The 461373-nt window shown below is 45.7% G+C and carries 420 protein-coding genes, 20 tRNA genes, 5 rRNA genes, 5 pseudogenes, 3 riboswitches and 1 other annotated feature (2 of these 454 only partly in view); of the genes and pseudogenes, 320 read left to right on the plus strand and 130 right to left on the minus strand.

The window, feature by feature from the left end; translation table 11 throughout:
• The 22 genes from P403_RS0110415 to ligA form a co-directional block, all read left to right on the plus strand.
• Positions 1 to 2527: ribosomal RNA gene (locus P403_RS0110415) — 23S ribosomal RNA — on the plus strand; it begins 388 nt to the left of the window's first position.
• Between the two features lie 47 nt (positions 2528 to 2574).
• Positions 2575 to 2690 (plus strand): 5S ribosomal RNA (rrf, locus tag P403_RS0110420).
• Positions 2691 to 2808: 118 nt separating this feature from the next.
• Positions 2809 to 3009: an NETI motif-containing protein gene (locus P403_RS0110425; RefSeq protein ID WP_029332581.1), complete on the plus strand. Its 201-nt coding sequence runs from the start codon at positions 2809 to 2811 to the stop codon at positions 3007 to 3009.
• Between the two features lie 443 nt (positions 3010 to 3452).
• Positions 3453 to 3554, plus strand: a riboswitch (purine riboswitch).
• 91 nt (positions 3555 to 3645) lie between these two features.
• Entirely contained in the window at positions 3646 to 4137 is a 492-nt protein-coding gene (gene purE, locus P403_RS0110430) for a 5-(carboxyamino)imidazole ribonucleotide mutase (RefSeq protein WP_029332582.1), read from the plus strand.
• Positions 4134 to 5237 carry a 5-(carboxyamino)imidazole ribonucleotide synthase gene (gene purK, locus P403_RS0110435; RefSeq protein WP_029332583.1) on the plus strand — a complete coding sequence of 368 codons (1104 nt, stop codon included), beginning with the start codon at positions 4134 to 4136 and terminating at the stop codon, positions 5235 to 5237. The genes purE and purK overlap by 4 nt, the downstream gene beginning before the upstream one ends.
• The gene (purB, locus tag P403_RS0110440) at positions 5234 to 6529 is read left to right on the plus strand and encodes an adenylosuccinate lyase (protein ID WP_029332584.1); all 1296 of its coding nucleotides are present in this window, start codon (positions 5234 to 5236) and stop codon (positions 6527 to 6529) included. Before purK ends, purB begins: the two co-directional genes overlap by 4 nt.
• 59 nt (positions 6530 to 6588) lie before the next feature.
• Positions 6589 to 7296: a phosphoribosylaminoimidazolesuccinocarboxamide synthase gene (gene purC / locus P403_RS0110445; protein WP_029332585.1), complete on the plus strand. Its 708-nt coding sequence runs from the start codon at positions 6589 to 6591 to the stop codon at positions 7294 to 7296.
• Positions 7293 to 7541 carry a phosphoribosylformylglycinamidine synthase subunit PurS gene (gene purS, locus P403_RS0110450; RefSeq protein WP_029332586.1) on the plus strand — a complete coding sequence of 83 codons (249 nt, stop codon included), beginning with the start codon at positions 7293 to 7295 and terminating at the stop codon, positions 7539 to 7541. Before purC ends, purS begins: the two co-directional genes overlap by 4 nt.
• A complete protein-coding gene (gene purQ, locus P403_RS0110455; RefSeq protein ID WP_029332587.1) occupies positions 7538 to 8221 on the plus strand; it encodes a phosphoribosylformylglycinamidine synthase subunit PurQ in 684 nt (227 codons plus the stop codon). The genes purS and purQ overlap by 4 nt, the downstream gene beginning before the upstream one ends.
• Positions 8202 to 10421, plus strand: a complete 2220-nt coding sequence (gene purL, locus P403_RS0110460; RefSeq protein ID WP_029332588.1) for a phosphoribosylformylglycinamidine synthase subunit PurL — start codon at positions 8202 to 8204, stop codon at positions 10419 to 10421. Before purQ ends, purL begins: the two co-directional genes overlap by 20 nt.
• Positions 10397 to 11806, plus strand: a complete 1410-nt coding sequence (gene purF, locus P403_RS0110465; RefSeq protein ID WP_029332589.1) for an amidophosphoribosyltransferase — start codon at positions 10397 to 10399, stop codon at positions 11804 to 11806. Before purL ends, purF begins: the two co-directional genes overlap by 25 nt.
• A gap of 19 nt (positions 11807 to 11825) precedes the next feature.
• Positions 11826 to 12860, plus strand: a complete 1035-nt coding sequence (gene purM, locus P403_RS0110470; RefSeq protein ID WP_029332590.1) for a phosphoribosylformylglycinamidine cyclo-ligase — start codon at positions 11826 to 11828, stop codon at positions 12858 to 12860.
• Entirely contained in the window at positions 12857 to 13432 is a 576-nt protein-coding gene (purN, locus tag P403_RS0110475; protein WP_029332591.1) for a phosphoribosylglycinamide formyltransferase, read from the plus strand. The genes purM and purN overlap by 4 nt, the downstream gene beginning before the upstream one ends.
• Complete coding sequence (gene purH, locus P403_RS0110480; RefSeq protein WP_029332592.1) at positions 13429 to 14949, plus strand: bifunctional phosphoribosylaminoimidazolecarboxamide formyltransferase/IMP cyclohydrolase; 1521 nt, start codon at positions 13429 to 13431, stop codon at positions 14947 to 14949. The genes purN and purH overlap by 4 nt, the downstream gene beginning before the upstream one ends.
• Before the next feature lie 15 nt (positions 14950 to 14964).
• Positions 14965 to 16218, plus strand: coding sequence for a phosphoribosylamine--glycine ligase (gene purD / locus P403_RS0110485; protein WP_029332593.1), 1254 nt, complete (start codon positions 14965 to 14967; stop codon positions 16216 to 16218).
• A gap of 854 nt (positions 16219 to 17072) precedes the next feature.
• Entirely contained in the window at positions 17073 to 18812 is a 1740-nt protein-coding gene (locus tag P403_RS0110490; RefSeq protein ID WP_029332594.1) for an adenine deaminase C-terminal domain-containing protein, read from the plus strand.
• Between the two features lie 68 nt (positions 18813 to 18880).
• On the plus strand, positions 18881 to 19195 hold the full coding sequence (locus P403_RS0110495; protein WP_029332595.1) for a YerC/YecD family TrpR-related protein: 315 nt from the start codon (positions 18881 to 18883) through the stop codon (positions 19193 to 19195).
• Between the two features lie 39 nt (positions 19196 to 19234).
• Positions 19235 to 20614, plus strand: a complete 1380-nt coding sequence (locus tag P403_RS0110500) for a TrkH family potassium uptake protein (RefSeq protein WP_029332596.1) — start codon at positions 19235 to 19237, stop codon at positions 20612 to 20614.
• A gap of 12 nt (positions 20615 to 20626) precedes the next feature.
• A complete protein-coding gene (locus P403_RS0110505) occupies positions 20627 to 20851 on the plus strand; it encodes a hypothetical protein (protein ID WP_029332597.1) in 225 nt (74 codons plus the stop codon).
• Between the two features lie 77 nt (positions 20852 to 20928).
• On the plus strand, positions 20929 to 21612 hold the full coding sequence (pcrB, locus tag P403_RS0110510; RefSeq protein WP_029332598.1) for a heptaprenylglyceryl phosphate synthase: 684 nt from the start codon (positions 20929 to 20931) through the stop codon (positions 21610 to 21612).
• A gap of 43 nt (positions 21613 to 21655) precedes the next feature.
• Positions 21656 to 23881, plus strand: coding sequence for a DNA helicase PcrA (gene pcrA, locus P403_RS0110515; protein ID WP_029332599.1), 2226 nt, complete (start codon positions 21656 to 21658; stop codon positions 23879 to 23881).
• A 14-nt stretch (positions 23882 to 23895) separates the two neighbouring features.
• Positions 23896 to 25890, plus strand: coding sequence for an NAD-dependent DNA ligase LigA (gene ligA, locus P403_RS0110520; protein ID WP_029332600.1), 1995 nt, complete (start codon positions 23896 to 23898; stop codon positions 25888 to 25890).
• Between the two features lie 116 nt (positions 25891 to 26006).
• Here ligA and P403_RS0110525 read toward each other — a convergent pair whose 3' ends face one another.
• A complete protein-coding gene (locus P403_RS0110525; protein ID WP_029332601.1) occupies positions 26007 to 26585 on the minus strand; it encodes a class D sortase in 579 nt (192 codons plus the stop codon).
• Positions 26586 to 26734: 149 nt separating this feature from the next.
• Between P403_RS0110525 and P403_RS0110530 the strand changes: the two genes are divergently transcribed.
• The 3 genes from P403_RS0110530 to P403_RS0110540 all read left to right on the plus strand — a co-directional run bounded on the left by P403_RS0110530 (position 26735) and on the right by P403_RS0110540 (position 30523).
• On the plus strand, positions 26735 to 27898 hold the full coding sequence (locus tag P403_RS0110530; protein WP_235195198.1) for a CamS family sex pheromone protein: 1164 nt from the start codon (positions 26735 to 26737) through the stop codon (positions 27896 to 27898).
• A 588-nt stretch (positions 27899 to 28486) separates the two neighbouring features.
• Positions 28487 to 29341, plus strand: coding sequence for a MurR/RpiR family transcriptional regulator (locus P403_RS0110535; RefSeq protein ID WP_029332603.1), 855 nt, complete (start codon positions 28487 to 28489; stop codon positions 29339 to 29341).
• A 57-nt stretch (positions 29342 to 29398) separates the two neighbouring features.
• Positions 29399 to 30523, plus strand: a complete 1125-nt coding sequence (locus P403_RS0110540; protein WP_051667487.1) for a M20 family metallopeptidase — start codon at positions 29399 to 29401, stop codon at positions 30521 to 30523.
• Between the two features lie 42 nt (positions 30524 to 30565).
• On the opposite strand, the gene P403_RS0110545 is transcribed toward P403_RS0110540, so the two are convergent.
• Positions 30566 to 30757, minus strand: a complete 192-nt coding sequence (locus P403_RS0110545; RefSeq protein WP_029332605.1) for a YwbE family protein — start codon at positions 30755 to 30757, stop codon at positions 30566 to 30568.
• 199 nt (positions 30758 to 30956) lie between these two features.
• Between P403_RS0110545 and P403_RS0110550 the strand changes: the two genes are divergently transcribed.
• The 3 genes and pseudogenes from P403_RS0110550 (at position 30957) to glsA (ending at position 35525) form a co-directional block, all read left to right on the plus strand.
• Positions 30957 to 31820, plus strand: a complete 864-nt coding sequence (locus P403_RS0110550; RefSeq protein WP_029332606.1) for a DnaJ C-terminal domain-containing protein — start codon at positions 30957 to 30959, stop codon at positions 31818 to 31820.
• A 6-nt stretch (positions 31821 to 31826) separates the two neighbouring features.
• Positions 31827 to 34399, plus strand: a pseudogene (clpB, locus tag P403_RS16065) (ATP-dependent chaperone ClpB).
• 193 nt (positions 34400 to 34592) lie between these two features.
• The gene (gene glsA, locus P403_RS0110560; protein WP_029332607.1) at positions 34593 to 35525 is read left to right on the plus strand and encodes a glutaminase A; all 933 of its coding nucleotides are present in this window, start codon (positions 34593 to 34595) and stop codon (positions 35523 to 35525) included.
• Here the strand turns inward: glsA and P403_RS0110565 are convergent.
• The gene (locus P403_RS0110565; protein ID WP_029332608.1) at positions 35522 to 36304 is read right to left on the minus strand and encodes a CHAD domain-containing protein; all 783 of its coding nucleotides are present in this window, start codon (positions 36302 to 36304) and stop codon (positions 35522 to 35524) included. The two genes, glsA and P403_RS0110565, sit on opposite strands and share 4 nt — an antisense overlap.
• Positions 36305 to 36401: 97 nt before the next feature.
• On the opposite strand from P403_RS0110565, the gene P403_RS0110570 reads away from it, so the two are divergent.
• The 6 genes and pseudogenes from P403_RS0110570 (at position 36402) to P403_RS0110595 (ending at position 44183) form a co-directional block, all read left to right on the plus strand.
• The gene (locus P403_RS0110570; protein ID WP_029332609.1) at positions 36402 to 37757 is read left to right on the plus strand and encodes an MATE family efflux transporter; all 1356 of its coding nucleotides are present in this window, start codon (positions 36402 to 36404) and stop codon (positions 37755 to 37757) included.
• Positions 37754 to 40312: a bifunctional lysylphosphatidylglycerol flippase/synthetase MprF gene (gene mprF, locus P403_RS0110575; RefSeq protein WP_029332610.1), complete on the plus strand. Its 2559-nt coding sequence runs from the start codon at positions 37754 to 37756 to the stop codon at positions 40310 to 40312. Before P403_RS0110570 ends, mprF begins: the two co-directional genes overlap by 4 nt.
• Before the next feature lie 165 nt (positions 40313 to 40477).
• On the plus strand, positions 40478 to 41617 hold the full coding sequence (nagA, locus tag P403_RS0110580; RefSeq protein WP_029332611.1) for an N-acetylglucosamine-6-phosphate deacetylase: 1140 nt from the start codon (positions 40478 to 40480) through the stop codon (positions 41615 to 41617).
• Between the two features lie 15 nt (positions 41618 to 41632).
• Positions 41633 to 42388, plus strand: coding sequence for a glucosamine-6-phosphate deaminase (nagB, locus tag P403_RS0110585; RefSeq protein ID WP_029332612.1), 756 nt, complete (start codon positions 41633 to 41635; stop codon positions 42386 to 42388).
• A 112-nt stretch (positions 42389 to 42500) separates the two neighbouring features.
• A pseudogene (locus P403_RS0110590) lies at positions 42501 to 42791 on the plus strand (helix-turn-helix domain-containing protein); the annotation flags it as partial.
• Between the two features lie 291 nt (positions 42792 to 43082).
• Positions 43083 to 44183 carry an LCP family protein gene (locus tag P403_RS0110595; RefSeq protein WP_029332614.1) on the plus strand — a complete coding sequence of 367 codons (1101 nt, stop codon included), beginning with the start codon at positions 43083 to 43085 and terminating at the stop codon, positions 44181 to 44183.
• Between the two features lie 508 nt (positions 44184 to 44691).
• On the opposite strand, the gene phnF is transcribed toward P403_RS0110595, so the two are convergent.
• On the minus strand, positions 44692 to 45426 hold the full coding sequence (gene phnF / locus P403_RS0110600; RefSeq protein WP_029332615.1) for a phosphonate metabolism transcriptional regulator PhnF: 735 nt from the start codon (positions 45424 to 45426) through the stop codon (positions 44692 to 44694).
• A 127-nt stretch (positions 45427 to 45553) separates the two neighbouring features.
• Here phnF and P403_RS0110605 point away from each other — a divergent pair, with 127 nt between their 5' ends.
• From P403_RS0110605 to lysA, 12 genes are all read left to right on the plus strand, one after another.
• Positions 45554 to 46702 (plus strand): alanine--tRNA ligase-related protein, encoded by a 1149-nt coding sequence (locus P403_RS0110605; protein WP_029332616.1) that lies wholly within the window; start codon positions 45554 to 45556, stop codon positions 46700 to 46702.
• Positions 46699 to 47127, plus strand: a complete 429-nt coding sequence (locus P403_RS0110610) for a GNAT family N-acetyltransferase (RefSeq protein WP_029332617.1) — start codon at positions 46699 to 46701, stop codon at positions 47125 to 47127. Before P403_RS0110605 ends, P403_RS0110610 begins: the two co-directional genes overlap by 4 nt.
• 121 nt (positions 47128 to 47248) lie before the next feature.
• On the plus strand, positions 47249 to 48454 hold the full coding sequence (locus P403_RS0110615; RefSeq protein ID WP_029332618.1) for an argininosuccinate synthase: 1206 nt from the start codon (positions 47249 to 47251) through the stop codon (positions 48452 to 48454).
• Entirely contained in the window at positions 48451 to 49821 is a 1371-nt protein-coding gene (gene argH / locus P403_RS0110620; protein ID WP_029332619.1) for an argininosuccinate lyase, read from the plus strand. The genes P403_RS0110615 and argH overlap by 4 nt, the downstream gene beginning before the upstream one ends.
• 71 nt (positions 49822 to 49892) lie before the next feature.
• Positions 49893 to 50071: riboswitch (Lysine riboswitch) on the plus strand.
• A 112-nt stretch (positions 50072 to 50183) separates the two neighbouring features.
• On the plus strand, positions 50184 to 51383 hold the full coding sequence (locus P403_RS0110625) for an aspartate kinase (RefSeq protein WP_029332620.1): 1200 nt from the start codon (positions 50184 to 50186) through the stop codon (positions 51381 to 51383).
• A 12-nt stretch (positions 51384 to 51395) separates the two neighbouring features.
• Positions 51396 to 52388, plus strand: a complete 993-nt coding sequence (locus P403_RS0110630) for an aspartate-semialdehyde dehydrogenase (protein WP_029332621.1) — start codon at positions 51396 to 51398, stop codon at positions 52386 to 52388.
• Positions 52389 to 52410: 22 nt separating this feature from the next.
• On the plus strand, positions 52411 to 53292 hold the full coding sequence (dapA, locus tag P403_RS0110635) for a 4-hydroxy-tetrahydrodipicolinate synthase (protein ID WP_029332622.1): 882 nt from the start codon (positions 52411 to 52413) through the stop codon (positions 53290 to 53292).
• Positions 53289 to 54035, plus strand: a complete 747-nt coding sequence (gene dapB, locus P403_RS0110640; protein WP_029332623.1) for a 4-hydroxy-tetrahydrodipicolinate reductase — start codon at positions 53289 to 53291, stop codon at positions 54033 to 54035. Before dapA ends, dapB begins: the two co-directional genes overlap by 4 nt.
• Positions 54022 to 54729 (plus strand): 2,3,4,5-tetrahydropyridine-2,6-dicarboxylate N-acetyltransferase, encoded by a 708-nt coding sequence (gene dapD, locus P403_RS0110645; RefSeq protein WP_029332624.1) that lies wholly within the window; start codon positions 54022 to 54024, stop codon positions 54727 to 54729. The genes dapB and dapD overlap by 14 nt, the downstream gene beginning before the upstream one ends.
• Positions 54730 to 54754: 25 nt before the next feature.
• Positions 54755 to 55687, plus strand: a complete 933-nt coding sequence (locus P403_RS0110650; protein WP_029332625.1) for a branched-chain amino acid transaminase — start codon at positions 54755 to 54757, stop codon at positions 55685 to 55687.
• The gene (alr, locus tag P403_RS0110655; RefSeq protein WP_029332626.1) at positions 55684 to 56742 is read left to right on the plus strand and encodes an alanine racemase; all 1059 of its coding nucleotides are present in this window, start codon (positions 55684 to 55686) and stop codon (positions 56740 to 56742) included. The genes P403_RS0110650 and alr overlap by 4 nt, the downstream gene beginning before the upstream one ends.
• 13 nt (positions 56743 to 56755) lie before the next feature.
• Positions 56756 to 58066 carry a diaminopimelate decarboxylase gene (gene lysA / locus P403_RS0110660; protein ID WP_029332627.1) on the plus strand — a complete coding sequence of 437 codons (1311 nt, stop codon included), beginning with the start codon at positions 56756 to 56758 and terminating at the stop codon, positions 58064 to 58066.
• 121 nt (positions 58067 to 58187) lie between these two features.
• Here the strand turns inward: lysA and P403_RS0110665 are convergent, their stop codons facing one another.
• Positions 58188 to 59387: a LysM peptidoglycan-binding domain-containing protein gene (locus P403_RS0110665; protein ID WP_034801150.1), complete on the minus strand. Its 1200-nt coding sequence runs from the start codon at positions 59385 to 59387 to the stop codon at positions 58188 to 58190.
• Positions 59388 to 59578: 191 nt separating this feature from the next.
• Between P403_RS0110665 and P403_RS0110670 the strand changes: the two genes are divergently transcribed.
• Together P403_RS0110670 and P403_RS0110675 are read left to right on the plus strand one after the other, a co-directional pair.
• The gene (locus P403_RS0110670) at positions 59579 to 60706 is read left to right on the plus strand and encodes an ABC transporter ATP-binding protein (RefSeq protein WP_029332629.1); all 1128 of its coding nucleotides are present in this window, start codon (positions 59579 to 59581) and stop codon (positions 60704 to 60706) included.
• On the plus strand, positions 60703 to 62286 hold the full coding sequence (locus P403_RS0110675) for an ABC transporter permease/substrate-binding protein (RefSeq protein WP_029332630.1): 1584 nt from the start codon (positions 60703 to 60705) through the stop codon (positions 62284 to 62286). The genes P403_RS0110670 and P403_RS0110675 overlap by 4 nt, the downstream gene beginning before the upstream one ends.
• Before the next feature lie 132 nt (positions 62287 to 62418).
• Here the strand turns inward: P403_RS0110675 and P403_RS0110680 are convergent, their stop codons facing one another.
• Both P403_RS0110680 and P403_RS0110685 read right to left on the minus strand, forming a co-directional pair.
• Positions 62419 to 62616: a hypothetical protein gene (locus P403_RS0110680; RefSeq protein WP_029332631.1), complete on the minus strand. Its 198-nt coding sequence runs from the start codon at positions 62614 to 62616 to the stop codon at positions 62419 to 62421.
• A gap of 108 nt (positions 62617 to 62724) precedes the next feature.
• Positions 62725 to 63264, minus strand: coding sequence for a gamma carbonic anhydrase family protein (locus tag P403_RS0110685; protein ID WP_029332632.1), 540 nt, complete (start codon positions 63262 to 63264; stop codon positions 62725 to 62727).
• Between the two features lie 127 nt (positions 63265 to 63391).
• Between P403_RS0110685 and ade the strand changes: the two genes are divergently transcribed.
• Both ade and P403_RS0110695 read left to right on the plus strand, forming a co-directional pair.
• Positions 63392 to 65128: an adenine deaminase gene (gene ade, locus P403_RS0110690; RefSeq protein WP_029332633.1), complete on the plus strand. Its 1737-nt coding sequence runs from the start codon at positions 63392 to 63394 to the stop codon at positions 65126 to 65128.
• A 248-nt stretch (positions 65129 to 65376) separates the two neighbouring features.
• Positions 65377 to 65634: a hypothetical protein gene (locus P403_RS0110695; protein WP_029332634.1), complete on the plus strand. Its 258-nt coding sequence runs from the start codon at positions 65377 to 65379 to the stop codon at positions 65632 to 65634.
• Between the two features lie 98 nt (positions 65635 to 65732).
• Here P403_RS0110695 and P403_RS0110700 read toward each other — a convergent pair whose 3' ends face one another.
• Positions 65733 to 67367, minus strand: a complete 1635-nt coding sequence (locus P403_RS0110700; protein WP_029332635.1) for a peptide ABC transporter substrate-binding protein — start codon at positions 67365 to 67367, stop codon at positions 65733 to 65735.
• Between the two features lie 109 nt (positions 67368 to 67476).
• On the minus strand, positions 67477 to 68160 hold the full coding sequence (locus tag P403_RS0110705; protein WP_029332636.1) for an MgtC/SapB family protein: 684 nt from the start codon (positions 68158 to 68160) through the stop codon (positions 67477 to 67479).
• Positions 68161 to 68274: 114 nt separating this feature from the next.
• On the opposite strand from P403_RS0110705, the gene P403_RS0110710 reads away from it, so the two are divergent.
• Positions 68275 to 69672, plus strand: coding sequence for a basic amino acid/polyamine antiporter (locus P403_RS0110710; RefSeq protein WP_200872419.1), 1398 nt, complete (start codon positions 68275 to 68277; stop codon positions 69670 to 69672).
• Positions 69673 to 69728: 56 nt separating this feature from the next.
• On the opposite strand, the gene P403_RS0110715 is transcribed toward P403_RS0110710, so the two are convergent.
• The gene (locus P403_RS0110715) at positions 69729 to 71768 is read right to left on the minus strand and encodes a sensor domain-containing protein (protein WP_029332638.1); all 2040 of its coding nucleotides are present in this window, start codon (positions 71766 to 71768) and stop codon (positions 69729 to 69731) included.
• 206 nt (positions 71769 to 71974) lie between these two features.
• Between P403_RS0110715 and P403_RS0110720 the strand changes: the two genes are divergently transcribed.
• The 3 genes from P403_RS0110720 to nagE all read left to right on the plus strand — a co-directional run bounded on the left by P403_RS0110720 (position 71975) and on the right by nagE (position 75167).
• Positions 71975 to 73177 (plus strand): ornithine--oxo-acid transaminase, encoded by a 1203-nt coding sequence (locus P403_RS0110720; protein ID WP_029332639.1) that lies wholly within the window; start codon positions 71975 to 71977, stop codon positions 73175 to 73177.
• A gap of 117 nt (positions 73178 to 73294) precedes the next feature.
• The gene (locus P403_RS0110725; protein ID WP_029332640.1) at positions 73295 to 73492 is read left to right on the plus strand and encodes a CsbD family protein; all 198 of its coding nucleotides are present in this window, start codon (positions 73295 to 73297) and stop codon (positions 73490 to 73492) included.
• 160 nt (positions 73493 to 73652) lie between these two features.
• A complete protein-coding gene (gene nagE, locus P403_RS0110730; protein ID WP_029332641.1) occupies positions 73653 to 75167 on the plus strand; it encodes an N-acetylglucosamine-specific PTS transporter subunit IIBC in 1515 nt (504 codons plus the stop codon).
• A 55-nt stretch (positions 75168 to 75222) separates the two neighbouring features.
• Here nagE and P403_RS0110735 read toward each other — a convergent pair whose 3' ends face one another.
• From P403_RS0110735 to P403_RS0110745, 3 genes are all read right to left on the minus strand, one after another.
• Complete coding sequence (locus P403_RS0110735) at positions 75223 to 76131, minus strand: EamA family transporter (protein ID WP_029332642.1); 909 nt, start codon at positions 76129 to 76131, stop codon at positions 75223 to 75225.
• Between the two features lie 93 nt (positions 76132 to 76224).
• Positions 76225 to 76875: a YkyA family protein gene (locus tag P403_RS0110740; protein WP_029332643.1), complete on the minus strand. Its 651-nt coding sequence runs from the start codon at positions 76873 to 76875 to the stop codon at positions 76225 to 76227.
• A gap of 12 nt (positions 76876 to 76887) precedes the next feature.
• Positions 76888 to 77733, minus strand: a complete 846-nt coding sequence (locus P403_RS0110745) for a polysaccharide deacetylase family protein (RefSeq protein ID WP_084157660.1) — start codon at positions 77731 to 77733, stop codon at positions 76888 to 76890.
• Positions 77734 to 78060: 327 nt separating this feature from the next.
• On the opposite strand from P403_RS0110745, the gene tnpB (P403_RS0110750) reads away from it, so the two are divergent.
• Positions 78061 to 79233, plus strand: a complete 1173-nt coding sequence (gene tnpB, locus P403_RS0110750; RefSeq protein WP_029332645.1) for an IS200/IS605 family element RNA-guided endonuclease TnpB — start codon at positions 78061 to 78063, stop codon at positions 79231 to 79233.
• 85 nt (positions 79234 to 79318) lie between these two features.
• Here the strand turns inward: tnpB (P403_RS0110750) and yhfH are convergent, their stop codons facing one another.
• Positions 79319 to 79465 (minus strand): protein YhfH, encoded by a 147-nt coding sequence (gene yhfH / locus P403_RS16425; protein ID WP_084157661.1) that lies wholly within the window; start codon positions 79463 to 79465, stop codon positions 79319 to 79321.
• A gap of 192 nt (positions 79466 to 79657) precedes the next feature.
• Between yhfH and P403_RS0110760 the strand changes: the two genes are divergently transcribed.
• The 4 genes from P403_RS0110760 to P403_RS0110775 all read left to right on the plus strand — a co-directional run bounded on the left by P403_RS0110760 (position 79658) and on the right by P403_RS0110775 (position 81530).
• Positions 79658 to 80284 (plus strand): nitroreductase family protein, encoded by a 627-nt coding sequence (locus tag P403_RS0110760; protein ID WP_029332646.1) that lies wholly within the window; start codon positions 79658 to 79660, stop codon positions 80282 to 80284.
• A 252-nt stretch (positions 80285 to 80536) separates the two neighbouring features.
• Positions 80537 to 80609, plus strand: a tRNA-Val gene (locus tag P403_RS0110765).
• A gap of 187 nt (positions 80610 to 80796) precedes the next feature.
• Entirely contained in the window at positions 80797 to 80967 is a 171-nt protein-coding gene (locus tag P403_RS16430) for a winged helix-turn-helix domain-containing protein (RefSeq protein WP_084157662.1), read from the plus strand.
• 11 nt (positions 80968 to 80978) lie between these two features.
• Complete coding sequence (locus P403_RS0110775) at positions 80979 to 81530, plus strand: histidine phosphatase family protein (protein WP_029332647.1); 552 nt, start codon at positions 80979 to 80981, stop codon at positions 81528 to 81530.
• A gap of 66 nt (positions 81531 to 81596) precedes the next feature.
• Here P403_RS0110775 and P403_RS0110780 read toward each other — a convergent pair whose 3' ends face one another.
• Positions 81597 to 83087: a phytoene desaturase family protein gene (locus tag P403_RS0110780; protein WP_029332648.1), complete on the minus strand. Its 1491-nt coding sequence runs from the start codon at positions 83085 to 83087 to the stop codon at positions 81597 to 81599.
• 22 nt (positions 83088 to 83109) lie between these two features.
• Complete coding sequence (locus tag P403_RS0110785) at positions 83110 to 83655, minus strand: methyltransferase family protein (protein ID WP_029332649.1); 546 nt, start codon at positions 83653 to 83655, stop codon at positions 83110 to 83112.
• A gap of 180 nt (positions 83656 to 83835) precedes the next feature.
• Between P403_RS0110785 and P403_RS0110790 the strand changes: the two genes are divergently transcribed.
• Positions 83836 to 84321, plus strand: coding sequence for a DUF456 domain-containing protein (locus tag P403_RS0110790; protein ID WP_235195252.1), 486 nt, complete (start codon positions 83836 to 83838; stop codon positions 84319 to 84321).
• Positions 84322 to 84367: 46 nt separating this feature from the next.
• Here the strand turns inward: P403_RS0110790 and P403_RS0110795 are convergent, their stop codons facing one another.
• Positions 84368 to 87475, minus strand: coding sequence for an efflux RND transporter permease subunit (locus P403_RS0110795; protein WP_029332651.1), 3108 nt, complete (start codon positions 87473 to 87475; stop codon positions 84368 to 84370).
• A 166-nt stretch (positions 87476 to 87641) separates the two neighbouring features.
• On the opposite strand from P403_RS0110795, the gene P403_RS0110800 reads away from it, so the two are divergent.
• A tRNA-Val gene (locus P403_RS0110800) sits at positions 87642 to 87714 on the plus strand.
• A gap of 87 nt (positions 87715 to 87801) precedes the next feature.
• On the opposite strand, the gene P403_RS0110805 is transcribed toward P403_RS0110800, so the two are convergent.
• Positions 87802 to 88800 (minus strand): PTS sugar transporter subunit IIC, encoded by a 999-nt coding sequence (locus tag P403_RS0110805; RefSeq protein ID WP_029332652.1) that lies wholly within the window; start codon positions 88798 to 88800, stop codon positions 87802 to 87804.
• Positions 88801 to 89159: 359 nt separating this feature from the next.
• Between P403_RS0110805 and P403_RS0110810 the strand changes: the two genes are divergently transcribed.
• Entirely contained in the window at positions 89160 to 89894 is a 735-nt protein-coding gene (locus P403_RS0110810) for a metallophosphoesterase family protein (protein ID WP_029332653.1), read from the plus strand.
• 45 nt (positions 89895 to 89939) lie between these two features.
• Here P403_RS0110810 and P403_RS0110815 read toward each other — a convergent pair whose 3' ends face one another.
• The 4 genes from P403_RS0110815 to P403_RS0110830 all read right to left on the minus strand — a co-directional run bounded on the left by P403_RS0110815 (position 89940) and on the right by P403_RS0110830 (position 94561).
• On the minus strand, positions 89940 to 90218 hold the full coding sequence (locus P403_RS0110815; protein WP_029332654.1) for a hypothetical protein: 279 nt from the start codon (positions 90216 to 90218) through the stop codon (positions 89940 to 89942).
• A gap of 272 nt (positions 90219 to 90490) precedes the next feature.
• Complete coding sequence (locus tag P403_RS0110820; RefSeq protein ID WP_029332655.1) at positions 90491 to 91051, minus strand: TetR/AcrR family transcriptional regulator; 561 nt, start codon at positions 91049 to 91051, stop codon at positions 90491 to 90493.
• The gene (locus P403_RS0110825; RefSeq protein WP_029332656.1) at positions 91038 to 93395 is read right to left on the minus strand and encodes a YhgE/Pip domain-containing protein; all 2358 of its coding nucleotides are present in this window, start codon (positions 93393 to 93395) and stop codon (positions 91038 to 91040) included. The genes P403_RS0110820 and P403_RS0110825 overlap by 14 nt, the downstream gene beginning before the upstream one ends.
• 200 nt (positions 93396 to 93595) lie before the next feature.
• Positions 93596 to 94561, minus strand: a complete 966-nt coding sequence (locus P403_RS0110830; RefSeq protein WP_029332657.1) for a quinone oxidoreductase family protein — start codon at positions 94559 to 94561, stop codon at positions 93596 to 93598.
• 101 nt (positions 94562 to 94662) lie between these two features.
• Here P403_RS0110830 and yidD point away from each other — a divergent pair, with 101 nt between their 5' ends.
• On the plus strand, positions 94663 to 94947 hold the full coding sequence (yidD, locus tag P403_RS0110835; RefSeq protein ID WP_029332658.1) for a membrane protein insertion efficiency factor YidD: 285 nt from the start codon (positions 94663 to 94665) through the stop codon (positions 94945 to 94947).
• A 114-nt stretch (positions 94948 to 95061) separates the two neighbouring features.
• Here yidD and P403_RS0110840 read toward each other — a convergent pair whose 3' ends face one another.
• Positions 95062 to 95451, minus strand: coding sequence for a tautomerase family protein (locus tag P403_RS0110840; RefSeq protein WP_029332659.1), 390 nt, complete (start codon positions 95449 to 95451; stop codon positions 95062 to 95064).
• A gap of 59 nt (positions 95452 to 95510) precedes the next feature.
• Positions 95511 to 96995: an aldehyde dehydrogenase family protein gene (locus P403_RS0110845; RefSeq protein WP_084157663.1), complete on the minus strand. Its 1485-nt coding sequence runs from the start codon at positions 96993 to 96995 to the stop codon at positions 95511 to 95513.
• Between the two features lie 194 nt (positions 96996 to 97189).
• Here P403_RS0110845 and P403_RS0110850 point away from each other — a divergent pair, with 194 nt between their 5' ends.
• The 6 genes from P403_RS0110850 (at position 97190) to P403_RS0110875 (ending at position 101769) form a co-directional block, all read left to right on the plus strand.
• Complete coding sequence (locus tag P403_RS0110850; RefSeq protein ID WP_029332661.1) at positions 97190 to 98395, plus strand: DUF2254 domain-containing protein; 1206 nt, start codon at positions 97190 to 97192, stop codon at positions 98393 to 98395.
• Positions 98396 to 98456: 61 nt separating this feature from the next.
• Positions 98457 to 98939: a DUF456 domain-containing protein gene (locus P403_RS0110855; RefSeq protein WP_029332662.1), complete on the plus strand. Its 483-nt coding sequence runs from the start codon at positions 98457 to 98459 to the stop codon at positions 98937 to 98939.
• Positions 98940 to 99120: 181 nt separating this feature from the next.
• The gene (locus tag P403_RS0110860; protein ID WP_034801465.1) at positions 99121 to 100464 is read left to right on the plus strand and encodes a hemolysin family protein; all 1344 of its coding nucleotides are present in this window, start codon (positions 99121 to 99123) and stop codon (positions 100462 to 100464) included.
• Between the two features lie 140 nt (positions 100465 to 100604).
• Positions 100605 to 101045 carry an Ohr family peroxiredoxin gene (locus P403_RS0110865; protein ID WP_029332664.1) on the plus strand — a complete coding sequence of 147 codons (441 nt, stop codon included), beginning with the start codon at positions 100605 to 100607 and terminating at the stop codon, positions 101043 to 101045.
• Positions 101046 to 101069: 24 nt separating this feature from the next.
• Entirely contained in the window at positions 101070 to 101231 is a 162-nt protein-coding gene (locus tag P403_RS16605) for a hypothetical protein (RefSeq protein WP_160167778.1), read from the plus strand.
• A gap of 25 nt (positions 101232 to 101256) precedes the next feature.
• A complete protein-coding gene (locus P403_RS0110875; protein WP_029332665.1) occupies positions 101257 to 101769 on the plus strand; it encodes a type 1 glutamine amidotransferase domain-containing protein in 513 nt (170 codons plus the stop codon).
• Positions 101770 to 101822: 53 nt separating this feature from the next.
• Here the strand turns inward: P403_RS0110875 and P403_RS0110880 are convergent, their stop codons facing one another.
• Positions 101823 to 102230 (minus strand): VOC family protein, encoded by a 408-nt coding sequence (locus tag P403_RS0110880; protein WP_029332666.1) that lies wholly within the window; start codon positions 102228 to 102230, stop codon positions 101823 to 101825.
• A 260-nt stretch (positions 102231 to 102490) separates the two neighbouring features.
• Here P403_RS0110880 and P403_RS0110885 point away from each other — a divergent pair, with 260 nt between their 5' ends.
• From P403_RS0110885 to P403_RS0110915, 7 genes are all read left to right on the plus strand, one after another.
• Positions 102491 to 103963, plus strand: coding sequence for a murein hydrolase activator EnvC family protein (locus P403_RS0110885; protein WP_029332667.1), 1473 nt, complete (start codon positions 102491 to 102493; stop codon positions 103961 to 103963).
• Between the two features lie 204 nt (positions 103964 to 104167).
• Positions 104168 to 105454, plus strand: a complete 1287-nt coding sequence (locus P403_RS0110890; protein ID WP_029332668.1) for a murein hydrolase activator EnvC family protein — start codon at positions 104168 to 104170, stop codon at positions 105452 to 105454.
• A 61-nt stretch (positions 105455 to 105515) separates the two neighbouring features.
• A riboswitch (TPP riboswitch) is annotated at positions 105516 to 105626 on the plus strand.
• A 116-nt stretch (positions 105627 to 105742) separates the two neighbouring features.
• Positions 105743 to 106555 (plus strand): bifunctional hydroxymethylpyrimidine kinase/phosphomethylpyrimidine kinase, encoded by an 813-nt coding sequence (gene thiD, locus P403_RS0110895; RefSeq protein WP_029332669.1) that lies wholly within the window; start codon positions 105743 to 105745, stop codon positions 106553 to 106555.
• Positions 106533 to 107303 carry a hydroxyethylthiazole kinase gene (gene thiM / locus P403_RS0110900; protein ID WP_029332670.1) on the plus strand — a complete coding sequence of 257 codons (771 nt, stop codon included), beginning with the start codon at positions 106533 to 106535 and terminating at the stop codon, positions 107301 to 107303. Before thiD ends, thiM begins: the two co-directional genes overlap by 23 nt.
• Positions 107293 to 107931: a thiamine phosphate synthase gene (thiE, locus tag P403_RS0110905; RefSeq protein ID WP_029332671.1), complete on the plus strand. Its 639-nt coding sequence runs from the start codon at positions 107293 to 107295 to the stop codon at positions 107929 to 107931. Before thiM ends, thiE begins: the two co-directional genes overlap by 11 nt.
• A 20-nt stretch (positions 107932 to 107951) precedes the next feature.
• A complete protein-coding gene (locus P403_RS0110910; protein WP_029332672.1) occupies positions 107952 to 108389 on the plus strand; it encodes a hypothetical protein in 438 nt (145 codons plus the stop codon).
• Between the two features lie 86 nt (positions 108390 to 108475).
• On the plus strand, positions 108476 to 108841 hold the full coding sequence (locus P403_RS0110915) for an ArsR/SmtB family transcription factor (protein ID WP_029332673.1): 366 nt from the start codon (positions 108476 to 108478) through the stop codon (positions 108839 to 108841).
• Between the two features lie 90 nt (positions 108842 to 108931).
• Here P403_RS0110915 and P403_RS0110920 read toward each other — a convergent pair whose 3' ends face one another.
• Both P403_RS0110920 and P403_RS0110925 read right to left on the minus strand, forming a co-directional pair.
• The gene (locus tag P403_RS0110920; RefSeq protein WP_029332674.1) at positions 108932 to 109540 is read right to left on the minus strand and encodes a CHASE3 domain-containing protein; all 609 of its coding nucleotides are present in this window, start codon (positions 109538 to 109540) and stop codon (positions 108932 to 108934) included.
• Positions 109541 to 109781: 241 nt separating this feature from the next.
• Positions 109782 to 110651 carry a YitT family protein gene (locus tag P403_RS0110925; protein ID WP_029332675.1) on the minus strand — a complete coding sequence of 290 codons (870 nt, stop codon included), beginning with the start codon at positions 110649 to 110651 and terminating at the stop codon, positions 109782 to 109784.
• A gap of 129 nt (positions 110652 to 110780) precedes the next feature.
• On the opposite strand from P403_RS0110925, the gene P403_RS0110930 reads away from it, so the two are divergent.
• Both P403_RS0110930 and P403_RS0110935 read left to right on the plus strand, forming a co-directional pair.
• Positions 110781 to 111392 carry a hypothetical protein gene (locus tag P403_RS0110930; RefSeq protein ID WP_152638916.1) on the plus strand — a complete coding sequence of 204 codons (612 nt, stop codon included), beginning with the start codon at positions 110781 to 110783 and terminating at the stop codon, positions 111390 to 111392.
• Between the two features lie 189 nt (positions 111393 to 111581).
• Positions 111582 to 112418 carry a formate/nitrite transporter family protein gene (locus P403_RS0110935; protein ID WP_029332677.1) on the plus strand — a complete coding sequence of 279 codons (837 nt, stop codon included), beginning with the start codon at positions 111582 to 111584 and terminating at the stop codon, positions 112416 to 112418.
• A 49-nt stretch (positions 112419 to 112467) separates the two neighbouring features.
• Here P403_RS0110935 and P403_RS0110940 read toward each other — a convergent pair whose 3' ends face one another.
• Positions 112468 to 112887: a DUF1232 domain-containing protein gene (locus tag P403_RS0110940; RefSeq protein ID WP_029332678.1), complete on the minus strand. Its 420-nt coding sequence runs from the start codon at positions 112885 to 112887 to the stop codon at positions 112468 to 112470.
• A gap of 98 nt (positions 112888 to 112985) precedes the next feature.
• Between P403_RS0110940 and P403_RS0110945 the strand changes: the two genes are divergently transcribed.
• On the plus strand, positions 112986 to 114209 hold the full coding sequence (locus P403_RS0110945; protein WP_029332679.1) for an aminopeptidase: 1224 nt from the start codon (positions 112986 to 112988) through the stop codon (positions 114207 to 114209).
• Positions 114210 to 114296: 87 nt separating this feature from the next.
• On the opposite strand, the gene murB is transcribed toward P403_RS0110945, so the two are convergent.
• Positions 114297 to 115208 carry a UDP-N-acetylmuramate dehydrogenase gene (gene murB / locus P403_RS0110950; RefSeq protein WP_029332680.1) on the minus strand — a complete coding sequence of 304 codons (912 nt, stop codon included), beginning with the start codon at positions 115206 to 115208 and terminating at the stop codon, positions 114297 to 114299.
• 300 nt (positions 115209 to 115508) lie between these two features.
• Here murB and P403_RS0110955 point away from each other — a divergent pair, with 300 nt between their 5' ends.
• From P403_RS0110955 to P403_RS0110970, 4 genes are all read left to right on the plus strand, one after another.
• The gene (locus P403_RS0110955; protein WP_029332681.1) at positions 115509 to 116024 is read left to right on the plus strand and encodes a GNAT family N-acetyltransferase; all 516 of its coding nucleotides are present in this window, start codon (positions 115509 to 115511) and stop codon (positions 116022 to 116024) included.
• Positions 116025 to 116049: 25 nt separating this feature from the next.
• Positions 116050 to 116502, plus strand: coding sequence for a GNAT family N-acetyltransferase (locus tag P403_RS0110960; protein ID WP_029332682.1), 453 nt, complete (start codon positions 116050 to 116052; stop codon positions 116500 to 116502).
• A 175-nt stretch (positions 116503 to 116677) separates the two neighbouring features.
• On the plus strand, positions 116678 to 117037 hold the full coding sequence (locus tag P403_RS0110965; protein WP_029332683.1) for a hypothetical protein: 360 nt from the start codon (positions 116678 to 116680) through the stop codon (positions 117035 to 117037).
• Between the two features lie 114 nt (positions 117038 to 117151).
• Positions 117152 to 118102 (plus strand): hypothetical protein, encoded by a 951-nt coding sequence (locus tag P403_RS0110970; RefSeq protein ID WP_235195199.1) that lies wholly within the window; start codon positions 117152 to 117154, stop codon positions 118100 to 118102.
• Here P403_RS0110970 and P403_RS0110975 read toward each other — a convergent pair.
• Entirely contained in the window at positions 118060 to 118908 is an 849-nt protein-coding gene (locus P403_RS0110975) for a GNAT family N-acetyltransferase (protein WP_029332685.1), read from the minus strand. The genes P403_RS0110970 and P403_RS0110975 overlap by 43 nt on opposite strands.
• A 126-nt stretch (positions 118909 to 119034) precedes the next feature.
• Between P403_RS0110975 and P403_RS0110980 the strand changes: the two genes are divergently transcribed.
• Positions 119035 to 119298 carry a hypothetical protein gene (locus P403_RS0110980; RefSeq protein WP_029332686.1) on the plus strand — a complete coding sequence of 88 codons (264 nt, stop codon included), beginning with the start codon at positions 119035 to 119037 and terminating at the stop codon, positions 119296 to 119298.
• A 348-nt stretch (positions 119299 to 119646) separates the two neighbouring features.
• Here P403_RS0110980 and P403_RS0110985 read toward each other — a convergent pair whose 3' ends face one another.
• Positions 119647 to 120558 (minus strand): hypothetical protein, encoded by a 912-nt coding sequence (locus P403_RS0110985; protein WP_029332687.1) that lies wholly within the window; start codon positions 120556 to 120558, stop codon positions 119647 to 119649.
• 141 nt (positions 120559 to 120699) lie between these two features.
• Between P403_RS0110985 and nfsA the strand changes: the two genes are divergently transcribed.
• The 5 genes from nfsA to P403_RS0111010 all read left to right on the plus strand — a co-directional run bounded on the left by nfsA (position 120700) and on the right by P403_RS0111010 (position 124875).
• Complete coding sequence (gene nfsA / locus P403_RS0110990; protein WP_029332688.1) at positions 120700 to 121446, plus strand: oxygen-insensitive NADPH nitroreductase; 747 nt, start codon at positions 120700 to 120702, stop codon at positions 121444 to 121446.
• Positions 121447 to 121461: 15 nt separating this feature from the next.
• Positions 121462 to 122697, plus strand: a complete 1236-nt coding sequence (locus P403_RS0110995; protein ID WP_029332689.1) for an LCP family protein — start codon at positions 121462 to 121464, stop codon at positions 122695 to 122697.
• Positions 122698 to 123035: 338 nt separating this feature from the next.
• The gene (locus P403_RS0111000) at positions 123036 to 123746 is read left to right on the plus strand and encodes an NAD(P)H-binding protein (protein ID WP_029332690.1); all 711 of its coding nucleotides are present in this window, start codon (positions 123036 to 123038) and stop codon (positions 123744 to 123746) included.
• 123 nt (positions 123747 to 123869) lie between these two features.
• The gene (locus P403_RS0111005; protein WP_029332691.1) at positions 123870 to 124415 is read left to right on the plus strand and encodes a TlpA family protein disulfide reductase; all 546 of its coding nucleotides are present in this window, start codon (positions 123870 to 123872) and stop codon (positions 124413 to 124415) included.
• A gap of 4 nt (positions 124416 to 124419) precedes the next feature.
• Positions 124420 to 124875 carry a hypothetical protein gene (locus tag P403_RS0111010; RefSeq protein WP_029332692.1) on the plus strand — a complete coding sequence of 152 codons (456 nt, stop codon included), beginning with the start codon at positions 124420 to 124422 and terminating at the stop codon, positions 124873 to 124875.
• 92 nt (positions 124876 to 124967) lie between these two features.
• On the opposite strand, the gene P403_RS0111015 is transcribed toward P403_RS0111010, so the two are convergent.
• Together P403_RS0111015 and nhaC are read right to left on the minus strand one after the other, a co-directional pair.
• Positions 124968 to 125177, minus strand: coding sequence for a DUF3006 domain-containing protein (locus P403_RS0111015; protein WP_029332693.1), 210 nt, complete (start codon positions 125175 to 125177; stop codon positions 124968 to 124970).
• Positions 125178 to 125419: 242 nt separating this feature from the next.
• Entirely contained in the window at positions 125420 to 126793 is a 1374-nt protein-coding gene (nhaC, locus tag P403_RS0111020; RefSeq protein WP_029332694.1) for a Na+/H+ antiporter NhaC, read from the minus strand.
• Between the two features lie 156 nt (positions 126794 to 126949).
• Here nhaC and P403_RS16865 point away from each other — a divergent pair.
• The 8 genes and pseudogenes from P403_RS16865 to argF all read left to right on the plus strand — a co-directional run.
• A pseudogene (locus tag P403_RS16865) lies at positions 126950 to 127147 on the plus strand (hypothetical protein); the annotation flags it as partial.
• 407 nt (positions 127148 to 127554) lie between these two features.
• Positions 127555 to 128586, plus strand: coding sequence for an N-acetyl-gamma-glutamyl-phosphate reductase (argC, locus tag P403_RS0111030; protein WP_029332695.1), 1032 nt, complete (start codon positions 127555 to 127557; stop codon positions 128584 to 128586).
• A 13-nt stretch (positions 128587 to 128599) separates the two neighbouring features.
• Positions 128600 to 129817 (plus strand): bifunctional glutamate N-acetyltransferase/amino-acid acetyltransferase ArgJ, encoded by a 1218-nt coding sequence (gene argJ, locus P403_RS0111035; protein ID WP_029332696.1) that lies wholly within the window; start codon positions 128600 to 128602, stop codon positions 129815 to 129817.
• Entirely contained in the window at positions 129814 to 130587 is a 774-nt protein-coding gene (argB, locus tag P403_RS0111040; RefSeq protein WP_029332697.1) for an acetylglutamate kinase, read from the plus strand. The genes argJ and argB overlap by 4 nt, the downstream gene beginning before the upstream one ends.
• The gene (locus tag P403_RS0111045; RefSeq protein WP_029332698.1) at positions 130553 to 131698 is read left to right on the plus strand and encodes an acetylornithine transaminase; all 1146 of its coding nucleotides are present in this window, start codon (positions 130553 to 130555) and stop codon (positions 131696 to 131698) included. Before argB ends, P403_RS0111045 begins: the two co-directional genes overlap by 35 nt.
• Positions 131695 to 132750, plus strand: a complete 1056-nt coding sequence (locus tag P403_RS0111050) for a carbamoyl phosphate synthase small subunit (RefSeq protein ID WP_029332699.1) — start codon at positions 131695 to 131697, stop codon at positions 132748 to 132750. Before P403_RS0111045 ends, P403_RS0111050 begins: the two co-directional genes overlap by 4 nt.
• Positions 132740 to 135775: a carbamoyl-phosphate synthase (glutamine-hydrolyzing) large subunit gene (gene carB / locus P403_RS0111055; protein WP_034801163.1), complete on the plus strand. Its 3036-nt coding sequence runs from the start codon at positions 132740 to 132742 to the stop codon at positions 135773 to 135775. Before P403_RS0111050 ends, carB begins: the two co-directional genes overlap by 11 nt.
• Positions 135772 to 136704: an ornithine carbamoyltransferase gene (argF, locus tag P403_RS0111060; RefSeq protein ID WP_029332701.1), complete on the plus strand. Its 933-nt coding sequence runs from the start codon at positions 135772 to 135774 to the stop codon at positions 136702 to 136704. Before carB ends, argF begins: the two co-directional genes overlap by 4 nt.
• Positions 136705 to 137028: 324 nt before the next feature.
• On the opposite strand, the gene P403_RS0111070 is transcribed toward argF, so the two are convergent.
• A complete protein-coding gene (locus P403_RS0111070) occupies positions 137029 to 137838 on the minus strand; it encodes an MBL fold metallo-hydrolase (protein WP_029332702.1) in 810 nt (269 codons plus the stop codon).
• Between the two features lie 142 nt (positions 137839 to 137980).
• Positions 137981 to 138054: transfer RNA gene (locus P403_RS0111075), tRNA-Gly, on the minus strand.
• Between the two features lie 172 nt (positions 138055 to 138226).
• Here P403_RS0111075 and P403_RS0111080 point away from each other — a divergent pair.
• Both P403_RS0111080 and P403_RS0111085 read left to right on the plus strand, forming a co-directional pair.
• Positions 138227 to 138772: an imm11 family protein gene (locus P403_RS0111080; RefSeq protein WP_235195200.1), complete on the plus strand. Its 546-nt coding sequence runs from the start codon at positions 138227 to 138229 to the stop codon at positions 138770 to 138772.
• On the plus strand, positions 138769 to 139188 hold the full coding sequence (locus P403_RS0111085; RefSeq protein ID WP_029332704.1) for a hypothetical protein: 420 nt from the start codon (positions 138769 to 138771) through the stop codon (positions 139186 to 139188). The genes P403_RS0111080 and P403_RS0111085 overlap by 4 nt, the downstream gene beginning before the upstream one ends.
• A gap of 321 nt (positions 139189 to 139509) precedes the next feature.
• Here the strand turns inward: P403_RS0111085 and P403_RS0111090 are convergent, their stop codons facing one another.
• Both P403_RS0111090 and P403_RS0111095 read right to left on the minus strand, forming a co-directional pair.
• The gene (locus P403_RS0111090) at positions 139510 to 140478 is read right to left on the minus strand and encodes an alpha/beta fold hydrolase (RefSeq protein WP_029332705.1); all 969 of its coding nucleotides are present in this window, start codon (positions 140476 to 140478) and stop codon (positions 139510 to 139512) included.
• Positions 140479 to 140488: 10 nt separating this feature from the next.
• Positions 140489 to 142168: a formate--tetrahydrofolate ligase gene (locus tag P403_RS0111095; RefSeq protein WP_029332706.1), complete on the minus strand. Its 1680-nt coding sequence runs from the start codon at positions 142166 to 142168 to the stop codon at positions 140489 to 140491.
• 167 nt (positions 142169 to 142335) lie between these two features.
• Between P403_RS0111095 and P403_RS0111100 the strand changes: the two genes are divergently transcribed.
• The 5 genes from P403_RS0111100 to P403_RS0111120 all read left to right on the plus strand — a co-directional run bounded on the left by P403_RS0111100 (position 142336) and on the right by P403_RS0111120 (position 146550).
• The gene (locus tag P403_RS0111100; RefSeq protein WP_029332707.1) at positions 142336 to 143226 is read left to right on the plus strand and encodes a carbohydrate ABC transporter permease; all 891 of its coding nucleotides are present in this window, start codon (positions 142336 to 142338) and stop codon (positions 143224 to 143226) included.
• Positions 143223 to 144110, plus strand: coding sequence for a carbohydrate ABC transporter permease (locus P403_RS0111105; RefSeq protein WP_029332708.1), 888 nt, complete (start codon positions 143223 to 143225; stop codon positions 144108 to 144110). The genes P403_RS0111100 and P403_RS0111105 overlap by 4 nt, the downstream gene beginning before the upstream one ends.
• Positions 144111 to 144253: 143 nt before the next feature.
• Positions 144254 to 144514, plus strand: a binding site (T-box leader).
• A gap of 67 nt (positions 144515 to 144581) precedes the next feature.
• A complete protein-coding gene (gene asnA / locus P403_RS0111110) occupies positions 144582 to 145556 on the plus strand; it encodes an aspartate--ammonia ligase (protein ID WP_029332709.1) in 975 nt (324 codons plus the stop codon).
• A 157-nt stretch (positions 145557 to 145713) separates the two neighbouring features.
• Positions 145714 to 145935, plus strand: a complete 222-nt coding sequence (locus P403_RS0111115) for a hypothetical protein (RefSeq protein ID WP_029332710.1) — start codon at positions 145714 to 145716, stop codon at positions 145933 to 145935.
• Between the two features lie 15 nt (positions 145936 to 145950).
• On the plus strand, positions 145951 to 146550 hold the full coding sequence (locus P403_RS0111120) for a DedA family protein (RefSeq protein WP_029332711.1): 600 nt from the start codon (positions 145951 to 145953) through the stop codon (positions 146548 to 146550).
• Positions 146551 to 146568: 18 nt separating this feature from the next.
• On the opposite strand, the gene P403_RS0111125 is transcribed toward P403_RS0111120, so the two are convergent.
• Complete coding sequence (locus P403_RS0111125) at positions 146569 to 148032, minus strand: potassium/proton antiporter (RefSeq protein ID WP_029332712.1); 1464 nt, start codon at positions 148030 to 148032, stop codon at positions 146569 to 146571.
• Between the two features lie 189 nt (positions 148033 to 148221).
• Between P403_RS0111125 and P403_RS0111130 the strand changes: the two genes are divergently transcribed.
• A complete protein-coding gene (locus P403_RS0111130; RefSeq protein ID WP_029332713.1) occupies positions 148222 to 149505 on the plus strand; it encodes an ABC transporter substrate-binding protein in 1284 nt (427 codons plus the stop codon).
• 107 nt (positions 149506 to 149612) lie between these two features.
• On the opposite strand, the gene P403_RS0111135 is transcribed toward P403_RS0111130, so the two are convergent.
• A complete protein-coding gene (locus tag P403_RS0111135; RefSeq protein WP_029332714.1) occupies positions 149613 to 150902 on the minus strand; it encodes an NCS2 family permease in 1290 nt (429 codons plus the stop codon).
• Between the two features lie 208 nt (positions 150903 to 151110).
• Between P403_RS0111135 and P403_RS0111140 the strand changes: the two genes are divergently transcribed.
• The 8 genes from P403_RS0111140 to P403_RS0111175 all read left to right on the plus strand — a co-directional run bounded on the left by P403_RS0111140 (position 151111) and on the right by P403_RS0111175 (position 159833).
• Entirely contained in the window at positions 151111 to 152868 is a 1758-nt protein-coding gene (locus P403_RS0111140) for a sensor histidine kinase (protein WP_029332715.1), read from the plus strand.
• A complete protein-coding gene (locus tag P403_RS0111145; protein WP_034801170.1) occupies positions 152868 to 153572 on the plus strand; it encodes a response regulator transcription factor in 705 nt (234 codons plus the stop codon). Before P403_RS0111140 ends, P403_RS0111145 begins: the two co-directional genes overlap by 1 nt.
• A 24-nt stretch (positions 153573 to 153596) precedes the next feature.
• Complete coding sequence (gene deoD / locus P403_RS0111150) at positions 153597 to 154304, plus strand: purine-nucleoside phosphorylase (protein WP_029332717.1); 708 nt, start codon at positions 153597 to 153599, stop codon at positions 154302 to 154304.
• 202 nt (positions 154305 to 154506) lie between these two features.
• Positions 154507 to 155889 carry an aldehyde dehydrogenase gene (locus tag P403_RS0111155; protein WP_029332718.1) on the plus strand — a complete coding sequence of 461 codons (1383 nt, stop codon included), beginning with the start codon at positions 154507 to 154509 and terminating at the stop codon, positions 155887 to 155889.
• A gap of 169 nt (positions 155890 to 156058) precedes the next feature.
• Positions 156059 to 156766 carry a Crp/Fnr family transcriptional regulator gene (locus P403_RS0111160; RefSeq protein ID WP_029332719.1) on the plus strand — a complete coding sequence of 236 codons (708 nt, stop codon included), beginning with the start codon at positions 156059 to 156061 and terminating at the stop codon, positions 156764 to 156766.
• A 778-nt stretch (positions 156767 to 157544) separates the two neighbouring features.
• The gene (locus P403_RS16515) at positions 157545 to 157658 is read left to right on the plus strand and encodes a cytochrome C oxidase subunit II (protein WP_152638917.1); all 114 of its coding nucleotides are present in this window, start codon (positions 157545 to 157547) and stop codon (positions 157656 to 157658) included.
• A 12-nt stretch (positions 157659 to 157670) separates the two neighbouring features.
• Positions 157671 to 158141: a cytochrome c oxidase subunit II gene (locus P403_RS0111170; RefSeq protein WP_029332720.1), complete on the plus strand. Its 471-nt coding sequence runs from the start codon at positions 157671 to 157673 to the stop codon at positions 158139 to 158141.
• Positions 158142 to 159833, plus strand: a complete 1692-nt coding sequence (locus tag P403_RS0111175; protein WP_034801177.1) for a b(o/a)3-type cytochrome-c oxidase subunit 1 — start codon at positions 158142 to 158144, stop codon at positions 159831 to 159833.
• 178 nt (positions 159834 to 160011) lie between these two features.
• Here P403_RS0111175 and P403_RS16870 read toward each other — a convergent pair whose 3' ends face one another.
• The 7 genes from P403_RS16870 to P403_RS0111210 form a co-directional block, all read right to left on the minus strand.
• Complete coding sequence (locus tag P403_RS16870; RefSeq protein WP_235195150.1) at positions 160012 to 160875, minus strand: IS3 family transposase; 864 nt, start codon at positions 160873 to 160875, stop codon at positions 160012 to 160014.
• Positions 160876 to 160889: 14 nt separating this feature from the next.
• Complete coding sequence (locus P403_RS16875; protein WP_029330182.1) at positions 160890 to 161564, minus strand: helix-turn-helix domain-containing protein; 675 nt, start codon at positions 161562 to 161564, stop codon at positions 160890 to 160892.
• Positions 161565 to 161899: 335 nt separating this feature from the next.
• A complete protein-coding gene (locus P403_RS0111190) occupies positions 161900 to 162529 on the minus strand; it encodes a response regulator (RefSeq protein WP_029332722.1) in 630 nt (209 codons plus the stop codon).
• On the minus strand, positions 162526 to 163551 hold the full coding sequence (locus P403_RS0111195) for a sensor histidine kinase (RefSeq protein WP_034801180.1): 1026 nt from the start codon (positions 163549 to 163551) through the stop codon (positions 162526 to 162528). Before P403_RS0111195 ends, P403_RS0111190 begins: the two co-directional genes overlap by 4 nt.
• Positions 163548 to 164267 (minus strand): cell wall-active antibiotics response protein LiaF, encoded by a 720-nt coding sequence (gene liaF, locus P403_RS0111200; RefSeq protein WP_029332724.1) that lies wholly within the window; start codon positions 164265 to 164267, stop codon positions 163548 to 163550. The genes P403_RS0111195 and liaF overlap by 4 nt, the downstream gene beginning before the upstream one ends.
• Positions 164268 to 164324: 57 nt before the next feature.
• Complete coding sequence (locus tag P403_RS0111205; RefSeq protein ID WP_029332725.1) at positions 164325 to 164939, minus strand: hypothetical protein; 615 nt, start codon at positions 164937 to 164939, stop codon at positions 164325 to 164327.
• Between the two features lie 30 nt (positions 164940 to 164969).
• Positions 164970 to 165350, minus strand: a complete 381-nt coding sequence (locus P403_RS0111210; protein ID WP_029332726.1) for a lmo0954 family membrane protein — start codon at positions 165348 to 165350, stop codon at positions 164970 to 164972.
• A gap of 269 nt (positions 165351 to 165619) precedes the next feature.
• Between P403_RS0111210 and rsgA the strand changes: the two genes are divergently transcribed.
• Positions 165620 to 166669 (plus strand): ribosome small subunit-dependent GTPase A, encoded by a 1050-nt coding sequence (gene rsgA / locus P403_RS0111215; protein ID WP_029332727.1) that lies wholly within the window; start codon positions 165620 to 165622, stop codon positions 166667 to 166669.
• Positions 166670 to 166841: 172 nt separating this feature from the next.
• On the opposite strand, the gene abc-f is transcribed toward rsgA, so the two are convergent.
• The 3 genes from abc-f to pflB form a co-directional block, all read right to left on the minus strand.
• On the minus strand, positions 166842 to 168518 hold the full coding sequence (abc-f, locus tag P403_RS0111220) for a ribosomal protection-like ABC-F family protein (protein ID WP_029332728.1): 1677 nt from the start codon (positions 168516 to 168518) through the stop codon (positions 166842 to 166844).
• A 272-nt stretch (positions 168519 to 168790) separates the two neighbouring features.
• The gene (pflA, locus tag P403_RS0111225) at positions 168791 to 169510 is read right to left on the minus strand and encodes a pyruvate formate-lyase-activating protein (RefSeq protein WP_029332729.1); all 720 of its coding nucleotides are present in this window, start codon (positions 169508 to 169510) and stop codon (positions 168791 to 168793) included.
• A 24-nt stretch (positions 169511 to 169534) separates the two neighbouring features.
• Positions 169535 to 171784: a formate C-acetyltransferase gene (gene pflB / locus P403_RS0111230; protein WP_034801183.1), complete on the minus strand. Its 2250-nt coding sequence runs from the start codon at positions 171782 to 171784 to the stop codon at positions 169535 to 169537.
• Between the two features lie 347 nt (positions 171785 to 172131).
• Between pflB and P403_RS0111235 the strand changes: the two genes are divergently transcribed.
• From P403_RS0111235 to P403_RS0111245, 3 genes are read left to right on the plus strand one after another with little or no spacing between them, the layout of a single operon-like run.
• Positions 172132 to 172563, plus strand: coding sequence for a hypothetical protein (locus P403_RS0111235; RefSeq protein WP_029332731.1), 432 nt, complete (start codon positions 172132 to 172134; stop codon positions 172561 to 172563).
• Between the two features lie 28 nt (positions 172564 to 172591).
• Positions 172592 to 173764, plus strand: coding sequence for a DEAD/DEAH box helicase (locus P403_RS0111240; protein WP_029332732.1), 1173 nt, complete (start codon positions 172592 to 172594; stop codon positions 173762 to 173764).
• Entirely contained in the window at positions 173761 to 174405 is a 645-nt protein-coding gene (locus P403_RS0111245; RefSeq protein WP_029332733.1) for a hypothetical protein, read from the plus strand. Before P403_RS0111240 ends, P403_RS0111245 begins: the two co-directional genes overlap by 4 nt.
• 58 nt (positions 174406 to 174463) lie before the next feature.
• Here the strand turns inward: P403_RS0111245 and P403_RS0111250 are convergent, their stop codons facing one another.
• From P403_RS0111250 to P403_RS0111275, 6 genes are all read right to left on the minus strand, one after another.
• Positions 174464 to 176254 (minus strand): GGDEF domain-containing protein, encoded by a 1791-nt coding sequence (locus P403_RS0111250; RefSeq protein ID WP_029332734.1) that lies wholly within the window; start codon positions 176252 to 176254, stop codon positions 174464 to 174466.
• 12 nt (positions 176255 to 176266) lie between these two features.
• Entirely contained in the window at positions 176267 to 178108 is a 1842-nt protein-coding gene (locus tag P403_RS0111255) for a GGDEF domain-containing protein (protein ID WP_029332735.1), read from the minus strand.
• A gap of 563 nt (positions 178109 to 178671) precedes the next feature.
• Positions 178672 to 180564 (minus strand): ABC-F family ATP-binding cassette domain-containing protein, encoded by a 1893-nt coding sequence (locus tag P403_RS0111260; protein WP_029332736.1) that lies wholly within the window; start codon positions 180562 to 180564, stop codon positions 178672 to 178674.
• Between the two features lies 1 nt (position 180565).
• Positions 180566 to 181264, minus strand: coding sequence for a lysophospholipid acyltransferase family protein (locus tag P403_RS0111265; protein ID WP_029332737.1), 699 nt, complete (start codon positions 181262 to 181264; stop codon positions 180566 to 180568).
• A 77-nt stretch (positions 181265 to 181341) separates the two neighbouring features.
• Positions 181342 to 181599 carry a hypothetical protein gene (locus P403_RS0111270; RefSeq protein ID WP_029332738.1) on the minus strand — a complete coding sequence of 86 codons (258 nt, stop codon included), beginning with the start codon at positions 181597 to 181599 and terminating at the stop codon, positions 181342 to 181344.
• A gap of 39 nt (positions 181600 to 181638) precedes the next feature.
• Positions 181639 to 181944 (minus strand): hypothetical protein, encoded by a 306-nt coding sequence (locus P403_RS0111275; protein WP_029332739.1) that lies wholly within the window; start codon positions 181942 to 181944, stop codon positions 181639 to 181641.
• Positions 181945 to 182479: 535 nt separating this feature from the next.
• Between P403_RS0111275 and P403_RS0111285 the strand changes: the two genes are divergently transcribed.
• From P403_RS0111285 to map, 5 genes are all read left to right on the plus strand, one after another.
• Positions 182480 to 183334 (plus strand): S1-like domain-containing RNA-binding protein, encoded by an 855-nt coding sequence (locus P403_RS0111285; protein ID WP_029332740.1) that lies wholly within the window; start codon positions 182480 to 182482, stop codon positions 183332 to 183334.
• 337 nt (positions 183335 to 183671) lie between these two features.
• Positions 183672 to 185258, plus strand: a complete 1587-nt coding sequence (cshA, locus tag P403_RS0111290; RefSeq protein WP_034801185.1) for a degradosome RNA helicase CshA — start codon at positions 183672 to 183674, stop codon at positions 185256 to 185258.
• A gap of 97 nt (positions 185259 to 185355) precedes the next feature.
• A complete protein-coding gene (locus tag P403_RS0111295; protein WP_029332742.1) occupies positions 185356 to 185622 on the plus strand; it encodes a hypothetical protein in 267 nt (88 codons plus the stop codon).
• Between the two features lie 72 nt (positions 185623 to 185694).
• Positions 185695 to 186885 (plus strand): EAL-associated domain-containing protein, encoded by a 1191-nt coding sequence (locus P403_RS0111300; RefSeq protein WP_029332743.1) that lies wholly within the window; start codon positions 185695 to 185697, stop codon positions 186883 to 186885.
• Positions 186886 to 186899: 14 nt separating this feature from the next.
• On the plus strand, positions 186900 to 187646 hold the full coding sequence (gene map, locus P403_RS0111305) for a type I methionyl aminopeptidase (RefSeq protein WP_029332744.1): 747 nt from the start codon (positions 186900 to 186902) through the stop codon (positions 187644 to 187646).
• A 331-nt stretch (positions 187647 to 187977) separates the two neighbouring features.
• On the opposite strand, the gene menC is transcribed toward map, so the two are convergent.
• From menC to P403_RS0111335, 6 genes are all read right to left on the minus strand, one after another.
• Positions 187978 to 189048 carry an o-succinylbenzoate synthase gene (menC, locus tag P403_RS0111310; protein WP_029332745.1) on the minus strand — a complete coding sequence of 357 codons (1071 nt, stop codon included), beginning with the start codon at positions 189046 to 189048 and terminating at the stop codon, positions 187978 to 187980.
• Positions 189045 to 190418 carry an o-succinylbenzoate--CoA ligase gene (gene menE, locus P403_RS0111315; RefSeq protein WP_051667375.1) on the minus strand — a complete coding sequence of 458 codons (1374 nt, stop codon included), beginning with the start codon at positions 190416 to 190418 and terminating at the stop codon, positions 189045 to 189047. Before menE ends, menC begins: the two co-directional genes overlap by 4 nt.
• Before the next feature lie 73 nt (positions 190419 to 190491).
• Complete coding sequence (menB, locus tag P403_RS0111320; protein ID WP_029332747.1) at positions 190492 to 191316, minus strand: 1,4-dihydroxy-2-naphthoyl-CoA synthase; 825 nt, start codon at positions 191314 to 191316, stop codon at positions 190492 to 190494.
• Positions 191317 to 191334: 18 nt separating this feature from the next.
• Positions 191335 to 192111, minus strand: a complete 777-nt coding sequence (gene menH, locus P403_RS0111325; RefSeq protein ID WP_029332748.1) for a 2-succinyl-6-hydroxy-2,4-cyclohexadiene-1-carboxylate synthase — start codon at positions 192109 to 192111, stop codon at positions 191335 to 191337.
• Positions 192108 to 193757 carry a 2-succinyl-5-enolpyruvyl-6-hydroxy-3-cyclohexene-1-carboxylic-acid synthase gene (gene menD / locus P403_RS0111330; protein WP_051667377.1) on the minus strand — a complete coding sequence of 550 codons (1650 nt, stop codon included), beginning with the start codon at positions 193755 to 193757 and terminating at the stop codon, positions 192108 to 192110. The genes menH and menD overlap by 4 nt, the downstream gene beginning before the upstream one ends.
• On the minus strand, positions 193747 to 195126 hold the full coding sequence (locus P403_RS0111335; RefSeq protein WP_029332750.1) for an isochorismate synthase: 1380 nt from the start codon (positions 195124 to 195126) through the stop codon (positions 193747 to 193749). The genes menD and P403_RS0111335 overlap by 11 nt, the downstream gene beginning before the upstream one ends.
• 160 nt (positions 195127 to 195286) lie before the next feature.
• Between P403_RS0111335 and P403_RS0111340 the strand changes: the two genes are divergently transcribed.
• The 4 genes from P403_RS0111340 to P403_RS0111355 all read left to right on the plus strand — a co-directional run bounded on the left by P403_RS0111340 (position 195287) and on the right by P403_RS0111355 (position 198749).
• A complete protein-coding gene (locus tag P403_RS0111340; RefSeq protein WP_029332751.1) occupies positions 195287 to 196180 on the plus strand; it encodes a 1,4-dihydroxy-2-naphthoate polyprenyltransferase in 894 nt (297 codons plus the stop codon).
• A gap of 191 nt (positions 196181 to 196371) precedes the next feature.
• Entirely contained in the window at positions 196372 to 197283 is a 912-nt protein-coding gene (locus P403_RS0111345) for a guanosine-inosine kinase (RefSeq protein WP_029332752.1), read from the plus strand.
• Positions 197284 to 197325: 42 nt separating this feature from the next.
• The gene (locus P403_RS0111350) at positions 197326 to 197751 is read left to right on the plus strand and encodes an NUDIX hydrolase (RefSeq protein ID WP_029332753.1); all 426 of its coding nucleotides are present in this window, start codon (positions 197326 to 197328) and stop codon (positions 197749 to 197751) included.
• An 89-nt stretch (positions 197752 to 197840) separates the two neighbouring features.
• Positions 197841 to 198749, plus strand: a complete 909-nt coding sequence (locus P403_RS0111355) for a YihY/virulence factor BrkB family protein (RefSeq protein WP_029332754.1) — start codon at positions 197841 to 197843, stop codon at positions 198747 to 198749.
• 63 nt (positions 198750 to 198812) lie between these two features.
• Here P403_RS0111355 and P403_RS0111360 read toward each other — a convergent pair whose 3' ends face one another.
• Positions 198813 to 200762: a heavy metal translocating P-type ATPase gene (locus P403_RS0111360; protein WP_051667379.1), complete on the minus strand. Its 1950-nt coding sequence runs from the start codon at positions 200760 to 200762 to the stop codon at positions 198813 to 198815.
• Between the two features lie 187 nt (positions 200763 to 200949).
• On the opposite strand from P403_RS0111360, the gene P403_RS0111365 reads away from it, so the two are divergent.
• Both P403_RS0111365 and P403_RS0111370 read left to right on the plus strand, forming a co-directional pair.
• Complete coding sequence (locus tag P403_RS0111365; protein WP_029332756.1) at positions 200950 to 201879, plus strand: DMT family transporter; 930 nt, start codon at positions 200950 to 200952, stop codon at positions 201877 to 201879.
• Positions 201880 to 202032: 153 nt separating this feature from the next.
• Complete coding sequence (locus P403_RS0111370) at positions 202033 to 202329, plus strand: hypothetical protein (RefSeq protein ID WP_235195201.1); 297 nt, start codon at positions 202033 to 202035, stop codon at positions 202327 to 202329.
• 122 nt (positions 202330 to 202451) lie between these two features.
• Here P403_RS0111370 and P403_RS0111375 read toward each other — a convergent pair whose 3' ends face one another.
• From P403_RS0111375 to P403_RS0111390, 4 genes are all read right to left on the minus strand, one after another.
• Positions 202452 to 203642 carry an MFS transporter gene (locus P403_RS0111375; protein ID WP_235195202.1) on the minus strand — a complete coding sequence of 397 codons (1191 nt, stop codon included), beginning with the start codon at positions 203640 to 203642 and terminating at the stop codon, positions 202452 to 202454.
• A 39-nt stretch (positions 203643 to 203681) separates the two neighbouring features.
• Positions 203682 to 203864, minus strand: a complete 183-nt coding sequence (locus P403_RS0111380) for a hypothetical protein (RefSeq protein WP_029332759.1) — start codon at positions 203862 to 203864, stop codon at positions 203682 to 203684.
• An 86-nt stretch (positions 203865 to 203950) separates the two neighbouring features.
• Entirely contained in the window at positions 203951 to 205138 is a 1188-nt protein-coding gene (gene yfkAB, locus P403_RS0111385; RefSeq protein ID WP_029332760.1) for a radical SAM/CxCxxxxC motif protein YfkAB, read from the minus strand.
• Positions 205139 to 205267: 129 nt separating this feature from the next.
• Positions 205268 to 206416 (minus strand): Shedu immune nuclease family protein, encoded by a 1149-nt coding sequence (locus P403_RS0111390; protein WP_029332761.1) that lies wholly within the window; start codon positions 206414 to 206416, stop codon positions 205268 to 205270.
• A gap of 98 nt (positions 206417 to 206514) precedes the next feature.
• On the opposite strand from P403_RS0111390, the gene P403_RS0111395 reads away from it, so the two are divergent.
• The 3 genes and pseudogenes from P403_RS0111395 to P403_RS16985 all read left to right on the plus strand — a co-directional run bounded on the left by P403_RS0111395 (position 206515) and on the right by P403_RS16985 (position 208638).
• Entirely contained in the window at positions 206515 to 206997 is a 483-nt protein-coding gene (locus P403_RS0111395; RefSeq protein ID WP_029332762.1) for a hypothetical protein, read from the plus strand.
• A gap of 74 nt (positions 206998 to 207071) precedes the next feature.
• Positions 207072 to 207350: a type II toxin-antitoxin system HicB family antitoxin gene (locus P403_RS0111400; protein WP_029332763.1), complete on the plus strand. Its 279-nt coding sequence runs from the start codon at positions 207072 to 207074 to the stop codon at positions 207348 to 207350.
• 899 nt (positions 207351 to 208249) lie between these two features.
• Positions 208250 to 208638 (plus strand): annotated as a pseudogene (locus tag P403_RS16985) (phBC6A51 family helix-turn-helix protein).
• A gap of 595 nt (positions 208639 to 209233) precedes the next feature.
• On the opposite strand, the pseudogene yfkAB (P403_RS0111415) reads toward P403_RS16985, so the two are convergent.
• Positions 209234 to 209887, minus strand: a pseudogene (yfkAB, locus tag P403_RS0111415) (radical SAM/CxCxxxxC motif protein YfkAB); the annotation flags it as partial.
• An 87-nt stretch (positions 209888 to 209974) separates the two neighbouring features.
• On the opposite strand from yfkAB (P403_RS0111415), the gene P403_RS0111420 reads away from it, so the two are divergent.
• Entirely contained in the window at positions 209975 to 210181 is a 207-nt protein-coding gene (locus P403_RS0111420) for an SE1561 family protein (protein WP_029332765.1), read from the plus strand.
• Between the two features lie 43 nt (positions 210182 to 210224).
• A complete protein-coding gene (rlmD, locus tag P403_RS0111425) occupies positions 210225 to 211610 on the plus strand; it encodes a 23S rRNA (uracil(1939)-C(5))-methyltransferase RlmD (RefSeq protein WP_029332766.1) in 1386 nt (461 codons plus the stop codon).
• Between the two features lie 30 nt (positions 211611 to 211640).
• Here rlmD and P403_RS0111430 read toward each other — a convergent pair whose 3' ends face one another.
• From P403_RS0111430 to P403_RS0111455, 6 genes are all read right to left on the minus strand, one after another.
• The gene (locus tag P403_RS0111430; protein ID WP_235195203.1) at positions 211641 to 212159 is read right to left on the minus strand and encodes a TVP38/TMEM64 family protein; all 519 of its coding nucleotides are present in this window, start codon (positions 212157 to 212159) and stop codon (positions 211641 to 211643) included.
• A gap of 123 nt (positions 212160 to 212282) precedes the next feature.
• The gene (locus P403_RS0111435; RefSeq protein ID WP_051667381.1) at positions 212283 to 213677 is read right to left on the minus strand and encodes a sensor histidine kinase; all 1395 of its coding nucleotides are present in this window, start codon (positions 213675 to 213677) and stop codon (positions 212283 to 212285) included.
• A complete protein-coding gene (locus P403_RS0111440; RefSeq protein ID WP_029332769.1) occupies positions 213674 to 214357 on the minus strand; it encodes a response regulator transcription factor in 684 nt (227 codons plus the stop codon). The genes P403_RS0111435 and P403_RS0111440 overlap by 4 nt, the downstream gene beginning before the upstream one ends.
• Positions 214358 to 214491: 134 nt before the next feature.
• Positions 214492 to 215049, minus strand: a complete 558-nt coding sequence (locus P403_RS0111445; RefSeq protein WP_029332770.1) for a GNAT family N-acetyltransferase — start codon at positions 215047 to 215049, stop codon at positions 214492 to 214494.
• A gap of 260 nt (positions 215050 to 215309) precedes the next feature.
• Positions 215310 to 216452, minus strand: a complete 1143-nt coding sequence (locus P403_RS0111450) for an amidohydrolase (protein ID WP_029332771.1) — start codon at positions 216450 to 216452, stop codon at positions 215310 to 215312.
• 19 nt (positions 216453 to 216471) lie between these two features.
• Positions 216472 to 217380, minus strand: a complete 909-nt coding sequence (locus tag P403_RS0111455; protein ID WP_029332772.1) for a TIGR01777 family oxidoreductase — start codon at positions 217378 to 217380, stop codon at positions 216472 to 216474.
• A 113-nt stretch (positions 217381 to 217493) separates the two neighbouring features.
• On the opposite strand from P403_RS0111455, the gene P403_RS0111460 reads away from it, so the two are divergent.
• From P403_RS0111460 to P403_RS0111480, 5 genes are all read left to right on the plus strand, one after another.
• A complete protein-coding gene (locus P403_RS0111460; RefSeq protein WP_029332773.1) occupies positions 217494 to 218315 on the plus strand; it encodes a RecX family transcriptional regulator in 822 nt (273 codons plus the stop codon).
• A 374-nt stretch (positions 218316 to 218689) separates the two neighbouring features.
• Complete coding sequence (locus P403_RS0111465; protein ID WP_029332774.1) at positions 218690 to 220417, plus strand: ABC transporter ATP-binding protein; 1728 nt, start codon at positions 218690 to 218692, stop codon at positions 220415 to 220417.
• Between the two features lie 17 nt (positions 220418 to 220434).
• The gene (locus tag P403_RS0111470; protein ID WP_029332775.1) at positions 220435 to 222495 is read left to right on the plus strand and encodes an ABC transporter ATP-binding protein; all 2061 of its coding nucleotides are present in this window, start codon (positions 220435 to 220437) and stop codon (positions 222493 to 222495) included.
• 59 nt (positions 222496 to 222554) lie between these two features.
• Complete coding sequence (locus tag P403_RS0111475) at positions 222555 to 222872, plus strand: DUF1811 family protein (RefSeq protein WP_029332776.1); 318 nt, start codon at positions 222555 to 222557, stop codon at positions 222870 to 222872.
• Positions 222872 to 223147 carry a YfhJ family protein gene (locus tag P403_RS0111480; protein ID WP_051667383.1) on the plus strand — a complete coding sequence of 92 codons (276 nt, stop codon included), beginning with the start codon at positions 222872 to 222874 and terminating at the stop codon, positions 223145 to 223147. Before P403_RS0111475 ends, P403_RS0111480 begins: the two co-directional genes overlap by 1 nt.
• 57 nt (positions 223148 to 223204) lie before the next feature.
• On the opposite strand, the gene P403_RS0111485 is transcribed toward P403_RS0111480, so the two are convergent.
• The gene (locus P403_RS0111485) at positions 223205 to 224188 is read right to left on the minus strand and encodes a metal-dependent hydrolase (RefSeq protein WP_029332778.1); all 984 of its coding nucleotides are present in this window, start codon (positions 224186 to 224188) and stop codon (positions 223205 to 223207) included.
• A gap of 115 nt (positions 224189 to 224303) precedes the next feature.
• Here P403_RS0111485 and mutY point away from each other — a divergent pair, with 115 nt between their 5' ends.
• The 4 genes from mutY (at position 224304) to P403_RS0111505 (ending at position 228239) form a co-directional block, all read left to right on the plus strand.
• A complete protein-coding gene (gene mutY, locus P403_RS0111490; protein WP_051667385.1) occupies positions 224304 to 225323 on the plus strand; it encodes an A/G-specific adenine glycosylase in 1020 nt (339 codons plus the stop codon).
• A complete protein-coding gene (locus tag P403_RS0111495) occupies positions 225320 to 225742 on the plus strand; it encodes a hypothetical protein (RefSeq protein ID WP_029332780.1) in 423 nt (140 codons plus the stop codon). Before mutY ends, P403_RS0111495 begins: the two co-directional genes overlap by 4 nt.
• 120 nt (positions 225743 to 225862) lie before the next feature.
• On the plus strand, positions 225863 to 226405 hold the full coding sequence (gene ntdP, locus P403_RS0111500; RefSeq protein ID WP_029332781.1) for a nucleoside tri-diphosphate phosphatase: 543 nt from the start codon (positions 225863 to 225865) through the stop codon (positions 226403 to 226405).
• A gap of 43 nt (positions 226406 to 226448) precedes the next feature.
• Positions 226449 to 228239, plus strand: coding sequence for an ABC transporter ATP-binding protein (locus tag P403_RS0111505; RefSeq protein ID WP_051667387.1), 1791 nt, complete (start codon positions 226449 to 226451; stop codon positions 228237 to 228239).
• 56 nt (positions 228240 to 228295) lie between these two features.
• On the opposite strand, the gene P403_RS0111510 is transcribed toward P403_RS0111505, so the two are convergent.
• Positions 228296 to 229594 (minus strand): glutamate-1-semialdehyde 2,1-aminomutase, encoded by a 1299-nt coding sequence (locus P403_RS0111510; protein ID WP_029332783.1) that lies wholly within the window; start codon positions 229592 to 229594, stop codon positions 228296 to 228298.
• 176 nt (positions 229595 to 229770) lie between these two features.
• Between P403_RS0111510 and perR the strand changes: the two genes are divergently transcribed.
• Positions 229771 to 230193: a peroxide-responsive transcriptional repressor PerR gene (perR, locus tag P403_RS0111515; RefSeq protein WP_420805699.1), complete on the plus strand. Its 423-nt coding sequence runs from the start codon at positions 229771 to 229773 to the stop codon at positions 230191 to 230193.
• Positions 230194 to 230206: 13 nt separating this feature from the next.
• Here the strand turns inward: perR and P403_RS0111520 are convergent, their stop codons facing one another.
• A complete protein-coding gene (locus P403_RS0111520) occupies positions 230207 to 230569 on the minus strand; it encodes a DUF2614 family zinc ribbon-containing protein (protein WP_029332785.1) in 363 nt (120 codons plus the stop codon).
• A 117-nt stretch (positions 230570 to 230686) separates the two neighbouring features.
• Between P403_RS0111520 and P403_RS0111525 the strand changes: the two genes are divergently transcribed.
• The 23 genes from P403_RS0111525 (at position 230687) to P403_RS0111640 (ending at position 241115) form a co-directional block, all read left to right on the plus strand.
• Positions 230687 to 231556 carry a nucleotidyltransferase-like protein gene (locus tag P403_RS0111525; protein WP_029332786.1) on the plus strand — a complete coding sequence of 290 codons (870 nt, stop codon included), beginning with the start codon at positions 230687 to 230689 and terminating at the stop codon, positions 231554 to 231556.
• A 348-nt stretch (positions 231557 to 231904) separates the two neighbouring features.
• Positions 231905 to 233466, plus strand: a 16S ribosomal RNA gene (locus P403_RS0111530).
• 166 nt (positions 233467 to 233632) lie between these two features.
• Positions 233633 to 236547 (plus strand): 23S ribosomal RNA (locus P403_RS0111535).
• 93 nt (positions 236548 to 236640) lie between these two features.
• Positions 236641 to 236756, plus strand: a 5S ribosomal RNA gene (gene rrf, locus P403_RS0111540).
• Together the 16S, 23S and 5S rRNA genes with 15 tRNA genes alongside form the textbook arrangement of a ribosomal RNA operon.
• 6 nt (positions 236757 to 236762) lie before the next feature.
• Positions 236763 to 236837, plus strand: a tRNA-Asn gene (locus P403_RS0111545).
• A 26-nt stretch (positions 236838 to 236863) separates the two neighbouring features.
• Positions 236864 to 236954, plus strand: a tRNA-Ser gene (locus tag P403_RS0111550).
• A 33-nt stretch (positions 236955 to 236987) separates the two neighbouring features.
• A tRNA-Glu gene (locus P403_RS0111555) sits at positions 236988 to 237062 on the plus strand.
• An 11-nt stretch (positions 237063 to 237073) separates the two neighbouring features.
• Positions 237074 to 237147: transfer RNA gene (locus P403_RS0111560), tRNA-Met, on the plus strand.
• A 7-nt stretch (positions 237148 to 237154) separates the two neighbouring features.
• Positions 237155 to 237230: transfer RNA gene (locus P403_RS0111565), tRNA-Asp, on the plus strand.
• Positions 237231 to 237237: 7 nt separating this feature from the next.
• Positions 237238 to 237310: transfer RNA gene (locus P403_RS0111570), tRNA-Phe, on the plus strand.
• Between the two features lie 36 nt (positions 237311 to 237346).
• Positions 237347 to 237430: transfer RNA gene (locus P403_RS0111575), tRNA-Tyr, on the plus strand.
• 4 nt (positions 237431 to 237434) lie between these two features.
• Positions 237435 to 237505: transfer RNA gene (locus tag P403_RS0111580), tRNA-Trp, on the plus strand.
• 9 nt (positions 237506 to 237514) lie between these two features.
• Positions 237515 to 237587 (plus strand) — tRNA-His (locus P403_RS0111585).
• A gap of 10 nt (positions 237588 to 237597) precedes the next feature.
• A tRNA-Gln gene (locus P403_RS0111590) sits at positions 237598 to 237669 on the plus strand.
• Between the two features lie 8 nt (positions 237670 to 237677).
• A tRNA-Gly gene (locus tag P403_RS0111595) sits at positions 237678 to 237752 on the plus strand.
• A 6-nt stretch (positions 237753 to 237758) separates the two neighbouring features.
• Positions 237759 to 237832, plus strand: a tRNA-Cys gene (locus P403_RS0111600).
• A gap of 36 nt (positions 237833 to 237868) precedes the next feature.
• Positions 237869 to 237949 (plus strand) — tRNA-Leu (locus P403_RS0111605).
• Positions 237950 to 237953: 4 nt separating this feature from the next.
• Positions 237954 to 238024 (plus strand) — tRNA-Gly (locus P403_RS0111610).
• 31 nt (positions 238025 to 238055) lie between these two features.
• A tRNA-Gly gene (locus tag P403_RS0111615) sits at positions 238056 to 238126 on the plus strand.
• Between the two features lie 82 nt (positions 238127 to 238208).
• A complete protein-coding gene (gene queG / locus P403_RS0111620) occupies positions 238209 to 239354 on the plus strand; it encodes a tRNA epoxyqueuosine(34) reductase QueG (protein WP_029332787.1) in 1146 nt (381 codons plus the stop codon).
• Positions 239344 to 239829, plus strand: a complete 486-nt coding sequence (locus P403_RS16945; protein ID WP_029332788.1) for a methylated-DNA--[protein]-cysteine S-methyltransferase — start codon at positions 239344 to 239346, stop codon at positions 239827 to 239829. The genes queG and P403_RS16945 overlap by 11 nt, the downstream gene beginning before the upstream one ends.
• On the plus strand, positions 239829 to 240302 hold the full coding sequence (gene trmL, locus P403_RS0111630; RefSeq protein ID WP_029332789.1) for a tRNA (uridine(34)/cytosine(34)/5-carboxymethylaminomethyluridine(34)-2'-O)-methyltransferase TrmL: 474 nt from the start codon (positions 239829 to 239831) through the stop codon (positions 240300 to 240302). The genes P403_RS16945 and trmL overlap by 1 nt, the downstream gene beginning before the upstream one ends.
• Positions 240303 to 240548: 246 nt before the next feature.
• Positions 240549 to 241115 (plus strand): DUF5366 family protein, encoded by a 567-nt coding sequence (locus P403_RS0111640; protein ID WP_029332790.1) that lies wholly within the window; start codon positions 240549 to 240551, stop codon positions 241113 to 241115.
• A gap of 3 nt (positions 241116 to 241118) precedes the next feature.
• Here the strand turns inward: P403_RS0111640 and P403_RS0111645 are convergent, their stop codons facing one another.
• Complete coding sequence (locus P403_RS0111645; RefSeq protein WP_029332791.1) at positions 241119 to 242900, minus strand: transglycosylase domain-containing protein; 1782 nt, start codon at positions 242898 to 242900, stop codon at positions 241119 to 241121.
• Positions 242901 to 243107: 207 nt separating this feature from the next.
• On the opposite strand from P403_RS0111645, the gene P403_RS0111650 reads away from it, so the two are divergent.
• From P403_RS0111650 to P403_RS0111665, 4 genes are read left to right on the plus strand one after another with little or no spacing between them, the layout of a single operon-like run.
• Positions 243108 to 244268: a glucose-1-phosphate adenylyltransferase gene (locus P403_RS0111650; protein WP_029332792.1), complete on the plus strand. Its 1161-nt coding sequence runs from the start codon at positions 243108 to 243110 to the stop codon at positions 244266 to 244268.
• 13 nt (positions 244269 to 244281) lie between these two features.
• On the plus strand, positions 244282 to 245382 hold the full coding sequence (gene glgD, locus P403_RS0111655) for a glucose-1-phosphate adenylyltransferase subunit GlgD (RefSeq protein WP_029332793.1): 1101 nt from the start codon (positions 244282 to 244284) through the stop codon (positions 245380 to 245382).
• Between the two features lie 13 nt (positions 245383 to 245395).
• On the plus strand, positions 245396 to 246847 hold the full coding sequence (gene glgA, locus P403_RS0111660) for a glycogen synthase GlgA (protein ID WP_029332794.1): 1452 nt from the start codon (positions 245396 to 245398) through the stop codon (positions 246845 to 246847).
• A 28-nt stretch (positions 246848 to 246875) separates the two neighbouring features.
• Positions 246876 to 249299 carry a glycogen/starch/alpha-glucan phosphorylase gene (locus P403_RS0111665; RefSeq protein WP_029332795.1) on the plus strand — a complete coding sequence of 808 codons (2424 nt, stop codon included), beginning with the start codon at positions 246876 to 246878 and terminating at the stop codon, positions 249297 to 249299.
• A 39-nt stretch (positions 249300 to 249338) separates the two neighbouring features.
• On the opposite strand, the gene P403_RS0111670 is transcribed toward P403_RS0111665, so the two are convergent.
• A complete protein-coding gene (locus tag P403_RS0111670) occupies positions 249339 to 250151 on the minus strand; it encodes a sulfurtransferase (protein WP_034801193.1) in 813 nt (270 codons plus the stop codon).
• A 91-nt stretch (positions 250152 to 250242) separates the two neighbouring features.
• Between P403_RS0111670 and P403_RS0111675 the strand changes: the two genes are divergently transcribed.
• Both P403_RS0111675 and P403_RS0111680 read left to right on the plus strand, forming a co-directional pair.
• On the plus strand, positions 250243 to 251979 hold the full coding sequence (locus P403_RS0111675) for a phospho-sugar mutase (RefSeq protein ID WP_029332797.1): 1737 nt from the start codon (positions 250243 to 250245) through the stop codon (positions 251977 to 251979).
• 147 nt (positions 251980 to 252126) lie between these two features.
• Positions 252127 to 253023, plus strand: coding sequence for an aldo/keto reductase (locus P403_RS0111680; RefSeq protein WP_029332798.1), 897 nt, complete (start codon positions 252127 to 252129; stop codon positions 253021 to 253023).
• A gap of 74 nt (positions 253024 to 253097) precedes the next feature.
• Here P403_RS0111680 and P403_RS0111685 read toward each other — a convergent pair whose 3' ends face one another.
• The 5 genes from P403_RS0111685 to P403_RS0111705 all read right to left on the minus strand — a co-directional run bounded on the left by P403_RS0111685 (position 253098) and on the right by P403_RS0111705 (position 257056).
• The gene (locus tag P403_RS0111685; RefSeq protein WP_014969669.1) at positions 253098 to 253286 is read right to left on the minus strand and encodes a hypothetical protein; all 189 of its coding nucleotides are present in this window, start codon (positions 253284 to 253286) and stop codon (positions 253098 to 253100) included.
• A gap of 143 nt (positions 253287 to 253429) precedes the next feature.
• Positions 253430 to 254080, minus strand: a complete 651-nt coding sequence (locus tag P403_RS0111690) for an amino acid ABC transporter permease (RefSeq protein ID WP_029332799.1) — start codon at positions 254078 to 254080, stop codon at positions 253430 to 253432.
• Complete coding sequence (locus P403_RS0111695) at positions 254077 to 254838, minus strand: transporter substrate-binding domain-containing protein (RefSeq protein WP_029332800.1); 762 nt, start codon at positions 254836 to 254838, stop codon at positions 254077 to 254079. Before P403_RS0111695 ends, P403_RS0111690 begins: the two co-directional genes overlap by 4 nt.
• Positions 254839 to 254999: 161 nt before the next feature.
• On the minus strand, positions 255000 to 256106 hold the full coding sequence (locus P403_RS0111700; RefSeq protein WP_029332801.1) for an ABC transporter ATP-binding protein: 1107 nt from the start codon (positions 256104 to 256106) through the stop codon (positions 255000 to 255002).
• 119 nt (positions 256107 to 256225) lie between these two features.
• The gene (locus P403_RS0111705; protein WP_029332802.1) at positions 256226 to 257056 is read right to left on the minus strand and encodes a PucR family transcriptional regulator; all 831 of its coding nucleotides are present in this window, start codon (positions 257054 to 257056) and stop codon (positions 256226 to 256228) included.
• A gap of 73 nt (positions 257057 to 257129) precedes the next feature.
• Between P403_RS0111705 and P403_RS0111710 the strand changes: the two genes are divergently transcribed.
• Together P403_RS0111710 and P403_RS0111715 are read left to right on the plus strand one after the other, a co-directional pair.
• The gene (locus tag P403_RS0111710) at positions 257130 to 258266 is read left to right on the plus strand and encodes a DUF445 domain-containing protein (RefSeq protein ID WP_029332803.1); all 1137 of its coding nucleotides are present in this window, start codon (positions 257130 to 257132) and stop codon (positions 258264 to 258266) included.
• A gap of 20 nt (positions 258267 to 258286) precedes the next feature.
• Entirely contained in the window at positions 258287 to 258664 is a 378-nt protein-coding gene (locus tag P403_RS0111715; RefSeq protein ID WP_029332804.1) for a YlbF/YmcA family competence regulator, read from the plus strand.
• Between the two features lie 135 nt (positions 258665 to 258799).
• Here the strand turns inward: P403_RS0111715 and P403_RS0111720 are convergent, their stop codons facing one another.
• The 5 genes from P403_RS0111720 to P403_RS0111740 all read right to left on the minus strand — a co-directional run bounded on the left by P403_RS0111720 (position 258800) and on the right by P403_RS0111740 (position 262480).
• Complete coding sequence (locus P403_RS0111720; RefSeq protein ID WP_029332805.1) at positions 258800 to 259021, minus strand: YhzD family protein; 222 nt, start codon at positions 259019 to 259021, stop codon at positions 258800 to 258802.
• A 56-nt stretch (positions 259022 to 259077) separates the two neighbouring features.
• Positions 259078 to 260157 (minus strand): DNA polymerase IV, encoded by a 1080-nt coding sequence (dinB, locus tag P403_RS0111725; RefSeq protein ID WP_029332806.1) that lies wholly within the window; start codon positions 260155 to 260157, stop codon positions 259078 to 259080.
• Positions 260158 to 260222: 65 nt separating this feature from the next.
• Entirely contained in the window at positions 260223 to 260819 is a 597-nt protein-coding gene (locus P403_RS0111730) for a CorA family divalent cation transporter (RefSeq protein WP_235195204.1), read from the minus strand.
• 61 nt (positions 260820 to 260880) lie between these two features.
• Entirely contained in the window at positions 260881 to 262053 is a 1173-nt protein-coding gene (gene tnpB / locus P403_RS0111735) for an IS200/IS605 family element RNA-guided endonuclease TnpB (protein WP_029332808.1), read from the minus strand.
• Positions 262054 to 262147: 94 nt separating this feature from the next.
• The gene (locus P403_RS0111740) at positions 262148 to 262480 is read right to left on the minus strand and encodes a hypothetical protein (protein ID WP_029332809.1); all 333 of its coding nucleotides are present in this window, start codon (positions 262478 to 262480) and stop codon (positions 262148 to 262150) included.
• Between the two features lie 103 nt (positions 262481 to 262583).
• Between P403_RS0111740 and P403_RS0111745 the strand changes: the two genes are divergently transcribed.
• Together P403_RS0111745 and namA are read left to right on the plus strand one after the other, a co-directional pair.
• Complete coding sequence (locus P403_RS0111745) at positions 262584 to 263504, plus strand: HD domain-containing protein (RefSeq protein ID WP_029332810.1); 921 nt, start codon at positions 262584 to 262586, stop codon at positions 263502 to 263504.
• A 24-nt stretch (positions 263505 to 263528) separates the two neighbouring features.
• Entirely contained in the window at positions 263529 to 264551 is a 1023-nt protein-coding gene (namA, locus tag P403_RS0111750) for an NADPH dehydrogenase NamA (RefSeq protein WP_029332811.1), read from the plus strand.
• A 44-nt stretch (positions 264552 to 264595) separates the two neighbouring features.
• Here the strand turns inward: namA and P403_RS0111755 are convergent, their stop codons facing one another.
• The 4 genes from P403_RS0111755 to P403_RS0111770 all read right to left on the minus strand — a co-directional run bounded on the left by P403_RS0111755 (position 264596) and on the right by P403_RS0111770 (position 267326).
• Positions 264596 to 265510, minus strand: a complete 915-nt coding sequence (locus P403_RS0111755; RefSeq protein WP_029332812.1) for a peptidylprolyl isomerase — start codon at positions 265508 to 265510, stop codon at positions 264596 to 264598.
• Positions 265511 to 265777: 267 nt separating this feature from the next.
• Positions 265778 to 266347, minus strand: a complete 570-nt coding sequence (locus tag P403_RS0111760; RefSeq protein WP_029332813.1) for an HTH-type transcriptional regulator Hpr — start codon at positions 266345 to 266347, stop codon at positions 265778 to 265780.
• 84 nt (positions 266348 to 266431) lie between these two features.
• Positions 266432 to 266773, minus strand: a complete 342-nt coding sequence (locus tag P403_RS0111765; RefSeq protein ID WP_029332814.1) for a hypothetical protein — start codon at positions 266771 to 266773, stop codon at positions 266432 to 266434.
• A gap of 127 nt (positions 266774 to 266900) precedes the next feature.
• Positions 266901 to 267326: an HIT family protein gene (locus P403_RS0111770; protein ID WP_029332815.1), complete on the minus strand. Its 426-nt coding sequence runs from the start codon at positions 267324 to 267326 to the stop codon at positions 266901 to 266903.
• A 114-nt stretch (positions 267327 to 267440) separates the two neighbouring features.
• On the opposite strand from P403_RS0111770, the gene P403_RS0111775 reads away from it, so the two are divergent.
• A complete protein-coding gene (locus P403_RS0111775) occupies positions 267441 to 268505 on the plus strand; it encodes a hypothetical protein (RefSeq protein ID WP_029332816.1) in 1065 nt (354 codons plus the stop codon).
• Positions 268506 to 268570: 65 nt separating this feature from the next.
• On the opposite strand, the gene P403_RS0111780 is transcribed toward P403_RS0111775, so the two are convergent.
• From P403_RS0111780 to P403_RS0111795, 4 genes are read right to left on the minus strand one after another with little or no spacing between them, the layout of a single operon-like run.
• Entirely contained in the window at positions 268571 to 268822 is a 252-nt protein-coding gene (locus P403_RS0111780) for a GlsB/YeaQ/YmgE family stress response membrane protein (protein ID WP_029332817.1), read from the minus strand.
• Positions 268823 to 268851: 29 nt separating this feature from the next.
• A complete protein-coding gene (locus P403_RS0111785) occupies positions 268852 to 269103 on the minus strand; it encodes a GlsB/YeaQ/YmgE family stress response membrane protein (RefSeq protein WP_029332818.1) in 252 nt (83 codons plus the stop codon).
• 44 nt (positions 269104 to 269147) lie between these two features.
• Positions 269148 to 269399, minus strand: coding sequence for a GlsB/YeaQ/YmgE family stress response membrane protein (locus P403_RS0111790; RefSeq protein ID WP_029332818.1), 252 nt, complete (start codon positions 269397 to 269399; stop codon positions 269148 to 269150).
• A 43-nt stretch (positions 269400 to 269442) separates the two neighbouring features.
• Positions 269443 to 269691 carry a GlsB/YeaQ/YmgE family stress response membrane protein gene (locus P403_RS0111795; protein WP_029332819.1) on the minus strand — a complete coding sequence of 83 codons (249 nt, stop codon included), beginning with the start codon at positions 269689 to 269691 and terminating at the stop codon, positions 269443 to 269445.
• 338 nt (positions 269692 to 270029) lie between these two features.
• On the opposite strand from P403_RS0111795, the gene P403_RS0111800 reads away from it, so the two are divergent.
• Entirely contained in the window at positions 270030 to 270764 is a 735-nt protein-coding gene (locus tag P403_RS0111800; RefSeq protein WP_029332820.1) for an ABC transporter ATP-binding protein, read from the plus strand.
• Complete coding sequence (locus P403_RS0111805; protein WP_029332821.1) at positions 270761 to 271897, plus strand: ABC transporter permease; 1137 nt, start codon at positions 270761 to 270763, stop codon at positions 271895 to 271897. Before P403_RS0111800 ends, P403_RS0111805 begins: the two co-directional genes overlap by 4 nt.
• Before the next feature lie 92 nt (positions 271898 to 271989).
• Here P403_RS0111805 and P403_RS0111810 read toward each other — a convergent pair whose 3' ends face one another.
• Positions 271990 to 273285, minus strand: coding sequence for an ammonium transporter (locus P403_RS0111810; protein ID WP_029332822.1), 1296 nt, complete (start codon positions 273283 to 273285; stop codon positions 271990 to 271992).
• A gap of 117 nt (positions 273286 to 273402) precedes the next feature.
• Between P403_RS0111810 and P403_RS0111815 the strand changes: the two genes are divergently transcribed.
• The 7 genes from P403_RS0111815 to mscL all read left to right on the plus strand — a co-directional run bounded on the left by P403_RS0111815 (position 273403) and on the right by mscL (position 280195).
• Complete coding sequence (locus tag P403_RS0111815) at positions 273403 to 273705, plus strand: MerR family transcriptional regulator (protein ID WP_029332823.1); 303 nt, start codon at positions 273403 to 273405, stop codon at positions 273703 to 273705.
• 143 nt (positions 273706 to 273848) lie between these two features.
• A complete protein-coding gene (gene hemE / locus P403_RS0111820; RefSeq protein WP_029332824.1) occupies positions 273849 to 274895 on the plus strand; it encodes a uroporphyrinogen decarboxylase in 1047 nt (348 codons plus the stop codon).
• The gene (gene hemH / locus P403_RS0111825; RefSeq protein ID WP_029332825.1) at positions 274892 to 275824 is read left to right on the plus strand and encodes a ferrochelatase; all 933 of its coding nucleotides are present in this window, start codon (positions 274892 to 274894) and stop codon (positions 275822 to 275824) included. Before hemE ends, hemH begins: the two co-directional genes overlap by 4 nt.
• The gene (gene hemG / locus P403_RS0111830) at positions 275814 to 277220 is read left to right on the plus strand and encodes a protoporphyrinogen oxidase (protein WP_029332826.1); all 1407 of its coding nucleotides are present in this window, start codon (positions 275814 to 275816) and stop codon (positions 277218 to 277220) included. Before hemH ends, hemG begins: the two co-directional genes overlap by 11 nt.
• Before the next feature lie 111 nt (positions 277221 to 277331).
• Positions 277332 to 278795 carry a cardiolipin synthase gene (gene cls, locus P403_RS0111835; protein ID WP_152638918.1) on the plus strand — a complete coding sequence of 488 codons (1464 nt, stop codon included), beginning with the start codon at positions 277332 to 277334 and terminating at the stop codon, positions 278793 to 278795.
• Between the two features lie 116 nt (positions 278796 to 278911).
• On the plus strand, positions 278912 to 279796 hold the full coding sequence (locus tag P403_RS0111840; RefSeq protein WP_029332828.1) for a Cof-type HAD-IIB family hydrolase: 885 nt from the start codon (positions 278912 to 278914) through the stop codon (positions 279794 to 279796).
• Positions 279797 to 279808: 12 nt separating this feature from the next.
• A complete protein-coding gene (gene mscL, locus P403_RS0111845) occupies positions 279809 to 280195 on the plus strand; it encodes a large-conductance mechanosensitive channel protein MscL (RefSeq protein WP_029332829.1) in 387 nt (128 codons plus the stop codon).
• 75 nt (positions 280196 to 280270) lie between these two features.
• On the opposite strand, the gene P403_RS0111850 is transcribed toward mscL, so the two are convergent.
• On the minus strand, positions 280271 to 282433 hold the full coding sequence (locus tag P403_RS0111850) for an ATP-dependent helicase (RefSeq protein WP_029332830.1): 2163 nt from the start codon (positions 282431 to 282433) through the stop codon (positions 280271 to 280273).
• A 266-nt stretch (positions 282434 to 282699) separates the two neighbouring features.
• Between P403_RS0111850 and P403_RS0111855 the strand changes: the two genes are divergently transcribed.
• Complete coding sequence (locus P403_RS0111855) at positions 282700 to 283197, plus strand: GNAT family N-acetyltransferase (RefSeq protein ID WP_029332831.1); 498 nt, start codon at positions 282700 to 282702, stop codon at positions 283195 to 283197.
• Positions 283198 to 283350: 153 nt separating this feature from the next.
• Here P403_RS0111855 and P403_RS0111860 read toward each other — a convergent pair whose 3' ends face one another.
• From P403_RS0111860 to P403_RS0111870, 3 genes are all read right to left on the minus strand, one after another.
• Positions 283351 to 284814, minus strand: coding sequence for a glycoside hydrolase family 32 protein (locus P403_RS0111860; protein ID WP_029332832.1), 1464 nt, complete (start codon positions 284812 to 284814; stop codon positions 283351 to 283353).
• An 87-nt stretch (positions 284815 to 284901) separates the two neighbouring features.
• Entirely contained in the window at positions 284902 to 286500 is a 1599-nt protein-coding gene (locus tag P403_RS0111865) for a sensor domain-containing diguanylate cyclase (RefSeq protein WP_029332833.1), read from the minus strand.
• A gap of 42 nt (positions 286501 to 286542) precedes the next feature.
• Entirely contained in the window at positions 286543 to 287034 is a 492-nt protein-coding gene (locus tag P403_RS0111870; RefSeq protein ID WP_029332834.1) for a GNAT family N-acetyltransferase, read from the minus strand.
• Positions 287035 to 287189: 155 nt separating this feature from the next.
• On the opposite strand from P403_RS0111870, the gene P403_RS0111875 reads away from it, so the two are divergent.
• A complete protein-coding gene (locus tag P403_RS0111875; RefSeq protein WP_029332835.1) occupies positions 287190 to 288107 on the plus strand; it encodes an ABC transporter ATP-binding protein in 918 nt (305 codons plus the stop codon).
• Positions 288085 to 288828, plus strand: coding sequence for an ABC transporter permease (locus P403_RS0111880; RefSeq protein ID WP_029332836.1), 744 nt, complete (start codon positions 288085 to 288087; stop codon positions 288826 to 288828). Before P403_RS0111875 ends, P403_RS0111880 begins: the two co-directional genes overlap by 23 nt.
• Positions 288829 to 289188: 360 nt before the next feature.
• On the opposite strand, the gene P403_RS0111885 is transcribed toward P403_RS0111880, so the two are convergent.
• Positions 289189 to 289818 carry a YczE/YyaS/YitT family protein gene (locus P403_RS0111885; protein ID WP_029332837.1) on the minus strand — a complete coding sequence of 210 codons (630 nt, stop codon included), beginning with the start codon at positions 289816 to 289818 and terminating at the stop codon, positions 289189 to 289191.
• 170 nt (positions 289819 to 289988) lie between these two features.
• Here P403_RS0111885 and P403_RS0111890 point away from each other — a divergent pair, with 170 nt between their 5' ends.
• The 14 genes from P403_RS0111890 (at position 289989) to P403_RS0111955 (ending at position 304728) form a co-directional block, all read left to right on the plus strand.
• Positions 289989 to 290552 (plus strand): glycerol-3-phosphate responsive antiterminator, encoded by a 564-nt coding sequence (locus tag P403_RS0111890; RefSeq protein ID WP_029332838.1) that lies wholly within the window; start codon positions 289989 to 289991, stop codon positions 290550 to 290552.
• A gap of 189 nt (positions 290553 to 290741) precedes the next feature.
• Positions 290742 to 291566: an MIP/aquaporin family protein gene (locus P403_RS0111895; RefSeq protein WP_029332839.1), complete on the plus strand. Its 825-nt coding sequence runs from the start codon at positions 290742 to 290744 to the stop codon at positions 291564 to 291566.
• Positions 291567 to 291594: 28 nt separating this feature from the next.
• Positions 291595 to 293085 (plus strand): glycerol kinase GlpK, encoded by a 1491-nt coding sequence (gene glpK, locus P403_RS0111900; RefSeq protein ID WP_029332840.1) that lies wholly within the window; start codon positions 291595 to 291597, stop codon positions 293083 to 293085.
• Positions 293086 to 293222: 137 nt separating this feature from the next.
• Positions 293223 to 294896, plus strand: coding sequence for a glycerol-3-phosphate dehydrogenase/oxidase (locus P403_RS0111905; RefSeq protein ID WP_029332841.1), 1674 nt, complete (start codon positions 293223 to 293225; stop codon positions 294894 to 294896).
• Between the two features lie 1413 nt (positions 294897 to 296309).
• Positions 296310 to 296993, plus strand: a complete 684-nt coding sequence (locus P403_RS0111910; RefSeq protein ID WP_029332842.1) for a DsbA family oxidoreductase — start codon at positions 296310 to 296312, stop codon at positions 296991 to 296993.
• A 34-nt stretch (positions 296994 to 297027) separates the two neighbouring features.
• The gene (locus tag P403_RS0111915; protein WP_029332843.1) at positions 297028 to 298017 is read left to right on the plus strand and encodes a lipoate--protein ligase; all 990 of its coding nucleotides are present in this window, start codon (positions 297028 to 297030) and stop codon (positions 298015 to 298017) included.
• Positions 298018 to 298068: 51 nt separating this feature from the next.
• On the plus strand, positions 298069 to 298956 hold the full coding sequence (locus tag P403_RS0111920) for an SDR family oxidoreductase (protein WP_034801197.1): 888 nt from the start codon (positions 298069 to 298071) through the stop codon (positions 298954 to 298956).
• A 125-nt stretch (positions 298957 to 299081) separates the two neighbouring features.
• Complete coding sequence (locus P403_RS0111925; RefSeq protein WP_029332845.1) at positions 299082 to 300626, plus strand: fatty acid--CoA ligase family protein; 1545 nt, start codon at positions 299082 to 299084, stop codon at positions 300624 to 300626.
• A gap of 121 nt (positions 300627 to 300747) precedes the next feature.
• Positions 300748 to 301179, plus strand: a complete 432-nt coding sequence (locus P403_RS0111930) for a methylglyoxal synthase (RefSeq protein WP_029332846.1) — start codon at positions 300748 to 300750, stop codon at positions 301177 to 301179.
• Positions 301180 to 301280: 101 nt separating this feature from the next.
• Entirely contained in the window at positions 301281 to 301436 is a 156-nt protein-coding gene (locus tag P403_RS16670) for a hypothetical protein (protein WP_167331094.1), read from the plus strand.
• A 135-nt stretch (positions 301437 to 301571) separates the two neighbouring features.
• On the plus strand, positions 301572 to 302234 hold the full coding sequence (locus tag P403_RS0111940) for a response regulator transcription factor (protein WP_029332847.1): 663 nt from the start codon (positions 301572 to 301574) through the stop codon (positions 302232 to 302234).
• An 11-nt stretch (positions 302235 to 302245) separates the two neighbouring features.
• Positions 302246 to 303595 (plus strand): HAMP domain-containing sensor histidine kinase, encoded by a 1350-nt coding sequence (locus P403_RS0111945; RefSeq protein ID WP_235195205.1) that lies wholly within the window; start codon positions 302246 to 302248, stop codon positions 303593 to 303595.
• Positions 303596 to 303723: 128 nt separating this feature from the next.
• On the plus strand, positions 303724 to 304197 hold the full coding sequence (locus P403_RS16075; RefSeq protein ID WP_034801199.1) for a competence protein ComK: 474 nt from the start codon (positions 303724 to 303726) through the stop codon (positions 304195 to 304197).
• Between the two features lie 120 nt (positions 304198 to 304317).
• Positions 304318 to 304728 carry a hypothetical protein gene (locus P403_RS0111955; protein ID WP_029332849.1) on the plus strand — a complete coding sequence of 137 codons (411 nt, stop codon included), beginning with the start codon at positions 304318 to 304320 and terminating at the stop codon, positions 304726 to 304728.
• Between the two features lie 72 nt (positions 304729 to 304800).
• On the opposite strand, the gene P403_RS0111960 is transcribed toward P403_RS0111955, so the two are convergent.
• Positions 304801 to 305139, minus strand: a complete 339-nt coding sequence (locus tag P403_RS0111960) for a hypothetical protein (RefSeq protein ID WP_029332850.1) — start codon at positions 305137 to 305139, stop codon at positions 304801 to 304803.
• Positions 305140 to 305198: 59 nt separating this feature from the next.
• Positions 305199 to 305579 carry a truncated hemoglobin gene (locus P403_RS0111965; RefSeq protein WP_029332851.1) on the minus strand — a complete coding sequence of 127 codons (381 nt, stop codon included), beginning with the start codon at positions 305577 to 305579 and terminating at the stop codon, positions 305199 to 305201.
• Positions 305580 to 305722: 143 nt separating this feature from the next.
• Between P403_RS0111965 and addB the strand changes: the two genes are divergently transcribed.
• The 9 genes from addB to P403_RS0112010 all read left to right on the plus strand — a co-directional run bounded on the left by addB (position 305723) and on the right by P403_RS0112010 (position 321476).
• Positions 305723 to 309154 carry a helicase-exonuclease AddAB subunit AddB gene (addB, locus tag P403_RS0111970; RefSeq protein ID WP_029332852.1) on the plus strand — a complete coding sequence of 1144 codons (3432 nt, stop codon included), beginning with the start codon at positions 305723 to 305725 and terminating at the stop codon, positions 309152 to 309154.
• Positions 309151 to 312702 carry a helicase-exonuclease AddAB subunit AddA gene (gene addA / locus P403_RS0111975; RefSeq protein ID WP_029332853.1) on the plus strand — a complete coding sequence of 1184 codons (3552 nt, stop codon included), beginning with the start codon at positions 309151 to 309153 and terminating at the stop codon, positions 312700 to 312702. Before addB ends, addA begins: the two co-directional genes overlap by 4 nt.
• 318 nt (positions 312703 to 313020) lie before the next feature.
• Positions 313021 to 313398, plus strand: coding sequence for a response regulator (locus P403_RS0111980; protein WP_029332854.1), 378 nt, complete (start codon positions 313021 to 313023; stop codon positions 313396 to 313398).
• On the plus strand, positions 313379 to 315919 hold the full coding sequence (locus P403_RS0111985) for a HAMP domain-containing sensor histidine kinase (protein WP_029332855.1): 2541 nt from the start codon (positions 313379 to 313381) through the stop codon (positions 315917 to 315919). Before P403_RS0111980 ends, P403_RS0111985 begins: the two co-directional genes overlap by 20 nt.
• 88 nt (positions 315920 to 316007) lie before the next feature.
• On the plus strand, positions 316008 to 316388 hold the full coding sequence (locus P403_RS0111990) for a DUF1516 family protein (RefSeq protein WP_029332856.1): 381 nt from the start codon (positions 316008 to 316010) through the stop codon (positions 316386 to 316388).
• Between the two features lie 230 nt (positions 316389 to 316618).
• Positions 316619 to 317617, plus strand: a complete 999-nt coding sequence (locus tag P403_RS0111995) for a class I SAM-dependent methyltransferase (RefSeq protein WP_029332857.1) — start codon at positions 316619 to 316621, stop codon at positions 317615 to 317617.
• A 106-nt stretch (positions 317618 to 317723) separates the two neighbouring features.
• On the plus strand, positions 317724 to 319214 hold the full coding sequence (locus P403_RS0112000; RefSeq protein ID WP_029332858.1) for a phytoene desaturase family protein: 1491 nt from the start codon (positions 317724 to 317726) through the stop codon (positions 319212 to 319214).
• On the plus strand, positions 319211 to 320683 hold the full coding sequence (locus P403_RS0112005) for a phytoene desaturase family protein (RefSeq protein WP_029332859.1): 1473 nt from the start codon (positions 319211 to 319213) through the stop codon (positions 320681 to 320683). Before P403_RS0112000 ends, P403_RS0112005 begins: the two co-directional genes overlap by 4 nt.
• A complete protein-coding gene (locus P403_RS0112010) occupies positions 320649 to 321476 on the plus strand; it encodes a phytoene/squalene synthase family protein (RefSeq protein WP_029332860.1) in 828 nt (275 codons plus the stop codon). Before P403_RS0112005 ends, P403_RS0112010 begins: the two co-directional genes overlap by 35 nt.
• A 433-nt stretch (positions 321477 to 321909) precedes the next feature.
• Here the strand turns inward: P403_RS0112010 and P403_RS0112015 are convergent, their stop codons facing one another.
• From P403_RS0112015 to P403_RS0112045, 7 genes are all read right to left on the minus strand, one after another.
• On the minus strand, positions 321910 to 323382 hold the full coding sequence (locus P403_RS0112015) for a phytoene desaturase family protein (protein ID WP_029332861.1): 1473 nt from the start codon (positions 323380 to 323382) through the stop codon (positions 321910 to 321912).
• 16 nt (positions 323383 to 323398) lie between these two features.
• The gene (locus P403_RS0112020; protein ID WP_029332862.1) at positions 323399 to 324475 is read right to left on the minus strand and encodes a glycosyltransferase family 2 protein; all 1077 of its coding nucleotides are present in this window, start codon (positions 324473 to 324475) and stop codon (positions 323399 to 323401) included.
• A complete protein-coding gene (locus tag P403_RS0112025; RefSeq protein WP_029332863.1) occupies positions 324472 to 325170 on the minus strand; it encodes a lysophospholipid acyltransferase family protein in 699 nt (232 codons plus the stop codon). The genes P403_RS0112020 and P403_RS0112025 overlap by 4 nt, the downstream gene beginning before the upstream one ends.
• Positions 325139 to 325894 (minus strand): carotenoid biosynthesis protein, encoded by a 756-nt coding sequence (locus P403_RS0112030; protein WP_029332864.1) that lies wholly within the window; start codon positions 325892 to 325894, stop codon positions 325139 to 325141. Before P403_RS0112030 ends, P403_RS0112025 begins: the two co-directional genes overlap by 32 nt.
• Before the next feature lie 552 nt (positions 325895 to 326446).
• The gene (gene pssA, locus P403_RS0112035; RefSeq protein ID WP_200872399.1) at positions 326447 to 327184 is read right to left on the minus strand and encodes a CDP-diacylglycerol--serine O-phosphatidyltransferase; all 738 of its coding nucleotides are present in this window, start codon (positions 327182 to 327184) and stop codon (positions 326447 to 326449) included.
• 20 nt (positions 327185 to 327204) lie between these two features.
• Positions 327205 to 327672 carry a Cys-tRNA(Pro) deacylase gene (gene ybaK / locus P403_RS0112040; protein WP_029332866.1) on the minus strand — a complete coding sequence of 156 codons (468 nt, stop codon included), beginning with the start codon at positions 327670 to 327672 and terminating at the stop codon, positions 327205 to 327207.
• The gene (locus P403_RS0112045; RefSeq protein WP_029332867.1) at positions 327632 to 329014 is read right to left on the minus strand and encodes an MATE family efflux transporter; all 1383 of its coding nucleotides are present in this window, start codon (positions 329012 to 329014) and stop codon (positions 327632 to 327634) included. Before P403_RS0112045 ends, ybaK begins: the two co-directional genes overlap by 41 nt.
• Positions 329015 to 329212: 198 nt before the next feature.
• Here P403_RS0112045 and P403_RS0112050 point away from each other — a divergent pair, with 198 nt between their 5' ends.
• Complete coding sequence (locus P403_RS0112050) at positions 329213 to 329986, plus strand: enoyl-CoA hydratase/isomerase family protein (RefSeq protein ID WP_029332868.1); 774 nt, start codon at positions 329213 to 329215, stop codon at positions 329984 to 329986.
• A gap of 71 nt (positions 329987 to 330057) precedes the next feature.
• On the opposite strand, the gene P403_RS0112055 is transcribed toward P403_RS0112050, so the two are convergent.
• Both P403_RS0112055 and P403_RS0112060 read right to left on the minus strand, forming a co-directional pair.
• Positions 330058 to 331209, minus strand: a complete 1152-nt coding sequence (locus tag P403_RS0112055; RefSeq protein WP_029332869.1) for a cation:proton antiporter — start codon at positions 331207 to 331209, stop codon at positions 330058 to 330060.
• Between the two features lie 302 nt (positions 331210 to 331511).
• Positions 331512 to 333299, minus strand: a complete 1788-nt coding sequence (locus tag P403_RS0112060) for a glycoside hydrolase family 13 protein (protein WP_029332870.1) — start codon at positions 333297 to 333299, stop codon at positions 331512 to 331514.
• A 454-nt stretch (positions 333300 to 333753) separates the two neighbouring features.
• On the opposite strand from P403_RS0112060, the gene P403_RS0112065 reads away from it, so the two are divergent.
• From P403_RS0112065 to P403_RS0112095, 7 genes are all read left to right on the plus strand, one after another.
• Positions 333754 to 335013, plus strand: coding sequence for an extracellular solute-binding protein (locus tag P403_RS0112065; RefSeq protein ID WP_029332871.1), 1260 nt, complete (start codon positions 333754 to 333756; stop codon positions 335011 to 335013).
• A gap of 126 nt (positions 335014 to 335139) precedes the next feature.
• Entirely contained in the window at positions 335140 to 336495 is a 1356-nt protein-coding gene (locus P403_RS0112070; protein ID WP_029332872.1) for a carbohydrate ABC transporter permease, read from the plus strand.
• Positions 336495 to 337328: a sugar ABC transporter permease gene (locus tag P403_RS0112075; RefSeq protein WP_029332873.1), complete on the plus strand. Its 834-nt coding sequence runs from the start codon at positions 336495 to 336497 to the stop codon at positions 337326 to 337328. The genes P403_RS0112070 and P403_RS0112075 overlap by 1 nt, the downstream gene beginning before the upstream one ends.
• A gap of 19 nt (positions 337329 to 337347) precedes the next feature.
• Positions 337348 to 338877 (plus strand): alpha-amylase family glycosyl hydrolase, encoded by a 1530-nt coding sequence (locus P403_RS0112080; protein ID WP_029332874.1) that lies wholly within the window; start codon positions 337348 to 337350, stop codon positions 338875 to 338877.
• Between the two features lie 34 nt (positions 338878 to 338911).
• Positions 338912 to 339943 (plus strand): LacI family DNA-binding transcriptional regulator, encoded by a 1032-nt coding sequence (locus tag P403_RS0112085; RefSeq protein ID WP_029332875.1) that lies wholly within the window; start codon positions 338912 to 338914, stop codon positions 339941 to 339943.
• A 253-nt stretch (positions 339944 to 340196) separates the two neighbouring features.
• Positions 340197 to 342497: a glycoside hydrolase family 65 protein gene (locus P403_RS0112090; protein WP_029332876.1), complete on the plus strand. Its 2301-nt coding sequence runs from the start codon at positions 340197 to 340199 to the stop codon at positions 342495 to 342497.
• Positions 342498 to 342733: 236 nt separating this feature from the next.
• Entirely contained in the window at positions 342734 to 343585 is an 852-nt protein-coding gene (locus tag P403_RS0112095) for a YitT family protein (protein WP_029332877.1), read from the plus strand.
• A 64-nt stretch (positions 343586 to 343649) separates the two neighbouring features.
• Here P403_RS0112095 and P403_RS0112100 read toward each other — a convergent pair whose 3' ends face one another.
• Positions 343650 to 344459 carry a Cof-type HAD-IIB family hydrolase gene (locus P403_RS0112100; protein ID WP_029332878.1) on the minus strand — a complete coding sequence of 270 codons (810 nt, stop codon included), beginning with the start codon at positions 344457 to 344459 and terminating at the stop codon, positions 343650 to 343652.
• 196 nt (positions 344460 to 344655) lie between these two features.
• On the opposite strand from P403_RS0112100, the gene P403_RS0112105 reads away from it, so the two are divergent.
• The 14 genes from P403_RS0112105 to P403_RS0112170 all read left to right on the plus strand — a co-directional run bounded on the left by P403_RS0112105 (position 344656) and on the right by P403_RS0112170 (position 355560).
• Positions 344656 to 344850 carry a YjzD family protein gene (locus P403_RS0112105; RefSeq protein WP_012369663.1) on the plus strand — a complete coding sequence of 65 codons (195 nt, stop codon included), beginning with the start codon at positions 344656 to 344658 and terminating at the stop codon, positions 344848 to 344850.
• Positions 344851 to 344919: 69 nt separating this feature from the next.
• Positions 344920 to 346053, plus strand: coding sequence for a beta-aspartyl-peptidase (iadA, locus tag P403_RS0112110; protein ID WP_029332879.1), 1134 nt, complete (start codon positions 344920 to 344922; stop codon positions 346051 to 346053).
• Positions 346054 to 346066: 13 nt separating this feature from the next.
• The gene (locus P403_RS0112115) at positions 346067 to 346558 is read left to right on the plus strand and encodes a thioredoxin family protein (protein ID WP_029332880.1); all 492 of its coding nucleotides are present in this window, start codon (positions 346067 to 346069) and stop codon (positions 346556 to 346558) included.
• Positions 346551 to 347330, plus strand: a complete 780-nt coding sequence (locus P403_RS0112120; protein ID WP_051667389.1) for a phosphatidylserine decarboxylase — start codon at positions 346551 to 346553, stop codon at positions 347328 to 347330. Before P403_RS0112115 ends, P403_RS0112120 begins: the two co-directional genes overlap by 8 nt.
• A gap of 143 nt (positions 347331 to 347473) precedes the next feature.
• Positions 347474 to 348058: a YqeG family HAD IIIA-type phosphatase gene (locus P403_RS0112125; protein ID WP_029332882.1), complete on the plus strand. Its 585-nt coding sequence runs from the start codon at positions 347474 to 347476 to the stop codon at positions 348056 to 348058.
• 141 nt (positions 348059 to 348199) lie between these two features.
• Entirely contained in the window at positions 348200 to 349309 is a 1110-nt protein-coding gene (gene yqeH, locus P403_RS0112130; RefSeq protein WP_029332883.1) for a ribosome biogenesis GTPase YqeH, read from the plus strand.
• A complete protein-coding gene (gene aroE / locus P403_RS0112135; RefSeq protein ID WP_029332884.1) occupies positions 349309 to 350094 on the plus strand; it encodes a shikimate dehydrogenase in 786 nt (261 codons plus the stop codon). The genes yqeH and aroE overlap by 1 nt, the downstream gene beginning before the upstream one ends.
• A 1-nt stretch (position 350095) precedes the next feature.
• Positions 350096 to 350389 (plus strand): ribosome assembly RNA-binding protein YhbY, encoded by a 294-nt coding sequence (yhbY, locus tag P403_RS0112140; RefSeq protein WP_029332885.1) that lies wholly within the window; start codon positions 350096 to 350098, stop codon positions 350387 to 350389.
• Positions 350386 to 350955 (plus strand): nicotinate-nucleotide adenylyltransferase, encoded by a 570-nt coding sequence (gene nadD / locus P403_RS0112145; protein ID WP_029332886.1) that lies wholly within the window; start codon positions 350386 to 350388, stop codon positions 350953 to 350955. Before yhbY ends, nadD begins: the two co-directional genes overlap by 4 nt.
• A complete protein-coding gene (gene yqeK, locus P403_RS0112150) occupies positions 350945 to 351520 on the plus strand; it encodes a bis(5'-nucleosyl)-tetraphosphatase (symmetrical) YqeK (protein WP_029332887.1) in 576 nt (191 codons plus the stop codon). Before nadD ends, yqeK begins: the two co-directional genes overlap by 11 nt.
• Positions 351517 to 351864 (plus strand): ribosome silencing factor, encoded by a 348-nt coding sequence (gene rsfS / locus P403_RS0112155; RefSeq protein WP_029332888.1) that lies wholly within the window; start codon positions 351517 to 351519, stop codon positions 351862 to 351864. Before yqeK ends, rsfS begins: the two co-directional genes overlap by 4 nt.
• Positions 351864 to 352592, plus strand: coding sequence for a class I SAM-dependent DNA methyltransferase (locus P403_RS0112160; RefSeq protein WP_029332889.1), 729 nt, complete (start codon positions 351864 to 351866; stop codon positions 352590 to 352592). Before rsfS ends, P403_RS0112160 begins: the two co-directional genes overlap by 1 nt.
• A gap of 191 nt (positions 352593 to 352783) precedes the next feature.
• Positions 352784 to 353398 carry a helix-hairpin-helix domain-containing protein gene (locus P403_RS0112165; RefSeq protein WP_029332890.1) on the plus strand — a complete coding sequence of 205 codons (615 nt, stop codon included), beginning with the start codon at positions 352784 to 352786 and terminating at the stop codon, positions 353396 to 353398.
• Positions 353398 to 355560, plus strand: coding sequence for a DNA internalization-related competence protein ComEC/Rec2 (locus tag P403_RS0112170; RefSeq protein ID WP_029332891.1), 2163 nt, complete (start codon positions 353398 to 353400; stop codon positions 355558 to 355560). Before P403_RS0112165 ends, P403_RS0112170 begins: the two co-directional genes overlap by 1 nt.
• Positions 355561 to 355595: 35 nt before the next feature.
• Here P403_RS0112170 and P403_RS16445 read toward each other — a convergent pair whose 3' ends face one another.
• A complete protein-coding gene (locus P403_RS16445; RefSeq protein ID WP_029332892.1) occupies positions 355596 to 355757 on the minus strand; it encodes a YqzM family protein in 162 nt (53 codons plus the stop codon).
• A 100-nt stretch (positions 355758 to 355857) separates the two neighbouring features.
• On the opposite strand from P403_RS16445, the gene holA reads away from it, so the two are divergent.
• Together holA and P403_RS0112185 are read left to right on the plus strand one after the other, a co-directional pair.
• Positions 355858 to 356859, plus strand: a complete 1002-nt coding sequence (gene holA / locus P403_RS0112180; RefSeq protein ID WP_029332893.1) for a DNA polymerase III subunit delta — start codon at positions 355858 to 355860, stop codon at positions 356857 to 356859.
• A gap of 15 nt (positions 356860 to 356874) precedes the next feature.
• Complete coding sequence (locus P403_RS0112185) at positions 356875 to 357312, plus strand: GNAT family N-acetyltransferase (protein WP_029332894.1); 438 nt, start codon at positions 356875 to 356877, stop codon at positions 357310 to 357312.
• A gap of 133 nt (positions 357313 to 357445) precedes the next feature.
• Here the strand turns inward: P403_RS0112185 and rpsT are convergent, their stop codons facing one another.
• Positions 357446 to 357706 carry a 30S ribosomal protein S20 gene (gene rpsT / locus P403_RS0112190; protein ID WP_014969761.1) on the minus strand — a complete coding sequence of 87 codons (261 nt, stop codon included), beginning with the start codon at positions 357704 to 357706 and terminating at the stop codon, positions 357446 to 357448.
• A gap of 233 nt (positions 357707 to 357939) precedes the next feature.
• On the opposite strand from rpsT, the gene lepA reads away from it, so the two are divergent.
• Both lepA and hemW read left to right on the plus strand, forming a co-directional pair.
• On the plus strand, positions 357940 to 359763 hold the full coding sequence (gene lepA, locus P403_RS0112195) for a translation elongation factor 4 (protein WP_029332895.1): 1824 nt from the start codon (positions 357940 to 357942) through the stop codon (positions 359761 to 359763).
• Positions 359764 to 359824: 61 nt separating this feature from the next.
• Positions 359825 to 360970 (plus strand): radical SAM family heme chaperone HemW, encoded by a 1146-nt coding sequence (gene hemW / locus P403_RS0112200; protein ID WP_029332896.1) that lies wholly within the window; start codon positions 359825 to 359827, stop codon positions 360968 to 360970.
• A 112-nt stretch (positions 360971 to 361082) separates the two neighbouring features.
• Here the strand turns inward: hemW and P403_RS0112205 are convergent, their stop codons facing one another.
• On the minus strand, positions 361083 to 361262 hold the full coding sequence (locus tag P403_RS0112205; RefSeq protein ID WP_029332897.1) for a hypothetical protein: 180 nt from the start codon (positions 361260 to 361262) through the stop codon (positions 361083 to 361085).
• A gap of 77 nt (positions 361263 to 361339) precedes the next feature.
• Between P403_RS0112205 and hrcA the strand changes: the two genes are divergently transcribed.
• The 13 genes from hrcA (at position 361340) to P403_RS0112270 (ending at position 375594) form a co-directional block, all read left to right on the plus strand.
• Positions 361340 to 362377 carry a heat-inducible transcriptional repressor HrcA gene (gene hrcA, locus P403_RS0112210; RefSeq protein WP_029332898.1) on the plus strand — a complete coding sequence of 346 codons (1038 nt, stop codon included), beginning with the start codon at positions 361340 to 361342 and terminating at the stop codon, positions 362375 to 362377.
• A gap of 24 nt (positions 362378 to 362401) precedes the next feature.
• Entirely contained in the window at positions 362402 to 362962 is a 561-nt protein-coding gene (gene grpE / locus P403_RS0112215; RefSeq protein WP_029332899.1) for a nucleotide exchange factor GrpE, read from the plus strand.
• A gap of 53 nt (positions 362963 to 363015) precedes the next feature.
• Positions 363016 to 364842 (plus strand): molecular chaperone DnaK, encoded by a 1827-nt coding sequence (gene dnaK / locus P403_RS0112220; protein ID WP_029332900.1) that lies wholly within the window; start codon positions 363016 to 363018, stop codon positions 364840 to 364842.
• A 135-nt stretch (positions 364843 to 364977) separates the two neighbouring features.
• Positions 364978 to 366087, plus strand: coding sequence for a molecular chaperone DnaJ (dnaJ, locus tag P403_RS0112225; RefSeq protein ID WP_029332901.1), 1110 nt, complete (start codon positions 364978 to 364980; stop codon positions 366085 to 366087).
• A gap of 24 nt (positions 366088 to 366111) precedes the next feature.
• Entirely contained in the window at positions 366112 to 367059 is a 948-nt protein-coding gene (prmA, locus tag P403_RS0112230; protein ID WP_029332902.1) for a 50S ribosomal protein L11 methyltransferase, read from the plus strand.
• Between the two features lie 4 nt (positions 367060 to 367063).
• The gene (locus tag P403_RS0112235; protein WP_029332903.1) at positions 367064 to 367810 is read left to right on the plus strand and encodes a 16S rRNA (uracil(1498)-N(3))-methyltransferase; all 747 of its coding nucleotides are present in this window, start codon (positions 367064 to 367066) and stop codon (positions 367808 to 367810) included.
• Positions 367811 to 367815: 5 nt separating this feature from the next.
• Entirely contained in the window at positions 367816 to 369150 is a 1335-nt protein-coding gene (gene mtaB / locus P403_RS0112240; protein ID WP_029332904.1) for a tRNA (N(6)-L-threonylcarbamoyladenosine(37)-C(2))-methylthiotransferase MtaB, read from the plus strand.
• Positions 369151 to 369542: 392 nt separating this feature from the next.
• Positions 369543 to 370238: a 23S rRNA pseudouridine(2604) synthase RluF gene (rluF, locus tag P403_RS0112245; RefSeq protein WP_029332905.1), complete on the plus strand. Its 696-nt coding sequence runs from the start codon at positions 369543 to 369545 to the stop codon at positions 370236 to 370238.
• 55 nt (positions 370239 to 370293) lie between these two features.
• Positions 370294 to 371169, plus strand: coding sequence for an EamA family transporter RarD (gene rarD / locus P403_RS0112250; protein ID WP_029332906.1), 876 nt, complete (start codon positions 370294 to 370296; stop codon positions 371167 to 371169).
• Positions 371170 to 371191: 22 nt separating this feature from the next.
• Positions 371192 to 372076: an EamA family transporter RarD gene (gene rarD / locus P403_RS0112255; protein WP_029332907.1), complete on the plus strand. Its 885-nt coding sequence runs from the start codon at positions 371192 to 371194 to the stop codon at positions 372074 to 372076.
• 77 nt (positions 372077 to 372153) lie between these two features.
• Positions 372154 to 372819: a deoxyribose-phosphate aldolase gene (gene deoC / locus P403_RS0112260; protein WP_029332908.1), complete on the plus strand. Its 666-nt coding sequence runs from the start codon at positions 372154 to 372156 to the stop codon at positions 372817 to 372819.
• Between the two features lie 151 nt (positions 372820 to 372970).
• Positions 372971 to 373948 (plus strand): BMP family lipoprotein, encoded by a 978-nt coding sequence (locus P403_RS0112265; RefSeq protein WP_029332909.1) that lies wholly within the window; start codon positions 372971 to 372973, stop codon positions 373946 to 373948.
• On the plus strand, positions 373945 to 375594 hold the full coding sequence (locus P403_RS0112270; RefSeq protein WP_029332910.1) for a methyl-accepting chemotaxis protein: 1650 nt from the start codon (positions 373945 to 373947) through the stop codon (positions 375592 to 375594). The genes P403_RS0112265 and P403_RS0112270 overlap by 4 nt, the downstream gene beginning before the upstream one ends.
• Positions 375595 to 375664: 70 nt before the next feature.
• On the opposite strand, the gene P403_RS0112275 is transcribed toward P403_RS0112270, so the two are convergent.
• Together P403_RS0112275 and P403_RS0112280 are read right to left on the minus strand one after the other, a co-directional pair.
• Positions 375665 to 376858: a murein hydrolase activator EnvC family protein gene (locus P403_RS0112275; protein ID WP_235195206.1), complete on the minus strand. Its 1194-nt coding sequence runs from the start codon at positions 376856 to 376858 to the stop codon at positions 375665 to 375667.
• Between the two features lie 526 nt (positions 376859 to 377384).
• A complete protein-coding gene (locus P403_RS0112280; RefSeq protein WP_029332912.1) occupies positions 377385 to 378125 on the minus strand; it encodes a glucose 1-dehydrogenase in 741 nt (246 codons plus the stop codon).
• 160 nt (positions 378126 to 378285) lie between these two features.
• Between P403_RS0112280 and P403_RS0112285 the strand changes: the two genes are divergently transcribed.
• From P403_RS0112285 to P403_RS0112295, 3 genes are all read left to right on the plus strand, one after another.
• On the plus strand, positions 378286 to 378720 hold the full coding sequence (locus tag P403_RS0112285) for a YkvA family protein (RefSeq protein ID WP_029332913.1): 435 nt from the start codon (positions 378286 to 378288) through the stop codon (positions 378718 to 378720).
• A 141-nt stretch (positions 378721 to 378861) separates the two neighbouring features.
• Positions 378862 to 379428, plus strand: a complete 567-nt coding sequence (locus P403_RS0112290; protein ID WP_029332914.1) for a DedA family protein — start codon at positions 378862 to 378864, stop codon at positions 379426 to 379428.
• 12 nt (positions 379429 to 379440) lie between these two features.
• Entirely contained in the window at positions 379441 to 380067 is a 627-nt protein-coding gene (locus P403_RS0112295) for an HAD family hydrolase (RefSeq protein ID WP_029332915.1), read from the plus strand.
• A 54-nt stretch (positions 380068 to 380121) separates the two neighbouring features.
• Here the strand turns inward: P403_RS0112295 and P403_RS0112300 are convergent, their stop codons facing one another.
• Positions 380122 to 381225 carry a PTS sugar transporter subunit IIC gene (locus P403_RS0112300; RefSeq protein ID WP_235195207.1) on the minus strand — a complete coding sequence of 368 codons (1104 nt, stop codon included), beginning with the start codon at positions 381223 to 381225 and terminating at the stop codon, positions 380122 to 380124.
• Between the two features lie 156 nt (positions 381226 to 381381).
• Between P403_RS0112300 and P403_RS0112305 the strand changes: the two genes are divergently transcribed.
• Positions 381382 to 382374, plus strand: coding sequence for an NADP-dependent oxidoreductase (locus P403_RS0112305; protein WP_034801212.1), 993 nt, complete (start codon positions 381382 to 381384; stop codon positions 382372 to 382374).
• Between the two features lie 102 nt (positions 382375 to 382476).
• On the opposite strand, the gene P403_RS16675 is transcribed toward P403_RS0112305, so the two are convergent.
• Positions 382477 to 382638, minus strand: coding sequence for a hypothetical protein (locus P403_RS16675; RefSeq protein WP_167331095.1), 162 nt, complete (start codon positions 382636 to 382638; stop codon positions 382477 to 382479).
• 283 nt (positions 382639 to 382921) lie between these two features.
• Between P403_RS16675 and P403_RS0112315 the strand changes: the two genes are divergently transcribed.
• From P403_RS0112315 to pulA, 13 genes are all read left to right on the plus strand, one after another.
• Complete coding sequence (locus P403_RS0112315) at positions 382922 to 385567, plus strand: glycosyltransferase (protein ID WP_029332918.1); 2646 nt, start codon at positions 382922 to 382924, stop codon at positions 385565 to 385567.
• The gene (locus P403_RS0112320; RefSeq protein WP_029332919.1) at positions 385564 to 386571 is read left to right on the plus strand and encodes a methyltransferase domain-containing protein; all 1008 of its coding nucleotides are present in this window, start codon (positions 385564 to 385566) and stop codon (positions 386569 to 386571) included. Before P403_RS0112315 ends, P403_RS0112320 begins: the two co-directional genes overlap by 4 nt.
• Before the next feature lie 8 nt (positions 386572 to 386579).
• Positions 386580 to 387785: a glycosyltransferase family 4 protein gene (locus P403_RS0112325; protein WP_235195256.1), complete on the plus strand. Its 1206-nt coding sequence runs from the start codon at positions 386580 to 386582 to the stop codon at positions 387783 to 387785.
• Positions 387782 to 389041: a glycosyltransferase gene (locus P403_RS0112330; RefSeq protein WP_029332921.1), complete on the plus strand. Its 1260-nt coding sequence runs from the start codon at positions 387782 to 387784 to the stop codon at positions 389039 to 389041. Before P403_RS0112325 ends, P403_RS0112330 begins: the two co-directional genes overlap by 4 nt.
• A 276-nt stretch (positions 389042 to 389317) precedes the next feature.
• Positions 389318 to 390610, plus strand: a complete 1293-nt coding sequence (locus P403_RS0112335; protein ID WP_029332922.1) for a nucleotide sugar dehydrogenase — start codon at positions 389318 to 389320, stop codon at positions 390608 to 390610.
• Positions 390607 to 391407, plus strand: coding sequence for an ABC transporter permease (locus tag P403_RS0112340; protein ID WP_029332923.1), 801 nt, complete (start codon positions 390607 to 390609; stop codon positions 391405 to 391407). The genes P403_RS0112335 and P403_RS0112340 overlap by 4 nt, the downstream gene beginning before the upstream one ends.
• 11 nt (positions 391408 to 391418) lie before the next feature.
• A complete protein-coding gene (locus P403_RS0112345) occupies positions 391419 to 392249 on the plus strand; it encodes an ABC transporter ATP-binding protein (RefSeq protein WP_029332924.1) in 831 nt (276 codons plus the stop codon).
• A gap of 23 nt (positions 392250 to 392272) precedes the next feature.
• Positions 392273 to 393373, plus strand: coding sequence for a non-hydrolyzing UDP-N-acetylglucosamine 2-epimerase (gene wecB, locus P403_RS0112350; RefSeq protein ID WP_034801215.1), 1101 nt, complete (start codon positions 392273 to 392275; stop codon positions 393371 to 393373).
• On the plus strand, positions 393370 to 393867 hold the full coding sequence (locus P403_RS0112355; RefSeq protein WP_235195208.1) for a hypothetical protein: 498 nt from the start codon (positions 393370 to 393372) through the stop codon (positions 393865 to 393867). Before wecB ends, P403_RS0112355 begins: the two co-directional genes overlap by 4 nt.
• Complete coding sequence (locus P403_RS0112360; RefSeq protein ID WP_029332927.1) at positions 393857 to 395245, plus strand: MBOAT family O-acyltransferase; 1389 nt, start codon at positions 393857 to 393859, stop codon at positions 395243 to 395245. Before P403_RS0112355 ends, P403_RS0112360 begins: the two co-directional genes overlap by 11 nt.
• 16 nt (positions 395246 to 395261) lie before the next feature.
• A complete protein-coding gene (locus tag P403_RS0112365; RefSeq protein ID WP_029332928.1) occupies positions 395262 to 396449 on the plus strand; it encodes a DHHW family protein in 1188 nt (395 codons plus the stop codon).
• Positions 396450 to 396460: 11 nt separating this feature from the next.
• Positions 396461 to 397384: an LCP family protein gene (locus P403_RS0112370; protein ID WP_029332929.1), complete on the plus strand. Its 924-nt coding sequence runs from the start codon at positions 396461 to 396463 to the stop codon at positions 397382 to 397384.
• A gap of 385 nt (positions 397385 to 397769) precedes the next feature.
• On the plus strand, positions 397770 to 400682 hold the full coding sequence (gene pulA / locus P403_RS0112375) for a type I pullulanase (protein ID WP_029332930.1): 2913 nt from the start codon (positions 397770 to 397772) through the stop codon (positions 400680 to 400682).
• 73 nt (positions 400683 to 400755) lie between these two features.
• Here pulA and P403_RS0112380 read toward each other — a convergent pair whose 3' ends face one another.
• Positions 400756 to 402009 carry a dicarboxylate/amino acid:cation symporter gene (locus P403_RS0112380; RefSeq protein ID WP_029332931.1) on the minus strand — a complete coding sequence of 418 codons (1254 nt, stop codon included), beginning with the start codon at positions 402007 to 402009 and terminating at the stop codon, positions 400756 to 400758.
• Positions 402010 to 402320: 311 nt separating this feature from the next.
• Between P403_RS0112380 and rpsU the strand changes: the two genes are divergently transcribed.
• The 21 genes from rpsU (at position 402321) to P403_RS0112485 (ending at position 421461) form a co-directional block, all read left to right on the plus strand.
• Positions 402321 to 402494, plus strand: coding sequence for a 30S ribosomal protein S21 (rpsU, locus tag P403_RS0112385; protein WP_012369719.1), 174 nt, complete (start codon positions 402321 to 402323; stop codon positions 402492 to 402494).
• A 21-nt stretch (positions 402495 to 402515) separates the two neighbouring features.
• Positions 402516 to 402962 carry a GatB/YqeY domain-containing protein gene (locus tag P403_RS0112390; protein ID WP_029332932.1) on the plus strand — a complete coding sequence of 149 codons (447 nt, stop codon included), beginning with the start codon at positions 402516 to 402518 and terminating at the stop codon, positions 402960 to 402962.
• Between the two features lie 191 nt (positions 402963 to 403153).
• Positions 403154 to 403663 (plus strand): NfeD family protein, encoded by a 510-nt coding sequence (locus tag P403_RS0112395; protein WP_034801219.1) that lies wholly within the window; start codon positions 403154 to 403156, stop codon positions 403661 to 403663.
• Positions 403660 to 404643, plus strand: coding sequence for a flotillin-like protein FloA (gene floA, locus P403_RS0112400; protein ID WP_029332934.1), 984 nt, complete (start codon positions 403660 to 403662; stop codon positions 404641 to 404643). The genes P403_RS0112395 and floA overlap by 4 nt, the downstream gene beginning before the upstream one ends.
• 13 nt (positions 404644 to 404656) lie before the next feature.
• The gene (locus P403_RS0112405; RefSeq protein ID WP_029332935.1) at positions 404657 to 405100 is read left to right on the plus strand and encodes a hypothetical protein; all 444 of its coding nucleotides are present in this window, start codon (positions 404657 to 404659) and stop codon (positions 405098 to 405100) included.
• Between the two features lie 160 nt (positions 405101 to 405260).
• A complete protein-coding gene (locus P403_RS0112410) occupies positions 405261 to 406223 on the plus strand; it encodes a PhoH family protein (protein WP_051667392.1) in 963 nt (320 codons plus the stop codon).
• A 38-nt stretch (positions 406224 to 406261) separates the two neighbouring features.
• Complete coding sequence (locus P403_RS0112415) at positions 406262 to 408319, plus strand: HD family phosphohydrolase (RefSeq protein WP_029332937.1); 2058 nt, start codon at positions 406262 to 406264, stop codon at positions 408317 to 408319.
• The gene (gene ybeY, locus P403_RS0112420; protein ID WP_029332938.1) at positions 408316 to 408792 is read left to right on the plus strand and encodes an rRNA maturation RNase YbeY; all 477 of its coding nucleotides are present in this window, start codon (positions 408316 to 408318) and stop codon (positions 408790 to 408792) included. Before P403_RS0112415 ends, ybeY begins: the two co-directional genes overlap by 4 nt.
• Positions 408789 to 409139, plus strand: a complete 351-nt coding sequence (locus P403_RS0112425; protein ID WP_029332939.1) for a diacylglycerol kinase family protein — start codon at positions 408789 to 408791, stop codon at positions 409137 to 409139. Before ybeY ends, P403_RS0112425 begins: the two co-directional genes overlap by 4 nt.
• A 49-nt stretch (positions 409140 to 409188) precedes the next feature.
• The gene (locus P403_RS0112430; RefSeq protein WP_029332940.1) at positions 409189 to 409587 is read left to right on the plus strand and encodes a cytidine deaminase; all 399 of its coding nucleotides are present in this window, start codon (positions 409189 to 409191) and stop codon (positions 409585 to 409587) included.
• Positions 409580 to 410488 carry a GTPase Era gene (era, locus tag P403_RS0112435; protein WP_029332941.1) on the plus strand — a complete coding sequence of 303 codons (909 nt, stop codon included), beginning with the start codon at positions 409580 to 409582 and terminating at the stop codon, positions 410486 to 410488. Before P403_RS0112430 ends, era begins: the two co-directional genes overlap by 8 nt.
• A gap of 3 nt (positions 410489 to 410491) precedes the next feature.
• Positions 410492 to 411241, plus strand: a complete 750-nt coding sequence (gene recO, locus P403_RS0112440; RefSeq protein ID WP_029332942.1) for a DNA repair protein RecO — start codon at positions 410492 to 410494, stop codon at positions 411239 to 411241.
• A 285-nt stretch (positions 411242 to 411526) separates the two neighbouring features.
• Positions 411527 to 412417, plus strand: a complete 891-nt coding sequence (gene glyQ / locus P403_RS0112445) for a glycine--tRNA ligase subunit alpha (RefSeq protein ID WP_029332943.1) — start codon at positions 411527 to 411529, stop codon at positions 412415 to 412417.
• Positions 412410 to 414470 carry a glycine--tRNA ligase subunit beta gene (gene glyS, locus P403_RS0112450; RefSeq protein ID WP_029332944.1) on the plus strand — a complete coding sequence of 687 codons (2061 nt, stop codon included), beginning with the start codon at positions 412410 to 412412 and terminating at the stop codon, positions 414468 to 414470. The genes glyQ and glyS overlap by 8 nt, the downstream gene beginning before the upstream one ends.
• A 19-nt stretch (positions 414471 to 414489) precedes the next feature.
• Entirely contained in the window at positions 414490 to 415119 is a 630-nt protein-coding gene (gene ccpN, locus P403_RS0112455) for a transcriptional regulator CcpN (RefSeq protein WP_029332945.1), read from the plus strand.
• 14 nt (positions 415120 to 415133) lie between these two features.
• A complete protein-coding gene (locus P403_RS0112460; RefSeq protein ID WP_029332946.1) occupies positions 415134 to 415943 on the plus strand; it encodes a pyruvate, water dikinase regulatory protein in 810 nt (269 codons plus the stop codon).
• Between the two features lie 128 nt (positions 415944 to 416071).
• Entirely contained in the window at positions 416072 to 417868 is a 1797-nt protein-coding gene (dnaG, locus tag P403_RS0112465; RefSeq protein WP_235195209.1) for a DNA primase, read from the plus strand.
• Between the two features lie 34 nt (positions 417869 to 417902).
• A complete protein-coding gene (rpoD, locus tag P403_RS0112470) occupies positions 417903 to 418988 on the plus strand; it encodes an RNA polymerase sigma factor RpoD (protein WP_012369736.1) in 1086 nt (361 codons plus the stop codon).
• A 155-nt stretch (positions 418989 to 419143) separates the two neighbouring features.
• Complete coding sequence (gene cccA / locus P403_RS0112475; RefSeq protein WP_029332948.1) at positions 419144 to 419485, plus strand: cytochrome c550; 342 nt, start codon at positions 419144 to 419146, stop codon at positions 419483 to 419485.
• Between the two features lie 144 nt (positions 419486 to 419629).
• A complete protein-coding gene (locus P403_RS0112480) occupies positions 419630 to 420346 on the plus strand; it encodes a tRNA (adenine(22)-N(1))-methyltransferase (RefSeq protein WP_029332949.1) in 717 nt (238 codons plus the stop codon).
• On the plus strand, positions 420346 to 421461 hold the full coding sequence (locus tag P403_RS0112485; protein ID WP_029332950.1) for a Nif3-like dinuclear metal center hexameric protein: 1116 nt from the start codon (positions 420346 to 420348) through the stop codon (positions 421459 to 421461). The genes P403_RS0112480 and P403_RS0112485 overlap by 1 nt, the downstream gene beginning before the upstream one ends.
• 231 nt (positions 421462 to 421692) lie before the next feature.
• Here P403_RS0112485 and P403_RS0112490 read toward each other — a convergent pair whose 3' ends face one another.
• A complete protein-coding gene (locus P403_RS0112490) occupies positions 421693 to 422640 on the minus strand; it encodes a 4-hydroxy-3-methylbut-2-enyl diphosphate reductase (RefSeq protein ID WP_029332951.1) in 948 nt (315 codons plus the stop codon).
• 147 nt (positions 422641 to 422787) lie between these two features.
• Between P403_RS0112490 and P403_RS16890 the strand changes: the two genes are divergently transcribed.
• From P403_RS16890 to P403_RS0112530, 9 genes are all read left to right on the plus strand, one after another.
• Positions 422788 to 423663, plus strand: a complete 876-nt coding sequence (locus P403_RS16890; protein WP_235195210.1) for a hypothetical protein — start codon at positions 422788 to 422790, stop codon at positions 423661 to 423663.
• 14 nt (positions 423664 to 423677) lie between these two features.
• Positions 423678 to 424574, plus strand: coding sequence for a two-component system sensor histidine kinase NtrB (locus tag P403_RS16895; protein WP_235195211.1), 897 nt, complete (start codon positions 423678 to 423680; stop codon positions 424572 to 424574).
• Positions 424564 to 425517, plus strand: a complete 954-nt coding sequence (locus tag P403_RS0112500; protein ID WP_029332952.1) for a sugar ABC transporter substrate-binding protein — start codon at positions 424564 to 424566, stop codon at positions 425515 to 425517. Before P403_RS16895 ends, P403_RS0112500 begins: the two co-directional genes overlap by 11 nt.
• A 68-nt stretch (positions 425518 to 425585) precedes the next feature.
• The gene (locus tag P403_RS0112505; RefSeq protein WP_034801484.1) at positions 425586 to 426938 is read left to right on the plus strand and encodes a DEAD/DEAH box helicase; all 1353 of its coding nucleotides are present in this window, start codon (positions 425586 to 425588) and stop codon (positions 426936 to 426938) included.
• 104 nt (positions 426939 to 427042) lie between these two features.
• Positions 427043 to 427942, plus strand: coding sequence for a deoxyribonuclease IV (locus P403_RS0112510; RefSeq protein WP_029332954.1), 900 nt, complete (start codon positions 427043 to 427045; stop codon positions 427940 to 427942).
• Between the two features lie 19 nt (positions 427943 to 427961).
• Positions 427962 to 428576 carry a hypothetical protein gene (locus P403_RS0112515; protein ID WP_029332955.1) on the plus strand — a complete coding sequence of 205 codons (615 nt, stop codon included), beginning with the start codon at positions 427962 to 427964 and terminating at the stop codon, positions 428574 to 428576.
• Between the two features lie 127 nt (positions 428577 to 428703).
• Positions 428704 to 428940, plus strand: a complete 237-nt coding sequence (locus tag P403_RS0112520; RefSeq protein WP_029332956.1) for a FeoA family protein — start codon at positions 428704 to 428706, stop codon at positions 428938 to 428940.
• Complete coding sequence (gene feoB / locus P403_RS0112525) at positions 428937 to 430913, plus strand: ferrous iron transport protein B (protein WP_029332957.1); 1977 nt, start codon at positions 428937 to 428939, stop codon at positions 430911 to 430913. Before P403_RS0112520 ends, feoB begins: the two co-directional genes overlap by 4 nt.
• Positions 430914 to 430929: 16 nt before the next feature.
• Positions 430930 to 431112: a FeoB-associated Cys-rich membrane protein gene (locus P403_RS0112530; protein WP_029332958.1), complete on the plus strand. Its 183-nt coding sequence runs from the start codon at positions 430930 to 430932 to the stop codon at positions 431110 to 431112.
• A 55-nt stretch (positions 431113 to 431167) separates the two neighbouring features.
• On the opposite strand, the gene P403_RS16085 is transcribed toward P403_RS0112530, so the two are convergent.
• The 3 genes from P403_RS16085 to P403_RS0112545 form a co-directional block, all read right to left on the minus strand.
• Complete coding sequence (locus P403_RS16085) at positions 431168 to 431341, minus strand: XapX domain-containing protein (RefSeq protein WP_014969827.1); 174 nt, start codon at positions 431339 to 431341, stop codon at positions 431168 to 431170.
• Positions 431342 to 431414: 73 nt separating this feature from the next.
• Entirely contained in the window at positions 431415 to 433574 is a 2160-nt protein-coding gene (locus P403_RS0112540) for an RNA degradosome polyphosphate kinase (RefSeq protein WP_029332959.1), read from the minus strand.
• Positions 433571 to 435109, minus strand: coding sequence for a Ppx/GppA phosphatase family protein (locus P403_RS0112545; RefSeq protein ID WP_029332960.1), 1539 nt, complete (start codon positions 435107 to 435109; stop codon positions 433571 to 433573). Before P403_RS0112545 ends, P403_RS0112540 begins: the two co-directional genes overlap by 4 nt.
• A 217-nt stretch (positions 435110 to 435326) precedes the next feature.
• Between P403_RS0112545 and P403_RS0112550 the strand changes: the two genes are divergently transcribed.
• From P403_RS0112550 to P403_RS0112590, 9 genes are all read left to right on the plus strand, one after another.
• On the plus strand, positions 435327 to 436094 hold the full coding sequence (locus P403_RS0112550) for a metal ABC transporter ATP-binding protein (protein WP_029332961.1): 768 nt from the start codon (positions 435327 to 435329) through the stop codon (positions 436092 to 436094).
• Entirely contained in the window at positions 436091 to 436960 is an 870-nt protein-coding gene (locus tag P403_RS0112555) for a metal ABC transporter permease (protein WP_029332962.1), read from the plus strand. The genes P403_RS0112550 and P403_RS0112555 overlap by 4 nt, the downstream gene beginning before the upstream one ends.
• Positions 436932 to 437357: a Fur family transcriptional regulator gene (locus P403_RS0112560; protein WP_029332963.1), complete on the plus strand. Its 426-nt coding sequence runs from the start codon at positions 436932 to 436934 to the stop codon at positions 437355 to 437357. The genes P403_RS0112555 and P403_RS0112560 overlap by 29 nt, the downstream gene beginning before the upstream one ends.
• A 185-nt stretch (positions 437358 to 437542) precedes the next feature.
• Complete coding sequence (locus P403_RS0112565; protein WP_034801486.1) at positions 437543 to 438979, plus strand: bifunctional ADP-dependent NAD(P)H-hydrate dehydratase/NAD(P)H-hydrate epimerase; 1437 nt, start codon at positions 437543 to 437545, stop codon at positions 438977 to 438979.
• 223 nt (positions 438980 to 439202) lie between these two features.
• On the plus strand, positions 439203 to 439589 hold the full coding sequence (locus P403_RS0112570; RefSeq protein WP_029332965.1) for a GntR family transcriptional regulator: 387 nt from the start codon (positions 439203 to 439205) through the stop codon (positions 439587 to 439589).
• Positions 439582 to 440262 carry an ATP-binding cassette domain-containing protein gene (locus P403_RS0112575; RefSeq protein WP_029332966.1) on the plus strand — a complete coding sequence of 227 codons (681 nt, stop codon included), beginning with the start codon at positions 439582 to 439584 and terminating at the stop codon, positions 440260 to 440262. Before P403_RS0112570 ends, P403_RS0112575 begins: the two co-directional genes overlap by 8 nt.
• Positions 440259 to 441080, plus strand: a complete 822-nt coding sequence (locus tag P403_RS0112580) for an ABC transporter permease (protein WP_029332967.1) — start codon at positions 440259 to 440261, stop codon at positions 441078 to 441080. Before P403_RS0112575 ends, P403_RS0112580 begins: the two co-directional genes overlap by 4 nt.
• Before the next feature lie 12 nt (positions 441081 to 441092).
• Entirely contained in the window at positions 441093 to 442190 is a 1098-nt protein-coding gene (locus tag P403_RS0112585; protein WP_029332968.1) for a hypothetical protein, read from the plus strand.
• Between the two features lie 153 nt (positions 442191 to 442343).
• On the plus strand, positions 442344 to 444188 hold the full coding sequence (locus P403_RS0112590) for an EAL domain-containing protein (protein ID WP_029332969.1): 1845 nt from the start codon (positions 442344 to 442346) through the stop codon (positions 444186 to 444188).
• A gap of 12 nt (positions 444189 to 444200) precedes the next feature.
• Here P403_RS0112590 and P403_RS16295 read toward each other — a convergent pair whose 3' ends face one another.
• From P403_RS16295 to P403_RS0112610, 4 genes are all read right to left on the minus strand, one after another.
• On the minus strand, positions 444201 to 445277 hold the full coding sequence (locus P403_RS16295; protein WP_084157668.1) for a diguanylate cyclase: 1077 nt from the start codon (positions 445275 to 445277) through the stop codon (positions 444201 to 444203).
• A 127-nt stretch (positions 445278 to 445404) separates the two neighbouring features.
• Complete coding sequence (locus tag P403_RS0112600; RefSeq protein WP_235195212.1) at positions 445405 to 445983, minus strand: 5' nucleotidase, NT5C type; 579 nt, start codon at positions 445981 to 445983, stop codon at positions 445405 to 445407.
• Between the two features lie 93 nt (positions 445984 to 446076).
• Positions 446077 to 447186 (minus strand): flavodoxin-dependent (E)-4-hydroxy-3-methylbut-2-enyl-diphosphate synthase, encoded by a 1110-nt coding sequence (gene ispG / locus P403_RS0112605; RefSeq protein ID WP_029332972.1) that lies wholly within the window; start codon positions 447184 to 447186, stop codon positions 446077 to 446079.
• Between the two features lie 182 nt (positions 447187 to 447368).
• Entirely contained in the window at positions 447369 to 447842 is a 474-nt protein-coding gene (locus tag P403_RS0112610) for a hypothetical protein (protein WP_029332973.1), read from the minus strand.
• A gap of 224 nt (positions 447843 to 448066) precedes the next feature.
• Here P403_RS0112610 and P403_RS0112615 point away from each other — a divergent pair, with 224 nt between their 5' ends.
• The 13 genes from P403_RS0112615 to P403_RS0112675 all read left to right on the plus strand — a co-directional run.
• A complete protein-coding gene (locus P403_RS0112615; protein WP_029332974.1) occupies positions 448067 to 449707 on the plus strand; it encodes a Na/Pi cotransporter family protein in 1641 nt (546 codons plus the stop codon).
• Positions 449708 to 449828: 121 nt separating this feature from the next.
• A tRNA-Met gene (locus tag P403_RS0112620) sits at positions 449829 to 449902 on the plus strand.
• 12 nt (positions 449903 to 449914) lie between these two features.
• Positions 449915 to 449988 (plus strand) — tRNA-Ile (locus P403_RS0112625).
• 115 nt (positions 449989 to 450103) lie between these two features.
• Positions 450104 to 451564: an alpha-amylase gene (locus P403_RS0112630; protein ID WP_029332975.1), complete on the plus strand. Its 1461-nt coding sequence runs from the start codon at positions 450104 to 450106 to the stop codon at positions 451562 to 451564.
• A 93-nt stretch (positions 451565 to 451657) separates the two neighbouring features.
• A complete protein-coding gene (locus P403_RS0112635) occupies positions 451658 to 452266 on the plus strand; it encodes a superoxide dismutase (protein WP_029332976.1) in 609 nt (202 codons plus the stop codon).
• A 143-nt stretch (positions 452267 to 452409) separates the two neighbouring features.
• Positions 452410 to 454482: a peptidoglycan D,D-transpeptidase FtsI family protein gene (locus tag P403_RS0112640; RefSeq protein WP_029332977.1), complete on the plus strand. Its 2073-nt coding sequence runs from the start codon at positions 452410 to 452412 to the stop codon at positions 454480 to 454482.
• Positions 454483 to 454705: 223 nt separating this feature from the next.
• Complete coding sequence (locus P403_RS0112645) at positions 454706 to 455650, plus strand: PstS family phosphate ABC transporter substrate-binding protein (RefSeq protein ID WP_029332978.1); 945 nt, start codon at positions 454706 to 454708, stop codon at positions 455648 to 455650.
• Positions 455651 to 455745: 95 nt separating this feature from the next.
• Positions 455746 to 456687 (plus strand): phosphate ABC transporter permease subunit PstC, encoded by a 942-nt coding sequence (gene pstC, locus P403_RS0112650; RefSeq protein ID WP_029332979.1) that lies wholly within the window; start codon positions 455746 to 455748, stop codon positions 456685 to 456687.
• Position 456688: 1 nt separating this feature from the next.
• Complete coding sequence (gene pstA / locus P403_RS0112655) at positions 456689 to 457597, plus strand: phosphate ABC transporter permease PstA (RefSeq protein WP_029332980.1); 909 nt, start codon at positions 456689 to 456691, stop codon at positions 457595 to 457597.
• Between the two features lie 94 nt (positions 457598 to 457691).
• Complete coding sequence (gene pstB, locus P403_RS0112660; protein ID WP_235195257.1) at positions 457692 to 458468, plus strand: phosphate ABC transporter ATP-binding protein PstB; 777 nt, start codon at positions 457692 to 457694, stop codon at positions 458466 to 458468.
• A 16-nt stretch (positions 458469 to 458484) separates the two neighbouring features.
• Positions 458485 to 459147 (plus strand): phosphate signaling complex protein PhoU, encoded by a 663-nt coding sequence (gene phoU, locus P403_RS0112665; RefSeq protein WP_029332982.1) that lies wholly within the window; start codon positions 458485 to 458487, stop codon positions 459145 to 459147.
• 108 nt (positions 459148 to 459255) lie between these two features.
• Positions 459256 to 459978 carry a DUF4912 domain-containing protein gene (locus P403_RS0112670; RefSeq protein ID WP_029332983.1) on the plus strand — a complete coding sequence of 241 codons (723 nt, stop codon included), beginning with the start codon at positions 459256 to 459258 and terminating at the stop codon, positions 459976 to 459978.
• Between the two features lie 35 nt (positions 459979 to 460013).
• Positions 460014 to 461373 carry the 5' portion of a glycoside hydrolase family 57 protein gene (locus P403_RS0112675; RefSeq protein WP_029332984.1) on the plus strand. Its footprint extends 824 nt past the window's final position, so the window shows 1360 of its 2184 coding nt (coding positions 1-1360); it begins with the start codon at positions 460014 to 460016; the stop codon falls past the right edge of the window.

Consider the following 461373-nt stretch of genomic DNA (forward strand, 5'->3'; position numbering starts at 1 on the left):
AAACTGTTTTCCCTCCAGAGTGGATCCTGAGTACGGCGGGACACGTGAAACCCCGTCGGAATCCGGGAGGACCATCTCCCAAGGCTAAATACTCCCTAGTGACCGATAGTGAACCAGTACCGTGAGGGAAAGGTGAAAAGCACCCCGGAAGGGGAGTGAAATAGATCCTGAAACCGTATGCCTACAAGTAGTCAGAGCCCGTTAATGGGTGATGGCGTGCCTTTTGTAGAATGAACCGGCGAGTTACGATAGCGCGCGAGGTTAAGCTGATGAGGCGGAGCCGTAGCGAAAGCGAGTCTGAATAGGGCGCCATAGTGCGTTGTCGTAGACCCGAAACCAGGTGATCTACCCATGTCCAGGATGAAGGTCAGGTAACACTGACTGGAGGTCCGAACCCACGCACGTTGAAAAGTGCGGGGATGAGGTGTGGGTAGCGGTGAAATGCCAATCGAACCTGGAGATAGCTGGTTCTCCCCGAAATAGCTTTAGGGCTAGCCTCGAGGTTGAGAGTTCCGGAGGTAGAGCACTGATTGGACTAGGGGCCCCCACAGGGTTACCGAATTCAGTTAAACTCCGAATGCCGGCAACTTATACTCGGGAGTCAGACTGCGAGTGATAAGATCCGTAGTCAAGAGGGAAACAGCCCAGACCGCCAGCTAAGGTCCCAAAGTGTATGTTAAGTGGAAAAGGATGTGGCGCTGCCTAGACAGCTAGGATGTTGGCTTAGAAGCAGCCACCATTCAAAGAGTGCGTAATAGCTCACTAGTCGAGTGGCGCCGCGCCGAAAATGTAACGGGGCTAAACATACCACCGAAGCTGCGGATTCCGTAAGGAATGGTAGGGGAGCGTTCCAAACCGCTGTGAAGCTGTACCGTAAGGAGCAGTGGAGCGTTTGGAAGTGAGAATGCCGGTGTGAGTAGCGAAAAGAGGGGTGAGAATCCCCTCCGTCGAAAGCCCAAGGTTTCCTGAGGAAGGCTCGTCCGCTCAGGGTTAGTCTGGACCTAAGCCGAGGCCGAAAGGCGTAGGCGATGGATAACAGGTTGATATTCCTGTACCACCGATCCACCGTTTGAACAATGGGGGGACGCAGGAGGATAGTGACGCATGCGGATGGAAGTGCATGTGTAAGTTTCGAGATCGTCTGATTGGCAAATCCGTCAGGCACCAAGATCGAGGAACGACGCGGAGTCCCCTAGGGACGAAGGTCACGATTTCACACTGCCAAGAAAAGCCTCTAGTGAGGTGGAAGGTGCCAGTACCGTAAACCGACACAGGTAGGCGGGATGAGAATTCTAAGACGCGCGGGATAACTCTCGTTAAGGAACTCGGCAAAATGGTCCCGTAACTTCGGGAGAAGGGACGCTCTACATGAGTAGAGCCGCAGTGAATAGGCCCAAACGACTGTTTAGCAAAAACACAGGTCTCTGCTAAATCGCAAGATGACGTATAGGGGCTGACGCCTGCCCGGTGCTGGAAGGTTAAGGGGATGGGTTAGCGCAAGCGAAGCTTTGAACCGAAGCCCCAGTAAACGGCGGCCGTAACTATAACGGTCCTAAGGTAGCGAAATTCCTTGTCGGGTAAGTTCCGACCCGCACGAAAGGCGTAACGATTTGGGCACTGTCTCAACGAGAGACCCGGTGAAATCATAGTACCTGTGAAGATGCAGGTTACCCGCGACAGGACGGAAAGACCCCATGGAGCTTTACTACAGCCTGATATTGAGGCTTTGTGCATGATGTACAGGATAGGCGGGAGACGTCGAGACCGGAGCGCCAGCTTCGGAGGAGTCACCCTTGGGATACCGCCCTTCATGCATAGAGTCTCTAACTCGCAGCCGTAATCCGGCTGGAGGACCGTGTCAGGCGGGTAGTTTGACTGGGGCGGTCGCCTCCTAAACAGTAACGGAGGCGCCCAAAGGTTCCCTCAGAATGGTTGGAAATCATTCGTAGAGCGCAAAGGCAGAAGGGAGCTTGACTGCGAGACCTACAAGTCGAGCAGGGACGAAAGTCGGGCTTAGTGATCCGGTGGTTCCGCATGGAAGGGCCATCGCTCAACGGATAAAAGCTACCCTGGGGATAACAGGCTGATCTCCCCCAAGAGTCCACATCGACGGGGAGGTTTGGCACCTCGATGTCGGCTCATCGCATCCTGGGGCTGGAGTAGGTCCCAAGGGTTGGGCTGTTCGCCCATTAAAGCGGTACGCGAGCTGGGTTCAGAACGTCGTGAGACAGTTCGGTCCCTATCCGTCGTGGGCGCAGGAAATTTGAGGAGAGCTGTCCTTAGTACGAGAGGACCGGGATGGACGCACCGCTGGTGTACCAGTTGTTCCGCCAGGAGCATCGCTGGGTAGCTACGTGCGGACGGGATAAATGCTGAAAGCATCTAAGCATGAAGCCCCCTCCAAGATGAGATTTCCCTTTGAGTAATCAAGAAAGACCCCTCAGAGACGATGAGGTAGATAGGTCACGGGTGGAAGCATGGTGACATGCGGAGCTGAGTGATACTAATCGGTCGAGGCCTTGTTCTAGCAGATGATTGTTGATGACTTCAGTTTTGAGGGCGCGAGCCCTGTCGTCTGGTGACGATAGCCAAGTGGTCACACCCGTTCCCATGCCGAACACGGAAGTTAAGCACTTGAACGCCGAAAGTAGTTGGGGGCTTCCCCCTGTGAGGATAGGACGTTGCCAGGCAAACGGTGGTTCTGGAGCATACGCTCAAGGGCCGCCGCTTTTTTATGGACTTTTTTTGTATCTTGCGAATTTTTTCAATGATACATGACTTATATAATAAGGAAGGAACGTGACACACATGGCAAAAAAACAAAAACTTCGAGTGGCTGTTGAAGAGAATGAAACAATCAGCGACTGCCTCGATCGGATTGATGCCATGGGTTATCGTCCGACTGTTCGACGTGAAGAACCGATTTTTGGATTAGATGCGAATGAAGAACCTTATCCGATTCGCCAACAGATCATTTTTGACTGTAAAGCGAAAACAGAATCTGACTGATTTCTTTAGACGCTCGCCTCCGGATTATTTGTCTCTGACAGAGGTACGTAGCTCAAGATATGTATCAGAACGTCACGACCGAGAAGAACAGGTATAGAAGACGCCGATGACTCCGTATGAAAAACGGGGTCATCGGCGTTTTTGCTTACAAAAATGAACCGTCCGTTCCTCAAATAGAGGTTAGAGCAACGTCTGAGTCAGCCGTGGATCGGTCAATCATCCCAGTTCAGCAAACTATATTTTTTAACTACAGGCTAAGGTGAAGTTCACGCAACCGTGATACTTTGCCTTTTTTTGTACAATCAATAGCAAAAATTCCGAATGCAATTAAAAAATGCATGAGCTAATTGTATATAAAGACGAACAATAAATTTTCAGATAATTAAATTGTTCGCCTTTGGTTGACGGATGCTTCCTTGTCTTGTTAAGATGAAGGCGTGATAGGAAGATTGAATATAACACCTCGTATAATAGCAGGGATATGGCTTGCAAGTTTCTACCCGACGACCCTAAATCGTTGGACTATGGGGTATATGGATGTTCGTCGATCGTTCTTTGGCGTACCTTTTTATACCCTAAGCCACCCTTTTAGTCGTGGTTTGGGCTTTTTTTATGCAAAAAGAGGAGGAGACGAAGATGAGTAATGTGGAAATCGGCGTTATTATGGGAAGCCAGTCTGACTGGTCAACAATGAAAGCGACATGTGATGTACTCGATCAGCTGAACATTCGGTACGAAAAGAAAGTGGTCTCGGCCCACCGAACACCGGACTTAATGTTCCGTTACGCAGAAACAGCGCGCGAACGAGGACTGAAGCTCATTGTTGCAGGAGCGGGTGGGGCAGCCCACTTGCCAGGAATGGTGGCAGCGAAAACAACACTCCCCGTCATCGGGGTTCCGATTAAAAGCAAAGCTCTTCAAGGGATTGATTCCTTACTCTCGATCGTCCAGATGCCGGGTGGTGTGCCTGTCGCTACGGTTGCAATCGGTGAGGCGGGGGCAAAGAACGCCGGATTACTGGCAGCACAAATTCTTGGAACAGTGGACGAGCGGGTTGCGCGAGCACTCGACCATATGCGCGTCGAACTAGAAGGACAAGTCATCGCTTCCGAGGTGCATCTGACATGAAGAAGATTGGCATCTTAGGTGGCGGTCAGCTCGGACGGATGATGGCATTATCGGCACGCGAAATGGGATATGAACTCCTGACACTCGATCCGACGGAAAATGCACCGTGCGCGCAAATCACGGATCAGCAAATCGTCGCAGACTTCACGGATGTTGAAGCAGCAAAGCGTCTAGCGCAAGAATCAGATGTCGTCACGTACGAATTCGAGAACATCTCGCACGAAGTCGCGATGGCAATCGGTGATAAGCTGGTCCACGGGACAGAGTTGTTGTTTCAGACGCAACACCGGATCCGGGAAAAAGAGATGATTGAACGACATGGTTATCAGGTCGCACCGTATCATGCTGTCCATACCGTTGCAGACTTGAAAGAAGCAAGTGAACGATTAGGATTACCTTTCGTCCTGAAGACGGCTCGCTTCGGTTATGACGGAAAAGGGCAGACGGTCATTCGGACAACAGCTGATTTAACAGGTGCCATTGAAACGTTCGAACCAACCGAATACGTCGCTGAAAAATGGTTGCCGTTTGATCAAGAAATTTCCGTCATCGTCACACGGAGCGAACGGGAAACGCGTGTCTTTCCAGTCAGCGAAAACATTCACCGGGACAACATACTCCATTTGTCGATCGTTCCGGCCCGCATTTCAAGTGAGCTGTCACAACAGGCAATTGATTTGGCAACGAACATTGCTGAAGCAGTCGGCTTGATTGGGACGCTCGCGATCGAACTCTTTGTTGTCGGTTCAGAAATCATCGTCAATGAACTGGCGCCACGCCCACATAACTCGGGGCACTATTCCATCGATGCGTGTGAGACGTCACAGTTCGAACAGCACATCCGTGCCATCTGTGGGCTCCCGCTCGGTGATACCCGCCTGACGACACCGGTCGTCATGGCGAACATCCTAGGTCAACATGTCACAGCATTATCCGAGGAACAACATACATTATCGGCACGGACGAAAGTCCACTTATATGGAAAGCAGGAAGCGAAGACAGGACGGAAGATGGGGCATTTGAACATCTTAGCGGATTCAGTCGAAGAAGCCTTAGCCGAAGTCGAGCGCCTGCAAATCTGGAAGGAGACGGTTAGATGATCGAACGGTATACACGACCTGAGATGAAAGCGATTTGGACAGAACAGAATAAATTTGAGGCTTGGTTGAAAGTCGAAATCTTAGCCTGTGAAGCGTGGAGTGAGCTTGGTGTCATTCCAAAAGAAGATGTGAAACTCCTTTGGGACAATGCCTCGTTTGATGTCAACCGCATCAATGAAATCGAGCAAGAAACACGCCATGACGTCATCGCCTTTACACGCGCTGTATCGGAGACGCTTGGTGAAGAACGTAAATGGGTCCATTACGGACTGACGTCAACGGATGTCGTCGATACGGCACTCTCGTATCTGTTGAAGCAAGCAAACGATATTCTCGCAGCGGATCTTGACCGCTTCATCGAGATCTTAAAAGTCAAAGCGAACGAACATAAATACACGGTCATGATGGGACGGACGCACGGTGTCCACGCCGAACCGACGACATTCGGTCTGAAGCTTGCCTTGTGGTACGAAGAGATGAAACGGAACAAAGTCCGCTTCGACGCTGCACGTGAGACCGTCGAATACGGAAAAATGTCAGGTGCGGTCGGAACGTTTGCGAACATCGACCCGTTCATCGAAAAATATGTCTGTGAGAAGCTTGGCACGAAACCGGCTCCGGTCTCGACGCAAACCCTGCAGCGTGATCGTCATGCCCATTACATGTCGACTATCGCGTTAATCGCAACATCGATTGAGAAGATGGCGACGGAAATTCGTGGTCTTCAAAAAACCGAAACGCGGGAAGTCGAAGAATTTTTCGCGAAAGGTCAAAAAGGATCATCCGCGATGCCACATAAACGTAACCCGATCGGTTCAGAAAACATGACAGGGCTTGCCCGAGTCATTCGTGGACACATGGTGACGGCTTACGAAAACGTCTCGCTTTGGCACGAACGGGACATTTCCCATTCGTCTGCGGAGCGGATCATTCTGCCGGACGCAACCGGTTTACTCAACTATATGTTGAACCGGTTCGGTAACATCGTCAAAAACTTGACGGTCTTCCCGGAAAACATGAAACGCAACATGGACCGGACATTTGGTGTCATCTTCTCCGGACACGTCTTACTCGCTTTGATTGAAAAAGGCTGGTCGCGTGAAGCCGCGTACGACTTCGTCCAACCACGGGCGATGCAAGCATGGGAAGAACAAATCATGTTCCGTGACTTGTTATGGCAGGAACAAGAGATTCAACAACTCTTTACAGAAGCAGAACTCGATGCTTGTTTTGATCCGACGTATCATACGAGCCGGGTCGATGAAATTTTTGAACGGTGTGGCTTGAACTAATCAACCTGAGACGGGGCATTGTCCCCGTCTACATCTTAGGATCTTGGGGGACGAAAGCAATGCAACCACTTTATGAAGGTAAGGCTAAACGATTATACACGACGCAGGAGCAGGACGTGCTCCGCATCGTCTACAAGGACGAAGCGACAGCATTTAATGGAGAGAAAAAAGCAGAGTTTGCAGGTAAAGGTGAACTGAACAACCGCTTGACGAGTCACTTCTTTGAAGTACTTGAAGCGGCCGATATTCCGACCCATTTCATTGAACGCATTTCCGAGCGCGAACAGCTCGTACGCCGTGTCACCATCATTCCACTCGAAGTCGTCGTCCGCAATGTCGTCGCCGGAAGCCTCAGCAAACGGCTTGGGATTGAAGAAGGAACGGTGCTCGAAACACCAATCGTTGAGTTTTATTATAAAGATGATAGCTTAGGCGATCCGCTCGTCACCCGTGCACACATCAATTTACTGAAGATTGCGACTACGGAAGAGCTCGATTTACTTGAACAAGAAGCGAACCGCGTCAATGCCGTCTTACGTCCGTACTTTGACGAAAAGGGAATCACGCTCGTCGATTTCAAACTCGAATACGGCAAAACACCGACCGGCGAAATTCTGCTGGCTGACGAAATTTCACCGGATACATGCCGTCTGTGGGATAAAGAAACGGGAGAGCACCTCGATAAAGATGTCTTCCGTCGCAACATCGGATCACTCATCGACACGTACCAAACACTATTCAATCGCCTAGGGGGAAACACACAATGAAAAAAGTCATCGTATCGATCGCATTACGGGAAAGCATTTTAGATCCACAAGGAGTCGCTGTCAAAGGTGGTCTTGCGCAACTCGGTTTTATGGGTGTCGAAGAAGTCCGGATCGGAAAACGAATCGAACTGCTCGTCTCGGATGAAACGACGGACACGATGATTCATGACATGTGCCAAAAGCTCCTCGTCAACACGGTGATGGAAGACTATCGTTTTGAAGTAGAAGAGGTGACGACGGCATGAAGTTCGCGGTCATCGTCTTTCCAGGATCGAACTGTGATTTAGATATGTACCACGCCGTTAAGGATGCGCTCGGTGAGGAAGCGGACTATGTCTTCCATACCGAAACGTCACTTGAAGGATACGATGGTGTCCTGCTTCCGGGCGGTTTCTCATACGGAGACTATCTCCGCTGCGGCGCAATCGCCCAGTTTTCACCAATCATGGAGGAAGTGAAACGATTTGCAGCAGAAGGGAAAACCGTTCTTGGTGTCTGTAACGGCTTCCAGATTCTTGTCGAAGCGGGTCTTCTCCCGGGCGTCTTACACCGCAATACCGGACTGAAGTTCATGTGCCGGACAGTCGAACTGAAGGTCGAAAATCACCAGACACGTTTCACGTCAGATTATGCACCAGGCGAAACGATTTCGATTCCAATCGCCCACGGGGAAGGAAACTACTACTGTGACGACGCCACGTACGCGATGTTGCAGACGAATCAACAGATTGCCTTCACATACGTCGACAATCCGAACGGATCGCGCGGCGATATCGCAGGGATTACGAATAAAGCAGGAAATGTGCTCGGGATGATGCCACACCCGGAGCGTGCTGTCGAAATGCTGACAGGCGGAACAGATGGACTTAAGTTATTCACTTCACTCGTCAAACAGGGGGCCCACCATGTTAAAACAACAGTCTGAACCAACGATTGAGCAAATTCAGGAGCAACGGATTTATGCGACGATGGGACTTAGCGACGCGGAGTACCAGATGGTCGTCGACTTACTCGGCCGTCAACCGAACTATACGGAAACAGGACTCTTCTCCGTCATGTGGTCAGAACACTGTTCGTACAAAACATCAAAACCGGTCTTACGTCAGTTTCCGACGACCGGTCCCCGCGTCTTGCAAGGACCAGGTGAAGGCGCAGGTGTCGTCGATATCGGTGATGATCAAGCGGTCGTCTTTAAGATTGAAAGTCATAATCACCCGTCAGCCGTCGAACCGTACCAAGGGGCAGCAACGGGTGTCGGTGGGATTATCCGCGATATCTTTTCAATGGGAGCCCGTCCTGTCGCGTTGATGAACTCGCTTCGTTTCGGACATCTCGGGACACCACGCGTCAATCAGTTGTTTGAACAAGTCGTCGCCGGGATTGCCGGATACGGCAACTGCGTCGGGATTCCGACGATTGGTGGAGAAGTCGGTTTCGACCGTTCGTATGAAGGAAACCCACTCGTCAATGCGATGTGTATCGGCTTGATCAACCACAAAGATATTCAAAAAGGTCTTGCGAAAGGTGCCGGGAACTCGGTCATGTACGTCGGTGCGGCAACCGGGCGTGACGGCATCCATGGTGCGACCTTTGCTTCAGAGGATCTCGGGGAGGATACGGAAGCAAAACGTCCGGCTGTTCAAGTCGGTGACCCATTCATGGAGAAGTTATTGATTGAAGCCTGTCTCGAAATCGTCGGCCATCCGGCACTCGTCGGGATGCAGGACATGGGCGCAGCCGGATTGACCTCGTCGTCAGCCGAAATGGCGTCGAAAGCCGGTATGGGGATTGAAATGCACCTTGATGATGTCCCGCAACGTGAAACAGGCATGACTGCTTACGAAATGATGTTATCGGAATCGCAGGAACGGATGTTGCTCGTCGTCGAGCGCGGACGGGAAGCGGAAATCGAAGCGATCGTCAGCAAATGGGGCTTACATGCCGTTCATGTCGGCGAAGTCATCGAAGAAAAGGTCCTTCGTCTTGTCCAGCACGGAACGATCGTCGCTGAAGTACCGGTCGATGCCCTTGCGGAAGAAGCACCAGTCTATCAGAAGCCATCGCGCGTTCCGGCCTACTACGAAGAGTTCCAGGCGATGGAAGAGACATTACCGGTCGTCGAGGATGTCGTCGAAACGTGGCGTGCCTTACTCAAACAACCGACGATCGCGTCAAAACGTTGGGTCTACGATCAGTACGATCATATGGTTCAAACGTCAACCGTCGTTGCACCGGGTTCCGATGCAGCCGTCATTCGTGTCCGTGGCACGAACAAAGCGCTCGCGATGACGACCGACTGTAACAGCCGTTTCGTTTACCTCGATCCGTTCGTCGGTGGTCAGATCGCCGTCGCCGAAGCCGCGCGCAACATCGTCGCAAGCGGAGCAACACCACTTGCGATCACGGATTGCCTGAACTTCGGGAATCCGGATAAACCGGAAGGCTTCTGGCAACTCGAACAAGCGACGGCCGGAATGGCTGAAGCCTGCCGTGTGCTTGAGACACCGGTCATCGGTGGAAACGTTTCGCTCTACAACGAATCAGCCGGTAAAGCCGTCCACCCGACGCCGGTCGTCGGAATGGTCGGGTTACATGATCAGACCGACTGGATCACGACACAACACGTCAAGCAAGCAGGTGACGCAATCTACGTGCTCGGTGAGACGTTACCGGAGTTCGGCGGCAGTGAACTCCAATACATGCAATTCGAAAAATCATTCGGGAAAGCACCACGCATCGATTTGAACGTCGAACAAACCCGTTTACGGGCCTTACAATCAGCCGTTCAGGCAGGGCTCGTCACAGCCATCCATGATGTCGCGGAAGGTGGACTTGCCGTCGCCTTGGCAGAAATGACATTCGGAACGACGCTCGGTCTCGACGTGACGTTTGAAGGACCGGCGTTACATCTCTTCAGTGAATCACAATCCCGGTTCGTCGTATCGGTGAAACCGGAGCACGAGGCAGCTTTCGTCGAACAGACAGGTGCTGAAAAACTAGGTCACGTCACAGCAGAGGATTCGATTCAAATACAGACAACGGACACACTCATCGAAGCAACACGTTCAACACTGCAAGCCGACTGGGAAGGGGCGATCGCGTGTTATATGACATCAAAGGATTAAATGAAGAGTGTGGGGTATTCGGGATTTTCGGACAACCGGAAGCGGCACAACTTGCGTATTATGGTCTCCACAGTCTGCAACACCGGGGGCAGGAGGGCGCAGGAATCGTCGCGAGCGACGGCAACCTGCTTCTCCCGCACCGGGGACAAGGACTTGTGACGGAAGTTTTTTCACAAGCGACACTCGATTCGTTAGCCGGACAGCATGCGATCGGGCACGTCCGTTACTCGACAGCTGGTGGCAACACGCTCGAGAACACACAACCGCTTCACTTCAAATCACGGACGGGTGACTTGGCACTTGCCCATAACGGGAATCTCGTCAATGCCGATTCGTTAAAACATTTACTTGAGGCGGAAGGGGCGATTTTCCAGACGACAAGCGATACGGAAGTCGTCGCCCACCTCGTCAAACGGAGTAAATTACCGACACTCGAAGACCGGATTGCCGACAGTCTGGCCCGACTTGTCGGGGCATTCGCCTTTCTTTTCTTGACGGAAGATACGTTGTACGTCGCCGTCGATCCACACGGTCTGCGCCCGTTATCACTCGGAAAAACACCGGATGGCGGCATCGTCTTTTCATCGGAGACGTGTGCCTTTGATATCGTCGGGGCCGAGTTCATTCGTGACATCGAGCCGGGGGAGCTCGTGACGATCACGACGTCCGGTATGTCATCACGCCAATATATGGAACCGCATGAGCGGGCGATGTGTTCGATGGAATACATCTACTTTTCCCGTCCCGATTCGATGATTGATGGGGTCAATGTCCACACGGCACGAAAAGCACTTGGCAAAAAGATGTTCGAAGAAGCACCGGTCGAGGCTGATGTCGTCACGGGTGTTCCGGACTCAAGTATCTCCGCTGCGATTGGTTATGCGGAAGCGAGCGGCATTCCCTACGAAATGGGATTGATCAAAAACCGTTACGTCGGACGGACGTTTATCCAGCCGTCGCAAGAACTCCGGGAGCGCGGCGTCAAAATGAAGTTGTCGGCACTCCGTGGTGTCGTCAACGGCAAACGGGTCATCATGGTGGATGATTCGATCGTACGCGGGACGACAAGCCGTCGCATCGTGGGTCTATTACGCGAAGCGGGAGCGACGGAAGTTCATGTCCGTATCACGGCGCCACCGATTACGAATCCGTGTTATTACGGCATCGATACGTCGTCAAAAGACGAATTGATTTCCGCCCGATTGACACCAAGTGAGATTTGCCAAGAAATCGGTGCTGACTCACTAGAGTTTCTGACAGTCAACGGAATGGTCAATGCGATTGACCGTCCGTTTGATGGTCCGTTGAAAGGACAATGTACGGCCTGCTTCACAGGCGAATATCCGACACCAATCGGTGCACTTGAACTAGAAGCCAAACTTTGAATAGATGGGGGAACAAAGCATGAGTAAACAATACGAAGCAGCAGGTGTTAGCCTGACCGCAGGGTACGAATCCGTATCCCGGATGAAAAAACACGTCGCCCGTTCGATGCGGAAGGAAGTCATGACGGGACTCGGAAGTTTCGGTGCAATGTTCGACCTCAGTCAATTGAATTTAAAAGAACCGGTGCTCGTCAGCGGGACAGATGGTGTTGGAACGAAGTTAAAACTTGCCTTCGCCCTCGACCAACACGATACAATCGGGATTGATTGTGTCGCGATGTGTGTCAATGACATCATCGTCCAGGGTGCAGAACCGCTCTATTTCCTCGATTATATCGCGCTCGGCAAAGCCATTCCGGCGAAAATCGAACGGATTGTCGCCGGTGTCGCCGAAGGCTGTGTCCAGTCCGGCTGTACGTTAATTGGTGGCGAGACGGCAGAGATGCCAGGGATGTATGCAGACGGTGAGTATGATATTGCCGGTTTTGCCGTCGGTGCCGTCGAAAAGCAGAAATTGATTACTGGTGAAGGCGTTACACCCGGTGATGTCATTTTAGGGCTCGCGTCGTCAGGGGTTCACTCGAATGGATTTTCACTCGTCCGGAAAATCGTCGAAGAGAGTGGTCTCCGCTATGAAGATGAATTGATGATGTTCGGCAGTACGATCGGCAATACGTTACTGATGCCGACCCGGATTTACGTCGAAGCGGTCAAAGCAGCACTCGAGACAGAAAAGATTGAAGCGATGGTCCATATCACGGGTGGCGGTTTTTACGAAAACGTTCCACGTGTCCTCCCGGAAGGATGCGGCGCGACGTTTGATCCGAAAAAGTGGCCGACGTTACCGGTCTTCGATTGGCTTGAACAAGCTGGAAACGTGCCGCGTCACGATATGTACAATGTCTTCAACATGGGTATCGGCTACATGATGATCGTCAAACCGGAAGATGTTGATGCCGTCACGGCACGCCTTGCCCGTGAAAATGAAACGGTCTACACGATCGGGACAGTGACGGATGAACCGGGCGTCCGGATTTTAGGAGTCGACCAATGAGACTTGCCTGTTTTGCTTCCGGAAGCGGGAGTAATGTTGAAGCGTTATTTGAAGCGATTGAGGAAGGACGTTTACAGGCGACGATTGAACTTGTCGTCTGCGATCAAAAAGAGGCGCTCGTCATCGAGCGGGCACGAAGACGTGGTTGTGACGTCTTTGTCTTCACAGCCAAGGACTATCCCGATAAACCGTCTTTTGAACGCGAAATCGTCGCCGAACTAGAGCGGCGAGACGTGGAACGGATTATCCTAGCCGGATATATGCGGTTGATTGGAGACGTCCTGCTGTCACATTATGCCGGACGAATCGTCAACATCCATCCGTCGCTACTCCCGGCATTTCCAGGAAAAGATGCGATTGGGCAAGCATTTCGTGGCGGAGTTAAAATCACAGGTGTTACAATTCATATAGTCGATGAAGGGATGGATACGGGACCAATCATGGCACAGGAAGCGGTCCGTATCACTGAGGATATGACGCGGGAAACGCTACAGAAAGCGATTCAGCAAGTCGAGCACAGATTGTATCCGCAAGTCATCGAAGAGTGGATTAAAGAGGGGGCAAATGTATGAGAGCGTTAATTAGTGTATCGGATAAAACAGGAATCGTAGAACTGGGACAAGCCTTTCACGAAGCAGGGATTGAACTTGTATCGACAGGCGGGACCCATCAAGCACTTGAGGCAGCAGGACTTCCGGTCATCGGTATCAGTGAAGTCACACAATTCCCGGAGATGCTTGACGGTCGTGTGAAAACGTTACATCCAATGGTCCATGGAGGTTTACTTGGACGTCGTGATTTAGAGACGCACCGCGAACAAATGGCAGAGCAACACATCAAACCAATCGATTTCGTTGTCGTCAATCTGTATCCATTTAAGGAAACGGTTATGAAAGAGGACGTTCCTTACGCAGACGCAATTGAAAACATCGATATCGGTGGACCGAGCATGATTCGTTCTGCTGCGAAAAACCATGCAGCCGTGACGGTTGTCGTTGATCCAGCCGATTACAGCGAAATCATCAACGAAATCAACCTCGGTGGAACGACGTTTGAAACACGCCAAAAATTAGCAGCGAAAGCCTTCCGTCATACGGCAGCCTACGACGCTTTGATTGCGGACTACTTCTTGACACAAACGGGAGAAAAATTCCCGGATCAATTAACGATTACGCTCGAGAAGGTACAAGACTTACGCTATGGAGAAAATCCGCATCAGGAAGCGGCGTTTTATAAAACACCAATCTATCGTGGGGCGTCTCTTGCATCAGCGAACCAACTGCACGGAAAAGAATTGTCATACAACAATATTCAAGATGCCAATGCCGCACTTGAAATCCTTGATGAGTTCCGCGAAGCAGCAGCCGTCGTCGTCAAACACATGAACCCGTGTGGCGTCGCTGTCGGTCCGACAATCGACGAAGCCTTCCGCCGGGCGCATGCAGCGGACCCAGTCTCGATCTTTGGCGGCATCGTCGCTCTGAACCGTGAAGTCGATCTCGCGACAGCGGAGCAGCTCAGTGGCATCTTCCTTGAAATCATCATCGCCCCATCGTTTACGACAGAAGCGTTCGAGCTGTTGGCAGCGAAAAAAAACCTACGTTTGCTTGAACTGGATGTCAAACGTGTCCAAGCGATTCGCTATACAGCCGTCGCTGGCGGTATGCTTGTCCAAGATAGCGACGATGAGACATTAGATGATGCAGCAGCACGTGTCGTCACGGATCGTAAACCAACAGCAGCCGAATGGGAAGACTTGAAGCTCGCATGGCGTGCTGTCAAACACGTCAAGTCAAACGCGATTGTTTTGGCGAAAGATGAAGTGACGGTCGGTGTCGGTGCAGGGCAGATGAACCGTGTCGGATCGGCGAACATCGCCATCACACAAGCAGGTGACAAAGCGAAGGGAGCATCTCTTGCGTCAGACGCCTTCTTCCCGATGCGTGATACGGTCGAAGCCGCGGCAGCAGCCGGGATTACGGCAATCATCCAACCGGGTGGTTCGATTCGTGATCAAGAATCGATCGATGCGTGTAATGAACACGGCGTCACGATGATCTTTACGAATGTCCGTCATTTCAAACACTGAGTGGAGGCGACTTGCATGAAGGTATTAGTAATCGGAAAAGGCGGGCGTGAACACGCGCTCGTCTGGAAGCTAGCACAAGATGAACGAGTCAAAACGATTTATGCCGCGCCGGGAAATGTCGGGATGACAGAAGCAACATGTGTCCCGATTCGGGAAGATGCCATCAGTGAGCTTGTCCAATTTGCTAAAGACGAACAGATTGATTGGACGATTGTCGGACCAGAGGGCCCACTTGTCCTCGGTGTCGTCAATGCCTTCGAAGCAGCGGGTCTCAAGATTTTTGGTCCTTCGCGTGAAGCGGCAGCACTTGAAGGAAGTAAGCAGTTCGCGAAAGGCTTGATGGAACGGGCAGGGATTCCGACGGCAGCATTCGCTGTCTTTACGTCGGCAGAAGAAGCGAAAGCGTATGTCTCCCGTCAAGGGGCACCGATCGTCATCAAAGCAGATGGTCTCGCAGCGGGTAAAGGCGTTACAGTAGCGACGACGCTTGATGAAGCAGTTCGCGCAATTGAAGAAATTTTCAATGGTGACTTCGGTGACCAAAGTAGTGTCGTCATCGAAGAATGTCTCGTCGGAGAAGAGTGTTCCTTGATGGCATTCGTCCATGAAGAGACCGTCATCCCGATGGTCTTGTCGCAAGATCATAAACGCGCCTTCGATGGTGATGCCGGACCGAATACCGGTGGAATGGGGGCTTACAGCCCGTTGCCTCAATTCGATGAACAAGCCGTCACGGATGAAGCGATGACACGGATTTTACGTCCACTCGTCGAGCAGATGGCAAGCGAAGGGATTCCCTTTACAGGATTCTTATATGCCGGTCTGATGTTGACGAACCGCGGACCGTCCGTCATCGAGTTTAATGCGCGGTTCGGGGACCCGGAAACTGAAGTCATCTTACCGCGTCTCGAAACACCCTTACTCGATGTCATCATCCCGCTCACGGCAGGCGAGGAGCCTGAAGTCCTGTGGTCCGATGCTGCGACGGTCGGTGTTGTCATCGCGGCAGACGGCTATCCGGAACGACCGCAGACAGGACAACCGATTGATCTTACGTCAATCGATTCGAATGTTTTAGTCTTTCATGCTGGGACGACAGAAAAAGACGATACACTCGTCTCAGCCGGAGGGCGTGTCCTCGTCTGTGTCAGTCAAGCCGCAACGATGGAAGCGGCAGTCGCTGATATTTATCAAGGGTTAGCTTCGTTTGATCAAACCGGGTTCTTTTACCGGACGGATATTGCGAAAAAGGCGTTTCGGACAACATGAATTTAAAGGAAACTGTTATGTAAAAAGCCAAGCGATTTCGCTTGGCTTTTTTTTGAAAGAAGGGTTTTGACAAAAGATTCTTCCTTCTCGCGCTTTCCTCGGGCGAGGCGCGAGCCGTTGCTCCTTGATTCTACGAACAAGTAGCAGGGTCTCGCCTGCCTCTGACAGCGCGAACCGCGCTTTTTCCCGCAGGAGTCACGAGAAGCGAAACTTTTGTCAGGACGCCGTTTTTTGAATGAGATTTCTTTTTAAACAGCATAGTTTTTTGAGAGGGTGTTTTTGACAAAAGATTCTTCCTTCTCGTGCTTTCCTCGGGTGATGCGCGAGCCGTTGCTCCTTGATTCTACGAACAAGTAGCAGGGTCTCGCCTGCCTCTGACAGCGCGAACCGCGCTTTTTCCCGTAGGAGTCACGAGAAGCGAAACTTTTGTCAGGGTGCCGTTTTTTGAATACTGTTCTAAAAAACAGCTGTGTCAGGACGCGACTTCCGACTTGAATCGCTTCTTAGCGAAAAGCAATCAAGAGCGACCCTGCAGCGTAGCGAAGCGGCGCGAAGGATTGCCGCTAGAAGACGATTCGAGAAGGAGAGGAGCGGCGGACATGACAAGAATCAAGAATCCGTTTGATTCGTATACAGCCTGAATTAACTGGAAGGACATGATGATTTGAGAAGGAGAAGAGCAGACGTTCAACCGAAGGAACAAGCGAAAGTTGATTGTCTTCCTTGACAGTTTTGTGTTATTTTGTCGAAATAGGTCGGATATACATGAAATTACCTTGAAACTTTTTTGATAACATTTTAGTATAAGAAGTATAAGAAAGCGTTTTCAGAAAATAAAAGGAGGTCGAGCTTTCGTGAAAAAGAATTGTGGAAGGTCCCCTTGGACGAAAACTGAAGTACGTGGTCACCAAGCGGTCATAAGCGGACAGCTTGCACCTACACTCGTACTTGAAAATGCGACGTACTTAAATCATGGGTTGAAAGCATGGCGCACGGCGAATATCTGGGTTAGCGGAGACCGGATTATCTATGTCGGACCGGATATGCCGGACCAAGCGGACGAGGTCTACGATGCAACAGGGAAATTCATCGTACCAGGTTATATTGAACCGCATGCCCATCCTTTCCAACTCTATAATCCGGCGACGCTCGCGAAGTTTGCTGCGGAGCGTGGAACGACGACACTCGTCAATGATAATATGCTCCTTTTGTTAGAGCCCGTCGAGCAAGCGTTTGCACAAGTTGAAGCGTTAGCGGATCTTCCGACATCGATGTATTGGTGGGCACGACTCGACGCACAGACGGAACTTGATGCGGATAGCATCTCGATTGACAACAAGCGGATTCAAGCCTGGCTCAAACACCCCCAAGTCATTCAGGCGGGAGAATTGACAGGGTGGCCCCGTCTGTCACAAGGCGATGATGAGTTACTTCAATGGATGCAGGACGCGATGAAGCTCGGAAAACCGATTGAAGGGCATTTCCCGGGAGCATCTGCGAAAACCCTGACAAAGATGGCACTTTATGGCGTAACGAGTGACCATGAGGCGATGACGGTCGAGGAAGCATTGACGCGTCTTGAATTAGGATACACGACGACGATTCGTTACTCATCGATTCGTCCTGATTTACCGGACATTTTTGCAGGACTTGTCGAAGCCGGATTACAAAATTATGAAAAGGTCCTCGTGACGACAGATGGTTCGACACCGTCCTTCTATAAGTCTGGTTTGATGGACGAGACGGTCCGCTTGATGCTTGCTGCGGGAATTCCGGCAGAAGAAGCGTACCGGATTGCCTCGTACAATGCAGCACGTCACTTTAATCTTGATCATCTCCTGGGAAGTATCGCACCGGGACGGATTGCCCACTTAAATATTTTAGAAGCGATCGATCAACCGACACCCGTCGATGTCCTAGCACGCGGGACGTGGGTCCGGCGCGACGATATTCCGTGCTACCCCGTTGAAGCACTCGATCAAGCGATGGACTTAATGCAAAAGTCTGAAGTCAGCGTCTCATTGACGGATCAAGATTTTTCATTCAGCATGCCGGTTGGTCTTGAGATGGTTAACTCGGTCATCATGAAATTGTATCAAGTCGAACATGATACGAGTGTTCCTGTCTTACCTGCCGATTGCAATGAGTCGTTTTTAATGTTACTTGATCGGCAAGGGAAATGGCGCCTTAATACGGTTTTGAAAAACTTTGCGACGAACGTCGGGGGGATGGTCAGTTCCTATTCAATCAGTGGTGATATCTTGATGATCGGGAAATCGAAACAAGATATGCAGGTGGCGTTTGAACGGATGAAAGCATTCGGTGGGGGAATTGTTCTCGTCGAAGACGGGGAAGTGATTGCCGAGATTCCGTTGACGTTGATGGGACAGACTTCTAATTTGCCGCTTGAAGACTTAATCGTTCAGGAAACAGCATTGCGTGAAGCGTTGTTCGCACGGGGGTACCAATTCGAAGATCCGATTTATACGTTATTATTCCTTGCATCGACGCACTTACCGTATGTCCGCATCACGCCGCAAGGCATCTACGAAGTCCTTCGGAAAAAAGTTCTTTTCCCAGCGATTTTACGCTGATGCTTGAAATTTAAAACGTCGCGCTTTAAACTATTAAAGAGTGATTGAATGGGAAAGGAAGTTACAAGATGCAACTCGATAAATTACGAGGGAAAGAACTCGACCAATTATTTACGGCCATCATGAAGATGGATTCATTAGAAGATTGCTATACTTTATTTGAAGATTTAGCGACGGTCAACGAGATTCAAGCGCTTGCGCAACGTCTCGAAGTGGCACGTCAACTACGTGAAGGAAACACATATCATAAAATCGAGAAGGCGACCGGGGCGTCGACGGCGACGATTTCACGTGTGAAACGTTGTTTGAACTATGGCTCTGGTGGTTACGATTTAGCGTTAGCACGTTTAGGTTTGAAAGAAGAAACAGTAGCGGATAACTAATCGGTTATCCGCTGCTTTGATGAAGGAGGACGAACCTGGATGGATTTAGCGTTTCAACAAAAGATTCAGCATTTCATTCGAAAACTGACGCCGATCCAGTCGCTCGTCATCATCTATTTCGTTGCTGTCATCATTGCAATCATTTTATTAGGACTACCGTGGTCGACCCGTGGAGACTATGACTGGGATTTTACAGACTTGGTGTTCATGGCAGTTAGCTGTGTCAGTGTGACCGGATTGACGACCGTTTCCGTCTCCGATACGTTTACGACGTTCGGATATTTTATGATCATGATTTTGGTGCAAGTAAGTGGAATTGGCTTGATGTCGCTCCATATCGCGATGTGGGTCATCTTGGGGAAGCGAATCGGTTTTCGAGAACGGCAACTCGTCGTTCGTGATCAAAACCAGACGACGATGCAAGGGGTCGTCAAATATATCCGTGAAGTCATCTTAATCATTCTTTCCATTGAGTTGATCGGTGCACTCATTTTAGGCCTTTATTATACGAAATACTTTCCGACAATCGGTGAAGCGATGTTACAAGGTGTCTTCGGTTCAGTCAGTGCGACGACGAATGCAGGGTTCGATATCACAGGAGAGTCGCTTCTTCCGTTTCGAGGAGACTTATTTGTCGTCTTTATGCAAATCGTCTTATTGACACTCGGTGCGATTGGCTTCCCTGTACTTGTTGAAGTGCGACGATACTTTGCCTACCGGGCAACACGTCAATCGACACGACAACCGTATCACTTTTCGTTATTTACGAAACTGACAGCCTCGACGTTTTTCATCCTCGTCCTGTTCGGGACAGGCAGTCTGTTGCTATTTGAATGGAACCAGTCCTTTAAAGGATTACCAATTGATGAAAAAATTGTCGATGCGCTATTCCAGTCGGTTACGACACGAAATGGTGGATTGACGACGGTCGACATTACGACATTTTCACAAGCTTCCGTCTTCGTCTTATCCATTTTAATGTTCATCGGCGCTTCTCCATCATCCGTCGGTGGGGGAATCAGGACAACGACGTTTGCTGTTGCATTACTTAGTGTTGTCGCCTTCATCCGTGGAGAATATGGAATTAAGATTTTCGGACGTGAAATTGACCAATCAGACATTTGGAAATCGTTCGTCGTCATTGTCGTTTCGACGGGAGTGACGATCATCGGATTGATTGTCTTGCTCATGGTTGAGGATGCACCATTCCTTGTGCTGTTCTTTGAAGCATGTTCTGCGTTCGGAACGACCGGGTTATCGCTCGGAATCACGAGTGAGTTATCGGATGTCGGAAAATGGACATTATCGATTTTAATGTTCATCGGACGAATCCGTGTCATCTCGTTTGTCTTACTCTTAAAAGCGAATCAGCCAAAACGAAAATACAATTATCCGAAGGAATCCGTCATTATCGGTTAAGGAGATGATTGCATGAATCGTGCATTTTGGATTAATTTTGGTTACATCTTTGCTGTTCCGGCGTTGCCATTTCTGGCAATCGTCAATGGACGGGCACTCTGCTCGCCTGAATCATCGTTACTCGACGTCCCGGTGCTCGGTTTTTTTCTCGCTGAGCCATGGGCATTCGCCGTCCTTTACGGATTTTTAGCGCTCGGACTCGCAGCACTCTTAACGAAACGACGCGTAACGACTTGACCTATCTCGCCCTGCGCGAGATGGGTTTTTGTTTTATACTAATTAGAGATGAACAAGATAGGAAGGATGGGACGAACGTGTTACTACCGTATGATGAATGGCGGCATGTCTTTAAATTAGATCCAGCAAAAGAAATCGAGGAAACGACGCTCGCAGCGATCGCGACTTCCGGAACGGATGCGATCATCGTCGGCGGAACCGATGATATTACGCTGGATGCGACACTTGATTTACTGATGCGTCTGCGAAGATACCCGGTCGCGGTCGCCCTCGAAATTTCTGAACTCGAAGCGGCGACGATGGGGTTTGATACGTATTTGACTCCGAGCGTCTTAAATAGTGGTACGCTAGAATATCTGGTCGAAAAACAGGTCGAGGCCTTACAGGAAGTCGGGCACATGCTGGCCCATGCCGATTTAGTCGGAGAAGGCTACATCGTCTTGAATCCGGATGCGAAGGTCGCGCACGTCACAAAAGCAAAAGTATTACAGGACGAAGAAGTCGTCGCCTACGCCCAACTCGCGGACAGTGTGTTCCGTCTGCCGATCGTCTATCTTGAGTACAGCGGCGTCTATGGCAATCCGGAAGTCGTCGCAGGCGTCAAGGACGTCGTCCGGCAGGCGCGGCTGTTTTATGGGGGCGGAATCGATTCCGTCGAGCGGGCTCGGGAAATGTTCCGGTATGCTGATACGATTGTCGTCGGAAATATCATTTATGAGGATTTAAAAGCAGCACTTGCGACAGTAGAAGCAACGCGATAAAATATAAGAACAAAAGTTCGGAAAAAAGAAATGAGGCTATTACATGTTTAATTTAAGTGAACAGCTCGTGAGCGGATTGAATCCGGAGCAGGCGAAAGCGGTCAAACATACGGACGGTCCCTTGCTGATCATGGCAGGAGCCGGTTCAGGGAAGACACGTGTTTTGACGCATCGTGTCGCCTATTTGATGGCGGAAAAACAAGTCGCACCATGGAACATCTTAGCGATTACCTTTACGAATAAGGCGGCACGGGAAATGCGTGACCGGATTGGTCGGTTAGTCGGCGGGGTCGCGAACGACATTTGGGTCTCGACCTTCCATTCGATGTGTGTTCGGATGTTACGTCGCGATATCGATAAGCTTGGTTACGACCGGAACTTTACGATCCTTGATTCAAGTGATCAGCAGTCGGCGCTTAAATTGGTCTTGAAAGAACAGAACCTTGATCCGAAAAAATGGGATCCTCGGTCGATGCTCTCGATCATTTCAAGTCAAAAAAATGAACTGCGGAGTGCCGAGTTTTATGCCTCGATCGTGACGAATCCGTATGAAAAAACAGTCGCCGAAATTTATAAAGGATATGAAGCCGTCTTACGCCGCAATAACGCGCTCGATTTCGATGACTTGATCGGGAAGACAACGGAGTTATTCAAACAAGCACCGGATGTCCTCGCCTTTTATCAAAAGAAATTCCGTTATATCCACGTCGATGAGTATCAAGATACGAACAAAGCCCAATATGATCTCGTTAACTTATTGGCGGCAGCACACCAAAACCTCTGTGTCGTCGGTGACTCGGACCAGTCGATTTATCGCTGGCGCGGTGCCGATATCGCGAACATCCTATCGTTCGAAGAAGATTATCCGACAGCCCGCGTCATCTTGCTCGAACAAAACTACCGTTCGTCAAAACGCATTCTTGATGCGGCGAACCATGTCATCAAAAACAACAGTACACGAAAAGATAAAAAGCTTTGGACGGAAAATCTCGAAGGGGAAAAATTGATTATCCATACGGCGGAAAACGAGCGGGAAGAGGCCTTTTACATCGTCCAAGAAATTCGCAATTCGCTACGTTACGGGATGAAACTTAACGACATCGCAATTTTGTACCGGACGAACGCCCAGTCTCGTGCAATCGAGGAAACATTACTGAAGTCAAACGTACCGTACAAAATGATTGGCGGAACAAAGTTCTACGATCGAAAAGAAATCAAAGACGTTCTTGCCTATCTCCGCCTGATTTCGAACCCGAACGAGGATTTATCCTTCGCCCGAATCGTCAATGAACCGAAACGGGGAATCGGGGCGACAACGATTGATAAATTACGTGACTTCGCTGATCTTCAGGGTGTGTCCTTGATGGATGCCATTCGTGATATCGAATTGTCGAATATCGCACCAAAGACGGCAGCTAAATTGACGGATTTCCGGACGATGATCATGGGGTTACGTCAGATGCAGGAATTTATCAGCATCTCGGAGCTCGTCGAGGAAGTTCTTGAAAAATCAGGCTATCGTCAAGTCTTAAAAGAAGACAAGACGCTTGAAGCACAAAGTCGTCTTGAGAACATCAACGAGTTTATCACTGTCGCGCAAAACTTCGAGAAGGAGACAGAAGGAGAAGATCCGGAAGACCGGACGATCATCGCCTTCTTGACCGACTTGACACTCGTCGCTGATGTCGATTCGCTTGATGAAACGGATCCAGGTGAGCAAGTCACGTTGATGACGTTGCACTCGGCGAAAGGACTTGAGTTCCCGGTCGTCTTCCTGATTGGAATGGAAGAAGGTTTGTTCCCGCACAGCCGTTCGCTGCAAGATGAAGACGAGATGGAAGAAGAACGCCGCCTGGCCTACGTCGGCATCACGCGCGCAGAAAAACGACTCTATCTCTCGCATGCGCGGATGCGCTCGTTATACGGACGGACAAATGCGAACCAAGAATCGCGTTTCTTAGCCGAATTACCGGAAGAAGTTATCGAACGGACCGGTAAAAAACCTAAACCACTCCCGTGGGAAGATCGTCCGGTTCCGCAAGGGAAAGCTGTTATCGGGCGTTCGGTCACGAAACCGACGGCGATGAAAACATCCGGCGCCGAGTCACTTGGCTGGAATGTCGGGGACAAGGCAGAGCACGGCAAGTGGGGGCAAGGAACGGTCGTCCAAACACGTGGGTCTGGTGATAGTCTTGAAATTGATATCGCGTTCCCGGCAGTCGGGATTAAACGGTTGCTTGCAAAATTCGCACCAATTAAAAAGGTATGAGTGGAGGCGTCAAAATGGAAGACCAAGCACGCATCGAAGCATTGCGCCAAAAACTAAATCAGTACAGCTATGAATATTACGTCAAAGATCAGCCGACCGTCCCGGATAGCACGTACGATCAATTGCTACGGGAACTGACTGAACTGGAAACGGCCCATCCGGAACTGATTACGGCGGATTCTCCGACCCAACGTGTCGGAGCAGCACCACTCGAAGCATTCGAAAAGGTGACGCATGACTTGCCGATGCTCTCACTCGGCAACGTATTTGATGAAACGGAGATCCGGGAATGGGTCGAGCGGATTGAACGTTCGCTCGGTCGCGCAACGACGTATGTCGCAGAGCTGAAGTTCGACGGACTGGCAATTTCTTTAAAATATGAAGACGGATTACTCGTTCGTGGGGCGACACGGGGTGACGGAACGGTCGGTGAAAACATTACCCAAAACTTACGGACGATTAAGGCGTTACCGTTACGTCTGCGTGAGCAGGAGACGGTTGAAGTTCGCGGCGAAGCCTACATGCCGAAACAATCGTTCGAGCGCTTAAACGAGGAACGGACAGCACGTGAGGAAGCATTATTCGCCAATCCACGGAATGCTGCGGCCGGAAGTTTACGGCAACTCGACTCGTCGATTACGGCGTCACGCAACTTATCGTTATTCGTCTACGGTGTCGGCGTCAATACACTGACGGCGCGCTCTCATAGTGAAGCGATGGAACAATTGGCACAGCTCGGTCTACCGACGAACAAAGAAATGAAAACATGTCAGACGGTAGAAGATATTTTAGCGTTCATCACGTACTGGACGGCAGAACGTGCGACATTGCCGTATGAAATCGATGGCATCGTGCTCAAGGTCGACCGTTATGACGATCAAGAAGAATTAGGCTTTACGGCGAAGAGTCCTCGGTTTGCGACCGCCTATAAATTTGCGGCTGAAGAAGTGATGACGACCGTCGAAGAAGTTGACTTCAGTGTCGGACGGACCGGGAAAGTGACACCACGCGCAAGGTTCGCACCCGTCGTCGTTGCCGGTTCGACCGTCAGTTATGCGACGTTACACAACGCGGACTTCATCACGGAAAAAGATATCCGCCTGCACGATCAAGTCATCATTAAAAAAGCGGGGGACGTCATTCCAGCCGTCGTCAGTGTCGTCGTTTCAGAACGAACGGGGGAAGAACAACCGATTGAATTCCCAAAACAATGTCCCGCCTGTCAGTCGGAACTCGTCCGTCTCGAAGGTGAAGTCGACGTGCGCTGCGTCAGTCCGGAATGTCCAGCCCAGTTGACGGAAGGCATCATCCACTTCGTTTCACGCCAAGCGATGAACATCGATGGGCTTGGTGAAAAAGTGGTCCGTCAACTGTATGAACATCAAGCAATTCGGACGCTTGCTGATTTGTATCGTCTCGATCGTGACGAACTCTTGACCTATGAACGGATGGGAGAAACATCAGTCGATAAGTTACTGGCGGCAATCGAGGCGTCGAAACAAAATTCGCTCGAACGTCTCGTCTTTGGCCTAGGGATTCGTCTCGTCGGTCAAAAAGCAGCGTATCTGCTTGCAGAACGTTTTGATACGTTAACCGGAATCGCGCAAGCAAGTTATGATGAAATTGTGGCGATCGACGGAGTCGGTAGTAAAATTGCTGACTCAATTACGCAGTATTTCGAGCATCCGGAAGCACAGGCATTGATTCAAGATTTAGCAGCGCTTGGGCTGAATCAGCAGTTTCTTGGTCAACGGATCGATCAATCGAATGCACCGTTCTCTGGAAAAACGATTGTTTTGACCGGGACACTGGAATCGCTAAAACGTTCGGAAGCTGGAAAGCGTCTTGAGGTACTCGGTGCGGACGTGACCGGGAGTGTTAGTAAGAAAACCGATATTTTAGTCGCAGGTGAAAAGGCGGGGTCGAAGTTGACGAAGGCTGAATCACTTGGAATTGAGATTTGGGATGAGGCACGATTGCTGGAAGAGCTGGCACAACACGAGGCGTGATTTAAAATAAGCGATTTAAAGTAGGGTCTACGCCTTAAAAAAATCCGAGCGATTCTTCTTTGAAAAAGAATCACTCGGATTTTTGTTTGTGTTTGAAAGCAGATGAAGTGCTAGACTCAATCAAGTGTTTCGGTTTTAATCAACACACCTTGTTTGATTAAACGGTTTGTCGCGGTTTCCGGTGGATCACAGGTGATGAGTGTAATCATCGGTTGTTTGACGTCTTGATCGAGAACGGAAAGATCCGTCGGCTTGACGAGTTTTGAACTTTCCATGCGGTACGTATAACGATGGTCTTTTGTGGTGACGATGACATCGGCTCCTGTTTTCAGTTGCGGTAACTTGTTGAAATGAAGTCCTTTCGTGAAACTTCGGTGTCCTGCTAAAGCATAATTTCCTTTTCCCGGGGCACCGGTTTCTTTGATGTGACCGATACTGCGATCAAGAACATCGGTCGAAGCTCCTTCTAAGATGACTTGTTCGAAATCAAGTGAAGGGATTGTTAGGAGTCCATCACCTGTTGTCGCCAGTGGTTTTGTCGTTTCTTTTGCATCAACCGTTTGTAAGCTTTTTTTCCATTGTTGCTTTAAATCAGTCGTAGTTGCTTGTTTTTGATAGGTACTCCAAATGGGCCAAAGCATGAATAAAATGCCTGCTGATAAGAGAAGGAGCCCGATGACTTGTCGTTGTTTCATGGAAGATTGTCCTTTCGCGCGAGTAAAAGTCACGCAGTGCTTTTTGAAAAATAGGGGAAAACTAGTGCTTCCCCGATTGAAAACGATTCTGTTATGATAAAGAGAACGATTTTAAAACATGGGGTGCAATGATGATGAGATATAGAAAAATGATAGCATTGACGTTGACGAGCACACTATTTTTAGGTGCTTGTTCGATGGATCTATCACAAGACAACGATACGAAAGAAGTCATTACTGAGAGCGAACAAGGTAAAGAAGTCCAAGCCGTTGTCAGTCCGGCAATCGATACGACCGATTCGTACTATCGAACGGTACTTCCGTTTCGGGCAAGCGTCGCCCGCGGGATGACACAAAAGCGGGTCAGCTCACGGCTTGAACTGGATGAGATTGAGACCGGGCTGATGCGTCATTCAACACAGTTTTTTGACCCGGAGAAATATTATTACCAAGAAGGTCAACTGCTGGAAGCGGACCAAATCGCAACGTGGTTGCTTCGAACAGGAAAAGCAGATACGAGTGGGAGTGATCCAGAAGGATTAAACCCGGCGTACACGACTGGAAAATCATATAAAGAGAAAAATCAGAAGTCTCCTTTGATTTTATCGCACATCTTAGAACAAGACTACATGCTCGAAGAAGATAAAAAACTCGAACTGGGTGGGACATCGATTGCGTTAGTCTTAAATAGTGAGTACGTTTTCCAAGATGAAAACTATGGGCCGACATATACTGTGAAATTAGATGAGAAAAAAGTCGTTGAGCAAGGCAAGAAAATGGCAAATGAACTCGTCCAAAAGATGCGGAAGACGGACGGGATGAAGACGACACCGATCCACGTCGCCCTCTATTTACAAGAGAAAGAGGGTTCACCGGTTTCAGGTCACTACCTTTCATCGGCCTTCATCGGTCGCGGGAACCAAATTAGTGCGAATGACTGGAAAAACTATGATGAGAAGTATTACTACTATCCTTCTTCAGCAGCAACGAATGACGTTCGTGATGACGCGGCGAAATTCGACTTGTTCAAGGACCGGCTCGAGGACTACTTCCCGAACTACACAGGGATGATGGGCGAAGGATTCTATCAAGAGGGTGAATTGAAGAAGCTTGAAATTAAAATCCCGGTTCAATTTTACGGAAAAGCAGAACTTGTCGCCTTCATCCAATACGTGACGTATCTGCTTGAAAACCGGTGGGAGTATAACCGGAATGTTCCGACGACGATTACCGTCACGAACTTAAACGGCGATACGGAAGCGATGTTATTCCTCGAACCCGATACGAAAAAACCAATCGTTAAAATTCGTTGATAAAGTTTTTCCTGTAAGCTGAAGGATCCATGCAAATGGGTACTTCAGACTGTAGACAAAGTGCTATCAGGAGAAAAAGCGTCTTTATTCGTTGCTTTCCTCGGGCGAGGCGCAAGCCGTTGCTCCTTGGTCCTATCGGACAATGAGCAGGGTCTTGCCTGCCTCTGCAAGTGCGTTAAAAACGCACTTTTTCCCGTAGGAGTCAACGAAACATGACGCTTTTTAGCTAATACCGTGACGGAAAGCCGGGCATGGAGACGTTTTAGAGCGCAATCCGTCTCGAATCGCTTTTAAAGCGAAAAGCAATCGGTCGCGACCCTGCAGCTTTGCTGTAGCGGCGCGGAAGGTTGCCGCTTTGAAGACGAGGCGAGACAGGGAAGCGCGAACGGATTTCATCTCGATACCGTATGTTTACGCTTTTTAATAGTTTGTCTACACGCTGAAGGATCCATGCAAATGGGTCCTTTTTTATTATGATTAAATTTTGGAATACAATAATTATTTGAAATTAAGTTTCATAAAATGTACACTAAATGTATAACATGAAAACGGATTCTAAAAGAACGTCAAGTCAAAGGAGCGGATTGAATGAAGGGTGGTATCTTTTCACAAATTGAAGCAGTACGCGAGGAGTTGCCGTCCTCGTCACGGAAAGTAGCCGATTTTGTTTTATCCCACGCGAACGAAATCGCTGGGATGACGATTCATCATTTGGCAGAAGAATCGAATACGAGTGCTGCGGCCGTCGTTCGATTTTGTCGTGCGCTTGGACTAAAGGGATATCCGGAACTGCGGATGCGGATTTCTGCTGATACGGCACGAACGGATTTGACAGGATATCACGATATCGAAGAAAACGAACGTCCAGCAGATTTAATCGAAAAAACGCTTAGTAACAGTATACAAGCCCTACAAGATACAGCCAAACAATTGAACGATGTCCGAATCGCAGAAGCGACAAAAACCCTCGATCAAGCACGTGCTGTCTACTTTTATGGAATCGGTGCTTCGAACGTCGTCGCACTTGATGCAGCCCAAAAGTGGACGCGCGTCGGGAAGTTAGCGATTCAAGAATCGGATCAGCATCTTTTAGCGACACTCCTTGCAAATGCGAGTCCGGATGATGTCTTCTTCGCGATTTCTTACAGCGGAGAAACAGAAGAAGTCGTCGAACTGATGCGACTGGCAAAAATTCGCGGTTTAAAAATGATTAGTCTAACCCGATTTGGTGATAACCGAATCAGTCAGCTGGCAGATATCGCATTGTGGACATCGCGTGCACCGGAAGCACCGCTTCGAAGTGCGGCACTCAGTTCGCGCTTGGCACAATTGTTTGCGATTGATGTGCTCTTCTTGTCTTATGCAGCAATTCACTATACGGATACGATTGAACGACTTCAGTACACACGTGAAAGTGTGAAGATGTTGCACGGAAAAAAATAAGGGGGCTACTCAGTGGATCAGTCGATAGCGAGCCGGATCGAACAGCTATTTCCGGAAATGGTTGAACGCCGACGGTATTTACATCAACATCCTGAACTTTCTTTTCATGAGGTCGAGACACCGAATTATATCGCAAGTCGTCTCGAAGAACTTGGAATCGAAGTCCGACGAAATGTCGGAGGACGTGGTATCGTCGGAACGATTCGAGGAGGAAAACCGGGGAAAACGGTCGCATTACGGGCAGATTTTGATGCGTTACCGATTCAAGATGAAAAAACGGTTGATTATCGTTCGACTGTTCCAGGAGTCATGCACGCGTGTGGGCATGATGGTCATACGGCGACATTACTCGCCGTCGCGGAAGTTCTCGCCAGTCAAAAAGAACAGCTGACGGGAAATGTCGTCTTGATTCACCAGCATGCGGAAGAAGTGGTGCCGGGGGGAGCGCGTGAGATGATTGCTGACGGCTGTCTTGACGGAGTCGATGTCATCTTCGGAACACACCTTTGGTCGACGACGACGCTTGGGACGATCGGAACACGGGTCGGTCCCGTCATGGCAGCGGCGGATAAATTCGAGTTAACATTATTCGGTCGAGGCGGACACGGGGCAAAACCGCACGAAACGATTGATGCCGTACTACTTGGGGCAACGATTGTCAAAGAACTTCAAAGTATCGTCAGCCGTCGTCTCGATCCATTGCAGCAAGCCGTCTTGACGATTGGGACGCTTCATGCCGGAAATACGTTCAACGTTATTGCTGACCGGGCACAATTGACGGGGACCGTCCGGACGTTCGATGAGACGGTTGCTCAAAAAATCGTCTTGGAGATGGAGCGGACGATTAAAGGGATTTGTGACGCAGCAGGGGCGACGTATACGTTCCACTATGAAACGGGGTATCCGGCTGTCATCAATGACTTGGTTGAGACACGTTTTTTAGAAGCTGTCGCCCGTGACGTAATCGGGGATACAAGCTTATTTGAAATTGATCCGACAATGGGCGGGGAAGACTTTGCCTATTATTTAAAGGAAGTTCCGGGGACGTTCTTCTTTACCGGTGCAGGTGATGCTTCCCATTATCCACATCATCATCCACGATTTGACTTTGAAGAGCGGGCGATGGTCGACGCAGCGAAGATATTAGTCGAAGCGACATTACGTTATTTAGCGACACGGTAATCGAAAAAAGGCGTTCCACGACGGGAACGCCTTTTTATCTACTTAAAGAATTTCTTGAACACGACCAACTTGACCATCCTCGAGTCGTACTTTAATACCGTGCGGGTGGTTCGGTGATTTCGTCAATAAGTCTTTTACGATTCCTTCCGTCCGTTTCCCCGTACGCTGATCTTGTTTTAAGACGATGCTGACACGTAGTCCAGGCTTGACGTCTGCACGTTTTTTTCCATCCATTTGTTCATCGCTCCTTCTTGTGAATAACTATGGATATCAGTATAGCATGAGTCGGTTCATGAAACTTGTTTGAAGAAAATCCGTACAGTGAAAAGATGGAGAGAGGTTACGTCGAAAAAAAGTTTGACTATATTTGACCAATTGGCGATTCGATTTTATAATTAAGATACAGAAGTAATACGTGAAGGAGTGAAGTAAGATGGCGAAAGATTATTATCGGACGCTTGGTGTCGAAAAATCGGCAACGAACCAAGAAATCAAGCGGGCATACCGAAAACTTGCGAAACAATTCCACCCGGATGTCAATAAAGAAGCGAGTGCAGACCGTCGCTTCAAAGATATTCAGGAGGCATTCGATGTCCTCGGGGATGAAGAAAAACGGACGCAGTATGATCGTTATGGAAGTGACTATGAACGCATGGCTGGCGCGGGTCCGGGGCAATCAGCAGACTACGAAGACATCTTCCGTCAATACAATGGACGACAGTCTCGACCGACCGGTGGCAGTCAATCCTTTGGTTTTGAAGACATGTTCGGTTCATTTTTTAATCAAGAAGAAGAATCGACGGATGAAGAACTGGAACTGACGGTACCACTCAGTCACCTCAGTACAAATGAAAAAGTAACGATTCGTCTAGCTTCAGGGACGATTCAGATGAGTCTTCCAAAAGACGTCTACGAAGGGAAGAAAGTTCGTTTACGCGGAAAAAGTTCATTGCGTAACCGAAGTGGAGTGGCGGGTGACGTCTACGTGACGATTCATCTCAAAGATGACGACCGGTTCCGTCGACACGAACATGACGTCATTTCAACGGTGCGTGTGTATCCGACGACGTTTGTCTTGGGTGGCGAAGTGATCGCCGATACGCTTGAAGGAAAACGTGTCAAGTTAAAGGTCAAGCCGGGGACGAAACCAGGTGCAAGACTACGCATTCCAAATCGTGGCTTAAGTAATCAAGACGGGCATCGGGGTGCTTTACTTGTTCAATTAGAAGTGAAGTTGCCTGAGATGGATGCAACGTTTTATGAAGAGTGGGAAAATCAATTATCAGTAAAGGAGTAATGCGACATGGACTTTGAGAAACTAACGGATCGTGCTCATGAGGCAATCGTATCAGCGCAAGCGATTGCGAAACAACGTCGGCATAGTGAAATCACAGAGTGGCATTTATTACTCGCTTTAATCGCGCAAGAAGAAGGAATCGCTCGAATCGTCTTTGAAAAACTCGATCAGCGGATGGATCAGATGGAACAAGCCATCAATCAAGCGATTGAAAAATTACCGGCGCTCGCGCAAGTCTCGACACCACGAATCAGTAGTTCTTTATTGAACGTGTTGACGGAAGCGGAAACAGAAGCCCGTTTGATGCAAGATGAGTATGTTTCGGTCGAACACCTCTTACTCGCACTTTCGAAACAAACCAGTCCTGCGACACAATATTTACGGGGCAAGGTGTGACGGAAGAGACGTTACGCGAAGCCATCATAGCGATGCGTGGTAATCGGAAGGTGACGACAAAAAATCCTGAAGCGACATTTGATGTCCTAAAAAAATATGGACGGGATCTTGTCGCTGATTTCCGGTCAGGGAAAACGGACCCGGTCATCGGTCGGGACGATGAAATCCGTCGCGTCATCCGGATACTCAGTCGAAAAACAAAAAACAATCCAGTCTTGATTGGTGAGCCTGGTGTCGGGAAAACGGCAATCGTTGAAGGGCTCGCCCAGCGCATCGTTCGTGGTGATGTACCGGAGAGTTTAAAAAACAAACAATTGTTTAGCCTGGATATGAGTACGCTCGTCGCCGGTGCAAAATACCGGGGGGAATTTGAGGAACGTTTGCAAGCTGTCTTGAACGAGGTTAAGGAAGCAGAAGGGCAAATCCTTCTCTTCATCGATGAGCTGCATACGATTGTCGGTGCCGGGAAAACAGACGGGGCGATGGACGCCGGTAACATGCTCAAACCGATGCTCGCCCGTGGAGAATTACACTGTATCGGGGCGACGACACTCGATGAATATCGGAAATATATTGAAAAAGATCCTGCACTCGAGCGCCGGTTCCAACAAGTCCTCGTCGCAGAACCGGACGTCGAAGATACGATTTCGATTTTGCGTGGATTAAAAGAACGGTTCGAGATTCACCATGGTGTCAGAATCCATGATAATGCCCTAGTCGCAGCAGCCATTCTCTCCGATCGATACATTACGGATCGGTTCATGCCGGACAAAGCGATCGATTTAGTCGATGAAGCGTGCGCGATGATCCGGACAGATATGGAATCAATGCCGGCAGAACTTGATTCACTCGTTCGCCGGGTCATGCAACTTGAAATCGAAGAGGCCGCGCTTAAAAAAGAAACGGACGAGGCCTCGCGTAAACGCCTTGAAGCGCTACAACAAGAGTTGAGTTCGGCGCGTGAAGATGAGAGTGCGCTTCGGACACGGTGGGAACATGAAAAAGAAAGTTCGCAAGGGGTCCAACAACTGCGGGCAGATCTCGAAAAAGCAAAACTTGCCTTACAAGAAGCAGAAGGCCGGTATGATTTAAATACGGCTTCTGAAATCAAATACGGACAGATTCCGGAACTCGAGAATCGGTTACATGCAGCAGAAGAATCGGCAGAACACGTCTCGCATGAACTTGTCCGCGAAGCCGTGACAGATGAAGAAATCTCAGATATCGTTTCAAAATGGACGGGTATTCCGGTCACTCGTCTCGCGCAAGGCGAACGGGAGAAGTTGCTCCATCTTGAAGACACGCTGCATACACGTGTCTTCGGTCAGGACGAAGCCGTCCGACTCGTGTCTGACGCCGTCATCCGGGCTCGGGCCGGAATCAAGGACCCGAACCGACCGATTGGTTCATTCCTCTTCCTCGGTCCGACCGGTGTCGGGAAAACCGAGCTAGCGAAAGCACTGGCGGCAGCGATGTTCGACAGTGAAGATCACATCATTCGGATTGATATGTCAGAGTATATGGAAAAACACAATGTGTCCCGACTTGTCGGTGCGCCTCCGGGATATGTCGGATATGAAGAAGGCGGACAACTGACAGAGGCCGTCCGCCGCAGTCCGTACTCGGTTCTCTTATTTGATGAAATCGAGAAAGCGCATGGCGATGTCTTTAATATTTTACTTCAACTGCTTGATGATGGCCGCTTGACGGACGCGCAAGGACGTGTCGTCGACTTCAAGAACACGATTGTCATCATGACGTCGAATATTGGAGCGAACATTTTGTTGGAAGCCGCAAAAGATGGTTACATCGATGCAGCGGAAGAAGAAGCTGTCCGTCAAGAACTGAAAAATCATTTCCGGCCCGAATTCTTGAACCGGATTGATGACACGATTTTATTCCATCCATTGCACCGCGCAGAAATCGAACGGATTATCGATAAAGCGGTCGCGAAGATGGCAGATCGTTTATCAGGTCGGGAAATTACGATTGATGTGACAGAAGCCGCCAAGACGCTGATCTTCGATGAAGCCTTCGAACCTCAGTACGGTGCCCGTCCAATCAATCGTTATATCCAGCGGACGATTGAGACAAAACTGGCGCGGTCGTTGATTAGCGGAGCAATCCAGGATGGATCGCATGTCGCAATCGACGCAGACGGTTCAGAACTCGTCATTCGTTAATGTAGCGTCAAAGTGTTAAAAAATCTGAGCGTCGTCGGCATTCAAAGTATGAATCTCGATGATGTTCAGATTTTTTGTTGTTTTTACAGTAACTTTTCCCGAGCTTCTTGCTTTCACGGTCAAAACTACGTCTTGCCATATCTCGTTCTGACAAAGCATGATAAGCTATAAAAAAACAGGAAGAGGGAAGTACATGAACGTGACACAACAACAACTAGAAGAATTAATTGATGAATGTCGTCCCTATACAGTACTCGGACAGGTTGCGAGTTATATCCCGGAGCTTGCGAAGTCAGAACCGACGCAACTTGGAATCGCAGTTTGCAATGCCGACGGGACATTTGTGTCTGCTGGTGAAGCGGACACTTTATTTACGTTACAAAGTGTTTCTAAAATCATCACACTCGCCTTCGTCCTCGAAACGTTTGGTGAGGATTATGTCTTTTCAAAAGTCGGAATGGAGCCGACGGGGGACGCCTTCAACTCGATTGCGAAGCTTGAGGAGACGATTCCGACAAAACCGCTCAACCCGATGATTAATGCAGGAGCGCTTGCCGTGACGAGTATGTTACCTGGGGAAGATGCGGCAGATAAACTGCTCAAACTGCGCGAGTTCATCGCGAGTCTGCTCGACATCGAAGTCGAGATGGTCAAGTACGACGCGGAAGTCGCAAAATCTGAATTCGAAACAACGGATTTGAACCGGGCATTGCTGTACTTCATGCGCTATCACGGAGTCATTGAAGGAAACGTCGAAGAAATCATCGATGTCTACACAAAACAATGCGCAATCTTGACGAACTGTAAGGGCCTTGCGATGATGGGTAAAATTTTAAGCCAGTCAGGAAAAACACCATCCGGCCATCAAGTCATCTCTCGTCGTAATGCGCGAATCATTCGTGCGATCATGACGACGTGCGGCATGTATGATGCTTCTGGTGAGTTTTCTGTTCAAGTCGGACTTCCCGGGAAAAGTGGTGTCTCGGGTGCCATCGTTGCCTGTGGACGTAGTGATTTCGATATGGCTGATCTCGGAATCGGTATCTTTGGACCGGCCCTCGATTTAAAAGGGAATTCAATTGCGGGTACAAAAATGCTCGAGCTGCTCGTCCAGCGTCACCCTTAATCGAGTGAAAATTCGTCCAGTGCCGTCACTAAGGCTTGTTCGAGTCGTGTAACTTCTTTTGCGCGTTTCAATTCGTATTCATCCGGCGGTGTAAACGCGCGCCACCGTTCGAGCCGGTTGTACGTATCATTGATTTGGCCAAGCTGGGTCTGAACGCGTTTTAGACGATCGACGGTCGACTTCGGAAGAGTGGTATAGGGACGCAAGTATTCTAATGTATAGCGGTAGTACTTTGTCGCAAGACGCAATTCGTGCATCTTTTGGATTCTTTTTTGTCCTTCTGTCTGGTGCACTTTTTCGTATTTCTGTGCTTTTTTATCAAATCGTTTTTTTGCCGCGTGAATCAAATCGTTTTCATCCATCCGTTTTAATCGTTTTGTCAGCGGTCCTGCTAAGAAACGACGGACGGATTTATCGAGTTCGCTTGAGATGAGAAGATGCATCGTTTCAAGTAGCGTTGCTCGTTTTCCTTGGAGTTGGAGCGCGAGGTGTTCGGCGAATAGTTGCTCGACGGGTGACGTGACAGATTGTTGTTCGAGTTGGACGTCTAAATCACGGACCTCGCCAAATGCGCGCATCAGTCGTCTCCAAATCAGATAAACCGGTTCATCCGTCTCACCGACAAGCGTAGCGAACGTAATCAACTTCCGAAGACGGATTCTTGCTTGGTGGACATCTTCCGGATTTTTAAACTGTCGGGCTTCTTTTGCATAGTGGTTGAATGTCGCCCACGTTTCAAGTAGTTCGAACGTTAAGTTTTCAGTATCGCGATGATTCATATGAATCCCTCCTCACGGTTTTTACGTAGAACAAGCTAGTAGATAGAAATAATGATTAAAATAGAGCCGTTTCTTAGCTCTGGAATGTGGTGAAGTCATGTTAGAAACGTTTACGTTGTCTGGAAAGATTCAACAATTCATGAAAATTTTCTTTCCAATCTTAGTGACGCAAGTCGCTTTTTATTTGATTAGCTTTTTTGACACGGTCATGGCTGGACGATACGGCTCAGCTGATTTAGCTGGTGTTGGTGTCGGAGCAAGCCTTTGGGCGCCTGTCTACACAGGTTTGACGGGTATTTTATTAGCCGTCGCGCCGCTCGTCTCGCAAGCGATGGGGGCAAGGAAGGAGCGTGAAGTCAAACGAATCGTCGTTCAGGCACTTTACGTTTCAGTACTCATCATCGTTGTCACATTAGTACTCGGTTTACTGTTCGTCAATCCGATTTTGAATCAGATGGAATTATCGGGTGAGGCAAGACGTGTCGCACGTGTCTATCTCATCACGCTCGGATTTGGCATCATTCCAATGTTTATCTTTTTTGTCCTTCGCACATTAGTCGATTCTCTCGGGAAGTCGAACATCACGATGGTATTATTATTATTCTCTTTACCCATTAATGTTGCTTTCAATTATCTCTTTATCTTCGGAAAGTTTGGTTTTCCAGAGTTAGGCGGTGTCGGGGCAGGGGTCGCGACGGCAATCACATATTGGTTATTGTGTATCGCCATTACCGGGATCGTTCTAAAAGGGGAATTGTTTCAGCGGCTCGGTATTTTACGGCGATTCTATAAACCGGATTTTACTCGGATTAAGGAACTGGTCTTTTTAGGGGCGCCGATTGGACTAGCAATTTTTTCCGAGGTCAGTATTTTCTCAGCCGTGACGTTGTTACTCGGTGCGTATGGGGATGTCGTGATCGGTGCGTATCAAGCTGCAATCAACTTTGCATCCTTCGTTTACATGCTTCCCCTGTCAGCTGCGTCAGCTTTGACGATTACTGTCGGGTACGAAGTTGGGGCGAAACGCGTCAAGGATGCCGTCCAGTATATTTGGATTGGGCTGTTATTATGTATTGCTGTCTCGCTCTTCTCCGGCGGACTCTTGTACTTACAAAATGAACGGGTCGCGGCACTCTATAGCAATGATCCGGAAGTAATCAATTTAGCCGCACATTTCATGATTCTCGCAATTTTCTTTCAGTTATCTGATGCGGTCGCAGCACCGACTCAAGGCGCGTTACGTGGTTTTAAAGATGTCAATGCTACGTTCGTCTTGACGATTTCGGCGTACTGGGTGATTGGTTTACCGCTCGGTTTTTATTTCGAACGGTTTACGACACTTGGACCGGATGGTTACTGGTGGGGGCTCATTATTGGTCTTGCAGTCGGAGCAACGTTATTGCTCTTACGATTGGTCTATCTCGTCAAGAAGTCAAAGGAGGTTGTTGGATGAAGCTCAATAAACAACGAATCGTTACGATCGCGAAAGTTATTTTACCGATTGCTTTAATTCTCTTTATCTTGTATCAAGGACAAAGTGAATTGAAAAATTTATCTTTGAATGAATCGATTCAAGCCATTCAGCAAATCCCATCATGGAAGTTCATTCTTTTAGTCGGTGCCGGTCTCTTTGCCGTCGCGACGATGTTCTTTTATGACGTCATCCTGTTACGTTCCTTGGAGGTCAAAGCACCGCTTGGTCTCGTCTTCCGGGCTTCGTGGATTGCGAATTCGTTTAACGGAATCATCGGATTTGGTGGTCTTGCCGGTATGGGGGTTCGGACGGCACTTTATCGGCCTTTCGTTGAAGGAAGTCGTCTCCTGAAGGCAATTGGTTGGATGGCGCCGACGTTGATTAGCGGATTATCGATTTTATCTGCATTGTCTTTATTAAATATTTTTCCGGCGTTCGAAGTGCTCGATTTTAAAAAATGGCTTTGGCCCGTTATCATTGGTGTCGCACTTTTCTTCCCTTTATATCTCCTGTTTACGTTCAGACGCGGGGCGAGTAGCATTCGACCATCGTCAATCGTACTTTATTCACTCGTCTCACTCGTAGAATGGTTCAGTGCCGGTGTCGTCGTCTATTTAATTTTACAGGCACTCGGAACGGACGTCAGTTTTGCGAAAGTCATCGGTGTATTCATCATCGCGGCGACGGCCGGATTGATTTCGATGGTTCCCGGGGGCTTTGGTTCGTTTGACTTGGTTTTTTTGATTGGTATGCAACGCGCTGGTGTAGCGGAAGGAAGCGTCTTGACGGGACTGTTGATTTACCGTCTCGTCTATTACATAGTGCCCTTTGTGATTGGACTGGTGTTCTCAGCACGCGAATTTAGCGGACCTGTTGTCAAAATGATTGAAGATAAGCCGATCGTCGGACCATCCGTCGAAGTCGGTGGAGTCATTTGGCGCTTGCAACTGCGTTTTTTAAGTAAGGTCCGTCATTTTGCGTTAGCCTTGATCACTTTGCTCGCAGGTATTGCGATTTGGGGACTTGCGATTTTACCGCCGGTCTCGTCACAATATGATTTTCTAGAAGCCCGTTTACCGCATGAATTATTACTAGTTGGGAACAGTTTCTTCTTGATGGGCGGGTTATTATTCGTCTTACTGGCACCTTCGTTATATCGACGGACGAAACGTTCGCTCTATATGGTATACGGGGCATCATTCTTCGCACTGATTGGGATGGCCTTACGAGGATTTAACCTAATCTCGCTTTCTGCGGTTGTCGTTGTGCTCATTTTGCTGACAGTTTCGGCAAAATCTTTCCACCGTGAGCGGACGCTGATTACGACGATGCGGTTAATGCGTGCATCGTTGGCCGGGATACTTTACCTCGGTGGATTTGTTTTCTTCGGGTATACGTTTTATACGTTAGGGTCTGCAGACGGAACGGAAGTTTATCCGTCTCATGAGATTTCGATGTTTGCAGCAAGTGCAACGATTTTTGCACTTGTTTACTTGTTAGTGTTCATTCGCCTGTTCAACACGTTTAACCATCCGGTCCTCGGAGAGGCTTTTGATGAAATGAAAGTCCGTCAGACGTTGACGGAAGAAGGCGGAAACTACTTGAGTCATTTGGCTTTTTTAGGGGATAAACGATTTTTCTTCTCAGAATCGGGTCGGGCATTTCTTCAATTCAGTCAGACAGGAAATCGGATTATTGTGTTGGGTGACCCGAGTGGGAACCCGGATGAACATTCGCAATTGATTGGTACGTTTCTACGACGCGTCGAGGATTTGGGCTACATTCCGAACATCTATCAGATTCAGGCGCAAAACATGTCTCTGTATCATGATTTTGGTTTTAACTTTTTTAAGTTAGGCGAAGAAGCAATTGTTGATATTACGACGTTTACGGTTTCCGGTAAGAAGCGAGCTGGACTGCGTTCCATTAAAAATCGTTTTGAACGAGAAGGCATGACGTTTGAAGTTGTAAAACCGCCATTTTCAAATGCCTTACTTACATCGTTACGTGACGTATCAGATGACTGGTTAGGGAACAAAGTAGAAAAAGGGTTTTCACTCGGATACTTTCAGTCAGACTATTTGAATCAAGCACCCGTTGGAATCATGCGTGACGCGGCAGGCGACTTGCTTGGCTTCATGACGTTCATGCCTGCTTATCAAGACGGTGTCTTATCAATCGATTTGATGCGCTTCCGTCCTGATGGACCGAATGGGATTATGGATGCGATGTTCATCCGTTTGTTTGAGTATGCAAAAGAAGCAGGCTATCATACGTTCAATATGGGAATGGCACCACTGTCTGCCGTTGGAGAAGACGAAACGTCATTTTGGCAAGAACGTGTCGCGGCTGACGTCTTCAATAACATTCGTTACATGTATAGCTTTACAGGACTAAGACGCTACAAAGAAAAATACGATCCAAAGTGGGAAGGACGTTACTTGGCGTATCGTAAACGTCAATCGTTGACGATTGCGATTTTAAAAGTGACACGTCTCATTTCTAAAAAGAAAGACCGTGTGTTACTGCCATGACGGTGAGGATTACGCGTTTATCAATCAGGGAAGATTCCAATGAATGTGTGGAATCTTCTTTTTTTATTAAACAAATGTATAAAGGTCTATACAACTAGAAATAGAGGCGTTATACTAAACAGAGAGAAACGACTCTTGAGGCAAAGCAAGAAAGGAAGCGAAGATATGACTGTCATCATCAATGCGAACATCTATACGGGTCAGACCGTGATAGAGAAGGGATTCATTCGGTTTGAAGAGACGATCAGTGAGCTAGGCGATATGACGAAGTATGTACCAGTGGCGGAAGAAGGGGTACTTGATTTAGAAGGGAAGCAATTGATTCCAGGAATGATCGATGTTCATATTCATGGGGGATATGACGTCGATACGATGGACGCCGATAAAAAAGGCTTAATGCGTCTTAGTCAAGCGATGTTAGCGGAAGGTGTCACGTCCTTTTTTGCGACGACGATCACACAAGACTGGAGTCAAATTACGCGCGCACTCGAGGCGGCGCGGCAAGTGATGGAAACCGAGACAACGACAATTGAAGGCATTCATCTCGAGGGACCGTTTATTAATCCGGATTATGCGGGTGCCCAACCACTCGACTATATCGTTGAGCCGGACGTCGAACAATTTTTAAAGTGGCAGCAGGCAGCAGGTGGTCAGATTAAACTCGTCACCTATGCACCCGAACGACCGGGAGCACGGGCATTTGAAGAAGCGGTCCGTCTGACGGGGGCAGTTCCGTCAGCCGGCCATACCGATGCAACATACGAGCAGAATGAGCAAGGGAACGTCGTCCACGGGACACACTTGTACAATCAGATGCGGGCACTGCATCATCGCGAGCCGGGAACAGTCGGATACTGTCTACTCAATCCAGCGGTTCGTGCGGAAATCATTCCGGACGGGATTCATAGTGCAAAAGAAATGGTTGATTTTGCATACCGGATGAAAGGAGCAAGCCGGTTGACCGTCATCACGGACGCGATGCGGGCAAAAGGCTTACCAGAAGGTCAGTATGACCTCGGTGGCCAAGCGGTCGACGTAAAAGATGGTGCGGCGCGACTAACGAGCGGAAATTTAGCCGGAAGTGTCTTGACGATGGATCAAGCGCTCCGGAATATTATCGCCTTTACAGGGTGTTCCCTTGAAGAAGCGGTACGGATGACTTCAATCAATCAGGCAGAAGAATTTGGTCTGACGAAAAAAGGGGTGCTCGAGATTGGTAAAGATGCTGATTTCGTTGTGTTGGATGAATCATTATTTGTCGAGCGGACGATTCATCGTGGAGCAGTCCATACATTTAAAAAATGAAGGGAGTCTATTTTTATGAAATGGATGATTGTCGAAAAGGCTGAAGAATTGGCACAAGTCACGTATCAACTTCTCAAAAATGAAATTCAACGGCAAGAGGAAGGGTTGACGATTGGGCTGGCGACAGGGAGTTCGCCTGTCGGCGTTTATGAAGAGTGGTGTCAAGATACATTAGACTGTTCGCACGTAACGACGGTCAACCTTGATGAATATGTCGGACTTAGCCCGACGCATCCGCAAAGTTATCACACGTTCATGAAGGAACATCTGTTTAATGCAGTTGCCTTCAAGAAATCATATCTTCCATTCGGAGACACGGAAGATGCCCATGCAGAAAGTGAACGTTACGAACACCTGGTTCGTAAGCTTGGTGTCGATCTTCAATTGCTCGGAATCGGTTCGAACGGACATATTGCCTTCAACGAACCCGGCACCTCGTTTGACGCGACGACCCACGTAACGAAGTTGACAGAATCGACGCGTGAAGCGAATCAGCGGTTCTTCGACAAGTTAGAAGATGTTCCGTCACATGGAATCACGATGGGGCTCGGTACAATCATGGAGGCGAAAAAAATCTTGCTCGTAGCCTCTAGTGCCAGAAAAGCAGAAGCCGTGCGCGATATGATGGAAGGTCCGGCGACGACCGATTGTCCGGCGACGATTCTCCAACGTCATGCTGACGTGATGATTGTCCTGGACGAGGAAGCTGCCGCCTTATTGTCTGAAGAAGCGAAACGTACTGGACGCGCAGCCTATACGAATTTTATCTAAATTAGGCGAGAATACGCCCACTTCTAAACGATTCGGGTGAAGCCCGGGTGAAAGTGGTAGATGAATCGCCACCCTCTCTTTCAGGTATATCCTTTGTAAGGAGGTGAACATCATGTTGACTCACATGGCCTACAAATTCAGAATCTACCCGACAAAAGAGCAGGAAATCCTGATCGCGAAGACGATTGGTTGTTCGCGCTTCGTCTTCAACCACTTCTTAGCGAAGTGGGATAAGACATACAAAGCGACAGGTAAAGGACTGTCCTACGGGTCTTGTTCGAAAGAACTCCCGGTGTTGAAGCAGGCGTTCGATTGGTTGAAAGAAGTCGATAGCACGTCTGTGCAGACAAGCGTCAAGCATCTTGCCGATGCCTTTGACCGCTTCTTCAACCGTCGGGACGACGGGGTTAGCCTGTTCAGGTTTCGACCGTTAGGTCGGATCACTCAGGAATCCTCCATCTCTAAGCGAAGCGGAGGTGGAGGTAGTTCAAAAAATGATTGACGACAGGAGGTACGTGATTCCGCTATGCGGTTTCCTGGACCTCTTTTTTCGCTAGGAGATACGGTGTCTTTAGTGCATGCTGTTGCAAGCGTCATAGTTTAATCGAATCGTAAATTGACATTTCAGTAAATGTAGGGATAATGGAGATTAGCGCACTTTACAGAAAATTTACGTGAAAATGAGGGCTTGAACATGCAAACGAGATCAGCAAGAAAGAGGCAACCGAGCGCTGGTAAGATGTTCATAAAAGTGGTAGCAGCACTTTTATTACTTCTAACAGTGATTGGTTCTGGTTATGCTGGAGCGGTTTTTATAAAAACACAAGAAACTTTAGCAAAAACACAGATTACAATCCCCGGCTCAAAAGTGAGTTCAAAATATGATGATGTCCCGTCTGAATCCTTCTTGATTTTAGGAACCGATGAAACAAAAGCAAGTAAAGATCGGAATGAACCGGCACGTTCTGACGTCATGATTGTCGGTATTTTGAATAAAGAGTCGGAGCAACTCGTTTTAACGAGTATTCCGCGTGATTCACTCGTCAACATCGACTACTCGAACTATGATATACCTTATGGAAAAACAGGGGTCGAACAAGATAAGATTACCCATGCACATTATTTTGGTTCGATGGATCAATCGAACTCATACAACGGAATTAAGTTAGCGCGTGAGACAACGGAGAATCTTCTTGGGATTCAAATTGATCATGTCGTTAAAGTGAATTTCCAAGGATTCGTTCAATTGATCGATGCATTAAACGGTGTCGATCTTGACGTTCGTTATGCATTTAAAGAACAAGATTCTGCACGTAAAGCAGATACGATTACCGTGGAGAAAGGGATGCAGCACTTGACGGGAGAACAAGCACTCGCTTATGTTCGTAACCGACATGATGATCCACTCGGTGATATCGGTCGTGGACAAAAGCAAATGCAAGTCATCCAAGCCGTTGCAAAAGAAGCAGCAAGCTTCCGCTCACTTGGTGCATACCGTGATATTTTGAACGCGGTCGGAGACAATGTCGAGACAAATCTCGGTCCAAATGACTACACGCGTCTCGCGGACTTCACGGCAGCTTTACAAAATACGACGGAGTACCAGCTTGCTGGAGAAGGCTATATCGGAATCAGTGGGAAATGGGAGTACCATCTGGATCCGAATCAGTTAGAACTCGTCAAAAATAATTTAGCGCAAGCCATGCAAGGGCAAGAAGTTGCGCCGATTAAAGAGGAAACAGAGTTACCGGCGGAAACGGACCAAACGACAGAAACCGATTCGACGATTCAATAAGTGTAAGTTTGATTCTCGATAACGATTTAAAAGACCCTGCCGGCTTTTGCGGCAGGGTCTTTTAAACTGTAGGCAAACTCTTATGAAACGTAAAAATGTGATATCGAGAAGCAACAGTTCGCGCTTCCCTGTCTCGCCTCGTCTTCAAAGCGGCAATCTTCCGCGCCGCTACAGCAAAGCTGCAGGGTCGCGACCGATTGCTTTTCGCTTTAAAAGCGATTCGAGACGAATCGCGGCGCTCTAAACCGTCTTCATGCGCGGCTTTTCGTCACGGTATTACCTAAAAAGCGTCATGTTTCGTTGACTCCTACGGGAAAAGTGCGTTTTTAACGCACTGCAGAGGCAGGCAAGACCCTGCTCGTTGGCCGTGAGGACCAAGGAGTAACGGCTTGCGCCTCGCCCGAGGAAAGCAACGAAAAAAGACACTTTTATTTTCAGATATCACTTTGTCTACACGCTGAAAGACCCTGCCGGCTTTTGCGGCAGGGTCTTTTTGTGATATTAACCATTAGCGGCGGCGTTCCATTTCAACAGTAAACGTATAGCGATCGCCCCGATAAGCAGAAATAACATACTCGAATGGTTGATCCGTCACGAGGAAAGTCAATTGTTCGACTGACAAGACGGGCGCAGCTGTCGTCAGTCCGAGGTGTTGCGCTTCTTCTTTTGTCGCGAGGCGTGACTCGAACGTCTGGCTTGCACGACCGAGATTGAGTCCGCTTGCTTCAGCAAAAGCATAGAGTGACGCCGTCGCAACATCTTGATTTAATCCAGGTAACAACTGTTCCGGAATATAGACGGTCTCGAGCGCAAGCGCTTGTTCATCCGCGATCCGGAGTCGTTTCAATTCATACACGGTCGCGCCTTCACGAATTCCGAGTTTATTGGCAATCGTCATTTCGGCAGCAATCATCTGATACGACAACAATTCGCTTGCAGGTTCGAGCCCTAAATGCTCCATTTCTTCCGAAAAGCTTGTCAGTCCAGATAATTGCATGACGATTTTTTTATTCGCAACGAATGTGCCGCGTCCTTTTTGACGAATCAAATAGCCGGCGTTTACAAGATTCGTGATAGCTTGGCGTACTGTCATTCGGCTAATCTGGTGGGCTTCAGCAAATTCGCGTTCAGAAGGAATTAAATCGCCGGGTTGTAACACCCCGCCTTCGATTTGTTGTTTTAATGCAGCTTCAATTTGATAGTAGATGGGCAGTGGTGAATTTTTATTGATGTGCTGAATCACGGCATTTCGTCCCTTCGCGGTCGATAGTCTTTCATCTAGTGTACTAGGAAATGGACAAGTCGACAAACGATACTAGGCGAAATATGGCATAATAGCAAATGAATAGATTGAGAAAGGTGGGGTAGACATGCGACTGGAGCAAACTTATCCTGCGGTCCGAAAGTTCGTGACACGCGTGATGGATGTTAAAGAAGAACACGGATACTGGGTTGCCTTAGAGGAAAGTTATTTTTATCCGGAGAGTGGTGGACAGCCGGCGGATCGAGGGACATTAAATGATTTGGAGGTCCGTGACGTTCAACTTAAAGCCGGCATCGTGTGGCATCAAGTTGATCAAAAAATCGAAGGTACTATCACGGGCGTCATCGATGATGCCGTTCGGACGGATCATGCAGCACAACATACGGCGCAACACGTAATCTCAGCGATTTTGCAAGACGAGTTCAATATCAAGACGTTAAGTTTTCGGACGGGCTCTGAAGAATCGACGCTCGACATTGAAACAGATGAATGGAATGATGCCTTGCAAGCACGTCTTGAAAAACGACTGCGTCAGGTCATCACATCGGCGTTACCGATTACGGCGAACGAGTACGACGAGGCGGCGGCACTCGCACTGCCTTTACGTAAAACGCCCCAAGTGACAGGAAAGATTCGTGTCGTCCAAATCGGTGAACTGGATTATAGCGCCTGCGGAGGAACGCACCTCGAATCGACAGCTGATTTAGAATTGATTGTCTTGACAGGGCAGGAGCGGATTCGGGGGAATATTCGACTGATGTACGTCGCGAAAGGGCGCGCATTTGAGTTGTTAACGAAGGAAAGACGTGCCTTGCGTGACGCCGCTCAATTGTTATCGGCTAAAAAAGAACAGCTGCCACAAGCCGTCGAAGAATTAAAACAAGATGTCGTTCGCTTGAATCGGATGATTGAAACAGTTCAAGCCGCACATGTCCGTACGGAACTCAATAAACTACTGGCGTCGACGGATGATTGGATTTTCGTAAACCATGCTGACGAGGCATTGCCATTCTCTGAAAAGCTAGTCAAAGCGATTGCGGAAGCAGGACGTCTCGGACTCATTTGGAACGAATCAGCTAAAAAATTATTGATGCAAGGATCAAGTCCGGTCCACCTCGGGAAATTTGCCAAAGTCCATTTGAAGACGTTCAATGGACGTGGTGGTGGTAGTGAGCACGTCGCACAGGCGATGTTCAACACGCATGAGGATGCAGTTGCTTACATAGAACGATTGAAGGAGGAACAAGTAACATGACAGTGATTCAAGTAAAAACAGCAGAGCAGCACCAAGCAGTCCGAATGATTCGCGAACGGGTCTTCGTCGAAGAACAAGGGGTTCCTCGTAATCTTGAATATGATACCCATGACGAAACAGCGATTCACTTGCTTGTCCTTGACGAACAAAATCGGCCTGTCGCGACAGGGCGGACACGTCCCTACGACGATCAACGGATGAAGGTCGAACGTGTTGCGACGCTAGCTGCGACACGTGGGAAAGGTTACGGCGGTGAGCTGATGCGAGCAATGGAACGTGTGGCGAGACGAGAGGGTCGAAGCATCTTGACGCTTGGTGCTCAAGTTCAAGCGATTCCTTTTTATCAAGGGTTAGGATACAACATCATGTCCGACGAATTTGACGATGCCGGCATTCCGCACCGAACGATGGAAAAGAAAATTTAATTGAGAAATTTTAAAGAAATCCTGCAAAAAGGGTTTCTTTTTTTGAAAGTCTATGTATATATATAATTCATAATGAATTTTTATACAGACAGATGAATTCGAAATCAGGGAGGAATTAATAATGGCGAAACAAAAATTAATTTTAGCGTATTCTGGGGGACTTGATACATCGGTGGCAATCAAATGGTTGAGTAAGGATTATGATGTCGTCGCTTTATGTATGGACGTCGGCGAAGGAAAAGACCTGACTGTCATCAAGGAAAAAGCGTTGCTCGTCGGAGCCGTTGAATCGATCGTTCTTGATGTCAAAGAAGAATTCGCAAATGAATTCGTCTTACCAGCACTTCAATACGGTGCCCACTACGAAGGCGCGTATCCACTGATTTCGGCACTGTCTCGCCCGCTGATTGCTGAAAAGCTCGTCGAAGTTGCGCATCAACATGGCGCGACGGCCGTTGCACATGGTTGTACGGGAAAAGGAAATGACCAAGTCCGGTTTGAAGTTTCGGTCGCAGCACTCGATCCTTCACTGGAAGTCATCGCCCCTGTGCGGGAATGGAAATGGTCACGTGAAGAGGAAATCGCTTATGCGAAAGACAACAATGTTCCGATTCCAATCAATCTCGACAGCCCATATTCAATCGATATGAACCTTTGGGGACGGAGTAACGAATGTGGTGTCCTTGAAAACCCTTGGACGGAACCGCCGCAAGATGCTTACGCACTGACGGTCGCACCGGAAGAAGCACCGGATCAGGCAGAAGAAGTCATTGTCGGTTTTGAAGCAGGTGTTCCGACTTCAATCAACGGAACGGCCTATCCGCTGGCGAAGTTGATTACAGAACTCAACATCATCGCCGGGGCACACGGGGTCGGACGGATTGACCACGTCGAGAACCGTCTCGTCGGAATCAAATCACGGGAAGTCTATGAATGTCCGGGAGCAACGGTCTTGCTAAAAGCCCATGCCGCACTCGAGACCATCACATTGACGAAAGACGTCGCACACTTCAAACCGATTTTAAGTCAACAATATGCAGAAACCATCTATAATGGTTTGTTCCATGCCCCGTTGACAAAAGGTTTGAAAGCCTTCTTGAAAGCGACACAACAAGATGTCACGGGCGAAGTACGGGTCAAACTTTATAAAGGCAATGCGACGGTCACAGGACGTCAGTCACCGGTGTCACTTTATGATGAGAAGCTTGCGACGTATACGAAAGAAGATGCGTTCGATCATGAAGCAGCGAAAGGATTCATTAAATTGCATGGTCTTGCGATTGCGACACACGCAAGTGTTCATCGGCAGGAAGGCGTGACAAAATGACGAAACTTTGGGGCGGACGGTTTACAGAAGGGGCTTCCGCTCAGGCTGAAGCGTTTGGAGCATCGATTTCATTCGACCAAAAGCTTGCGGCAGTTGATTTAGAAGGAAGTCTCGCCCATGCCAATATGTTGTATCAACAAGGCATATTAGAAGAAGCGGAATGGAAAAAAATCGAAGCGGGTCTCAAGACGTTACAAGCTTCGATTGGAACACATGTCTATTCGCTTGCTGACGAAGACATCCACATGAATCTCGAACGGTTGCTGACGGAACAAATCGGACCGGTCGCAGGCAAATTGCATACAGCGAGAAGTCGGAATGACCAGGTTGCGACGGATTTACATTTATGGATGGAACAACATGTGGTTGACTTAATCGAAAGCCTACGCAACTTGCAGACGGTGATTACGGAACAGGCGGATGTACACGTCGAGACCGTCATGCCGGGGTATACCCATTTACAGCGGGCACAACCGATTTCACTTGCACACCATCTACTCGCGTATTTTTGGATGTTCGACCGTGACGTTGATCGCCTGACGGATAATTTGAAACGGATTCGGATTTCGCCGCTCGGTGCGGGGGCACTCGCCGGGACGACATTCCCGATTGACCGTTTCAAGTCAGCGGAACTGCTCGGATTTGAGCACGTCTATCCGAACAGCCTCGATGCTGTATCGGACCGTGACTTCGTCATTGAATACCTCGGGATTGCTTCGACGGTCATGATGCACCTCTCACGCTTTTGTGAAGAAATCATCATCTGGGCGTCGCAAGAATTTTCATTCATCGAATTGTCCGATGCATTTTCAACGGGTTCGAGCATGATGCCACAAAAGAAAAACCCGGACTTCGCTGAATTGATTCGCGGAAAAACAGGGCGTGTCTATGGAAACCTGATGGGGTTCCTGACGACGATGAAAGCATTACCGCTCGCTTACAATAAAGACATGCAAGAAGATAAAGAAGGGGTCTTCGATACGGCAGATACCGTTTTACAATCCGTTCAAATCTTTACAGGAATGCTCGAATCCGCAACGTTTAAGACAGAAGCGCTCAAGAAGGCGACAATGCAAGACTTCTCGAATGCGACGGAACTAGCAGATTATCTCGTCACAAAAGGTGTTCCTTTCCGGGAAGCACATGAAATCGTCGGAAAAGCGGTCCTCCATTGTGTGCAGACGAATTGTTTCTTAAAAGATTTAACGCTTGAAACGTATCAAACGTTCCACTCCGTCATCGCGGAAGATGTTTATCCGCTCCTCGATCCTGTCCAGGCTGTCGCACGACGTGGTAGCTATGGCGGAACCGGCTTTGCTGCTGTATCTGAACAACTCGCTCAAGCGAAGGCGAAACTAACTGATTAACGGAAAAATGAAAAAATTTTAGCAAATGACTGGATTTAACAAAAAATGTTTGCTATAACTGTAACTAACAACCGACAGATAGAGGCGCGGATGACATCAGTAACATCATTTATTGAAGCGAGCATGCTGAGTGATGTGAAAGGGGAAATCCGCCGAAGTGAATGAGAAAGATGCTTCTTCTTATTTGCTGGTACAACGGTTAAGATCCGTTGTACTGCCGAAACCGATGTTTCGGAGCGCTATCTTACGTAAAAGAACGAAAGACTTTGTCTTCGTTTGTCCGATCGTGATAACGACGGGCCGTAGGAACGCTCCTACCGGCCCGTCGTTTTTTTCTGTTTCGGGACAAAGGAGATAGGATTGTGACAACTGTACTTAAATTTGGTGGAAGCTCGGTCGCGACTGTCGAACAGATTCAGTCAATTGCGAATTATTTAAAAAATCGGACAGAACAAGGTGAAAAACTAGTCGTCGTCGTCTCTGCGATGGGGAAGATGACAGACTCGCTCATCGCACAAGCACAAGCAATCACGGATCGTCCTGAACGACGTGAACTCGATCGATTGCTCGCAATCGGCGAAGAACAAACGATTTCGTTACTCAGCATCGCCTTAAATTCCGTCGGAGTAAAAGCCTTATCACAAACAGGTGCGCAGGCAGGAATCAGCACGATGGGGGTTCATACGAAAAGTAAGATTAAACAAATTGACGGGGACTTGTTACGAAAGAAACTCGAAACCTATGATGTCGTCATCGTCGCCGGATTCCAAGGCGTCAACGAGCTTGGGGATGTTACAACACTCGGTCGTGGTGGATCAGACACAACGGCTGTCGCCTTAGCGGCCGTCCTTGATAAGCGCTGTGAAATCTATACGGATGTCGACGGCGTCTATACGGCGGATCCACGGATTCATCAAGCGGCACAGCCGATTCCGCAAATTTCATATGATGAAATGATGGAAATGAGTGCACTGGGATCGAAGGTCATGGAGATGCGCAGCGTCGAACTCGGAAAAAAATACGGCGTGCATATCTTTGTTGGGAAAACACTTGAATCGGAAAGAGGGACTTGGATCATGGAGGCAACAGAAACGATGGAACAAAAAGCAGTCACGAGCGTCAGTGTAACGAAAAATGTTTTGACGGTTTCAATCAAACACGTTCCACAAACCAATTCAGCAGTCGCCGACATTTTTGAATTGTTATCGAATCGCCATGTCAATATCGACATGATCAGTCAAACGACCTTTGATAGTGACGTGTTCCTCTCGTTCTCTTGTCCACTCGATGAAGAAGAGTTTCTCGAAGAGGCGCTGAAGGATATCATCGATCGTTTTCCGACCGTTAAAGTCGATCGTCATAACGAGCATGCCAAGTTATCGGTCGTCGGAATCGGAATGCGTGACGCAACGGGCGTCGCATCAAAACTATTCGCGACGTTCCGTGCCGAGAACATCACGTTTTATCAAGTCACGACATCAGAAATCAGCATCTCGTATACAATCGCACAAGCAGATATCGAACGAACGGTCGCGGCGATCGCGAACGCGTTTAGCCTGTAAGGAGGAATGAACATGTATCACGTAGCAGTCATCGGTGCGACAGGCGCCGTCGGACAAAAGATGTTACAAGTCTTGAAGGAACTCGATTTTCCAGTCGGTCAACTGTCGGCGTATGCTTCAGAACGATCAGCAGGAAAAGTCGTTTCGTTTAATGGAACGGACGTGACGATTACAGCTTTATCGGAAGACATCATCCATCACGGGATCGACGTCGCATTATTCGCAGCCGGTGGAGCAATCAGTGAACAGTATGCCCCCTTGCTGGCAGAACACGGAACACTTGTCGTCGATAATTCAAGTGCTTTCCGGATGCAAGAGACAATTCCGCTCGTCGTACCAGAAGTCAATCCGGAAGCGGTCAGCAGCACCAACCGACTGATCGCTAACCCGAACTGCTCGACGATTCAATCCGTCGTTGCCCTGGCACCGCTCAAACACTTAGGTTTTGAACGAATCACGTATACGACGTATCAAGCCGTCTCCGGTTCCGGTCAAAAAGGAATCGAGGATTTAGCACGTGGCAGTCGCGGTGAAGAACCGGTCAACTATCCGCACCCGATCCATGATAATATCTTGCCGCATATCGATGTCTTCTTAGAAGACGGGTACACGAAAGAAGAGCAAAAAATGATTGACGAGACACGGAAGATTTTTAACCAACCGAACTTACCGGTCAGTGCGACGTGTGTCCGTGTTCCCGTCACAAATTCGCATTCAGTTGCAATCAACGTGACGTTTTCAAACGAGACGACGGTCGAAGCGATTCGCACAGCACTTGCTGACGCGCCAGGCGTCGTACTGGTTGATGATGTTTCGCGAAATCAGTACCCGATGCCGCTTGATGCAAGCGGGACGGACGAAGTGTACGTCGGGCGGATTCGTCAAGATCAAACGCTCGCGAACACATTCCATCTCTGGTGTGTCGCGGATAACATTCGAAAAGGCGCGGCGTCAAATGCAGTCCAGGTCGCGCGTCATGCTTTAGAAAACGGCATCCATTCTTAATCATACTAAGGAGGAATTTAACATGTTCAAAGGAGCAGGAACAGCATTAGCGACACCGTTCAATTCAGCAGGTGAACTCGACTTAGTCGTTTTTGAACAACTGATTGAACAGCAGCTTGCAGCCAATATCCAAGCGCTTGTCGTCGCGGGGACGACAGGAGAAGGATCGACGCTTTCGAGTGAAGAATTCGAGACATTACTTGAGACGGCCGTTCGTGTCACGGCAGGCCGTGTTCCGGTCATTGCCGGTACGGGAACGAACAATACGGCACAGACGATCGAAAAAACGAAAACGGCGCAACACCTTGGAGCTGACGCAGCGATGCTCGTGACACCGTATTACAATAAAACGTCGCAAGCCGGTTTGGTTGCTCACTTCACCGCAGTCGCGGATGCTGTCGAATTACCCATCATGTTATACAACGTTCCTTCACGGACCGGTGTCGCGATTGCAGTTGAGACAGCTGTGACACTCGCGGAGCATCCGAACATTCAAGCATTCAAAGAAGCGAGCGGGGATGTCAGTTTCATGGGTGAATTGATGACGGCACTCCCCGAAGGTTTTGCAGTCTTCTGTGGCAACGACGATCAAATCCTGCCGTACATGGCATGGGGGGCACAAGGTGTCATCTCGGTCCTGTCGAACCCGTACCCGGCAGAAACACAAGCGCTTGCTGAAGCGATGCTTGCGAATGATTTAACTGCGGCACGGCGCATTCAAAGCGATTTAATGCCTGTCATCGCAGCCATCTTTAGTGACGTCAACCCGATTCCGGTTAAAGCAGCACTCGAAGAAATTGGGTTTGCAGTCGGTGCACCACGCTTGCCGCTCGTTCGCCAATCGGATGCCGGGCACGCACACTTACTCGAGACGATGCATGCTTATAAAGGAGTGGTTCGATGAAGCTTGCCATTCATGGATATGGTGCGACAGGGCATTATGTCGAGGAATTGGCACCCGCTGAAGTCGTTGCTGTCATCGACCGAACGAAGTCAGCAGAGAAAGTGCCGTCGTATCAAACCGTATCCGAGTTGACGGAAGAAGTCGATGCCATCATCGATTTCTCGCACCCGAGCTTGTTGCCGGATTTACTGGCGTATGGCCTCAAAACGAAAACACCGCTCGTCATCGCGACGACCGGATTTTCGGAAGCGGAGTTACAAACGATAAAAGACGCTTCGGCTGAGATTCCGATTTTTCAGTCGTACAACATGTCGTTCGGGATTGCGATGATGCAGCAATTGTTACAGGTGCTCGTACCACTCGCCAGTTCGTTCGATATTGAACTGTTAGAAAAGCACCACAATCAAAAGGTCGATGCACCAAGCGGGACGGCAGAACTCTTATTGCGGACGATTCAAGAACTCCGTGACGTCCAGCCGGTCTATGAACGTGAATCGACACGGGAAAAACGCCAAGCGTCTGAGATCGGCATGCACTCGATGCGTGGTGGAACAATTTTCGGTGAACATGAAGTGTTGTTCGCCGGGGTCGATGAATTGATTGAAATCAAGCACACGGCATTATCAAAAAAAGTATTTGCTTCAGGTGCGATTAAAGCAGCCGAAGCACTCATTCAAAAATCGGCGGGACTCTACACGTTAGAGACGCTCTACTCACAGGAGGATTCACATGTTACTAACTGATGCTTACGAAATTGCGAAATTCATTAAAGATGCTAAAAAACAGACACCGGTCAAACTTTATGTCAATGGCGATTTAGCGGGCTTGACGATTGAAGGGGCGACAGCTTTTGGATCGGATGAATCAAAAATTTTCTTCGCCGATGCAGGACTTGCTGCGACTTTCTTAGAAAAGTATTCAGACCGGATTACGGACGTCCACGTCGAATACGACCGTCGGAACAGTGCTGTACCGATGCTTGACACACGTCACTTGAACGCCCGTATCGAGCCGGGTTCGTGGATTCGTGATCACGTCGTCATCGGTGACAATGCAGTCGTCATGATGGGTGCAATCATCAATATCGGTGCATCGATCGGAGATGGTACAATGATTGATATGAACGCCGTCGTCGGAGCACGTGGCACGATTGGGAAAAACGTTCATGTCGGTGCAGGTGCCGTGGTCGCAGGTGTCCTTGAGCCACCTTCAAAAACACCGGTCATCATCGAAGATGGTGTCTTGATTGGAGCGAACGCCGTCATCTTGGAAGGCGTCCGTGTCGGAAAAGATGCAGTCGTTGCAGCAGGCAGTGTCGTCACAGAAGACGTCCCTGCAGGTAGCGTCGTTGCTGGAACACCAGCACGCGTCATCAAACAGAAAGACGAAAAAACAGCAGAGAAGACGCAACTAGTGGATGATTTACGTTCACTCTGATTGACGTCGAAGAGGAGGAAAACACATGGCAGTGGATACACAGTATGGTGAAGCGATTTGGTTAGACGGGATTTTTCATGATCCAAAAGAAGCGAATACGAGCGTCATGTCACACGCGATTCATTACGGAAGTGGTTTTTTCGAAGGGATTCGTGCGTACGCGACGCCTGACGGTCCGGCAATTTTTCAATTGACGGAACACATCGAACGTCTCTTCCGGAGTTGCGCGTTCTATCACGTCACGATTCCATATACAGTGGAAGAACTTGTCCAGGCAACGATTGATCTCGTTGCGAAAAATGGCTTTGAGTCTTGTTACATCCGTCCATTCGTTTTCCTCGGAACACCGTGGCAAGCCTTGATGGCAAAAGATACGACGGTTCACGTCGGCATCTCATGTTGGGAACTTGGTGAATACTTCGATAAAGGTGTCGGCATTCGTGCGAAAGTCGCTTCTTATCGTCGGGTATCGTCAACGATGATGCCGATGCAAGCGAAAGCCGCTGCGAACTATATGAACTCACAACTCTTAAAAGGCGAAGCCCTTCGTGATGGATTTGACGAAGCAATCGCACTCGATATGAACGGTAATGTCAGTGAGGCGAGTGTCGCGAACTTATTCATGTTGAAAAACGGGACGATCTACACGCCGTCACTCGACTGTTCTGTCCTTGACGGCATCACGCGTCAAGTCATCATGCGCCTCGCGCAAGATCAAGGGTACCCAGTCGTCGAACGCCACATCGGGCGAGACGAACTGTATGTCGCAGACGAGATTTTCTTAACAGGGACAGCGGCAGAAATCACGAGTGTTGGTGAAATCGACCATATTACAATCAACGGCGGAACACGGGCTGTCGCGGATGAATTGCTCGAGCTTTACCGACAAACGGTCTCAGGACAACTCCCACAATATGCAGACTGGTTGACACACGTCACACCAGCGGTAGCTGAATGAATACACGTACACGCGTAACAATCGATCGGGAAGCGGTGCGACAAAATGTCGCATCGGTCTTCGCTCGATCGCAAAAACAGATTTTCGCCGTGGTGAAGAATAATGCTTATAACCTAGGGATGCTTGAAATGGTTGGGACATTGATGGAAGCGGGCGTGCATCATTTTGCGGTTGCTGAAGTCTATGAGGCAATTGAAATTAAAACGAATTTTCCAGACAGTTATGTCTTAGCGATGAATCCAGCGACTCAGTTCGAGGCTGCTCGAGACTATGGCATCGCGCTTGGAATCCCGTCGGTAGATTGGTTGAAGCGGTATCAAGCAGACCTTTCGAACATCGAACTCCATTTAAAGGTCAATGTCGGGATGAACCGTTTTGGTGTCAGTTCACTTGAAGAAGCGCAAGCAGTCCTTGAAGTAGTGCAGGAGCAACAGCTCTGTTTGACAGGGCTATATACACATTTTCCGCTCGCAGACGAGCCGGGAGCGGACCATGATGGACAAGTCGAGCGTTTCTTAGCGATTGCGAACGTCGTCCGGACACAACATGAATTTACGTACATGCATGCTGAAAATAGTGCGACGATCGTCAAACATGACGAACGCCTCGCCTTTTGTAACTATGTTCGTCCCGGTATCTTTTTGTTCGGTTATTCACCGATTGAAAAGATGGACTGGTTAGTCCCTACATTACGGATGACGACAGAAGTCGTTGAAATCCGTGAAGTTGGGGCGGACGAACACGTCGGATACGGCACGTCTTACACGACGGATCAACCGCTTCGTGTCGCCGTCTTACCGGTCGGTTATGGTGATGGTGTCGTGCGAGGACGGTCCGCTTTACCTGTATTGATTCACGGGAAACCGTATTCAATCATTAGTAAATTATTCATGAGCCATACGTTCGTTGCCGTTGATTCGACAGTCGAAGTCGGGGATGAAGTCGTCTTGTACGGGGACGGGATTGAAATCGACGACATCACACGAACGGGAACGGCAAATAATTCGGAACAGATGTGTGCACGCTCATGGCGATTGGCACACCGTTATCTATAAGGAGGAACTATTTATGTACGGAAGCTCGTATTTGACGGAACAAGACAACACGCTTCAAATCGATGGTGTCGCAGCAACAGATTTAGCAGCACAATATGGAACACCCCTTTACGTGATGGCAGAGCGTGAACTGACAGACCGTTTAGCGACCGTACGAGATGGTTTCTTAACGAAATACCCGAATACGTATGCTTCCTTTGCTTCAAAAGCGTTGACGATTGGTGCCGTCTATCAGCAAGTCGTACGTCACGGACTCGGAATCGATGTCGTGACGGGGGGCGAGCTTTACATCGCGCGTCAAGCGGGTGTACCGGCTGAACGAATCTATTTCCACGGATCAAATAAATCGACGCAGGATTTACGGTATGCCGTTGAAGAAGGTGTCGGAAAAATCGTCATCGACCATTACGGTGAGATTGCACAGCTCGAACAAATTGCAGCAGATGCTTGTCAGACGGTAAACGTATTGATTCGAATCGTCCCCCAGGTCATCGGTGGGGCACATACTAAAATTCAGACGGGTGGCGTCGATACGAAATTTGGGTTCTCGACCCATGATGACTCGTATCTTGAAGCCGTTCGGGCAATCTTAGCGTCGGAACATCTTGTCCTGCTCGGTATTCATTGTCACGTTGGATCGCAAATCCAAGATCGTACCTTGTTCGAGCGGACGGCGCGGACGATGATGGGGTTTGTCGAAACGATTCGCCAAGAAACGGAATTCACGGCGAGCGAAGTCAACGTCGGCGGTGGATTCGGGATCGCGTATACGAAAGACGATGTCCCGCTTGATTTTGAACAGACGATGGAGCATGTCATGACAATTATTGAGGAAGAGTCGACACGACTTGGAATCGAACGTCCACGGATTGGGATTGAGCCAGGGCGGTGGGTTGTCGCGAATGCCGGGACGACACTCTATACGGTCGGGGCGATTAAAGAAGTCCAAGGGGTTCGGACGTATCTGTCTGTTGATGGCGGCATGGCAGACAATATCCGTCCTGCGCTGTACGGTGCAGTCTACGAAACAGTCATCGCCAATCGGGTGACAGGAACGCTGCGCGAAGTGACGGTCGTTGGTGCTGCTTGCGAATCCGGCGATTTAGTCGCAGAAAAAGCGCAAGTGGCGGAACCGGCTAGCGGGGATACGCTGGCGGTCTTCGGGACGGGTGCCTATAATTTCTCGATGGCGAGCAACTACAATCAATTTTTACGTCCGGCAGTCGTCTTCGTCAATCAAGGGGAAGCGCGTGAAGTCGTCCGACGCCAAACATATGCGGATCTCGTTACGTGTGATCTCGGTCTAGAAAACGTACGATCTTAATAAACAGCAAGCCTTCCCCGTCGACCGAAACGAGGAAGGCTTGCTGTTTTAAATTTTGGGAGACAGGTTTATCTGCCGAAAGATGGTGTTTCGAAACGTTTTGAGGGAGCATCAAGTCAAATTATTTGGAGGGGATGACCAATACTTGACCGATTGAAATCAAGCTGACATTCGTAATCTTATTCGCTGCTGCGAGCGAGCTGACTGTGACATTGTACTTACGGGCAATCGCATAAAGTGTATCTCCACTTTTGACGGTATAAGACGTCGTTGTTAGGGGAGGTGTTGTTGACGTACCGGGAATTTTCAATACTTGACCAACAGAAATCAAATTGATGTTAGTGATGTTGTTTGCTGAAGCGAGTGCACTGACGGAAACGTCGTACTTCCGAGCGATAGAATAGAGTGTATCCCCGCTTTTGACGGTATAAGAAGTCGTTGAGGTTGGGGGAGGTGTCGTTGACGTACCGGGAATCGTCAAGACTTGTCCGACAGAAATCAGGTTAAAGTTGGTGATGTTATTTGCTTTAGCTAAAGCGCTGACAGAAATGTTATAGAGGTTTGCGATTTTGTAGAGCGTATCGCCAGACTTGACGGTATACGTTTTACTACCTGAAGTCGGGAGTTGCAGTAATTCAGAAACCGTAACGAACGTATACCCTTTAGCTTTCAGTTGCGTAATCATTGAAGGAAGGGCGGTTGGGGTTCCGGATGCACCGGCACCCGTATGCATTAAGACAATCGATCCCGGAACGATGTTCAAAATGACGCGGTTCAAGATTGCGGTAGAACTGATTCCTTTCCAGTCCGTCGTATCGATGTTCCATTGAATCGTTTTCGTGTAACCGGCATTACCGACGGCTGCTAAAACAGAACTGTTGCTTGCACCAAATGGAGCCCGGAAAATTGGTTTGGTCGTCCGTCCTGTTAATGAGTTAAGCAGACTTTCCGTCCGTGTCAATTCACTTGTCATCTGACTTGCAGACAAAGTCGTAAAATCGGGGTGACTGTAGGAGTGATTTCCAATTTGATGCGTCGGTGTTGCGTTCGCGATATTTTTGATCGACTGTGGGTGATTCGCGGCACCGGCACCGGTCAGGAAGAAGGTTGCTTTGACATTGTTACTTTTTAAGATACTGAGGATTTTACCGATGTTTGTACCGTCCGCTCCGTCATCGAACGTCAATGCCACCACTTTGCTCGTTGTCGAACCTTTCGTGACGAATGTTGAGCTAGCTGCTTCGACTGGTAGCTGATAACTGGACAATGGAATGAACATCAGTAACAAAACAACAAGTAACCGAAGCCATTTTTTACCCATCATGAGTTCCTCCTTTTCAGTCCGCTGACACTTCCGCAAACGCTTTACTTATCATTACCCTTTTTTAACAAAAAAACAGAACAATTCCCGTTTATTTCGAGATTTAAACAAAAAAACGAAAAATATTGTTTGAATTCAAAAAAAACAGGGAAAACATAATATATGGAAATAGTAAAAGGAGTGAAATATGGATGATCGAATTTAAAAATGTTGGGAAGCAATTTAAGGACAACGTCGTCTTAAAAGGCTTGACGCTAGAAATCAAAGCGGGCGAACTCGTTGTATTCATCGGTCCGAGTGGCTGTGGAAAAACAACATCGCTCAAGATGATCAACCGTTTGATTGAGCCCTCTTCAGGAACGATTTTAGTGAATGGGAAGGACATCATGAAGACGGATACGATTGAACTTAGACGCCATATGGGCTATGTCATTCAACAAACCGGTCTATTCCCACACATGACCGTTCGTGAAAATATTCAATTGATTGCCGGTCTAGAAGGAAAAGATCACGATCAAATGGATCAACGGACAGAAGAACTTCTCCAAATGGTCGGCCTCGACCCGAAACAATTCATTGACCGCTACCCAAGCGAACTCAGTGGTGGACAACAACAACGTGTCGGTTTTGCCCGCGCATTGATGAATGATCCAGATGTTATTTTGATGGACGAACCGTTTAGTGCGCTCGACCCCGTTACCCGCAATGACCTCCAAGAAGAATTATTTAATCTCCAAGAAGAAGTAAAGAAAACTATCGTATTCGTCACCCATGATATGGATGAAGCGATCAAGCTAGCCGATCGGATATGTATCATGCGTGATGGGGAAATCGTTCAATTTGATACACCCGAAGAAATTTTACGACATCCAAAAGATGAATATGTTGAATCATTCATTGGGAAAAATAAAATTTGGAGTAGTCCGGCGTTCATCAAAGCAGAAGATATCATGATTGAAGATCCCGTCTCAATCAGTGGTAAGCGGACGTTGCTACAAGGGATAGAAATCATGCGTGGACGAAAAGTAGATAGCCTGCTGATTACAGATCGGGATCGTACATTACAGGGAATCGTTAAATTAAAAAACATCCAAACGGTTTCAGATAAGAGTCAACGAATTGAAGAACTCATGGAAGGTGAACTTGTTGCCGTCGATGAACAGGATTCACTGCTTGATGTATTAGAAGTAATGAACCATGAAGAAACAGGTTATTTACCTGTAACGAACAAAGCCGGTCAATTACGCGGCTTGATTACACGAAGTAGCTTGCTTTCCGTCTTGAGTGAGCAGTTCATTCAGGAGGAGGAAGTGCAATGAGTGGATTTTTTGACTATGTAAAAAATAACACCGATCAAATCTGGAACTTATTACTTGAACACTTACAGCTGACCGTATTTGCGGTCGTCATCGCAGTTATCTTAGGGATTCCGCTCGGTATTTTAATTACACGTTATCAACGGTTCGCTAAACCAGTCCTCGCCTTGACGAGTGTCGTTCAGGCGGTTCCGAGTCTCGCGTTACTTGGTTTCTTGATTCCGTTCATCGGGATCGGCTCGACACCAGCCATCATCATGGTTGTACTTTATTCTTTGTTACCTATCGTCAAGAACACATATACGGGTCTCTCAAGCATTCCAGGTGACATGCTTGAAGCGGCTAAAGGAATCGGTCTGACAGAACGTCAGATTTTAGGAAAAGTCCAGATTCCACTTGCCTTACCGATCATGATGGCCGGAATTCGGATTTCTGCCGTGACAGCGGTTGGATTGATGACGATTTCTGCCTTCATCGGTGCCGGTGGACTTGGTTATCTTGTCTTCTCCGGTATTCAAACGGTAGATAACAATCAGATTTTAGCCGGTGCGATTCCAGCGGGTATTTTAGCACTTGCGATTGACTTCATCGTCAGCCGGATTGAGTATTCGGTTGCACCGAGCGGCATTCCGCTTGCTGACGGTCGTATTAAAAACCGGAAACGTAAACGTCGTCAAGCGATGTCTGGTGCTAAAAAAATTGCCATCGCAAGTATCGTCGTTTTATTAATTGGTGGAACGGTTGCGTATTCGTTCTTGAAGCCGGATAAAATCGTCATCGGGTCAAAGAACTTTACGGAACAATTGATTTTAGGGAACATGTTGGCTGATTTAATCGAAGATAAGACAGATTTAGAAGTCGAACGTCAATTAAACCTCGGTGGTACAAAAGTTGCCTATGGTGCGCTTGAGACTGGAGAAATTGACGCGTATGTAGACTATACGGGGACGCTTCTAATCGATGTACTCAAACAAGAAGTAGAAACGGATCCAGAAGTCGTGTATGAAAAAGTTAAAAAAATGATTCCAGCGAAAAGTCAGGTCGATGTCCTCGATCCGATTGGTTTCAATAACACGTACGCATTAGCGATGACAAAAGAAGACATCGAAAAGTATGATTTGAAAACAGTCTCGGATATGGCTGCTGTCAGTAATCGTCTGATTCTTGGTTCAACAATTGAGTTCGCGAATCGTGAAGACGGATACCTCGGCTTAAAAGAGAAATATCCGGACATGAAATTTGAAGATGTCCAGCCTGTTGATGGTGGGCTTCGTTATACAGCATTGACGAATGGAAAAACGAACGTCATCGATAGTTTCTCGACAGATGGATTATTGAAGAAATTTGATTTGACGGTCCTTGAGGATGATAAAGAATTCTTCCCACCGTATTACGCGGTTCCAATCGTTCGTCAAGAAACGTTGGATGAACACCCAGAGTTAAAAGAAATTCTCAATTTGTTAAAAGATAAAATCACGGATGAGAAGATGCAAGAATTGAACTTTAAGGCTGACGTCGAAAAAGAACGTCCAGAAGATGTCGCACGTGAGTTCTTGATTGAAGAAGGCATGATTAAAAAATAATAAAAAGAGAGCCGAGGCGGGAATCCGCTTCGGCTCTTTATATGCGCGCTGACGCGCTATATCGTTTTGGAAAATAAGATCATTATTTTTTGATTCGACTAGCGAGCCAAGCGCGAACAGTGTTTTGCTGAATCATACACGTTCTTCCTCTCTTGGTTGAGTTGTTCCTGAACTCAAAGATTTTTGCTCGGCATCATTAACAATACGCTGTTGGACTTCAATCGTCAACCAATCTGCTTCGTGTTCAGGTAATGTAGGAAGACCGTAACTTGGATTGCTCGTCGATAAAAATAAATCAGACATCCATCGCTCTTCGAATAATGGAATCATCTCATATCCCCCTCAATCTCGATTCATGTGCTACACCTTTAGTGTACGCGCAACATGTAAACGAACGAGAGGGGAAATGTTAAAAACAGGTGAACTTTGTAAACGTTTTCACAAGGTTGTCATATCTTCAGATACTGGTACGCAATCAGCAGCGTACTGTTGTCCGCGCTTGATATATTTTTTGACCGTCCGTTCCATGATGAACCGGTCGTGATCATTGATTTCGCGAATGACTTTTGCAGGGACGCCCATGACAAGTGAATTCGGAGGGACGACCATCTTAGGTGGAACGAGACTACCGGCAGCGACGAACGAACCTGTTCCGATTTCTGCTTCGTCTAAAATCGTTGCGGACATGCCGATTAATGCGCCTTTTCGAATGATGCCCCCGTGAATCATGGCCATATGCCCAATCGTGACATCATCTTCGATAATCGTTGAGTATTCCTCATATTGATGAATCATTGAACCATCTTGAATGTTAACCCGCTCCCCGATGGAGATGAGCCCTTCATCTCCGCGGATGACGGTGTTGAACCAGACACTTGAATCTTTCCCGATTTCGACTTCACCGATGACTTTTGCACCGTCTGCGATATATACGCTTGGATCGACCTTTGGAATTAAGTTTCCGACACGATACTTCATGATTGCTTGTCCTCACTTTCGATTAAGAATTACCTCTTTTATCTTGAACTCCCGAAAAATAAATTGCAACTGCTTACAATCTAATTGTAAGATGGTAAAAATACCGGTCATTATAGGAGGATATAGGATGGATACTACAGTTCGGGCAAGACTTATCGCGATTGCGGCGAAAAAACAGAAAGCGGCAATTGTCTATCAAGGCATTCAGGTCATTGACGTGATGACACGTGAGACCTATCAAGCGGATGTCGCAATCGACTCAGGCTACATCGCAGCCGTTGGGGACGGTTATGAAGGGGAAGAGAACATTGATGGAACGGATCAATATATCGCACCGAGTTTCATCGATGGACACGTCCATATCGAATCTTCGATGGTGACGCCGAGTGAATATGAACAAGCCATCTTACCGCTCGGAGTGACGACGGTGATCGCCGATCCGCACGAAATTGCTAACGTCAAAGGTGCAGACGGTCTACAGTTCATGTTAGATGATGCGGAACAGCTTCGTCTTGATGTACGGATGATGTTACCGAGCTGTGTTCCGGCGACGTCGTTCGAACACGCAGGGGCGTCGTTAAAGGCAGCCGACTTAGCGCCGTTCGTCAATCATCCGGGTGTCCATGGATTAGGGGAAGTGATGGATTACCCGGCGGTCGAACGTGCCGATGCGGACATGCTACAGAAAATCGAGCAGATTGAAGCAGCAGGGAAGCTCGTTGATGGTCATGCAGCAGGTCTTGGTGCACGTGAAGTCAACATCTACGGAGTTGCCGGCATTCGGACGGACCATGAAGCGGTTACGAAAGAAGAAGCGCTCATACGTGCACGCAGAGGGCTGTATGTCGAAGTCCGTGAAGGATCGGCAGCCCGAAATTTAAAAGAAGTACTGGATGCCGTAACAGAAAGCAATGCGAGTCGCTTCTTATTCTGTACAGACGATAAGCATTTGGATGATACATTACGTGAGGGAACGATCGACTACAACGTGCGTTATGCAATCGAACATGGGATTAAATGGGAAACGGCATATGCGATGGCATCACTCCATGCAGCAAATGCCTATGCATTACAAGATCGCGGGGCAATCGTCCCAGGACGCCGGGCGGATTATGTTCTTTTGACGGATCCTGATCGTGTAGTGATTCGTGAAGTGTTCGTGAAAGGCGAGCCGGTCGCTCGAGATGGTAAAACAATCATTACGTCTCCGAAAGTAACGGTCCCACCTAATTTGCGCGGTGAATTAAAAACGAAAGAAATCACGGACACAGTGTTTGAACTGCCACTCGCGCACCCGAAAGCAAATGTTATCGGAGTTATTCCGAAAAGCATTGTTACGAATCATCTCGTGTTGGATGTGCCCGTCGTCGATGGAATGTTTGTGCAGGATACAGCGCAAGATTTATTAAAGATTGCTGTCATCGAACGCCATAACGGAACAGACTTCTCAGCAGTTGGCATCGTCCAAGGCTTCGGTATGAAACGTGGAGCGATTGCCGCGACGGTCGCCCATGATTCACATAACCTCGTCATCGTCGGTACTTCAGATGCGGAGATGAAGCTTGCAGCAGAGCGTCTCGTTAAAGCGGGAGGAGGCGTCATCGCGGTCAAAGGTGAGGATGTCTTGGCAGAACTGCCACTTGAGATCGCCGGTTTGATGACGAGTCGTCCGTTCGAGGAAGTCGGAGCTACGTTAGAAAAGTTAAACGATGCGCTGGATGTATTAGAAGCGGATCGTTCATTCAATCCGTATTTGACGATGTCGTTCCTTTGCCTACCCGTCATTCCGAATTTGAAATTGACGGACAGTGGACTGTTTGACGTCAAAACCTTCCAACATATTAAGACACAGGCGCTAAGATAAAGAAACCCGGATTAAAAAAGGTGAACACTCACTACGACTAGTGTTCACCTGCTTTATTGATTTCCTTCCCGCCTCAAATCCCATCATTCCTTTACATTTGTTATTGAATCTTAATATTTTTCAAGTTGAATCATTATCTGATCCTTGTTATAGTTGTTTTTATATCATCTGTGAAAAACATCACTTTCAGTGAAACTTTTTAACCCTTGATTCGTAAAATATAAAAGAAAAAAGAAAGGAAGGATAGTATGGATAAATCGTATTTTGAAGGACATGAAGAACTGATTGCTTGCGTCTATCGCTCGTTCATCGACCAATTTCATGAGTTACCAGAGCGACGACGAACAAAACGTCAACTGCGAAACCTTGCATTTTCTGTCATCCGTCAAGCAGGTCCGACCTATCAAGAGCGAACGGTGTTGTATGAATTTTTCGCCGAGTTTTTCAGAGCAGTAGAAGAAGGACAGCATGAAAAAATTGAATTCTATAAACAAATCGCACAGTAAAGACCCCAGACGGCTCCGGCAGAAGGGGTCTTTGTTGTTTTACAAAATAAAAAAATCCAAAAACCCACCGGAATGGATTTTTGGATTGCAGATATTGTTTACTTAACTTCCATCCATTTAAAGCTCATGTCAGCACCAAATGGGTGGCGGTATAATTTGTCGATGTTAGCCCGTTGTAAGTAAGCTTCACCTTTTTGATAGATTGGAGCAATTGCATAATCTTCTGCGAGAAGCATTTTTTCAGCTTCTTGAAGATCAGACCAACGTTTTGCTTCATCTGTTTCTTTCTTCGCATCTTTAACAAGTTGATCAAACTCTTTATTCGAGTAGTTCATCCGGTTAAAGCTTCCGTCCGTTAACCACATGTCGAGGAACGTCATTGGATCCTGGTAATCAGGGCCCCAGCCGGCAGCGGAGATGTCATAGTCACCTTTTGACTCAAGGTCAAGGAAGTTTTTGAACGGTTGTTGCTTGATTTTGACCGTCAAGCCAGGCAAGTTCTTCTCGAGGTCACCTTTTAAGAATTCAGATACCTTTTTAAAGGCATCCTCATCTCGTGAAAGCATATCGAGTTCAACTGTTTTAACACCTAACTCTTTTAGACCGGCCTCCCAGGCTTTTTTCGCCTCTGCAGCGTCAAAGCTTTGAAGGTCTGGGTATTTCGCGCGGAAGTCTTCGCCGTCCGGTGTGAACGTGAAATCTTTTGCGACGATGAAGTTCGCAGGTTCTGATCCATCGTTCAGGATGACATCTGTGATGCCTTGCTTCTCGAAACCAAGCGCAAGAGCTTTACGGATGTTCTCATTTTGGAGTGCTTTATTTTTCTGGTTGAAGCGTAAGAAATTGATCCGTGCGTCTGGACGTGTTTTGTAGTCTTCTGACTGTTCGTATTGTGAAACGAATTCAGAAGTAATCGGTGCGAAATCAACTTCTTTTGACTCGAATAAGTTGACGCCGGTCGAGATTTCTTTTACGACCTTCACGTCGATCTTATCCATTTTGACGTTTGCTTTGTCCCAGTAATCTGGATTCTTTTTGTATGTCCATCCGGCGTTCGATTGCCAATCTGACAAGATAAAAGGTCCATTGAAGTTCATTGATTCAACATTCATCGCGAATTTGTCGCCTTTTTCTTCGACGAATGATTGCTTAAGTGGTAAGTACGTAGGGAAACTCGTCAAACCAAGGAAATACGGTGCAGGTGCTTCGAGCTGAACTTCGAGCGTTTGGTCGTCGATTTTTTTGACGCCGAGTTCGTCGAGTTCTGCTTCACCCGCCATGATTTTATTGGCGTTCTTTAAATCCTGTAAGATGTACGCATATTCAGCACCTGTTTTCGGATCAAGTGCACGTTTCCATGAGTAAATGAAATCATCCGCTGTGACGGATGAACCATCCGACCACTTTGCGTCTTTCCGTAGTTTGAAGGTATATGTTTGTTTATCATCGGATACTTCAACACTTTCAGCCATCCCAGGCGTTGGTTTATTTTCACCATCCAGACGATAAAGGCCTTCGAATACGTTGTTTGTCACGATGATTGATGTCGAGTCCGTCGTTTTCGTTGGATCGAGTTGTGGGACATCCGTTGTAGAGATGAATGTCACTTCTTGTTTTTTGTTACCATCTGATGACGAGCTACCGTTCGATTCATTATCCTGACCACAAGCTGCTACTGCGAGTAGCGCCATGCTCGATAAGCCAGCAAAGGCGATTTTAGTCTGTTTCTTCATGTGAAAAATGACCCCCCCGATTAATTTAAAGTAATTTCAGAAAAGTTTGAACATAATGTAAATTTAAGTGAAAATGAATGAAAATGCAACATAAATTTTCTGATAATTCTCACTGGTCGAGGTCTATTTGCTCAATTCCGAGCGATTTCAAGTAGTCATAAAGTATGAAAATCGTGACACGGTGAGGCGAGTACATCCGTAATGTCAATTGCTGTGGCGTGCCACGTAAACGAATATTCGTAATCCGGACGCCCCGTTGTTCGAGCGCTTTTTTAACCGTCTCTGCATCGAGGGTTTCCGGTAAAGTCAAATGAGCGACGATGACGTTTGCTTCAAACCGGCTGTTGTTGAATCGTTTCATGATCCAGGTGATACTTTCGAGCGAAACGAATAGAAAAAGTACGAGAAAGCTTGACTCAATAATGAATCCTGCACCGACGGCAATCCCGATGCCGCTCGCCGCCCAGATAATTGCTGCTGTCGTCAAACCACTGACGATATCATGTGGACGTCGGAGGATGACGCCGGCTCCAATGAATCCAATTCCGGCGACGATTTGGGCGACGATTCGCATCGGATCCATTTGGACATGAGAGGCAATATCTTCATAAAAAATAACGGAGTTGATTGAAACGATGGTTAACAGGCAACTGATCAGGGTAATTACGAGGCTAGTACGTATACCAACTGGCTTGTTTTTGACTTCACGTTCGAATCCGATAATGGTTCCAAATGTTGCGGCAATCATTAATTTATATAAGTCTTCTAGTTGGAACGAATGCACCCATGCCATCATCATCAAATCCTTTCTTTACATTGAAGTGGGTTTTGTTATAATGAACTTTGTGTCTTCGAATGAATATACGTTTGATATGAATAGATATACAGATTTGGAGGAAGTGTTTACATCATGAATCAACAAAAGATTGGTTTTTTTGCATTAGCAGCAATGGTCATCGGTTCGATGGTTGGAGGGGGTGCCTTTAACCTGCCAGGAGCGATGGCTCAAAAAGCAAGTGCTGGTCCGATTTTAATCGGTTGGAGCATCACAGGACTTGGTATGATTATGTTGGCATTAGTCTTTCAACACTTGGCGAATAGTAAGCCGGAGCTTGAAGGTGGTATTTATGCGTATGCACGAGAAGGCTTCGGTCGTTTCGTTGGTTTCAATAGCGCTTGGGGATACTGGGTATCCGCCTGGATCGGTACCGTTGCGAATATCACGTTAGTCTTTAACGCACTCAGTTATTTCTTCCCGATTTTTTCAGCGGAAAATCGACTATTTTTATTGATGATGAGTGTCGTCGTCGTGTGGGGACTATTTTGGATTGTCTCGAGTGGGATTAAAGAAGCAACACTCGTTAACTTGATTACGACAATCGCTAAGCTTGTCCCCATCCTAATCTTCATTCTGCTCGTCGGGATTGCGTTTAATGTACGCACGTTCAATCTCAATTTTTGGGGAGAGGGAACGGAGCTTGGATCGATTTTTGAACAAGTGAAGGGAACGATGCTTGTCACGCTTTGGGCATTCGTCGGGATTGAAGGAGCCGTCGTCTTATCGTCGCGTGCGAATAAGCGGAGTGATGTCGGTAAGGCGACCGTGACAGGTCTCATCGGCGTACTCGTCATTTACATCTTGATTTCAGTGTTATCACTCGGTGTCTTGACGCAAGAGCAACTAGCCGGATTAAATGAACCGACGATGGCGTATGTCTTGGAAGCCGCGATCGGACCGGTCGGTGCAACCATCATCATGATTGGATTAATTATCTCGTTGTCGGGTGCTTTGCTCGGTTGGACGATTTTAGCATCAGAGATTTCCTATCTTGTCGCAAAAGATGGAGCTTTTCCAAGAGTGTTCGCGAAGACGAACCGGAACGGAGCACCCGTCGGCGCATTGCTTATCACACAAATTGCGACACAACTCGTTGCGGCGGTTGCTTTGTTCTCGGCCCAAACGTATCTTGTTTTATCAAGTATTGCCGGGATTTGTGCACTTTTACCGTACTTGTTGTCGGCAGTCTATAGTGTTCGTTTCTCTAAAGCGGAACGCAATACGAAGATGTTGATTTTCTCTATTATTGCTTCCTTCTATTCGATTTGGCTCGTTTATGCGTCGGGTATTTGGTACATCGTCATTGCAGCATTGGTTTATGCTCCAGGTATCATTGCCTACTCGTTAGCAGAACGTGAGCAAAAACGTAGTGGTATGTCACGTTACGAGATGATTGCGAGCGGTGTGCTCGTAATTTTAGCGGGGATCGCCATTTATGGTATGGTCGCTGGTCAAATCCAGTTGTAATCGTAAAAAAGGGCTGACTTTTGAGTCAGCCCTTTTTATATTTTCAACAAGCGATATCAGCTAGTTGAGGAATTAAATCGTTTGTCGACCTCATCGACGGATAAAGGTTTTGCGAAGATGAATCCTTGCATCTGTTGACATGACGTTGTTTTTAGATACGCTTCAGCGCTGGAAGTTTCGACTCCTTCCGCAACTAAATTAAGGTTCAAATTCCGACCTAGTTGAATAATGGAATCTAATAATCCTACATTTCCAACGTCAATCCCATCAATAAAAGTTTTGTCGATTTTGAGTTCATCAATCGGAAAAGCACTTAAATATTGAAGTGAAGAATAACCTGTTCCGAAATCATCGATGGACAGGCGGAAACCGAGTGACTTGATCAATTGCATCCGTTCGAGTGTTCGCTGTGTTTGTAGGATGGCGATGTTTTCTGTCATCTCAAGCGTCACTGAGCGAGGCGAGATTATTTTATTTGAAATCAAGTGTTGGAGCGTCCGGATAAAGGAATCGCTTTGGAACTGGTGGGGGGAAATGTTGATGGCCATCGTCAGCTTAGGGTCAATCGTCTGTTGCCACTCGGCTAATTGTTCGCACGCCTCGAGGACGACCCAGTTATTGATGGGGGTGATGAGTGCTGCTTCTTCGGCAAGCGGAATGAACTCAGCCGGCGGAATACTTCCAAGTGCTGTATGATTCCAACGCAGCAATGCCTCGAAGCCGTTCACACGTCTCGTTTTCAAGTTGATGATGGGCTGATAAGCGAGTGAGAACGCGCCATCTTCTAAAGCTGTAAATAAAGAACGTTCAAGCTGTACTTTTCGTGTAAATTGTTGATCCATTTCATGTGTTAAATATTGAATCGTTCCTGTTCCGACAGCTTTTCCTGAGTACAATGCCATTTCTGATCTCCGGAATAAGTCTTCGAGTGAACTGGCCTCTGACGGATAGAGCGTGATTCCGAATGTACAGGAAATGATTAACGAATGACCATTAATGTAGTAAGGGCGTTGAATGACTTGTTGGAGCTTACGGACGAGTTGGAATAACGTATTTCTGTCGGAAGCGGGAATGAGTAGGCCGAATAAGTCACTCGTCGGATGAAAGGTTAAGGTACCTTCCGTCTGCTGTGAGAGACGAAGGGCTAGTGCTTGTAAAAGTTGATCACCGATGTGCGTTCCGAACGAATCATTGATGACTTTGAAACGATCGATATCAAATAAGATTAAAGCGAGTGGCTGAGTGGGTGAAGCGTGATCGAACATCGTTGCACCTTCTCTTAAAAATCCACGTCGATTGAGTAAATGCGTCATTTCGTTATGGTGGACTAGAAAATCAAGTTCCTCTTCAAGACGGGTTGTTTCGGTCACATCAGTCCCGATAAATAAGTGTTGGAACCGGACACCGTCCGCATCATAAATCGGAATAAGTGTCGCTTGGAGAAACTTTCTTTCGGACGATGACGTTTCGATCGGCATTTTTCCGGACCAGGCTTTTTTTTGTTTGATTTGCGAGCGGATGGTCATCAATACTTCGTTTTCGGCTGCACTGAGCAACTGCGTCCAAGGACGCTTGATGAGCTGATTCGGACAAAAACCTGTGAAATCGACCATGTTGGCGTTAGCGTAAGTGATAGTCCCCCGTGCATCCAAAACGAGGACACAAGCGATTTGATCAAACGCGTAGCGTAAGTCCATCAATCCTTGAAAGAGCGGTTTCGTGTCGGATTGTTGAGCGGTTGAAGGGAGGCTACAAAAAGAAGCACCTATGACGTATTCATCGTTATCGTCAAACAATGGTGTGATTAACATTGTCGCGGTCATGCTTGTACCTGTTTTGTGTAAAAAATACGTGTTCGGAAGTTGAATGACCTGGCGACGTTCTAAAAACGATCTCCAAATCTGTTCACTAAAAGCAACGTCTTCCGGATTTAATAACGGGAGTGTTCGACCTAACACTTCATCTGCAGACCATCCCCAATAGTCTTCAGCCGAAGGGTTCCAGATACGAACGGTTAAATCCAGATTTAAGATGAAGGCAGGTAAGGGGAACTTACTCATGACGACTTCATAGGAATCAATGGTCGAACGGTCCATTACATGCACACTCCTTGTTACGCAAATTGATAGTTCAGTTGTCTTGTCTATTCCCAATATATTCAATCAACATGCAGATAAACATATATTCAATCAACATGCAGATAAACCCTTTTGGATGTTTAACTTTTGTATGAAGATTATTTTGAGGAATCTGTTATAATCGATTTGAAAGCGTTTTCTAAAGAGTCAAAGGGGGACTATTTATGAATCAAACAGAAAAAATTATTCAACAGACAGAGCAGTTCGGGGCACATAACTATCATCCACTTCCAATCGTCATTTCAGAAGCGGAAGGTGTCTTCGTCAAAGATCCAGAAGGACGTCAGTATATGGATATGCTCAGTGCTTACTCAGCCGTCAATCAAGGGCATCGTCATCCTAAAATCATCGAAGCTTTAAAACGCCAGGCTGATAAGATTACGTTGACATCACGTGCGTTCCATAATGATCAGTTAGGTTTCTTCTATGAAAAAGTAGCGAAGTTGACGAATAAAGATATGGTTCTACCCATGAACACCGGTGCAGAAGCTGTCGAAACAGCAGTGAAGGCTGCACGACGTTGGGCGTATGAAGTAAAACAAGTTCCGGGCGACGCAGAGATTATCGTGTGCGAAGGAAACTTCCACGGGCGGACGATGACTGCTGTTTCCATGTCGACGGAAGCAGAATACCAACGCGGGTTTGGACCACTGTTACCTGGAATCAAAACGATTCCGTATGGTGACCTGGAAGCCTTAAAAGGTGCAATTACTGAAAACACGGCAGCCTTCATCGTTGAGCCGATTCAAGGGGAAGCGGGAATCTTGATTCCGTACGATGGTTTCTTAAAAGACGCGCAAGCTGTCTGTAAAGAGCAGAACGTCCTGCTCGTGGCTGACGAAATCCAATCAGGTCTCGGACGTTCAGGTAAGTGGTTTGCTTCGGATTGGGACGAAGTGACGCCAGACATGTATATTCTCGGAAAAGCACTAGGCGGCGGAGTATTCCCGATTTCATGTGTAGCGGCAAATCGCGACGTGCTGAATGTCTTTAATCCAGGCTCGCATGGCTCGACATTTGGTGGAAATCCATTAGCATGTGCCGTCTCGGTTGCTTCGTTAGAAGTGCTCGAAGATGAAAAATTACCTGAGCGGTCGCTTGAACTCGGAACGTACTTCATGGAAAAATTAAAACAAATCAACAACCCGATCATTAAAGAAGTCCGTGGACGTGGACTCTTCATCGGAGTTGAATTGACAGAAGCGGCTCGTCCATATTGTGAAGCATTAAAGGAAAAAGGACTGCTTTGTAAAGAAACGCATGAGACGGTCATTCGTTTTGCACCACCACTCGTCATCACGAAAGAAGAGCTCGACTGGGCCTTTGAACGAATCGAACAAGTATTAGGCGCCTCGGTAACGCAATAATTGATAGATCAAGACTTCCTGGTCGATTATGACGGGAAGTCTTTTTCTTTTTTATGTTTGATTCTTTTGGAGATGGGAAAATACTAATATTCGCATAAAAAATAGGGGGTAATGAATATGTCAGAAAACAGTGGTTTGAATAAAAAGCTCGATGGTGCAGTCGATAAAGCAGCAGGTAAAGCAAAAGAGGCACTTGGTAAAGCGACAGGGGATAAATCAACAGAACGTGATGGGAAGAAAGATCAATTAAAAGGTGGCGCGAAAAAGACAGTCGGGAATGCCCAGCAAAATCTTGAGGATACGAATCGTCATTAATGCGTGACCGTAAGTACCCGAACGTTCGGGTACTTTTTTTATGAATAAATTTGTATAAAGGTCTAGTCATTTAGATGTTTATATGAAATAATGACAGTTGTAAAAGCGTTTTCATTGATTCGTCAGCAATTGTTTTTTTACTTAAGAAAGGATGAAGTGTATGTTGCAATTTCTTCAACGGATTGGTAAAGCTTTAATGCTGCCAATCGCCGTATTACCAGCCGCAGGGATTGTCTTACGACTCGGATCGGCAGACATGCTGGATATCCCATTGATGGTAGCAGCGGGAGGGGCAATTTTTGATAACTTGCCGCTTATCTTTGCGATTGGTGTCGCAATCGGACTTTCGATTGATGCCAGTGGGGCAGCTGGATTAGCTGGGGCAGTCGGTTATCTCGTTTTAAAAAATGGTGTTGATTCCATGAACAAAGATTATTCCAATGCCCAAATTCAAGCAAAGTATGATGCGATAGCAGCCATTGTCAATGATTCCTCGACGAAAGCAGACGGTGCGACCTTGAGTGCGATTGCGAATCAGGCGAGTCTTGGTTCGATGGTCAACATGGCAGTCTTTGGCGGAATCATTGCCGGGATTACAGCCGGTTTGCTTTACAATCGTTTTTATAACATTAAACTCCCGGATTGGTTGGCATTCTTTGGTGGAAGACGGTTCGTTCCGATCATCACCTCTGCTGTAATGCTCGTTTTAGCTTTTATCTTTGGTTACTTATGGCCGTTCATCGAAGATGGGATCAATGGTGCCGGAGAATGGATGGTCAGCCTCGGAGCAGGCGGTGCCGCACTGTTTGGATTCTTCAACCGTCTCTTGATTCCTGTCGGTCTGCATCATGTCTTAAACAATATTTTTTGGTTCGTCTTCGGTTCGTATGAAAAAGCAGACGGGACGATCGTCAATGGAGACATCGCTCGTTTCTTTGCCGGAGATCCGACAGCGGGTATCTATCAGGCTGGTTTCTTCCCGATTATGATGTTTGCACTTCCGGCAGCTGCTGCTGCGATGGTCATGGCAGCACGGAAAGAAAATCGGAAAGCTGTTGCCGGAGCGATGATTGGTTTAGGATTGACTTCGTTCCTAACGGGGATTACGGAGCCGATTGAGTTTTCATTCATGTTCCTTTCACCCGTCTTGTACGTCATGCATGCCGTTTTGACAGGTCTTTCGATGGCCGTCGTCAATTTGCTTGGCATCTTACATGGGTTCTCGTTCTCAGCAGGGTTCATTGATTATGCCTTGAATTTTGGAATTGCTACAAAACCGTTGTTGCTGATTCCGGTTGGTCTCGCGTTCGCGGTCATCTATTACTTCCTGTTCTACTTCATGATTACGAAGTTTGATTTAAAAACACCAGGTCGTGAAGATGAATCGCTCGTAACAGACACGGGTATCGTAACAGGGGTTTCAGATGATAAGTATGAGCAACAAGCAGCAAAAATCTTTGCAGGTCTACAAGGTACGGATAATGTGACGGCGATTGATAATTGTGCGACACGTTTACGTTTACAAGTCAAAGATACAAGTGTAATTGATGAAGCAGCGATTAAAGCCGCTGGTGCAAAAGGTGTCATGAAGATGGGGGCGACAAACGTCCAAATCATCATCGGGACAGATGTTGAATTCGTCGCGGATGCCATGAAACGTCACAAAAATAAGTAAACAAAAGACCAGCGCTCATGAGCGCTGGTCTTTTGTTTTGAAGGGAGATACACTGTTAAGAAAAGTCACGTTGATTGTGCGACGCAGTGACTGTTTTTTGTTTTGGGGCGTGGGCATAAATCGGATAAAAAATACCGACTAAAATGATGATGATACCAATCCACTGTGAGCCCATTAAATGTTCGCCTAAAATGAGCACAGAACAGATGACTGCTGTTGGGAGCTCGGCAGCTCCGAGCAATGAGACGCTGGCAGGACTGAGATGTGGTGCACCTGCGGCAAATAAAAGTGGTGGTAAAATTAAAGCGAATAAGCCGAGTGGAAGGGCATAAAGCAACATTCCATTTTCAAAATTTGTTTCGCTCAAGAAAGTAGTAGGTGGATACATAATCATGACGAAAAGTAACCCACCTGTCATCATATAAAAGCTCTTTTTGATGACCGGAAGATGATTTGCGACACGTCCGCTCGCGAGTAAAAAGATGGAGAAGCTGACCGCTGCGCCTAATCCGAACAGTGTTCCGCGGAAGTCAAGCGAACTCGTGTAAGCAGCACTTGCCAAAATGGCTCCGCCAATCAAGAGGATTGCTGACAAGAAGTGTGCCCGTGAAGGTAAGCGTTTCGAAATGATTGAATCGATAACAACACCAATCCACGTAAATTGGAACAATAAGATGATTGCGACGGAAGCAGATATTGTCTGCAGGCTCTGATAGTAAAGGTAACCTGTCGTCCCACTGGAGATGCCGATAATGACCAGTTTCATAGCGGTCGTAGGTGCGAGACGTAGATTTTTTGTAAATAGCGCAAGGATGAAAATCATGAGCCATCCGAAGAGAAACTGACTTCCTGAAACTGTAGCAGAGTCGAAGCCGGCAGCATAAGCTAGTTTGACAATCGTTGAAAGGACACCGTAACTGATAGCGCCGATTAAAACGAAAAGTGTTGCTTTTGATCGATTCATTTAGTTGCCTCCATGTTTTAGAACGCACAAAAAAGGTTGCAACAGGGCCTTGTCCAGGTTTTTTGGACAGGGTTTGGTTGCAACCTGTGTGAGTTATTTAATGTTGAGACCTACCTCTTTGTAAAAGGCGGGTTTTAATTCATTGTAGCGAGCAGTTAAACGATTAAAATCATTTAACGTAGCCGTAGCCTGACGCGTAGTACGATTTAAGTCGGCTGTTGCTTCATCAATCTTAACGAAGTTCGGTTTCTCGGTCAAGTAGGAGAGTAATTTTTCCTCCGCGTCCATTGAAGCGGTATATTGCTTAACGAATGTAGTGAATGCTTGTTCACGCTGTTCGATGACTTCAATCACGCGAAATCCTTCACGTTTCGGTCCGGTTTCGAGTTCTGCGACGTAATCTTTTAATTCTTGTATATCTAACTTGGCGAAAGCCTCTCGGCGCAACGATTGTTCTTGTTCAAGCAAAGAGGATCGTTCTTCGTTTAAAGCCATTAATTCCTCACGTTCATTTTGTGACCGTTTGATTTCCTCAGCTCCTGCATCGAGAACTGCTTGGTACGTATTAACGGAAATTTCATCTTTTCTACTTCTAGACTCTGCGAGCGTGGTCGCGTCTTGTTCGTATGTTGCGTGCTCTTCGAGTTTGTCATAAAAGTCCATAGAGGAATCTGTTGAACAACCACTTAAAAGTAACGCAGCACAACTCGAGAGAAAAGTGAGAGACAGGTATATTTTTTTCATGAACGAAACTCCTTATAGATTGGATTGCTGAACAAAATTAAACGGAATATGGAAGTCTTCATCATAAATCGAAAACTGATAGCCTTTTTTCTTTAAACCGGCAACGATTGCCGGAAGTGCGCGTAACGTTTGTGGTTGTTCATGTAATAAAATAATTTCGAAAGGATCTTCTGCCCGGTCGATGACAGTTTTTGCGACTTCTTTTGCACTGTCTTTGTAATACCAATCCATCGAATCAATCGACCAGTCCCAGACACGTAGATTCGCAGACGCCACATCATTCGCGATCGTTTTTGAAATACCAGGAGACGAGCCATAAGGAGGACGCGTCAGAAGAGGCGAATGTCCCGTTAACTGATTAATCTTTTTTTGGACGCTCAGCATCTCTTTGACATATTGTTTTTTCTTATAGAGCGTTTCATAGTCATGGGTCTCACTATGCAGCCCGATGTAATGTCCTGCCGTTGCGGCATCTTTTACAAGCGTCGGCTGGGCGTCGATGTTGCTTCCGATGAAAAAGAAAGTAGCTTTGACTTGTTGTTGCGCCAGTTCATTTAAAATGTCTGTGGTTAAGGCGCTAGGGCCATCCTCAAACGTTAAATAGGCGACTTTTTTTGTCACACCATTCCATTGATCGACCCGGGATTTTTCCATGTTAGCAACAGGGACTTGTCCGAGCGTTGTGACCGTTACAGTAGCGAGCTGTTGTTTCGGCTTGATGTATTGATAGGCGATGAATCCACCGACAGAAAGTAAAAGTAAGGTGAATAAAATCGATAGCTTGCGAAGAAATTTGTTTTTAGAATGTCGTTTTCGTGGTCCAAGACCAATCGGATTTCCAGTGTTGTATGAATCCATCGCTGTTATAGCTCCTTTGCAGAAAATCGTATAGGTTAACTGTAACATTTTGTCTGTTTCATTTGTAACAAACATGTTACAAAAAGATAACTGAGTAAGATTTTTCAAATTATGACTCTTTAAGTTAGATTAAAACAGATGATATTTGATTTAAATTAAACATGAAAAAGAGGACAAGCAGACCCGTTTGGATCTGTTTGTCCTCTTTATCTAAATTAGGCGAGAATACGCCCACTTCTAAACGATTCGGGTGAAACCCTAGTGAAAGTGGGAGATGAATCGTCCCCTTCTCTTTCGGGTATACTCCTTTGTAAGGAGGTGAACATCATGCCGACACACAAGGCCTACAAATTCAGAATACACCCGACAAAAGAGCAGGAAATCCTGATTGCGAAGACGATCGGTTGTTCGCGCTTCGTCTTCAACCACTTCTTAGCGAAGTGGGATGAGACGTATAAAGCGACAGGTAAAGGACTATCCTACGGGTCTTGTTCGAAAGAACTCCCGGTGTTGAAGCAGGCGTTCGACTGGTTGAAAGAAGTCGATAGCACGTCTGTGCAGACGAGCGTCAAGCATCTTGCCGATGCCTTTGACCGCTTCTTCAAGAAGCAGAACGAACGGCCTCGCTTCAAGTCAAAGCGTAACCTCGTTCAATCGTACAAGACGAACATTCAAGGGAAATCTCAACTTCCCGAAGTCTCTATAATTGGCAACAAGTTAAAACTCCCGAAGTTGAAATGGGTCCGTTTCGCTAATTCGAGGCAGGTCGTCGGACGCATCTTGAACGCGACCATCCGGCGTAACGCTTCAGGAAAATACTTCGTCTCCCTGCTCGTCGAGCAGGAGAGCAACGAAATGCCGAAGACGGGCTCATCCGTCGGCGTCGATGTCGGGTTGAAGCACTTCGCCATCCTGTCGGACGGCACGGTGTACAAGAATGACTGTTACTTCCGTTCGCTTGAGAAAAAGCTGGCGCGCGAGCAACGCAAGCTTTCTCGTCGTCAACGGTTGGCCTTGGACAAGAAAGGAAAACTTTCCGAGGCGAAGAACTATCAGAAGCAGAAGCGGAAGGTCGCCCGCATCCACGAGAAGATCGCCAACAAGCGAACCGATTTCCTGCACAAGGTATCGACCGAGATCGTCAAAAACCACGACGTCATCGGCATCGAGACCTTGCAAGTGAAGAACATGCAGAAGAATCGCAAGTTAAGCAAGTCCATCTCCGAGGTCAGTTGGTCGGAGTTCTTCCGCATGCTCGGATACAAGGCGGAATGGTACGGGAAGACCATCGTGAAAGTCGGCAAGACCTTCGCCTCTAGTCAACTGTGCTCCAGTTGCGGGCATCAACACAAAGACGTGAAACATCTTGGCTTGCGTGAATGGACATGCCCGAGTTGCGGGATCCATCACGACCGGGATGTGAACGCAGGATTGAATCTTAAACAAGAAGCTGAACGCCTCTTAGCTTCTTCAACCGTCGGGACGACGGGGTTAGCCTGATCAGGTTTCGACCGTTAGGTCGGATCACTCAGGAATCCTCCACCTCTAAGCGAAGCGTAGGTGGAGGTAGTTCAATATTACTCACTTATTGTTCAGTGACTGTGCAATCCGTACATTCGGACTGGTAAGATTCGCATTGTTCATCCATCTCTTTTCCACAGGTAGCACAAGTTTTTGCAGGGAGTTGACGATAAAATTCAGCAGATGTCTCTTGGTAAAGTGGCTGTTCCATTTGTATCTCCTCCTAATGGTGATCAATGTGTATACAACGTTGTTTATATAACCTTATTGTATTAGTACAGATGTTTAAAGTCAATAATTGTTTTATAACAGATGAAGTTAAGTAAGTCTTGTCGTATGACAGTCGGGAAACAGGATGATACGATATCAAAGTAAATTAGATACTATTAAGGGGGATTACATCATGAACCAAACTTTTTCAGAAACACTGCAAACATTGAATGAACGACGTTCTGTTCGTCATTATGATGCGTCATTTACATTAACGGAAACGGAAGTAAAAGAATTAATCGAATTAACAACAGCTGCACCAAGTGCTTGGAACTTACAGCATTGGCATTTTGTTGCCTTTCATTCAGAAGAATCCAAACAACAGCTCGCACCGATCGCTTACAATCAACCAGCCATTACGTCTTCTTCAGTCGTCATCGCCGTGCTTGGTGATACGCAAGCAAACCGTAATTACAATCCGGTGTATGGACCGGCTGTCGAAGCGGGCGGGATGACGGAAGAATTATTCGACTCAATCAAAGGGCAAGTAGAAGGTGCTTACCAAAGTGCTGCATACGGCCGTGACGCGGCAATGTCGAATGCCAGCTTAGCTGCGATGCAATTGATGCTCGTGGCAGAAGCGAAAGGGCTCTCGACGCTTGCGATGGGCGGTTTCGATCATCAAGTATTCGCCGATACGTTCATTACGGAAGAACGTTTTGTACCTGTTATGTTGATTGCTGTTGGTAAAGCTGTTGAAGATGCGAAAAAACGCCCGGCACTTCGTTTACCAGTTGATCAAGTAACGACTATTTTATAAAAACAAAAGGCTGACTCGAAAGTCAATCTCTCACAGACAAGTGTGGTGGATTTAACATCTGCCATACTTGTCTTGTTTAAAAGGAATCACGCGACTCCGATCGAAAAGTGCGTGAGAAAAATGATTCCTTTTTGAGTCAGCCCGATTGTTTTTAGCGAATTTTTTATTTTTTTTACGGAAACTACTTGCCAGCTGTTTAGTTTCTTGCTATATTAATAAATGTCCTAGCAAGTACATAACGTACTGCATCATGATTCTGTAGCTCAGCTGGGAGAGCGCTACCTTGACAGGGTAGAGGTCGCTGGTTCGAGCCCAGTCAGAATCATACCAAAAGTCCCGTTCATCATTTGATGAACGGGACTTTTTTAGTTTATTCTTAAACAAGAAGCTGAACGCCTCTTAGCTTCTTCAACCGTCGGGACGACGGGGTTAGCCTGATCAATTTTCGACCGTTAGGTCGGATCACTCAGGAATTCTCCACCTTTAAGCGAAGCGTAGGTGGAGGTAGTTCAATGGAATCTGTTTGGGGTTATGAAAATATGCTTGAACCTCGAACCGTTGATTCGCATATTCGGCATGTCCGAGAAAAATTACGCGACGCGGGATTTCCGATTGAACGGTATTTAGAGACGGTTCGGGGAATCGGTTATCGGTTAACTGATTACCCGGATTGGTCAACATAAGGGGGAATATCATGACGACTATCTATCTTGTGCGCCATGCGCATTCAACGTATTCGACCGATGAACGAAATCGGCCGTTATCGACGCAAGGAAAGCAAGATGCCGAAGCATTAGTTTCAGTGTTTCAAAATATTGCAGTAGATCATGTGTATACGAGTCCATACAAGCGAGCACGTGAAACAGTTCAACCTTTAGCAGCAAATCGGGGGCTCGCTGTTAAGGAACAACCAAATTTCGCGGAGCGAGTGCTCGCTCCAGGAGCCTTGGCTGATTTTCAAGAAGCAGTCCGTGTCGTTTGGGAACATCCGGATGATAATCCGTACGGTGGTGAGTCGAATCAAGTGGCGACAGAACGTGTCGTTGCGAGTACGATCGAGTTACTGCGGACACATCAAGACGAGGTGCTTGTCATCGGAACACATGGAAACATCATGGCCTTATTGATGCAGCATTTTGATGCGCAGTATGACTATGCCTTTTGGCAAACGTTACCGATGCCAGCGGTGTACCGACTCGACTTCGAAGGCGAATGCTATAGCGGAAGTCGGCAAGTAACAAGGTGAACTAAAAGAGGCAGTGACTTCCGTGTACGTACCGGAAATCACTGCCTCTTTTGTATAGGGTCACACTTAGACGTTGACGGCGCCTTCATGTTTCTTAATCAAGTCTGCCGTCAGTTGGCCGGACAATGTGACCATCGGCACACCGCCACCTGGGTGCGTCGAACCACCGACGAAGTAAAGTCCCTCGTACAGGTCACTTTTCGAAGGAATCTTAAAGCCGCCGTTCTTTTTCCGGTCTGCAGCGACACCGTAAATCGAACCGCCATTCGGTCCATAGAGTGATTGTAAGTCTTCCGGTGTAAAACGATATTCGAATTCAATCGAATCGCGTAAACCGTCTAGCCCCATCCGTTCGAGTTTATCGAGGACGACTTCGCGATACGCATCCCAATCGGTTTTACCATCTGGATTTTTCGTAAGTGGAGGTACGTGCGTCAAAACGAATAGATTGTCTTTTCCTTCCGGTGCTTGTGAAGCATCAGATTTCGACGAGACACCAACATAAATCGTTGGGTCTTCAGGTGGTACACCATCCTTGAACATTTGTGCAAATTCGCGTTCTGGATCTTCCGAGAAGAAGAAGTTATGATGTTTTAATGATTCGTATTCACGGTTGACTCCGAGTAACAAGACAAGACCAGAAACAGAAGGGACAAACGAATCATTTAACTTTTTAGCTTGTTTGCCTGCTTTTTTGTCCGGAACCAGGTTTTGGTAAGTCGGAATGACCTCAAGATTCGAGACGACGACGTCAGCCGGGTAAAACGTACCGTCTTTAGTCTCGACTCCGACTGCGCGTTTTCCTTCGACGACGACACGTTCAACCGGACTGTTGACGTGAACAGTGACACGCAATTCGTCAAGCAATGCTTGCATCGCTTCGGCAATCTTGTACATACCGCCTTTGACGTAGTAAATCCCGATTCCCATCTGGACATAAATCATTTGGTTGAAGACAGCAGGTGCTTCATATGGATTAGAACCGACATACATCACCATGTAATTAAACAATTGCTCGAGATGTTTGTTATTCAAATGTTTTTTTGTTCCGCTCGCAACTGTATTCAACGGATCCATCTTAAGTAACTCGGACATCGTATGGTATTTCTTTAAATCTTTTAAATCTTCAAGACTATATTTATAAAAGCTATCTAAACACAGGTCATACATTTTTTTAGAGTAACTGAAGAGTTCAACGAAATCGGCTTGATCCGAAACTTTTTTAAATTCATCGAGCATGCCAGGTAAGTCACCTTTGACGTCGAGTTCTGTCCCGTCTTCGAAAAACGTCCGCCATTGGGGTTCAATCCGTTCGATTTCTAAGTAGTCTTCGAGGCGACGATGCACGCTTGAGAAAAGTTGTTCGAGGACCCAAGGCATCGTTAAGATAGAAGGACCTGTATCAAACGTAAATCCTTTACCACTTCGTTGATTCAACTTACCACCGACATTGCCGTTCTGCTCGAGCATCGTGACGGCATAACCGTCTCCTGCGAGACGAATCGCTGCTGACATTCCTGCTAAACCTGCTCCGACAACCACTGCTTGTTTTTTCAATAGAATCACTTCTCCTTATTTCTTAGTAAATGAAAGGAATCAAACGTTTTCGTGTCGTCGCCCACTCTGTATAAGCTGGACCGAAACCTGCCGTGAGTAATGCTTCTTCAATCCGAATCCGGTGACGTAACATGAAGAACATGACGGTTCCCGCACCTAGCGTTACGAATCCGTTTCCGAAGAAGAGTGGAAAACCGATCGTGATAAATAATAGTCCGGTATAGAGTGGGTGACGTAATGTCCGGTACGGACCTGTACTGACGAGGCGATCACCAGTATTGACGGTGACATGTCGCGTGAATTGTTGCTTCAAATGGAGAATACCCCAGTAGCGTAAAAACACGCCACCTCCTAAACAACTCAAACCGAGCACTTTCCAAAAAACATGTTGATTGGTGTTACTGAACAGTAACGAAAACAAAATCGAGAGAGACAAGGTCAATAAAATCAAATAAAAACTTCGTTGTTCAGCGTATGGAGATGGTTCTTTTTGACGATTTCGAAAGAGAAACAACTCGAGTAGCCAAAAGAGTGATACGAGGATGAAGGCATAATCTAAAATAGACATCACAGATTCGCCCCTTACATGATTCATTATTTAGAAAAAGCAGATACGTTACTATTTACCCAAAGTGTTAGGATTTCAATCGTCCAATAGTCGATTGAATGTTTTAGATGGTATAAAAAATGGTAAATAATGATGTATCATTCATTGGTCAGCCGTCACGAGCCGTCTTATACGAAAGAGGTGGAAGTTTTGGCTAAAAAAGATGAGAAGCATCATATCATTACCTTTACCTTTGAAGAGGAAGCAACATCTTATCAAGTGTTCAGTGAACTGAAAAAATACCATGCGAATGGTCAAGTCGATTTTGAGCAAATCGCGATTATTAAACGAAGCGAGAATGGAGCATTTTCGTTTGAGGATGCCGTTGATTTAAGTGGTTCGAATAAAGCATTTAAAGGTTCACTGATTGGGATGGCAGTCGGGATACTGGGCGGGCCGTTTGGAATTTTGCTCGGTTCGATGACAGGAATGCTGATTGGTGGATCAAAAGAATTAAAAGAAAATCAAGCGATTCAAGAGACGTTCAAACGGACGTTAGGGGTTATACCACCTGGGAAAACAGGAGTGATCGCGATTGGTGAAGAATTTGAACCGTCAGTGCTCGACGGGTTAGTCGCAAAACATAACGGAACGATTGAACGAACCGATGAATACCTTGAAAAATAATAAAATTAAGAGAAAACCCTTCTCGCACATGCGAGAAGGGTTTTTGTTACGCTTTACGTTCTTTTTTGATTTTTTTAAAGAAGAATAACTCATAGACGACAGGTACGATGATTAACGTTAAGAGTGTTGAAGTCGTTAAGCCACCGATAACCGTCAACGCAAGACCTTTTGAAATCAATGTCCCGGACGAAGTCGTCAGAGCGAGTGGCACGAGTGCCATAATGGTTGCAAATGCCGTCATCAAGATTGGACGGAGTCGCGTTTTACCGGCTTCGATGAGTGACTCACGAATTGGTAGACCACGATCGATATTTTGACCGATTCGATCGACGAGAACGATTGCGTTCGTCGTCACGATACCGATCAACATTAAGAATCCAATCATGACACTGACGGACAATGGTTCGTTCGCTAAGAAGAGTGTGACGAGTGAACCGATTGGTACGAAAATGAGCGATGACAAGATGATGAATGGGATCCGCGCCTTGCCGAACGTAATCAGCATCGTCAAGTAGACGAGACCAATCGCAACGACGATTGCGATTCCGAGTGACTGGAAGATTTCGACCGTATCATCATTACCGCCACCACTTGTGAGAGACACACCATCGGGTAACTCAATTTTCTCGACGTCTGCTTTAACGTCACTCGAAACCGTTTGGACGTTATCGCCTTTCACTTGTCCTGAGACACGTGCGTAGACTTTTCCATCGAGTTTCTGAACCGATGTGAACGTATCGACCGCTTTGACTGTGGCGACATCTGTTAATGGAACAGGGCCAGTCGCTGTGAATAACTGGACGTTTTCAAGATCTTCACGTGAAGTCAAATCTTTTGCATAAGACAATTGAACATCTTGTTCTTTATCATCGAGTGTCAATGTGCCGACCGTGACCGGTTTTGTTTGGTCATTGACGGTACCGAGAATTTGGAAACCAGATAGACCGAGGTCGCTTGCCTTCTCTGAATCAATTTCGACGAGGAATTGCTTTTGTTTTTCACTAAAGTTATTTGTGACATATTTTAAATCACTGTTTTCTTTCATATTGTCTTCGACTAATTTTGCTGCTGTTTGGAGCGCTTCGAGATCATTCGAGAACAAATCGATGTCCACGTTATTGTTCGAAGGAGGACCACCAGTCGAAAGTTCGGCGATGCTGATTTTAGCATCAACATCGTCTGCGGCTGCAATCTCATCCATTTGTGATTCAAGTGACTTGATTGTTTTTTCGACGTCAGCATCTGCTTTTAAGTTAAGGAAATAACTTGCCTTATTATCGAGACGAAGACCTGTCGTGAAGTCACGCGCTCCGACAGACGTCGTCACATCGTCAATCGCTTCTTCATCGTCAAACATCTCTTCCATCTTCAGTGAGACGTCACTTGTTTTTTCAAGTGATGTCGCAGCCGGAAGCTCAAGCGATGCTGTCAGTGTTTTAGAAGCTTCATTCGGAATAAACGTAAAGCCAAGTTGCGGTACAATCGCAAGTGATCCACCAAGTAGTAAGAAGGAGACAATCAAGATAATCGCTTTATGGGATAATGATTTTTCAATCAATGTCCCGTACCAGCGTTGAAGGACACCTTCTTTTTCTTCCGCCGGAACCTTTTTGAATGCAAACTTCGCTAAAATTGGAACGATCGTAATCGCGACGAGCAGTGAAGCGAGTAGCGAGAAGATGATAGTTAAAGCGAATGGTAAGAAGAACTTACCAGTAATGCCACCAACGAATCCTATGGGTAGGAACACGACAACGGTCGTTAATGTCGATGAAGTAATTGCTTTTAAGATTTCCTTCGTCGACTGTTCGATGACTTCATTAGTCATCCCTTGTTCTGACTTGCGGACCCTTCGGAAAATGTTCTCGATGACGACGATACTGTCATCGACGACGCGGCCGACTGCTACAGCCATCCCGCCAAGGGTCATGATGTTCAGTGAAATGTCCTGCCAGTTCAAGAAAATCGCAGCAATCAATAGTGAAAGTGGAATCGAGACGATTGCGATGATTGTCGCACGGATATTTCGTAAGAACAGAAGCACGGCAATCGAGGCGAATAATGCACCAAGAAGTCCTTCTTTGACGAGTGTCGAAACGGACTCTTCGATATCTTTTGCTGAATCAATCCCGATTGTATAATCGATTTGATCCTCATATTTGTTGAGAATTTTTGTAACTTGATCAGCGATTTCAACTGTGTTGGCATCCTGTTTTTTTGTGATTGCCATCGAGAGTGAATCTTTCAAGTTATAACGCGTTTTTTCGCTCTGTTTTGAGACGGATTCAATGTCCGCAATATCTTTTAAACGAATCGGTTCTGCTGGTTCTTGAGGTGCCTCCTGACCAGTTGCTTCAGTTGGTGCACCTGTTCCTCCGGTAGCACCAGTAGGTGGTCCTGTTGGAGCAGCTGCGGTACCGATGGACGATGTTAATTGTAGATTTTTGATTTTGTCGAGATTTTCAAGTTTTTCTTCGACACGAATTGGAATCTTGGAATCACCTTCCGCAAGTTGTCCAGATGGGAAGGAGACGTATTTGGCATTGATTTGATCTTTAATACTTGAGAGCGACAGACCGGCTGCGGTTGCCTTCTTTTTATCAACGGTAATTTGGACGAGGTCATCTTTGTAACCGCCGACCGAAACACTGTTGATACCTGGGATTTTGTTCAATTCTGGTTCAATTTGATCTTTTAATAGGGATTCAATGTCTTCTCCGTCTTTGCTAAAGAAGGAGATATTATAGATGGGGAACGAACCAAAGGAGAAGCGGTTTAATTTAGTACTTGCTTCTTCAGGTAAGTTTGCGTCCTGGATGGCCGCATCGATTTGTTGCTCGACTTGGTCCATGTCGGTATCAAACGGGAATTCGATATTGATGATCCCGATGCTTTCGTACGCAGAGCTCGAAATTTTTGTTGACCCCTCAATCCCTTTGAGAGCGGTTTCGAGTTTTGAGACGACTTGTTGATCGACATCCTCAGGGGATGCACCGGGATAAACGGCTTCAACTGAAATTTGTGGGAATTCGATTTCAGGAAACTGGTCGACCTTGAGTTGGGTAAATGAATAGACCCCGCCTAACACTAAAAGAATAGCGATGATAAATACAGCGACAGAGTTTTTTAAGCTAAAACGTGTTAAAAAGTTCAAAAGATGTCCCTCCTTTATTTTTATATGTGCTTAATTACATACTAGACGACGGTTTAAAGGGCTGCAACTTTAAAACGGTTTAATTTTTATAAAAAAGTTAGAAAAAACACTTTACACTTTTCGATATGCTGATATAATAAAGACATACCCAGCAACACGATATCATGATTCTGTAGCTCAGCTGGGAGAGCGCTACCTTGACAGGGTAGAGGTCGCTGGTTCGAGCCCAGTCAGAATCATACCGAAAACTCGTTCATCTTTTGATGAGCGAGTTTTTTTGTCGTTAAAAAAGCTATTCCCTTAATTGAACGGGAATAGCTTATACTTTATTGGATTTCAAGGTGGAGATCGCCGACTTTTGTCCAACCGAACAATGTTGTCGCCCGGTAGAAGACGAATGTGAGGACGCCGGGTAAGAGAATGCCCGTAACAACGAAGACAGCGAACGCGTTAAACCCTTGATTGACGAAAATATTGAGTGGCGCAATCATTGAGTTTAATCCGAGTCCAGCTAACTCGTATGGAACTTTTAATGACAAGACGAGTGTTGCGACCGGCGCTGAAATCATAGCTGCTAAAAACGGTGCGGCTACAATTCGCGGATTTTTAATGATATTCGGAAACTGAACTTTTGGTGTCACGAAGAACGAGGCAATCAAACCGCCGGGATCGGTTTGGCGATAGGCCATCAAAGTAAAACCGACGAACTGTGCGGAACAGCCGATAAGCGCAGCGGCACTTGCAACAGGATCAAGCTGAAGTGCAATGGCGAGTGCTGCAGATGAAGCGGGAGACATTAAAATCACGCTAAAGATGAGTGCGATGACGAGTGAGGTCGCGATTGGCGATGTTTCGACAGAAGACGTGACCATTGCACTGAATTTTGTAAGTAAAGGTGTCGTTACGGCAGCAGCACCAAGACCAGTGATGCCTCCTGCAAGGACGGCACACATCGGAATCACCATCATGTCGAACTTCGTTTTACCTGTCATTCGTTTTCCGACATAAACGGCGACGGCAGCAGCAATCAACGCACTGATTGGTTGACCGGGAATTAAGACGAGACCGGCTTCAGTCGGCTGGAGGGCAGCACCACCGATTGTTGCCGCAATCATTGCGCTGAAGAGAACAAGCGTATTACCACCAAGTTGATAGGCGATTCCAGCACCGAGCGCCGGGGCGAGTAACACTTTTGCGATGCCGCCAATCGTCAGTAACATTTCGATATGTAATAAGTTTCCGAACGTCTCAATCAACAAGCCCACTCCAAGCGTAACGAGTACTGCATTCGCCATCCCGGCTGATACCTTTACCATTCGATCCATCGCATAATCCTTCACTCTTCTTCATCCTCTCTATTTTTCCATTAAAAAAACCTATCCGTTAACTGGATAGGCGCCATGAATAGTGCGGGCGCCTCATTCGATGCATCGAAAGGAGGGCCCAAAAATCGATTCCGGAAAATCTCGGAAAAGTTTTCAGTCCCTCGTGCATAGAATAATCAGTCGGCCCGCAATTTGTGGAAGGTACATCGTGTCGTGCTCCTCTCGCTTGAATTTTTCTAAGCCTAACATGCATAAAATGAATAATCAATATTTTCTGACAATTTATTTTTCAGTTCACTTTCAGCTTAAAAGAGGAAAGGAAGAAGAAACGTTAGTAAACCTGGAATGGAGGCGGTTACATGAAATTTGCACTTATTACAGATATTCACGGCAATGCGTCAGCCTTAGAAGCGGTCCTTGCCATACTCCACCGGGATCAAGAAATCGAGACGATTTACTGCCTCGGTGATTTGGTCGGAATTGGTGCGCAAACCAATGAAGTGATTGACTTGATTCGAAGTGATAAAAAAATTCAGACAATCAGTGGAAATCATGATGAAAATGTCTTGGCATTATTGAATGGGGAACGGTATCCGGACAGTTATCTTCATGCGAAAGCACATCACAGTTGGGTTGCGAATCAATTAACGGCAGAAAATCGAGTTTTTTTAGGGCGACTGCCGCGGACAATCTCAAAAGTAGTTGAATCACGGCGCATCCTGTTCACGCATTATGCCTATCGGGACGTGCGGGCAATGATTGGAGAAGAACCGCTTCGTTCGACGATTGATGGTAATAAAGAAACACTTCCGCAGTTATTTGCTGATACGAGTGCTACCCTGATTTGTTTTGGGCATCACCATCCGCGACAGTTCGTTCAAGTAAACGGAACGACATATGTGAATCCGGGAGCGTTAGGGTGCCAACCGGAGGCAATCGCACCATTTGCGGTCGTGTCAGGAGATAGTGAGAACTGGGACGTAGAATTTATGGATGTACCGTATGATGACGCGGCGTACCTCGAATCATTTAATGCGTCAGACATGCCGTCAAAAGAGTTGTTACGGAAATTGTTTTTAGGGGGAAGAAGTTGAAGTCGATAAAAGAGAGGGCGCCGAGAAAGACGACGCCGCTTTAATTTACGAAATAAAAAATCTTACGATGTACGTGATGATGAGGATGAAGAAGAGAACGAGCCCGATATTTCGTTTGAGGCGGTTGCGTTTCCAATGAAAGAGTAGTGACAGGATCGGGGCAATCAGAAAGCCTGCGAACAGTGCGACTAGCGTCAAGATGAAAAACAGGAAGTCCGACGAGTTGCTGGTTGCCGTATAGGATTTCCACATATCAATCAGTGAAATGATGACGTAGACAAGCAGAATCAAGAGATAAAGCGGGAGAAGCATATACGGTTGCATACAGGGTAACACTCCATTCAAGCAAGATAGTTTAAGTATACGATTAAATCAAAAATAAATGTTTCGGAAAAAGGAATTACTGATTCATTTTGAATCAGGCGAATCGATATAAGAATAGGCGGAATTGGGTGAAGAAGCTGTATCGTGATTTTTTTCTTGTTCTGAAGGATGAAAAAGATATTCCGCCTAGTCAAACAGTATGTCACTTAGAAGAGTGAACACAGACAAAAAAAGAATGACTCTTCCTTAACAGGAGAAGTCATTCTTTTTGATTACAGTAGCTTGAGCATCGCTTGACTGATGATTTTTAGGTCAAGTTCATCGCCGATCAATGGCCATTCGGCAATCAAAGCGATATACGTTCGAAACAGTAGAAACGCTGTTACATCAATCGGGATTCCAGAGGAACTGACATCTAGCCCGAGGCGTGTTTCGAGTAAGTTTTTAATATAGTCAACAACATGTTTTTCAATGCGGGTCCGTAACTCCTGCATCTCTTGTAGCTTTAAGTTGTGCGTCTCTTCTGTAATTTTTAAGATGAATAAATGTTGCTGTTGATGATTAACAATTGCATCAATCATCGCCTGTTTATTGGCTTCCACGCTTGCACCTTCGACGTAAGCATTCTCAGCTTCCGTTCGCATCTCTTGTAACACGAAGGTTACGAGAGATTCAAACAAATCAAGCTTACTTTCGAACAGCTGATAAACAGTTGGTTTTCCAACATGGGCCCGCTTTGCAACACGTTCAATCGTTGTTCCCTTATAACCGAGCTCAGAGAAACAATCCATTGCCGCATTTAAGATGACTTGTTCTTTTTCAAGCTGCGTCATGTGCTTTTCTCGCTTTCGTCGAAAGCAAAATACGTTTAGCACTTAAAGCACCTACGAAGACAAGGACTAACGCTCCGGCTAGAATCGATCCGAGGACTAGACTATTAGAAGCAAGGGCATCTGTGACACCGAGTCCAAGTGCTTCACGGAACCCACTGACTGAATACGTCATCGGTAGGAACGGGTGAATATACTGGAAGAAGCTTGGTGTCATTTCGACTGGGAACGTACCACCACTACCACCGATTTGGAGGAGTAATAGCAGGAACGCGGCGAATTGTCCAACGCGGCCAAATAACATCGTCAGAGCGAATAGCAAGGTAATGAACGTCATCCCGGTCAAGGCGGCGAAGCCATAGAGGGCAGGAACGCTTGCGACAGTTGAATCGAGGACGTAAACGATAGCAGTCGCGGCGGCAACCCCTTGCAATGCACCGATTGGTAAAATCAATGAAAGTTTACCAACGAGGAAGCGCCATGATAACGTCTCTCCGTGTGCTGGACGAATTTGATAGACCGAAGAGAACATCAACGCACCTGCGAATAACGCGATACTTAAGATATAAGCAGACAATCCAGAACCGTAGTTACTAACGGTCGAGTAGTCATGTTCTTTTAATACGACAGGCTCAGCGAGCATGTTGTCGCGATCGTTCGAAGGTTTGACCGTCGCATCTTTTGCACCTTTTCCAAGCTCATCTTTCAACGTTTTTGCCCCGTCAGCGAGTTTGGAGTTACCATCTGCTAAACGTGAAGCACCGTCTGTCAATTGACCGGCCCCAGATGAGAGTGCTACCGCACCGTCTGTCAGTTGACCAAGTCCTGAGTTCAGGCTTCCCATTGCCGTACTGGCATCGTTTGTACCAGTCGCAATTTTTTGGGCACCGGCAGTTAACTGTGTACTACCGTCAGCTGCTTTATGAACACCATCTGTATACGTCGTTAAACCTTGGTTGAAATCAGTTTGACCTTGTTCCAAGTCTTTTGCACCTGAAAGCAGTTTGTTTTGACCTTGTTCCAAATCTTTTGCGCCTGAAAGTAATTTTACTAGACCATCATCAAGTTGCGAGACGGCAGATGCGATGCTTTGTCCACCGACTGCTAACTGATTAATTTTATCTGTCGCATTGTTGGCAGCAGCAAGACTAGCATCGAGAGCCGTTTCTTGTTGCGCGAGACTCTGAACATTCTGTTCCATCGTCGCAATCGATTCAAGTAACGTACTTTTTTCTTCTTCCGATAAATTCTCAGAAGAAGAAATGACCCCCTTGATTGTCGCGACATTAGCTTCAATTGCTTCACGTCGATCGCTTAAATCTTGTTTTAAAGTTGCAGCGGCACTGTTCAAGTTTGTAATCGTCGCATCAACTTCCTGTGCTTTTTCATTCAGTTGATTGAGTCCGGCATTAAATTTCGGAAGATTGCTATCTAACTCTGATGCACCAGCAGAAGCACTCTCAATACCTTGACGCAGTTGAGTTGATCCGGCAGAAGCCGATTCAAGACCTTGACGAAGTTTAGTAGAACCAGCTTGCAGGTCAGTTGATCCTTTAATGAGTTTACCGCTATTGTCATCCAGTTGGTTCAGACCACTCGATAACTCACCAGATTTCTCAGCGAGCGTCTGAGCACCATCGTTAAGTGTGTTGAGACCTGTCGAGAGTTGAGACGAACCATCCGCTGCCTTTGCTAAGTTCGTTGACAAGTCGTTTGTACCATCTGTCAGTTTGCCGAGATTCGTCGTAAGCGTTTTGGCACCGTCTGTCGTTTTGTTGGCACCATCTTCAAGCTTCGACGAACCTTCTGAGGCATCTTCAAGACCTTGCGCGATTTTTTTAAGGGCTCCGAAGATGGCACTGCTGTATTGTTTCGTTACGGATTTTCGAATTTTTTCATTTAACTGTTTAGCGGCATTACTTGAAATCTGTGTCCCTGAGTAGTTCTTCGCAGGGTTCAAATAATACTCGAGTTCAATTTTTTTAGGATGTTCATCGAGTAAGGTTGTCGCATTCTTTGAAAAGTTTTTTGGAATGACGACCGTCATATAGATTTCCCCGGAACGTAACTGTTTTTCGGCTTCTTTACTTGAAAGAAACTGCCAATCAAAGTCATCGTTCTTTTTTAATTTTTTGATGAATTGATCCCCGATATCAATTTTTTCACCTTCATACTTGATCGTCTTGTCTTCATTTACGATGGCCACTTTAATATCTTCTGTCTGACCGTACGGGTCCCAGAATGCAGATAGGAAAATGGAGTTGTAAAGAAAGGGAACAAGAATGATTGCCAAGATGACAATCACCATCATCGGGCTTTTTAATTTTTTCCATTCTGAGCGAAACATGAATATAAATCCCCTTTTGAAAACTTAAAACTAATTTGAGTTTTCGGTTTTGATGAGATTTACTCTACTCTCTTTCAGAATAGAAAGCAATTCATTTAATCAAATCTTTACTATTTTGTAATGACTGACTGTGATTGATTTTAAAAGAGATAGTATTTAATGTAGGAAAAAATGAGACATGCTTCAAAAAACGAGCGTCTTTAAGGAATCAAGAGGATTTTCCCTGTACTTTTTCGACTCTCAAGATAATCATGGGCACGTGCTCCCTCAGCGAGTGGGAATGAAGTTGGATTTGATACATGGAGCTGATTTGAAATCACCCAACTGAACAGCTCACCCGCCCGTCGAATCCGTTCTTCGTCTGATGTGAGAACATTCCACAAATCACCGCCTGTAAGTGTTTTTGATGTATCCATTAAAAAGCGAGGGTCGACTGCGACGGGATCTCCACCGGTCATTCCGTAAAACACGACGGTTCCTCTTACTTTTGTGACGTCAAAACTGTTCATTAATGTTGTACCAATGGATTCATAGACGACATCGACACCACGATTATTCGTTACTGTCAGAATTTGCTCAACCCAGTCGTCCGAATAAAGAAAAACTTCTTCGCATCCATTTTCTTTTGCGATGAGTGCTTTTTCTTTGGAAGAAGTCAGTCCGATTGGAACGGCTCCATGCGAATGAACGATTTGAGTCAGGAGTTGTCCGACACCGCCAGCTGCTGCGTGAATCAAAACAAGATCGCGTGGTTGAATCGCGTAGCTGTCACGTGTCAGGTAATGGGCTGTTAATCCTTGTAGGAGCAGGGAAGCACCGACTTCAAAAGAAATCTCGTCAGGGAGCGGGATGACACGGTCGGATGGAGCGGCAACCTGTTCTGCGTTCGCATTCGGTACATCGGCAAAGGCAACACGCTGACCGACGTTAAGTCCGGAAACGTCTTCCCCGATCTGAGTGATGATACCAGCACCCTCATATCCTAAAATATAGGGAGCGGCTCCTTCTAAGTGATAATTCCCTTTTCGGCGGTAGATGTCAGCAAAATTAAGCCCGATTGCTTTCATTTCAATTAAGACCTCGTGAGATTGGATAATGGGAGCAGGAACTTCTTGATACGTGAGGACGGAGGAGTCTCCGAATGAACTGAACGTAAGAGCCTTCATATGAAACACATCCTTTTAGTAGTAATGGATTTAACATAAATCATCTAAACTGATATAAGTGCAGGAATGCGTTAAGATGGAGAAAAAGAGGGTGGAGTATTATGAAAAAAGTTATGCTTGGAGGCATTCACTTTTATCAAAAAGTAATTTCTCCGATGAAACCAGCGACCTGTCGCTTTTATCCGACATGCTCGCATTATGGAAAAGAAGCAATTGAACAGCATGGTGCCATTAAAGGTGGATACTTGACGACACGTCGCATTTTACGTTGCCAACCGTTCCATCCGGGTGGACTCGATTTTGTTCCGGAAACGTTTAGTTGGAAAGCACCGCTGCAGCGAGAGAATCCAAAAGAACGAGAGAATGATGAAGAAACGGTTGATTGAGAGCGGTCTCTGATTTTACATGCGAACGGTTGAGATGGATGATTCATACAAGTAAAAAAGACCTAATTTCCTTTTAGGAATTAGGGCTTTTTGATGAAATAAAGTATTTGGAATTTACAACTTTCCAGTTAAGAATTGTGCTTCACCCATCCCGAAACTCCAGTCAGCGGCATCGTTTTCGACGATTGACACCATCAAATCGCTTGGCGCGAGACCGCAGTTTGCTTCAAGGCGTTCTGCGAGTAAGCGGTAGAGGGTTTGTTTTTTCTCTTGCGTCCGCGATTTACTTGTAACACTAATCAAAACAAGGTTATGTGTCCGTTCGAAACCGAGTCCTGTATCTTGAATAATCATTTCGTGCTCTTTATGTGTATGGACGATTTGGTAACGATCGCGTTCCGGTACATCAAAAGCTTCGACCATCGCATCATGCGCTGTATCGAGGAGCAGTTTGAGTTCTTCTTCGTTTCGTCCTTCAATTACATCAAAACGTAATAATGGCATTCGTGACACTCCTTTTAGATAGTATGTAAAAAATGCGGGCATTGCCCGCATTTTTTATTTTATTCGAAGAATGGTTTGTATTGGCGACGTTCGTGCATGACAGATACCCATTGAACCGTTGAGAACTCTTCGAGTACCCATTCACCGTTGAAACGACCAAGACCTGAGTCTTTTTCGCCACCAAACGGCATATGTGGTTCATCGTTGACGGACTGATCATTGATGTGAATCATTCCTGTTTCAACTTGAAGCGCAAATTCTGTTGCACGTTCGATTGAAGAACCATGAACCGCACCACTTAACCCGTATGGGAGTGAATTTGCAAGTTCAATCGCATGTTCGTCATCTTTGAATGGGATGATGACTGCGACAGGTCCGAAAATTTCGTTTTTAGCGAGTGGCATATCGTTCGTTACACCAGTTACGACTGTTGGCGCGATAACGTTTCCGTTTGCTTCACCACCGACGCGAACTGTAGCACCTGCAGCTTTTGTTTTTTCGATTTCTTCCATAATACGATCGACTTGCGATTGATTAATCAATGGACCGACTTGTGTACGGTCTTTTGATGGATCGCCAAACTGTAGTTCTTTAACACGAGCGACGTATTTTTCAACGAATTCATCGTGAATCGAATCTGCGACAAGAATTCGGTTCGTTGACATACAAATCTGACCTTGGTGGTAGAATTTGCTGTAGACAGCAGACTCGACGGCACGATCGAGATCAGCATCGTCAAGAACGACGAAGACGTTGTTACCACCGAGTTCCAATGCAGTTTTCTTCAGGTGTTTCCCAGCAAGTTCACCAATATGGCGACCAACTTCAGTTGATCCAGTGAATGAGATTAAACGTGGAACTGGGTGTTCAACGATTGAATCGCCGATTTCAGAACCGCGACCGACGATGACGTTTAAGACACCTTTTGGAAGACCTGCTTTTTCAAATAGGCTAGCGAAGATTAATCCACCTGAAACAGGTGTATCAGTCGCTGGTTTGACGACGACGGCATTCCCGATTGCGATTGCTGTCGCGATTGAACGGATTGCTAAATGGAATGGGAAGTTCCAAGGGCTGATGACACCGATAACACCCAGTGCTTTCCGGTAGATGCGGTTTTCTTTACCCGGTACGACAGATGGGCGAATTTCACCATGCATCCGAAGTGGGAACGTTGCTGCTTCTTTAACGATTAAAACCGAAGCAAGGAATTCGCCTTCAGCTTTGATTCGTGTACTACCTGATTCTTTAATTAACCAGTCAATGATTGTTTCTTTTTCTTCGTACATGACTTTCAAGAACTGTTCAATCAATCCTTGGCGTTGAAGAGCCGGTGTTTTTGCCCACTCTTTTTGAGCGATTTTTGCTGCTTGATAAGCTTCGTCCAAATCGTCATTATTTGCAGCTGAAATTTCAAATAGTGTTTCCCCTGTGAAAGGATTCGTATTTTCCATGTTGCTGTCACTTGCGCCTTTGCGCCACTGACCATTGATGAAGATTTTTGTGAAATCAGTTTTCAGAGCGTTCTCGTTTGTCTGTTGCATGAGTTTTCATCTCCAATTCTTTTTTGATAACAATTAAGTTATTCACGTTATGAAAAGAAGTAAAACACAATCTGACACTTTCACAAAATAAAGTGACTCAGCTTTAATTGAAAAAGAAGAAGGATAAAGGTTTCAGTAGATGAAGAAACAGGAATTAAAAAATATAGCAATATATCAAGAATGGAGTTGGGCTGATGAAGCGATTGAAGCTGATTTATCAAGAGACAAACTGGTGGTGGCCTTTGCTGTATGGGGTAGGTGGCGCCTTTTTGACGGCATGTGTCCTCGCGACAGATTTATATTTAAAAAACTACTTTCCGGATGATTGGAAAACAACGCTCGATTTAGGACGAACAATTCATAGTTCTGTCTTTACTGGTTTATTGACGATGATGACCTTTGCCTTCTCGACAATCCTCGTTGTCTTGACGACCTATTCCTCACAGTTCTCACCACGAACATTACCGAACTTCATCGAAAATCGACAAGTTCAACATATTTTCGGGATTTTCATTGGTGCAGTTACGTATTCGATTACAATGTTGTTTTTCGTTCGCCCCTCTTTACGAGGAAGTGTCGTTGCGTCTGCTGTTGCTGTCCTCGTCGTCTTAATTTCAATCATTGCCTTCGTTGCTTTCATCCATATCGTTAGCCAATCGATTCGTGTGACGACATTACTGGATCGTTTGCATCGAGAAGGCATTCAATTGATTGAGGAACAAATCGATAATTTGAAAGCGGAAAAACATCATTTTATTTCTGATGGGTATGATTCGCTTCAATATCCAATCGTCGCGTCAGAGTCTGGTTACTTACAATTGCTTGATTACGGAGCATTGGCGAAAGAAGGAATGAATATTCAAATCGATATTACGATTGGAAGTTACGTGACAAAAGGACAGGCAATCGGTACGGCGAACGAAGAAGGTGTCGAATCGGGAATTATCATTGGACCAACACGTTCTTCCGTGCAAGATTTTACATTCGTCATCCAAAAGTTATCTGAAGTCGGATTACGCGCAATTTCTCCAGGAATTAACGATCCGAATACGGCGCGACACGCACTTCGACAAATCGGTGACCTGCTACGCAATTTTGCGATGCTTCCGGATGGTAGTCTGTTAATCGGCGGTGAAGGCTCTGTCATCGTTAAACGCGTTACTTTCTCGGAATTACTATACGAGACGTTTTATCAACTGCGACACTACGGACAAGAAGATATTTCTGTGCTTGCAACGATGTTAGAGTCACTCGAGAGCGCGAAACGAAATGCCTTGTCCGAACATCGGGCGACGATTCAAACGTTTATCCCGTTCGTTTGTTCAGAATTGGATTGGTCTTCTTTGAATGACTGGGATCGTGTGCATCTCGAAAAGGTCTTAGAAAAAGCGCTTGCTTGAAACTTAATTCGTATCTTACGCGTAAATTAAGAGGAGAGAACAAAGAAAGTAGGAGATATGTATGACGATTTTACTTTGGATTCTGATTGCGGTCTGTTTCATAGCTAGTTTTGTAGGACTTGTTTACCCAATCATTCCAAGTGCGCCGTTACTCATCGTCGGTTTTTTGATTTATGGGTTCGGTTTCGGATTTACCGAGTTAACGATTAGTTTTTGGGTCATTCAGTCGGTATTTATCATTTTATTATTCACGCTCGACTATTTAGTAAGTTCTTATACAGTCGACCGGCGTGGTGGATCACGTGCGGCTAAAATTGCAACGACAGTCGGATTGATTGCAGGACCGTTCATTATTCCTGGTGTGGGTCTGTTGATTTTCCCGTTTGTTTTTGCGATTTTAACAGAAAAAATCATCAGTAAAAAGACGTGGAATGAATCAATGTCGATTGGTATCGGAACGGTTTTAGGCATTTTATCAAGTGCATTATTAAAAGGGATTGCCATGCTCTTAATGATCGTCGTCTTTATCTTGTACATTGTTTGACCTAAAAGAAAGGTTGCTTCAAGTACACATTTAGTGTAAGTTCCGTTATAGTATGAATATAAAAAAGAGGAGAAGCTTATTTTTATGAAAGCTTCTTTTTTATGCAAAAGCTCAAGCCGAGCTTAATTAAATGGAGGTGAATCCCCTTCTCTCGGGGAAACGATTGGACAGTACACATGCAATGGAGACATTCGACACAACAACGATTATTATCAGGCTTCTCATTATTGGATTATTAATTGTTTTGACAGCATTTTTTGTAGCGGCAGAGTTCTCGGTCGTAAAAATGCGGATGTCTCGAATCGATCAATTGATTACAGAAGGAAATAAAACAGCAGTCATCGCCAAAAAATTATTAGAAAATCTCGATTATTATTTATCAGCATGTCAACTTGGGATTACGGTGACAGCACTTGGTCTAGGGTGGCTAGGAGAGTCAACGGTAGGTGCAATCCTAGAAATGCTCTTCACAGAAATAGCGTTACCCGATTCGGTTTCTACGATTGTTTCGTTTGTCTTAGCCTTTTCAATCGTCACATTCCTTCATGTTGTTTTAGGTGAGTTAGCGCCAAAGTCGTTAGCAATCCAAAAAACAGAAGCGATTACGATGTTGCTTGCACCACCTCTTTATTGGTTTGGACAAGTAATGAAGCCATTCATTTGGATTTTGAATGGGTCAGCACGAGTCTTTCTTCGCTTGTTTGGTGTAGAACCGGCAGGGCACGAAGAAGCGCACTCGGAAGAGGAAATCAAAATCATCATGACACAAAGTTATAAGAGTGGCGAAATCAATCAGACGGAACTGTCTTACATGCAGAACATTTTTTCTTTTGATGAACGGATTGCAAAAGATATCATGTTACCGCGAACGGACTTGATCACGATTTCGAATGATGCGTCGATGGATGAAATCATTTCGCTCGTCGAAGAATACCAGTTCACACGTTACCCGGTCGCCGAAGAAGGGGACAAGGATAAAATTCTTGGTTTCATTAATGCGAAACAACTCTTTACTGATCATATGGCAAACAAAGGAAAAGCGTTAAGCTACTACATCCACAACTTGCCGATCGTCTCGGAGTATTCACCTTTGCAAGATGCGATGTTGAAAATGCAAGTCGAACGGACACCGATGGCTCTAGTCATTGACGAGTATGGTGGAACAGCGGGTGTCATTACGATGGAAGATATCTTAGAAGAAATCGTCGGGGAAATCCGTGATGAATTCGATAAAGATGAGAAAGCCGACATCGAACAGATTCATGAGCGACTGTATCGAATTTCCGGACGTGTCCTAATCGATGACTTGAACGAACGGTTTAACCTCGGAATCGAGGAAGAAGATATCGATACAATCGGTGGTTGGGTGATGGCGCAAGATACGGAAGTGTCGAGCGGTCAAGAGTTCCGTTATGAAGACTATACGGTCAAAGTGATGGAAGTCGATAATCACCAAGTAAAATCGATTTATCTACAACTTCCTGAAAAAGAATCCACTACACCAACTGAAGAAGAAATTATGTAAAACAAGGCGCCCACAGGGTGACCTTGTTTTTTTCTTGATAAAAGGCTTAGAGAATTTGTTTATACTCTGGCAGTCAGTGGTATTACTGTTTATGTGGCAAAAAAAAGTTACTCAAACCAGAGGAAAAGGGGTTCTATTTCATGACTAAAACAATTCTTACTTCACGCGCGGCGGCAGTAGGGGGCCGTGATGGAAAAGTCTCTTCTGACGATAACGTCATTAATTTAGATTTAGTAATGCCTGGTACAAAAGGTAAAGAAGATATTCCGACATCAAACCCAGAGCAACTATTCGCGGCAGGATACGCGGCATGTTTCGATGGTGCATATAACTTAATGGCACGCCAAGCAAAAAAACGTGTCGAAACACGGACGAACTCAGAAGTGAGTCTTTTACAAGACGAAGCAGATAACGGCGTTAAGATCGCAGCGAAACTCGTTGTAGAAGTCGTTGGCGTTTCGCAAGAAGAAGCAGAAGAGTTACTTGAAAAAGCACACGGTTTCTGCCCATATTCTAAAGCAACGCGCGGTAACATCGATGTCGATTTATCTGTTAAAGTAGTCGACGCACTTAGCGAATAAGTTTTCGTAGCGGAGGGGTTCATAATGGCACATGAAACGGATCGTTCACGTGAGTTATTAGAAAATGAACAGAAGCGTTTGACGGAACAAGAACGTGAATTATCGCCAGAACAACAAGAAGAGATTCTTAAAGGCAAAGAACAAATGCCGGATGATCCAGCTATAGCAAGAGAACAAGGTAACTGATTTTATAACTTGGGGGATGATTTTAATGGGTAAAAAAGTAGCAGTTGTACTCGCGAACCACTTTGAAGATGTCGAGTTCACAGGACCAGTCGACGCATTAAAAGAGGCAGGTCATGAAGTGACAGTCATCGGTTCAGAAAAAGGCGCAGAACTCGTCGGTAAACAAGAGGAAGCAAAAGTCACGGTTGATGTAACGATTGATCAAACATCGCCGGCAGACTATGATGCGCTGTTGATTCCGGGCGGATTCTCACCAGATTTATTACGTGAAGACGACCGTTTTGTCTCTTTCGTAGAAGAGTTCGATATGTCGAAGAAACCGGTCTTTGCGATTTGTCATGGTCCACAATTGATGATTAACGCTAAAATCGTTAAGGGACGCAAGATGACAGGATACAAATCAATCCGGGTCGATTTAGAGAATGCTGGGGTTGATTTTGAAGACACTGAAGTCGTCGTTGATGATAATTTCGTCTCAAGTCGTCAACCAGATGATATTCCGGCGTTCAACCGTGAAATGTTAGCGAAACTCGCATAAGTTCATGCAAAATAAATCCCCTTCACAGGTCGTGAAGGGGATTTATTTTTGCGTTAAGCGTTTGGATAATCGCAAAGCTCAGTGATGACCCCGTGCGAATGCCTCGGATTCATGTAAATTAAACGACGGCCAAAAGGCGTTGACCGGTACGTATCTTCGAGGAACGTAAGTCCCTGTTCTTTTGCATCGAGAATCGCTTGATCTAAATCGTCAACGCGGTAGGCGATGTGATGTACCCCTTTACCACGTTGTTTTAAGAAACGAGCAATGGGGCTGTCAGCGCTTGTTGGTGTCAGTAGTTCAATATGTGCATCTTCAAATTCAATGACAGCGATATTCGAAGCCACGCCTGGAGCGGGATTTGAATATTCACGGACTAATTTCCCGCCTAAAATTGTTGTATAAAAAGTAATGGCTTCTTGCATATCACGGACGGCAATACCAGTATGATCAAGTTTCACTATAATTCCTCCCTTACACCACTAGTGTGACAAAACTTCCCTCGAGGTGCAATGCGCAGGCATCTTCACTAAAAGATTTTCAACGTATTACATAATTAACCAACAAACTTATACAAAATGAAATCTCACTGAAATATAATAGAGGCAAAATGAATGCTATAATCAAAAACGTTCTTATAAATTTTAAACATTAAAATGAAATTTAAATAAAGCATACTTTTGACTACAATAAAATTATAGAGAAAAAGAGGGAATACTACATGAAAAAAACGTTCGCGTCGCTCATCGTTTCCGCACTTGTCCTTTCATCAACTCCTCATTTTGCATCAGCAGATGATTTAAGTGAACAAAAAGCCAAAAACGAACAAAAGCAACAAGAAAACCAAAATACACAAAAAAATCTTGAGTCTTCTGTGAATCACGAAGGTGAGAAGATTTCGAAGACACAACAAGAAGTGAATCGTTTAGACGAAGCATTAAATGAAAAAATGTTTGCCGTCGAAGCAAAAGATCGTCAAATCAAGGCGACAGAAGCTGAAATCGTTGAACTCGGTAAACAAATCGAGAAGTATAAAGCAAAATTAAAACGCCAAGAAGCATTGTTAGGTGACCGTTTACGTGTCATGCAGGAAAACGATGGTAACTCAATCAAATGGGAAGAAGTCATCTTTGGTTCAAAAGATGTCGGCGATCTTGTCAGCCGTGTGTTAGCCGGAAAATCCATTTCGCAACAAGATGATAAGATGATTACGGATTACCGCAATACACAAAAAAAATTAGCAAATGCTCAACAAGAGTTAAAAGATAAAAAAGTAAAACTTGTGACAGAGAAAAAAGAATTAAAACGTCAGCAAGCAGAACTTGAACAGCAAATCAGTGAACGAAACAAACGCATTAAAGAACTTAAGAAGCAAAAAAAGAAATTTGAGACACAGTTGATGGACGCGAAGGAAGTTCAACAAATCTTGATTGCGCAAGAAAAAGCAATCGCGGCAGAAAAAGCGGCACGTGAACGTGAAGCACGGATTGAAAAAGAGCGCAAGGCACAAGAAGCACGAGAAGCAAAAGCTCGTGCTGAAGCTCAAGCGGCACAAGCAGCAGCCGATCAGGCAGCGGCAGAAAAGGCAGCAGCTGAGCAAGCAGCAGCAGAAAAAGCGGCAGCCGAGCAAGCAGCAAAACAAGCAGCTCGTCAAAAAGCAACAACGAATTCAACAAAACAATCAACACCGGCACCAGCGCCGGTAGCACCAAAACCAGCGCCGGTAGCACCAAAACCAGCACCAGTAGCACCGAAGCCAACTCCGGCTCCAGCTGCATCTTCAGCATTGTTCATTCATCCGACAAGTGGTGCGACTACACAAGGATACGGCTCAGCAAGTGGTGAAAATGGATACGGATTCCATAATGGCATCGACTTTGGTGCACCGGTTGGAACACCAATCGTCGCAGCAGCAACAGGAACTGTCATTACGGCTTCTAGCAGTGGTCCTTACGGGAATCACATTATGATTGCTCACCAATTGAACGGAAAAACGTATACGACGGTTTACGCACACATGAGTTCATTGAATGCGCGTGCAGGACAACGTGTCAGCCAGGGACAACAAATCGGTGCACTTGGTAGCACGGGTAACTCGACTGGACCACACTTACACTTCGAAATTCATGTCGGCGGGTATATCTACAGTGGAACAGGCCCTGCAAATAGTGTTAATCCTATGTCAATGTTATAAAATCGTAAAAGAACTGCTACATTGTAGCGGTTCTTTTTTTGTACAGCTTAAATAATTAGTTGTTATATTACAAAATAACGTTTTCATTTGAAACGTAAATGAAATTTTTCTGAAACTATTACGATGCTATAATCAATTTCAGATAGTTTTACTACGAAACATGACTTCAAAAATCGAATTCATACATAAGCGAGGAACTCACATATGCTAAAAAAGTTATTTTCTACCGTACTATTAGGGACGTTATTATTGACGAACACCCCAATCACTCAAGCGGCTACAATTAAAGAAAAGAAAGCAGATAATGCAGCTGAGCAACGTAAGCTAGAAAAATCAATCAAAAAACAAGAATCTAAAATTTCAAAAGAGCAGCGTCAAATCAATGTGATTGATGCAGCAATCAATGAAAATATTTTCCGTGTCTCGGAAAAAAATAAACAGATTCGTCAGTTGAATGAACGAATCGAAGAGCTTGAGGCAGACATTATTCATTATGAAGAAATGTTGAAACGCCAGGAAGAGCTGTTAGGAGACCGTCTTCGTGTGCTTCAAGAAAATGATGGAAATTCTATTAAATGGGAAGAAGTCATTTTTGGTTCGAAAGACCTTGGTGATCTCTTTAGTCGTGTGATGGCAGGGAAAAAAATTGCTGAACAAGATGACAAGATGATTTCTGCTTATCTTGAAACGCAAAAAAAATTAGCGGATGCTAAAGCGACGCTCGTGGATAAAAAGGAAGAGCGAGTGAAAGAAAAAGAAGCCCTTTTAGTTCAAAAAAAGGAACTCAAACAGCAAATGAAAGCACGTAGTGCAACCTTAAAAAAATTACGTCAAGGTAAAACAAAATTTACGACAAAACTTCTGAATGCAAAAGAACTTCAAGCGACATTAGAAGCGCAAGAACGTGCGATTGCGGCAGCGAAGGCAGCAGCGAAGGCAGCAGCTAAAGCAGCAGCGGAAAAGGCAGCAGCTGAAAAAGCGGCAGCGGAAAAGGCGGCGAAAGCGGCAAAATCAAACAGCAAGAAGACGTCTGATGAGATTGTAAGTGCTACGCCAGTCGCTAGTGTTCCGAGCGGTTCGGCGCAGTTCGTTCGCCCGGCTTCAGGAAGTGTTTCACAAGGATTCGGACCAGCAAGTGGTGCGAATGGGTATACTTTCCATAACGGTGTCGACTTTAGAGGGTCAGTCGGATCATCAATCGTCGCAGCAGCTTCAGGAACGGTCATCACAGCAGGAAGTGGTGGGCCGTACGGAAATCATGTCATGATTTCACATTTCTTGAATGGAAAAGTGTACACAACAGTTTACGCGCACATGAATTCATTGTCAGTTCATGCGGGGCAAACAGTCTCACAAGGACAACAAATCGGTACGCTCGGAAATACGGGAAACTCGACAGGGGCACATCTTCATTTTGAGTTGCATATTGGTGGTTACCAATACAGTGCGACAGGACCAGCCAATACAGTTAATCCATTAGCGTACTTATAAAAACGAGCTTCGGCTCGTTTTTTTTATGACGCTATGCTACAGTGAAAGGGAAATTTAAATCATGAGCAACTAGGGGAGCTGGAGGAATCTGGCTGAGAGGAAAACCATTCTGTTTTCGACCCTATCACCTGATCTGGATAATACCAGCGTAGGAAAGTTGAGATCGAAGACATGAATAAGTGACCACACTCGTTGGTTTTTCATGGCGTCGTCTGCTTTTTTACAGCGGACGGCGCTTTTTTTCGTTCCGCTTTCTCCTTGTGCTCTCATAGAAAGTGAGGTCTATCGATGAAACATGTACTGACGATTGCTGGATCAGACTCTAGTGGTGGAGCTGGAATTCAAGCCGACTTAAAAACTTTTTCTGCTCTTGGGGTTTACGGGATGAGTGTAATTACTGCCATCACAGCGCAAAATACGTTAGGCGTACAAGCAGTTGAAGATGTATCACCAACGCTTGTCGAAGCCCAGTTGAACTCGATTTTTAGCGATATTCGTGTAGATGCCGTTAAAATTGGGATGGTCTCGAATGAAAAAACGATTCAAGTTATTGCGAAATGTTTGAAGCATTATAAGGGACCGGTCGTTTTAGACCCCGTGATGGTCGCAAAAGGGGGGCATGCCCTGTTAAAGGAACATGCTGAACAAGCATTAATGGAGCACTTGATGCCGCTTGCAACCGTGACGACCCCGAATATTCCGGAAATGGAACGCATGTTAGGGCAAGCGATTTCGACAGTTGATGAAATGAAGCTGGCGACGACGGAATTCGCACAAAAACGAGATATCGCTATCTTGTTAAAAGGCGGTCATCTCGAAAGTATTGATGCCTCGGATATTTTATACACGGAAGGGATGTATCATCTGTTTCAAGAGGCACGATTAAAACGCCAGCATACACATGGGACAGGATGTACATTATCTTCCGCGATTGCGGCACGTCTTGCGCTGGGAGATTCCCTGAAGGATAGCGTGATTTATGCTAAACGGTACGTAACTGAAGCAATCCGGCATGGATTTGCCTTAGGGAACGGAATCGGACCGACACATCACTTTTATGACATTTGGAGGGAAACGGATGCTTACAACCATTCACGATAAAAAACCATTAATTCATCATTTAACGAATGCGGTCACGATTAATGAGTGTGCCAATATGACCCTTGCGCTCGGGGGTTCACCTGTCATGGCTGAAGATATCCTAGAAGTCGAAGAAATGGTTGGACATGCAGATGCTGTCGTTATCAATATCGGGACACTGAACGCAGCTTCACGAGCGTCGCAATTGTTGGCAGGTCAAACGGCTAACCGATTGAAGAAACCGATTATTTTAGATCCAGTCGGAATGGGGGCGACTACACTTCGGACACAATTCACAAAAGAGTTACTCGAAGCAATTCATTTTACGGTCATTAAGGGGAACGTCTCTGAAATCAAGACGCTCATCGGTCAAGTCGGACGTTCTAAAGGAGTCGATGTCGCTTCAGGAGAGACATTAGATTTTCAAGTCGTCCATGAGTTTGCTGGACGGCTCGGGACGACTCTCGTCGTAACGGGACCAGTTGATTTCATTACAGACGGCAAGCGACAAGTAAAACTAACCGTAGGAACGCCACGACTCGGATACATTACAGGGACCGGTTGCATGACGGCATCGCTCATCGGAACCTTACTTGGAGCAGGGTATGATGCATTCGAAGCAGCGACCTATGGGACGTATTTAATGGGAAAAGCGGGTGAAGTCGCAGATGAAGCAGCGGGACTCGGTGATTTCCGGATGGGGTTGTTCAACGCAATCAGCTTAACTACAGAAGAAAGTTTGAAAGGGGTATTGACCAGTGGAGAATGATTACACGGTTTATGCGGTAACAGATCGGCGCTTTCACCCGGACGTTGCCTTGATTGATGCGGTCGAAGCAGCAATAAAAGGTGGCGCGACGATGGTCCAGCTTCGTGAAAAACAGGCGCAAGGGAAAGAATTTCTCGAACAAGCGAGCGACTTGAAGAAAATGATGTCTCGTTACGGCGTCCCACTCATCATCAATGACCGGATTGATATCGCACAAATCGTCGGTGCAGGTCTGCATATCGGGCAAGAGGACATCCCTTTGCGGGAGGCACGTAAGCTGTTACCGGAAGCCACGATTGGGGTTTCTGTCTCGACCGTTGAACAGGCGATCGAAGCAGAGCAAGACGGGGCAACTTATCTTGGCGTAGGGTCACTCTATCCAACGGCGACAAAAAACGATGCGAGTCAGATGACAAACGAAACACTCCGGGCGATTCGCCGGGCTGTTTCCCTTCCGCTCGTCGGAATTGGTGGAATCACACATCATGTGGTGCCCGACTTATTCGAGATGCTTGAAGGATATGCTGTCGTCTCTGCCTTATTCGCAGCACCAGATATTGAACGTGCGGCACGAGAGTTCAAGGAGGCGGTTCAGACTGCGCGTCAAATAGTATCAGACCGGGTATAATCACTGAAGAGGTGATGCACGTGAAATGGCAGGTCATTCGCTTTCGGGGAGGCTGGATTCGGTATCGCATCGAACCACAAATCATTCGAATCGACAATCGCGGAAAGTATCATTTAGGTTGGAAATTGTTTCCCTATCCGAATCGTTATGCATTTGAATTGGCGGTTTTGTTAAAAAACAAACACCGACAACGATATAAACGGCCGCTGTTGATTAAAACGGCATCCATCGCTACGGAAATCTGGGGCCATACACATCTCGATTTATTTTATCGGGTGATGTTACAAGTACCGTTACCACGCTTCCTATCGAATCGATATAAGGAGCGATTGCGAAATACAAGTATTATCGATATCGGTGTACGGGCTGTCGATACTAATCGAATCGTTTGGGATATCGGGAATCGATTAGGGGGATGGGCAGTTTTTCGTACAATCCAAAAAAAGCATCGGAAATGAATCTTCACCTCGCGAATCATCGTAGTCATCTTACTTGCATTTGTTGTTTTAGGATGGTGCAATAGTTTGGAGGAGAGGTGAAGACAGTGGAGGCACCACGCTGTGAGACGATTGCGATCGATAAAAAACGTGCGACTGAAATTGGTCATGCCGTTGAGAAAATCCCGACGCTTGAGATTGGGAAATTGTTTAAAGTGTTATCAGACGCAACGCGTCTACGAATCGCTTATGCATTGACGGTCGAGCAAGAACTGTGTGTTTGTGACGTATCGGCATCAGTTGATTGTTCGATTGCGACGGCTTCGCATCACTTAAGAACGTTATTGAAACAAGGTCTCGTCAAATATCGTAAAGAAGGAAAAGTTGTCTATTATTCACTTGATGACCATCATGTCTCGTCGTTAGTTCATTTGGCAATGGAGCATGTGAATGAAGGAAAGGCTTCTTCTTGAGAAAAATATAAAAAAACGCACCGCAGTCCGATAAAGAACTGCGGTGCGTTTTTTAGCTTTTTCACGAAGCTAATCGTATGAAACAACAGATCATTTGATTCGATGGAAGAGCGTGATGGTCACACTGATGAGTAGAAAGGCTAAAATGGATAGACTAAAGCACATCCGTTTATAGGATGCTGTCACGAGCGCCGTATTTTCGAGTTCTTGATCTAATTCGGTATACAATTGATCTTTAACTTGAGCAAGATCTTCAAGAATGGTCTGCGTGGTCTGTGTCGATTGTTTCGCTAAAACGGTAGCTGCTTGTGAACCATTTGTTTCATAAAGCCTAAAAACGGTATCGATTTCTTTTTCCCAAGCATTGTTACGGGCTAACAAATCTTTAATCGGTACGGGTGTTTCGTTCGAAGCATTGAGCACACGGCGTAAATCATGAATTTTGGTCGTGCAGAAGTAGTATTGTTCAATGTAGCGGTCGTCTTCATAAAGCAATAGGCCGCGAACGGCATTTGCCCGATCTCGATTGTATTCGACGAGTTGGTCGACTTGTTTAATCATCGGGATATCATGGGCGTGCATTTCTTCTGTCATTTTTGAAATGGTACGATAACCTGTCAAGGCATAGATGAGAGGAATCGAAGCGAACAAACTGACTAAAAGAATGAGAGAGATGCGGTAGCGCCAAAGTTTATTCATGCAATCATTCCTTCGTAAGCTAACTGGTAATGTCACTAGCTTAACCACTAATTCCCAAAAAGTGAAGAGTTATCTACTTTTTAGGGGAACATCTTATAGTTACAGGGATTCAATCGTTTTGTGATTTGAGATGAAACCTGGAGCGTTACCAAACGTAGACGTATATGATGGGTCAGCCTTTGTTTACAAAAAACAACCCACCTCATGACAGGGGGTTGTCGTTTCATCGTGTGCGGTTCATTTAAAAAGAGTAGGAATGTTCTTTGTAATTTCCAAAGACGGTATGAATCTCAGAGAAGGTGACGAAGGCATTAGGTTCGACAGAGGAAACAATTTCCTGAAGACGAACGATTTCATTATTCTGCACGACGACATAAACCATCTTCTTTGTCCGGTTGGAATAGCCACCGCGCGCATCGAGAATCGTGACACCACGACCGAGTTCTTTTGTGATGACGTCGTTGATTTCATCTGCTTTTTCACAAATGATAATACATTGTTTAGAAGCAGAGTAAAAACTATAGACCGTTTGCAACGCCTTGGCGCGAACGAAGCTCATAATTAATGCATACATAACATGTTTTAAGTCGAAGACTAACCAAACTAAGATATAAATCACTAAATCCTGCATTAAAAAAATACGCGGGAGCGGCCAGTTATGGAAGCGGGCATAAAAGAACTTTCCGAGGATGTCGAGTCCACCTGTCGAAGCGCCGCCAAAGAAGATTAATGCCATGGCGAGTCCAGAAACTAACCCTGCAAAAATGGAGGCGACGAGAGGGTCGTTTAATGACTCGGGAACCACTTGTGTTGGAATCCAATCAATTAAAAATGAAGAAATAAGGACGATAATTCCTGAAAGTAGCATGAATCGTTTTCTTAAGAAGCGAAAACCAAGTAAGAAAAGCGGGATATTCAAGACAAGTTGGGTCAGTCCGATGGGCGTATTGAACAACTCTTGGAAAATAAGTGTGATTCCCATGATGCCGCCAGATCCAATGTCATTTGGAGATAATAAAAGGCTGATATAAAGGGAGTAAAGAAGTGTACCGATTAAAAGGAAACTGATTTTTTCCGTTCGTTTTTTCTTGCTCTTTTGTTTAGTCTTCATTGTGATTGATGAGAAATCCTCATGCTCCTCCTTAGTAAAGTATCTGCCTGCAAGAGTACGCCTATATAGCATTAAATTCAACCCCTCAACTGAAAAATGTCGTAAAAAGGTGACGCGGGTCGAAAGGAATTGAGTGAATTGAAAAAAATCCTTTTATTTTTATGCTGTGCGCTCATTGGATTAAGTACAGGTTCCATTTTTATGTTGCATTACTCGAAGGAATCCCCTGACAATAAGTGGCGTGATGGAGCACTGGTCACCCGATATGTCGGAACATCGGTTACAAATACAAATGCAATGACAGGATTCATTGAACGATTTCCATTTTCAGACGCACTTAAACAAGTACAGATTGAAGGGACTACCGTCTTCTTACGTTATGAAGTGACGGGTAAATCCAGGAAAGAATGGGTCGGGACAAATCACGAATGGATTGACCCGTCTTCACCCTCTTTTATCAAAAGTCGATTTTCGCAACTCGTCATGCACCATACGCTTGCTCTTTTTCTAGCGATTCCTAATGTAATGACAGTTGAAATTCAATATACCGATCCTGTATCAATCCTTCAATTTAAAATCACGCGTACTGATTTTGAAGGGTATACACCACGCGATATTGAGCGAGCTTCGACGTCCACTAACCGCTTTAATCGTGTAGTCATTGACGACTATGTATTAGTTGAATCAAGACGAAAATCCTTTTTGGAATACTTCCGTTCACAACTCAAAATATACCCGTAAAGTAGTTGTATCTAGCAAGAAAAAGCTTTTTTCACAAACTTGACACAATGGTATCGTTTACATGTCATTCTTTCGTAAAAACCTTAAATAAAGGGTAGGCAGGGGTTGAACATCTTATAAGATGGAAGTATGATAATAAGTGAACAAACATTGTGAAGTGTTGAACAAGAGGGAAGTGAGGTTTCTACAATGAATGAAGTAGAAGCATTAGAAGGGCTAAGAAATAAAGCGGTTAAATCAACTAAAATGCTACAAATGCGTCCACTCGAGTATTTAGTTCGTGCCATGCTTGCTGGGGTATTCATCGGTTTTGCTATCATATTTACACTCAAAGCAATCAACGGACTTTATCTAAATGAATCGGCTGCGACGACACTTGTCGGTGGATTAACATTTGGTGTTGCGCTCGTCTTAATCGTCTACGGCGGTGCAGAACTGTTTACAGGAAATACGATGTATTTTACGACGGCGACGATGCGTGGATACACTACGAAAATGGATACGTTTAAAGTATGGACGATTTGTTTAATCGGTAATGGTCTCGGAGGACTTGCCTTCGCGTTACTCTTTTCGCAAACTGGAATCATTCAAGAGTTAGGCGCAAACAACTGGTTGTTCGCTGTCTCTGAATCGAAAATCCATCACTCGACGTGGGAAATCTTTACGCGAGCAATCTTCTGTAACTGGATGGTTTGTTTAGCGATTTTCATTCCGAAAAACATGAAAAATGAATTGGCACAAATCATGATGATGATGATTTTAGTGGCTGTCTTCTTCGCATCAGGTTTTGACCATGTCATTGCCAACATGGCATTGTTCTCAATCGCGCTTGTCGTACCTCACCCAGAGGCGATTTCATTTGCCGGAGCAATCCATAACTTAATTCCTGCTCTCTTCGGGAACATCATCGGTGGAGCACTCTTCATGGGAATGGTTTACACATGGTTGAACAAAGAAAAGCTGGAAGTGGATCAATCAAAACAACAAGCTGCGACAATCAACATCGTGACGAAAAAAAAAGCATAAAGAAAAGGTAAGGTAGCGACGGATTTTCCCGTCTCCCTTACCTTTTTCTTTATTCGAGATGTTGGAAGCGATCGACATCTGCTGCGAGTTCTTCATAAATCGATTCGACGATTTGAGCATCATCGAACAGACCGAGTACATTTTCGTCAGGTAATGCATCAACTGGGGAAGTAAAATAGAGCACAGCCGTCAACAATAATTGTTCTTGTTCTTCCTTCATCGAAAAACGTTTTTGATAAAGTGCACGTAACATCTCAAGTAACTGTTTAAGTTGGAAATACAGCACGAGTTCTGCTTCACGTTCGATATCAGAACCTTCTTCTGAAGCGATATCTTTCGTTAAATGTGCTAAACCAACTTCTCCTCGAATCAATAAGTCTTCCTGTGCCTTGTGATCTCCGACTAACGCCAATGCTTGACGGTGGAAATAGGTGTAAGCGGATTTAAAATCTCCTGGTACGAATTCCATGTTCAACACTCCTTCTCTACATCTAGTTTCACCTTATTTCTTGCAAAATTGCAACTCTTTCGTGAAAATAAGAGTAAGAGACGAAAGGGGATTACATAATGCCGACTCAAGAACAACTCAAAAAGTATGCAGCACTCGCTGTACGTACAGGAATCAATTTGCAATCCGGTCAGCAATTAGAAATTCGTGCTGGCATCGAAAATGCACCACTCGTTCGTGAAATCACACGTGTCGCTTACGAAGTAGGCGCATCGAACGTTTATGTGCAATGGTCAGATGATGAAATGACGAAAATCCGTTATTTCGATGCACCAGAAGATTCGTTCGACGCATTTCCAGAGTGGTTAAAAGCACGATTCGATCAGTTAGCTGACGAAAAGACAGCATTCTTATCTGTCGTCAGTGAAGATCCAGATCTTTTAAATGGAGTCGAGTCAAGTCGCATCGCGCGCGCGAACAAAGCGGCAGGTGTCGCACTAGCCAATTGGCGTAAATTCGTCATGAGCGATAATGTAAGCTGGTGTGTCGTTGCTGCGCCTTCAGATGCTTGGGCGGCTAAGGTATTCCCAGACTCGGAAAACGCCGTAGAAGAGCTGTGGGATGCGATTCTAAAGGCAACCCGTGTCGATCAAGCAGACCCGGTCGCTGCATGGGAGAAACATGATCACAACCTCCGCACGAAAGCGACATTCTTGACGGAGAAAAAATATAAAACACTGCATTACTCGGCACCAGGGACGGAATTATCGATCGAGTTGCCAGAGCGTCATGTATGGCTCGGTGGTGGTGGACCGAATGCGGACGGTGTTGATTTCATCGCGAACCTTCCGACGGAGGAGGTCTTTACGTTACCGAAGAAGACAGGAGTCAACGGTCATGTCTCGAGTACGAAGCCACTCAGCTACAGCGGAAACTTGATTGATGGCTTTACACTTTGGTTTGAAGATGGGAAAATCGTCAAAGCAGAAGCGAAACAAGGTCAAGCGGCATTAGATGAGTTGATTTCACTCGACGAAGGAGCACGTTATCTCGGGGAAGTGGCCCTCGTGCCGCACCATTCACCAATCTCTGACTCGGGCATCTTATTCTACAATACGTTGTTTGACGAGAATGCGTCGTGTCACCTTGCAATTGGTCGTGCTTACTCGACTTGTCTCGAAAATGGACCAAGCTTATCAAACGAAGAACTAGCGGAACAAGGGGCAAATGATTCGATGACACACGTCGACTTCATGATTGGGTCAGCTGATATGTCGATTGATGGGGAACTAGCAGACGGTACACGTGAGCCATTGATGCGTGACGGAAACTGGTCAATTTAAGGATTAGCCGAAATAGAGGCTGAAAAAAAGTAACAGGAACGGGTACCCGTTCCTGTTACTTTTTTGTGTTTAAGGAAAGTATCCGGATTAAAGTTCTTCACCGATGATTTTTACTTCGGTCTCAAGGAGAATCCCGAATTTATCCTGCACCGTTTCCTGAACGTGGTGAATAAGCGAAATATAATCAGTCGCCGTTGCATTTTCGACGTTGACGATGAAACCGGCATGTTTTTGTGAGACTTCCGCTCCACCAATCCGTGTTCCTTGAAGCCCGCTGTCCTGGATGAGCTTTCCGGCGAAATATCCTTCAGGACGCTTAAAGACGCTGCCGCAAGAAGGGTATTCGAGGGGTTGCTTCGTTTCACGCTTATTCGTCAAATCGTCCATGACTTCCTTGATGAGAACAGGATCACCTTCCGTCAAAGAAAAACGTCCTTCGAGAATGATATATTCTTTTTTAGCGAAACAGCTTGTCCGGTATCCAAGTTCGAGTTCGTCACGTGTGATGTTTAACAGCTCCCCTTGGCGTGTTAAAACCGTCGCGCTCTGAAGACAATCTTTTACTTCTCCTCCATACGCACCAGCATTCATGATGAGAGCACCACCGACTGTGCCGGGGATTCCACAAGCAAACTCGAGACCACTCAATGCATGATCATAAGCGACGCGTGAGGCTTGGATGATGGCCGCGCCGCTTTGTGCGACGAGCTCATGTTCTTCGACCGAAATATCCGTTAATTTTTCAAATGATAAGACGATGCCACGAATCCCGCCGTCACGTACGACGAGGTTCGATCCATTACCGAGTAATGTCAATGGGAGATCGTTCTCATAAGCATAGCGAACAGCAAAAGCTGTTTCTTCGTAAGACGAAGGAATGATGAAAAGGTCGGCAATTCCTCCCATTTTCGTATACGTATGATATTTTAACGGTTCATTCACTAATACAGAGTCTTCGTTTAATCCCTCGTAAAGCCCAGTCAACAACTGTTCAGTCATATAAGTTCTCAGTCCTTTTTTTATGAATTCCATTCAGCGAAAAGTACGCTCGAAATATATTTTACACTAATTACGTAATTGATGTTTAGCACATAGTTCCCAAAATACAGAGTTGACAGGAAAAATGCAAGGTTTATCCGAAAACTGTCATCGCTTAGTAATGAAAATATATATCTAGAATTCCGAATTTCGAAAGGGGAACAAGACAAAATAAGGATTTCGGGTATGAATCGGTTAGAAAAGGGGGAATTACAAATACATATATAGAAGGATGTTCGGAAAATTAGGAGGGGAATCGATATGGAGAGCGAACGTTTGAGAATGCGACCTTTTTCTCAGGAAGATTTCAACTTATATAAAGAACTCGTTCAAAATGAATTGGTGATGCAGTATATTAACGGTGGTGTTTCATTGGATGAGGCGGAGGCCCGTTTATGGTTCGACCGACAATTCGAGCGGTATGAAGATGAACGTCAGACGGGCTTTTTGCTGATTGAAAAAAAAGAGGATGAGGAACCCATCGGTTTTGCAGGACTCATCCTACAAGAAGTCGACGGAGTAGAAGAACTCGAAGTCGGATATTGGTTAAAACCGAAACACTGGAAAGTCGGATACGGGCGTGAAGCAGCGAAACGTTTGATGCGTGAGGCATTTGAACGTGGGAACGATCGTCTGATTTCAATCATTCATCCAGAAAATCATTCTTCTCAAAAGGTGGCACGCGCTAACGGATTGGATTGGGAAAAAGAAACGGTCTTTAAAGGGATACCGGTCGTCGTCTATTCATGCAGACTAACCCGTCTATTTAGAGGATAAACATTAAAACAGAGGAGCGTAATTCATGTATCATACAGAATTTATTCGGTTTAATCAGCTTGGTGGTTTGACGCTTTATCAGTTATTAAAATTAAGAACTGATATTTTTGTCGTTGAGCAGGAGTGTGCCTATTCAGAGCTCGATGATCGTGACCAGGAGGCGATTCATGCACTTGCCTATGCAGATCAGCAGTTAATCGGTTGCCTTCGAGTACTCCCTAAAAATCAATCAGGTGATGTAGCAATTGGTCGTGTCGCCGTCCATGCTGATTTTCGGTCGCACGGCATTGCACGTCGCTTGATGAATGAAGCAATCGAACACATCCGGACCCAAGAAGAAACAGGGATTTATTTGCAGGCCCAGGCCCATCTAAAAAAGTTTTATGCATCGTTTGGGTTTGAAGAGACATCTGATGTGTATCTGGAGGATGGAATTCCACACCTTGATATGCATTTATCGCTTAAAGAAGAGTATTGAATGTTCCTTTACCTAGCAACTAAAGTTCTCATCTAGGTTGGGAAGACATCTCTCCCTTGTCGTCCCAATTGTTGTAGACGTGAGAGAACGCTTATTTTCGAGAAATACTTCAAAAAATAGCGGAGTGAACCGATGATGAGAGCAGAACGAATTTCATTCGGAGGTGAATCAGTCTATGAAAAAAGTACTGGTCATTCTCGCGTTAAGTCTGATTGGACTTTTATCTTTTGCGGTCGGAATTTCTTACGCAGAGCTTCAAAGCAACCAACAGAACTCAGAAAAGCAGTTAAAGACGATGCTTGAAAAACATCATGGAATCAGTGAAGCATCATTTTTAGAAGTGAAGGCATCGTTTTCCCTGCAACATCGACAAGTAATCCAGGTTCGATTGCGTGGAGAACCGGCCATTACTTATGAGTTCATTCAGCCGGAGCGGACAATTGAATACAGCGGTTCAATTGGAACGAGTGTCGAAAAAGTCGGAAAGCAAGATGAGATTTTTCGATCGATGCCTTTAAAAGTAGGCGAGAATTGATAGATCCTGGTGGATTTCCTTATTGTGAGGAAGGCATCAGGATTTTTTTGGCTTTCAAGAAAAGATAATATTGCGTACACTACGAAGAGAAGCAGTATTCAGGGGGGCAAACCGATGATGAAACGATTTGTGAAAAATGAGGCAGTTGGTCAGGCAGTGCATGCATTTAAAGAATTGAATCGAAAAGATTTTGAGTATTACAATGCTGAGTTGTCCGAACAAGAACGGGTCGCTTTAAATTTCGTGAAGCGAGCCTTTGAATTGGAGTCATCAGAGCACTTGTCGCTAGCGCTCGATACGAACCAACCAGTCATTGAACTAGATCGTCTGTTACTTAAGTTGGAGTCGATACAAGATAGAACGCTCTTTTTCCGTTTGTTGGTACAACATGGTGTAGATCTCAATCAATTAAAAGAGCTTGATGGACATCGTTCCATTGTCCGTCAACCGTTAGCATTTCCAGTCGGTCTATACAGTGCAATCAATCATGAACTTTTTCAATTGGCGATAGAGGCAGGTCTTGATTTAGACTACACGACATCTTTGCAACGGAGTGATCGTTTTCTAGAAACGCACGTGATTAATATGCTTGATCTCTATTTGTTGCTTGATTTAGAAGACGAAATGGACGTACGAAGCCTAGGATTTTTTACAGACCATCCGGCAACAATCGGTTTTGTAGAGCAGTTAAAGCGGTCGAATCCGTCAAGCATTCAGGCAATCGTCGAGGCTAAAAAATATCAAGTTGATTTTAAATATGCCAAACACTATCCACTCTTTTACGCGATGATCGGTCGGCATACAGAAGTATTTGAACAGTTGCTTGAAGCAGTTTTAAAAACGGAGAAGGAACAACTGCTTTTAGAAGATGCACTGTTAGCCTTTCATAACCACCAACCAGGTCAAGCGAGTGCGTTAGGAAACGACTACATTGACAGTCTATATCAGATGGGGGAGCAACTAAGGATCCGAGCAAATATTGATTTCAAACAAGTGGAGGATGCCTACGTCCTGGCGGAATATCAAGAAATCGTTGAGCGGTTACGTAAAGATTCTCTAGAGTAAGTATGCCAGTGTGAGAAGAGTTGGATATCACAGAATGTATCGGGGTCATATAAACGAAGGGCTTCTTGATGTGTTGAAAAACAATACGTCTCGAATGTCCGAACTGTCGTGCGTTTTAATTTAGCTTGAAAGGTCTCAAGAATTCTTCGCCCGTATCCTTGATTCTTCAATTCAGGGATACACGTAATTTCGAGTAAACGAATTGTTTGCTTTTGTTTTTGGATGATGATTGTCCCGACGATTGTTTGTTGATCGTAGACAAGGTACGGCAATGCCCCCTGTTCAATCAAATATTCGATATGGGATACGTCATAGCTAAATAAAAAATGTGAGGATTGAATCGACTCGTTTCTGAGAGTTAAGAACAAGGAACGGTTTCGGAGGGTAAGTGGCTTGAATTGAAGTGATGCGGCATGATCATTGATGAGACCGATGAAGCGAAATTGTTCAGAGGAGAGTGTATAACCGAGCGTGTTCCAAGTCGATACCAACCCGAAATCATGTGGTGGAATGATTTGAACGTCGATTTGATGAGGATGTAGAGAGAGCGCGTAATCATGGACGAAATGCGCCAAAGTGCGGAAAGCGATTAAGTCCGTGTAAGCGGCATTGATGATTTGAAGGGACGAGACGAATTGGTTAAACCCTAATGTCGCGCAGACGGCATCCTCCTTAATCAAAACCCATTGATATTTTTCAGGTGGTTGGAACGAGAGGGATAGAGGAGATAAGCGGTTTTTTTGTAACAACTGATGGACGAGACGACGTTGACCGTGCGACAATTGCTCGTAACGTAAAATTTTCAAACGCTACACTTCCTTTTCTGATTAGGATGAAACAATATCTTAAGTATACTATAAGCAATAAAAGGGAAATAATAGTTTTTTCATAAAAGGTAAAAGCAATTTGGTAGAAACGGGGGAGGGATTAGATTGGGAAAAAAGTTTATCTATGTCTGCTTCTTTTTATTTTTGAGTAGTATCCATCCCGTTCAAGCACAAGATTTAGATAAACAAGAAACGAGCGTTCGAGAAGCTGTGACGTATGGAAGCTATGGAACGATGGACGAACTCATCATTGATCGAAAAGAACCGACATATGATGGTTTTGACTCACCAAATGACATGGCATTTTTATTTGCCTGTATCGCACTGCTTGCAACTGTAGGACTTGGAATCGTCAATACATCAGATTGAAAGACCTTCGGGAAACCTTTCCGAAGCTCTCAGGCTGTAGACAACGTACTATCGGGAAATCAAGCGTCTTTTTTCGTTGTTTTCCTCGGGCGAGGCGCAAGCCGTTGCTCCTCGGATCCTAGCGGACAACGAGCAGGGGCTTGCCCGCCTCTGAAAGTGCGTTAAACACGCACTTTTCCCGTAGGAGTCAACGAAACGTGACGCTTTTTAGGTAATACCGTGACGGAAATCCAGTCATGCAGACGGTTTAGGGCGCAATCCGTCTCGTTATCGCATGTTCACGCTTCATAAGAATTTGTCTACACGCTAAAGAGCTTCGGGAAGCCTTTCCGAAGCTCTTTTTTGTATTTAAAAATGAATATGTTTGGTTCGACCAACGCGTTCAATCCGATCATGTTCTTCGTCTAGACCCGCCTGTTCCAGCAAGTCGAGATAATAACGAAATGGAGTCGAACGGTGTGAAAAATAAGGGATATATTCTGTGAAAAGCATCGTTTCGGCCCGTTCTAGTTCACGTAAGGCAATCAGGGCATGAAGTTCTGCGAAGCGAATCTCTTGATAGAGGATGAGCTTGTCTGCATCGATGCGAACATTCATTTGAAGTTTTTTTGCATGCATATTTAATAAAGAGAGATACGATTCGCGTTCTTGGCCCGTTTCACAATGTCCGAGAACGGCGAGTAACAGGTCGCTACGTTCCGTATCGACATCAATCGGAACTTTCAATGCGGTATAAATAGCCCGTTTCATCCAGGCATTGTCGGACGTATCGAGTTTGTAGTAACCAACAAGTTCTTGAAAGAGCTCGACTTGAGAGACTTTAATCAATCGGAAGGGGTCATTACTCAGGAAAAGGGGTTCTTCACCGGCGGCGGACGATAATAAAAAAAAGAATTCTTCGAAAGCGACGCGTGGACCATTTTTTCGACCGACATAATGGCGCAAGTGTTTTAATAACCGTTTTGCTGTGACGTACCAGTTTTTTTGTTCGCGCACTGAAACGATTGTACTCGGCTCTAGATATTCACCGTCATAGGCGTTCTGGATGAAGAGCTCTGTCTGTTCGATGGTTTGTTCGACGGTTGGTTGTTCTTGTTCTTTTTGTAAATCCTTATATTTGGCGAATTGTGACAACATCAAGTCGAGTTCTTTATCTTCAATCGTTTGTTTTGGAAGCTGGCGATAGATCTCTACGATAATGTCGCGAAGGGTCGTATCGCCATATTGCTCCAGTAAAAGACGTAATTTTCGAATTCTCATGATCGCCCTCCTTCGACAAAAAACACAGCACTTCATTAATCATTTCCCGTTTTTTTCATAAAACGAACATCTTTCATTTGCTCTTTTACGCAATCATTGCCTATTTTTAAAGGGAGAGATTAATTTAAGGGAGAGATTCAGATGAATGAAACGATTGAACATTTATTAAACCACCGCTCGATTCGGAAATTTAAGGAGCATCAACTTGATGAACAGACGATTGAAGTATTGATCCAATCTGCGCAAGCTGCTTCGACGTCTTCTTACCAACAAGCCTATGCAATCGTCGGGATTGAAGATTTAGAAAAAAAACAGCAACTCGTCGAAGTGGCGAGTGGTCAAAGTTATGTAGCGGACAATAGTTACTTCTTCGTCTTCTGTATCGACTACCATAAGCACATGCTGGCAGCAGAGATTGCGAATGGCTCAGTCGCTGACACAGTCGAAACGACGGAAGCATTAATCGTCGGGGCTGTCGATGCAGGACTTGCTGCACAGAATCTCGTCGTAGCAGCAGAATCGTTAGGATACGGGACAGTTTATATCGGATCACTTCGTAACGATGCTCGAAAAGTGAGCGAACTCCTAGAACTGCCAAGCCATGTCGTCCCGTTATTTGGTGTTGCGGTCGGTTTACCGGATCAACAACCAGGTAAAAAACCCCGTCTTCCGATGGAGGCAATCTTCCATCGTAATACGTATACTAATGACAGCAAGATGCGTGAGTTGCTAGAACAGTATGAGGCAGAAACCTCGTCATATTACGGAGAACGGACGGATGGCGTACGAACTGAGGGATGGGTCTATCAAATGGCTGCCTCGATGAAGGAACCGAAACGGACGTATCTACGTAAGTTCTTACAAGATAAGCAGTTATCGCAAGACTAAAACGGAGGTACTACTATGGATGAGTTTCAATCAGGTCGTTCTCGAATAGAGAGAAAACGGCAGGAAGAAGAGCAGGCACGACGTACTTCGACACATAGACGAATCGAGCAGCAAGCAGATGAGCGAATGCGGATTGACGCGCCACAACAGCCGAATCATCGATACGTCGAAGATGGACCAACTTTGACGTCGCGTCCAGTTCAACAAAATCACCGGGGGTCGCAGAAAAGAACAGGGACTGGTATCGGTGGGCGGCTTTTCACCTTAGTCAGAAAATCTGCAAAGCAAGTTGGGACGATTATGGCAGAGCGGACACGGTCGAATCGACGTAAAAGTAGACGTTCGGAAGAAGCGGTGCCAGATGAGACGAGGCAGGGCGCGTTAAAGAAACAGCCTGTCGAGAAGAAGAAACGTCGCTTCAAAACGAAAGTGTTTGGTCTGCTCTTGGTTCTATTGATTGGCTTTATCCTATTTGCCTCACAGCCGTTTACCTTTTTATTGATCGGAAGTGACGCAAGACCCGGAGAATCGTTACGCGGTTCACGGTCTGATTCACTATCCGTCATGCAATTCGTACCGTTATCACGGACGATTCAGTTGACGTCGATTCCACGTGATACGTATACACCGATCAGTTGTGAGGATGGTAAGAAAGATAAAATCACACATGCTTTTGCGTTCGGTGGGGAAGAATGTACGCAAAACGCTGTCAGTGAACTACTTGATGTAGACATCGACAGTAAAATCGTCATCTCTTTCGATAGTTTCATTGGTTTAATTGATCAAATCGGCGGAATTGATCTTGTTTCGACAGGAACGTTCTCGGAACAAGATGCTAGTGGAAAAGCGAATCAATATGCGTTTCAAAAAGGGAAAGAATATCATATGGACGGAGCGATGGCTCTTGCCTATTCCCGTCACCGAAAAACGGACAACGATGGGGCACGAGCTAATCGTCAGTCAGAAGTCATTCAAGCTGTAGCGACGCATCTGTTGAAGCCGACAGGATGGACTAAAATTTCATCAGCCCATGCGTACATGAAAGAGGCGATGAGTTTAGACATCAGTTTCCGTCAAATGGCGACAGCTGGCTTAGCCCTGGCGTTGATGTCTGAGCGAGAGCATCTTGAAATTGACGTTGTCAGTGATCGATTGAATGGCATTTTCTATGATTTTCCGGATGAAAAAGCCCTGACACAATTGAGAGAAAAACTACAGACGACGTTTTACGGTGTACTGGCGAATGACTAATATTTAAAAAATAGCTTCCTCCTTGAAAGGTTTCCTTCTCCCTATTGCGGGTATAAATTGATGTACGCAGTTGCGCTTTTGAGAACGGAAGATATCATAGCTGAAGAGCTGTCCATATCTTCAATATTCATGCTTCTTTGGCCGAAATGAATATATCCTTGAGTAAGCGGCTTAAAAGACGACGTACCGAAATCCGAACACCTAATCGTCGGGATGATGAGAATTCTTGATTGCTTTTTGGCATTTTTAACATGCATAAGCGATGAGGGAAGCTCTTATCTGCATAAGTATGAGTAGTTCAATAGAGGTGACTAGCTTATCGAGGAGGGACCTAGCATATGAATGTATTAGTTGTAGGTGCATCAGGTACAATCGGAGCTCGCGTCGTCAAGTCGCTTGCGAAAGGTCATCAAGTCACTGTCATCGTTCGACACAAGCATCTCGTCGATCGCTTCGAAAAACTCGGTGTCAAAGCACATTACGTCGACATTGAAACTGAGCTTGAAAAGGTCATTGATCTCGGGGTGGCAGGTCAAAATGCTGTGATTTGTGCAGCGACCGCGGGTGTCGATGGTGAAGCGACTGAAATTGAGTTGCTCGATCGAACGGTTGCTTTAAAAACGATTGATGCTGCGAAAAAGGCACGTGTCCGTCATTTTGTCCTCCTCAGTGCCTATGGCGCTGATCGACCAAATCAATTTAAAAAAGAAGTCTATCCATTCTATGCCGCAAAAAATGCGGCGGAAGAGCAAATTGAGCATAGTGGTTTGACGTATACAATCATTTGTCCGGTCAACATCGTTGATGGAGAAGGTCTTGGACTAATCGAAGCCGATGAGGATTTAAAAGATGTAAAAGATGCAACGATTTCTGAAATTGATGTCGCGTCGATTTTGGCGGCATCGGTCGATAATCGGGCACTTTTCAATCGACGTTTAGAGGTAAAGCAAGGAAAAACGTCACTAAATGAAGCGCTTGGTGGAGACGAATCGTTTGAAAGCATTAAAGACAATCGTCGCGTTAAACAACAACTTCCTCGCTATAACTGACAGTAAAGAAGGATGTATATAAACGAGCATATCACTTCCAGGAAAAATGGAAGGGTATGCTCGTTTTTCATAGATTCAGAGGCTGATTCTGCTACACTAATAGAAAGAGGGAGTGGGCAGCAGTTGAAAAAATATTTACTATACGTGATTGTCGGGTTAGCGATTAGTGGGATTGCATATAAAAGCTATGACGCCTATAAAGCACAACAGATTAAAGAATTTACTCAAGCGACGCAACAAGCGCAAGGCGGATTAGAGATTGGAATGAAGGCACCGAATCTCGAGCTGGAACAGGATGGAAAAATGGTGGAACTATCGGATTTGACGAATCGATTGATTGTAATCAATTTTTGGGCGACATGGTGTCCACCATGTAAACAAGAAATACCTGAATTGAACGTCTTTGCTAAAGCGGTGGACGTGCCCGTCTATGGCATCAACGTGACGACATCCGAACGAAAGGTTTCAGATGTAGCCAATTTTCTGAAAGAGACTCCTGTTGATTACGGGGTGCTCTATGATACGAAGGGCCAATCCGAAAATGCTTATCGATTAGTCGCGATGCCGGCGACTTACGTCATTGATACGGATGGAGTCATCGTCGCAAAACACATTGGTCCTGTTACATCAAGTATGCTAAAAGAGATGGTAGGGAAAAAGGGAGGATGAGGGAATGGAGATTTACTGCCGCGACTGTTCTTATCACATCGTCGCTGAAATCGGTCAGCGGGAGGAATGGGGGGAATTCCCTTCGATGCTAACCTATGGACTAGAACAGTACAGAACAGCGTTGCCTTTTTTATTCGTGCCGCCTTATCAGGAACCACTCATTAGCCGAGCACGCATCGATGATCAAAACCGGGCCATGTTGATTAAGAACTATCATGCACATATCGATGCAATTGAAGGCGGGTGGGTCCCGCATCAATACGATTTGTTTCAGTGTCCCTGTTGCGATACGATTTCAACACGTTTTTGGTGTGCACTCTTCATTACTTCAGCTATCATCGAACCGATTCATCGCTGTGAACGAGATGAGACAGTACTACATCGAATTTCGATTGACGATTTGGACCACGCGAAGTGTCCCGAATGCAGGCATCAGTCCTTGTACGTAAGGAATGATTAAACGCGAAAAAGCCATTTAGAAGATGGAAAGACTGACGTGGGCAAGGACGCTCAAGTAGTCGATTCATTGTCTAAATGGCTTTTTATTTATCATCAACCCATTTGCCGAAAGGAAAACGTCTGAAAGGACGATTGGGATGTACTCGATGCATCAATTGAATACGTTGTACCATCAAAAAGTATTGTGTCACCTAATCGTGCCTCAGTCGGTAAATAGCGGCGAGGGATAAAACTTGAACCGTTCTCCCAGAGAAGAACAGCATATTTACCATCAAGCCGTTCAAGCGTACCACGTTTGATCATATTGGACTCCTCCTACAATTACATCGAAGGCAACCATTTTAAAAGGGTTGCAGTCTCTCTCTCTAGCTCTCTGTAATTTTAATCTTATGTTTGGTATATTCCCACTTCGTTTTATCTTTACACTTATTTATCTAAATTAGTCGAGAATCGCTTGAATATAACTCTTTCACATGTAGAAGTGAGAAAAAAGAGGCATACCATTCGACTTATGAATGGTATGCCTTACTGATAATAGATTTACGTCACGCGACACTTTTCGTGACTTGTTTTTTTGTCGGTCGTGTAAAGGCGAAGATAAAAGTGAAGAGGGGAGATAAAATTAAGAAAAAGGCAAATGGCACATACGATGTGACCGGCACACCGAGTGTCGAGGCAAAGAATGCCCCGGATACACCCCAAGGAATCAAAGGATTAACAAGTGTGCCGCCATCTTCAAGCGCACGCGATAAAAACCGTGGGTCAATTGACCGTTCTTCAAAAATTTTCTTGAAGGCTTGTCCCGGTAATAAAATAGACAAGTATTGTTCACCTGCCATGAAGTTAACGCCGATTGCAGCAAGTGCAGCAGACGAGATGATACTCCCGTCACGTTGCAGTTTCGAAACGGTTTTTTCGATGATGACATCGATGACTCCGATACCACGTAAGACACCGCCGAATGCTAACGCGAGCATGACGAGGGAGACGGACCACATCATTGATTGGATGCCACCTTTACTAATGATGCTCGCAACCGTTTCATTCGTTGTTTCGAGCTTGAGACCATTTTGGATGACAGACATCCATTGCGTGATGTTCCAATTTCCTTGAACGAGACCTGTGAGTAATAATCCGCTTAAAACGCCTGCAATCAATGTTGGAATGACTGGCATCTTCCGGATAGCGAGTACCATCACGAGAAGCGGAGAAAGCAATGTCCAAGGAGATAAGCGGAAAAGGCTATCGAGTGCTTGTTGTGTTGCTACAATCGCTTCTGAATCAATTGATCCTTCACCTCGTCCAAAAATAAGGAAGAGAACAAATGTGATTGCGATAGCGGGAATTGTTGTTCCCATCATAAAACGAATATGATCAAAAACAGAGACGTTGACGATACCTGGTGCGAAATTCGTCGTATCCGATAAAGGAGACATTTTATCTCCAAAACAAGCACCGCTGATGATGGCACCTGCAGCAAGAGCGGGATTGACACCAAGGACGACGGCGATTCCCATCAAGGCGACACCGACCGTACCAATTGTAGTAAATGAACTGCCTGTAAAGGTCGAAACGATCATCACGATGATTAAAGCGGTTGGCGCGAACCAGGTCGCAGATAATGTCGATAAGCCATAATGGAGCAAGGTTGGAACGGCACCACTCATCATCCAGACGGCGATTGTCATACCGACGAGTAACATGATTAAAATCGGTTTAATCGCTTCTCGAATACCGTTAATCATATGTTCTTCAAGTTGACTGAAAGGGAAGCGGCGATACACGGCATACCCTACAACAAAAATAAGACTGGCGAGTATAGCGAGATGTGGTTCGGCCTGTGCACCGAATAATGCGGACAATAAGATAATGATACTAATTCCTAGGATAGCTGCGGATTCACGAAAGGACATGCGCATGCTTCCACCTCCTTATATCTTTGTTACGTTTATGCTTGTTTGCTTTTACGTGTGAAAGTAATGAACAAATGCAATCTTATCGAAGATTCCTGGCTGCGTCAACTAAGAAAGTTTTACCAAAATCAGACGAGAATACTCCCGCTTCTAAATATTCAGGGCAAAGCCCTAGTGAAAGTCGGTAAGACCTTCGCCTCTAGTCAACTGTGCTCCAGTTGTGGCACCCAACACGACCGTGATGTGAATGCAGGACTGAACCTCAAACAAGAAGCTGGACGCCTCTTAGTTTCTTTAACCGTCGGGACGACGCAATTTTCAACCGTTAGGTCGGATCACTCAGGAATCCTCCACCTTTAAGCGAAGCGTAGGTGAAAGTAGTTCAATCAGAAAGATAACCAAGAATATAAAAAAATGTGACGATTTTTTGTCGTAAACGCTTTCTTTTTTACAAAAAATCTTGCACAATAAGAAAGTAGTGATGTCGATTTTGTGAACAAGAGGAGGATACATATGTTTACAGCGATTTTTGTTGTAGTTATTGCTTTGATGGGGGCAAGCGTTTTTGGAATCGATCATCTCGTCGCACAACGTGCTGAAAAAAGATGAGAAATATGAACTAAAAAGACTTTGACCAGTCACATCTTACTAAAAGGTGTCATCGGTCAAAGTCTTTTTTTGTTTATAAATTAATAAAAATACATTTGACAGTATAAATATACATATGTTTAAATCGATTTATCATTATTAACGAAGGAGTACCCGACATGAAATGTACAATCATAGGTGCGACGGGATATACAGCAGTCGAATTGATACGAATGATTGAGCAACATCCCCATTTGGAAATCGTCGCTCTCGTGAGTGATTCGAAGGCAACGGAATCGATTACGGAAATATACACATTCATGAATAAAAAAAACTATTCCATCTTACAGGAGTTCTCACTTGCCCATTTAGAAGAGGTTGGAACGGAACTCATTTTTTTGGCGACTCCAAGCGGAATTTCAAAACAGTACTTAGAGCAGCTGAGAGATTGGAAAGGGAAAGTCATCGATTTGAGCGGCGATTTACGCCTCGACCAAATATCGTATGAACATTGGTACGAAAAACCAGCGGTCGAGCCAATGATTCAGGCAACAGCAACATATGGACTATCAGAATGGAACCGTGAAGCGATAAAAACGAGTCGTTTGATTGCCAACCCAGGGTGTTATGCGACGGCCGTACTCCTCGGTCTCCTACCATTTTTAAAAGAACAGGTCATCGAGCCGGTGCCGATTATCATTCATGCCAGTTCGGGGTTATCGGGAGCCGGGAAATCCTTTAGTGAACAGACACATCATGTGCGATCGAATGAAAACATGCGTCTGTATAAGATGAATCGCCATCAACACATCCCCGAAATCGAATCGGTCATTCAAACCGTGACGGGGCAAGAAGCAATCGTTTCGTTCGCGACACATTTGATTCCAATCAATCGCGGAATCATGGCGACGATGACATTGACTCCACGCATCAATAAATCGGAAACGCAATGGCGTGAGTGGCTCCAGGCATTTTACGAGAACGAACCCTTCGTCCGAATTAACGGAAATGATCCGGAAATTAAATCGGTCGTCGGCAGTAACTACTGTGATTTGACGATATACGCCGACGCGAGAACAGGATATCTGACAGTCGTTTCAGTCATTGACAACATGCAAAAGGGTGCAGTCGGGCAAGCGATTCAAAATGCGAACCTGATGTGCGGATATGAGGAAGCACTCGGTTTGACCCAGCAACCATTATTCATTTAAAGGAGGAACGAACGTGTTGAACTTACAAACCGTGTCACCGTTGACGCTGACGACACCAAAAGGCTTTAAGGCGACAGGTATACATGTTGGACTCAAACGAAAACGGAAAGATTTAGGCTTGTTGGTATGTGAAGGAGGAGCGAGTGCGGCGGCTGTCTATACGACAAATCAAATGCAGGCAGCACCGATTATAGTGACAAAACAAGCGATGGAAGCCTCGGAGGGGCGTATTCATGCGATTTTAGTCAATAGCGGGAATGCTAACGCCTGCACCGGTGAATTAGGTTTGACCCATGCCTATACGTCGCAACACGCAATCGCGAATCACTTACAGATTAAACCGGAACAAGTCGCAATCGCATCGACCGGGATCATTGGTCAAACGTTGGCGATCGACACGTTAGTAACTGGAGTTGGTCAACTGGTGGCGAGTGAGGCGGAAGAAGAAGCGGATGCTTTTGCCCATGCGATTTTAACGACTGACACAGGTATCAAAACGGCCGGATATCAATTTTTGATGAATGGAAGTGAAGTTTCGATTTGCGGTGTCGCGAAGGGGTCAGGAATGATTCATCCAAACATGGCGACGATGCTCGGATTTTTAACGACCGATGCGACCGTCGAACCAAACGTCCTGCAAACGATATTAAAACGCTCAATCGACCGGACGTTCAATTGCATTACGGTCGATGGGGATAGTTCAACCAATGACATGGTCATGATGTTAGCGAGTGGTGCGGCAAAAACGCCAACAATCATGCTTGATACGCAAGAAGCGGAGCAGTTTGAGCAGGCGGTCACGCATGTCTGTCAAGAACTTGCGAAGCTCATTGCGCGAGATGGAGAGGGCGCAACGAAGTTGATTGAAGTAACGGTTCAAGGAACGGACGAAGAACGATTGGCACGAAAAATTGCCAAACAAATCGTTGGTTCTTCGCTCGTTAAAACCGCGATTTTCGGAGAAGACGCGAACTGGGGACGAATTGTAGCAGCAATCGGAAGCATCGATGAACCGATTGATGTCTCAAAAATCGATATTCGGATTGGTTCACAGTGGGTCTTACGACAGAGCATGCCGATTTTATTCGATGAGACACTTGCTTCAAATGAACTCGCGGCGGATACGGTAGCAATTGAAGTCGATTTGAATAGTGGATCGGCCGTCGGACGTGCCTTTGGATGTGATCTGACATACGACTATATCAAAATCAATGCGAGCTACCGGACATGAAACAACGAAAAATGATCAAACTCGGTGGGAGTATTTTTGAGCAACTCGATTCCCGTTATTTTAAAGAATGGAAAGACTGGTGCGATGCTGGTCACGAATTAATTATCTTGCATGGCGGGGGCCCCGCTTTATCGGCTTATTGTGAAACCTTAGAAATCGAATCCGTCTTCCGGGAAGGCGTCCGTGTGACGACCGAGGAGGTCTTACTCGGGGCAGAACGTGTCCTCGGGGGCGAGGTTCAGTCAAAAATCGTTTATCAGCTCAATCGATCAGACCTACCTGCAGTCGGATTGACGGGGATCGACGGTGCAAGCATTGGCGGAGAGCAACGACAAGGGTTAGGGGCAGTCGGTGATATTCGCTTCGTAGATAAAACCTTGTTCGAAACGCTACTCGGCGCAGGCTATATTCCGGTCGTGACGTCGCTGATTACCGGTCCGTCCGGTGCACTTAATAGCAATGGCGATACATGTGCGATTGCCGTCGCAAACGCACTTGATGTCGATGCGTTTGAGCTATTGACCGATGTCGAAGGAGTCCGATTAGATGGTGCTTATCAAGAAGTCGTCACGCGAGAAATGTTGGAAGGCGGCATAAAGACAAATGAGATTCATGGAGGCATGATTCCGAAAGTAGAAGCGGTGATTGAAGCATCAAAACAAGGGATTCCAGACGTTCGGATTCGGTCCGGGAAATACGTGACGAGTCAGGGGACTCGCGTCAAGGAGGAAACAGATGAGCGCATTACTACCCACTTATCAACGTCATAATATCGAATTGGTCGAAGGGACGGGATCGTTCGTCAAAGATACGCAAGGCATCACGTATCTTGATTTTATGATGGGGATTGCCGTTTGCAACACGGGACATCGGCACCCTTACGTAGAGCAACGACTCAAAGAACAACTCGGTCAGCTTTGGCATACGTCAAATTTATTTGAAAGCAGTAAGCAGGAACGTGTCGCGACGCTACTGACGGAAAACAGTCACTTGAGTCATGCTTTCTTCTGTAACAGCGGAACAGAAGCGAATGAAGGTGCGTTTAAATTAATTCGCAAATGGACGCAAAAAACAGAAATCTTGTCATTCAGCCAATCGTTCCACGGGCGGACATTCGCGATGATGGGGGCGACAGGTCAAGAAAAAGTCAAAGAAGGGTTCGGTGAAATGGTAGCGGACTTTAAACACCTCGTGTTCAACGACTTAAATAGTTTAGATGCCATCACGGAAAAAACGGGCGCCGTTTGGCTTGAAATCATCCAAGGCGAAGGTGGTGTCATCGTCGCGGACGATGCTTGGTTGGAGGCATTAATGAAACGGACAAAAGCGTATGGCGTCAAAATCGTCGTCGATGAGGTCCAAACGGGGATTGGGCGAACTGGATCACGTTTCGCTTTTGAACAGACACCACTGAAACCAGACATCATTACAGTCGCGAAAGGGCTCGGAAGCGGTTTTCCGGTCGGCGCGATCATCACGACAGCGGAAGCGGCGACCGTATTTACACCGGGGACGCACGGCTCGACATTTGGCGGGAACCCGCTAGCGATGACAGCAGCGGAAGCGACACTCGATCTTCTCTTGACAGACGAGCTTTTACACGAGGTGCAGGAGAAAGGAAATTACTTGATGAGACGACTCGCAGCAGAGTTGCCTGAAACAAGTCTGCATAGTGTTCGAGGACGTGGTTTGATGATTGGAATTGAATTCGAACGACCGGTCGCTGGAATTGTCCAAGCGCTTCAACAAGTAGGGATGCTCGTCGTCAGTGCCGGACCACACGTGGTTCGTTTATTACCGTCTCTATTTGTGACACGAGAGGAACTAGATCTTGCTCTAGAAAAAATAAAACAAGTCTGCCAACAGGAGGTCATGGTATGAACGGGGTAGGTACATTAATGCTTGCAAATGGGACAACGTATTCAGGAGAGCTGGTCGGTACATCATCCGCTAAAGGAGAAGTCGTCTTTTTCACCGGTATGACCGGTTATCAAGAAGTATTGACGGACCCCTCTTACCGTGGACAAATCCTTGTTTTCACGTATCCGTTAATTGGGCAATACGGAATCGCCCATGATGAAGCAGAAAGTAATCAGATTCAAGTCGCGGGTGTCATCGTTCAAACGCTCGCACAAAACGGAGCACGAACGGATTTTGCCGACTGGTTAGCAGAAGCGGATATACCTGTCCTGACAGGAGTCGATACACGGGCGCTTGTCCATCAACTGCGATCATCTGGCGATCAAATGGGAAGTATTGAGGCAGACGTTTTGCACGACGAGAAACGCCATCAGACAGGAATCGCATCCGTCTCCGTCCAAACGATGAAAACATATGAACTCGAGAACGCTGATGGACATATCGTTTGTCTAGATTATGGCGTCAAAAAATCGATGATTGAAGCTTTACTGGCACGGGGTATGCGCGTGACAGTTGTTCCATTCGATACAGAAGCGTCCGCCATCAAAAGATTGCAACCGGACGGGCTGTTGTTCTCGAATGGTCCTGGAAATCCGGATCAACTTGAACCATTTCTCTTAGAAATTAAACAGCTCGCGATGGATTATCCGACGCTTGGCATTTGTATGGGGCATCAAATCATCGCGAAAGCCTTCGGCTGCCAAATCACGAAACAACATCACGGGCACCGGGGGGCAAACCACCCCGTCCGTCACCTTGCTTCCGGTCGTGTTTTTATGACCTCGCAGAATCATGGGTACGTCGTTGAGGCAGAGAGTGTTGCGGCGTCAGAGCTAGTTACGGCATACGAACATATTAACGATGGTTCGATTGAAGGATTGATTCATCCATCGCAACCAATCATGACAGTGCAGTTTCACCCAGAAGCAAATCCGGGACCGACAGAAGCAATGGTCGTGTTTGATCAATTCGTCGCCTCGGTTTTATCACAGGAGGTAGCCCATGTTGGATAACAAAAAAGTCATGGTCATTGGATCGGGACCAATCGTCATCGGTCAGGCGGCGGAATTTGATTACTCCGGAACGCAAGCATGTCAAACACTTCGGGAAGCGGGCTGCGAGGTCATTCTCATGAATTCGAATCCGGCTACGATCATGACGGATCCGTCGACGGCGGATCAAGTATATATCGAAGCGATGACACTCGAAAAGGCAACAGAAATCATCGAACGAGAACGCCCGACGCATTTACTTGCGACCGTTGGAGGACAGACAGCTTTGAATCTATCGCTCACGCTGGATGAAGCGGGCATCCTCGAGCAATATGGTGTTTCGTTGCTCGGAACATCGCTCGAAACGATTCGGGACGGAGAGGATCGTGAACGTTTCAAACAACGGATGATTGAATTACATCAACCACTCCCGGATAGTCAAACGATTGAAACGATTGAGGAACTGGAGAATTTCATGGAGGACCACGGTGTACCCCTTGTCATCCGTCCTGCATTCACATTAGGGGGAACCGGTGGTGGAATCGCGACGACGAAGGAAGAAGCACGTACGCTTGCGATGAACGGTCTGCAAGCAAGTCCGATTTCCCAGTGTTTGGTCGAAGTCAGTATCGCAGGTTACAAGGAAGTGGAATATGAAGTGATGCGTGATGCATACGATACGACGATTATCGTTTGCAACATGGAAAACATCGACCCAGTCGGTGTCCACACGGGCGACTCGGTTGTCTTTGCTCCAATCCAATCGATTTCTGATCGAATGAATCAACTTCTTCGGACCGAGGCACGTCGCATCGTTTCCGCACTCGGTGTGATCGGTGGTTGCAATATCCAATTTGCGATTCATCCGACAGAGCACCGGTATTTCGTCATCGAAGTCAACCCGCGTGTCAGTCGTTCTTCCGCCTTGGCCTCGAAGGCAACAGGGTATCCGATTGCAAAACTAGCGACACGTCTTGCGCTCGGTGAACGCTTGGATGACTGCATCAACCCCGTGACGAAAGAGACGATGGCGAGTTTTGAGCCGGCACTCGATTATATTACGGCGAAAGTACCATGTTTCCCATTTGATTTATTTTCAGGGTGTGACCGTGCGCTCGGAACACAGATGAAGGCGACCGGCGAAAGTATGGCGATGGGGAAAACGTTAGAAGAAGCACTGCAAAAAGCATGGCGTGGTGCCGGGGTCGAACAAGCACCACTCTACCCATCATGGATGCGTGAGGCGACGAGTGAGCAGTTGTGGAAAGAAATCACGACTCCAACCGATTTACGGTTGTTGGCGATGCTCGCCTTGCTCGATCGTCAGGCGACGACGCAGGACGAACTAGCGGCACAGACAAGTATCCAACCGCTCTTTTTAGAACTGTTTGCTCGGTTGCTGACGATACGCGACTCGCTCGACCTGACGAAGCCTGTGTCCATTCAACAAGCGAAACGGCACGGTTTTACCGATCAGCAAATTGCCGACCTCACAGGTGTGGCAGCGGAAGATGTCCACGAACTGCGGATAGCGCATGACATTACTCCTGCCTTCCAAATGATTGACACGTGCGCAGCAGAATTCGTCAGTACGACTCCTTATTACTACGGAAGTTGGTCTGGGCGAACTGAAGTACTCCCATCGAATCAACAAAAGGTCGCAGTCATCGGAGCGGGTCCGATTCGAATCGGACAAGGCATTGAATTTGATTACTGCTCCGTCCATGCGGTCCGCGCCTTACAACGTGCCGGGTACGAAACCATCATGATTAACAACAATCCGGAAACCGTTTCGACGGATTTCGAAGTGGCAGATCGCCTCTACGTTGAGCCGTTGACGATTGAGGATGTCGTTCATGTCTTAGAAGCAGAACAATGCCAAGATGTACTTGTTCAATTCGGGGGACAGACGGCAATCAGCTTAGCAGCCGATCTCGAAGCACGTGGGTATCAGTTATTAGGCACGACCTCAGACACGATTGATGCGATGGAAGACCGCCACCGGTTTTACGATTTTCTCGATCAATTAGATATTAAGCATATTCCGGGAGAAGAAGTCATGACAGTTGATGCGTTGAAGAAGACTGTGATGGCACTTGGTTATCCTTTAATCGTTCGTCCATCGTATGTGATTGGCGGGAAAGGGATGCATATCTTAAACGACGACGCGATGTTAGAAGCACTTTTACCATCGCTGACATTCCCAGTGCTACTCGATGCTTACATCGCAGGTCAAGAGTTGGAAGTCGATTGTATTTCAGATGGGACGACGAGTTACGTTCCAATCATTATGGAACAAATTGAGGCGGCAGGCGTTCATTCAGGTGACTCGACGATGGTTCTTCCGCCAAAGTCAGCCTCAGCTCAGCTGCAGGATGAAATCGAGCGGATCTCTAAAAAAATCGGTCAGCATCTCTTATACCGTGGAGCATTCAATATTCAATTCGTCGTCACGGGACAACAAATCTATGTTCTAGAAATTAATCCTCGCGCGTCACGGACATTACCGATCGTCGCGAAGGTAACGGGACAACCGTTACTTGAATGGGCTGTAAAGGCAGCGATCGGTCAAAAAATCGAATTGCCGTCAGAGCGGATCGAACTCTCTTTCCATGCGGTCAAGACACCGGTCTTCTCGACGTTGAAACTGACGCATGTCGATCCAAAAACGGGTCCAATCATGCGTTCGACTGGAGAAACGTTACAGTGGACAGAAAATGGTCATGCAAAGGAGCGTTTCGTATTCGATGAAACAACGAAACGTCACATGACCAAACCGGCGCATACGATTGCTGGTCACGGGACAGAAGCGTGGGGACAAGCGACGCCGCTCGGAGATTTCCCTGTGTTTGACGAGTGTGTTGCCTTTTTTTCTTTCATTCCTGAAGAAAAAGGACTCCGGGAACAAGCCCTTGCAAAAGGCGTTCATGTCATTACTGAGCAACATCTAGCCGAATATTACGAAACGGTTCGTGATTGTGCATCGATTCCAGTCAAGCCGTTAAGCGAATGGATGATCAAGCAAAAGGAGTGGATGAAAGGATGAAGACGAAGCACAAGTTACAACATATGTTGACGCTGGAAGAATTGACGGCTGAAAGTTTAACAGAGCTACTTGAGCTTGCAAAAGCAGTCAAACAATCCCCAAGCGACTATCAAACGGCACTGGCGGGAAAAAAGGTTGCGCTCTTATTCGAAAAAGCATCGACACGGACGCGGATATCATTTGAAGTCGGTGTCGTCGAACTAGGCGGATACCCGGTCGTCCTAAGTGGTGCTGACATGCAAATCGGACGCGGAGAACCGTTAAGCGATACGATCAAAGTCATGAGTCGTTACGTGGATGCATTGATGATTCGGACGTTTGCCCATGAGACGGTCGAAACGCTTGCTACGCATGGAACGATTCCCATCATTAACGGCCTGACGGATCTACATCATCCGTGCCAAGTACTTGCAGATTTGCTGACGATTGAAGAACACTTAGGTTCTCGTCAAGGCAAGATTTTGACGTATATCGGTGACGGAAACAATATGGCGCACTCCTTATTGCTCGGTGGAGCACTGAGTGGGATGGAAGTACGTATTTGTAGTCCGGATGCGTATGCGCCGAACGAAAAAATCGTTGCACAGGCGATAGAAATCGCGAAGGCGACAGGTGGAACAATCGAGCTCTTTACGGATCCCGTAGCAGCTGTAAAAGGTGCAGAAGTCATTTACAGTGATGTGTTTACGAGCATGGGGCAGGAGTCAGAGTCGATTGAACGCCTGAATGCCTTTGCAGGCTATCAAGTGAACCTATCTTTGCTTCGCGAGGCAGCAGATGAAGTCATCTTCTTACATTGTTTGCCGGCACACCGTGGGGAAGAGGTGACGGCTGATGTCATCGATGGGACGCACTCCGTTGTGTTCGATCAAGCAGAAAACCGTCTTCATGCTCAAAAAGCACTGATGATTGAGCTGCTAGGCAAGTAAGTGACAGACGTTGGTTTGTTGCTTGAAAAATGAATTCAAAAAGGAATCATTCTTTCATCCGCTTTTCTCAGGGGAGGTACCCTCTTGCCCTTTTCCTGTAGAAGTTGCGTGAAGCGAGTGTTTCCTTATCCTTTCTACATGAAATGAGCTGCGTGTCCTAAATAAGCGGACGTCATGATTGAAAAGAATATGCATTGAAATGGCCGATGATCCCATGAAAAAAGGGATCATCGGCCATTTGGTTGATGAAACGTCCGTTGTGAAAATCGATATCGGAGTGACGCATGAGTCAGCCCTCTTTTCCGGTGAAAGAGACGAAGCGAATTAATCGAACTGCCGTCGTGCGAGACGGGCTTCATGCTCTTTATTGACCTGTCGTTTATTTTTTTCATGGAGGCGATGCATGAAGGGAGTTCGTTGCCAAGATGCAGACCATTCCGACTCTTTTCCGGCACGGAGGCCGAGAATATAATCATAACTATGATGTAGACGTTCAATCATATCCGTCCGCACATCACAGATATGTCCATGACCTGGTACGAGCAATTTCACCTCGTATTCATAAATGAACGATTCAAGTAGTTCGAGCGTCGTTAAATATTCCGTCGAGTCATGTTCAATCAAGGGGATTTCAACATCTGACGCATAATCCCCACAAATGAGTAAATTCATTGGCATGACGACGAAGGATAGGTGTGTTTCTTCATGACCCGGCGTCAAAAAGAAAATAAGTTTAGTCGAGCCGATGGTGAGTGTTGTTTCCGATTCTTCAATGATATGCGTAATCTCCGGAAAGAGGACAGGAGAATCGATATAGTATTCATCATTAAAATTTTGAACTTCTTCTAAAGCGACTTGTGTATCAGTTTCGATGAACCGACGGGACGCAATCGCAATCGCGTCTTTAAAGGCATAAGCTCCTAAAATATGATCAAAGTGAGCATGGGTGTAAACGATATAGAGCGGACGTTCATGGCGGATGATTTCAACATCTCGGCGAATCGTCGCAATTTCATCCGGCAACCAGCCGGGGTCGACGACAATCAAGCAATCCGGCGTTTCAATCAAAGTTGAAGTTGTTTTCATCAATGTACTTTGATAGACGGTCACGCCCGGCATCTTCATCTGGATCATGAAATCCCTCCTTTTATATCGAACTATACCCTGAAACGATGAAGAATTACCCTAGAAGACAACAAAAAAGACGGCTTGCATCGCGCAAGCCGCCTGCCCTCTAGAGGGATTATGGTCGTTGACCTATGTTATGTCTTAAAATTGGAGCGGGTGAAGGGAATCGAACCCTCATCATCAGCTTGGAAGGCTGAGGTTTTACCACTAAACTACACCCGCATGAGTGCTACATGAAATATAGTAGCATAGCAAAGCAGTTATTTCCATAACTTTTATGAAAAAAAGCTATTTCGGTTGATTTTATGTGTACAATAATAATAGCTAAATCGTTTACATGAGCTTCCTGTAACGATTGTGAATGGCTGAAGATGGATAGAGGAGCGTATGAGTAGTGAACAAAGTTCAAGTTTGGAGCGAACAGCCGATGGGAAAAGGATGGAGGGCACAATGCCATCATCAAATCGATCGTCATCGCTTCACGACAGGAGAGTGGTTCCTTAACGCAAGCTTACTTGCCTTTTCGATTGAACAGGATGCGGATATGTTACCGGACGTGCTTCCGAACGTGTTGAACATCCCGCTGGTCTCTGAACGGATGAAACAGGCGCTTGAACAGTTTACACCGTTTTCTGTTCAATGTCTTCGGGTTCAACTTCAAACGAGATCGGGATGGAGCAACTACTATCTCATCAATATATTAGCTGTCAGACGGGTGGAACATCTACATAAGACGAACATTTTCCGACCGATCGGAAAAAAGTATGTCTACTTCATGACAGAGCGACTCGTTCAAGATTCGCTCGGTGTCCATCATCTATTGCGAGACGAACTGACAGATCGAATTTTCGTCTCCAGTCAGCTAGCACGGTATTTAGAACGACTGACCGTGACCGGGATACAATTTGACGAGATAAATCGAATGGAGGAATTAATATGAAACAATACACGGTCGATAATTGGATTACACTTGAATATCCACAAACGTTTGAATATCAAGAAGAAGAGACTTTTGTCAGTTTTTATTCGACAGAAGAAAATGCGATGGGAACCTTACAACTTTCGATTTATGAGTCGGACGCGGAGGAATTGACGCCATTCGAAGCAGCCGAACAAGAAATCAATCTGTTGGTTGAAGAATTTGATATCGAATTAACGAGTCCACTTGAAACGCGTCGTAATTCAATGAAAGAAGCGTTGCTCGCAGTAGATGGAAAAGAGGAAGGTATCTTCCTTCGCATTTTTGCGTATTCAGATGGAGAACGCCTTGTATTATTAACGTATTCAGCGGATCGCGAATCGCTCGAGTTAGAAGAAATCGAAACAATCATGACATCTTTAAAATGGATTTCTTGAATTGAAAAAAGGTGCTAATTCAAAACGATTCCCTTCACAATTCTTTGTGATGGACCGTTTCGTCCTTGGTGTAAGAAACGCCGATGATTCCGTTTTTCATACGGAGTCATCGGCGTTTTTTTGCTTCATCTCGTTCATGATGACTGGATGCACACTTGGTTCCCGTATGCGAAAAGCCCTTTTTCTTTGAACACAGTAAACAAGTGTTTCACGCACTTTTCAGGGGTGACACGCCAACATGCTCTTCACTCGTCCTAAAAATTTGTTTACAGCCGTAGCTGACGTTAACGTCAGCTCTTTTTGTTTCGAATAAGAGCCCTGTTAAGAGCCCTGTTTTCGAATGGAAGCAGGATATGGAGCGTTGATATGATTATTCAACCAACCGGCAATGTCTGCGAACACACGAATGCGTTCGAACTCATGGAAGAGTTCATGACGTAAACCGCGATAGACGGTCAGTTGAGTATCTTCGACGCGAACGCGATTGTAGGCGTCAAACAATGCGTGAATTCCTTTTCCATCAAAGGCGACCGGATCATCTTCTCCGGCGACGAGTAGAAGGGGGAGATGCCGTGGGTGCTGATAAAGATTTGCTAGCGCATTGACGGATTTGGTTGCCGTCAAGAGCTCATGGAAAAATCCGAGTGTTACGGTCTGCCCTGAAAGTGGATCTTCATCATACCGTAAGACGGATTGTGGATCTGAAGATAACCAGGCATTCGACGAAAGGGCGGGGAAAAAACGTAAGTTGTATCGACCGAATACAGCACGTGCCATCCCTTCAGCAGGTTGTTTGGCGGAAGTATTAGCAATCAACCGTTTGACGAGTTGTTTACTGACTGCTCCTGAAACTCCAGCATCGGTAGGTGGACCACTGGCGATGACGCCTGCTAGCTCATGCCCAAGCGTTTGGCCAAGGCGTCGTGAGATGAGGGAACCAAAACTATGCCCGAATGCGAAAACCGGTAATTCAGGATACTGTTGCTTAATATCTTGTACGAGCTCCTCTGCATCCTGAATGAGTTGTTCAAACCCTTGGTTCGGCTCTAAGTGGCCGAGGGCATCTTGCTGCTGCGCACGTTCACCAAAACAGCGAAGGTCGGGAATGAAAGTATGGAAATGGTGAGCATAGAGAAATTCTGCGAATTCGTCATAGCGTGCCCCATGTTCCATCATGCCATGGAAAACGATGACGACTCCCTTTGGTGCTTGTGCTTCTAGGATCCGCATATTTGTTGTATAGCCATCAGAAGCAATCCAGTGCGTATGATTAATTGTCACATGTCTCATCCTCTCTTGATTACGAAAGACCAAAGATTGTTCCGTCTTCAGAAATCCCCATCTGATTAGCAGCCGGTTTTTTAGGAAGACCCGGCATCGTTAATACATTCCCGGTTAGAGCAATAATGAATCCGGCACCGATGGCCGGCTTGATTTCACGAACGGTGATGGTAAATCCTTCGACCCGACCATATTTTGATGGATCATCCGTTAAAGAAAACGGTGTTTTCGCCATACAAATCGGCAGGTCATTCAGCCCACGTTCTGCACAACGTTCAAGTTCGCGCAATGCTTTTTCTTCAAAATGTACGTCAGCAGCACCATAGACACGCGTTGCGATTCGTTCGATTTTTTGCTTGAGGGGTAACTCTGCTGGATACAACGGTTTGAATTGACTCTCTTCCTCGAGTGCCTCCATGACCTGACTGACGAGTGCTTCGCCACCAGCGCCACCTTGGCTGAAGACTTCGCTCTCTGCGACGCGAATGTTTCGTTCGCGACACCATGTTAAGACGGTTTGGCGTTCTGTTTCTGTATCAGTGAAAAATCGATTGAGTGCGACAACAGCGGGGACACCGAATAAATCCATCGTCTCGACATGTTTTTCGAGCAGCGCCAGTCCTTCTGTTAAGGCGGCTAGGTTTTCCTCGACGAGTTGATCTTTTGCGACGCCGCCATGCATCTTAAGCGCTCGAATTGTTGCGACGATGACAACAGCATTTGGATGGAGATTACCAATTCTTGATTTGATATTGAAGAATTTTTCAGCCCCTAGGTCAGCGCCGAAGCCAGCCTCTGTCACGACATAATCACTTAACTTAAGTGCAGTCCGTGTTGCGATGAGTGAGTTACAGCCGTGGGCGATATTTGCAAACGGTCCACCGTGAATTAAAGCGGGTGTTCCTTCGACGGTCTGGACAAGGTTCGGACGAAACGCTTCTTTTAGCAATAATGTTGCAGCGCCTGATGCCTCGATGTCTTTAACTGTGATTGGCTGTTGATCGTAGGAATAAGCAACGACGATCCGACTGATTCGTTCCTCTAAATCTTTTAAGGAGTCGGCTAAGCATAAGACGGCCATGATTTCGGAAGCGACTGTAATATCGAAACCGTCTTGTCGTGGAATGCTGTGTGCGGGTCCCCCTAGACCAATCGTAATGTTTCGGAGCGCCCGGTCATTCAAGTCGAGAACGCGTTTCCAGGTGATGCGACGTGGATCGATGTGAAGCTCGTTTCCTTGATGCATGTGGTTATCGAGTAAAGCACTAATCGTATTATGAGCCGAAGTAATCGCATGCATGTCTCCAGTGAAATGAAGATTGATTTCTTCCATCGGTAACACTTGACTATACCCACCGCCACAAGCGCCACCCTTTAATCCCATAGTTGGTCCAAGGGAGGGTTCGCGTAAACAAATCATCGTTTTATGATTTTGACGATGGAGTGCTTGGCCTAAACCGACGGTCACAGTTGATTTTCCCTCACCGGCAGCCGTCGGGTTGATGGCTGTGACTAAAATGAGCTTTCCATCCGTTTTAGTTGCGAGGCGAGTTGCTAATCCATCACTTAACTTTGCTTTGTACTTTCCGTAGCTGTCGTAATCAGCCTCCGTAAGTCCGATTTGATCAGCAATCTCAGAGATTGGTTTTAAAATCGTTTGTTGTGCAATTTCTAAGTCAGAACGAATGGTTTTTTCCATGGCAGCTTCTCCCTCTCCAATTATAGATTTCTCTCTATTTCCTTATAGTAGCGTATCTAAAACAGACACGCCAAATAATCGTTCAATATTTTCCACCCAAAGAGTCAAATCGTTACGTTTTCATTTTTTGTCGAATTTCGTACTGTAAGGTAGAGGAGGGATGATAAATGGCATCAGGCAATAAGAAAAAACTAAAACGCGGACTGGATTTCTGGATGTTCGTAGGACCGGTTTTTTTGGTTTTCGCGGTCATTGTTCTTGTTCCATTTTTTAATGGCGTTATGTATTCATTCACGGATTGGAACGGGATTACAGGTGAACTGAATTGGATTGGTTTTGACAATTATGTTCGATTGTTTACGAGTGATGAACAGTTCCAACAATCATTTTGGTTAACGACGCGCTATACAATTGTTGCTGTTGTCTTGACCAATCTAGTTGGATTCATCCTGGCATTTTTATTAACACAAAACATTCGAACTCGTAATTTTTTACGAACGATTTTCTTCATGCCGAACTTGATTGGTGGATTGATTCTTGGGTTCATCTGGCAGTTTATTTATGTAAAAGGTTTTTCTTCGATTGGCGAGTTAACGGGTTGGAGTCTTTTTGAATTACCATGGCTCGGAGATGCCCGAACAGGTTTTTGGGGAATCGTCATCGTCTCGATTTGGCAAGGTGGCGGGTACATCATGGTCATCTATATTGCTGCGTTACAAAATGTACCGCAAGAATTGGTTGAAGCGGCAAAAATTGATGGAGCGAATCGCTTATCGACACTGCGTAATATTACGATTCCATTGATCATGCCGTCGGTGACGATTTGCTTATTCTTAACGATTTCCTGGTCATTCAAACTGTTCGATACGAACTTATCGTTAACAAATGGTGGACCTTTTAAATCGACAGAAATGTTGGCGCTCAATATTTACAAAGAGTCCTTTACGAATAACAACTTAGGACTCGGTTCGGCGAAGGCTGTCATCTTCTTTGTAATTGTTGCGGCAATCACAGTCACACAGGTCTACTTGACGAAGAAACGGGAGGTGGAAGCATGAGTACGGCCCAACCTTTACCAACAGCAGATGAACAAACACCAAAACATAAACCGAAAAAAAAGAGTCGCTATTCACTCCGTTTAGGGATAGTTGAAATTGCGGCGCTCATCATGGGATTGCTCTATATGATTCCCTTTTACTATGTGCTGTCGAATTCGTTTAAGTCGCGCGGGGACATCTTTACGAACACATCCGGTCTTCCGAAAGAGTGGATGGCTTCAAACTATGTCGATGCCTGGGAAGCGATGAACTTCGGAAGAGTGTTCTTGAATTCCGTCATCATCACGGTCGGTGCCAATGCAATCATCGTTATTTTCTGTTCGATGGCGGCATGGAAACTCGTTCGGACGAAAACACGCTTGTCGACGATTATTTTCTTTTTGTTCGTCGCAGCGATGATCATTCCGTTCCAATCGATCATGATTCCGTTATCGAAGTTATCGGGTCAGCTCGGTTTGCAAAATAGTTACTGGGGCTTAATCTTGATGTATCTCGGCTTTGGATCCGGGTTATCGATTTTCTTGTATCATGGCTTCATGAAATCGATTCCGGAAGAAATCGAAGAAGCGGCAATTATTGATGGTTGCTCACAGTGGGGTGTCTTTTGGCGGATCGTCTTCCCACTTCTCAAGCCGATCACGGTCACAATCATCATTTTGAATACGCTTTGGATTTGGAATGACTTTTTGTTACCATCGTTGATGTTACGTGATATTGATTTACGGACGATTCCACTAGCGACATTTTATTTCTTCGGTCAGTACACGAAACAATGGGACTTGGCGCTTGCTGGACTCGTGCTTGGTATCATCCCGTTGTTGCTCTTCTTCTTCGCGATGCAAAAACAAATCATTCAAGGAATTACGAGTGGTTCCATCAAATAATTTGTGAAAGCGCGTTCTCGCTTCTGCGGGAACGCTTTTGCTTGATAAACTTAATCAGACTAGTCAGACAATTTTATTTTTTTTGAAAAAAAAGCTTTTCAAAATGAGACAGCATAGTGTACGATAATCTCAATTCAATTGTAACAACGACGTTGAAGGGAAGAGTAACACCTTGTAAAACCGCATTAGCGAGCTGGGGACGGTGAGAGCCCAGTCGGAATCAAGATGTGAAGAACATCCCGGAGTCGCTACCCGAACACGAGAGTCAGTAGGCGTAGCCGGAGTTGCCTGTCCGTTATCATATGGCCGAAGATTGAGATGATGATTGATCATCAGTCTTTTGAGTGAACAGCTATTGCTGTTAACATGGGTGGTACCGCGGAACCGAGTCTTTCGTCCCATATTCTTGGGAGAGAAGGGCTCTTTTTTATGGCTTCTTTTTCAAACACACAATTGAGGAGGAAGAATACCATGACAACACTCGTATCGATGAAACAGACACAGGAAGCCATTACACTCGTAAAAAAACGCTTTGAGGATCAGTTCGCTCAAACACTCGGATTGACACGTGTAGAAGCACCTTTATTCGTAGAAAGCACGTTAGGTGTCAACGACCACTTGAACGGAACGGAGCGTGTCATTCGCTTCGACGCGATCGATCATCAAGTAGAACTCGAAATCGTTCAGTCACTCGCGAAGTGGAAACGCCAAGCGTTGCACACCTATGGGTTTGCAGAAGGCGAAGGGCTATATACATTGATGCATGCGATCCGTCGGGACGAAGTACTCGACGCGACACATTCGATTCATGTGGACCAATGGGACTGGGAACGGATCATCTCAAAAGAAGCCCGGACAATCGAATCATTAAAGACAACGGTCTTATCCATCTATGAAACGATTCGCCAAGTTGAATTAGAAGTGGAAGAGCAGTTCGGAATCGAAGCGACATTACCGAAGACGATTCACTTCATGACGACACAAGAGCTTGAAGATGCTTATCCAACCCTTTCGACGAAAGAACGCGAGACGGAAGTGACAAAAGAATACGGTGCGGTATTCTTGATGCAAATCGGCGGTGCGTTGGCATCCGGCGAAAAACATGACGGACGAGCGGCTGACTATGATGACTGGTCATTAAACGGCGATATCTTAGTCCATCACCCAGAAATTGGTGCCTTCGAATTATCTTCGATGGGGATTCGCGTCGATCGGGCGGCACTTCTGTCTCAAATCGAGATGACAGGGGAACACGACAAATTAGAGTTTCCTTTCCATCAAGGCGTTCTTTCAGAGACATTGCCTTTGACGATGGGTGGAGGAATCGGACAGTCACGGATGGCGATGTTCTTATTAAAGAAACGTCACATCGGAGAAGTTCAAGCGTCCGTCTGGTCTGAAGCGACACGTCGTTCGTACCGCGAACAAGGGATCCATCTCTTATAAACGACTGAATGTATTATATAGAAGAAATGAAAATGAGACCTCGCAAACGTGAGGTCTCATTTTTAATTCAAATAAGTTCATAAGACCTTAGACGGAGGAAAGACGTGTCGAATTGACGTATAATGGGGATAATAAGTAATAAGAAAGAGGTGAAGACATGTCTGCTCTACTCATTACAGGTCTCGTATTTGCGCTATTATTCGTCTTATTCCTTTGGTTCAACATCAAAGGGTTACGTACCATGTGGCGCGATTACAATGAAACCGGTTCGATGGTTGCTCTTGGTTTCTTTATTGTTGGTATCATTGGTATTTTCACAGGTGTCTGGACGACACTTGTCGTCATTATTTACTACTTCCTCCGCCCAACGCGAGGTTAAAAGAGGAGGGGTCATGTGTTAGAATGGTTATTCGCAGCCGGAGAATCGAATCTCTGGCTCTTTTTAGGAATTATGATTCTCGGGTTAGGGACGGAATTGATTCCGGCAGAAGTCGGGTTACCGTTGCTTGGTCTATATGTCTCAAACGGAACACTCGGTTGGACGACGGCAGTAGCAATCGGCTTCTTCGGCAGCCTGATGGGAGCGACATTGTTCTATATCTTAGGTCGTTACGCCGGACGACCATTACTCGTCCGTTACGGGAAATGGTTATTAATTAAAGAACGGGAAATCGATCAAGGGGAACGAATTGTTTCGAAATACGGAACGTGGTCAGCACTATTTGGTCGTTTCTTTCCGGTCGTCCGATCGGTCGTCTCGATTCCCTGTGGACTATTTAATCTTTCCTTCAAGCGTTATATCCTTGCTTCGAGTGTCGGATTATTTCCGGTCTCGTTCTTCTACATTTGGTTAGGAGAAAAATTTGGGGTAGCACGTGCAGAGTCGATGTTAAAAGCACTTGAAAAAGAACTGTGGTGGATTCTCGGGATTATCATCATCGGAATCGTCGGCTACATTATTTATCGTCGAAAAACGAAAAAAGGAGAATCGTAAACACGATTCTCCTTTTTATTATGACGTTTTAGGGAACAGGAAGCGTTTTAACGTTTTGATCCGGTGTTTCGGTGTCAGCAACAACAGTTGATCATTTCCTTCGAATACCGTATCGCCACGTGGCGTAACGATTTGGTCATCCCGGATGATTGCCGTAATCAAAAATTCTTGCGGGAGTTGAATATCTGAAATCATTTTTCCGATGAACGGATGGTGACGCGGAATCGTTAATTCAATGATTTCAGCGTTTGGTTTTCCAATCGACATAAACTCGATGACGGTTTGAATGGTTGATGAGCCCGTTTCGTTTAAGTGTAAGCGGTCAGCCAAGACACTTAACAAACTCCCTTGAATCAATGTCGAGAGTAGCACGGTGAAGAAGACGATATTGAAAATCATCGAGGCATTATCAATGCCTGCAACAAGTGGATAAGTTGCGAGAATGATTGGGACGGCTCCTTTTAATCCCGCAAATGAAATGAAAACTTTTTCACGCCAACTGTACTTAAACGGCCATAAGCTTAACCAAACAGACAGGGGGCGAGCGACGAAAATCAAAATCAAGGCTAGCGCAATAGATGAAAGAATGACTTGCGGATCTAGCAATTGTTTAGGAAAGACGAGTAGACCGAGGACGATGAACATCCCGATTTGTGCCAAGTGCGCCATGCTCATCGTGAAACGGACGAGTGTCTGCCGATAAACAAGTTCATGGTTGCTGATGTAAATGGCAGTGACATAGACAGCTAAGAATCCGCTTGCTGAAAAGGCAGAAGCGATGCCGAATGATAGGAAACCAAATGACATCAAGAGAATCGGATAAAAACTAGAAGAACTTAAATCGATTCGATTGATTACGGCGGAAGCAATCCAGCCAATTGCGAGTCCGAGCAATAAGCCGATCATCATTTCCCACGTGAGAGAAAACAAGCCGCTTAAAAGAGACGCCTCTTGCGGATTAGTGACGAACTCAAGAAAGAGGACCGTCAAGAAAACAGCCATCGGGTCGTTCGTCCCTGATTCCACTTCAAGTGTTGATCCGACTTTTCGCCGGACGGATTGACCACTCAGGACAGAAAAAATTGCCGCAGCATCCGTCGAGCCGACGATAGCACCAAGCAAAAATGAGTTTGGCCAGTTAAAGCCAAGAATATAGTGGGAAGCAACAGCAACGACAGTCGTTGCGATGAACACACCGAATGTAGCGAGGGATAAAGATGGGGCGAGTTCCTGCTTAACATCTTTCCAGACGGTTTGAAGACCCCCTTCAAAGAGAATGACGATTAATGCAATCGTTCCGAATAGTTGCGCCAGTTCAGCATCATCGAAACGAATGAATCCCGTCACGTCACTACCGGCAATCATCCCTAAAGAAATGAAAATAAGTAAAGCCGGTATATTAAAGCGGCTGGATAATTTTGTTGTCCAGACAGCGATGAACAACAAGGAACCAATCAATAAAATGATCGAAGGTAAGGACATTGCATCAAACTCCTTTGTTAAAATTTAATTCTAACTTCATTATACACTAATCCCGAGTTTTTTTGTCGGATAACGACTGTTCAATATTTTCCACCACACCCGACAAAATTATCTATCTTATTTGGTAGCGTTTTCATTTATTGTAAAAGCGTAGCACGATTATCAACTCGAAATCAGGGAGGTATCCGAATGCGTAAACGTAAATGGGCAACAGTACCAGTCGTCACTACGGCAATGGTCGTCGCATTAGCAGCATGTGGTGGTGGGACGCTAAATAGCGACGATTCTAAGGACAGTGATTCTTCCAAAGGTGGAAAGACGCTTAATGTATTCCAGTTTAAAGCGGAGATTGCGAAAGACATGGAACAAATGGCGAAAGAGTACGAAAAGGAAACAGGCACGAAGGTCGTCGTTCAAACAGTTGGTGGTGGATCGGATTATGGTGCAGCCTTGAAGTCACAGTTCGCGTCGGGAAATGAACCGGATGTTTTCAATAATGGTGGTTTTGCTGAAGCAAAAACGTGGCAAGATAAACTTGAAGATTTATCAGACGAGGAGTGGGTCAGTGACTTAACGGATCTTTCGAAAGAACCGATGACGATTGATGGAAAATTATATGGTATGCCGATGAACCTAGAAGGTTACGGTTTTATCTATAATAAAGAAATCTTCAAAAAAGCCGGTATTACAGAACTGCCGAAAACGTTGACAGAGCTGACGGATGCCTCTAAAAAACTTAAAGCGGATGGTGTGACACCGTTCTCGATTGGATATGGCGAGTGGTGGGTCCTCGGAAATCACCTCTTGAACATTCCGATGGCGCAACAAGATGATCCGGATCAGTTCATTGCAGATTTAAACGCAGGAAAAGGGAAATTCGAGGACAACAAACAGTTTAAAGAATTTATTGATCTCTTTGACTTAACGATTGAATATGGGAATAAAAATCCGTTGACGACAGACTACAATACACAAGTCACGCAGTTTGCTGAAGGGAAAACAGCGATGATTCAGCAAGGGAACTGGGCGCAACAGTTGATCACGGATGTGAACCCGGACATCGAAATGGGCTTCATCCCGATGCCGATTAACGACGATAAAGAAAAAATGGACCGTCTTCCAGTTGGTGTCCCAAATAACTGGGTCGTCAATAAAAACTCGAAGAATAAAGAAGAAGGTAAGAAGTTCCTCGAGTGGATGGCGACATCGGATACAGGAAAAGACTACATGGTCAATAAATTTAAGTTCATTCCGGCCTTTAAATCTATCGAAGCGACGGACTTAGGGCCGCTTGCAGAAGATATTCAAGCTTACTCGAAAGAGGGCAAAACAATCTCATGGAACTGGTTCAAATATCCGGATGGTGCTGTAAATGAATACGGAGCGATCATGCAAGCCTATATCGGTAAACAAAAAACGTCAGAAGAGATGTTACAGGACTTCACGAAGACATGGATGAAAATGAAAAAATAAGCAGTAGCTACAGCAATCTCAGACTAGCAGTTTATATGGTGGGGACCGACACGAAAAACTCCTCTTTCCTATCGAATTAATGATAGGGAAGAGGAGTTTTTTGTGTCTTATAAGAAAAATAACTGGATAAAGAACAAGATGGCAAATAGATAGATTAAGGAGTGGACCCGTTGCTTTTGTACGGCTTTCATAATCGGGTAGACGATGAAACCAAAAGCAATCCCCGTCGCGATGCTTCCTGAGAGCGGCATGATGACGATAATAACGAAGGCGGTGAATGCTTCACTGAAGTCTTCCCATTCAATTTGTTTAATGTTTTGGAGCATCAATGCACCAACAAGAATCAAGGCCGGTGCCGTGATGGAAGGAACACCTGAAATCGCTTGGACGACTGGACCGAAAATCGCTGCGAGCGCAAAGAGCAGACCGACTGTGACCGAAGTTAATCCTGTTCGTCCTCCAGCAGCAACACCGGAAGCAGATTCGACGTAAGCTGTCGTCGGGCTTGTTCCGAACATCGAACCAACCACCATTGCCGTTGAATCAGATAATAAAGCACGATCACTATTTTTAAGTGAACCGTCCTTCTCAATCAGTCCGGCCTGTTCACCGACGGCGACCATCGTACCTGTCGTATCAAACATCGTCACGAGAACAAATGAGAGAACACCACCAAACAGTCCATATTGCAAGACGTCTTGAATCGCTGTGAGTGGATTTACGACTAACAATCCTTCAGGTAACGTCGGTAAAGCTATGAGTGTACTTGAAAACTTCAGGTCACCGATGATGAAAGCGAGCACGGCGGCTAAAATCATGGCATATAGTAAACCACCAGGAACACGTTTGACTGTTAAGATAGCAGCTGTCATTAAACCAATGAGTGTAATGATGGCTTCTGGTGAAGACAGTGAGCCAATCGTAATCAACGTCGCCTCATCTGCGACAAGAATGCCTGACATCTTCAGTCCAAGTGAGGCGATGAACAGTCCGATTCCTCCTGTGATGGCAAGTTTGAGTGTTTGAGGAATGACCTCGATTAACTTTGTCCGGATTGGAGAAAGTGACAGGAGCAAAAAGATGATCCCGGAAACGAACACAACAGATAGTGCTGTTTGGTAAGGGATTTTCTCTCCAACGACAAGCGTATACGTAAAGTAAGCATTTAATCCCATACCGGGTGCAACGGCGATGGGGAGATTCGCATATAATCCCATTAAAAGCGTTCCGACGAGTGTCGCGATAATGGTCGCAGAAAATGCTTGTGCTTGCGGAATACCAGCGTCAGCTAAAATCGTTGGATTGACAACTAAAATATAGGCCATCGTGATGAACGTAATGAACCCGGCTTGGATTTCACGTTTCACGGTCGTATTATGGGCAGAAAGCTTAAACATAAATAGAGAACCACCTTCGATGAGTTTAATTAAAAAACGAACATTAACGATACTATACGATTATTCATTCGGAATCAAGGATTATTTTTTGAGTATATTATGCATAACTTGATGTAGGAACCATCGGAAGCGTTAAAAGGAAGTGGATGTAAGCGGATACAGTTATGCTATACTATTTACTAGAAGAAAAAGGGTGGAAGGTGGCAAAATGAAGAGCATCCGGACGCGTCTTATATTACTTGTAGCCCTCGCTATCTTGGTTCCGACAACACTTGCTACAACTGCTTCTTATATATATGTGCGTCAGCAAAACATTGCAGAAGCCGAGCGTTTGAGTTTAAGCGCTCTCCAACGCGGAAATAGTCAAATCAGTCATTATATGGAAGATGTGAAACGGTTATCAACAAGTCTCTACGCTAATCGTTCATTGATGAATATTATGAATGCTGGTGCCGATGCTGAGCTTGGTGAGTCAGATAGTGTCGTCGCTCGTTCCTTACTCGGTCTCTTTTTATCAAGACAGGATGTTGAACAAATTCATTTTGTGATTTTAAAAGGGTACTCGGAATACTCTGTCTATAATATGAAGACTTCCGGTCGTGGCAAATTTGATTGGTTACAAGAGACTGATTATTTTCGATTGATGAAACAAGAAAATGGTTGGTTGATCGACCCGGAACATGTGATTACAGCGTATAATTCTCGGACGATGATTCTTGATGAAAAAAAAGTCGTCAGTTTTCGTTACCGGATTGATCGCGTCGAAACGAGTGAACCCATCGGCTTTTTGTCAGTAGATATTCCAGTTCGGGTATTTGAACAACAACTACAGCTGTTTGAAAATTCGCCAGACGAATCATTATGGTTAATGAATGGGAATCACTTAATCGCGAAGACAGGAACGACACTACCGGTGACGAATGAAGAAATGACAGGAACAAGTGGGAGCATGCACGTCGGTAGCTCGTTCATCGTGTATGTGAAGACGGAAAAGCAAGGCGTGCCGATTACACTGATCAAGAAAATTCCTTATGCTTCTGTCATCAAGGGAGCAAATGAAACGGCAATCATTTTATTGGTGATTGGTTTAGTGTCACTCCTATTAATGATTATGGCGGCAAGTCTCGTCGCACTCGAAATTACAAAACCAATCAAACAATTGACGGCAAATGTCTGGCGGGTCGAGCAAGGAGACCTCTCCACACGTTTTGTCGCGACGACGAACGATGAAATCGGTTTATTGAATCGCCAGTTTCAAAGAATGGTGCACCGGATGGATCGTTTGATCAAACGAGAATACCGGTTAGCCCTTGAAAATCGGACGAACGAGCTACGTGCCTTGCAATCACAGCTCAATCCACACTTCTTATTTAATGCGCTCCAATCGATTGGAACGACGACGTTGCAAGGTGACCGGAAAGTCGCCTACCGTTCGATCACCGGTCTTTCACAAATGATGCGTTATTCGATGAACAATGAACAAACGATTGTCACATTAAAGCAAGAAGTCGATCATCTTCAAGGGTACATGCGTTTACAACAACAGCGGTTTCCCGAAAAATTTCGTTATATCGTCGATGTCCCGTGGCACATGAATCCGATTGAAGTACCAAAGATGATTTTGCAACCGTTCGCCGAGAATTACTTCAAGCATGCCTTTCGTCAGCAAAGTGATGCGTCAGAAAATTACTTAGCATATAAAATCAGAACGGATGGGGACCAATTGATCATCCATGTCGAAAACAGCGGCCCAGTCATGTCTGAAATGGAACTCGAAACGATTGATCAAAACATGCGGGCACATCGCGTTCCAGAAGACCGTCAAACATCCGGCATCGGGTTACACAACATCAACGAACGGCTGCAAATTTTTTATGGTGAACGCGCAAGCATGGTGCTTCAATCTCCAAAAGAAGGTGGATTCAGAATCATTATTCGAATTCCAATCGAACAGGAGGAATTATGATGAATGTACTAATCGTTGACGACGAGCAACATGTGCGTGATGCGGTGAAGTTACTCGGAGAATGGGATGATTGGAAGGTATCACGGATTTTTGAAGCGGAAGATGGAGCGGCTGCGAAAAAAATCCTCGATGAAGAAAAAATCGACTTAATGCTGACGGATGTCGAAATGCCAGGATTAGATGGGTTAAGTTTGTTAGAATGGACAAAGAATCACCAGCCAAAGGTCGTCACGATCGTGTTGACAGGGTATGATGATTATACGTATATGCGTCGTGCGATTTTACATCAATCGTTTGATTACTTATTAAAACCGATCGATCCCGATGTTTTAAATGATGCGCTCTCCCGCGCGATGGGACTGATTTGCCCGGTTCAAGAGCAAGGAGAGGCGATTGATCAAATTGCGAAGTATATCGAGACACATTATGCGGAAGAGTTAACACTCCAACTCATGAGTGAACGCTTCTATTTGAGCCGAGAGTATATATCAAGGCGCTTTAAACAGCGCTTTTCGGTCAACTTATCGGATTATATCCAAACGATTCGTTTAAACCGGGCAAAAGAGTTACTCGGGGAGACGGATGCCCGTATTTATGAGATTGCCGTTGAAGTCGGGTATCAGGATGATAAATATTTCCGAAAAGTATTTAAGAAGCAATTCGGCATGACACCAAATGAGTTCAGAGAGTTGTTATCGATTTAGTTCAATATCAAGGAGGAATCGTACATGAGCGTACACATTAATGCAGCAGAAGGTCAAATCGCAGAAACCGTTTTACTTCCGGGAGATCCACTTCGCGCGAAGTATATCGCCGAAACATTTTTAGAGGACGTTGTTCTTTATAATGAAGTACGTGGAATGTATGGCTTCACAGGAACATACAAAGGGAAAAAAGTATCTGTTCAAGGAACAGGTATGGGTGTTCCTTCAATGTCAATTTACGCGAATGAACTCGTTCAATCGTATGGTGCAAAAAACTTGATCCGTGTCGGTACTGCGGGCGGGATTACACCAGATGTAAAAGTCCGTGACGTCGTCATCGCGATGAGTGCTTCACACGACATGGCTCAAAATCGCGTCCGTTTCAATGGATTAGATTATGCACCGACAGCTTCATTCGAGTTATTGCATAAAGCGTACACAATGGCACAAGAACATGGAATCGACGCAAAAGTTGGTCAAGTCTTCACGACGGATCAATTTTATCAAGATGATTTCCACCACTTCAAAAAATGGGCAGACTTCGGTTGCCTCGCAATCGAGATGGAAGCAGCAGGACTCTACACACTCGCTGCAAAACATAAAGTCAACGCCTTGACGATTTTAACGATTTCAGATCATCTCTTAACGGGAGAAGAAACAACGTCTGAAGAACGTCAAACGACGTTTAATGACATGATGAAAGTTGCGCTTGAAACAGCGATTCAACTGTAATCGGTCCCGTGAAATAAAATCATGCGGATGGTACAATCACTGTTTGCATGAAACAAATACAGCAGGACTCGCGTTCACTAACGAATTCGGGTCCTGCTTTTTTGTCTAAGCACAAAGAAGAAGGAGCATCCGATTGAATCATTGCTCATTCGCTATGATAGAATGAGGAAAAGATACCCTAGACCATGAGGAGGAACGAAAGATGGAATCGACGATGATTGAATCAACTATTTCGAACCTAGTTCAAACGCAACGTAATTTCTTTAAGACAGGTGCGACGCGAAGTGTTGCGTTTCGTCTAAGTATGTTGACGTTTTTAAAGCAAGCGATTGAAACGCATGAGGAAGCAATTTATGAGGCATTAAAAACGGACTTGAACAAAGGACGACAAGATGCGTTTACGACTGAAATCGGATTTGTCTACGGTGAACTTGCGCGGATGGAGAAGAAACTTCGCCGTCTCGCTAAACCAAAACGAGTTGGGACACCGTTGCTACATATCGGTTCAAAAAGTGACATCCATTATGAACCATATGGAAATGTGCTCGTCATCGCCCCGTGGAACTATCCTTTCCAACTCGCTGTGGCACCAATCATCGGGGCGATTGCAGCCGGAAATACGGTGGTCTTGAAACCGTCAGAACTAACGCCGAACGTTTCGCGTGTTCTCCGTGAAGTCTTTGAAACGGCATTCCACGAACGGTTTGGAGTTGTCATCGAGGGGGATGCAGATGTCAGTTCAGCTGTCCTTGAAGAGAAGTTTGATTATATCTTCTTTACGGGGTCAACGCGTGTTGGAAAAATCGTCCATCAAGCAGCGGCAAAACATTTGACGCCTGTCACACTTGAACTCGGCGGGAAGTCTCCGACGATCGTTCACCGTGATGCGAACTTAAAGCTTGCCGCAAAACGGATTGCTTGGGGCAAATGGTTAAATGCCGGACAGACGTGTATCGCCCCGGACTATGTCTTCGTTCATGAAGACGTCCGCGAGGAATTTTTACGCTTGATTGAAAAGGAAGCCTTTGCCCAGTATGGGAATGGTGTTGGTGTGAATTCATACGTCAAGATTGTTTCGGACAGTCATTTGGAGCGATTGAGTAGTTACTTGCCCCAAGGTGAAATTTTATTTGGCGGTCAAGTCGATGCAGCGACGAGAAAGATGGCACCAACTGTCATGACGGACGTTGATCCAGAAAGTCCGCTGATGCAAGAAGAAATCTTTGGACCGATTCTTCCAGTCTATTCATATCGTGAAGTGGAAGAGGTCATCCGCTTCATCAATGGCCGTGATAAGCCGTTAGCGCTCTATCTCTTCACAGAGAGCGAAGCCGTTCAGCACCGAGTGCTCGACCGTGTGTCATTTGGTGGTGGGTGTATCAATGATACGTTGATGCATGTTGCGCAACATAACTTGCCATTTGGTGGCGTCGGTGGAAGTGGTATGGGGGGTTATCACGGCAAATTCAGCTTTGAGACGTTCAGCCATCGTAAAGGTGTCGTCAAGAATACGACGAAATTCGATTTGCCGTTCCGCTACATGCGCTCGAATACAGATTCAAAATGGATGCGTTATTTATTATAAATGGAACTTTAACGGTGCCAAGAGTAAATCCAAGTGGTCTACTCTCGGCTTTTTTTGTTTATTTAATTTGTGAAATAGTGAACAAAGTTTGACAATCTTTTGAAAAAACGCTATTTTCCCTTGTGATGTTCTATACTGAAGGCAGAAGCTACGGAAAGGAGAATGCGAGATGCTTACTTGTGGGACGACAGAGGCCAATACGTTCGTGTTGTCGAACGAGACACGTGAATTACTTGAAGAGTTCATGACAGAGGTACCTTTTAAAAAAGATTCAATCGTCTGTTGGGAAGGGGAAATGAACGATAAACTTTTTTATGTGAAACAAGGTGGTGTAAAACTATCAAAGCTCACGAAAAAAGGTAGCCCGCTAATGATGTTCTTATATTTCAAAGGTGACTTGTTTGGTGAATTCGATGTCGGAGAAGCATTTCCAAGCTCCTATAGTGTCGAAACGATGGAGGACAGTGTCATTGGCTTCATCTCGAAAGCGACACTCGAAGATTTGATGAAAAAAGATGGAACATTCGCATTGGATATCATGCGCTGGCAAGCATTGATGCGAAAACAAACGGAAACGAAGCTACGTGACCTTTTATTGTTCGGGAAACAAGGGGCACTCGCTTCGACACTCTTACGACTAATCGCAATGGACGGAAAAAAAGTCGATGACGATTACGTGATTTCGAAGCGACCGTCGGATACTGAACTCGGTCAGTTGATTGGGGCACCACGTGAAACGGTCAACCGGATGTTTTCGCAGTGGAAAAAAGACAATGTCATTTCGATGACGACGACTAAAATCATCGTTCATGATGCGAACTATTTACGCGATCTTTGCCACTGTGAAGGGTGTCCTGTCGGTGTCTGCCGGATTTAAGCTTTACTTGAGCGTTAGCTTATGGAGCCATGCGTTGGAGCTGACTTAAAAATTGCTTCAAAATCATCCTTTTGATGGAACCGCAACACGTTAAACTGCATAAGAGCGTATCAACAGTCTAGAATCACATTCTTTTTGAATGTGGTCCTTCAGGCTGTAGACAACGTGCTATCGGGAGATCAAGCGTCTTTTTTCGTTGCTTTCCTCGGGCGAGGCGCAAGCCGTTGCTCCTTGATCCTCACGGACAACGAGCAGGGTCTTGCCTGCCTCTGAAAGTGTGTTAAAAACGCACTTTTTCCCGTAGGAGTCAACGAAATATGACGCTTTTTATAGGAATACCGTGACGGAAAGCCTGGCATGCAGACGGTTTAGCACGCGATTCGTCTCGAATCGCTTAGAACCGCGGAAAAGCAATCGGTCGCGACCCTGCAGCTTTGCTGTAGCGGCGCGGAAGATTGTCGCTTTGAAGACGAGGCGAGACAGGGAAGCGCGAACGGATTGCCTCTCGTTATCGCATGTTCAGCTTCATAATAGTTTGTCCACACGCTGTAGGATCACATTCTTTTTGAATGCGGTCCTTTTTGGTGTCGCACAAACAGTAGCGGTTCAAAATATGTTCAGTACGTAACAAGTTGTGAACTTTATGTGTGTTTTGTAAAAGAAAAGCGCGAAATCGTCACAATTGGTGTGACGTTTATCACATATTACGAAGGGTGTCTTTTTCTAAAATAAAGGTAGGTTAAGTTATCGATTCAAAGACGGAAAGGAGATGCGAATCATGCGTCAGAAATCAGATACAGAACTGAAGGGAACGTTTATCGCTGTATTTATCGTTGCCGGAGTCATCATCGGAATGTGGGGATCAATCTTTTTATTGTTCACTTCAAGATAAGGGGGAATCAGGGTGCATATTCATCGTTTAGAAAAAATATGGTTAGTGTTCGGCTGTATCATGTTGGCAGTCTTTTTAATCATCATTGGCGTATCGGCGTTCGCTTCTGATAATCAACCACCGTCGGATGCGACATTGATTGACCCGACGCAAGTTGATCAGACGAAGCCGTTTGATAAACCAGGTCTGAAAAAAATTGACGACAACAAGTACGAAGCCGTCATGGTCTCACAAGCTTTCCAGTTCACACCGCAAGACATGACTATCAAAAAAGGCGCGACCGTCGATTTTCTCGTGACGTCGAAAGATGTCGTCCATGGGTTTGAAATCGTCAAGACGAACGTCAATATGATGGTCGTTCCCGGACATATCAATTCAATTGAGTACACATTCAAAGAAGCTGGCGAATATTTGATTGTCTGTAATGAATATTGTGGATCGGCGCATCACATGATGTCGACTAAAATTAAGGTGGTGGAATAAATGAACGCAATTTCGAAAAAGTTAATGGAGTTTGAGATGGAGCGGGGAATGCCTGCAGGAGAGATTGGATTGAAAGAAGCAAAACTTGGATTTGCCTACGTCAGTTTTTCACTTGTGGCGTTACTGATCGGTGGACTATGCGGTCTACTACAGACACTCGTCCGGACGGGAGTCATTCCAGAAATTGCTGGAGTCGGATATTATGAATTGCTGACGGCTCACGGATTAATGCTTGCGATTGTCTTTACGACATTATTTATATTCGGACTTTTATTTTCATTTTTAGGACAGTCGTTCGGGCGTTTTGAAGAATTTCCGAGACGCTTAGGCTGGGTTGGATTTTGGTTGATGATCATTGGTGTCCTCCTTGTCACATGGATGGTGTTAGCAGGTGAAGCATCCGTTCTCTACACATTTTATGCCCCACTAAAAGCTCATCCTGTTTTTTATATCGGACTCGTAATCTTCGTTGTTGGAACATGGGTTTCTTCTGCCGCAATGTTCCGGATGTATGCGGATTACAAACGAGAGCATAAGGGAATCCACCCGCCGCTCCAAGCCTACATGAGTATCATGACGGCTTTGTTGTGGGTCATTGCCACGCTAGGTGTCGCAGCAACGATTCTCTTTCAACTCTTGCCGTTGTCACTCGGTTGGACAGATAAGGTCGGGATCGAATTATCCCGGACATTATTTTGGTATTTTGGCCATCCGCTCGTCTATTTCTGGTTATTGCCAGCGTATATCGTTTGGTATACGGTCATTCCAAAGGTTGTTGGTGGTAAGATTTTTTCAGATGCCTTAGCACGGATGTCGTTTTTATTGTTCTTGTTATTCTCGTTCCCTGTTGGTTTTCACCATCAGTTGCTCGAACCCGGTATTTCAGCATTTTGGAAGTACATCCAAGTCGTCTTGACGTTCCTTGTCATCATTCCTTCATTGATGACGGCATTCTCGATGTTTGCGACATTCGAACTAGCAGGTCGTCGTCAAGGCGCGACCGGACTATTTGGGTGGATTAAGAAAATGCCGTACCGGGATGTCCGCTTTCTTGCACCGTTCGTCGGCATGTTATTCTTCATCCCGGCTGGAGCCGGTGGTGTCGTCAATGCTTCCCACCAATTGAATATCGTCGTGCATAACACTTTATGGGTGACAGGTCACTTCCATATCACAGTCGGAGCTGCCGTGGCGTTGACGTTCTTTGGAACCGCCTATTGGCTCGTTCCATTACTACGGGGACGGACCTTAACAAAACGGATTAATACAATTGGTCTGATCCAGACGGCGACGTGGACGATTGGTATGCTCTTTATGTCGACTGCGATGCATATTTCAGGTTTGCTCGGTAATCCAAGACGGACGGGTCCTGCGGCATACTTCAAAGATTCGCTCGTCGCAGACTGGATTCCGTATCACGTTGCGATGGCAATTGGTGGTACGATTCTCTTTATTTCAATTCTCTTGTTCTTGTTTGCGATGTTCCAACTGGCCTTCCGGACACCAAAAGGAATTACTGAATTCCCGGTCGCAGAAACAGAAGAAGCAGCGATGCAGACGCCACTCTTTTTTGAGAACTGGAAACTTTGGATTTTCGTGACGTTTGCTTTGATTGCTTTTGCTTACACAGTACCGATTTGGCACATGATTGACAATGCCCCTCCTGGAGCACCGGGGTGGAAACTCTGGTAAAGGACTGAGTAAGTCACACCGAAAAGTGCTATCGGGAGATAAGCGTCTTTATTCGTTGCTTTCCTCGGGCGAGGCGCAAGCCGTTGCTCCTTGATCCTACCGGACAACGAGCAGGGTCTTGCCTGCCTCTGAATGAACTGCTCCCCGTCAAGTAGACAGGTCAAATAATATAAATTTTTTAAACGGCTTGAGCCCTGAATTCCAGCGGACTTAAGCCGTTTAATCGTTTTTGATACCGCAGCTCATTATAAAATCGAATGTAGCGTCGGATTGCATCGTGGAGTTCATCGAACTCCTCGAATGTATGAAGATAGTAGCTTTCACACTTTAGCGCTCCCCAAAAAGATTCGATTGGACCATTATCGATGCATTTACCGGCACGGGACATGCTTTGTGTGATCCCAGCTTGTTGAGTCATATGATGAAAGGCATTTGACGTATATTGAAACCCACGGTCACTATGAAGAAGAGGGAAGCTACCAGGATCATCATCCAAGGCGAGTTTTAGCGTATCGAAGACGAGCTGACTGTTATTCGAACGACTTAGCACAAATGAACGAATTGATCCATCATACAAATCGAGAATTGCACTTAAATAAGCCTTTTTTGAGGTGCCGTATTTGAATTCCGTGATATCTGTTAACCATTTCTGATTCGGTTTTTCCGCATGGAATTCACGATTCAGAAGATTTTCTGCCGTTTGTCCGGGTATGGTTCTCATATATTTCGGTCGTGTTCGACGAATGACGCAACGAATGCCGGCGATTCGCATCAAGCGACGAACCCGTTTATGATTAACCGTTCTGTTAAATTGGCGATCTAGATTCAAGACCATTCGTTCACATCCATAGACTCCATCTACCGACTCATGAATAGATGTCAGCTCTTCAATGATCATGATGTTCTCTTCTTCGCGTACCGTCGGTACACGATTTAACCATTTATAATAGGCAGCACGGGATACGTCCGCAAAACGACAGAGGGCGACAATCGAATAGCCGAACTGGTCCGCCAACGATTGTATAGCCTTGTACTTATCCAAATTTCGGACTTGGTCTAACCTCTCCCCCTTTCGAACTCCTCTAGCTTTTTTAAGAACTCATTTTCCATTCGAAGAAGCTCGTTCTCTTGCTCAATCTTTTTCATCTCGATGGAGAGGCGTTCCACGTCCGTCAGTTCCTCAAACGGTTTCGTACGTCCACGGCTATCCATCAGTCCGTCAATCCCATTCTTTTCATACTTTTGAACCCACTTGTAGATTTGTTGGTAGGAGACCCGGTGGGTCTTCGCAGTTTCTTTATACTTCTTTCCATTTTTAAGACAGTCGCTGACTATACTAACGCGTTCTTCGAATGTCGTGATTCTTCCTCTGGTCATAGCGAATCGCTCCTTTAGTAGTGTGTCTTCACTACGACCATTATAGTTTGAAATCCAACGTCTGAGTACGCTTGCACTGGAGATGTTTAATTTTATGATGACGTCCATGACGGGCTCACCTTTTTCTAGCACGTCGCGTACGGCTCGCTCTTTAAACTCATTGGAATACTTCGTGCATACCGACCGTTTCTCCAAAGCTGAGATACCGCCTTGACGATACATCTGTCTCCATCTGAGTAGGGTCGATTGTGTGACCCCGAAGAGTCTTGCGACTTCCCACAACGTGGACACTCCTTCTTCATAAGTTTGGATGGCATATAGTTTTTCACTAGCGGAACGCTTGAATTTGGACATAGAAAAAAGCTCCTTTCAAAAGTAAACAGTTTTTCTTATTTCAACTGTCTACTTTTTGGGGAGCATATCAGAACGTGCGTTAAAAACGCACTTTTCCCGTAGGAGTCAACGAAACGTGACGCTTTTTAGGTAGTATCGTGACGGAAAGCCGGGCATGCAGACGGTTTAGAGCGCAATCGGTCTTGAATCGCTTAGAACCGCGAACGGATTGCTTCTCGATATCGCCTGTTCACTCTTCATAAGAGTTTGTCTACACACGTAAGGGTCAGCTTTGATAAGCTGACCCTTTTTTTAATGAATGGATGCATAAACGAGTGCAAAAACTAAGTAAAAGATTACTTCACGATGTGGTGCTTAAAGGCATAGACGACGGCTTGCGTCCGATCGACGACATCGAGTTTCGATAAAATGTTTGATACATGCGTTTTGACCGTTTTTAGGGAGATGAACAGTTCATCTGCAATCTCTTGATTGGCCATACCGCGCGCCATCAACTGTAAGACTTCTTGTTCACGCTCTGTTAAATCATCATGGAGTTGACTAGCAGGTTTGCGCAGGCGTTCCATCATCTTACCTGTCACTTGAGCTGCCATGACAGACTGTCCACTCGCTGTCTTACGGATTGCTTCTGCAATATCAAACGCACTTGCCGTTTTTAGGACGTAACTCATCGCACCAGCTTCGATGACGGGATAAACTTTCTCATCATCTAAGAAACTTGTGACGACTAAAATTTTAGCTTCCGGCCACTCGGCGCGAATCAGGCGTGTTCCTTCGACACCATCGACCGGCTCCATCACTAAGTCCATCAAAATCACATCAGGGCGATGTTCAAGAGCAAGTTTCGCTCCGATTTGTCCGTCAGCAGCTTCTGCGACCACTTCAATATCAGGTTGGGTCGATAAAAAGGCAGAGACTCCAGCGCGAACCATTTCATGGTCATCGACTAATAATACGCGTATCATACTTGCACCATCCGTTCTTTTCTAAGTTTGACTTCAATCTGTGTTCCTTGACCGGGCACACTGACGAGGCGAATCGTCCCACCGATTTCAGCCGTACGTTCGCGCATCGAGTTGATCCCGTACGAGGCGAGTTTTTTCTCGTCGACGATAAAGCCGACACCGTCGTCATTCATACTCAAGATGATCGTCTCATTGAATTGACGCAATTCGATATTCATATGGGAAGCTTTCGCGTGGCGTAAAGCATTCGTCAAGCCTTCTTGAACGATGCGGAATAATTCATTTTCAATCGGGCGTGGTAATTCAATCGGCTCGAGTTTCCAGCTCAGTTGCGTCGATTGTTTTCGTGATAGTTCTTCGAGCAGTTGGGTTAGTCCTTGTTGCAACGTCATCCCTTCGAGTTCAACGGGGCGTAGTTGGAGCAATAAAGAACGCATTTCTGATTGCGCGGTCTGGGCCATCGTCTCGACTAAGTCAATTTGTTTCGCTGCCGTTTCCGGTTGCGTCAAAATCGTTTGTTTGGCAGCCGTCGTCATCATCGAAATGGCATAAAGTTGTTGGGAGACGGAGTCATGGAGATCACGTGCGAGCCGTTTCCGTTCTTCCGTGATGGCTTGGACACGAACTTGTTCGACGTGTTGCGGACGTGTACTGATTTTTTGAACCGTCTCGACCTGTTCATCGATTCGTTTCCCAATTCGTGAGAGGCGGGTCAGTGTGTGGAAGTAAGGTCCGTTGACAATCGTGACTTCTTTTCCTTGCTCGAGTTCGATGATGGCGGTTGTGACACGTTTGAAGTCACGACGTAAAAAGAAGTAGTGGATGCTGCCGATTGCGAGCGGAAGTAACAGGGATAATCCGACGACGAGTAATAGGACGGGTAAATCTTGCTGACGGACGAAAAGTACATGCCAATCGACTTGGCGTGTACTTAAAAACAAACCAGTCGTCACGACGGCTGTCAGAAATCCGGTCAATACTTGGAGCGCAATGACACCGAGCGGGAAGTGATCACGTTTCATATCGAGGTCACCTCCACGTTACCGATGCCAAGCATGACGTGAATGCGGACTTTTCGAGTCGCTTCTTCATATTGTGGTGCCCGGAACTGAATGCGACGGTTAAAAAATGTCGGGATCCGGCGGACATCTGTTTTGACGCTTCCAAAACCAATCGACGTATCAAGCGTATAGTCATATCCGGAAGGTAACAAAATACGGACATCTCCGACGACACCACTGATGACGATGAGTGTTTCACCTTCCGGAACATAGGCATGCGTCAAATCGATTTCTAGATCTTTAACGATGAACTGTTCACTCAAGTCTTTTAACACGTAAGGCGTCTCAGACTGCGTCGAAAACGAGTAAGCAGGTTGGATCGTAATGCCTTCTTCTTCATAAAGACGTGGTGAAATCTTCGAAAAGAAAAATTCGCGGACGGAGTGTCGGGTGACAAGGATAATTCCGAGATATAGCAAAATTCCGGCGATGACGAATCCGACAGCTGCCGAGCTCAAGACGACTCCAGCTAAGATAATCGTACCGACGATGTAGAACAAGATGGCCAGTTTTTCATGACCGCGACGCCGGAAATGAATCCCGACATAATACAATAAGAACGGGAATAAGATTCCAAATAAGACGTTTCCGGCTCCAGTCATCAAATCATAAAATAATCCGAGCGCGAATAGGATCGACACGTAGCCGACTAATTGTTTTGTACTTAATCGTCGCACGATCAATCTCCTCCCTGACATGACAAAGGGAGGCAAAGGCCTCCTTCGTCAAAATACTTATTTTTGGAAGCGACGTTCGAGTTCCGCAATACGTGAATCGATGTCGTCTTCTGGTGTTTGTTCTTCGACATCCGGTTCTGCTGCCGTAAACGGATGTTCTTCTTGTTTAATAGTAGCATTTGGTTCGCGTTCTAGCACCTGGTTCATCTTTGATTTTAAATTAGAAACGTTTTCCCGCATCATCCACTCATAGCGTTTATTTTGCAAGTCTTCGAGTTTAAGTTTCAACTCCAGTGCTTCCCGTTCAAGTTGCGTCAATTCCCGTTTCGTTTCAACAATCAACTCTTCGAAGAAACGGAACTGTTCACCGTAATGTTTGGATTCGATAGCGGCGCGTTCTGCAAGTTCCTGCTCTTCAGCTTGTTTAGCGATTTCGACTTGGGCAAAACGCTTATCAGCAAGCTCTTTTGCTTCATCTTGTTTTTGTGTGAGTTCGCTTAGGAGTGACCGTTGACGTTCGAGTAGCCGGTCGATTTCTTTTAAATCAGATTCGGTAATCCGGATATGACGGACTAATTTTTTGGCAGGGACTTCACCTTGCTCGGCTGCCTTTTTGACTTCCGTCATCATTTGGTTAGCAAAATCATTGAGTTGGTCGAATACGTTCTTCATCGTGAATTCCTCCTTGAGTATAAGTAGCGATTAAAAGCGTTTTTGATCGAGATCTTTCCAATCTGCCTCAAAATGAGACGCGTTTGACCGACGACGGCGAGAAAATAAGTCGTTTGGGTTCACACGTTCCATCTTCATCCGCATGTAACCGATGTAGAGGGCAAGTGCTGCCGCGATACCGAATACTGCCCAAATGTTTGAAAGGGCTAAGCCGATTCCGACTGCTGCGAGTAAACCAAAACCGATTTTTGCGATGACTTTTGTGGAACGGATAAACTTACTGATGGCGTAAAATGCAAGCAGTCCACCGAGCCCGAGTCCGATCATATGTGGGAGTGTCCCGATGACGACTGCGAGAAGAGCGATACCAGCAAGTATCATCAAAGCCTGTTTGCCTTTTGATTGCTTCATGATGAAGCCTCCTTTTACTTGATACCTTTATGATAAAGGATGGTAAGAAAAACGACGACGCCCCTCGGACCGTATTCGTCTCGGCCTTGAGGCGGAGTAGTAAGGTCTGACTTTATCACCTAACGGTTTTGAAGCGGCTATGTATGGTAAAATACGGAGGAAGTTACTGGAGAGGAGTGAGGTTTATGAATGTGCAAATCAACGTAAATCAAACACGTACTGGAGAACAGGGAGGGGTTTCCCTCCCTTAAATTAGAGGAGGAAACCATTTGAACGAATGGGGTAAACCGCCTGCACATGAGGCAGGAGAACATGAAAATTTAGGACGGATCACTGCAGTCTTTCAAAAACAGTATCGTGTCATGACGGCTGCTGGCGAGACGCTTAGTGAATTATCTGGAAAGATGCGCTTTGAGGCATTGACGAAAGCAGATCTTCCCGCAGTAGGGGATTGGATCATCCAGACAGAGCGAGAAGCGGGATTAGGACGGATTGAGCAAGTTCTTCCGCGGACCTCACAATTCTCAAGAAAAGCAGCAGGTACGGAAGTCGAAGAACAAATCATTTGTGCGAATGTTGACGTAGCGTTGCTCGTCATGGCATTCGGACATGATTTTAACATTAGACGACTGGAACGTTATTTAACGGTCGCCTGGGAAGCTGGGGTCAAGCCAATCATTGTGTTGACGAAACGAAGTCTGATGGACTCCGTCGAGTCAGAGTTGGCTGAGATTGAAGGGATTGCCTTCGGGACACCTTATTTTGCGATTGATTCGTTGACCGGTGACGGGTTAGAAAGTCTTCGGGAAGTTCTCGAACCACGTGAGACGATTGTCCTCGTCGGTTCATCCGGTGTTGGGAAATCGACACTCGTTAATGCGTTAGCAGATGAACAGCTGATGGAAACAGGGGGCGTGCGAGAAGACGATCAACGTGGACGTCATACGACGACGCACCGTGAACTCAAACGATTAGCGAATGGATTATTGCTCGTCGACACACCAGGTATGCGTGAACTGGGGCTATGGGACGGGAGTGACGGGCTGACTTCGACTTTTTCTGATATTGAGTCGCTCGCTGAAAACTGTCGTTTCCGGGATTGCCAACATGGTAATGAACCCGGGTGTCAAGTCCGCCAAGCATTGGAAGAAGGAAGTCTTCCGCACGAACGCTGGGAAAGTTATCTGAAGCTGCAACGGGAAATTGCCTATGCTGAACGGAAGCAAAGTGTAGCGCTACAAGCTGCCGAAAAAGAAAAATGGAAGAAAATTCAGAAAAACGCACAGGCACATACAAAATTAAAGTATCAAAAAAGATAAGTAAACGAAACGCCGATGTTCCCGTTCTTTACAGGGAATCATCAGCGTTTTTTTTGTTCGCGGTAATTAGATACGCACGTGGTAGGCGCATGGAAAAGTACCGTATTTCTTTTTAAGTTAGCATTCTTTTATCATCGTGCTAAAAATCAGTTCGTGATGTGACTTCCATCAATTACGCATCAAAGTCGATTTCGCCGGTCAATTCGTTTAAACGCCTTAAGTCAGCACGTATTCCATCCGAATCAGAGACACGTTGTTCTCGTAAATCCTTTGTCCCGACAGGATGGACTGTGAAGTCATCGGTCAAGGAAATCGTTCGATTTGATAAACGATCGGTAAAATAACGGTCATGGGAAACAAACAGCAACTCACCGGGAAAAACTTCGAGTGCCGCTTCGATTTGTTCCCGTGTCGCAAGATCAAGGTAATTCGTCGGTTCGTCGAGGATGAGTAAATGCGCGCCGGAAAAATAAAGACGTAAAAAGGCGATCCGGCATTTCTCGCCCATACTCGCTTCAGCGATTGGCTTATGGACGGTCTCCCGTCGGAATAAAAAGCAGGCGAGTAGCGTCCGGGCATCTGTTTCCGAAATCTCACTCGTCTCAAGCAAGGCATCAAGTAGTGTACCGGTCTTCGGTAAGGTGGAGAGAACTTGAGAAAAGTAACCGATTTTTAAAGCCGGATGATGTGTGACAGTACCGGCAGTTGGCGACAATTCTCCGAGTAAAAGGCGTAACAACGTCGTTTTCCCAGAACCGTTTCGACCAATCAACGCGATTCGGTCCCCTCGTTGAATGGAGAACGACACGTCATGAAAGAGTTGCCGGTGCGAATAGTCGAATGAGAGAGCATCAACTGAAACGAGACGCTTCGCTAAAAAATCTTCTGTTTCGAATCTGACATGGACGGAGGATGGCGTTTCCGGTTTTTTGACCCGGTGTTCTAGTAGGCGATCGAGCTGGTTTTCTTTTGCTTTGACTTTTGTCGCATGTTTCGCAGCCTTTTTTTTCGCATACGGATCTCGTTCACTCGCACTAGCCATCGCTTTTTGATGCCAATTTTGATATTGACCAATCATCCGGGTGAGTTCTTTTCGTGTTCGTTCTTGTTTCTCATATTGATGCCACTGTGCAGTCCGTTCGTGTTCCTTTAACATCCGGTACGTCTCATAATTTCCTTCGTAACGCGCCGCTCCTGCTTCCGTCAATTCAATGACGGCGTCAGCTGTCGCATCGATAAAGGCACGCTCATGTGAAACATAGAGCATCGTCGTCTTCGTTTGACGTGTCCACGCGACGAGCCACTCAAGTGTGTCTTCATCTAAATGGTTGGTCGGTTCATCAAGCAGGATGAAGTCCGGTTTCTTTAACAGTAGACATGCAAGTTGAATCCGGGTCTGTTCGCCGCCGCTCAGTGTGTTTAAAGGCTGAAACCAAAGAGACTGCTCGAGTTGAACTTCTTTCAGGACACGTCTCGCATCGGCTTCAAGCGTGAAGGCATCTGCGTCAACGGCAGCTTGATAGTCGTCCACGGACTCAGTGGTCAAGGCACGTTCACGTAAGTCGTAACGGGTTACATCCGCCTGTTCGACGATTTGAATGGCTACACTTGTTGAGGGTTCGATTTGTTGGGCTAAGAGCCCAAGCCGGTCATACGTGCGATGGATTGTCCCGGTCGTCGGGATGATTTCTTTTAGGATGGCGCGCAAGAGCGTCGTTTTTCCAACGCCGTTCGGTCCGACCAAGGCGACGTGTTCGCCGTCGCGGATGGAGAACGTGACATCGTGGAAAAGACACTGCCCGGCAAAATCGATTTGTAAATCATGGATGGATAATACTTCAGTTGGCATAAGCTCAGCTCCCTTTGTTTCATTTCGGTTGAGATGAAATGAAAACACACCATCCTGAGCGTACGGATGGTGTGCGGGAGTGCAATTCAAAGAAGGTATCCACCTGAAATAGGGAAATACCGAAATTGAGCAGACTCGTAGCGTCAGTCATCCGCAAGCGATTGCGAAAGTGATGAGTTCATTCATCATTAGACGTTAGCGAGTGATTGCTTCATTTCGGTATTGTACCTCCTGTTCATAGACTATGTGTTCAGTCTATCAAGTCACACCGATCATGACAAGTACGAGTTGAGTAGCTCTTGCGCGGCAAACGTTTCCTCCGCGGTAGGCGGTAAGACATCTTTTAGTGCATATTCGAGTCCGAGCGCCTCCCATTTATAGACACCTAATTGATGATAGGGGAGGACCTCGACCCGTTCGACATTTCCGAGTGTTCGAATGAATTCACCTGTCTGACGTAAAAACGTTTCCGTCATCGTCACGCCGGGGACAAGGACATGGCGAATCCAAACGGGAATGTTTCGTTCTGCGAGCAATTTTGCGAAGGCTAGCGTATTGACGTTACTTCGCCCGGTCAAAATCCGGCACGTCGCATCATCGATGTGCTTGATATCGAGTAAGACCAGATCTGTATAGTCTAGGATTTGATCCAGGTTTTTCGGGACGACCGAACCTGCTGTATCGATGACGGTATGCAAGCCGTTTCGTTTTGCTTCACGCAGTGAGGCTTCTAAAAACTCAGGTTGAGCCAACGGTTCGCCGCCGGAGAAGGTCACCCCTCCACCCGTTGCGTCAAAGAAGGAACGATAGCTGTTCGCTTCTTTGATGATTTCTTCCGATGATACTTTTCGGCCACAACCGAATTCCCAGGTGTCCGCATTGTGGCAATATTGGCAACGTAGTGGGCATCCTTGCGTAAAGACGATGAAACGAATACCGGGACCATCGACAGTCCCACAAGATTCGACAGAATGAACCGTCCCGTAAGTCATAGTGATCAAGTCCTTTCAGAAAAGTTAAAGTGCACCGTGGAATGTCCGGTTGATGACATCGATTTGTTGTTCGCGTGTCAACTTAATGAAGTTGACGGCATAACCTGATACACGAATCGTCAACTGGGGATAAAGTTCTGGATGCTCCATCGCATCGAGTAAAGTGGCGCGGTCGAACACGTTGACGTTTAAGTGATGACCACGGGTAGTCGTGCCGCCCATGTAGCCGTCGAGTAGACCGACTGTATTGTTGATACGTGTTGTTTCATCTTTTCCGAGTGCTTTCGGAACGATGGAGAACGTGTAGGAAATACCATCTAAAGCATGCTCATAAGGTAATTTGCCGACAGAAGTCAACGCAGCGACTGCACCACGTGTGTCACGTCCGTGCATTGGATTTGCGCCCGGTGCGAACGGTTCGCCAGCGCGACGACCATCGGGTGTATTCCCGGTTTTCTTACCGTACACGACGTTTGACGTGATCGTCAGAACAGATTGGGTTGGTAAAGCATCACGATACGTTGGATGTTTCCGGATTTTTTCCATAAAGAGTTCGACGAGATCGACGGCCATTTGATCGACACGATCATCGTTATTTCCGAATTTCGGGAAATCTCCTTCGATTTTAAAGTCGACTGTAATACCATCCGTATCGCGGATTGGTGTGACTTTAGCATAACGAATCGCTGACAGACTATCGGCGACAACCGATAATCCGGCAATCCCACAAGCCATCGTCCGTAAAATTTCAGGGTCGTGGAGGGCCATTTCAATGCGCTCGTAACTATATTTATCATGCATGAAGTGAATGACATTCAGTGTATTGACATAGAGCTCAGCTAACCAGTCCAGTTGTTTATCATAGGCGGCCATGACGGTTTCGTAATCGAGCACGTCATCTAAAATCAAGTCGGAAGGAGGGGCGACTTGAATTTTGAGTTTTTCGTCGACACCACCGTTCAACGTATAGAGTAAGGCTTTTGCTAAGTTCGCCCGGGCCCCGAAGAATTGCATTTGTTTACCGATTTTCATTGCGGAGACACAACAAGCAATCCCGTAATCATCACCGTAAATCGGAAGCATCAAGTCATCATTTTCATATTGGATCGAACTAGACAGGATGGACATCTTCGCACAAAATTCTTTGAAACCACGTGGAAGTTTTGGTGACCATAAAACAGTTAAGTTCGGTTCAGGTGCCGGACCAAGGTTGACGAGTGTCTGCAAGAAACGGAACGAACTTTTTGTGACGTTCGAGCGACCATCTTCACTCATGCCGCCGATTGATTCTGTTACCCACGTTGGGTCACCTGAAAAGAGTTCGTTGTAATCGGGTGTCCGAAGGAACTTGACGATCCGAAGTTTCATCACGAAGTGGTCGACAAGTTCTTGCGCACTCGCTTCTGACAATCGACCCGTCTGCAAGTCACGTTCGATATAAATATCAAGGAAGGTCGAAACGCGCCCGAGCGACATCGCTGCTCCGTTTTGTTCTTTGATTGCTGCGAGATAAGCAAGATAGACCCACTGGAATGCTTCTTGGGCCGTTTCAGCTGGTCGTGATAGGTCACATGCGTAACGTTTACCGAGTTCTGTCAGTTCGTGAAGGGCGCGGAGTTGTTCGTTCATCTCCTCGCGGTCACGAATCATCGCTTCTGATAGAAATCCACCGTGTGCTTTCAAATCCGCTTTTCTTGCAGCAATGAGGTGAGCTGTTCCATAAAGAGCGACGCGACGGTAGTCACCGATGATCCGTCCGCGACCGTAAGCATCAGGAAGTCCAGTGATGATACCGGCTTTACGGGCAGCGCGCATTTCGGGCGTATACGCATCGAAAACCCCTTGATTATGCGTTTTACGGTACTCGCTAAAAATCTGTGTAACAGTGTCATCTGATTTAAAACCGTACGCTTCTAAGGCATCGTTGACCATTCGGATACCACCGTTCGGATGAATCGAACGTTTGAATGGTTCATCGGTCTGTAGACCCACGATTTTTTCGAGTTCAGGATTGAGATAACCTGGGCCGTGCGAAAGAATCGAGGATGGGATCGCAGCATCAACGGCATAGACGCCACCACGAATGCGTTCTTCTTCTGTCAACTGCATGATTTGTTGCCATAACGTGTTCGTTGCATCGGTCGGACCGGCGAGGAACTGATCGTCTCCTGTGTATTCTGAGCGATTGCGTCGGATGAAATCAGCGACATCAATCTTTTCCATCCATTCTCCACTTTCGAATCGTTGCCATGCTTGTGTTTTTTCAAGTAACATCATCAACACTCCTTCATTAGTAAGGTCAGTGGTTCTTGATACATCTCTTATGTGAATAGTGTAACAAACAATTCAAGGTAGAGGTTTTACGTATATGTGAATCTTTTAACAAATGTAAAAGTGTTGCTATGACTTACTTCACAGTAAATTGTATCAGTTAGTGTCCCGTGTTCAAAAAACAGAAAACGACTGCTATGAAAGGCTTTGTCTGTAGCTGTACCATTAATTTACGGTAGGATGGATAGAGACAGAAGCTAGTGTGATAAAAGTCACGCGGCGCTACCTTGTATTTTTAGGACGTATCGTTGACAATGAAAAAGGGAATATAGAACGTGGAGGTGGAGTGAATGGAGTTTTCGCCATTAAAAGAGCAAGCAGATTATCGAACAGGGGACTGGGTTTCCCTAAAAGTATCAACTGAAGGAACGGAACGGATCGGAATGATCACCGAGTTTGAAGACGACGGGTTTTGGCTCCGGTTTGAAGACGATTTTGATTTCGAGGACTTTATCGGTTACGACGAGAAGTATCTCGCGCGTTTAGTTCGACGCCCAATCGATGTCAGAGCAACTTATCCAGTACTTGCTGGTTTTGAAACACTTGCTGTTGAGTTGCAAGACCGAATGGCGCAAGGTTTCGAAGTGTTAAGTGCAGATCAACAAAGTGAGACGGAAATCGTTTTTCATATTCGGTTAATCGATTCCGGAAATGAGTATACGCAGACGTTACGCGGTATTAAAACTGAAACTGATGATCGTTTTGAATACGTAACCGAATGATGAACAAGAGAGTAGGAGAAGATACGTTATGAATTTTATGAAACCTTTTATTAATGAAGCGTGGGAACGAGCACGCTTTGAACAAATGATGCCCGTCCAAGAACAAGCTATTCCTCTAATCCGTGAGGGGAAAGATGTTTTGGTCGAAGCACCGACAGGAACTGGGAAAACGCTCGCTTATGTCATTCCGGCCCTCGAGCGCATCGATCCGAATGAACCACACGTTCAAGTCGCGATCACGGCACCGACACGAGAACTGGTCATGCAAATTCATCAAGTCATCCAATTGTTTGCCCAAGGAAGTGGAATTAAGTCAGGTGCGTTCATCGGTGGTGTTGAGTTAAAACGTCAATATGAGCGTCTCAAGAAAAAGCCGCAAATCATTGTCGGGACACCCGGACGTTTAGTCGAATTGATTGACTCGAAAAAGTTGAAGATGCATAAAGTGAAATTGATTGTTTTAGATGAAGCTGATCAAATCTACGAAAGTGGAATGAGCGCCTCGGCGACACGAATCGCGAACAGTGCGCTTCGTGACCGTCAGTTAGCACTCGTTTCAGCAACATTGCCTGAACGGACGGCAGAATGGGGACGGACACTGTCGAACGAACCGGAAGTCATCCGAGTCGAACGAACGGAGACGTCACGAGTCAAGTTTGGTTACATCGAAACATCCCGTCGCCTGAAACCGGAAATGTTACGTCGTTTGTCTAATATGCAACAAGTTAAAGTGTTGACGTTTATTAACAACCGCTCATTCCTCGGTCCGTTAAACGGTGAATTAAGCAAGTTTTCATTGAAATACCGGATTTTAGATGCCGAAAAAGGGAAAAGAGAACGGATGGAGACGTTACGTTCGTATAAACGGGGAGAGTTTCCGTTACTCGTCACGACCGGTCTTGCTGCACGCGGTCTAGACATTGATGCCGTGACGCATGTTGTGCATTATGATTTACCGGAATCCCTTGATGATTTTGTCCACCGCTCAGGTCGAACAGGACGTGGGAACGCGTCAGGTATGGTCCTTGCGCTCGTCACGGATCATGATTTAAAACACCTGAAAACATTAGCGAAACAAATGGGTGTGGAAATTGAACCAATGGAGATTTATGGCGGGGAATTGATTCCAAAACGTGAAGTCATGGAACCCGAAGCACTTAAAAGTCCGGCGAAACCACACCGGAAAGGATCAACGCGATGAAAAGTGAGCGAAAGATTATCCCGTTTCCGACGACTGTATCCGAAGCAGAGATGAACACAGCGCTCAAAACTTTATATCAAGAGGCAGCCACTGCTCGAAGCACCGATTGGGTCGCATTTATCGAAGAAATCGCGACGGAAGGACGTTGGTATTTAAAAGATGCTGAGTTATTCCGAGACTTGTTCGTCGATTGGGCGATTTTTTATGAGACCGATGAACAAGGGAAAACACCGCATGGTCGTTTTTTAGAACAAGTCAAAGAAGACATGTCTCAAAGTCTGTATCGTGCCTTAAGAGGACTGGCCGATCCTGTTCCGTCGCTTTTCCTTGTAAAAGAAGATGGCGTCTTCGACATCATGTCGGAACAAACGTATCAGACCGATTTGACAGAGATTGACGTTGCGGTTGGCGATATGTTAGTCGGCAAACTTCTCTACATTTCAGGCAAATGGCGATTCGCAATCGCCTATATGAAGGTTGCACGGGCACTTGTACCTGAAGTGCGTGTTCTTTTAGCTGATTTTGTCGATGAAGTCGGTGACGACGCATTGCTGCGTCAGTATCCTGAATTTTGTGCAGAGTTGATTGACTTATTACTCGATATCGAAGAGGGAAACATTACACCACGACCTGAAGCATAATAGTAAAAAAACAAACGTCTATTCAACCCTAGTGCAGGGTGAATGGACGTTTGTTCGTTTAAAAATCTTGATGGTACAGTGCAATGTCATTTTTTTCACGGTTTTTGATGCGATACATGGCGAGATCAGCATGTTTCAGCCAACTTTCTAAATCATCGTTTTCGAAAAAAGGAGCGACTCCGATGCTGGCCGAGACATGTAACGTTTGCCCTTTATAAACATAAGGGCGACGTAATAGGTGCAAGAAGTGTTTACAACGACGCCGGAGTGAGAATTCATCTTCAGCCGAAGTCAGTAATGCAAATTCATCGCCTCCTAGTCTATAAATTGATTCATCGCCTTCAAGTTCATGATCCATTCGGCGAGCGACTTCAATTAAAACGTAATCGCCGGCTTCGTGTCCGTACGTATCGTTTACTAGCTTGAAGCCATCTAAATCGAGTAAAGCAAGATAGTTTACGGAACTTTTCAATGATAGGAATGTTCGTTCGAGCGAACGACGGTTGCCGATTCCAGTCAAGACATCATGAAACGCGTGGTATTCAATCCGTTGTTGCCGCTCCTTTTGTTCTGTTACGTCGTGTAAGACTAAAAAGTGACCGACTGATTTTGAAGCGATGTGGATAGGGATTTTTGTTAATTCATATTGGCGATTGGATTCATCGAGATAACGATTGGAATCAAGCTGTAAGGAAGACTGAAGATGTAAGACTGAGTGAGTAGGTACTTCGATGGATAAGGCAGAAAGCTTAAACGTTGCTTGAGCCGCAAGATTGGCATACGTCGCTGTTTCGTTTTGATCAAAGCGGATGATTGGATCAGGGTGACTTGAAAACAGTGGCAGGACTTGTTGCTCACTTTCTTTGATTTGCCGGATCCGATGTTCGATGCGTTCGGCTAACTGTTCGTTTCGCTCGTTTAACTTTTGTACGAGCAACGTATGCTGCCGAGCGATGATGATTTGTCGAATGATCAGTAACAATAAGATGATGAATACATCAAACTTTTTACCTTCGAGTTCGATGACATAATGTAAAAATAGTGGGATTGCGAGCAAAGGCAGCCAAGTTCTCTGAACGACAGGAGACGCTTGTTTACCTTCAGTGATGTGATCAAGGTGCCATAAGATTGCCGCACTTTGAGCAAGGCGAATCAATACAGGAGAAAAGACTAAATATTGTTCCGTGAAATCTGGAAAGTATACAGCAGATACTTCATACATACCACGGATGAACAGTGACAAGAATAATAGAGATAACGTCGTTCGGGAAACCCAGTGTGTTTCTTGAACAAAAAAGAAGTAGAAGAAAACAAACAATCCAAGTGAAGTGTTGAGGACGACGATCATATCGTACGGGAACGTACTAGTTGCCGGGTCGGCCAGCTCGCTTAATGTATGAAAAGCAGCAAGTCCTAAAAAAACGACGATGATTAGAGCATCCATGAATGCAAGCAGGTGTTGTGAAAAACTCTTTTGCGAAGCAATCCGGTAAAAAAGCCCGATTAAAAATATATAGTGCGATATGGAGAAATAAATTAAGCTATAACTGTTCGGAAAGGACAGCGTATTACTGAATAAGTTAATGGTTTCAAAAATCGAAGCAGCTAGCGAGAAGATAAGTGAGATGAAGGCGATAATCCAAAATTTTCGCTTTGGCACGACGAGTGAACGTTCTTTTTTATAGGCGATGAGGATGAAAAGTCCGATTAAAAGAAACGACAAGTATTCTAGAACTTGTTCGACAAGGTGGTTCATGAATGAGCCTTGCGTATATGAATAGAGAATTAAAATCAAAGAAATGATTAGTAGTGAAGGGAACCATCTGATGAAGTAGGGGGATCGTTGCATATGCGTTTCCTCCTAGTTGCGTTTTAGTTGAGCGGCGAACTGAAAATTATTTTTGTTCGTATTTTTAATGTGATACATGGCTTCGTCTGCACGGATTAAGAGGACATTCGAACTTTTTCCATCACTCGGATAAAGTGAAATTCCGATGGACGGTGTGACAGACATCGTTTGATCTTTAATATAAAACGGCTCATTGAGTGATGCGAGCAACTTACTGGCAAAGGCCGTCGTCTCATCTTCGTCTCGAACGGTGAATAAAATGAATTCATCTCCTCCTAAACGGGCGACAAGCTCCTCTCCTTGAATTAGTTGTTGTAGCCGGTCTGCAGTTTCTTGCAGTAATAAATCTCCAGCATCATGTCCGTACGTATCATTGATAGCTTTAAAACCATCTAAATCAACAAACAATAACGATCCATGTCGTAGGGTAGGGAGGAGAGTTTGCAATTGTTCTTCAAAAAAGCGTCGATTCGGCAAACGGGTCAAAGCGTCGTGATTTCCTAATTTCTCCAACCATTGTTCTTGGCGAACATCTTCCGTGACGTCGGATAAAATGATAAAGACACGTTCTTGATCGGCTATACAAATCGACGTCATCGTGTAGATGAGGTCCTCTTCGTCATGGGGGATATAAAACGTTTTTGATAAGGAAGGGACCCCTTTATTGGCATGTAGCGCCTCCATTACTTGTTTGAAAAGACGGGCCTGTTCGTCTTTCAATGACTTCTCCATCCATCCTTCTCGAATGGCTGCAGGATTTCCGGATAGAATGTGACTCGCTTGATTTACTTCAAGTACCATTTGCGGATAGGAGAGAAACAGTGCCTTGAATTCTTGTTCGCGTAACCGAAGAAGCTCCGTTTTCTGTGAAACGATCGTTTCCAAATTTTCTTGTAGCGAAGTCGTTTCTCGTAAAAGGCGTACATTTTCGCGATAAGAAAAAAGTTGCCGCGTTAAGAACAGTAAAAAAGTGGTCGCGATTGTGATGAAGTAGAAGCGTGTCGTGACAGGTGAAAACGTGACATAGGTAATTAACAGTAATAGTAAGACGTATGAAAAAGAAGGACGAAGAATTTGTTCAATCCGAAGTAACAATAATTGTTGTTTAGCGATGATCGGTAAATGACGAGTTACTAGGAAACTAATGAAAAAATAGCTACTCAACGGATAGAGCGGTAATAAAAGCATTGCGTAAAAAGTAAAATCGTTCAATAAAAAGCTGTAAAATAAAAAGTTGATCATACCTAACAAAAATGTTCCACCCATCAAAAAACTAAAAGCGAACAACGAGACCGGTTTCTTTAAACCGGAAGCATAGAGTAAGAAAAAGAAAAGAGTCAGGAGAATGGTCAAGAATGAATAGATATCCCAGCTGAGCTGCTCCGCGAACGTTCTTGTATATTCGGGGATGTATTTAAAAATCGTCAAGTAACTAGCAATCATCGCGACAGTAAACAGTGTCAATGAATCAAGAATTAAAAGCTTTTGTGAACGGAAATGTTCAATATCTAAAAGACGGAATAAAAAAATGGTAATCGTCAAGAGATGGATTGTATAGGGAAAGTCGAGTAGGACGTTCAAATTGACAGACGTGAGTGAAAAGTAACCACTGACAACTCCACCTAAGTCTCCAATGAAATAAGCACTTACGGCAATGAGGATCCATTTAAGTTCTGGTGAAGGTGTTTTTCTATAAAATAAAATGGCGGCAATCGTAATCAATAGAGAGCCGACAAAGCTTGAAAAGACGGCTGCGGGTATGACGAATGCGTTTGGAATTAAAAGAAGGATGGTATACGAGATAATCAAATAAATGACGATTCCTCCTGTCATTCGTTTGAACGCTTTTGACATGAGAAAACCTCCTGTCTAATTAAAGTAACAATTTAACTATATAAGTCATTACCCTCAATTTGGAAAAAACGTACTTGAAAAATAAGAAAAAAAGACCGCATTTTTTCCGGGAAGGAAAATATACGGTCAAACAGACATTGAACTACCTCCACCTACGCTTCGCTAAGAGGTGGAGGATTCCTGAGTTATTCGACCTAACGGTCGAAAATTGATCAGGCTAACCCCGTCGTCCCGACGGTTGAACGTTAATCTTGCCCGTTTCTTTTGAGCGGATGCCTACTCTGCTTGGTTTTCGCTACTTCGGTCATCCGCAAGGTGGACGTTGAAGATTTTACGTGACAGACGAACTTCCTGTCACAACCCTATATCTTCAGTTTCCAAAGAACGTGACATTTTGATTATTCCTGATTTTTATTGTTTTCAAACGAAGCGCGTCGGACAATTGACGTGTCGGAAGACACGCCTTGTCCGAAGACGATTCATCCCCCACTTAGACTAGGGCTTCGCCCTGAACGTTTAGAAGTGGGCGTATTCTCGTCTAATTTTGATAAATCAAAGTCAAATTATTTTTTATAAGATTCGTATGCCTCTATCTTCTCGGACAAGTAAGACCAATATTCCATCAGTTGATCGAGTTGGGCTTTTCCTTGCTCAATCTTTTGATAGAGTTCATTAACTTGTCCGATATTGCTACCTGCCGAAGCGAGCTGTTGTTCGATTTGCTCAAGCGCAGCTTCCGCGTCTTCAATCTGTGTCTCGATCGTTGTCCAGTCTTGTTGTTCTTGATAAGACAATTTTTTCGGGATGTCCGTTGGAGCAGCTACCACTTCTTTTACCTCAGTCACGATAGTTGCTTCAGGTGTCTCATCCTCACGCTGTTCCAGGTAGTCCGTGTATTGCCCATAATAAGAGACAATCGTACTATTCTCGAACGCAAGTAACCGGTCGACGACTCGATCGAGGAAATAACGGTCATGACTGACCGTGATAACCGTCCCGGGGAAGGACTCGAGATAATCTTCAAGAACTGATAGCGTTTCCGTATCTAAATCATTCGTCGGCTCATCGAGGAACAAGACGTTTGGTTCATCCATTAAGATCGTCAATAACTTGAGTCGACGCTTTTCGCCACCGGATAATTTACCAATCGGCTTATACTGTGCTTCCGGTTTGAATAAGAACTGCTCGAGCATCTGACTGGCCGTGATTTCTTGACCATCAAGTGTCGTGATTACCTGGGCGATCCGTTCGACCTCATCAATGACACGACGTTCCGGGTGCGTGAACTCGGCGAACTGTCCATAAAACCCGACTTTGACCGTTTCTCCGTGCACGACTTCCCCTTGTGTCGGTTCAAGTTGCTTCGCTAAAATCGACAACAGTGTCGATTTCCCGCTCCCGTTCCGACCGACGATGCCATAACGTTCTTTTCGACCGAATAACCAGCTAAATGATTCGAACAGTGTTCGTTCACCAAACGTATGACCAAGTTCCGTTGCTTCGATGACTTTTTTACCGAGTCGTGTCGAACCGACTTGTACTTCAAGTGTTGCCTCTTCTTCTTCATAAGAGAGTTCTTGGAGTGCATCGACACGCTGAATCCGTGCCTTTTGTTTTGTCGTCCGTGCCTTTGCACCACGACGTAGCCAAGCGAGTTCACGGCGTAAAATGTTTTGGCGCTTCTCTTCCATTGAAGCAGTCCGTTCGCGGCGCTCAGCCCGCTTTTCAAGGAATGACTCATAGTTTCCGACATAAAAATGGGCCGTCCCATTGGCGATTTCCATCATGTGATTCGTGACACGATTCAAGAAATAACGGTCGTGGGTGATGAGCAGGATCGCTCCACGGTATTCCTTGATCTGTGATTCGAGCCAAGTGATCGTTTCTGCATCAAGTTCATTCGTTGGCTCATCGAGTAGTAATAGATCGGCTTCGTCGAGCAAAGCTTCTGCTAAGCCGACGCGCTTCCGTTGGCCACCCGATAACGAACCGATTTTTGCTTCTAAGTCCGTGATGCCGAGCCGCGTTAAAATCATTTTAAGGCGAGACTCCGTATCCCAGGCATTTGCGGCATCAATTTCCGTTTGGGCATCGATGAATCGTTTGAGTAACGTTTCATTTGTCGGATCTTGTTCAAGCGCTAAACGAGCCGTTTCATAATGACGTAAAGCATTGATTGTCGGCGTGTTTCCAGAAAGGAGCACTTCCATTACTGTTTGATCTTCCGGATAATCCGTCGATTGTGAAAGTAAACGTATCCGGTAATCATTTGGATGATGCAGTTCACCGAAATCAGCTGTCTCTTTTCCTGCTAAAATATGGAGCAGTGTCGATTTTCCTGTCCCGTTGACACCGATGATTCCAATCCGGTCTCCGGGCGTGACGGAAAATGTCACGTCTTCGAAAACAATTTTATCGGCAAATTCTTTTTTTAATTGATCTACTTTAAGTAGCATGTCAGACTCCTTCTACAATATGCTTGATTTGTTGTTCAACAGTAGCGACGAGTTCTTTTTGGGTCATTGTAGCAGGGTCGATGGAAGGAAGGATTGTCACATCGACAGTTGCCGGTCGAATCCGACCAGTCTCTTCCATGACACGATAGCTTCCTGAAATGGCAATCGGAACGACGCGTGCACCACTAGATGTTGCTAGGGTGAAGCTCCCTGCTTTGAACTCAGCAATCGGTCCGCCTTTCGAGCGAGTACCTTCCGGGAAGATGATCATCGATTGCCCATCTTTGATTGTCTCGACACCGGCACGAATCGCCTTTAAAGACTGACGGCGATCTTTTCGGTCTATCATGACACATCCCATTAAATTCATCCAAACATTGACGATTGGAATCTTATTGACTTCGATTTTCGAAATAAAGGCTTTGGGTTTTGCGATATGTCCGAGCAAAATCGGGATGTCAAAATTCCCTTGGTGGTTGGCGATGAAGACGACAGGTTGATCAGACGGAATATGTTCTTCTCCTGTCAGACGGACTTTCACTCCAGCTAAGCGAAGGAGTGAATTCGCCCAAGCGTGTGCTACTTTTTGTGTATACGCGTAGCGAGCGGCGTGTTTCCGACGTTTTGCGCCAGGCAAAAATGGTAATGTAAGAGGTAATACTAGCCCAAAATGAATGAACCAGATGATCGTGCGTAACATGATGGCATCAAACTCCTTTTTTACTGTGTATTATTATTGTACAAAAAAAGACCAGGTATCGCACCCGGTCTTCTTCTTTATTCCCAGTAACGAGGTTCGGATTCCTCTTCACTCTCGCCGAGTTCGAATGTCAGACGTCTCGTCGTTGGATCGATAGAAAACGAGGCATTCGTATTATCGATTTGTTTGATTTCCATCGTCTCTTCATCGAGGATGAGTGTCAAACGTACCTTATCTTCATGATCGACGAGTAAAACACCATCTTCTTTTAGCCATAAGTCGATGACAGGTGAGTAACGAAGTGTCCAGCCGTTGGATAGTGGTATTTCATTCATAATGAATCGGTTCCTCCTAAAAACATGAAGTCAAACTCTTTATTTATCATGCTGTTCTGTCGTTGATAATGCAAGTGATGCGACTGTGTCATTTTGTTCGTAAGACAATTGATAAGAGTTTTCCCGTTTCTTCATGCGCTCTAACTGTTTTTTGACGCGGCGGTATTGCATATACTCATGATAACCATGATATGTCGTACGAATTAATTGTCTAAAAGATGAAAGTGAAAGACAAATGGATAGGGTGAAGACGAAAATCCCGACTGAATCGGTATAATATCCCGTGATAAAACTAAGGTATGTACTAATGAGACCCGTAAGCGTCGTAAATAAGTAAAAATACACAGTACTTCCTCCTTCGTGTCACTCTACTAAGTGTGTCTAGTAAAGCAATTCGCTAACGAAGCAGGATTTCCTTTATCGTCCAGTAAAACTTCGGAAACAAATAAAAAATCTACACGATGAGATGTAGATTTTAAGGTGTATCAATTTGTTGGAGTGCAGGCGTCTTCGGAGAAAGGTCGGTACTGTTCGATCCTTCAGCGAAAACAATTCCAATCGTTGCTAGAAATGCAAAAAAAGCGAATACTAGTGTTTTTGTAAAGCGTCTTGCGAAAGACCGCGATTGAATGTTATGAAACATAGTTTTTCCCCCATATTTACCAAAACTAAACCTTCTTTTTCCTATTCTCTTATCATATCTGTTTTTTTCAAAAAAATCACTTAAATCAGATTCGTTCACAAAAATGTCACAAATGTTCGCTTCCATTTGATGTCGGAGATAGGTTGAAAAAGAGTATAGTATTGAAGGTGATGAAAAGAACTTACGGTTAGTTGAGTGTTTCAGCTTAACCAAGTTAATGAAAGGAGATGACGATAAATGGCACTACGTGCAGGACAGGTTGTCACATTAAAAGTAGAGCGTGAAGCAGAATTTGGTGTGTTTTTAAGTGATGGTACGGAGGATATCTTACTTCATAAAAACGAACAGACGAAATCGCTCATGCTAGAAGAAGAGGTCGAAGTATTCCTTTACCAAGACAATGAAGGGCGTCTCGCCTCATCGATGACGATTCCGGAAGCGTCATTTGAGGATTACGTCAAAGCACCGATTAACGGAACACGGTACAATACAGGTGTTTTTGCGAACATCGGAATTCAAAAGGATGTTCTCGTCTCGCTGGACGATCTTCCGCAACGCCGGACATTTTGGCCGGAAGAGGGAGACGAACTTTACATTCGTTTGAAACATGACCAAAAATTACGTTTGTTAGGTGACCCGGCTCCTTATGCCTATTTCAATCTCAAGGCGCAACCCGCACCAGAAGAATGGAATAACATGGACGTCGAAGGACTTGTTTTTGCTCAACGCGACCCGGGTGTCAACGTTTGGGTGAACGATCAATCGATTGGTTTTCTACATGAACAAGAGATGGAACGGTGGCCGCGTCTCGGAGAAGTTATGAAATTACGGGTGACAAATGTGAAGCCAGATGGTACAGTATTACTTTCAGCAAGACCACGTGCTCACGAGGCAATCGACATCGATGCGGATTTAATCCTGAACCACCTACTTGAACATGGCGGTCAGATGGCGTATGGTGATAAGACACCTCCTGAGACGATTGATGAGGTATTCGGCCTAAGTAAGGCTGCCTTCAAACGTGCTCTAGGTCGATTGTTGAAAGATAAAAAAATAGAAAAACATGAAACGGGTATTCGGCTAACGAAGTAAGCTAGCCAACTGAACCTACGTTTCGAATAAATAGTTAGGAATTCATCATTTTGGTGGTTGCGGCTGGTTTTAACCGGCGACCATTTCCAAATAAAACCCCATCACTAGTGGGGGCAAGCGGCGCAATTTAAAGCGTTGAACGGTCCGGGCATCTTGCCTTTCCCTCGCCCTTATGGCAACGATTATGATGGTGACTTCCCTAAACATTATTATCAGTAGAAATAGCCTCTATCTTTAAGGACGGGCTTCTGCTATAATAGGTAGTCGATTGTATTCGTTACGGTAGCGTCTGTTTAGTGGCAGACGCTTTTCATATGACAAAGGAGAGTATTTAGCATTGACAACATTTCGTGAATTAAATCTTAGTGAGGCACTTATCAAAGGTGTCCTAAAAATGGGCTTTGAAGAAGCAACTCCAATCCAAGCAGAAACAATTCCAGTCGGTCTTAGCGGCGTTGACTTAATCGGTCAAGCACAAACAGGTACTGGTAAAACAGCAGCATTCGGTATTCCGACGATTGAGCGTCTTGACGCAAAATCGCGCCATATCCAAGCGTTGATCCTTGCACCGACTCGTGAACTTGCGATTCAAGTAGCAGAAGAATTGAACCGCATTGGTGAAATGAAACGCGTTCATGCATTGCCAGTATACGGTGGTCAGCAAATCGATCGTCAGATTCGTGCACTTCGTAAGAACCCACAAATCGTCGTTGCGACACCTGGTCGTCTAATGGACCACATGAACCGTAAAACATTAAACCTTGACCACGTTCAAACAGTCATCTTGGATGAAGCAGATGAAATGTTGAACATGGGCTTCGTGGAAGATATCGAAAAAATCTTAGGTACACTTCCACCGACTCGTCAAACACTCTTGTTCTCTGCAACGATGCCACCGCAGATTCGTAAAATCGCGGATCGTTTCATGACAACACCAACGCACATCAAAGTAAAAGCAAAAGAAATGACAGTCGAGAACATCGACCAATCATTCATCGAACTAAAAGAAAGTCAAAAATTCGATGTGCTTTGCCGCTTGATTGATACAGATTCTCCAGAACTTTCAATCATCTTTGGTCGTACGAAAAAACGTGTTGACGAAATGACGGAAGGACTTGTTCAACGTGGATACACGGCGGACGGTTTACACGGTGACTTGACACAAGCGAAACGTGACCAAGTTATCCGTCGCTTCAAAAAAGGAACAATCGATATCCTTGTTGCGACAGACGTTGCAGCACGTGGACTTGATATTTCTGGTGTTACACACGTTTACAACTTTGATGTACCACAAGATCCAGAGAGCTACGTTCACCGTATCGGTCGTACGGGACGTGCTGGTAAAACGGGATCAGCAATCACGTTCGTTACACCACGTGAATTTGGTCAAATCAAAACAATCGAACGTGTAACAAACAAAAAAATGTCACGTCGTCACGCACCAACACTCGACGAAATCTTGGAAGGCAACTTGAAGCTTGCTGCACAAGAACTCATCAAACGTGTAGAAGCGAAAAACTCACAAGAGTATACAACACTCGCGCAAGAACTTCTTGAAGAATATGAAGCGGTTGAATTAATCGCAGCAGCGCTTAAAGGATTAACGAAAGAGCCGGATGCAACTCCAGTTCAAATTTCGTCAATCGAACCAATCCGTGTCAAACGTTTTGGTAACAACGGTGGCGGTGGTAACCGTCGTCCTTACGGCAATAAAGGTGGATCAGGTTCTGGTTCTTCTAACCGTGGTGGCGGATACCGTGGCAGCAACCCACGTGGTGGGGAGCGCCGTGAAGGCGGTCGTCCTTCTGAAGGTAACCGTAGCTCATCTTCTTCAGATCGTCGTGAAGGTGGATACGCTGGTCGTAGCAACCGTAGCGAAAGTGATCGTAACCGTGGCGGACGTAAACCACGTTTTGAAAAGTAAGAAGTTGGAACCGATTTGTCACAGACAAGTCGGTTCTTTTTTATGAATTCTCATGATAAAATGAGCAATGAAAGATATAGAGAGGGCTGAATCGTTCGTGTATACCATTTATGCAGCAGCATTCATTTGTCTGATTGGACTGCTCATCGCAACTAAAAAAATTAGCGAGCAGACGACAAAAGGACACTTTCGTTATATCCCTTTAGCGACGTTATTGTTTGGCGGGATTATTTTTCTCGTCTTAGCGATTGGTAAGGGTGGTGCAACAGGCATTCAATACGGTGTTCTGAGCATTATCTATTTAACGGCGACATTTGGTGTCTATTTGTACATTGCGTTAAGAAAAGATACAACGTTATTTTAAAGACGGGGCCTCTCTGATTACAGGGTGGTCTTTTTTTTGATAAGATAGAACAAGAGAATAGGGGGGAGAAGAATGGATGCATTAGATGTCATTGTTCATCCCGAACAGATTGAGGCGTGGTTCCAACCAATCGTTGGAGCGGCACCTTTTAAAGTGGAAGGGTATGAAATCCAATCTCATTTTCGCGGTGAGCCGCTGAAGCCATTTTTTCAAGAAGATGATGTACCAATTGAATACCAGTTAGAAGTCATGAGTCATGTCATTCGCCATGCTTTTCAAAAAGTTCCGGTCGATGCGCATTCATTTGTCTTAATACGCTGTCGACCTGATTGGTTATTCGAAAATGGTGGCGAAGATTTTTTGAGTATCTTACGTGACGCACAGATCGACTTTCCGGAAGACCGGTTATATGTCACACTGACCGATGTCCAAGTGGATGACTTTGATCGACTCGGACGAATCGTTGCGTACTATCAAAACTCTGGCTTAAAGGTTGCGCTTGATCGTGCGGAGGCGACGAGCTTAGAACGCGTTTTTGCCATGTCGCCGGATATGCTGATTGTCGACTTATCTTCGATGATTGAGAAAAAAACCGTTTCAGCCAGCTATCCGCACCTGTTACAGACGATGGAACACTTATGTGACCAGCTTGGTGCCCCGCTTCTTTACAAAAATATCAGCCATCTTGGTCAACTCCGGTATGCCTGGCAACACGGTGGGCGCTATTATATGGGAACGCTACTCGGTGAGACGACACCTGACTGGGTGACGACATGCCCAGGCATGGAAATCTTATTACATGAAGTGCCAATGTTCTATAAATATGACCGGGAACAGATGAATCGTTTGTTCCAGCTCGAACAAGACTGGACGATTCGGTTTAATGAGTACTGCCAGTCGTTAAAAGCAGATGAAGCATTGGATGAATGGTTAATTAGGTTGGCCCAAAAGATGGAACCTGAATTCATCCGCTTTTACATCACAGACGCGAATGGCTTTCAAAAGTCATCAAACGTTAGTAAAAAGAGCGGTGAATGGAAAACATATGCGTTTTACAAAGGTTATAACTGGAGTTTTCGACCGTATTTCATTCGGACTACGGTTGCGATGGAACGACGGCATACGGGGTACCTCTCTGATCGGTACGTTGATTTCAGTTCGAGTGAACAGACGCGAACGTTCAGTATGCCGCTAAATAATGGGATGTTCTTATTTGCTGATATTTCAGCAAGTTATTTATATCAAGAACGGTTAAGTGAATAAGGAGGAAATGAAACATGTTGGATTATGATTATGCTGCACTACGTGAGATTGGGCGCATCGTCGCCATTGCGCGCGATGAAATGGCGGATGCCGTCAAACCAGGAATTACAACGAAAGAGCTTGATGACATCGGAGCGCGGATTTTGAAGGAACATGGAGCGGAATCAGCACCAATCGTCATGTATGATTTCCCTGGAGCAACGTGTATCAGTGTCAATGAAGTCGCAGCTCATGGTATTCCTGGTGCATATGTCATTCAAGAAGGTGATATCGTCAACGTCGATGTCTCGGCAGTCAAAGATGGCTACTATTCAGATACAGGTAAAACGGTGATTGCGGGCGAAGCGAAACGTCCTGAGCACGTCCGACTCGTCGAAGTGTCATTGTCGGCCCTTGAAAAAGGTCTTGAGAAAGTCAAAGCGGGTACGAAAGTCAATCAAATCGGGAAAGCGATTTATGCGGAAACACGCAAAAATGGCTTTACGGTCATTCGGAATTTAGCTGGACATGGATTAGGAAAAACGTTGCATGGTGAACCAGAGTCGATTTCGAATTACTTCAACCGCGAAGAAAATGATTTGTTGAAAGAAGGACAAGTCATCGCAGTCGAAACGTTTATCTCGACGAGCGACGAATTTTGTATGGAAGATGAAAAGGACGGCTGGACACTGTATACGCCAAACAAAAGTTTGGTTTCGCAGTTCGAACATAGCGTCGTCGTCTTGAAGGATGGATACGAAATCTTGACGAAGGCAGACTAAAAAAAGCGTCGTTCCGCAAAGGGACGGCGCTTTTAGAATGTAGACAAACTCTGGTTAAGCGTGAACATGCAATCCGTTCGCGCGTCCCTGTCTCGCCTCGTTTTCAAAGTGGCAACCGTCTGCATGCCGGGATTTGCCTCGCGGTATCACCTAAAAAGCGTCACGTTTCGTTGACTCCTGCGGGAAAAGTGCGTTTTTAACGCACTTTCAGAGGCAGGCAAGACCCTGCTCGTTGTCCGTGAGGACCAAGGAGCAACGGCTTGCGCCTCGCCCGAGGAAAGCAACGAAAAGGTAGAAGATTTTTTTTGACAGATATGACTTCTCCATGCCGTCAAAGAACGAGTTTAGACTGGGTAAGTCGTCCTAACCGCTCGAGTGAGACCTCGTGTTCAGCATATCGAATTTGACCGTTCTCAATCCGATAGTCAACTTCAAGGAGATCTTCGACGAAATAGTGATCGGTTCCAGCCATGTCAATCGGATAAGCGAGACCGGGTAATGTAGCGAACGCCAGCGTCTGGCGACGGCCGATGCCACTCTCAAACATCCCACCGAGCCAATACGTCGCTTTTTCCCGAATCGTTAAGGCATTCGTCAAGCCACCGACACGTGCCGGTTTGATATTGATGATTTGACCTGCACCGAGTGAGTGCATTAAATCAGCGTCAGTGATGGTTTCGATCGACTCATCCAAACAAAGTGGGGTTGAGAGCAGTGACGCGGCATATTGATGCGTCAACCAATCATTAGCCCGGAATGGTTGCTCCATCATGAGTAATCCATACTGATCCCAGTCCTGTAAAAGACGTATATCTGAACGGGTGAAACTTCCGTTGGCATCAAACATTAAAGGCGCATCCGGGAATTGTTTCCGAACGTGCGCTAAGACGGAGGTATCCGTTGGGGCTAGCTTTAGCTTGATACGCTGAAAACCGTCCTGTAACGCGTCCTCAACGGCACGTACCGTCTTACTGGCTTCCGCGCGACCAAGTGCTTTTCCGCAAGCGATGGCTTTGTTCGCGTCACCCCCGAGATACGTGGCAAGCGTTTGGTTACTCGCGCGAGCAAACAATTCATAGGCGGCGCCGTCGAACATCGCTTTTGCCATCTGGTTTCCTTGAATCGGTTGAAAGCGTGTTGCGACTTCTGACGGATGATGGAGCGGTCCTTGAAGCAAGCGATAGAGGACGGGAGCTAAGGCATGAATCGAATCTTGTGTCTCCGCGGTATACCAAGGTGTCTCAAAGGCGACACCTTCCCCGTAACCAATGTTACCTTCTGTGTCCGTCAATCGGAGAATCGTCGTCCGGCGATCACTTAAGGTAGTGAGTGCCGTTTTCATCGGCTGACGGAATGTTAATCGGACATCAAATAATTCGGCGCTTTGAAGGATGATTGTCATACGAATTCCTTCAATTGATGGCGCAACAGTTTGCCGTTCGCATTACGCGGCAATGCGTCACGGTAAACATAGGTGACAGGACACTTATATTTGGCGAGCAACTGACTGATTGCTTGACGGACGGTCGATTCTTCAACAGCGCTGACGATGAACGCAACAGGGACTTGTCCCCAAGTCGAATCAAAGCGACCGACGACACCAGCTTCCTTGATTCCGTCAATCGAGAGCAGGGCAGACTCGACTTCAGCCGGATAGACATTCTCACCGCCTGAAATGATTAAATCACTTCGCCGATCGAGAACGTACAAATAACCTTCTTCATCTAAGCGTCCAAGATCACCTGTCTTGAGATAGCCGTCTGCAGTAAAAGATGCTACGGTCGCTTGCTCATCTGAAAAGTAACCTTTCATGACGGTCGGTCCTTTGACTTCGATTTCTTGATGGCGTGTAATTCGGATATCGGTTGGGGCAATTGCTTGACCGGCAGAACCGATTTTTCGTAACGCATCTTCCGGCAATAGTGTCGCAATTTGCGAAGCGGTTTCTGTCATCCCATATGTTTGCATGACGGGAATCTGTCGATCGAGGGCACGAGTCAAAATCGGTAAAGGAACCGGTCCGCCGCCTGTCAAGACGACACGCAAGTCATAGCGACGTAACCCTGCTTCAAGCAGCCGATCCAACATGACAGAAACGAGGGAAAGGTGGGTAATCCGTTCATTTTTAATCCATTCAATCGTTTTCGTCGGGGCAAAATGGGGTTCAAGGACGATGGGGGCTCCGTAGATGACAGCACGGTAAACGACAGCGAGACCACTCATATGAAACAGTGGCGTAACGATTAAGAAGCGATCCTCCGTCGAGGAACCGATATGACGTGCCGCATTCATCGCACTTGAAAAGTGATTTAGCATTGTCTGTTCGACTGCCTTAGCCCGACCGGTCGTTCCGCTCGTAAAGAGCATGGATTGGACATAATGCTTTGGCATATGTCGAACGATGATGTCAGGTGCCGTGTTCGTATAATGGAATGGTAAAATCTTGATATCGGTATCTAGCGTCCGGTCGGAGATGACATATTTGACTTGTGCTCGTTTTAATTGATCATCCAGTTCGCGCTGACTTAAGCGAACATTGAGTGGAACGATTGTTAATTCAAGTAGTTGTGCCGCATGGATGGCAATAATATACGACTGACTTGCTGGACCATAAAGAGCAATCCGATCACCGCGCGAAAGGTGGCTTGCCCAGGCACTTGCTAATTTGTGTGCTGCCGTATATAATTCCTGCCAAGATAAGCGGGCTTGATCTGTGACTAGAGCTAAGTCGTTAGGTTGTTCCTTAGCGCGTGTATAAATCCAAGGGTACACCGGAAACCACATCCTTTCTTCAAGTGATACGAAAAAGGTTCAAACGTCTCACGACATTGAACCTTTTTTCGTATTATGGGAAACGTGGGAATTGACCGAAGTCAGGATCACGTTTTTCTTTGAACGCATCGCGTCCTTCTTTTGCTTCATCTGTTGTGTAGTAGAGTAATGTTGCATCTCCAGCAAGTTGCTGAATTCCAGCAAGACCATCAGAGTCTGCATTAAGCGCTCCTTTTAAGAAACGAAGAGCTGTTGGTGAATGTTGAAGAATCTCAGAACACCATTGGATTGTTTCTTGCTCAAGATCAGCAAGTGGTACGACCGTATTGATGAGTCCCATGTCGAGTGCTTCTTGAGCACCGTACTGACGGCAGAGGAACCAAATTTCACGCGCTTTTTTATGGCCGACGACACGCGCCAAGTAACCAGAACCATACCCTGCATCAAATGATCCAACTTTAGGACCTGTTTGTCCAAACTTCGCATTATCAGCAGCGATCGTTAAGTCACAGACTAGGTGTAAGACGTGTCCGCCACCAATTGCATAACCAGCGACCATCGCGATGACCGGTTTCGGGATCACACGAATCAAACGTTGAAGGTCAAGGACGTTCAAGCGTGGGATTTCATCTTCACCGACGTAACCACCATGTCCGCGAACTTTTTGGTCTCCACCTGAACAGAAAGCGAGATCGCCTTCACCTGTCAAGATGATGACACCGACGTTTTGGTCGTCACGCGCACGTGAGAACGCATCGATTAATTCATGGACCGTATGTGGACGGAACGCATTGCGCACTTCTGGACGGTTGATCGTAATTTTAGCGATCCCATTCCATTTTTCGTATTTAATGTCTTCATAACTACGAACTGCTGCCCATTCTGGAGCATATTTCATCTAAATTCCCCCATTTGCTTAAGTTAAGAGTAGTTTCTCTACTATTGTAACAAACTTTTCCGGTTGGTCGATATGTGGGGCATGCGTTGCATGCGAAATCTGGTGGATTTTTTTTGAATCCGCCGCTTGTTGCGCAATCTGTTTAAACTTTTCATCATATTCCCCGACAATCCACTCGATGGGTAAGTCATGTATCGACTTCCAAAGCGACGGCATATTGCCTGTTCCTTGCGCGGCGAGCGAAGCAGCTAGTCCCTCTGCAGATTGGGACAAACGCTCCGACCGAATTTGTTGCTGCGTAAATGACGGTAATTGCCGCTGGCTTGCGAACAGCGGTAACGCTTCCCAGTGCCGGACGAATGCTTCGAGTCCATCTTCAAGCAACATCTGTTGCAAAAGTCGGTCTTGGACGCGGCGGCTACGGCGCTCGTGCGCTGTCTTTAGACCAGGTGTCGTACTGACAGCGATCGTCTGTTGGACTTGCGTTGAACAGGCTGCGAGCATCAAGGCAATCCGTCCACCCATCGAGTAGCCTAACACGGTCCATGGTTCGGTTCTTGTTGCAAGTAATGCTTGTAAGTCTTTGACTTGTTCCGTCAAACGCATCCGCTGATACGCAGCGGGCGGCGTCTTTCCGTGACCAAGCAGGTCAATCCGATAGACAGTGTAGGTTTCCTGAAGTCGTGCACTGAGCATCGTCCATGTCCGGCTGCTGCCGGTAAACCCATGTAATAACAACAATGGAGGGCCTTGTCCTTCGACTTCGAGATGGTAGTCATGGTCACGTAACTTCATTGGAAATACTCCGTCAGCGCATGATTCGTCTGTTCCCAAATCGCACGGTGCTTCAAGACGTTCGTCGCACGATCTGTTCGAATCTCAAGAATGCGTGTGACGGTCGTCGGTTCGGCCAACCGGGTTTTCAGTTCGGAAATCGACGTGACAACTTGGTGATTGATGCCGTAACCGGCCGCGATGTGACCGAAATCCAAGTGCTGGGCTGTTCCAAATAACGGTTCGAAGACCTCGGATTCAAGCTGTTGCTGTTGTGGTAGGAAATTGAAAATTCCGCCCCCGGTGTTGTTGATGAGTAAGATGGTAATCGGACGAGTCCGTGCCATCATCAAGCCATTGACGTCATGAATAAAGGCGAGGTCACCGACGAGCAAGTAGCGTTCCTGTGCATCGTATGTCGCACCGACTGCGCTCGATAAAATCCCATCGATTCCATTCGCACCACGGTTGGCGAGAAGGCGAAGCGGTGTACCTGTAGGCAAAAACGTATCGATGTCGCGAATCGGCATGCTGTTTGAGACGAATAAGCTGCCTCCTTGTAATGTGTTCAAGGCACGAACGACGTTATATTCCGTCAAGTCGTTTTGGTCGAGTGAAGCGAAAACGTTCGTGACGGTTTTTTCGGCTGCCTGAATCGTTTTGAGATAAGCAGGGTCATGCTTAGTCACAGGCATCATCCGGAGCTGGCTCGGATGGCCCGCTAACAGAGTCGTATGCAGTTGCGGTGCACGCCAATTCGCGGCATGACCGACGACCGTCGTCGGGATGTCATGTGACCAAAGTAAATAAGGTTTTGATGTCGGCATTGCTCCGAACCGTAAGATATGGTCGGGTTTAGCTGCTGTTTTGACTGTCTCATTTTTTAGCCACGTATCATAAAAGGCAAAAACGGTATCTGTTTTGTACTGACGTCCTTGACTCAGGGGATCCGCTAAGACGGGAATTTGAGAGTGTTTCGCGTAATCCAAAATAATTTTTGTATCGACCGTCGAAAGTTGTGGTCCGATGACAATCAAAAGACGCTTTGTAGACAGAAGAGCTAGGAGCTCGTCAGTCGTCACTTGCTCGGCAAAGCGAGGGAGTGTTCCGACAGGTCGTCCAGTCCGTAATGGATCAAGCTCCGGAATCAACGGTTCACGTAGCGGGACATTGATATGGACCGGTCCGGCCGGTTCGGTCATCGCTAACAGGACGGACCGCGTTGCGACATGAGCGACATACGATAGACTTTGTTCTTCCGGTAACGGGAGATCGAACGCGTGGCGGACTTGTTTTCCGTAAAGACCGACTTGGTCGATGACTTGTGGCGCCCCGACCCCGCGCAATTCATGTGGTCGATCAGCAGTCAAAACGATCAAGGGAAGTTCGAAAATATTGGCTTCCGTGATAGCAGAAAAATAATTCGTCGCTGCCGTCCCGCTTGTACAAATCAAAGCGACGGGACGTGTCTGTTCTTCCGTCCGTGTTAACCCTAAAGCAAAAAAACTAGCCGACCGTTCGTCAACGAGGACGTGGGTACGGCTAGACGGGTGAAGAAATGCGGCGATTGCGAGTGGGGTGGAACGAGACCCTGGACTGATCACGAAATCACGAACTCCGCTAGCGACGAGCGTATCGATTAATGTGTGCATCCACTTAGTCAACATAAACATCATCCTTTTCTAACGTGCACAGATGTGAGAGAGCTTGCAGCATCGGTGAGAGTTTGGTTTCCGTCTCGTCTAGTTCGCTTGTCAATTGCGATCCTTCGACGAGTCCGCAACCGGCATAGAGAATTGCCGACCGTTCCGTGAAAAGACCTGACCGGATGGCAACAATGAATTCACCGTTTTCTTGACCGTCCATCCACCCGACAGGAGAACCATACCAACCGCGTTCGAACGTTTCAATCTCACGGATGGCTTTGACTGCTTCAAGTTTCGGTTCGCCACCTAACGCAGGCGTCGGGTGTAATTTTTCGATAATCTGCAGCAACGTCACGTCCGGTGCCAGTGTGGCAGTGATTGGTGTATACAGGTGCTGGATATGTCGATTCTTAAGCAACATCGGTTGATCCGGCTTTTCGATTCGAGTCGATAAATCATGTAACGTACTCGTGATGGAGTCAACGACGATTGAATGTTCAACACGATTCTTTTTGTCTTCGAGCAACGCAAGACCAAGTGCGTCATCGGTTTGTTCGACTGCGTGACGTGGCGCGGAACCAGCGACGGCCGCTGTTTTAATTTGGTTTCCTTCTTTTAAGACGAGTCGTTCTGGTGTAGCCCCGAGGAAGGCCTCGTCGACGGTCGGCTGGAAGAAGAAAATATAACTTCCCGGTTGAGACCGTTCGAGTTCACGGACGAGTCCGGCAAGGTCAACGGCCTGATCCATTTCGTACACGACTTCACGGGCCAACACGATTTTCTTTAACGATGTCTGTAAAAGTTGTGTCGCTTGATGGAAAGACGCTTCAAAAGCCTCATTCCCGTCGCGCGTCATGCGGATCCGGGTCACGAAACGATTTGCTTTTGGTTGGTGTAACTCGGCGTAATCAGAAGCGAGTTGATTGAGTGTTTGTTCAGCGTTTGAATGAGGATCGATGGTCGCAAATAATGTAACGGTCGTCCGGCCGTCCCGTTCTAAGAACAGAAATTTCGGAACCGTCATCGAGGCTTCTCCGAAGGAAGACCACCGATAATCGGGTGCTTTAAGTTCACTGAACGAAAAACCACAAAACGCAAATAAATCATCACCTACATGATCACGGTTGAGATTCGACCATTTCGATTGGATTCGTAAAAAGCGATCGTGTCCTGACGTGTTTAACTGTTTCGCAATACCGAAGCCGATGGCACGCATCGATCGGTCGGGTGTCGTAAAGTAATAACGTTCTGTTGTTCCATGCGTCAATGAATTGACGTCTTGCGCTTCGATTTCCCATGAATAAGAAGCGATTATAGGGCGCTGGTATGCGTTCGCATGACCAACGGCCTGTTCAATACGTTGTTTAAGCTCTTGTTGAGCGTAAGCCATACCGCTCATTGCCCCCTAGTCTGTAGATACTGTGATACGTTTCACTTAATCTAAGTGTAAACTTTTTGTTGAAAAAAAAGAAGGAATAAGCTATCTTTCATTGAGCATTGACAGCAAAAAACGAAACCCGATACACTTAGACGGGAAAGGGGTTTATTATATGAATAAATCAATCGCCGTATATTGGCGAATGACACGACCACATACATTAACAGCAAGTTTTGTACCGGTCGTCGTGGGAACGGCTATCGTCGCACCACGTATCGAGTCATTGCGACTCGATCTATTTTTTGCGATGTTGATTGCATCGATGTTGATTCAAATCGCAACGAACTTATTTAATGAATATTATGATTACAAGCGGGGACTCGACAATGAAGAGTCAGTCGGCATCGGTGGATCCATCGTCCGGGATGGATTCAAGCCCGAGACGATTCTTGCCTTCGCCTTATCGCTTTATGGAATCGCTGCGCTGCTTGGAATGTATCTCTGTCTTGAGACGACATGGTGGTTGCTCTTAGTCGGACTTGTTTCGATGTTCGTCGGTTACATCTATACCGGGGGACCACTCCCGATTGCCTACACACCGTTCGGAGAAATCGTCGCCGGGTTCTTCATGGGCTACGTCATCATCGCGATTTCTGCATATCTTCAGATTGGCTATGTCCCGACGGAAGCGGTCGCGATTTCAGTGCCGGTCGCGATTTTGATCGGGTCGATCTTGATTGCGAACAATATTCGGGATCTTGACAATGATAAAGTGAACGGAAGAAAAACGATTGCTTGTCTCGTTGGTCACCGGGCGGCCGTCTACGTCTTGATCGCCTTTTTTGCTGCTGCCGTCATTTCGTTAATCGTTGCCGTCGTTGCGTTTAACGTCTCCTGGTTCGCGTTACTTGCCTTACTGAGTATTCCGTTGATGATTAAGGCCGTGAAGCTGTTTTGGGACGATCTTGAACCACAAGAGTTGATGCCGGGCATGGCACAGACGGGAAAAGTGAATACGATTTTCGGATTGTTGCTCGCGATTAGCTTGACGTTCGCTAACTTCTAAAAATAGTACCTTTAAAATACCCCACTGCCGTGAATACGGGCAGCGGGGTATTTTTTTGCCATGCACGAGCTACTCGTAAGAGTAGGATTGGTTGTCACCGATTTAAAATTTTACTATAATTGAAGCAATGTGCCTGAAATATTCGAGTGGATACTCGGGAATCATGAATTTTTTTTAGAGGTGGAACTGGAATGAATAAAATCGCGGTAATCGGAAAAGTATTCGTCGACATAAAAGGAACTTCGTTCGCTCCATTGCATAAGGATGCGAAAAACGTTGGAGACATCACGTTCTCAAATGGTGGTACAGGACGGAATGTAGCGCAGAACTTAGCCGTTCTCGGGAATGATGTTCGCTTTATCTCGACGGTTACGAACGACCAAATCGGTGTCGGCGTGTTGGAAGAACTAAAATCATACGGTGCAAATGTGGATCACGTCGAAATGCTTGACGACAACGGGATGGGCATGTGGTTGGCTGTCATGGATAATGAAGGTGATTTACAGACATCGATTTCGAAACAACCTGACGCAAAACTGTTGGAAGAAGCGATTCTCCGTCAGTCCGTCTACGCCTTAGATGGAGTCGATGCAGTCGCGATTGATTTAGATTTATCCGTAACGGTTTTAGAACGTTTGATTCATCTCTGTCGGAAAATGGAATTGCCGCTGTTCGGAGTGTGTGGACACCTTAGTGTCATCGAACGGAATCGTCATCTCCTTCAAGGATTCACCGGTTTCATTTGTAGCCGGGAAGAGGCGGAAATCTTATCCGATTTATCAATCGTGACGGTCCAGGATGCGCTTCATGTGGCAAATGAATTAGCGAAAAAAGGGGCACCGTTCACAGTCGTGACGATGAGCGAGCTCGGTGCAGTCTATGTTGATCGCCGCAGTGCGACGTCTGGTCACATCGGAACAAAAAAAGTGAAGGTCGTCGATTCAACCGGAGCGGGAGACTCATTCTTCTCAGCTGTTTTGTCGGAGTTAACAGACGCCAAAAAAGCAGAAGATGCTTTAACACTCGGAATGAAAGTTGCTGCAGAAGTCATCGCTTCTACAGAAAACGGCTTAGTTCCTGAAATGTTAGAGACGATTCGATAAGTAACTGGACGATATCTAATGTAAATGTGGGGAGGGATAGCCATGCCAATACAACGAAGTGCCGTCATCATTTTGAATGAAGCAGATGAGGTTGCCTTGATTCGCCGGGATAAACAAGACGTGACGTATTACGTTTTCCCCGGAGGTGGTCTCGAAGAGGGGGCGACGCTCGAACAAACGGCGATTCGGGAAGCTCATGAGGAATTAGGTGTCGATGTCGAACTCGAAGGGGTAGCGGCAATCGTTCGTTTTAACGATTTAGACAATCCATATTACTGGGCGAAAATCACGGGTGGCGTATTTGGTACAGGGACTGGTGAAGAGTTCGAAGATACATCATCTGGGTATACCCCGCTTTGGATCAAACGTAGCGCACTAAAACAGTTACCAGTTCGTCCGACTTCTCTCGTCAAGGAATTGTCAGAGATGACAGAACGATTTTATGATATTCGACTAGAAGATATTTAAGGTTTTAGTTGAACCAAACAGGGAAATAAATAGGTAGACGAAGAGGTAGTCCTAGACTACCTCTTTTTAATTAAGGAGAGATGATGAGGATGGCGCATACACGTGACCCAAAGGGGTTAGCACTTAATTTAAAGCAGCGAATGTCTGATCATAACATTACAGACTACGCTGGAACGCTCGCCTATTATTGGTTTTTATCGATTTTTCCAGGTATCATTTTTGTTATTTCAGTATTGTCATTCTTCGATATTGATCAGCAAACACTTGAATCGCAACTTCGCGATTTAGCACCGGGTGGATCAGTGAATACATTCACGGATGTCATCTTCCAAGCAATCAAAGAACCTCAAGGTGGTCTGCTCTCGATTGGTGCGATTTTAGCGATTTGGTCAGCATCTAAAGGTGTCGATCGTTTGATTACAACTGCCAATCACGCCTATGGAGATTTTTCTCCACGGAGCTTTGTTGCTTCGCGTGGAATCGCCTTAATCTTGACGGTCGTTCTCGGGATTGGGATGTTATTGCTGATTATCTTAAACGTTCTCGGTGGTCCGATCATTAGTTACTTAGCAGATTTTGTTTTACCGATTGATATGGGGCAAAAAATTCTTTTGACGGTTCTTCGTTATACAATCTCAACAGTGCTTCTGATTGTCATCTTGTCCATTTTTTACCGGGTTGCACCGAAACGTCCGATTACGATGAAAGAGGCGATTCCAGGTGCCGTGTTCGGTGTCATCGTTTGGCAATTGCTGTCCGTTGGATTCGGATTCTACGTATCGAACTTCTCGAATTACAACCAGACGTATGGTTCACTCGGGAGTGTCGTCATCGTTCTTTTATGGCTCTACTTCACAGGATTGATTATTTTACTAGGTTCAGAATTAAATGCTTCATGGGAACGTTTCATGAAGAAGGCCGATCCGAAAAAAATGGAAGAAAAACGTCTGAAAGAACAAGCAGATCTCGACTCGATTCCGACGAATACGTTCGGATGATAAACAAAAGACGCTAAAAACCGGTTGCTCGGTTTTTAGCGTCTTTTTTAGTGAATTACTGAATTATGCTGCGACTTTTTTTAAGCGGGTAGTCATCTCGATAGGTGAGGGAGCGTCTTTTTGTAAAAGACGTAAGCTGTTAAGGATGACGAGAATCGTCGATCCTTCATGCCCGACGACAGCGAACGGCATGATGAGGAATTGAGAGAGATTCGAGACGATCAAGATTAAGATGACGCCGATTGCGAGCGTGATGTTTTGTTTGACGATACGGTTCATTTTCCGTGCTTTGTTGACGGCGTAAGCGAGACGGCCTAAGTCATTTTTCATCAAGACGACATCAGCAGTCTCTAAAGCAGCATCTGTCCCTTCGCCCATCGCGATTCCGACATGAGCAAGGGCAAGAGCAGGAGCATCATTGATTCCGTCACCAACCATAGCGACAGTTTGTCCATCTGCTTGGTATTGTTTGATGTAGTTTACTTTATCTTCAGGTAGACATTCTGCGACGAACGATGTAAAACCAGCTTCTTCTGCAATTGCAGCTGCCGTGACAGGGTTGTCGCCTGTAAGCATGATTGTCGTGATGCCGAGCGAGTTGAGAGAAGTGATGGCTGCTTTTGCTTCAGGACGAATCGTATCCCGGAGTGCATAGAGTGCAACGATGGATTCGCCGTTACTGACGTAGACCATTGTATTTCCTTTTTCTTTTAATGTTTGTTCCATCGAGCGGAACGGATCGTTTAAGCCTTCATGGAAACCATATTTTCCGATCCGATACGTCACGCCGGAAACCGTCGCTTCAATGCCGTATCCTGTCACGTCTTTAAAAGCAGACGGTTCTTGCGTCTCGATTTGAAGATGATCGACAATCGCTTGAGCGAGCGGGTGATTTGATTGCGCTTCGATGGAGGCGACGGCTTGTTTGATCAAGAACTGATTAGCGTCCTCTGCATAATGACTTTCTGTCACAATCGGTTTACCGGTTGTGAGTGTACCTGTTTTATCGAAGACAATCGTATTGACTTGTCCTAACGTCTCAATATGAGCGCCCCCTTTAAAAAGGACACCGTTCCGGGCAGAAGCCGCGATTGCTGATAGGGCGGCGGGTGTGATTGAGGCGACGAGGGCACAAGGTGACGCAACAACGAGTAAGATCATCGCCCGGTAAATGCTCGTCTCGAAACTCCAGCCGACAAGGTAAGGGGGAAGGATCATCATTAACGTGACGACGACAAGAACGACCTTGACATAACGACTTTCAAAGCGCTCGATGAATTGAGCAGAAGGGGACTGTTCACTTTGCGCATTTTGGACCATGTGGATGATTTTTTGGAACAACGATTCATCAGCGGCTTTCGTCATCTCAATCGTCAAGACGCCGTTCATATTGACGGTCGAGTTGTAGACCGTGTCACCGGTCCGTTTTTCGACCGGAATGGATTCACCCGTAATCGAAGCTTCCTCAATCGCGGCTTGACCACGAATGATCGTCCCGTCTACAGGAATCCGTTCGCCGGGACGGACATAGACGATATCACCAACCGAGAGCTGTTCAATTCCGATGACTTCAAGTTTTCCGTCTGCGTTCAATCGTGTTGCTTCTTCTGGTTGTAGTGACATCAGGCTTTGAAGAGCGCGTTCATTTTTGTTCATCGTATACGTTTCAAGCGCACCGGATAACGCGAAGATGAAAATTAGGATTGCACCTTCCATCCAGTAGCCGATTGCTGCTGCACCGATTGCTGCTAAAATCATCAACAATTCAACATTCAATGTCTTTTCTTGATACGTTTCTGTCAATCCCTCTTTAGCTTTCGCATAGCCTCCGATCACGTAGGCGGATAAGTAAAGTGTGACGTAGACAGTTGCCGGAATTTGTAGTTTTTCGAAAGCGTAAGCAATTAAAATTAATATTCCGCTAAAGAGTGCTAAAATCAATTCGTGATGCTCCTCGACAGCATGACGAATTGCGGAACGCTGATGAGTATCGGTAGTAGTAGAGGTAGTCATAAAAAAGCTCCTTCCAAATTATAAATGAGAAATGAAATCATTATATTAAAACAATGAGAATGTTTATTACCAACGTTTTTAAGTCAATGATAATGAGTTTCATTGTCGCTAGATTATAATTATTATTATCTGTAAAGTTACTATACCATGCATCAGTGAAAAGAAACAGGGAAGGAAACTGAAAAAAATGAAAAAAATCTTAACCCATCCGGTCGGGATGGTTGTTTTTGCATTGTTTACGACACTTTTATGGGGGAGCGCCTTTCCGTTCATTAAAAAGAGTTATGAACTTTTAGCAATCACATCTTCAGAATATGGAGAGCAGTTATTGTTTGCGAGCTATCGTTTTTTCTTAGCAGGAGTTTTATTGCTCATCGTCAGCGTTCTGATTTTTAAACAACCGATTACTTTGAAAAAGAGAGCCTATGCCTATAGTCGGCTTGGATTCTTTTTGACCTTTTTACAATATGTCTTCTTCTACATCGGGTTGTCCTTATCGACAGGTGTCCAAGGCTCAATCATTGCCGGTTCAACATCGTTCTTTCAGATGTTACTTGCACACTTTCGTTATGAAGACGACCGCTTGAATCGTTTTAAAGGACTAGCGTTGTTCTTAGGGTTCACGGGTGTGATTTTAGCAAACTGGCCACAAGGGTCGGCGGGTGTCACGTTCGGTGTCGGTGAGATTTTGTTGATTTGTGCAATGATCTCAGGGGCATTTGCTAATTTGATTGCGAAAGAATATTCAGCTGCTTATCCGGTCGCACCGATGACGGGCTGGGCAATGGTGATTGGTTCAATCGGCCTGTTCATCGCAGGTGCGGTGCTGAATGGTCAATGGTTCCCGTTCCACTTCACACAAACGACAGCCTGGATGTTGTTCTATCTTGCTTTTTTGTCGGCGACAGGCTTTACGCTTTGGAACTTACTGATGAAGTACAATCCGGTCAGTCGCGTATCACTGTTCATGTTTTTCGTTCCGATTTACGGTGTCAGTCTATCTGCACTGATTCTCGGTGAGACGATTCCACCGCAAGCACTTCTTGGATTATTGTTTGTCGTCGCAGGAATTCTCGTCTCGACGTATCTTCCAATCTGGTTTCAAAAGCGTGGTTGACGAAGAATCTGAATCGTGTGAAAATAGTCTCAATTAAAGTTTCATTCTTAATCGTTCGTTGCTGAAGCCGACTTGTTCGGCTTTTTCTGTACGGTCATAAAACACCGATTCGGCCTTGCCAAAAAGGCTAGTATGACTAGAAAACGAGAGGAGATGAGAAAAGTGGAACGTAATGAGATCGTTCGAAAGATCATGGCAAATCGCCGTCCCCGGGATGAGTTCGCTCGGTTCGTCGTAACATGCGTCAGCCAGCAACTCAAGGAAACCCATGGCGAGGTCGATGTGGAAATTATTGAGGCGGAAAAGGGGTACGATTCAGTTTGGTCGATCAATGGTCGAGAGGTCATCGTGTTATTGGAGACGGAAGAGTTGAAGCAAGCAAAAAATCAACCGTACGCAATCGATGAAAAGCTCTGGCAACGTTTTCGACAAGTCGGAATCGTCAAGTGATACCGTCTCGTGAATAGGAGTCATCGAATTACGATGGGCTGAATGAAAAATAAACGCTAAACAATAAAGGGAGTGTCGCATCGAGCGGCACTCCCTTCTTACTGTACATGAAAGAACGGGTCTCATTTAATTTGTGCAGGCTTAGCTGTCGAGCGAAATAATAAATAAGCCAGTGTAAAGAGGACGCCGACAAATAAACTAAAGTAAAAAGCAGGAGGAAGTAAGACGAACACACTGCCTGCAATCGGTCCGAGAATCGATCCGAGACTAAAGGAGATACCAGCTAGGAGGTTGCCGGTCGGTAACAAATGACTCGGCAATTGTTCCGTCATATACGCGACCCCTAATGAATACGTCGAGCCAAGTGCCATGCCGCTAAAGGCGAAGATGGCGAACAAGGCGCCGTAACTTTCAAAAAAGAAACAAGCTGCAAGAAACGCACTCGCTCCAATGCAGAGTACAGTGATTAACGTCCGCCGTTTTCCGAAGTGGTCAGCGAGTCGTCCGAGCGGGAGTTGCATAATGAGCGAACTGACGACGAATGTCGTGATTAAGGCACTTGTCTCGGACAAGGCATAGCCGTTACGTGTCGCAAAAACCGGGAAGCTTGCATTCAATGTCGCTTCCAAAAATCCGTACGTGAAGCCAGGCAGTAACGTAAACCAGGCACTCGCGAGGACGAGACGATAGCGGGAGGCGGCACTTTGTAATTCTTCCGGCATGATGTCGGTTGGTTTTTCATTCGGCAAGCGACGTAACAAGACGAGGACGATGACGGTCAACGTCCCGGTTAAGACGAACGGGAGCCAGTCGATGTAGTCGACAAGTGGAGCGGCAAGAGGACCGAGTGCGAAGCCGAGCCCGAAAGCCATTCCGTAAAGCGACATCGTCCGTCCTAACCTTTCATTCGGTGTAATCGATGTCACCCAGACTTGCGAACCGTAATGTAACGTTTGATCGCCAAACCCGACGATGAAGCGTAACACCATCCAAGCGAGGACGCTTGGTAACAGCGGAAAGGCGAACACAGCGACAGCGACTAATGACAGCCCGAAAGAGATAACAGGGACATAGCCATGACGTCGTAAAGGTTTTTCCATCAACGGAGCAGCGACGATGACACCGATATAAAGGACGGCAGCACTCAGTCCATTTATGTAAGCGGGTGTTCCTTGACGCTCGAGTAAAATAGACAACAAAGGAATCAATAATCCTTGCGTAAAGCCGGAGATAAAGACAATCGATAAAATCAGGGCGAAGCGACGAGACACGACAAAACAACTGCCTTTCATTTTTTGAATTAAGCATAACATGCCCCGCTTGCACGATTGTACAGCGGGGCGCTTGTGTTCCTATTTTTCAGTCTGTTCAAAACGGGTTGGGCGTGGCATATGCAGAAGGTGTTCGTCCCAATCCGTCTGGTCGAACACTTCGTCATGTTCGATGCTGTGGGAAGAACGAATTCCAATCATCATGATTCCGAGTACCATACTGAACATCCCGATGATGGTGACAATTCCGACGAGCCATTCCATTATGAAAACCCCCTTCAACGAAAGAACGTGTGTCCACTTTGTGACAATCTTTTCCCCGTTTGGAAGCAGGCAAAACCTGTCCGCTGTTATAAGCGACTCGATTGCTTGAGGAAGTCGACATCTGGATAGTAGGCATTCTTGACGAGGGCATTTGGTCCGAGGCATTTAACGGCCGGGCAATGACACGATAAACTTTTATTCAGTTCAGTTTGCTGCCAGGCGGCATAGGCGTCATTGAAAGAGGTATCGTGAATCGTTCCGAGAGAAGCGAGCTCATCCCCGAAGTCTGTTACGATGATCTCACCATCAAAAATATTAACGTTCAAACGGGAGCGGCCATCCGGATCGTTTCGGACGGATACATTCGCTTCTTGACGCAGACGGCGATGCAGCACTAAATCTTCTTCGTTCATCGAACAGGCATAGAACGGTAACGTTCCGAAGAGCATCCAGACGTTTTGGTCACGGACGTCAAGCAACCGATGAATCCCGTCACGAATCTCATCAAGACTGGCCGCTTCAATCATCGAAGCGAAATCTGCTGGGTACATACGCTGATTGAAATCTTGCATCTTGTTGAAGGCTGTAATCGCAGCGAATCCTGAATCATACATAGGATGTATTTCATGTCTTGCACAGCCCATTTCCTCTACTACCTGCTTATGAATCTTTTCAATGTGAGGCAGGGTTCTACCATTCAACATAGTTTCTGCTGAGATCATAACTCCCATTTCAGATAGAGCTTTAGAGTTGCTAATCATCTTTTGGAATAGCGCTTCTCTTTGTTCTCTGCTTGCTTTTCTTTCAGCCATAGCAAAGCCTACATTTGTAAACTCATCTACAGTAGCCCAGTTATGAGAGATATGTAGGACATCAAGATAAGGAGCAATCATCTTATAGCGCTCCAAGTCCATAGTTAAATTTGAGTTAATCTGAGTATAGATACCTCGCTCATGAGCATATTTCAGAAGAGGGAGGACATAGCCCTTAACTGACTTCATACTCATCATAGGCTCTCCTCCTGTGATGCTGATGGTTCTCAGCTCCTTGACCTCATCTAACCTCTTGATGAGCAATTCAATAGGTAAAGCGTCAGGGTCTTTGAGTGCTAAGTTATGACCTACCGCACAATGAGCGCATCTCATGTTACAGAGATTTGTTGTAGTGAATTCAATGCTTGTTAAGATACTTTTACCATGCTTGACTACATCTTGATATGCCTCCCAAGCATCTGTTTGAGGGGTTTGTTTCTGTTTTTTGATATTTACTTGCATTTAAATTCTCCTCTCATACTAATCACTTGACTATTATGAGTATAGTTTTAAAAAAGTGTCAATGAGTGTAGTTGAGGTGATAAATACAAATGAAATGAGCAGAAAGATTCTTCTACTTTTGGATAAATATTAATTTTTTTCGAGTAGATCAATTAAACTTTTAACCTTATCAAATAATTCATCAAAAGTAATTAAAGTAACTGTAGCTAATTCTTTTCTGTATATTTCAAATGAATTTCTTTCTAATTGATTATTTAAAGAGCCTAATCTTCCAGCGATAACAACGCAACTAGGATTTATAACTTCGAAATCTATATCTTTTCCTTGTCTAATACTGCTTGCAACTATACCATCAATTTTTGATAATAAAGATAATTTATAGTTTAGAACTTGAGAAACTGCACCTACAATATGGGTGTGTGGAGGATGTAATTCTCTGTAGGGTTTTACATGAAGTAACTTTTCCTGAGGAGTTTTAATTTCAATTAATACAGAGTCTTTAGTAAAAGGGTTTGCTAAGAAAAAATCTACTACGTTACCACCCCTGTTGTCATATGCCTTCCCACCTATATATGCTTCTTTTTGAATGAGGACTGTGGGAGTAGAAAAAATTTGACTTAGTATCCAAGTGTGATCTTTTAAGACATCTTGCCAAAACTTTTCACTTTGATTTAATTCTTTATTATCTTCCCAAATTGAAAGAACCCTTTTTAATTTAGTAAGTCCTACAACACTATTAATTCTATCTAAATCATCAATTTCAAGACTCTCCAATTTATTCACAATTTGACCAATATCTTTCTTTTGTGATATCCATTGAAATACTTTTTCAACTAAATGATTATTCTCTAATAACTCATCTATCAAAGTATCGTGTTTAGATAATAGGCTAATGATTTGATCTGCTTTTTCCTTCTCTGCAATTTCTTCCTCATCCCACAAACTATAGCGAGAACTTTCTAAACCAAACTCTTTTAAAATTAAATTACACTGTTGGAGTCCATCTAGTAATTTTTGAGTTTCCCCAAGACTAAGTTCAAGTTGTGTCCACTGTCCTGCTTTCATATTATTAGCGTCTACTTCTTTGTATCTTTCCCATTTTTCATTAAATCCCTTTTTCAAAAATACAATCTTCGCTTTAACTCCTGTTTTATCACTATAAGGGTCATCAATTAAAGTTGGTATAAACACCATTTTTGTACTTTTCGTTTTGCGCAATACAATTTCACTACCATCAGAAACAGAGAATGATTTCTTTTTAATATCAATGATATCCAAAAAACTATACCCCCTTAGTAATATTGCCTATAATAAAAATGTAACATTTTGGAAAGGTTTTAAGAAAGTGTTTTATAAAATTAAGAAGAGGTGTTCTAGTGTTCAAAGATTTAATTGAAAATATTACTTTATTTACTTTTAGTGTTTCTTTGTTTGCTCTTATATTGAGCGTGTGGAACTTTATTAAACAACATTTTTCTTCAGAAATTATAGTATATCCTGTAGAAGAGGATAATTTATTCTATTTAGTAATTGAAAATATAGGTAATGCAAAAATCAATATTAAATCTTTGCGATTAAAGGTCATAAGGCATCACCAAGAAATTTATTCTTCGCATTTAAGTGGTATGCCCATATTTAGAAGAAGGCATGAGTTGCTTATACCTGGTAATTCCTCTTACAAATTTATTGTTGGAGATACGCATAATCATGAGGAAATTATAGATGTACTTCCGCAATTAACACTAGAAGTGGAGACTGTCAAATTGAAATATTTTAGGGATACTAAAATACACAACTGTGATTATGGAATTTTTTTAAAACCAAAATTTATGTATGAGAAAAAAGCTTCAAATAAATGATATTTGTTTGTTTTAAACTTCATAAGCCCTGCTTCTTATTTTTACAATATTAAATTATGAGGAGGTTCATCTATATGCCTATCTTTAAATATTATGCCTTGGTCACACCAGATTTAGAGGACAATTGCTTTCTAGTGTCATTCCCTGATTTAGAGAATGTCTACACTGATGGAGAGACACTTGTAGAGGCTGTTACTCATGCAGAGGATGCTCTGGAGACAATGCTAGAGGTAATGCTTGTTTATGGAGATGAGTTTAATCCTCCAAGCCCTGCATCAGCTATCACTGTACCAGAGGGAGCTAGTTTGATTGCAGTAGAGGTCAATGTGAATACAAAGGGAGAGGCTGTTTAAGCCTTCCTTTTTTCTTTGTCTGGAGACATGATTAGAAGCCCTGTCCAAGTCTTATAGAAGCTGAATGAGGCTGTTAGAGGACTGAATGAGCCTAAATAGCCCTTTCTGTCTCAGTTTATATGACACTAAAAATGATACTATTTTAAAAAGTTGTACCAATTGGGATAACAACTAACAGCATTTTAGAGGACGGTTGGACATCTGATGAAAAAAGTTTTGTTGCTGAGCCCTACAGCCCCAAAGGTTTAGAGCTTCTTTAAAAGTTTCTACAATCTCATACTTTAAACTCTTTTGTGTTAGCTGTCATAGAATATGTAGATAATTAATTGTTTTTTTATTAACAGCTTTGAAAATGCTTTAGTTAATAACAGTTATAACAGTTATAACAGTTAAAGAATACTGATAAAGATAACTGATAAAGAAAAGGTATAAAGAATAGTAGAAGTGTACTTGATATTGTTGAGAGCAGTTAAGCTATTGCATGTAAGAAAGATTGTTATGAGTAATGCCCTAGAGACTGATCTTAAAAGCTCACTCTCATTCCTTTTTAAACTGATCTGATTAACTAGGGCTTTATATTGACCTGATAGGAGGCTGTAATGCTTCTTGTCAGGCTTTTTTATTTACCTAATAGCCCAAGTTATACAGAGTTAAAGCCTTTGATTATTAGCAGTATTAAGCCTGTTGATTAAGGTCATTTACTTTAAGTGGGCATTGGAAAAATAAGAGGGGGAGGGTCTTTCAGTATATGGACTGCTAATTGCTGTGTAATGCCTGATGAATGGCTGTTAAGTCACAGAGGGATGATATGCAGAATGATGCTGTTGATGTGCTGATATGCCCAAGAAATGAGGAGTGAGCGTGACATAAAAATTATTTACAGAGGGGAGTTTTACAGCATGGCTAATACCAAGAGGACAGCACTCAAGCCTGAGCAGTACAAGGCTATTGCATTGATGGTGTATAAGGATGTTAATGGGCTGACTAATGACATGATTGCAAAAGAAGTGGGTGTCAATCCTTCTACCCTGTATGAGTGGAAAAGCAGGGGTACTTTAATGAGGAGCTTATCAAACAATCTGAGGAGGTACAGAGGTCTTTCCTAGCAGATACCTACACTCAGCTCAGGATGATTATTAATAATGGTAAGGTACAAACAGGTAACAAACTCAAGGCTATTGAGATGGTACTCAAGAACCAAGGTAGATTAAAGGATGTACAAGAAGTGACACAAGTAACAGAAGATAAGTCACTGAATGAACTGTTAAAAGAATTGAATAAGATGTAAGACACTGAGACAATGGCTGACTGCTGTTGTCTCTCTTTTTATTTGTGCATTTATATCTGATTGCTTGCTTAACTTTATGCACTAAGATATTGCACAGCTTAAAGCCTTGATGTTATGTCATCATTCATCTGTCTCTCAACTGTGCAATTAAGAACTGTTTAATGCACTCTCACACCAGACTCCTCAGCTAGTGAACAGCTCAGCAGAGAATTTCTGTTTGAGTTGGGGGAGTGACAGGGGGGAATACCCCTCCTGAGGCTCTGGGAGAAGTGTACAGAGAATCTCTACAATAAAAAATACTTTGGGCTTTAGTTAAATAAAGTATTCAATTTGTCACAGTTTACTGATCCCATCTAAATACTTTCTGAAATAATGCTAGGGAGTTGTTAAGATGAGTAAAGAGCAGGAGCTAATGGACAAGGTACTAAAGATGATAGGCAAGCAGGCTACTACTATGAGGGTTACTGAGAAGGGAGTAGCTGTGGCTACTAGAGGAGAATTAGATACTGAGAAGCTAGTGAGGAAAGCATTGAGCCTGTAAGGGTTTGGTGCTTTTTTATCTATCTTCTTTTAGATGTAATACTCAAGACATTCCATACATTGGATGCACCTCGTGACGAGCACACCCCATATCAACAATTTCTTGATGGATGGCTTCGAGATGCGGGAGTGTTCGTTTGTTTATCATCGTTTCAGCAGAGACGAGGACACCCCAGGCATTTAAAATCCGGGCATTTTCCTTCATCTGTTCAAATAACTTCGTTCGGGCTTCGCGCGACGGTTTTCGCTCCATCATCGCAAATCCGCCATCGATGAAATCATCCGCCGTTCCCCAGTTATGGGATATGTGTAAGACGTCGAGATAGGGAATGATTAATTCGTACCGCGAGAGTGGAAGTGTTAAATTTGAATTGATTTGGGTTTTAGCCCCGCGTTCGTGGGCATACTTAAGTAAAGGGACAACATATTCCTTAACCGATTTCGTCGATAGCATCGGTTCGCCTCCTGTAATGGAAAAGGCCCGGAGGTGTTTGATTTCATCGAGACGTTTGATTAATAGTTCGACGGGGATTTCCGGCTTCTCGCTACTTGCTAACATGTAGCCGACGGCGCAATGTTCACACCGCATGTTGCAGAGTTTCGTTGTCGTCACTTCGATGTTCGTCAGCATGGCCTGGCCATACTGTTCGATATCACGATAGGCTTCCCACGGATCATTTTCGATCGTGATCGTTGATTGTTGTAACATGGATATACTCCTCCTTCATAAATGCTCCACTTCGTATCGTATGCTAAAATAACGACGGAATCTATAAGAAGAAAGGAAGTCTGAATAATGGGAAAAGCAAGAACTGATAAACTTGGCCAGATGAATGTGCTAAAATCAAGAATGCAGCTTCTATGCCACACGATCGATTCACTGGATGAAACATCAGATATCGAGGATTTAGAACGACTCGCAGTTTCCTTGGACCAGTTAAAAGCCAAGGTACTTCGTTATGCAAAAGATATGAAGGAACATGAGGGATCAGAAAGCGGTTAATCGAAACCGCTTTTTCATTTGTATCATGGAAAGGATGAAGAGAATGGCAACGAAAATTAAACTAAATGTTGGAGAAATCCGCTCCGTCACGTGTCTACGGATGGGAATCAATGGCGAGGGGATTGCGACACTCGAACGACAAATCGTGTTCATTCCGGGATTACTCGTCGGAGAAACAGCACAGATTGAAATCACGGAAGTCCACGACAATTTCGCAAATGCAAAACTCGTCAAACGTGATGACCGTTCGCCGGACCGTGTCACACCACTCTGCCCGATCTACAGTCAGTGCGGCGGATGCCAGCTTCAACATATGAGCTACGCGGGACAACTCCGTTACAAAGAAGAAATGTTACGAAATGCATTCTCGAAATCAACGAAGTTGAACATCGAAAAGGCAGACATCCGTTCAACAATCGGGACAAAAGAATGGGAATACCGCAACAAATCGCAATTCGCGGTCGGAAAAGAAGGCAATCAAATCGTCAGTGGTTTGTATTCAGCGAATTCAAATCGTCTTGTCGCGATTGATGATTGCATCGTCCAAAATAAAGAAACGTTACGCGTCAACAATGCCGTGACGAAGTTATTGAACGACTACAATGTACCGGTCTATAATTCTGCGAAACAAGATGGTGTCATTCGTAACATCGTCGTCCGGACAGGAATCAAAACAGGTGAGATTCAAGTCGTCCTTGTCGCGTTCAAAGATGGATTTAAAGATCTCGAAGGACTATCACGTGATATTCACAATATTCCGGGTGTCATCTCGGTCGCGTTAAACATCAATGACAAACTAACGTCACGTGTCTTCGGAGAAGAAACCGAAGTTCTTCGTGGTGTCGAAAAGATTGAAGAGCAGATGGGTGAATTCACGTATCAACTTTCACCACGTGCCTTCTTCCAATTGAATCCGGAACAAGCAGAACGGATGTATGAAGAAGTCGTTCGGGCAGCGGCGCTGACGGGTGAAGAACGTGTCGTCGATGCGTATGCTGGAGTAGGATCGATTGGTCTTTGGATTGCAAAAGGAGCAAAAGAAGTCCGCGGTATGGAAATCATTGAAGAAGCGGTTGAAGATGCGAATGCACACATGAAGCAATATGGTTTCAATCATGCCCAGTACGTCGTCGGGAAAGCAGAAGCTTGGATTCCGCGTTGGGTCAAAGAAGGCTGGATTCCGGATGTCTTCATCGTCGACCCACCACGGTCAGGTTGTGATACACAACTATTGAATGCGATGATCTCGTCAAAAGCTAAAAAAATCGTCTACGTTTCGTGTAATCCACAGTCGCTTGCCCGCGATTGCGACCACTTGATGAAGGCCGGTTATAAAGTGAGTTACATTCAACCATACGATATGTTCCCACAAACGGCACATGTCGAAGCAATCGTCGTCCTCGAGAAAAAGAAAAAGAAAAAGTTCTAAATACGCTGAACGCCGCCTTCTTGAAGTGAATCAAGAAGACGGCGTTTTTTGTTTGGATCGATATTGTTTGTAGACGTGGTGAGCCGCATAGAGAACGATGACGACACCGACGACAACCCACTGGATTGCCGCATCGCTTCCGATGAACCAGCTGACGCTCGCGACCTCGATGAAGAGAGCGGGAATCTTGCCGAGGGTACTTGCGATGAAAAAAATGAGCGGCGATACACGACTTGTCGCACTCAGCAACGTGACGAGACCGGACGGAATGAACGGCAAGACACGCAGTAAAACGATCAGCCAAAACGCATCACGTCCGTTTGTTTCAGCGAGCCGGTCGGTCCACTTTCGAACGCGGATCGAGTCAATCTTTGGTGTAAGGCGACGGACGCCGAACCGGTACAAGTAAAAAGCGATGAGTGCACCAAAGGCCTCACCTAGGAAGGATAACAAAAACCCTTCCCAGTAACCGAAGTAAAGCACGTTCGCCGCGGTGACGAAAGCACTCGGTAAGAAACCAAAAATGCTGACGATGAAGCTGACGAGCAAGCTGATCAGAACCGCGAAATGGTCCGCACCCTGAAGTAAATCAAGTAACTGAGCTTCGATGAAGAAACCCTCCTTTTAAGCAAAAACTTCTGAAGTCCATCGTAAAAACAGCTGACCTTTTTGTTATGCAAATCCATCATCTTCATCCGGCAAGAGGGGAAGCGTAATCGTGACGGTAGTACCTTGTCCGATCTCTGACGTAAAGGCAAGCGTCCCATCGTGGCGATCGATGATGTGCTTCGTGATCGCGAGGCCAAGACCGGTCCCGCCATCTTTACGTGTCCGCGACTTGTCGACACGATAAAAACGTTTCGTCAAACGCTCTAAATGTTCAGTGGGAATTCCTTCCCCTTCATCGCGGATCGTACAAATGGTCAAATCGCCATCCGTTTTCGTCGTCAAGTAAATTGAACGGTCAGACGGTGTATAACGAAGGGCGTTGTCAATCAGGTTTCCGATGACTTGCTCTAACCGGTCATTGTCACCGAGGACAATTTGACTCGGATCAAAGTCTGTCACGAGTTGAATCCCTTTTGCTTGCGCGATTGGCGCCATCCGGTAGACAACATCTTCAAGGACTTGGCTGAAGACGAGCGGTTGTTTCGTCATCGGATACGAATCGCGTTCAAGCTGCGCGAGGTCGAGTAAATCGTTGACGAGACGCTGCAGACGTTCCGTCTCCCGTTCGATGATTTGATAATATTGATCGCGTGTTTTCGTGTCTAAATGTTCATCTTGCATCATTTCCGTATATCCGCGGATATAGGACAAGGGCGTCCGGAGTTCATGGCTGACATTCGCGAGGAACTCTTTTCGTTGTTCGTCGACCTCACCAAGTGATTCTGCCATTTTGTTCAGTGTTTCGGCAAGCTCCCCGATTTCATCATCCGATTGAATCGGAATCCGGTAATCAAAATCACCTTGGGCATAGACCGTCGAGGCCCGTTTCATATCAATCAATGGACGAATGATCGTATCGATGATTTGGCGTCCGAAGATGACGAGGTTGAGGACGATTAAACCAATCATGAAGAAAATCATCAGCCGCAACGGACGGAACGGTTCACTGATTTGTCCGAGCTCAAGGTAGAGGATCAACGTCCCGACTAGCCGATTGTTTTCGATGATTGGAAATCCTGTCATCAAAATATCGCTGCCTTCAATCGGGTGCGTCCGGCTCGAGACGACCGTTTGGCCATTTCGGAGCTGTTCGATATCTTCGTTCGTCAAGAAACGCAGTCCACCGGGATTCTCTTGTAAGAAATCGATGAAAAAGACTTTTGATTCCGTCAGCTCGTTCGTATAGGTCATTCCGTCATAAAAGGCACCGGACAGTCCTTCCGACTCATAGATGTTAATCAATTTTTCACCACGGTTCAGCAAGATGTCTTCTTGCGTCTGCAGATAAAACCGGTCGTATAGATAAAACGTGAGTAACAAAAAGAGAATCGCCGAAAAGACGCTCGTGAACCAAATCGTGATCCAAATCCGTTTTCGGATCGTGTAACGTTTAATCATACTTCCTCGAATTTATAGCCGATGCCCCAGACCGTTTGAATGGCGCCGCCAGCTTCACCGAGTTTCAGACGAAGTGTTTTGATATGTGTATCGACCGTCCGTAAGTTTCCGATATAATCGGCTCCCCAAATTTGGTCGAGTAGTTGCTCACGAGAAAAAACTTTATCGTTATGTTGGACAAACAAGTGCAACAAGTCAAATTCTTTTCGTGTCAGGCTGACTGGTTTACCGCTGACGTGGACGCTTCGGCTTTCTGTATCGAGTTCGAGTTTGCCGATTGATAGTGACGCGGATTGATCGACAGCGAAACGGTGCGACCGACGGAGCGTCGCTTCGATTCGGGCAAGGAGTTCCCGTGGGCTAAAGGGTTTCGTGATGTAGTCATCAGCACCGATTTTTAAACCATGGATCCGGTCGAGTTCGTCCGAACGAGCCGTCAACATGATGATCGGGACATTTGAAAATTCGCGAATCCGCATGCATGCCGTCAGTCCATCCATTTCAGGCATCATCACATCAAGTAAAATGAGATGGAAGGTATCCTGTTGAATTTTATCGATTGCTTCTTGTCCGTTCGTCGCAGTTGTCGTGACGTAAGCTTCTTTTTCAAGATTTGATACGAGTAAATCGCGCATCTGTGCTTCATCATCGACGACGAGTATTTTAAACTGTTCTGCCATTCAAATCGCTCCTCATTCATCCGGGAAACGGGATTTGACCCCAGTTGACCGGTGAGTTTTTTTTAATCATACCATTTGAGCGTTTCACGCCGCATCAAAAGTACGACAAAAAAAGCACGAGTGGGCAATGCCACTCATGCTTCGAGTTGTTGTTCGTAGACCGTTTCGAGTTCGCGACCATGAATGTACATGTGGAAACTCGACTTTGATACTTCATACAGCGTGAACTGGGTCTCGCCTGTATTCAATTGTTCGAGTAACGTCGGACGGAGTTCATCCGCACAAAAGGCATAAGGCAATTTTTCTGCTGCTTTTTGTGAACGGATATTCGTCTGACGAATCTTCATAAAGACACTCTCGAAACCGAGCTCGAAAAACAGCTCAGAAAAGAAGGCTTCTTTTGCGAGATTGTTATACCCTTTTCCGTGATACGGTTTACCTAACCATGTACCGAGAAAACCATAATGTCCTTCGATATCGAGTAAACTGATTGTACCGATTGGTTGATCGAATTCATCCAGGATTGTACGTGAGACAAGTTCACCACGCTCTTCCTCTTCGATTGCCTGCTTTGTAGTAAACAGAAATTCATCAAAGTACCGTGTTTTTTGGCGGACGTACGGATATACGTCTTGATGCTGCATCAGTTCGAACAAATCAGCGCAGTCGCTCAGCTCCCGTTGCTTGAGCATACTTCCATTCCTCCTTCTTAAGACCGCTAGAATGATTGTCGAAAGCTACCTGTCTGACTCGTTTGAACCGCGCATGGTATGCCTTCTTCAGTTGTCGGATAAGATAATATTACCTTCTTTTTTTAAAAATGCAAGTAAATAATTTTTGTGAAAAAACATAAAATTTTAAGACAAACTTTGCAAACGAAATTGACTGTTTTTCACATAGAAAAAAGCCTTTGATTTTCAACGGTTTAGCGTTAAAATCAAAGGCTGATTTTTTAAGACATTGAGGTTAAATGCGTGTGTTCAAAAATGACTTTTCCGTCAATCATCGTCATGAGCGGTTTTGCTAAATAATCGAGTGGGAAATGGCTCCATAAAACTAAATCAGCATCTTTTCCGACTTCAATCGATCCGACATGATCCGATACCCCAAGCGAACGAGCTGGATTAATCGTGATGGCACGGAGAGCGATGTCGACGGGTAAGCCTTCACGAGCGGCGAGTCCTGCGCACAAATTCAAGTACTGGACAGGCGTGTACGGATGATCGGTCGTGATTGAGACTTCGAGACCATGTTCGTGGAGAACACGATACGTCTCCCATGTCTTATTTTTAAGCTCGATTTTTGATTTACGGGTAAAGGTTGGTCCGACGGTCACGTGTTCAATCGGCAATTGTTGTAATTTTTTTGCGACAAGATGACCTTCCGTACAGTGTTCGATCCGGACATCGAGATTAAATTCTTCAGCGAAGCGGATCGCCGATAGGATGTCATCCGCCCGGTGTGCATGGACGCGAAGTGGCATCTCTTTATTCAGGACGCGTTCAATCATTCGGTGAGCGAACGTATCTGCCGTCCGTTGCATCTTCACTTCGAGGAACGCTTCACGGAGCATGCCCATGATGCCCATCCGAGTTAGTTCTCCTGCACGTCCAGCACTGTGAACACGTTTCGGGTTTTCACCAAGCGCAATCTTCAGGCCGGCATATTTCCGTAAAATCATATCATCGATAAAGCGTCCGTGCGTTTTGATGACACTCGTTACACCACCGATGATGTTCATGCTGCCCGGCATGACTTGGACGGTCGTTACACCATGTTCAATCGCTTCCTTGAATCCTTCATCTAACGGATAGACGCCGTCAATCGCACGCAGGTGCGGTGTCATTGCGAAAATCGTTTCGTTGGCGTCATTTCCGACCGTTCCTGTTCCTTCGTCATAAAGCCCGAGATGGGTATGGGCGTCGATGAAGCCTGGCAATAAAAAGCGTCCTTCGGCTTCGATGACACGTTCGTTGTCTTGAACGTCGAGTAACTCGTGGATTTCGTGGATTTTACCGTCTTTGATGCGAATATCACCATAAAAACTATCTGCTGTGATCGGGAAAATATGTGCATTGCGTATTAATACGTTCAACTTTTCGTCAGCCCCTGTGTTAGTTTGTCTGCTCTAAGTTGCTTAGTGCATCCTTTAGTTCAGCATACCGAAACTTGAACCCATTTTCGAGTGCTTTTTTCGGAATGACGCGTGCTCCTTCGAGGACGATGACGCTTTTTTCGCCGAGTGCGAGTTCGAGAGCAAAGCGCGGAGCCGGTAACCAGTGGGGGCGATGTAACGTTTTTCCGATCGTTTTTCCGAACTGACGCATCGTTTCTGGATGCGGCGCCGTGATGTTAAGCGGACCAGTGAGTTGATTTGTTGTAAGGGCAAAGATAAATAATTCAACGAGGTCGTCGATATGAACCCAAGAGACCCATTGTTTTCCGTCGCCCATCGTCCCGCCGCCGAAAAGCTTGTAGGGAAGGCGCATCAATGGATAGGCTCCGCCTTCTTTACTAAGGACGACACCGATCCGCGGATGGACGAGCCGAATCCCGAGGTCAGCGATGGGTTGGGCTAACGCTTCCCACTTGACGCAGACTTGACTGAGGAAGTCACTTGTCGGCGGGAGTGGCTGTTCCTCCGTGAATGTCTGGTGCCGGTCTTGTCCATAGATGCCGACAGCGGAAGCGGAGAGGACGACAGCCGGTTTCGTTTTTAATGCCTGATTGATGCGGACTAATTCCTTCGTCGAATCAATCCGGCTTTGCAGAATCGTTTGTTTCCGTTCTTCCGTCCAGCGACCATCATTGATGGAAGCGCCAGCCAGGTGGATAAAGGCATCGACTCCTTCGAGCTGATGTTCTGGAGCGGCGGACGACGTCAACCACTCAACGTAAGTAGTGTGTTCTGTGTTGTCTTGTACGGACCGGGTCAAAATAAAGATATGATGGCCTTCTGCAATCAGTCGTTTTGAGAGCGCCTGCCCAATCATTCCTGTCCCACCTGTAATCGCAATCTTCATCTGTATCATCCCTTTCAGCAATCTTGTACATATGTTCCCGTTTGTCAGTTTCGCTCAAACATAAGGAAGCATGTTATCGTTAAGTATTCAGTTTTATGTAGGAGGATACCCCCTTGAAGATTAAACGGATTTCGACACAAAAGAAAAATAATGAGCGGTTTAATATCTATATCGAACGGGATGGAAAAGAAGAGTATGCGTTTGCTGTCGATGTCGACATTTTAATCAAATATAACCTTGAGCGCGATAAGGAGATTGATGACGACTTCGTCAAGGAAGTGTTGACGGCGGAAGAAGAACAAAAAGCTTACCGGTTGTCGTTGAACCACTTGTCTTACCGGATGCGGGCGACGAGCGAGGTCGAAACGCACTTGATCGAAAAGGAGATGCCGGAACACGCAATCAAACATGCGATTCAGCGCCTGACGGAACAAAAGTACATCGATGATCAACAGTTTGCCCTTGCCTATACGGCGACGAAAAAAGCGACGACCCCTCAAGGACCGGGTCGAATCCGGCGTGATTTAGCGGCGTTGAAGATAAAAAAAGAGTTCATCGATGAAGCGTTACGACAGTTCACGGAAGAAGAAGAGCTAGAGAAGGTCGTCAAGTTCTTGCGCCAAAAACAAAAGGAATTAGCACGGCGTTCGGTCCGAGAGTTGAAACAGAAACTGCAGCAAACCCTGATGCAACGTGGGTTTTCGTCAGAAGTGACGCAACAAGGGTTTCAAATCGTCTTTGAGGAAGTCGAAGTCGACGCGGAAGAAGAGGCGGCGCTCTATCAGGCGCGAAAATATTATCCGAAATATCATAAGCTCGACCCCTTCGCCCGTGAGCAAAAAACGAAGCAAGCCCTCGTCCGAAAAGGGTTTCCCTATGCTGTCGTAGCGAGTGTCATTGAACAGGTCAAGCAAGAAGAGGAAGAAGGAATTTGACGAGAGTCGCTCCTTCCAAAAAGACTGAAAAATCATTTCCCTGAAAATCAAGATGGAAAATTGACAATTGTTCGACAATTGTGCTATTCTACGCTCAGATTAAGAAAAGGAGGAACCGTCACATGAAAAAGCAACTTGTTATCTCATCTGTTATTGGCCAGTTGAATATGGCGGAGACTCTCGAACTCGTATAAACACTCATTTAGTGTGCGATTGACAGGGAATCCGTTCCCCGAGCGCGCAGACCATATTTTTGATTCATATCGTCTTTTCAAGGCATAGTGATTCTCGGACTGCTTCCGGAAATCAGTATGCCTTTTTTGTGCGTTCGGAAAAAAAGAACATCATTACATGACGCAAAGGGGGGAACCATCGTGCGATTATTTCGCCAACTCAGTTGGTTTCTAAAAGAACACAAAACATCTTATTTGATTGCCGTCGTACTTTTGATCATCACCGGTTTCATTGATTTGACACCGCCGTGGCTGATTGGAAAGGTGATCGACGGGTTACGGTCCGGATCGATGGACCGGACGACGCTGATTCAATATGTCGTCGGACTGCTCGTAATTTCGGTCGCTTCGTTTATTTTGACGTATCTATGGCTCGCGAAATTGTTCGGGACGGCATTTTTACTCGAACGGACATTACGTAGCCGATTCTTTACACATTTATTGAAATTGACGCCGACCTTCTATCAAAAGAACCGGACGGGAGATTTGATGGCGCTCGCGACGAATGACTTAAAAGCGGTCGAACGAACAGCCGGGTTTGGTGTGTTGACGCTCGTCGATTCGTTGAATATGACGGCGATCACGCTCGTCGTGATGGGGGTTGCGATTGATTGGAAATTGACGCTTGCAGCACTCCTACCGATGCCGCTCCTCGCGTATGCGATGAACAAGCTCGGAAGTCAAATTCATGGACGCTTCATCGTTGCCCAAGATGCGTTTGGGACAATGAATGATCAGGTCGTCGAATCGATTTCCGGACTGCGGGTCATTCGCTCATTCGTCCAAGAAGAAATCGATGTCAAAAAATTTGATGACACGACGACGGATGTCTTTGAAAAAAACATGCATGTCGCAAAAATTGACGTCTTATTTGAACCAATCATCAAATTATTAGTCGGGATCAGCTATTTAATTGGTCTATCGTTTGGGACGTACCTTGTCTTTACGAACGATATTACGCTCGGCCAGCTTGTCGCGTTCAATATTTACCTCGGGATGTTGATTTGGCCTATGTATGCATTCGGAGAACTGATCAACGTCATCCAGCGTGGAACAGCAAGTCTCGACCGGTTAGAAGCGACGATGCGTGTCAAGCCGTTGATTGCATCGACACCGAAAGTCGAAGTCGTGCGGCCGGAAGTGATTACTCTGACTAACTTGACGTTCACGTATCCGGAGACGAATCATCCGTCGTTACACGGGATTGATTTGACGATCAAACACGGACAGACGATTGGAATCGTCGGTCCGACTGGATCAGGGAAAACAACGCTCTTACGCCAATTTTTACGTGAGTATCCGATTGGACGAGACATGTTGAAAGTAAATGGAACACCCTATGAAGATGTCGCACTGGAGACCGTCCGTGGGTGGACGGGCTATGTCTCGCAAGAGCATTTACTCTTCTCAAAATCCGTCCGCGATAACATCTTGTTCGGGGCGGGTGAGGCGACTGAAGCTGAATTGCAAGAAGCGATTCGTTTAGCGGCCTTTACGACGGATATTGAGACGCTCGACCAAGGATTACAAACGATGGTCGGAGAACGGGGTGTCACGCTTTCCGGAGGTCAGAAACAACGGTTATCGATCGCGCGGGCGATGTTGAAGAAACCGGAGTTGTTACTGCTCGACGACTCGTTGTCAGCAGTCGACGCGAAAACGGAATCACAAATCATCGACGCGATCCGGACGAACCGTCATCAGTCAACGACCTTGATTGTTGCGCACCGGTTGTCTGCTGTCGCGCATGCCGATGAAATTCTTGTCTTACAAGACGGTGTGATTAGTGAACGGGGAACGCATGAGCAGCTGATGGAACGACGTGGCTGGTATGCGGAACAATTCGAACGACAAAGTGAAGAAACGTAAGGCAGGAGGTGTTGAAATTGACTGAACAAGAAAATTATTTACTCGATCCCGTCAGACGGAAGACGACGATTCGTTCACTCGTCCGCTATGCGATGCACGAGAAACGTGCGATCTTTCTCGGGCTTTTCCTGCTCATTTTAGCGGTCGGAGCCGAACTGACAGGACCTTATATCGCAAAAATCATCATCGACGAACACATCGTCGCCATTGAAAAAGATTGGGTGGAAGTCGAATCGGGCGGGACGGTCAGTTATGACGGACGACGTTTTGCGAAGTCGCAAGATGTTCCGAAATCGGCGATCATCGGTCCGATCTCGATCGTCCAGTCGAAAGCGGGGTATTATTTCGTCCCGGAACAAGTCGTCAGCGGGGGCGAACGACAAGTCGCTGGAGACACGTTAACTGTCACGCGGGGAGAGGAAACGTTTCGTTACGCCGGTGTCGAAAAATTAACGCAAGGACAAGTCTATGACTTTTATGCTTCGGACTTAAAGGCGATTGGTTGGTTATCGCTCTTTTATATCATTTTGCTGTTGATTGCAGCGGGCCTGAACTGGGTCCAACAAATCTTATTGCAACGCTCAGCGCATAAAATCGTTAAACGGATGCGGCTTGATGTCTTTTCCCATCTGCAACGCTTGCCGGTCCGTTACTTCGATCAGACACCGATTGGTAAAATCGTCAGTCGTGTCACGAACGATACGGAGACGATCCGGGATCTCTACCTCGGTGTCCTGGCGCGTGTGTTCTCAGGCATCATCACGATGGCAGGGATTCTCGTTGCGATGTTCTTCCTAGACGTCCGGCTGGGTCTCGTTTCCTTAGCCATCATCCCGATCGTTTATTTTTGGATTCAACTGTTCCAAAAACTGGCGACGGAAAACAACTTCAAAGTCCGGGCACTCGTCGCGGATATGAACGGACAATTGAATGAAAACATCCAGACGATGCCGATCATTCAGTCATACGCCCGTGAAGCGGAAGTGCTCGCTGAATTTGAACAGAAAAATGAAGAGAACTATCAGACCCGTGCGAAACTGTTGCGGCTCGATGCGTTGATGTCACATAACTTATCGTATTTCTTAAAAAACTTGACGCTCGCCTTATTGATTTGGGTCGTCGCCGGTCAAAGTTTAACGAACGGGACATTTTTATCGCTTGGGATTCTCTATGCCTACATTGATTATGTGTCTCGTTTATTTGAACCGGTCACACAAATCATGAACCAACTGTCACCGCTCCAACAAGCACTCGTCTCAGCCGACCGGATGTTCCAGTTGCTCGACGAAAAAGGTGAACCGGTCGAACAAGGTCGGATTCCCCGTTTCGCAGGACGCGTCGAGTTTAAAGACGTCGGATTCAGCTACGAGGAAGGTTATCCGGTTTTACGTCAAATCGAGATTGAGGCACGCCCTGGTGCGACCATCGCCCTCGTCGGGCATACGGGGAGCGGGAAAAGCTCAATCATGAACCTGTTGATGCGTTTTTATGATCCTTCGTCCGGTCAACTCTTGATTGACGGACAAGATGTTACGACGTTACCGAAACAAGCGGTCCGTGACCATATGGGGATCGTCTTACAAGATCCGTTCTTGTTTACAGGAACGATTCGTTCGAACATTACACTGGATAATCCATTGATTTCGGAAGAACGTGTCCGCCAGGCAATCGTTGCCGTCGGAGCAGACCGCTTCATCGATCGACTTCCGCGTGGCTTAGACGAACCGGTCATCGAAAAAGGCGCGACCTTGTCTGCGGGGGAACGGCAATTAATCAGTTTTGCCCGTGCGCTTGCCTTTGATCCCGCGATTCTCGTTCTTGACGAAGCGACGGCAAGTGTCGATTCCGAGACGGAAGCGATGATTCAAGAAGCCTTGCTGACGTTGACGAAAGGACGGACGACCTTCATCATCGCCCACCGGTTGTCGACGATTAAAGATGCCGATGAAATCATCGTCCTCGATCACGGTCAAATCATGGAGCGTGGTACACATGACGTGCTCTTGTCGGAAAAAGGGATTTACGCGAAGATGTACGCCCTTCAAAGCAAACGGAATCTTGAACTGAAATCAAGCTAACGCTATGATATGACTCTTCCTTTTCGTATATACTAATGACGAAGAGGGGGAGTTTTTTGATGGAAACACGGATGAGTCAATTATCGAAATACGAATTAGAAATGCTCGTCACGAAACTTAGCGAGCAAAAAAGAAAAGCGGAGCAGCACGGGAACATGAGTGAAGTCGAAGTCGTCATTCGGAAAATCGCGATGGCACAAAGTTATCTCGTCGATGCAAGTCAGTTCGAAACCGGACAACTTTACCAAGTCGAAGGGGAAGAGGCGGCATTCGAATTACATTTCGTCAACGGTGTCATGGGTTGGGGGCATTTTGAAGGAACCGTCAACGAAGTCGCGATTCCACTCGCGCTGATTCATTCTGAGGAGGGAAAATGATGGAAGAAAACCGCACAGCGGCATTAGAGCAACTAGCAGGAGAATTACAAGCCGTCAATCCGGTATTAACGCCAATCGAGGCATTGACATGGGTCGAAGTTCTTTGGGAAGATTTTGAGGCGACGCTTGCCCGGGCAGGCGAAAAATATCAAGGTGAGGCTGTCGCCGTCCGGTTCGTTGAGCAACAAATCAAACAACATGGCGCGATGTTGCACCGCTTCAATACATCGAATGAAAAGTTTAAGCACTTGATGCTTGGGCGCGACGTCCAGTAAATGAACAGAAAAAGACTCCCTGTCTTGGTCAATTGACCACGGACACGGAGTTTTTGTTTATAAAGCAGGGATAATCAGTTTCTTTTGCAGCGTCCGTTCGCTAAAGACCCAACCCGTATAGGAACTGACGATTTGTTGGGACGCCTCGTCGATTCGGACGACGGCAACGAATGGGTAGACATCTTTTGTGAAATACCGTAAGTTCGTGAAACGATATTCGACGATGCCGTCTTTTCGGGATACCGTATACGTGTGGATTTTTGAGAAGGCGAGGAAAGCTTTCAAGTCCTCATTTTGTTTGACGACTTCATAGAGTGAATCCCCATGCGGTTCCTCTTTGATGCGGAAGTTTCCGCATTCGACGACGACACCAGAGTTGATTTTGACGACGGAATAGTCGTCGCGCAGTCGTGCTGCGACGTGCCACTCGTCCCACTTCATTCCGGGTGAGATGAATAACTTGTGGGCCCCGCCATAGTAACGGGCTGCCGTCGCCAGGGCGTCATTTCGGAGTTTGAACTGCACGGCGTAATAAATCGCGACGATGACGATTAAAATCGGGAAAATGACGAGGGTCGCACGCGTCAGGACCCAGATTCCGAAAGCGCCGTAATACATCGTGAATAAATACGGATCAAACGTATTGATGACACCCCAACCAATCCAGGTCTGTTTGAAGGGGTGCAGAGCTTGTGTGCCATAGGCGTTAAACAGATCGACGAAGACATGAAGGGCGACAGCGATCTGCGCCATCAGCCATAATGAAGTAGGTGGTACGCCGAATAAGGTGCCGATGACGATTGATAAGAGTAACGGCCAAGCGAGAAGGGCAATCAACCCATGGGATTTTCCACGGTGTTGCGTCAAGTAAGCACCGTTCCCCTTGAATTTAAAAACCGTGTCAAAGTCGGGGGCGTGCGATCCGACTAAGGCAGTGGTCGTGACGGCAGCAAAGAGTGTTGCGCTTGCTGCGACATCCGGTTCAAGTGTTGCGATGGCGGCGAGACAAAGTCCCATTCCGATATGTGTACCAGTATCCAATGCGAATTCGCTCCTCTAAAAGTAGTAATGGTACGGATAAACAAACAAACAAGTGTAAGCGTTCCGGGTAATTTTCATTCACTATAACGTATTTTTGTAGAAAAGAGGTAGACATTTGATTTCCGTTCAAGAATATTTCATAAACTTTAACAAACGAACGTTCACAACCGAATTGGTCGCATGGTTTTTACGTGAACAACGCCAGTTACCATGGCGAGAAACTAAAAATCCTTACCACATTTGGATTAGTGAAATCATGTTACAACAGACGCGTGTCGATACCGTCATCCCTTATTATAACCGCTTCACAGACCGTTTTCCGACGCCGCACGACCTAGCGGCGGCAGAGCAAAGCGAAGTCTTAAAATACTGGGAAGGCTTAGGATACTATTCCCGTGTTAAGAATCTTCAAATCGCCGTTCAAGAAGTTGTTGAAAAATATGGCGGAATTGTTCCGGACGAAAAAGAAATTTTTGAAAGCTTACGTGGTGTCGGACCGTATACGACGGGAGCAGTCCTGTCAATTGCTTACGGTCAGGCGGAACCGGCAGTCGACGGAAATGTCATGCGCGTCTTATCGCGGGTGCTCGGGATTTATGAAGACATCGCCGCACCGAAAACACGGAAACTGTTCGAAGCAGCGGTCCATGAACTGATTGATTCAGCCGATCCTTCGAGTTTCAACCAAGGCTTGATGGAGCTCGGGGCAATCGTCTGTACACCGAAGTCTCCGATGTGTGGGTTATGTCCCGTCAATGACGTCTGTTTTGCCTACGAGCGAAATGCCCAAGGTGAGTTACCGGTCAAAACAAAAAAAGGAAAAACGCAGACGATTCAATACGACGCCCTCGTCTACGAAGAAGCTGGGAAGGTTGCGGTCGAACAGCGACCGGATACAGGACTACTCGCGGGTATGTGGCAATATCCGTTAGTCGAATCGACGGAAGATAGACGTGGAACGTACGTCGGAAACATCAAACACATCTTTTCACACCGGATTTGGGAAGTCAGTATTTACCGCGTCACGACTCAACCGGAAGGAACGGTACTGATGGATGAAGCGACGTACGTCAAGCAGCCAATATCAGTCGCACAAATGAAAATCGATCGTCTATTAAAGGAGGAGACTAAATGAATACATTTCGTACGGAAACGAAAGTAACGGCGACGTTAGAGGAGGCTTGGACGTTTTTAGGTGATGCGAAAGCATTAACGGGAATGACGGTTTTCCCGAAAGTGAAAACGATTGGTGATACGCGGACAATCGCCGGAAACACGATTCAGCTTAAAGTCGGTCTTCCGCCCATTTTCGTCGAGTGGGAGTCACTGATTCCGATTGTCGGTCAACATGCTTTCGTTGATGTAGGGGTCAACGTCCCGTTCCCGTTCGTTGCTTGGTGTCATCTTCATCGTGTCGAACAACGTCCGGACGGGGTCTACATGATTGATGAATTACTCTATAAATCTTATTTTCCGAAAATGATTGTCGATCTACTGATTCTCAAACCGATGTTCGATCAACGGAAACGCGCGATTTTAGACTACTTTAGTTAATAAATCATAGTCATTTTTCTGAAAAAGTACCCTTTCGTTTTTCATGTGTTCTGAAAATGGGTATAATAAGCACGAGAGTATAGAAAAATTGAATAAAAAAGCTTCAGAAAGGAGTAGCACATGAGTCGATTCCCAAAAGAAGGTAGCAAGATTGAGATTCAAAGTTTCAAACATAATGGTAGCTTACACAGAGTTTGGGAAGAAACGCTCGTGCTTAAATCGACGGAAGAAGAATTGATTGGATTCAATGATCGAATCATGGTCAGTGAATCGGATGGTCGTCAGTGGCGGACACGCGAACCCGCGATTTGTTATTTTTCGACAGAACTCTGGTTTAACGTAATCTGTATGATTCGAGAGGATGGAATCTACTATTACTGTAACCTAGGGTCACCTTCGACGTTTGATGAAAAGGATCGAGCAGTCAAGTACATTGATTATGATTTAGACATTAAGGTGTATCCGGACATGTCGTATATGATTTTGGATGAGGATGAGTACGAGAAACATCGCCGGGAAATGAATTATCCGAAAGCGATTGATCGTATCCTGAAGGACAACGTCCAGATTTTAATCCAGTGGATTCGAAGTCGGAAAGGTCCGTTCAATCCGGCATTCGTTGAAACGTGGTATCGTGAATATGAAACAAGATATCGGAGATGATGGTTCGCCATCGTCTTTTTTTAATTGAAGGAAGTGAATCATCATGGGTAAGGAAACTCAACAACAGAAAAATAAGGCGCCAGGTTCGATTCGTCGCTACATGCAGTTCGTCAAGCCGTACAAAAAACAAATCCTCTTGACGGTGTTCGTCGGGATCATCAAGTTTTCGATTCCGCTCGGATTACCGTTACTGTATAAGTACATCATCGATAACCTCCTGACCGATAATACGGTACCGCTTGCAGAGCGGAGTAAGGAACTGGCGTATTTGATTGGAGCGGGCTTCTTCGTCTTCCTCGTCGTCAAACCACCACTTGAATTCGTCCGTCAGTATTTAGCACAGTGGTCGGCGTCGAAAATTTTGTTCGACGTACGGAATAATTTGTTTGATCATGTTCAGAAATTATCACTTCGGTTTTATTCAAATACGAAAACCGGCGAAGTCATCTCCCGAATCATCAACGATGTCGAACAAACAAAAGATTTTGTTGTAACGGGTTTGATGAACTTATGGCTCGATATGATTACGATCTTTATTGCGATTGCCATCATGTGGACGATCAATCCGAAGCTGACGCTCGTCGCAATCATTCCACTGCCGTTTTATGCCTTTGCCGTGAAGTTCTTTTATGGACGGCTCCGCAGTTTGACGCGCGATCGCTCAGCAGCACTTGCGGAACTCCAAGGACATTTGACGGAGCGGGTCAACGGAATGGCAGTTATCCGCAGTTTCGCCCTTGAACCACATGAAAACAAAGCGTTCAAAGGTCAAAATGATGGTTTCTTAAAAGCGGCACTTCGTCAGACGAACTGGAATGCACGGACCTACGTCGTCGTTTCGACGATTACCGATTTTGCACCGATTTTGATTTTTGGTACGGCTGCCTTTTTTGTCTTGAACGAACAGGTGACAATCGGGACGATGGTTGCTTTCATCGGTTATATCGACCGTCTCTATGCACCACTCGGTCGACTCGTCAACTCATCAACGACGTTGACACAGTCGATTGCTTCGATGGACCGAATGTTTGAATTCTTAGACGAACCGTATGATATTACGGAAAAAGCACATGCGAAAGATCCGGTCGCTGTTAAAGGAAACGTCCAGTTCGAAGACATCAGCTTCTCTTATGAAGAAGATGGCGAACTGGCGATCAACCGGTTGACGCTCGACGTCCAGGCCGGGGAACGAATCGCCTTCGTCGGGATGTCAGGTGGAGGGAAATCGACACTCGTCAGTCTGATTCCTCGTTTTTACGATGTCTCATCCGGACGGATTACGCTTGACGGCGTTGACATTCGTGATTTGAAGTTACGCGGTCTGCGTGACCAAATCGGGATGGTCATGCAAGAATCGATTCTCTTTAGCGAATCGGTCGAAATGAACATCAAGATGGGAAATCCGGAAGCAACGGAAGAGGAAGTGATTGCTGCTGCGAAAGCGGCGAATGCACACGAGTTCATTGAACGGCTGCCGCAAGGGTACAAGACGGCGGTCGGAGAACGAGGCGTTAAGTTATCAGGAGGACAGAAGCAACGCTTGGCGATTGCCCGTGTCTTCTTGAAGAACCCACCGATTCTCATTCTGGATGAAGCAACGAGTGCACTAGATTTAGAAAGTGAATCGATGATTCAAGATTCGCTTGCCCGTCTCGCGAAAGGACGGACGACGTTCACTGTCGCCCACCGTCTGTCGACGATTACGGATGCTGATAAGATTGTCGTGATTGAAAATGGTCAAATCACGGAACTCGGTCGTCATGAAGAGTTGATGCGCAAACGTGGCGCATATTTCGAACTGTACGCGATTCAGAACCTCGAGCTCGTCGAATGAAAAAAAGGCTATTCCGGAAAAAACGGAATAGCCTTTTTGTATAAAGAATGAACAGCTTACAATTGTGCGAACGCACGATTGACGGCAGCGATCGTCTCATCGATGTCTGCGTCCGTGTGAGCTGTCGTCAAGAACCACGCTTCATATTTTGAAGGGGCAAGATTGATACCTTGCTCGAGCATCAATTTGAAGAAACGACCAAACATCTCGCTATTTGCACGTTCTGCACCGAGGTAGTCAGTGACGGTCTCATCTGTGAAGTAGACAGTCAAAGCTCCTTTTAGACGATTGATTGTAATCGTGACAGCGTGCTTGTCTGCTGCCTCCAGAATACCTTGTTCGAGCTTCGTGCCGAGACGTTCGAATTCTTCGTAGACACCAGGCTGTTCAAGTAACTCTAGGCAAGCAATCCCTGCTGCCATCGATGCCGGATTTCCAGCCATCGTTCCAGCTTGATAAGCGGGACCGAGCGGAGCAACGTGTTCCATGATGTCTTTACGACCACCGTATGCACCGATTGGAAGACCACCACCAATGATTTTGCCAAGTGCCGTCATATCAGGACGGATATTCAACAGTTCTTGAGCACTGCCGTATGTGAAGCGGAACGCCGTGATGACTTCATCGTAGATGACGAGTGCACCGTGTTCATGAGTAATCTCGTTGACGGCTTCGAGGAATCCAGGATGCGGTTCGACAATCCCGAAGTTCCCAACAATCGGTTCGACGAGGACACAGGCAACTTGATCGCCCCATTCAGCCATGATTTGACGATAGGCTTCAACATCGTTGAACGGTGTCGTCAAGACTTCTTTCGCTGTTGCTTTCGTTACACCGGCAGAGTCCGGTGAACCAAGTGTTGCTGGACCACTTCCTGCTGCAATCAACATTAAATCCGAATGCCCGTGGTAACAGCCGCTGAATTTCACGACGAGTTCACGACCCGTGTAGGCACGCGCGACACGTATCGTCGTCATGACCGCCTCGGTTCCTGAATTCGTAAAGCGAACTTTTTCTAAAGACGGGATCGCTTGTTGAAGCTTATGTGCGAAGTCGATTTCTAGGCGGTGAGGCGTACCATATAGGAGACCATTTTGCGCCGCATGCGTAATCGCTTCCGTAATATGTGGATGCCCGTGCCCGGTGATGATTGGACCGTAAGCGGCTAAGTAATCGATATAACGATTGCCATCGACATCGTAAAAGTAAGCACCTTCTCCACGTTCCATATAAACGGGGGCGCCTCCTCCGACGGCCTTAAAAGAGCGGGATGGACTGTTGACACCTCCGACGATACATTTTTGGGCAACGTCGTATAACGCCTCGGATGTCGGGCGTGTAGAATGGGTTGACATAGATGATTCCTCCAATCGTTGATTCGTGAAAAATATCACGATATGATTGTATCACGGACGTCAAATCAGAAGCAGAGCCGTTGACGGACGGGAATAATGTAGGTAGACTAATTATAAAGATTACAATCTAATAATCAATGAAAGATAGAAATGAGGGGATGGACGTGGCTAACGAAATGCTAGATGACGCAGTACGATCTTTACGGGACTCGGGCGTTCGCATGACACCACAACGTCACACAATCTTGGAATACTTGACGACAGGACATACGCATCCGACGGCAGATGATATCTATCGTGCGCTCGAACATCGTTTTCCAAATATGAGTGTGGCGACAGTTTATAATAATTTACGTGTTTTCCGTGAAAAAGGAATCGTTGAAGAGATGAACTATGGAGACGCTTCAAGCCGATTCGATTTCGTTACGACACGTCATTATCATATGATTTGTGAAGGGTGCGGTAAAATCGTCGACTTCAATTATCCGGTGCTCGATGATGTCGAGACGGTCGCTGCACATTTGACTGGATTTAAAGTAGATCGTCATCGTCTCGAAGTATACGGGACGTGTCCTGAATGCCAATCAAACGTACAATAAAAACGAGCTTCCTTTAACGGGGAGCTCGTTTATTGTGTTTATTGTATTTTTCATCGAATTCTTTTCCTTCAAGTTCTTGGTCCATCGTGAGTGGCTCATCGCAATGCATACATAAATCGACGCGACCGAGGACTTTTGTTTCTTTTCCACAGTTCGGACAAGTGACAACGGCTGCTTTCGTTGAAGTTAAACCAATCAAGAAATATAAGGCAGTACTCGCTAAGACCATGACAAAACCGAGTAGCATTAAAATAACCATGATGATTTCAAATTGTTTTAATAGAAGACCACCATACATAACGAGCATTCCACCAAAAACGAGGAACATCGCCAAGTTACGCGCGCGGTTTATTTTATTCTTGCGTTGTTTTTTCAATTGAATTCCCCCTAACGACAGTCTAGCATATTGTAGCTTATGTCCTGAAGAAGGAAACAATGAATTTTTGTCGAAAATGGTAACGGATGAGTATGAGTGAAGAAGGGTGAGAATTGAATGGAACAAGTCACAAGAACAATTTATTCCGAATATGCTGCCTATCAAGAAACGCAAGGAATCATCGCTGTTGAAAAACAGCAACCGAAGGATTCATTGACGGATCAATTTGATATACTGTTACTAGTTGTTACGCGGGACTCCTCTATTGAATGGACAATCAAACACTATCGCTTAGATACACTCAAGGTGTCACTTCATGTCGTCCATGAAGATGTACTGTCACGATGGATTGTACTGAACGCGAATCGGCGAGCTGTCCATTGGATATCCGAAGGGACAATTATTTTTGAACGCAATGATTATTTAACTGATATGAAAAAAAGGCTGTTGAACTTCCCGGAAGCAGAACGTTGCCTGCAAATGTCACTGTCTTTTGCGAAACTACTACGTCGTTTTCAAGACGGGCGTAATCTCTTTAGTCGCGGTAACTACTATGATGCTTACACGCACGTGCATCATGCTTTACATCATTTAGCACGGCTTTCCGTTCTTGAAAAAGGAGCACATCCTGAAATTGTCGTCTGGGAACAAGCTCGCATGGATGATCCGGAAGTGTACAAGTTATACCAGCAATTACTGTTAAGCGAAGAAACACTTGAATTGCGAATCCATTTAGCTTTGATTGGTCTGGAACATCTACTTCAATCGAAAGTATTATCCGGTGGAAAGTATTTGTTTGAAGTGATGCGTGAAAGAACAATCCCGTGGACGATGTATGAACTCATGGAAAATGAACGATTGCAGGAACTGAAGGTTGATTTAGGTAGTTTAGTCGATTTCTTTATGCGTAAAGGGTTAATTCGCATCTCTTATCGTCAAACAAAAGGTACGGGCGTGGAACTCGTAACATATGAACCAGTCGTTTAAACGATTGGTTCATATGTTTTTTATCGCGAATCGAAAATACTATATATAGAAGGAAAAAATAATTAAAAGTTTTTTATCAAAATCTGTTGACGTTACTATTTTGATATAGTATATTAATACATGTCGACAGGCTGATATGCTCTGAAAGACAAAAACAAATTAAAAAAATAAGAAAAAGGATTGACGGTTAAGTTATTCCATGATATCTTATTAAAGTCGCTAACACGACACGACGAACTTTGAAAACTGAACGATGAGGCAAAAAACGTATCTTCGGATACAAACAATGAATGAAGCGCAAGCTTCGTCAACGTGACTTTTAGTCACAACAACGAGCAAGTCAAACACTTTATGGAGAGTTTGATCCTGGCTCAGGACGAACGCTGGCGGCGTGCCTAATACATGCAAGTCGAGCGCAGGAAGCTCGCGGAACTCTTCGGAGGGAAGCGAGTGGAATGAGCGGCGGACGGGTGAGTAACACGTAAGGAACCTGCCTCAAGGATTGGGATAACTCCGAGAAATCGGAGCTAATACCGAATAGTTCTTCGGACCGCATGGTCCGATGATGAAAGGCGCTCCGGCGTCACCTTGAGATGGCCTTGCGGTGCATTAGCTAGTTGGTGGGGTAATGGCCTACCAAGGCGACGATGCATAGCCGACCTGAGAGGGTGATCGGCCACACTGGGACTGAGACACGGCCCAGACTCCTACGGGAGGCAGCAGTAGGGAATCTTCCACAATGGACGAAAGTCTGATGGAGCAACGCCGCGTGAGTGATGAAGGTTTTCGGATCGTAAAACTCTGTTGTAAGGGAAGAACAGATACGAGAGGTAATGCTCGTATCCTGACGGTACCTTGCGAGAAAGCCACGGCTAACTACGTGCCAGCAGCCGCGGTAATACGTAGGTGGCAAGCGTTGTCCGGAATTATTGGGCGTAAAGCGCGCGCAGGCGGCCTTTTAAGTCTGATGTGAAAGCCCCCGGCTCAACCGGGGAGGGTCATTGGAAACTGGAAGGCTTGAGTACAGAAGAGAAGAGTGGAATTCCATGTGTAGCGGTGAAATGCGTAGAGATGTGGAGGAACACCAGTGGCGAAGGCGACTCTTTGGTCTGTAACTGACGCTGAGGCGCGAAAGCGTGGGGAGCAAACAGGATTAGATACCCTGGTAGTCCACGCCGTAAACGATGAGTGCTAGGTGTTGGGGGGTTTCCGCCCCTCAGTGCTGAAGCTAACGCATTAAGCACTCCGCCTGGGGAGTACGGCCGCAAGGCTGAAACTCAAAGGAATTGACGGGGACCCGCACAAGCGGTGGAGCATGTGGTTTAATTCGAAGCAACGCGAAGAACCTTACCAACTCTTGACATCCCCTTGACCGCTTGAGAGATCAAGTTTTCCCTTCGGGGACAAGGGTGACAGGTGGTGCATGGTTGTCGTCAGCTCGTGTCGTGAGATGTTGGGTTAAGTCCCGCAACGAGCGCAACCCCTATCCTTAGTTGCCAGCATTTAGTTGGGCACTCTAGGGAGACTGCCGGTGACAAACCGGAGGAAGGTGGGGATGACGTCAAATCATCATGCCCCTTATGAGTTGGGCTACACACGTGCTACAATGGACGGTACAAAGGGCAGCGAGACCGCGAGGTGGAGCCAATCCCAGAAAGCCGTTCCCAGTTCGGATTGCAGGCTGCAACTCGCCTGCATGAAGTCGGAATCGCTAGTAATCGCAGGTCAGCATACTGCGGTGAATACGTTCCCGGGTCTTGTACACACCGCCCGTCACACCACGAGAGTTTGCAACACCCGAAGCCGGTGAGGTAACCGCAAGGAGCCAGCCGTCGAAGGTGGGGTAGATGATTGGGGTGAAGTCGTAACAAGGTAGCCGTATCGGAAGGTGCGGCTGGATCACCTCCTTTCTAAGGAAAACGTCCCGTAAGGGACATGCCCATCGTTCAGTTTTGAGAGCTCGTCTCTCTAGTCTCGTAAGAGACACTCGCACCTTGAAAACTGAAGACATCAACAAGACATCAAATTTTTATAACCATGTCATTAGACGTGTGTTCTTAGAATACCAAAATGCTAGATCAAGGTATGAAGGGCGTACGGTGGATGCCTTGGCACTAGGAGCCGATGAAGGACGCGACGAACAGCGATATGCTTCGGGGAGCAGTAAGTATGCTTTGATCCGAGGATTTCCGAATGGGGGAACCCACCATCCGTAATGGGATGGGACATGTTACGTGAATACATAGCGTAGCGTGAGGCAGACCCGGGGAACTGAAACATCTAAGTACCCGGAGGAAGAGAAAGCAAATGCGATTCCCTGAGTAGCGGCGAGCGAAACGGGAACAGCCCAAACCGGAGAGCATGCTCTCCGGGGTTGTAGGACACTCTATACGGAGTCAAAAAGGAAGACAGTAGGTGAATGACCTGGAAAGGTCGGCCGAAGAAGGTGACAGCCCTGTAGCTGAAACTGTTTTCCCTCCAGAGTGGATCCTGAGTACGGCGGGACACGTGAAACCCCGTCGGAATCCGGGAGGACCATCTCCCAAGGCTAAATACTCCCTAGTGACCGATAGTGAACCAGTACCGTGAGGGAAAGGTGAAAAGCACCCCGGAAGGGGAGTGAAATAGATCCTGAAACCGTATGCCTACAAGTAGTCAGAGCCCGTTAATGGGTGATGGCGTGCCTTTTGTAGAATGAACCGGCGAGTTACGATAGCGCGCGAGGTTAAGCTGATGAGGCGGAGCCGTAGCGAAAGCGAGTCTGAATAGGGCGCCATAGTGCGTTGTCGTAGACCCGAAACCAGGTGATCTACCCATGTCCAGGATGAAGGTCAGGTAACACTGACTGGAGGTCCGAACCCACGCACGTTGAAAAGTGCGGGGATGAGGTGTGGGTAGCGGTGAAATGCCAATCGAACCTGGAGATAGCTGGTTCTCCCCGAAATAGCTTTAGGGCTAGCCTCGAGGTTGAGAGTTCCGGAGGTAGAGCACTGATTGGACTAGGGGCCCCCACAGGGTTACCGAATTCAGTTAAACTCCGAATGCCGGCAACTTATACTCGGGAGTCAGACTGCGAGTGATAAGATCCGTAGTCAAGAGGGAAACAGCCCAGACCGCCAGCTAAGGTCCCAAAGTGTATGTTAAGTGGAAAAGGATGTGGCGCTGCCTAGACAGCTAGGATGTTGGCTTAGAAGCAGCCACCATTCAAAGAGTGCGTAATAGCTCACTAGTCGAGTGGCGCCGCGCCGAAAATGTAACGGGGCTAAACATACCACCGAAGCTGCGGATTCCGTAAGGAATGGTAGGGGAGCGTTCCAAACCGCTGTGAAGCTGTACCGTAAGGAGCAGTGGAGCGTTTGGAAGTGAGAATGCCGGTGTGAGTAGCGAAAAGAGGGGTGAGAATCCCCTCCGTCGAAAGCCCAAGGTTTCCTGAGGAAGGCTCGTCCGCTCAGGGTTAGTCTGGACCTAAGCCGAGGCCGAAAGGCGTAGGCGATGGATAACAGGTTGATATTCCTGTACCACCGATCCACCGTTTGAACAATGGGGGGACGCAGGAGGATAGTGACGCATGCGGATGGAAGTGCATGTGTAAGTTTCGAGATCGTCTGATTGGCAAATCCGTCAGGCATCAAGATCGAGGAACGATGCGGAGTCCCCTAGGGACGAAGGTCACGATTTCACACTGCCAAGAAAAGCCTCTAGTGAGGTGGAAGGTGCCAGTACCGTAAACCGACACAGGTAGGCGGGATGAGAATTCTAAGACGCGCGGGATAACTCTCGTTAAGGAACTCGGCAAAATGGTCCCGTAACTTCGGGAGAAGGGACGCTCTACATGAGTAGAGCCGCAGTGAATAGGCCCAAACGACTGTTTAGCAAAAACACAGGTCTCTGCTAAATCGCAAGATGACGTATAGGGGCTGACGCCTGCCCGGTGCTGGAAGGTTAAGGGGATGGGTTAGCGCAAGCGAAGCTTTGAACCGAAGCCCCAGTAAACGGCGGCCGTAACTATAACGGTCCTAAGGTAGCGAAATTCCTTGTCGGGTAAGTTCCGACCCGCACGAAAGGCGTAACGATTTGGGCACTGTCTCAACGAGAGACCCGGTGAAATCATAGTACCTGTGAAGATGCAGGTTACCCGCGACAGGACGGAAAGACCCCATGGAGCTTTACTACAGCCTGATATTGAGGCTTTGTGCATGATGTACAGGATAGGCGGGAGACGTCGAGACCGGAGCGCCAGCTTCGGAGGAGTCACCCTTGGGATACCGCCCTTCATGCATAGAGTCTCTAACTCGCAGCCGTAATCCGGCTGGAGGACCGTGTCAGGCGGGTAGTTTGACTGGGGCGGTCGCCTCCTAAACAGTAACGGAGGCGCCCAAAGGTTCCCTCAGAATGGTTGGAAATCATTCGTAGAGCGCAAAGGCAGAAGGGAGCTTGACTGCGAGACCTACAAGTCGAGCAGGGACGAAAGTCGGGCTTAGTGATCCGGTGGTTCCGCATGGAAGGGCCATCGCTCAACGGATAAAAGCTACCCTGGGGATAACAGGCTGATCTCCCCCAAGAGTCCACATCGACGGGGAGGTTTGGCACCTCGATGTCGGCTCATCGCATCCTGGGGCTGGAGTAGGTCCCAAGGGTTGGGCTGTTCGCCCATTAAAGCGGTACGCGAGCTGGGTTCAGAACGTCGTGAGACAGTTCGGTCCCTATCCGTCGTGGGCGCAGGAAATTTGAGGAGAGCTGTCCTTAGTACGAGAGGACCGGGATGGACGCACCGCTGGTGTACCAGTTGTTCCGCCAGGAGCATCGCTGGGTAGCTACGTGCGGACGGGATAAATGCTGAAAGCATCTAAGCATGAAGCCCCCTCCAAGATGAGATTTCCCTTTGAGTAATCAAGAAAGACCCCTCAGAGACGATGAGGTAGATAGGTCACGGGTGGAAGCATGGTGACATGCGGAGCTGAGTGATACTAATCGGTCGAGGCCTTGTTCTAGCAGATGATTGTTGATGACTTCAGTTTTGAGGGCGCGAGCCTTTCAAAAAAAGTGCTTGACGTTATGGAAACATAATGTTAAGATAATAGATGTCTGGTGGCGATAGCCAAGTGGTCACACCCGTTCCCATGCCGAACACGGAAGTTAAGCACTTGAACGCCGAAAGTAGTTGGGGGCTTCCCCCTGTGAGGATAGGACGCTGCCAGGCGATCGTTCCGCAATAGCTCAGTGGTAGAGCAACCGGCTGTTAACCGGTAGGTCGTAGGTTCAAATCCTACTTGCGGAGCCATTAATAACTTCTTCACCACGTTCACTGGAGAGCTGTCCGAGTGGCCGAAGGAGCACGATTGGAAATCGTGTAGGCGTCATAAGCGTCTCAAGGGTTCGAATCCCTTGCTCTCCGCCATAATTATATATAACGTTTCAATTTCACTACGATGGCCCGTTGGTCAAGCGGTTAAGACACCGCCCTTTCACGGCGGTAACACGGGTTCGATTCCCGTACGGGTCACCATTTTTTATCATCGCGGGGTGGAGCAGTCTGGTAGCTCGTTGGGCTCATAACCCAAAGGTCGTCGGTTCAAATCCGGCCCCCGCAATACATACGGTCCTGTGGTGTAGCGGTTAACATGCCTGCCTGTCACGCAGGAGATCGCGGGTTCGAATCCCGTCAGGACCGCCATTGTTAAGGCTTTGTAGCTCAGTCGGTAGAGCAGAGGACTGAAAATCCTCGTGTCGGCGGTTCGATTCCGTCCAAAGCCACCTTTTATAGAAGAATGAAGTTGATTTCCCATTTGTGGGGGGGTAGCGAAGTGGCTAAACGCGGCGGACTGTAAATCCGCTCCCTCGGGTTCGGCGGTTCGAATCCGCCCCCCCCCACCACCATAGGGGCATAGTTTAGCGGTAGAACTACGGTCTCCAAAACCGTCAGCGCGGGTTCGATTCCTGCTGCCCCTGTTTATTATGGCGATTGTGGCGAAGTGGTTAACGCACCGGATTGTGATTCCGGCATTCGTGGGTTCAATTCCCATCAGTCGCCCTCTTATTATTGGGCTGTAGCCAAGTGGTAAGGCACTGGATTTTGATTCCAGCACGCGAAGGTTCGATCCCTTCCAGCCCAGCTTTTTAAGCGGAAGTAGTTCAGTGGTAGAATACGACCTTGCCAAGGTCGGGGTCGCGGGTTCGAATCCCGTCTTCCGCTCCAACGAGTGGCGCCATAGCCAAGTGGTAAGGCAGAGGACTGCAACTCCTCTATCGTCAGTTCGATTCTGACTGGCGCCTCCAATTCTTTTCAATTCAATAGTTTTTGCAAGAGATTGTGCCGGTGTGGCGGAACTGGTAGACGCGCACGACTCAAAATCGTGTTCCTTTGGAGTGTCGGTTCGATTCCGACCACCGGTATCTTGCGGGTGTAGTTTAGTGGTAAAACCTCAGCCTTCCAAGCTGATGATGAGGGTTCGATTCCCTTCACCCGCTTTACCTTTTCACAATCTTAGTTTTAACCCATGCGGGTGTAGTTTAGTGGTAAAACCTCAGCCTTCCAAGCTGATGATGAGGGTTCGATTCCCTTCACCCGCTTATTTAAAAGAGCAACGTGTCGTTTTCATCTGACACATTGCTCTTTTTGTTTAGGATAGAATGATGAAAGGAGGGATTTGTCATGCGAGGAGAACAACTTAAAGAAACACTTCAAGCATATGCTTTAGAGATTGGGATCGATGTGTTTCGGGTGACGACGGCCGATCCATTTTTAACGATGAAACAACGATTGATTGATCAGCAGGATAAAAATTATGCATCTGGTTTTGAAGAACCCGATCTCGAAAAGCGGACAACTCCGAAACTGTTGCTAGATGATGCTGTATCAATCATCGCGATTGCAGTTGCTTATCCGAGTAAGTTAACGGATGCACCACGTGGGAAAGCAGGGGAACGGCGTGGAATTTTTGGTCGATCTTCTTGGGGGCTTGATTATCATCAGGCGCTGAATCAACGACTCCAGCTACTAGAGAAAAAAATCGAAGAGTTATCGCCTGGAGCAAAGACACGTTCGATGGTGGATACTGGTGAACTCGTCGATCGCGCCGTCGCAGAACGGGCAGGAATTGGTTTTAGCGGAAAGAATTGTTCGATCATTAGCGAAGAACATGGATCTTATCTTTATCTTGGTGAGTTGATTACAGATCTTTACTTACCTCCTGATCAAGCGGTTGAAGAACTCTGCGGAACGTGTAACAAGTGCATCGATGCCTGCCCGACGGATGCATTAGTCGAGCCGGGGGTAATTGATGCGAAACGTTGTATCTCCTTTATTACCCAAACGAAGACGCTGATTCCGGAAGATTTCCGTTACGCATTAGGTAATCGCTTATACGGCTGTGATACATGTCAGCAAGTTTGTCCTTACAATCGAAAAAAACATGCGACGCAACATGCTGAGTTGCAGCCGGACCCGGAACAAGTCAAACCACTCTTAATTCCAATCTTGTCGCTCAGTAATCGAGAATTCAAGGAAAAATTCGGTTCGCTTTCAGGAGCTTGGCGTGGAAAGAAGCCGATTCAACGAAATGCGATTTGTGCCCTCGTCCATTATCAAGACAAGTCAGCACTCGAGGCATTACGTGTGATGGCTGAAAGCGACCAGCGTGACGATATGCGTGCCCTTGCCTTATGGGCAATCGGACGAATTGCCGGTAAGGTTGAAAGTGGCTACATTGAAGCACGACTGGCAGTCGATTCAGCAGAGGATGTCCAAACGGAAGGCGAGCGCCTGTTGCTCGAATGGGGTGAATCCAATGCCGTATAAACAAATGTCCTTTTCGTTCGGTGAATTGCTGGTCGCCTGGGTGGAAGAGACGGTTGTCTATTTGGATTTTGGTCTGAATATTGATCGTGCGATGCACTATTTGAGTGAGAGTAGCCGCTATGAAGCACCACTCCCGGTTCATCTCAGACAGGCGCTTGAGGCGTATGAGAATCATCAAGCTGACGCGTTTGACCGGGTTCAATGTCGACTCGACGTTACGGATTTTCAGCGGCGTGTTCTTACGAATCTTCGAATGATTCCATTCGGAGAAACAGCGAGTTATGGAACATTAGCTAAAATGATGGGTTCCGAAAAAGCAGCGCGAGCCGTCGGTGGGGCATTGAATCGAAACCCGATCGCGCTGATTTATCCTTGTCATCGAATCATTGGAGCATCCGGAAAGTTGACGGGGTTTGCGAGTGGAATCGATCATAAACAAGCGCTACTTGCGCATGAGATAGGAGAGAGAAGATAATGGCAATTCATGTTGTAATGTATCAACCAGAGATTCCTCAAAATACAGGAAATATCTCAAGAACGTGTGCCGCGACACATTCCGTTCTTCATTTAATCCGTCCACTAGGTTTTTCAACGGATGATAAGCAGTTGAAACGAGCCGGACTCGATTATTGGGAGTTTGTTGATGTAAGATATCATGATTCACTTGAAGAATTATGGGAGAAGCACCCGGAAGGGAAGTTTTATTACATCACGAAGTATGGAGAACAGTATCCAAGTCAAATTGATTTGTCGAATGTCGAGGAAGACTACTTCTTTGTATTCGGTCGAGAAACAAAAGGCTTACCGCTTGAAGTCATCGACCAAAATGCCGATCGTTGTATTCGATTACCGCAGTCAAATTTAGTTCGTTCGCTAAACGTCTCAAATACGGCTGCAATTATCGTGTATGAAGCATTACGGCAGCAAGGGTACGCTGGACTACTTTAAACACAAAAAAGCGCTGACGCATCCTATTCGATGCATCAGCGCTTTTTTATTATTCGTTACCTTCAGGTTTTTTGTTGTAGCCTGCAGTGAAGATCGCTGTCAAGAAAGCGAGACTTACACCAATCATTAAAATAAATGCCATTTTTGCTTCCCCCTTCAGTCTCAATAACCGATATAATCTATTATAGTATACCTGTAAGAGAAATTGTGTGCTACATATGAATTTTCTATGAATGGAGATTAGAAATGCGGACGAATGTCTATCTGTTAAGTTATGCGCCGTTGATTAGCATCCTGTTGTTCAGTACGTCGCTTGCGATTGCGACATCGGAGTTAGCACTCTCCTGGCTAAAGGATGTCGGTGTATACAATGAATTGTTACAAATTTTGAGCGCACGTGACACTAAATTATTAGTTTGGCTTGGTTTTTTGATCGTCTATTTTATGATTTTCAGTACGCTCAAACTGATTTCAGACACAATCAATCAGTTAGGGTTTGCCTTTTTCATCAAGGAACAGATCGGGACGACACTGAGTATGCTTCGACCAGGTAGCATTTTATTACTCGTTGGTGGATGCATCAGCTTTGCTTTCATGACATCGTTTCCACTCGTCTGCCTCGTATTAGCAAGTTCCTTCCTGATTTATTTTTTCTTTTATACCTTTCAAATTAGCAAGATGACGACTGCGGCCGGAGCGATTGGCTTGATTGTCTTTTTGTTTCTTGCATGGGGCATCTTACTGGCTGGCTTAGCCTGGGTCGGATTGACTTTGTTCAATTCGTTAGGTGAAGCGATTTTATTCCCGAAGTGATCGTCAGCGTAGAATGTTAGCCCACGTCCTTACTTGAAGCGTTGAGTTGGCCTCGACGGGGAAAGGACGTGGTATGTCTGCGCCTAACCAAATCCCTCCTATGTGTTGATCTTTGATTCCAACGAACCACATATCTTTATTGTCATTCGTCGTCCCTGTTTTTCCACCGATGTAAGCGGGGCGTGCATCATAACCAAGACGCCCTGTTCCGTATGTCATGACATTCGTCAATCCTTTGCGTAACACCTGGTTTGTGCGACTCGACCAAATGCGATCATTTTGAACAGTATGCCGATACAGCGTCCCTTCGCCTTTTGATAAGGTGATGCTTCGAACCATGGACGCTGGACTATACAAGCCGTCATTAGCAAGCGTTGTGTAGGCACTCGTTAACTCATAAGGACTAACACCATATTTTAATCCACCTAACGCACTCGTGTAGGCATTGTCTTGCTTCGACCATTGGCTGAATTTAAACGGACGAATCGCTTTTAGTCCTTCAGCGAAGGAGACAGAAAACGCACGAAGGGCTGGCGTGTTATAGGAATAGGCAATGGCATCGGCAAGTGTGACTTCACCAAGAATCCGGTTCCCGCTATTTTCAGGACAATAGCCGTCAAAGCAAACAGGACGACCGTCAAGAGGACTACTTAACGTGGCTTTTGTTTTCTCGAGATATGGTCCATAGACGAGTAATGGTTTTAATGTGGATCCTGGTTGACGAAAGGATTGTGTTGCCCGATTGAATTGGCCAGGTAAGTCAGTTTTATGGCCGACAAGTGCTGTCACACCACGTGTTCGTCCATCAATTCCGACATAAGCACCTTCGATTTCCTTAGGTAGTCCCACGATGGATTGTTTGGCTCGTGTTTGCTCCGCTGAATCCAAATAAGTCACAATCGTCGCGCCATGTTGATGCAGATATTGTTGTGCGGCCTCGTAATCTAATTTTTTGATGGTGGCCGTTTGACGGATTGCTTCTTTGACACTTGCATCAATATAGTCAGGGAATGGGATGACCGGCTTATTGAAGGATAATGCCATCTCTTTTGTTTTGATCGTTTTTGATATCGTGTCTGTATTCGCTAAAATCTTTAAAATCCGCTGTTGACGTTTTTCTGTATTTTGAGGTGAACGTAACGGATCGTATAGAGTGGGGTTGTTCGGAATCGCTGCTAGATAACTCACTTCTGCCCACGTCAAATCGTTCGCCTTTTTTCCGAGGTACGCGGATGATGCCAGTTCGATTCCATAAATATTATTTGCGAAATAGGCTTGATTGACATATGCCGTTAAGAGTTCTTTTTTGGAGTATTTTTGCTCCAATGAAATGGCGATTAAAATTTCTTTTATTTTTCTAGTATATGTTTTTTCGTTTGAAAGATACGTCATTCGAGCCAATTGTTGTGTAATCGTACTGCCACCTTGCCCTTTTTGGTCAGTCGATTGATTTTCAGTGAATGCGCGAAGAATTCCTGTAATATCATAACCACCATGCTGATAGAAACGTTGATCTTCGATAGCGATGAAGGTTTGCTCGACTTTTTTAGGTAACGCATTTGCTGTTAAATCATCGCGGCGAAGTCCATCGTACAACTTCACCTTTTCTTTGCCGTATGTGACAGTAATCGGTCTGTATGACGTCAATGGTTGACGGGTCGTCTGTACATCTGCCCAATGAAAAAGTTTTCGGGACGTCTCGAGTTGGTCGCGAACGGAAAACAACGTCAAAAGTAAACCGATAGTAAGTCCAATTAATAAAAGGTAGCCAGTCGTAATTCTCATGAAAACTCCTCTCAAAAGACATTTCATTCTTATTATCGGTCTCTTTTAAGCAAAGGAATAGAAGTTTTTTCGGAATTTCGTATTTTAATAAACCTATTTTGCAGGAATGTTATATTAAAAAGAGAAAAGGTGGGTATATAAGAGTATCTGTATAAAACTACACCATGGTCTGACTGTAAAGAAAGAGCATAAATTGGAGGGGACGAAATGGCTAAAAAGAATGTTGTGGCAATGCTACTTGCTGGTGGAGAAGGAAAACGTCTAGGAGCACTTACGAAACACACTGCAAAACCAGCAGTCGCGTTCGGAGGGAAATATCGAATCATTGATTTCCCATTATCGAACTGTACGAACTCGGGAATCGATACGGTCGGTGTCTTAACGCAATATGAACCACTAGAATTGAACCGTTATCTTGGAATCGGGAGTGCCTGGGACTTAGACCGTCGAAACGGGGGATTAACGATCTTGCCTCCATATCAAGCCCAAAACGGAAAGAACTGGTATGAAGGAACGGCCAACGCGATTTATCGGAACATGAGTTACATCAATCAATACGATCCAAACTATGTCCTCGTCCTATCTGGAGACCATATCTATAAGATGGATTATGAGAAGATGATTGAAGAGCATCGTCAAGGTGGGGCAGATGTAACGATTTCAGTCCGTGAAGTGCCGTGGGAAGAAGCACCCCGTTTTGGAATCTTAAACACAGATGATGATTTACGGATCAATGAGTTTGAAGAAAAACCTGAAAATCCAAAATCGAACTTAGCCTCAATGGGCATATATGTCTTCAACTGGGATATTTTAAAACGTCACCTCATTCAAGACGCCGGGGATGCCGAGTCAAGCTTTGACTTCGGGAAAAACATTATTCCGAATATGTTGTTTGAGAACTTAAATATTCGCGCGTACAAATTTAAAGGATATTGGAAAGATGTTGGGACAATCCAGTCATTATGGGAAGCGAATATGGATTTACTTGAAGCGGACCCAGAGTTCGACTTGTATGAACCATCGTGGAAAGTACATTCCGTTAACCCGAATCAACAACCACAGTACATCGGAAACAATGCGACGATTGAAACGTCAATCATCAATGAAGGCTGTCACATTGAAGGTGAAATCAACCATTCCGTTCTCTTCTACGGCGTTGATGTCGCGGAAGGTGCACTCGTGAAAGACTCGGTCATTTTCCCGAACGTCAAAATCGGAAAAGATGTCACGATTCATCGTGCGATTTTAGCGGACGGCGTCGTCGTCGAAGATGGCGCAACAATCGGTACACCGGGTGGCGAAGTGTTCGTCATCGAGGCAAATAGTGTCATCAAGAAAAATGAAGTCGTAAAAGAAGCGATTCAATAAGGGGGAACTACCGATGAAAGCAGATCTATTGGGTGTCATTAATTTAAGTGGAGAAGAAGGATTCTTTAAAGAACTGACGGAGCATCGAAATTTAGCCGCGGTTCCGTTCGCCGGACGGTATCGGTTGATTGATTTCACGTTGACGAACATGGTACAAAATGAAATCGCCAACATTGGCGTCTTTACGCTTGAAAAGTACCGAGCGATGATGGACCACCTTGGGTCGGGAAAAGAGTGGGATCTTGACCGTTCGAACGGGGGACTCTATATCTTCCCACCGGCATTATCACAAGATGCTCATGAATTCCGGGGCGATTTATCAAACTTCCATTTACACCGCGACTTCTTCTTGCGTAGTAAAGAAAACTACCTCGTGATTTCGGGTTCGAATGTGTTATCGGCGGTAGATTATCGCGATGTTTTGCGTGAACATAAAGAATCGAATGCTGACATCACAGTCGTCTATACGAAGCGTGACTTGCCATGTAAATATTGCCGTCCGATTCGTTTTGGTGATCAAAATCGAGTGACGGCAATCGGTTCGCGCGGTTTTGAACCGTCTGATGAAACATTCTATATGGAAACAGTCGTCCTATCGAAAAACTTGTTCGTCCGTCTCGTTGACGAAGCAGTTGGACGTGGCGAGTATGATTTGCTTCAAAGCATCATTCGCTCGCAGTTGAACCGTCTGCATGTTCATGGGTACGAGTATCAGGGCACATCACAAGTCATTCATTCGCTCCGCTCGTATTACCGTGAGAGCATGCTGTTACTTGAACAGTGGGGAGCAATCAATGATTTCCAACATGTCTACACGAAGATTAAGCATGAACCACCGACACGTTATCTCCCAGGCTCGACGATCAAGAACTCGCTCGTCGCGAATGGATGTAAATTAGAAGGAACAGCGAAAGACAGCATCTTATTCCGGGGTGTGAAAGTCGGAAAACATGCTCGTGTTAAAAATTCGATTATCATGCAAAAATCGGTCATCGAAGAAGGGGCAGTCGTCGAATACGCGATTCTCGATAAAGAAGTCACTGTCAAACGCGGACAAGTGATTCGTGGAACGGCGGAAGAACCAATCGTCATCAAAAAACAAACAATCGTTTAAAGGGGATGTCATCATGAAGGTATGGTTTGCTGCCACAGAAGCGACACCCTTCATCAAGACGGGGGGGCTAGCTGACGTCGTCGGCTCGCTCCCTTTAGCGCTTGCTGAAGAGGGTGCGGAAGTATCCGTTGTCTTACCGAACTATGGTCAAATTAAAGAACAGTTCAAGTCGGAAATGGAATTTTTATTCGATTTCATCGTACCCGTCGGCTGGCGTCAACAATTTGGTGCCGTCCTACGTCTGAAACAGGATGGTGTCACATTTTATTTCATCGATAATGAATATTACTTTAATCGAGATGGGATTATTTATGGTCATTACGACGATGCGGAGCGTTTCGCATACTTTTCCCGGGCAGTCCTCGAGATGATTCAACACCTTGATCGTGCGGAAGTACCAGATGTCATTCATTGTCATGATTGGCAGACCGGTGTCATTCCAGCTTTCTTACGAATTCATTACCAACACCTTGAGCGTTATCAAGACATCAAGACGGTCTTTACGATTCATAATTTGCAGTACCAAGGTGTATTCCCAGAAGAAGTTCTTGGCGATTTACTTGGCCTCAGCCATGAACACTTTACGATGGATGGACTTGCGCATAATGGTCTCGTCAATTATATGAAAGCGGGACTTGTTCATGCCAATCAAATTACGACGGTCAGCCCATCGTATCGGGATGAAATCATGGACCCCTACTATGGCGAGAGTCTAGAATCCATCTTGCAACACCGGGCAGTCGATGTTCGTGGGATTTTAAACGGAATTGACTACCGTCAATTCAATCCGGAAACAGACGAGCATCTTGTCGAGAATTATGATGTTGAGACGGCTGAAGAAGGAAAAGCAGTAAATAAAGAAGCATTACAAAAAGAATTGGGTCTACCGGTCAATCCGGATGTTCCACTTTTCGGATTCGTGTCGCGTCTTGTCGACCAAAAAGGAATTGATTTACTTGCGCACATTTTACCTGATTTATTCGAACTCGACGCGCAGTTTATCATTCTCGGGTCAGGTGAGGCGGAATACGAGGGCTTGTTCCACCATGCGACAACAATTCGTCCGGATAAAGTGGCTTCATACATCGGCTTTGACGTCGGACTCGCCCAACGTATTTATGCAGGGAGCGACGCGTTCTTGATGCCGTCACGCTTTGAACCGTGTGGACTCAGTCAATTGATTTCGATGAAGTATGGTTCTTTACCTGTCGTCCGTGAAACAGGTGGTTTGCGAGACACAGTGACACCATTCAATCAATTTACATTAGAGGGAAATGGCTTCTCGTTCTCGAATTATAATGCACATGACTTCCTTGACGCGATCAAGCGAACGATTGATGTCTATCAAGATAAACCAGTCTTTAAGCATCTGATTGAGACAGCAATGGAAGAAGATTTTAGCTGGATTCGCTCAGCCGATGAATATTTAGCACTCTATCATCTCATCGCACCATCTGTTGACTGATTGGGATTAAGAGAAATGAGGTTTTGGCATGTTTAAAGATAAAGAGAAGTTCAAGAAGAGGTTTAATGAGCGATTTGTGTCGATGCACGGAAAAGCACTGAGTGAAGCAACAGAGAATGATGTGTATCAAACACTCGCCTACATGGTCCGGGAATATGTCACGTCAGACTGGATGCACACGAAAGAAACCTATATCCATAAAAAGAGTAAGCAAGTCTACTATTTCTCGCTCGAATTTTTACTCGGACGTTTTCTGTACAACAACTTGCTGAGCTTAGACGTCCTCGAGGAAGTTCGCGAGGGATTAGAGGAACTTGGCTACGACTTAGCAGACTTGACGGAAGAAGAACCGGAGCCAGGACTTGGTAACGGAGGGCTCGGACGATTAGCAGCATGTTTCTTAGACTCGTTGGCAGCTCTCGGTCTACCTGGACACGGGAACGGAATTCGATACCAGTATGGTTTATTTAAACAAAAAATCATCGACGGCTATCAAGTCGAACTCCCGGATAACTGGCTCAAAAACGGAAACATGTGGGAGATACGTCGTCCCGATAAGGCAGTCGATATTCCGTTCGGTGGACACGTCTGGCTCGAGGAAGTAGACGGCGGGTACCGTGTCCATCATGAACCAGCTGAAATTGTCCGGGCCGTCCCGTATGATATGCCAATCGTCGGCTATCAAAATGGTGTCGTCAATAACTTGCGTCTTTGGAGCGCAGAATCTCCATATGATGATGATGAACTGTTGCACCAGCACAGCGGGAACTATAAAGATTTACTTGCACATAAACAATCGATTCAAACGATTTCAGAGTTTCTTTATCCGGACGATACGACGTACGAAGGGAAAGTCCTACGTTTGAAGCAACAATATTTCTTTGTTGCCGCCGGCTTACGGAGTATTCTCTTGTCTCACAAAAAACGAAATGCATCATTTAAACAGCTCGGAAATCAAATCGCGATTCATATCAACGACACACACCCAGTCGTCGCGATTCCAGAACTGATGCGGATTCTAATTGATGAGGAAGGCTATGAGTGGGAAGAAGCGTGGCGCATCACGAAGAGTGTCATGTCGTTTACGAACCATACATTGCTCGCCGAAGCGCTCGAGCGCTGGCCGGTCGACTTATTTAGAAATTTATTACCGCGGATTTATCAAATCGTCGAGGAAATCAATCGTCGCTTCTGTCAGGACGTCCTTGATAACTATCCACACCTTGCTTCACACATGCAAGAGATCGCCATCATCGCCGATGGACGGATCAACATGGCGAACTTAGCAGTTGTCGGGACACATTCGACGAACGGCGTCGCACAGATTCATACTGAAATCTTGAAACAACGGGAGATGCGTCTGTTTTACGAGATGTTCCCACTTCGTTTCAACAATAAAACGAACGGGATTACGCATCGTCGCTGGTTCTTGTTATCGAACCCGCAACTCGCGAACCGTGTGACGGAAGCGATTGGAGATAGCTGGATCAATCATCCGTCAGACTTGCAAAAGTTGACGAAATGGTCGGAAGATCGTCAACTCCAACAGGATATCAAACAAATTAAGCTTGAAAATAAACAGGAACTTGCTCGATTGATTGAAGCGGAGACAGGCATTACTGTCGATCCATATTCGATTTTTGATGTGCAAGTCAAGCGTCTCCATGCCTATAAACGCCAGTTACTTAATGCTTTGCATATCCATTCGTTGTATTACCGTCTAAAAGAAGATAAATCCTTCAAGATGACACCACGGACCTTTATTTTCGGAGCAAAAGCAGCGCCGGGGTATCATTATGCGAAAGAAGTCATTCGTTACATCAATGCACTCGCAAAATTGATTAATTCTGATCCGGAAGTCAGCCCTTACATGAAAGTCGTGTTCTTAGAAAACTATCGTGTTTCGCTTGCTGAAAAAATCTTCCCGGCGAGTGATGTCAGTGAGCAGATCTCGACGGCGAGTTATGAAGCGTCTGGTACAGGAAACATGAAGTTCATGATGAACGGGGCCTTGACAATCGGGACACTTGACGGAGCGAACATTGAGATTCGGGACGAGGTCGAGGATGCAAATATCTTTATTTTCGGACTCACACCGCAAGAGGTCATGAACTATAAAAAGTACGGTGGCTATAATGCATACGACCAATACAGTTCACAACCGGAGTTACGGAGAATCGTCGATAGCTTAGTTGATGGTTCATTATTCCCGCTTGGGGAGTTTCAAGCGATTTATGACTCGCTCATCACGTATAACGATGAGTACTTGATTTTAAAAGACTTCCAGTCGTATCAGCAGGCACAAGAGCGAATCGATCGGACGTATCAAAACCCTGAGAAGTGGTACCAAATGGTCATTATGAACATTGGAAAATCAGGTGTCTTCTCGAGTGACCGGACGATTAAAGAATATGCGAACGCGATTTGGAACATCAAGCCGGTTCAAGTTTGATCATAAGAAAAAGCCTGATCTAATCAGGCTTTTAAAAAATTATGAAATATCGTTCGTTTGACTAATCCAGTCGCTATAAGAACCCGCGTATAGCCGAACGTCATTCTTACCGAGCGAGTGCAGCGCGAGTATGTTGACGCAAGCCGTCACACCACTACCGCAATAGAGGATTGGAGATGCTTCTTCAAGTAATGGAGCATAGAGTTCCTTTAAATCTTCTGCATCCTTCAGTCTTCCGTCAGGTGAAATCGCTTCTTCGAAGAAGCAATTGACAGCACCGGGAATATGACCGGCGACGGCATCAATCGTTTCGTTCTGACCCTTGAATCTGTCAGGGGAACGGGAGTCGACGAGTAGCGTATCCGTCGAACGACTTTTGACCGCATCAAAATCGACGAGCATGTCATCTTGGAAATCAGCGTCATATGTAGAAGGCGCAAAAGTTTCCAGCTCCCGAGTCATCGGATAGTCAAACGCAAGATAGGATGAGAGACCGCCTTCGAGCACGACGACACGTTCATGTCCGGCCCATTTGAAGAGCCACCATGCACGTGCTGCATAAGGAAAACCATCATCATACAAGACGACGAAGTCATCATTTTTAATGCCGTGCGCTTCTAGCGTTTGAATCCATTTTTCTTTCGACGGTAAAGGATGACGCCCGCCGGTAGAGGATACAGGTCCTGATAAATCATTTGCTAAATCTAGATACAGTGCACCAGGCACATGCTGGTCCTCAAAAGCTAGACGACCATAATTCGGATCACGTAAATCGTAGCGGCAATCGAACCAACGGATTTGATCCGAGTGGACGAGTTGTTGTAAGTCCGCCATTTGAATGGTTGGAAACATTTGAATCACCTCGACCTTTCTAGATTAATCATATGAAAGGTGACGCTTCATCGCAAGTGTGACTTCGATAAATTAAAGGAGTGGAATGAATATGTCATGGAAAGAGACCTATCAAAAGTGGAATCAGTTTGAAAAATTAGAGCCTGAATTGAAGGAAGAGCTCGTCACGTTAGCAGCAGATGATAAAGCGGCAGAAGACGCGTTTTATAAAGAACTTGAGTTTGGTACGGGTGGTATGCGTGGAGAAATCGGTGTCGGTACGAACCGGATGAACGTTTACACAGTCCGTAAAGCATCTCAAGGGTTTGCAGACTTTATTAAAGCGGCCGGGGAAGAAGCTGTTGCCCAAGGAATCGTCATTGCACATGACTCGCGTCACTTTTCGCCTGAGTTTGCGTTAGAAGCAGCAAAAACGCTTGCAAGCAATGGCATTAAAGCATATTTATTCGATGGACTACGTCCGACACCAGAATTATCGTTTGCTGTACGTGAGCTTCGCGCTGCAGGGGGGATCGTCATTACGGCAAGCCACAACCCGCCTGAGTACAATGGTTACAAAGTATACGGTAATGACGGCGGACAATTGCCGCCAAAAGAAGCGGATGAACTCGTATCGTATGTCGATCAAGTGGAAGATGAACTATCGATCGTGTTAGAAGCAGAAGAAGTCCTTCGGGCAAACGGGCTTATCGTTCGTGTCGGAGAACAACTTGATGATGCGTATCAAGAAAAATTAAAAACGATTCGTGTTTTACCGACGATTCAAGACGAGTTGCAAGATCCATTAAAAATTGTGTTCACGCCACTTCACGGAACAGGTCTTGTTCCTGTTACTGTCGGACTAAAGAACTACGGTTTTGAAAACGTGACAGTCGTTGATGAACAAGCAAAACCGGACGGGGCGTTCCCAACGGTTTCGTCACCGAACCCGGAAGAACATGCTGCGTTTGAACTTGCCATCGAATACGGGAATCGAGTCGAAGCGGATGTACTGCTCGCAACGGACCCAGATGCAGACCGAGTCGGTGTAGCGACGCGCGATGCAAGTGGGGAATGGACGGTACTGACAGGAAACCAAACAGGTGCATTGTTACTCGACTACATCCTGTCGCAAAAATCAGCCCAAGGTACATTACCGGCGAACGGCTTTGTCGCGAAAACAATCGTAACATCAGAACTCGGTGCGTTAATTGCCCGTCATTACGATCTGCATGTCGAAAACACATTAACGGGCTTTAAATTTATCGGTGAAAAAATTAAACAATATAATGCGTCAGGTGAATATGAATACCTATTCGGTTATGAAGAAAGTTACGGTTATTTGATTGGCGATTTCTGTCGCGACAAGGATGCTGTCCAGGCGTGCTTACTCGTAGCAGAGATGGCAGCGTACCATAAGAAAGAAGGACGGACGTTGTATGAGGCATTACAAGCCATTTACGAACAGTTCGGTTACTTCGAAGAGTCGTTACGTTCACTGACGTTAAAAGGAAAGGACGGAGTGGAACAGATTGGACGAATCATGAACACGTTCCGTGAAAATCCGCCGAAACAAGTGGCGGGAGAGAAAGTGGTCTTGTTCGAAGATTACGATGCGAGCATGGCGCACGACTTGATTCAACACAAACCATCGCCCATCAATCTTCCGAAATCGAACGTGCTGAAGTTCACGCTTGAGGATGGTTCATGGTTCTGCCTCCGCCCATCAGGAACGGAACCGAAAATCAAGTTTTACTTCAGTGTAACTTCACCGGATGCGGCGGATACGACACGTAAACGTCAACTGATTGAAGATGAAGTGATGCAAGAAGTGGAACAAATTCAGTAAGACCGTTGACTAAATGATTATCAAGGCACGAGTACCGGACAGGTATCTCGTGCCTTTTTGTGACAAGCGAAATCCGTGCAACCGTTACCAACTTCCTGTAGAGTTAAATGGGACAGAAAAAGTACGAGATCGAAAGGATGAATTGGAATGGAACGAATTCAACTAACAGAAGAGCTGTCATTTTCGCGTGTGGTTCATGGATTATGGCGATTGAATGAATGGAACATGACGGCAGAAGAACGCCTTGCTTTAATTGAGCAATGTCTAGCACTTGGAATCACGACGTTTGACCATGCGGACATCTACGGGGATTATACGAATGAAGGTTTGTTCGGAGAAGCCTTGGCGTTAAAACCAGAATTGCGTGAACGAATGGAGATTGTCACAAAAACGGGGATTAAGATGAAAGGGAACTACTATTCCGATCAAAACCTTTCATTCTACGATACAACAAAAGAACATATCATCGACCATGCGACACGTTCATTAAAGGAACTTGGTGTCGAATATATCGATACGTTATTGATTCACCGCCCGGATCCATTGATGGATCCAAATGAAATTGCCGAAGCATTCGTTGAATTAAAAGAATCGGGTAAAGTGCGGACGTTCGGTTTATCGAATCATACACCGGCCCAACAAAGTTTAATTCAATCTCGTCTACCATTCATGCTCGTGACGAATCAATTAGAGCTTTCAGTCGCTGAACTGAAACATTTCGAAGATGGGTCGGTCGACCTTTGCCATGAAAACGAAATGCCGCTTATGGCATGGAGCCCGCTTGCTGGTGGACGGTTGTTCAAGGAAGAAGCATACAGCGCCTTACGCGACAAGCTCGAGGAGATCGGGAAACACATTGGAGCAAGTGACATCGATGAAGTCGCTTATGCGTGGCTCTTGAAACACCCAGCACGGATCATGCCGATTGTGGGTTCAGGGAAAATTGAACGGATTGAATCTGCTGTCAATGCGACACGTTTGACGTTATCACGTGAACAGTGGTTCGAAATCTTAAAAGCGTCTCGCGGACGTGACGTCGATTAAAAAATAGCCTTCGGGCTATTTTTTTGCATTAAAAAGCCCATCTCAAGGGGGATTTGAGATGGGTATCTATAGGGTCACGCTTCTAGGCGAAGCATCTCCTGGCGGTATTTATCTAGACGTTCCTTACTAGCGACTACGGCAGCTTGGTCACTGACTTGGATAGCGTCAAAGAGTGTGCTGAGCTCATAATCAATCTCGAGGCGTAGCACTGGAATCCGCTGTTCTGCATCTTGTCTACGGAAAGCTTCAATTACTTGTTTCATCTTGGCCACGCTCCTTTTAAAGTTATCAGATAATTCTGATTTTTTATTAGTATACTTGATTATTCCCGCGTTGCCTAGTGTTAAACCTTAAAAAGAACAAAAAAAATACTTGGAATGTGCTGACCATTCCAAGTTGGTTTCATTTAATTCGGGATGCTAAAGCGAACTTCTAAGCGGTGTTGGACCATCTGCACGAGCGTCGACATGATCCAGTAAATCGCTGCCGAGAACAGCAGAAGTGGCATGACGAGATAGGTCGTAGCAGAAATTTGATCAGAGACATACGTCAGTTCTTCAACAGCAACAATCGTACCGAGCGACGTCGACTTGATGATGTCGATGACGGAGTTCGAAAGCGGCGGAATGGCGCGTGACAAAGCTTGCGGAAGAATGACATCCTTAAACGTTTTACGACGCGGAATTCCGAGCGAATCAGCTGCTTCCCACTGCCCGCGATCGACAGAAGCGATGGCAGCACGGAATGACTCCGAGATGTAAGCAGAGAAGTGAAGTGATAATCCAAAAGCGAGTGCCTGAAAGCCCGTCAGTTGTAATGCGACAAGACCATTATATAAAATCAAAATCTGTAACAGTAAAGGTGTTCCGCGGAAGAACGAGACATACAATCGAGCGAAACCGCTAAAGACGGCGAAGCGGCTGTCGCGCATGACGGCAAGAATCAATCCGAGGAAAAGCGCAAAGACGATGGCAAGTCCACTTGCAAGAAGTGTAATGCCAATCGCCTCTCCGTAGACGCTCGCATTATCGCGAACGATCGTGAACAATTCCGTCACTGACTGATGTCCTCGTCAAAGTATTTCTTACCGATATCTGCAAGTGTACCGTCTTTTTTCATTTCTGCAAGTGCTTCATTGAAGTCCTCTGCATACTTGCTATCTTTTGCCATCATGAAACCAGACTCATTTTTATCAAATGTTTCTCCGACTGCTTTCACTTTATAACCGGCTTTTTTGAGTTCAGTCAAAACGAATAAGCGATCGTTCATCGCGGCATCAACGCGTCCTGCTTCAAGATCTTTCAAGACTTGGTTGGCACCTTTATAGTACTTCACTTTTGCGCCAGCATCTTCTGCTGTCTTCGCATAAAGCGAACCTTGTGTCGAACCAACGACCTTACCTTTTAAATCATCAAGTGTTTTAATATCGTCCGTTTTTTCATTGACGATAATCGTTGACCCAGAAACCGTGTACGGGTCAGAAAAAGCGTATTTCTCTTTGCGCTCATCTGTAATTCCCATTTGGTTCGCGATAACATCGATGCGTTCTGAATCAAGTGCTGGAATCAATCCTTTAAAGTCCATTGCTTTATAGTCGACTTTATAGCCGGCGCGTTTAGCGACTTCATTCATGACATCGATGTCATAACCAGTCAGTTCGCCTTTTTCTTTATACGTAAATGGTGGGTATGTCGCTTCCGTACCGACCGTAATCATCTTGCTGTCTTTGCTTGCTTCTTCATTAGAAGCGCCGCACGCTGCTAACACCCCCGCCGTTGATAGTGCTGCTACTGCTAGCTTTAGTCCGTGTTTCATAGCGCTCTCTCCTTTAAATAATAAATGATTTCAATTCCTAGTTTTCGAATAGGATTAATTTAAGACTACAAGCAGTATCATACAAAGTTACAAGAACGTCTGTCAATAAAAAAGACTGCCCACGAATGGACAGTCTTGGAAAAGTAAACATTCAGTTGAAATTAACGAATTGTCGCTTCGGTTGCAGCGTCGAAGAAATGCGCTTTTGTCATGTCGAAGAAGAGGTCGAGATCTGATCCCATCTCGACGTGTGAGCGTGAGTCGACACGAGCTGTGAAGGCTTGATTACCTACCTTGGAATAGAGATACGATTCTGCACCCATCAATTCAGAGACTTCGATGTGTGCCGGGAAACGGTGTGCTGTTTTTGTGTCTTGATAAATCAATTCAGCATGGATGTCTTCCGGACGGATCCCGAGGACGAGGTCTTTGCTCGTATAACCGCGTTCACGGAGAACTTTCATTTTGCCTTCAGGGACTTCGAATTTCTCTTCTGTCCCTGTGACATGGAAAAGTCCGTCGTCAGCCAGTTTTCCTGTTAAGAAGTTCATCGAAGGTGATCCGATGAATCCGGCGACGAACATGTTGTCCGGGTGATCGTATACTTCTTTAGGAGAACCGACTTGTTGAATGAGACCCGCTTTCATGATGACGATCCGCGTCGCAAGCGTCATCGCTTCTGTTTGGTCATGGGTAACATAAATCGTCGTCGTTTCAAGACGTTTATGAAGTTGGATGATTTCTTTACGCATCTGAACACGGAGTTTTGCATCCAAGTTCGAGAGGGGTTCATCCATCAAGAAGACTTTTGCATCACGAACGATGGCACGGCCGATTGCAACACGCTGACGTTGTCCACCTGATAATGCTTTTGGTTTCCGCTCGAGGTACTCTTCAAGTCCAAGGATACGTGCCGCATTGTCGACGCGCTGTTTGATTTCGTCTTTCGGGAACTTACGTAGCTTGAGTCCGAATGCCATGTTATCAAACACGTTCATATGTGGATACAGCGCATAGTTTTGGAAAACCATTGCGATATCACGGTCTTTCGGTGCGACGTCATTCATCCGTTTACCGTCGATGATGAAATCTCCACCTGAGATTTCTTCGAGTCCAGCGATCATCCGAAGTGTCGTTGATTTACCACAACCTGATGGTCCGACGAAAACGATGAATTCTTTATCTTGGATGTGAAGGTTAAAATCGTCAACGGCCTTTGCTGAGCCGGAATAAATTTTATCAATATGTTCAAGACGAATATCTGCCATGTGTATATCCTCCTAGTAGTGTGATCGGTTAATGTAACGCTTACAAACCCTAGTATAGAAGAAAATGGATCAGTTGAACATGGACAACATGACGAAATGCAACCGTTTTCATTTGGGCACTATGCTAGAAGTAACAAGGTATATAAAAAGGCGGCACCTTCAAACGAACGAATATCGATTTCTGTCTGTTCTGTCAACCGGTCCAGTCGGTACTGGAGGCTGTTACGGTGAAGAAATAAGTGTTTTGCTGTCAACGATACATTCAGATTGGCACGACAGAAAGCATCAATCGTCTCACGCGATTCAGGTTCGAGTGGTGCAATGAAGCGATTTGTTAGCTCGTCACGGACCGTTTCCGATAAAAGAGCGAGTCGTGTGAGGGCAGGTAAGAAACGTTCGACACGGAACGGAAGCAGGTTAAGGGCTGCTTGTTCTAGACGGAACTGGGCTGCGATATCTCCATTTACTCGGCGTTGACCGATTAATACTTTTCCATCTGTTAGAAAATCAGATTGTAAAGCTGTGAATAAGTCATTTAAATCATGTTCGCTCACTAACTCATCTCGTTCAATGACAAGCAGTCGAGTCGTCGTCAAGGGGACGAAGATGCTTGAAGAGTCGAAAAAAGAAGTCAATAGCTGTTCGAGATCTTCAGTCGTCCGATCATCGAGTTGATTGAACAAGAAATGGGTCATCCGGAAGGGGTCGTGCTCAACGGCGCTCGATAATTCCAGACGCTGATGCCAGTAAGTTGTATCGGTTGATGCTGAAACGACGACGCGTTCTGCGATTAAATTCAATAAGTCGATTTCACGCCCGGACAACGCGGAACTTTTGATTCCGAAACGAAGCCCATCCGCTAACTGATATACGCTATAATTATCCATGCAATATACCGTGGGGTCTGTCGATAACTGATCTTTGAATAAGGAAATCAATTGCTGTAGCACGTTACATCTCTCCTACATAAAAAGTGATACTCAGACTTTACCACAATACTAAATTCGGAAGGAACGATGAGCTATGCAAATCGAATTCATGACCATCTTAAAAATCATCGGAATGATTGTATTAGGTGCAACAATCGGTGCAGTCACGAACCATCTTGCGATTCGTATGTTATTTCGACCGCTAGAAGCAAAATATATCGGAAAGTACCGGATTCCTTTTACACCAGGTCTAATTCCGAAACGGCGCGATGAACTAGCAGCCAATCTCGGACGGACCGTCGTCAAGCATTTAGTGACCCCGGAAGGAATCGGGAAGCGCCTTAGACAACCTGCGATGCACGAGGCCGTTACAAATCTTGTCACGACAGAACTCATGAAATGGGTACACTCAACTGTCACGATTCGAGAAGTGATCGCCCGCTTCGTCAATCAACCGGAAGAACAATTGCGAAAAAAAATTGAACAGACGCTTGAACGTGAATTGATGGAAGGCGTAATCCATCTAAAAAACTCAACGATTCAAGAAGTCATCGGCGAAGGTGGAGTCTTAAAAGTCAAGGAAGCGATCCCTGACGTCGTAGATGCATTGTTAAAACAAACGGATGTTTATTTTGATAGTCCAGAAGGGAAGATGAAATTAGAGGAGACGGCTGCCGGATTCATCCAAGGAAAACTTGGAGGCGGAATGTTCGGGATGTTACTTGCGAATATCAATTTGGTAGAGATGATTCAACCTGAAATCAAACGGGTATTACAAGGAGAGTCGACGCGTCAGTTCATTACTGAAATGGTCGAGAAAGAAATCGAACAGGTGATGGAACGTCCGATTCATACACTCCTTGATGAAGAGTTAGAGAAACAAGTCATCGAACGCGTCAAATCGGAAATCATCAACCGGATCCCACTAACAGAAACGTTGGATAAGCCATTACGTCATTATCTCGGCCGGTTTGATGAGAAAGTGCGCACTGAGTTCGTTCCGGTGATTGTCGACCGGTTGATTGACCAAGCGGTGAAACACGCAGAACGAATCATGACGACACTCGACGTTGAATCGATTGTGCGTGATGAGGTCGACCTACTCGATACACAGTATCTCGAAGAAATCGTCTTATCGATTTCTCGGAAGGAATTCCGGGCTATCACTTGGCTTGGAGGACTGTTAGGTGGTTTAATTGGGATGATACAAGCAATCATCGTGATTGCTTAACTAAATTGGAGGGTTTTAATATGTCTGAAACAAATTTGTATGACCACGCCTATACGCTCGAACGTGCACTGCGAGAAACTCCGGAGTACACAACATTACAAGATTTATACACACAAGTGAACGCTGATCCAGCATCGAATGAACTGTTTGCTTCATTCCGTAACGTTCAACTTGAGCTTCAACAAAAGCAAATGGAAGGTGAAGAAATCACACCTGACGATATGGCTTCAGCTCAAGCAAAAATGTTGGAAGTTCAAAACAATCCACTCATCAGTCAATTGATGCAAGAAGAACAACGGATGCATACGATGTTGACAGAAGTTACTCAAATCATCATGAAGCCGCTCGAAGAACTTTATGCGCCAATGATGGAGCAAAATCAAGACGACGTGCAATAAGATGTAAACAGAGCCTCGGACAATGTCCGGGGCTCTCGGTGTGTAGACGAAGTAGTACTAGGCAATAGAAGATTCTTTCTTTTTCGTTGCGTTTCTCTTAATTTGTACATAGATGATTCTGATTGTAAGAAGAAATTATGTTGAACTGCCCGCAACAGGCACAATTTTAGGTAAATAAGCACGTTCGAAATGAATCAATTTACCGGCACGCGTGACGCGGGCGCCTTTATGTTCGAACTGTCCTTCTTTGAGACGACGGATCCCTTCCTCTCTTGCATCTGAATCGTTAGGGGATTCAAACGTATCATCAAGTAAAGTTTCTCCACGGTCCGCGAATACAGTAAGTGTATAGAGCATGTCTCTTCCTCCTTTAGTAAAATAACTAATTCAAGTGTACTGAATAGTCGTTCATTTTACAAGTAGGAGTCAATATCTTGCCATGTTAATTGTCTCGACTTTGGTGGTGCTTCAAGATGACTGACACTCATTCCGATTAAACGAATCGGACCCGTGAATTCAATTTCATTAAACAATTTTGTCGTTACCGTGAGTAACCGATCTTCGTCGTTCGTCTCTTCGAGGAAGGTAAATCGTTTTGAACGGGATTGGAATGTCTCTGTTTTCCACTTAACGGTGACGGTCCGGCAAACGAGTTCTTTTTGTTGCAGACTACGGACGACAGATTGGGCCTCTCGCTTTAAGGTCTCGAAAATCGTATCAATATCTTCCGTATCTTCTTCGAAGGTCGTTTCAGACCCAATCGATTTGCGTTCACGGTGGGGACGGACTAAACGTTCGTCTTCACCGTGGGCCATCGTATACAACTCTGTTCCACGGTCCCGACCGAGTAAACCGCGGAGTTCTTCGACCGGTGACTGTTGGATATCAGCAACGGTCTCAAATCCATGCTTTCGAAGCGTCTGCTCGGTGACTTTCCCAACACCATGCAAGTCACCGATTTGTAAAGAAGACAAAAAGGGAAGTACCTCCTCAGGCGGGAGAACGGTTAAGCCGTTCGGTTTTTGATAACCGGAAGCAATTTTTGCGACGAGCTTCGAATTAGAGACACCAGCGGATGCCGTCAAGTCCGTCCGGCGTTTGATTTCAGCAAGGATGTACTCTGCGATGTGGGTCGCACTCGGCATATTTAAATTATTCTCCGTCACATCGAGGTACGCTTCATCGAGTGATAATGGTTCGACAAGCGGTGTGACTTCAAGAAACAGTTCCATGATTTGCGCACTAACCGCACGATAGACGTCGAATCGGGGACGGATGAAGACGGCACGCGGACAGAGCTGAAAGGCACGACGAGATGGCATCGCGCTGTGGACACCGTACTTCCGTGCTTCATAGGAACAAGTCGCGACGACTCCACGTGCATGAGGAGGGCCACCGACGATGACAGGAACACCCTTTAAGTGAGGACGATCGCGTTGTTCGACAGAAGCGTAAAAAGCGTCCATATCGATATGAATGATTTTTCGTCCCATCAAAGTCAGCTCCTTCCTGAAAGTAAGTATGTTAAAATAAGTATAACGAACTTATGTTCCTACATCTATTTTTTTGTTCGTTTTTTAGGCATGCGAACGAGCGCACCAAGCCATCCACGCCATTTCATCCAATAAAAGATTCCGCCAGTCGTAATCAAGATAAGGGTGAGCGCACCTGCGTAACCATATTTCCAGTCGAGTTCGGGCATGTTCTTGAAGTTCATCCCCCAAATCGCGCCGAGGGCCATCATCGGGGTCGCAACAGCCGTGAAGATCGTCAGGGCCTTCATGATTTCATTTCCTCTAAAGTTCGAGACGGTTGTCGATAAATCGAGCAGAACCTCAATATCTTTTTGATAGTGTTCAATCAACATCAATAAACGCTCGACACGTCGTTTGGCAAGGCGAAACGGAAGATGTTGTTCAAAATCAGTGACTGCGACGAAGGCTTCTTGGCCTGCGAGAATCAATTCTTGAAAAGGGACGATTAAGTCAGACCAGTTCTCAATTGTATCGCGTAAAGCAAAAATGCTATCGAGTGAATTCTCATTGATGTTGCCCCGGAGTTCATCTTGTCGAGAAAAGAGTTCCGTTTCAAAGTCATCGATGCCTGAAAAGTACGTATTCATTTGTAACGAAAGAATCGCTTGAACTACCTCCACCTATGCTTTTCTTAGAGGTGGGGGGATTCCTGAGTGATCCGACCTAACGGTCGAAAATTGATCAGGCTAACCCCGTCGTCCCGACGGTTGAAGAAGCTAAGAGGCGTTCTGCTTCTTGTTTAAGATTCAATCCTGCGTTCACATCCCGGTCGTGATGGATGCCGCAACTCGGACATGTCCATTCACGCAATCCAAGATGTTTCACGTCTTTGTGTTGATGTCCGCAACTGGAGCACAGTTGGCTGGAAGCAAAGGTCTTGGCGACCTTGACGACGGTCTTCCCGTACCATTCCGCTTTGTATTCGAGCATGCGGAAGAACTCTGACCAACTGACCTCGGAGATGGACTTGCTCAACTTGCGATTCTTCTGCATGTTCTTCACCTGCAAGGTCTCAATCCCGATGACGTCGTGGTTTTTAACGATTTCGGTCGATACCTTGTGCAGGAAATCGGTTCGCCTGTTGGCAATCTTTTCGTGGATGCGGGCGACCTTGCGCTTCTGCTTTTGATAGTTCTTCGCCTCGGAAAGTTTTACTTTCTTGTCCAGGGCCAACCGTTGACGACGAGAAAGCTTGCGTTGCTCACGCGCCAGCTTCTTCTCAAGCGAACGGAAGTAACGGTCGTTCTTGTACACCGTACCGTCCGACAGGATGGCGAAGTGCTTCGATCCGACATCGACGCCGACGGATGAGCCCGTCTTCGGTATTTCGTTGCTCTCCTGCTCGACGAGCAGGGAGACGAAGTGTTTTCCTGAAGCGTTACGCCGGATGGTCGCGTTCAAGATGCGTCCGACGACCTGCCTCGAATTAGCGAAGCGCACCCACTTCAGCTTTGGAATTTTGATTTTGGCACCAACGATCGAGACTTCGGGAAGTTGAGAATTGCCCTGAATGTTCGTCTTATACGATTGAACAGGGTTGCACTTTGACTTGAAGCGAGGCCGTTCGTTCTGCTTCTTAAAGAAGCGGTCAAAGGCATCGGCAAGATGTTTGACGCTTGTCTGCACAGATGTGCTATCGACTTCTTTTAGCCAGTCGAACGCCTGCTTCAACATCGGAATTTCTTTCGAACAAGAACCGTAAGACAGTCCTTTTCCTGTCATTTTGTATGTCTCATCCCACTTCGCCAAGAAGTGATTGAAGACGAAGCGCGAACAACCGATGGTCTTCGCGATCAGGATTTCCTGCTCTTTTGTCGGATAGATTCTGAATTTGTAGGCCTTGTGTGTCAACACCATTTTTCACCTCCTTCAAAGGGAATATACCCGAAAAGCAGGCTGGCGATTCATCTCCCACTTTCACTTCGTTTAGAAGTGGGCGTATTCTCGCCTAATTTTGATAAAAGGCATCAAAAGCTGTTTTTGGGTCAAACGGTGCAGTCAGTGACATAATATGTTCAGAGAGTCCAATCGTGATGAGTTCGGTTGGCGTGATGTAATAGCAGATAAAGCGACGGTCACTTTTATCATCAGGATTTTGCCAAGTCACGAGTGAACCGTATAAGACACCAAGTTCTGCTCGGGTAAAGTTGACATCTTTTGTACGAAGCTGACGAACCCACTCAATTTTTGAGGGACTGACGGTCTCTTCATTATGTAGTTGTTGGTCATAGTCTGATACAGTCATGTAGCGGTACCAGTTAAAGTGCGAATCGAATTTCATGTTCAAGGCTCCCATATAGTAGAATAAATAAGTGAATTGCAGTAAGCATAATGAAAAATATTAAAGATACGATTAACTTCTAAAATAAAGGACGTGTTGTGAAATGAAAGGTATTGGACAACTGGCAGTTGGAGAAATGCTGGATCAACGTGTGATGATTAAGCAGTCGATGAAAGGCATCGCGGCGAACGGCAAACCATATCTCACATTGATTTTAGCAGATAAGACAGGTGAAATTGAGACGAAGATGTGGGATACGAGTGATGTCGAAAAGTATGCCCCTAAGTTCATCGTCCATGCGGCAGGTGAAGTGATGGATTATCGCGGCCGGACACAGCTGAAACTAAAACAAATTACGGTACTTGATGAGACCAATGTTGAAGAGTACATTCAGGCAGCACCGCTCCCGCGGGAACAAATCGAAACAGAAGTACTCCAATACATCGAGTCGATTCAACAAGCGGATATGAAAAAAATCGTCAAACACCTCGTCACTAAAAACTTTAATGCCTACTTTACGCATCCTGCAGCTGTTAAGAACCATCATGCGTTCTATTCAGGGTTATCGTACCACGTACTGTCGATGCTGAAGCTTGCCGATCAAATCGCGAAGCTCTATCCGACATTGAATCGCGATCTACTCGTAGCAGGTGTCGTGTTACATGATTATGCAAAAATAAAAGAGTTATCAGATCCTGTCACGCCAGAGTATACGCTTCCTGGAAAACTTGTCGGTCATATTTCATTAATGGTCGCAGAACTTGAAAAAGTCGGAGCAGAACTCGAGATTGATGCTGAAGTGTTGACGGTCTTACAACATCTAGTGCTCAGTCATCACGGTCGTCCTGAGTGGGGATCGGCAGTAGCACCTCAAATGCGCGAAGCAGAAGTGTTGTTCTTAATTGATAACTTGGATGCACGAATGACGATGATGGATCGTCTTCTTGAATACGTGGAACCAGGACAATTCTCTGAACGTTCGTTTGCACTCGATAACCGTTCGTTTTATCGACCAAAATTATAATCAGCGGTAGGGGGAGAATATAGGATGAAGGCAAAATTATTCGAAGCAATCAAAATTGGGAATGTGACGTTTCGTAATCGTGTCATCATGGCACCGATGTGTATGTATAGCGCGAAAGAAGACGGTAAGGTGACGGATTGGCACGTGACACATTACGCGTCCCGCGCAGTAGGGGGTGTCGGAGGTGTCATGTTAGAAGCAACAGCTGTGACACCTGACGGACGGATTTCAGCAGGCGATTTAGGAATTTGGTCAGATTCGCAAATTGAAGGCTTACGACGGATTGCGGAGCAAGTACAAGCAGCAGGGGCGAAAGCTGGCGTACAACTAGCACATGCGGGACGAAAAAGTACGACAGCGCGTCCGCCTGTCGCACCGAGTCCGATTGCCTTTGATGATTCATATGGAAGTCCAGCCGAGTTATCCATAGAAGATATTAAAAAAATTCAGCAACAATTTATCGATGCGGCATTACGCGTTGAACAAGCAGGGTACGATTTCATTGAATTACATGGGGCACATGGCTATCTAATCAATACATTTTTATCACCGTTATCAAATGAGCGAAACGATCAGTATGGCGGATCGCTTGAAAACCGGATGCGTTTCTTACTTGAAATCATCGAAGATATCCAAGCAAAATCGGATATCTCACTATGGGTACGGATTTCTGCTGCGGATCATGCACCAGGTGGAATGACGGCCACAGACTATATTCCACTTGCTGAAGCATTGCTTGAGCGGGGAATCGACTTACTGGATTGTAGTTCAGGGGCAGTTGTCGCAAATGCAGTTCCGGAAGTATACCCTGGTTATCAAGTTCCCTATGCTGCAGAGCTCAAGCAAGCAACAGGAATCAAGACAGGGGCAGTTGGATTAATTACGACAGCAACGATGGCTGAAGAAATCATACGGAGTCAACGGGCTGACGTCGTATTACTTGCGCGTGAGCTCTTACGACAGCCGTACTGGGTCCACCATGCAGCGGCAGAGCTTCACGATGAAGTGTTGCTACCAAAACAGTATGAACGTGCGCCCATTCGGTAAAACACAAAAAAAACCCTTTGCCACGTGGCGAAGGGGTTTTTTACTTACTGTTGCTGTTGCATCATTTGTTGTTGCATTTGTTCTTGCTCTTGCTTATCGAGGTCGAATGCATCTTTGAAGTCTTTGTTTTCGACTTTGACATCATATTTTTTAATCAATGAACGGTAAATATCGTTCGGATTGACTTGCGCTGCTTTTTCTTCAGCAAGTTCTTTTTTGATCCGGTCTTTTTCTTTTTCAAGTGTGAAATCTTTTTTCTCTTTACGATCCGTTACCTTGATAATATGGTAACCGAATTGTGTTTTGATTGGATCAGAGATTTTACCTTCAACGCCATCTTTGAAGGCATACGTTTCGAATTCCTCGACCATTTTACCTTTTGTGAAGTAACCGAGGTCTCCACCTTTCGTAGCGCTACCTGTATCTGTCGATTTCTCTTTCGCGATTTTTGCGAAGTCTCCACCGTCATCTAACTCTTTTTTGATTGCTTTTGCTTCTGATTCTTTTTCGACCAAAATGTGGCTTGCTTTTACTTCAACTTTTTCTTGATCGAAACGTTCTTCAATTTCTTTATCTGTTACTTTAGATTTTGCAGATTTTGCTTCTGTTAAGAGCATTTGTGTACGAAGCACTTTTTCGAATTCTTTTTCACTTTTAATACCGGCTGTTTCCAATGTAGAGTTGAATTGCTCTTCATCTGGGAATTGGTCTTTTGTTTTTTTGACTTCAGCCTCGACTTCTTTATCCGTGACTTTCTTACCGTATTCTTCTTCTAGAAGTTTATTCATCGTTTGCTGGAACGCAATTTGTGCGCCTGCTTTTTCATAAGCTTCGTCTTGGACGTCCGCTTTATTGATTTCCCCGCCTTTGTAGTTGATGACGGCTTCATCATTTGACCCACACGCTGCTAATGTGAAAACACTTGCGACTGCTGCTGCACTTAAAAATTTCTTCTTCATACATACACCCCTAATTTACCATTTATTTCAACCGTTCTATCATATCATATCCTGGCTAGGTTGACAGCTGCACACCTTTTCGAAAGATGTTTGCTCCTTTCTATGCTATCACATACACGATCCGCATTGATGACTATTTTTATGGGAAATTGTGAAGGTGAAGCGATGTTTGACATCGACTAGTAATGTGGTCGCAATCTTAAAAAGCAATCAAAAAAGCGCTCTAGGCATCGGCCAGAACGCTAGCGCTTCAAATACTAAACGAATTTATGCCTTTTTGATTGAATCGATGACAGGGTCTTGCGGACGACGATCAGCTTCTTCAGTAATCATTTTCGACGTTTCAGCGAAGATATCCATGAAGCTGTCTCCGTATAAACGACGAACAATCGCAGAGATATCCGTCAACTCAGGAAACTTCCCGTATAATTCTTGAAGCGGGAGTGAGGCACGGAAGACACCATTCTCTTCCGGGCGGAACGCTTGAATGGTTTCAAGTAATAACGTTTCGCCGGCTGGTGTAAGCTGGACATACGTATTTCGTTTATCCGTCTCTTTCTTCGAGAATGTCAACAGACCACGGTCTTCTAATTTTTTAGAGAAGTTAAACGCCGTTGAAACGTGCATGACGCCGTACTTCGCGATCTCAGAAATCGAAGCACCACCTAAAGCATGTGAAATCCAAAGGATATGATGCTCATTGATATTTAAATCAAAGGGCTTAATCCAATTTTGCCAATCTTTTTCTACCGTTTTCCATAGTGCTTTGCTCAGCTGGACAATTTTATGACTGTATAACAGTGCTTCTTGCCCAGGATATAATTTTTCATGTTCCATATCTGACTCATCCTTTCGAAAGGTGACGATGGCTAAAAAACGCAAAATGCAAACTATACAAAAAACAAATCGGAGCAATGGACCTTACTTTTGAGGAGAGAGGTGATCCGCATCTTGTTTCGCCTCATCAGCTAATTCTTGGATACGCGAAATGGATTCTTGAATCTCGGCTTGATACACAGAGACGTCTTTCGTAACTTCATCTTTGAAGGTTGTACCGGAGATTTTAGCTGTCTCTATTAAATTCTTGCCCTCCTGCGTTAAATCCTGCACGTTCGTTACGATTGTAGAATAAGAATTTCGACGTTGTTTTCCATTCGAAGAGTCACTTTTAGTACCTTGGCGAAGCGCCTTTAAACCGTAAAAAGTCACAAGCGACAGCGTAGCACCAAAAGCGACCCAGTTACGTTGGGGACGCTTCGACATAGTTTACCTCCTTCTTTAATATTAAAATATTTGTTTCATATTATTTTACCGAAAATCCGATATTGGAAACCTATTTTGACAATATTTCTAAAAAAGGGTGTATGGAATAATACGTTTAATGGTCTTTTTACAAGTGAGTCGAGATTGAATTTGCTAAAATGGCAAGCTCTTCAGCCGTGTAGTCTTCATTATGAACTTCCCATTTTGCGCCAAAACCATCATGTTTATCATGCCGTGGGATTAAATGAATATGAAAGTGTGATACCGACTGTCCAGCGACCTTGCCCGTGTTCGATAGAATGTTGATACCAGCAGCTTGTGTTTCCTTTTGTAAGGCACGACTAATTTCCGGAACAACGGCAAAGACTGATTGAGCATCTTCGACGGATAAATCGTATACGTGATCTGCATGTTGTTTTGGAATGACTAATGTATGACCTTTCGTAACTTGAGAAAGATCGAGGAATGCAAGAACCTCATCATTTTCAAAGACTTTATGGCTAGGTACTTCGTGCTTAGCAATTTTGCAGAAAATACAGTTATCTTTTTGCATAGGGATTACTCCTTTTATAAAAATAGAATTATCTCCATCTTAAGTGTGATTGACAACGTAATCAAACGTTTTTACACTTAGATACACAAGATTAAAGAAAGTAGGGAACTCACGATGCCGTCTCGTATGACGTTACATGAACGAAGGAAGAAACGAAATCAGCGTTTGCTCATTATCGCGATCATCCTCCTTCTAGTTGCAGGGGGAGTCTGGGGATACGTAAGCCAAATCAAGCCGGCTGCTGAGCGAGAGCGAACAGAAGCTGTTTTTGTGAAGGCTGTGAAGGATCAAGATCGAGCTACGTTCCAAAAACTCGTCTATGAAGACGAACAAGTCGTCTCGATTGCGGAAGCGAATCGTTTGATGAAATGGTTTCAGGCAGAGGACGGGCGTCTCAGCCGAGCAGCAGCAGAGATTAAAGTCGATCAACAAAACTATCCTGAACCTACAGCAGAGAAGAATGAACAAGATTTGTTCGAACTTAAAAAAACAGCAGGGCGCTTTTGGTATGACGAATATGTGCTTCATCTAAATAAACAGCTACTTCAAGTAACGAGTGATGTAGCAGAGACGACCGTCTTCATAGATGATGAAGAAGTAGGTGTCCAAGACGGTGAGCCGTTGAAAATCAAACGTTTCCCAGGTGAATACGATGTACTCGCAAGTGTCGAAGCCAATGGTAAGACAGGACGAGACCGTCAAACCGTTCAACTGGGAGACGAAAAAACAACGGAAGTAACGTTTAAGTTAGCTGAACAAATCAAACCAGATGTCACGGAACAATATGGGTTGGACATCGAAAAATTGTTAGAGACTGAAGTCAAGGCACGAACAGGCAAGTCAATCGACGCGATGACAGCTTATTTGGATGAGAACCGTTCTTCTGTCGAAAAAGAATTTGGTCCTCCCGCATCAAATGTAGCAAATCGTGCTGTGTATGACGGTTTTGAAGTGACGTATGCAAACAGCGATGTAAAAAGTATCATGATTGATTTAAATAAGACACCGTCTGAGCTTGAAGCAGTCGCTGGCAAGCCGGAATCGAAAAGTAATGAATCGACCGGGACCGTCTGGGAATACCCAACGAGCTTCTTTGAAGATATACTAGGGTGGCTTAACTTACGGTCAGAAAAAAGAGTGATCGAGCGTTCGGATGAAATGTGGTTAGAATTACGCTGATGGTACAAAAAAAGCACCGGTAACGACTTTGAAAAATTCGAGTCTGTTACCAGTGCTTTTAGTTATTATTTTTTATTCACTGCACGAAGAATGAATGAAACGATTAGAATCAAGATGATTGCTCCGAGTAATGCTGGAATAATCGCAAATCCTCCGATAACTGGACCCCAGTCACCTAGGAGAGCTTGACCGATCATAGCCCCGACGAAACCTGCGATGATGTTACCGATGATGCCACCGGGAACGTCTTTACCAAGAATAAGACTTGCCAACCAACCAATGATACCACCAACGATTAAAGCCCATAAGAATCCCATTGAGAACACTCCTTTTTAGTTTTAGTTACTTACTTTTTATTTACTGAACGAAGAACAAGTGACACGATAAAGATTAAGATGATTGCACCGATGATGGCAGGAATGACTGCGAAACCACCGATAGAAGGTCCTAGGTCACCGAAGATAGCTTGTCCGATCATCGAACCGATGAAACCTGCGACGATGTTACCGATGATGCCACCAGGAACGTCTTTCCCGATGATTAAGCTTGCTACCCAACCGATTAGTCCACCAACAATTAAAGCCCATAAGAATCCCATTAAAAACACTCCTCTAATTTACTAGTTTTAGTCGTTACTGTTGCTTACTTTTTGTTTACTGAACGAAGAACGAGTGACACGATGAAGATTAAGATGATTGCACCGATGATGGCAGGAATGACTGCGAAACCACCGATAGAAGGTCCTAGGTCACCGAAGATGGCTTGTCCGATCATCGAACCGATGAAACCTGCGACGATGTTACCGATGATGCCGCCGGGAACGTCTTTCCCGATGATTAAGCTTGCTACCCAACCGATTAGTCCACCAACAATTAAAGCCCATAAGAATCCCATTAAAAACACTCCTCTAATTTAAATTGTTATTCGATAATAGTAATTACTTGCGAATGGCACGGAGAATCAACGACACGATGAAGATTAAGATGATTGCACCGATGATGGCAGGAATGATTGCGAATCCACCAAGGTCAGGGCCCATGTCCCCGAAGATGGCTTGTCCGATCATTGAACCGATGAAACCTGCAATGATGTTACCGATGATGCCACCAGGTACGTCTTTCCCGATGATTAAGCTTGCTACCCAACCGATTAGTCCACCAACGATTAAAGCCCATAAGAATCCCATTTGAAACACTCCTTTTCATACTTAGATTTACCTGTTTTCAGGTTGTTATAAACACTTTGAAAACGAATGACTCATAAACGTAATTTTTGGTGAGAAGTAAAACAATACAAGTAGATAAGATAGCTAGACGATTAGACCAGTTACTTCTCTATAAAACGTTTGATGTGACATACACTTTCAATTTTTGTAAATCGTTTTTCATATATTGATGTAACGATTACACTTAGAGTAATTGCCGTAATAAGATGTATTGAAACCTTTTCTTTTAAAAAAAATCATCAACAGTAGAAAAACAAGGATGAATTGTCTAGGATAGTTAATGAGAGGAGTGGCTAGTTTTGTTATTAGAAATTAAAGATCTTTCAGGTGGATATGGATCGAAAACAGTGTTGCATCATATTGATATAGAAGTAGAGCAAGGGGAGTTAGTTGGACTGATTGGATTAAATGGTGCCGGGAAATCGACGACGATTAAGCACATATTAGGATTGTTACCCATTAAGTCGGGTGAAATCTTGATTAACGGTGTCAGTCTGTCAGATGATGAACAAACGTATCGAAAACAAGTCGCATACATCCCGGAACAGCCGATGTTATACGAACAGTTGACTCTTCGAGAGCACCTTCGCTTAATGGCGCAAGGGTATGCTGTCGATGAGAAAACAGCACAAGAACGAATCGAACATTACACAAAGCGATTACGGATGACGAAACAGCTGGAATGGTTTCCGAGTGTTTTCTCGAAAGGGATGAAACAAAAGGCGATGATTCTCTGTGCGTTAATCACAGGCAGTGAGTTATTGATTGTCGACGAACCGTTTGTTGGTCTCGATCCACTAGCGATCCGGGAATTGTTGCATATTTTTAGTGAATTAAAAACCGATGGAAAAGGTATTTTAATGTCCACGCATATTTTAGAGACGGCGGAGCGGCATTGTAATCGATTTATTCTCCTTCACGATGGACATATCGCGGCAGAGGGGACGACCGAGGAATTGCGGAAACGTTTTGATTTAACGGATAGTTCGCTTGATGACATTTATGTAGCTGCCATCGAGGAGGCAGAAAGATGACGAGTGCTACCTTATGGCGAGAACGCTATCAAGCTGCGATGTCGGAAATGACCAAGTACACGAAGTACATGGCGAACGGTGGGTTGTTATTTACGGTCTACTTCGTCATCTTGTATGCTCTCGTCGTCTATGGGCGGTTCCTGAATCAAATCAATGGCGACTTTCCTGGAAATCTACTGATGGGCGGTTTATTCATCATCATCGCTTTTTATCGGACGGCACGAACGTTCTTAGTCGAGGCCGACCAAGTGTTTTTATTGCCGAATTTGCCACAACTTAGTTCTTATATGAAGCGGATCCGATTGTACAATGCTTTTTTAGGGATGGTTCGAGTTGGCATTCCATTTTTAGCAATCGCTGTCCTTTATGTAAGAACAGAATCAACAAGTCCACTTGAGATGATCGTATTATTTTTCGCTCTCGCGATGATTGGTGCGAGCGCGAACCTATCGAAACTAGAAGCGATTCCGCACCGACTTGTCGTTCTGCATGCAGTGGGTGCAGGGGTTTTAGTGATGATTGATATGCCGATTTTCAGTATAGTGATTACGAGCTTACTGCTCGTCACGCTGCACCTAAAAAAATATCAGCAGTTACCACTGATGGAATGGATTGCAATCGAGCAAGAGTCGCGTGATCGTTTCTATCGGATTGCGAACTGGTTCGTCGATGTTCCACGCTTATCGAAGACGTATAAACAACGCCGTATCTTAAGTCAACTCGTCGAAAAAATTCAATTTGATAAAAAACAAACGTTCGACTACCTTTACATGAAGCAACTCATTCGTAGCACAGACGGAATTGGATTGATTGTTCGGCTCACATTGATTGGAGCAGTCTTCATCTGGCTCGGAAAAGATAATCCATGGCTTGTCACGTTTGCAATTCCTGCCTTCAGTGGTTTGACAAGTTTCCAATTGGCACCGTTCACACGAGCGATTGACTCACACCTCTTAACGCGCTTGTTGCCTTTTGGAGATGCGAATAGCTCTCGTAAAAAAGTCATTCGGGTCGCGTCAATCCTTCAGATTATCGCATTAGCATTAATCGCTATGTTAATGAACGGACAACCTATCGTCTTGATTGGGGCAATCATCGCCATTGCCGTTAGTGAAATGTATCTCAGAAAATGAAATGTAATGTATGACAGACTAACCCCCGATTTCTCGTTCCTAAGTAGGCACGAGAAATCGGGGGTTAGTTTCTTGTTTAAGAAAGCGAGAGCTTAATTCACTTTTTCAGAAGTTTCAGCATCGTACGTTGCTTTTAGTTCTTTACTGATTGGAGCGGGGAGGTCATAGGAAGCTTGTCCGTGTTCAGCGACATCAAGTCCGCGGAGTTCATCTTCTCGCGTGATCCGAAGACCGATCGTTACATCGAGGAGTTTGAGGAAAGCATAACTTAAGACACTGACGACGACGACGGCGAAGACAACACCGAGTGCTTGGACACCGAGTTGACCAAATCCACCCCCGTAGAATAATCCAGCTTGTCCAATCCCTGTGATTTCAACGAGGCGTGGTGAGGCGAAGAACCCGGTAGCAAGTGTGCCCCAAATCCCGGCGACACCGTGAACAGAGAAGGCACATAATGGATCATCGACACGGCGCGCGAGTAAAATGCTTGTTCCGTACGTGATGATACCTGCGAGGAAACCGATGACGACGGCACCCCACGGTTCAACAAATGCACAGGCTGCAGTGATCGCGACGAGTGCTGCGAGTACGCCATTGATGATAGAAGGAATGTCTGCCACGCGACGATGCCAGAAAGAAATGGCGAGTGCGCCGAGTGCGCCGGCAGCTGTCGCAAGTAACGTCGTCAAGGCGACATAACTGAAGAATCCGTCGGCAATCGTCAAGGTCGACCCAGCGTTGAAGCCGAACCAGCATAACCAAAGAATGAAAGCGCCAACGACAGAATAGATGACGTTGTGACCGAGAAGCGGTGTTTTTTCAGCGCCAATCCGTTTCTTTAAAATTAACGCGGCGACGAGAGCGGCGATTCCACCTTGTAAGTGGACGACAGTCGATCCGGCAAAATCTTGCATACCGAGCGAACCGAGGAAACCACCAGCCCAAACGGAGCGAGCGATGATTGGATAGATGATGGCGACGAAGAACGTCCCGAACAAGAGATAAACAGAAAGTTTAGCACGTTCTGCGAAACCACCCCAAGCGATGGCGAGTGATACAGCGACGAATGAGAGTTGAAAGAGGAACTTAACATCGATTGTAACGTTTGACCAGTCGAGACTTGAGAACCCTCCTTGTAAGAAGAATCCTTCTGTTCCGATTAGTCCAGGTCCGTCTCCGAACGTTAGTCCAAATCCAATCGCCCAAAAAGCTAACGCGGCGACGGAAAAACTAATGAGTTGTTTGACGGCGACGTGCCCTGCATTTTTGGCGCGTAACATTCCCGTCTCGAGTAATAGGAAACCGATTTGCATCGTAAAGACGAGTAGCGTAGCGAATAAGACATAAAACGTATCAACTGAAATGATCATTTCTTCAAGATTCATCGTCGTTCCTCCTTTATCAATTTAAAGTATGTGTTTACTTTAAACGGAAATTGTTTTTAAGGAACGACTTGTGTCAGAAAATCTGACATGGTATTTTTATCAAAAGGAGTGACGAAGATGAATTACCGTGAAAAGAAAGTGATGTCGATCGGGATTGTCTGTGAATTGACAGGGTTATCGGAACGTCAGATTCGTTACTATGAGGAGCGGAAACTTATTTTCCCGGAGCGTACAAACGGGAAAACACGAAAATATTCATTTACAGATATTGAACGACTAGTTGAAGTTGCAGAAAAAATCGAAGATGGTTGGCGGACACATGAAATCCGTGAAAAAGAGCGGAAAGTAACGGAGCAGCAACGAACTGATTTAATCCGGGGACAATTGAATGCTGCGTTTGGTCTTTACAAGAAACGGTGAACATTTAATGAACTGGATAAGGAACTGTAATTTTGTAACCGATTTATTGGCACAGACTTCTTCATTTCAGATATAATGTTTCTGTGTTCACAAACTTATCGTACGTTATTTTGGGGCGTTAGTAAGAGTATAAAGGGGTAGTTATGATGAAAAACTTCAATGATACGTTTTTACGGGCGGTCCGTGGCGAACAAGTGGGCCACGTACCTGTCTGGTACATGCGACAAGCAGGTCGTTATCAAGCGGAATATCGTGAAATCAAAAAGACACGTACGCTGTTCGAGATCACACATGATCCAGAACTATGCGCATACGTCACTGAATTGCCGGTTAAACAACTTGGTGTTGACGCAGCGATTCTGTACAAAGACATCATGACGCCATTACCATCTATGGGTGTTGATGTTGAAATTAAAAGTGGCATCGGTCCGGTCATCGCGAATCCGATTCGAACGATGGAAGATGTACAGGCGCTACAACCGTTTAAAAAAGAAGATATTCCATATATCTTCGAGACCATCAAGTTATTACGGGAACGATTAGAAGTACCATTGATTGGGTTTTCAGGCGCACCGTTTACACTTGCGAGCTATATGATTGAAGGTGGGCCTTCAAAAGGCTACCATAAAACGAAAGCATTGATGTATGGACATCCGGATGTATGGCATGCATTAATGGAGAAACTCGGAGACATGGTGATTGACTACATCAAAGCTCAAGTCGATGCTGGGATTCAAGCGTTTCAGATTTTTGATTCATGGGTCGGAACGACAAGTCAGAAAGATTATGTTCTCTACATCAAACCGACAATGGAACGGATTTTCACGGAACTAAAAGAAACGGGCGTTCCGATGATTATGTTTGGTGTCGGTGCAAGTCACTTAGCAGAAGAGTGGCATGATTTACCGCTCGACGTCGTTGGACTTGATTGGCGTCTATCAATCGACGAAGCACGCGAACGTGGGTTGACGAAAACGTTGCAAGGAAACCTTGATCCCTCTTATTTACTTGCACCATGGGAAATCTTAGAAGCGAAAGCAACAGAGATTCTTGACATGGGAATGAAACGTCCTGGATTCATCTTTAATTTAGGACATGGAATCTTCCCGGAAGTCGACCCAGAAGTCTTAAAACGCTTGACTGCATTTATCCATGATTATTCGAAAGAAAAAATGGAGGTAGCAAAATGAAAACACTTGGATTACTCGTAATGGCATACGGAACACCGTATAAACCGGAAGATATCGAACGGTATTACACGCATATCCGCCGTGGGCGTAAACCGTCACCTGAAGCACTCGCTGAACTGACGGAGCGTTATGAAGCAATCGGTGGCGTCTCGCCACTTGCACAAGTCACGATTGACCAAGCAGAAGAGTTACATCGTCAATTGTCGGCAAAATATGCGGGCGAAATTGAGTTCAAACTCTACCTAGGTCTCAAGCATATCGAACCGTTTGTCGAAGATGCGGTCGAGCAAATGGCAAAAGACGGCATCACGGAAGCAGTAACGGTGGTTTTAGCACCACACTATTCGACATTCAGCATTCGTTCATACAATGGACGAGCAAAAGAAGTCGCAGACAAACACGGAATTCAGCTTGCTTCTGTCGAATCATGGTACCAAGAAGAAGCATTCATCAACTGGTGGGGACAAGCGATTCGTCAAACATTCGATGCCTTGCCTGTACCGGAAGAAAAAGCAGTCCTCGTCGTATCAGCGCATAGTCTTCCTGAGAAAATCATTGCGAACGGTGACCCGTATCCGGATCAATTGAAAGAAACAGCAGAGTTGATTGCAAAACGTGCTGGTGTCAAACATATGATCACGGGATGGCAATCCGCGGGACAAACGCCTGAACCTTGGCTCGGACCAGACGTTCAAGATTTAACGCGTGATGTGTATGAAGCAGAAGGGTATGAAGCATTCGTATACGTACCAGTCGGATTCGTCGCCGATCATTTAGAAGTTTTGTTTGATAATGATTACGAATGTAAAGTCGTATGTGACGAACTCGGTATCCACTATGCTCGACCAGGTATGCCAAATGCGGAGCCGGCTTTCATGGAGGCAGTCACGGAAGCCGTCGCAAAACAAGTTGGTAGCTATGTCAAGTAAACGTCTCGTTATCGTCGGCGGTGGTATTACTGGTCTTGCCGCTGCCTATTTCGCAGAACGTTTATTTCCTGATTTAAATATCACCGTCCTAGAAGCAGGTGAGCGACTTGGTGGTAAGGTCGCGACCTATCGAGAAGACGGCTTCATGATTGAGCGTGGTCCGGATTCTTACGTCGCGCGCAAACATATCTTGACCGATTTAATTGAAGCGGTTGGATTAGGCGATAAGTTGGTTCGAAACAACACGTCGCAAGCATTCATTTTAGATCCAGGTGGTCTCCATCCGATTCCGAAAGGGTCTGTAATGGGAATCCCGACCGATTTAAATTTATTTTCAGAGACGACGTTATTGACGGAAGCGGAAAAAGCGGAGGTTGCACGATTGTTGCTTCATCCTTCTGATCAATTGACGATTCCTGAAGAAGATATTCCGCTCGGTAGTTACTTGCGTCCTCGCCTCGGGGATGCGCTGGTCGAGAAGTTGATCGAACCGTTATTGTCGGGAATTTATGCCGGGAACATTGATCAAATGAGTACGTTCGCGACATATCCGCAGTTCGTTGCGAATGAGCAAAAAGCGGGATCGTTATTCGAAGGGATGCGTTTGATGCGTCCAACTGCGCAGGTTCAAGGGCAAACGAAACCAACGACAGGACAGTTCCTGTCACTTTCAACGGGGCTTGAATCGCTAGTCGAACGTTTAGAAGAAGTGCTTGAACGGACTGAAATTCGTCTGGAAACGCCTTTACTCGAAGTTGCGCGTGAAAATGAACGATATCGCTTAAAAACAGATCACGGTCCTGAGTATGCCGATTATGTACTCTTGACGATTCCTCATCCTCAAGTCGTCAGTTTACTTCCGGATGCCGATTTACGGGAACTTGAGCAGTTGAAGACCCATTCGACGGCGACGGTTACGCTGATTTTCGATGAACAAGCGACATTACCCATTGAAGGTACGGGTTTTGTCGTCAATCGACGTGCCCCGTATTCGATTACGGCATGTACGGCGATCGATCAAAAGTGGAGTCATTCTGCACCGGATCATACGGTTTTGCGCGCTTTTGTCGGTCGTCCAGGTAATGATGCGCTCGTTCACGAGACGGATGATGTCATCAAGGAAACAGTATTAAAAGACTTAGAACAAATTTGTGGTCAAACGCTTGCACCGAGACAAGTCATCATCAGCCGGTTAGTTGATGGTTTACCAGCTTATACGGTTGGTCATGCAGGACGGATTCAAATTGTCCGTGACGAAGTCATGAGTAAATATCCTGGTGTGTATTTAGCAGGATTAGCTTATGATGGCGTCGGTTTACCGGATTGTGTTGCCAGTGCGAAAACGATGGTTGAAGAAATCGCTATACAGCACGGACACGAACAGTCGAACGCTTAAACTAACATGCCTGAAATTCAGTTGCTACTGAATTTCAGGCATGTTTTTTTATGAACGGCAAAGAGACTAAAGAGTGGATGCTGGGGAATAGAAGGGAGAGGAGGGATGGATATGATGGATGTACTTAGCACATTTACAGTTGTCTTACTGTTTGGACTGGGAATCATGAATTTACTTGCAGTGTTGACGGTCATCTTCTTAGAACGACGTGATATTGGTGCGACATGGGCCTGGATGCTCGTCCTCTATTTCATTCCGATCGTTGGGTTTTTAATTTATTTATTTTTTGGACGCCTACTCAAGAAAAAGGATTTTTATCATGTTAAAGAAGAGGAGCGGTTGGAACAGTCACGACGTGTCGAGTTACAGATTGCAGAATTGAACCATTTGGGTGACCTTCGACGGACATATCCGTTAATCGAACGATACAATCAATTGATTCAAATGAATCTGAAATCAAACGGGTCATTACTCAGCCTGAAAAATGAAGTGACGATTCTATCAGATGGTGAACAAAAATTTAATCGAATGATGACAGACATCATGAATGCCAAACATGAAATCAATATTCAGTATTACATCATCCAAAAAGATTCCCTAGGCTTAGCGTTGATTGACGCATTGACAAAGATGGCACGTCAAGGGATCAAAGTCCGTTTGTTGTATGATGCAGTAGGCTCTCGTGATTTGAAACGACAAGATTTTAAAGATTTACTTCATCATGGTGGAGAAGTGTTTGCCTTTTTCCCACCGACGCTGGGCTTGATTAATTTCCGAATGAACAACCGGAATCATCGTAAGTCTTGTATCATTGATGGGCAGATTGGTTACATCGGAGGCTTTAATGTCGGAACGGAGTATTTTGGAATTGATGAGAAATTCGGCTATTGGCGCGATACACATTTTCGACTAGAAGGTGAGGTCGTTCACGATCAATTGGATCGATTTATTTTGGATTGGAATCAAGCGAATGACATCTACACGGATAAAACGCTCTTTTATTATGGATCTCACGAAATCAATCAGGCGTTACCCATGCAAATTGTCACATCCGGACCAAATTCTGAGACAGAACATTTAAAAAATGTATTGATTAAAATGATTTCGCTTGCTAAGAAATCAGTAATGATTCAGTCGCCTTATTTCATACCAGATGCTAGTTACATGGATGCGTGTAAGATGGCACTATTGTCTGGTGTCGATGTTCGTATCATGATTCCGAATAAACCGGATCACCCCTTCGTTTACTGGGCGACGACAGCCGCAGCGGGAGAACTGATTTCCTATGGAGCGAAAATCTATACGTACGAACCAGGGTTTCTTCATGCGAAGACAATTGTCGTCGATGGAGAAATTGCTTCAGTCGGAACGACGAACATTGATGCCAGGAGTTTTCGATTGAACTTTGAAATGAACTCGATTGTATACGATCGAGCGACTGCGCTTGAGTTGGAGCAATTATTTCTCGCTGATTGTGAAGTATCAAAGTTGTTAACTGCTGAAATCTATGCAGAACGGTCGAGGATGATTAAATTTAAAGAGAGCATTTCTAGATTGTTGTCTCCGATTTTGTAGGGAAGAAAAAGTAAAGATATGACTTTGATCACGATTCGTTCGAAACAGGTTTGAGAAGGCAAAGAAAAAGAGAAATGGTATAGTGGGATTGAAAAAGATAAAGGAGAGTGGAAGAAGTGGCAAAAGCAATCAAGTTATTGATTTCCGACATGGATGGTACGGTTTTATCGAGTAATCAAAAAATCGAACAGGAAACGATCGATGCGATTAAGGCGGCAAAGGAACAAGGCGTCGATTTTGCGATTGCAACAGGGCGGAACTATTTAAATGCGAAGGAATTAACGGATCAAGCAGGAATCGTTTGTCCAATCATTGCGTCGAACGGTGCACGTGTCATGACGCGCGATGGTGAACAACTGAGCGCAACGACGTTGACGGCTGAGCAAGCGCAACAAATTTATAGTATCATCAGCCAATATGAAGTATTTTTCGAGATGTTCTGTGATCAAGGTCTCGTAACAGCGCAAGGTGCAACAATCGATGCAGCGTATGACTCACTAAAAGATATGAGTCGTGAAAGTGACCGTGCAAAAGAAGTTCTCGACTTTTTCTATAAACGCTATTACGTCAATGAAGATGTAAAAATGATCGATGGGTTCCGTTCATTCATCCGGAATCAGGCGGGACAAGTCTTTAAATTCATCTCATTCTCGTTTGATCAAGACTTAATGAATAAGATTTGGAAAGAAGTCGAAGAAAAAGTCGACGGCATTTATGTGACATCATCTGGTCACGATAACATCGAAGTCATGGCAGTCGGCGCCGATAAAGGAACAGCTGTCAAAACGTTAGCGAAGCACTTAGGTGTATCAATCGACGAGGTCGCAGTCATCGGTGACAACTTAAACGACGTTCCGATGTTCAAAGTCGCAGGTGTGGCGATTGCGATGGGGAATGGACATGAAGATGCAAAAGCGATTGCCGCTCACGTTACAAAAACAAACGATGAACATGGTGTCGGTCATGCAATCAGTCAACTTGCAGCCGGAACGTGGTCTTAACGGGAGGGTCATATGTTTAAAGCGTTTAAAGAGTTTGCCTTTCGCGGGAATGTCGTTGATTTAGCGATTGGTGTCATCTTAGGGGCAGCATTTAGTAGTATCATCAAGGCACTCGTCAACAGTATCTTCATGCCATTGATTGGCATCGTGGTTGGTGGAGTAAATGTAAAAGGATTATCAGTGTCCGTCGGGAGTGCAGAATTATTGTATGGGCAGTTTCTTCAAGCAACGATTGAATTCATTTTGATTGCCTTTGCGTTGTTTTTATTCGTCAAAGCTATCAATCGTTTTCGGAGTAAAGAAGAAGTTACGGAAGAAGTCCCAGAACCGACGACGGAAGAAAGACTGCTTACAGAAATTCGAGATGCACTCGTCAGTCGAAACGATGATCGTATTTAAGTAGAAAATTAAATCAAGAAAAAACCCGTCAGCTTTTCTACTCGTCGTAGCAGTAGAAAATGCAGCGGGTTTTTCTTATAAAATGGAAATGAGTTGATTCTCTGAACATACTTGAAGCGAAAATTGTTTTTCGACACCTTGATCAAATTGAACATCGAGAACGTCTCCTGTTAAATGAAGAACAGTCCCTTCGCCAAAGGATTTATGGGCAATCCGCATCTTTTCCTCGATTGGTAATAGTTCTACTGGAGGACGCATGCTCGGTCGAACTTGTGCTTGCTGATTTTTTCGTTTAGCGGCATCTGGATTCAGGATCTGTCGCACGTTGCCAACAAAAATCGATTCTTCGACGACTTTTGATTTGTAGCGATACGAAATCAAATGGAGTTCATGACGTGCTCGTGTCATGCCGACATAGAACAATCGAGCAGCCTCTTCCATTTCTTCGAGCTGACCATCTTTATAGGATTTGATATTATCTGATGATGGTAAAACGCCATTGATTAAATCAATCATGAAGACACGATTAAATTCGAGTCCTTTTGCACTATGGAACGTGGAAAGCGTGACTGCGTTTTGATGTTTATTGGACTTGGCATCACGCATCAGTTGCTCTAAGTGAACAATACGCTCCTTGAATGCGAGAGCGGTCGGTAAGTCACTGGCGACATTTTCAATCGTGTTCAACATCTCAAGTAAATAGTCGATACTGAATCCAAGACTATCACTCATCTTACGTAAGTTTTTTTCGTATCCGAGTTCATTACGAATCAAAGCAAGAGCAGCAGCCGGACGGGCAGTTTGAATCGAAGCGAAAACCGTTTTCATCGTTTTTAATTGTTTCTTTTGGTAAAACTTCATCTCGACATGTTGAAGTAACAAGTCAAACGCATGTTCACCATTACGTAATTCATAGAGGCGTTGCAACTGGACTTTAGAAATATAGCCGGCAAACTTCGTATGAATTTGTGCCAATACATCGATGTCGGAAGGATCCTGGGCGAATTCGATAAAATGTAAAATATCTTTTAGGACCCAGTGACTGAAGAACTTATGATCGACATCTTTAATGTAAAATGGAACATTTGCTAAATCGAGTGCATTCATGACATTGATTGACGATGCATTGTTCCGGTAAAGAATCGCGACTTCCTCAAAGTTCGTTTCCTGCCGCAACTGATTGATGACATATCGCGTTTGATCTTCATAAGAAGCAAGCTGTTCAATCGTAATCGGACGGACGGATGGATTTTCTGTGAACATTTTTTTCGGATGTCGTACTTTATTCCGTTGAATGAATTGATTCGCCGTTTCGACGATTTCTTTTGACGAACGATAATTTTGTTCCATATACAAAACCGTTGCATCCGGGTACGTGTCCTTGAAGTGGATAATCTTCGAAACATCGGCACCACGCCAGCTATATAAAGTTTGGTCATCATCAGCGACGACACAGAGGTTGTTATGCGGAAGAGCCAATTTTTCAACGAGTTGATGCTGGACGAGAGAGGTATCCTGACTTTCATCCGTCAATATATATTCGAAACGTCGTTGATAGTTAGCTAACAAAGAAGCATCGTCAGCAAGAATTGTATTGGCATACGTCAACATGTCATCAAAATCCATCAAAGGATGTGAGGGATCGCGCAGTTTAAATTGTTCATATGCAAGATAGATTTCTGTGAAGTTTTTAATCGTTGTTTTTAATGTACGAATATCTTTTTCGACGAGGAGGCGGTTTTTGACAAAAGAAATCATCCGTAACAACTCGTCCATTTGATCTTCTGTGATGACGCTACGGTTTATTTCCTGGAAAATACGACGTAATACCATTCGTTTATGCATCGGTTGATTCGCTGTCTTTTCCAAAGCACCTTCGATGATCGTATATTGTAACTGATTCAATGACGCATAATCGCGTACGACCTGAAAAGCGAAACTATGGATGGTGGAAAAGGAAGCGGTCGTCCCAATAAGATGATGAAACCAACCGTGAAACCGTTCCGCCATTTCATGAGCTGCTGCTTTACTAAACGTCAAACCTAAAATCGCTCGTGGATTTACTTTCTTTTCTAAGATTAAATAAGCAATTTTAAAGTTTAAGGTAGTTGTCTTACCAGACCCGGGGGAAGCAAGCAACAGAAGCGGACCTTCATCATGCTCAATTGCAGCACGTTGGACTGGGTTCAACTTCGTACCAGTCTCAAGCTCCATTTTTTTAAAGAAATCATCGGACATGTCAATCTTCACCTCTAACATCTGTAAACTCGATTTTCTTTCCCTAGTTTAGCATTTCCGACATCATAATTGATTAAGGAAGTAAAAGAAGTGGAATAATATTAGAACGAAACAGAAATCTTGATATGAGAAAGAATGAGAAGTGACTACGTTTTTCGGTGAGTTATCTATAGGATAAAACTTAAAATCAGTGTAAAATGGGAATTGATGTAAGTCTAGCGAGCTAAAGTAGCTCTTTTTGAAATAGACGGAAGGATGAAAAAACCATGTCTCAAATCAAATTATTTATGTATACGGATGAACACTATGAGCAATGCGATGCCTTTATACTTCCGGAAGAACAAGTTCAATTTACGACTTTCCCGACACATGTCGTAACGGAAGCGTTAGAAAATCCAGATAAGTTTCCTGTCGTCATCAAAAAAGACTTGGAAGTCGTCGGCTTCTTCATCTTGCACTTAAACCCCCCAAAAACGCATCGGACAGAAGAACAAAGTGTTCTCTTACGTGCATTTTCGATTGATGCTAAACATCAAAAACAAGGGTATGCCAAAGAAGCGATGTTGCAGCTACCAAAATTCGTTCAGCAACACTTTCCACAAGTAACTGCCATTACGTTAGCTGTCAATAAAAAAAATATCGCGGCTAAATCGTTATATTTTAAAACCGGTTATGTGGATACGCTCCAATCAGTCATGGGACCAATCGGCGAACAGCACATACTCGCTTTTAGCTTGCAAAAAGAAACGCAATTAGAGCGTTGAGTACCATCGAAAAGGCTTGAGATACAACCGGATGATTTTGAACAGGACGAAATGAAAGAAGGGATTGCGCATCGATTTTAGATGGCAATCCCTTCTTTCATCTTTTTTAGAGCAAGCCACGTGTCTCGGAATTCCGGTCTAAAAGTGCTGTGCTTACAATTCGTAGATGGAAATATCTGCTGTCAAATCACCGATTAACGTAATATCCTGACTCGTTGATTTCGGGAAAATGCGAGTGGAAGCGACAGCTTCACCGTCATTCAAAAAGATTTCGATTGATGAGCGATCAACGAATAGCCGTAGTTGATGTAACGGTTGTTCTAATTGAACAGTACGTGTCGTACCGTAATCGACAGCAGGAACTTCAGCGCCAGAACGACTACGATCAAGCGTAAAGCGTTGTGTCGTCGCATCATAAGTTAAGACGGTTGCTTCCTGGTCAGCTGCTCGAACGTGTATCTCGAACTGCGTTGTTTGTAGTGCTAAGTTTGAGAGCTCGATTTCAAATGTCTCTGCTTGGGCAATCACCATCGCCTGATTAATTTCAGTAGATTGCGCGTGAATTGTACGTTTTCTAAGAAGATCGAGTTCACGGACAGGCAGTTGTTTCAAACGTCCTTCCTGCAGCGTCAGTTCACGTGGAAGCGTTAATGCATGAGCCCAGTTATACATGTCGCTCGGATATGAAATGTCTGGTAAGCCCATCCATCCGACTAAAATTCGACGTCCATCTGCTGCTTGCGTCGTTTGGGGAGCATAAAAATCAAACCCGAAATCGAGTTCTGAGAAGGCATGGTGTTGATACGTTAACTCAGGCAAAGCTAGTTTTTCCCCAATCATGTACCCGGATTGGAAAATGTTTTGATAAGCGTCCCCGTCCGGCTCAATGCCTTGTGGGCTGAATAATAAAATACCTTTATCGTCGAGCTCGAAGTAATCAGGACATTCCCACATATAGCCAAAGTCAGGGTATTGTGTCTTCAACTCTCCGAGGAACGTCCATGTTTCAGCATCTTCCGACTGGTAGAGGACGGTGCATCCCGTTAAATCGTCGCGCTGCGCCCCGATGATGCAATACCATGTACCAGACGCTTCCTGGAAGACTTTCGGGTCGCGAAAATGTTCTGTGTAACCTGCAGGAACGTTCGGAATCGCAGGAGGTAAGTGTTTGTCGATGCGACCATCCGAACGCAAATGACCAACGATTTGACTTGGATGCCGTACCCAGTCTGCATCGCGTTTGTTTCCTGTATACATAATATGGACAGCATCATCCTTAATGAAGCCACTACCTGAGTATGCACCATGGGAATCTGCATCATCGTTCGGAATAAGTGCCGCGCCTTCGTCAAACCAATGGACTAAATCTTTTGATGTCATGTGATACCAATACTTTAGACCATGAACAGGTCCAAGTGGGAACCACTGATAAAATAAATGATACGTTCCGTCGTGATATACAAAACCGTTCGGATCGTTTAGGAGACCGGTTGGAGGTTGGATATGGTAAGAAAACCGCCAAGGAGAGTTTCTTACTTCTTCCTTCATTGTTTGATAAACTTCCGGTGCGATATCTGAGAGGGGGCGATAGCGTGCCTCGCGTGTCCACTGATTCATGCTGACAGCTCCTTATGCATTTATTTATATTTTTTTCTTCTATTTGCTTACATTACGAAGAGCGTTCCGTCTTGTCAATGTCTAATGTTAGCGATGGAACGTCAATCGACCTTTACCAAGTTTTTTAGAATCATATAGTGCAATATCAGCACGGTGGATGACTTGTTCAACCGATTCGTTTCGTCGTCGCGTCGCAATTCCGATACTTACCCCAATCTGAAGGGTGGACTGATCGATGACGTAGGGATCTGAAAGATACGCTATGATTTCTGTTCCGTACTGATTGAGTAAATCGAAGGACATGACATCGTTCAAAACGATTAAAAATTCATCTCCGCCAAGTCGTGCGATTATACTGTTCGGGCGTCTCATTTGGCTCAAACGTTCAGCTACTTCTGTTAATAATACGTCACCTGTCTGATGTCCAAATCGATCATTAATTGCCTTGAAGCCATCTAAATCAATATAGAGATAGATTTCGGACGTTTCATTTAAAGAAATCGCATGTAAGTAATTCGACAGTCCGTTTCGGTTCGGTAAACCGGTCAGCGGATCGATGAGCGCTAACGTCTCATACGTCGTTCGTTGCTGTTCTGTATCAGACAGCTGAGCAATCAGTTGACGTAAGGCAACTGATAGAACGGTGATTTCTCGAATTCCTTGATGGGGCGGGATTGAGATTGAATGATCGTGTTGCATCTGCTCAGCAGCCAGTGTAATTTTCTTGAGTGGTTTCGTAATGAGTTGCGCGATGAACCAACCGATGATGGCAGTAACAATGGAAGCAATCAGTCCAGCGAAAAAAATAAATTTCTTCAATAGGATGGCGTCGTTAAAGGCAATTTGACTTGGTTGACGGACAAGAATCGTCCAGCCGAGACCATCGTAGTTTTTGTAGCCTTGGCTTTTAGTCGAGCCGGTCAAATAGACATTTCCATCAGACCATTCCGATACATGATAACCGGACTCGACGGGTGCGACGAGATTCTGGGGGAGCGCTTTACCGCGCCACTCATTCGGTCCGAGTAAAACAGTTCGTTGATTTTCGCTGACGATGAAAAATTCTAAGCCCTCGATTTGTTTGGTTGAACTCTTAAAGCTTTGTTCGATTTCTTTTGCCCAGGCGAAGCTCAGGTGCGCTGCAAGGACGCCAGTCAATCGACCATCAGTGAATAAAGGGGTGCTGATATCAACGAACTGTAAAGGTTCATTACTCGGATTGGGAAGCAGTTTTGCAAGCAAGACGGCATCATGGACGTCACCAATGAATGGGCGTTCTGTCGCTTCTTGGAAGACGGGGCGTGATTGAATCGATTGCCCTTCTAAGATTTGATCCGTCGAAGCACGCACTGTACCGTTCGCATCGAGTAGACCAATCCAAGAAAAATCAGGAATTTGTTGCTGGAGTTGTTCTAACGTCGTTCGTGTGACAGGAACGTCTGCTGAATTCTTAAGCGTCGGAAGCGTAGCAAGTAGATTAACTTCTGCTGCCCGTGACCACATGTAATGGTCGAGTTTGTCAGATAGCTGGTAGGCAGTCGCAGACAACGTCATTCCGACTTCTTCTTTTAGGCGATCTGTTGCACGGTCACTAATAAAAAAGGTCAAACATAAGGTCACTGTAAAAAAGAGTAGGGCAATTAGCGTTGCAAGTAACACATCAAAACGAATTGATAACTTTTGCATCTAGTGAGCTCCATTTCACCCGTAAATATACGATGACGTATTCTACTTTATTTTATCATAGTTCCTCGACAGGTCTTGAAATTTGACGAAAACTTCGACCGACTGGTTCGTATTAGAAATACTTTTCTGCTCGAAAATATAACCTAGTTTCCGCCAAAAAGACTGCCCGATTTGATTTTTTGGAAGAACTGCTAAACGAATGACGTCTTTGTACTTTAAATAGCGTTCATGAAAAGTATGATAAAGGATTGTACCGACGCCCTGGTGATGATAGCGGCCATCAATCAAAAAGAGACCAATCCAAGTTGATCCGTCCCGTGGATGTTCAGGCAAATAGTCGATAATTGCAAAAGGTCCTACATCACTTCGACATAGAAGACTGACGGTTTCGGGGTTAAGAAACTCTTTTGTGAATGCTTGACGAGTTAAAGGGAGTTGACGATTTTCTAGCTGAGCATATGCCAGGTTGTGATTAAAAATGGCTTGAACATCTTTAAAGTGGTCTGGGGTGATTTCAACAAACGTAACGTCCATGTCGAACCTCTCTTTCATCAATTTCGTAACATTCAATGCTTTTATTATACAAAGAGCAAGTGGGTTTTGATTACATAATTGTAAGAAAAGGAACTTTTTCTTTTATTTCCCGTACAATGTAAAGGTAGAGTGAAAGAAATGAGGAGGCGAAAAAAATGTTGAAGATTGAACATATCTCGAAGCGGTTAGGAAAAGAGCAAATCCTAAAAGATGTCAGCTTTGAAGTCGCACCTGGAGAAGTCTTTGGATTTTTAGGTCCGAACGGTGCAGGGAAAACGACGACAATCCGAATCATTACAGGGTTGTTAGAGCAGGACGAAGGTAAAGTGACCGTGAATGGACACGATGTCGTCGAGGAGCGTTCAAAAGCATTGACGCAAATCGGGGCGATTGTCGAAAATCCGGCATTTTATCCGTATATGACTGGGAAACAAAATCTCATTCATGCAAAAAACTTAATCCCAGGGTTAGGTGATGTCGACTACGAAGCACTTTCACGTCTCGTTGGACTGGAAGGAAAGCTATCGAAAAAAGTCGGTGAGTATTCTCTTGGGATGAAACAACGTTTAGGGATTGCCCGTGCTTTATTACATAATCCGCGTGTTCTCATTCTCGATGAACCGACAAACGGGCTTGACCCAGCCGGGATCGCAGAACTGCGTGAGTATTTACGGGCGATGGCTCGCGATCAACAGATTGCGATTTTAATATCGAGTCATATGTTGGGTGAAATGGAGCAGATTAGCGACCGGTATGCCATCATCGATCAAGGTGTCATCAAATCTGTCGAATCCGTCCGCAATGAGACGGGATCGAAAATTTTATTACGTGTTGCGCAGGAAGAAACGGAAGACGTACTTGAAGCACTTAAAACAGCAAACTATCAAGCGGATCTGTGGAATGATCGAATCGTCGTTACGGCTCCTGAAACGGCATGCCCGGCAATTGCTCGCCTAGTCGTTCCAATTGCTGATTTACACGAGTTAACGATTAAACGAATGACGCTCGAAGAACAATTCTTGCAAGTCACGAAAAAAGAGGGGGATTCACATGCTTTCACTCATACAAAATGAATGGATGAAATGGTGGACGATGAAAAAGTCGAAAATCGTCTTAGCGATTTATATTTTAATTGCAATCGGAATCGTCATTATCGCAAAGACGAATGACATTGATTTTACACGAAGTGGATTTTATGACCTGACGTCCATTATCCTAATTACGTTGCTCGGGATCATCACGATTGTTTTCACTGCTGAAGCAATCGGAAACGAAGTCCGCTATGATACGATGAAACATTTATTGATGAGTCCGTATTCACGGATGACGATTTATTTCTCGAAATTAGTGTTTTCAATCTTGCTTATGTTCGGACAATTTCTGTTGATCGTCCTGATTTCATATGCGTTGTCGTTTACGTTCTCTGAAGCAGGGGAACCACTCGTCATGCGGGATACATGGTTGCTACTTGTCAGTCCAATCTTTACGATTTTTATGACGCTGTTCTTCTCACTGCTCTTCCGCTCAGTCGGAATGATCATCGGTTTTACGGTACTCGCCCAGTTCTTCACGACGATTGCCGGAAGCGTCCTGCTCACCTTTAAACCGGGCCTTGCGAAATGGATCGTCTTCATGCATCTCGATTGGTCAATGTATTTCGATCAGAGTTTGGAGGCACAGCTTGTTAATCCGATGGATACGACATTGACGTTCTCTGTCATCTTTGTGCTCGCCCACATTCTCGTGTTGCTTGGTGGGTCGATCTTAATCTTCCAAAAGAAATCGTATACGTAAACACAACCCGTCCTCCGTTTGTCGTGGGGACGGGTTGTCAGACTGTAGACAAATGGGAGATCAAACGTCTGTTTTCGTTGCTTTCCTCGGGCGGGCGCAAGCCGTTGCTCCTTGGGTCCTAGCGGACAATGAGCAGGGTCTTGCCTGCCTCTGAAAGTGCGTTAAAAACGCACTTTTTCCCGTAGGAGTCAACGAAACGTGACGCTTTTTAGATAATATCGTGACGGATTGCCGCTTTGAAGACGAGGCGAGACCGGGAAGCGCAAACAGATTACTTCTCGATATCGCCTGTTCACGCTTTATAAGCTTTTGTCTACACGCTCACAACCCGTCCTCACATTGTCGTGGGGACGGGTTGTTTTACGATTTCACTCGATTAGAAATCGGGAAAATACGCTGGAAAAATTCAATTAACGGACCATTCAATAACAAGAACACAAAGGTTCCGACGCCAATCCCAATCAATTCGTGTTCGACGATGGAAAGAACACTTGCGATGAGGAAAGGGATTGCTAAGCTGATCGTCGCACCGATCGTCGTACTCTTGAAACGACTGATTAACGATTTCATCAAGTAATCAGGCGGCATTAAGACGAAACCGATTTGCAGGTAAAGGGCGAGACCTAATGAAATCATCGGCATCCCGATTATCATGTAAACCGAACGGGTTACAAGGTTCGATGGCACATAGAGTAGCTGATGGATCGCTAAGAAGAAATCAATCGCTGCCCCGAACAAGACGACGAGTGAAAAACTTAAGATGATTGTCCACCAACTAAAACGACTCCCTAAAGCGAGGGCACTGCCGAGTGCGAAGATATGCAGGCAAACAATCGCTAATCCGACCGTTAAAGGTGAGATTCTCGCTAAAGCTTCGCTAGCAGAAGTCCAAGGTGCACTTCCGATCGCGGCGGTGACCATAAAACTGTTTCCTAAGGCATTGATGATGATGGAAAATAAGTAAATCGTAATTCGTTTTTGTTGACTCATGGTGGAACGTAGCAGTTGATGCTACGCTTCTCACCTCCTTTTCAGACGGTTTCACGTTAAGGTATACCCTAAATTCGTCCATTCTTTTCATATGAATTCAGGAAAGGGCATTGCGGAACTGTGAGTGAACACGACATACTGATATCAAACTACAGAAATGGGGAACACCGATGACATACTTTGGTCAGAAGATTTTACCATCCGTCAGGAAACTTGAGGACTTTGAAAAAATGTTGAAAAGTCCTTATGAATACGGAGTCCTGCTTGAAATGCACGTGTCGCGTTTGAAGTCTGTTTATGAATTAGCCAATCGATATGATAAAAAAATGTTTTTACATATGGATTTAGTTCAAGGTCTTAAAAATGATGAATATGCGACGGAATACGTCTGCCAAGAATTGAAGCCATATGGCGTCATCTCGACGAAAGCGAGCGTTATCTTGAAGGCACGTCAAAAGAAAGTGAAGACGATGCAACGGATGTTCCTGCTCGATTCGAGTTCGCTCGAAAAAAGTTATCAATTGATGGAGCGGACTCAGCCTGATTATATCGAAATTCTGCCCGGATTGATGCCGAAATACATTGAGGAAGTTAAACGAAAAACAGGGCGGCTCGTTTTTGCGGGTGGATTGATTGATACGGTCGAGGAAGTAGAACAAGCGATTGCCGCGGGGGCGTCGAGTATTACGACGTCCAATAAAGAGTTGTGGCGACATTTTGAACCTGAACGATGAAAGCGCTATGATAAAACGCACAAAAAGTGTTTGACAGCGTTTTCATCGATTGTTATAGTGACATTAAGTTAATACACAGTGACGGAGAAATCGGAGATTCACGCTTTTATTCCCTTTGAGTAATTCTCAAGAGGGAGGAAGCGTGAATCTCTTTTTTTGTTGCTATTTTTATAAAAGGGGGAATAGAACATGTCAGCAGTACTAGCAGAATTTTTAGGAACAGCCTTACTTGTTGCGTTAGGTAACGGAGTCGGGGCAGGGGTTTCGCTATCAAAGTCGTATGCTAAAGACGCTGGATGGATTGTCATCACATTCGCGTGGGGATTTGCGGTAGCGTTGTCCGTCTATGCCGTCGGTCAGTTCAGTGGAGCCCACTTGAACCCTGCCGTCACACTTGGATTAGCCTTTGACGGTTCATTTGCTTGGGCAGATGTACCAGGATACATCATCGCACAAGTATTAGGTGGAATCGTCGGTGCCAGTATCGTGTACCTGCATTACTTACCGCACTGGGCAGAAACAAAAGACCCGGCAACAAAATTGGGTGTGTTCGCAACGTCACCCGCTATTCCACATACATTCGCAAACGTTGTCAGTGAATTGATTGCTACATTCTTGCTTGTCGTCGGAATCTTATCGATTGGTGCAAATACGTTCTCAGATGGTTTGAATCCACTCATCGTCGGCTTTTTGATTGTTAGTCTCGGTATGTCATTCGGGGGAACGACAGGCTATGCAATGAATCCGGCACGTGATTTAGGACCGCGGATCGCACACTTCATTTTACCGATTGCAGGAAAAGGATCATCGAATTGGGGTTACGCTTGGATTCCAGTACTCGGTCCCGTATTAGGCGGAAGCTTAGGGGGATTATTTTATCGGTCTGTTTTCTCAGGTAAGGATACACCGGCCTTCATTATCGTCGGACTTGTGACAATTGTCATTTTAGGTTTATGCTATAAATTCGGTATTCGTCCGAATAAAGAAACGTCAGTAGCGTCAAAGTCAGCTTAACTTACTAGATACAAAGGATGGGGAAGAGATGGAGAACTACATTTTATCATTAGACCAAGGAACAACGAGTACACGAGCGATTCTGTTTAATCAAGCAGGGGAAATCGTTCATTCCGCCCAACGTGAATTCACGCAGTATTTTCCAAAACCGGGTTGGGTCGAGCATAATGCGAATGAAATCTGGGGTACAGTCCTTGCAGTTGTCGCAACATGTTTAACAGAAGCGAACGTAAAAGCGAATCAAATCGCTGGAATCGGGATTACGAACCAACGTGAAACAGCAGTCGTTTGGGAAAAAGAAACGGGTAAGCCAATTCACAACGCAGTCGTTTGGCAATCAAGACAGACAGCTGAAATCTGTGAAGAGTTACGTGAAGCGGGTCATGGTGAATTGTTCCGTTCAAAAACTGGTCTTTTAATTGACGCTTACTTCTCAGGTACAAAAGTCAAGTGGATCCTCGATCACGTCGAGGGGTCACGAGAACGTGCAGAACGAGGAGAACTCTTATTCGGAACGATTGATACGTGGTTGATTTGGAAGTTGTCAGGTGGAAAAGCGCACGTGACTGACTATTCAAATGCCAGTCGGACATTGATGTACAACATCCATGAACTGAAGTGGGATGACGAATTACTTGAGATTCTTGATGTGCCTAAAGCCATGCTTCCTGAAGTCCGTCCGTCGTCTGAAATTTATGCGAATACAGCAGGTTATCATTTCTTCGGTGAGTCGGTTCCAATCGCTGGAGCAGCAGGCGATCAGCAAGCGGCATTATTTGGTCAAGCTTGTTTTGAAAAAGGAATGGCGAAAAACACATATGGTACAGGATGCTTCATGTTGTTGAACACAGGAGAAAAACCAGTCGTTTCGGATCACGGCTTATTGACGACGATCGCTTGGGGTGTCGACGGAAAAGTCGAATATGCACTCGAAGGAAGCATCTTCGTTGCTGGATCAGCGATTCAATGGTTGCGCGACGGCTTACGTCTCATTAATGATGCGAAGGAAACGGAAGCTTACGCAAAACGTGTCACATCTTCAGACGGCGTCTATGTCGTTCCGGCATTCGTCGGACTCGGGACACCTTACTGGGATAGCGATGTGCGTGGAGCAGTCTTCGGCCTGACGCGTGGAACAGAAAAGGAACACTTCATTCGTGCGACACTCGAGTCGCTTGCCTATCAGACACGCGACGTCTTGACGGCGATGGAGCAAGATTCAGGGATTGAGATGTCAGCACTTCGTGTTGATGGTGGTGCTGTTAAAAATGATTTCTTAATGCAGTTCCAAGGGGATATCATCAACGCACCAGTCGAACGTCCGGAAATCAATGAGACGACGGCACTTGGTGCTGCATATCTTGCAGGACTCGCAGTCGGATTCTTTAAGGATAAAGAGCAAATCGCGGCACATTGGAAAATGGATCGTCGTTTCGAACCAGAGATGGACGAAACAGAGAGCGATGCCTTATACGATGGATGGAAAAAAGCGGTCCAAGCTACGATGTTGTTCAAATGATGTGACATATGTTATATTGGGTATAAGTTAATAAACCGGTCGGAGAATATGGAGAGACCACAACAGCAGTTGGCATAGTCAGCTTGTTCGTTGTGGTCTCTTTTTTTCTTTTTCGAACCTAACAGGAGGAACTATTCATGGCTAACCAATCTTTTTCAAGCAAAAACCGTACAGACGTCTACAATCGATTAACACGTGAAGAACTAGATTTACTCGTCGTCGGGGGCGGAATCACAGGTGCAGGAATCGCACTTGATGCTGCGTCACGTGGTATGAAAATCGGACTCGTTGAAATGCAAGACTTTGCAGCCGGAACGTCGAGTCGTTCAACGAAACTCGTCCATGGTGGTTTACGTTACCTGAAACAGTTCGAAATTCAAATGGTCGCTGAAGTCGGGAAAGAACGGGCAATCGTCTATGAGAATGGGCCACATGTTACGACACCGGAATGGATGTTACTGCCGATGCATAAAGGCGGTACGTTCGGGCCGTTCAGTACGTCAATCGGACTCCGTGTCTATGATTTCCTAGCAGGTGTCAAACGTTCAGAATGGCGTTCGATGTTATCTGCGAAAGAAACACTCGCAAAAGAACCGTTAGTCAAACAAGATGGATTAAAAGGTGGCGGCTATTACGTCGAGTATCGGACGGATGACGCACGATTGACGATTGAAGTCATGAAAGAAGCGGTCAGTCATGGAGCACGTGTCGTCAACTATACAAAAGCGGAAGAAATCATCTACGAAGCAGGTAAAGTCGTCGGTATGCGTGTGACAGATCTCTTGACAGGAGATGTTCATGAAATCCGTGCGAAAAAAGTCGTCAATGCAACAGGACCATGGGTCGATGAGTTACGTGAGAAAGACGGTTCAAAAGTCGGGAAACAACTTCGTCTGACAAAAGGGGTTCACGTTGTCATCGACCAATCTAAGTTCCCCCTCAAACAAGCAGTCTATTTTGACACACCAGACGGTCGGATGATTTTCGCGATTCCACGTGACGGGAAAGCATATGTCGGAACAACCGATACGTTCTTCGATAAAGATACAGCGCATCCGAAATTCACGGTCGAAGATCAAGATTATGTCTTAGACGCGATTCGCTACATGTTCCCAGAAGTCAAAGTCACGGCGGAAGACGTCGAGTCAAGCTGGGCTGGTGTTCGTCCATTGATTTATGAAGAAGGGAAAGATCCTTCTGAAATTTCACGGAAAGATGAAGTATGGCAGTCAGAGTCAGGACTCATCACAATCGCAGGTGGTAAATTGACAGGATACCGCAAAATGGCAGAGCATGTTGTCAACCTGGTCGCGAAACTATTAAAAGAAGAAACGAACCGTGCCTACGCGCGTTGTTCAACAAAAAATATGCCGATCTCAGGTGGACATGTCGACGGAGCAAAAGGTTTCGAACGTTTCTTGAAATCGCAAGCACCAGCAAACGGACTCACTTCAGAAGAAGTCTTGTTCCTTGCGCAACGTTACGGATCAAACATCTCTGAAGTATTGACGTATGCGGCAGCCTACGATCAAGCAGAAACAAAACTTCCGCGTGATGTCTATGCACAATTGCATTACGGCATCGAGCAAGAAATGGTCGCACGTCCAGTCGACTTCTTCATCCGTCGGACAGGTGCTGTCTTCTTCAATATCGCTTGGGCACGTCAGTATAAAGACGCAGTCATCGAAGAGATGAAACAACACTTGAACTGGACGGAAGAACAAACGAAACAGTATACAGAAGAATTAGAAATTGAAATTCATGATGCGTCACACGCACTCGTTACTGAAAAAGCTTCTGCTGCTAACTGAATGAAATAAGTGTGAAATGCCCCCGACGTGTCGTCGGGGGGCATTTCACACTGTAGACAAAGTGCCATCGGGAGATCAAGCGTCTTTTTTCGTTGCTTTCCTCGGGCGAGGCGCAAGCCGTTGCTCCTTCGTCCTAACGGACAACGAGCAGGGTCTTGCCTGCCTCTGAAAGTGCGTTAAAAACGCACTTTTCCCCGTAGGAGTCAACGAAACGTGACGCTTTTTAGGTAATACCGTGACAGGAAGCCGGGCATGCAGATGGTTTAAAGCGCAATCCGTCTCGAATCGCTTTTTAAGCGAAAAGCAATCGGTCGCGACCCTGCAGCTTTGCTGTAGCGGCGCGGAAGATTGCCGCTTTAAAGACGAGGCGAGACAGGGAAGCGCGAACGGATGCCCTCTCATTATCGCATGTTCACGCTCCATAAGCATTTGTCGACATGCTGTGCCCCCGACGTATTGTAGGGAGCATTACAAGGTGTAGGCAAAGTGATCTCGAGAGATAAAAGCGTCTTTTTTCGTTGCTTTCCTCGGGCGAGGCGCAAGCCGTTGCTCCTTCGTCCTAACGGACAACGAGCAGGGTCTTGCCTGCCTCTGAAAGTGCGTTAAAAACGCACTTTTCCCCGTAGGAGTCAACGAAACGTGACGCTTTTTAGGTAATACCGTGACAGGAAGCCGGGCATGCAGATGGTTTAAAGCGCAATCCGTCTCGAATCGCTTTTTAAGCGAAAAGCAATCGGTCGCGACCCTGCAGCTTTGCTGTAGCGGCGCGGAAGATTGCCGCTTTAAAGACGAGGCGAGACAGGGAAGCGCGAACGGATGCCCTCTCATTATCGCATGTTCACGCTCCATAAGCATTTGTCGACATGCTGTGCCCCCGACGTATTGTAGGGAGCATTACAAGGTGTAGGCAAAGTGATCTCGAGAGATAAAAGCGTCTTTTTTCGTTGCTTTCCTCGGGCGAGGCGCAAGCCGTTGCTCCTTTATCCTAACGGACAACGAGCAGGGTCTTGCCTGCCTCTGAAAGTGCGTTAAAAACGCACTTTTTCCCGTAGGAGTCAACGAAATGTGACGCTTTTTAGGTAATACCGTGACGGGAAGCCGGGCATACAGACGGTTTAAAGCGCAATCCGTCTCGAATCGCTTTTTAAGCGAAAAGCAATCGGTCGCGACCCTGCAGCTTTGCTGTAGCGGCGCGGAAGATTGCCGCTTTAAAGACGAGGCGAGACAGGGAAGCGCGAACGGATGCCCTCTCATTATCGCATGTTCACGCTCCATAAGCATTTGTCGACATGCTATGCCCCCGACGACACGTCGGGGGCATTTTTTCATGACTTGAAATCAGATTTATTGCAAGCAGTGCCGGTGAGGATTATGCTTAGTCCATACTGAAAAATCAAAGGGAGTTGGAGTGAAATGAAAGTAGAAGTATGGTCAGATTACGCGTGTCCGTTTTGTTATATCGGGAAAAAACGTCTAGAAAAAGCAATTGAAGCGAATGGAATGAAAAATGTCGAGGTCGAATTTAAAAGTTTTGAACTCGATCCGAATGCACCGGCTGAACCGACGATGGGATTATATGAAATTCTTGCTTCGAAATACGGGACGACAGTCGAGGAAGCACGCAATATGTCACAAGGAATCGTTGAGTCAGCGAAAGCAGACGGATTAATGTACGAAATGGATCGTGTCGTTCCAGCAAATACATTTGAAGCTCATCGCTTAACTCAACTTGCGAAAAAACATGGTAAAATGGATGAGATATCGGAAGCACTCTTTCAGTCGTACTTCATGAAAGGTGAAAACTTGAATGATTCATCCGTCTTGACGCGCGTTGCACAGGAAGTCGGTCTCGACTCAGATATGGTCCAGTCATTCCTCGCGTCAGATACTTCAACAACTGAAGTCCGCGAGGAAGAAGATATGGCACGCGAACTTGGTGTGACAGGAGTCCCGTTCTTCGTATTTGACCGAAAATATGCGATTTCAGGGGCGCAACCTGTTGAAGCGTTCACGCAAGTGATGGACCGAATTCAAGCAGAGCAAAAGATTGAAGTCGTAGCAGATGGTGATGCTTGCGGAGTCGATGGTTGTAACTAAAATCTTAGGCTAACAAAAGGAGAACGTACCCTACATGAAACTTATCTTTCACCCTGAAATTCGAGATGCGCGGATTAACCTTGCCGTTGAAGAATTTATCTTGAATAACTTGAACGTCAATGAAGAAGACTATTTTTTATTTTATATCAATGGTCCGTCCATCATCGTCGGGAAAAATCAAAACACGAATGAAGAAGTCAACCTCAAGTACGTCGAGGATCATGGCATTCACGTCGTGCGTCGCCTATCTGGTGGTGGAGCGGTTTATCACGATGAAGGAAACCTGAACTTCAGTTTCTTGACGAAAGATGATGGCGATTCGTTTAATAACTACAAAAAGTTCACGGAGCCTGTCGTGCAAGCCCTTCACAAACTGGGCGTGGAAGCTGAGCTATCTGGGCGAAACGATATTCATGTCGGAACGCGTAAGATTAGTGGGAATGCCCAGTTTACGACGCGTGGACGGATGTTTAGCCACGGAACATTGATGCTTGATTCGAATATTGAAGAAGTCGTCAATGCGCTAGTCGTCAGCGAAGAAAAAATGCGTTCAAAAGGAATCAAATCAGTTCGTAGTCGTGTCGCCAATATTTCTGAATTCTTAACTGAACCGTTGACGATGGATCAATTCGTTGATCATCTGCTCGCTTCGATTTATGAAGGAAAAGAAATCGAGCGCTATACGTTGACGGAAGCAGACTGGGAAAAGGTTAATGCGATTTCAGCAGAACGGTATGGCAACTGGGACTGGAACTTCGGCAAGTCTCCAAAGTTTGATGTCATTCATAAAAAACGTTTCCCGATCGGAACGATTGATTTCCGGCTTAATGTTACGAAGGGTATCATTCAAGAAGCGAAAATCTATGGAGATTTCTTTGGTGTCGCGGATGCCTCGGAAATTGCTCAAGCATTAGAAGGAAAACGATACGACCGTGCGTCACTGCGGGAAGTATTAAGTCAGTATGAATTAAAAAAATATTTTGGTGCTGTCGAACTAGACGAAGTACTCGACGTTTTAGCATAAGCTTTTTTGGGAAAACTCTCTCTATCAACTTGCATAGGGGGAGCTTTTTTTATGGGCTACAATAAAGATAACTTTTTAGAAGGTACGTTAGAGGATTTCATTCATTTTGAACAGGTCTCAGAAGGATTACCAAAAACTGAGGATAATCAACCGCTCCCTTACTATGAACGTGACGATTATCGTGCGGCCGGGAAATTAAAAGGTAAGGTCGCAATCATCACTGGTGGTAATTCCGGAATCGGACGTGCCGTATCGCTTGCCTATACGCTTGAAGGTGCGAAAATCGTCATCGCCTTCTATGGCGATCAAGAGGGCGCAGAAGAAACGAAAGCGCGTGTCGAAGAGCTTGGTGGGGAAGTGCTCCTGTCTAAAGGTGACATTGGAGACGCAGCTTATTGTGAAGAACTCGTTCAAAAAACAATCGACAAATTTGGTCGCCTCGATATTGTCGTCAATAATGCGAGTATGCAAAAACCAGAAGACTCGCTTCTCGATATTGAAGACAAGTCGCTGGAGAAGACATTTAAAACAAATATTTTTGGAATGATGCGCCTTGCACGTGCTGCTTTACCACACCTCAAGCAAGGATCTGCCATCATCAATACAACATCATCAACAGCATATGAAGGAAATGCCCTTTTGATTGATTATTCTTCAACAAAAGGGGCGATCGTCAGCTTCACGCGAAGTTTATCCATGAATCTCGCAAAACAAGGGGTTCGTGTCAATGCTGTCGCACCAGGTCCGATTTGGACACCGTTGATCACGGAGACGTTCCCGGATGAATCTGTAAAAACGTTCGGTAAAAATACACCGATGGATCGACCGGGCCAACCGGCAGAAATGGCATCTGCGTATGTGTTCTTAGCATGTAATGATTCGAGCTATATGACAGGACAAGTGCTTCATCTCAATGGTGGCGTCATCGTCAACGGATAATGATAAAGAACGTGAAAACGTTTCCATAAAATGATATACTATCCATACTAACGCAAGCGTTATGTATGGATTTTTTTTGCGTAAAAAATGAATGGTTGTTCATTTGAAGGGGGAAGTTAATGATGATGGGATTGATTCATTCTGTAGAGGAGACCGCCCGGAGAAGTCCGGATGCAGTCGCCTACGTCTTCGAAGACACGAAAGTCAGTTATCATGAGTTTGTCGAGAAGTTCCACCGGGCAGCAGGGGCATTAGAAGCGAACGGGATTCGCAAAGGGGATCATGTTGCATTGATACTTGGGAACAGTCCAGCGTTTTTAGTTGGGTATTATGCCATCATGAAACAAGGGGCGATTGCGATTCCAATCAACCCAACATATACACCGGATGAAATCGGGTACATTTTGATGAATGGGGACGTCAAAGGAATTCTTGGGATCGCTCCGCTCGTCGAAGCAGCAAAAGCACGGTTAGTTCATTTACCGAACTTATCCGTTGTCGTATCGGTGCCGTTTAACGGGGTAATTGGCCCAAGCGAAAAAATCGGGAATGTTGAATTTACGACGTTAGAAGACTGGCTTTCCATCGAACATCCGGTCAAAGACGTGATGAATGAACTCGATGATACGGCGGTCATTTTGTATACGAGCGGAACAACAGGGAAACCGAAAGGCGCCATGCTCTCACACCGTAACTTAACATCAAATGCACAATCGATTGGTGAATACTTAAATGTGTCAGAGCGCGACCGGACGCTCGCTGTGTTACCGATGTTCCACGTCTTTTGTCTGATGGTCGTCGTCAATGCTTCACTTGCACATGGAGCATCAATCATCATTGCGCCACGTTTTTCACCGCAAGAAACGTTTGAACTGGCGAAAAGAGAGCGCGTTACGATTTTTGCCGGCGTACCGACGATGTATAACTTTCTCCTTCAAACGGTTCAGGCGCATCCGCATTTTGCCGATTACTTTGCGACGAGCCGGCTATTCGTTTCCGGTGGATCAAGCTTACCGGTTCCTTTACTCGAATCTTTTGAAAAAACGTTTAACTGTCACATACTAGAAGGATACGGACTATCGGAAGCCTCACCGGTCACGTGCTTTAACCCGTTGAACGGGATTCAAAAGCCGGGATCAATCGGTCCATCCATCATCGATGTCGAAAATAAAGTCGTCGATGAACTCGGACAAGAATTACCGGACGGTCAAGTCGGGGAGTTGATTGTCCGTGGACCGAATGTCATGACAGGCTATTATAAGATGCCGGAAGAGACACAAGCGACGCTACGCGACGGCTGGTTATATACGGGAGATCTTGCGAGAAGAGACGAGGACGGTTATTTTTATATTGTCGACCGGAAAAAAGATATGATCATCGTTGGTGGTTACAATGTCTATCCACGTGAAGTCGAAGAAGTGCTCTATAAACATCCAGGGGTCGTCGAAGCTGCCGTGATCGGTGTACCGGATGAAGAGATGGGAGAAGCCGTCAAGGCATTTATCGTGTTAAAAGATAGCGTCACAGAAGCAGAACTTCTCGATTTTTGTGCGATTTCGCTCGCAAAATACAAGTGTCCGACACGTCTCGAATTCATTGATCAATTGCCACGCAATACGACCGGAAAAATTTTACGGACCGTGTTGAAAAAACAACCATCCAATTCATGACATCCTTCTTAACCGACGACGTTCAAGCGTGAACATCGTCGGTTTTTTAGTCTATTCATGAAAATGAGAGGTTTTTGAAGGCGCGTTTGAGTGCATATACTCTAGAGAGGAGGACGATAAAATGAACATTGCATTGATTGCACATGATGAGAAAAAAGATGAGATGATCATGTTTGCCCGGGCCTACCAGGACTATTTAGCAAAGAATCGATTGTACGCGACGGGGACGACAGGGAAGCGGATCGTCGAAGCGACGGCGCTCGACGTACACCGCTGTAAATCTGGACCACTTGGTGGCGATCAAGAAATTGGCGCGATGGTTGCTCGAGGGGAAATTGACATCGTGATCTTTTTACGTGATCCGTTGACGGCACAGCCTCATGAACCGGATGTATCGGCCTTGATTCGCTTATGTGATGTCTACGACTTACCGTTAGCGACAAATGTCGGGACGGCTGAGATTTTAATTAATGGGCTTGAACAAGGTGACTTTAAATGGCGTGACATTATTCAAAAACGACGGGAAGAGGAACAAGATAAATTTTCTTCGTAAGAAACTGCTTGAGAACGCTTCTCATTTTCGTTTCATCGTGTTATAGTCGTATTGAAGATGATACTGATTATCAATTGCGATAGAAAAGGGCGGCGAAAACAATGGAAATCATTTTAATGACAGGTGTCACGGTCTTACTCGGTGGAGGAGCAACCTTCTTAGCACATATTGTAAAGACGGAACGTCGTCATATTGCGACAGATGTTAAAACGAACGTAGAACGTGCAACCTATCCATCGTTGCGCCTCGTAAAATAAATAGTTTTACTGACTAAACGTGCCTCTTTTTTTGATAAAAGAGGGCGTTTTTTTCACATTTGGAGTGTTCTCACATAATTGTGCGGAATTCCTTTGATACACTACAAAAAAAGGACTTAGTCAGGAGTGACAGGGATGCATACGATTTATTTAGTGGATGATGAAGTGAACCTGAACCGCGTGCTCGTAAAATATTTGGAACAAGAAGGATGGCAAGTGAAATCGTTCACCTCTGGGGAAGCGGCAGCTTCAGCGATTATTGAAAAGCCTGATTTATGGGTGCTCGATATTATGTTACCGGATATGGACGGATTTCAGTTGATTAAACGGATCAAGGCACATGATGAGACGACACCTGTCATTTTCATCTCTGCCCGAGACGAAGATATCGATAAAATCATCGGCTTAGAAATGGGCTCGGATGATTATATCGCGAAACCGTTTTTGCCAAGAGAACTTGTCATTCGTGTCAAAAAAATCTTAGCGCGCGCCTATGCGACACCAAAAACAGGCGTGATTCAATATGGCGATTATACAATCTATCCTGAAAAACGAGTCATCGAAGAAAATGGTCAAGAAATTGATTTGACCTCAAAAGAGTATGATTTGTTGATTTTATTCGCGACACAAATCGGGACGCCGATGTCCCGCGAACAGATTCTTGTCAGTGTCTGGGGTGATGATTACTTTGGTTCCGATCGTGTCGTCGATGATTTAGTTCGACGAGTCCGGAAAAAATTATCCAAGCTTGAACTAGAGACGATTTATGGGATTGGCTACCGGTTGGTGTCTGCATGAAGAATCGGAGTTTGGGATTTCAGATTTGGGCGATGTTTCTACTCGTCATCGCAACGCTCTCGATCGTTATCCTTGTCGTCATGCGGTCATCGATTGGAAACTTTATTGATGAACAGGTCTATTCGACGTTAGAAAACAGTGAAGTCTTCTTTTCAAAAGATGCTTCTGTCATCGACATGTTGCAGGACAATCCAATTGAATTTGATCGTCGAAAACAGGAGTCGCGTTCCGTTAATATTTTGTTGCTTTCAAAAAATGGGAAACTCTATTATGGGGGAGCTCCGCAACAATTGATTGATCAGATGTATCGTGATGCGATCAATCAAAAAGCAGAAACGGAAAAATATACGACACAACTTGATAAAGAGGACGTCTATTACAGCATTCTCAAGATAGAATCGGAAGGGGAGACGTATTATCGTGTCTCTTATGTCTGGGATGCCTATCGTCAAGAACTGATTACGCAATTGTTTTCAAAAATTGGCTGGGTCGTCGTAATTGTGAGTATCTTGACATTGTTCATTGCTTTTTGGTTAGCCCGGCGCTTGACGCAACCATTGATTGAAATTGAAGGTGCAGTCGGAAAGATTGCAGCGCAACAGTGGAATACACCACTTCCTCTCGATCGCGGAGATGAAATTGGTCGTTTGGCACGATCGGTCAATGCCATGCGCGTCGATTTAGAAAAGCAGGATAAAGCACAAAAAGCGTTGCTACAAAATATTTCACATGACCTGAAGACACCAATCATGGTCATTCGCAGTTATGCACAGTCCATTTCTGACGGGATTTATCCGGATGGTGATTTGACGGGTTCGGTCTCGGTGATTGAGGAAGAGGCCGAGCGATTAGAAAAGAAAGTCGCAGCCTTGCTTTATGTGACGAAATTGGATTATTTTGAATTAGATCGTTCTACATGGGATACGATTGATTTAGACCGAATGGTTCATTTATTACAAAGTCGTTTCTCAAGTACAAAGCCGCTCACGTGGACGATCACAGGGGAAGCCGGTCTTGTGCTTGGCGAAGGTGAACAATTACGGGTTTCACTTGAAAATGTAATTGATAATGCGATGCGATATGCTGAGACATCGATTGATATTCGTTTATCCGGGACCGAAGAGATGGCTCAAATCGAGATTGAAAATGACGGTCCACCACTCGATTCATCTTCACCACTTTTCCATCAATTTTCACGTGGTAAAGAAGGGAAATTTGGTTTAGGTCTTTATATCGTAAAACGCATCGTCGAGCGTCATGACGGGGAAGTTTCAATCGAGAACCAAGCAGTGGGAAATGGAAAAGATAAAGTTCGTGTGATTTTCAAATTCCCACGTCACTTTAAGCCAGAGATTGACTAATCAACGAAAGAACTTTAAAAACGAGATAGCGATATCTCGTTTTTTATATTGGGAAATATCGAACAGTTGAGGGCGTACAGGTGGGTTCTTTGATATAAACAAAGTAATAGAAGAAGGGAGATAGTAGGATGCCACATAACATCACGGAAGAAACGTTAGCTCTTATTCCTCAGTACGGTCAATACGGGGAACCGCAAACACTACTTATTAAAGAACGGTCGGAACTTGTGCTCGAAGGACATCCGATCAAACTGATTGAAGAATCATGTTTGTATTTTGGTTCTTCGATGCGAGGAAGAATTGAAGCAGCACGACATATCTTAGGACCAAACCGAAAAACGCCGGTTTTAATTGATTGGCAAGCACAAACCATCTTCTTTCCGACGACAGCTAAAGAAAAGGCGGAGTGTATCTGGATTAACTTTAAACAAATGAAGACCGTTAAAAAGAGTGGCGGAAAGGTGCAAGTCGAGTTTCAAACAGGACAGCGGATTGATACCGCCGCATCTGCCTATAGTATTGAACGACAGCGGATTAAAACCCTAGAATTAGCTTACGAAATGCAACGACGCTTCCAGGGGACGGGACATGAACACGTTTAACAAGTGCAGAAAAGTGGAACACTCTAACAGGAAACGTTACCAATGAGAGCGAAATGAACTTGAGTAGAAACTGAATGCGCATTGAAGGGGAGGTGAAGCGACCGATTTGGTCGCTACACGATGAATGAATCATATGAATGGTTAAACCGTAGAAAATTACAGCCGGGCTTCGGTGTTAATGGAGGACGCCGTTTTATTAGTTCACGGATCGTCCGTCCAGAAAATACACCCGGCAAACGAATTAAAGATATTAAGCGAACACGCCAACTCATCGTCGACGAGGCAGGAAATCGACGTTGGGTGACAAAGCGAGTAGTCGTCACAGATGCGTCAAAACATATGACGATTAACCGCCGCACGTCGATTGCACAAAAAGAAGTAACAGAATCTCGCTTAGAGCAAGTGAAGCAGAAACTATCTTCGAAGAAAGTATTGATTCCTGTTTTAGCGGCGACAGGGCTTGCCGTTGCCGGAGGGGTACTCGCATATGTACTTCGTCGTAAAAAAAGAAACACTCCTGAAAGTGAATAAACCAGCGTATAAGAAAAAAGCCGCGACCCTCATTTAATCCAGGGACGCGGCTTTCTCTATACATAACTTATCTTAAAGGAAACGTTTTCGAATCGAAGTTGAGAGTGCTTTCTCTGCAATTTCTTCGAGCTGTTTCAAATTCGTCGCATCAAAACTATCATTATAGAAGCGACCAACGAATTCGACACGATCATAATCGAGTTCCTTGAAAATCAAATGTTTGTGGTCATCATAAAAGACAACACGGAAGTAATCAGAGCCGCGCTCTAATGTGACGAGTCCTTTAATATGTTCAAGTTTCTTTTGCTCGTCAGACTTTTCTTCTTCAACCGGTTCCTCTGCAGTTTTCGCCTCTGCTTGTTCGAGTGCCGATTTCACTAAATCAGGTTTCTTATCTTGTTCTTCAGTCATAATTATCGCCTCCATCTTTCATTTTACATGGAAATGGACAGATGAGAAAGAAAAATCCCTCACGGTTCCTGATGAGCCTCACAAATCCGTAAGACGTTTAATGCGCCAATTCGTAAGCGCTCCATCAAACGTTCAGCTACCACTCGATTGGAAAGTGTCTCATAGATGGCCACTTCCATCAACTCTATCCAGCGAAAGGCATGCTGCTGTTCAATTGGTAAGAGTCGGTGAATCATCGCTAAATTCGTCCGCGAATCATCTAACTCATATTGGCGTGGACCACCTGTTAAGTGTGTCAAAAAAATAACTTGCGCCTGCTCGACACGTTGACGATCATCAGGAAAAATCGGACGAAGTATGGGGTCGGCATAAACAAGTTGATAAAAGCGAGCGACTAGCTGTTCAAGCATCGGGTGTTTTCCGATGTCATCATATAACATGGTATTCCTCCTGTCTAACTAATTTTAATTGGCTACAGTGTAGCAAAAATAAGTAGAAAAATATAGCTTCACAAACGGACGTTTGTTCGTATTTATGAGATAATGACGTATACAAAAACGAGCTAAGGGAGGAATTGATGACCATGAATCATATGCACCTCGGTCGTGCCGGAACCGGAAAAACCACAAAATTAATAGAGACTGTAATCAATGAACTCGAGGAGCGACCACTTGGGGAGTCGATTTATTTTATCGTCCCTGATCAAATGTCATTTGAGATGGAACGTCGCATTGCGACGGATTCCCGTCTATCTGGATTAGTACGGATGGAAGTCATGAGTTTGCGGCGCTTTGCTTTTCATATCATGCGGGATCATGGCAATCAGGCGATTCCATTTTTAGACGAGACAGGGACACAATTGTTATTACGTCAAGTCGTCGAAGAAGTTGAAAATGAGTTAAAGATTTTCAAACGGACAAAGAACATGCCCGGCTTTTACAAGGGGCTTGATGAACTGATCGCTACGTTCAAACGTTCGCTCGTCGCTCCAGACATGTTACGTCAAATTAGCGAACTTTCTCCGGAACGCTCGCCGAAACTAAATGATTTAGCTCTGATTTATGAGCGGTTCTCAGAACGCATCCTGGATAAAGCGCTTCATGCAGACGATTACTATACGACGTTACTCGACTTGTTACCGACAGCAGGTCTTGGTAATACACAGTTCTTTATTGATGGTTTCTATGAGTTTTCGTTACAGGAACAACAGGTGTTGCTTAAATTGATGGAACTAGCAAAAGAAGTGCATATCAGCTTTACAATCGATGTAAGTGATCCCTATGCGAAACAGACAGAGTTTGGGGTCTCCCAACGTTGTTATATGCAATTGCTCGAACAGATGCAAGACCGACAGCTCGAGCATGAAGAGATCCATTATGAACGGACGATTAAGTTCAAGTCGGAAGGATTACAAATACTAGAACAAGCATTGATGAGTCCTGCCTATCCGCCTGTCGATCATCAAGTGGACGGGGTCACGGTGACAGCTGCCGTCAATCGCCAAGTCGAAACGGAAGCCGCTGTCCGCCAGGCAATCCAACTCGTGCGCCAGCATGGTTACCGGTTCAATGAAATTGCTTTTATCGTACGACATCTTGAACCGTATGCGGATCATTTAGAACGTGCGTTTCAGCTCTATGATATTCCGTATTTCCTTGATAAGCGGGAAACGATGATTCATCATCCGATTGTTGAATTGATTCAGTCTGCTTTAGAGCTCGTCGTCGCCGGTTACCGTGAAGAAGCAGTCTTTCGTTTGCTGAAAACGGAATTGATGCCTCTCCCGGCAGATGACCAACGGCTCGCGCTTGATCGATTAGAGACGTTTGTCTTAGAGCGTGGCATTAAAGGCACGATGTGGCAAAAGCCGTGGCAATTGAAACGACGCTTAACGGATGAAGTCAGTCTGACGGCGGAGGAACTCGAAGAAGAGGATGAGTTAAACCGGATGCGTCAATTCGTCGTCGATGCGATTACACCGTTACAAGGCCGGTTGAAGAAATCAAAAACAATGAGTGAACATACGCGTTCGCTTTATCAGTTCCTTGAAGAACACCAGTTGACAGATCGGCTGTTCAGTTGGAAACAAGAGGCGCTCGAGCGCAATGAGCTCAGTCATGCCCGGGAACATGATCAAGTATATGAAGCGGTCTTACATTTACTTGAACAACTTGAAGCAGCAGCTCCTGAGACGGAACTGTCGACAGACTTATTCGTACAAATGGTCGAAACAGGGCTCGAGAGTCTGCGCTTCTCACTCGTCCCACCATCGCTCGATCAGGTTATCGCGACGGATTATGTCCGGGGGCGTTTACAACGAGTAAAAGTCGCATTTTTACTCGGCGCGAATGATGGTATGATTCCGTTCGTCGAAGATCAGTCGAAACTACTGTCAGAAGGAGATCATGATTTCCTTCACAATCATGGAGTTCCGGTCGGGAAAGCGTCACTGGATGTCTTTGATGACGAATTATATTACCTGTACCACGGAGTGACGGCACCGAGTGAAGCGTTGTATATCAGTTATGCTCTTGTTGATGAGGACGGGAAGGCATTACAACCAGCCTCCATCGTGAAACAAATCAAGTATCAATTACTGCAAGACCGTCCTGTCAAAACACACTTCGCAGAAGCAGGGGAACATGCACCAAATGATCAATTCGATTTCGTAACTGATCCCGACCGAGCGGCGGCTGCGACCGCAATCGAGTTACGCCGTTTACAGCGTCGGTATCCGATTCAATCGTCATGGTTTGATGTCTACAATGCATTGCTCGAGAATGGTCAAGGACGAGAACGAATGGCGTTACTCGCCGATGCGTTATTTTATCAAAACCGAGCAGATGAACTTCCAGACGACTTAGCACGTTCCCTCTACGGTGACAGCATCAAGGCGAGTGTCTCTAGATTTGAGACATATAATGCGTGTTCCTATAAGCACTTCGCACGGTATGGGCTACGTTTGAAGGAACGAAAACTATATAAATTCGAGGCACCCGACATTGGAAATCTATTTCATGGCGCGTTAAATGATTTGTCGGTCAACATCAAGGAGTCCGGCAGAAAATGGCGTGATTTAGATGATGCATCGTGCACAGAACTTGCGAAAAATGCCGTGGAAAAAGTGACACCAGACATTCAAAATGCCATTTTGATGAGTTCGAATCGGTTCGGGTACATTCAGAAAAAACTGACGGATGTCGTCGAACAAACGGCGAAGATGCTCGTCAAACAAGCAGAACGGTCCGACTTCGAACCTGATTTATTTGAAATCAGCTTTGGGAACGCGATGTTCCCGCCCTTACGGTTTACACTGCCGGATGGAACGGAAATCGAGTTCACTGGTCGAATTGATCGAGTCGACCAAGCGACGATTGGTGACCAATTGTACGTCCGGATTGTCGATTACAAGTCGAGTGCCCGAGCGCTTGATTTTGCTGAAATTTATTATGGTCTTGCGATTCAGATGTTGCTCTATTTAAAAACGGTCGTCGAACAATCAGAAGTCTTATTTAATCAACAAGCGAAACCAGCAGGCGCCCTGTACTTCCATGTCAAAAATCCGATGTTACGAAGTGATTTGTCGGCGGCTGAAGAAGAACGGAATCGTTTATTGCTCGAATCCTACCAGATGCAAGGTGTGATCGTCGAAAATGATGATGTGTTACGGGCGATGGATCAAATCGCGTTTGATGAACGGAAAAAATCGCCACTCGTCAAAGTGACGTTTACGAAGACAGGGCTGCATAAATCACATACAAAAGGGGTCGTCAAAGAAGCGGAACTGAACGCGTTGATGGATCATGCCTGGGACGAATTGAAAACCAGCAGTGCCGAGATGTACGCGGGAGATATCGCCATCGATCCGTTCGACTATCAAGAGCGAACACCGTGTACGTTTTGCGAATACCGTTCGGTCTGTCAATTCGACGAATCGCTCGGGAACAGTTATCGTCAACTAGACCCTCTATCTGAAAAAGAAGTATTGGACCGACTGAAGGAGGAAGAGGAATGAGCGTCAATTGGACGGATGAACAACAACAAGCAATCGATGCGCGCGGAGGACACATTCTCGTGTCGGCAGCAGCCGGTTCAGGGAAGACCGCCGTACTCGTCGAACGGTTGACGCAACGCGTCATCGATCAGGAAGATCCACTGACGGCAGACCGGATTTTAGTCGCGACGTTTACAAACGCTGCCGCAAAAGAAATGAAGACGCGTGTCATCGAGGCAATCGAAGCGAAAATCAAAGAAGCTCCAGACGATATCTATTTGAAGAAGCAGCGTCAGATGATGAACCGGGCACAAATCACGACGATCCATTCCTTCTGCTTATCAATCTTACGGGAAAACTATTATCGAATCGGACTGGATCCGGCTTTTCGAATTGCGGATGAAGCCGAATTATTGTTGTTACAAGATGATGTACTGGAATCGGTCTTTGAAGAGTTTTACGCTGCCGCCAATCCGGCATTTTATGAATTGATTGATAGTTATACTTCCGATCGGGACGATCAGGCAATGCTCTCTCTGATTTCAAACTTGTACCGGTTTTCGCGTTCGCTACCAGATCCAGACGGTTTTTACGAGCATCTGCTTGCACAATACGACCAGCCGGTTGATCCCGATGAATCTTCGTTGCTGACACGACTCCTTGAACTAGAATGGCAAAAAATCGCACCGATTTTAGAACGTTACCTTGAGCTCTCCTATCGTTTGCATCAGTCCGGCTATACAGAAATGGCGGAGCTCCTATTGCGTGACATTGAACCGTTACGTCGCATTAATCCGGAGACTGACCGTTGGACGACGGTCGCACTGGCATTCCAAGCTGTCGAGTTCGGACGCTGGAAAAGTCCGCGTGGGGATGAGGCGATTAAAACATTTCAAACGGAACGGACGCGTCTCGTCAGTGATTTGAAAAAGCGTCAGGAGCTATTCGTTCAAAAAGAGGGTGTCGACTACCTCGAAGATCTTCGGTCGCAACTTGGACATGTCGAGATGATCGTGACACTCGTCCGAAAGTTTGCTGAAGCCTATCTCGAAGCCAAACAAGAACGGGGGCTTGTCGATTTTTCCGATTTGGAACATTTTGCTTTAGCCGTTTTAGAAGAAGACGGGGCACCGACCGATGTCGCCCGCTTGCTTCAAGAACGCTTCGTCGAAGTGCTCGTCGATGAATACCAAGATACGAACGAAGTGCAAGAACGTATCTTGACGTTAGTCTCCCAATCAGACGAACAAACAGGGAATCTTTTTATGGTTGGCGATGTTAAACAATCGATTTATAAATTCCGTCATGCTGAGCCGGGACTTTTTCTTGATAAGTTCAAGCGATTCCGGCAAACAGATTATGGGACACGAATCGATTTGACGAAAAATTTCCGGAGTCGTCTTGAAGTCCTTGATGGGACGAATCATATTTTCAGACAAGTGATGGATGCCGCCGTCGGTGAGATCGATTATGACGACGCAGCCTATCTACGGCTCGGGAATCTTGGTTACTTTGAATCAGAACAAGTCGAACCCGAGTTGATTCTAATCGATCAACAAGATGAAAATAAGGAAGAATTAGAGGCGCGTGCCATCGCAACCCGAATCATCGAGATGGTCAATGAGGATAACCCTTACCTCGTGTTCGATGCCAAACAAAAACGTTTTCGCAAATGTGAATATCGGGACATCGTCGTGCTCGTTCGTTCACGTGGGAAACGCGTTCAAGCGCTCGTTGAAGTGTTTGAACAATATGAGCTACCGGTATACGCGGACACGACCGGCGGTTACTTCCAAGCAACGGAAATTCAAATCATGATGGCATTATTAAAAACGATTGATAATCCGTTACAGGACATTCCATTCGCGAGTTTGCTCCGGTCGCCGATTTTTGGTCTGACCGATCGTGATTTAGGGCGAATCCGTGCAAAGTCGAAGGATACGAGTTTTTATGAGGCTGCCGTCCATGTCGCAGGCGAAGCGACGCCACTCGGGATTCGGGTCGATGAAGCGTTACAACGTGTCAATCAATGGCGGACAGAAGCCCGTGGGAAGTCACTTGCCGCACTCATTCGCTCACTGTTTGACCAAACCGGGTATTTCGAATACGTCGGATGCCTTGCAGGAGGACGAAGTCGTCAAGCGAATTTGAATGCGTTATATGAACGTGCAAAACAGTATGAAGGAGCAGGATATCGGGGGTTGTATCGTTTCCTACGACTGATAAATCGTTTAATTGAGCGTGGCGAAGACTTTTCCGAAGCTCGTTCACTAGGAGAAGACGAAGATGTCATTCGCGTCATGACGATTCATCAATCGAAAGGGCTCGAGTTTCCGGTGACGATCGTCAGTCAACTTGGCAAACAATTTAATAAACAAGATCAAATCCAAGCCATTCAATTACACAAAACGTATGGGATTGCGCTTGACGCGATTGATCCAATCAAACGCTTGCGGTCAGGTACATTGTTAAAAGAGGTCATTCGCCGTGAGATGGATCGTGAAATGAAAGCAGAAGAAATGCGGGTTCTTTATGTCGCGATGACCCGAGCAAAAGAAAAGTTGATATTAGTCGGTTCAATCAAGGGATTAGATGAACAGTTGTTAAAATGGCAAGCTGCTCCACCTGATGAATTATTGTTGCCGGAAATAGATCGTCGTAATGCGAAAACGTATGCAGACTGGGTAGCACCAGCTGTACTTCGAAACTTTATGTTACAAGAAGGAGAGCAACAATGGGCATTCCGGATCATGGAATTGAACGAAATTGCGCCATACCAAGAAATTTCGACGATGATTGAACAGTTGGAACATGTTCGTCAACTCGAAAAAATCGACCGACTTGAAAATCAAGCATTTAAAGCACGGATTGAAGAAAGTTTTTCATACCGTTATCCGCATCAAATCGCAACGGAAACGGCAGCGAAGCAAACCGTGACTGAACTCAAACGGACCGAACAACTGGAGCGGGCAGCGTTTGAAGCGACAGAACGCCAGGCGACGTATTACCGGACTCCACAGTTCTTAGGCCCGGTCTTGACGGGAGCAGAACGCGGGACTGTCTTACACTTAGCGATGCAACTTTATGAAGCGGATTTGCCGCTTGCTGAACAAATCACGAAGTGGGAGACAGGTGAACGAATCTCAGAACAAGAAGCTTTGACGATGCGTGATGCACAAAATCAGCTCGAGACGTTCCTGGCGTCAAGCATCGGACGATTATTTGAGGATCGTTTACGGACGGGAGACGTCTATCGTGAACTTCCTTTCACGTACAAAATCGATGCCTCACGTTTTCGTACGGATTGGCATGGTCCCGTTGATCAAGCAGTCATGCAAGGGATTGTCGATTGTTTAATTCGAGACGGGGAGGACTATATTCTTCTCGACTATAAATCGGACCAAGTCTTTGAAATGGGTGCTGATCAAAACCCAGCCCAAATTTTACGCGAACGGTATGCAACACAGTTGAATTTATACCAAGAAGCGCTGGAGTCGATTTTAAATATTTCAATTTCGCAGAAATTGATTTATGCATTTTCGTTGCAACAGGTGATTGAAATTGACTGACTAGGTAAACGAAAAAAACTGTTATCTACTAATTGTACTTTGTCTACACGAGACCTCTAGAAATAGGGGTCTTTCGCTAATACTAATGTGTTGGGACACGAGTGCTCCTGACAGCACCCAATACCTGCATTTTAGTCTTGATAAGTGTTGGAATTGTTTTTACTAGAGTGACTAGTGCGACCTTTTACGTTTTTTTGTTTAGAGACGTGTGAAAAACAAAAGTCAACCGAGTGATTTCCATTTCCTATTGTGAAGGAACTGTGTAGAATGAATAAGGTATGGATTAAGATAAGTGGATACATTTAGGAGGAATTATAGATGGCACGTATTTTATTAGCAGAGGACGAAGACGTATTACGGATGTTGGTCCTTGATACGTTAGAAGATGAAGGGTATACGATCGATGAAGCGACGGATGGCGACGAAGCCTACCAAAAAATCATGAGTCAGCATTATGATCTTGTATTACTTGATTACATGATGCCAGGGATGACAGGGATTGAAGTCATCGAAAAAGTACGACGTCACCCGGACAAACAACAATTAAAAATTATGATGCTGACGGCGAAGAGTCAACAATCGGATCGTGAACGCGCTGAAGAGATCGGGGCGAATTACTTTTTCTCAAAACCGTTCAGTCCGTTAGAGTTGATTGATGTCGTAGGAGGAATATTGAGTGATCATCAAGTGGATTAATCGAAAAATCGGACGCCAATTGATGGCTTCCTTTTATGTCGTTTTAGCTACGCTGATGATTTCTTCTTTGGCCGTCTACAACTATACGGACACAAGGTTACAAGATACCCGCGCGAAGCTTGAAGATATCAGGGATCGTAGCGCCCGGGCCGGTGCACTATGGGAAGAGTGGCAAGACCTTCAGTTTAATATGCGTGGTTATGCGTTAATGGGGGATGCCACCTTATATGAAAAAATCGCTGCGCAACAAACAGCGATTGATCGTCAAACACGGTGGTTCGAAAAAAATGCGATTTATGAGCAAGGAAAAGTCTATGCGACATCTTCACGCGAATTGTATAGCTATTACTTCGATTCGGTTTTGCCGCTTGTGCAGTCCTATGTAAAAGGTAAAAAAGATGGGGACGTCACAGAGACGTTTCTTCGCGGGACGACTTTAACGAATCTTCCATTAGGGAAAGAACTTGTTGCGGATGGAAAAATCTCATTAGATGACGCAGGCAATATCGATGTCCTCTCGGAAATCGATAAAAGTGAGCTGGCACTTGGAGGATACCGTGAATTTCTTGATGAGTGGGCAGAGAGAACGAGCCAACAGTTAGGACAAGAGATTCGAACGACACAACTGATTTGGTTGTCGAATATCATCGTCGTCATTGCTGTGTTGATTTTCTTTATCTACCCGTTCATTCGAAGAATCACCTCTGAACTGTTAGGACTCGTTAAAAATAGTCAGCGCCTTGCAAATGGAGAAGACATTTCGAACATTCAAGTCCCAAAACGAAAAGACGAAATCGGAATCCTAGCTTTGTCATTCAATCAAATGGCTAGTTCGATTTCAGAAAATAAACAACACTTACTCGCAAAAAACGAAGAACTGCAAGCGCAACAAGAAGAACTGCAAGCACAACAAGAAGAACTGCAAGCCCAACAGCAAGAACTAGAAGAAGCGTTAGAACTGACGATGCGAAATGAACAGCATCTTCAATACCGAAATGATTTAACAGAGACGCTTGCCGCTCGGGAAGCATTGACAGCTTATCCGGAAATCATCGAAAAACTTGTAGCGATTACAGGTTCAGAAATCGGTGCCCTCGTTTTCGTCGATGAGGGACAAAGTTATTCTGTCGTCACACATGGTATGACAGAACAATTGACGGACCAATTGCTTGGTAGCGATTTCTCATTGTTGAAGCGAGCAGATACTTTGAAAAAAGCAGTCCATTCGTCGAAACAAGTATCGAGTAATCACCCGTTGCCCTACCCGTACTATATGTATGAGACAGCAGTACCGATTTTAGATCCGTCATCGGATGAAGTGATTGCCTTCATCTATCTCGTTCGTTACCGCGACCAATTTACGAATGAACAAATGCGGGATGTCATGTCGTTCTCACGTCAATTGTCGCTCTCCCTATTACGGATGCGGTTATTTGATGAGATGAACAAAGAAAAAACGAAAACTGAACGTATTCTCGATTCGATCCGTGAAGCGGTGATTTACATTGAACCCGGTAAAGAAGAGGTCTTCGTCAATCAGCCATTGTATGATCTATTTCCGGAGTTGCGCTATGGAGCGAATGAAGAAGTCGAGACACTTGATTTCTGCCTAGAAGCAATTCATTCCATCGTCGATGACCAAGCGATATTTTCACAGTACGTTGAAGCCGTTCTAGAAGGAGATGTCCCGACAGAAAGTCTTCAATTCTCAATCCGACAACAAACGGTCTTTATTCAATTTTATGTCGAGTCGATTGAAATTCTTGGTGTCCACAAAGGGACGATGCTCGTCTTGCGTGACGTGACGAAAGAAACGGAAATGGATCGACTGAAGTCGGAGCTTGTTTCGACAGTTTCGCATGAATTACGGACTCCGTTATCGTCCATCTATGGATTTACGGAGTTGATGTTGAATCGAGATATCGACACGCCCCGTCAAGATAAGTATTTGCAGACGATTCACTCTGAGACAGAGCGCCTTGCCAATCTCGTCAATGATTTTCTTGACGTCCAACGGATGGAATCGGGGACACAGTCGTATAAAAAAGAGCCGCTTGATTTGCGCCTACTCCTTGAAGAGACGACACAATTTTATGCAGCATCGACGAAAAAACACACGATTTCTTTCCGAGCGATGAGTGAGGCACTTCCGCTCATAGAAGCAGATGAAGAAAAGATGAAACAGTTGATGAATAATCTACTGAACAATGCCGTCAAATATTCACCGTTCGGTGGAAACATTGATGTGACCCTGTCGATTGAAGAACAACATGTCTTGTTCGAGGTCCGTGATCAAGGGATTGGTATTCCAGCGTCAGCACTCAACCACTTATTCGAGAAGTTTTATCGTGTCGATAATTCAGATAGCCGTAAAATTGGCGGGACGGGACTGGGACTCGCGATCTGTAAAGAAATCGTCACGGGTCACGGCGGAGAAATTCAAGTCGAGTCCATCGAAAAACATGGAAGTACGTTCATCGTTAAACTTCCGTTACTAGTAGAACGTGTGACGATTTCTTGAATAAACGATATGTTACGAAAATAAACCTATATCTAGTAGAGAAAATCAGCTACCATGAAATAGGAACTAGAAAAAGGGGGAAATCATCATGCCAATCACTGCTTTTGTTCATACCCATGTTTTGCTGTGGGTGTTACTACTCGTTACGTTCTTTGTCGCCTTCTCAATGTACAAGAAGGGAAAACCTGCGGCTAAAGGAATCCACATGGCCTTTCGCCTCTTCTTGGTATTAACGTTCGCGACAGGATTGTATCTGTATATCAAAATCATGGGGATGTCTGAAAATCCGGACGGGTTATACCATGCAAAAATCACCGGTGGTTTATTGTCACTCATCTTGGGTGAATTGACATTAGTTCGATTGAAGAAAGGAAAATCGTATTCTGGATTCTTGCTCGGATTTGCGGTTCTCATACTCGTGACGATTTTCTTAGGGTACTCGTTACCATTCGGTATGGAGTTCTTCTGATTCACTGCCCGGTTAAGAGTCGACCATCATTGTGTTCCGGCACAGCGATGGTCGACTTTTTTATTTTGCGTGTTCCCGTCTCGATCGAGGAAAACATCGAAAAAAATGCTGTTATCTCCCGATAGCACTTTGTCTACAGTCTGAAGCAAAAGTTTAATGCGTTTTTTTTGTTTACAAGTTGTTGTTATTTGGGAAAAGGGATGTATTACGTGGTAGAGAGGGGAACGCTTGTGGCACAGTTGAAAGAATGGACAAAGGTTTTTCGGGCGAGAAAATGGATGAAGCGAGCGGAACCGGTTTTACCATTATGGCATGGATATATTGGGTATAAATATGGGTTGTTCGATGTCTTAGGTGCTGGTGCAACACAAGCAGAAGCGCAAATACGACTGAAGCAACCGCTCACAACAGAGGCGTTATCGCGTTGGTTCGAGGTTGGTCTGGCAGTCGGACACCTCAAAAAGAAAGATTTACGGTATACGGCAACACGGCACGTCCTTCCAGAACTTTCGAAAGCAGATGACCGTAGTATCGGCTTCATGTTATCAGAACTGATGGAACTTCATTTACCGGCTTTATTTTCTTATCCACAATTTTTAGAGGATGGTCAACAGAAGACCTTTAATGGAGAAGAGCATGGGGACATCGTTGCTGAGACGTCCGCACTTGTCGAAACGGTTGCATTTCCGGCAGTACGTCATATCATTCGAAATGAAAACGTTACGTCCTTACTTGATATCGGATGTGCGTACGGAGGATACTTACGAAAAATCCATGAAGCCTTACCGGAACTCCGTCTGGCTGGAATTGATATCGAAGAGTCTGTCATCGCTGAAGCGAAGCGACGCGATACGACAGGGGAAATTGATTTTGTTGTCGGAGATATTAAAACCTTTGAAGTAACGGAAACATACGATGGTGTCATGATGAACAACATTCTTTACTATTTCCCGAAGGAAGAGCGACTCCGTCTCCTCGAAGGTGTCCGTCGCTTCGTCAAGGACGATGGAACAGTTATTCTTGTCACACCACTTCGGGATAGTGAATACGGGGCGCCGTTCTCAGCTGCCTTTAACGCCTTCATGACGTTACACGAAAATCTATATCCGCTTCCTGGGAAAAAAGAATTGACTGAACAATTACATGCGGCCGGTTTCGAAAATGTATCGATCACACCATTTTTGAAAGAAGGAGCTTGGTATATCGTCACTGCAAACGCCACTTCCTAAGCGGAAGCTTGGCGTTTTTACAGTTTGAAGGCACTTTAGATTTGTGGGCATAGTATGTGATTAGTATAATAGTAAAAACAAGCAGAGAGAAAAAGGAGAGATTCGTGTGAAGCAGCGTGTAGCCGTTATTGGAGCAGGACCCGGAGGACTCGCCTGCGCCATGTTGTTAGCAGGGCGAGGAGTAGATGTGACTGTGTACGAGAAACAAGCAGTCGTAGGTGGACGGACATCACGTGTGCAAGTTGGTGATTATCAATTTGATCGAGGACCGACCTTCTTAAATATGCCCCATATTTTAGAAAATCTATTTACGAGCATCGGATTGAATTTACACGATTATTTGGAACTGAAGGCACTGGATCCGATGTATACACTCTATTTCAATGGAGGGAAGGATCAGTTCACGATGACGACGGACCGAGACCGGATGAAGCAAGCAATTGAAGACCAGTTCCCAGGTAATGGAGAAGGTTATGATCGCTTTATGGCGGAACAAGCATTGAAACTAGGGAAGTTGATGCCTATCCTCCAAACGAAGCATGATCGATTGACGGATTATTTATCGCCACGTGTGTTGACGGCGTTACCTCGGCTATCGTTAGGACGCTCGTTATATGACGTATTGTCGGATTACTTTACAAGTGAAGAATTAAAGTATTCGTTTACATTCCAAGCAAAATACCTTGGTATGTCAGCTTGGGAATGTCCAGGCGGCTTTTCAATTCTATCTTACATGGAACATGCTTACGGCGTTCATCATCCGATTGGCGGAATGAACCGCATCCCAGAAGCGATGAAACAAGCAATTGAGGACTTAGGCGGGAAAGTTCATCTGAATGCTGGAGTCGATCAATTGATTTTAGATGGAAAAGAAGCAACCGGTGTTATTCTAGAATCGGGAGAACATGTGTTATATGACGATGTAGTCGTAGGTGCGGATTTCGCTCATGCGATGAATCATCTCGTACCGGAAGGCGTTCTCAAAAAATGGTCCCGTCCGAAAATCGATCGTAAAAAATTCTCATGTTCGACATTCATGTTGTATTTAGGCGTCGATAAACGGTTTGACGCTCCGCATCATACGATTTATTTTGCGGAAGACTATGAAAAAAATGTCCGTGAGATGACACAGACTCTCGAACTTTCAGAAGACTTTTCGTTCTACGTCCAAAACCCGTCAATCATTGACACGACGCTTGCTCCTGAAGGCAAGTCATCTCTATATGTGCTCGTCCCAGTCCCGAATAACTACTCGGATCTTGATTGGGCAGTTGAAGGACCAAAGTTACGCCGGAAAGTCCTCGACGCACTAGAAGAGCGTTCTCCTTATAAAGGTGTGGAAGCTGCAATTGAAGTTGAAGAGATGTTCACACCTGACGATTGGGAAGCGATGGGGGTCCATCAAGGAGCAACTTTTAACTTAGGACATCAATTGACGCAGATGATGTATTTTAGACCACACAATCGGTTTGAAGAATTAGATCATGTCTATCTAGTTGGAGGCGGGACACACCCAGGTAGTGGTCTTCCGACGATTTTTGAGTCCGCTCGTATTACTGCAGATTTGTTGACGGGTGAAGTAGGTGTGACGAAATGAAGATTGGATTTGTAGGTGCGGGCGTCGGGACACTGCATGCGGCGCTCTTATTGACGAAACGCTATCCAGAGATTGATATTACAATCTACGAAAAGGAAGGGCGGGTCGGCGGTCGACTCGCTTCTGTCGACTTTGAGTCAGGCGGTCGGATTGATCAAGGACCGACGATTGTCTTGATGCCTGGAAAATTACAGGAACAATTAGCGGAAGCAGGACTCGATGGAGTCGAATTGTTACGAATCGATCCCCTGTACGATTTACATTTTGATGATGGGACGGTCGTGACGAAACTCGGAGATGTCGTCGATCAGGCAGTTGCGATTGAGCGACAGTTTGGAGAAGGCCGTGGCTTTTCTGAATTTATGCATCAAAAATCAAAGGATTATGACATCAGCGTATCGAAATTTTTAGAGCGGAGTTATTTCCGTAAATCTGAATTGTTACAGCCAGGCATGTTGAAACCATTAGTAAAGATGCATGCACTTGAGACAGCGCATGATCATTTGAAGCGCTATTTTAAAAATAAATACTTGCGAATGGCATACAGTTTTCCGACATTTTACATCGGTGGAAATCCTTACACGACTCCCTCGATTTACGGTTTGATTCCATATCGTGAGCAAGCAGAAGGTGTCTGGTACGTCAAGGGCGGCTATTTCTCTTTAGCTGAGCGCATGTATGAAGTATTGGTTGAACGCGGTGTTCGTTTTGAATTCAATCAGTCCGTCGAACGTGTCACGATTCAGGACGGGCAAGCGACAGGTATCGTGGTGGGTGATGCAGAATATCATTATGATAACGTTGTCTTAAACGGTGAGTTTCCATTGATGGAATACCTTGTCGAAGGGAAAAAACCGAAAGCTTATACGCCTTCTGGTGGAACATTACTCTTGTATTTTAAAATGCGAGGAAAAGTTAATCTGCCGGTTCATCGTTTTTTGATGCCGAATGACTTAGAACCGTTGATGAACTCGATTTTCCATCAAGATGAACTACCAGAACATCCGGCTGTCTATTTGTTTAATCCGAGCAAGGTTGACGATTCGCTAACGGATTGTGAGGATAGTGTCGTCTATGCGTTAGTTCCTTCTCCGCGGAATTTTAATCGGGAGAAGTTCGAACAACACGGTTTTATTGAAACCATCTTAACGAAAATTGAGAGTCATCATCCAGGATTCCGTGATCAAATCGAAGAAATGCAAATCCGAACACCACAAGACGCAAAAGAGTTTGGATTGTATGAAGGGGGAAGCTTTGGCATCGCACCGACCATTCGCCAATCAGCAGCCTTGAAAACGCAGGCACGCCCTTATCCTGATATTGAACGATTATATGCAGTAGGTGCATCCGTCCATCCATGTGGAGGCGTTCCGATCGTCATGATGGGAGCGACATTACTTGTCAATCGTATGGAACAAGAGATGAGGTGGAAAAATGAATACAGTGACGCAGGCATACGCAACGTGTGAAGAAACGATTCAGAACGGATCAAAAACCTTTTATAAAGCATTTTCGTTATTACCAAAACAAGATCGATTAGCCGTTTATGCCATTTATACATTCTGTCGTTTTTTAGATGATGCCGTTGATGAATCCGACACACCTAAAGAAAGTTTGGAAGCCTTTTTAGAAGAATTTCGTTTATTCCGTGCAGGACACCCTATAAAAAAGCCACTTTGGATTGCACTAGCTGATGTTTTTGAACGGTATGAGATGGATGAGATGCCCTTCCTGGAGCTGGCGGAAGGAATGCGTTGGGACATCGAAAAAAATCGCTATCAGTCACTTGAAGAAACAGAACAATACAGTTATTATGTTGCGAGTACGGTCGGCTTGATGCTGCTGCCGATTTTAGCACCGGGTCAACCGGAACTCCGTCAATCTGCGATCGAGTTAGGCATCGCGATGCAATTAACGAATATTTTACGGGACGTCGGTGAAGATGCAAAGCGTGGCCGAATCTATTTGCCGAAAGAATGGATGGATGAATACGACGTCACGCCACATTCCTTGCTCGCAGGAACGCCGTCTGGGGACTTCGTAGGTCTTTGGGAGGCATTAGCTCTACGCGCAGAGCATCTCTATGATGCAGCAAGTCCTTCGTTCGAGCGTTACCCAAAAGAAAGCCGACGGGCCTTAAAAGTGGCAGCATTGCTTTATCGTGGTATTTTGGATGCGGCACGCGATAACCAATATGATGTTTTTACGAAGCGGGCGTACGTGAGCCGCTGGCAAAAGATGAAGTTACTCGCAACGATTTAAAAGTCCATAAAAAAAAGACCTTGGCGGGGACCAAGGTCTTTTTTTATGTTTCGTCTAGACCGGGGAGTCTAAGACGTTTCTGAGCGATTTTTGAAACAGTTGAGCAGTTGCTAACAAGACAGGTCAACAATTCACGGGGATGAACTGTATTTCAACGAGCTGCCTGTGAACCAATCAGGATGAGACGATCTAAGGGGGAACGTCGTAAATCATGCTGACCGTTCAAACGTAGAACTACTTCGTTTAAGTGGGTCTTAAACGATGAATCAAATAACCGCTGCATGTGTGTTAAGTTCCTAAACGCTCTTGACTCGGGGAAGTCACCTTGCGCTTGATTGAGGATGTGGGGTCAATCACTACCTCTTGAACTCGAAGTAATCGTATCAAATCTTAGTTGTCCGTACAAGTAATCGATTTGCAATTCACATAACGTTCACAGGGATTGGGCAACACTTGACACGATTCGTTCACTTGCCAGTTTTCCTGAAAGCGTCACCATTGGACTACCGCCACCAGGATGGGTCGATCCTCCCGCGAAAAACAAATTGTGAACATTTTTTGAACGGTTGCTTGGGCGCATGAACGCATTGCGTGTACCATTTGAAGATAGTCCATAAAGAGACCCATGATACGCAGAAAATTTTTGTTCGATATCGGTCGGTGTGATGCGTTGTTCGAAGACGACGTCCGATTCGATATCGATTCCGAACTGTTTCAGCCGTTGATTAATCAACTGATCATACGTGTCGAAGTCGATGACGTTGCCTTCATTCGTCGCGGGTGCGTTGACAAGTATAAAGAGGTTGTCCCCAGCTTCGCCCATCTCAGGTGCCGTAACGGAAGAATTTGAAATGTAGATAGTCGGTTCTTCCGCGTAACGGTGTTCTTCAAAAAGGGCACGAAATTCTGCTTCATAATCCGATGAGAAGAAGACGTTATGATGGGCAAGCCCTTCAATCCGTCGCGTGAGCCCGATACAGCGAACATAGGCCGAAATCGAAGGTTCCATTTGACTAGGTGTCGGGTTTTTAAAATCGGGTCGAATCGTTTCCGAAACGAGACGCGGGTATTGCGTCAATAGATCACCATTCATCACGACGAAGTCGACAGGTAAGTAATCGACATGATTCAGTTCGATTTCTGTCGCAAGTCCATCCGTAACTTCGATTTGTGTGACTTCCTCGCCTAAGCGGAAAACGACGCCCATCTCTTGCGCCCGGCGTGCGAAACCTTCTGCGATTGCCGTATTTCCGCCACGAGTAAAGTAGACGCCGTCATTCAGTTCGAGATGAGCGATTAAAGCAAATGTCGCGGGCGCCTGAAAAGGACTACTACCAATATACGTCGCGTAACGATCGAGTGCCTGAATCAGTTGAGGATCCTTGAAATAGCTCTTATGCAGCGAATGAATCGTTTTGAACGGGTGAACTTTGACCATATCTCGTAGTAAAGAGAAATTGAAATATGAATCGATATTGATAAAAAATTGCTGTTTGGCGATTCGGAATAATTCGGCGGCCTCTTCTTGATAGCCTGTGATATCATTTTTTGCTAATTGTCCGTTCGTAAAACGGTCGATTTCCGTCCGCATTGCTTCCCGGCCATGTGTAAAAGTTAAGGTCCGCCCGTCAGGAAAGTGATTGGCGGTATGGCGTGCTAATTTTTCGAACTGGAAGTAATCATCGGGATCTGCTCCCGACTCCCGAATGACAGATTGAAAGACTTCAGGCATCGTGATGGTATTTGGACCGAAATCAAACCGGTGTCCTTCCGTGATCAGCGGCATCAATTTTCCACCAATATGATCATTTCGTTCAACGACAGTAACTTTAAATCCTTTTGAAGCGAGTGAAATAGCGGCACTTAAGCCACCTAAACCGGCTCCGATGATAGCGACATGTTTCATAATGAACAATTCCTCCTTAAGAATAGATCCGACCTTTCCAAGTGATTTCCCGTTTCCGAGCTCTTCGAATCATCGCCGTTGCAAGTAAGAGGACATAAAGACCGGTTGCGAAGGGGTGCAACCACCAAACGTGGCGAATCCGCGCCATCCGATCAATCCTGTATCGTGCGAGCAACAACAGAGCAAGTCCACCAATCGTCTCCCAAGACGGAAAGAGGAGGGCAGCTGGTAATAAAGAAAACTGTACGAGATAGAACAACAAGAAGTAACTGCCGATGAAGTAGGAGTCGTTCATTCCCCGAAAGACATTTTTGAGAAATCCCTGCCAGACTTCACCGTTCGTAGCATACATGTCACAACTGACATAAGGGGCGACGTGAACGAGTGTCGTCGTATGACCGTGTTGCTTAAACGTCCGACAGAGCTCTAAATCATCGACGAGTGCCGTTTGAATCGCTTGATGTCCCCCGACGTGTAAATACGTTTCACGTTCAACGAGTACGACCATCCCGTTCGCAGCGGCAAAAGCAGGGTGCTTTACCTTGCGAAAGGCAAGCGGGAGATGTTGCGAAATTAAGACGTGTTGCATCGGAATCAAACACTTGCCTAAAAACGTCGGTACAGGAAAAGACGGAAAACCAGATAAAAAGCTAGCATTTTCCTGTCGCATCGTCGCATATAGTCGAGGAATCGTATCCGGCATCAATGTAATGTCTGCATCAAGAAATAACAGATAGTCTTCCTTTGCGACAAGTGATAATTGATGGCAGGCATGAACCTTTCCTGCCCAATCTGAGGGGAGTTCGATTCCGTCAATGATTGTAAAGCGGTCATCCTGATGTGTCTGTTGCAACAGTAGGTTACGTGTCTCATCCGTTGAGCGATCTTCATAAAGATAGACATGCATATTCGGTCCGAGTGCGCGTTTGAGCGAATCAAGCAACTTCACGACATTTCGTTCCTCGTTCCGCAGGGGGATACAAATTGCGAGACTCGGTGGAGAAACGGGTGCAGCAAGTTTAGGGAGAAACATCAAGTTAATGAACGTATAGAGGCAGACAAGGAGCGAGAAAATGAATAAAATCATGCTCATCGCCGAACCGCCTTTAGCCAACGCTCCGTTTTAACAGGAAGCGGGTCTGTTCGCTGCGTCAACACTTGATAAGCCTCGACATTCTCTGACATTGCATCAAATCGGACATCATCATATAAGCGAGTCATTGCTGCTGTTAGAAATTCAGTTTGGTTTGAAGTACGATTAGGTGGTATATCGATTTGGCGTGTTCGGATGTAGACATCCGGTTGTTGTTCATGACTGAACGAATAATAAAATGAAAAAATGGAGACAGACCGGGCTGCTTTAGCAAGGTAAGTCGCGCCGCTCGCGAGTTGAAGCGGTCGTTCTTCTTGATGGCGTTCTTCGCCTTGCGGGAACATCCAAACACTGCTGCCTTCCTGCAAGCGTTCCTTTGCGTAGTTGAGGCTCATCTTTACATCCTTTAAGGAGTCCCGGTCGATGGAAAAGGCACCGAGTCGTGAAAAGAAAGGGAAGCGTTTTAAGCCATGTTCATCAATCATGACGTACGGGTTTTGATGGAGTACGGATTGATCGAGATGAAATAAGATCATCCCGTCCCACCATGAACCATGTGTCGCAAGCATCAAACCGGGTACCGGTAAATCATCAGGGCGATACAATATTCGATGGAACTGTTTGCGGATGAGCCGCTCTTTCAAGTACAGATGAAAGGCTTGTTCAGCTAATTTGTTTTTTTGCGCCTTTTGCATGTAGTGCTCCTCCTTTCGTCAGCCAGTAGACAAGCAATGCTAGGCTACTGATTATCGTCACACCATAAAGGCCTGCAACACCAGCAGTCAGTCCAAATAAACCATGAAGCATCAAAAATAAGTACTGGTTGTTTCGTTCGAGCTCGGTGAACGTTGGCTTTTGTTCAAATCGTGCCATCAAAAGAGCGAAGACAAGTGCTGTTCCGTACCAACCGATAAAGTTTTGTGTTGGGATATCATAGTACAGACCCCCATCTTGCCAAAGCCAATATGATTTGACGTTCGCTGAGACCGGATCAATGGCCAAATCGAGCCAAACAGCAAACAAGGGGACAAGGATCAGAGTGTTGTAACGAAACGGAAAACGCTTCGAGAATGCAAGACTGGCCCCCATGACGGACAACCAAGCTGCACCAATCGTGATTGGAACACCGAGTAACTGAACACCGAAGTCCGATTCATACCGATAGGTCCCGAATGGCCATCCGGTGTGGACACCAATTGATTCGATTAAAATGGACCCAAAGAAAATAAAAGGAATAATGAAGCGTCCTTTCGGTAAGACATCCCATAAGTAACAAGCGGCGTACAGACCAGAAGCGAATAAAAAAACGGCATTCGCCCATTCGAGCCAAGGGGGTAATAATGAAAATCCGACTAAAATGAGCCCGATGACGAACCAAACTGTAAAGAATAACCAAAGGCGGCGTTGAAATATGGCCATGACGCATGTAAACCTCCATTCATTAGCATGATGTCACTAGTATACCCATATCCATCTGACTCGAGCGAGCATGGAGGGGCAGATCAAAAAACAGACCGTCAAAAGACGGTCTGTTCAGACTGTAGACAAAGTGCTATCAGGAGAAAAAGCGTCTTTATTCGTTGCTTTCCTCGGGCGAGGCGCAAGCCGTTGCTCCTTGGTCCTATCGGACAATGAGCAGGGTCTTGCCTGCCTCTGCAAGTGCGTTAAAAACGCACTTTTTCCCGTAGGAGTCAACGAAACATGACGCTTTTTAGGTAAGATCGTGACGGAAAGCCGGGCATGGAGACGTTTTAGAGCGCAATCCTTCTCGAATCGCTTTTAAAGCGAAAAGCAATCGGTCGCGACCCTGCAGCTTTGCTGTAGCGGCGCGGAAGATTGCCGCTTTGAAGACGAGGCGAGAGAGGGAAGCGCGAACGGATTTCATCTCGATACCGTATGTTTACACTTTTTAATAGTTTGTCTACACGCTGAACAGACCGTCAAAAGACGGTCTGTTCAGCAGTAAAGCGTTTAATGTTGCTTTTGTTTTTTTCGTTTGACGAATGAAAAGAGTAAAAAGGCAATATAAAGGGGGACGGCGATAAACCAAAACGTCGACCATTCGTTACTCCGAGCAATCATGACATACGTGACATAAAGTAACGTGAACGTGATGACGAATGTATGGCGCGGCACTGGAATATCTTTGAAACTCGGAATCTTGACGCGACTGACCATCAAGAAGGCAAGTCCCGTAAAGGCGAGCGGAACCATTAAATCATTCATTCGTCCACTAAACAGCGTGACAACAGCTAAAATCCCACCTGCTGCTGTAATCGGTACACCTGAGAAGTAGGTGGACGCGACATTTGTTGCTGAAAGGTTGAATCGTGCCAAGCGAAATGCTCCGAATAAAGGGAACAAAGCGGCAACGAGTAAGCCGATTTCACCAAAGTCATAAAAATAAGTGTAATATGCCATCATTGCGGGAGCGACACCGAATGTGACGACATCGGCGAGCGAATCAAGTTCTTTCCCGAAATCGCCAGCGACACCAAGCATCCGGGCAATCCGACCATCTAAACTGTCCAACATCATGGCGATGACAATCAACAGTGTGGCATTTTGAAAATCTCCCCGCGCCGCCATGACGATTGCGAGAAAACCACAATATAAATTCCCGAATGTAAAGAGATTCGGGATTGAGTTACGAACACGTTCTTTCCACAAAATGATTCCTCCTGCCACTTCTTCGATACTACTCATCATATCATATCTAGCTGTTCGTATCAGCGGTTTCGATAGAGAATCCCACTAGTAAATTCCAATAAATCATCCGGAGACAATTTGATTTGCTGTCCCCGTTTACCGGCTGAGATGATGATGTAGGGTTGGTCGACGGCGCGGTCAGATAAGAAGACGGGAAAAGCCTTCTTCGCTCCGACCGGAGAAACGCCACCGCGGACGTAACCCGTCAGGCTTTCTAACACCTTCATCGGAACTAAGGACACTTTCTTCGCACTAGATGCCCGAGCGACGGCCTTCAAGTTAACCTCTTCCTCGCCAGAGATGACAGCGAACAAGTAGTTTTTTTGATCGTCCTCTAAAACTAATGTTTTAAAAACCGATGAAAGCGGGAATTTAATTTTTTCAGAGACGGCTTGAGCGGACAAATCGCTCAAGTCGACCGGATAAGAAATAGATTCAAAGGAAACGTTAGACTGCTTCAGTAGCCTTTCTGCGTTCGTTTTGCTCATGAGATTCTCCTTTAGTGAGGGAATATTGAACCCACTTACGACCGTTCCAGCGTTTCAGTGCAAAGATACCACGGAACCATTCGTCGGCTGAGAAGGCAATCCAAATACCGAGAAGTCCGAGACCGAACTGAAGTCCGAGTACATAACTGACAACGACAGCGATTCCCCACATCGATAGGACACCGATTGTGACCGGGAAGCGGACGTCTCCTGCTGATTTCAACGTTCCCATCAAGACGATATTTAGCGCGCGTCCTGGTTCTAGGATGACACTTGCCCAGAGTAACGGAATACCGATGGCAATGATTTCAGGGCTCGATGTAAAGAGTGACATGATGGATGTCCCGAATGCTGCGATTGCGACGGCTGATACGAAACTTGCGAAGACAGCGATTTTTAATGTCTTGACGCCACGTGCATGGGCTTGTTCAAATTGTTGTGCCCCGACTTGGCGGGCGACTAATAATTGTGTCCCTTGGGCAATTGCGAGACTGAACAAGAAACAAAGCATCGTGATGTTTGAGACGTAAACGCGGGCTGACAGGGCAGCTTCACCAATCGTTGCGATGAACCCAGTGATGATGAGTTGTGAAAACTGATAAGAAATTCCTTCTCCTGCTGACGGAATCCCGATGTTCATGATGCTCTTAATGTCTTGACGGTTGATTTGAATTAAATCTTTTAAACGAAAACGTAGTGATAATTTACGGTAAACGACAAAGAATAACAGTGTGACGGCAAAAGCACGTGCGATGACAATCGACCACGCAACACCTGCGACGCCGAGTACCGGAATACCGAACAGACCGAGTACGGCGATGACGTTACCGAATGCACTGACGAAGTTCATCAAAAGAGTGACGTACATGGCATTTTTTGTGAAACCATGGCTCCGAAGAATTGCTCCGAGTGTTAACGAGATAGCTTCTAAAAATAGGAATAAGCCAACAATCTTTATGAATGTTTCGCCGTAAACTAATGTTTGTCCTTCTAATGAGAAGAAACCTAATAATTGTTTCCCGGTTAGAGCGACGAGTACAGATATGATTAATCCGATGTAAAGATTAATCGAGAAAGCAGAGCGGGCGGTTTGACGTGCATCTTGGACACGTTTTGCACCTAGGTACTGACCGATGATGATCGTCGCTCCGACGGATGTGATATTAAATAAAATAATGAAGATGTTCAAAACCTGGTTCGAGACACCGACCGCGGCAGCTGCACTGTCAGAGTAGTAACTTAAGATTAATGTCGCGATGATCCCTAAACTCATATGCAATGCGATTTCGATGAATAATGGCCAAGTGATTTGGAATAATGTTGGTTGTTTCACAGTTTTCATAAAATTAAATTCCCCTTTTAAGTCCTTAAAACGTTTTGTCTTACTGTATCTTTTGGAAACTATACGCCTTCGATTTTCATAATGAAAGTGAAAAACAAAGCTTTCATAAAAAAAACAGGGATTTAAAAGGATTTTCATAAAACATCACGAATACATCATAATGAATCGTTATTCACTTTTGAAAGGTAGGGGAATGTGATGAATTCTGAAGTAGAGTACACGGTAGCATCGAGCGTAGCAACGGTGACGTTAGCTCGTCCGGAACGATTAAATGCCTTAACATCAACACTTTTAAATGAATTAGCAGATTCAATCGAGGAAGCCAATCAAGATGAAGCAGTCCGCGTCATCGTATTGACTGGAAAAGGACGCGGCTTTTGTGCCGGTCAAGATTTAAAGACGGTCTCACCAGAAATGGACCATGGCGATTATTTGAAAAGCTATTATCATCCCGTTGTCCGTGCATTAGCCGGTTCTAAGAAACCGATCATCGCAGCAATCAATGGTGTGGCAGCAGGAGCAGGACTGTCGTTGACACTCGCATGTGACTTCCGGATTGTTCAGGAGGATGCAAAATTGTCACTTGGCTTCATTAACATCGGTCTCGTCCCGGATGCTGGAGCACCATACTTCTTACCACGCTTGATTGGTTCAGCGAAAGCACTTGAATTAGCGCTGCTTGGTGATACGATCACAGGCAAGCAAGCAGTCGAGTTTCAACTTGTGACAAAAGCGGTCGCAGCTGACCGGTTTGAAGAGGAAGTAATGGATTTTGCTCAGCAGCTCGCAGCGCGACCGACAAAAGTGATTGCGTACATTAAACAACTTCAATCAGCAAGTTTCGAGTCGACGCTCGATGATATGTTGGCACAAGAAATCATCTACCAATCACGTGCCGGTAAAACGGAAGACCATCAACGTGCGGTTCAAGCATTTCTTGAAAAAAAACCGCCTGTTTTTACCGGACGTTAAAACGACTTATTTTAATATCAGTGAAACAAGCAGGACCACTTCCATTGTAATCGGAAATGGTCCTGCTTGTTTTAGCGCATTTTTTGTTTGATTTTTTGGGCCGTAGCATGTGTTTGATCAGTTAACCTACTCGAGAGACGAAATAGTACAATACCAAGAAAAGCGGAGACGAAAATATATAACCCCGTCAGCGTGATGAAGGCGCCGCTAGCGAGTGTAATAAAAAGAATCGAAAATTCTCCGCGTGGTCCTAAGCAAAAACCGGATTCGATGGCATGATAGTTTGATAGTCCGAATGAACGACCACCGAAGAATCCGACTAAAAATTTAGATAACAATCCCCAGATGACGAGTGCCAAAAAGAACCAGTCTAAAGGCAGTCCTTCCGTCAATTCAAACGACATCCCGAATGCAATGAAAAAGAGAGGGAGCAGTAAATCTTGAAAAGGTGTGACGAGCCGCTTCAAGTAGCGGGTTTCCTTTAGTTCCGTCAACAAAATCCCGACGATGAAAGCACCGAGTACCTCTGATAAACCGAACATGATACCGACACCTGAAAAAGTTAAAATCAAGCCGATGATTCCAATTCCGGCGTCAGGATGCCGGTACAAGGAACCAATGATCCGTTCTTTTCTGCGAATAAAGACGGTTAATAAGATTAAAGCACTGAACAGAAAGAGAAAACCAGCGAAAATGGACCCTACTTTGGCAAATGTGAACGGTTCGGTACCAAGTATAAACGGTGCCGTCGTCAAAAGAAGCGGGGCAATCAAATCTTCAAAAATAAGTAACGATAAGACAAAGCGATTAACGTCCTTGTGTTTGTCTGGCTCACGATCAAGCAAACGGGCAGAAATCGAAGAACTCGTCGCATATAAAACGCAGCCGATTAAAAAGGCTTCAGGAATGGAGAAGCCAAAAGCAAGCGTCAGGAGGAATGTTCCACCAAAGGATAACGCAACATCAATTAATCCGGCTTTCCAGACAAGGCGCAATTGACTGAGTAAATCAGCAATTGAAAATTTAAGTCCCAGCAAAAAAAATAGAACGATGATTCCCGCTTCACCGCCTAACTTCAATTCTTTAGGCGCATCGTAATAAAGCCCGATGGCAATCCCAATTAAAATGAAAGCAAGGATACTCGGAAGGTGGAAACGTTCACTCAAATAACTGATTGCAAATAAGCCGATGAGAATAAGACCGGCATAAAAAAATAATTCCATAGCGAGCACGTCCTCCTTTTATGTTTTCCTTTACCCTAGAAAAGCATCAAAATAACTATTAGATGAGCTTTAGGGGACAGAAAATGAAGCGGGGGGAAAACTCGCTGATTTTGCTTCCTCCTTCCTGTACTTGTCCCGGACAGTGCTTGTCCTCGCGTAGCTAAAGGCAGGTAAGACTAGGATTAAGAAGCAACGGCTTACGCTTTGTCCGAGAAAAGTAATGAAAAGGAGGAGTCCAATATTACTTTGTCGACACGCTAAAATACGGCATCCATCTCGAAACGAGACAGATACCGTATTGATTAAAGGACTTGGACGATTGTTCCTGCATAAGGTGGAAGTGTTACTTCTAAAGAAGGAAGTGGTGAATTCGAGAACAAATCCATGCCTTGTCCTGCCGCTGGTGCGGGAAGTGTTACTTGCTGATTCGAGTTGTTGAAGTAGATGTAGTACGTTCCATCTTCGCTCGTTCGACGCATGACGATTGAATTCGTCTCGTCATTCGCATGAACGAATGAAATGTGTCCGTTATTCGCAAGCGTCTTATGCTGTTGCCGCAGTTGAAGTAAATGCTTTGTATACATCAAAAGGTTTAAGTCCTGTTCTTCTTTGTCCCATGGCATACATTTCCGGCAACCGGGATCTTGGTCTCCATCGAGTCCGATTTCATCACCATAATAGATGACGGGACTACCGGAAAACGTCAACATCGATAGTAAGAGGAGACGCATCTTATTTTTGTCATGGCCGGCACGCGTCAAGGCACGTGGTGTATCATGTGAGCCGATTAAGTTAAACGTCACTTCATTGACGTTCATCGTGTTCGAGAAGAGAACATGCGACATCTCATTCGCGTAAGCCGTCGCCTTCGTTTTATCGAGGGCAAAGAAGTTTAACGCCGCGTTCGTAAACGGATAGTTCATGACGGCATCAAATTGATCACCGAGTAACCACTCTTGCGAATCATGCCAAATTTCTCCGAGAATATACGTTTCCGGATTTGCTTCTTTGACGACCCGACGGAAATCACGCCAAAAAGCATGATCGACTTCATTTGCGACATCTAATCGCCAACCGTCGATTCCGAATTCTTCGACCCAGTAGCGGGCGACGTGAAGAAGGTATGCTTTTACTTCCGCATTTTCTGTATTGAATTTCGGCATCTCAGGCACAAAGGCGAACGTATCATAGTTCGGCATTGGTTCCGTGACGAGTGGGAAGTCACGGAGGTGGAACCAATCACGGTAAGACGAGTTGCTACCATGTTCACGGATATCAGCGAAGGCTTCGTGGTGGAACCCGGCATGGTTGAAGACGGCGTCGAGCATGATACGAATGCCATTTTCATGTAGAAGGTCGACCATCTCCTTGAATTTTTCTTTTGTTCCGAACTGTGGGTCGATTTCGAGATAGTCGATTGTATCGTATTTATGATTTGATTTCGCTTTAAAGATAGGACAGAAATAAATACCCGTAATACCAAGCTCAACCAAGTAGTCGATGTGATCAATCACCCCTTGGAAATCCCCACCGAACAGATTCGTTGTCGTCGGTTCTGTACTATTCCAAGGCAATGTACCGGTAGGGTCGTTCGATGGATCGCCATTCGCAAAACGATCCGGGAAAATTTGGTACCAGACCGTATCTTTGACCCAAGCAGGTGACGTGAAGACATCGATTTTATTTAAGTAAGGCACACAAAAGTAGTAACCGGTATCATCAAGTGGTTTTTCATTGAACCACCCACGTTCAGTGAAAACTTGTGTTGTTTGCCCATCGTGTAACCGGAAACCATAGCGAAGACGACGGAATGGGGGGACGACATCAATAAACCAGTAATCATATAATTCGTCTGAACCACTTCTTTTCATTGGTGTTTCGAATGTGTTCCAATGGTTTGTTTTTGATGGATCGAAGTTCCAGTCTGCATCATCGGGATTTTCAGTATGCCAATCATACGGGTCTCCCCAAATCAGTTCGACATGCTCAACATCATTTTTCTTAGTTTGGAGACGGATATGAATCGTGTTTTCGTCGTACTTATAGACGAACGGAGACATGGCGCGATGGAATACGGCTTCTTTGAGCATAATGGTCACTCCTCTAGTGCAATCGATTGCACTCTAATGTAATGGTCCTCGAACTAAGAATAGTAAAGCGCTTTCTTAAAGTCAATTAGAATTGGCGAAAACGAGAACTCCAAAAGATATTTTTTAATTTAGTGCAATCGATTGCATCAAAGTGCGCAATTAAAATAAATGTAAACGTTTTCTTTTTAGATAAGAAAACTTTAACGGGAATGTATATCTCTAAAATACTTTTTTAGAATGTTTTTAAAATGTAGGAAAATAATTAATAAAAAGGACTTGTCAAAAGGGATTTAAATTGTATAATAAAAATGTAAAGGTGATGCAAAAGTTTTCATAAAACGCTTACAACTACTCAGTTGTTATCATGAGAAAATGGTTGTGCCTTTATGCAAACGTTGTGCATTAGAACTTATCATTCGTACGTTAACTTGGGGAGGAATTTTCAATCATGGAAATGAAAAAACTTGTAGCAGGTCTTTCAGTATCGGTAATGGCAATCGGTGCTCTCGCAGCATGTGGTGGCGGAACAGATTCAGACTCTTCATCGAATACATCAGGCGATGGTGGCAAACCAGATAAAATCGTTATTTGGGAAGATACTGAAAAAGCCGAAACAACAAAAGCAGCGGCAAAAGCGTTTGAAGAAAAAGAAGGCGTAAAAGTTGAAGTCAAAGAAGTCAAAATGACAGATCAACAGAAAAAAGTTGCACTTGACGGTCCTGCTGGAAAAGGACCTGATATCATTCTTCTTCCACACGACCAAATCGGAACAGTCGTTGACCAAGGATTGATCACTGAACTTAAAGACGGTGAAAAAGCACTTGAGCCATTCATCGATACTGCGAAATCTGCTGTCACGTTTGATGGTAAAGTGTACGGCTATCCAAAAGCTGTTGAAACACCGATTCTCCTTTTCAACAAAGATGAGTTAAAAGAAGCACCAGCTTCAATGGATGATCTCTACAAAGTATCAACGGAACAGAAAAAAGACGGCAAGTATGGTTTCCTCGCACTTTGGGATAACTTCTACTTCGCACACGGTCCAATTGCTGGGTACGGTGGATATGTCTTTAAAGATAACGGTGGAAAACTTGATCCTGCAGACATCGGCTTGAACAATGCTGGTGCTGTCGAAGGAATGGACTACATCGGCAAATGGTACAAAGAAGGTCTCTTCCCGAAAGGTTTGATCGGCGGTGGCGGTGGTCAAGCAATGGACCAGTTGTTCGGCGACAAGAAAGCAGTCGCTGTCATGAACGGACCATGGGCAGTCGCAAGCTATAAAGAAAAAGGCATTAACTTAGGCGCATCGGCACTTCCGAAGCTTCCGAACGGTGAGCCGATTAAAACATTCGTAGGGGTTAAAACGTATGCGGTTTCTGCATACTCTGAAAACCAAGAATGGGCAGAGAAATTCCTTTCTACACTAACAGGTGAAGAAAACGCAAAAGCGATGTTTGAGAAATACAACGAAATTCCACCAGTCACTGCACTCCAAGAAGATGCAGCGATTAAAGATAACGAAGTTGCAGCAGCTGTCTTCGCACAATCTAAAGACGGTGTACCAATGCCGAACATCGCCGAGATGGGGCAAGTTTGGGAACCAATGGCAGCAGCACTTCAACTTGTTGCAACAGACAAGCAAGATGCGCAAAAATCAGCAGATGACGCTGTCAAACAGATCAAGCAACAAATCGAAGCGAACAATCAATAAGCCGTCGTTTCCCAATTGAATCACTAAAAAAGAATTAAAGAGAGGGGGATCATTGATTCCCCCTCATCTTTATGGTTGGAAGAGAAGCCTGAGGTCAGACATGACCTTTGGAAAGGAGAACAGACGATGGCTGCCATTACGAAACCGAAACAAACGGACCCGACACCGGAACTACAAACGAATCACCGCAAAATTGCTTCGTTGATTTCAATTGTGCCAGGTTTGGGGCAACTGTATAATAAACAATTTTTAAAAGGCGCGATATTCTTTATCGTCGTCCTGTCATATTTTTTAGTCAATTTTGATTTGTTTTTTAAAGGAGCCGGGAATGGACCAGGGGATCGCGGTGCGATCTGGGGTCTGATTACACTCGGTGAGGTAGCAGGCGTAAGGGGAGATCACTCGATTTTCTTAATGGTCGAGGGAATCATCGCGTTGATTTTACTTGTGTTTGGTATCGCCATTTACGTCTGGAACTTTATCGATGCGTATCGCATCGGTAAAATGCGTGATTTAAATGTAGAAGTACCTTCATTGAAAATGCAGCTACGGAATTTCCGTGATAACGGCTTCCCGTATGCCATGCTGATCCCATCGTTGGTACTACTCGTCTTCACAGTCGTTTTACCGTTGATTTTTACATTCTTGATTGCTTTTACGAACTATAAATTCAATAACTCGCCACCAGCCAAGCTCGTCGACTGGATTGGCATTCAAAACTTCTTGAACATTTTCACGGTCGATATTTTCCGTGATACGTTCATCAGTGTGTTAGGTTGGACGCTCGTCTGGACAGTTGCTTCGACGACAGGTGTCATCGCAATCGGGATTGGGCTTGCTGTTCTCCTGAACCAAAAAGGTTTGAAAGGAAAACGCTTTTTCCGTTCAGTGTTGATTTTATCGTGGGCCGTACCAGCCTTCATCACGATCTTGATTTTCCGTTCGATGTTCAATGAAACGTTTGGTGTCTTTAACACGACATTGCTCCCGGCAATCGGGTTAAGTGGTGGTGTCGAGTGGATGACTGATCCGACGTACACTCGTCTCGCACTGATCGGGATTCAGTGGTGGCTTGGATTCCCGTACATCATGACATTGACGACAGGAATCTTACAATCGATTCCGGAAGATTTATATGAAGCGGCGACGATTGACGGGGCAACTTCAGGTGAAAAATTCCGTTTGATCACGTTGCCGATGATTTTATTCGCGACAGCACCAATTTTAATTACGCAATACACGTTTAACTTTAATAACTTCAACATCATCTATCTCTTTAACAATGGTGGACCGGCTGTACCGGGACAATCTGCGGGTGGAACCGATATCTTAATCTCCTGGATCTATAAGCTATCGCTCGGTTCGAATCCACAGTATGGTTTCGCAGCAGCGATTACACTCGTACTGTCGTTCTTCATCATGACGATTGCCGTCATTCAGTTTAAACGTTCAAAATCATTCAAAGATGAGGATATGATCTAATGAGAAAACAAAACCGAATCAATATGGCGTTGTCATACCTCATTTTGACGATCGCCTCGATTATTATCGTCTATCCACTGCTTTGGGTTGTCGGGACTTCGCTCAACCCGGGAAAAAGTATTACTTCGGACATCTTCCCAAGTAATCCGACACTCATCCATTACTTCGATCTGTTTGATGCGACGCAAACGGATTACGGCATGTGGTATCTCAACACAATCAAGATTGCTGTCATCACGATGGTCGTCTCGGTCGCATTGATTACGTTAACGGGCTATATCTTTTCGCGTTATCGGTTTGTCGGGCGAAAAAATTCATTAATTTTGTTCCTCGTCTTGCAGATGGTCCCGCAATTCGTCGCGATCATCGCGATTTATGTGTTGCTTAACATGCTCGATTTGTTCGATACACATCTTGCGTTGATTCTTTTATACTCTGGTGGAGCGATTCCGATGAATACGTATCTCGCCAAAGGATATTTTGATACAATACCAAAAGAGCTAGATGAAGCGGCACGAATGGATGGGGCAGGTCATCTTCGGATTTTCTGGCAAATCATCCTTCCGCTTGCTAAACCAATGGTTGCTGTCATCGCTTTGTTCAATTTCATGGCACCGTTCAATGATTTCATCTTGGCGTCACTCGTTCTCCGTTCGCCGGAGAAACAGACGCTTGCGGTCGGATTATACAACATGGTTTCTGAGCAATTCGATAACAACTTCACGTTGTTTGCGGCAGGTGCCGTTTTATCTGCAGTCCCAATCGTCCTTCTGTTCTTCGCCTTCCAGCGCTACTTCGTATCTGGATTGACGGCAGGTGGAACGAAAGGGTAATAAAGGAGGAATTAGCGGCATGAGACGAGGCGTAATGCTTCTCTTCTTGCCGCTTCTCTTGTCTTTCGGACTATTTCCGCAGACGAGTGAAGCAGCAAATTGGGAAAAGGAACGAATGTATTTTATTATGGTCGACCGGTTTGAGAACGGGAAAACGAGTAATGATATCGATGTGAACAAAGACGATCCGAAAGCTTATCATGGTGGTGATTTGGCAGGGGTGACGAAACGCCTTGATTACATAAAAGATGAAGGATTCACGTCAATCTGGTTGACACCGGTCTTTAAGAATCGACCGAATGGCTATCATGGCTACTGGACGGAGGATTATTATGAAATCGATCCCCATTTCGGAACAAAAGAAGAATTTAAAACATTGGTCGACGAAGCACACGAGCGCGACATCAAAGTTGTTCTTGATTTAGTTGTCAATCATCTCGGACCAAATCATCCACTTGTTGAGAAAAAGCCGGATTGGTTCCATGAAGAACAACCGATTATGAATTGGAACAATCAAGTCGAAGTCGAAAACAACTGGTTATTTGATTTGCCAGATTTCAATACTGAAAATCCAGAAGTCGTCGATTATTTGGTTGACGTCGCGAATTACTGGGTCGATGAGACAGGAATCGATGGGTATCGTCTCGATACGGTCCGTCATGTTCCGCCGGCATTTTGGAAGAAGTTCATTCCGGCCGTCAAAGAAAAACATCCGGACTTATTTTTACTCGGAGAGGTATTCGATGGTGATCCGCGAAAGATTGCGACCTATTCAGAGCTCGGATTTGATTCTGTGACGAACTTTCCTTTCTATTACGGGATAAAAGATCAATTTGCCCGCAAAAATGGTTCAGCGGAAGAACTCGATTCAGTTTATAATCGAGATATCACATTTAATCCGAAAGCGATGTCGCTCGCGACATTCATTGATAATCATGATTTGAAACGATTCATTACAGAAGCGAAAATCGGTGGAACTTCAGATGAAGAACGCCAATTACGCCTCGCGTTATTCGCCCTATATGCTGCTCCAGGTATGCCGGTCGTCTATCAAGGAACGGAAGTCGCCATGCCGGGTGGTGAAGATCCGGGGAACCGGATGATGATGGAGTTTGATAAAAATGAAAAGATGCAGGAGTATGTAAAAACGTTGAATCAGATGCGTCAAGACTACCCAGCGTTCGCTACAGGGAAGCAACGTTTGTTAGGAAAGACGGATCATATGGCAGTATATGCTCGAGAATCAAAAAATCAGACGGCGATTTACGCAATCAATCTAGGAGAGAAGAAAACGACGATGCGGATTAAAGCTTCTGAAATCGGTGATGATCAACGTCTGCGAGGTTTATTATTTTCCGATCTCGTCCGACAAGATGGAGATGCCTATGAAATTACATTGGATGGCAGTAGTGCGAATGGATATATCTTAGAAGATTCTCAAGTGAACTGGTGGTCACTTGTTGCGATTGGATCCATTGCCCCAATCCTTGCGTTGATTCTTCTCTTGGTCCATCGGAGACGCGTCAATCGTTCGAACGAAAAACAATAAAATACATTTGTAGGGAAATGATGAGGTGAAGGGGATGCAAGTCACAATTAAAGACGTCGCTAGGGAAGCGAACGTCGCACCATCGACGGTCTCACGTGTCATCGCGAATAGTCCGCGAATCAGTCAAAAAACAAAAGAACGTGTTCGACAAGCAATGGAAGATCTCGGTTATTATCCGAACGTCCATGCTCGGAGTTTAGCGAACCGGACGACGCAAGCAATTGGTCTCGTCATGCCGAGCGCAGCGACGAAAACACTCCAAAACCCATTCTTTTCAGAAGTCATCCGTGGCATCAGTACGAAAGCGCATCAAAACGGGTACTCGCTTTATATGACGACAGGCGTGTCGGAAGAAGAAGTATATGAGGGCGTCGTCTCGATGGTTCAGGGCCGTCGCGTCGACGGAGTTGTCGTTTTATATTCAAGAACCGATGATAAAGTCGTCCAATTTCTTCAAGAATCGAAGTTTCCCTTCGTCGTCGTCGGGAAACCGTTCAGTGACTCATCACAAGTCACGTATGTCGATACGGATAATTACCTGGCCGGTCGTGAAGTGACGAAGTATTTGCATCAGCTCGGGCATGAATGTATTGCCTTCGTGGGCGGATCACAAGACTTAGCGGTCACGCAAGAACGCGTAGGCGGATATAAAACGGCTTTAATGGAAGAGGGTCTTCCGGTCGAAGATAACTATATCGTCAGTGCACCCTTCATGACGACTGGTGGGGCTGACGCCGTTAAACGATTGATGTCACTCGATCATCCGCCGACTGCGGTCGTCGTCAGTGATGATATGATGGCGCTCGGCGTCATGAGTACGTTGAATGAGATGGGGATTAGTGTCCCGGACCAAATGGCGGTCGTCAGTTTCAATAACCTGTTCATCGCTGAGTTTTCGAGTCCGCCATTGACATCGGTCGAAATCAATATCTTTGGTCTAGGGTTTGAGGCGACGAATTGTTTGATTGAACAAATCAATGAAGATGCGACGCCGTATGGTAAACGTGTCATCGTCCCGCATTACCTCGTCGTTCGTCAATCTTGCGGGGGTTCGAAAAACGAATGAAAACCAGTGACTTCATCTCGCCCGGAACGGGGATCGAGATGAAGTTTTTTTGTGCTGTGAACAAAAACTAGTAGGAAACCAAAGTGGAAAGTAAGTTATTGGGAACGGTTTCACAAAAAGAAATTTATTTTCGTGCAAACGATTGCATTAGTGTGTTTTATGTGTAAAATAAAGAATGTACAGAAATATTGAAACGCTTACAAATGACGCTGAAAGCGTTCGAAATCGGCAATGATAAAAGGAGCGACTACTGATGAAACGATTATTTGATGTGAATGAGTGGAAAATCATAGAACAGGGATTTCATCCCGAGGATAACCGTCTCGCCGAATCGATGACTTCGATTGGGAATGGACATATGGGGATGCGTGGAAATTTTGAAGAAGATTACTCAGGAGATACACACCAAGGGATGTATGTGGCAGGTGTCTATTATCCGGATAAAACACGTGTCGGCTGGTGGAAAAATGGCTATCCCGAGTACTTCGCAAAGGTATTGAACGCAGTCAACATCATGGGTGTACGTGTTTCGATCAATGGTAAGAATGTCGATTTGAACGAGTGGGAAGTCGTCGATTTTAAGCGTGAACTCGACATGCAACACGGTGTTTTGACACGAACGATGTTGCTGAAGAATGGTGTCGAAGAGACGAAGATTGAATCGACACGATTCTTCTCAATCGTCACAAAGGAAATCGCAGCACTCCGTTATACGGTCACACCAATCAACTTTGAAGCGGAAATCATCATCGAGTCGTATCTTGATGCGGACGTCGAGAACGAGGATTCGAACTACGATGAAAAATTCTGGCTCCCGATCGAACATGGAACGGAAGAACGTTTCGGATATGTCACGTCGAAAACAAAAAAACTCGATTGGCATGTAACGGCGGCGATGATTACAGATGTTGAAGGCGCAATTTGTGAAGTCGTTGAAGGCACATCACAATATGTGGCGAACCGCTTTACGAAACAAGTCGAATCGGGTGAAGCAGCGACGGTTGAAAAAGTAGTCGCCCTCGTGACGAACCGTGATTATGAAGTCGAAGATTTACTGGAGCAAGCAATGAAGCGTGTCAATGAAGCGTTCGAACTGGGATTCGATGCCGTCCTCGCACAGCATGAGGCCGCTTGGTTGAAGCACTGGGAAGAAGCAGACGTTAAAATCGAAGGAGACGTCGAAGCGCAACAAGGGATTCGCTTCAACATCTTCCATATGTTCCAAACCTATACTGGAGAAGATTCACGTCTGAACATCGGACCGAAAGGATTCACTGGTGAAAAATACGGTGGCGCGACCTACTGGGATACGGAAGCTTATTGTCTCAACTTCTACCTTGCGACATCCAAACCTGACGTCGCGTGGAACTTGCTGAAATACCGTCACAATCAGTTGCCGCAAGCAAAAGAGAATGCGGACAAGAACGTCGGTATGAAAGGTGCACTCTATCCGATGGTCACGATGAACGGGGAAGAGTGTCACAACGAGTGGGAAATCACCCATGAAGAAATTCACCGGAACGGCGCGATTGCGCATGCGATTTATAACTATACGAACTACACAGGGGATACGTCATACCTCGGACAATACGGGTTTGAAGTCCTTGTCGAAATTGCGCGGTACTGGGCGAGCCGTGTCAACTATGTCCCGCAAAAAGACGTCTACATGATCCTTGGTGTGACAGGACCGAATGAATATGAAAATAACGTCAACAATAACTGGTACACGAACTTGATGGCAGCATGGTGCCTTGAATACGCGCAAACCGTCCATCGTCATTTAGCGGACAACGAGCCGGATCGTCTAGCCGAATTGATGCATCAATTAGCATTGACGGACGAAGAGCTTGCGCAGTGGGCCGACATCGATCAAAAAATGTATTATCCAAAAGATGAGACGGAGCCGGCAGTTTTCATGCAACAAGACGGTTTCATGGATAAAGAACAAATCATGGTGGCTGATCTTGATCCGAAACACCTGCCGCTCAATCAGAACTGGTCGTGGGACCGTGTTCTCCGGTCGGTCTTCATTAAACAAGCGGACGTCCTGCAAGGACTTTACTTCTTGACGGATCGTTTCTCGATCGAACAAAAGAAAGCGAACTTCGATTTCTATGAACCGCGTACGGTGCATGAATCGTCGCTCTCACCTTGTATCTATTCCATTATTGCCGCTGAAGTCGGATATGAAGAAAAGGCGGTTGAATTGTATCAACGTTCTGCGCGCCTTGATCTGGATAACTACAACAATGATACGGAAGACGGTCTCCACATCACGTCGATGGTCGGATCATGGATGTCGATCGTGCATGGTTTTGCCGGACTCCGTGTTCAAGAAGGAGTATTATCCTTCAATCCGATGTTACCGCAAGGCTGGACGAGTTATTCGTTCCGGATGCAGTGGCGCGGCCACCATATCCATATTCACGTCAAACAAAATGAAATCTCAATCGAGCAATCTGCAGGTGAAGCATTCTCGTTGAAACTCCATAATCAAGTCGTTGACGTACCAGCTGAAGGTAGCGTCACGGTTCCGTCTTCGATGACGGTCTAAACGTTAGGACGAATCGGATCCATAGGCTTAAAACGAAACCGGACGATTTTCGAAATTCTTGTTGAATCTCGAAAAATCGTCCGGTTTCTTTGTCATTTTCGTTTAGTCATCGTGCTGACACATGAAAGCGCTACCGAAAAAAGAAATCAATTTCTTTCGCATTCTTGACTATCCGCTGTCATTTGTTATGTGCTAAAGTGTTCCAAGATAGTTCAAGCAGGAGAGGAGAACGAGGTGTGACAGCAGTTGTGAAGGAAAATATTTTAAAGGTAATGGTCGCTTCGATTGGTGGGTTCGTCATTGCGGTCGCAATGAACTGGTTCTTGATTCCAAGTGGCGTTTATTCGACAGGATTTACGGGGCTTGCCCAGATTCTGACTCAGGTTTTACAGGACACGGCATTTGCGTTTGGTGAGAACGTTTGGTTTTTAGCCCTCAATATCCCATTGATCATTTTGGCGTGGATTATGCTCGGTCGTAGCTTTACGATCATTACGCTGATTTCTGTTTTAGCGACAACGATCTTTATCGGTTTGATTCCACAATATGCTGTCATTCCGGGTGACCAAACATTAAACGCAGTCTTTGGTGGTGTCTTGCTTGCGATTGGAACAGGAATCACGATTAAATTCGGTGCGTCGACCGGTGGCTTCGATATCGTCGCCTTAATTTTTGCCCGGTTCTCGGACCGAAGTGTCGGTCTTTATTTATTCGTTTTGAATTTTTTGATTGCCATCCTTGCCGGCGCATTGTTCGGTTGGTCGACAGCACTCTATACGATTGTCTTTATCTACGTGACGTCGAAAGTGGTCGATGAGATTCATACAAGCAATCAGCGCCTGACAATCTTCATCATCACGAACCATGCCGATGATATCACGATGGCACTGCACCAACATATCATTCGCGGAATCACGCAGATGCCGTCGATCGGAACGTATTCACGGGCCGAAAAATCGACGCTGATGATGGTCATCGAACGACATGAACTGCGGGATATCGAACGGATTTGCCGTGACGCGGATGAAACCGTCTTTATCAATGTCGTACCAACCGATTCAGTCGTTGGTTACTTCCGAAAAGGATAGAACAAAAAAACGCATCTTCTTGAGTAACGACATTTGTCGGTCAAGGGGATGCGTTTTTTTAACATCAAGCGAGTCCGAGGACATGCTTCAAATAATAGGCGATGCCATCTTCTTCATTTCGTTTTGTTGTCCCGTTCGCGAGTAATTTGAGTGGTCCGATCGCATTGCCCATCGCGACACCGTGCCCCGCATACTCAATCATTTCTAAATCGTTTTCTTCGTCACCGAAAGCAACGATTTGTTTCTGTTCAATTCCGAGATGTCGTGCGATTTGCTCAAGACCAATCGCTTTGCTCGTTCCTTTACGCATGACTTCGACCATATACTCGGGCTTGATCCACTGACGGTTCAAGACGGTCTCGGCATGAATGTCTGACAGCTCCGACCGGATTTCGTTAACGTGTTCACCCTTGGCATGAATCAACAGGGAGGTCGGTTCATGTTGGAGCAGCCTCCGCAAATCACCAGTCGTCACGGACAGGGCATGGTCTGTATAAAATTCGTAAATCCCGACCGGATCACGTTGGAAATAGACATGATCGGTCACTTCACAGACGATGTTTTGTGTTTTCGTATCAGCAACGGACTCGAGAATATGTTGCACGGTTTTTAACGGAATCGGATGATGACTGACTTGAAAGTGGGGATCATTCGGATGATGAACGAAACCTCCATTGAAATTAACGATTGGTGTCGTTAAACCAAGTTCTTCATAGTAGCGCTTCGCGTGGCGAAACGGACGACCTGTCGCGATGACGACTTCATGACCATTTTCACGCGCTTTGTGCAGTGCGGCAATATTTGCAGGACTGATCGTCTTGTCGTCTTTTAAGAGTGTACCGTCGAGGTCGACGGCAATAAGATGACGTTTCATACATTCACCAACTTCGCTTTAGATTCTTTCCTCATTACTTTAGCATATGGACCGGTAGAAAACAGGGAAGTGACTGTTTTGAACAAAAAGGAAAACGCTTAAAAAAATCCGATTAAAGCTGTCGGATGATTTAAAAAATGATATACTACGAGACGTAGGACTAATAAAAGTAAGTTATGGAAATGGAGGGGAAAGAATGCGTTTTCTCGTTACATTCTTTTGGTCGTTCTTACTCGTGAACACAGCTGTGTTCATCGTATCAGCGGTCGATGCAGTTACGTATAACTTTGGATTTGCGACAGCGATGTCAGTCGTGACGTCACTTGTTGTCTTCGCACTTGATGCAGTCAACGAAGATCTTGGTCTTGGTCAAGGGACAAAGGCAGAATAACTTGAAAGCGAGGTATCGTCACTGGGCGATATGCTCGCTTTTTATCGTTTATAGTGAGGAGGAAGACGCTTGATCTTAATTAAACAAGCACTTGTTAACGAAATCCCGACGGATGTACTTGTCGGAGGTGGAGCGATTCTTAGGATCGGTTCGTTTGATATCGATCAGGATTTACTTGAACAAACGATTGACGGAACGGGGAAACGACTCATTCCAGGATTGATCGATGGTCATGTTCACCCGATTGGCGGAGGTGGGGAAGGTGGGTTTGCTTCTCGGACGGCTCCGTTAGTCGCCAGTGATTTCTTGGCGGGCGGTGTGACGACGGTCGTCGGATTACTTGGCACGGATGGCTGGACCCGGACCGGGATTGATTTACTGGCACACGTCCGCGGGTTTGCACGACATGGAATCCGACCTTTTCTGTTGACGGGCAGCTACGCTGTCCCACCCGTTTCGATTACGGATACGATTGGTCGTGATATTATTCTCATCAATGAAGTCATCGGACTCGGGGAGATTGCAATCAATGACCACCGTTCGACCCACCCGACCGTTCAGGAGCTGACACGACTCGCAGCTGAAGCGCGTATCGCCGGGATGGTCAAAGGGGTCAATGGAACGATGAACGTCCATATTGGAGACGGAAAACAAGCGTTACATCTCCTCGAAGAAGTAGTAAGAACGTCGGATGTACCGATTGAACAATTTTTACCGACACATATCAATCGAAGTGAACGGATTTTTGAAGCCGGTCTTGCTTGGGCGAAACAAGGTGGACGGATTGATTTTACGACCTGTACGACAAAAGCCTTCATCGAAGAAGGCGAGGTGCCGGCTGGACTTGCGCTGAAACGGGCACTTGAAGCCGGGATTCCCTTACGGCAAATCACGATGTCGAGTGACGCCGGTGCGAGTTTACCAGCGTTCGATGCGGCAGGGAAACTTCTACGTATGGAGTCAGGGAAGCCGACCTCGATGTTGCAAGCGGTCGAGGAAGCGGTTCATCATGGGGTTGCGTTTACGGACGCCATTCAGACGGTCACACGAAACGTTGCCGAAGCTTATGGGATTTCCGGAGGGACAATCAAACCGGGTGAACGTGCCGACCTGTTACTGATTAGTGACGCTTTTGAAATCGATACGATTCTAGCGGGTGGTCATGCTATAATGATTCAGAAAAAATGGCTAATGCCAAAATGATGGAGGGATCGATTTGTCGAAAAAGTCTACGCGCGTGAAGCCGTCGAAAAAGTCGCAATCAAAAGCGAACTGGATTACGGCGGGTGTCATCGCATTGATCGTCATACTGGGAGCGACATTACTACTCTTCATGGATAATGAAGATTCAGCAACGAAAGATGGAAATCTAACAGCGAGTCAAGTCGCTGAAAAATTAAAGTCAGGTGACGAGTTCTATACGTATTTCTACCAGACGGGTTGTGTCCACTGTGAAAAAGTAAAACCGTACTTAGTACCGCTCGGCGAGCAACAGGATATTCCATTTGAACAAATTGATCTTGCCGTCGAACAGTCGGCGTGGGATACATTCGGTATTGAAGGAACACCGACTGTCGTCCACTTCAAGGATGGGAAAGAAGTAAGCCGTGTTGCAGGCGAACAGACAGAAGAAAGCTACAAGGAATTCTTCGCAGGTAAGGATATTGAGGATTCAAAAGAAGAATCATCGGGTGATTTAAATGATTAAAAAATGGTTTTTTAAAAATCTATTCGAATTAAATGGACGCCCGTTCGTCGCGCGACAACTGCGGCGCTTTGCAATGAGCGAGTGGAGTCGACCGTTGATCAAACCATTCATTAAGTTGTATGACCTACAGATGCACGAAGCGAGTCAGTCGGTCGGCGCCTATCCGACTCTACATGAGTTGTTCGTCCGTCATTTAAAAGAAGAAGCTCGACCGATTCCACAAACTGAGCACGCATTCGTCAGTCCGTGTGACGGTGTTTTATCTGTCGTCGACGACTTGACGGAAGAGAGTCGCTTCACGGTCAAAGGACAATCGTATTCCGTCGCGGAATTGCTTGGTTCACACCATGAAGCGGCAACATACGTTGGAGGACGTGTCCTGATTTTTTATCTCAGCCCACAAAATTATCACCGCGTCCATGTTCCAATCGATGGGACAGTTCGGACGAGTTATACGCTCGGGCGGGATTCTGCACCGGTCAATGATCTTGGATTGGCCTACGGAATGCGACCGCTGACACGAAACTATCGACGGGTGACGCGAATCGTCCAAGGCACACATGCGCTTGAACACGTCATGGTCGGAGCGTTGAACGTCAACACGATTGTCCAAACGAACCATGCACGTGACGTTCGTCGCGGCGACGAGTTCGGGTATTTTTCATTCGGTTCGACGGTCGTTTTAATTGCTCCAAAAGGTGCGCTTGATCTAGAAGATGATGTAACAGGTCCTGTCTTGATGGGACAAGCACTTGGTATTTGGAATTCATGAAAGCAAAGGCGCCCTTCAAGTGAAAGGGCGTTTTCTTTTGTGCATCGCTCTACGCCATGGATTGTGCTATAATCGAACGATAAGAACATAACTGTTTCTTAAACTTAACTATAGAGCTAGACCATTATCTGGAGGTTTTATTCTTGTTCAAACGACTTTATCCGAAACATTTCGTCGCATCCATTTATGATATCGATTTAGAGATGTTAAAACGAAACGGTGTCAAAGCAATTTTGACGGATCTTGATAACACGCTTGTTGCATGGGATATTGCCGATGCTCCAGACGAATTGGTATCATGGCTGGATATGGTGAATAATCAATACGGATTTGACGTCATCATCGTCTCGAATAATAACGGCGATCGTGTCAAAAAGTTCGCGGATCCACTCGGACTTCACTATATTGCACCTGCCCGAAAACCATTACCAATCGGTTTCAAACGAGCATTAACGGAATTCGGTTACCATGCAAAAGAAGTTGTATTTCTTGGGGATCAGCTGTTTACTGATGTGCTAGGAGCAAATTCCGTAGGCATCGAAGTCATTCACGTCCAACCCGTCGTTAAAACAGACGGTGTCGTCACTAAATTCAATCGCTTGATGGAACGTCTCGTCTTCCGTCGCATGAAACGTAAAGGCATCTATAAATTGACGCAACGTGTCAAAGAAGAGCCTGAAACGGAAAAGCGGCAGGTCGAGTCACTGCGTCAAGATAAGCAACAATGACCCTGTCATACCGGTAGATGAAAGGATAGGCAGTAGTCGCAACATGTACGGCTATAGGTCGGAAGTTACGCTCTTGGAGTAGCGTGCAGGGTGCTACGTTGAATAGAGAAGGGAAAGTTCCCGATGCGGCTCAACACACATATGAACGAAGAAATTCATTGCGCCGGCTGTGGTGTCGAGATTCAAACAGAGGATCCGAAAGCACCAGGTTATGCGCCTAAATCTGCACTTGACCGTGAAATGGTCATTTGCCAACGTTGTTTTAAACTGAAACACTACAACCAAATTCAAGACGTCGCATTGACGGACGATGATTTTGTCAAAATTTTAGACGGAATCGGTCAAAAAGATGCACTCGTCGTTAAAATCGTCGATATTTTCGATTTCAACGGAAGTTGGTTACCCGGATTACACCGCTTCGTCGGAAAAAACGATGTCCTGCTTGTCGGGAACAAGGCAGATTTGTTGCCGAAATCACTTAATCCGAATCGTTTGATGAACTGGATGCGCCAAACATCAAAGGAACTGGGCTTACGTCCGGTAGATGTTCACTTGATTAGTGCGAAAAAAGGGCATGGCGTCGATGAATTAGCCGAGAAGATCGACTACTATCGTAAAGGGCGCGACGTTTACGTCGTCGGCTGTACGAACGTTGGGAAATCAACGCTCATCAACCAAGTCATTAAACGTTTTGGTGAAGAAGAAGAGGCCGTCATCACCGTCAGTCACTTCCCAGGAACGACACTCGATTTGATCGACATTCCGCTAGATGATAACTGTAACCTGTATGACACGCCAGGAATCATCAATCATCATCAGATGGCGCACTATGTCGACGCGCGCGACTTGAAATTGATTACGCCGAAAAAAGAAATCAAACCACAAGTCTTCCAAATCCACCCGCAACAAACGTTATTCTTTGGTGGCTTAGCACGCCTTGACTACATGGAAGGGAACAAACGTTCGTTCGTCATCTATATGTCAAATGAACTCAAAGTTCACCGGACGAAGTTAGATAAGGCGGACGATCTTTATGCAAATCATAATGGAGAGTTATTATCGCCTCCGAATGAAAAAACGCTTGAGATGTTACCACCGCTCGTCCGTCATGAGTTCAGCTTACGTGACAACATGAAAACAGATATCGTCTTCAGTGGACTCGGTTGGGTTGCAGTTCACGGAAAAGGTGGACGAGTAGCTGCCTACGCGCCTAAAGGTGTTGCTGTTTCCTTACGTGAGGCGCTCGTCTGATGCGTTTCGCTGTCATCGGTCATCCGATTGCCCATTCACTTTCACCCGTGCTGCACGAGGCATGGCTGGAAGCGGCTGGGCTTTTCGGCTGTTATAGTATGATAGATGTTGAAGCAGACGATTTAGAGCAGGTCGTCCGGCAACTACGGATGCGCGAGCTCGACGGGATTAACGTCACGATTCCCTATAAGACGGCGATCATCCCGTTTCTCGATCGACTCGAGCCTTCTGCTGAAAAAGCAGGCGCGGTCAATACGGTCTATGTTGACGGGACGGAACTGGTCGGTGCGAATACGGACGGTACGGGATTCGTTCGTGCCTTGTCCGCACGGCAATCGTCAGAAAACATTCTTGTGATCGGCGCGGGTGGCGCGGCGCGAGGAATCGTCGCAGCGCTCGACGGGACCGTCACAATCATGAACCGGACGGATCAACGCGCGCGCGCGCTTGCCGCTGAATTTCAGGCGCAGGCAATCGACTGGTCGGAGTCACCAGATTTAACGCCGTATGACACAATCATCAATACGACATCGGTCGGTATGATGCCACGCGTCGAAGCGACACCGATCGAGTTGACCGAGACGACGGCACTGATTTGTGATATTATTTATCGACCGACTCCGACGCAACTACTACGTGATGCCTCGGCTCGAGGACTCGCGACACTAGACGGCGTCCCGATGTTCGTTTTACAAGCGGCTGAAGCATTCGAACGCTTCACCGGTCACGCACCTGATCTTACGCTTGGTGAGCAGGTGATTCGAAAGCAATTGGAGGAATATTAATATGTTAACAGGTAAACAAAAACGATTTTTACGTGCGACAGCACATGATTTAAACCCGATTTTCCAAGTAGGGAAAAATGGCGTTGGAGAAGCGATGTGTGCGGATTTGATCGATGCACTCGAAAAACGTGAATTATTGAAAGTCCAAGTTTTGCAGAACTGTGCCGACACACCAAAAGACGTAGCGGCTGAACTCGTCGACGGAACAAATGCTGAACTCGTTCAAGTCATCGGTAAAGTTGTTGTTCTCTACAAAGAATCGAAAGAGAATAAAACGTTACAATTACCACGATGAAGATTGGTCTGATGGGCGGAACGTTTGATCCGCCCCACATCGGTCATTTATTGATAGCGGAACAAGCAAAGGAACAGCTGTGTCTCGATGCGGTCTGGTTTTTACCCGCGAACGTTCCTCCGCATAAAGCGGCGGACGTGACGAGTGCCGCACAACGATTGCAGCTCGTTGAAGCCGCCGTTCAGGCAAACGCTGCGTTTTCCGTCTCGACAATTGAGTTCGAACGTCAGGAAAAATCGTATACGCTTGAAACGGTTCTCGAACTGAAAAAGCGGTATCCGACAGACGAGTTCGTCTTTCTACTCGGGGCAGACTCGCTTGCGAGCCTTGATACGTGGTATCAAGCAGACCGCCTGTTTGAAGCAGTTCAATTCGGGGCGGTCGCACGTCCAGGCAGTCGTTATTTGATTCCGGCAGGTGCAAAGGTGACAGCAGTCGACTTACCGTCGCTCGAAGTGTCTTCGACGGACATTCGAAAACGTGTCGCCCGCGGGAAAAGTATCCGTTACCTCGTTCCTGAAGCTGTCCGACAACTAATCGAGGAGTGGAAATTGTATGTTACTTGAAGAAGCAGACGATATCATAAAAAAAACACTCCCGCATAAACGTTATGTGCATACGCTTGGAGTTGTTGAAACAGCTCGTCAACTCGCGCGGCGAAATGGTGTCGACGAGGAAACGGCAGCGTTCGCTGCGATGCTGCACGATTATGCGAAGTATCGTGACACGGAAGAAATGCGGACGCTCGCTCGCGAACTCGGACAGCTCGAGTTGCTCGATTATGATGATGAGCTCTTGCACGCGCCAATCGGCGCAGAACTCGTCAAACGTGAACTTGGCGTCAAAGACACGGTGATTTACCAAGCAATCGCGAACCATACGACGGGTGCTCCGGATATGCCATTGCTCGATCAAGTGATTTTCGTCGCCGATGCGATTGAGCCGAATCGTACGTATCCAGGCGTTGAAACATTACGGGAAATCGCAGACGCCGATTTAACGGACGCCGTCATCGCGACGCTTGCGCATACCATCCAATTTTTATGTAACAAACAAACAGTGATTTTTCCGTTGACGATTGAAACGTATAATGCGTTCGTCACGGCTAAACGAAAGGGGACCGTCCTATGACAGTCGAACAAGAATTAAAATTAATCGTAAATGCAATTGATGATAAACGTGCAGAAGATATCATCGTTTTAGATATGAAAAACATCTCACCCATCGCAGATTATTTCGTGATTTGTGAAGGTGGATCAGAAAAGCAAGTTCAAGCGATTGCACGTGAAGTGAAAGAAGTTGCGCATAAAAATGAACTTCCAATCAAGCGTCTCGAAGGACTTGACGCAGCGCGTTGGGTACTCGCCGATCTTGAAAATGTTGTTGTCCATGTCTTCCACCGTGATGACCGTGACTACTATAACCTTGAAAAACTCTGGTCAGACGCACCTAAAGTAGAAGTCGAGATTGACTGATGGCGTACGAACAATTTGCATACGTCTATGACGAGTTGATGCAAGATGTTCCCTACGACGAATGGGTCGCCTGGGTATCGCAACACGTCGAAGCAAACAGTACGATTGCTGACGTCGGTTGTGGGACAGGGACGGCGACGTTGTTACTCGCTGAGCATTACCGCGTGACAGGTATCGATCTATCGGAAGAGATGCTTGAAATTGCACAAGAAAAAGCGATGGAACAACAGCAAAAAATCGATTTTTGGTGTCAAGACATGCGCGAAATCGAATTGCCTGCTCCAGTCGATGCGATGACGATTCTGTGTGACTCGCTCAACTACCTGAAGACAGAAGCGGATGTGCAACAAACGTTCGAACGTGCGGCACGGACGTTAAAAGAAGGCGGGAAGTTGTTGTTTGATGTCCATTCCCCGCATAAGATGGAAACACTCTTTAACGGGAAAACATACGCGACACACGCCGAACAAAGTTCTTATATTTGGTTTGCCGATCCCGGAGAAGCACCACTGTCCGTCGTCCACGAATTGACGTTCTTCATCGAAGACGAAGATGGACGTTACGACCGTGTTGACGAGACACATCATCAACGGACGTATCCGCCGGAACAATATGTGACGTGGCTTCGTGAAGCAGGATTCCGGACGCTCGCCGTAACAGGTGATTTCACGAGTGATGCACCAACACCGACAGCAGAACGAATTTTCTTTGTAGCTGAAAAAATATAATGGATGGACCGTTGCAGAAGGAAACTTTCGCAACGGTTTTTTGTGCTGTATGTTAAAGAAAAATGTACGATTTACATGAAAAAGATTTCTTGAGGAATTGATTTGTCAGTTAACACCACGAGAAAAACGAATTATTCAAAGCTACGTGACGACTCGAGCCTGGTAAAGTCGAGGCAAGAGGAGGGAGACCGATGACTATTCCCCGGATTCAACAAATCGCGAGTGTTGTTGTTGTCGTGTTACTGATAATCGTACTGTTCGTCCCGTTACCATCTTGTTCGAAGGAAGCGCTCGTCGACAAACCAGCAATCGTGAAGCATGAGCAAGACGCCAAAGCCGAAGATCAAGGGTCCACGGAGCAGACCCTCTTAAACAAAAAAATCATGGTTGATGTGAAAGGGGCAGTCAAGCGACCGGGGCCCTATTCCTTTAAGTTAGGCGACCGGATTAAAGACGCCGTCGTTCGTGCGGAGTTGACACAAGCTGCTGATGTGACAGAAATGAATCTCGCGGCACGATTGATTGACGGTCAGGAAGTCATCGTTCCGACAAAAGAAAAAGTCAAACTGGCACAACCGAAAGAAGAAGTACCACAAGCAGATGCGCCGACTGGTCTGGTCGACTTGAATGCCGCGACGGAGCAACAGTTGCTTGAAGTCCCTGGAATCGGTCCAGCTAAAGCGAGTGCGATTTTAGCCTATCGTGAAGAAAAGGGTGGCTTCGCACGTTATGAAGACTTGGGAGAGGTCAAAGGATTTGGTGACAAGACGCTTGAAACATTGAGAGCCTATTTGATTGTTTACTGATGCCGTTATTCCCGTTATTTTTCATGATCGTATTGGTCGCAATCAAAGAGTCGCTTTGGCTCGTCGGTTTGATTGGTCTCGTTTTGACGATTAAAAGCTGGTCGTTTACTTCGACACGCCTTGTCTTGGCGGTTCTGTTGGTCGTGATGTTCATCGTGAACGGACAAGATTACGTTGATACGACACCGATTCAGACAATTGATATTTTGGATGCGAAGCAAAATGGAGATCGGATTCGGTATCTGGCGACTGCGAATCAACAGGAGCTGATCGTTTCGGCGACGCTAGATGAACGTCAGGATCTCGACTACGAGCGAATTGGAAGACGATGTCAAGTCGAACTGACAGAAAAGATGGTTTTACCCCGTGTCAATCGTGGCGGCTTTGACGAGGCACGCTGGATGCGTACAGAACGATTAGCAGGAAAATTTGAAGTGAAAGAATGGGGATCGTGTACCGATACACCTGGATTTGATGCGCAGGGACGCAGGATGCGCCAAGCATGGATGGACCGGATCGAACGACTTCCGGCGAAACAAGCCTTGTATATTGAAGCGCTCGTTCTAGGGGAAGACAGATTGATGGATCAGTTGACGCTTGATCGCTTCAAGAAGTTTGGATTGTTACACGCGATCGTTATTTCAGGTTCACATATCGCCTTTTTGATTTTTACGATATTATGGATTTTGAAAAAGTGCCGATTGACGCGTGAACGAAGAGCGGAATTTGTCCTTGTCTTATTACCGTTATATGGCTGGCTGACCGAGTGGAGTGCGCCGGTCACGCGTGCAGTCTGCGTCGCGTTCATCTTGCTGCTCTATCAGCGTCTCGGACGACGTACAGACCCGCTCCTCGTGGTTGCCTATGTCGCAGCAGCACAACTCGCCTATTCCTATACGAGTCTTTATGATATCGGCTTTCAATTGACGGTCGGACTGACGATTTTTTTATTATTGTCACGCAAGATCTGGCAAAAGATAAAACGCCCTTGGAATTGGTTGTTAATTAGTGTTTGGGCGCAAATCTTAACGAGCCTAGTCTTGCAAATGGCGGAACAAACGGAAGTTTCACCATGGTCGCCTCTGTTGAACCTCGTCATTGGAGCCTGGATTGAGTGGATCATCCTTCCGCTTTCCTTTTTAGTAGGTTTACTCTTGTTCTTCCCAGTCACGGATACATTCATGACGCTCCACGAGCGGGCAGTCGGTGTACTTGATCTTGCCCTCGCACAAGCGGAGCAGCTTCCCGTTCCGACCGTTGCTGTCCACTTATTGTCATTACCACTCTTTTTGTTCGTTATAATCGTCGTCTTAATCGGATGGTATGTAGCGGAACGAAAATGGTGGGGGCATCTTCTTCCCGTCTGTGCTCTCCTTCTTGGAAGTGTGTCGATGGATTTAAGGACGGAAGAACGGGTGACATTTCTCGACGTCGGTCAAGGTGATAGTACGGTAATCGAGAAGGATGGAGAAACGTTCGTCATCGACACAGGGGGGGCGTTTACGTTATCACAACGTCCCACGTTACGTCCGTTCGACCCTGGTAGTCAAATCGTCGTGCCTTTTCTACATACGCGCGCGGAGACGGTAATCGATGGACTCATCTTGACGCATGCTGACAATGATCATATTGGAGGTGTCATCGGGTTATTGAAGAAAATTCGTGTCGATACGATTTATTTCGGAAGATATGATAATCAGGATGAAAAGCGCCATCGTTTACTGGAGCAGATTGAAGCGACGGGGACCAAAGTGGAGTTCGTCAAGGCAGGGCGAGAGATACGACCTTGGCTTACTGTTGTTGCACCTGACGAATCAGAAGTAGAGGAGAATGACCGTTCCATCGTGTTGCTTGCGAATGTTGCAGAAAAACGGGTTTTGTTGACGGGTGACGCTAGCATTGAACAAGAAGAAGGGTGGAACCTTGGGCCAATCGATATTTTGAAAGCGGGTCATCATGGTTCGAAGACGTCGACGGGACTCGACTTGTTGCACCAAACGAATCCAGAAACAGTCATCATCTCCGCGGGACGGAATAATCGATATGGTCACCCGCATAAGGAAGTACTCGAGCGGATTGGAGAAAATCGGACGATTTGGCGGACGGACAGGGACGGGATGATAACTTGTTCTTCAGCAGGTTGTGAAGCTATGATAAAATAAAAAACAGCAACCCCCCAAGGTTGCTGTTTTAGTGATTATAGACTTAAGAATTTGATTAAAACGCCAATGATGAATAAAACGGCGAAGAAACCAAATGAAGCGCCAAAACCGACGGCTGAGTCAAGCGCGTCATTACGTTTTGATTGAATATCGTTTTCAAACGCATTTTCACTTGGTGGGCGTACTGAATGTGCCATGCTGCATTCCCCCTTAATAGATTCCGCTTCTAGTATAGCGGAATAAAAGAGGATTATCTATGATGAAGTTAAGAACAAACTGTGAAATGTGGTGGGAATGATGAAAACACCTTGGCTTGTCAACGGAAAGTTGGCTAACCTTTATTTATTATATGGGACGGAGCGTCATCTTTTAGAGGAGTGGGAACGTGAAATCGTGAAGGCGGCATTACCAGATGGCGAACGATTTGACTACATGAAGATTGATTTAAACGATCAGCCACTCGATGCCGTGTTAGATGAGGCGGAAACAGTTCCTTTTTTAAGTGATTACCGTGTCGTGGTTGCAAAACCAGCGACTTTTCTGACGGGGGCGAAAGATAAAAAAACGCATAACGTTGATCGATTAGCGGAATATGTCTTACAACCGGCAGATTATGCAGTCGTCGTTTTAATTGTCGAAGCGGAGAAACTGGATGAACGAAAAAAAATCGTCAAGCGGTTGAAAGATCGTGCGACGGTCCTCGAAGCAAAAAAACCGACTCCGGAAGAATTATTCCGCTTTACGATGGATACTGTTAATGACAAAGGATACCGGATGGAGCGACCGGCAATTGAACGGTTAATCTTTTTGACAGGAGAAATGTGGGGAACGCTAGCGCATGAGCTTGATAAGCTGATGCTTTATGCAGGCGATCATCCGACGATCGAATTGGCGGATGTTGATTTGTTAGTACCGCGGACACTTGAAGACAATGTCTTTCAATTGACGGATTACTTAATGAAGCGTCAACTTGAGCCTGCGATTCGCTTGATTCGTGACTTAGAAAAGCAAGGTCAAGAAATATTAGCGCTGCTCGGTTTGATGGCACGTCAGTACCGAATGATGTTACTGTCGAAGCGCCTGGCGGAACAAGGTTATGGCGAACGACAAATTGCTTCAAAGGTCGGGGCGCATCCATATGCGATTAAATTAGCATTGCAGTCCGGGAAACGATTTACGTTCGCCCAACTCGAACAAGCGTTAATCGCCATCACGACGACTGATGAAGGGATGAAGACGGGGCGTGGTGATAAACGAATATTATTTGATTCGCTAATCGTCCGACTAGCGACTTTGTGAGGAGCTGACGAACTAATGGAAATTCGAATGATTCAAGCAACAGAAGTGATTCCACTTCGTCATGATGTCTTACGTCCGCATCAACCGATTGAGGCGTGCACGTATCCAGACGACTTGGCGACAGATACGTTTCACCTCGGAGGCGTCAAAAACGGTAAAATTGTCGCAATCGGCTCATTTGCAAAACGGTCACATGATACGGCGCCCGAATTGACATATCAATTGCGGGGAATGGCGACGAGTCCGGATGTACGTGGTGAAGGATACGGGATTGGATTACTTGAAGAAGCACGACGAATCTTAAAGGAACGGCAAGCTACTGGTTGGTGGTGTAATGCCCGGCTAGTCGCAGTTCCGTTTTACGAACGATTTGGAATGAAGATTGCGAGTGAGCAATTTGAAATCGAAGGGATTGGTCCGCATCACGTGATGGTCGATCGATTGACGTATTGAAACGAAGTATCAAATCAACTGAGACTGACTCGAAAGGAAGCATTCCTTTGGAGTCGGTCTCTTTTTAAGCACAAAAAAATCGCCACCGGGGAAGCCCCTAGTGGCGATCGATCACCGTATTCTTCGGAAAGAATTAAAGTGCGTTTACGAGTTTAGCGAGACGTGATTTGTCACGACCAGCTTTGTTGCTGTGGATAAGACCTTTAGCAGCAGCTTTGTCGATTTTCTTAGACGCTGTGTTGAAAGCTACGAGCGCTTGCTCTTTGTTACCTTCAGTAGCGAAAGTTTCGACTGCTTTGATAGCTGAACGCATTGACGATTTACGTTGTACGTTAGCGACGCGGCGTTTTTCAGCTGTTTTAACACGCTTGATTGCTGATTTAATGTTAGCCATGGATGATTCACCTCCAAGAAAACTCATTCGAGATTTATATTCGCATATCTGCATTTATCGTTCAACAGAACAAACACAATTGTAGCAAACGTTTTTCTTAAAAGCAATAACAGCTCTAGGGTTTCTTTGGATTTTTGTTTTTCGGTAAAACAAAACGGGATGGTACAGCTCGTCTGATTTTTGTTATAATGAAGCGTATGTACGTTTGAATATAAGGTAAGGTGACTATAAACATGAATAATGCAGACCGTTTAAAACGGCAGAAGAGCATTCGGAACTTTTCGATTATCGCCCATATCGACCACGGGAAATCGACGCTCGCTGACCGTATTTTAGAAAGAACTGGCGCTTTGACGTCACGTGAAATGAAAGACCAAACGCTTGATGCCATGGATCTCGAACGGGAACGTGGAATCACGATCAAGTTGAATGCCGTCCAATTGAAGTATACAGCAAAAGATGGTGAGGAATATATCCTCCATCTGATCGACACACCTGGACACGTCGACTTTACTTATGAAGTTTCGCGTTCACTCGCAGCGTGTGAAGGTGCTGTTCTCGTAGTCGATGCGGCGCAAGGGATTGAAGCGCAGACACTCGCGAACGTCTACTTGGCGTTAGATAACGATCTTGAAATTTTACCGATCATCAATAAAATTGACTTGCCGTCGGCGGATGTCGAACGTGTTCGTCAAGAAATTGAAGATGTCATCGGACTCGATGCATCCGAAGCGGTTCCGACGTCAGCAAAAGCGGGAATCGGAATTGAAGAGATTCTTGAACAAATCGTCGAAAAAGTGCCTGCACCAACCGGTGATCCGGCTGCACCACTCGAAGCGTTAATCTTTGATTCGTTCTATGACCCGTACCGCGGCGTTGTCGCCTCAATCCGAATCGTCAACGGAACGGTCAAAGTCGGTGATAAAATTCGTATGATGTCGACCGGTAAAGATTTCGAAGTCTTAGAACTTGCCGTTTCGACACCAAAGGCACTTCGTCAACAAGAACTGACAGTCGGAGATGTTGGTACATTGTCAGCGTCGATTAAGACTGTTGGAGACGTCCGAGTAGGGGATACGATTACACTCGCAAAACAACCGGCAATTGAAGCCTTACCAGGGTACCGGAAGATGAACCCGATGGTGTATTGTGGACTGTATCCAATCGATGCCGCCCGTTACAATGATTTACGTGAAGCGCTTGAGCGTCTCCAGTTAAGTGATGCAGCACTCGAGTTCGAGCCGGAGACGTCGCAAGCACTCGGATTCGGTTTCCGCTGTGGATTCCTAGGTATGTTGCACATGGAAATCATTCAAGAGCGAATCGAACGTGAGTTCAATATCGATATGATTACGACAGCACCGTCGGTTATCTACAACGTGACGACGACGTCTGGCGAAGTCTTGCATGTCGATAACCCGTCGAAGATGCCCGACCAGCAAAAGGTCGAGTTCATCGAAGAACCTTTCGTTAAGGCAGCTGTCATGACGCCGAACGACTATGTCGGGGCAATCATGGAACTTTGTCAAAAAAAACGTGGGACGTTCATCGACATGGAATACATCGATACGACACGTGTCAAAATCACGTATGAGTTACCGCTTTCGGAAATCGTTTATGATTTCTTCGATCAATTAAAATCGAGTACAAAAGGATATGCTTCACTGGATTACGAATTGATTGGCTACCAACAATCACGCCTTGTGAAAATGGATATCTTATTGAATAACGAAAACGTCGATGCCCTGAGTTTCATCGTTCACCGTGATTTTGCGTACGAACGTGGGAAAGTCATCGTTGATAAATTAAAAGAATTGATTCCACGGATGCAGTTCGAAGTGCCGATTCAAGCTGCGGTCGGGACAAAAATCGTCGCCCGTTCGACGATTAAAGCTCTTCGGAAAAACGTTCTTGCAAAATGTTATGGTGGGGACATTTCACGGAAACGTAAATTGCTCGAGAAGCAAAAAGAAGGTAAGAAGCGGATGAAGATGGTAGGCTCGGTAGAGGTACCTCAAGAAGCCTTCATGTCGGTTCTGTCGATGGATGAAGATTAAAGTCAAAAGGGGGGCGTCTAACGCACCCTTTTTGTTGTTTATATAGAAAGGATGAGGCGAAATGACTCCACGCGCCGCATATGTCCACATTCCGTTTTGTGAACATATCTGTTATTACTGTGATTTCAATAAAGTATTTTTAAAAAACCAACCGGTTGCGGAATATTTAGATGCGTTAGAACGTGAAATCGAACTGACACTACAACAATACCCGACCGATCGACTTGAAACGATTTTCATTGGTGGCGGAACACCGACTGCCCTGAACGAACAACAGATGCAACGTCTGATGGATATCATCAGTAAACATCTTTTGCCGTTGACGGATGAGACGCTTGAATATACGGTCGAGTCGAATCCGGACGGCGTATCGCCTGAAAAACTCGATATCATGAAAGCGGGTGGTGTCAACCGTGTCAGTTTTGGTGTCCAGTCGTTTGACGACGGATTGCTTGAACGGATCGGTCGGACGCACCGGGAAGCGAAAGTTGCAGAGACGCTTGACGAAGCCGCTAAACGGTTTGATAACATTTCCGTCGATTTGATGTTTGGGTTACCGAATCAAACGCTTGAGCAAGTTAAATACGATGTCGAACGGGCCCTTCGTTTACCGATCACGCATATTTCGTCATACTCGTTAATTTTGGAACCGCACACCGTGTTCGCGATTCAAGAACGAAAAGGAAAACTCCCGTTACCGACACAAGATCTTGAAGCAGAGATGTATCGTTTGATGATTGAGACGATTGAAGCCGGTGGTTTGAAACAATACGAAATCTCGAACTTCTCGTTACCGGGAAAAGAAAGTCGGCATAACCGGGTCTACTGGGAAAATGATGAGTATTACGGTTTCGGCGCAGGATCGCACAGTTACATCGATCAAACACGTCGCGCGAACATCGCACCGATTCCGCATTACATCAAGGCGGAAGGTTTACCGGTCCGCAACGAGACACCGTTGACACGTGTCGAGCGAATGGAAGAAGAGATGTTCCTCGGTCTTCGGATGAAACAAGGCGTGTCAATCGAACACTTTGAACAAAAGTATGGTATAGCGTTAGATGCTGCTTTTGGTAAAACAATCACGAAGTTGTTGCCGCGCGGATTAGTCGAACGGACGGATACACATTTGCGATTAACGGAGGCGGGTGTCCCGCTTGCGAATGAAGTATTCGCCGAGTTCATCGGTGAAGCGGAAGTTGAATGATTTCAGGACGATAAAAAAACCAATCCACAGTAGCGGGATTGGTTTTTTGCGTACAGACAACGTGCTATCGGGAGATAAAAGCGTCTTTTCTCGTTATTTTCCTCGTACGCGTCTATTTTTTAGATTTTCTTGCGAAATAAGCAGTCGTTCCGATGATGGCAATGAACAACCAAACGAACACACCGGCCATCGCAAACATCTCAAGCATCTCAATCATCCTTTTCGTCATTTGTTTCACTGTATCGTATAATGGGAAACTGTTCAAAGGGTTCAGCAAATCTGTTGACATCATTTCCACTATTCCTTATAGTAAAGATGTAATTAGCACTCGTTAAAAGTGAGTGCTAACAAAATAAGGTGGTGAAGAAGGTGCTGACGGATCGTCAATTGTTGATTTTGCGTGCAATCGTCGATGATTATATCAAAACCGCTCAACCCGTCGGCTCACGGACGCTCTCGAAACGAGATGACGTGACGTTCAGTTCCGCGACCATTCGAAATGAGATGGCGGACCTCGAAGAGATGGGATTGATTGAAAAACCGCATACTTCTGCGGGACGAATTCCATCTGAGCTTGGATATCGATTTTATGTCGATCATCTGATTCGTCCGGAAAGCATCTCACCGCAAGAGGCAAAAGCATTAAAATCATTATTTGCCCATTCCGTGAATGAAAATGATCGCTTGATCAGACATACGGCGGACTTGTTGAGCGAATTGACGCATTACACGACACTTGTATTAGGTCCTAAAGAAGAAGGACAACGGCTCCACCATTTAGAATTAATCCCGTTAGCAGAAGGACGCGTCGTAATCGTTCTCGTAACGGAGACAGGTCATGTTGAGCATAAGACACTTCAGTTAGCGGAAGCTCTCTCACGTGAGGCAGCGAGTCGACTAATGGAACGTCTGAATAAGACGTTACGAGGAACGCCACTGAGCAATCTTCGTATTCGCTTGCTAGAAGAAATCAGACGTTTTCGTTCCGAACATTCGGAGCAGACGTCGTTACTTTCGAAAGCACTCGATATCGTTTTGATGGATCAACAGGATGAGCGTCCCTTGATTTATCTGGGTGGGAAAGCAAACATGTTCGACCAACCGGAATTTCAAGACGTCGCCAAACTAAGACCTGTCTTAGAATTGATTGAACAGCAGGAAGCATTGTTTGATTTCTTGAGTCCGAATCTCGATAATCAAATCTTGATTACAATCGGAAGTGAAAACAATGTCGATGCCCTGAAGGATTGTAGCGTGATCCGTGCCCATTACTCCGTTGATGGCGTTTCGCTCGGGACACTTGCGCTGATTGGTCCAAAACGGATGGATTATAATCGAGGCATCAATTCGATCATTCATCTTTTGCAAGCATTCCAAACCGAGCTGCGTAAGAACAGCTTGGATTGAATATAGAAAGGGGCTCGATTCAGAGTGGAAGAAAAAGAGCAGAATCAAAACCTCAGTAATGAAGAAACAACCGAGCAACAAGCAGAAACAGTTGAAGTAACAGAAGAGGAACTCGTGCAAGCGGACCTCGTTGAAGAAGAAGCGACACCGAATTTTGAAGCACAACTTGCAGAAGCAAAAGCATCAGAATTACGGTTGCGTGCCGATTTTGATAACTTCAAGCGCCGTAACCGGATTGAAGCAGAAAATCGTGCGAAGTATTCATCACAATCAATCGTCGAGAAGTTACTCCCACTCGTCGATAACCTTGACCGCGCACTTCAGATTGAGTCTGACAACGAAGAAACAAAGTCAGTCTTAGCGGGTGTCGAAATGGTCAAGCGTCAGTTAGCCGAAACCCTTCAAAACGAAGGTGTCGTTGAAATTCCAGCGGTCGGCGAAGCTTTTGACCCGAATCTGCATCAGGCAGTCGTTCAGGAAGCAAGTGACGAATTCGAGTCGGGCATCGTAACGGCTGAATTCCAAAAAGGGTATAAGTTACATGACCGCGTGATTCGTCCAAGCATGGTCAAAGTCGCAGAGTAATCTCGAATCATCCGAAACACAACAATTAACTAATCGAAGGTGAGGAATTTATCATGGCAAAAATCATTGGTATTGACTTAGGTACAACGAACTCATGTGTAGCAGTAATGGAAGGCGGAGAGCCAGTCGTTATCGCAAACGCAGAAGGTAACCGTACGACACCATCTGTCGTCGCTTTTAAAAACGGAGAGCGTCAAGTCGGGGAAGTCGCGAAACGTCAAGCAATCACGAACCCGAATACAATCATGTCGATTAAACGTCACATGGGTACAGACTACAAAGTTGAAGTTGAAGGAAAAGATTACACGCCACAAGAAGTATCAGCAATCATTCTTCAAAAATTGAAAGCGCAAGCTGAAGATTACCTCGGTGAAAAAGTAACGGAAGCTGTCATCACAGTACCTGCATACTTCAATGATGCAGAACGCCAAGCAACAAAAGACGCGGGTACAATCGCTGGTCTTGACGTGAAACGGATCATCAACGAGCCGACTGCAGCAGCACTTGCATACGGACTTGAAAAAGGCGAAGACCACACAATCCTCATCTATGACTTAGGTGGCGGTACATTCGACGTTTCAATCCTTGAACTTGGTGATGGTGTCTTTGAAGTTGTGTCAACAGCCGGTGACAGCCGTCTTGGTGGAGATGACTTTGACCAAAAAATCATCGATCACCTTGTTGCAGAATTCAAAAAAGACAATGGTATCGACTTAGCACAAGATAAAATGGCACTTCAACGTTTGAAAGATGCTGCTGAAAAAGCGAAAAAAGACCTTTCAGGTGTCTCTTCAACACAAATCAGCCTTCCGTTCATCACGGCTGGCGCAGCAGGTCCACTTCACCTTGAAATGACATTATCACGTGCGAAATTCGACGATTTGACTGCTGACCTCGTCGAACGGACGATGGAACCAACGCGTCGTGCCCTTAGCGATGCTGGTATGTCACCAGATAAAATCGATAAAATCATTCTTGTTGGTGGATCAACACGAATTCCTGCAGTCCAAAAAGCAGTTCAAGACTTCACAGGTAAAGAATCATTCAAAGGCGTTAACCCGGACGAAGTGGTTGCCCTCGGTGCAGCAGTTCAAGGTGGCGTATTGACTGGTGACGTCAAAGACGTTGTTCTTCTTGACGTAACACCACTCTCACTCGGAATCGAAACAATGGGTAGCGTGATGACGAAGTTGATCGATCGTAACACGACGATCCCGACATCTAAATCACAAGTATTCTCTACAGCTGCTGATAACCAACCAGCCGTTGACATCCATGTTCTTCAAGGGGAACGTCCGATGGCAACAGATAACAAAACGCTTGGTCGTTTCCAGTTGACAGACATTCCACCAGCACAACGCGGTGTGCCGCAAATCGAAGTTAAATTCGACATCGATGCAAACGGAATCGTTAACGTATCGGCGAAAGACCTCGGTACAAACAAAGAACAATCGATCACAATCCAATCATCAAGCGGCTTGACTGAAGCGGACATCGACCAAATGGTCAAAGATGCTGAAGCGAACGCAGATGCAGATAACAAACGTAAAGAAGAAGTTGAACTTCGTAACGAAGCCGATCAACTGGTCTTCGCGACAGATAAAGCAATCAAAGACCTCGGCGAACAAATCGATGCTACCGATAAAGAAAAAGCAGAAGCTGGTAAAGAAAAAGTAACAACGGCTCTTGCTGGAGAAGACATCGAAGCGATTCGTACGGCGAAAGATGAATTATCAACAGTCGTTCAAGAACTCACACAAAAAGTCTACGAAAACATGGCTCAACAACAAGCTGGCGCTGAAGGCGCACAAGCTGACGGACAAGACGACAACGTCATGGACGCGGAATTTGAAGAAGTAGACGATAAAGACAACAAATAATTCGAATCGACCGATTTTTCGGGCGCTAGAGAGAGCCAAAGCGTGATCCGCGCTTTGGCTCTTTCCATGTCGCACGAAGTTCGGTAAAATCAAACAGTATGAAGTGAATCGGAGCCAAAGAGAGGGAGACTGAACGTGGAAAAACGCGATTATTATGAAGTGTTAGGTGTTGCACGCGACGCCTCAGCAGCAGAAATTAAACGAGCTTATCGGAAACTCGCCCGGACGTACCATCCGGATGTCAATAAAGAATCAGATGCCGATGCAAAATTCAAAGAGATTTCGGAAGCGTACGAAATTTTGTCTGACGACAATAAACGAGCACGTTACGATCAGTACGGTCACCAAGATCCATCACAAGGTGGGGCAGGATTCAGTGGCGCAGAAGGATTCGGAGACATCTTTGACATGTTCTTTGGTGGCGGTGGACGCCGTCAAGATCCGAATGCACCGCGTAAGGGGCAAGATCTCCAGTACGTAGAAGAAATTGATTTCATGGAGGCATTCTCGGGTGTTGAGAAAGTCATCACGATTCCAATCGAGGAAGATTGCGAAACGTGTCATGGATCAGGTGCAAAACCAGGGACGCATCCGGAAACATGTAAACGTTGTGGTGGATCAGGTCACATCAACGTCGAACAAAACACGATGTTCGGACGTGTCGTCAACCAAACAACGTGTTCGACATGCCAAGGTCGTGGACAAATCGTCAAAGAACCATGTGAAACATGTCGTGGTGCAGGACGTGTCCGTAAAAATAAAGACGTTCGTGTCAAAATTCCAGCAGGGATCGACAATGGACAACAAATTCGCTTAGCTGGTAAAGGTGAAGCAGGCGTCAACGGCGGACCGTTCGGTGATCTCTACGTCGTCGTCCGTGTCCGGGAACACGAATTGTTCGAGCGCGTTGACGATCATATCGTCATGGACATGCCGTTAACATTCGCTCAAGCGACACTCGGGGATGAAATCGAAGTGCCGACCGTTCATGGAAAAGTTAGCTTGAAGATTCCTGCCGGTACACAAACTGGATCACGGTTCCGCCTTCGTGGTAAAGGGATGCCGAACGTTCGTTCAGGTCATCATGGTGATCAGTATGTCAACGTCGTCCTCATCACACCGAAGCATTTGACGGACCGTCAAAAAGAAATCTTACGTGAATTCAACGAAATCAGTGATGAAAAAGGTGTCGAAGAGCAGCACGAAGGTGTCTTTGGTCGCATTAAAACATTCTTTAAAGGGTGATTCGCTAAAGGAGCGTGACAGGAAATGAAATGGTCAGAAGTTTGTGTCCATACGACACAAGAAGCAGTCGAAGCAGTCTCGAATATTTTACATGAAGCAGGAGCTAGTGGTGTCGTCATCGAGGATGTCGAAGATTTCGAGATGATGTCGCATCGTGAAGATAACTTCGGTGAAATTTGGGATGAGAAAAAACGCGACGAATATCCGGATACAGGTGTCCTCGTCAAAGCTTATCTTGCGGAAAGTAGCGATTTGACGGATATGATTAAAGGAATCGAACGGGATATCCAGATGCTGACGCAGTTCGGACTGACGATCGGTTCAGGTACTGTCACGCTCACACAAGTCGATGAAGAAGATTGGGCCCATTCGTGGAAACAGTTTTATAAGCCAGTTAAGATTAGCCGTCACTTGACGGTCGTTCCGATGTGGGAAGACTATACACCACAACCGGATGAAAAAATCATCGAACTTGACCCGGGTATGGCATTTGGGACAGGAACGCATCCGACGACAGTTCTCTGTATTCAAGCGATTGAAAACTACTTGCAAGAGCAAGACCGCGTCGTCGACGTCGGGACGGGTTCAGGTGTCCTCGCAATCGCCGCTGCGAAACTTGGGGCAAAAGATGTATTCGCGCTTGATTTAGATGAAGTCGCCGTTAAATCAGCGACGGATAACGTGGCACTCAATCAAGTCAGTGACCGGATCACAGTCCGTCAAGGTGACTTGATGAAAGCATTAAATGAGCCTGTCGAATTGATTGTCGCAAACATCTTAGCTGAGGTCATCTTATTGTTTGTGAACGATGCCTACGAGCTGACACTACCAGGCGGGCATTTCATTGCCTCAGGCATCATCAGTCAGAAGAAAGACATGGTTGTCGAGGCGATGACCGAGGCTGGTTTTACGATTGTTGAAACAACAAAACTGGAAGACTGGGTCGCAATCATCGCGAAACGCGAGGCCTGAGCCGATGCAACGATACTTTGTAGAGCAGACAGCTCGCTCGGGAGAACGGTTTACCTTGCAAAAGGATGACGCCCATCATATGAAAAACGTCATGCGAATGGATGTCGGGGATGAAATCTTGGTCCTTGATGGAACCGGCCTATTTCGTTGTGCGCTCGAAGAACTCGACAAACAGCAGGCCATCGCACGGATTGTCGAGTCGTTACCAATCGATACAGAATTACCGATTCGGGTGACGCTTGCTTACGCCTTGCCGAAAGGTGATAAAATCGAGCTTGTCGCTCAAAAAGCGACCGAACTCGGGATGAATCAATTACTCGTATTTGAATCCGCCCGTTCGGTCTCGAAATGGGATGCGAAAAAGGTCCCGAAAAAAATCGAGCGTCTTGAAAAAATCATCAAAGAAGCAGCCGAGCAATCCTACCGTGCTCACTTGCCGCAAGTTGACTATGTGACGTATGATGAAGTCCTACAAGAAGCACCGCAATATACGGCATGTTTAGTCGCATACGAAGAATCAGCGAAAGAAGGAGAGGCTACGGCTTTTGCCTCGACTCTGACGCGACTACAAGCAGGGGATTCACTCCTCGTCGTGATTGGTCCTGAAGGTGGACTGACGGAGACGGAAGTAACACGGTTGACCGATGCTGGCTTCTTACCGGCATCACTCGGACGACGGATTTTACGGACGGAAACGGCGCCGCTGTATGTCCTATCCGCCGTATCGTATCATTTTGAACTGAAAGGGTGAACGAAATGGCTACTGTTGCCTTTCAAACGCTTGGCTGTAAAGTCAATCATTATGAGACAGAGGCCGTCTGGCAGCTGTTTAAAGATGCAGGTTACGCGCGTGTCGATTTTGCAGATCATGCAGACGTCTACGTCGTCAATACATGTACCGTTACGAATACGGGTGATAAAAAAAGTCGTCAAGTCATTCGACGGGCGATTCGTCAAAATCCAGACAGCGTCATCTGTGTAACGGGTTGTTATGCACAGACATCGCCTGCTGAAATCATGGCGATTCCAGGGGTTGACGTCGTCGTCGGAACACAAGACCGTCACAAGATGATTGGATATATTGAACAGTTCCGTGAAGAACGGATGCCGATTAATGCGGTCGGAAACATCATGAAGGCGAAAGTCTACGAAGAACTGGATGTTCCGGCGTTTACGGACCGGACACGTGCTTCGCTGAAGATTCAAGAAGGCTGCAATAATTTTTGTACCTTCTGCATCATTCCATGGGCCCGTGGGTTGATGCGTTCTCGTCAACCGGAAGATGTCTTAAAGCAAGCGCAACAGCTCGTTGATGCTGGTTACAAAGAAATCGTCTTGACGGGGATTCATACGGGTGGCTACGGTGAAGATTTGAAAGACTATAACTTAGCGAAGTTACTCAAAGCACTCGAGTCCGTCACAGGTCTTGAACGCCTTCGGATTTCTTCGATCGAAGCGAGTCAAATCACGGATGAAGTGTTAGACGTCTTAAAGGATTCGCCAATCGTCGTCCGTCATTTGCATGTCCCGATTCAGTCAGCATCAGATACCGTTTTACGGCGGATGCGTCGTAAGTACACGATGGCGGAGTTCGGGGAACGAATCACGCGTCTGAAAGAAGTGTTACCGGACTGTGCCATCACGTCAGATGTCATCGTCGGTTTCCCGGGTGAGACGGAAGAAGAGTTCATGGAGACGTTCAACTTCATCAATGATCATAAGTTCAGTGAGTTGCATGTCTTCCCTTACTCGAAACGGACGGGAACACCAGCTGCAATGATGGACGATCAAGTGGAAGAGTCGATGAAAGAACAGCGTGTTGCGCGTTTGATCGCCCTATCGGATCAACTCGCAAAAGAATATGCTTCAAAATACGAAGGGGAACTGCTTGAAATCATTCCGGAAGAGTTTTCGGAAGAAGCAGGCGGTCGTCTCGTCGGTTACACGGACAATTACTTACGTGTCGCGATCGAGGGAGACGAATCTTTGATTGGTCAACTCGTGCGCGTCAAAATCATTAAAGCCGGCTATCCAATGAATGACGGACAATTCGTCCGTATCATGGAAACCTTAAAAGAACAAGCGATCTGAAATGAGTTCGTCTTCCTGCTTCAGGGAGACGGACTTTTTTAGCGAGTAGACAACGTGCGATCGGGAAATCAAGCGTCTGTTTTCGTTGCTTTCCTCGGGCGAGGCGCAAGTTTGGATCCTAGCGGACAATGAGCAGGGTCTTGCCTGCCTCTGGACGTGCGTTGAAAACGCACTTTTTCCCGTAGGAGTCAACGAAACGTAACGCTTTTTAGATAACATCTTGAAAAAAAGCCAGACATGTAGACGACGGTTTAGAGCGCAATTCGTCTCGATATCGCATGTTCACGCTTCATAAGAGTTTGTCTACACGCTGAACCAAATAAATTATTTTGTTTTCAAGTAACGGATACGCTACACTGAGTAAAGATTATAAAAGAGAAAGAGGATAAACTATGCGAATTAATAAATTCATCAGTGAAACAGGATACTGTTCAAGACGAGCAGCAGATAAATTGGTCGATGCCGGTCGCGTTACAATCAACGGTGTCGTTGCCGAACTCGGCTCACAAGCGGAAGAAACGGATGCTGTTGAAATCGATGGACAGCCGCTCCAAACAAAACCGACGCTTGAGTACTTGATATTGAACAAACCGGTCGGCATCACATGTACGACCGAACTCGACATCGAAGGAAATATCATCGATTTCGTCAATCATCCGAAACGGATTTTCCCGATCGGGCGCTTAGACAAAGACTCAGATGGACTGATCATTTTGACGAACGATGGGGACATCGTCAACCGGATTTTACGGGCAGAAAATAATCACGATAAAGAATATATCGTAACGGTTGATGCCCCAATCACAGAGACGTTCATCGAAGGAATGGCGAGCGGCGTCGATATCCTTGGAACGACAACGAAAGAATGTATCGTCGAACAGCTCGAGTCACGGACATTCCGAATCGTCTTGACGCAAGGGCTGAACCGTCAGATTCGTCGCATGTGTAAAGAATTCGGTTACCGCGTCAAACGGTTGCAGCGGGTCCGTATCATGAATATTGAGTTAGGTGATTTACCGATTGGTGAATGGCGTGACTTGACGGAGTCAGAAATGAAAACCTTATTTACGACACTCGATCAGGAATAACGAAAAAGTCGCCATGATGATGGCGGCTTTACTTGTATACATAAGGAGGTTCATTGTGGATAAACGGGGAATGAGCGCGACGTTCGTCGCCTACGTGATTGGCGGGTTGTTACCGATTTACAAATTATTTGCAGACACTGTTCCGGCATGGACGGTCGTGTCGATTCGCATCATCAGTGCGTTCATCTTCGTCACCCTATTATTACGTTTGTCCGGCAAATTTACGCAAGTCGGTCGATTATGGCGGAATAAAAAACAACGTCTGACTGTTTTAGCTGCTGGTCTTGTCCTCGGTGGGAATTGGACGCTCTATCTCTATGCAATCGGTGAAGGGTACATCGTCGAATCGTCGCTCGGCTATTACATCAATCCGCTCGTCAGCGTATTGTTTGGGTTGTTATTTTTCCAAGAACGTTTGAACCGACCACAATTGATTGCCATCATCAGTGCCATCATCGGTGTCTTGATTTTGACATTCGGCTATGGGAAGTTTCCGATCATTGCTTTTTCGCTTGCTGTTTCGTTTGCTTTTTATGGTGTGTTAAAGAAAAAGGCAGCGGCAGAACCGTTATCAGGATTATTCCTAGAGACGTTAGTGACATTACCGTTCGCGTTGTTGACGCTTGGTGTGACGGGAGCGAATCCGCTCGCTTTACCGACCGGAGCCTTGATTGCCATCATCATGCTTGGTGTTGCGACAGCTGTTCAGTTGATGTTGTTTGGGTACGGTATGCCGAAGATTCCATTTGTATATGTCGGTATCTTGCAGTACATCGCACCGACGTTGACGTTAGTACTCGGTGTCTTTTTGTTTAATGATGTGTTTACATCGATTCACTTCGTGGCCTTCCTGTTCATTTGGATTGCCGTCGCACTATTTACGATCAGTGGTTTATCGGCAGGACGAATGAAGATGAAAAAGGTCTCGTAATTTAGAAAAGAGGAATGGAACGATGAATAAACCTGGTCTGTTTGCCACATTAGGCGCATATGTCATTTGGGGATTACTTCCGATTTATTGGAAGCTGTTAGCTAGCGTCTCAAGCGAGGCGATACTCGCCAATCGGATTGTCTGGTCTTTTTTATTTCTGTTGCTCTTATTATATTTACAAAAAGCATTACCTAAATTGACGACGGCGTTTAAAAATCAACGGACACGAAGATTGTTTTTCTTGAACGGAATCATCATTAGTATGAATTGGTTTATCTACATCTGGGCAGTCAACCATAATTTCATCGTCGAAGCCTCGCTTGGCTACTACATCAATCCGCTCGTCAGCATCGTGTTCGGGGTGTTCTTCTTCAAAGAGAAACTGTCACGGATTGAATGGATTGCAATTTTGCTCGCGACGATCGGTGTCTTGATTTTAACAATTGGCTATGGCGAGTTCCCTTGGATTTCACTTGCGCTCGCATTTAGTTTTGGCTTTTATGGTGTCGTCAAGAAACAACGTCCCCTCGAAGCGACGGTCAGTCTGACACTCGAAACGCTCGCACCGCTACCGCTCGCACTCCTTTTTATCAGTTATCTTGGTGTACAAGGAACGTCGACTTTCTCGCACACACCGTTCGTCACGGCAGGATTACTGCTGACAGGTGTAATCACGGCCGTACCGTTACTTTTATTCGGTTTTGGTGCCCAACGGATCCCATATACGGTCGTTGGTTTTCTACAGTTTGTTGCTCCGACGCTATCACTTGCCATCGGTGTTCTCTTGTATGATGAACCCTTTACACGTACACACTTGGTCGCGTTTACATTTATTTGGTCGGCTGCGCTCGTCTTTACATTAAACAGTTTATTGATTCGAAAAAAACAACTGCGGAAAGTAGCGTAAAAAGATAGAAGTCTGACCTCTTGCGTGATAGAATAGAAAAAGAGTATAAGGGATATCCTTAAGGAGGAAAACTAATCATGAACTTAGCAGCTATGATCGACCACACGGCACTCAAGCCGGAAACATCACGCGCCCAAATCGAAACACTTTGTAAGGAAGCACTCGAGTACAAATTTGCTAGCGTCTGTGTCAACCCGACGTATGTCGCACTTGCAGCAGAACTTTTAAAGTCTGACGACGACGTTAAAGTTTGTACAGTCATCGGTTTCCCACTTGGCGCGAACACACCAGAAGTCAAAGCTTTCGAAACGAAAGATGCGATTAAAAATGGTGCAACTGAAATCGACATGGTTCTTAACATCGGCGCACTAAAAGACGGTGACGTGGAACTCGTGGAACGTGATATCCGTGCAGTAGTCGAAGCGGCGAATGGTACGCTCGTTAAAGTCATTTTTGAAAACTGCCTCTTAACAAAAGAAGAGATCAAAACAGCTGCTGAACTTTCAGTCAAAGCTGGCGCGAACTTCGTTAAAACTTCAACTGGTTTCTCAACTGGTGGTGCAACGGTTGAAGACATTCGCCTCATGCGTGAAACAGTGGGACCTGACATCGGTGTAAAAGCTTCAGGTGGCGTTCGTGACTTTGAAGGCGCTAAAGCGATGATCGATGCTGGTGCATCACGTATCGGTGCATCTGCTGGTATCGCCATCGTAACAGGCGGTTCTTCAGACAGCGATTATTAATTCACACTAAATGAATCATCAGACACGTCTTTCCTTAATTAGGAGAGGCGTGTTTTTTGTTGTTAGGAAAATTCTGAATTTAATCTAGCTATTAAGAAGTCAGACATCACTTCCGATAATCAGATGTAGAACGTTGGAAGGAAGTGTAGAGATGTTGAAACACTGGAAACTAGCAATGCTTGCGACGACGATTAGTTTAGCAGGTTGTGGAAGTATCATCGATGATCCAAATCAAGCAGTGAAGGAACGTCAAAAAATGGCGGTTGTCTTATCAGATGTTGGTCTTGGTGATCAATCGTTTAGTGATGCCGCGATGAGTGGGATGGCCTTACTACGTGAAAAAGAAGATTGGTTCATTGATTATCGTGAACTAGGGGAAACGAAAACATATAAAGTAGCGTTCGATACGTTGGCAAAAGAGAAGCCGACCGTTGTCGTCGGGTTAGGTTTTATGGGACAAGCGGAATTAGAAGAAGTCGCGAAACGTTATCCATTGCAACAATTTGCGTTGATTGATGCCGTATCAGAACTACCAAATGTCTTATCGGTTACATTTAAAGAAGATGAAGGCAGTTATCTTGCAGGAGCTGCTGCTGCGCTTCAATCAGAAAATGAGACGATTGGGTTTGTTGGAGGAATGAAGTCGCCTTTAATCGAGAAGTTTGAAAAAGGATACACGGCAGGAGCAAAGGCCATCAATCCGGACATCAAAGTCTTAGTCGATTATGCAGAAGACTTTGCAGCACCCGAAAAAGGGCGGACGATTGCGAACGATCAAATGAACCAACAAGCAGATGTGTTATTTGCAGCAGCTGGTCTGACGGGCAGTGGTGTCCTCGAAGCAGCGCAAGCAAAAGGCAACAAAGCGATTGGTGTCGATAGTGACCAGACGGCGATTGCACCTGACGCCGTCATGACTTCGATGTTAAAACAAGTCGATCTCGCGATCACGACGATTGGCGATACAGTAAAAGAAAAAGGGTTACAGTCGGGTCAAATCGTGCTCGGCGTCAAAGAAGGTGCGATTCAACTAGCCCCGATTCGAAATGTAACGTTTTCAGAGAAAGACCTAAAGCAACTTGAGCAACTGGAGCAAGATGTATTAGAAGGGAAGGTTGACGTACAATGACGTTACGGACACGCTTTTTAATTTCGACACTCGTGACGATCATCAGTGTCGTTGCCTTGATGGGATGGACGTTGGTTGAACTCCGGCAAATTCAATCGTACAACGAAGATTATGGAAAACAGCTTGTCGAAATCTCGGAACTTGAAACAAAACTACTGTACGAACAAGCCGCATGGAACCGTCTTGCGAGCCAACCGTCTGACAGTCAAGTCGAGCAAGTACTCGCTTTAAGTCAAAAGAACGAGAAGGCGCTACAGTTGCTTGAAAAAACGTATTTAATCGATGCGTTTAAAACGGAAATGGACCGGGCAGAGGCAAAATATACTGCGTTATCAGCTGAACGAAATGAGTTGGTCGAAGAGCGTAACCCGATTGAAATCCGGTCATATGCTGCCCGAATCGAGGGTGTACTAAGTGATTTGTATACACTACATACAAAAAACGGTGAGTTTTATGATGTACTGCAACAAGAAGCAAAGGACCAGACCGTCAATTTGACACGGACGGTGTTAATCGCAACGTTTGTTTTATTGATTGCGTTAGCACTATATAATTGGTATTTCGCACGGAGCATTACGCGTCCGATCAGCCGTGTCGTTAAAACAGCGGAGCAAATTTCGGCTGGTGATTTATCGGAGCAACTGGAGACGTCAGGACGAGCAGATGAAATCGGTCGTCTCGAGTCAGCGATTGCGCAAATGCAACAAACGTTACATGGTGTGATTGGGACGATTAGTCATACTTCGAATACAATCAGTCAAATGAGTGAACAGGCAACGTCTGAAAATGCGAACATTGTCGAAGTGTCTGGTAACATGACGCATGCGATCAATGAGATGGCGAGCGGAACACAGACAGTATCGGATGATTTACAGACGACGGTCAGTACGATTACAGACATGAGCTCCTCATTCGACCAAAGTGAACGTCGGGCTCAGCTTGCATTGAGCCAAGGTCAAGTCGCAGACACGACGATGGGGCAGAGTGCTTCGGTCATGGAAGAACAAACAGCCTCACTCGCTGCGTCGACGGTTCAAAACCGCGAACTTGGGCGTCAGCTAGAAGGTTTCCTTGAACAGACACAACAAATCGAAAAAATGGCAGAACTTGTTTCAGGTGTCTCGGCGCAGACAAACCTCTTATCCTTGAATGCAGCGATTGAAGCGGCAAGAGCCGGAGAAGCAGGACGTGGCTTTGCCGTCGTCGCAAGCGAAGTGAAAAAACTTGCGGACGAGACGCACCAAGCGACACGATCAATCTTCTCACTCGTACGTTCGATTCGCCAAGATGGTGCTGTCTTGCAAGAAGCATTGTTGCGTTCTGAAAAAGAACAAGAGAATCAGGTCGCAAACTTTGCTCAAGTCAAATCGGCATTCGAAGAGACGCGGAAAAATGTAGCCGATGTCACTGAAACGCTCAATTACGTGACATCACAGCTTGTCCGCTCGAAAGAACAAGCGAATGATGTCGTCAATCAGGTCAGTTCGGTTAGTGGCGTAATGGAAGAGTTAGCGGCAGGGAATCAAGAGGTCGCAGCTTCGATGCGTGATCAACAAGCTTCGTTCGAACAAATTCATCAATTGATGTTAGAGCTCGAGACGACAACAACATCACTTGATCAACAAACAAATCAATTTAAAATTTAATGACCTCTCATGTTCTCAATAGAAAAAATAAGCCCCGACACATCAATCGACGTGTCGGGGCTTATTCATTTTAAAAGAAACTTTCTGGGTTTAGTTCGTTTGTCCGGCCGTTCGCATTATATTGGTAGCCACCTTCATGAATCTCGAAGTGAAGATGGGGACCGGTTGAATTCCCCGTACTACCGAGTTTTCCGATTTGTTGGCCTTGCTTGACTTGTTGTCCTTGTTTAACTGTCAAGGCATTCATATGCGCATAAACCGTCGTATAGGTCTTACCACCGATGTTGTGTGCGATATAGACATGATTACCATACGGACCACCGGAGCTTGCTTGGATGACAGTTCCGGCAGCTGATGCGACGATTGCAGAATTGACCGGTCCAGCGAAATCGGTCCCGTTGTGATAAGCATAGCCGTTATTTCCGCTCGCGGCACCCATACCTTGTGAAATGGAACCGTTCGCAGGTTTGATGAATTTTCCAGTTGCATTTGAGATGACTTTCGTACTTGCTTTACTGATTGAAGCAGGTTGCGCCGATTGCGCGGCTGCTTGTTTTTTAGCTGCGAGAGCAGCGGCTTTGGCTGCCGCTTCTTGTGCTTTAAGTTGAGCAGCGGCCTCTTTTAGACTTAAGATGTTTGATTCGATTGAACGCTTTTGTTTCTTCAAGCGTTTTAATAAGGATGTTCGTTTGTCCTTTTCAGCATTCAATTCGTGTTGCTTCTTTTTTAGAACTTTCCGGTCATGGATGAGTGCAGTACGTGTATCTTCAAGTTCTTGTTTTGCTTCTGCCAACTCTTGTTTACTCGTTTCGTAATCTTTTAATAATGAAGCATCACTTTCAGCAATCGTATTGAATGCGTTGAAGCGACTGATCATATCGCCAATGTCTTCTGCACCGAATACGGCTTCGAGCAATGGATCTTTATCAGATTTAGCTTGTCGAACTGCCAGTCGATCCCCAAGCATTTTTTCTTGTTTTTTGATTTTCTTCTGTAAAGCTGTAATCTTTTGTTTAAGTTTCGTTAACTGACGTTCGTTTTGATCAATCTTTTGTTCATTTTCGACGACTTGAAGCGTCAATCCATTGATTTGTTGGTCAATCGCGTAAACTTTCTCTTGGGCTTTCGATAATTGTTGTTTATTTTCATCGAGAGCTTCTTTTTGTTTTGATTGTTTTTGTTCGTTTTGTTGTTGTTTGTCTTTATATGAAGTCGCAGCACCTACGGATGTAACAAAGGGTGTTGTGAGAAGTGTGAGTGTCATTAGGGAAATTCCCATTGAGTGCATGAAAGATTTTTTCATAAGTGAATCGATCAGTCCTTCCTTGTTGTTGAGTGATACTTGTACTACTCTAACAACAATTTTTACGGAGGGACGTTACAGTTTATTTAAAATACGGAGGAAAATAATGATAGAAAGTATGTACTTTTTATGAAAATAATTTCGGTAATAGAAAAGAAAAAATGCAAAAACGATGGTATAAAGCGGAAAAAAAGGGATAGGAGAGATTTTTGTTAGATTGAATTCAAGAAAAATCAACTGACATGTTTTTGTAATATTTTTTTTCAGATCATTAAAAAGTGGTTTAATATATGATTGATTCGGTTATAAATAATAATTTTAGAGATGAGGAGGTATAATCTTACGTTGTTCTTCTAAGAGTTGTGTGAAGGGATTGATTCCTTTTGAACGAAGCAAGGAGGACGGATTTAAAGGTCTGCCCTCCTTGTCTGTATAGAGCATGACTTTTCAGTCAACCCCATTTCAATTGAAATTCGCTAAAGAATGATCATTCTTCATAAATCATTTTTCGCGTCATCCCACCATCTAGGACAAGTGTCTCTCCCGTCAAGAAATCATTTTCGGGGTTCGTTAAGAACAGGGCGGCACGAGCGACATCTTCCGGCTTACCGACGCGTCCAGACGGGTGTTGCGAATGATCCTCTGGAGAAAGCTCATGATAATTGCCTGTCTCGATCCAACCTGGGGCAATCGCGTTGACAAGGATACCTTTAGGTCCTAAGGAAACGGCAAGAGCATGTGTCAAAGCGAAAATCCCGCCTTTTGTTGCGGCATACGATTCTGTATCGGGTTCGGACATAAAAGCACGTGTCGAAGCTAGGTTGACGATTCGGCCACCATTTTTTAGATGTGGTGCCGCTGCTTTTGTTGTCAAAAAGATACTACGTAAGTTCGTATGATTGACGCGGTCCCATTCTTCTAGTGTGAGCTCAAGGAGAGGTTTGCGAATGATGATCCCAGCGTTATTAATGATGATATTGATTTTGCCTGTATGTTCTAACGCTTTTTCGATGAGCAAGTTGACATCGTGCTCGTCTTGAACGTCTAAGCGGTAAAAGAAAGCCGTTCCACCATTTTCCTCGATTTCTTGAGCGATGACTTCGCCTGTCATTTGGTCGATATCTGCTAAAATGACGACAGCTCCTTCGTTTGCATATGTTTTAGCGAGTGTCGCACCAATCCCGTTCGCGGCACCAGTGATAATGACTGTTTGATTTACTAAGTCCATGTCTTTCACTCCTCTTCTTTGCAACTTTCCTTCTAATTGAATAGCCTGAATCGGATTGATTAAAACCTAACGTTTCAGTACGATTGAGGATTATCAATTAAGTGTAGAGGGAATAGTATTAACGTTAAAGACATTAAATCGTCGAATGGGGGATTTACGGATGGATTTATCGAACGAGAAATTAAAACAACAACAAGATCAATATGCGGAAGAAGCAAAGGACTATATCGATCGTCCGAAAAAAACAAAATCGATTTTAAAACGAGCGAACAATTCAATTCAAAAAAACTCGAGTCTATCGCTTGTCTTTTCACCAGTTCGCCTCTTCATTGATATGGTCCGTTCATATCAATCGGGAGAATACCGGAATATTCGCCGGACCACGATTTTAAAAGTGATTGGTGCTTTGATTTATCTCGTTTCACCCATCGACCTGATTCCAGACTTTATTCTTGGTTTTGGGTTCGCGGATGATATCGCGATTATCTTGTTCGTCACGAAAACGATTTTTGAAGAGTTGACACGATTCAGCGATTGGCAAGATGAGCAACAAAAAGCACGGACGCAGCCAATCCAAAGTGAGGATGCGTACTGAATAAAGTGAACTAAACGAGGCGTGGCACTGATTAATTCAGTGTTGCGCTTTTTTGATGAAGAAAATAGTTGTTTTCTGTACGCTACTCGTAAAGTTCGTTACACTAAGAAGAGGAAACGAACGGAGAAGAGGAGGTATGTGATGGCCTGGCATGCATGGATGGAGTCCTATGGGTATCTAGGGATTATGGTGACATTAATGTTTCCGTTTTTACCAAGTGAAGTCCCGCTCGCCTATGCGGGTTACTTGGTGCATACGGCACAATCAAATCTTGTCTTGATGTTACTTGTCGCCGTATTTAGTTTCGTCGTCAGCCAGAACATCTTCTTTACGGTCGGTCAGCTCGGAAGTGAGCGGCTACTTGGACGCGTTTTTAAATTGTTTCGGATTTCTGAAACGAGAATGGTTCAATTTCAACAGCAAATGGAGATGCGCGGACGATTTATTTTACTCCTGTCACCGATGTGGCGAATGGGTTTTGCGGTTGGAGCAGGTCTGACAGGTGTGTCTCGTTTGACGTTCACGATCGCCACGACGGTGTCATTCTTTGTGTGGTCCGCGTTTTTCATCTGGGGTGGAAAAAAGCTCGGGCATGGCATGAATGGACGACATCATGATTTTCACCAGTATACTCCGTGGATTGTCGGGCTATTGCTTCTTCTCGGGGTTTACCTATATGTTAGAAAAAAGAGAATGCTAAAAAAATAGAGGAGTGTTTTCATGGCAGTTATTTTATTTGATATTGATGGGACATTGATCGACTCGACAAATCAGATGACAGAGGCGATTCATCTTGCGATGGCAGACATGCCGCATCTTGAAAAGCCATCGAAAGACCGTGTTCGGGCAAGTTACGGACTGGCGGGGAGTGCGTTTTGGGAAAAGGCGATTCCGGATGCGTCAGAAGAAGACATTCGGTTGATTCGCCAAAAGCGTCATCATCATTTAGAACAGACAATGAAGGATCAAGAGGTGTTGTTTGAAGGGGTGCGCGAGCTACTCCGCACCTTGACGGAACAAGGACATATTGTCTCGACGGCAAGCAATTGCGGGGTCCACTACATGAATCTTGTCCTCGACAGTCAAGCCATCCGACCGTTTTTCACGAGTCCGAAATGTTTAGGATCAGTGAACGGGAAACAAAAAGCTGATATTTTAGCAGCACATCGAGCAGAGTTCGGAGACGTCGAGTACTTGATGGTCGGTGACCGGTCGTCTGATATCGAAGCAGCACGAATTGCTGACATGCCGGTTGCGATTTGCCGGTTCGGTTTCGGGACGATGGATGAATGGGAACTCGCAGACCACCAGCTTGAACAACCGTTAGATGTCTTAAAGTTTGTTTAAAGTATGTTAATTAAAAGAAGCGGATTGCCGGTACCGGCAATCCGCTTCTTTTAATTATTCGAAATCGAGTCGGTAGTCTTCCTGGTTCGTCCAAGGACGGAAGCGACGGAATAACTGATGGAACGATAAGCAGAGGACAATCGGAAGCAAGATGAATAATCCGAAGACGAGCACTCCATTTGCCCATGTCCATCCACCTGCCATCAAATGCAAGGCGTTGATTGGACCAATCAACCCGGACATACCGAAGCCGGCGCTAAACGGTGTTCCTTGAATCCCTAAAATCCCGGCTAACCCGCCGAGAACTGCGGCACTGCACATGACGGGAACGATCATGATGGGATTACGAATAAAATTTGCCATCTGAATTTTCGGTGATCCTAAAAAATGAGCAATCGACGTTCCGCGAGAATTCGCCTTCCAGCCTGCGATTGCAAGACCGAATCCAGCGGCACAGACACCGAGGTTTGCCGCTCCTGCTGCAATGCCCGAGAGGCTGATGGCTGTTGCGATGCCGACGGTCGACAGCGGAGAGACGATCAAAACTGAAAACGTGACCGCTAACAGGACGCCCATCAAGATTGGTTGCAGAACAGTGAACTGAGTGATCATTTGACCGATCGCCGCAGTGATTTTAGTGACGAACGGATATGTAAGGACGCCAATCCCACCTGCACCGACAATGATCAACGTCGGCATGACGAGAACAGTGTAGGTTTTAAAACGATTTCCAATCCATAAGACAAGTGCGGTTGCGATGGCAGCTGTTACACCTGCGTTGATGACATCACCCGTACCGACGAATAAAAAACCGGCTGTTTCCGTCCGCGTCGCGACACCTGAACCGACGACGGTCGCTAGACCAATCGAGGCGGTTTCGATCGGAGTCGTCTTGAATTGCATGGCGACGGCAACACCGATGACCATCGGTAGCAAGCGCATCGCAATCGTAGTCGAGTCGATGATGTATTGAGCGGGCGCGAAGTAAGGTAATAATGCTTTGGCGAGTTCGCCGAGCAGAGCACCTGGGATTAATGCAACTAAAATTCCGATACTGAGTCCGTTCAGTACATGGATACCGAACTGACGATTGATTCGTGTTGTAGAAGATTCGATGGGAATACACTCCTTATGTAATGCTTTTGTGCATAACAGCATAAAAGCTATGAATTGTTTTTTTATCTTACGCGATAGGAAAGAACACGTCAAGAAGAAATAGGAATTTTCTGTGAATTGATGAGTGCATTCTGTTCGCACTCCGTGAAAAGGACTGATAGAGTAAAAGGGTAAAAGATATTAGAGAGGATGAACGAAATGGGAGAACAACAAATCGTTTTAGCAGAAAGACCGGAAGGACGTCCGACACGTGAAACGTTTCGGTATGAATCAATCGAACTAAACGCACCAGACGCAGGACAAGTCTTACTCGAGACACTCTACATTTCAGTTGATCCATACATGCGCGGGCGGATGAATGATGCACGTTCCTATTCACAACCATTCGAATTGGGTGCACCGGTTCAGGGAGGTGTCGTCGCGAAAGTCATCGAGTCACGTAGTGATGCTCTTAAAGAAGGGGATATCGTTGTCGGAATGCTCGACTGGGCAACGAAACTTGTTGTCGATGCAAAAACTGTTCGGAAAATTGATGCGTCGCTCGCACCTGTATCGACAGCGCTCGGCGTACTCGGTATGACAGGGATGACGGCTTACTTCGGTTTACTGGATATCGGTAACCCACAGCCAGGTGAAACGGTTGTCGTGTCGGCTGCGGCCGGGGCTGTCGGGTCAATCGTCGGTCAAATCGCTAAAATCAAAGGGGCTCGTGTCGTTGGCATCGCGGGTAGTGATGAAAAGACGACGTATCTAAAAGAAGAACTTTGGTTTGATGAAGTCATCAACTATAAAACGGAAGACGTCGGAGAAGCGCTCGACCGCGCATGTCCGAGTGGAGTGGACGTCTACTTTGAAAATGTCGGAGGCGAGATTGGGGACGCGGTCATCGACCGTTTGAATCCGTTTGCCCGTATTCCAGTCTGTGGCGCGATTTCTGGATACAATGAAAAAGAGAACATCGGACCGCGCGTTCAATCAAAATTGATTGCTTCACGGGCGCGGATGCAAGGCTTCTTAGTCGGGGATTATGGAAAACGTTTCAAGGAAGCAGCAGAACAGTTAGGCGAATGGGTCAGTGCTGGTGAATTGAAATATGAGGAAACAATTTTTGAAGGGTTCGACAATGTTCCAGATGCATTCTTAGGTCTGTTCGATGGTTCGAACACAGGAAAGTTACTCGTGAAACTGTAAAATGTAGACTTCGTATGTAAAAACGTACTATCTAAAAAAAGCGTCGGACGATTCGTAAGTGAATCGTCCGACGCTTTTTTTAGGTACGACGTGTAACGTCGGTCATGATTTTTTTTGATCGTCTTTCAATTCTTCCAAATCTGGATCGGGATGTTGTGTCTCAGCAGGCTTGATGCCGGGGTCTGATGTTTCAGCCGGTTCAGGATCTGGGTGAAGACCGACGTCTGCTTGTTCATTTGGTAAATTCTCTTTTTTTTCATTCATGGTAAAATTCATTCCTTTCTCTTTTTCGAATCTTCTTAAGATTTACCCGTCTATCTGATTCTGAAACTAATGAAGTGCTCATCATATTTTATTGCCGACTTGTTCAAAAGTAAGTCACGAACAAACTACAGTCCACGCCAATCAGTCATCTTCTCAACTGGAATGTAAGGAAATACTGGAAAACATTCATCAACTCTTTACAAAAACCTTGCAAGGGATTTAAGTGCGCTTTGAACTGCTCTCGTAGACTGAAGGGAGATCAAGCAGGAAGGGTGTTTTGAACGTGAATGGACAACAGTGGAAAAGAAAAGTAACGCAACAGCTAGGTTGGGTTCGTGCTGAGCAACAGCGATTGAAGACGGAACCAGCAGCGAGTTCGACTGCGTTCGAAACATTACAACGATTAGAATCATTAGGAACTGCTAAGACGATTCGTCCGTCAAACAAGCCGGTTGAGACAAAAACGAAGCGCTATCAAGAAGAGAGTAATCAACAATTACTCGATACGATTGATTACCAAGCGATTTCGCTGCGGAGTCAGTCACGTTACTATGAGCCGCGACCACTGGAAGTAGCTGTCGTCTGTTCCGAGTTCATGCATGCCTATTATCAAGATGCCTTTCATCTCCATTACGTGAACGCAGACACATTTGAGGATGTCTTTAGTCGTAAAATCGATCTCTTTTTAGTCATCACGTCATGGAAAGGCTTGCAAGGGGATGACTGGAAAGGGGTCGCGACACCGAAATCGAAAAAAAGAACATTACTCCTCCAGATGATGCGAGAGGTGAAACAACAAGGGATTCCGGTCGTCTTCCAGTCGACGGAAGACCCGAGTAACTTCGATCGTTTCAGTGAGCTGGCAAAACAAGCCGATTATGTGCTGACGTCAGACGAAGCGATGCTTCCGGAATATCAAGTGCTTTGTGGTCATGACCGGATTGAAGCGGTCTCGTTCGGTGTGAATCCGCTGATCCATAATCCGCTTGGCGCAACCCGAAGCCGGAAAAATCATGTCTTGTTCGCCGGGAGCTGGATGGCGAAGTATCCAGAACGTGTCAAGGATACGGAAGTGCTGTTCGATGGGGTGATGAGCTCATCGCATCAGCTCGATATCGTCGACCGCAACTATCACCTCGGCTTACCGGACTATCATTTCCCGGACCGGTACGTCAAACGGGTTGCCCCTGCGATTCCGTATGATGCGCTTCAGCAAGTGAGCAAATGTTACGACTGGGTGTTGAATCTCAATAGCATCAAATACAGTAAAACGATGTGTGCGCGCCGGATTTTTGAATCGCAGGCACTTGGGAATTTAATCATTTCGAATTATAGTATCGCCGTCAACAACCTGTTTCCAAACGTATTTACAGTTCACGATCAACAGGAAATCAAAGCAATCGTCGATCGAACATCTGAAGAAGACATTGAGCGATTGCGTGCTGAAGGAATTCGTTCTGTCATGTCGAGTCACACGGTGTTTGACCGGGTCGATCAATTGGCGCGGATGCTGAAACTCAATCAACAACAACCGGCGCGTCGCCTGCTCGTCGTCTTACGCAATCCGACACCGGCACTTGAACAGCAGATTGCCAAGCAATCGATTGAACCGGATACTATTTGTCACTTGTCTGAACTGACGGCTGCGGAATATAGACAAGCCGATCTTGTTGCCCTGCTCGACGGAGGCGAGTCGTACGGGGAATATTACCTCGAAGATTTACGCAACGGCTTTAAGTTTGCCGATGCTGATATCGTCCGGAAATCGCTCAGCGGACAAGTCGCTTATGAAGTCCTTGAGACGTCAGGCGCAGACACCGGAGCGATGGTCTGGCGGGAGCATGTCCCGTTTGAACAGTTTGTCAGCGGAACGTTATCTGGACGGACGCTCATGATGGATTGCTTCGAATGGAATGAACAGCATCAGACGAAAGCACTTGTTGCCCCTGTTTTGTCCGTCGTCGTGCCGATTTACAATAACGGACATCATTTGATGTATAAGTGTTTTGCGAGTTTAAAGCGGATGGATCGCTTCGATGAGACAGAAATCGTTCTTGTCGATGATGGATCGACGGATTTCGGGACGATTCAAGCCGTCGAACGAATTGCACGACGACATGGGAACGTGACGACCTACTTCTTTGAAACAGGGGGAAGCGGAAGTGCATCACGTCCTCGTAACAAAGGCGTCGAACTGGCGCGTGCCGATCGGGTGGCCTTTTTGGATCCGGACAATGAAGTGCTCAGTGACCGTTATGCGGAGCTGTTAGATGAACTTGATCAAGATGCTACGCTCGATTTTGCCGTCGGTCATATGAAAAAGCTGGCCGAGAAGACGAGCATCATCGCCTTACCGACGATTCGAAAAAAGGGGCGAACGGTTTGTGAAAATCCTCGTGCTTACTTACTTGAACATCGTTTTGCCGTCCAAAGTATTCAAGCATTGGTCGTCAAGCGCGATTTCCTCGTCAAGCATCAATTGGAACAGGTCGTCGGAGCTGTCGGTCAAGATTCACTGTTTTTCCAAGAAATGATGTTACGGGCGGAACGTGTTCTGCTTGTGAACCGCGTCGTGCATTATTATTACGCAGCAGTCGCCGGTTCGACCGTTAACTCTTTGACGGTCCGGTTCTTTGAGCGCAGTGTTATCCGGGAACGGGCACGAGCAGAGAAGTTTGCGAAATATGGTGTACTCGACCAATACAAGACGAAACGTTTTGAACATTTCTTTGAACACTGGTATTTGGTCAAGTTGCGACAATGTAGCGATAAGGACTTTGGACCAAGTGTTGCCTCATTACGGACGATTGTCGGATTTTATGAACCGATTCAACTAACGACACCGTTAGTCCGACAGTTCGTCGAATTAGCGGATGCGGGGAAGACGGATGCGATTCAAGAATTGTTAGTAGAGGAGGTCACGGCATGACGAGCACAGCAGGAATGAAACGACCGAAGGATCAAGTCCGCGCCGCCTATTATGACCAGTTAGGGGTCGCATTCGGGAAAAAGGTCCGAGCGCGCATCCACTGGATAGTACGTGAGGCGAAGGGGGAAGACATCCTTGATATCGGGTGCTCCGGGGGACTCGTCCCGATTTTACTCGGACGCGAAGGAAAATGTGTCACAGGAATCGATGTCTCTCCGGAAGCGATTGCTGAAGCAACGTCTGCGTTAAAAGAAGAAGCGGCATCTGTCCAGTCCGTCGTCATGTTCAGTGAGACGAACATCATGTCTTTTTCAGCAAACCGGCAATTCGATACGGTCTTGATGACGGAAGTGCTCGAACACATCGGTGAACCGGAGCGGGTGATTCAGCAGGCATATACGCTCGTCAAACCAGGTGGACGGCTTGTCGTGACCGTTCCGTTTGGCGTCAATGATTACGCTGATCATAAACGCACCTATTATTTGAAACGGCTCGTCGAACAGTTAACGCCTTATGGAACGATCGAAAAAATCGAACGGTTCGATAAGTGGCTTGGTGTGACGCTTGTCATTCAGGAACATGTACAACCAGGACGGATGTTGTCTGCTGAAGAAGTCGACTGGCTCGAGGAGTCGTTTGAGTTTGTCGAGCGGATGCACCTAGCGGAAGTGGTTCGTCTAAAACAAGTCAACAAGCGTCTGGAACAAAAGACGCAACACGTAGCGGAAATTGAATTGCGGATAGAGGAACAATCGAATGAACAGGTAAAACTGGAGCAACAAGTAAGCGAGATGAATCAACAACTGGAACAACTTGCGCAACAATATACGTTAGTGCTCAAACGTTACGAGGAAGCACTCGTTTCGAACATGGAAGTGCTGGAGGCGAATGAAGCATGGAAATCAAAATACCGGTCACTCGCAAATTCAAAATTAGGAAAAGTCATCGTTCGTTATTGGAAGTTCAGACGAAAACTATCACGAAGACTGGCAAGACGTCGATGAACGTGTTGATGATTTGTCAAAACTTCTATCCGGAAATCGGAAGTGCTGCGAATCGGATGAAAAATATTTTCAAACGGATGGAACAACGGGGCAGTGACGTCCATGTTTTGACGTCGGAGCCGCTTTATCCGACGGCAGAACTCTATACGGATGCGATGTTTTGGGACGAACCGACGCTTGACGCCGCGCACATCACACGGATTCAACCACGCGACGTCCGGGCGACGACTAATTTGTGGAAACGACTCCACCTCTTCATCGAACAGTTTTTCTTAGCGGTCAAAGAAGTGCGACAAGATCCAAAACAGTACGAATACATCTATGCGACGACACCTTCGATTTTTATGGGACTGGTCGGAGTCGTCGCAAAACATGTCAAACAGGCACCGCTGATTTTAGACGTCCGTGATTTATGGCCGGAGTCACTCGTCGGTGTCGGCATCACGAAATCACGCCTGTTATTGAAACCACTGTATTGGCTAGAAAAATGGATGTATCATCAAGCAGATCAAATCGTCATCAACAGCGAAGGGTTTCGGTCCTATATCGAACAGAAGGGGATCGACGCATCGCGTATTCACTACATTCCAAATTCGATTGAAGAAAATGAGTGGTTGATCAAGCGGCGCCAAGTCTCGGAACAAGTCCGTGTCGTCTACACGGGCAATATCGGACTGGCGCAAGATGTCTTTTTATTACTTGATGTGGCGGAACGATTGATGGTCGACAGAAACATTGAATTCCATGTCGTTGGTTACGGATACCATAAGGAAAAATTCGAGACGTTGATTGCGGAGCGAGGGCTGACGAACATCCACTTCATGAATGCGATGCCGCGTTGGGATGCATTGAAACAGCTTGCTAAAAGTGACATCGCCTTTGCGACGCTCGTCGAGAGTACAGCATTCGACACGGTCACACCGGGGAAAATCATCGATTATATGGCGATGGGATGTGCCATCGTCGGCGCTGTTTCCGGACATGCCGCAAAAGTGATTGAAGCGTCGGGTGCTGGTGTCGTATCGCGTGACCGCAGCCGGGACGAGATCGTCCGACAGATTCGTCATCTCGCAAACAATCCGGAGGAACGGGCATTGATGGGGCGCTCTGGCGTCTCCTACGTCCAAACACACTTTGACTGGGAACAAAATGAAGAACGACTGTTTGAAGCAATCCGTCAAACGTGTCAACAGACAGTGGAGGTGAAGGGATGAAACGTGTCGGAATGTTTGTTTGGAACACGTTTACGAACGATGCCCGTGTCTTAAGGGAATGTACAGCCCTTGCTGATGCTGCGTATCAGGTCGATTTGTATTGTTTAAATGACGGAACGTTACCGAAAATCGAGCAACATCCAGCAGGTTTCCGCATTCTTCGGATTGATCGCACACCACCATTCGTCAGTCTACTGTCGCGTTTTCGGAAGCGGTCACCGATTACGCTAGTCGCGGCTATCGGAGTGTTGGTACTGATTCCGTGGTTGATTCCCGTCTTGCTCGTGCTCTATCTGTTACAAAAAAGCCGCTTTTTACGATATGCGATCTATAACAGCTTTGGCATCGTCCGGATGACGCATGCCGCAAGACAGCGTCAATACGACATCATGCACGCCAATGATTTAAATACGTTACCGCAAGCGATTTTAGCAAAACGTCAGGCAAAAGTCGTCTATGATTCACATGAAGTGCAAACCGACCGGACAGGATATGGGAAGGGACAAGGAATCCTTGAACGTATCCTGTTGCGTTTCGTTGATCGGACGATGGTCGAAAATGATACAAGGGCGGATTATCACCAGCAACTGTACGGAAGCCGGCCGACGGTTCTTCATAATTATCCGTTTTATCAGGAAACGATCCCGGCGGCACGGTCGCTGCACACGGAACTAGGTCTCGACCATGCTGAACCGATTTTGCTCTATCAAGGCGGGATTCAAGAAGGACGCGGACTAGAGCGATTGATTGAGGCGATGCCGTCCGTTACGAACGGAACCTTATTATTTGTTGGTGACGGTAAAATCAAGACACATTTACAACGTTTAGCCGCAGAATCTTCAGCGCGGGAGCGGATTTATTTTATTGATAAAGTACCACTAAATCAGTTGCCGAGTTATACAGCGGCAGCGACGATCGGGTTCCAAGTCCTGCAAAACGTCTGCTTTAACCATTATTCAGCCTCATCGAATAAATTATTCGAATATATGGCAGCACTTGTCCCTGTCGTCGCGGCAGACTTACCAGAAATTCGCCGGGTCGTCGAAACGGAACAAGTCGGTTTGATTGTCGATGTCGAGTCGCCCGAGTCGATTGCGCAAGCCGTCAATCGCTTGATAGCGGATGATTCGTTACGCAATCAGATGAAAAGCCGAGCGGAAGAGGCGAGAAGACGGTACAACTGGGACGAGGAAAAACAACATCTCTTAGCGGTATATGCGGCAGTTTCAGCGGGAACATCACTTGAAGTCAATTGAAGTTACAGCTAATACCAAGTGAAACCACACAAATCGGGACCGTTTGACGTGGATATGGTCGGTATTATACAAGGTTCGTCAACGTGTTCGTTGATTCTTTACAACCTTTACGTAAAGTACAGAAAATGCGGCGAATGTAAGGTCTGTGAAGAATGGTTTAAGAGATGGTTAGAACCATTGGAAACACTAGGAATTGTCGGTATGGTCTAGGTACAGCCACGTCATGTTCGATGCAAGGTTTGGCGTGAACTACACACTAGATGGAGGAATGACAAAATGAAACTTTGTACAATCGGACTTGGATATATTGGATTACCTTCTTCTGCGATGTTCGCAGATCACGGCACAGAAGTAGTCGGTGTCGATATCGACCCACGAATCGTTCAAATGTTGAATGCAGGAGATATCCATATTGAAGAACCAGGCTTAGAAGACGTCATCAAACGAGTTGTCGCGAACGGTACGTTCCGTGCGACATTGACGCCGGAACAAGCCGATGTCTTTCTGATTGCCGTTCCGACGCCGAACCTTGACGACACGTATAAATCATGTGACTTGAAGTATGTCATTTCAGCAGTTCGCAATCTATTACCACATTTAGAAAAAGGAAACGTCGTCATCGTCGAATCAACAATCGCACCACGGACGATGGATGACCATGTTCGACCATTGATTGAAGAAGCGGGCTTTAAAATTGGCGAAGACGTGTTCGTCGTCCATTGTCCGGAACGGGTTTTACCGGGACAAATTCTTCATGAATTGATTCATAACAACCGGATTGTTGGTGGGCTGACGGAAGCGTGTGCCGAGGCCGGGGCCGCTGTCTACCGGACATTCGTTCAAGGGGAAATCGTCCAGACGGATGCGAAGACGGCAGAGATGTCGAAGTTGATGGAAAATACATTCCGTGACGTCAACATCGCACTTGCGAACGAATTAACACAAGTGTGTCACCAACTTAAAATTAACGTCCTCGATGTCATTGAGATGGCGAACATGCACCCACGCGTCAACTTGCATCATCCGGGACCGGGTGTCGGAGGACATTGTCTTGCCGTCGATCCGTACTTCATCGTCGCGAAGGCGCCGTCGCTTGCACGAATCATCCATATGGCGCGTGATACGAATGTCAACATGCCACGATTCGTTGCGGATCAAGCAGAACGTCTCGTCGCCAACCGTGTCCGTCCGAAAATTGCTGTCTTCGGTGTCACGTATAAAGGAAACGTTGATGATATGCGGGAAAGTCCAGCAGTTGAAGTCATCGAACAATTGTTAGATCGGGGACTCGATGTCGCAGTCTGTGATCCGCACGTCGAACGCTCGATTTCGTCACGCTTCACATTAGTCGACGAGATTGAAGCAATCCAAGGAGCCGATCTTGCCCTGGTCCTTGTCGATCACGATGAATTCAAGGCATTTGATTCACGTCGTCTGAAAAACCAAATGCGGACGCCGGTCTTATTTGATACGAAAGGCGTCGTCGGAGAGCTTGAAGACATCATGGTCCTTAACTTCGGTAACTTGCATACACATAACACGATGAAAGTAGACGCTGAAGCGATATGAACAACGTCCGTACTGTTCTCCATGAGTTGAAAGATCATCTTTACCTGATCGTACGTCTTTCACTCTATGAGACAAAAAGCCAATACAGCATGCAATACCTCGGCTGGTTTTGGGAAATCATGACGCCCCTGCTGCAAATCGGTGTCTACTGGGTCGTCTTCGGTTTTGGCATTCGAGGTGGACACCCGGTGGACGGGATTCCGTTTGTCTTATGGTTAGTCAGTGGATTGATTGCCTGGTTCTTTATCGGAAGTACGATTCCAAGCGGGTCCCGTTCCATCTATGGACGGGTCGCGCTAGTCTCGAAAATGCATTTCCCGTTAAGTACGATTCCGGCCTATGTCATTTTGGCACAATTTTACCGGCACATTGCGATGGTCTTTCTGACAATCATTCTTGGAGCTGCCTTTGGTTATTTTCCGGGATGGCATACGTTCGAACTGTTGTACATCATACCAGCAGGAATCATTTTCTTATATGCGGTCTCGCTCCTGTTGTCGGCGCTCGCGACGATGGTCCGGGATGTCCAAAACATGGTCACATCAGGCATGCGGATGTTGATGTATTTGACGCCAATTATGTGGGTCCCACCCGATCATTCCATCTTTAAGACGTTGTTGATGATCAATCCACTTGTTTATTTGATCGAGGGGTATCGTTCAGCCTTAATCGGAACGGGGTATTTGATGGGGCATCTTTGGTACGGCTGTTATTTTTGGAGCATTACCGCAGTGATTTTAATGACAGGTGCAACCGTCCATATCCGATTCCGTCGTTATTTCATTGATTATGTGTAGGAGGAACGAAGATGAGTCATGTCGTGTTTGAAAATGTCTCGAAGCGATACGTCTTGTATTCGCGTCCGATTGATAAGTTAAAAGAAGTTTTATTTGGCAAGATGAGCGGAAAGCCGTTCTATGCCTTAAAGAATGTATCGTTTTCAGTCGAACAAGGTGAAATCGTTGGTGTCGTTGGCATCAACGGAAGTGGAAAATCAACGTTGTCACATCTCCTTGCGAACGTCACGCCTCCGACGTATGGACAGGTGACGTTACGTGGTAAGTCAGCCTTAATTGCCATATCGAGCGGATTGAACAATCAGTTGACAGGACGTGACAATATCGAGCTCAAGGGGCTGATGATGGGACTGAACAAAACACAAATCCGAATGATTACACCAGACATTTTAGAGTTCGCCGACATCGGAGAATTCATCGACCAACCGGTCAAAACGTATTCGAGTGGGATGCGGGCCCGCTTAGGGTTTGCGATTTCCATCAACATCAATCCAGATATCTTGATTATCGACGAAGCTTTATCGGTCGGCGATCAGACGTTCACGGAAAAGTGTTTGGATAAGATGCGTGAGTTTCGTGATCAAGGGAAGACGATTTTCTTTATCAGCCATTCGCTCAGTCAGGTCAAAAGTTTTTGTTCAAAAGTCTTATGGCTCGAATACGGCGAAGTCCGGATGTTCGGACCAACCAACGAGACGATGGCGGAGTACAACAAGTATCTCTACTGGCATAAACAGTTATCGAAAAAACAAGTTGCGCATTACGTGGCAAAAAAGCGGACAGGACGAAGTGATGAAATCGAACGGTCTGTCCGTGGCGAGACGATTGAATTGTCATCATGAATAAGGGATAGGGGATGGAACGGATGAAAAAAGTCATGCTTGTATTTGGAACGAGACCGGAAGCGATTAAAATGGCGCCCGTCGTCAAAGCACTTGAGGCGCGCGAAGGTGTCGAGCCGATCGTCGTCGTCACGGCGCAACATCGGGAGATGCTTGATCAAGTGCTTGAGTTATTCCAGATTGTTCCCGACCACGATTTAGATTTGATGCGTCCACGACAAACACTCGAAGAAATGACGGCGCGGATTTTGAACGCGATGCGTCGTGTCCTCGAAAAGGAGCAACCCAATCTCGTGTTAGTCCATGGGGATACGACCACGACGTTCGCTGCTTCGCTCGCTGCTTTTTACCAACAGATTCCGGTCGGCCATGTCGAGGCGGGATTACGGACCTACCAAAAATATGCACCATTCCCGGAAGAGATGAATCGTCAATTGACGGGAGTACTGGCTGATTTTCATTTTGCGCCGACAGATCAAGCAGCAGAAAATCTCCGACGCGAGCATAAACAGACACCGATCATCGTGACCGGGAACACCGTCATCGACGCGCTCAAGACAACTGTCTCATCCGACTATACACATCAAGTGTTGACGGACTTAGAGGCGAGCGGACATAAGTTAATTTTACTGACCGTCCACCGGCGCGAAAATCACCTCCAGTTGTCACAAATCTTTGATGCCATCGAACGGTTGGCAGAGACGCATGCCGATATTGAAATCGTCTACCCCGTCCATCCGAATCCAATCGTGCTCGAAGCGGCGGAACAATTGAAACACCATCCGCGAATTCATTTGATTGATCCGCTCGATGTGTTTGATTTTCATAACTTAGCGGCCCGGGCAACGTTTATTTTGACAGACTCTGGCGGCATCCAAGAAGAAGCGCCATCGCTTGGTGTACCAGTACTTGTTCTGCGGGAGACGACAGAACGGCCGGAAGGTGTCGCAGCCGGGACATTAAAACTGGTCGGGACGAATACGGAACGCATTTTTGAAATGAGTCACCGTTTGTTGACGGATGAAGAAACGTACCGTGAGATGGCGCAGGCCGCGAATCCTTACGGCGACGGTCATGCGGCTGAGCGCATCGTTGACGCCATCATGAGCGAGGTCCCGGTATGATTTCAACACGTACGTTTCATTTAGCGAGTTATCATTTTTTTCCGCAGGGGAGTCAAGAAAAGATTCTGTTAGAAGACGAGGCGGCAGGTGTGTTGTTCGATTTCCAGGAGGCGACAAATGCGGACAAATTGTATATCCAATTGTTCGATCAAGGCTTTCAGTATCCGCCGTCAAAGCTCTACCGCCAAGATGCCGCTTTCGGACAGGCAGACGTCATTCATGTGACGTGTCGTTTTGAAACCGATGTTCCTTGTCAAATTCAACTATTTAAGATGCAATATGGAAATAAAAAACGCATGGGATCGGAGTCGGAATTCGTCATGCTCGACGGGGCAACTGATCTTCAGATTCAACTGGAGCGGGTCAAAGGGGCACAGTATTTTAAAATCGCCTTTAAATTTCTTGTGGCAGGTGACGTCCGGATCCGACTGACTGAGTTGAAAATCGCTGAACGTATTCAACTGAAACAGGAGGATCCTCACTATGCTGTTTAGTTCGACGATTTTCTTATTTGTGTTCTTACCGATCGTCCTGCTTGTCTATCATCTAGTGCCACGATTTTTTCGTAACGGCTGGCTCCTTGTAGCGAGCCTTTTCTTTTACGCTTGGGGAGAACCGAAGTTCGTTTTACTGATGCTTGCGAGTATCCTGATCAACTACTTGTTTGCCCTGATGGTCGACACGTACCGGCATCGTGTCGGAATCAAACTTGTCATGGCGAGCATGGTCATCACGAACCTCGCCCTACTCGGCTGGTTCAAGTACAGTGGCTTTTTCATGGCGTCTTTGAATCAAACGTTGCAGACGGAGCTGTTTGTTCCGGAAGTCGTGTTACCGATCGGGATTTCTTTCTTTACGTTTCAGGCGATGAGTTATGTCATCGATGTCTACCGGGAAGCGGGGAAAGTCCAGAAAAACCCACTTGATTTAGCACTGTACATCGCGTTATTTCCGCAATTGATTGCCGGGCCAATCGTCCGCTACGAGACGGTCGCAAATGAAATCAACGATCGGCAAGAGACATTACCTGATTTCGCGCTCGGTGTCCGTCGTTTTATTATCGGGTTGTCGAAAAAATTGATTTTAGCGAATGGTTGCGGACAAGTGGCAGATGCCGTCTTCAAGATGAATGATTTGTCGATGGGGCTGGCATGGATTGGCATCATCGCCTATGCGCTACAAATTTACTTTGATTTTTCCGGATATAGCGATATGGCGATTGGACTCGGACTGATGTTCGGATTTCATTTTTTGGAAAACTTCAACTATCCGTACATCGCGAAGTCCGTCTCGGAGTTTTGGCGACGTTGGCATATCTCGCTCGGCTCATGGTTCCGTGACTATGTCTATATCCCGCTTGGCGGCAATCGTGTCTCACCGCTCAAACAGTATCGAAATCTCGCCGTCGTCTGGATGCTGACGGGCCTCTGGCATGGTGCAAGTTGGACGTTCGTCGCCTGGGGTGCGTACTACGGGATATGGATTATGCTCGAGAAAGCATTTCTCGGGAAATTATTACGCCGTGTCCCCGTCATTTCGACGATTTGGACACTCCTTCTTGTGTTAGTCGGCTGGGTCTTTTTCCGGGCGACGACATTTCCGGACGCACTCGAGTACTTGCGTGCGATGTTTATCCCGACAGAAGTGTGGGATGAACGGGCCAGTTACCAGCTCGTCCAGAACGGCGTCATCTTACTGCTTGCTGCGCTTGCTGCGACACCGCTACCAAAAATACTGGGTCAGTGGGTCGTCGAACGGCTCGGGAAAGTCGGACAGACGATTCAGTATGGCTATGCGATGGTGTTACTGTTTCTTGCGACATCCGCCCTCGTCGCGAGTACCTTCAATCCGTTCATTTATTTCCGTTTTTAAGTAAGGAGGAATCAGCATGGCACATGCGCCACTCAGACCAGACAAGGAACAGCGGCCACGAAAGAAGTACTCGTTCGAACGACTGATGATGGCGGCGACGGCAGTCAGTTTCATGGTCATCCTGACGATGGTTGGTCTTGGGACGGTCTTGAAACAGGACCGTGTCATGTCACAACTTGAAAATCGTTCGCTCGCAAAATTGACGCCACCAACAACAGCAACAGTCGTCAGTGGGGCATACATGGGAGAACTTGAAAAGTATTTTACCGATCAATTGTTGCTTCGGGGGACACTCGTCGAAACACAAGCCCGCTTGTCAAAAACCGTCTTACGCCAACCGTTTCGAAATGGCATTTATACGGCCCCGAATGACTACATGATTGAGTCGAGTCAGGCACAGGTGACACCGATTCCGGACGGTTTTAAGAAATTTGTCAAAGCCGTTGATCGACCTGTCTACATGGCGCTTGCTCCTTCAAAGACGGTCGTCGCTGAGCAGAACGGGATTTTACCCGATTATGTCGCGTCGAACGCGACAGTCCGGTACAAAAAGATGGTAGAAGGGTTTGACGAGGCAGGGATGACAAACATTTCGCTCGATGAGTTGAAGCTGTCCGATTATTTTAAAACGGATCATCACTGGAACATTGACGGAGCTTATTTTGCCTATCAGCAAATCGTTCGTCAGCTCCAAGCGGACAAGGTATCGATTAAAGAAGTACCCATCGCGTCAAACGCCCGGAAAGTATCCGGTCACGAGTACTATGGATCACTTGCCCGGAAAACGACCCTCGCCTATGCGACGACCGGCGATACACTTGCCTATTACGACGCAAGCCAGTTTGACGGGATTGATGTGTGCTACGACAACACGTGCCAGCAACCGGTCATCGATGAAAGCTATATCAAGGAAGCAGGTGATTATGCTGACCGGTATGAAGTCTTTTTACGCGGTAACCATGGCATCATGTCGATGCAGTCGGACGTCAAGGGGCCAAAATTGCTTGTCCTGAAGGATTCCTTTGCGAATCCGGTCCTGCCGTTTCTCGCCCGAAGTGCAAATCTCGAAGTCGTTGATATCCGGTATGTCAATGCCACGTTTGACGTGTCTGTATTCGCAAAACAACAACAAGTCGACGGTGTACTCTTTTTGCATAACTCGAATATCACCGGCCTGATGAAGACGTATCAGCAGAAACTGTGAGGGGGTTAATGATGGAATCACGGATGAAGAAAAAACGACCGAATCCGTTCTTGCGAGTCGCGAGTGCGCTTTTGTTACTAGTTGTCTTGGTGGCGAGTGCGACGACCGGATACGCATTTTTAAAGCTCCAACGAACAGCAGATGCATTGATTACTCCACTAAAAGGCGAGCAAAAATTACCACTTGAAGCCATGCGACCTGTCCATGTTTTGTTGATCGGGGTCGATGAACGGAAAAATGATCCGGGTCGGGCCGATGCAATCATGTTGTTATCGTTTAATCCGAAAACAAAACAAGCGAGTTCGCTCTCGATTCCGCGCGATATGCAAGTCACGTTAGCAGATGGACAGACGACAAAAATTAATCATACGTATGCTTATGGTGGAGTCGAAGAGACGCTTCAGACGGTCGAAAAAACGTTTGACGTCGAGATTCCGTATTACGCTAAAATCAACATGGATGGACTGATTGAACTCGTTGACGCCGTTGATGGTGTGACGGTTGATAATCCGTCTGCCTTTAGTTGGAACGACCGTCGGCTCCAAAAAGAGTACAAGAAAGGACAGATTGAGCTGGACGGTCTCGAAGCGAGTGGTTACGCCCGGATGCGCAAGCAGGATCCGCTTGGGGATATGGGACGACAAATCCGGCAACGGCAAGTTCTCGAGTCTGTCGGAATGAAACTTGCAGGTCCGAACATTTTAACGAAGCTCGAACAACTCAGTCAGGTCTTAGAGGATAATTTCAGTACGAACATTACGTTTTCTGAAGCGACCCAACTGGCACAAGAGAATCAAACTGGTTTCGAACACTTACAATCCTTGAAGATTGACGGCGAAGGGTATATCGCAAGTGACGGCATTTGGTATTTCTTCGCTTCGGAGGCGTCGATGCGGGAAACGAAACAAGCACTCGAGGCATTGATGAAGGGATAACACAGACTGTGGTGTTGTCGTTTTCTTCATTTTGTAGACAAAGCGGCGAGAATTAAAAGCGCCTTCCGTCTTGAATCGCTTCCAAAGCGAAAAGCAACTTTACGCGACCCTGCAGCGAAGCGAAGCGGCGCGTAAGGTTGCCGCTTTGAAGACGAGTCGAGACAGGGAAATGTGACAGAACAGCCTACCCATGCAGGCTTTTTAAATTTCATAAGCATTTGATCGATATAGGATTGATTTTGGACTGACTTATGAGTCAGCCCTTTTTTTGTTCTGGTCCGAAAGGCTTATTTTCTTTAGTTAACTAAAATATACTTTGACAGTATGGGAATTCGTGTGGAAAATGGAAATGAAAACGATTACATACATTTAAGGAGGATGGAACATGAATCGATGGAAATCAGTCTGTGCAGTTGTGCTAACGTTTGCACTAATTTTCAGTTTACTCCCAGTGAACGGATTAGCGCTCGAAAAAGGCAAATCGACGCTCGTCATCATTCACTACAAAGAAGATAAAACGTCAGAAAAAGATTGGAATCTCTGGCTCTGGGCGAACGGACCGGATTACTTCCCGAACAAGGCACATGCCTTTAACGGAGAAGATGCATACGGAAAGATTGCCGCTTATGAATTCCCGGTCGACCAGCCAGAAAAAATCGGCTTGATTGTCCGTGATGATAACTGGAACAAAGATGCCGGTTCTGAAAATGACCGATTCATCACGAAAGACATGATTAAAGACGGTGTCGCGGAAGTGTGGATTGCATCCGGAAGCAAAGACGTCTCACCGGTCAATCCGACAGGCGGGGCTGACGTCGAATCAATCAAAACAAACGTCCATTATTACCGTTATGACAACGATTATGAAAAATACGGCGTATGGGCATGGCCAAATGAGGCGGATGGCCAACGGTTCGAATTTAATCAACAGGATGCGTTTGGTGCCGTCGCGACCGTGTCGCTTGCGAACCCAACAAAACAACGGCTCGTCGGGATCATTCCGCATATCGAAGGCTGGTCCGAAAAAGACGGGGCGGATCGTTTCTTCTATGCCGGAGCAAAAGACATCTGGTTAATCGAAGGAGATCAAACGATCTACTACGGCAAACCGGAAATTGACCGGACACCTAAGATTACAAGTTTCCTCGCAGATGACTTTAAGAAGATGACGCTCAAAACGAACGCGCCCGTCTCAGCAGACGATGTTGCGAATTTTTCGTTCACGGGACTCGTTAATCCGGTCGTCACACAACTTGACGCGAAGACACTTGAAGTCACGGTTTCGTCCGACATTGATTTATCAAAGGTTGTGACTGTGACACATCCGGTGTTCGGTGAAGGTGTGCTTGAAGCAGGACAGGTTTTACGTTCTGATGCCTTTGATCAAAAATATGCCTATGACGGCAAGTTAGGTGTGACGTACAAAAAATCAAAAACGACGTTCCGATTGTGGGCTCCGACTGCTCAAGCGGTCGAACTCGAGTTATACAAGTTACCAAAACAAGCAGCAGCAACAACAAAAGACATCACACAAGAAATCGAGATGAAACGTGGTGACCGTGGCGTCTTTACCGTTACCGTAAAAGGTGATCTCGACGGGACAGGCTACACCTATGAAGTGAAACATGCAAAAGATACGACGCGTGCCGTCGATCCGTATGCGACCGCTGTTGCTGTCAATGGAGATCAAGGTGTTGTCGTTGATTTAAAGGAGACAGATCCGAAACGCTGGACGAAATCGAAGGTGCCGCTCAAACAAGCGACAGATGCCATCATCTATGAAACCCACGTCCGTGATTTGTCGATGTTTGATGTGACCGGTTCAGGCTATGATTCAGGAATTAAGCAAAAAGGGAAGTACCTCGGAGTAGTTGAACGTGGAACACGTTTAATGAAAGATGGCAAGAAAACGAAGACGAAAACAGGACTCGATCACTTAAAAGAACTTGGCATCACACATGTTCAGTTCATCCCAGTCTACGACTTCAATACGGCTTCCGTCGATGAGACGAATCCGTTAAAATCATACAACTGGGGATATGACCCGAAAAACTACAATGCACCAGAAGGCTCATATGCGACGAATCCATATGACCCGAAAGTCAGAATCACAGAGATGAAACAGATGATTCAAGGTCTTCATGACAATGGGCTACGTGCTGTCATGGATGTCGTTTACAACCATATGTTCGATGCCAAAGCATCAAACCTCGATAAAATCGTCCCGGGTTACTATTACCGCTACACAGAGGGTGGCGATTTAGCGAACGGGACGGGTGTCGGCAATGATACAGCGTCAGAACGCCAAATGATGCATAAGTTGATCGTCGATTCCGTCGGGTACTGGGCGAAAGAGTATCATTGGGACGGATTCCGGTTTGATTTGATGGGAATCCATGATACGAAGACGATGAATGCCGTCAAAAAGACGACAACTAAAATCGATCCATCAATCCTTGTTTTTGGAGAAGGGTGGAGCTTGAACACACCACTTCCTGAAACAGAAAAAGCGAACCAGACAAATGCGAAACAAATGCCGGGCGTCGCTCACTTCAACGATAACTTGCGTGATGCGCTTAAAGGAAGTGTCTTTGAAGATACGGATGCAGGATTCATTAACGGACAGACGGGTCTTGAAACCCGCATCAAACGCGGAATCGTCGGTGAGATTGCGTATAACCAAGACATCACGGGATTCGCAGCAGAGCCGAATCAAACCATCACGTATGTGGAAGCACACGACAACCACACGTTGTGGGACAAGTTGAACTTAACGAACCCGAACGATACGGATGCGACGAAAACGAAAATGCACCGCTTGGCGTCAAGCATCCTGTTGACATCACAAGGGACGACGTTCATTCATGCCGGTCAAGATTTCATGCGGACGAAAGGTGGCGACCATAATTCGTATAAATCACCGGATTCCGTCAACCAACTCGACTGGAAACGGAAGATGGATCGTCAACAAGACGTCGATTACATGAAGGGCTTGATTGAAGTCCGGAAAGCGAATCCGGCACTTCACCTCGGATCAGCGAAAGACATCAGACGGTATTTGACGTTTATCGATACGACGGAGCAAGTCGTCGCGTATCAACTTTCAGAAGATGCACCACATCAAAAAGCAGAGTTGTTTGTTGTCCATAACGCAAAACGCGCTGCGGTCAAGCTGACGCTTCCAAAAGGAAAGTGGAAGTTGATCGTCGATGGTAAAACAGCAGGGACGAAAACACTTCGAAATGTTTCAGGCAGCATCACGGTGGATCCACTCAGTTCATTTGTTCTAAAAAAATAACAAGATACAAAAAGGTCGTCCCTACCATGAGTGATTCACGGTAGGGACGACCTTTTTTCATCAAGCGGAAAACTTACGCGTAGCGCTCGTCTTCGACTTCCTTATCTTTTAAGTTACCTTCTTCCGATTTTGCAACGATGACGGCACAAGCAGCGTCACCAGTGACGTTGACGGCAGTCCGCATCATGTCGAGTAGACGATCGACTCCGATGATTAAGGCGATCCCTTCGACGGGAAGATTGACCGACTGGAGGACCATCGTCAGCATGACGAGACCGACTCCAGGTACACCAGCTGTTCCGACTGACGCGAGGACGGCAGTCAAGACGACCGTCGCCAGTTGTCCTGGTGTTAAATCGACATTATAGACTTGCGCGATGAAGACGGTCGCGACCCCTTGCATGATTGCTGTTCCGTCCATGTTGATCGTCGCACCAAGCGGTTGAACGAAACTTGAGACAGATCGTGGTACTTTAAGTTCGCGTTGCGCCGTTTGCATCGCGACCGGAAGAGTTGCGTTCGACGAAGATGTCGAGAAGGCGAACATCATGACGGGTGCAAACTTCTTGAAGAAGAAGAACGGATTCATCTTCCCGATCAAAGAGACGGCAGAACCATATGTGAATAATGAATGGACGATTAATGATAAGACGACGATTGACATATACGCGAACATTGCTTGTAATGATTTAAGACCTAATGAACCAACGGCTGAAGCGATCAAGGCGAAAGCTCCGAGCGGCGCCATTTTCATGACGAGTGTGATTAAGTACGTCATCAAGTCATTGCCTTGTTCGATGAACGAACGGAGCGTTGCTGCTTTTTTACCTAAGAACGTAATCCCGAAACCGATGAAAACGCTGAAGACGATGATTTGGAGCATGTTACCTTCTGCCATCGCCGTGATCGGGTTTGTCGGGAACATCCCGACAATCGTATTGATGATACTTGTATCAGGAATCTCACCGGTTGCCTTTGAGAGTCCTTCAGTCTGGAAATTACCACGTTCGCCCGGTTTGATTAATAAGGCAAGACCAAGTGCGATGATGATCGCAACTGCTGTCGTCGATAAGAAAAACCCGATGGCTTTTCCGCCGACACGACCTAATTCTTTTGGGTTTCCGAGACCCATGACACCGAGGGAAATGGAGAAGAAGACGATTGGAACAACAAGCATTTTAATCAGGTTCAAGAAAATCGTCCCGATTGGTTGTAAGGCATACATATTTAGTTTTTCGTAAATCGTCTTGTCAGGTAGAGCGGCTAGGACAAGTCCTAAGGCGATACCGATGAGAAGACCCCAGATGACTCGTTTTGCTTCTTTCATAAATAATACCAACTCCTTTTTCAGATAACTGTTTATATATTGACACATCTTTCACTGTTTTGACAAAACATTTTAACGATTTTTAGAAAGCGCTTACAAAAAGTGTCACGTTTTTTTAGGTAAAACAGATGAATCTGTTGTAAATAATGGGACGACATGAGACTATAGAAAGGAACAAAAAGGAACATATCCAGGATGTAATGAGAACATGTCAATCAACTATTGACCATTCTGTACATTCCTACTATAATGTTATATGACGTGTCTGACACGTTTCCTTTAGTCGGTAATATCGGAGGGAGGGAAAACTAGTGGAAACTCGTGTACGTAAAAATGAATCACTTGAAGACGCACTTCGTCGCTTCAAACGTGGTGTTTCAAAAGATGGTACGCTTGCTGAAGTTCGTAAACGTAAACACTACGAAAAGCCAAGTGTAAAACGTAAGCTTAAATCGGAGGCTGCGCGTAAGCGTAAGAAGTTCTAACGTTAGAGAGGGTGTATCCTCATGAGTCTTCAAGAGCGTTTGACAGCGGATATGAAGGAAGCCATGCGTTCGCGTGAGAAAGATCGTCTGACGACGATTCGGATGGTGAAGTCGTCCCTGCAAAATGAAGCGATTAAACTCGGTAAGCAAGAATTAACTGATGAGGAAGAGCTAACTATACTCTCACGTGAGATGAAACAGCGCAACGACTCCCTCCGAGAATTCGAAAGCGCTGATCGTCACGACCTCGTCGAGAAGATTCAAGCAGAGATTATCGTGCTCGAAGCTTATATGCCAAAACAACTTTCTCAAGAAGAAGTACAGGAAATCGTTGATGCAGCTATTGCACAGACGGGTGCCTCTGCTCCTTCTGACATGGGTAAAGTAATGGGCGTCGTCATGCCGCAGCTGAAAGGCAAGGCGGACGGTGCTTTGATTAATCGACTTGTTAAACAACAATTAAATTGATCAATTTTGAAGGTGTCCCTCGGGATGCCTTTTTTTATTTGTTTTTTCGACACATATTATCGGAATAATTAGAAAATAAAAGAGTTGTGAAACCTTTTAATGGGTGAAAGCGTATATAATAAGAGTAACAAAGAAGTGTGTTTCAGAAGGGGAGAAGCGTCTGATTCTGATAAAAAGGGGTGAACGGAGTAATGTCTTTTAGCTTAGGGATGATTTTAGCGGTCTTCTTGGTCGGTGTCGTCATGTTGCTGATCGAAATATTCGTCACAGGATTCGGTATCTTTGGAGTTGTGGGTATCGGTGCTGTCCTCGCGAGCCTGATCATGGCTGGGGCGACGGTCGGTCAAGTCGGCCTTGCGATAGGTCTATCCGTATTTTTGTCGCTGGCGGCAGGGTACTGGGCATACCGGAGAATCAAATCCAACCAATCATTATTATGGAGAGGTTTGATTTTGACGGATTCGACATCGTCGGAAAAAGGGTATTTGTCACATGAAGAGAAAGTTCAACTCAATGGCAAGGAAGGTATCAGTTTGACACCTTTACGACCTGCTGGAACGATTGAAATCGATGGGAATCGAATCGATGCAGTGACTGAAGGGAATTTTATCGGCTCTGGTGAGCGAATTATCGTCAAAGAAGTGACACACGGACGCGTCGTCGTTCGAGTCCAAACTACGAAGGAGGAGTCAATCACATGACACCTGAACTGTTAACGGTCCTACTCATATCCGGAGGAGTCTTAATCTTCCTCGCAATTTTCTTTACGCTCGTTCCAATCCCACTGTGGATTAGTTCTTTAGCGGCCGGCGTCCGCGTCTCGATTTTTACACTCGTCGGAATGCGTTTACGTCGCGTCACACCATCTAAAATCGTTAATCCGTTAATCAAAGCCGTCAAAGCTGGCTTAAACTTGAATACGAACCAACTTGAAAGTCATTTTCTTGCCGGTGGTAACGTCGACCGTGTCGTCAATGCGTTGATTGCCGCGCATCGTGCAAACATCGAACTTAGTTTCGAGCGTGCAGCCGCGATTGATTTGGCAGGACGTAACGTACTTGAAGCAGTACAGATGTCAGTTAACCCAAAAGTCATCGAAACACCATTCATCGCAGGTGTTGCGATGAACGGGATTGAAGTAAAAGCAAAAGCAAGAATCACAGTCCGGGCAAACATTGACCGTCTTGTCGGTGGTGCGGGTGAAGAAACAGTCATCGCCCGTGTCGGCGAAGGTGTCATTTCGACAATCGGTTCGTGTCATGATCAAAAAGAAGTGCTTGAAAATCCAGAAATGATTTCACGGACGGTTCTTGCGAAAGGCCTTGATTCCGGTACGGCGTTCGAAATTCTCTCAATCGATATCGCGGACATCGATATCGGGAAAAACATCGGTGCCGTTCTTCAAACGGATCAAGCGGAAGCGGATAAGAACATCGCCCAAGCGAAAGCGGAAGAGCGTCGTGCGATGGCGATTGCGAGCGAACAAGAAATGAAATCGCGTGTCGAAGAAATGCGTGCGAAAGTTGTTGCGGCAGAAGCGGAAGTTCCACTTGCGATTTCGGAAGCGCTTCGTGACGGAAACTTCAGCGTGATGGATTATGCGAATTACCTCAACGTGACAGCAGATACGAAGATGCGCCAGGCAATCGGTGGTCAGTCTTCGCCGAATGACTCACAATAAAGGATGATGTAGGATGGGAAGTTTAATCTGGGTCGGTTTAATGGTGGCATTTGGCGTCATCTCTGTCATTTCTAAAGCGGCAGATAAAAGTAAAGCTAACCAACCGACAAGAACGCCATCAAAAGAGTTTGGGGATTATGTGAAGAACATGGTGGGACAGGCAGAAACGATGACGAAGGATGATGCACCGCCGGCTGTAAAAAAGAAACAGCAACGTCTGCTTCTAGAAGATCGTCGAACGGACATGCAACGGCATACCGATCGTCAACTGGTTTCTAAAACGAGTACGAATATCGGAGAAATCAAGGGGTCAATCGCCGAAGGAGCAATCGGGACGAAAGCGGTCAAGAAAACAGGGATGCAAACGACGCAAGAAGAAGCGCGTCGTGCCATCATTTGGAGTGAAGTCCTCGGTCCACCCGTTTCAAAACGTAAAACGAAAACACCCCATTCATAAGAACAGGTCAGCTTCCTAATTTTAAGGGGGGCTGACCTTTTTAGTCGTTTCAACAAGATGGGTTTTTCTTTCCATCTATTATTAGGAAATGCTAAAGTAGAAGAGAATAGATTTGTGGCGATGACATACTGTTGTCCATCATTAGGAGGCCAATCATAACGTGATATTTAATGAAAGAATTCCATTCGCATTCTCGAATTCAGATCAGACGCAAGCATTCGTTGGACCAAATGATGCGGTGCTTAAAACAATGGAGGCAGAACTTGATGTTCAGCTCGTTCATCGAGGTGATGAATTGATTGTTCAAACAGAAATGGAGGACGCGATTAGACTGGCGACGCAAGTCATCGGCGTTCTCACACAGCTCGTGAATCGTGGGGCAGTTTTAACGGAGCGTGACGCAACAAGTGCAATTCAATTGGCGCGACAAAATCGAGTCGATGAATTACTTGAATTATATGACACCGTCGTTCATACGAATCATAAAGGAAAACCGCTCCGTGCAAAAACGCTTGGTCAAGCACGTTATGTACGCGGAATCGAGAAATACGATTTAACGTTCGGAATCGGACCTGCCGGGACAGGTAAAACGTATTTAGCTGTCGTCATGGCGGCAAAAGCCCTGAAAGAGGGGCACGTGAAACGGCTCGTCCTTACACGTCCTGCTGTTGAAGCTGGTGAAAGTCTAGGTTTCTTACCGGGGGACTTAAAAGAAAAAGTCGATCCTTACCTTCGTCCGTTATACGATGCGCTCCATGATGTGTTAGGCGTCGAACATACAGCGCGCCTATTAGAGCGCGGTGTGATTGAAATTGCTCCACTTGCCTACATGCGTGGACGAACGCTTGAACATGCCTTCGTCATTTTGGATGAAGCTCAAAATACGACAAAAGAACAAATGAAAATGTTTTTGACGCGACTCGGATTTCATTCGAAAATGATTGTTACAGGAGATTTGACGCAAGTCGACTTGCCGCGGGGAAAAACCTCTGGATTGCAAGAAGCTTTGAATTTGCTAGGTGATGTTCGAGGCATTCATTTTGAACACTTCAGTTCTGCTGATGTCGTTCGTCATCCACTTGTCCGAAAAATCATTGATGCGTACAGCCAAGAAATCGGCTGAAACTCAACCATGAAAGTAAGGGGAAGGGGGACTAAGGCATGCGGAAAATAGGACTGTGGGTCAGCTTGCTGACGATTGGATTTTACATCATCGTGTCAACGATGATGTATGTGTCCGTTCGTCCGGAAGCTTTGGCGGCAGAAGCCTTCTCTATCGCGGAAGAAGATATCCGATCTCCTTTGACCATCGAAGACCGTGAAGCGACCAGACAGATTAAAGAAAATACGGTAGCTGCGATTGACAGTCAGTATACGGTCAAAAAAGAATATGCATCGCAACAAATTGATAAGGTGGAACAACTCTTTGCGAGCTTAAAAGGTATAACGAAGGCGGAAGACATCGGACGGATTAAGCAGCGGCTTCGAAATACGGAAGCGGCTGATTTATTGAAAGATGATGAGTTACGTTTGCTTGCGACGTCTTCTACGTCCGTTCGGAGCACCACGCGTGACGCGGTGATTACGGCGATTGAAGAAGCAATGAAACAGCGAATTTCTTCTGAAGACGGAGAGTTAGCAGAAGCGCGTGAGAATGCACGGCTCGACATTGACCGAACACCATTATCTTTTTCATTAAAAGCGGTCAGCAAGGCATTAACGGATCAATTGATTGTCACGAACTACGTGTATGACCCTGAGAAGACCGAGCAATTGCGAAATCAAACGAGCGATAAAGTCGAACCTGTCATCATTTCTGAAGGCGAGGTTATCGTTAAGCGTGGTGAAGTGATTTCACAAGATGAATACCGTCAGCTTAAGCTTGTTGGATTGATCTCAGACCGGAAGTCGTTCAAACCATTGTTAGGAACGTTACTTTTGAGTGGTTTAATGACGTTGCTGTTATATGGATTCATCGCTCGTTCAAATCTTCGGTACGCGAAGATGGGGAAAGTCCGTTTGTTTGGTCTTGTCTATCTTGTCGTGATTTTGCAACTTATCGTGACATACGGAATGGCGTTTTTAGCAGAGGATATCAATCCTGTACTGTACTTGTTGACACCGACGGCATTCGCGGCACTCGTTTTACGAAATTTGCTGAATGAACGAATCGCCTTGGCCAGCACACTCTTTATGGCGCTTGCTGGAACATTTTTCTATAGCACGAATCAAAACTTCAGCTTTAACATTGCGATTTACTTAGTGATCGGCGGGCTCGTTGCGACTTTCTTTTTACAATCGAGCTTATCACGCCGACGGATTTTCTTGAGTAGTTTAGTGATTTCTGCTGCCAATATCGTTATCTTCTTTACCTTCTTATTGATGCGCAGTGGGCAACTCGAACTTCAGGAAACGTTAACTTTAGCGGCATTTGCAATTGCGAGCGGATTATTGAGTGCCATCTTCGCGATTGGTTTGTTACCGTTTTTAGAAATGACTTTCGGAATTTTGGCTCCGACACGGTTATTAGAACTGTTAAATCCCACGCATCCATTATTAAAGAAATTATTGGTCGAGGCACCAGGAACGTATCATCATAGTATGATGGTCGCAAATTTAGCTGAAACGGCATGTGAAGCAATCGGGGCCGATGGATTACTTGCACGAGTTGGTGCTTATTATCATGACCTTGGGAAAACCCGCCGTCCGCTTTATTTCATCGAAAATCAACATGGCCGTAATCCGCACGATCGGTTGACCCCGACCGAATCGGCGCGTGTTATTTTAGCGCATACGGATGATGGAGTAGAACTATTGCAAGAAGCAAAAATGCCAGGGGCAATCGTCGCGATTTGCCAAGAGCACCATGGTACGTCGTTACTCCGCTACTTTTATGTGAAAGCAACGGAGCAAGGTGAAGTCAACGAAGCGGAATTCCGCTACAGTGGACCGAAACCACAGACACGAGAAGCGGCAGTCATCATGATTGTGGATTCGATTGAAGCAGCTGTCCGCTCGATGAAGTCTCCGACTGAAGAGGGGATTCGTGATCTTGTCTCGAAAATCATTCGAGAGAAGATGCTCGACGATCAATTCGCGGAATGTGACATTACGACGCGTGACATTTATCGTGTCGGGGAAAGTGCGTGTCACACGCTTTCGGGATTGTTTCACGAACGGATTGAATATCCTGAATTAAAGAAAGAGGAAACGAAATGAATACTTATATGACTGACGAGGGAAACTTATTGAGCGAGGAACAGCAACGCTTAGTCGAATCGATTCTTATTTATACTGCGAAACAAGAAGAAGTCGAAGTCAATAGTGAGCTGTCCGTCACATTCGTGACGAATGAAGAGATTCGAGAAATCAATCGCGATTGGCGCGGGAAGGATCAAGCGACGGACGTCATTTCGTTTGCGATGGATGAGCTCGGAGAAGATGAAATTGACTTTCAATTACTAGAAGACGAACCCGTTGTGCTCGGGGATTTAATCATTTCCGTCGAACGGTGTCGGGAACAAGCGGCTGAATATGGAAATCGGTTTGAACGGGAACTTGGTTTTCTAGCCGTCCATGGTTTTTTACATCTGTTAGGGTATGATCACATCGAAAAGGCAGATGAAGAAGTCATGACAAAACGTCAGGAGGAAATTCTACATCACTTCGAGTTGTATCGAGGCGAGTTGTGAAGTCCTGGTGGGTTCCGTTTGTCCATGCGCTAGCGGGCATCCGGCAAGCCGTTCGAGAAGAACGACATATGAAAGTTCATTTTGTTCTCGGACTAATCGTCACGATTGCAGCATTTTACTTCCCACTTTCGTCCGTTGAACGTGCCATCTTATTTTTAACGATCGGTACCGTTCTAGGTGCGGAAATGCTGAATACAGCTTTTGAAAGAACGGTCGATTTAGTGACGAAAGAGTGGCATCCGTTAGCCAAGGCGGCAAAAGACATCGCGAGCGGTGCAGTTTTAGTGTTGGCGCTTACATCAATTGTGATTGCACTATGCATCTTCGTCCCATATTTGGTACAATAAGAATCCGGCCTTTTTTGGCCAACAAAGTTGCTAAAAGGGGAAAAATGACATGAAAACAGAACAATTACTCGAACAAGCTAAAATTGCACGCGAAAAAGCGTACGTTCCATATTCGAAGTTCCAAGTCGGAGCTGCTCTCTTAACAAAAGACGGACAAGTCTTCCACGGGTGTAACATCGAAAACGCTGCTTACGGTCTCTGCAACTGTGCAGAGCGGACGGCAGTCTTCTCAGCATGGGCACAAGATGCACGTGAATACGCAGCGATGGCTGTCGTAGCAGACACGGAAGGTCCAGTAGCACCATGCGGACAATGCCGCCAAGTCCTATTTGAAATGTGTGATGCAGATATGCCAATCTACTTGACGAACTTAACAGGTGACGTCACAGAAACAACCGTTGGCGCATTGTTACCAGGTGCGTTCACGAAGGGAGATCTCAATGTTTAAAGAAGGATTTAAATCGGGATTCGTCTCGATCATCGGTCGTCCGAATGTCGGGAAATCGACGTTTTTGAACCGTGTCATCGGTCAAAAAATTGCAATCATGTCAGATAAGCCACAGACGACACGAAACAAGATTCAAGGTGTCTACACAACGGATGATGTGCAGACGGTCTTCATCGATACGCCAGGAATTCATAAACCAAAGCATAAGCTCGGTGACTTCATGATGAAAGTTGCGACAAACGCTTTGCGTGAAGTCGATGCAATTCTCTTCATGATTAACGTGACGGAGCCAAAAGGAAAAGGTGACGATTTCATCATCGAGAAGTTGAAAGGGCTTGATACGCCGATCATTCTCGTCATGAACAAGGTCGACTTGATTCATCCGAATGACATTCCGCCAATCATTGAGTCGTATAAAGATGAATTAGAGTTTGCAGCGGTCGTGCCGATTTCTGCTCTTCAAGGTAATAATGTTGAACCACTCCTCGGTGAGGTTGCAAAACTCTTACCAGAAGGACCGATGTATTATCCGGCTGATCAAGTAACGGATCATCCGGAACGCTTTATTATCTCGGAAATGATTCGCGAAAAAGTCTTACAAAAAACACGAGACGAAGTACCACATTCGATCGCAGTTGCGATTGATCAAATCAAAACACGTGAGGACGGCAACATGGTCGACGTCCACGCGACGATTTTAATCGAACGTGATTCGCAAAAAGGGATCATCATCGGGAAGCGCGGAGCACTTCTGAAAGAAATCGGGTCTGAAGCACGGACGGACATCGAAATGCTTCTCGGAACGAAAGTCTACTTGAACCTATGGGTCAAAGTGCAAAAAGACTGGCGTAACAAAGCCGGACAATTGCGTGAACTCGGCTTCCGCGACGATGAGTATTAAGCGATGATTGATAAGGCGGAAGGGCTCGTATTACGAACGGTCGTGTATGGTGAATCGAATAAAATCATCACGTTGCTGACGCGTGAATACGGAAAGCTCGCCGTCATGGCTCGTGGTGCGAAGAAACCGGGTAGCCGATTTAATGCAGCAAGTCAGCCGTTTATTCGAGCGGTCTATGTCTACCCGAGGTCACGTGGACTCGGTCAATTAAAATCAGCGGATGTCATCACCGGGTATTCACATATCCGGCAAGATGTCCTCTTGATGTCATATGCGATGTACCTGCTCGAACTTGCGGATAAGGCACTTGACGAACGCGTCGCCTATCCGACGCTCTATGATTTATTCGTCGACGGACTGGAGGCGATGGACGAAGGACTTGATCCGGATGTCGTATCGTTCATTGTTGAATTACGCTTGTTGCGTCATCTTGGTATCGCTCCGCACTTAAACGGCTGTACGATTTGCGGGAGTACGGAAGCACCTTTCGCCTTTTCGCTGAACCATGGCGGACTGCTCTGTAAGCGCCATCGTCATGAAGATGAGTATGCCGTATTCTTGCAGGAGTCAGTTGCAAAGATGCTCTATGTCTTTTCCGTCTATGATTTTTCACGGATCGGGACGGTCACGGTCAAGCCGGAAACGAAACGATTACTGCGTCAAATCATGGATGCCTACATGGAACGATATAGTGGACTTCGGTTACGATCGAAGCGTGTTCTCGATCAATTGCTCAACCTTGAGAATGATTGACAGACTACGCGTACGTTCGGTAGAATAAGTGCGGAAGAACTAACTAAACGAACACGATGAGAAAAAGGAGTAGCACCTCCTCTTCATTCAAGCGATTCCAGGATAGTGTGAGCTGGATATGAAACGGGTGTGAACGGCATTTTTGAGTGTTCCCGTAAAAGAGTGGCATGCTACGCATGCAAGTAGGGTGGAACCGCGGGCTTGTCTCGTCCCTATGTACAACCATGTTGTACATAGGGACGTTTTTGTGTTTCCTTATAAATTTTGGAGGTGGATCTCTTGAAAATGACAGTACAAGACATGATTTTGACGTTACAGAAATTTTGGGCGGAACAAGGTTGTTTGACGATGCAAGCATATGATGTAGAAAAAGGTGCCGGGACGATGAACCCGATGACATTCTTACGGAGCTTAGGACCAGAACCGTGGAACGTTTGTTATACAGAGCCGTCACGTCGCCCGGCTGACGGACGATACGGGGAAAACCCGAACCGGTTGTATCAACATCATCAATTCCAAGTCATCATGAAACCGTCTCCTGACAACATTCAGGAACTCTACTTACAAAGTCTAGAACTCCTCGGGATCAATCCGCTTGAACACGACATTCGTTTTGTCGAAGACAACTGGGAAAACCCGACGTTTGGTGCAGCAGGTCTTGGCTGGGAAGTCTGGTTGAACGGGATGGAAATCACGCAATTCACATATTTCCAGCAAGTCGGTGGAATTGAGTGTAATCCGATTGCAGTGGAAATCACGTATGGTATCGAGCGTCTCGCGTCGTACATTCAAGATGTCGAAAGTGTCTTTGATTTAGTCTGGACAGACGGGTTCCGCTATGGCGATATCTTCTATCAACCAGAATTCGAACATTCCAAATATACGTTCGAGACATCAGATGTTGATTTGCTGTTCACATTGTTTGATCAGTATGAAAAAGAAGCGAACCGGGCGCTCGATGAAAACCTCGTGTTCCCGGCATATGACTACATCTTAAAATGCTCACATACCTTTAATTTGCTCGATGCAAAAGGAGCGATTTCCGTGACGGAACGGACAGGATTCATCCACCGTGTCCGGAACATGTCGCGCCGTTGTGCTCAAAGTTTCATCGAAGAGCGGGAACGTTTAGGTTTCCCATTGATTAAATCGAAAGCTGGTGAATCACATGCATGAATTATTACTTGAAATCGGTCTCGAAGAAATGCCGGCACGCTTCGTCTTGCAGTCTGAAACACAACTGAAGGAACGTGTAACGACATTTTTGACAGAAGTACGGATTACATTTGATACAGTCGAAGCCTTTTCAACACCGCGCCGTCTCGCTGTTCTCGTTAAAGGAATCTCGGAACGCCAAACGGATTTGGAAGAAACGTTAAAAGGACCAGCTAAACGAATCGCGCAAGATGCGGACGGGAACTGGACGAAAGCGGCGGAAGGATTTGCTCGTGGAAAAGGATTGACGACAGATGATCTATTCCTTGGTGAAGAAAAAGGAGTCGAATACATCTATGCGACGCGTAAGGAAGCAGGACAAGAAACAGCGACGTTATTGACGGGGCTAAAACAAGTCATCGAAGCGATGAACTTCCCGAAAAACATGCGCTGGAGTACACAACCGCTCCGTTACATGCGTCCAATCCGTTGGTTGATTGCCTTACTTGACGATCAAGTCATTCCGTTTGAAGTCGCATCAGTCGAAACAGGACGGACGTCACGTGGGCATCGTTTCCTCGGTCAAGACATCACGATTTTACGACCGAATGCGTATGTTGAAGCATTGGCTGGTGAGCATGTCATCGTCAGTTATGCAGCACGCCGCCAGATGATTGAAGAACAAATCGAAGCACTAGCACAATCAGAACAATTCGAAGTGCCAATCGATGCGTCACTGCTTGAAGAAGTAACGAACCTCGTCGAATATCCAACTGCCTTATTCGGTGCGTTTGACGAAGCGTACCTTGAATTGCCGGAAGAAGTCTTAATCACGACGATGAAAGAGCACCAACGCTACTTCCCTGTCAAACGTGACGGCACGTTACTGCATTATTTCGTGACGGTGCGTAACGGGAACGCGCAACACATCGAGAACGTCGCCCGCGGAAATGAAAAAGTCATTCGTGCCCGTCTTGCCGATGCGCAATTCTTCTACGAAGAAGATAAGAAAGCGGATATCGACGCACAGGCAGCCCGTCTCGACAAAATCGTCTTCCATGAAAAACTTGGAACGACAGGTGAAAAAGTTCGCCGCGTCCGTGAGATGGCGCTTGCGCTTGCCGACCGCTTCTCAGCCGACAGAACGAAAGTCGATCGTGCCGGTCATATCTATAAATTCGATCTCGTCAGTCAGATGGTCTATGAGTTCACGGAGCTCCAAGGTTTGATGGGCGAGCGGTATGCCAACATGAAACAAGAAGATAAGGAAGTCGCAGCAGCGATTCGCGAGCACTATATGCCACGCTTCGCTGGAGATGAAAGTCCGGCGACACCAACCGGGACGCTACTTGCCGTCGTCGATAAGTTGGACAGCGTCGCTGGCTTCTTCGGTGTTGGTATGATTCCAAGCGGTTCTGCCGATCCGTATGCGTTACGCCGCCAGGCTCAAGGAATCGTTCAAATCCTCGCGGACCGTACTATTCAAATGACACTCGTTGAACTGATTGATTTCGTCGTGACAGCTCAAATTAAAGCAGGTCTTTATCAGGCAGATGCAGAATCAGTAAAAGTGGCGATGCAAGAATTCTTCAGTCAACGCCTCAAGTTCCGTTTGTCGGAAAAAGGCTATCGTCATGACGTCGTTGAAGCAGCACTTCAACTTGACATGACGGTTGGAGCGAATGAAAAACGAGCAGCAATGCTTGAAGCGGCGACGCAACGGGACACATTCAAGAAAACAGTCGAACAGTTGAGTCGTGTACTCAACATCTCGAAAAAGGCGGAAACGGTCGTCACTATCAATCCGGAGCTCTTTGAAAATGAAGCGGAACGTACTTTACATGAACAAATCGAACAGGTCATTCCTCAAGTCGCAGCGGCAGTAGAGCAATCTGATTTTGAAACAGCGATGGGCGCACTTGAATCAACGGTTCCAGCCATTACAGCCTATTTTGATGGGACGATGATCATGGCAGAAGACGATGCGATTCGAGCGAACCGTTTAAGCGAAATGAAACGTTTCGCGGACGCGATTCAAGCGGTCGCACGATTCAATGCACTCACTTTAGTGTAAACAAAGGACGGATGAGCCGATGAAGTTAAATGAACGGCAGAAAAAGATACTCCAAATCGTCAAGGAAAATGGTCCGATCACAGGAGAGCAAATTGCGTCCGAGCTCTCCTTGACGCGGGCGACATTACGACCAGACCTTTCGATTTTGACGATGACAGGAATGCTCGAAGCGCGTCCGCGCGTCGGGTATATGTATGTTGGTAAAAAGAACGCCTCGATGCTTCATGAGAAACTCGACACGTTGACAGTCGGTGAGTTCATGTCGTCTGCTAAGGTGATTCATGAGAGTATGACCGTTTACGACGCAATCGTTCACTTATTCTTAGAAGATGTCGGTTCGCTCTTCGTCGTTGGCAATGACCATGCACTCGTCGGTGTCTTATCGCGAAAAGACTTTTTACGAGCTGCGATCGGGAACCAAGAACTCGATTCATTGCCCGTTAATATCATTATGACGCGGATGCCGAACTTGACAGTATGTGAGAAAACGGAAACATTGATCGGAGCCGGGATGAAGTTGATCGAAAAACAAATCGACTCGATGCCTGTCGTTGAAAACAGTGATGGCATCCTGAAAGTCGTCGGACGGATGACGAAGACGAACATGACGAAAGTACTGGTCGCGTTAGCAAGAGATGAAGAAATTTAAGAGGAGGCTCACAGATGAGACAACGTATTTATGTAGTCAGTGATTCAGTGGGTGAAACGTGTGAACTTGTTGTTCGTGCAGCAGCGATTCAATTTCCGGAGCGGGCGATTGAAACGGTCCGGATCCCATTCGTCGATGACGATCAAGTGATTTATGATCTCGTCTTGCATGCGAAAGAAGAGCGAGCGACGATCGTTTATACGATCGTCCATGCGAAGCACCGTCGTTTGCTTGCGGAGACGGCGAAGGCCCACGAAGTCGAAGCGATCGACTTACTTGGACCGCTGCTTGATACGATGGAAGACCGACTCGGGATGCAACCGAAAGAAGAGCCAGGGTTAATTTATCGTTTGGATGAGGAATACTTCCGGAAAATCGAAGCCGTCGAATTCGCCGTGAAGTATGATGACGGTCGGGATCCACGTGGCATCAAACGGGCTGATATCGTCTTGATTGGTGTCTCACGAACGTCGAAGACTCCTCTCTCACAATACCTTGCTTTGAAACGGTACAAAGTTGCGAATGTTCCTCTCGTCCCGGAATCCGTACCACCAGAAGAACTTTTCGATATTCCGAAAGAAAAGTGTTTCGGATTATTGATTTCTCCTGAGAAGTTGATTGATATCCGGATGGAACGGTTACGTTCGCTTGGTTTGAAACCGGAAGCCGCCTACGCACAAATCGATCGCATCAATCGTGAACTTGATTATGCGAAAAAATTGTATGAGCGGATTGGGTGTCAAATCATCGATGTGACGAATAAGGCAGTTGAAGAAACAGCGAACTTGATTTTGACGGGAATTTCAGGAAAGGCGCATGACTAGTCAAGAAAGTACTTGCGTAGTATACTAGTCTAGCTGATAAATGAGATGATGCAATTTTTCCAATGAAACGGAACGAGTATTCGTTCCGTTTCATTGCGGGTATATACAAAAGAGTTCAAAAAGAGGAGGTGGGACGATTGAAAAGAATTCCGGATGAACTGGTCGATCAAGTTCGCCAAGCGACGGATATCGTTGAATTAATCTCTGAACGTGTAGAATTAAAAAAACAAGGGAATCGGTATTCAGGGTTATGTCCATTTCATTCAGAAAAATCTCCCTCTTTTTCGGTCTCGCCTGATAAGGGAATGTATTATTGTTTTGGTTGTGGAGCGGGTGGAAACGCCATCACCTTCGTCATGGAAACGGAAGGAATGAGTTTTCCGGAAGCCGTCTCGAAACTCGCTGATCGAACGGACGTGACATTACCGGAGTTCGAACGATCTGATCAGACTGAATCGACACCAGATCAAGAAAAGAAATACCGGATGCGTGAAGCGCATCGAATCGTTGCTGATTTGTACCATGAAGTCATGTTACAGACAGCCGCTGGTGACGCCGGTCGTGAATATCTCGAAAAACGGGGGATTGGCGAATCGGCGATGCGTGAATTTAAACTGGGATATGCTCCAGACCAAGAACGTTTTACAGTCGACTCCTTGACCCGGCGTAATTTTGACTTGGATGAAATGGTGGAAGCTGGATTGATTTCTGTAGGTAGAGATGGCGATTATCGCGATCGATTTAACGGCAGGGTCGTCTTTCCGATTTCAGATCGTGATGGCACGGTTGTTGGATTCAGTGGACGTTCCATTGATGGAAGAGACCCGAAGTACGTCAATACGGCAGAGACACCGCTCTTCAATAAAAGTGAATTACTGTTCGGTTTTGCACAAGCACGGGGCGCGATGCGTAAAAATAAACAAGTTGTGCTCGTAGAAGGCAATTTAGATGTTGTACGAGTCGCTCAAGCGGGTATATCCTATACCGTAGCCTCTTTAGGGACGGCTTTAACTCCTGTCCATGCACAAAATCTTGGACGGATCGTCGATGAAGTCATTATTTGCTATGACGGAGACAAAGCCGGTCGGGCAGCGACGATTAAAGCATTACGTCTTCTTGAAGATGTTGCGGTAGATTGTTCCGTCATTCGGCTACCGGATGAAGAAGATCCGGATTCGTACATCGGAACTCACTCCGAAGAAACATTTATTCGTCTAGTGGAACAAGAACGGGTTTCAAGTCTTGAATTCAAATCTTTTTATTTTCGTCAAGGAAAAAACTTGCGATTAGAAGGAGAACGCGTTCGATATATTGAAACTATGCTTGAGGAGATTAATCGGACAACGAATCCTCTGCTTCGAGATATTTATCTTGGTAAGCTAGCGGAAGAATTCCAGTTATCGAAAGAATCGTTATTGTCACAAGTGAAACCGTTACAAGCACCTACAGTAAAGCAGGAACGTCGCGTCGAACGACAAACGAACGTCGCAGCACCTCAAGACCGAACATTTACGAACTGGAAGCGGGCAGAACGTTTTTTACTTGCTTACATGATTCGGTCAGAGGAGGTTGGAATGGAAGTCCGAGATCAACTCGGAGTCGATTTTAATGATCCGGCGCATCAGCTGATCGCCGGTAAATTATATGAGTTTTATGGAGCAGGTGCTCCGGCAAATCCGGACCGCTTCTTGACGATGTTACAAGATGCATCGCTTCAACGAATCGTCGCCGATTTAGAGTTTATGCTCATGCCGGAGTACGATCCGGATTTGTTGAGTCATTATATACGCGCCGTTCAAAATGAACGACAACGACGGACACTCGATGAAGAGAAGTCACGTTTGAATCAACAAACAGATATCCGTGCTCAAGCGGAACTAATGCAGGCAATCATCGAACGGAAACGACGCTTAAAAGATCGATGACCTGTTGCATGATGTGGAAGGAGTGTATGGTTCGATGGCAGAAAAAGCAAGATCAGAAGCAGAAATACTCCGTCTCGCGAAGGATGAACTAATCGCGCTCGGACATAAAAATGGGGAACTATCGCATCAAAAAATCGAAGATAAGCTCAGCTCATTTGAATCGATGGATGCGCAACAATTTGAAGAGTTTCTTCAATTGTTGGAGACTGAAGGTATCAAAGTAAACAACGATGGTACGGGTGACGATAAAGAAGAGGCGGATTTAAACGATCTCTCTGTCCCACCAGGTGTTAAAATCAATGACCCTGTCCGGATGTACCTGAAAGAAATCGGTCGTGTCGATCTCTTGAATGCAGAGGACGAAGTCGAACTGGCAAAACGAATTGAACAAAACGATGAAGAAGCGAAAAAGCGTCTTGCTGAAGCGAACTTACGTCTTGTCGTCTCGATTGCAAAACGTTACGTCGGACGTGGTATGTTGTTCCTCGACTTAATTCAAGAAGGAAACATGGGATTGATTAAGGCGGTCGAGAAATTCGATTATACAAAAGGATATAAATTCTCGACCTACGCAACATGGTGGATTCGTCAGGCAATCACCCGCGCGATTGCTGACCAAGCGCGTACGATCCGGATTCCGGTTCATATGGTCGAGACGATCAATAAATTGATTCGTGTTCAACGTCAGCTCCTACAAGACTTAGGACGTGAACCGACGCCTGAAGAAATTTCAAAAGAGATGGAAATCACACCTGAGAAAGTGCGTGAGATTTTAAAAATCGCTCAAGAACCGGTGTCACTCGAAACACCAATCGGGGAAGAGGACGATTCGCATCTCGGTGATTTCATTGAAGATCAAGACGCAACGGCGCCGCAAGACGCAGCTGCGTATGAATTATTGAAAGAACAACTTGAAGATGTCCTCGATACATTGACGGACCGGGAAGAAAATGTATTACGTCTTCGTTTTGGTCTTGATGATGGTCGGACACGGACGCTTGAAGAAGTCGGTAAAGTATTTGGTGTTACGCGTGAGCGGATTCGTCAAATTGAAGCGAAAGCTTTACGTAAACTTCGCCACCCGAGTCGTTCAAAACGTCTGAAAGACTTCTTGGATTGATTTTAAAAGTGTGAAGAAAATATGAAAATTTGGTGAGAAGGAAGAAAAAGTTTTGTTTTTTTCTTCCTTCTCTGTTTTATTTACAGTAGAATAGTAACGGGGAATACCATTCAGTCACCAACTTGGTTGGGTATAGAATATGGGGGGAAATCCAAATGCGTAATCCATTAGTACCGTTCGCAGCGATTGCGATCATCGCAATCATTGCCATGATTTCATTGTCATACTTTGGCGTAGATCAGGCGAAAGAAGCTGAAAAGGGTCCATCAACAGCTGAAATGAAGCCAGAAGATCTATTTGCATCAAAAGGATGTACAGGATGTCACGGCGGCAATCTCGAAGGCGGAGCAGGTCCGAACTTAACTAAAGTCGGTGCGAAGCTTAAAGAAGAAGAAATCAAAGACATCGCTATGAATGGTAAAGGGCAAATGCCTGGGGGTCTTGCTAACGACGAAGAAGCCACTGTTTTAGCGAAATGGCTTGCAGAAAAGAAATAAGTCAAAAACATCTGTCTCTTCTCCGAGATAGGTGTTTTTTTCTTGTGCGAATTTGGGAAAAGCCATACAGCACGGTATTTCTTTTTTTGGCTAAGTCAGCTATTTTAAAAAGAGATGGATTTGAAAGAGGAAGGATGACATACATTGCAAACACACGTTACATTAGATCAACGATTAAAAAAAGTAGTCTCATATATTCCCCAAGGAGCAGTCCTCGCGGATATTGGTTCCGATCACGCATTCGTCCCGTGTTATTGTATCCAACAAGGCTTAGTCGAACGTGCCATCGCAGGCGAAGTCAATGTGGGGCCGATGGAAGCGGCACAAGGGCAGGTCGCGCTTGTTCAATTAGATGAACAGATTGAAGTACGTCTCGGGAGCGGTTTGACGGTTCTCGCTCCAGGAGAAGTAACGGCTGTGACGATTGCTGGCATGGGTGGAACACTCATCGCAACGATTTTAGAGGAAGGGAAGGCGCATTTATCGGGCGAAGAACGCTTGATTCTTCAACCGAACGTCGATGCTGTCGATGTTCGAAAATGGTTACTTGAACATGGATATGCGTTACTATCGGAAGCCATCGTTAAAGAGAATGGAAAGATTTACGAGATTCTCGTTGCAGAAAAAGGAGAAGAAATGATTTACGCAGAGGACGTGGACATCCGGAAGTGGGAATTGTTATTTGGACCACAACTCATGCGGGAAAAAGCACCTGCTTTCATTGAAAAATGGCAAGCGGAACAACAAAAGCGTCAATTTATTTTAGAACAAATGCAGCGTGGGAATGACTCGGAGCTCCTCCAAGAAAAAATCACGACGATCCGCCGCTTAATCGAAAAAATGAAAGAGGTGACGAGCTGATGGCGAACGGTCAATTGATTATCGAACAGTTTGAAGCATTTTCACCGAAAAAATTTGCGATGCCAGGGGATCCGATCGGTCTACAAATCGGTACGCTGAATAAAGACGTGAAGCGTGTCATGGTGACGCTTGACGTCTTGGAGTCGGTCGTCGATGAAGCAATTGAAAAAGGCATCGATTTAATCATTGCCCATCACCCACCGATTTTTAGTAAATTAGCGCAAGTCAACGATCAATCGGCGACCGGTAGAATCGTCATGAAGTGTATCGAACATAAGATTGCCGTTTACGCGGCGCATACGAATCTTGACGTAACGCAAGGCGGCGTTAATGATTTGATGGCAGAAGCCATCGGACTGACCGACACAACGGTTTTGGCACCTACATTTGAAAACGCGGTCTATAAGCTTGTTGTCTTCGTTCCGCAAGAAGCCGTACAACAGGTATCAGAAGCGCTTACGAAGGCAGGAGCAGGACAAAACGGTGCTTACAGCGCTTGTCAGTTCCATAGTGTAGGGACTGGGCAATTTAAACCTGAGACTGGGACAGTACCTTACATTGGCAATATCGGACAAGTCGAACGAGTTTCTGAAGTCCGAATTGAGACGATCGTTACGGAACTGAATCAAAAACAAGTGATTCGTGCGATGAAAAAAGCGCATCCCTATGAAGAAGTCGCTTATGATATCATGCGCCAGGAGCAAACAGCTGAGCCGTTAGGGCTTGGGAGAATCGGTTACCTCGAACAACCGGTGTCGTTACGTCAGTTCGCAGAGCATGTTCGTGATGTGTTCGGTGTTGAAAACCTGCGTTTTGTTGGAGAAGCGGACCGTCTGATAAAAAAAGTCGCCGTACTCGGTGGAGACGGCAATAAACATGTTTCAACAGCGGCGTTTGCTGGGGCGGATGTCCTCGTGACGGGCGATCTGTACTTCCACGTCGCCCATGATGCAATGGCGCTCGGCTTAGCAGTCGTCGATCCTGGACATCACGTCGAGTCAGTCATGAAACAAGGCGTCGTCAATGAGCTGAAGAAACGTTTTGAGGAACGAAAAATCCGCGACGTCGAATTGGTCGTCTCGACGGCAAACACGAATCCATTCAAATTTTTATGAACGCAAAAAAACCGTACTGCACTTTAAAGTGCAGTACGGTTTTTAGCGTGTAGACAAAGTGATATCGGAAGATAAAAGCGTCTTTTTTCGTTGTTTTCCTCGGGCGAGGCGCAAGCCATTGCTCCTTGGTCCTCACGGCCAACGAGCAGGGTCTTGCCTGCCTATGAACGTGCGTTGAAAACGTACTTTTCCCGTAGGAGTCAACGAAACATGACGCTTTTTAGGTGTCTATTACAAGATTTTTACTTTTGGTAAAATCCGACGCAATTCAAGAAATGGTGTTTTATCATGTGTGCTGATATCAGCTGGGTCATACTGCTGTAAGAAATCGATGACTTTTTTCGTGATTGGTGTTGGTGTAGAAGCCCCTGACGTGACACCGACTTGATTCACGCCTTCGAGCCATGTTAAATCAAGTTCAGTCAAATCACCGATGCGGTGAGCTGGCGTACCTGCGATATCAAATGAAACTTGTGCCAAACGGTTCGAGTTGTTCGAACGTGGATCGCCGACGACGATCACAAGATCACAATCGCCCGCTTGATCGGCGACAGCTTCTTGACGGACTTGCGTCGCGTTACAAATTTCATTATGGACTTCGACGTGCGGGTACTTTTTACGGACATGTTCCATTAAGGCCTGGACATCCCACTGACTCATCGTCGTTTGATTCGTGACGATGATTTTTTTTGTTGATAAGTGGGCAGGTAATGCTTCGATGTCTTCGACTTTTTCAATCAAATGGACATGTTCCGGAGCGACGCCAACTGCACCTTCTGGTTCCGGGTGTCCGTGTTTTCCGACGTAGATGACTTCATAGTCATCAGCGACGACGGTCCGGATTAAATCATGTGTGCGCGTGACATCAGGACATGTCGCATCGACGACTGTTAATTTTTTTTCAGCAGCGCGTGCATAGACGGCAGGTGAAATTCCGTGTGCTGTAAAGATGACCGTTCCTTCTTTAATGGTTTCGAGTGCTTCAAGACGATCAGGACCATCTACTGTCAAAACACCCATTCGTTCAAATTCATGTGTAACGTGCGCATTATGGACGATCATACCGAGAATATGGATAGGTCGTGGCAAATTTTCATTCATTGCGGCTTGTTGCGCTAACTTCATCGCGTCAACGACACCATAACAATAACCACGAGGGCTGATTTTTTTTACTAACATAAGTGTTGATTCTCCTTTAGCGTAGAAAGAATGATTAGTTAGAGTGTACCATTGATTGCAGATGATTGAAAATAGAGGAGTCTATTCAGGAGCGATAACATGATATACTAATTGAGTTGTAAAAATCATGGAGAAGGAGGCTATACGTTGGAGACAAAAAAGATGATGCGGTCTTACTTTTTTCAAATCACCGCTGTTTTGTTCATTCTAATTTGTCTGGTCATCGCGGCACTTGCTTTCACGGCTGACCGTGTGACGATTTCACGGGTTGAACAGCAAACGGAAAAACAAAGTGAAAACAGTGTTGAGGTCTCGAGTAACGCGCTCCGTGATAGTATCGGGAATTTACATGAAGAAATCATGGGTCTGCAAGTGAATGTCAACAATATGAATGAATTAGAACGAGTCGTTCGCGAAACGAACTTACTCGATATCGATACGGGGTTTAAGAGTTTTTTCTACTATGATTTAAAGACTAAAAAATTCACATGGTTTTCGAGTGAAGATCGACGCATCAAAGATTCAAAGATTCTAGAAGATGATGATTTTCTTCAAGCCTTAACGAGTACAGACTTTCATATGAGTAAACGGTATCCGTTGCAGTCGGATTATCTTACGTATATGTATGTTCCGGTTCGTAACGGCAGTGAACGGGTTGGGATTTTTGGTGGTGGATTAAGTCTGATGAATTCACTTGTCTTTCGAAATTCACTCGAATCGTTCGACGACGAAACGATGGCCTATCTTTTTAACAGTAAAGGAGAGCCACTCGCGACGTCACGAAACCTCGTGACCGACAAAGAACGTGTCTTGACTCAAAGTGTCGTCGACCGGGCATTTCAAACGGTAGAACCATACGATATCTTCAGTACGAACAAAGACATGTATTATTTTGCACGTGATTTAAAAGTGACGGATTGGAAAATTCTTGTTCGGACACCCCGGAGTGTCTTTTACGAACCGGTGTATACGACACGACAACAATACCTTGTCATCGCAGCGTTGACGCTCGTCCCAGTCTAATCGTAGGGTACCTCATGTCACGTCAACTGACGGCCCCCTTACTCGAGCTCGTACAAAAAATCGAAAAAAGCACGACGCCACAACCGATTGAACTAGAACGCTCGGGGTCGAACGAAGTAAAAACATTAGTGTCTGCTTACAATGAGTATGCCCAGCGGATGGAAAACGCGCGAGTCGAACAATTGAGTCAACAACAAGCGATGTTGCACCAAAAAAAATTAGCCTCGCTCGGTCAGCTCGCGGCAGGAATCGCGCATGAAATCCGCAATCCATTGACGCCAGTCAAAATGACGCTCCAACTTTTGACGGAGCAAGAGAACAATAGTCCAGAAATGTTGGCGTTAGCCTTGTCAGAACTAGATCGTGCCAATGCAATGATTGAGACGATGCTCGACCTCTCTAAAGGTGGAGGGGAAGTATTAAAGATGTCGATGATTGACATGAATGAATTCATGAAAAAATTTAAATTCATCATGGAAGCAGAAGCGCGTTTACACGCCGAGACATACGCAGAAGCCGCAGATTGTAAAATTTATACGCCAGCGCATATGCCGAATCTCTATGCCTCTGAAAATGGATTGTCACAAATCTTGTCGAACTGTGTTCGTAATGCCTTACAAGCAGTCCAGTCGCGTGGTGCAGATGGGATTTGTCATTTGCATCTACACGTCTACACGAATCAATTCGTCTTCATCGTTCAAGATAATGGTGTCGGCATGACGGAACCCCAACTCGAAACGATTGGGCAAGCCTTTAAGACATCGAAAGCGGATGGAAATGGTTTAGGTCTCTATATGTCAAGTCGCATCGTTCGTGAGCATAATGGGAAAATAGAGTTCGATAGCAAGGTTGGTGTCGGTACGACAGTCCAAATTCACTTACCGCGAGGAGGAGACCAGGATGAAGTTTAATAAGTCATGGTTGCTCGTCCTCTTTGTTTGGACGGCCTCAATCCTGCTGATTTCAAATCTGTTCGTAGGTCAGGAGGAAAATCCTGACCGTGACGTTGTCGCCTTTACGATTGTCAACGATAAACATGAATTCGCCCAACGGTTGATTACAGCGTTTAAAGCTGAGGCGAAAGCAAATAAGTATGAAGCCGTCGTTGCGACGTCACATAACTCCCGCATCAGTGAACGCGAGCAAATTCGTGAATTCATCAAATTGAAGGTCGACGCAATATTTATCACGACGTTTGACGATGTTTATATTACGAGCGCATTAGAAGAAGCAGAACAAAATGGAATTCCCGTTTTTGCGATTGACCGGTTGATTCGATCTGATGCAGTCGTCAGCTCGGTGACGTCGAACAATCAGATGATTGGTGAACAACTTGCTTCATATGTCAAAAACGAACTGATTAGACGAAATGGAACTGCAACAGGAAAAGTCGTTGAAATTACGGGAACGACGAACGTATACACGACGAATGAACGGCATACTGGATTTGTTAAAGGAATCGTGACAGAACCCGGGATATCGATTGTCAATTCAGCAAGTGGTGACTATGATCCGGTGACATCAGAACGCGTCATGCGCCGGATCATCGAGTCCGGCACGGAATTCGATGCGGTCTACTGTCACAATGACGATATTGCGTTAGGTGTGCTCGAAGCCTTGAAAAAAGCAGACATTTCCGGAAAAATAGTTGTCGGAATCGACGGGAATCGTGCTATATTAGAAGCTGTTGACATGAAATCGATGGATGCGACGGTTGTCCAGTCCGCTGAAGAGATGATGCAAGTCGCCTTCAGCGCGTTGAAGCTTCATACGAAAAATAAAAAAATTCCAGATCGTTTCTATACGTATTCTTATCTGTATGACGGTAGTAGACCCATACCCATGTTGAACTAAGTAAATAGATGATAAAAGTGACACAATCACTTTTAGTTGTTTAAGCAGGAGAAAGGAAGGTGACGAAGATGAATGGATTTACCCATTTTGATTTGCACCCGTTCGTCGTCGAAGCACTCGAAGACGCACGTATTAAAAAACCAACGGATATTCAATCACGGATTATTCCGGCTGCCCTTAAGGGTCGCGATATCATTGGTCAATCACAAACTGGAACAGGGAAGACATTGTCATTCCTCTTACCGATGGTTCAAAACATCAATCCAGAATTACAAGAAATGCAAGCGATCATCGTTGCACCGACACGTGAATTAGCATGGCAAATCCACGAAGAATTAAAATCAATTCTCGTGAAGAACCCAGACTATATCAAAACGAGCCTCATCACAGGTGGGATGGATCGTGAACGTCAAATCGGGCGCGTCAAAGTTTCACCACAAATCGTCATCGGAACACCGGGACGGATTTTAGACCTCTTTAAAGAGCAAGCGTTAAAACCGCACTTCGTCAAAAACTATGTCATCGATGAAGCCGATCAAATGCTCGATATGGGCTTCTTGCCTGAAGTGGACCGGATTGCCCAAGCGCTTCCTGAGAAACTTCAGATGATGGTCTTCTCAGCGACGATTCCTGAGAAACTTCAACCGTTTCTCAAGAAGTATATGAACAACCCACGTTATGCACATGTTGATCCAAAACAACAGACGGCGAAAAAAATCGTCCACCATACGGTTCCCGTCAAGCACCGTGATCGTTCAGACTTAGCGTTGAAATTAGCAAAAGCACTCAATCCGTATATCTGTCTCGTCTTTACGAACACGAAAACAGAAGCGATTGAACTTGAAGCATCATTCCTTGAAGCAGGCTTGAATGTCGGTTCACTCCACGGTGACCTACCCGCACGACGCCGGAAACAAGCAATCAAAGAAATCAATGAAGCGAAATTCCAATACGTTATCGTAACGGACTTAGCAGCACGCGGCATTGATATCTCGGGTGTCTCGCATGTCATCAACCACGGGATTCCGAAAGATCTTGATTTTTATGTGCACCGTGTCGGCCGGACGGGTCGAGTCGACCAAGAAGGACTTGCGTACACGTTGTTTGAAGATCATGAGAATGGTTCAATCAACCGCCTTGAAGACCGTGGCATCGAATTCATCAACGTCGATGTCAAGAGTGGTCAAGTCAGCGAAGTCAAAGAACGTCGTCGTGCGAAACCACACATGAAGACGGCTGTCTCGAAAACGGCACATAGCCGTTTATCAGGTGAAGCGGCTAAAGCGAAAAAACGCGTCAAACCTGGCTATAAAAAGAAACACCAGTATAAGTTAAAAGAAACAGCAAAACGTGAACGGATTAAAGAACAGCGTGGCGTCGGACGTGCAGAACGTAAGGCAAATGCGAGTAAATCAAAATAAGTCATGTTTCCCTATGGGTGAGAAGAACCTTCTTATCCGTAGGTTTTTTTGTTTTTTTTCCGACATTTGGTACACTGTAGAAAGAGCGAAAGGTGGAATACAGGATGAAAATTGGTTCACACGTCTCCTTATCGGGGAAAAAGATGTTACTTGGTGCAAGTGAGGAAGCGGCTTCATATGGCGCGACAACAATGATGGTGTATACAGGCGCACCGCAAAACACAAGAAGAAAACCGATTGAAGAGCTACGGATTGCAGAAGGATTACAGCATATGGAGGCGAATGGGATTGAAGAAATCGTCGTCCATGCCCCATATATCATCAATCTCGGCAATACGACGAAACCGGAAACTTTTGAACTAGCGGTATCGTTCCTCGGTGAAGAAATCCGGCGAGCGGAAGCACTTGAAAAGGCGCAACATATCGTCTTACACCCGGGTGCCCATGTCGGTGCCGGTGAGGATATCGGAATTAAACGAATCATCGAAGGATTGAACGAAGTCTTATCTGGAAATGAAAAAGTAAAAATCGCGCTCGAGACGATGGCCGGAAAAGGGTCTGAAATCGGGAAGACATTTGAAGAATTGGCACAAATCATTGATGGGGTCACACACAACGACCGTTTGTCGATCTGCCTCGATACGTGTCACGTCCATGATGCAGGATACGATATCGTCCATGATTTAGACGGTGTCCTCGAACGGTTTGACCGAATCGTCGGGATTGATCGTCTTGGTGTCATTCATGTCAATGATTCGAAAAACGTCCGTGGTGCGAAAAAAGACCGTCATGAAAACATTGGCTTTGGTGAGATTGGATTTGATACATTACATCGGATTGTCCATCATGACGCGCTTGCACACCTACCGAAGATTTTAGAAACACCGTATATCGGTTTGGATCCAAAAAAGAAGGTAGCGCCTTACAAAGAAGAAATCGCGATGTTACGTTCAGGGAACTTTGATGCAGAGTGGCGTTTACCGCTCATCGGTACATCCATCTAAACGAGAGAGGTGTTAGTTCGTGTGCCATCTACTAGTCGTTGATGAATCAGATTTTGCTTTACGGCAGGCGGTCGTTCATTATTATGAAACGAAGGAACCCTTTTATTTACCAGCAGATTTAGAAGCGGGTGAAGAAGTTTTTTTAGCGACAAAAATGGGGATAATCGCTTATGCGGAAACGTTGTTCAGTGAGTATACGACACGCCCATCTGATCCTCACTGGCGAGTAGAGGCAGACGGAGTCGAGCGGACATATGCGTGTCTTGATTTAATTAGCGTCGATTTACATCATCCGTTACTTGGCACACCACTGACCGATTTGAAGGTTGAATCGGGGATGGTTCAGGTGAGCGTTCGTCAACGCTTGGTCGAGGCGTGGCAGTACGGGTATTTAGAAACCGACGTTACGACGATTGAGGAAGCGAAGCAACGCAGGCAGGAGAAATTTCATGAGCGGAATCATATCGGTCAGTTAGCGGAAGCTTGCGAACATTGTGGGCAAACAAATCAGTCGATTTTAGAGTGGCATCAGGAAAACAATCAGTTCCTGACGCTCTGTCCTTCATGCCATCGGTTAGCCCATCAAAGGTCTGATTCTTTAACCGATGTTGCCGCAACCTCAGATGAACCGTAAGAAAGTTGATAGTGACAAGATGTTCACACATCGAATCACTATCAGCTTTTTTTATTTTAAAGGAACGTGCTATAATCAATAATGATAATTGTTATCAATGAAAAATGTATTAGATGGGGGAACCATAATGATTGATTTAGCAACGATTCCAATCAACAAACCCGTTGTTATGACCAACTTAAATAAAATCGAGGATCGATTGCGAAGACGTTTACTCGCGCTTGGTTTTTATGAAGGCTGTCCAGTCGTTGTCAAGAGACGGGCGAGCTTTCAAGGTCCTCTGACAATAGAACAAAGAGATCATCATCAAATGATTGCGATTCGTCGCAGCGATGCAAAAAAGATTGAGGTGTATTCACCATGACGCAACGGATTGCTTTACTCGGTAACCCGAACACAGGGAAGACGTCATTATTCAACCGCTTGACCGGATCATATGCCCATGTCGGCAACTGGTCAGGAGTAACGGTGGATAAAAAAATCGGAAAATTACACGGTGGGCGGGGACACCTAGTCGATTTGCCCGGCGTCTACGATTTGGACCCGTTATCGGCCGATGAAGCGGTCGTCGCCCGTTTTTTAATGGAAGAACAATTCGATGCTATGATTAATATCATCGATGCATCGCAGTTAGAGCGGAACTTGCAATTGACGGCACAGCTGCTTGAGATTGGAAAACCACTCCAAATTGGATTGAATATGATTGACGTCGCGATCAATCGGGGAACACAGATTGATGCGAAGGCACTTGCCGCGGCACTTGGGGTAGAAGTATTTCCGATTGTCGCCCGGACTGGAGACGGTTGTGATGTATTATTAACATCACTCCACACAGAAGACGTTACTCCACTGCATATTGACTACGGAGAGGCAACGGAACAGGCGATTACAGCAATTATGGAACAAGCAACGCTGCAATTGAACGAACGCTGGATGGCTGTCCAATACTTGGCTGGGAATCGTGTTTTCGTTGAACACCTGGAGCGACGTTCACCTCCAATTATCGAAATTCGAAAACAACTCGAAGCTCAACTCGGTCGTTTCATTCATGCTCACATTACAGAGTGTCGCCGAAACTGGGCAATCGCGATGCGAGCGAGTGCTGTCGTCGAAGAGAAGACGGATCAAAAAACGTGGACCGACCGGATTGATACAGTCGTTACGCATCCGATTTTCGGGTTACCAATCTTTTTCGCCGTATTGTACGGATTATTTCATATCACATTTAATTGGGTCGGCTCTCCATTATCGGACCTCTTATCGGCCTTCATCGAAGGACCGCTCTCAGCAGGTGTTGTATGGATACTAAGTGTAATCGGGGCATCTGGATTCATCCAAGATTTATTAATTGATGGCGTCATTGCAGGGGTCGGTGGTGTATTAGTGTTTGTCCCGCAAATCTTCGTCTTGTTTTTCTTCATCTCATTTCTCGAAGATTCAGGGTACATGGCTCGCGTCGCAATCGTCATGGACCGTTTCATGCAAATGGTTGGCTTGAACGGAAAAAGTTTTATTCCGATGATCATCGGTTTCGGCTGTAACGTTCCTGGTATCATGGCAGCACGTTCGGTCGAAGAAGAGCGGGAACGACTTGTGACGATTTTCATCTCACCGTTCATGTCTTGTTCAGCACGACTGCCGATTTATGCCGTATTCGCGGGTAGCTTTTTTGCGAGTAATCAAGCATTGATTGTCTTATCACTTTATATTTTAGGGATCGTACTTGCGCTGATTGCGGCAAAAGTATTTTCAAAAATCCTAGCGGCCGAAGATGCGACAAGTCTCTTCATGGTCGAACAACCACCATACCGAGTACCACAATGGTTGACGTTATGGCGGAGTACATGGCAAAAAGGAAAAGGGTTTGTTCGAAAAGCCGGTACGTTCATCTTTGGGGGATCGGTCGTCATTTGGTTACTCGCTTATACGGGACCAGCTGGATTCGATGTCAATATGAATGATAGTTTTCTCGCGATGATCGGTGGAGTGATTGCAATGCTCCTCGTTCCAATCGGCTTCGGGACATGGCAGGCAGGTGCTGCCTTAATCACTGGATTTTTGGCGAAGGAAGTCGTTGTCTCGACGATGGCCATCATCTATGCGGTGAATGAGTCAGAACTCGGTCGTCAGTTGTCAGGGCAGTTCACGCCACTCAGTGCCTATAGTTTCATGGCATTCGTATTACTGTATGTCCCGTGTCTTGCGACCGTCGCCGTCATTCGACGTGAAGTCGGAAGCGCGAAGCTGACGTGGGTTGCAAGTCTCTATGGACTGTTCGTCGCCTATGGTGTCTCCTTCATCATTTATCAAACAGGTCTACTACTCGGTTTTTCATAAGCTTGGAGGGAATTACATGCATCTTGTCGATATCATGATTGGATTGATCATTTTTGGATACGCAGGTTATTCTTTAGTTCGTTTTACGAAAAAGGCGAAAAAGGGAAAATGTGCGACGTGTGAAGTAGAACCAACGTGTAAAACAGCTTGTGATGATGTGAACTGGGATCATGTCATCGCCGAAGCATTGAAGAAATAAAAAAACGTTCGTCTCGTCCTAAAAAAGGGATGAGGCGAACGTTTTTTTGGTTTCATTAAAACGGCCAACGATCGGCAACGAATAGAAATACTTTCATTCCGAGGAAGACACCAAAAATTCCGACGATTGCGGGGAAGACAGGTGGTGCCGGGATTGGTAATTTAAGAGCGGTAAAGACGACACCACAAATGATGCCGGCAAGTAGCGATAATAAAATTTGTTGTAGCATGAGTTCCAGTCCTTTCTTCATATAAAAACGCTTACACTTTCATTATATGAAGATGTCTGACGTTAAACAACATTTATTTTTGAGGTGATTGTGGCTCGAACGAGATTTTATCTTCCTTTCGTTCAATGGCAATCCATTTATGTTCGAGTGGGTTTTCGAATGATGGTTTTGATTTTAATTTGTCGTTCGTATAATGTTGAATCAAGATTTGCGATTCACATGCTTGTTTACCACGCGTGACGTAAGCGTATTCTCCATCCGCCCCTTGTTCCCGTGCTTTGACATTGTCCGCCAGTGTCATCGCGAGGCAATCCTTCAAGTACTCTTTATGATCTTCATCGATGATCGGGAATAAGATTTCAATGCGTTTGCGCATATTTCGTGTCATCCAGTCGGCACTCGAACAGTAAATCAGTTCTTCTCCGTTATGGTGGAAATAAAAGATTCGTGAGTGCTCCAAGTATCGATCGACGACAGACGTGACTCTGATGTTTTCTGAAACACCTTTGATTTGTGGACGGAGACAACAGACGCCACGGACAATCAGTTCGATGCGGACACCGGCACGTGATGCTTGATAGAGCTTCGTGATGATTTCTTTTTCCGTCAAACTGTTCATCTTCGCGACGATTCGACCGTTGCCATGTTTTTTATGAAATTTGATCTCGTCTTCAATCAATGACAAGAATTTTTCAAGCATCGAATTAGGGGACGTGTGGATTGCATTCCATTTCGGTTGTTCCCCGTATCCGGATAACCAGTTGAAGAAGTTTGTCGCATCTTCCGCTAATTGTTCGCGGACGGTCAGTAGACCGATGTCGGTATAAAGTTTCGCCGTTGAATCGTTATAATTTCCCGTCCCGAGATGGACGAAGCGTTGAATTCGTCCTTCTTGGAGACGGACGATCAAGGTGATTTTTGAGTGCGTCTTTAAGTCACTATACCCATAGATGACGTGGGCACCGACTTTTTCAAGTTGTTTTGCCCACTCGATGTTCTTCGCTTCATCAAACCGGGCTTTCAGCTCGACGAGAACGGTAACCTGTTTCCCGTTTTCGACGGCCGTCTTTAAAGCTTTAATGATAGGGGAGTCCCCTGAGACACGGTAAAGCGTTTGTTTAATTGCGAGTACGTTCGGATCATTAGCCGCCTGACCAATCAGACGGACGATTGGATCGAACGTATGGTACGGGTGATGTAACAAATAATCGCGTTGTAAAATCTGATCGAATAAATTTTTCGATTGTTCGAGCGCAGGTGGTTCGACTGGCATGATCGTTTGATAGATCAGGTGGTCGTACTCGACACCAATTTGACTATAAAAGGCGAAAGCGAACGTTAAATCGATTGGACCGTCGACGGCGAAAATATCGCGATCTTGTAAGTCGAGCACGTCGCGTAACATGTTGAGGAGTTCTGTATTGATGGCATTCTTTTGAATCTCGAGACGAATCCCGACCCCCCATCGGCGTTTTTTTAATTCCTTTTCAATCAGTTTCAAAATGTCGTGTGTCCCTTCTTCATGAAACGGGAGATCGGCATTTCGTGTGATGCGAAATGGCATCGCAGACAGAACACGATAACCTTTAAAGAGCGAATCGATGAAGGAGATAATGACATCTTCGAGTAAGATGACGGCCGTCGTCTCTTCATCGTCGACCGGTAAATCGACGAACCGCGGTAAGACGGCAGGGACTTGGACGAGCGCTAAGTTCCGCTTTGAACCATCCTCTGCTTCGAGTGCAGTCGCGATATTGAGCGACTTCGATGATAACATCGGAAAGGGGCGATAGGCATCGACTGCGACCGGCGTCAGGACAGGGAAAACTTGATCACGGAAAAACGCCTTCACATATTCGGCCTGAACTTCGTTTAATTCCTCGTGCTTTAAAAAGAAAATCGACTCTTTCTTTAAAGCAGTACTAATTTCCTTGAATGCCTCATATTGCTGTTCGACGAGCTCTTTTGTTTTCGCGGCAATTGCGCGCAGTTGCTGCTTCGGCGTCAACTGCTGTTTGTTTTCCGGCTTGTTGAACCCGGCGAGGACCTCATCCTTTAATCCACCGACACGTACCATATAAAATTCGTCCAGGTTGGAGCTGAAAATTCCTAAAAACTTCAGTCGTTCCATCAACGGATTTCGTGTATCTAAGACTTCTCCGAGCACACGTTCATTAAACTGGAGCCAACTGATTTCGCGATTATTAAAGTAGTCTGGAGAATCGAATTTCATGAAGAAAGACTTCCTTTCGTTTGCAGTTCAATCGACTGGTCGATGACACGTTCGAGATGTTTTTTTTGTTTTTCGGCTTTTTCGACTTCGAATCCATAATCATGATCACCCGTATCGAGCGTCAGGAGAAGTGCCTCATTTTCAATGTGCAGTTCGACACTGTCGACGGCGCGACGCTCCGTCACGTCGAGGGCATCGGCAAGCTTAAGAAGTGATCCAAGCAAATCAAACCGCTCGATTGATTTATCGGAAAACCAATCTTTAAATGGTTTCAAGAGTTGTTGCATCCGTTTTGACGATGAGTAAGAACTGACGAGGGCGAGCGCAAGGCGATCTTTATGCGTCATGCCTTTCAAGTCCGTATTCGTCAATAAATAAAAGGTCTGGTTCGAACGCGTATCAGGATTGATATACTGTCCGCAGTAAAGCAGACGACTCGCCGAATCAAGTAGTCGCAAATCGGCGGCGCGTTCCGGAATGATGTCGAGTGAGACGAGTTGACGGTAAAGTGATTTAGCAAGGGTGCCAAGATAATTCATCCGGTCGCGATTGACTTTATAATCGCTCTCGAGTTGAAACAGGCTTTCTTCGCGAACGTTCTCAACACGGCGTTGGTTACCTTCATGTAAGTCGTACTCATAGACGAGTCCTTCACGCAAACCGTAGTTACTCATCACGAACTGGTCAGCCTCGATATGTAACGCAAGTTCGTGAATCGCAATCAAGGCAGGTAGGAAGATATCGACGCGATCTTTTGATAACCCTTCAATTTTCCCAAGGTGTTTGGGTGACTTGTCTTCGAGTTCATCTACAAGTTTACCAAGTTCTTTTGTCCGGACTTGATATTGATGGATCCCGTGAAGTGGATAATCGAGAGTCGACTGATGGATGCGGACGAAGTTTCGGGCAGAACCGCCGACGCCGATCAAAGGTAATTTTTTGTCCTTGAGCCATGGTATTTCAGCGAACTGTTCGCGTAAAAATTTGATCAGTTTCTTTTTTTCACCGGACGTCATCGTCTCACCGGAGATAAACTGGCGTGTCAACGTGACGGCTCCGAACGGAAAACTGTGATAGGCGACCATCTCGCGATTTTCGATTAACGTCACTTCCATCGAACCGCCGCCGATGTCGACGGAATAACCATCTGTCAAGAAGGTCGAGTTAATGATGGCGAAATAGCCATAGTAGGCTTCTTGCTCGTCGGATAGGATACGCATCGAAAATGGAGTCGTCTGGTCAACGGTCTCAACGATTTCCTGGCGATTCGTGGCATTTCGAATGGCAGCTGTCGCGACGCAGAACGTTTCTTCGACGTTATGCGTCAAACCGATTTCATGAAACCGTTGGAGTGTGTCAGATAAGATGTCGATGCCCGCTTGATCGAGTGCTCCGTCTTGATCGATATGAGCGGATAGTCGAGCGACCACCTTCACGTTAATTTTTTCGATGTAGCGACCTGAATCGATTGGATGGAAGATGACGTAACGGATCGAGTTCGATCCGATGTCGATGACTGCTAATTCGTTTTTCAAAGATATCCCGACTCCTTTCACATATAGTAAACTGTTCCCGAAACGATACGGTGAGAAACGGGAGTGTATCTTTCTTTATTGTACCTTGTCCTCGACTGAAAAAACGTCAACTCGTGAAAAAGTTACATCAGTTGCAACCGTCAGAGGGCAGGGCTATAATGGAAAAGTTGATAAGACGTAATTATTCCGTTTTAAAAAACGGAAGGAGTGAAGCCAAATGAATGAACCGATTATTGAGATTAATCAAGTAACGTATGATTACCCGGATCGCCGTGTATTGAACAATGTGTCATTCACAGTCGAGCAAGGACAATTTCTCGCCATCGTTGGCGAAAATGGATCCGGGAAGTCGACGTTAATTAAATGTATGCTTGGGTTGTTGAACCCAAAAGGATCGATTCGCCTGTTCGGACAAAATCAATCAGACTTTAACGACTGGTGGCGGATCAGCTATGTCTCACAAAAAGCAGCCTCGTTCAACTCCGGTTTTCCTGTAACGGTCGCTGAAGTCGTCGAAATGGGGCTGTACGCGAAAAAAGGGTTATTTCGCCGTGTAACGAAACAAGATCGTGAAAAAGTGAAAACGGCGCTTGAGACAGTCGGGATGTGGGAACGGCGCGACTCGAAGGTCGGTGATTTATCGGGGGGGCAACAACAACGCGTCTTTATCGCGCGTGCACTCGTCAATGATCCGGACTTGATGATTCTCGATGAACCGACAGTCGGTGTCGACCAGCGGTATGTCAAAGAATTTTATGAAATTTTAGAAGAACTACGACGTGATAAGAAGCGGACGTTTGTCCTCGTCACGCATGATATTCATTTTGTCAGTAAGCTCGTCACGGACGTCATTCATCTCGTGGACGGACGTCTTGGTTGCAACTGTGGTATTAAGGAATACTGGGAACTTGATGAGCAGACGATTCGTTCGCTTTATCCGGTACCGGGACGTGTGCTTATCCATGAAGGGGAGGGCGTCCAGTGATTGAAGCCTTTATGACATTAAAATTTTTACAGTACGCACTCGTCGCAGCAGTGTTGATTGGGTTTACGGCCCCATTGATTGGGTCGTTCGTCGTCGTACGCCGGATGAGTCTCATCGCCGATGCCTTGTCTCACGTCACACTTGCTGGAATTGCACTCAGTCTGTTGATTTCAGGGATGGTCGCAAGTTTATCCGGTTTGAATCCTCTTTACTTAGGGATTGTGACCGCCGTCATCGCGGCGTTGACGATTGACTGGTTGCGCGCGAAATATAAACATTTTCAAGAACTTGCGATTCCGATCATTATGGCGACCGGGATGGGACTTGGGGCAATTTTTATCAGCTTGGCGAATGGGTTTTCAATGGACTTAGTGTCCTTTTTGTTCGGAACGGTCTCGGCTGTCACATTGACGGATGTCTACACCATTTTAATCGTGACGGGAATCGTTATCTTGTTCGTCATCGCTTTTTATAAGGAATTACTTTTTTTATCCTTTGATGAAGAACAGGCACGTGTCTCGGGTATTCGTTTACGTCTTGTGCATATTTTATTTATGATTGTCGTAGCGCTCGTCATTGCAATCAGTATGCGCGTCGTCGGCATTTTACTCGTCTCTAGTTTAATCACATTACCCGTCGCAGCGGCGCTTCGTTTTGCAAAAAGTTTCAAGACGACCATTTTGTTTGCAATCATCTTTGGTGAAGTCGCGACGGTCGCCGGGTTGATTCTTGCCTATCAATTCGATTTAGCACCTGGCGGAATGATTGTCATGCTTGCTGTTGCTGAACTCATCATCGTGATGTTAGTGGAACGGTTTTGGATTGGAGGAAAAACGCATGCAGAAACAGATCGAACAAGCGCGTGAACAAATGAAAGCTTCCGGATTTAAAGCAACGCCGAAGCGGCTTGATTTACTGGCGTATCTCTTTGAAGCGAACCGGTATGTCAGTGCTCGAGAAATCGCGGAAGAATTACGGACCTCTCATCCATCGTTAAGTTACGATACGATTTACCGTAACTTAAACGACTTTGCGGAAATCAATATTTTAGAGACGACGGAACTCGATGGTGAAATGAAATATCGTGCTGCTTGTCAGTCAGGCCAACATCATCATCATTTAATCTGTCGTGCTTGTGGAAAGACGCAAACGCTGAACGTGTGCCCGATGGAATTAATGTCACCAATCAAAGCGTCTGGTTTTGAGGTCGAAGATCATAAGTTTGAAATCTATGGTCGGTGTGCCGATTGCCAATCTGTCTGACTCAGAAAAATTTCTTCTAGAGGATCATATGAGAATGAAGAGGAACAAGTTAATTTTAAACAAAACAGTCAAGAAAAAAGGATTGCCATACTTAAGTGGGCAATCCCTTTTTTGGTTTCAGCATCGACCACCTTTGTTGCATAGTTCCATGGAAAACGGGAATAGGACGAACAGAGGTGATTGGAATGATTTATGATGCAAATGAAGCAAGGCAAATTGATGAATGGGCACGGACATCGGGGTTGCCGGTCGAAGTGCTGATGGAACGGGCCGGGCAACATGTCGCGGCCGAGATGAAGCAACGGCATACCAAGACGGACCGAATTTTAATCATTTGTGGAACAGGTAATAATGGAGGGGATGGATACGTCATCGCCCGTGAGTTGATACGAGACAGCTATGACGTGACGGTCCAAGCTCCGCTTGGTCCAACCAAGACGGAGACGGCACGGCTCCATGAAACGTATGCTGAAAAATTTGGTGTCGTCGCAGAGCCACCTTGTGGACAATATGATGTGATTATCGATGCGCTCTTCGGGACAGGGTTTGATCCGAAACGAATCAATGAGGTGACGGAAAAAACTTTTGATATGGTGAAAGACCAACGCAGGCAAGGAGCAATCGTTTATGCGATTGATGTGCCGAGCGGAGTACCGTCAGATGCTGCGTCCGATTTTTCTTTTGAGGCGGTTCAAGCGACGCGGACGTTTTGCCTCCACGCCTATAAACGGTCCGCCTTCTTACTGAAGACGTCTCCGTTTTATGGAAAACTCGAGCTCGTCGATATCGGATTACCGAACGTAGCGGAATGGGAACTGTTCGAGGAACCGATCGATCGTTTGTTTGAACGGCAACACGATGGACATAAAGGGACCTATGGCACGGCACTGTTGATTGGCGGAAGCGAGACGATGCCGGGATCGATTCAACTCGCGACACGGGCGGCTTTACGAACCGGTGTCGGAAAGTTACAGGTCGCAACAGTCGATTCAGCTAAAATCGGATTATTAATCAACGCGCCGGAAGCGATGGTACTAAATCAGACGACGGAAACGATTCAAGCGATGCTTGATCAAGTGACCGCTGTCGGAATCGGACCGGGACTGACTTCGGATAAAATAGCGGACTGGATTGAACTGGCTTTTACTAAAGATATTCCCGTTGTCCTCGATGCGGCGGCACTGATTCGCGAAGATTATCCAGAACGACGAGCCCCGATTGTTGTAACGCCACATATCGGTGAGTTCTCACGAATGACGAACAAGGCAGTCGCAGACATTCAAGATGATTTATTTGAAGCGGCATCGGATTATGCGGTGCTTCATCAAGTGACGGTTGTGTTGAAGTCGCATGTCATCTTGGTCGCTAAACCGGACGGGGGAGGATACGTCATTTCCGGAGCATCAAGTGGACTTGCAAAAGGTGGTAGTGGCGATACACTATTTGGTTTGATCACCAGTCTGCTCGCCCAACGTGACTACCACGATCAAGGAACGGTTGAACATTTAATCGCGATGGGAGTCGCTTGGTATGCACGGGCTTCTAAACGGATTGAACAACGTATTCATCCAAGCAGTATCATTGCGACGGATTTGATTGATGAATTGGCACGACGAATCTAAATCGTCTGCATACCCGACTTTCAGAGGCAGTCAAGATTTTGCGCCTCACCCGAGGAAAGCAACGACTAAAGACGCTTAATCTCCCGATTGCCCGTTGTCTGCAGACTGAAATCACTTCGAAAAAGAAGTGATTTTTTTTGTTGACCTATGACTGTATTATAAGTATCATACAGTCATAGGGTGTATTAGTGTTTTAATACAGTATAACGATGGAGGTGGCAACATGCCGATGCAATTTGATCAACGGAGTCCTGTCTACCTACAGGTCATCCGATGGTTCAAAGAACGAATCGCGACGGAAGAATTGGAACGTGGCCAGGAAATTCCTTCACGACGCGAAATCGCTGCTCAACTAGGAATCAATCCGAACACCGCCCAAAAAGCATACAAGGAAATGGAGGAACAACACTTGATTACGACTGAACGAAATGTCCCGAGTAAAATTACGACGGATCCGGAAATCGTCTCGAAGGTCCGGACGGAATTGTTAAATGAAGCTGTCGAACAGTTTGTGCATTCAATCCAAGCGATTCAAGTCCCGCTTGATGAAGTCGTCATGAAAATCGAACATCTATACGAAACGAAAGAACGGGGGAAAATCGATGCTTGAGGTACATGGTCTAAAAAAACGCTTTGGACGAAAACGTCCCGTCTTGAACGGTGTATCGTTTTCTGTCAAACCGGATACGTTAACGTGTTTAATCGGTTTAAACGGGGAAGGGAAATCGACGATTCTTAAAGGCATCGTCGGTCTGATTCCGATGGACGCGGGCAGTATCATCGTCGACGGGACAACGTCGCGCGAAAAAATCGCTTTTGTGCCGGATGTCCAGACGATGCCGAGTTATATGACGATCGGCGATGCGCTTACATACATGAACGATTATTATTCGGACTGGAACGAGCAGACGGCAGACGAATTGATGGCGACATTCAAACTGTTATCGACGGATAAAATTAATGAGCTCTCAAAAGGAAATCAGGCAAAAGTCAATTTACTACTCGGTTTCGCCTTAGATCGACCGTATCTGTTACTGGACGAACCGTTTGCCGGGATTGATTTGTTTACGAAAGAACAGATTGCCTGGATTTTTTCGAGTCATTATATGGAAGGGCGCGGCATCTTGATGACGACGCATGAAATCGTCGAAGTCGAGCATTTGATTGACCGTGTGATTTTTTTGCAGGACGGACAAATCATTGACGAACACGATACGGAAGAAATGCGGGAAATTCACCGAAAATCCGTCCAAGACCGGATGCGGGAGGTGTATCAGCGATGAAAAAGTATTTGATGTTAACGAATGAAGAAATCAAACGGAGCAGTAAATTGTATTTAATCGTGGTCGGTGCATTAATCGTGCTCGAACTACTGTCAGTCGTCGTCAAGACGATGTTATACGAACGAAGCATCGAGACGTTCATGCGGATGAACCAAGCCTCCGAACTCGAGGCGGTCAATTCATACGGAACATTTTCTTTTGCGGCAGCGACCTCGATTTTTGATTACATCATGATGATTGGTGTCGCGTATATCGTCGTACTTGCCTTACAAATCTGGTACCGCGAATGGATTGGGGAGTCGAAGCATATCTATCGACTCTTACTTTTACCCGGTAGCCGTGTCTCGATTTATTTTGCGAAACTGACGACCGTCCTGCTCGTGACGGTGAGTTTGATCGGCTTGCAGTGGCTGACGGTTATCGCAAGTTATGGTCTATTTGACTGGTTGTTACCAAAAGACCATAAATTCCCGACCGGTTTGATTTCGGATGGAGGATTGCTCCAAATATTTTATTCGATGAATATCGAGGATGTCTTCATCTTATTGGTGATGTCTTGCGTCGTCATCAATCTGTTGTTTTTCATCGTCCTGATTGAGCGGTCGTTCCGAAAATCACGGGCGATGATCCAGCTGATAGCCGAAGCAATGATTTTAATCCTGCCATTCGGACTCGTGATGTATATCACAGAAGGTCCACTGTCCGGTTTATTGTTAAGAGTAGAATACGTGACGTTGTATCTTGTCTTATTATCGATCGGCTTCTTCTATATCGGCTTTAGAAGCATTCGCTTAGTCCAAAACAAACTATCCGTTTAAGGGGGGAACATGATGCGACGCTTTCAATACTTAGTAATGTTACTCGTTATTTGTCTAGTGAGTTTGACGAGTTATTATGGTTATACGGCAACGATTCAAACGGCGGATTATACCGTCAAGCACATAACAGGAGATGTAAAGGGAACGAAGCTTGCGAAACTACATCTGGTTCTGCAGTCGACAGCGAAAGGTAAAAACGTCTATTCCGATGTATCGTTAGATGGGACAGTCAAAAAAAAGGGCGACAATTATCTTGAAGGAATACTTGGGAACAGAGAGTTTAACCCGATTCTAAAAACAGACGCCAAGGATTTTTTACGGGCGGATGAAACGCTCAGTGAAGATGACGACTATCTGTACGGGATCCGTACGGCTGAACAAGAACTGGAATTAAAGATGTGGGATAAACAGACGAAACGGCTGACGGAAATGACACTCCCGTTTCCTTCAAACGTTAAAACCGGATACGGGACAGGCAGCGTACGCGTCATCAGCCGGATGGATAAGACACTTTATATCCAAGTTGATGCGTACAGAAAAAATCACGAGACCAATCAACTGATGCAAGTCGACTATCAACAGAAAAAAATCAAGCCAGTCCGACTCGCTTCACCGGCAATCAAAAAGAACGAATTTAGAAACTACTTAACGGCCGGGCCGGATCGCGTCATCTATCTGCAACAATTCATTGATGAAAATCACGAGCAGGAAATACAGGGAACGTATTTTGAAGATGACGGGAAACAAGTCCGACCGATTGAGAAGTTAAATAAAACGAGTCAATCCTTCATTGCGATGGGCAACGGGAAACGATTGATCGCTTATAATGAAAATGAAGGAACAAACGAACTGCAATGGACCGTCTATGATACGGTGACGAAGCAAGTGACAAAGGACTTAATCAAGCTTGAAGCGGCGGAGAAAAAGGAGGGATCGATTAACGAATCATTTGCAGACAACCAGTTTTATTTCGTTTCCAAGATGAACGACTATGATTATCAAGTCCGTGTCGTCGATATCTTGTCAGGGGACGTCATCTATGTCGGACAGATTCGCGATAAAAATCAAGTGAAGTCAAGCTCCATCATCACCAGCTTTTTTGGATATTAAATCAAATTAGACATGTTCAGCTGTGTAAAAACAGGAGAACATGTCTTTTTCAGTAAAAAATTGACACATAACGTAAGACAGGAGTATCATCAAGCGGTGTCGAATAAAAAAATGACTACCTTAATGACGATCGGAAATGAAAGGAGGAGTCGTATGCCGCTTAGCACGACAAATGATACCACTGTCGCACAACAACACTGGATGGGAAACTTTGCGTTGTTCATGATGATAGCAGGGGCATTGATTTTTTTAGGGACGACGGATGACGTATTACAAAATGCGTATCTTAATCGCTCAATGATCGTCACATTGCTTTTAGTGATCGGGATAACGACGTTCATCATTAGTCGAAGTCATATCGCGTCAAAATATCAATCGCATCTCCTCTCCATCATGTTACTGATTGTGCCAATCATCTCGATTAATTTGCTACCATATGCTGCCGTCACAGCTTGGGCAAGTTGTTTTTTATTTTTAATGATTGCCTTGATCTCGTACAATCGGATTGTGATGTGGTATACGATTGTCGTCGTACTAGCGACGAATCTGTTTATCATGTTCAATACAACGACGACTATGGTGGAAATCGACTCTTCAGATCATGTCGCACGTCTCGGGATGGTTACGATTGGAATTTGTATTGCGCTGATCATCAATCATTTACACATACGAAATTTAAGTCAATTGCACTCGCTTGCTAATCAACTTGATGAGGCCGCAAAACGTGATCCGCAAACAGAATTACTGAATTTGCGTGGATTAGAAGATTTTTTTGATGATGCTAACCGCCAAGATTTACTGCTCGTCGGTATTCACCTTGAGAATTATTATGAATTGGCACGCTATTTTGGAGAAGACATACAAGCTCGTGTCTTGTTTGAATGCATCGAACGACTCCAGTCTTTACTTCCACCGTACTTAGCACTTGTGCGGATTGAAGGTGGGACGATTGGTGTCGTCATGGAAAAACCTGAAGGTGTTTCCTGTCATGATGAGATGGAGCTCCTTAGTCAAAAAATGTCTGCGCCCTATCAGATAGACCTCCATCAAATTTACGTCAATCTGTATATCGTGATTGATGACGGCGATACGTTGCAAAAAAGTTGGATGAAACGAGTCCAACAAGTTAATTCTGCGCTACAAGAATCCGTTCAAAATGATAAAAAAGTCATGTGCATCGATCAAACATGGCGCTGTGAACAAACATTACGTGTCGAAGCTGCGCGTGCCTTATCACTTGCTGAAGTCAATCGAGATTTTTATTTAGTCTATCAGCTACAGTACGATTCGAATCAACAGACCTTTGTTGGACTTGAAGCACTCGTTCGTTGGAAAACGGAGTTGTCTAAAGCGAATCAACCATCCGTCTTCATCCCGATTGCTGAAAAAAGTGACTTAATCATTCGTCTAGGCGAATGGATTTTTGAAGAAGGCTGTAAGACAAGAAAACGATTGATTGGTCTTGTGCCAGAGAATTTTACGGTGTCAGTGAATGTGTCACCACGCCAATTGACGAACGAATCGTTCATGCCCTTTATTGAACGGATGTTACTTAAGTATTCGCTTAAACCGCAACAAATCAAAATCGAGATTACGGAAAGTCGGTCGCTCGATTTTGAGAGCCAGCCGATTCTTCGGGCATTACGGCGGATAAAAACACTTGATTTTCCAGTGTCGTTAGATGACTTTGGAACAGGTCATGCTTCTTACCATGTCTTGGAACGGTTGTTACCTTTACGCCAATTAAAAATACCGAAACAGTTCATTGAGCAAATTGAAGAATCAGCAAAACGCCAGTCCATCCTTGAATCGATTTTCCAATTGACACGTTCGATGAATGTCGAGTGTATCGTCGAAGGGGTAGAGACAGGAGAAGAAGTTCGAATTGCAAAAGATATTGGCATTCATCTTTTTCAAGGTTACTTTTTTGCAAAACCAGTCTCGCTAACAGATATCATTCTTTTATTAGAAAGCAAAAATAAGGAAGCGATGGAATAAATCCACGCTTCCTTATTTATCGTATAACATGAACTGGTTACGGCCGTTTTCTTTTGCAGCGTAGAGTGCGGTGTCCGCTTGTTTAAAAACGATTCCGGCTGCCTGGTTTTTCGCGTAGGCGACACCGGCGGAAACAGTAATCGTCAAGGCGTGGTCTTGCATGACGAACGGTGTATCGGTGACGGATTGAACGAGTTGTCTTGCGAGTCGCGTCGGTGAAACCGTAAATGTATTCGGAATGACGACGATAAACTCTTCGCCACCGTAGCGGCCGACCGTGATACTATCCGGGCACTCCTGTGTGAGTAAAACGGAGAAATGGCGTAATACAGCATCTCCGACAGCATGACCATATTGATCATTGACTGCCTTAAAGTGGTCAAGGTCGAAGATGATCACACCCCAAGGTGCCTTCGCTTCTACAAGAGCCTGTACTTTTTCCATGATAACGTGACGGTTCGCGAGGCGCGTCAGTTCATCGGTCGAAGCCAGATAGGACTGGTACGCGTAGAGAACGAAGTGTCCTTGTAACATATGTGAAAGATGATAAAAAAGAATCGAGGCGCCAATTGTGATTGAGAAATAAGGCAAAAAAATCGTCTGCCATGCATGAGGATGTGAAGGACCGAGCAACATGCGTAAGAGAACCAAGGTAGAGCCTATCGTTACAATTACAGTGAAGAGTCGCCCTTTATGTTTGATGAGTTGAGCACAGAGGATGATAAGCACGGTAAATCCGGTCAGCATCACTAGAGAATTTTGTAAGGCACTAACGGATTCACCCCCACTGATGAGGACACGATACAGCAGTAAAATAATTCCTGTCGTCACAATGCTGACTGGCCCCCCGTATAGAGCGGATAGAGCGAGCGGCAGCAGTCGTAAATCAATCAATGATCCATTGATTGAGATGGAGTTATGCATCAGTAAAATGCCGGTTAAACCATTTGCTAAACCAAAATACAAGCGCGTTGAACGCTTGGAGTCATACTGGATCGGGAGTCGATTTCGCATCAAATAAAATGTGACAGATAGTATTAAAAATATAATGCATATGTTCGTGAAAAAAATATTCAACGTCGATAACATAAAAAAATCCTTTCAGCTAATAGAAGATGACTCGAGACAAAACGTAACGAATTCATGATAATTGTACGATAACGTAGACGGATTATGTATAAAAAATGGAAAAAAAACAGCCGGATAAGGCTGTTTTTTAACGGATTGGAGCGAATTTATAAATCGTTTGAACGGCTTCATCCCAAGAAGAAACACGAATGATGTTCTCTGGAAGTGCTTTTCGATTGTAAGGAGCATCGAACAAAATAACTGGAATTGACGTATCTTCCGCAATTTGTAACGCATTCTCTAATCGATCCTCCATGAATAAATCGAGTGATAGATCACGTACAACTTGAACCTTGTCATGCGACCCGGTCATGATGAGCGAGTCGAGTGGTAACTCATGGCGCGCAATCCATTCTTCCGTAACCGGTCGAACGATTTCTGAGCGTGCCGTTACGTAGTGCAAATCAAAATGTTGACGTAATTCCCATAAATGTTTTTGGACAAATGCCTGAGGCGTAGATTCTCGATAAATACCGAGCTCATGACCAGACTTGACCATGAATTCCCAAAACTCGATTTGTCCCATATCCGTATACGTATGCAATTCATATTCGGATGCCATTTCGAAGTCAATCGAAGTTCCTAAATACTTGTTCATATAGTTAAAACATGAAGACGGGTGCGTAATCGTCCCATCGATATCGATGCCGATTTTCAATTGGATCACCTGCGTTCCTTAAATTTCTGTCATTAGTATAACATAGTCGAAAAACGGATATGAAAAGAACCCTCTTCAATTAAAAAGAGGGCTCTTCAACAATTAAACTTGGTTGGCTTTCGCCGCTTCTTTTTCTGCTTCTTTTTCAAGAACGATTGCATCAATTTCTTTTTTCAATTCTTCGACCATCGTCGCTTCAGGTACTTTACGGATAATTTCTCCGTGGCGGAACAGAAGCCCTTCGTTACGTGCTCCGGCAATTCCGATATCCGCTTCACGTGCTTCACCAGGACCGTTGACGGCACAGCCGAGTACAGCAACTTTGATGTTGACTTGAATCTTATCGATATAATCCTCGATTTCTGCCGCAATCGCCATCAAGTCGATTTCAATCCGACCGCATGTTGGGCAAGAAATCAATGTCGCTGCGTTTGCTGCGAGACCAAATGATTTCAAGACTTCTTTTGCGACTTTTACTTCTTCGACCGGGTCAGCTGATAGTGAGACACGGACCGTGTTCCCGATACCACGTGAAAGAATCGCACCGAGACCGGCAGCGGATTTCAGTGAACCAGTGCGTAAAGGACCTGACTCCGTGATACCGACATGAAGTGGGTAGTCAAATGATTCAGATGCTAACTGATAAGCTTCAAGCGCAAGCTGAACGTCAGATGCTTTAAGCGAAACAATGATGTCATGGAAGTCAAGGTCTTCAAGAATCTTAATGTGGTGTAAGGCACTTTCGACCATACCACGTGCTGTTGGGTATCCGTATTTCTCAAGAATATGTTTCTCGAGTGAACCAGCGTTGACACCAATCCGGATTGGAATGTTTTTAGCTTTTGCAGCTGTGACGACCGCTTCAACTTTTTCGCGACGTCCGATGTTACCCGGGTTGATCCGGATTTTGTCGACGCCAGCTTCGATTGCCATGAGCGCAAGTTTATAGTTGAAATGAATGTCGACGACAAGCGGAATGTTGATTCGGCTTTTGATTTCAGCGAGCGCAAGTGCGTCACGTTCTTCTGGACAAGCAACGCGGACGATTTGGCATCCGGCTTCTTCAAGTCGTAAGATTTCAGCGACAGTCGCTTCGACGTCGTGTGTTTTAGTTGTCGTCATACTTTGAATGATGACTTCATTATTTCCACCAATGACAAGGTCCCCAACACGAACGGGACGAGTCTTAGAGCGATGGACCATTTTCGGCATATCGAAAATCTCCTTTTGTGGCATAGCGCCATATTGTGTAAGTTTACCTTCTCTATCATATCGAACTATTCCCTAAAAATCGAGAAACAAGAACGAATTTCGAACATTTACAATTCTTTAATAGAAATAAGTAACTGTCAATCCGCCGGTAGACGGAGCTGAGACGAAGAAGTAACGCGGAATTACGATTTCGGATGCGTATTTTTTTTTCGGTTCCGTGCTGAGAAAACGGGCAGTAAAGAATAAATGAAGTGACCGACTAATAGGAGCGTCACCCCAAGTGCTGAGAATCCGAGCTGATAACAGAGGACGCCGACTGGAAAGCTCCATAAGTTAGCAGCAACCGTATACGGAAAAACTTGCCGGTACGCCCATGGTCTTGGGAGGATCCAGGCGATCAACCAACGATTCAAATACGACATCAATAGAAGAAACAGTAACAGCGCGATGGCGACGAAAATGAAATGGAGCATAAACCAGACGATGAATGGAACCGTTTTGACGATAAATATACTGTCGATGACTGTCGTCCAAAATGAAATCCACGCTAATCCACAAAAATAAAGGGAGACATCAGCTAGGCGAGTCTTTAAAAAAGAACGGTTTGGAACTAAGGTGGTTTGTAAATAATTAATAAATTGTCTTAAAAAAACCATGATAACACTCTTTTCTCTGTTTCATAACAGTGGTGTAGTGGGGAGTAAAATGCTTTAAATAAAGGGTTTTAACTGTTTTGGTACAGGTTAATAAAACCTTAACATTCAAATGTTGATAAAACTATTTACAAGTTCAACGGACCTTTACATAATAGGAGAGGTTGAAACAATAAAATCTTAACAAAAAATCAATCCCACTTTTTTAGATATGAGGAGATGAAACGATGAATTATGATTTGCAGGAAATGATTTTCACTTTTATTGGTGGACTCGGTATTTTCCTATTCGGTATTAAGTATATGGGAGATGGGCTCCAAAAAACAGCAGGGGACCGACTTCGTTACATTTTAGACAAATACACATCGAACCCGTTACTCGGAATTCTTGCTGGTATTGTCGTCACAGTCTTGATTCAATCATCGTCAGGTACGACCGTCATCGTCGTTGGACTCGTCAGCGCGGGTCTGATGAATTTACGTCAAGCGATCGGTGTCGTCATGGGAGCGAACATCGGAACAACGATCACGGCCTTCATCATCGGCTTTAACGTCAAGGAAGCAGCCCTTCCTGCAATCGCGCTTGGTGCGTTTCTCATCTTCTTCTTCAATAAAGAACGGATTCAATACATCGGACAAATTTTCTTCGGTTTCGGTGCCTTGTTCTATGGTTTGACTTTAATGGGAGATGGCATGAAGCCACTTCAATCAAGTGAATGGTTCCGTGAACTGACAATTTCGATGTCAGACAATCCGTTACTCGGTGTGTTCGTCGGGACGGTCTTTACGTTCCTTGTCCAGTCGTCCTCTGCGACGATTGGTATTTTGCAGGAGCTATACTCTGGTGGCATGATCGATATCAAAGCAGCCCTCCCGATTTTATTCGGGGATAATATCGGAACAACGATCACGGCAGTACTCGCAGCACTCGGTGCATCGATTGCCGCAAAACGGACAGCAGCAGCACACGTCATCTTCAATATCGTCGGTACGATTATTTTCTTAGTCGCCTTACCTTTGTTCTCGACATTCATTGCTTGGATCACAGGTGTACTCGATCTTGAACCGAAAATGCAAATTGCCTTTGCGCACGGTACGTTCAACGTTGTCAACACGTTGATTCAATGTTGGTTCATCGCACAAATTGCATGGCTCGTTAAAAAGGTCGTTCCAGGAACGGATACGACAGTCGATTCAAAACCACGTCACTTGGATCAAAACATCTTGAACCAATCGTCTTCACTTGCGTTGAACCAAGCGAAAATGGAAGTCTTGCGGATGGGTGAGTTCTCAAAAGAAGCACTCGGTAAAGCACATCGCTACACGCAATCACATGATAAAAAAGATGTTTCTGACGCTGGTCAGATTGAATATGCAATCAACCACTTGAACACGGAAGTCACGAACTACCTTGTTAAAGTGGCGGCGAACGATCTCTCTGAACGTGAATCGAACGACCACTCGCTTTTAATGCATGCCGTCAATGACTTCGAACGAATTGGTGACCACGTCGAAAACGTAATTGAACTCGTTGACTTCCAAATCGTCAATCGGATTGAGTTTACCCCGAAAGCGAAAAAAGAGTTGGATGAAATGTACGTTCTAACACAAAAAATCGTCGATACGGCAATCAAAGCTGTTGAGCGTGATGATGTTTCATTAGCACGCCAAGTCCTTGAATTAGAAGGAAAACTCGATTCACTTGAACGGTCATTCCGTAAACACCATGTCTTACGGGTCAATGCTGGGGAGTGTACTGGTCAAGCGGGTATGATTTTCGTTGATCTGTTATCGAACCTCGAACGGATTGGTGATCATGCCGTCAATATTACAGATTTAGTACTTGAACAACGTTCGGGAACGGCTTGAGTAAAATAAAAATAAACGGGAGGGATTTCTGTAAAGAAGTCCCTCTTTATTTTCGCGAAATAATTTATTGACATTTTAGATGCTTTCCATTAATCTAATTGTAGTTGTTTTAATTCATTATGGCGGTGTAGCTCAGCTGGCTAGAGCGTACGGTTCATACCCGTGAGGTCGTGGGTTCGACTCCCTCCGCCGCTACTATTTACTTAAGGACCCTTAGCTCAGCTGGTTAGAGCTGACGGCTCATAACCGTCCGGTCGCAGGTTCGAGTCCTGCAGGGTCCATTTAAGAAACGCACACTCCTGTTTAGGGGTGTGCGTTTATTTTTGTTCTCTTGGGGAATATTAAAGATATTGTAATAATATTCATACTATAGTAATTGAGGGAGAGCGAAGAGAGATGGAACGTAACCATACAATGATGCAGTTTTTCGAGTGGCATGTAGAAAATGATGGGAAGCATTGGCAACGTTTAAAAGAGAGAGCGCCGGAGCTTCGTGCTGCAGGCATCACATCTGTTTGGATTCCACCAGCTTCTAAGGGACAATCAGATGAAGACACAGGGTATGGGATATACGATGTTTATGATTTAGGTGAGTTTGATCAAAAAGGAACGGTTCGGACGAAATACGGGACGAAAGACGAACTACTTGAAGCCATTCAAGTGGCACATGAAAATGAAATCGCCGTTTATGCCGATGTCGTCATGAACCATAAGGCGGCAGCAGATGAACTGGAGACGATCAATGTCGTTGAGGTACATCCGGAAGATCGGTCGAAAGAAATTTCAGAAGAATTCGAAATCGATGCCTGGACAAAATTCACTTTCCCGGGACGTGACGGGAAGTATTCTGATTTTGTATGGAATCATGAGTTCTTTAACGGGACGGATTTTGATGCGCGAGAAGAAAGAACCGGCGTCTTCAAAATCTCCGGAAAAAATAAAGACTGGAACGACCAAGTCGATAGCGAATTCGGGAACTATGATTACTTGATGTTTGCGAACATCGATTACAATCATCCTGAAGTCCGTCAAGAGATGATCGATTGGGGACATTGGTTTAAAGATACACTTAATTGCCAAGGATTCCGACTTGATGCAATCAAGCATATCAATTACGAATTCGTCAATGAATTCGCGAAATCAATGATGGGTGAAAATCCAGAAGATTTTTATATGGTCGGTGAATTTTGGAAGTCAGACTTAGATGATTGTCGTCACTTCTTAGATAGCGTCGACTATACAATCGATTTGTTCGATGTTCCACTTCATTATAAATTTCATGAAGCTTCAGAACAGGGCGAAGAATTTGATTTAACGACACTTTTCGCAGATACACTCGTTGAGTCGCATCCGACGAATGCTGTTACGTTCGTCGACAACCATGATTCGCAACCAGGTGAATCGCTTGAGTCATGGGTCGATGATTGGTTTAAACAACATGCTTATGCATCCGTTCTCCTGCGCAAAGACGGTTATCCTTGCGTCTTTTACGGTGATTATTATGGTATCCAGGGACCGCATCCCGTCGAAGGGAAAAAAGAGATGATTGATGCATTGCTGTACGCCCGTTACTATAAAGCCTACGGGAAACAAGAAGATTATCTCGATGATCCGCACTGTGTCGGTTGGGTCCGTCACGGAGTCGAAGAGTTCCCGAATTCAGGCTGTGCCGTATTGCTCTCAAATGCTGACATGTGTGAAAAACGGATGTTCGTCGGAGAAGACCGTGCTGGAGAAGAATGGTTCGACTATACGAACCATCAAGAAGAGCCTGTCGTGATTGATGAAGAAGGATTTGGTGTCTTCCCGGTTCCAGGTGGCGGCGTATCGGTATTCGCACCACGTGATGAACAATAATTCGTAAGGGTCATTGCTTGCACTAGACCATTTGTTTTTGCTAGTCTAAAGAGGTATTGAAGTTCCGAAAATAGGATAAAGGGGGACATGAAAATGTCAAAATTTGAATTACCAGAACTCGGCTACGCTTATGATGCGCTTGAGCCACATATCGATGCTCGTACGATGGAGATTCACCACTCGAAACACCATAATGCTTACGTCACGAACGTCAACGCGGCGCTCGAAGGCTCGGAACACGAAGGGAAATCATTAGAAGAGTTGCTTCAAAACCTTGATGCGCTTCCTGCTAACATTCAAACAGCAGTTCGCAACAACGGTGGCGGTCATTGGAACCACTCATTCTTCTGGAAATTGCTTAAAAAGAATGATGGTGCTGCACCGACAGGCGAACTCGCTTCAGCAATCGATGAAGCATTCGGTTCATTCGATGCATTCAAAGATGAATTTGCAAAAGCAGCGACAACACGCTTTGGATCTGGTTGGGCATGGCTCATCGTCGAAGGTGGCAAGTTGGCTGTCGTTTCGACACCGAACCAAGATACACCGGTCATGGAAGGTAAAACGCCAATCCTCGGACTTGATGTCTGGGAGCATGCGTATTACTTGAACTACCAAAACCGTCGTCCGGATTACATCAATGCATTCTTCAATATCATTGATTGGGATCACGTTGCCAAACTTTACGCTGACGCAAAATAATCGTTATTACTAAAAAAGGGTCGTTTCCTCACATGAGGAAGCGGCTTTTTTTTAATACGGAAAATGATGGGATAGGTTGTTATGGATGGTTTCCTTCTATATAATGAACAAAGATGACTTTTTGAACGATAGGGGAGTACGCCATGGCGAAACGAATCACGGTAAGAGGAAGACGGCGTAACCACTTGCCGCTTCGATTAAATTTAATGTTCTTTGTTGTTTTTTTATTATTTGCGATTTTGATTTTTCGACTTGGTGTCGTCCAAATTGTCAATGGTGAAAAAATCTCACGCGAAGTTCAAAAAACAGAGATGATTGCTTCGAAGTATGAAGTACCACGCGGGAAAATTTATGACCGCGATGGACGATTGCTCGTCGATACGATTTCAAAATATTCGATTGTCTACCGACGCTCGCAAAATACAAAGGTCGATGAGCGGATTGAAACGGCTTCACGTCTCGCGGCCATCATCCATTTACCGAAAGATGATTGGAAGGTAACGGAACGTGACTTAAAAGATTACTGGATTGCAACCAATGCAGAAGAATCGAAACGTCGTTTTGATGCTGTCATGAAAGAAAAATATCCGACATTAGAAGATCGGAAAAAGTTATCGATTGCTGAAGAAAACCAAATCATGCTCGATACGATTACAGAAAAAGATATCGATTACGATGATAAGACAATGGAAATCGTCGCAATCAAACACAATATGGAAGTTGGATATGCGCTCGATCCCCAACTCGTCAAGCTTGGTGCGACAGCAAAAGAGATGGCGATCATTGATGAAAATCTCGAAGATTTGAAAGGCGTTTCTGTGGAACCATTCTATGAACGGTCCTATCCATATGAAGGAACACTCCGAAATATCTTTGGAAAGTACTCGAAGATTCCTGCAGAGCAACAAGCGGAATACAAGGCAAAAGGGTACAGTTTGAACGATCGGGTCGGAACATCGTTTTTAGAACAACAATATGAAGATTTATTGCGCGGGAAACCGGCATATGATGTGTATGAGACGTTTAACGGCGAACCGGTCGGTGAGCCGAACCGTGAAGAAGGGGAGTCTGGAAAAGATCTCGTTCTGACGGTTGACGCGGAATACAACAAACAGGTCGATCAAATCCTCCAACAAGCGATCAAGATGGGTCGTGGTATGGGAAGCGGCTATCTTAAAGAAGGTTATGCGGTCGTGATGAACCCACAAACGGGTGAAGTGTTAGCGATGTCGGGACAAAAACTTGATACGGCGACGAATAAATTTAGTGACGTCGCAATCAATAATGTTCTGACCTCACTCCAAATCGGATCGACGATTAAAGGGGCGACGGTTGCAATGGGACTCGAAGAAGGCGTCATTCGTCAAAATGAAGTCATCAATGATGCGCCGATTACAATCGGAGGGACGAAGAAGGCTTCTTACGTCAACATGGGGCCGATTACGGATTTGACGGCGCTCGAACGCTCGTCAAACGTATATATGTTCAACATCGCAATGCGGATGGCAAATTATCCGAGTAACGGGATTGCAGGGGCGAGCGTCGATGCTGCTGCAGCCATTATGCAAAACTACTACAGCCAGTTCGGGCTCGGCGTGACGACTGGGATTGATTTACCGTACGAAGCGAAAGGTGTGCAAGGGACACCGGACCGCGTCACGCTCTTGATGGACCGTGTCATCGGGCAATATGACGCGTTCACTCCGTTACAAGTCGCGCAGTATATCTCAACACTCGCGAACGGCGGCTATCGTGTTCAGCCGCATTTCTTAAAAGAAGTGCTCGCATCGAATTCAATTGAAGAAGATACAAAACAAGTCGAGTATAGCTTCGAAACGAATTACTTGAACCGAATCGAAGTCAGCCAAGACAACATCGATCACGTCCGCGAAGGATTGCATCGAGTCGTCAAAGGAGAGAGTGGGACTTCTAAAGTAATTGCGTTGACAGGAATCGACGCGGCAGCTAAGACGGGTACAGCACAGGTAAGTGTATATGGTGAAGACGGGATTGCGTTACGTGACAGCAGTGGTCAGCCGGTTCGTTCATTAAACTCGAACCTTGTCGGTTGGGCGCCGTATGATAATCCGGAGATCGCGTGGGCTGTATTCCTTCCATATATGGAGCAGGAAACGGTCAACTCAAAAATTGGTCATGATTTAGTGAAGGCGTACTTCAACGTAAAAGATATTCCGTGGCAGACTAAGCCAAATTAACTAGAGAGACGAAGCTGAGGAAACTCATCTTCGTTTTTTTATTTGGATTGACCTTTTTTTATAATGTATTTTGAATTGTAAACTGCAAAAAACAAGCCTTTACAATTCTTTTACGTTGGATTCATTTCGTTTTAATAGTTCATCCGTATTATAAGTCTTGTAAGGGAAACGGATAAAAAGTCGTATCGGTATAAGCGACATACTTCGAGGAGGAAATTTAATCATGTCTTGGATGAAAAAAACAGCACTTATCACAACAGTAGCTTCAATCGCAGTAGTCGGTGCAGCATGCGGAAATGACGAAGGAAGCTCTTCGAGTTCGTCGGATCTTTCAGGAAAGATTGCAATTGATGGATCGTCAACAGTTTTCCCAATCATGGAAGCAGTCGGAGAAGAATATTCGATTGAACAGCCAGATGTAAACGTAACGGTCGGTGTGTCGGGGACAGGTGGCGGATTCAAACGTTTCGTCGTCGGTGAAACAGATCTTTCGAACGCTTCACGTGAAATCAAAGAAGAAGAAGCAGCAGAAGCAGAAAAAAATGGAATTGAATATACACGAATGGCACTAGCGCTTGACGGATTAACAGTTGCAGTAAGTAAAGAAAACACGTGGGTCAAAGAATTGACGATTGACCAGCTCAATAAAATGTGGCAGGATCCGAACGTCAAAACATGGAAAGATGTCGATTCATCTTACCCAGCAGAACCAATCAAATTCTTCAGCCCTGGTAAAGACTCAGGTACATTTGATTACTTCAATGAAGAAGTAATGGATGAAAAAGATATGCGTAAAGACGTCCAACTTTCTGAAGATGATAACGTCCTCGTTAAAGGTGTCGAAGGAACGAAAGGTGCAATCGGCTACTTCGGTTACGCGTACTATGCTGAAAACAAAGATAAGTTAAAAGAAGTACCATTATCGGCTGAAGGAAAAGATGCTGTTGATCCAACACCAGAAACAATCAACGATCTTTCATATCCACTATCACGTGAAATCTACACGTATGTAAACAACAAATCACTCAACGATAAAAAACAAGTCGCAGACTTTGTGAAATTTACGAATGAAAATGCCGGCGATTTAGCAGAAGAAGTCGGTTACGTCAAAATGAAGCAAGACCGTTATGACGAAAATGCAAAAGCAATCGAAGACGCAATGAAATAAACATCCAGATGTAAGGATGGCCTAAAAAGGGGGGAATCCCCTCCTTTTTAGGTCCCGTTCTTATGTAGGGATGATGGAGTAGGGAGCGAAGAAGGATGAATTCATCATCAAAGGGTTCGGTTCGAGAGCTGATTCAACAGAACCGTAAACAAAAGTTTAGTATGAAAAACATCATGGAACGAATTATGCCAATCGTCTTATTTTTATGTGCGTTTGCTTCAGTCGTTACGACCATTGGCATCATTCTCACGTTAGTCATTGAAACGGAACATTTCTTTGAAGTCGTCTCAATCAAAGAATTTTTCGGTAGTACGAGCTGGTACCCGTTGAACTCAGTTCCTGAGTATGGGATCTGGCCGCTCGTCGTTGGAACACTTGAGATTACCGTGATTGCGATGCTAGTTGCCGTGCCGATCGGACTCACTGCTGCTATCTATTTAAGTGAGTATGCATCAGAGCGCGCACGTCGTGTGTTAAAACCAATTCTTGAAGTATTGGCAGGGGTGCCAACAATCGTCTTCGGTTTCTTCGCCTTGACGTTCGTCACACCATTACTTGATAAATTAATTCCGGGTCTTGCAATTTACAACGCACTTAGCCCAGGGATTGTCGTCGGAATCATGATCATCCCGATGATTGCTTCGATTTCTGAAGATGCGATGAGTTCTGTTCCGAAAAAAATTCGTGACGGTGCGCTCGCACTTGGTTCGACACGCCTTGAAGTGGCTTTAAAAGTGGTGGTTCCGGCAGCACTTTCAGGTATCATCGCGTCGATCGTCCTAGGGATGTCTCGTGCGATTGGTGAGACGATGATTGTAACGATTGCCGGGGGATCAAATCCTACAGCAACCGTCAATCCGCTTGAACCTGTCCAAACGATGACAGCCTATATCGTTCAAGTCGCACTTGGTGATGCTGGATATGGAACTGTTGAATATTATAGTATCTACGCTGTCGGTACGCTGTTGTTCGTCTTTACACTTGTGATGAACCTCCTCGCGAACTGGATTACGCGTCGTTTCAGAGAGGAGTACTAAGATGGCCTTACCAGAAAAACAACCTGTACAAAAAAAGTTCATTGATCCAGTCGCAGTGAAAAAATCAATCAGTCAGCGTCTTGTCGTCAACAATGTGACGAAAGTAATTTTCTTGATGGGCCTCCTATTTGCTCTCGTCGTCCTTGGTATTCTTCTTGTCGGCGTACTCCGTGATGGTGTTGCATGGTTATCGCTTGATTTCCTTCAGAATGGACCATCTCGACGTCCTGAACGCGCGGGCGTCTATCCGGCACTGATGGGCACGATCTTCTTGATGCTTTTAATCATTCCAATGATTTTCATCATGGGTGTCGGAGCTGCGATTTATTTAGAGGAATATGCGAAAAAAGGACGGATGACGTCGTTCATCGAAGTCAATATCTCGAACTTGGCAGGAGTACCTTCAATCGTTTTTGGTTTGCTCGGTTTGACGTTCTTCGTCCGGAACATGGGCTTCGGTTCAACATTGATTGCTGGAGCGTTGACGCTTGCATTAATGAGCTTGCCGGTCGTCATCGTATCGTCGCAAGAAGCGATTCGTTCGGTGCCGCAAGCGATGCGACATGCTTCACTTGCACTCGGTGCCTCGAAATGGCAGACGACGTTCAAAGTCGTGTTACCGGCGTCACTTCCAGGTGTCATTACCGGAATCATTTTAGCTGTCTCACGTGCGATTGGTGAAACAGCACCGCTTATCATGGTCGGAGCAGCCATCTTCATCGCCCGTGCGCCGGAAGGTATCTTCTCAGAGTTTACGGCGTTGCCGATTCAAATTTATAACTGGACAAGCCGTCCACAAGCTGATTTCCAGGGACTTGCTGCAGCAGGAATCATCGTCTTGATGGTGATCTTATTGACAATGAACTCACTTGCAATCTGGATTCGAAACCGTTTTTCTAAACGTTATTAATAGTAAGAATGTGCTGAATCGTTTTTAAGGAGGAACACAGATGATGGATACGAAGCTGACGACAAAAACAGCCGAGAAAGAAGGGGCAACAACTATGAATCAACCAGTAGCTGCGCAAGACAGTGTATACCGTGTCGACAATTTAAACTTATGGTATGGCGATGACCACGCCTTAAAAGATGTCAACTTAGATATTAAACAAAACGAAGTCACGGCAATCATCGGACCGTCTGGGTGCGGGAAATCGACATTCATCAAAACCTTGAACCGGATGGTCGAGCTCGTGCCAATCGTTCGGACGAACGGTGTCATCGAGTATAATGGCCGTAACATTTTCGATAAAGAATATGAAGTAGAAGAATTACGGACATCAGTCGGTATGGTTTTCCAGCAACCGAACCCGTTCCCGAAATCGATTTATGACAACATCGCATATGGACCACGTGTCCATGGCGTCAAAAACAAAAAGATTTTGGATGAAATCGTGGAACGTAGCTTACGTGGCGCCGCGATTTGGGACGAGGTCAAAGATCGTCTGAATGAAAATGCCTACGGATTATCAGGTGGGCAGCAACAACGTCTTTGTATCGCGCGATGCCTTGCAATCGAACCGGATGTCATCTTAATGGATGAGCCAACTTCAGCACTCGACCCGATTTCGACACTCAAAGTCGAAGAACTCGTTCAAGATTTGAAAAAAGATTATTCAATCATCATCGTGACGCATAACATGCAACAGGCAGCACGTGTGTCGGATAAAACAGCATTCTTCTTGAACGGAGAAGTCGTCGAGTTTGATCAAACGGATCGTATCTTCTCGAATCCAAGTGATAAGCGGACAGAAGATTACATTTCAGGACGATTCGGATAATTAGGAGGAACTTTCAATGGCCACTCACCGTACGATTTTTGGAGAAAACTTGGCAGTACTCGATCAAAAAGTCTTTCTTCTTGCCCGCAAGACGATGCAACAGATTGCGACGACAGCAGAAGCACTTGAAAAATATGATCATGATATCGCACGTAACGTCATCGAAAATGACAATGAACTTGATGCGCTTGAACTTGAAATCAACGATGATGCGATTCTGTTGATTGCGAAACAACAACCAGTTGCAACGGATTTACGTCGACTCGTGGCAGCGATGAAAATCGCGACAGACTTAGAGCGGATTGCTGATTACGCAGGTAATATCTCAAAAGCGGTCTTACGCGTCGAGACATTCCCGTACGTGATTGATATCTCGCTCTTGAAAGAAGCGTTCGAAACGTTGCTCGATATGACAGAAACCGCGATCGTCGCCTATCGTGATGGCGACATCGAAAAAGCGAAAGCGTTATCCGATCTCGACAACATTATTGATGAGACGACATATAAAGCGCTTCGCCAATACATGCGCCATATGTCATTGCAACCGATCGTCGTCGATGAAATCATGCAGTTCACGAACATCTGCCGCTACATCGAACGGATGGGTGACCACTTGACGAATGTCGGGGAACATCTCATCTATCTCGAAAAAGGAAAACACTACGATTTAAATAACTAATCCAAGTAGGTACGGGGAGATTCCTCGACCTACTTTTTTTCATAAAGGGATTTGAAACAAGTTTGTAGAATAGGAAAGAAGTGAATAAAGATAAAGAGGTGATAGGTAATGCTTGATAAAATTATAAAATTAAAAGAACAAGGATTGACGACAAAACAAATCGCTGAAAAATTAGAGTCGACGGAAGGGAAAGTGAAATATGCCTGGAGTAAATACCGTAAGTCACTTTCAGAACCGACGGACAAAAAAACAGCAGCTCCTAAAAAACAACAGAAAGCCCCTACATCGATGAAAGTGGCTGCGAATGAGATCGTTCCTGCTGTCATCGCCATACCATCGCTTGAACGGGATGCATTCGGGATGGCGACGCACTATGAAGATGACATCATGCATGCCATCGTTCAATCGCCGACTGCATTGTACGTGTACTGGGAGCTCTCGGAGTTATCTCGTAAGATGTTAGAGACGCATTACCACGCAGCGTTCGATTCATTCCGTAAAGAACTTCGAATCATTGATGTGACGTTAGTCGAGTATGAAAAAGGTGAAGCGAACCGAACGTATCAATTTGAACTGCCGGAAATGACGAACTCTTGGTTCGTTCGCCCGTTATCCCCAAACACTACATACATCATCGAATGGGGAATTCAAACGATTGATGGTGACTTCGTTCCGGTACTACGTTCGAAGCCGGTCGAGACGCCGCGTGACGAACCTGTCGTTGAAGGGCGATTCGCTGAAGTCGTCGCTCGTTGGCAAAATGGAGAGGTCGAGCAACCGGAATGGGTAGAAGTTTTACGACCGTATTCTTACTTCGACCGAATTCGTTGAGCTAAAAGATAGAAAGAAGGAGAGGAAGAGAAAACATGCGCAAAGGCTATTTTTCACTCGTTTTACATGCCCATTTACCTTATATTCGTCATCAGGAAGCTCATCGTCTAGAAGAGCGTTGGATGTACGAAGCGATTTCAGAAACGTATATTCCGTTATTATGGGAAATTGATCGTCTGGAGCGCCCACTCGGATGGACGATTAGTATTTCTCCACCCGTCATTGAAATGCTTGCGGATTCATTGATTCAAGAACGTTATGTAGAGCATTTAGATGATACACTACGTTTAATTGATCAAGAACTTGACCGCGATTTAGTGGCAGAAGAACGGGATGCCCTGCTTTTCTACAAAGAACGGTACCGTGACTTAAAAAATACATTCGAACATTGGGGTCGCGATTTAAACCATGCTTTCCGTCATTATAAAGAAGCGGGTTACCTTGAATTGATGACCTGTACGGCAACGCATGGTTTCAGTCCGCATATGTTATCAGAGCAAGCTGCCCGGTCAGAGATTCAAACTGGATTAAACTGTTTCGAACGTCATTATGGATTCCGTCCGACGGGGCTATGGATGCCGGAATGTGCCTATACACCAGGTCTTGATAAAATCATGTACGAAGAGGGGATTCGTTATACATTCGTTGACGAACACTCTATCTTAAACGCTGATCCTGCTCCGAAACACGGCATCGGCGCACCGGTCTATTCGCCGCATGGCGTCGCTTTATTCCCGCGCGATCAAATCATTTCTGGACGCATTTGGAGTTCTGTCATCGGGTATCCCGGACATCCGAACTACCGTGAGTTTTACCGTGACCTTGCTTACGACCGCGAGTGGGACCAGATTGCAGAATTCATGCATCCGGAAGGGCTTCGTTACGATACAGGATTGAAACTCCACCGTGTCACAGGAGAGTCCGATCAAAAGGCATTTTATGTCCGTGATTGGGCGTGGAAACAAACCGATGAGCATGCAGCTGACTTTGCGGAAGCATTGGCAGGGCATCTTGATCAGCACAGTGGACAAGACTTCCCGCCGTTTCTTGTCACAGCACCATTTGACGCGGAATTATTTGGTCATTGGTGGTTTGAAGGACCAGACTTCCTCGGTAAAGCCATGGAACGACTTGAAGATGTTGGCGTCGAATCGATTTCGCCTACAATGTTCCTCGAGCGTCATTTTGGCGACATCGAGACGGTACACGTCGCGATGGGGACATGGGGCCGAAAAGGATATGCGGATGTGTGGATCAATGAACGCAACGACTGGATGATTCGTCACTTGCATCAACTTGAGAAACGATTAGCTGGTGTCATGGCGCGTAATCGTCATCAAGATGGTTTGACGGTCAAAGCAAAACGTCAATTGATTCGTGAATACTTGCTCGCGG

It is taken from the genome of Exiguobacterium oxidotolerans JCM 12280 (genome assembly GCF_000702625.1).
Taxonomy (GTDB): Bacteria; Bacillota; Bacilli; order Exiguobacteriales; family Exiguobacteriaceae; genus Exiguobacterium_A; species Exiguobacterium_A oxidotolerans.

Excerpts from the sequence above, each read along its gene's own strand:
- P403_RS0111380 (WP_029332759.1), bottom strand. The coding sequence starts at position 203,864 with ATGGAATGGCTCGTCGGAATTGTCACCATCATCGGGATGTTCAGTATG.
- P403_RS0111865 (WP_029332833.1), bottom strand. The coding sequence starts at position 286,500 with ATGCAAAAGTTATCAATTCGTTTTGATGTGTTACTTGCAACGCTAATT.
- nagA (WP_029332611.1), top strand. The coding sequence starts at position 40,478 with ATGACTGTCATCATCAATGCGAACATCTATACGGGTCAGACCGTGATA.
- P403_RS0112290 (WP_029332914.1), top strand. The coding sequence starts at position 378,862 with ATGGCCTGGCATGCATGGATGGAGTCCTATGGGTATCTAGGGATTATG.
- P403_RS0112275 (WP_235195206.1), bottom strand. The coding sequence starts at position 376,858 with ATGACACTCACACTTCTCACAACACCCTTTGTTACATCCGTAGGTGCT.
- lysA (WP_029332627.1), top strand. The coding sequence starts at position 56,756 with ATGTACGGAAGCTCGTATTTGACGGAACAAGACAACACGCTTCAAATC.
- P403_RS16515 (WP_152638917.1), top strand. The coding sequence starts at position 157,545 with ATGCGTCAGAAATCAGATACAGAACTGAAGGGAACGTTTATCGCTGTA.
- P403_RS0111205 (WP_029332725.1), bottom strand. The coding sequence starts at position 164,939 with ATGAAGAACGTATTCGACCAACTCAATGATTTTGCTAACCAAATGATG.
- addA (WP_029332853.1), top strand. The coding sequence starts at position 309,151 with ATGAGCGTCAATTGGACGGATGAACAACAACAAGCAATCGATGCGCGC.
- P403_RS0112340 (WP_029332923.1), top strand. The coding sequence starts at position 390,607 with ATGAACAACGTCCGTACTGTTCTCCATGAGTTGAAAGATCATCTTTAC.
- P403_RS16430 (WP_084157662.1), top strand. The coding sequence starts at position 80,797 with ATGGAATCTGTTTGGGGTTATGAAAATATGCTTGAACCTCGAACCGTT.
- P403_RS16295 (WP_084157668.1), bottom strand. The coding sequence starts at position 445,277 with ATGTTATCGACGTTGAATATTTTTTTCACGAACATATGCATTATATTT.
- P403_RS0112330 (WP_029332921.1), top strand. The coding sequence starts at position 387,782 with ATGAAACGTGTCGGAATGTTTGTTTGGAACACGTTTACGAACGATGCC.
- P403_RS0111365 (WP_029332756.1), top strand. The coding sequence starts at position 200,950 with ATGAAAAAAATCTTAACCCATCCGGTCGGGATGGTTGTTTTTGCATTG.
- menH (WP_029332748.1), bottom strand. The coding sequence starts at position 192,111 with ATGAAGTTACGTGACCATGACTACCATCTCGAAGTCGAAGGACAAGGC.
- yqeK (WP_029332887.1), top strand. The coding sequence starts at position 350,945 with ATGTTACTTGAAGAAGCAGACGATATCATAAAAAAAACACTCCCGCAT.
- P403_RS0112045 (WP_029332867.1), bottom strand. The coding sequence starts at position 329,014 with ATGAAAACTGTGAAACAACCAACATTATTCCAAATCACTTGGCCATTA.
- hemW (WP_029332896.1), top strand. The coding sequence starts at position 359,825 with ATGACTCCACGCGCCGCATATGTCCACATTCCGTTTTGTGAACATATC.
- abc-f (WP_029332728.1), bottom strand. The coding sequence starts at position 168,518 with ATGCCAACTGAAGTATTATCCATCCATGATTTACAAATCGATTTTGCC.
- nadD (WP_029332886.1), top strand. The coding sequence starts at position 350,386 with ATGAAGATTGGTCTGATGGGCGGAACGTTTGATCCGCCCCACATCGGT.
- P403_RS0112160 (WP_029332889.1), top strand. The coding sequence starts at position 351,864 with ATGGCGTACGAACAATTTGCATACGTCTATGACGAGTTGATGCAAGAT.
- trmL (WP_029332789.1), top strand. The coding sequence starts at position 239,829 with ATGGCAATTCATGTTGTAATGTATCAACCAGAGATTCCTCAAAATACA.
- P403_RS0111195 (WP_034801180.1), bottom strand. The coding sequence starts at position 163,551 with ATGAAACGTGATCACTTCCCGCTCGGTGTCATTGCGCTCCAAGTATTG.
- P403_RS0112395 (WP_034801219.1), top strand. The coding sequence starts at position 403,154 with ATGTCTTTTAGCTTAGGGATGATTTTAGCGGTCTTCTTGGTCGGTGTC.
- P403_RS0110985 (WP_029332687.1), bottom strand. The coding sequence starts at position 120,558 with ATGAGAATTCGAAAATTACGTCTTTTACTGGAGCAATATGGCGATACG.
- P403_RS0112645 (WP_029332978.1), top strand. The coding sequence starts at position 454,706 with ATGTCTTGGATGAAAAAAACAGCACTTATCACAACAGTAGCTTCAATC.
- P403_RS0112345 (WP_029332924.1), top strand. The coding sequence starts at position 391,419 with ATGAGTCATGTCGTGTTTGAAAATGTCTCGAAGCGATACGTCTTGTAT.
- P403_RS0111090 (WP_029332705.1), bottom strand. The coding sequence starts at position 140,478 with ATGAGACATGTGACAATTAATCATACGCACTGGATTGCTTCTGATGGC.
- P403_RS0112355 (WP_235195208.1), top strand. The coding sequence starts at position 393,370 with ATGATTTCAACACGTACGTTTCATTTAGCGAGTTATCATTTTTTTCCG.
- P403_RS0111375 (WP_235195202.1), bottom strand. The coding sequence starts at position 203,642 with ATGTTATGCTTAATTCAAAAAATGAAAGGCAGTTGTTTTGTCGTGTCT.
- lepA (WP_029332895.1), top strand. The coding sequence starts at position 357,940 with ATGAATAATGCAGACCGTTTAAAACGGCAGAAGAGCATTCGGAACTTT.
- P403_RS0111495 (WP_029332780.1), top strand. The coding sequence starts at position 225,320 with ATGAATACATTTCGTACGGAAACGAAAGTAACGGCGACGTTAGAGGAG.
- P403_RS0110685 (WP_029332632.1), bottom strand. The coding sequence starts at position 63,264 with ATGAAGTATCGTGTCGGAAACTTAATTCCAAAGGTCGATCCAAGCGTA.
- P403_RS0111700 (WP_029332801.1), bottom strand. The coding sequence starts at position 256,106 with ATGGCAGATATTCGTCTTGAACATATTGATAAAATTTATTCCGGCTCA.
- purN (WP_029332591.1), top strand. The coding sequence starts at position 12,857 with ATGAGACTTGCCTGTTTTGCTTCCGGAAGCGGGAGTAATGTTGAAGCG.
- P403_RS0110875 (WP_029332665.1), top strand. The coding sequence starts at position 101,257 with ATGGGTAAAAAAGTAGCAGTTGTACTCGCGAACCACTTTGAAGATGTC.
- P403_RS0112505 (WP_034801484.1), top strand. The coding sequence starts at position 425,586 with ATGAATGGATTTACCCATTTTGATTTGCACCCGTTCGTCGTCGAAGCA.
- glyS (WP_029332944.1), top strand. The coding sequence starts at position 412,410 with ATGCATGAATTATTACTTGAAATCGGTCTCGAAGAAATGCCGGCACGC.
- menC (WP_029332745.1), bottom strand. The coding sequence starts at position 189,048 with ATGACAATCATCCTTCAAAGCGCCGAATTATTTGATGTCCGATTAACA.
- P403_RS0112300 (WP_235195207.1), bottom strand. The coding sequence starts at position 381,225 with ATGCTGTTATGCACAAAAGCATTACATAAGGAGTGTATTCCCATCGAA.
- P403_RS0112580 (WP_029332967.1), top strand. The coding sequence starts at position 440,259 with ATGAAAAAGTATTTGATGTTAACGAATGAAGAAATCAAACGGAGCAGT.
- P403_RS0110830 (WP_029332657.1), bottom strand. The coding sequence starts at position 94,561 with ATGAAGGCTCTTACGTTCAGTTCATTCGGAGACTCCTCCGTCCTCACG.
- P403_RS0110500 (WP_029332596.1), top strand. The coding sequence starts at position 19,235 with ATGGATTTAGCGTTTCAACAAAAGATTCAGCATTTCATTCGAAAACTG.
- phoU (WP_029332982.1), top strand. The coding sequence starts at position 458,485 with ATGGCCACTCACCGTACGATTTTTGGAGAAAACTTGGCAGTACTCGAT.
- pflB (WP_034801183.1), bottom strand. The coding sequence starts at position 171,784 with ATGTTACTTGAAAAAACACAAGCATGGCAACGATTCGAAAGTGGAGAA.
- P403_RS0111370 (WP_235195201.1), top strand. The coding sequence starts at position 202,033 with ATGAGAAAAGTGGAACGTAATGAGATCGTTCGAAAGATCATGGCAAAT.
- namA (WP_029332811.1), top strand. The coding sequence starts at position 263,529 with ATGAAGGCAAAATTATTCGAAGCAATCAAAATTGGGAATGTGACGTTT.
- pulA (WP_029332930.1), top strand. The coding sequence starts at position 397,770 with ATGAATCGATGGAAATCAGTCTGTGCAGTTGTGCTAACGTTTGCACTA.
- P403_RS0111990 (WP_029332856.1), top strand. The coding sequence starts at position 316,008 with ATGCCAATCACTGCTTTTGTTCATACCCATGTTTTGCTGTGGGTGTTA.
- P403_RS0112065 (WP_029332871.1), top strand. The coding sequence starts at position 333,754 with ATGAAAAAACTTGTAGCAGGTCTTTCAGTATCGGTAATGGCAATCGGT.
- P403_RS0111070 (WP_029332702.1), bottom strand. The coding sequence starts at position 137,838 with ATGATCCAGATGAAGATGCCGGGCGTGACCGTCTATCAAAGTACATTG.
- P403_RS0111285 (WP_029332740.1), top strand. The coding sequence starts at position 182,480 with ATGGCACTACGTGCAGGACAGGTTGTCACATTAAAAGTAGAGCGTGAA.
- alr (WP_029332626.1), top strand. The coding sequence starts at position 55,684 with ATGAATACACGTACACGCGTAACAATCGATCGGGAAGCGGTGCGACAA.
- ade (WP_029332633.1), top strand. The coding sequence starts at position 63,392 with ATGGATACTACAGTTCGGGCAAGACTTATCGCGATTGCGGCGAAAAAA.
- P403_RS0110820 (WP_029332655.1), bottom strand. The coding sequence starts at position 91,051 with ATGACGCAGCTTGAAAAAGAACAAGTCATCTTAAATGCGGCAATGGAT.
- P403_RS0112430 (WP_029332940.1), top strand. The coding sequence starts at position 409,189 with ATGAAAACAGAACAATTACTCGAACAAGCTAAAATTGCACGCGAAAAA.
- P403_RS0112630 (WP_029332975.1), top strand. The coding sequence starts at position 450,104 with ATGGAACGTAACCATACAATGATGCAGTTTTTCGAGTGGCATGTAGAA.
- P403_RS0112485 (WP_029332950.1), top strand. The coding sequence starts at position 420,346 with ATGGCGAACGGTCAATTGATTATCGAACAGTTTGAAGCATTTTCACCG.
- purL (WP_029332588.1), top strand. The coding sequence starts at position 8,202 with ATGTTAAAACAACAGTCTGAACCAACGATTGAGCAAATTCAGGAGCAA.
- P403_RS16670 (WP_167331094.1), top strand. The coding sequence starts at position 301,281 with ATGGAAATCATTTTAATGACAGGTGTCACGGTCTTACTCGGTGGAGGA.
- P403_RS0111695 (WP_029332800.1), bottom strand. The coding sequence starts at position 254,838 with ATGAAACACGGACTAAAGCTAGCAGTAGCAGCACTATCAACGGCGGGG.
- nagE (WP_029332641.1), top strand. The coding sequence starts at position 73,653 with ATGTTGCAATTTCTTCAACGGATTGGTAAAGCTTTAATGCTGCCAATC.
- P403_RS0110970 (WP_235195199.1), top strand. The coding sequence starts at position 117,152 with ATGATGAAACGATTTGTGAAAAATGAGGCAGTTGGTCAGGCAGTGCAT.
- hemG (WP_029332826.1), top strand. The coding sequence starts at position 275,814 with ATGTCAAGTAAACGTCTCGTTATCGTCGGCGGTGGTATTACTGGTCTT.
- P403_RS0112380 (WP_029332931.1), bottom strand. The coding sequence starts at position 402,009 with ATGAAAGAAGCAAAACGAGTCATCTGGGGTCTTCTCATCGGTATCGCC.
- P403_RS0111270 (WP_029332738.1), bottom strand. The coding sequence starts at position 181,599 with ATGAATGAAATACCACTATCCAACGGCTGGACACTTCGTTACTCACCT.
- glpK (WP_029332840.1), top strand. The coding sequence starts at position 291,595 with ATGGAGAACTACATTTTATCATTAGACCAAGGAACAACGAGTACACGA.
- P403_RS0111780 (WP_029332817.1), bottom strand. The coding sequence starts at position 268,822 with ATGGGATTCTTATGGGCTTTAATCGTTGGTGGTATCATTGGTTGGTTG.
- P403_RS0110825 (WP_029332656.1), bottom strand. The coding sequence starts at position 93,395 with ATGTTTCGCTCAGAATGGAAAAAATTAAAAAGCCCGATGATGGTGATT.
- P403_RS0111115 (WP_029332710.1), top strand. The coding sequence starts at position 145,714 with ATGTCTGCTCTACTCATTACAGGTCTCGTATTTGCGCTATTATTCGTC.
- menD (WP_051667377.1), bottom strand. The coding sequence starts at position 193,757 with ATGTTGACTAAGTGGATGCACACATTAATCGATACGCTCGTCGCTAGC.
- P403_RS0112610 (WP_029332973.1), bottom strand. The coding sequence starts at position 447,842 with ATGGTTTTTTTAAGACAATTTATTAATTATTTACAAACCACCTTAGTT.
- yhbY (WP_029332885.1), top strand. The coding sequence starts at position 350,096 with ATGTTAACAGGTAAACAAAAACGATTTTTACGTGCGACAGCACATGAT.
- P403_RS0112280 (WP_029332912.1), bottom strand. The coding sequence starts at position 378,125 with ATGGACTTAGTAAATCAAACAGTCATTATCACTGGTGCCGCGAACGGG.
- P403_RS0112325 (WP_235195256.1), top strand. The coding sequence starts at position 386,580 with ATGATTTGTCAAAACTTCTATCCGGAAATCGGAAGTGCTGCGAATCGG.
- rsfS (WP_029332888.1), top strand. The coding sequence starts at position 351,517 with ATGACAGTCGAACAAGAATTAAAATTAATCGTAAATGCAATTGATGAT.
- dinB (WP_029332806.1), bottom strand. The coding sequence starts at position 260,157 with ATGGGACGAAAAATCATTCATATCGATATGGACGCTTTTTACGCTTCT.
- P403_RS0111140 (WP_029332715.1), top strand. The coding sequence starts at position 151,111 with ATGAAGAGCATCCGGACGCGTCTTATATTACTTGTAGCCCTCGCTATC.
- rarD (WP_029332907.1), top strand. The coding sequence starts at position 371,192 with ATGAATAAACCTGGTCTGTTTGCCACATTAGGCGCATATGTCATTTGG.
- P403_RS0110885 (WP_029332667.1), top strand. The coding sequence starts at position 102,491 with ATGAAAAAAACGTTCGCGTCGCTCATCGTTTCCGCACTTGTCCTTTCA.
- P403_RS0110775 (WP_029332647.1), top strand. The coding sequence starts at position 80,979 with ATGACGACTATCTATCTTGTGCGCCATGCGCATTCAACGTATTCGACC.
- P403_RS0110860 (WP_034801465.1), top strand. The coding sequence starts at position 99,121 with ATGGAGACATTCGACACAACAACGATTATTATCAGGCTTCTCATTATT.
- P403_RS0110850 (WP_029332661.1), top strand. The coding sequence starts at position 97,190 with ATGAAGCGATTGAAGCTGATTTATCAAGAGACAAACTGGTGGTGGCCT.
- P403_RS0112460 (WP_029332946.1), top strand. The coding sequence starts at position 415,134 with ATGAGACAACGTATTTATGTAGTCAGTGATTCAGTGGGTGAAACGTGT.
- P403_RS0112305 (WP_034801212.1), top strand. The coding sequence starts at position 381,382 with ATGGGAGAACAACAAATCGTTTTAGCAGAAAGACCGGAAGGACGTCCG.
- P403_RS0112105 (WP_012369663.1), top strand. The coding sequence starts at position 344,656 with ATGCGTTTTCTCGTTACATTCTTTTGGTCGTTCTTACTCGTGAACACA.
- P403_RS0112010 (WP_029332860.1), top strand. The coding sequence starts at position 320,649 with ATGAATACAGTGACGCAGGCATACGCAACGTGTGAAGAAACGATTCAG.
- P403_RS0111190 (WP_029332722.1), bottom strand. The coding sequence starts at position 162,529 with ATGATACGCGTATTATTAGTCGATGACCATGAAATGGTTCGCGCTGGA.
- P403_RS0111920 (WP_034801197.1), top strand. The coding sequence starts at position 298,069 with ATGGGCTACAATAAAGATAACTTTTTAGAAGGTACGTTAGAGGATTTC.
- P403_RS16075 (WP_034801199.1), top strand. The coding sequence starts at position 303,724 with ATGCCACATAACATCACGGAAGAAACGTTAGCTCTTATTCCTCAGTAC.
- P403_RS0110550 (WP_029332606.1), top strand. The coding sequence starts at position 30,957 with ATGGCGAAAGATTATTATCGGACGCTTGGTGTCGAAAAATCGGCAACG.
- asnA (WP_029332709.1), top strand. The coding sequence starts at position 144,582 with ATGACAACACTCGTATCGATGAAACAGACACAGGAAGCCATTACACTC.
- P403_RS0110940 (WP_029332678.1), bottom strand. The coding sequence starts at position 112,887 with ATGGAATTCGTACCAGGAGATTTTAAATCCGCTTACACCTATTTCCAC.
- P403_RS0112020 (WP_029332862.1), bottom strand. The coding sequence starts at position 324,475 with ATGAGCATGATTTTATTCATTTTCTCGCTCCTTGTCTGCCTCTATACG.
- P403_RS0111960 (WP_029332850.1), bottom strand. The coding sequence starts at position 305,139 with ATGACTGAAGAACAAGATAAGAAACCTGATTTAGTGAAATCGGCACTC.
- P403_RS0110695 (WP_029332634.1), top strand. The coding sequence starts at position 65,377 with ATGGATAAATCGTATTTTGAAGGACATGAAGAACTGATTGCTTGCGTC.
- P403_RS0110720 (WP_029332639.1), top strand. The coding sequence starts at position 71,975 with ATGAATCAAACAGAAAAAATTATTCAACAGACAGAGCAGTTCGGGGCA.
- P403_RS0111340 (WP_029332751.1), top strand. The coding sequence starts at position 195,287 with ATGAATAAATCAATCGCCGTATATTGGCGAATGACACGACCACATACA.
- P403_RS16445 (WP_029332892.1), bottom strand. The coding sequence starts at position 355,757 with ATGGCACATTCAGTACGCCCACCAAGTGAAAATGCGTTTGAAAACGAT.
- P403_RS0111755 (WP_029332812.1), bottom strand. The coding sequence starts at position 265,510 with ATGAAGAAGAAATTTTTAAGTGCAGCAGCAGTCGCAAGTGTTTTCACA.
- P403_RS0112560 (WP_029332963.1), top strand. The coding sequence starts at position 436,932 with ATGCAGAAACAGATCGAACAAGCGCGTGAACAAATGAAAGCTTCCGGA.
- P403_RS0111260 (WP_029332736.1), bottom strand. The coding sequence starts at position 180,564 with ATGCTACTTAAAGTAGATCAATTAAAAAAAGAATTTGCCGATAAAATT.
- P403_RS0112415 (WP_029332937.1), top strand. The coding sequence starts at position 406,262 with ATGCGGAAAATAGGACTGTGGGTCAGCTTGCTGACGATTGGATTTTAC.
- P403_RS0110505 (WP_029332597.1), top strand. The coding sequence starts at position 20,627 with ATGAATCGTGCATTTTGGATTAATTTTGGTTACATCTTTGCTGTTCCG.
- P403_RS0111345 (WP_029332752.1), top strand. The coding sequence starts at position 196,372 with ATGAATAAAATCGCGGTAATCGGAAAAGTATTCGTCGACATAAAAGGA.
- prmA (WP_029332902.1), top strand. The coding sequence starts at position 366,112 with ATGAAATGGTCAGAAGTTTGTGTCCATACGACACAAGAAGCAGTCGAA.
- argB (WP_029332697.1), top strand. The coding sequence starts at position 129,814 with ATGAAACAACGAAAAATGATCAAACTCGGTGGGAGTATTTTTGAGCAA.
- P403_RS0111155 (WP_029332718.1), top strand. The coding sequence starts at position 154,507 with ATGGAATCGACGATGATTGAATCAACTATTTCGAACCTAGTTCAAACG.
- P403_RS0111930 (WP_029332846.1), top strand. The coding sequence starts at position 300,748 with ATGAACATTGCATTGATTGCACATGATGAGAAAAAAGATGAGATGATC.
- P403_RS0112265 (WP_029332909.1), top strand. The coding sequence starts at position 372,971 with ATGTTGAAACACTGGAAACTAGCAATGCTTGCGACGACGATTAGTTTA.
- P403_RS0111650 (WP_029332792.1), top strand. The coding sequence starts at position 243,108 with ATGGCTAAAAAGAATGTTGTGGCAATGCTACTTGCTGGTGGAGAAGGA.
- P403_RS0111440 (WP_029332769.1), bottom strand. The coding sequence starts at position 214,357 with ATGGCAGAACAGTTTAAAATACTCGTCGTCGATGATGAAGCACAGATG.
- P403_RS0112170 (WP_029332891.1), top strand. The coding sequence starts at position 353,398 with ATGCCGTTATTCCCGTTATTTTTCATGATCGTATTGGTCGCAATCAAA.
- P403_RS0111235 (WP_029332731.1), top strand. The coding sequence starts at position 172,132 with ATGGAGTTTTCGCCATTAAAAGAGCAAGCAGATTATCGAACAGGGGAC.
- P403_RS0111135 (WP_029332714.1), bottom strand. The coding sequence starts at position 150,902 with ATGTTTAAGCTTTCTGCCCATAATACGACCGTGAAACGTGAAATCCAA.
- P403_RS0110700 (WP_029332635.1), bottom strand. The coding sequence starts at position 67,367 with ATGAAGAAACAGACTAAAATCGCCTTTGCTGGCTTATCGAGCATGGCG.
- P403_RS0110675 (WP_029332630.1), top strand. The coding sequence starts at position 60,703 with ATGAGTGGATTTTTTGACTATGTAAAAAATAACACCGATCAAATCTGG.
- P403_RS0111810 (WP_029332822.1), bottom strand. The coding sequence starts at position 273,285 with ATGAATCTTGAAGAAATGATCATTTCAGTTGATACGTTTTATGTCTTA.
- P403_RS0111360 (WP_051667379.1), bottom strand. The coding sequence starts at position 200,762 with ATGACTACCTCTACTACTACCGATACTCATCAGCGTTCCGCAATTCGT.
- P403_RS0112235 (WP_029332903.1), top strand. The coding sequence starts at position 367,064 with ATGCAACGATACTTTGTAGAGCAGACAGCTCGCTCGGGAGAACGGTTT.
- P403_RS0110665 (WP_034801150.1), bottom strand. The coding sequence starts at position 59,387 with ATGGGTAAAAAATGGCTTCGGTTACTTGTTGTTTTGTTACTGATGTTC.
- purH (WP_029332592.1), top strand. The coding sequence starts at position 13,429 with ATGAGAGCGTTAATTAGTGTATCGGATAAAACAGGAATCGTAGAACTG.
- P403_RS0112335 (WP_029332922.1), top strand. The coding sequence starts at position 389,318 with ATGAAACTTTGTACAATCGGACTTGGATATATTGGATTACCTTCTTCT.
- P403_RS0111420 (WP_029332765.1), top strand. The coding sequence starts at position 209,975 with ATGGGAAAAGCAAGAACTGATAAACTTGGCCAGATGAATGTGCTAAAA.
- P403_RS0111265 (WP_029332737.1), bottom strand. The coding sequence starts at position 181,264 with ATGTTACGCACGATCATCTGGTTCATTCATTTTGGGCTAGTATTACCT.
- P403_RS0111525 (WP_029332786.1), top strand. The coding sequence starts at position 230,687 with ATGGAACAAGTCACAAGAACAATTTATTCCGAATATGCTGCCTATCAA.
- P403_RS0111130 (WP_029332713.1), top strand. The coding sequence starts at position 148,222 with ATGCGTAAACGTAAATGGGCAACAGTACCAGTCGTCACTACGGCAATG.
- P403_RS0111815 (WP_029332823.1), top strand. The coding sequence starts at position 273,403 with ATGAATTACCGTGAAAAGAAAGTGATGTCGATCGGGATTGTCTGTGAA.
- P403_RS0112080 (WP_029332874.1), top strand. The coding sequence starts at position 337,348 with ATGAGACGAGGCGTAATGCTTCTCTTCTTGCCGCTTCTCTTGTCTTTC.
- P403_RS0111765 (WP_029332814.1), bottom strand. The coding sequence starts at position 266,773 with ATGTCGAAGCGTCCCCAACGTAACTGGGTCGCTTTTGGTGCTACGCTG.
- yhfH (WP_084157661.1), bottom strand. The coding sequence starts at position 79,465 with ATGGAACAGCCACTTTACCAAGAGACATCTGCTGAATTTTATCGTCAA.
- P403_RS0111850 (WP_029332830.1), bottom strand. The coding sequence starts at position 282,433 with ATGTCCGATGATTTCTTTAAAAAAATGGAGCTTGAGACTGGTACGAAG.
- P403_RS0111915 (WP_029332843.1), top strand. The coding sequence starts at position 297,028 with ATGAAACTTATCTTTCACCCTGAAATTCGAGATGCGCGGATTAACCTT.
- feoB (WP_029332957.1), top strand. The coding sequence starts at position 428,937 with ATGACGCAACGGATTGCTTTACTCGGTAACCCGAACACAGGGAAGACG.
- nfsA (WP_029332688.1), top strand. The coding sequence starts at position 120,700 with ATGAATGAAACGATTGAACATTTATTAAACCACCGCTCGATTCGGAAA.
- nhaC (WP_029332694.1), bottom strand. The coding sequence starts at position 126,793 with ATGCGCATGTCCTTTCGTGAATCCGCAGCTATCCTAGGAATTAGTATC.
- P403_RS0112070 (WP_029332872.1), top strand. The coding sequence starts at position 335,140 with ATGGCTGCCATTACGAAACCGAAACAAACGGACCCGACACCGGAACTA.
- P403_RS0111350 (WP_029332753.1), top strand. The coding sequence starts at position 197,326 with ATGCCAATACAACGAAGTGCCGTCATCATTTTGAATGAAGCAGATGAG.
- P403_RS0110495 (WP_029332595.1), top strand. The coding sequence starts at position 18,881 with ATGCAACTCGATAAATTACGAGGGAAAGAACTCGACCAATTATTTACG.
- P403_RS0110735 (WP_029332642.1), bottom strand. The coding sequence starts at position 76,131 with ATGAATCGATCAAAAGCAACACTTTTCGTTTTAATCGGCGCTATCAGT.
- cccA (WP_029332948.1), top strand. The coding sequence starts at position 419,144 with ATGCGTAATCCATTAGTACCGTTCGCAGCGATTGCGATCATCGCAATC.
- rpoD (WP_012369736.1), top strand. The coding sequence starts at position 417,903 with ATGGCAGAAAAAGCAAGATCAGAAGCAGAAATACTCCGTCTCGCGAAG.
- P403_RS0111245 (WP_029332733.1), top strand. The coding sequence starts at position 173,761 with ATGAAAAGTGAGCGAAAGATTATCCCGTTTCCGACGACTGTATCCGAA.
- P403_RS0111890 (WP_029332838.1), top strand. The coding sequence starts at position 289,989 with ATGACATACTTTGGTCAGAAGATTTTACCATCCGTCAGGAAACTTGAG.
- yqeH (WP_029332883.1), top strand. The coding sequence starts at position 348,200 with ATGAACGAAGAAATTCATTGCGCCGGCTGTGGTGTCGAGATTCAAACA.
- P403_RS0111720 (WP_029332805.1), bottom strand. The coding sequence starts at position 259,021 with ATGCTCTATACACTTACTGTATTCGCGGACCGTGGAGAAACTTTACTT.
- P403_RS0112575 (WP_029332966.1), top strand. The coding sequence starts at position 439,582 with ATGCTTGAGGTACATGGTCTAAAAAAACGCTTTGGACGAAAACGTCCC.
- P403_RS0110595 (WP_029332614.1), top strand. The coding sequence starts at position 43,083 with ATGCAAACGAGATCAGCAAGAAAGAGGCAACCGAGCGCTGGTAAGATG.
- P403_RS0111965 (WP_029332851.1), bottom strand. The coding sequence starts at position 305,579 with ATGTTATATGATGACATCGGAAAACACCCGATGCTTGAACAGCTAGTC.
- purC (WP_029332585.1), top strand. The coding sequence starts at position 6,589 with ATGCAACCACTTTATGAAGGTAAGGCTAAACGATTATACACGACGCAG.
- P403_RS0111670 (WP_034801193.1), bottom strand. The coding sequence starts at position 250,151 with ATGTTTCCAACCATTCAAATGGCGGACTTACAACAACTCGTCCACTCG.
- P403_RS0112025 (WP_029332863.1), bottom strand. The coding sequence starts at position 325,170 with ATGCAAAAGGCGCAAAAAAACAAATTAGCTGAACAAGCCTTTCATCTG.
- purD (WP_029332593.1), top strand. The coding sequence starts at position 14,965 with ATGAAGGTATTAGTAATCGGAAAAGGCGGGCGTGAACACGCGCTCGTC.
- P403_RS0110745 (WP_084157660.1), bottom strand. The coding sequence starts at position 77,733 with ATGGATTCATACAACACTGGAAATCCGATTGGTCTTGGACCACGAAAA.
- P403_RS0110615 (WP_029332618.1), top strand. The coding sequence starts at position 47,249 with ATGGCGAAACAAAAATTAATTTTAGCGTATTCTGGGGGACTTGATACA.
- P403_RS0110680 (WP_029332631.1), bottom strand. The coding sequence starts at position 62,616 with ATGATTCCATTATTCGAAGAGCGATGGATGTCTGATTTATTTTTATCG.
- P403_RS0111885 (WP_029332837.1), bottom strand. The coding sequence starts at position 289,818 with ATGAGTCAACAAAAACGAATTACGATTTACTTATTTTCCATCATCATC.
- P403_RS0110725 (WP_029332640.1), top strand. The coding sequence starts at position 73,295 with ATGTCAGAAAACAGTGGTTTGAATAAAAAGCTCGATGGTGCAGTCGAT.
- P403_RS0112520 (WP_029332956.1), top strand. The coding sequence starts at position 428,704 with ATGATTGATTTAGCAACGATTCCAATCAACAAACCCGTTGTTATGACC.
- P403_RS16945 (WP_029332788.1), top strand. The coding sequence starts at position 239,344 with ATGCCGTATAAACAAATGTCCTTTTCGTTCGGTGAATTGCTGGTCGCC.
- ntdP (WP_029332781.1), top strand. The coding sequence starts at position 225,863 with ATGAGTCGATTCCCAAAAGAAGGTAGCAAGATTGAGATTCAAAGTTTC.
- P403_RS0111710 (WP_029332803.1), top strand. The coding sequence starts at position 257,130 with ATGCAAATCGAATTCATGACCATCTTAAAAATCATCGGAATGATTGTA.
- P403_RS0112085 (WP_029332875.1), top strand. The coding sequence starts at position 338,912 with ATGCAAGTCACAATTAAAGACGTCGCTAGGGAAGCGAACGTCGCACCA.
- P403_RS0111435 (WP_051667381.1), bottom strand. The coding sequence starts at position 213,677 with ATGATTAAACGTTACACGATCCGAAAACGGATTTGGATCACGATTTGG.
- P403_RS0110890 (WP_029332668.1), top strand. The coding sequence starts at position 104,168 with ATGCTAAAAAAGTTATTTTCTACCGTACTATTAGGGACGTTATTATTG.
- P403_RS16605 (WP_160167778.1), top strand. The coding sequence starts at position 101,070 with ATGGCACATGAAACGGATCGTTCACGTGAGTTATTAGAAAATGAACAG.
- purK (WP_029332583.1), top strand. The coding sequence starts at position 4,134 with ATGAAGAAGATTGGCATCTTAGGTGGCGGTCAGCTCGGACGGATGATG.
- P403_RS0111775 (WP_029332816.1), top strand. The coding sequence starts at position 267,441 with ATGCCGTCTCGTATGACGTTACATGAACGAAGGAAGAAACGAAATCAG.
- P403_RS0111505 (WP_051667387.1), top strand. The coding sequence starts at position 226,449 with ATGGGTAAGGAAACTCAACAACAGAAAAATAAGGCGCCAGGTTCGATT.
- murB (WP_029332680.1), bottom strand. The coding sequence starts at position 115,208 with ATGACTGAACAGTTGTTGACTGGGCTTTACGAGGGATTAAACGAAGAC.
- P403_RS0112490 (WP_029332951.1), bottom strand. The coding sequence starts at position 422,640 with ATGTTAGTAAAAAAAATCAGCCCTCGTGGTTATTGTTATGGTGTCGTT.
- P403_RS0112530 (WP_029332958.1), top strand. The coding sequence starts at position 430,930 with ATGCATCTTGTCGATATCATGATTGGATTGATCATTTTTGGATACGCA.
- pssA (WP_200872399.1), bottom strand. The coding sequence starts at position 327,184 with ATGATGAGTAGTATCGAAGAAGTGGCAGGAGGAATCATTTTGTGGAAA.
- P403_RS0110540 (WP_051667487.1), top strand. The coding sequence starts at position 29,399 with ATGGTTGAACGCCGACGGTATTTACATCAACATCCTGAACTTTCTTTT.
- addB (WP_029332852.1), top strand. The coding sequence starts at position 305,723 with ATGAATCATATGCACCTCGGTCGTGCCGGAACCGGAAAAACCACAAAA.
- wecB (WP_034801215.1), top strand. The coding sequence starts at position 392,273 with ATGAAAAAAGTCATGCTTGTATTTGGAACGAGACCGGAAGCGATTAAA.
- P403_RS0111640 (WP_029332790.1), top strand. The coding sequence starts at position 240,549 with ATGCGGACGAATGTCTATCTGTTAAGTTATGCGCCGTTGATTAGCATC.
- P403_RS0112565 (WP_034801486.1), top strand. The coding sequence starts at position 437,543 with ATGATTTATGATGCAAATGAAGCAAGGCAAATTGATGAATGGGCACGG.
- P403_RS0111475 (WP_029332776.1), top strand. The coding sequence starts at position 222,555 with ATGGAAACACGGATGAGTCAATTATCGAAATACGAATTAGAAATGCTC.
- P403_RS0111870 (WP_029332834.1), bottom strand. The coding sequence starts at position 287,034 with ATGGACGTTACGTTTGTTGAAATCACCCCAGACCACTTTAAAGATGTT.
- P403_RS0112550 (WP_029332961.1), top strand. The coding sequence starts at position 435,327 with ATGAATGAACCGATTATTGAGATTAATCAAGTAACGTATGATTACCCG.
- P403_RS0112590 (WP_029332969.1), top strand. The coding sequence starts at position 442,344 with ATGCCGCTTAGCACGACAAATGATACCACTGTCGCACAACAACACTGG.
- P403_RS0111910 (WP_029332842.1), top strand. The coding sequence starts at position 296,310 with ATGAAAGTAGAAGTATGGTCAGATTACGCGTGTCCGTTTTGTTATATC.
- P403_RS0110530 (WP_235195198.1), top strand. The coding sequence starts at position 26,735 with ATGATAGCATTGACGTTGACGAGCACACTATTTTTAGGTGCTTGTTCG.
- P403_RS0112100 (WP_029332878.1), bottom strand. The coding sequence starts at position 344,459 with ATGAAACGTCATCTTATTGCCGTCGACCTCGACGGTACACTCTTAAAA.
- P403_RS0111685 (WP_014969669.1), bottom strand. The coding sequence starts at position 253,286 with ATGAAACAAGTAATTGAAGCTTTCCGTAGACAAGATGCAGAACAGCGG.
- P403_RS0112405 (WP_029332935.1), top strand. The coding sequence starts at position 404,657 with ATGGGAAGTTTAATCTGGGTCGGTTTAATGGTGGCATTTGGCGTCATC.
- P403_RS0110805 (WP_029332652.1), bottom strand. The coding sequence starts at position 88,800 with ATGGATCGAATGGTAAAGGTATCAGCCGGGATGGCGAATGCAGTACTC.
- pstA (WP_029332980.1), top strand. The coding sequence starts at position 456,689 with ATGGCCTTACCAGAAAAACAACCTGTACAAAAAAAGTTCATTGATCCA.
- P403_RS0111100 (WP_029332707.1), top strand. The coding sequence starts at position 142,336 with ATGGCATCAGGCAATAAGAAAAAACTAAAACGCGGACTGGATTTCTGG.
- P403_RS0111895 (WP_029332839.1), top strand. The coding sequence starts at position 290,742 with ATGTCAGCAGTACTAGCAGAATTTTTAGGAACAGCCTTACTTGTTGCG.
- P403_RS0111665 (WP_029332795.1), top strand. The coding sequence starts at position 246,876 with ATGTTTAAAGATAAAGAGAAGTTCAAGAAGAGGTTTAATGAGCGATTT.
- P403_RS0112370 (WP_029332929.1), top strand. The coding sequence starts at position 396,461 with ATGGAATCACGGATGAAGAAAAAACGACCGAATCCGTTCTTGCGAGTC.
- yidD (WP_029332658.1), top strand. The coding sequence starts at position 94,663 with ATGAAAAAAGTTATGCTTGGAGGCATTCACTTTTATCAAAAAGTAATT.
- P403_RS0110610 (WP_029332617.1), top strand. The coding sequence starts at position 46,699 with ATGACAGTGATTCAAGTAAAAACAGCAGAGCAGCACCAAGCAGTCCGA.
- P403_RS0111795 (WP_029332819.1), bottom strand. The coding sequence starts at position 269,691 with ATGGGATTCTTATGGGCTTTAATCGTTGGTGGACTAATCGGTTGGGTA.
- P403_RS0111085 (WP_029332704.1), top strand. The coding sequence starts at position 138,769 with ATGAAACAATACACGGTCGATAATTGGATTACACTTGAATATCCACAA.
- P403_RS16875 (WP_029330182.1), bottom strand. The coding sequence starts at position 161,564 with ATGTCCAAATTCAAGCGTTCCGCTAGTGAAAAACTATATGCCATCCAA.
- P403_RS0110535 (WP_029332603.1), top strand. The coding sequence starts at position 28,487 with ATGAAGGGTGGTATCTTTTCACAAATTGAAGCAGTACGCGAGGAGTTG.
- P403_RS0111000 (WP_029332690.1), top strand. The coding sequence starts at position 123,036 with ATGAATGTATTAGTTGTAGGTGCATCAGGTACAATCGGAGCTCGCGTC.
- P403_RS0111145 (WP_034801170.1), top strand. The coding sequence starts at position 152,868 with ATGAATGTACTAATCGTTGACGACGAGCAACATGTGCGTGATGCGGTG.
- P403_RS0110960 (WP_029332682.1), top strand. The coding sequence starts at position 116,050 with ATGTATCATACAGAATTTATTCGGTTTAATCAGCTTGGTGGTTTGACG.
- P403_RS0111510 (WP_029332783.1), bottom strand. The coding sequence starts at position 229,594 with ATGTCAACCCATTCTACACGCCCGACATCCGAGGCGTTATACGACGTT.
- tnpB (WP_029332645.1), top strand. The coding sequence starts at position 78,061 with ATGCCGACACACAAGGCCTACAAATTCAGAATACACCCGACAAAAGAG.
- rlmD (WP_029332766.1), top strand. The coding sequence starts at position 210,225 with ATGGCAACGAAAATTAAACTAAATGTTGGAGAAATCCGCTCCGTCACG.
- P403_RS0111105 (WP_029332708.1), top strand. The coding sequence starts at position 143,223 with ATGAGTACGGCCCAACCTTTACCAACAGCAGATGAACAAACACCAAAA.
- P403_RS0111740 (WP_029332809.1), bottom strand. The coding sequence starts at position 262,480 with ATGAAATTCGATTCGCACTTTAACTGGTACCGCTACATGACTGTATCA.
- mtaB (WP_029332904.1), top strand. The coding sequence starts at position 367,816 with ATGGCTACTGTTGCCTTTCAAACGCTTGGCTGTAAAGTCAATCATTAT.
- P403_RS0111240 (WP_029332732.1), top strand. The coding sequence starts at position 172,592 with ATGAATTTTATGAAACCTTTTATTAATGAAGCGTGGGAACGAGCACGC.
- ligA (WP_029332600.1), top strand. The coding sequence starts at position 23,896 with ATGGAAGACCAAGCACGCATCGAAGCATTGCGCCAAAAACTAAATCAG.
- P403_RS0112165 (WP_029332890.1), top strand. The coding sequence starts at position 352,784 with ATGACTATTCCCCGGATTCAACAAATCGCGAGTGTTGTTGTTGTCGTG.
- P403_RS0112050 (WP_029332868.1), top strand. The coding sequence starts at position 329,213 with ATGAATTCTGAAGTAGAGTACACGGTAGCATCGAGCGTAGCAACGGTG.
- P403_RS0112670 (WP_029332983.1), top strand. The coding sequence starts at position 459,256 with ATGCTTGATAAAATTATAAAATTAAAAGAACAAGGATTGACGACAAAA.
- argH (WP_029332619.1), top strand. The coding sequence starts at position 48,451 with ATGACGAAACTTTGGGGCGGACGGTTTACAGAAGGGGCTTCCGCTCAG.
- P403_RS0110705 (WP_029332636.1), bottom strand. The coding sequence starts at position 68,160 with ATGGCATGGGTGCATTCGTTCCAACTAGAAGACTTATATAAATTAATG.
- P403_RS0111455 (WP_029332772.1), bottom strand. The coding sequence starts at position 217,380 with ATGAAGATTGCGATTACAGGTGGGACAGGAATGATTGGGCAGGCGCTC.
- P403_RS0112365 (WP_029332928.1), top strand. The coding sequence starts at position 395,262 with ATGGCACATGCGCCACTCAGACCAGACAAGGAACAGCGGCCACGAAAG.
- P403_RS0111715 (WP_029332804.1), top strand. The coding sequence starts at position 258,287 with ATGTCTGAAACAAATTTGTATGACCACGCCTATACGCTCGAACGTGCA.
- P403_RS0112390 (WP_029332932.1), top strand. The coding sequence starts at position 402,516 with ATGAGTCTTCAAGAGCGTTTGACAGCGGATATGAAGGAAGCCATGCGT.
- P403_RS0110920 (WP_029332674.1), bottom strand. The coding sequence starts at position 109,540 with ATGAATAAACTTTGGCGCTACCGCATCTCTCTCATTCTTTTAGTCAGT.
- P403_RS0111010 (WP_029332692.1), top strand. The coding sequence starts at position 124,420 with ATGGAGATTTACTGCCGCGACTGTTCTTATCACATCGTCGCTGAAATC.
- map (WP_029332744.1), top strand. The coding sequence starts at position 186,900 with ATGTTGGATTATGATTATGCTGCACTACGTGAGATTGGGCGCATCGTC.
- P403_RS0110605 (WP_029332616.1), top strand. The coding sequence starts at position 45,554 with ATGCGACTGGAGCAAACTTATCCTGCGGTCCGAAAGTTCGTGACACGC.
- P403_RS0110630 (WP_029332621.1), top strand. The coding sequence starts at position 51,396 with ATGTATCACGTAGCAGTCATCGGTGCGACAGGCGCCGTCGGACAAAAG.
- pstC (WP_029332979.1), top strand. The coding sequence starts at position 455,746 with ATGAATTCATCATCAAAGGGTTCGGTTCGAGAGCTGATTCAACAGAAC.
- cls (WP_152638918.1), top strand. The coding sequence starts at position 277,332 with ATGATGGATGTACTTAGCACATTTACAGTTGTCTTACTGTTTGGACTG.
- hemE (WP_029332824.1), top strand. The coding sequence starts at position 273,849 with ATGATGAAAAACTTCAATGATACGTTTTTACGGGCGGTCCGTGGCGAA.
- P403_RS0111855 (WP_029332831.1), top strand. The coding sequence starts at position 282,700 with ATGTCTCAAATCAAATTATTTATGTATACGGATGAACACTATGAGCAA.
- dnaK (WP_029332900.1), top strand. The coding sequence starts at position 363,016 with ATGGCAAAAATCATTGGTATTGACTTAGGTACAACGAACTCATGTGTA.
- dapB (WP_029332623.1), top strand. The coding sequence starts at position 53,289 with ATGAAGCTTGCCATTCATGGATATGGTGCGACAGGGCATTATGTCGAG.
- pcrA (WP_029332599.1), top strand. The coding sequence starts at position 21,656 with ATGTTTAATTTAAGTGAACAGCTCGTGAGCGGATTGAATCCGGAGCAG.
- P403_RS0112295 (WP_029332915.1), top strand. The coding sequence starts at position 379,441 with ATGGCAGTTATTTTATTTGATATTGATGGGACATTGATCGACTCGACA.
- rpsT (WP_014969761.1), bottom strand. The coding sequence starts at position 357,706 with ATGGCTAACATTAAATCAGCAATCAAGCGTGTTAAAACAGCTGAAAAA.
- thiD (WP_029332669.1), top strand. The coding sequence starts at position 105,743 with ATGAAACATGTACTGACGATTGCTGGATCAGACTCTAGTGGTGGAGCT.
- mprF (WP_029332610.1), top strand. The coding sequence starts at position 37,754 with ATGAAGCTCAATAAACAACGAATCGTTACGATCGCGAAAGTTATTTTA.
- P403_RS0111955 (WP_029332849.1), top strand. The coding sequence starts at position 304,318 with ATGAATGAATCATATGAATGGTTAAACCGTAGAAAATTACAGCCGGGC.
- P403_RS0111210 (WP_029332726.1), bottom strand. The coding sequence starts at position 165,350 with ATGAAGCAATCAAAAGGCAAACAGGCTTTGATGATACTTGCTGGTATC.
- P403_RS0111125 (WP_029332712.1), bottom strand. The coding sequence starts at position 148,032 with ATGTCCTTACCTTCGATCATTTTATTGATTGGTTCCTTGTTGTTCATC.
- P403_RS0110810 (WP_029332653.1), top strand. The coding sequence starts at position 89,160 with ATGAAATTTGCACTTATTACAGATATTCACGGCAATGCGTCAGCCTTA.
- P403_RS0111675 (WP_029332797.1), top strand. The coding sequence starts at position 250,243 with ATGTCATGGAAAGAGACCTATCAAAAGTGGAATCAGTTTGAAAAATTA.
- P403_RS0110855 (WP_029332662.1), top strand. The coding sequence starts at position 98,457 with ATGACGATTTTACTTTGGATTCTGATTGCGGTCTGTTTCATAGCTAGT.
- P403_RS0112205 (WP_029332897.1), bottom strand. The coding sequence starts at position 361,262 with ATGATGTCAACAGATTTGCTGAACCCTTTGAACAGTTTCCCATTATAC.
- deoD (WP_029332717.1), top strand. The coding sequence starts at position 153,597 with ATGAGCGTACACATTAATGCAGCAGAAGGTCAAATCGCAGAAACCGTT.
- P403_RS0111480 (WP_051667383.1), top strand. The coding sequence starts at position 222,872 with ATGGAAGAAAACCGCACAGCGGCATTAGAGCAACTAGCAGGAGAATTA.
- P403_RS0112075 (WP_029332873.1), top strand. The coding sequence starts at position 336,495 with ATGAGAAAACAAAACCGAATCAATATGGCGTTGTCATACCTCATTTTG.
- P403_RS0111860 (WP_029332832.1), bottom strand. The coding sequence starts at position 284,814 with ATGAATCAGTGGACACGCGAGGCACGCTATCGCCCCCTCTCAGATATC.
- P403_RS0110865 (WP_029332664.1), top strand. The coding sequence starts at position 100,605 with ATGACTAAAACAATTCTTACTTCACGCGCGGCGGCAGTAGGGGGCCGT.
- P403_RS0112320 (WP_029332919.1), top strand. The coding sequence starts at position 385,564 with ATGACGAGCACAGCAGGAATGAAACGACCGAAGGATCAAGTCCGCGCC.
- P403_RS0112540 (WP_029332959.1), bottom strand. The coding sequence starts at position 433,574 with ATGAAATTCGATTCTCCAGACTACTTTAATAATCGCGAAATCAGTTGG.
- P403_RS16675 (WP_167331095.1), bottom strand. The coding sequence starts at position 382,638 with ATGAATGAAAAAAAAGAGAATTTACCAAATGAACAAGCAGACGTCGGT.
- P403_RS0111175 (WP_034801177.1), top strand. The coding sequence starts at position 158,142 with ATGAACGCAATTTCGAAAAAGTTAATGGAGTTTGAGATGGAGCGGGGA.
- P403_RS0112060 (WP_029332870.1), bottom strand. The coding sequence starts at position 333,299 with ATGCTCAAAGAAGCCGTATTCCATCGCGCCATGTCTCCGTTCGTCTAT.
- P403_RS0111015 (WP_029332693.1), bottom strand. The coding sequence starts at position 125,177 with ATGATCAAACGTGGTACGCTTGAACGGCTTGATGGTAAATATGCTGTT.
- P403_RS0112270 (WP_029332910.1), top strand. The coding sequence starts at position 373,945 with ATGACGTTACGGACACGCTTTTTAATTTCGACACTCGTGACGATCATC.
- pflA (WP_029332729.1), bottom strand. The coding sequence starts at position 169,510 with ATGACTTACGGGACGGTTCATTCTGTCGAATCTTGTGGGACTGTCGAT.
- P403_RS0112500 (WP_029332952.1), top strand. The coding sequence starts at position 424,564 with ATGAAGTTTAATAAGTCATGGTTGCTCGTCCTCTTTGTTTGGACGGCC.
- P403_RS0111760 (WP_029332813.1), bottom strand. The coding sequence starts at position 266,347 with ATGGAACATGAAAAATTATATCCTGGGCAAGAAGCACTGTTATACAGT.
- P403_RS0112635 (WP_029332976.1), top strand. The coding sequence starts at position 451,658 with ATGTCAAAATTTGAATTACCAGAACTCGGCTACGCTTATGATGCGCTT.
- deoC (WP_029332908.1), top strand. The coding sequence starts at position 372,154 with ATGAACTTAGCAGCTATGATCGACCACACGGCACTCAAGCCGGAAACA.
- P403_RS0111250 (WP_029332734.1), bottom strand. The coding sequence starts at position 176,254 with ATGCAACGATCCCCCTACTTCATCAGATGGTTCCCTTCACTACTAATC.
- P403_RS0111095 (WP_029332706.1), bottom strand. The coding sequence starts at position 142,168 with ATGGAAAAAACCATTCGTTCTGACTTAGAAATTGCACAACAAACGATT.
- ybeY (WP_029332938.1), top strand. The coding sequence starts at position 408,316 with ATGAATACTTATATGACTGACGAGGGAAACTTATTGAGCGAGGAACAG.
- glsA (WP_029332607.1), top strand. The coding sequence starts at position 34,593 with ATGAACGTGACACAACAACAACTAGAAGAATTAATTGATGAATGTCGT.
- P403_RS0112185 (WP_029332894.1), top strand. The coding sequence starts at position 356,875 with ATGGAAATTCGAATGATTCAAGCAACAGAAGTGATTCCACTTCGTCAT.
- P403_RS0111940 (WP_029332847.1), top strand. The coding sequence starts at position 301,572 with ATGCATACGATTTATTTAGTGGATGATGAAGTGAACCTGAACCGCGTG.
- P403_RS0111925 (WP_029332845.1), top strand. The coding sequence starts at position 299,082 with ATGGGATTGATTCATTCTGTAGAGGAGACCGCCCGGAGAAGTCCGGAT.
- P403_RS0112510 (WP_029332954.1), top strand. The coding sequence starts at position 427,043 with ATGAAAATTGGTTCACACGTCTCCTTATCGGGGAAAAAGATGTTACTT.
- P403_RS0111400 (WP_029332763.1), top strand. The coding sequence starts at position 207,072 with ATGCCTATCTTTAAATATTATGCCTTGGTCACACCAGATTTAGAGGAC.
- recO (WP_029332942.1), top strand. The coding sequence starts at position 410,492 with ATGATTGATAAGGCGGAAGGGCTCGTATTACGAACGGTCGTGTATGGT.
- P403_RS0111300 (WP_029332743.1), top strand. The coding sequence starts at position 185,695 with ATGGATGCATTAGATGTCATTGTTCATCCCGAACAGATTGAGGCGTGG.
- P403_RS0112615 (WP_029332974.1), top strand. The coding sequence starts at position 448,067 with ATGAATTATGATTTGCAGGAAATGATTTTCACTTTTATTGGTGGACTC.
- floA (WP_029332934.1), top strand. The coding sequence starts at position 403,660 with ATGACACCTGAACTGTTAACGGTCCTACTCATATCCGGAGGAGTCTTA.
- P403_RS0110670 (WP_029332629.1), top strand. The coding sequence starts at position 59,579 with ATGATCGAATTTAAAAATGTTGGGAAGCAATTTAAGGACAACGTCGTC.
- glgA (WP_029332794.1), top strand. The coding sequence starts at position 245,396 with ATGAAGGTATGGTTTGCTGCCACAGAAGCGACACCCTTCATCAAGACG.
- P403_RS0111875 (WP_029332835.1), top strand. The coding sequence starts at position 287,190 with ATGTTGAAGATTGAACATATCTCGAAGCGGTTAGGAAAAGAGCAAATC.
- P403_RS0111445 (WP_029332770.1), bottom strand. The coding sequence starts at position 215,049 with ATGCTCAAGCAACGGGAGCTGAGCGACTGCGCTGATTTGTTCGAACTG.
- P403_RS0111355 (WP_029332754.1), top strand. The coding sequence starts at position 197,841 with ATGGCGCATACACGTGACCCAAAGGGGTTAGCACTTAATTTAAAGCAG.
- purQ (WP_029332587.1), top strand. The coding sequence starts at position 7,538 with ATGAAGTTCGCGGTCATCGTCTTTCCAGGATCGAACTGTGATTTAGAT.
- P403_RS0111745 (WP_029332810.1), top strand. The coding sequence starts at position 262,584 with ATGAAAGGTATTGGACAACTGGCAGTTGGAGAAATGCTGGATCAACGT.
- P403_RS16895 (WP_235195211.1), top strand. The coding sequence starts at position 423,678 with ATGTCACGTCAACTGACGGCCCCCTTACTCGAGCTCGTACAAAAAATC.
- argF (WP_029332701.1), top strand. The coding sequence starts at position 135,772 with ATGAAGACGAAGCACAAGTTACAACATATGTTGACGCTGGAAGAATTG.
- argC (WP_029332695.1), top strand. The coding sequence starts at position 127,555 with ATGAAATGTACAATCATAGGTGCGACGGGATATACAGCAGTCGAATTG.
- P403_RS0112055 (WP_029332869.1), bottom strand. The coding sequence starts at position 331,209 with ATGGAATTATTTTTTTATGCCGGTCTTATTCTCATCGGCTTATTTGCA.
- era (WP_029332941.1), top strand. The coding sequence starts at position 409,580 with ATGTTTAAAGAAGGATTTAAATCGGGATTCGTCTCGATCATCGGTCGT.
- ybaK (WP_029332866.1), bottom strand. The coding sequence starts at position 327,672 with ATGAGCAAAACGAACGCAGAAAGGCTACTGAAGCAGTCTAACGTTTCC.
- dapA (WP_029332622.1), top strand. The coding sequence starts at position 52,411 with ATGTTCAAAGGAGCAGGAACAGCATTAGCGACACCGTTCAATTCAGCA.
- P403_RS0111050 (WP_029332699.1), top strand. The coding sequence starts at position 131,695 with ATGAACGGGGTAGGTACATTAATGCTTGCAAATGGGACAACGTATTCA.
- carB (WP_034801163.1), top strand. The coding sequence starts at position 132,740 with ATGTTGGATAACAAAAAAGTCATGGTCATTGGATCGGGACCAATCGTC.
- nagB (WP_029332612.1), top strand. The coding sequence starts at position 41,633 with ATGAAATGGATGATTGTCGAAAAGGCTGAAGAATTGGCACAAGTCACG.
- glyQ (WP_029332943.1), top strand. The coding sequence starts at position 411,527 with ATGACAGTACAAGACATGATTTTGACGTTACAGAAATTTTGGGCGGAA.
- perR (WP_420805699.1), top strand. The coding sequence starts at position 229,771 with ATGCTAGATGACGCAGTACGATCTTTACGGGACTCGGGCGTTCGCATG.
- P403_RS0110945 (WP_029332679.1), top strand. The coding sequence starts at position 112,986 with ATGCCGACTCAAGAACAACTCAAAAAGTATGCAGCACTCGCTGTACGT.
- P403_RS0111905 (WP_029332841.1), top strand. The coding sequence starts at position 293,223 with ATGGCTAACCAATCTTTTTCAAGCAAAAACCGTACAGACGTCTACAAT.
- mscL (WP_029332829.1), top strand. The coding sequence starts at position 279,809 with ATGTTTAAAGCGTTTAAAGAGTTTGCCTTTCGCGGGAATGTCGTTGAT.
- purB (WP_029332584.1), top strand. The coding sequence starts at position 5,234 with ATGATCGAACGGTATACACGACCTGAGATGAAAGCGATTTGGACAGAA.
- P403_RS0111790 (WP_029332818.1), bottom strand. The coding sequence starts at position 269,399 with ATGGGATTCTTATGGGCTTTAATTGTTGGTGGACTAATCGGTTGGGTA.
- hemH (WP_029332825.1), top strand. The coding sequence starts at position 274,892 with ATGAAAACACTTGGATTACTCGTAATGGCATACGGAACACCGTATAAA.
- menB (WP_029332747.1), bottom strand. The coding sequence starts at position 191,316 with ATGAAATATGCTCCAGAATGGGCAGCAGTTCGTAGTTATGAAGACATT.
- P403_RS0111335 (WP_029332750.1), bottom strand. The coding sequence starts at position 195,126 with ATGGCTTACGCTCAACAAGAGCTTAAACAACGTATTGAACAGGCCGTT.
- P403_RS0111255 (WP_029332735.1), bottom strand. The coding sequence starts at position 178,108 with ATGTCAAAAGCGTTCAAACGAATGACAGGAGGAATCGTCATTTATTTG.
- P403_RS0110845 (WP_084157663.1), bottom strand. The coding sequence starts at position 96,995 with ATGCAACAGACAAACGAGAACGCTCTGAAAACTGATTTCACAAAAATC.
- P403_RS0112015 (WP_029332861.1), bottom strand. The coding sequence starts at position 323,382 with ATGAAACATGTCGCTATCATCGGAGCCGGTTTAGGTGGCTTAAGTGCC.
- P403_RS0110425 (WP_029332581.1), top strand. The coding sequence starts at position 2,809 with ATGGCAAAAAAACAAAAACTTCGAGTGGCTGTTGAAGAGAATGAAACA.
- P403_RS0112005 (WP_029332859.1), top strand. The coding sequence starts at position 319,211 with ATGAAGATTGGATTTGTAGGTGCGGGCGTCGGGACACTGCATGCGGCG.
- P403_RS0110965 (WP_029332683.1), top strand. The coding sequence starts at position 116,678 with ATGAAAAAAGTACTGGTCATTCTCGCGTTAAGTCTGATTGGACTTTTA.
- purS (WP_029332586.1), top strand. The coding sequence starts at position 7,293 with ATGAAAAAAGTCATCGTATCGATCGCATTACGGGAAAGCATTTTAGAT.
- P403_RS0110925 (WP_029332675.1), bottom strand. The coding sequence starts at position 110,651 with ATGAAGACTAAACAAAAGAGCAAGAAAAAACGAACGGAAAAAATCAGT.
- P403_RS0112585 (WP_029332968.1), top strand. The coding sequence starts at position 441,093 with ATGCGACGCTTTCAATACTTAGTAATGTTACTCGTTATTTGTCTAGTG.
- P403_RS0110715 (WP_029332638.1), bottom strand. The coding sequence starts at position 71,768 with ATGGACCGTTCGACCATTGATTCCTATGAAGTCGTCATGAGTAAGTTC.
- glgD (WP_029332793.1), top strand. The coding sequence starts at position 244,282 with ATGAAAGCAGATCTATTGGGTGTCATTAATTTAAGTGGAGAAGAAGGA.
- P403_RS16085 (WP_014969827.1), bottom strand. The coding sequence starts at position 431,341 with ATGCTACAACAAATTTTATTATCGCTACTTGCCGGCATCATTTGTGGT.
- P403_RS0110815 (WP_029332654.1), bottom strand. The coding sequence starts at position 90,218 with ATGCAACCGTATATGCTTCTCCCGCTTTATCTCTTGATTCTGCTTGTC.
- P403_RS0111785 (WP_029332818.1), bottom strand. The coding sequence starts at position 269,103 with ATGGGATTCTTATGGGCTTTAATTGTTGGTGGACTAATCGGTTGGGTA.
- purM (WP_029332590.1), top strand. The coding sequence starts at position 11,826 with ATGAGTAAACAATACGAAGCAGCAGGTGTTAGCCTGACCGCAGGGTAC.
- aroE (WP_029332884.1), top strand. The coding sequence starts at position 349,309 with ATGCGTTTCGCTGTCATCGGTCATCCGATTGCCCATTCACTTTCACCC.
- P403_RS0110570 (WP_029332609.1), top strand. The coding sequence starts at position 36,402 with ATGTTAGAAACGTTTACGTTGTCTGGAAAGATTCAACAATTCATGAAA.
- P403_RS0111770 (WP_029332815.1), bottom strand. The coding sequence starts at position 267,326 with ATGCAAAAAGATAACTGTATTTTCTGCAAAATTGCTAAGCACGAAGTA.
- holA (WP_029332893.1), top strand. The coding sequence starts at position 355,858 with ATGAAAACACCTTGGCTTGTCAACGGAAAGTTGGCTAACCTTTATTTA.
- thiM (WP_029332670.1), top strand. The coding sequence starts at position 106,533 with ATGCTTACAACCATTCACGATAAAAAACCATTAATTCATCATTTAACG.
- P403_RS0110935 (WP_029332677.1), top strand. The coding sequence starts at position 111,582 with ATGAATGAAGTAGAAGCATTAGAAGGGCTAAGAAATAAAGCGGTTAAA.
- P403_RS0110955 (WP_029332681.1), top strand. The coding sequence starts at position 115,509 with ATGGAGAGCGAACGTTTGAGAATGCGACCTTTTTCTCAGGAAGATTTC.
- P403_RS0111880 (WP_029332836.1), top strand. The coding sequence starts at position 288,085 with ATGCTTTCACTCATACAAAATGAATGGATGAAATGGTGGACGATGAAA.
- queG (WP_029332787.1), top strand. The coding sequence starts at position 238,209 with ATGCGAGGAGAACAACTTAAAGAAACACTTCAAGCATATGCTTTAGAG.
- P403_RS0112285 (WP_029332913.1), top strand. The coding sequence starts at position 378,286 with ATGGATTTATCGAACGAGAAATTAAAACAACAACAAGATCAATATGCG.
- pstB (WP_235195257.1), top strand. The coding sequence starts at position 457,692 with ATGAATCAACCAGTAGCTGCGCAAGACAGTGTATACCGTGTCGACAAT.
- P403_RS0111645 (WP_029332791.1), bottom strand. The coding sequence starts at position 242,900 with ATGAGAATTACGACTGGCTACCTTTTATTAATTGGACTTACTATCGGT.
- P403_RS0110840 (WP_029332659.1), bottom strand. The coding sequence starts at position 95,451 with ATGCCATTATTACGTTTTGATGTAATTGAAGGACGAAACGAAGAAGAA.
- P403_RS0112030 (WP_029332864.1), bottom strand. The coding sequence starts at position 325,894 with ATGGCCATATTTCAACGCCGCCTTTGGTTATTCTTTACAGTTTGGTTC.
- P403_RS0112090 (WP_029332876.1), top strand. The coding sequence starts at position 340,197 with ATGAAACGATTATTTGATGTGAATGAGTGGAAAATCATAGAACAGGGA.
- P403_RS0110565 (WP_029332608.1), bottom strand. The coding sequence starts at position 36,304 with ATGAATCATCGCGATACTGAAAACTTAACGTTCGAACTACTTGAAACG.
- dapD (WP_029332624.1), top strand. The coding sequence starts at position 54,022 with ATGTTACTAACTGATGCTTACGAAATTGCGAAATTCATTAAAGATGCT.
- P403_RS0112360 (WP_029332927.1), top strand. The coding sequence starts at position 393,857 with ATGCTGTTTAGTTCGACGATTTTCTTATTTGTGTTCTTACCGATCGTC.
- P403_RS0110740 (WP_029332643.1), bottom strand. The coding sequence starts at position 76,875 with ATGAAAAAAATATACCTGTCTCTCACTTTTCTCTCGAGTTGTGCTGCG.
- P403_RS0111045 (WP_029332698.1), top strand. The coding sequence starts at position 130,553 with ATGAGCGCATTACTACCCACTTATCAACGTCATAATATCGAATTGGTC.
- yfkAB (WP_029332760.1), bottom strand. The coding sequence starts at position 205,138 with ATGCAAGTAAATATCAAAAAACAGAAACAAACCCCTCAAACAGATGCT.
- ispG (WP_029332972.1), bottom strand. The coding sequence starts at position 447,186 with ATGCCGAAAATGGTCCATCGCTCTAAGACTCGTCCCGTTCGTGTTGGG.
- P403_RS0111160 (WP_029332719.1), top strand. The coding sequence starts at position 156,059 with ATGCTTACTTGTGGGACGACAGAGGCCAATACGTTCGTGTTGTCGAAC.
- purE (WP_029332582.1), top strand. The coding sequence starts at position 3,646 with ATGAGTAATGTGGAAATCGGCGTTATTATGGGAAGCCAGTCTGACTGG.
- P403_RS0111980 (WP_029332854.1), top strand. The coding sequence starts at position 313,021 with ATGGCACGTATTTTATTAGCAGAGGACGAAGACGTATTACGGATGTTG.
- P403_RS0110760 (WP_029332646.1), top strand. The coding sequence starts at position 79,658 with ATGAACCAAACTTTTTCAGAAACACTGCAAACATTGAATGAACGACGT.
- rluF (WP_029332905.1), top strand. The coding sequence starts at position 369,543 with ATGCGAATTAATAAATTCATCAGTGAAACAGGATACTGTTCAAGACGA.
- P403_RS0110995 (WP_029332689.1), top strand. The coding sequence starts at position 121,462 with ATGGATGAGTTTCAATCAGGTCGTTCTCGAATAGAGAGAAAACGGCAG.
- P403_RS0110545 (WP_029332605.1), bottom strand. The coding sequence starts at position 30,757 with ATGGATGGAAAAAAACGTGCAGACGTCAAGCCTGGACTACGTGTCAGC.
- P403_RS0111805 (WP_029332821.1), top strand. The coding sequence starts at position 270,761 with ATGACGAGTGCTACCTTATGGCGAGAACGCTATCAAGCTGCGATGTCG.
- P403_RS0112120 (WP_051667389.1), top strand. The coding sequence starts at position 346,551 with ATGATTAAAAAATGGTTTTTTAAAAATCTATTCGAATTAAATGGACGC.
- P403_RS0110650 (WP_029332625.1), top strand. The coding sequence starts at position 54,755 with ATGGCAGTGGATACACAGTATGGTGAAGCGATTTGGTTAGACGGGATT.
- P403_RS0110785 (WP_029332649.1), bottom strand. The coding sequence starts at position 83,655 with ATGTCTATTTTAGATTATGCCTTCATCCTCGTATCACTCTTTTGGCTA.
- P403_RS0112640 (WP_029332977.1), top strand. The coding sequence starts at position 452,410 with ATGGCGAAACGAATCACGGTAAGAGGAAGACGGCGTAACCACTTGCCG.
- ccpN (WP_029332945.1), top strand. The coding sequence starts at position 414,490 with ATGAAGTTAAATGAACGGCAGAAAAAGATACTCCAAATCGTCAAGGAA.
- P403_RS0110525 (WP_029332601.1), bottom strand. The coding sequence starts at position 26,585 with ATGAAACAACGACAAGTCATCGGGCTCCTTCTCTTATCAGCAGGCATT.
- P403_RS0112570 (WP_029332965.1), top strand. The coding sequence starts at position 439,203 with ATGCCGATGCAATTTGATCAACGGAGTCCTGTCTACCTACAGGTCATC.
- P403_RS0111680 (WP_029332798.1), top strand. The coding sequence starts at position 252,127 with ATGGAACGAATTCAACTAACAGAAGAGCTGTCATTTTCGCGTGTGGTT.